The 461,373-nt window shown below is 40.3% G+C and carries 448 protein-coding genes, 1 tRNA gene and 2 riboswitches (1 of these 451 only partly in view); of the genes, 150 read left to right on the top strand and 299 right to left on the bottom strand.

The genetic code is table 11. The features are described 5' to 3' along the window. On the top strand, positions 1-1,356 hold the 3' end of the coding sequence (uvrA, locus tag K0S23_RS02245; RefSeq protein WP_300353651.1) for an excinuclease ABC subunit UvrA. The gene continues 1,431 nt to the left of window position 1, outside the view; 1,356 of the gene's 2,787 nt are visible here — the last part of the coding sequence; its start codon lies off the left edge, out of view; it ends in the stop codon at positions 1,354-1,356. Positions 1,357-1,724: 368 nt separating this feature from the next. Here the strand turns inward: uvrA and K0S23_RS02240 are convergent, their stop codons facing one another. Next, a complete protein-coding gene (locus K0S23_RS02240; RefSeq protein ID WP_300353649.1) occupies positions 1,725-3,266 on the bottom strand; it encodes a cation:dicarboxylase symporter family transporter in 1,542 nt (513 codons plus the stop codon). Positions 3,267-3,466: 200 nt separating this feature from the next. Here K0S23_RS02240 and rho point away from each other — a divergent pair, with 200 nt between their 5' ends. Together rho and K0S23_RS02230 are read left to right on the top strand one after the other, a co-directional pair. Further along, positions 3,467-5,365 (top strand): transcription termination factor Rho, encoded by a 1,899-nt coding sequence (gene rho, locus K0S23_RS02235; protein WP_300353647.1) that lies wholly within the window; start codon positions 3,467-3,469, stop codon positions 5,363-5,365. A 49-nt stretch (positions 5,366-5,414) separates the two neighbouring features. Next, complete coding sequence (locus K0S23_RS02230) at positions 5,415-5,984, top strand: DUF4199 domain-containing protein (RefSeq protein WP_300353645.1); 570 nt, start codon at positions 5,415-5,417, stop codon at positions 5,982-5,984. On the opposite strand, the gene K0S23_RS02225 is transcribed toward K0S23_RS02230, so the two are convergent. Both K0S23_RS02225 and K0S23_RS02220 read right to left on the bottom strand, forming a co-directional pair. Continuing rightward, positions 5,979-7,340, bottom strand: a complete 1,362-nt coding sequence (locus K0S23_RS02225) for a Mur ligase family protein (protein WP_300353643.1) — start codon at positions 7,338-7,340, stop codon at positions 5,979-5,981. The genes K0S23_RS02230 and K0S23_RS02225 overlap by 6 nt on opposite strands. Positions 7,341-7,448: 108 nt before the next feature. After that, the gene (locus K0S23_RS02220; protein WP_300353641.1) at positions 7,449-12,830 is read right to left on the bottom strand and encodes a hypothetical protein; all 5,382 of its coding nucleotides are present in this window, start codon (positions 12,828-12,830) and stop codon (positions 7,449-7,451) included. A gap of 104 nt (positions 12,831-12,934) precedes the next feature. Between K0S23_RS02220 and K0S23_RS02215 the strand changes: the two genes are divergently transcribed. The 3 genes from K0S23_RS02215 (at position 12,935) to K0S23_RS02205 (ending at position 15,327) form a co-directional block, all read left to right on the top strand. Further along, entirely contained in the window at positions 12,935-14,071 is a 1,137-nt protein-coding gene (locus tag K0S23_RS02215; protein ID WP_300353639.1) for an FAD-dependent oxidoreductase, read from the top strand. 79 nt (positions 14,072-14,150) lie between these two features. Beyond that, positions 14,151-14,690 (top strand): hypothetical protein, encoded by a 540-nt coding sequence (locus K0S23_RS02210; RefSeq protein ID WP_300353637.1) that lies wholly within the window; start codon positions 14,151-14,153, stop codon positions 14,688-14,690. Positions 14,691-14,760: 70 nt separating this feature from the next. Then, positions 14,761-15,327: a T6SS immunity protein Tdi1 domain-containing protein gene (locus K0S23_RS02205; RefSeq protein WP_300353635.1), complete on the top strand. Its 567-nt coding sequence runs from the start codon at positions 14,761-14,763 to the stop codon at positions 15,325-15,327. 115 nt (positions 15,328-15,442) lie between these two features. On the opposite strand, the gene K0S23_RS02200 is transcribed toward K0S23_RS02205, so the two are convergent. Then, positions 15,443-15,859 carry a twin-arginine translocase TatA/TatE family subunit gene (locus K0S23_RS02200; RefSeq protein WP_300353633.1) on the bottom strand — a complete coding sequence of 139 codons (417 nt, stop codon included), beginning with the start codon at positions 15,857-15,859 and terminating at the stop codon, positions 15,443-15,445. A 127-nt stretch (positions 15,860-15,986) separates the two neighbouring features. Between K0S23_RS02200 and efp the strand changes: the two genes are divergently transcribed. The 6 genes from efp to K0S23_RS02170 all read left to right on the top strand — a co-directional run bounded on the left by efp (position 15,987) and on the right by K0S23_RS02170 (position 24,229). Then, entirely contained in the window at positions 15,987-16,553 is a 567-nt protein-coding gene (efp, locus tag K0S23_RS02195) for an elongation factor P (protein WP_300353631.1), read from the top strand. 363 nt (positions 16,554-16,916) lie between these two features. Further along, the gene (locus tag K0S23_RS02190) at positions 16,917-17,693 is read left to right on the top strand and encodes an alpha/beta hydrolase (protein ID WP_300353629.1); all 777 of its coding nucleotides are present in this window, start codon (positions 16,917-16,919) and stop codon (positions 17,691-17,693) included. Between the two features lie 238 nt (positions 17,694-17,931). Continuing rightward, a complete protein-coding gene (speE, locus tag K0S23_RS02185; protein ID WP_300353627.1) occupies positions 17,932-19,215 on the top strand; it encodes a polyamine aminopropyltransferase in 1,284 nt (427 codons plus the stop codon). Further along, positions 19,208-20,257 (top strand): agmatinase family protein, encoded by a 1,050-nt coding sequence (locus K0S23_RS02180; protein ID WP_300353625.1) that lies wholly within the window; start codon positions 19,208-19,210, stop codon positions 20,255-20,257. Before speE ends, K0S23_RS02180 begins: the two co-directional genes overlap by 8 nt. A 152-nt stretch (positions 20,258-20,409) precedes the next feature. Next, positions 20,410-23,721 carry a SpoIIE family protein phosphatase gene (locus tag K0S23_RS02175; protein WP_300353622.1) on the top strand — a complete coding sequence of 1,104 codons (3,312 nt, stop codon included), beginning with the start codon at positions 20,410-20,412 and terminating at the stop codon, positions 23,719-23,721. Beyond that, positions 23,711-24,229, top strand: a complete 519-nt coding sequence (locus K0S23_RS02170) for a hypothetical protein (RefSeq protein ID WP_300353619.1) — start codon at positions 23,711-23,713, stop codon at positions 24,227-24,229. The genes K0S23_RS02175 and K0S23_RS02170 overlap by 11 nt, the downstream gene beginning before the upstream one ends. Before the next feature lie 102 nt (positions 24,230-24,331). Here K0S23_RS02170 and K0S23_RS02165 read toward each other — a convergent pair whose 3' ends face one another. Further along, positions 24,332-25,246, bottom strand: a complete 915-nt coding sequence (locus tag K0S23_RS02165; protein WP_300353616.1) for a C40 family peptidase — start codon at positions 25,244-25,246, stop codon at positions 24,332-24,334. A 184-nt stretch (positions 25,247-25,430) separates the two neighbouring features. Here K0S23_RS02165 and K0S23_RS02160 point away from each other — a divergent pair, with 184 nt between their 5' ends. Both K0S23_RS02160 and K0S23_RS02155 read left to right on the top strand, forming a co-directional pair. Next, positions 25,431-27,044, top strand: a complete 1,614-nt coding sequence (locus tag K0S23_RS02160) for a S41 family peptidase (protein ID WP_300353614.1) — start codon at positions 25,431-25,433, stop codon at positions 27,042-27,044. A gap of 1 nt (position 27,045) precedes the next feature. Further along, entirely contained in the window at positions 27,046-27,537 is a 492-nt protein-coding gene (locus K0S23_RS02155; protein WP_300353611.1) for a DUF1573 domain-containing protein, read from the top strand. A 264-nt stretch (positions 27,538-27,801) separates the two neighbouring features. On the opposite strand, the gene K0S23_RS02150 is transcribed toward K0S23_RS02155, so the two are convergent. After that, positions 27,802-28,269: a hypothetical protein gene (locus K0S23_RS02150; RefSeq protein ID WP_300353609.1), complete on the bottom strand. Its 468-nt coding sequence runs from the start codon at positions 28,267-28,269 to the stop codon at positions 27,802-27,804. Between the two features lie 171 nt (positions 28,270-28,440). On the opposite strand from K0S23_RS02150, the gene K0S23_RS02145 reads away from it, so the two are divergent. The 5 genes from K0S23_RS02145 to K0S23_RS02125 are packed head-to-tail and all read left to right on the top strand — an operon-like array spanning position 28,441 to position 31,921. Further along, complete coding sequence (locus tag K0S23_RS02145; protein ID WP_300353606.1) at positions 28,441-29,058, top strand: L-threonylcarbamoyladenylate synthase; 618 nt, start codon at positions 28,441-28,443, stop codon at positions 29,056-29,058. Beyond that, the gene (locus K0S23_RS02140) at positions 29,055-29,621 is read left to right on the top strand and encodes a gamma-glutamyl-gamma-aminobutyrate hydrolase family protein (protein WP_300353604.1); all 567 of its coding nucleotides are present in this window, start codon (positions 29,055-29,057) and stop codon (positions 29,619-29,621) included. Before K0S23_RS02145 ends, K0S23_RS02140 begins: the two co-directional genes overlap by 4 nt. A 29-nt stretch (positions 29,622-29,650) precedes the next feature. Next, entirely contained in the window at positions 29,651-30,916 is a 1,266-nt protein-coding gene (locus K0S23_RS02135; RefSeq protein WP_300353602.1) for a nucleoside recognition domain-containing protein, read from the top strand. Continuing rightward, complete coding sequence (locus tag K0S23_RS02130; protein ID WP_300353600.1) at positions 30,913-31,416, top strand: hypothetical protein; 504 nt, start codon at positions 30,913-30,915, stop codon at positions 31,414-31,416. The genes K0S23_RS02135 and K0S23_RS02130 overlap by 4 nt, the downstream gene beginning before the upstream one ends. 4 nt (positions 31,417-31,420) lie before the next feature. After that, the gene (locus tag K0S23_RS02125) at positions 31,421-31,921 is read left to right on the top strand and encodes a GNAT family N-acetyltransferase (protein ID WP_300353597.1); all 501 of its coding nucleotides are present in this window, start codon (positions 31,421-31,423) and stop codon (positions 31,919-31,921) included. Between the two features lie 173 nt (positions 31,922-32,094). Here the strand turns inward: K0S23_RS02125 and K0S23_RS02120 are convergent, their stop codons facing one another. The 32 genes from K0S23_RS02120 to K0S23_RS01965 all read right to left on the bottom strand — a co-directional run bounded on the left by K0S23_RS02120 (position 32,095) and on the right by K0S23_RS01965 (position 57,696). Beyond that, positions 32,095-32,613 carry a hypothetical protein gene (locus tag K0S23_RS02120; RefSeq protein ID WP_300353595.1) on the bottom strand — a complete coding sequence of 173 codons (519 nt, stop codon included), beginning with the start codon at positions 32,611-32,613 and terminating at the stop codon, positions 32,095-32,097. Beyond that, on the bottom strand, positions 32,613-33,152 hold the full coding sequence (locus tag K0S23_RS02115; protein WP_300353592.1) for a Smr/MutS family protein: 540 nt from the start codon (positions 33,150-33,152) through the stop codon (positions 32,613-32,615). The genes K0S23_RS02120 and K0S23_RS02115 overlap by 1 nt, the downstream gene beginning before the upstream one ends. Further along, positions 33,142-34,092 carry a site-2 protease family protein gene (locus K0S23_RS02110; RefSeq protein WP_300353589.1) on the bottom strand — a complete coding sequence of 317 codons (951 nt, stop codon included), beginning with the start codon at positions 34,090-34,092 and terminating at the stop codon, positions 33,142-33,144. The genes K0S23_RS02115 and K0S23_RS02110 overlap by 11 nt, the downstream gene beginning before the upstream one ends. A gap of 34 nt (positions 34,093-34,126) precedes the next feature. Next, on the bottom strand, positions 34,127-35,020 hold the full coding sequence (locus tag K0S23_RS02105) for a hypothetical protein (RefSeq protein WP_300353586.1): 894 nt from the start codon (positions 35,018-35,020) through the stop codon (positions 34,127-34,129). Continuing rightward, positions 35,020-35,841 carry a phosphosulfolactate synthase gene (locus K0S23_RS02100; protein WP_300353583.1) on the bottom strand — a complete coding sequence of 274 codons (822 nt, stop codon included), beginning with the start codon at positions 35,839-35,841 and terminating at the stop codon, positions 35,020-35,022. Before K0S23_RS02100 ends, K0S23_RS02105 begins: the two co-directional genes overlap by 1 nt. Before the next feature lie 45 nt (positions 35,842-35,886). After that, positions 35,887-37,287, bottom strand: coding sequence for a tetratricopeptide repeat protein (locus tag K0S23_RS02095; RefSeq protein WP_300353580.1), 1,401 nt, complete (start codon positions 37,285-37,287; stop codon positions 35,887-35,889). Between the two features lie 320 nt (positions 37,288-37,607). Then, positions 37,608-39,047, bottom strand: coding sequence for a nidogen-like domain-containing protein (locus tag K0S23_RS02090; RefSeq protein WP_300353577.1), 1,440 nt, complete (start codon positions 39,045-39,047; stop codon positions 37,608-37,610). A 470-nt stretch (positions 39,048-39,517) separates the two neighbouring features. After that, positions 39,518-40,165, bottom strand: coding sequence for a hypothetical protein (locus K0S23_RS02085; RefSeq protein ID WP_300353574.1), 648 nt, complete (start codon positions 40,163-40,165; stop codon positions 39,518-39,520). Between the two features lie 79 nt (positions 40,166-40,244). Then, positions 40,245-40,970 carry a hypothetical protein gene (locus K0S23_RS02080; protein ID WP_300353571.1) on the bottom strand — a complete coding sequence of 242 codons (726 nt, stop codon included), beginning with the start codon at positions 40,968-40,970 and terminating at the stop codon, positions 40,245-40,247. Between the two features lie 42 nt (positions 40,971-41,012). Then, positions 41,013-42,017: an LLM class flavin-dependent oxidoreductase gene (locus K0S23_RS02075; RefSeq protein ID WP_300353568.1), complete on the bottom strand. Its 1,005-nt coding sequence runs from the start codon at positions 42,015-42,017 to the stop codon at positions 41,013-41,015. A 161-nt stretch (positions 42,018-42,178) separates the two neighbouring features. Further along, positions 42,179-42,724 (bottom strand): GNAT family N-acetyltransferase, encoded by a 546-nt coding sequence (locus tag K0S23_RS02070; RefSeq protein ID WP_300353565.1) that lies wholly within the window; start codon positions 42,722-42,724, stop codon positions 42,179-42,181. A 117-nt stretch (positions 42,725-42,841) separates the two neighbouring features. Continuing rightward, positions 42,842-43,468, bottom strand: a complete 627-nt coding sequence (locus K0S23_RS02065; protein WP_300353562.1) for a hypothetical protein — start codon at positions 43,466-43,468, stop codon at positions 42,842-42,844. A 43-nt stretch (positions 43,469-43,511) separates the two neighbouring features. Further along, on the bottom strand, positions 43,512-44,480 hold the full coding sequence (locus tag K0S23_RS02060; RefSeq protein WP_300353560.1) for a hypothetical protein: 969 nt from the start codon (positions 44,478-44,480) through the stop codon (positions 43,512-43,514). A gap of 76 nt (positions 44,481-44,556) precedes the next feature. Further along, positions 44,557-45,339: a CPBP family intramembrane glutamic endopeptidase gene (locus K0S23_RS02055; RefSeq protein WP_300353557.1), complete on the bottom strand. Its 783-nt coding sequence runs from the start codon at positions 45,337-45,339 to the stop codon at positions 44,557-44,559. Between the two features lie 153 nt (positions 45,340-45,492). Then, entirely contained in the window at positions 45,493-46,284 is a 792-nt protein-coding gene (locus K0S23_RS02050; RefSeq protein WP_300353554.1) for a hypothetical protein, read from the bottom strand. A gap of 4 nt (positions 46,285-46,288) precedes the next feature. Next, a complete protein-coding gene (locus K0S23_RS02045) occupies positions 46,289-47,341 on the bottom strand; it encodes a WG repeat-containing protein (protein ID WP_300353551.1) in 1,053 nt (350 codons plus the stop codon). Between the two features lie 135 nt (positions 47,342-47,476). After that, on the bottom strand, positions 47,477-48,040 hold the full coding sequence (locus K0S23_RS02040) for a hypothetical protein (RefSeq protein ID WP_300353548.1): 564 nt from the start codon (positions 48,038-48,040) through the stop codon (positions 47,477-47,479). A gap of 10 nt (positions 48,041-48,050) precedes the next feature. Then, positions 48,051-48,401, bottom strand: coding sequence for an MmcQ/YjbR family DNA-binding protein (locus K0S23_RS02035; protein ID WP_300353546.1), 351 nt, complete (start codon positions 48,399-48,401; stop codon positions 48,051-48,053). 51 nt (positions 48,402-48,452) lie between these two features. Continuing rightward, positions 48,453-48,815, bottom strand: coding sequence for a rhodanese-like domain-containing protein (locus tag K0S23_RS02030; protein ID WP_300353544.1), 363 nt, complete (start codon positions 48,813-48,815; stop codon positions 48,453-48,455). Continuing rightward, complete coding sequence (locus K0S23_RS02025) at positions 48,812-49,135, bottom strand: DUF3817 domain-containing protein (protein ID WP_300353541.1); 324 nt, start codon at positions 49,133-49,135, stop codon at positions 48,812-48,814. Before K0S23_RS02025 ends, K0S23_RS02030 begins: the two co-directional genes overlap by 4 nt. Position 49,136: 1 nt before the next feature. After that, positions 49,137-49,595, bottom strand: a complete 459-nt coding sequence (locus K0S23_RS02020; protein ID WP_300353538.1) for a hypothetical protein — start codon at positions 49,593-49,595, stop codon at positions 49,137-49,139. A gap of 68 nt (positions 49,596-49,663) precedes the next feature. Next, positions 49,664-50,254 carry a TetR/AcrR family transcriptional regulator gene (locus K0S23_RS02015; protein ID WP_300353535.1) on the bottom strand — a complete coding sequence of 197 codons (591 nt, stop codon included), beginning with the start codon at positions 50,252-50,254 and terminating at the stop codon, positions 49,664-49,666. A 123-nt stretch (positions 50,255-50,377) separates the two neighbouring features. Next, positions 50,378-51,736 (bottom strand): PQQ-dependent sugar dehydrogenase, encoded by a 1,359-nt coding sequence (locus tag K0S23_RS02010; protein ID WP_300353532.1) that lies wholly within the window; start codon positions 51,734-51,736, stop codon positions 50,378-50,380. Positions 51,737-51,835: 99 nt separating this feature from the next. Beyond that, positions 51,836-52,303 carry an SRPBCC family protein gene (locus K0S23_RS02005; protein WP_300353529.1) on the bottom strand — a complete coding sequence of 156 codons (468 nt, stop codon included), beginning with the start codon at positions 52,301-52,303 and terminating at the stop codon, positions 51,836-51,838. A 76-nt stretch (positions 52,304-52,379) separates the two neighbouring features. Then, positions 52,380-52,799 carry a DUF1801 domain-containing protein gene (locus tag K0S23_RS02000; RefSeq protein ID WP_300353526.1) on the bottom strand — a complete coding sequence of 140 codons (420 nt, stop codon included), beginning with the start codon at positions 52,797-52,799 and terminating at the stop codon, positions 52,380-52,382. A 10-nt stretch (positions 52,800-52,809) separates the two neighbouring features. After that, positions 52,810-53,301, bottom strand: a complete 492-nt coding sequence (locus K0S23_RS01995) for a YdeI/OmpD-associated family protein (RefSeq protein WP_300353523.1) — start codon at positions 53,299-53,301, stop codon at positions 52,810-52,812. Next, entirely contained in the window at positions 53,298-53,762 is a 465-nt protein-coding gene (locus K0S23_RS01990; protein ID WP_300353520.1) for a DUF1572 domain-containing protein, read from the bottom strand. The genes K0S23_RS01995 and K0S23_RS01990 overlap by 4 nt, the downstream gene beginning before the upstream one ends. Positions 53,763-53,820: 58 nt before the next feature. Continuing rightward, a complete protein-coding gene (locus K0S23_RS01985) occupies positions 53,821-54,171 on the bottom strand; it encodes a DUF1801 domain-containing protein (protein ID WP_300353517.1) in 351 nt (116 codons plus the stop codon). Beyond that, positions 54,168-54,422 (bottom strand): hypothetical protein, encoded by a 255-nt coding sequence (locus tag K0S23_RS01980; RefSeq protein ID WP_300353514.1) that lies wholly within the window; start codon positions 54,420-54,422, stop codon positions 54,168-54,170. The genes K0S23_RS01985 and K0S23_RS01980 overlap by 4 nt, the downstream gene beginning before the upstream one ends. 48 nt (positions 54,423-54,470) lie before the next feature. Next, a complete protein-coding gene (locus tag K0S23_RS01975) occupies positions 54,471-56,747 on the bottom strand; it encodes a GH92 family glycosyl hydrolase (RefSeq protein ID WP_300353512.1) in 2,277 nt (758 codons plus the stop codon). Positions 56,748-56,921: 174 nt separating this feature from the next. Continuing rightward, positions 56,922-57,344 (bottom strand): VOC family protein, encoded by a 423-nt coding sequence (locus K0S23_RS01970; RefSeq protein WP_300353509.1) that lies wholly within the window; start codon positions 57,342-57,344, stop codon positions 56,922-56,924. Between the two features lie 100 nt (positions 57,345-57,444). Further along, on the bottom strand, positions 57,445-57,696 hold the full coding sequence (locus K0S23_RS01965) for a hypothetical protein (protein ID WP_300353507.1): 252 nt from the start codon (positions 57,694-57,696) through the stop codon (positions 57,445-57,447). Between the two features lie 416 nt (positions 57,697-58,112). On the opposite strand from K0S23_RS01965, the gene K0S23_RS01960 reads away from it, so the two are divergent. Beyond that, complete coding sequence (locus K0S23_RS01960) at positions 58,113-58,451, top strand: helix-turn-helix transcriptional regulator (protein WP_300353505.1); 339 nt, start codon at positions 58,113-58,115, stop codon at positions 58,449-58,451. Here the strand turns inward: K0S23_RS01960 and K0S23_RS01955 are convergent. The 13 genes from K0S23_RS01955 to K0S23_RS01895 form a co-directional block, all read right to left on the bottom strand. Beyond that, positions 58,448-59,146 carry a YafY family protein gene (locus K0S23_RS01955; protein ID WP_300353502.1) on the bottom strand — a complete coding sequence of 233 codons (699 nt, stop codon included), beginning with the start codon at positions 59,144-59,146 and terminating at the stop codon, positions 58,448-58,450. The two genes, K0S23_RS01960 and K0S23_RS01955, sit on opposite strands and share 4 nt — an antisense overlap. Before the next feature lie 11 nt (positions 59,147-59,157). Continuing rightward, positions 59,158-60,117: a hypothetical protein gene (locus K0S23_RS01950; protein ID WP_300353499.1), complete on the bottom strand. Its 960-nt coding sequence runs from the start codon at positions 60,115-60,117 to the stop codon at positions 59,158-59,160. A gap of 27 nt (positions 60,118-60,144) precedes the next feature. Further along, positions 60,145-61,161: an LLM class flavin-dependent oxidoreductase gene (locus K0S23_RS01945; protein WP_300353496.1), complete on the bottom strand. Its 1,017-nt coding sequence runs from the start codon at positions 61,159-61,161 to the stop codon at positions 60,145-60,147. Between the two features lie 50 nt (positions 61,162-61,211). Then, positions 61,212-61,625, bottom strand: coding sequence for a hypothetical protein (locus K0S23_RS01940; protein WP_300353493.1), 414 nt, complete (start codon positions 61,623-61,625; stop codon positions 61,212-61,214). A 115-nt stretch (positions 61,626-61,740) separates the two neighbouring features. Next, positions 61,741-62,466, bottom strand: coding sequence for a hypothetical protein (locus K0S23_RS01935; RefSeq protein ID WP_300353490.1), 726 nt, complete (start codon positions 62,464-62,466; stop codon positions 61,741-61,743). A gap of 34 nt (positions 62,467-62,500) precedes the next feature. Then, positions 62,501-63,031, bottom strand: coding sequence for a DUF4199 domain-containing protein (locus K0S23_RS01930; protein ID WP_300353487.1), 531 nt, complete (start codon positions 63,029-63,031; stop codon positions 62,501-62,503). A gap of 75 nt (positions 63,032-63,106) precedes the next feature. Continuing rightward, positions 63,107-63,577 carry a LuxR C-terminal-related transcriptional regulator gene (locus K0S23_RS01925; RefSeq protein WP_300353484.1) on the bottom strand — a complete coding sequence of 157 codons (471 nt, stop codon included), beginning with the start codon at positions 63,575-63,577 and terminating at the stop codon, positions 63,107-63,109. A 55-nt stretch (positions 63,578-63,632) separates the two neighbouring features. Further along, positions 63,633-64,319, bottom strand: coding sequence for a methyltransferase domain-containing protein (locus K0S23_RS01920; RefSeq protein WP_300353481.1), 687 nt, complete (start codon positions 64,317-64,319; stop codon positions 63,633-63,635). Between the two features lie 155 nt (positions 64,320-64,474). Further along, complete coding sequence (locus K0S23_RS01915; RefSeq protein ID WP_300353478.1) at positions 64,475-65,380, bottom strand: NAD(P)/FAD-dependent oxidoreductase; 906 nt, start codon at positions 65,378-65,380, stop codon at positions 64,475-64,477. 83 nt (positions 65,381-65,463) lie between these two features. After that, the gene (locus tag K0S23_RS01910; protein ID WP_300353475.1) at positions 65,464-66,132 is read right to left on the bottom strand and encodes a hypothetical protein; all 669 of its coding nucleotides are present in this window, start codon (positions 66,130-66,132) and stop codon (positions 65,464-65,466) included. 89 nt (positions 66,133-66,221) lie between these two features. Then, complete coding sequence (locus K0S23_RS01905) at positions 66,222-66,713, bottom strand: SRPBCC domain-containing protein (RefSeq protein ID WP_300353472.1); 492 nt, start codon at positions 66,711-66,713, stop codon at positions 66,222-66,224. 29 nt (positions 66,714-66,742) lie between these two features. Beyond that, positions 66,743-67,177, bottom strand: a complete 435-nt coding sequence (locus K0S23_RS01900; RefSeq protein WP_300353469.1) for an SRPBCC domain-containing protein — start codon at positions 67,175-67,177, stop codon at positions 66,743-66,745. A gap of 6 nt (positions 67,178-67,183) precedes the next feature. Further along, positions 67,184-67,681 carry a DinB family protein gene (locus K0S23_RS01895; RefSeq protein WP_300353467.1) on the bottom strand — a complete coding sequence of 166 codons (498 nt, stop codon included), beginning with the start codon at positions 67,679-67,681 and terminating at the stop codon, positions 67,184-67,186. A gap of 134 nt (positions 67,682-67,815) precedes the next feature. Between K0S23_RS01895 and K0S23_RS01890 the strand changes: the two genes are divergently transcribed. Beyond that, positions 67,816-68,796 carry a helix-turn-helix domain-containing protein gene (locus tag K0S23_RS01890; protein ID WP_300353464.1) on the top strand — a complete coding sequence of 327 codons (981 nt, stop codon included), beginning with the start codon at positions 67,816-67,818 and terminating at the stop codon, positions 68,794-68,796. An 88-nt stretch (positions 68,797-68,884) separates the two neighbouring features. On the opposite strand, the gene K0S23_RS01885 is transcribed toward K0S23_RS01890, so the two are convergent. From K0S23_RS01885 to K0S23_RS01805, 17 genes are all read right to left on the bottom strand, one after another. Continuing rightward, positions 68,885-69,151 carry a hypothetical protein gene (locus K0S23_RS01885; protein WP_300353462.1) on the bottom strand — a complete coding sequence of 89 codons (267 nt, stop codon included), beginning with the start codon at positions 69,149-69,151 and terminating at the stop codon, positions 68,885-68,887. Between the two features lie 31 nt (positions 69,152-69,182). Beyond that, a complete protein-coding gene (locus K0S23_RS01880; protein WP_300353459.1) occupies positions 69,183-69,812 on the bottom strand; it encodes a M949_RS01915 family surface polysaccharide biosynthesis protein in 630 nt (209 codons plus the stop codon). Between the two features lie 10 nt (positions 69,813-69,822). Beyond that, positions 69,823-70,206, bottom strand: coding sequence for a VOC family protein (locus K0S23_RS01875; protein WP_300355349.1), 384 nt, complete (start codon positions 70,204-70,206; stop codon positions 69,823-69,825). 153 nt (positions 70,207-70,359) lie between these two features. Beyond that, entirely contained in the window at positions 70,360-71,175 is an 816-nt protein-coding gene (locus tag K0S23_RS01870) for a helix-turn-helix domain-containing protein (RefSeq protein ID WP_300353456.1), read from the bottom strand. 351 nt (positions 71,176-71,526) lie between these two features. Next, positions 71,527-72,423, bottom strand: coding sequence for a T9SS type A sorting domain-containing protein (locus K0S23_RS01865; protein ID WP_300353454.1), 897 nt, complete (start codon positions 72,421-72,423; stop codon positions 71,527-71,529). Between the two features lie 103 nt (positions 72,424-72,526). Then, positions 72,527-73,348 carry an AraC family transcriptional regulator gene (locus K0S23_RS01860; RefSeq protein ID WP_300353452.1) on the bottom strand — a complete coding sequence of 274 codons (822 nt, stop codon included), beginning with the start codon at positions 73,346-73,348 and terminating at the stop codon, positions 72,527-72,529. Positions 73,349-73,464: 116 nt separating this feature from the next. Beyond that, entirely contained in the window at positions 73,465-74,055 is a 591-nt protein-coding gene (locus K0S23_RS01855) for a hypothetical protein (RefSeq protein WP_300353450.1), read from the bottom strand. A gap of 31 nt (positions 74,056-74,086) precedes the next feature. After that, positions 74,087-74,635, bottom strand: coding sequence for a GNAT family protein (locus K0S23_RS01850; protein WP_300353448.1), 549 nt, complete (start codon positions 74,633-74,635; stop codon positions 74,087-74,089). 5 nt (positions 74,636-74,640) lie between these two features. Beyond that, a complete protein-coding gene (locus K0S23_RS01845) occupies positions 74,641-75,264 on the bottom strand; it encodes a hypothetical protein (RefSeq protein WP_300353446.1) in 624 nt (207 codons plus the stop codon). A 121-nt stretch (positions 75,265-75,385) separates the two neighbouring features. Next, on the bottom strand, positions 75,386-75,838 hold the full coding sequence (locus K0S23_RS01840; RefSeq protein ID WP_300353443.1) for a hypothetical protein: 453 nt from the start codon (positions 75,836-75,838) through the stop codon (positions 75,386-75,388). After that, the gene (locus tag K0S23_RS01835; RefSeq protein ID WP_300353440.1) at positions 75,835-76,242 is read right to left on the bottom strand and encodes a hypothetical protein; all 408 of its coding nucleotides are present in this window, start codon (positions 76,240-76,242) and stop codon (positions 75,835-75,837) included. The genes K0S23_RS01840 and K0S23_RS01835 overlap by 4 nt, the downstream gene beginning before the upstream one ends. Beyond that, entirely contained in the window at positions 76,243-76,656 is a 414-nt protein-coding gene (locus K0S23_RS01830) for a DUF6157 family protein (protein ID WP_300353437.1), read from the bottom strand. Between the two features lie 76 nt (positions 76,657-76,732). Continuing rightward, positions 76,733-77,017: a hypothetical protein gene (locus K0S23_RS01825; RefSeq protein WP_300353434.1), complete on the bottom strand. Its 285-nt coding sequence runs from the start codon at positions 77,015-77,017 to the stop codon at positions 76,733-76,735. A 102-nt stretch (positions 77,018-77,119) separates the two neighbouring features. After that, positions 77,120-77,518, bottom strand: a complete 399-nt coding sequence (locus K0S23_RS01820) for an OsmC family protein (RefSeq protein ID WP_300353431.1) — start codon at positions 77,516-77,518, stop codon at positions 77,120-77,122. A 180-nt stretch (positions 77,519-77,698) separates the two neighbouring features. After that, positions 77,699-78,241 (bottom strand): ferritin-like domain-containing protein, encoded by a 543-nt coding sequence (locus K0S23_RS01815; RefSeq protein ID WP_300353428.1) that lies wholly within the window; start codon positions 78,239-78,241, stop codon positions 77,699-77,701. Positions 78,242-78,251: 10 nt separating this feature from the next. Continuing rightward, on the bottom strand, positions 78,252-78,482 hold the full coding sequence (locus tag K0S23_RS01810) for a hypothetical protein (protein WP_300353427.1): 231 nt from the start codon (positions 78,480-78,482) through the stop codon (positions 78,252-78,254). Positions 78,483-78,608: 126 nt separating this feature from the next. Beyond that, positions 78,609-80,174: a T9SS type A sorting domain-containing protein gene (locus K0S23_RS01805; RefSeq protein WP_300353425.1), complete on the bottom strand. Its 1,566-nt coding sequence runs from the start codon at positions 80,172-80,174 to the stop codon at positions 78,609-78,611. A 240-nt stretch (positions 80,175-80,414) separates the two neighbouring features. Between K0S23_RS01805 and K0S23_RS01800 the strand changes: the two genes are divergently transcribed. Further along, on the top strand, positions 80,415-80,654 hold the full coding sequence (locus K0S23_RS01800; protein ID WP_300353423.1) for a hypothetical protein: 240 nt from the start codon (positions 80,415-80,417) through the stop codon (positions 80,652-80,654). 108 nt (positions 80,655-80,762) lie between these two features. On the opposite strand, the gene K0S23_RS01795 is transcribed toward K0S23_RS01800, so the two are convergent. Genes K0S23_RS01795 through K0S23_RS01780 form a run of 4 tightly spaced genes read right to left on the bottom strand, consistent with a single transcriptional unit; the run spans position 80,763 to position 82,732 of the window. Continuing rightward, positions 80,763-81,389, bottom strand: a complete 627-nt coding sequence (locus tag K0S23_RS01795) for a hypothetical protein (protein ID WP_300353421.1) — start codon at positions 81,387-81,389, stop codon at positions 80,763-80,765. Between the two features lie 5 nt (positions 81,390-81,394). After that, a complete protein-coding gene (locus K0S23_RS01790) occupies positions 81,395-81,811 on the bottom strand; it encodes a DUF3788 family protein (protein ID WP_300353419.1) in 417 nt (138 codons plus the stop codon). Then, positions 81,808-82,293, bottom strand: coding sequence for a hypothetical protein (locus K0S23_RS01785; RefSeq protein ID WP_300353416.1), 486 nt, complete (start codon positions 82,291-82,293; stop codon positions 81,808-81,810). The genes K0S23_RS01790 and K0S23_RS01785 overlap by 4 nt, the downstream gene beginning before the upstream one ends. 4 nt (positions 82,294-82,297) lie before the next feature. Then, positions 82,298-82,732, bottom strand: coding sequence for a GNAT family N-acetyltransferase (locus K0S23_RS01780; RefSeq protein ID WP_300353413.1), 435 nt, complete (start codon positions 82,730-82,732; stop codon positions 82,298-82,300). Positions 82,733-83,140: 408 nt separating this feature from the next. Between K0S23_RS01780 and K0S23_RS01775 the strand changes: the two genes are divergently transcribed. Further along, positions 83,141-84,718, top strand: a complete 1,578-nt coding sequence (locus K0S23_RS01775; RefSeq protein WP_300353411.1) for a T9SS type A sorting domain-containing protein — start codon at positions 83,141-83,143, stop codon at positions 84,716-84,718. A gap of 112 nt (positions 84,719-84,830) precedes the next feature. Here K0S23_RS01775 and K0S23_RS01770 read toward each other — a convergent pair whose 3' ends face one another. From K0S23_RS01770 to K0S23_RS01730, 9 genes are all read right to left on the bottom strand, one after another. After that, positions 84,831-85,196 (bottom strand): hypothetical protein, encoded by a 366-nt coding sequence (locus K0S23_RS01770; protein WP_300353408.1) that lies wholly within the window; start codon positions 85,194-85,196, stop codon positions 84,831-84,833. 122 nt (positions 85,197-85,318) lie between these two features. After that, positions 85,319-85,648 carry a TfoX/Sxy family protein gene (locus K0S23_RS01765; RefSeq protein WP_300353405.1) on the bottom strand — a complete coding sequence of 110 codons (330 nt, stop codon included), beginning with the start codon at positions 85,646-85,648 and terminating at the stop codon, positions 85,319-85,321. Between the two features lie 45 nt (positions 85,649-85,693). Beyond that, the gene (locus K0S23_RS01760; protein ID WP_300353403.1) at positions 85,694-86,026 is read right to left on the bottom strand and encodes a hypothetical protein; all 333 of its coding nucleotides are present in this window, start codon (positions 86,024-86,026) and stop codon (positions 85,694-85,696) included. Positions 86,027-86,028: 2 nt separating this feature from the next. After that, entirely contained in the window at positions 86,029-86,463 is a 435-nt protein-coding gene (locus K0S23_RS01755; protein WP_300353400.1) for a DUF1801 domain-containing protein, read from the bottom strand. A 32-nt stretch (positions 86,464-86,495) separates the two neighbouring features. After that, positions 86,496-86,972 (bottom strand): GNAT family N-acetyltransferase, encoded by a 477-nt coding sequence (locus K0S23_RS01750; RefSeq protein WP_300353397.1) that lies wholly within the window; start codon positions 86,970-86,972, stop codon positions 86,496-86,498. 35 nt (positions 86,973-87,007) lie between these two features. Then, entirely contained in the window at positions 87,008-87,556 is a 549-nt protein-coding gene (locus K0S23_RS01745; RefSeq protein ID WP_300353394.1) for a GNAT family protein, read from the bottom strand. A gap of 11 nt (positions 87,557-87,567) precedes the next feature. Next, complete coding sequence (locus K0S23_RS01740) at positions 87,568-88,113, bottom strand: dihydrofolate reductase family protein (protein ID WP_300353392.1); 546 nt, start codon at positions 88,111-88,113, stop codon at positions 87,568-87,570. Between the two features lie 6 nt (positions 88,114-88,119). After that, complete coding sequence (locus K0S23_RS01735; protein ID WP_300353389.1) at positions 88,120-88,428, bottom strand: hypothetical protein; 309 nt, start codon at positions 88,426-88,428, stop codon at positions 88,120-88,122. Positions 88,429-88,594: 166 nt separating this feature from the next. Next, positions 88,595-89,314, bottom strand: coding sequence for a DUF3667 domain-containing protein (locus tag K0S23_RS01730; protein ID WP_300353387.1), 720 nt, complete (start codon positions 89,312-89,314; stop codon positions 88,595-88,597). Between the two features lie 99 nt (positions 89,315-89,413). On the opposite strand from K0S23_RS01730, the gene K0S23_RS01725 reads away from it, so the two are divergent. Further along, positions 89,414-90,172: a helix-turn-helix transcriptional regulator gene (locus K0S23_RS01725; RefSeq protein ID WP_300353385.1), complete on the top strand. Its 759-nt coding sequence runs from the start codon at positions 89,414-89,416 to the stop codon at positions 90,170-90,172. Here the strand turns inward: K0S23_RS01725 and K0S23_RS01720 are convergent. The 13 genes from K0S23_RS01720 to K0S23_RS01660 all read right to left on the bottom strand — a co-directional run bounded on the left by K0S23_RS01720 (position 90,165) and on the right by K0S23_RS01660 (position 100,029). Then, positions 90,165-90,881 (bottom strand): hypothetical protein, encoded by a 717-nt coding sequence (locus K0S23_RS01720; protein WP_300353382.1) that lies wholly within the window; start codon positions 90,879-90,881, stop codon positions 90,165-90,167. The two genes, K0S23_RS01725 and K0S23_RS01720, sit on opposite strands and share 8 nt — an antisense overlap. Before the next feature lie 96 nt (positions 90,882-90,977). Further along, complete coding sequence (locus tag K0S23_RS01715) at positions 90,978-91,400, bottom strand: SET domain-containing protein-lysine N-methyltransferase (protein WP_300353379.1); 423 nt, start codon at positions 91,398-91,400, stop codon at positions 90,978-90,980. Positions 91,401-91,486: 86 nt separating this feature from the next. Beyond that, entirely contained in the window at positions 91,487-91,846 is a 360-nt protein-coding gene (locus tag K0S23_RS01710; protein WP_300353377.1) for a hypothetical protein, read from the bottom strand. A 100-nt stretch (positions 91,847-91,946) separates the two neighbouring features. Further along, positions 91,947-92,504: a GNAT family N-acetyltransferase gene (locus tag K0S23_RS01705; protein WP_300353374.1), complete on the bottom strand. Its 558-nt coding sequence runs from the start codon at positions 92,502-92,504 to the stop codon at positions 91,947-91,949. Continuing rightward, positions 92,501-93,034 (bottom strand): hypothetical protein, encoded by a 534-nt coding sequence (locus tag K0S23_RS01700; protein ID WP_300353371.1) that lies wholly within the window; start codon positions 93,032-93,034, stop codon positions 92,501-92,503. The genes K0S23_RS01705 and K0S23_RS01700 overlap by 4 nt, the downstream gene beginning before the upstream one ends. A gap of 57 nt (positions 93,035-93,091) precedes the next feature. Then, positions 93,092-93,826: a sterol desaturase family protein gene (locus K0S23_RS01695; protein WP_300353369.1), complete on the bottom strand. Its 735-nt coding sequence runs from the start codon at positions 93,824-93,826 to the stop codon at positions 93,092-93,094. 85 nt (positions 93,827-93,911) lie between these two features. Further along, positions 93,912-94,829, bottom strand: coding sequence for a helix-turn-helix transcriptional regulator (locus tag K0S23_RS01690; RefSeq protein ID WP_300353366.1), 918 nt, complete (start codon positions 94,827-94,829; stop codon positions 93,912-93,914). 62 nt (positions 94,830-94,891) lie between these two features. After that, positions 94,892-95,755: an SDR family NAD(P)-dependent oxidoreductase gene (locus tag K0S23_RS01685; protein WP_300353364.1), complete on the bottom strand. Its 864-nt coding sequence runs from the start codon at positions 95,753-95,755 to the stop codon at positions 94,892-94,894. A 119-nt stretch (positions 95,756-95,874) separates the two neighbouring features. Continuing rightward, positions 95,875-96,588: an acetolactate decarboxylase gene (locus tag K0S23_RS01680; protein ID WP_300353362.1), complete on the bottom strand. Its 714-nt coding sequence runs from the start codon at positions 96,586-96,588 to the stop codon at positions 95,875-95,877. A 26-nt stretch (positions 96,589-96,614) separates the two neighbouring features. Continuing rightward, on the bottom strand, positions 96,615-96,983 hold the full coding sequence (locus K0S23_RS01675; RefSeq protein ID WP_300353360.1) for a nuclear transport factor 2 family protein: 369 nt from the start codon (positions 96,981-96,983) through the stop codon (positions 96,615-96,617). 6 nt (positions 96,984-96,989) lie between these two features. Further along, the gene (locus tag K0S23_RS01670; protein ID WP_300353358.1) at positions 96,990-97,517 is read right to left on the bottom strand and encodes a MepB family protein; all 528 of its coding nucleotides are present in this window, start codon (positions 97,515-97,517) and stop codon (positions 96,990-96,992) included. 164 nt (positions 97,518-97,681) lie between these two features. Next, positions 97,682-99,100, bottom strand: a complete 1,419-nt coding sequence (locus tag K0S23_RS01665) for a serine hydrolase (protein ID WP_300353355.1) — start codon at positions 99,098-99,100, stop codon at positions 97,682-97,684. Between the two features lie 8 nt (positions 99,101-99,108). Further along, positions 99,109-100,029 (bottom strand): ClpXP adapter SpxH family protein, encoded by a 921-nt coding sequence (locus tag K0S23_RS01660; RefSeq protein WP_300355347.1) that lies wholly within the window; start codon positions 100,027-100,029, stop codon positions 99,109-99,111. A gap of 161 nt (positions 100,030-100,190) precedes the next feature. Between K0S23_RS01660 and K0S23_RS01655 the strand changes: the two genes are divergently transcribed. Continuing rightward, on the top strand, positions 100,191-100,502 hold the full coding sequence (locus K0S23_RS01655) for a helix-turn-helix domain-containing protein (protein WP_300353353.1): 312 nt from the start codon (positions 100,191-100,193) through the stop codon (positions 100,500-100,502). 21 nt (positions 100,503-100,523) lie between these two features. On the opposite strand, the gene K0S23_RS01650 is transcribed toward K0S23_RS01655, so the two are convergent. The 29 genes from K0S23_RS01650 to K0S23_RS01510 form a co-directional block, all read right to left on the bottom strand. Further along, positions 100,524-101,216: an SMUG2 DNA glycosylase family protein gene (locus K0S23_RS01650; protein WP_300353352.1), complete on the bottom strand. Its 693-nt coding sequence runs from the start codon at positions 101,214-101,216 to the stop codon at positions 100,524-100,526. 16 nt (positions 101,217-101,232) lie between these two features. Next, positions 101,233-101,772 (bottom strand): hypothetical protein, encoded by a 540-nt coding sequence (locus K0S23_RS01645; protein ID WP_300353350.1) that lies wholly within the window; start codon positions 101,770-101,772, stop codon positions 101,233-101,235. Positions 101,773-101,851: 79 nt separating this feature from the next. Further along, entirely contained in the window at positions 101,852-102,469 is a 618-nt protein-coding gene (locus tag K0S23_RS01640; protein WP_300353347.1) for a 2OG-Fe(II) oxygenase, read from the bottom strand. Between the two features lie 146 nt (positions 102,470-102,615). After that, positions 102,616-103,050 carry a DUF1579 family protein gene (locus K0S23_RS01635; protein ID WP_300353345.1) on the bottom strand — a complete coding sequence of 145 codons (435 nt, stop codon included), beginning with the start codon at positions 103,048-103,050 and terminating at the stop codon, positions 102,616-102,618. A 3-nt stretch (positions 103,051-103,053) separates the two neighbouring features. Next, entirely contained in the window at positions 103,054-103,548 is a 495-nt protein-coding gene (locus K0S23_RS01630; protein ID WP_300353343.1) for an SRPBCC domain-containing protein, read from the bottom strand. Between the two features lie 27 nt (positions 103,549-103,575). Then, positions 103,576-104,259 (bottom strand): hypothetical protein, encoded by a 684-nt coding sequence (locus K0S23_RS01625; protein ID WP_300353341.1) that lies wholly within the window; start codon positions 104,257-104,259, stop codon positions 103,576-103,578. Positions 104,260-104,301: 42 nt separating this feature from the next. Beyond that, on the bottom strand, positions 104,302-104,778 hold the full coding sequence (locus K0S23_RS01620) for a GNAT family N-acetyltransferase (RefSeq protein ID WP_300353338.1): 477 nt from the start codon (positions 104,776-104,778) through the stop codon (positions 104,302-104,304). Positions 104,779-104,837: 59 nt separating this feature from the next. Further along, positions 104,838-105,296 carry an SRPBCC family protein gene (locus tag K0S23_RS01615; protein ID WP_300353336.1) on the bottom strand — a complete coding sequence of 153 codons (459 nt, stop codon included), beginning with the start codon at positions 105,294-105,296 and terminating at the stop codon, positions 104,838-104,840. Positions 105,297-105,369: 73 nt separating this feature from the next. Beyond that, on the bottom strand, positions 105,370-105,966 hold the full coding sequence (locus K0S23_RS01610; RefSeq protein WP_300353333.1) for an N-acetyltransferase: 597 nt from the start codon (positions 105,964-105,966) through the stop codon (positions 105,370-105,372). 1 nt (position 105,967) lies between these two features. Beyond that, positions 105,968-106,687, bottom strand: coding sequence for a porin family protein (locus K0S23_RS01605; protein WP_300353331.1), 720 nt, complete (start codon positions 106,685-106,687; stop codon positions 105,968-105,970). A 14-nt stretch (positions 106,688-106,701) separates the two neighbouring features. Continuing rightward, positions 106,702-107,673, bottom strand: a complete 972-nt coding sequence (locus K0S23_RS01600; protein WP_300353329.1) for a hypothetical protein — start codon at positions 107,671-107,673, stop codon at positions 106,702-106,704. Between the two features lie 73 nt (positions 107,674-107,746). After that, on the bottom strand, positions 107,747-108,310 hold the full coding sequence (locus K0S23_RS01595) for a Crp/Fnr family transcriptional regulator (protein ID WP_300353327.1): 564 nt from the start codon (positions 108,308-108,310) through the stop codon (positions 107,747-107,749). 28 nt (positions 108,311-108,338) lie between these two features. After that, the gene (locus tag K0S23_RS01590; RefSeq protein WP_300353324.1) at positions 108,339-108,638 is read right to left on the bottom strand and encodes a DUF1905 domain-containing protein; all 300 of its coding nucleotides are present in this window, start codon (positions 108,636-108,638) and stop codon (positions 108,339-108,341) included. A gap of 21 nt (positions 108,639-108,659) precedes the next feature. Beyond that, positions 108,660-109,574, bottom strand: coding sequence for a helix-turn-helix transcriptional regulator (locus tag K0S23_RS01585; protein WP_300353321.1), 915 nt, complete (start codon positions 109,572-109,574; stop codon positions 108,660-108,662). A gap of 63 nt (positions 109,575-109,637) precedes the next feature. Continuing rightward, complete coding sequence (locus tag K0S23_RS01580) at positions 109,638-110,471, bottom strand: SDR family NAD(P)-dependent oxidoreductase (protein WP_300353319.1); 834 nt, start codon at positions 110,469-110,471, stop codon at positions 109,638-109,640. 90 nt (positions 110,472-110,561) lie between these two features. Then, entirely contained in the window at positions 110,562-111,134 is a 573-nt protein-coding gene (locus K0S23_RS01575; protein WP_300353317.1) for a hypothetical protein, read from the bottom strand. A 128-nt stretch (positions 111,135-111,262) separates the two neighbouring features. Further along, entirely contained in the window at positions 111,263-112,144 is an 882-nt protein-coding gene (locus K0S23_RS01570) for a L,D-transpeptidase (RefSeq protein ID WP_300353314.1), read from the bottom strand. Between the two features lie 121 nt (positions 112,145-112,265). Beyond that, positions 112,266-112,433 (bottom strand): hypothetical protein, encoded by a 168-nt coding sequence (locus tag K0S23_RS01565; protein WP_300353312.1) that lies wholly within the window; start codon positions 112,431-112,433, stop codon positions 112,266-112,268. A 33-nt stretch (positions 112,434-112,466) separates the two neighbouring features. After that, entirely contained in the window at positions 112,467-113,048 is a 582-nt protein-coding gene (locus tag K0S23_RS01560) for a hypothetical protein (RefSeq protein WP_300353311.1), read from the bottom strand. Between the two features lie 66 nt (positions 113,049-113,114). After that, positions 113,115-113,702 (bottom strand): Crp/Fnr family transcriptional regulator, encoded by a 588-nt coding sequence (locus tag K0S23_RS01555; RefSeq protein ID WP_300353310.1) that lies wholly within the window; start codon positions 113,700-113,702, stop codon positions 113,115-113,117. A 153-nt stretch (positions 113,703-113,855) separates the two neighbouring features. After that, positions 113,856-114,578: an SUMF1/EgtB/PvdO family nonheme iron enzyme gene (locus K0S23_RS01550; RefSeq protein WP_300353308.1), complete on the bottom strand. Its 723-nt coding sequence runs from the start codon at positions 114,576-114,578 to the stop codon at positions 113,856-113,858. Positions 114,579-114,615: 37 nt separating this feature from the next. Next, positions 114,616-115,596, bottom strand: a complete 981-nt coding sequence (locus K0S23_RS01545) for a BtrH N-terminal domain-containing protein (protein ID WP_300353306.1) — start codon at positions 115,594-115,596, stop codon at positions 114,616-114,618. A gap of 194 nt (positions 115,597-115,790) precedes the next feature. Next, the gene (locus tag K0S23_RS01540) at positions 115,791-116,561 is read right to left on the bottom strand and encodes an alpha/beta hydrolase (RefSeq protein ID WP_300353305.1); all 771 of its coding nucleotides are present in this window, start codon (positions 116,559-116,561) and stop codon (positions 115,791-115,793) included. A 175-nt stretch (positions 116,562-116,736) separates the two neighbouring features. Next, a complete protein-coding gene (gene arr / locus K0S23_RS01535) occupies positions 116,737-117,171 on the bottom strand; it encodes an NAD(+)--rifampin ADP-ribosyltransferase (RefSeq protein WP_300353304.1) in 435 nt (144 codons plus the stop codon). 11 nt (positions 117,172-117,182) lie between these two features. Then, positions 117,183-117,584, bottom strand: a complete 402-nt coding sequence (locus tag K0S23_RS01530; protein WP_300353301.1) for a hypothetical protein — start codon at positions 117,582-117,584, stop codon at positions 117,183-117,185. A 22-nt stretch (positions 117,585-117,606) separates the two neighbouring features. Beyond that, positions 117,607-118,020, bottom strand: coding sequence for a hypothetical protein (locus tag K0S23_RS01525; protein ID WP_300353299.1), 414 nt, complete (start codon positions 118,018-118,020; stop codon positions 117,607-117,609). Between the two features lie 60 nt (positions 118,021-118,080). Beyond that, positions 118,081-118,692 (bottom strand): hypothetical protein, encoded by a 612-nt coding sequence (locus K0S23_RS01520; protein ID WP_300353296.1) that lies wholly within the window; start codon positions 118,690-118,692, stop codon positions 118,081-118,083. A gap of 54 nt (positions 118,693-118,746) precedes the next feature. After that, positions 118,747-119,328, bottom strand: a complete 582-nt coding sequence (locus K0S23_RS01515) for a Crp/Fnr family transcriptional regulator (protein ID WP_300353294.1) — start codon at positions 119,326-119,328, stop codon at positions 118,747-118,749. A 36-nt stretch (positions 119,329-119,364) separates the two neighbouring features. Further along, a complete protein-coding gene (locus K0S23_RS01510) occupies positions 119,365-119,724 on the bottom strand; it encodes a DUF6713 family protein (protein WP_300353291.1) in 360 nt (119 codons plus the stop codon). A 234-nt stretch (positions 119,725-119,958) separates the two neighbouring features. Between K0S23_RS01510 and K0S23_RS01505 the strand changes: the two genes are divergently transcribed. Beyond that, positions 119,959-120,327, top strand: a complete 369-nt coding sequence (locus K0S23_RS01505; RefSeq protein ID WP_300353288.1) for a cupin domain-containing protein — start codon at positions 119,959-119,961, stop codon at positions 120,325-120,327. Positions 120,328-120,341: 14 nt separating this feature from the next. Here K0S23_RS01505 and K0S23_RS01500 read toward each other — a convergent pair whose 3' ends face one another. The 21 genes from K0S23_RS01500 to K0S23_RS01400 form a co-directional block, all read right to left on the bottom strand. Continuing rightward, the gene (locus K0S23_RS01500; protein WP_300353285.1) at positions 120,342-120,908 is read right to left on the bottom strand and encodes a dihydrofolate reductase family protein; all 567 of its coding nucleotides are present in this window, start codon (positions 120,906-120,908) and stop codon (positions 120,342-120,344) included. A gap of 38 nt (positions 120,909-120,946) precedes the next feature. After that, a complete protein-coding gene (locus K0S23_RS01495) occupies positions 120,947-122,101 on the bottom strand; it encodes a phosphatidylserine/phosphatidylglycerophosphate/cardiolipin synthase family protein (RefSeq protein WP_300353283.1) in 1,155 nt (384 codons plus the stop codon). Positions 122,102-122,117: 16 nt separating this feature from the next. Beyond that, a complete protein-coding gene (locus tag K0S23_RS01490) occupies positions 122,118-122,657 on the bottom strand; it encodes a DUF5946 family protein (RefSeq protein ID WP_300353280.1) in 540 nt (179 codons plus the stop codon). Between the two features lie 30 nt (positions 122,658-122,687). Beyond that, on the bottom strand, positions 122,688-123,086 hold the full coding sequence (locus K0S23_RS01485; RefSeq protein WP_300353278.1) for a nuclear transport factor 2 family protein: 399 nt from the start codon (positions 123,084-123,086) through the stop codon (positions 122,688-122,690). A gap of 116 nt (positions 123,087-123,202) precedes the next feature. Continuing rightward, a complete protein-coding gene (locus tag K0S23_RS01480) occupies positions 123,203-123,490 on the bottom strand; it encodes a YciI family protein (RefSeq protein ID WP_300353276.1) in 288 nt (95 codons plus the stop codon). Between the two features lie 243 nt (positions 123,491-123,733). After that, on the bottom strand, positions 123,734-124,129 hold the full coding sequence (locus K0S23_RS01475; RefSeq protein WP_300353273.1) for a VOC family protein: 396 nt from the start codon (positions 124,127-124,129) through the stop codon (positions 123,734-123,736). Positions 124,130-124,173: 44 nt separating this feature from the next. Next, positions 124,174-124,566 carry an AraC family transcriptional regulator gene (locus K0S23_RS01470; protein WP_300353270.1) on the bottom strand — a complete coding sequence of 131 codons (393 nt, stop codon included), beginning with the start codon at positions 124,564-124,566 and terminating at the stop codon, positions 124,174-124,176. Positions 124,567-124,752: 186 nt separating this feature from the next. After that, entirely contained in the window at positions 124,753-125,295 is a 543-nt protein-coding gene (locus K0S23_RS01465) for a histidine phosphatase family protein (RefSeq protein ID WP_300353267.1), read from the bottom strand. Positions 125,296-125,320: 25 nt separating this feature from the next. Then, entirely contained in the window at positions 125,321-125,710 is a 390-nt protein-coding gene (locus K0S23_RS01460; RefSeq protein WP_300353264.1) for a glyoxalase, read from the bottom strand. Positions 125,711-125,750: 40 nt separating this feature from the next. Then, the gene (locus K0S23_RS01455; protein WP_300355345.1) at positions 125,751-127,127 is read right to left on the bottom strand and encodes a glycosyltransferase family 39 protein; all 1,377 of its coding nucleotides are present in this window, start codon (positions 127,125-127,127) and stop codon (positions 125,751-125,753) included. A 359-nt stretch (positions 127,128-127,486) separates the two neighbouring features. Continuing rightward, complete coding sequence (locus K0S23_RS01450) at positions 127,487-127,696, bottom strand: hypothetical protein (RefSeq protein WP_300353261.1); 210 nt, start codon at positions 127,694-127,696, stop codon at positions 127,487-127,489. Positions 127,697-127,753: 57 nt separating this feature from the next. Then, positions 127,754-128,869 carry an MFS transporter gene (locus tag K0S23_RS01445; RefSeq protein WP_300353258.1) on the bottom strand — a complete coding sequence of 372 codons (1,116 nt, stop codon included), beginning with the start codon at positions 128,867-128,869 and terminating at the stop codon, positions 127,754-127,756. Continuing rightward, entirely contained in the window at positions 128,862-130,232 is a 1,371-nt protein-coding gene (locus tag K0S23_RS01440) for an FAD-dependent oxidoreductase (protein ID WP_300353255.1), read from the bottom strand. The genes K0S23_RS01445 and K0S23_RS01440 overlap by 8 nt, the downstream gene beginning before the upstream one ends. 99 nt (positions 130,233-130,331) lie before the next feature. Further along, on the bottom strand, positions 130,332-130,505 hold the full coding sequence (locus K0S23_RS01435) for a hypothetical protein (RefSeq protein WP_300353251.1): 174 nt from the start codon (positions 130,503-130,505) through the stop codon (positions 130,332-130,334). An 80-nt stretch (positions 130,506-130,585) separates the two neighbouring features. Continuing rightward, positions 130,586-131,134, bottom strand: coding sequence for an RNA polymerase sigma factor SigZ (gene sigZ, locus K0S23_RS01430; RefSeq protein ID WP_300353248.1), 549 nt, complete (start codon positions 131,132-131,134; stop codon positions 130,586-130,588). Between the two features lie 97 nt (positions 131,135-131,231). Further along, on the bottom strand, positions 131,232-131,762 hold the full coding sequence (locus K0S23_RS01425) for a DUF4269 domain-containing protein (protein WP_300353245.1): 531 nt from the start codon (positions 131,760-131,762) through the stop codon (positions 131,232-131,234). A gap of 194 nt (positions 131,763-131,956) precedes the next feature. Next, the gene (locus K0S23_RS01420; protein ID WP_300353242.1) at positions 131,957-132,676 is read right to left on the bottom strand and encodes an SIMPL domain-containing protein; all 720 of its coding nucleotides are present in this window, start codon (positions 132,674-132,676) and stop codon (positions 131,957-131,959) included. Positions 132,677-133,414: 738 nt separating this feature from the next. After that, entirely contained in the window at positions 133,415-134,275 is an 861-nt protein-coding gene (locus tag K0S23_RS01415) for a VOC family protein (protein ID WP_300353240.1), read from the bottom strand. 71 nt (positions 134,276-134,346) lie between these two features. Further along, positions 134,347-135,126, bottom strand: a complete 780-nt coding sequence (locus tag K0S23_RS01410) for an AraC family transcriptional regulator (protein WP_300353237.1) — start codon at positions 135,124-135,126, stop codon at positions 134,347-134,349. 151 nt (positions 135,127-135,277) lie between these two features. After that, positions 135,278-137,416, bottom strand: coding sequence for a DUF4157 domain-containing protein (locus K0S23_RS01405; RefSeq protein ID WP_300353235.1), 2,139 nt, complete (start codon positions 137,414-137,416; stop codon positions 135,278-135,280). Positions 137,417-137,602: 186 nt separating this feature from the next. Next, complete coding sequence (locus K0S23_RS01400; protein ID WP_300353232.1) at positions 137,603-137,983, bottom strand: hypothetical protein; 381 nt, start codon at positions 137,981-137,983, stop codon at positions 137,603-137,605. 164 nt (positions 137,984-138,147) lie between these two features. Between K0S23_RS01400 and K0S23_RS01395 the strand changes: the two genes are divergently transcribed. Continuing rightward, on the top strand, positions 138,148-142,038 hold the full coding sequence (locus tag K0S23_RS01395) for a choice-of-anchor tandem repeat GloVer-containing protein (protein ID WP_300353229.1): 3,891 nt from the start codon (positions 138,148-138,150) through the stop codon (positions 142,036-142,038). A gap of 101 nt (positions 142,039-142,139) precedes the next feature. On the opposite strand, the gene K0S23_RS01390 is transcribed toward K0S23_RS01395, so the two are convergent. The 5 genes from K0S23_RS01390 to K0S23_RS01370 form a co-directional block, all read right to left on the bottom strand. Further along, entirely contained in the window at positions 142,140-142,472 is a 333-nt protein-coding gene (locus K0S23_RS01390) for a hypothetical protein (protein ID WP_300353227.1), read from the bottom strand. A gap of 129 nt (positions 142,473-142,601) precedes the next feature. Then, a complete protein-coding gene (typA, locus tag K0S23_RS01385) occupies positions 142,602-144,401 on the bottom strand; it encodes a translational GTPase TypA (protein ID WP_300353224.1) in 1,800 nt (599 codons plus the stop codon). 90 nt (positions 144,402-144,491) lie between these two features. Continuing rightward, positions 144,492-146,495, bottom strand: a complete 2,004-nt coding sequence (locus K0S23_RS01380) for a DEAD/DEAH box helicase (protein ID WP_300353222.1) — start codon at positions 146,493-146,495, stop codon at positions 144,492-144,494. Positions 146,496-146,831: 336 nt separating this feature from the next. Further along, positions 146,832-147,701, bottom strand: a complete 870-nt coding sequence (locus K0S23_RS01375) for a diphthine--ammonia ligase (protein WP_300353220.1) — start codon at positions 147,699-147,701, stop codon at positions 146,832-146,834. A gap of 219 nt (positions 147,702-147,920) precedes the next feature. Next, positions 147,921-148,979: a T9SS type A sorting domain-containing protein gene (locus K0S23_RS01370; protein WP_300353217.1), complete on the bottom strand. Its 1,059-nt coding sequence runs from the start codon at positions 148,977-148,979 to the stop codon at positions 147,921-147,923. A 573-nt stretch (positions 148,980-149,552) separates the two neighbouring features. Here K0S23_RS01370 and K0S23_RS01365 point away from each other — a divergent pair. Then, complete coding sequence (locus K0S23_RS01365) at positions 149,553-154,226, top strand: gliding motility-associated C-terminal domain-containing protein (protein WP_300353214.1); 4,674 nt, start codon at positions 149,553-149,555, stop codon at positions 154,224-154,226. A gap of 133 nt (positions 154,227-154,359) precedes the next feature. On the opposite strand, the gene K0S23_RS01360 is transcribed toward K0S23_RS01365, so the two are convergent. The 4 genes from K0S23_RS01360 to K0S23_RS01345 all read right to left on the bottom strand — a co-directional run bounded on the left by K0S23_RS01360 (position 154,360) and on the right by K0S23_RS01345 (position 157,165). Further along, positions 154,360-155,973 (bottom strand): PepSY domain-containing protein, encoded by a 1,614-nt coding sequence (locus K0S23_RS01360; RefSeq protein WP_300353211.1) that lies wholly within the window; start codon positions 155,971-155,973, stop codon positions 154,360-154,362. A 16-nt stretch (positions 155,974-155,989) separates the two neighbouring features. Then, a complete protein-coding gene (locus tag K0S23_RS01355; RefSeq protein ID WP_300353208.1) occupies positions 155,990-156,274 on the bottom strand; it encodes a hypothetical protein in 285 nt (94 codons plus the stop codon). Continuing rightward, positions 156,261-156,563 (bottom strand): hypothetical protein, encoded by a 303-nt coding sequence (locus tag K0S23_RS01350; RefSeq protein ID WP_300353205.1) that lies wholly within the window; start codon positions 156,561-156,563, stop codon positions 156,261-156,263. The genes K0S23_RS01355 and K0S23_RS01350 overlap by 14 nt, the downstream gene beginning before the upstream one ends. A gap of 191 nt (positions 156,564-156,754) precedes the next feature. Continuing rightward, positions 156,755-157,165: a hypothetical protein gene (locus tag K0S23_RS01345; protein ID WP_300353202.1), complete on the bottom strand. Its 411-nt coding sequence runs from the start codon at positions 157,163-157,165 to the stop codon at positions 156,755-156,757. Positions 157,166-157,351: 186 nt separating this feature from the next. Between K0S23_RS01345 and K0S23_RS01340 the strand changes: the two genes are divergently transcribed. The 3 genes from K0S23_RS01340 (at position 157,352) to K0S23_RS01330 (ending at position 159,642) form a co-directional block, all read left to right on the top strand. Then, positions 157,352-158,155: a hypothetical protein gene (locus tag K0S23_RS01340; protein WP_300353199.1), complete on the top strand. Its 804-nt coding sequence runs from the start codon at positions 157,352-157,354 to the stop codon at positions 158,153-158,155. A 21-nt stretch (positions 158,156-158,176) separates the two neighbouring features. Further along, positions 158,177-158,764 (top strand): Crp/Fnr family transcriptional regulator, encoded by a 588-nt coding sequence (locus tag K0S23_RS01335; RefSeq protein WP_300353197.1) that lies wholly within the window; start codon positions 158,177-158,179, stop codon positions 158,762-158,764. 107 nt (positions 158,765-158,871) lie between these two features. Then, positions 158,872-159,642 carry an alpha/beta hydrolase gene (locus tag K0S23_RS01330; protein ID WP_300353194.1) on the top strand — a complete coding sequence of 257 codons (771 nt, stop codon included), beginning with the start codon at positions 158,872-158,874 and terminating at the stop codon, positions 159,640-159,642. Between the two features lie 272 nt (positions 159,643-159,914). Here the strand turns inward: K0S23_RS01330 and K0S23_RS01325 are convergent, their stop codons facing one another. Beyond that, positions 159,915-160,190: a hypothetical protein gene (locus tag K0S23_RS01325; protein ID WP_300353191.1), complete on the bottom strand. Its 276-nt coding sequence runs from the start codon at positions 160,188-160,190 to the stop codon at positions 159,915-159,917. Between the two features lie 94 nt (positions 160,191-160,284). Next, positions 160,285-163,101, bottom strand: coding sequence for a carbamoyl-phosphate synthase large subunit (gene carB, locus K0S23_RS01320; protein ID WP_300353189.1), 2,817 nt, complete (start codon positions 163,099-163,101; stop codon positions 160,285-160,287). 402 nt (positions 163,102-163,503) lie between these two features. Here carB and K0S23_RS01315 point away from each other — a divergent pair, with 402 nt between their 5' ends. Both K0S23_RS01315 and K0S23_RS01310 read left to right on the top strand, forming a co-directional pair. Further along, a complete protein-coding gene (locus tag K0S23_RS01315; RefSeq protein ID WP_300353187.1) occupies positions 163,504-164,070 on the top strand; it encodes a hypothetical protein in 567 nt (188 codons plus the stop codon). Positions 164,071-164,166: 96 nt separating this feature from the next. Then, positions 164,167-164,718, top strand: coding sequence for a hypothetical protein (locus K0S23_RS01310; protein ID WP_300353184.1), 552 nt, complete (start codon positions 164,167-164,169; stop codon positions 164,716-164,718). A 51-nt stretch (positions 164,719-164,769) separates the two neighbouring features. Here the strand turns inward: K0S23_RS01310 and K0S23_RS01305 are convergent, their stop codons facing one another. The 4 genes from K0S23_RS01305 to K0S23_RS01290 all read right to left on the bottom strand — a co-directional run bounded on the left by K0S23_RS01305 (position 164,770) and on the right by K0S23_RS01290 (position 168,946). After that, a complete protein-coding gene (locus K0S23_RS01305) occupies positions 164,770-166,200 on the bottom strand; it encodes a hypothetical protein (RefSeq protein WP_300353182.1) in 1,431 nt (476 codons plus the stop codon). A 294-nt stretch (positions 166,201-166,494) separates the two neighbouring features. Then, positions 166,495-167,247 (bottom strand): DUF4919 domain-containing protein, encoded by a 753-nt coding sequence (locus K0S23_RS01300; protein ID WP_300353180.1) that lies wholly within the window; start codon positions 167,245-167,247, stop codon positions 166,495-166,497. Positions 167,248-167,266: 19 nt separating this feature from the next. Next, positions 167,267-168,274, bottom strand: coding sequence for a bestrophin family protein (locus K0S23_RS01295; protein ID WP_300353178.1), 1,008 nt, complete (start codon positions 168,272-168,274; stop codon positions 167,267-167,269). Between the two features lie 6 nt (positions 168,275-168,280). After that, complete coding sequence (locus K0S23_RS01290; protein ID WP_300353176.1) at positions 168,281-168,946, bottom strand: potassium channel family protein; 666 nt, start codon at positions 168,944-168,946, stop codon at positions 168,281-168,283. A gap of 452 nt (positions 168,947-169,398) precedes the next feature. On the opposite strand from K0S23_RS01290, the gene K0S23_RS01285 reads away from it, so the two are divergent. From K0S23_RS01285 to K0S23_RS01270, 4 genes are all read left to right on the top strand, one after another. Continuing rightward, positions 169,399-169,893, top strand: coding sequence for a phosphoribosyltransferase family protein (locus K0S23_RS01285; RefSeq protein WP_300353174.1), 495 nt, complete (start codon positions 169,399-169,401; stop codon positions 169,891-169,893). Between the two features lie 62 nt (positions 169,894-169,955). Then, a complete protein-coding gene (gene murQ / locus K0S23_RS01280; RefSeq protein WP_300353171.1) occupies positions 169,956-170,762 on the top strand; it encodes an N-acetylmuramic acid 6-phosphate etherase in 807 nt (268 codons plus the stop codon). Between the two features lie 3 nt (positions 170,763-170,765). After that, a complete protein-coding gene (locus K0S23_RS01275; RefSeq protein WP_300353168.1) occupies positions 170,766-171,851 on the top strand; it encodes a methyltransferase in 1,086 nt (361 codons plus the stop codon). 64 nt (positions 171,852-171,915) lie between these two features. Next, a complete protein-coding gene (locus K0S23_RS01270) occupies positions 171,916-172,401 on the top strand; it encodes a YcxB family protein (protein ID WP_300353166.1) in 486 nt (161 codons plus the stop codon). Position 172,402: 1 nt separating this feature from the next. Here the strand turns inward: K0S23_RS01270 and K0S23_RS01265 are convergent, their stop codons facing one another. Further along, the gene (locus tag K0S23_RS01265; RefSeq protein WP_300353164.1) at positions 172,403-174,823 is read right to left on the bottom strand and encodes a TonB-dependent receptor; all 2,421 of its coding nucleotides are present in this window, start codon (positions 174,821-174,823) and stop codon (positions 172,403-172,405) included. Between the two features lie 303 nt (positions 174,824-175,126). Here K0S23_RS01265 and K0S23_RS01260 point away from each other — a divergent pair, with 303 nt between their 5' ends. Further along, positions 175,127-176,002 carry a DMT family transporter gene (locus K0S23_RS01260; protein WP_300353162.1) on the top strand — a complete coding sequence of 292 codons (876 nt, stop codon included), beginning with the start codon at positions 175,127-175,129 and terminating at the stop codon, positions 176,000-176,002. 315 nt (positions 176,003-176,317) lie between these two features. Here the strand turns inward: K0S23_RS01260 and K0S23_RS01255 are convergent, their stop codons facing one another. Continuing rightward, a complete protein-coding gene (locus tag K0S23_RS01255) occupies positions 176,318-176,521 on the bottom strand; it encodes a hypothetical protein (protein ID WP_300353160.1) in 204 nt (67 codons plus the stop codon). A gap of 112 nt (positions 176,522-176,633) precedes the next feature. Between K0S23_RS01255 and K0S23_RS01250 the strand changes: the two genes are divergently transcribed. Genes K0S23_RS01250 through trmD form a run of 3 tightly spaced genes read left to right on the top strand, consistent with a single transcriptional unit; the run spans position 176,634 to position 178,919 of the window. Further along, positions 176,634-177,737 carry a hypothetical protein gene (locus K0S23_RS01250; RefSeq protein WP_300353158.1) on the top strand — a complete coding sequence of 368 codons (1,104 nt, stop codon included), beginning with the start codon at positions 176,634-176,636 and terminating at the stop codon, positions 177,735-177,737. After that, entirely contained in the window at positions 177,734-178,201 is a 468-nt protein-coding gene (locus tag K0S23_RS01245) for a GNAT family N-acetyltransferase (protein ID WP_300353156.1), read from the top strand. The genes K0S23_RS01250 and K0S23_RS01245 overlap by 4 nt, the downstream gene beginning before the upstream one ends. Positions 178,202-178,226: 25 nt before the next feature. Then, positions 178,227-178,919, top strand: a complete 693-nt coding sequence (gene trmD / locus K0S23_RS01240; protein ID WP_300353155.1) for a tRNA (guanosine(37)-N1)-methyltransferase TrmD — start codon at positions 178,227-178,229, stop codon at positions 178,917-178,919. Here the strand turns inward: trmD and K0S23_RS01235 are convergent, their stop codons facing one another. From K0S23_RS01235 to K0S23_RS01215, 5 genes are all read right to left on the bottom strand, one after another. After that, positions 178,920-179,738 (bottom strand): YoaK family protein, encoded by an 819-nt coding sequence (locus K0S23_RS01235; protein ID WP_300353154.1) that lies wholly within the window; start codon positions 179,736-179,738, stop codon positions 178,920-178,922. It lies immediately after the preceding gene. A gap of 1 nt (position 179,739) precedes the next feature. Beyond that, positions 179,740-180,201 (bottom strand): hypothetical protein, encoded by a 462-nt coding sequence (locus tag K0S23_RS01230; RefSeq protein ID WP_300353152.1) that lies wholly within the window; start codon positions 180,199-180,201, stop codon positions 179,740-179,742. After that, on the bottom strand, positions 180,198-180,680 hold the full coding sequence (locus K0S23_RS01225; RefSeq protein ID WP_300353150.1) for a hypothetical protein: 483 nt from the start codon (positions 180,678-180,680) through the stop codon (positions 180,198-180,200). The genes K0S23_RS01230 and K0S23_RS01225 overlap by 4 nt, the downstream gene beginning before the upstream one ends. Before the next feature lie 93 nt (positions 180,681-180,773). After that, the gene (locus K0S23_RS01220; RefSeq protein WP_300353147.1) at positions 180,774-182,141 is read right to left on the bottom strand and encodes an ATP-binding protein; all 1,368 of its coding nucleotides are present in this window, start codon (positions 182,139-182,141) and stop codon (positions 180,774-180,776) included. Next, a complete protein-coding gene (locus K0S23_RS01215) occupies positions 182,138-182,821 on the bottom strand; it encodes a response regulator transcription factor (protein ID WP_300353145.1) in 684 nt (227 codons plus the stop codon). The genes K0S23_RS01220 and K0S23_RS01215 overlap by 4 nt, the downstream gene beginning before the upstream one ends. 227 nt (positions 182,822-183,048) lie before the next feature. On the opposite strand from K0S23_RS01215, the gene K0S23_RS01210 reads away from it, so the two are divergent. The 7 genes from K0S23_RS01210 to K0S23_RS01180 all read left to right on the top strand — a co-directional run bounded on the left by K0S23_RS01210 (position 183,049) and on the right by K0S23_RS01180 (position 188,151). Beyond that, the gene (locus K0S23_RS01210; RefSeq protein ID WP_300353143.1) at positions 183,049-183,387 is read left to right on the top strand and encodes a helix-turn-helix transcriptional regulator; all 339 of its coding nucleotides are present in this window, start codon (positions 183,049-183,051) and stop codon (positions 183,385-183,387) included. A 21-nt stretch (positions 183,388-183,408) separates the two neighbouring features. After that, entirely contained in the window at positions 183,409-183,966 is a 558-nt protein-coding gene (locus K0S23_RS01205) for an L-threonylcarbamoyladenylate synthase (RefSeq protein ID WP_300353141.1), read from the top strand. 30 nt (positions 183,967-183,996) lie between these two features. Continuing rightward, a complete protein-coding gene (locus K0S23_RS01200) occupies positions 183,997-185,421 on the top strand; it encodes an HD domain-containing protein (RefSeq protein WP_300353138.1) in 1,425 nt (474 codons plus the stop codon). An 82-nt stretch (positions 185,422-185,503) separates the two neighbouring features. Continuing rightward, on the top strand, positions 185,504-186,046 hold the full coding sequence (locus K0S23_RS01195) for a hypothetical protein (protein WP_300353135.1): 543 nt from the start codon (positions 185,504-185,506) through the stop codon (positions 186,044-186,046). An 81-nt stretch (positions 186,047-186,127) separates the two neighbouring features. After that, positions 186,128-186,847 (top strand): class I SAM-dependent methyltransferase, encoded by a 720-nt coding sequence (locus tag K0S23_RS01190; protein ID WP_300353132.1) that lies wholly within the window; start codon positions 186,128-186,130, stop codon positions 186,845-186,847. Between the two features lies 1 nt (position 186,848). After that, positions 186,849-187,694 carry a TraB/GumN family protein gene (locus K0S23_RS01185; protein WP_300353130.1) on the top strand — a complete coding sequence of 282 codons (846 nt, stop codon included), beginning with the start codon at positions 186,849-186,851 and terminating at the stop codon, positions 187,692-187,694. A gap of 1 nt (position 187,695) precedes the next feature. Continuing rightward, positions 187,696-188,151: an FKBP-type peptidyl-prolyl cis-trans isomerase gene (locus K0S23_RS01180; protein WP_300353128.1), complete on the top strand. Its 456-nt coding sequence runs from the start codon at positions 187,696-187,698 to the stop codon at positions 188,149-188,151. Here the strand turns inward: K0S23_RS01180 and K0S23_RS01175 are convergent. After that, the gene (locus K0S23_RS01175; RefSeq protein WP_300353126.1) at positions 188,148-189,044 is read right to left on the bottom strand and encodes a hypothetical protein; all 897 of its coding nucleotides are present in this window, start codon (positions 189,042-189,044) and stop codon (positions 188,148-188,150) included. The genes K0S23_RS01180 and K0S23_RS01175 overlap by 4 nt on opposite strands. Positions 189,045-189,327: 283 nt before the next feature. Here K0S23_RS01175 and sucD point away from each other — a divergent pair, with 283 nt between their 5' ends. The 6 genes from sucD (at position 189,328) to K0S23_RS01145 (ending at position 195,588) form a co-directional block, all read left to right on the top strand. Further along, a complete protein-coding gene (gene sucD / locus K0S23_RS01170) occupies positions 189,328-190,206 on the top strand; it encodes a succinate--CoA ligase subunit alpha (protein WP_300353123.1) in 879 nt (292 codons plus the stop codon). Positions 190,207-190,330: 124 nt separating this feature from the next. Next, complete coding sequence (locus tag K0S23_RS01165; RefSeq protein WP_300353120.1) at positions 190,331-191,272, top strand: ion channel; 942 nt, start codon at positions 190,331-190,333, stop codon at positions 191,270-191,272. A 128-nt stretch (positions 191,273-191,400) separates the two neighbouring features. Then, positions 191,401-192,015, top strand: a complete 615-nt coding sequence (locus tag K0S23_RS01160) for a 7-carboxy-7-deazaguanine synthase QueE (protein ID WP_300353117.1) — start codon at positions 191,401-191,403, stop codon at positions 192,013-192,015. Between the two features lie 2 nt (positions 192,016-192,017). Next, positions 192,018-194,039: an OmpA family protein gene (locus tag K0S23_RS01155; RefSeq protein WP_300353114.1), complete on the top strand. Its 2,022-nt coding sequence runs from the start codon at positions 192,018-192,020 to the stop codon at positions 194,037-194,039. After that, positions 194,039-195,010, top strand: a complete 972-nt coding sequence (locus K0S23_RS01150; protein ID WP_300353111.1) for a geranylgeranylglycerol-phosphate geranylgeranyltransferase — start codon at positions 194,039-194,041, stop codon at positions 195,008-195,010. The genes K0S23_RS01155 and K0S23_RS01150 overlap by 1 nt, the downstream gene beginning before the upstream one ends. Then, complete coding sequence (locus K0S23_RS01145) at positions 195,007-195,588, top strand: Maf family nucleotide pyrophosphatase (RefSeq protein ID WP_300353109.1); 582 nt, start codon at positions 195,007-195,009, stop codon at positions 195,586-195,588. The genes K0S23_RS01150 and K0S23_RS01145 overlap by 4 nt, the downstream gene beginning before the upstream one ends. 121 nt (positions 195,589-195,709) lie before the next feature. Here K0S23_RS01145 and K0S23_RS01140 read toward each other — a convergent pair whose 3' ends face one another. Together K0S23_RS01140 and K0S23_RS01135 are read right to left on the bottom strand one after the other, a co-directional pair. Beyond that, on the bottom strand, positions 195,710-199,147 hold the full coding sequence (locus K0S23_RS01140) for a LamG-like jellyroll fold domain-containing protein (RefSeq protein ID WP_300353106.1): 3,438 nt from the start codon (positions 199,145-199,147) through the stop codon (positions 195,710-195,712). A gap of 126 nt (positions 199,148-199,273) precedes the next feature. Then, positions 199,274-200,965 (bottom strand): M14 family zinc carboxypeptidase, encoded by a 1,692-nt coding sequence (locus K0S23_RS01135; protein WP_300353103.1) that lies wholly within the window; start codon positions 200,963-200,965, stop codon positions 199,274-199,276. 111 nt (positions 200,966-201,076) lie between these two features. On the opposite strand from K0S23_RS01135, the gene K0S23_RS01130 reads away from it, so the two are divergent. After that, positions 201,077-201,835: a hypothetical protein gene (locus tag K0S23_RS01130; RefSeq protein ID WP_300353101.1), complete on the top strand. Its 759-nt coding sequence runs from the start codon at positions 201,077-201,079 to the stop codon at positions 201,833-201,835. A gap of 114 nt (positions 201,836-201,949) precedes the next feature. On the opposite strand, the gene K0S23_RS01125 is transcribed toward K0S23_RS01130, so the two are convergent. Continuing rightward, entirely contained in the window at positions 201,950-202,333 is a 384-nt protein-coding gene (locus tag K0S23_RS01125; RefSeq protein ID WP_300353099.1) for a helix-turn-helix domain-containing protein, read from the bottom strand. A 144-nt stretch (positions 202,334-202,477) separates the two neighbouring features. Here K0S23_RS01125 and K0S23_RS01120 point away from each other — a divergent pair, with 144 nt between their 5' ends. The 6 genes from K0S23_RS01120 to K0S23_RS01095 all read left to right on the top strand — a co-directional run bounded on the left by K0S23_RS01120 (position 202,478) and on the right by K0S23_RS01095 (position 207,825). Beyond that, a complete protein-coding gene (locus K0S23_RS01120; RefSeq protein WP_300353097.1) occupies positions 202,478-203,338 on the top strand; it encodes an SDR family oxidoreductase in 861 nt (286 codons plus the stop codon). 82 nt (positions 203,339-203,420) lie between these two features. Then, on the top strand, positions 203,421-203,699 hold the full coding sequence (locus K0S23_RS01115) for a hypothetical protein (protein ID WP_300353095.1): 279 nt from the start codon (positions 203,421-203,423) through the stop codon (positions 203,697-203,699). Positions 203,700-203,789: 90 nt separating this feature from the next. Next, a complete protein-coding gene (locus K0S23_RS01110) occupies positions 203,790-204,398 on the top strand; it encodes an alpha-ketoglutarate-dependent dioxygenase AlkB (RefSeq protein WP_300353093.1) in 609 nt (202 codons plus the stop codon). A gap of 21 nt (positions 204,399-204,419) precedes the next feature. Then, the gene (locus tag K0S23_RS01105; RefSeq protein WP_300353090.1) at positions 204,420-204,959 is read left to right on the top strand and encodes a hypothetical protein; all 540 of its coding nucleotides are present in this window, start codon (positions 204,420-204,422) and stop codon (positions 204,957-204,959) included. After that, complete coding sequence (locus K0S23_RS01100; RefSeq protein WP_300353087.1) at positions 204,949-207,279, top strand: prolyl oligopeptidase family serine peptidase; 2,331 nt, start codon at positions 204,949-204,951, stop codon at positions 207,277-207,279. Before K0S23_RS01105 ends, K0S23_RS01100 begins: the two co-directional genes overlap by 11 nt. Positions 207,280-207,387: 108 nt before the next feature. Further along, the gene (locus tag K0S23_RS01095; RefSeq protein WP_300353084.1) at positions 207,388-207,825 is read left to right on the top strand and encodes a GNAT family N-acetyltransferase; all 438 of its coding nucleotides are present in this window, start codon (positions 207,388-207,390) and stop codon (positions 207,823-207,825) included. A gap of 13 nt (positions 207,826-207,838) precedes the next feature. Here K0S23_RS01095 and K0S23_RS01090 read toward each other — a convergent pair whose 3' ends face one another. After that, complete coding sequence (locus tag K0S23_RS01090) at positions 207,839-211,069, bottom strand: PAS domain-containing hybrid sensor histidine kinase/response regulator (protein WP_300353081.1); 3,231 nt, start codon at positions 211,067-211,069, stop codon at positions 207,839-207,841. A 228-nt stretch (positions 211,070-211,297) separates the two neighbouring features. Between K0S23_RS01090 and K0S23_RS01085 the strand changes: the two genes are divergently transcribed. Together K0S23_RS01085 and K0S23_RS01080 are read left to right on the top strand one after the other, a co-directional pair. Then, on the top strand, positions 211,298-213,259 hold the full coding sequence (locus tag K0S23_RS01085) for a M1 family aminopeptidase (RefSeq protein ID WP_300353079.1): 1,962 nt from the start codon (positions 211,298-211,300) through the stop codon (positions 213,257-213,259). Positions 213,260-213,438: 179 nt separating this feature from the next. Further along, entirely contained in the window at positions 213,439-213,876 is a 438-nt protein-coding gene (locus K0S23_RS01080; protein ID WP_300353077.1) for a hypothetical protein, read from the top strand. 56 nt (positions 213,877-213,932) lie between these two features. On the opposite strand, the gene K0S23_RS01075 is transcribed toward K0S23_RS01080, so the two are convergent. The 11 genes from K0S23_RS01075 to K0S23_RS01025 all read right to left on the bottom strand — a co-directional run bounded on the left by K0S23_RS01075 (position 213,933) and on the right by K0S23_RS01025 (position 225,517). Continuing rightward, a complete protein-coding gene (locus K0S23_RS01075; RefSeq protein ID WP_300353074.1) occupies positions 213,933-214,943 on the bottom strand; it encodes an NAD(P)/FAD-dependent oxidoreductase in 1,011 nt (336 codons plus the stop codon). Between the two features lie 14 nt (positions 214,944-214,957). Further along, positions 214,958-216,199, bottom strand: coding sequence for a GTP-binding protein (locus K0S23_RS01070; protein WP_300353071.1), 1,242 nt, complete (start codon positions 216,197-216,199; stop codon positions 214,958-214,960). 78 nt (positions 216,200-216,277) lie between these two features. Continuing rightward, complete coding sequence (gene cysD / locus K0S23_RS01065; protein ID WP_300353068.1) at positions 216,278-217,177, bottom strand: sulfate adenylyltransferase subunit CysD; 900 nt, start codon at positions 217,175-217,177, stop codon at positions 216,278-216,280. Positions 217,178-217,322: 145 nt separating this feature from the next. After that, positions 217,323-218,009, bottom strand: coding sequence for a phosphoadenylyl-sulfate reductase (locus K0S23_RS01060; protein ID WP_300353065.1), 687 nt, complete (start codon positions 218,007-218,009; stop codon positions 217,323-217,325). 3 nt (positions 218,010-218,012) lie between these two features. Continuing rightward, positions 218,013-219,494, bottom strand: coding sequence for a TSUP family transporter (locus tag K0S23_RS01055; RefSeq protein WP_300353062.1), 1,482 nt, complete (start codon positions 219,492-219,494; stop codon positions 218,013-218,015). After that, positions 219,491-220,267 (bottom strand): uroporphyrinogen-III C-methyltransferase, encoded by a 777-nt coding sequence (gene cobA, locus K0S23_RS01050; protein ID WP_300353059.1) that lies wholly within the window; start codon positions 220,265-220,267, stop codon positions 219,491-219,493. Before cobA ends, K0S23_RS01055 begins: the two co-directional genes overlap by 4 nt. Before the next feature lie 31 nt (positions 220,268-220,298). After that, positions 220,299-222,404 (bottom strand): HEPN domain-containing protein, encoded by a 2,106-nt coding sequence (locus tag K0S23_RS01045; protein ID WP_300353056.1) that lies wholly within the window; start codon positions 222,402-222,404, stop codon positions 220,299-220,301. A gap of 2 nt (positions 222,405-222,406) precedes the next feature. Then, entirely contained in the window at positions 222,407-223,285 is an 879-nt protein-coding gene (locus tag K0S23_RS01040) for an aldo/keto reductase (RefSeq protein WP_300353053.1), read from the bottom strand. 263 nt (positions 223,286-223,548) lie between these two features. Then, positions 223,549-224,004 carry an Rrf2 family transcriptional regulator gene (locus K0S23_RS01035; protein WP_300353050.1) on the bottom strand — a complete coding sequence of 152 codons (456 nt, stop codon included), beginning with the start codon at positions 224,002-224,004 and terminating at the stop codon, positions 223,549-223,551. 15 nt (positions 224,005-224,019) lie between these two features. Next, positions 224,020-224,682 carry a DUF2490 domain-containing protein gene (locus K0S23_RS01030; protein ID WP_300353047.1) on the bottom strand — a complete coding sequence of 221 codons (663 nt, stop codon included), beginning with the start codon at positions 224,680-224,682 and terminating at the stop codon, positions 224,020-224,022. A 61-nt stretch (positions 224,683-224,743) separates the two neighbouring features. Then, entirely contained in the window at positions 224,744-225,517 is a 774-nt protein-coding gene (locus tag K0S23_RS01025; RefSeq protein ID WP_300353044.1) for a M15 family metallopeptidase, read from the bottom strand. A gap of 74 nt (positions 225,518-225,591) precedes the next feature. Here K0S23_RS01025 and K0S23_RS01020 point away from each other — a divergent pair, with 74 nt between their 5' ends. The 9 genes from K0S23_RS01020 (at position 225,592) to K0S23_RS00980 (ending at position 234,052) form a co-directional block, all read left to right on the top strand. Further along, complete coding sequence (locus tag K0S23_RS01020; RefSeq protein ID WP_300353041.1) at positions 225,592-226,791, top strand: pyridoxal phosphate-dependent aminotransferase; 1,200 nt, start codon at positions 225,592-225,594, stop codon at positions 226,789-226,791. Continuing rightward, positions 226,792-228,072, top strand: coding sequence for a hemolysin family protein (locus tag K0S23_RS01015; protein ID WP_300353039.1), 1,281 nt, complete (start codon positions 226,792-226,794; stop codon positions 228,070-228,072). Positions 228,073-228,431: 359 nt separating this feature from the next. Then, positions 228,432-229,001 (top strand): hypothetical protein, encoded by a 570-nt coding sequence (locus K0S23_RS01010; RefSeq protein WP_300353036.1) that lies wholly within the window; start codon positions 228,432-228,434, stop codon positions 228,999-229,001. 2 nt (positions 229,002-229,003) lie between these two features. Beyond that, positions 229,004-229,528, top strand: a complete 525-nt coding sequence (locus K0S23_RS01005; RefSeq protein WP_300353034.1) for a hypothetical protein — start codon at positions 229,004-229,006, stop codon at positions 229,526-229,528. Beyond that, on the top strand, positions 229,525-230,613 hold the full coding sequence (locus tag K0S23_RS01000) for a hypothetical protein (protein WP_300353033.1): 1,089 nt from the start codon (positions 229,525-229,527) through the stop codon (positions 230,611-230,613). The genes K0S23_RS01005 and K0S23_RS01000 overlap by 4 nt, the downstream gene beginning before the upstream one ends. 89 nt (positions 230,614-230,702) lie before the next feature. After that, the gene (locus tag K0S23_RS00995; RefSeq protein ID WP_300353031.1) at positions 230,703-231,383 is read left to right on the top strand and encodes a response regulator transcription factor; all 681 of its coding nucleotides are present in this window, start codon (positions 230,703-230,705) and stop codon (positions 231,381-231,383) included. A 67-nt stretch (positions 231,384-231,450) separates the two neighbouring features. Then, positions 231,451-232,650, top strand: a complete 1,200-nt coding sequence (locus tag K0S23_RS00990) for a hypothetical protein (RefSeq protein WP_300353029.1) — start codon at positions 231,451-231,453, stop codon at positions 232,648-232,650. Next, positions 232,650-233,249, top strand: a complete 600-nt coding sequence (locus tag K0S23_RS00985) for an RNA polymerase sigma factor (RefSeq protein ID WP_300353026.1) — start codon at positions 232,650-232,652, stop codon at positions 233,247-233,249. Before K0S23_RS00990 ends, K0S23_RS00985 begins: the two co-directional genes overlap by 1 nt. Continuing rightward, on the top strand, positions 233,246-234,052 hold the full coding sequence (locus tag K0S23_RS00980) for a hypothetical protein (protein WP_300353024.1): 807 nt from the start codon (positions 233,246-233,248) through the stop codon (positions 234,050-234,052). The genes K0S23_RS00985 and K0S23_RS00980 overlap by 4 nt, the downstream gene beginning before the upstream one ends. A gap of 129 nt (positions 234,053-234,181) precedes the next feature. Here K0S23_RS00980 and K0S23_RS00975 read toward each other — a convergent pair whose 3' ends face one another. Further along, positions 234,182-235,882 (bottom strand): adenylate/guanylate cyclase domain-containing protein, encoded by a 1,701-nt coding sequence (locus tag K0S23_RS00975; protein WP_300353021.1) that lies wholly within the window; start codon positions 235,880-235,882, stop codon positions 234,182-234,184. A 192-nt stretch (positions 235,883-236,074) separates the two neighbouring features. On the opposite strand from K0S23_RS00975, the gene K0S23_RS00970 reads away from it, so the two are divergent. After that, a complete protein-coding gene (locus K0S23_RS00970) occupies positions 236,075-236,974 on the top strand; it encodes a T9SS type A sorting domain-containing protein (RefSeq protein ID WP_300353019.1) in 900 nt (299 codons plus the stop codon). Between the two features lie 92 nt (positions 236,975-237,066). Here the strand turns inward: K0S23_RS00970 and K0S23_RS00965 are convergent, their stop codons facing one another. Both K0S23_RS00965 and K0S23_RS00960 read right to left on the bottom strand, forming a co-directional pair. Next, positions 237,067-238,278: a 4-hydroxy-3-methylbut-2-enyl diphosphate reductase gene (locus tag K0S23_RS00965; RefSeq protein ID WP_300353016.1), complete on the bottom strand. Its 1,212-nt coding sequence runs from the start codon at positions 238,276-238,278 to the stop codon at positions 237,067-237,069. 327 nt (positions 238,279-238,605) lie between these two features. Then, positions 238,606-240,792: a glutamine synthetase III gene (locus K0S23_RS00960; RefSeq protein ID WP_300353013.1), complete on the bottom strand. Its 2,187-nt coding sequence runs from the start codon at positions 240,790-240,792 to the stop codon at positions 238,606-238,608. Positions 240,793-241,091: 299 nt separating this feature from the next. Between K0S23_RS00960 and K0S23_RS00955 the strand changes: the two genes are divergently transcribed. The 6 genes from K0S23_RS00955 to K0S23_RS00930 all read left to right on the top strand — a co-directional run bounded on the left by K0S23_RS00955 (position 241,092) and on the right by K0S23_RS00930 (position 250,002). Then, positions 241,092-241,454 carry a hypothetical protein gene (locus tag K0S23_RS00955; protein ID WP_300353010.1) on the top strand — a complete coding sequence of 121 codons (363 nt, stop codon included), beginning with the start codon at positions 241,092-241,094 and terminating at the stop codon, positions 241,452-241,454. Between the two features lie 52 nt (positions 241,455-241,506). Beyond that, complete coding sequence (locus tag K0S23_RS00950) at positions 241,507-243,231, top strand: tetratricopeptide repeat protein (RefSeq protein ID WP_300353007.1); 1,725 nt, start codon at positions 241,507-241,509, stop codon at positions 243,229-243,231. A gap of 270 nt (positions 243,232-243,501) precedes the next feature. Beyond that, on the top strand, positions 243,502-246,246 hold the full coding sequence (locus K0S23_RS00945) for a BNR-repeat neuraminidase N-terminal domain-containing protein (protein ID WP_300353005.1): 2,745 nt from the start codon (positions 243,502-243,504) through the stop codon (positions 246,244-246,246). 121 nt (positions 246,247-246,367) lie between these two features. Next, entirely contained in the window at positions 246,368-247,450 is a 1,083-nt protein-coding gene (gcvT, locus tag K0S23_RS00940) for a glycine cleavage system aminomethyltransferase GcvT (RefSeq protein ID WP_300353002.1), read from the top strand. A 270-nt stretch (positions 247,451-247,720) separates the two neighbouring features. After that, positions 247,721-248,824: a WG repeat-containing protein gene (locus tag K0S23_RS00935; RefSeq protein WP_300352999.1), complete on the top strand. Its 1,104-nt coding sequence runs from the start codon at positions 247,721-247,723 to the stop codon at positions 248,822-248,824. A gap of 173 nt (positions 248,825-248,997) precedes the next feature. Continuing rightward, positions 248,998-250,002 carry a chitobiase/beta-hexosaminidase C-terminal domain-containing protein gene (locus K0S23_RS00930; RefSeq protein ID WP_300352996.1) on the top strand — a complete coding sequence of 335 codons (1,005 nt, stop codon included), beginning with the start codon at positions 248,998-249,000 and terminating at the stop codon, positions 250,000-250,002. Positions 250,003-250,152: 150 nt separating this feature from the next. Here the strand turns inward: K0S23_RS00930 and K0S23_RS00925 are convergent, their stop codons facing one another. From K0S23_RS00925 to K0S23_RS00910, 4 genes are all read right to left on the bottom strand, one after another. Then, positions 250,153-252,279: a S46 family peptidase gene (locus K0S23_RS00925; protein WP_300352993.1), complete on the bottom strand. Its 2,127-nt coding sequence runs from the start codon at positions 252,277-252,279 to the stop codon at positions 250,153-250,155. 176 nt (positions 252,280-252,455) lie between these two features. Continuing rightward, positions 252,456-255,425, bottom strand: a complete 2,970-nt coding sequence (locus tag K0S23_RS00920; protein ID WP_300352991.1) for a GH92 family glycosyl hydrolase — start codon at positions 255,423-255,425, stop codon at positions 252,456-252,458. Between the two features lie 4 nt (positions 255,426-255,429). After that, positions 255,430-256,377 (bottom strand): ROK family protein, encoded by a 948-nt coding sequence (locus K0S23_RS00915; RefSeq protein WP_300352988.1) that lies wholly within the window; start codon positions 256,375-256,377, stop codon positions 255,430-255,432. 62 nt (positions 256,378-256,439) lie between these two features. Continuing rightward, on the bottom strand, positions 256,440-257,087 hold the full coding sequence (locus K0S23_RS00910; RefSeq protein WP_300352986.1) for an HD domain-containing protein: 648 nt from the start codon (positions 257,085-257,087) through the stop codon (positions 256,440-256,442). 83 nt (positions 257,088-257,170) lie between these two features. Between K0S23_RS00910 and K0S23_RS00905 the strand changes: the two genes are divergently transcribed. The 4 genes from K0S23_RS00905 (at position 257,171) to K0S23_RS00890 (ending at position 260,049) form a co-directional block, all read left to right on the top strand. Continuing rightward, the gene (locus K0S23_RS00905; protein ID WP_300352984.1) at positions 257,171-257,998 is read left to right on the top strand and encodes an outer membrane beta-barrel protein; all 828 of its coding nucleotides are present in this window, start codon (positions 257,171-257,173) and stop codon (positions 257,996-257,998) included. Positions 257,999-258,157: 159 nt separating this feature from the next. Continuing rightward, the gene (locus tag K0S23_RS00900; RefSeq protein WP_300352981.1) at positions 258,158-258,802 is read left to right on the top strand and encodes a 30S ribosomal protein S16; all 645 of its coding nucleotides are present in this window, start codon (positions 258,158-258,160) and stop codon (positions 258,800-258,802) included. 18 nt (positions 258,803-258,820) lie between these two features. Next, positions 258,821-259,351 (top strand): ribosome maturation factor RimM, encoded by a 531-nt coding sequence (gene rimM / locus K0S23_RS00895; RefSeq protein WP_300352978.1) that lies wholly within the window; start codon positions 258,821-258,823, stop codon positions 259,349-259,351. After that, positions 259,348-260,049 carry a methyltransferase gene (locus tag K0S23_RS00890; RefSeq protein WP_300352975.1) on the top strand — a complete coding sequence of 234 codons (702 nt, stop codon included), beginning with the start codon at positions 259,348-259,350 and terminating at the stop codon, positions 260,047-260,049. The genes rimM and K0S23_RS00890 overlap by 4 nt, the downstream gene beginning before the upstream one ends. Here the strand turns inward: K0S23_RS00890 and K0S23_RS00885 are convergent. The 5 genes from K0S23_RS00885 to K0S23_RS00865 all read right to left on the bottom strand — a co-directional run bounded on the left by K0S23_RS00885 (position 260,044) and on the right by K0S23_RS00865 (position 264,582). Continuing rightward, positions 260,044-260,625: a thioredoxin family protein gene (locus tag K0S23_RS00885; RefSeq protein WP_300352973.1), complete on the bottom strand. Its 582-nt coding sequence runs from the start codon at positions 260,623-260,625 to the stop codon at positions 260,044-260,046. The two genes, K0S23_RS00890 and K0S23_RS00885, sit on opposite strands and share 6 nt — an antisense overlap. A 151-nt stretch (positions 260,626-260,776) precedes the next feature. Next, entirely contained in the window at positions 260,777-262,021 is a 1,245-nt protein-coding gene (locus K0S23_RS00880; RefSeq protein WP_300352970.1) for a pitrilysin family protein, read from the bottom strand. A gap of 3 nt (positions 262,022-262,024) precedes the next feature. Beyond that, positions 262,025-262,672: a pyridoxamine 5'-phosphate oxidase gene (gene pdxH, locus K0S23_RS00875; RefSeq protein WP_300352968.1), complete on the bottom strand. Its 648-nt coding sequence runs from the start codon at positions 262,670-262,672 to the stop codon at positions 262,025-262,027. A gap of 3 nt (positions 262,673-262,675) precedes the next feature. Next, positions 262,676-263,278: a DUF4494 domain-containing protein gene (locus K0S23_RS00870; RefSeq protein ID WP_300352966.1), complete on the bottom strand. Its 603-nt coding sequence runs from the start codon at positions 263,276-263,278 to the stop codon at positions 262,676-262,678. A gap of 197 nt (positions 263,279-263,475) precedes the next feature. After that, the gene (locus K0S23_RS00865) at positions 263,476-264,582 is read right to left on the bottom strand and encodes a hypothetical protein (RefSeq protein ID WP_300352964.1); all 1,107 of its coding nucleotides are present in this window, start codon (positions 264,580-264,582) and stop codon (positions 263,476-263,478) included. Between the two features lie 251 nt (positions 264,583-264,833). Here K0S23_RS00865 and K0S23_RS00860 point away from each other — a divergent pair, with 251 nt between their 5' ends. The 7 genes from K0S23_RS00860 to K0S23_RS00830 all read left to right on the top strand — a co-directional run bounded on the left by K0S23_RS00860 (position 264,834) and on the right by K0S23_RS00830 (position 274,353). Beyond that, a complete protein-coding gene (locus tag K0S23_RS00860; RefSeq protein ID WP_300352961.1) occupies positions 264,834-266,300 on the top strand; it encodes a pitrilysin family protein in 1,467 nt (488 codons plus the stop codon). A 12-nt stretch (positions 266,301-266,312) separates the two neighbouring features. Then, complete coding sequence (locus K0S23_RS00855) at positions 266,313-268,391, top strand: insulinase family protein (RefSeq protein WP_300352959.1); 2,079 nt, start codon at positions 266,313-266,315, stop codon at positions 268,389-268,391. A 173-nt stretch (positions 268,392-268,564) separates the two neighbouring features. Continuing rightward, positions 268,565-270,067 carry a T9SS type A sorting domain-containing protein gene (locus K0S23_RS00850; RefSeq protein ID WP_300352956.1) on the top strand — a complete coding sequence of 501 codons (1,503 nt, stop codon included), beginning with the start codon at positions 268,565-268,567 and terminating at the stop codon, positions 270,065-270,067. A gap of 263 nt (positions 270,068-270,330) precedes the next feature. Continuing rightward, positions 270,331-271,971, top strand: a complete 1,641-nt coding sequence (locus tag K0S23_RS00845; protein ID WP_300352954.1) for a T9SS type A sorting domain-containing protein — start codon at positions 270,331-270,333, stop codon at positions 271,969-271,971. A gap of 116 nt (positions 271,972-272,087) precedes the next feature. Then, positions 272,088-273,134 carry a hypothetical protein gene (locus K0S23_RS00840; protein WP_300352951.1) on the top strand — a complete coding sequence of 349 codons (1,047 nt, stop codon included), beginning with the start codon at positions 272,088-272,090 and terminating at the stop codon, positions 273,132-273,134. Between the two features lie 9 nt (positions 273,135-273,143). Next, positions 273,144-273,716: a Crp/Fnr family transcriptional regulator gene (locus tag K0S23_RS00835; protein ID WP_300352948.1), complete on the top strand. Its 573-nt coding sequence runs from the start codon at positions 273,144-273,146 to the stop codon at positions 273,714-273,716. A gap of 55 nt (positions 273,717-273,771) precedes the next feature. Beyond that, positions 273,772-274,353, top strand: a complete 582-nt coding sequence (locus tag K0S23_RS00830) for an NAD(P)H-dependent oxidoreductase (RefSeq protein WP_300352946.1) — start codon at positions 273,772-273,774, stop codon at positions 274,351-274,353. A gap of 165 nt (positions 274,354-274,518) precedes the next feature. Here the strand turns inward: K0S23_RS00830 and K0S23_RS00825 are convergent, their stop codons facing one another. After that, entirely contained in the window at positions 274,519-275,418 is a 900-nt protein-coding gene (locus tag K0S23_RS00825; RefSeq protein WP_300352943.1) for a 1-aminocyclopropane-1-carboxylate deaminase/D-cysteine desulfhydrase, read from the bottom strand. A 20-nt stretch (positions 275,419-275,438) separates the two neighbouring features. Here K0S23_RS00825 and K0S23_RS00820 point away from each other — a divergent pair, with 20 nt between their 5' ends. After that, positions 275,439-275,624 carry a DUF5522 domain-containing protein gene (locus K0S23_RS00820; RefSeq protein ID WP_300352941.1) on the top strand — a complete coding sequence of 62 codons (186 nt, stop codon included), beginning with the start codon at positions 275,439-275,441 and terminating at the stop codon, positions 275,622-275,624. Between the two features lie 37 nt (positions 275,625-275,661). Here K0S23_RS00820 and rlmF read toward each other — a convergent pair whose 3' ends face one another. The 4 genes from rlmF to K0S23_RS00800 are packed head-to-tail and all read right to left on the bottom strand — an operon-like array spanning position 275,662 to position 278,385. Continuing rightward, positions 275,662-276,630: a 23S rRNA (adenine(1618)-N(6))-methyltransferase RlmF gene (gene rlmF / locus K0S23_RS00815; protein WP_300352938.1), complete on the bottom strand. Its 969-nt coding sequence runs from the start codon at positions 276,628-276,630 to the stop codon at positions 275,662-275,664. A gap of 51 nt (positions 276,631-276,681) precedes the next feature. After that, positions 276,682-277,056, bottom strand: coding sequence for a DUF3037 domain-containing protein (locus K0S23_RS00810; RefSeq protein ID WP_300352935.1), 375 nt, complete (start codon positions 277,054-277,056; stop codon positions 276,682-276,684). Next, positions 277,043-277,831 (bottom strand): HipA family kinase, encoded by a 789-nt coding sequence (locus tag K0S23_RS00805; protein WP_300352932.1) that lies wholly within the window; start codon positions 277,829-277,831, stop codon positions 277,043-277,045. Before K0S23_RS00805 ends, K0S23_RS00810 begins: the two co-directional genes overlap by 14 nt. Then, positions 277,828-278,385: a 1-acyl-sn-glycerol-3-phosphate acyltransferase gene (locus tag K0S23_RS00800; RefSeq protein WP_300352929.1), complete on the bottom strand. Its 558-nt coding sequence runs from the start codon at positions 278,383-278,385 to the stop codon at positions 277,828-277,830. Before K0S23_RS00800 ends, K0S23_RS00805 begins: the two co-directional genes overlap by 4 nt. A 41-nt stretch (positions 278,386-278,426) precedes the next feature. On the opposite strand from K0S23_RS00800, the gene K0S23_RS00795 reads away from it, so the two are divergent. Further along, a complete protein-coding gene (locus K0S23_RS00795) occupies positions 278,427-279,779 on the top strand; it encodes a hypothetical protein (RefSeq protein WP_300352927.1) in 1,353 nt (450 codons plus the stop codon). Here K0S23_RS00795 and K0S23_RS00790 read toward each other — a convergent pair whose 3' ends face one another. Genes K0S23_RS00790 through K0S23_RS00780 form a run of 3 tightly spaced genes read right to left on the bottom strand, consistent with a single transcriptional unit; the run spans position 279,780 to position 282,419 of the window. Next, on the bottom strand, positions 279,780-280,223 hold the full coding sequence (locus tag K0S23_RS00790; RefSeq protein ID WP_300352924.1) for a DUF2141 domain-containing protein: 444 nt from the start codon (positions 280,221-280,223) through the stop codon (positions 279,780-279,782). Between the two features lie 43 nt (positions 280,224-280,266). After that, positions 280,267-281,058: an ABC transporter substrate-binding protein gene (locus K0S23_RS00785; RefSeq protein ID WP_300352921.1), complete on the bottom strand. Its 792-nt coding sequence runs from the start codon at positions 281,056-281,058 to the stop codon at positions 280,267-280,269. After that, positions 281,058-282,419 (bottom strand): pyridoxal-phosphate dependent enzyme, encoded by a 1,362-nt coding sequence (locus tag K0S23_RS00780; RefSeq protein WP_300352920.1) that lies wholly within the window; start codon positions 282,417-282,419, stop codon positions 281,058-281,060. Before K0S23_RS00780 ends, K0S23_RS00785 begins: the two co-directional genes overlap by 1 nt. Positions 282,420-282,516: 97 nt before the next feature. Between K0S23_RS00780 and K0S23_RS00775 the strand changes: the two genes are divergently transcribed. Beyond that, complete coding sequence (locus K0S23_RS00775) at positions 282,517-283,551, top strand: DUF6340 family protein (RefSeq protein WP_300352917.1); 1,035 nt, start codon at positions 282,517-282,519, stop codon at positions 283,549-283,551. Between the two features lie 150 nt (positions 283,552-283,701). Then, positions 283,702-284,817, top strand: coding sequence for a DNA polymerase III subunit gamma/tau (dnaX, locus tag K0S23_RS00770; protein WP_366944273.1), 1,116 nt, complete (start codon positions 283,702-283,704; stop codon positions 284,815-284,817). Between the two features lie 22 nt (positions 284,818-284,839). On the opposite strand, the gene K0S23_RS00765 is transcribed toward dnaX, so the two are convergent. Next, entirely contained in the window at positions 284,840-284,971 is a 132-nt protein-coding gene (locus tag K0S23_RS00765) for a hypothetical protein (protein ID WP_300352915.1), read from the bottom strand. Positions 284,972-285,086: 115 nt separating this feature from the next. Between K0S23_RS00765 and K0S23_RS00760 the strand changes: the two genes are divergently transcribed. From K0S23_RS00760 to K0S23_RS00745, 4 genes are read left to right on the top strand one after another with little or no spacing between them, the layout of a single operon-like run. After that, entirely contained in the window at positions 285,087-285,416 is a 330-nt protein-coding gene (locus tag K0S23_RS00760; RefSeq protein WP_300352913.1) for a hypothetical protein, read from the top strand. A 4-nt stretch (positions 285,417-285,420) separates the two neighbouring features. Next, positions 285,421-286,224 carry a hypothetical protein gene (locus K0S23_RS00755; RefSeq protein WP_300352911.1) on the top strand — a complete coding sequence of 268 codons (804 nt, stop codon included), beginning with the start codon at positions 285,421-285,423 and terminating at the stop codon, positions 286,222-286,224. Continuing rightward, complete coding sequence (locus K0S23_RS00750; RefSeq protein WP_300352908.1) at positions 286,221-286,850, top strand: dienelactone hydrolase family protein; 630 nt, start codon at positions 286,221-286,223, stop codon at positions 286,848-286,850. The genes K0S23_RS00755 and K0S23_RS00750 overlap by 4 nt, the downstream gene beginning before the upstream one ends. Then, positions 286,847-287,455: a hypothetical protein gene (locus K0S23_RS00745; RefSeq protein ID WP_300352905.1), complete on the top strand. Its 609-nt coding sequence runs from the start codon at positions 286,847-286,849 to the stop codon at positions 287,453-287,455. Before K0S23_RS00750 ends, K0S23_RS00745 begins: the two co-directional genes overlap by 4 nt. A gap of 18 nt (positions 287,456-287,473) precedes the next feature. Here K0S23_RS00745 and K0S23_RS00740 read toward each other — a convergent pair whose 3' ends face one another. From K0S23_RS00740 to metX, 8 genes are all read right to left on the bottom strand, one after another. Further along, positions 287,474-288,028, bottom strand: coding sequence for a GNAT family N-acetyltransferase (locus K0S23_RS00740; protein ID WP_300352902.1), 555 nt, complete (start codon positions 288,026-288,028; stop codon positions 287,474-287,476). Between the two features lie 169 nt (positions 288,029-288,197). Beyond that, positions 288,198-289,115 carry an FKBP-type peptidyl-prolyl cis-trans isomerase gene (locus tag K0S23_RS00735; RefSeq protein ID WP_300352899.1) on the bottom strand — a complete coding sequence of 306 codons (918 nt, stop codon included), beginning with the start codon at positions 289,113-289,115 and terminating at the stop codon, positions 288,198-288,200. A 1-nt stretch (position 289,116) separates the two neighbouring features. Next, entirely contained in the window at positions 289,117-289,722 is a 606-nt protein-coding gene (locus K0S23_RS00730) for an FKBP-type peptidyl-prolyl cis-trans isomerase (protein ID WP_300352896.1), read from the bottom strand. Between the two features lie 124 nt (positions 289,723-289,846). Beyond that, entirely contained in the window at positions 289,847-290,305 is a 459-nt protein-coding gene (locus K0S23_RS00725) for a GNAT family N-acetyltransferase (RefSeq protein WP_300352893.1), read from the bottom strand. A gap of 535 nt (positions 290,306-290,840) precedes the next feature. Beyond that, positions 290,841-292,007, bottom strand: coding sequence for an O-succinylhomoserine sulfhydrylase (locus tag K0S23_RS00720; protein ID WP_300352890.1), 1,167 nt, complete (start codon positions 292,005-292,007; stop codon positions 290,841-290,843). After that, on the bottom strand, positions 292,004-292,417 hold the full coding sequence (locus tag K0S23_RS00715; RefSeq protein ID WP_300352887.1) for an OsmC family protein: 414 nt from the start codon (positions 292,415-292,417) through the stop codon (positions 292,004-292,006). The genes K0S23_RS00720 and K0S23_RS00715 overlap by 4 nt, the downstream gene beginning before the upstream one ends. Next, complete coding sequence (locus tag K0S23_RS00710; protein ID WP_300352885.1) at positions 292,414-293,661, bottom strand: homoserine dehydrogenase; 1,248 nt, start codon at positions 293,659-293,661, stop codon at positions 292,414-292,416. The genes K0S23_RS00715 and K0S23_RS00710 overlap by 4 nt, the downstream gene beginning before the upstream one ends. A 1-nt stretch (position 293,662) precedes the next feature. After that, a complete protein-coding gene (gene metX / locus K0S23_RS00705; protein ID WP_300352883.1) occupies positions 293,663-294,718 on the bottom strand; it encodes a homoserine O-acetyltransferase in 1,056 nt (351 codons plus the stop codon). A 147-nt stretch (positions 294,719-294,865) separates the two neighbouring features. After that, positions 294,866-295,006, bottom strand: a riboswitch (SAM riboswitch). Positions 295,007-295,136: 130 nt separating this feature from the next. On the opposite strand from metX, the gene K0S23_RS00700 reads away from it, so the two are divergent. After that, positions 295,137-297,245, top strand: coding sequence for a tetratricopeptide repeat protein (locus tag K0S23_RS00700; RefSeq protein WP_300352880.1), 2,109 nt, complete (start codon positions 295,137-295,139; stop codon positions 297,243-297,245). 3 nt (positions 297,246-297,248) lie between these two features. Here the strand turns inward: K0S23_RS00700 and K0S23_RS00695 are convergent, their stop codons facing one another. From K0S23_RS00695 to K0S23_RS00680, 4 genes are all read right to left on the bottom strand, one after another. Further along, complete coding sequence (locus K0S23_RS00695; protein ID WP_300352877.1) at positions 297,249-298,673, bottom strand: L-serine ammonia-lyase; 1,425 nt, start codon at positions 298,671-298,673, stop codon at positions 297,249-297,251. 137 nt (positions 298,674-298,810) lie between these two features. Then, positions 298,811-299,575, bottom strand: coding sequence for a peroxide stress protein YaaA (gene yaaA / locus K0S23_RS00690; protein WP_300352874.1), 765 nt, complete (start codon positions 299,573-299,575; stop codon positions 298,811-298,813). A 121-nt stretch (positions 299,576-299,696) separates the two neighbouring features. Then, a complete protein-coding gene (locus K0S23_RS00685; protein WP_300352871.1) occupies positions 299,697-303,059 on the bottom strand; it encodes a gliding motility-associated C-terminal domain-containing protein in 3,363 nt (1,120 codons plus the stop codon). Between the two features lie 63 nt (positions 303,060-303,122). Continuing rightward, a complete protein-coding gene (locus K0S23_RS00680) occupies positions 303,123-303,545 on the bottom strand; it encodes a hypothetical protein (RefSeq protein WP_300352868.1) in 423 nt (140 codons plus the stop codon). A 569-nt stretch (positions 303,546-304,114) separates the two neighbouring features. On the opposite strand from K0S23_RS00680, the gene K0S23_RS00675 reads away from it, so the two are divergent. Further along, positions 304,115-304,396 (top strand): helix-turn-helix domain-containing protein, encoded by a 282-nt coding sequence (locus K0S23_RS00675; RefSeq protein ID WP_300352865.1) that lies wholly within the window; start codon positions 304,115-304,117, stop codon positions 304,394-304,396. A gap of 7 nt (positions 304,397-304,403) precedes the next feature. Here the strand turns inward: K0S23_RS00675 and lhgO are convergent, their stop codons facing one another. Next, the gene (gene lhgO / locus K0S23_RS00670; RefSeq protein ID WP_300352863.1) at positions 304,404-305,615 is read right to left on the bottom strand and encodes an L-2-hydroxyglutarate oxidase; all 1,212 of its coding nucleotides are present in this window, start codon (positions 305,613-305,615) and stop codon (positions 304,404-304,406) included. 141 nt (positions 305,616-305,756) lie between these two features. Between lhgO and K0S23_RS00665 the strand changes: the two genes are divergently transcribed. Next, positions 305,757-306,872, top strand: coding sequence for an acyltransferase (locus K0S23_RS00665; RefSeq protein ID WP_300352861.1), 1,116 nt, complete (start codon positions 305,757-305,759; stop codon positions 306,870-306,872). Beyond that, on the top strand, positions 306,869-307,354 hold the full coding sequence (locus tag K0S23_RS00660) for a GNAT family N-acetyltransferase (protein WP_300352858.1): 486 nt from the start codon (positions 306,869-306,871) through the stop codon (positions 307,352-307,354). The genes K0S23_RS00665 and K0S23_RS00660 overlap by 4 nt, the downstream gene beginning before the upstream one ends. A 58-nt stretch (positions 307,355-307,412) precedes the next feature. Here K0S23_RS00660 and K0S23_RS00655 read toward each other — a convergent pair whose 3' ends face one another. Beyond that, entirely contained in the window at positions 307,413-307,670 is a 258-nt protein-coding gene (locus tag K0S23_RS00655) for a hypothetical protein (protein WP_300352856.1), read from the bottom strand. Positions 307,671-307,783: 113 nt separating this feature from the next. On the opposite strand from K0S23_RS00655, the gene K0S23_RS00650 reads away from it, so the two are divergent. After that, positions 307,784-309,160, top strand: a complete 1,377-nt coding sequence (locus K0S23_RS00650; RefSeq protein ID WP_300352853.1) for an exonuclease domain-containing protein — start codon at positions 307,784-307,786, stop codon at positions 309,158-309,160. Between the two features lie 251 nt (positions 309,161-309,411). Here the strand turns inward: K0S23_RS00650 and secD are convergent, their stop codons facing one another. From secD to K0S23_RS00620, 6 genes are all read right to left on the bottom strand, one after another. Then, the gene (secD, locus tag K0S23_RS00645) at positions 309,412-312,414 is read right to left on the bottom strand and encodes a protein translocase subunit SecD (protein WP_300352850.1); all 3,003 of its coding nucleotides are present in this window, start codon (positions 312,412-312,414) and stop codon (positions 309,412-309,414) included. A gap of 277 nt (positions 312,415-312,691) precedes the next feature. Continuing rightward, positions 312,692-313,708: a glycosyltransferase gene (locus tag K0S23_RS00640; RefSeq protein ID WP_366944272.1), complete on the bottom strand. Its 1,017-nt coding sequence runs from the start codon at positions 313,706-313,708 to the stop codon at positions 312,692-312,694. Between the two features lie 150 nt (positions 313,709-313,858). Beyond that, complete coding sequence (locus K0S23_RS00635; protein ID WP_300352847.1) at positions 313,859-314,548, bottom strand: hypothetical protein; 690 nt, start codon at positions 314,546-314,548, stop codon at positions 313,859-313,861. Positions 314,549-314,619: 71 nt separating this feature from the next. Beyond that, complete coding sequence (locus K0S23_RS00630) at positions 314,620-315,381, bottom strand: hypothetical protein (protein ID WP_300352844.1); 762 nt, start codon at positions 315,379-315,381, stop codon at positions 314,620-314,622. Then, positions 315,371-315,922 (bottom strand): HAD-IIIA family hydrolase, encoded by a 552-nt coding sequence (locus tag K0S23_RS00625; RefSeq protein ID WP_300352841.1) that lies wholly within the window; start codon positions 315,920-315,922, stop codon positions 315,371-315,373. Before K0S23_RS00625 ends, K0S23_RS00630 begins: the two co-directional genes overlap by 11 nt. Positions 315,923-315,928: 6 nt before the next feature. After that, positions 315,929-316,879, bottom strand: coding sequence for a glycosyltransferase family 2 protein (locus K0S23_RS00620; RefSeq protein ID WP_300352839.1), 951 nt, complete (start codon positions 316,877-316,879; stop codon positions 315,929-315,931). A 355-nt stretch (positions 316,880-317,234) separates the two neighbouring features. Between K0S23_RS00620 and clpB the strand changes: the two genes are divergently transcribed. After that, positions 317,235-319,859 carry an ATP-dependent chaperone ClpB gene (clpB, locus tag K0S23_RS00615; RefSeq protein ID WP_300352837.1) on the top strand — a complete coding sequence of 875 codons (2,625 nt, stop codon included), beginning with the start codon at positions 317,235-317,237 and terminating at the stop codon, positions 319,857-319,859. Positions 319,860-320,156: 297 nt separating this feature from the next. Continuing rightward, entirely contained in the window at positions 320,157-320,810 is a 654-nt protein-coding gene (locus K0S23_RS00610; protein WP_300352835.1) for an ElyC/SanA/YdcF family protein, read from the top strand. 60 nt (positions 320,811-320,870) lie between these two features. Here the strand turns inward: K0S23_RS00610 and K0S23_RS00605 are convergent, their stop codons facing one another. The 6 genes from K0S23_RS00605 to K0S23_RS00580 all read right to left on the bottom strand — a co-directional run bounded on the left by K0S23_RS00605 (position 320,871) and on the right by K0S23_RS00580 (position 328,179). Then, a complete protein-coding gene (locus tag K0S23_RS00605) occupies positions 320,871-321,956 on the bottom strand; it encodes a lipase family protein (RefSeq protein ID WP_300352832.1) in 1,086 nt (361 codons plus the stop codon). Between the two features lie 5 nt (positions 321,957-321,961). Beyond that, complete coding sequence (locus K0S23_RS00600) at positions 321,962-322,543, bottom strand: lysozyme inhibitor LprI family protein (RefSeq protein ID WP_300352830.1); 582 nt, start codon at positions 322,541-322,543, stop codon at positions 321,962-321,964. An 81-nt stretch (positions 322,544-322,624) separates the two neighbouring features. Beyond that, positions 322,625-324,709, bottom strand: a complete 2,085-nt coding sequence (locus tag K0S23_RS00595) for a TonB-dependent receptor (protein WP_300352828.1) — start codon at positions 324,707-324,709, stop codon at positions 322,625-322,627. A gap of 216 nt (positions 324,710-324,925) precedes the next feature. Further along, positions 324,926-325,396 (bottom strand): hypothetical protein, encoded by a 471-nt coding sequence (locus K0S23_RS00590; RefSeq protein WP_300352826.1) that lies wholly within the window; start codon positions 325,394-325,396, stop codon positions 324,926-324,928. A 71-nt stretch (positions 325,397-325,467) separates the two neighbouring features. After that, entirely contained in the window at positions 325,468-327,342 is a 1,875-nt protein-coding gene (locus tag K0S23_RS00585) for an ABC-F family ATP-binding cassette domain-containing protein (RefSeq protein WP_300352823.1), read from the bottom strand. Positions 327,343-327,711: 369 nt separating this feature from the next. Then, entirely contained in the window at positions 327,712-328,179 is a 468-nt protein-coding gene (locus K0S23_RS00580; RefSeq protein WP_300352821.1) for a DUF4293 domain-containing protein, read from the bottom strand. 171 nt (positions 328,180-328,350) lie between these two features. Here K0S23_RS00580 and K0S23_RS00575 point away from each other — a divergent pair, with 171 nt between their 5' ends. Further along, on the top strand, positions 328,351-329,250 hold the full coding sequence (locus K0S23_RS00575; protein ID WP_300352818.1) for a T9SS type A sorting domain-containing protein: 900 nt from the start codon (positions 328,351-328,353) through the stop codon (positions 329,248-329,250). A gap of 213 nt (positions 329,251-329,463) precedes the next feature. Here the strand turns inward: K0S23_RS00575 and K0S23_RS00570 are convergent, their stop codons facing one another. The 6 genes from K0S23_RS00570 to aroC form a co-directional block, all read right to left on the bottom strand. After that, positions 329,464-330,585, bottom strand: a complete 1,122-nt coding sequence (locus K0S23_RS00570) for a hypothetical protein (RefSeq protein WP_300352815.1) — start codon at positions 330,583-330,585, stop codon at positions 329,464-329,466. Between the two features lie 161 nt (positions 330,586-330,746). Continuing rightward, positions 330,747-331,364, bottom strand: a complete 618-nt coding sequence (locus tag K0S23_RS00565) for a response regulator transcription factor (protein ID WP_300352812.1) — start codon at positions 331,362-331,364, stop codon at positions 330,747-330,749. A gap of 340 nt (positions 331,365-331,704) precedes the next feature. Further along, positions 331,705-334,728 (bottom strand): two-component regulator propeller domain-containing protein, encoded by a 3,024-nt coding sequence (locus K0S23_RS00560; protein WP_300352809.1) that lies wholly within the window; start codon positions 334,726-334,728, stop codon positions 331,705-331,707. A gap of 70 nt (positions 334,729-334,798) precedes the next feature. Further along, entirely contained in the window at positions 334,799-336,073 is a 1,275-nt protein-coding gene (locus K0S23_RS00555) for an NAD(P)/FAD-dependent oxidoreductase (protein WP_300352806.1), read from the bottom strand. Positions 336,074-336,158: 85 nt separating this feature from the next. Continuing rightward, on the bottom strand, positions 336,159-337,967 hold the full coding sequence (locus K0S23_RS00550) for a hypothetical protein (protein WP_300352803.1): 1,809 nt from the start codon (positions 337,965-337,967) through the stop codon (positions 336,159-336,161). Next, positions 337,964-339,034: a chorismate synthase gene (aroC, locus tag K0S23_RS00545; RefSeq protein WP_300355341.1), complete on the bottom strand. Its 1,071-nt coding sequence runs from the start codon at positions 339,032-339,034 to the stop codon at positions 337,964-337,966. Before aroC ends, K0S23_RS00550 begins: the two co-directional genes overlap by 4 nt. Before the next feature lie 245 nt (positions 339,035-339,279). Between aroC and K0S23_RS00540 the strand changes: the two genes are divergently transcribed. Beyond that, positions 339,280-339,837, top strand: coding sequence for a hypothetical protein (locus K0S23_RS00540; protein ID WP_300352800.1), 558 nt, complete (start codon positions 339,280-339,282; stop codon positions 339,835-339,837). 31 nt (positions 339,838-339,868) lie between these two features. Here K0S23_RS00540 and K0S23_RS00535 read toward each other — a convergent pair whose 3' ends face one another. The 4 genes from K0S23_RS00535 to rocD form a co-directional block, all read right to left on the bottom strand. Continuing rightward, a complete protein-coding gene (locus K0S23_RS00535) occupies positions 339,869-341,278 on the bottom strand; it encodes a phosphoglucomutase/phosphomannomutase family protein (RefSeq protein WP_300352797.1) in 1,410 nt (469 codons plus the stop codon). A 95-nt stretch (positions 341,279-341,373) separates the two neighbouring features. Next, positions 341,374-342,354: a DUF3137 domain-containing protein gene (locus K0S23_RS00530; protein WP_300352795.1), complete on the bottom strand. Its 981-nt coding sequence runs from the start codon at positions 342,352-342,354 to the stop codon at positions 341,374-341,376. A gap of 2 nt (positions 342,355-342,356) precedes the next feature. Further along, positions 342,357-342,875 (bottom strand): LemA family protein, encoded by a 519-nt coding sequence (locus K0S23_RS00525; RefSeq protein ID WP_300352792.1) that lies wholly within the window; start codon positions 342,873-342,875, stop codon positions 342,357-342,359. 130 nt (positions 342,876-343,005) lie between these two features. Further along, positions 343,006-344,247: an ornithine--oxo-acid transaminase gene (rocD, locus tag K0S23_RS00520; RefSeq protein WP_300352789.1), complete on the bottom strand. Its 1,242-nt coding sequence runs from the start codon at positions 344,245-344,247 to the stop codon at positions 343,006-343,008. A gap of 537 nt (positions 344,248-344,784) precedes the next feature. On the opposite strand from rocD, the gene K0S23_RS00515 reads away from it, so the two are divergent. Continuing rightward, positions 344,785-345,885 carry an acyl-CoA desaturase gene (locus tag K0S23_RS00515; protein ID WP_300352786.1) on the top strand — a complete coding sequence of 367 codons (1,101 nt, stop codon included), beginning with the start codon at positions 344,785-344,787 and terminating at the stop codon, positions 345,883-345,885. Positions 345,886-345,980: 95 nt separating this feature from the next. Here the strand turns inward: K0S23_RS00515 and K0S23_RS00510 are convergent, their stop codons facing one another. The 3 genes from K0S23_RS00510 to K0S23_RS00500 form a co-directional block, all read right to left on the bottom strand. Next, positions 345,981-347,150 carry an ATP-binding protein gene (locus K0S23_RS00510; RefSeq protein WP_300352783.1) on the bottom strand — a complete coding sequence of 390 codons (1,170 nt, stop codon included), beginning with the start codon at positions 347,148-347,150 and terminating at the stop codon, positions 345,981-345,983. Positions 347,151-347,380: 230 nt separating this feature from the next. Continuing rightward, on the bottom strand, positions 347,381-350,113 hold the full coding sequence (locus K0S23_RS00505; protein ID WP_300352780.1) for a DNA gyrase/topoisomerase IV subunit A: 2,733 nt from the start codon (positions 350,111-350,113) through the stop codon (positions 347,381-347,383). Between the two features lies 1 nt (position 350,114). Further along, positions 350,115-352,019: a DNA topoisomerase IV subunit B gene (locus K0S23_RS00500; protein WP_300352777.1), complete on the bottom strand. Its 1,905-nt coding sequence runs from the start codon at positions 352,017-352,019 to the stop codon at positions 350,115-350,117. 171 nt (positions 352,020-352,190) lie between these two features. On the opposite strand from K0S23_RS00500, the gene K0S23_RS00495 reads away from it, so the two are divergent. Then, positions 352,191-352,511: a DUF6686 family protein gene (locus K0S23_RS00495; RefSeq protein ID WP_300352773.1), complete on the top strand. Its 321-nt coding sequence runs from the start codon at positions 352,191-352,193 to the stop codon at positions 352,509-352,511. On the opposite strand, the gene corA is transcribed toward K0S23_RS00495, so the two are convergent. Further along, entirely contained in the window at positions 352,508-353,518 is a 1,011-nt protein-coding gene (gene corA / locus K0S23_RS00490; protein ID WP_300352770.1) for a magnesium/cobalt transporter CorA, read from the bottom strand. The two genes, K0S23_RS00495 and corA, sit on opposite strands and share 4 nt — an antisense overlap. A 276-nt stretch (positions 353,519-353,794) precedes the next feature. On the opposite strand from corA, the gene K0S23_RS00485 reads away from it, so the two are divergent. Continuing rightward, complete coding sequence (locus K0S23_RS00485) at positions 353,795-354,385, top strand: hypothetical protein (protein ID WP_300352768.1); 591 nt, start codon at positions 353,795-353,797, stop codon at positions 354,383-354,385. 74 nt (positions 354,386-354,459) lie between these two features. Here the strand turns inward: K0S23_RS00485 and K0S23_RS00480 are convergent, their stop codons facing one another. From K0S23_RS00480 to K0S23_RS00470, 3 genes are read right to left on the bottom strand one after another with little or no spacing between them, the layout of a single operon-like run. Then, positions 354,460-356,700 carry a hypothetical protein gene (locus K0S23_RS00480; protein WP_300352766.1) on the bottom strand — a complete coding sequence of 747 codons (2,241 nt, stop codon included), beginning with the start codon at positions 356,698-356,700 and terminating at the stop codon, positions 354,460-354,462. A gap of 17 nt (positions 356,701-356,717) precedes the next feature. Next, a complete protein-coding gene (locus tag K0S23_RS00475) occupies positions 356,718-357,707 on the bottom strand; it encodes a formimidoylglutamase (RefSeq protein WP_300352764.1) in 990 nt (329 codons plus the stop codon). Then, positions 357,700-358,116 (bottom strand): thioesterase family protein, encoded by a 417-nt coding sequence (locus K0S23_RS00470; protein ID WP_300352761.1) that lies wholly within the window; start codon positions 358,114-358,116, stop codon positions 357,700-357,702. Before K0S23_RS00470 ends, K0S23_RS00475 begins: the two co-directional genes overlap by 8 nt. Before the next feature lie 432 nt (positions 358,117-358,548). Here K0S23_RS00470 and dnaA point away from each other — a divergent pair, with 432 nt between their 5' ends. The 3 genes from dnaA (at position 358,549) to K0S23_RS00455 (ending at position 361,715) form a co-directional block, all read left to right on the top strand. Further along, a complete protein-coding gene (dnaA, locus tag K0S23_RS00465; protein WP_300352758.1) occupies positions 358,549-359,979 on the top strand; it encodes a chromosomal replication initiator protein DnaA in 1,431 nt (476 codons plus the stop codon). A gap of 121 nt (positions 359,980-360,100) precedes the next feature. After that, positions 360,101-360,793 carry a YigZ family protein gene (locus K0S23_RS00460; RefSeq protein WP_300352755.1) on the top strand — a complete coding sequence of 231 codons (693 nt, stop codon included), beginning with the start codon at positions 360,101-360,103 and terminating at the stop codon, positions 360,791-360,793. Continuing rightward, on the top strand, positions 360,777-361,715 hold the full coding sequence (locus K0S23_RS00455; protein ID WP_300352752.1) for a M20/M25/M40 family metallo-hydrolase: 939 nt from the start codon (positions 360,777-360,779) through the stop codon (positions 361,713-361,715). Before K0S23_RS00460 ends, K0S23_RS00455 begins: the two co-directional genes overlap by 17 nt. Here the strand turns inward: K0S23_RS00455 and K0S23_RS00450 are convergent, their stop codons facing one another. Further along, positions 361,716-362,066, bottom strand: a complete 351-nt coding sequence (locus tag K0S23_RS00450) for a hypothetical protein (protein WP_300352750.1) — start codon at positions 362,064-362,066, stop codon at positions 361,716-361,718. Between the two features lie 3 nt (positions 362,067-362,069). Further along, positions 362,070-363,293: an NAD(P)/FAD-dependent oxidoreductase gene (locus tag K0S23_RS00445; RefSeq protein WP_300352748.1), complete on the bottom strand. Its 1,224-nt coding sequence runs from the start codon at positions 363,291-363,293 to the stop codon at positions 362,070-362,072. A 344-nt stretch (positions 363,294-363,637) separates the two neighbouring features. Here K0S23_RS00445 and K0S23_RS00440 point away from each other — a divergent pair, with 344 nt between their 5' ends. Beyond that, positions 363,638-364,003: a DUF983 domain-containing protein gene (locus K0S23_RS00440; RefSeq protein WP_300352745.1), complete on the top strand. Its 366-nt coding sequence runs from the start codon at positions 363,638-363,640 to the stop codon at positions 364,001-364,003. A gap of 77 nt (positions 364,004-364,080) precedes the next feature. Here the strand turns inward: K0S23_RS00440 and K0S23_RS00435 are convergent, their stop codons facing one another. The 4 genes from K0S23_RS00435 to K0S23_RS00420 all read right to left on the bottom strand — a co-directional run bounded on the left by K0S23_RS00435 (position 364,081) and on the right by K0S23_RS00420 (position 368,563). Next, on the bottom strand, positions 364,081-365,757 hold the full coding sequence (locus tag K0S23_RS00435; RefSeq protein ID WP_300352742.1) for a DUF4139 domain-containing protein: 1,677 nt from the start codon (positions 365,755-365,757) through the stop codon (positions 364,081-364,083). Positions 365,758-365,978: 221 nt separating this feature from the next. Next, entirely contained in the window at positions 365,979-367,364 is a 1,386-nt protein-coding gene (gene glmM / locus K0S23_RS00430; protein WP_300352739.1) for a phosphoglucosamine mutase, read from the bottom strand. Between the two features lie 66 nt (positions 367,365-367,430). Continuing rightward, positions 367,431-367,922 (bottom strand): 6,7-dimethyl-8-ribityllumazine synthase, encoded by a 492-nt coding sequence (ribH, locus tag K0S23_RS00425; protein ID WP_300352736.1) that lies wholly within the window; start codon positions 367,920-367,922, stop codon positions 367,431-367,433. Positions 367,923-367,930: 8 nt separating this feature from the next. After that, positions 367,931-368,563 carry a tetratricopeptide repeat protein gene (locus tag K0S23_RS00420; RefSeq protein ID WP_300352734.1) on the bottom strand — a complete coding sequence of 211 codons (633 nt, stop codon included), beginning with the start codon at positions 368,561-368,563 and terminating at the stop codon, positions 367,931-367,933. 210 nt (positions 368,564-368,773) lie between these two features. After that, a riboswitch (cobalamin riboswitch) is annotated at positions 368,774-368,971 on the top strand. Positions 368,972-369,081: 110 nt separating this feature from the next. On the opposite strand from K0S23_RS00420, the gene K0S23_RS00415 reads away from it, so the two are divergent. From K0S23_RS00415 to K0S23_RS00375, 9 genes are all read left to right on the top strand, one after another. Continuing rightward, a complete protein-coding gene (locus tag K0S23_RS00415; protein ID WP_300352732.1) occupies positions 369,082-370,038 on the top strand; it encodes a DUF4465 domain-containing protein in 957 nt (318 codons plus the stop codon). Between the two features lie 30 nt (positions 370,039-370,068). Continuing rightward, positions 370,069-371,973: a TonB-dependent receptor plug domain-containing protein gene (locus K0S23_RS00410; RefSeq protein ID WP_300352729.1), complete on the top strand. Its 1,905-nt coding sequence runs from the start codon at positions 370,069-370,071 to the stop codon at positions 371,971-371,973. Then, the gene (locus tag K0S23_RS00405) at positions 371,963-373,024 is read left to right on the top strand and encodes a DUF5074 domain-containing protein (protein WP_300352726.1); all 1,062 of its coding nucleotides are present in this window, start codon (positions 371,963-371,965) and stop codon (positions 373,022-373,024) included. Before K0S23_RS00410 ends, K0S23_RS00405 begins: the two co-directional genes overlap by 11 nt. Next, entirely contained in the window at positions 373,017-373,997 is a 981-nt protein-coding gene (locus K0S23_RS00400; protein WP_300352723.1) for a T9SS type A sorting domain-containing protein, read from the top strand. Before K0S23_RS00405 ends, K0S23_RS00400 begins: the two co-directional genes overlap by 8 nt. A 46-nt stretch (positions 373,998-374,043) precedes the next feature. After that, entirely contained in the window at positions 374,044-374,541 is a 498-nt protein-coding gene (locus tag K0S23_RS00395) for a transcriptional regulator (protein ID WP_300352720.1), read from the top strand. 689 nt (positions 374,542-375,230) lie between these two features. Then, positions 375,231-375,695, top strand: coding sequence for a hypothetical protein (locus K0S23_RS00390; protein WP_300352717.1), 465 nt, complete (start codon positions 375,231-375,233; stop codon positions 375,693-375,695). Positions 375,696-375,698: 3 nt separating this feature from the next. Then, a complete protein-coding gene (locus K0S23_RS00385) occupies positions 375,699-377,648 on the top strand; it encodes a gliding motility-associated C-terminal domain-containing protein (protein WP_300352714.1) in 1,950 nt (649 codons plus the stop codon). A gap of 282 nt (positions 377,649-377,930) precedes the next feature. Next, the gene (locus tag K0S23_RS00380) at positions 377,931-382,370 is read left to right on the top strand and encodes a GEVED domain-containing protein (protein WP_300352711.1); all 4,440 of its coding nucleotides are present in this window, start codon (positions 377,931-377,933) and stop codon (positions 382,368-382,370) included. Positions 382,371-382,456: 86 nt separating this feature from the next. Then, positions 382,457-383,224, top strand: a complete 768-nt coding sequence (locus K0S23_RS00375; RefSeq protein WP_300352708.1) for a YdcF family protein — start codon at positions 382,457-382,459, stop codon at positions 383,222-383,224. Positions 383,225-383,233: 9 nt separating this feature from the next. Here K0S23_RS00375 and K0S23_RS00370 read toward each other — a convergent pair whose 3' ends face one another. Further along, the gene (locus K0S23_RS00370) at positions 383,234-384,202 is read right to left on the bottom strand and encodes a hypothetical protein (protein ID WP_300352706.1); all 969 of its coding nucleotides are present in this window, start codon (positions 384,200-384,202) and stop codon (positions 383,234-383,236) included. Between the two features lie 84 nt (positions 384,203-384,286). Here K0S23_RS00370 and K0S23_RS00365 point away from each other — a divergent pair, with 84 nt between their 5' ends. Further along, positions 384,287-385,204 carry a hypothetical protein gene (locus K0S23_RS00365; RefSeq protein ID WP_300352703.1) on the top strand — a complete coding sequence of 306 codons (918 nt, stop codon included), beginning with the start codon at positions 384,287-384,289 and terminating at the stop codon, positions 385,202-385,204. A 4-nt stretch (positions 385,205-385,208) separates the two neighbouring features. Here K0S23_RS00365 and K0S23_RS00360 read toward each other — a convergent pair whose 3' ends face one another. From K0S23_RS00360 to dapA, 20 genes are all read right to left on the bottom strand, one after another. After that, positions 385,209-385,772: an outer membrane beta-barrel protein gene (locus K0S23_RS00360; protein WP_300352700.1), complete on the bottom strand. Its 564-nt coding sequence runs from the start codon at positions 385,770-385,772 to the stop codon at positions 385,209-385,211. Further along, a complete protein-coding gene (locus tag K0S23_RS00355) occupies positions 385,751-386,380 on the bottom strand; it encodes a hypothetical protein (RefSeq protein WP_300352697.1) in 630 nt (209 codons plus the stop codon). The genes K0S23_RS00360 and K0S23_RS00355 overlap by 22 nt, the downstream gene beginning before the upstream one ends. A gap of 125 nt (positions 386,381-386,505) precedes the next feature. Beyond that, a complete protein-coding gene (locus tag K0S23_RS00350; protein WP_300352695.1) occupies positions 386,506-387,315 on the bottom strand; it encodes an SDR family oxidoreductase in 810 nt (269 codons plus the stop codon). 121 nt (positions 387,316-387,436) lie between these two features. Then, positions 387,437-388,210 carry an MBL fold metallo-hydrolase gene (locus K0S23_RS00345; RefSeq protein ID WP_300352693.1) on the bottom strand — a complete coding sequence of 258 codons (774 nt, stop codon included), beginning with the start codon at positions 388,208-388,210 and terminating at the stop codon, positions 387,437-387,439. Then, the gene (locus tag K0S23_RS00340) at positions 388,210-388,605 is read right to left on the bottom strand and encodes a DUF423 domain-containing protein (RefSeq protein WP_300352690.1); all 396 of its coding nucleotides are present in this window, start codon (positions 388,603-388,605) and stop codon (positions 388,210-388,212) included. The genes K0S23_RS00345 and K0S23_RS00340 overlap by 1 nt, the downstream gene beginning before the upstream one ends. Positions 388,606-388,630: 25 nt before the next feature. Continuing rightward, positions 388,631-388,996, bottom strand: a complete 366-nt coding sequence (locus K0S23_RS00335) for a DUF4377 domain-containing protein (RefSeq protein ID WP_300352687.1) — start codon at positions 388,994-388,996, stop codon at positions 388,631-388,633. 160 nt (positions 388,997-389,156) lie between these two features. Beyond that, positions 389,157-390,803: a DNA repair protein RecN gene (recN, locus tag K0S23_RS00330; RefSeq protein WP_300352684.1), complete on the bottom strand. Its 1,647-nt coding sequence runs from the start codon at positions 390,801-390,803 to the stop codon at positions 389,157-389,159. Next, positions 390,803-391,702 (bottom strand): DUF4835 family protein, encoded by a 900-nt coding sequence (locus tag K0S23_RS00325; protein WP_300352681.1) that lies wholly within the window; start codon positions 391,700-391,702, stop codon positions 390,803-390,805. Before K0S23_RS00325 ends, recN begins: the two co-directional genes overlap by 1 nt. Next, positions 391,695-392,906, bottom strand: coding sequence for a bifunctional phosphopantothenoylcysteine decarboxylase/phosphopantothenate--cysteine ligase CoaBC (coaBC, locus tag K0S23_RS00320; protein WP_300352678.1), 1,212 nt, complete (start codon positions 392,904-392,906; stop codon positions 391,695-391,697). Before coaBC ends, K0S23_RS00325 begins: the two co-directional genes overlap by 8 nt. Positions 392,907-392,918: 12 nt before the next feature. Next, entirely contained in the window at positions 392,919-393,236 is a 318-nt protein-coding gene (locus K0S23_RS00315; RefSeq protein WP_124745168.1) for a DNA-directed RNA polymerase subunit omega, read from the bottom strand. Positions 393,237-393,249: 13 nt separating this feature from the next. Further along, the gene (bamD, locus tag K0S23_RS00310) at positions 393,250-394,044 is read right to left on the bottom strand and encodes an outer membrane protein assembly factor BamD (protein ID WP_300352675.1); all 795 of its coding nucleotides are present in this window, start codon (positions 394,042-394,044) and stop codon (positions 393,250-393,252) included. A gap of 130 nt (positions 394,045-394,174) precedes the next feature. After that, the gene (locus tag K0S23_RS00305; RefSeq protein WP_300352672.1) at positions 394,175-394,990 is read right to left on the bottom strand and encodes a hypothetical protein; all 816 of its coding nucleotides are present in this window, start codon (positions 394,988-394,990) and stop codon (positions 394,175-394,177) included. A gap of 85 nt (positions 394,991-395,075) precedes the next feature. Beyond that, a complete protein-coding gene (locus K0S23_RS00300) occupies positions 395,076-396,029 on the bottom strand; it encodes a M23 family metallopeptidase (RefSeq protein WP_300352669.1) in 954 nt (317 codons plus the stop codon). A 179-nt stretch (positions 396,030-396,208) separates the two neighbouring features. Continuing rightward, positions 396,209-397,078: an FKBP-type peptidyl-prolyl cis-trans isomerase gene (locus K0S23_RS00295; RefSeq protein ID WP_300352667.1), complete on the bottom strand. Its 870-nt coding sequence runs from the start codon at positions 397,076-397,078 to the stop codon at positions 396,209-396,211. Continuing rightward, the gene (locus K0S23_RS00290; RefSeq protein ID WP_300352665.1) at positions 397,075-397,587 is read right to left on the bottom strand and encodes an FKBP-type peptidyl-prolyl cis-trans isomerase; all 513 of its coding nucleotides are present in this window, start codon (positions 397,585-397,587) and stop codon (positions 397,075-397,077) included. Before K0S23_RS00290 ends, K0S23_RS00295 begins: the two co-directional genes overlap by 4 nt. After that, complete coding sequence (locus K0S23_RS00285) at positions 397,584-398,591, bottom strand: bifunctional oligoribonuclease/PAP phosphatase NrnA (RefSeq protein ID WP_300352664.1); 1,008 nt, start codon at positions 398,589-398,591, stop codon at positions 397,584-397,586. The genes K0S23_RS00290 and K0S23_RS00285 overlap by 4 nt, the downstream gene beginning before the upstream one ends. Before the next feature lie 144 nt (positions 398,592-398,735). Next, complete coding sequence (locus tag K0S23_RS00280) at positions 398,736-399,221, bottom strand: hypothetical protein (RefSeq protein WP_300352663.1); 486 nt, start codon at positions 399,219-399,221, stop codon at positions 398,736-398,738. A gap of 10 nt (positions 399,222-399,231) precedes the next feature. Next, a complete protein-coding gene (locus K0S23_RS00275) occupies positions 399,232-400,095 on the bottom strand; it encodes a hypothetical protein (RefSeq protein WP_300352661.1) in 864 nt (287 codons plus the stop codon). Positions 400,096-400,219: 124 nt separating this feature from the next. Further along, positions 400,220-400,771 (bottom strand): T6SS immunity protein Tdi1 domain-containing protein, encoded by a 552-nt coding sequence (locus K0S23_RS00270; RefSeq protein WP_300352658.1) that lies wholly within the window; start codon positions 400,769-400,771, stop codon positions 400,220-400,222. A 3-nt stretch (positions 400,772-400,774) separates the two neighbouring features. After that, the gene (gene dapA / locus K0S23_RS00265) at positions 400,775-401,656 is read right to left on the bottom strand and encodes a 4-hydroxy-tetrahydrodipicolinate synthase (RefSeq protein ID WP_300352656.1); all 882 of its coding nucleotides are present in this window, start codon (positions 401,654-401,656) and stop codon (positions 400,775-400,777) included. 393 nt (positions 401,657-402,049) lie between these two features. Here dapA and K0S23_RS00260 point away from each other — a divergent pair, with 393 nt between their 5' ends. Continuing rightward, positions 402,050-402,379 carry a hypothetical protein gene (locus tag K0S23_RS00260; protein WP_300352653.1) on the top strand — a complete coding sequence of 110 codons (330 nt, stop codon included), beginning with the start codon at positions 402,050-402,052 and terminating at the stop codon, positions 402,377-402,379. Here K0S23_RS00260 and ligA read toward each other — a convergent pair. The 4 genes from ligA to prmC all read right to left on the bottom strand — a co-directional run bounded on the left by ligA (position 402,371) and on the right by prmC (position 407,775). Then, positions 402,371-404,383: an NAD-dependent DNA ligase LigA gene (gene ligA, locus K0S23_RS00255; protein WP_300352651.1), complete on the bottom strand. Its 2,013-nt coding sequence runs from the start codon at positions 404,381-404,383 to the stop codon at positions 402,371-402,373. The two genes, K0S23_RS00260 and ligA, sit on opposite strands and share 9 nt — an antisense overlap. Before the next feature lie 265 nt (positions 404,384-404,648). Continuing rightward, a complete protein-coding gene (locus tag K0S23_RS00250) occupies positions 404,649-406,334 on the bottom strand; it encodes an RluA family pseudouridine synthase (protein ID WP_300352648.1) in 1,686 nt (561 codons plus the stop codon). A 107-nt stretch (positions 406,335-406,441) separates the two neighbouring features. Then, a complete protein-coding gene (locus K0S23_RS00245) occupies positions 406,442-406,873 on the bottom strand; it encodes a (4Fe-4S)-binding protein (RefSeq protein ID WP_300352645.1) in 432 nt (143 codons plus the stop codon). A 53-nt stretch (positions 406,874-406,926) separates the two neighbouring features. Further along, positions 406,927-407,775 carry a peptide chain release factor N(5)-glutamine methyltransferase gene (gene prmC / locus K0S23_RS00240; protein WP_300352643.1) on the bottom strand — a complete coding sequence of 283 codons (849 nt, stop codon included), beginning with the start codon at positions 407,773-407,775 and terminating at the stop codon, positions 406,927-406,929. Between the two features lie 187 nt (positions 407,776-407,962). Between prmC and K0S23_RS00235 the strand changes: the two genes are divergently transcribed. Continuing rightward, the gene (locus K0S23_RS00235) at positions 407,963-408,859 is read left to right on the top strand and encodes a LysM peptidoglycan-binding domain-containing protein (protein WP_300352641.1); all 897 of its coding nucleotides are present in this window, start codon (positions 407,963-407,965) and stop codon (positions 408,857-408,859) included. 307 nt (positions 408,860-409,166) lie between these two features. Here K0S23_RS00235 and K0S23_RS00230 read toward each other — a convergent pair whose 3' ends face one another. Genes K0S23_RS00230 through K0S23_RS00215 form a run of 4 tightly spaced genes read right to left on the bottom strand, consistent with a single transcriptional unit; the run spans position 409,167 to position 412,199 of the window. Then, positions 409,167-409,652 carry a methionine-R-sulfoxide reductase gene (locus K0S23_RS00230; RefSeq protein ID WP_300352639.1) on the bottom strand — a complete coding sequence of 162 codons (486 nt, stop codon included), beginning with the start codon at positions 409,650-409,652 and terminating at the stop codon, positions 409,167-409,169. 56 nt (positions 409,653-409,708) lie between these two features. Next, entirely contained in the window at positions 409,709-410,227 is a 519-nt protein-coding gene (locus K0S23_RS00225; protein WP_300352637.1) for a peroxiredoxin, read from the bottom strand. 5 nt (positions 410,228-410,232) lie between these two features. Further along, positions 410,233-411,540 (bottom strand): UDP-N-acetylglucosamine 1-carboxyvinyltransferase, encoded by a 1,308-nt coding sequence (gene murA / locus K0S23_RS00220; protein ID WP_300352636.1) that lies wholly within the window; start codon positions 411,538-411,540, stop codon positions 410,233-410,235. A 2-nt stretch (positions 411,541-411,542) separates the two neighbouring features. After that, positions 411,543-412,199 (bottom strand): DUF4290 domain-containing protein, encoded by a 657-nt coding sequence (locus K0S23_RS00215; protein ID WP_300352635.1) that lies wholly within the window; start codon positions 412,197-412,199, stop codon positions 411,543-411,545. Positions 412,200-412,336: 137 nt separating this feature from the next. Between K0S23_RS00215 and K0S23_RS00210 the strand changes: the two genes are divergently transcribed. Together K0S23_RS00210 and K0S23_RS00205 are read left to right on the top strand one after the other, a co-directional pair. Beyond that, the gene (locus K0S23_RS00210; RefSeq protein WP_300352634.1) at positions 412,337-413,134 is read left to right on the top strand and encodes a hypothetical protein; all 798 of its coding nucleotides are present in this window, start codon (positions 412,337-412,339) and stop codon (positions 413,132-413,134) included. A 12-nt stretch (positions 413,135-413,146) separates the two neighbouring features. Beyond that, a complete protein-coding gene (locus K0S23_RS00205) occupies positions 413,147-413,788 on the top strand; it encodes a DUF2306 domain-containing protein (protein ID WP_300352633.1) in 642 nt (213 codons plus the stop codon). Here K0S23_RS00205 and K0S23_RS00200 read toward each other — a convergent pair. After that, entirely contained in the window at positions 413,785-414,957 is a 1,173-nt protein-coding gene (locus tag K0S23_RS00200) for a hypothetical protein (RefSeq protein ID WP_300352632.1), read from the bottom strand. The two genes, K0S23_RS00205 and K0S23_RS00200, sit on opposite strands and share 4 nt — an antisense overlap. 158 nt (positions 414,958-415,115) lie before the next feature. Here K0S23_RS00200 and K0S23_RS00195 point away from each other — a divergent pair, with 158 nt between their 5' ends. Further along, positions 415,116-415,586 (top strand): DUF4199 domain-containing protein, encoded by a 471-nt coding sequence (locus K0S23_RS00195; RefSeq protein WP_300352631.1) that lies wholly within the window; start codon positions 415,116-415,118, stop codon positions 415,584-415,586. Between the two features lie 439 nt (positions 415,587-416,025). After that, positions 416,026-416,586, top strand: coding sequence for a putative peptidoglycan-binding domain-containing protein (locus K0S23_RS00190; protein ID WP_300352629.1), 561 nt, complete (start codon positions 416,026-416,028; stop codon positions 416,584-416,586). 6 nt (positions 416,587-416,592) lie between these two features. Here K0S23_RS00190 and K0S23_RS00185 read toward each other — a convergent pair whose 3' ends face one another. From K0S23_RS00185 to K0S23_RS00175, 3 genes are all read right to left on the bottom strand, one after another. Then, positions 416,593-417,429 (bottom strand): hypothetical protein, encoded by an 837-nt coding sequence (locus tag K0S23_RS00185; protein ID WP_300352628.1) that lies wholly within the window; start codon positions 417,427-417,429, stop codon positions 416,593-416,595. A gap of 139 nt (positions 417,430-417,568) precedes the next feature. Then, the gene (locus K0S23_RS00180; RefSeq protein WP_300352626.1) at positions 417,569-418,003 is read right to left on the bottom strand and encodes an SRPBCC domain-containing protein; all 435 of its coding nucleotides are present in this window, start codon (positions 418,001-418,003) and stop codon (positions 417,569-417,571) included. 68 nt (positions 418,004-418,071) lie between these two features. Continuing rightward, complete coding sequence (locus tag K0S23_RS00175; protein ID WP_300352624.1) at positions 418,072-418,650, bottom strand: Crp/Fnr family transcriptional regulator; 579 nt, start codon at positions 418,648-418,650, stop codon at positions 418,072-418,074. 111 nt (positions 418,651-418,761) lie between these two features. On the opposite strand from K0S23_RS00175, the gene K0S23_RS00170 reads away from it, so the two are divergent. From K0S23_RS00170 to K0S23_RS00155, 4 genes are all read left to right on the top strand, one after another. Next, entirely contained in the window at positions 418,762-419,130 is a 369-nt protein-coding gene (locus tag K0S23_RS00170; protein WP_300352623.1) for a BlaI/MecI/CopY family transcriptional regulator, read from the top strand. Continuing rightward, the gene (locus K0S23_RS00165; RefSeq protein WP_300352621.1) at positions 419,123-420,487 is read left to right on the top strand and encodes a TonB family protein; all 1,365 of its coding nucleotides are present in this window, start codon (positions 419,123-419,125) and stop codon (positions 420,485-420,487) included. The genes K0S23_RS00170 and K0S23_RS00165 overlap by 8 nt, the downstream gene beginning before the upstream one ends. 248 nt (positions 420,488-420,735) lie before the next feature. Next, entirely contained in the window at positions 420,736-421,443 is a 708-nt protein-coding gene (locus K0S23_RS00160) for a DUF2243 domain-containing protein (RefSeq protein WP_300352619.1), read from the top strand. A 39-nt stretch (positions 421,444-421,482) separates the two neighbouring features. After that, a complete protein-coding gene (locus K0S23_RS00155) occupies positions 421,483-421,845 on the top strand; it encodes a hypothetical protein (protein ID WP_300352617.1) in 363 nt (120 codons plus the stop codon). Between the two features lie 58 nt (positions 421,846-421,903). Here the strand turns inward: K0S23_RS00155 and K0S23_RS00150 are convergent, their stop codons facing one another. Further along, on the bottom strand, positions 421,904-422,602 hold the full coding sequence (locus K0S23_RS00150) for a hypothetical protein (RefSeq protein WP_300352615.1): 699 nt from the start codon (positions 422,600-422,602) through the stop codon (positions 421,904-421,906). 112 nt (positions 422,603-422,714) lie between these two features. Then, entirely contained in the window at positions 422,715-423,989 is a 1,275-nt protein-coding gene (locus K0S23_RS00145) for a PKD domain-containing protein (protein ID WP_300352613.1), read from the bottom strand. 748 nt (positions 423,990-424,737) lie between these two features. Here K0S23_RS00145 and K0S23_RS00140 point away from each other — a divergent pair. Continuing rightward, positions 424,738-428,811: a T9SS type A sorting domain-containing protein gene (locus K0S23_RS00140; protein WP_300352611.1), complete on the top strand. Its 4,074-nt coding sequence runs from the start codon at positions 424,738-424,740 to the stop codon at positions 428,809-428,811. 99 nt (positions 428,812-428,910) lie between these two features. Here K0S23_RS00140 and K0S23_RS00135 read toward each other — a convergent pair whose 3' ends face one another. The 3 genes from K0S23_RS00135 to K0S23_RS00125 all read right to left on the bottom strand — a co-directional run bounded on the left by K0S23_RS00135 (position 428,911) and on the right by K0S23_RS00125 (position 431,049). Beyond that, positions 428,911-429,438, bottom strand: coding sequence for a hypothetical protein (locus K0S23_RS00135; protein ID WP_300352608.1), 528 nt, complete (start codon positions 429,436-429,438; stop codon positions 428,911-428,913). A gap of 338 nt (positions 429,439-429,776) precedes the next feature. After that, positions 429,777-429,853: transfer RNA gene (locus K0S23_RS00130), tRNA-Ile, on the bottom strand. A gap of 158 nt (positions 429,854-430,011) precedes the next feature. Beyond that, complete coding sequence (locus K0S23_RS00125) at positions 430,012-431,049, bottom strand: COX15/CtaA family protein (RefSeq protein ID WP_300352605.1); 1,038 nt, start codon at positions 431,047-431,049, stop codon at positions 430,012-430,014. Between the two features lie 234 nt (positions 431,050-431,283). Here K0S23_RS00125 and K0S23_RS00120 point away from each other — a divergent pair, with 234 nt between their 5' ends. Next, on the top strand, positions 431,284-431,688 hold the full coding sequence (locus K0S23_RS00120; RefSeq protein ID WP_300352603.1) for a hypothetical protein: 405 nt from the start codon (positions 431,284-431,286) through the stop codon (positions 431,686-431,688). A gap of 25 nt (positions 431,689-431,713) precedes the next feature. Then, positions 431,714-432,499 (top strand): NAD(P)-binding domain-containing protein, encoded by a 786-nt coding sequence (locus tag K0S23_RS00115; protein WP_300352600.1) that lies wholly within the window; start codon positions 431,714-431,716, stop codon positions 432,497-432,499. Here K0S23_RS00115 and K0S23_RS00110 read toward each other — a convergent pair. From K0S23_RS00110 to K0S23_RS00100, 3 genes are all read right to left on the bottom strand, one after another. Beyond that, on the bottom strand, positions 432,489-433,316 hold the full coding sequence (locus tag K0S23_RS00110; RefSeq protein WP_300352597.1) for a DUF4412 domain-containing protein: 828 nt from the start codon (positions 433,314-433,316) through the stop codon (positions 432,489-432,491). The genes K0S23_RS00115 and K0S23_RS00110 overlap by 11 nt on opposite strands. A 93-nt stretch (positions 433,317-433,409) precedes the next feature. Beyond that, the gene (locus K0S23_RS00105; protein ID WP_300352595.1) at positions 433,410-434,135 is read right to left on the bottom strand and encodes a LytTR family DNA-binding domain-containing protein; all 726 of its coding nucleotides are present in this window, start codon (positions 434,133-434,135) and stop codon (positions 433,410-433,412) included. 3 nt (positions 434,136-434,138) lie between these two features. Then, on the bottom strand, positions 434,139-437,156 hold the full coding sequence (locus K0S23_RS00100; protein WP_300352592.1) for a histidine kinase: 3,018 nt from the start codon (positions 437,154-437,156) through the stop codon (positions 434,139-434,141). 153 nt (positions 437,157-437,309) lie between these two features. Between K0S23_RS00100 and K0S23_RS00095 the strand changes: the two genes are divergently transcribed. Next, the gene (locus K0S23_RS00095; protein ID WP_300352590.1) at positions 437,310-439,988 is read left to right on the top strand and encodes a PKD domain-containing protein; all 2,679 of its coding nucleotides are present in this window, start codon (positions 437,310-437,312) and stop codon (positions 439,986-439,988) included. A 39-nt stretch (positions 439,989-440,027) separates the two neighbouring features. Here K0S23_RS00095 and K0S23_RS00090 read toward each other — a convergent pair whose 3' ends face one another. Beyond that, entirely contained in the window at positions 440,028-440,375 is a 348-nt protein-coding gene (locus K0S23_RS00090; RefSeq protein ID WP_300352587.1) for a group III truncated hemoglobin, read from the bottom strand. Positions 440,376-440,481: 106 nt separating this feature from the next. Between K0S23_RS00090 and K0S23_RS00085 the strand changes: the two genes are divergently transcribed. Further along, a complete protein-coding gene (locus K0S23_RS00085; RefSeq protein WP_300352585.1) occupies positions 440,482-441,819 on the top strand; it encodes a hypothetical protein in 1,338 nt (445 codons plus the stop codon). Between the two features lie 101 nt (positions 441,820-441,920). Here the strand turns inward: K0S23_RS00085 and K0S23_RS00080 are convergent, their stop codons facing one another. The 3 genes from K0S23_RS00080 to K0S23_RS00070 form a co-directional block, all read right to left on the bottom strand. After that, complete coding sequence (locus K0S23_RS00080; protein ID WP_300352583.1) at positions 441,921-442,433, bottom strand: gamma carbonic anhydrase family protein; 513 nt, start codon at positions 442,431-442,433, stop codon at positions 441,921-441,923. Positions 442,434-442,526: 93 nt separating this feature from the next. Beyond that, complete coding sequence (locus tag K0S23_RS00075) at positions 442,527-444,827, bottom strand: CAP domain-containing protein (RefSeq protein WP_300352580.1); 2,301 nt, start codon at positions 444,825-444,827, stop codon at positions 442,527-442,529. A gap of 86 nt (positions 444,828-444,913) precedes the next feature. Beyond that, entirely contained in the window at positions 444,914-445,834 is a 921-nt protein-coding gene (locus tag K0S23_RS00070; protein WP_300352577.1) for a LysR substrate-binding domain-containing protein, read from the bottom strand. A gap of 176 nt (positions 445,835-446,010) precedes the next feature. Here K0S23_RS00070 and K0S23_RS00065 point away from each other — a divergent pair, with 176 nt between their 5' ends. From K0S23_RS00065 to K0S23_RS00040, 6 genes are all read left to right on the top strand, one after another. After that, positions 446,011-446,457: a Dps family protein gene (locus K0S23_RS00065; RefSeq protein WP_300352574.1), complete on the top strand. Its 447-nt coding sequence runs from the start codon at positions 446,011-446,013 to the stop codon at positions 446,455-446,457. 208 nt (positions 446,458-446,665) lie between these two features. Continuing rightward, positions 446,666-447,283 carry a peroxiredoxin gene (locus K0S23_RS00060; protein ID WP_300352571.1) on the top strand — a complete coding sequence of 206 codons (618 nt, stop codon included), beginning with the start codon at positions 446,666-446,668 and terminating at the stop codon, positions 447,281-447,283. Positions 447,284-447,289: 6 nt separating this feature from the next. After that, positions 447,290-447,604 carry a thioredoxin family protein gene (locus K0S23_RS00055; RefSeq protein ID WP_300352568.1) on the top strand — a complete coding sequence of 105 codons (315 nt, stop codon included), beginning with the start codon at positions 447,290-447,292 and terminating at the stop codon, positions 447,602-447,604. Further along, on the top strand, positions 447,585-447,842 hold the full coding sequence (locus tag K0S23_RS00050) for a hypothetical protein (RefSeq protein WP_300352566.1): 258 nt from the start codon (positions 447,585-447,587) through the stop codon (positions 447,840-447,842). Before K0S23_RS00055 ends, K0S23_RS00050 begins: the two co-directional genes overlap by 20 nt. Positions 447,843-448,157: 315 nt before the next feature. After that, complete coding sequence (locus K0S23_RS00045; protein ID WP_300352564.1) at positions 448,158-448,808, top strand: hypothetical protein; 651 nt, start codon at positions 448,158-448,160, stop codon at positions 448,806-448,808. Continuing rightward, positions 448,789-451,131, top strand: coding sequence for a T9SS type B sorting domain-containing protein (locus K0S23_RS00040; RefSeq protein WP_300352561.1), 2,343 nt, complete (start codon positions 448,789-448,791; stop codon positions 451,129-451,131). Before K0S23_RS00045 ends, K0S23_RS00040 begins: the two co-directional genes overlap by 20 nt. 27 nt (positions 451,132-451,158) lie before the next feature. On the opposite strand, the gene K0S23_RS00035 is transcribed toward K0S23_RS00040, so the two are convergent. Both K0S23_RS00035 and K0S23_RS00030 read right to left on the bottom strand, forming a co-directional pair. After that, the gene (locus K0S23_RS00035) at positions 451,159-451,605 is read right to left on the bottom strand and encodes a cold-shock protein (protein ID WP_300352559.1); all 447 of its coding nucleotides are present in this window, start codon (positions 451,603-451,605) and stop codon (positions 451,159-451,161) included. Positions 451,606-451,697: 92 nt separating this feature from the next. Then, a complete protein-coding gene (locus K0S23_RS00030; RefSeq protein ID WP_013684866.1) occupies positions 451,698-451,892 on the bottom strand; it encodes a cold shock domain-containing protein in 195 nt (64 codons plus the stop codon). Between the two features lie 411 nt (positions 451,893-452,303). Between K0S23_RS00030 and K0S23_RS00025 the strand changes: the two genes are divergently transcribed. From K0S23_RS00025 to K0S23_RS00005, 5 genes are all read left to right on the top strand, one after another. After that, positions 452,304-452,858, top strand: coding sequence for a tail fiber protein (locus K0S23_RS00025; protein WP_300352555.1), 555 nt, complete (start codon positions 452,304-452,306; stop codon positions 452,856-452,858). 28 nt (positions 452,859-452,886) lie between these two features. After that, positions 452,887-453,441, top strand: a complete 555-nt coding sequence (locus K0S23_RS00020) for a tail fiber protein (protein WP_300352552.1) — start codon at positions 452,887-452,889, stop codon at positions 453,439-453,441. Between the two features lie 54 nt (positions 453,442-453,495). Continuing rightward, entirely contained in the window at positions 453,496-454,647 is a 1,152-nt protein-coding gene (locus K0S23_RS00015; RefSeq protein WP_300352549.1) for an ABC transporter substrate-binding protein, read from the top strand. Next, entirely contained in the window at positions 454,620-455,576 is a 957-nt protein-coding gene (locus K0S23_RS00010; RefSeq protein ID WP_300352546.1) for a formyltransferase family protein, read from the top strand. The genes K0S23_RS00015 and K0S23_RS00010 overlap by 28 nt, the downstream gene beginning before the upstream one ends. 103 nt (positions 455,577-455,679) lie before the next feature. Then, positions 455,680-461,373: hypothetical protein (locus K0S23_RS00005; RefSeq protein WP_300352543.1), on the top strand; the 5,694-nt coding region annotated here is incomplete at its 3' end.

Genomic DNA, 461,373 nt, shown 5'->3' with positions numbered 1-461,373 from the left:
AACTTAGCAACTTCACTGGGAAGCAGTTTGGTAGGTTCCATGTATATTCTGGATGAACCAAGTATCGGCTTACATCCGAGAGATACCGAACGACTGATCGGAGTTTTGAAGAAATTACGCGATATCGGGAACACGGTGATCGTAGTTGAACACGAGGAAGATATGATGCTTCATGCTGATGAGATCATCGACATTGGTCCGGCAGCCGGAAAGTTTGGCGGTGAAGTCGTTTTCCAGGGGAAATTCGATGCGCTTAAGAAGAACGATACAAGTCTCACAACACAATATTTAACCGGGGTACGGGAAATTCCGGTTCCAAAGAAGCGCAGGAGCGGGAACAACAAAATTTCTGTGATCGGTGGGAAAGAACATAACCTGAAAAATGTTTCGGTAGACTTTCCTTTGAACCGGATCGTTGCAGTTACCGGGGTAAGCGGTTCGGGTAAATCTACATTGGTCAAAGAAATTCTCTATCCGGGGATTCGCAAATACTTAGGTCAATACGGAGATCACCAGGGAAATGTAAAACGCATTGAAGGAGATTTGTCGTCCATCGCGGAAATCGAACTGATCGATCAAAACCCGATCGGGAAATCTTCAAGAAGTAATCCGGTTACCTATGTAAAAGCATTCGACGATATCCGGGAACTGTTTGCACGGCAAAATGCGGCAAAGCACAACGGGTATAAACCGGGATTCTTTTCATTCAACGTGGAAGGCGGACGCTGTGAAATGTGTGAGGGAGAAGGAGTTGTAACGGTCAGTATGCAGTTCATGGCCGATGTTCATTTGCTTTGCGAAGCCTGTGGTGGCAGCCGTTACCGCCAGGAAGCACTGGAAGTTCACTACCGGGACAAGAATATTTCTGACATCCTGAACATGGATATCTCTTCTGCCCTGGCCTTTTTCAAAGAAAGCAAAGACAAGCTGGAAGAGAAGATCATTCAAAAGATCCAGCCACTGGAAGATGTCGGTTTGGGTTATTTACAAATGGGACAATCCAGCAGTTCGTTAAGCGGCGGTGAAGCTCAACGTGTAAAACTGGCTTCCTTCCTAATTAAGGGAGCTCAAAAAAGCAATAAGACTCTGTTTATTTTCGATGAACCGACAACCGGGCTTCATTTCTTCGATATTGAAAAACTACTGATCGCATTTAATCGCTTAGTGGATGACGGACATTCCATTATTGTGATAGAGCACAATATGGACGTGATCAAAGCAGCAGACTGGATCATTGACATTGGTCCTGAAGGCGGTATTAACGGGGGGAATATTGAATTTACCGGTACGCCGGAAGACCTGGTTAAAGTGAAAAATAATTATACGGGAATACACTTAAAGCATAAGTTGAAGTAGGTTTTAAAGCATCTCTTTAAGTGAGTTTTATTAATCGACGAAAGCAGCATTTTACCCGACGAAAGCAGCAATAAATACAATTTATCTTTTGTAGGAATTGTAAGTCGCTTATATTCGTTACATGATTATGAGGTTAACAATATTTTGCTTCACACTATTCATTATTAACGGGTTACAATCCTGTTCTACTGAATCGGAAGTGCATGACCAGGGAGTTTCTTCGCTTTCCTCTAAGGACTATATCGCCGAAGAAGAAACAAGCGGTCAAACGGCTTCGGCCGAAGATTTAAAAATGCAATTCCACGGTTGTAAAGCGCATCAATAGAACTTAACCAAAGGAAAAATTAAGAAACGACGGATAAGATCTATTATTCGTCGTTTTTTGCGACTAATAATTCCCCCTCGCTTTTTGCTATCACTGCGGATGCCAAACAATTTCCAAGAACATTCACCGAAGTGCGTGCCATATCCATTAAAGCATCTATTCCAAGAATAATTCCGGCTTTTTCAACGCTGATACCAAGATGCTTGTAATCCATTAAAGTTGTCGTTAAAATAACAAATGAGGCTCCCCTCACTCCTGCTACTCCTTTACTCGTAAGCATCAAAGTCAAACAGATGGAGATTTGCTGACCTATTGACAAGTCTACACCACTCATCTGAGCCACGAAAACAGTTGCCATGGAGAGATACAGTGTTGTCCCGTCGAGGTTAAACGAATAACCGGTAGGAATCACAAATCCGACGATCTTCTTGGAGATTCCGAATTTCTCCATATTCTCAAGGGCCTTTGGTAAAGCCGCTTCACTGCTTGCAGTTGCGAAGGCAATCGAAATGGGTTCCGTAACAGCTTTCAGAAAGGCTTTGATCGGTACTTTGGCCATCAATGCGATCGGAAGTAATACAACCAATACAAAAATGATCAGTGTAACATAAAGTGTTGCTACCAGCTTCATCAGGTTGCCGAGAACTTCCGTTCCCGAATTGGCAACAGTATATGCGATAGATCCGAAAACCGCGAGCGGCGCAACATACATGACAATATCCGTGAACTTGAACATGACCTCGGAAAGGCTTTCCATCCAATTGATCATCGTTTCTTTGTGTTTCAGATTTTGCACCAGGCTCAAAGCAATTGCGAAGATCAATGAGAACACAACTATTTGCAATACCTGGTTCTCTACAATTGATTTGGCAAAATTCTCAGGGAAGATATCAACCAAATGATCTTTCGGTTTTTCCAATTGTGCCAAAAGATCCGAAGATTTCTCTTTCATTTTTTCCGAAACTTCTACCTGCTGAACACCCTTCCCTGCCTGGCTGATATTAATTGCAGCGAGTCCGAGGAACAAGGCAAAGGTTGTAACGACTTCAAAGTAAATGATACTTTTCAAACCGATTCTTCCAACCTGTCTCAAACTACTGTGCCCGGCAATTCCCACAACCAGGGTTGAAAAGATCAAAGGAGCAACCAATGTTTTGATCAGGCGCAGGAAAATATCGCCGAAACGTTTTAATTCAAGTGAAGCTTCCGGGAAGTCCAAACCGATTTCCACACCGATGATCATAGATGAAAAGATCCACAACGAAAGTTTTTTGCTTCGCATGGAATATGCGATCAGCATTCCTAATAATAAGAACTTCACAATATGCCCGGCCATAAAAAGTCCGTAACCACCTAAACGCTCTATATAAAACAGTACAGCAGCTCCAAGATAAATCCCGATATAGAATAAGAGATTCCTGCGTTCTTTAAAAAGAAACCAGCCTCCGATACATCCGGCCATCATTGTCCCCGGGGCAATTAAAGCCATCGGATCTACATCCGGTGTACTGATTCGAATTGCTATAAGCACAACGTAAAACAAAGCGATCAGGATGCGGGTAATGAGAGTTTTACTATTTTTCATGCGGGAATTTTAAACCGGTTTTTGCTGTGAGCACAAATTTAACAGGATAATGGTGAAAACAAAATGGTTTTTTTTCTGAAAAAAAGTAAATATATGGTGCTCGTCTGAGGAATATTTGTAATATTGCAACATCGTAATTAAAATCACATTGCTTTTCGCAAGTATTCATTCGAATACAAACAACTAGTCCAAAATTTTATATGAATAATAAAGACTTAGACGGTAAGTTATTACCAGAATTAAGGGAAATTGCTAAATCTCTTGGAGTTAAGAAAGTGGAATCGTTCAAGAAAAACGAATTGATCGAACATATCCAGGCAAATTCGGCAAGTACTGCTACTACTGTGACTGAAAAAGCTCCGGCTAAACCTAAGGCAAAAAAAGCTGCCGAACCTAAAACAGAAGAAGCTCCTGCGACAGACTTGTTTTCAACTGAAACTCCAAAAACGGAAGAGTTGAAACTAGAAAAAGCAAATCCCCCGAAAGAAAAACGCAAACGTATTCCTGCATCGGAGGAAACACCGGCTGAAGTTAAAGCTGAATCTCCTGCTGCAACTGAAGAAGCACCAGCTAGTGCAGAAGCAGTAGTTCAGGAAAATAAAACAGCTGACAAACCAAAACCTTTTGAGCGTTTACTGAATAAAAAACCTCAGACAAATCAGCCGAATCAAAATCAGAATCAAAATAAGCAGCGGTTCAATACTAACCAAGGCGAAAATCAAAATAATCCAAACCAAAACTCCGCTCCTCAAGGTCAGAATACTCCGAACGCTGCTCAAAATCAGAATGCCCAGAATAATACACAAAATCAGGAGCGTCAGAATAATAACCAGCAACGGAACCAAAACAATCCGAATAACCAGGGCAACCAGGATCGCCCGAACAACAATCAGCGCAATCAGAATAACCAGGGAAATCAGAGTAATCGTCCTCAAAACCAAAATAACCAGGAAGAAAAGATTGATGAAGAAGCATACAACTTAGTTGGAATTGTAACTGCTGAAGGTGTTCTTGAAGTGATCCAGGATGGTTATGGATTTTTGCGTTCATCAGATTATAATTACTTACCATCTCCGGATGATGTTTACGTTTCCCAGAGCCAGATCAAATTATTCGGTTTGAAAACCGGAGATACTGTTCGTGGAACAATCCGTCCGCCGAGAGAAGGAGAAAAATTCTTCCCGCTTGTAAAAGTTGATTCTATCAACGGAAGAGATCCGAGCTATATTCGCGATCGTGTTCCTTTTGAATACCTTACCCCTCTATTCCCGGACGAGAAGTTCAAATTAACCGGTCACAAGGACGAATCCATGTCGACTCGTGTTATGGACTTGTTTGCCCCGATTGGAAAAGGTCAGCGTGGAATGATCGTAGCACAGCCTAAAACAGGTAAAACCATGTTGTTAAAGGATGTTGCAAATGCGATTGCAGCAAATCACCCGGAAGTTTACCTGATCGTTTTACTGATCGATGAACGACCTGAAGAGGTAACAGATATGGCACGCAGTGTAAAAGCAGAAGTTGTTGCTTCTACATTTGATGAGCCGGCTGATCGCCACGTAAAAGTTGCAAATATCGTTTTGGAAAAAGCAAAACGCATGGTAGAATGCGGACACGATGTGGTGATCTTACTCGATTCCATCACGCGTTTGGCCCGTGCATATAACACCGTTTCTCCTGCTTCCGGTAAAGTACTTTCCGGTGGTGTGGATGCAAACGCTTTACACAAACCGAAACGTTTCTTCGGAGCTGCACGTAAAATTGAAAACGGCGGTTCATTATCTATCCTGGCAACTGCATTGACAGAAACAGGTTCTAAAATGGATGAAGTAATCTTTGAAGAATTTAAAGGTACAGGTAACATGGAACTTCAGTTGGATCGTAAGATCTCAAACAGAAGAATTTACCCGGCTATCGATATTATTGCTTCAGGTACAAGACGTGAAGACCTGTTGGTTGGAAAAGATGTCCTGCAAAGAATCTGGTTATTGCGCAAGTTTATTGCCGATATGAACCCGGTAGAAGCCATGGAGTTCGTAAAAGGACACATGGAGAACACCCGTTCCAACGAAGAGTTTTTAGTATCAATGAATTCATAAATTAGTAAAGTCCTGTCTTCCCCGATGGGACTTTTATTCTTAATACAACATGAGAATATCATTAAAAATCGCAGTTCTCTTTGCCGGAATTTGGTTTCTTGGAAAGATGACATTCTTTTATGCTCAAATCTTACAAAACGAAAATGAAGTAAAATTCCAGGTTATGTGGAATATCCTTTGTTTACTTCTTGCAATGACCATTGGTACTTTAGCTGAAAAAAGACAGGAAGTAAGATCCGAAAGCAGTGCATTAGGCGATATTAAGAACACATTGGGCGGTGGATTGATTTACACTGTTATCGTTTCGGGCTTGATTTATCTTTATTATGCTAAGATTGATCCTGCATACAACGCAAGACAATTGGCAGTAGCGGAACAGCAGGTAAATAAAATGCTGGATGACCCAAAACAGATGAAAGAACTGCGCAAAAGCCCTGAAATGGAAACCTTAACAAGGAAAGAAATATTCGACAAAGCAATTGCCAATCAAAAAGCCATTTTCAATCCTACCTCAACAATGACTATTTCCTTATTGGGAATGCTGTTACTTTCAACGATCAATGCTATTATTCTAACCGTTGTATTCAGAAGGGTTTTGTTCAAACAGAGAACTTTATAGTCCAAGTACTAATTCGGAGCCCAATTTTTCGTAGTCAATTCCATCAAAGTTCCCGGAAGACATCATCAGTAAAACTGAATTGTTCCAGTTCTTCTCATTGATAAAATCAAGGACTTCCTGCGTGTTGTTTACGACTTTTACTTTCCCCCCGAACGCAGCCTGAACCTGTTCTATTGTCAAGGGCTCCAATTTCTTGTGAGCAACCACAGACGGACTGAAATAAACCAAAGCTTCGTCAGCAGCATTCATAGCACCATCATAAAGCGGCAAAAACTCTTTTCTCAGGGAAGAAAAAGTATGTAATTCCATACAGGCAACCACATTCCGGTTTGGGTACTGTTCTTTGACTGCGGATGTTGTGGCTTTCAATTTGGATGGTGAATGCGCAAAATCTTTAAACATTGTGAATGAATCCTTTTCCGCTACCTTTTGAAGACGTTTTCCGGCACCTTTAAAGGTTCTGATCGCATTCAGGAAATCGTGATTGGAAATACTCATGGATTCAGCCAGGCGCATTGCTCCTACCAGGTTCTGTAAATTATGAGCTCCAAAGATCAGCAATTCATATTCCTTTCCTTCATAGCTCATGATTGTTCCAGTTTCCGTCGTCCGGTAAATTGGTGTTTGATACGGAATGGTTTCCAGTTTGTTTTCAAATTCCTCTCCCAGGCTTTTCAATGCAGGATCTTCTATATTATAAATCAGCTTTCCATCCGCTTCAATCACTTCACAAAACTTCCGGAATTGCTCCACATAATTCTCCCAGGTCGGGAATACATTGATGTGATCCCAGGCAATCCCGCTGATTAAAGCTGTATTTGGTTTGTAAAGATGAAACTTCGGTCTTCTGTCGATTGGTGAGCTCAGGTATTCATCTCCTTCCAAGATCATAAATTCGGCTTCTTCGGAAAGTTTTACCATGCAATCATATCCTTCCAGCTGCGCTCCAACCATGTAATCTACATTCAGCCCCAATTCATTGACTACATGAAGCAGCATCGAAGTGATGGTTGTTTTACCATGGCTTCCGCCAATCACAATCCGGTATTTGTTTTTGCTTTGTTCGTATAAATATTCCGGGTACGAATAGATCGGGATATTCAATTCCTTTGCTCTCAAAAGCTCAGGATTATCTTCCCGCGCATGCATTCCCAGAATCACCGCATCTAAATCAGCACTTACTTTTTCAGGAAACCACCCGATTGTATCCGGCAAAATCCCCTGCTTTTCAAGCCTGGTTCTTGAAGGTTCAAATATTTCATCATCGGAACCGCTTACATTCGCTCCTTTTCGTGACAAGGCAATTGCTAAATTGTGCATTGCACTTCCTCCAATTGCAATAAAATGAACATTCATAAAATCAGGAAATTTAATTCGAAAACGAAATTAATGGAATTGATGTACACTAAAACATGCAGGGGCGGATAATTATCCGCCCCTGCATGTTTATAATTAAAGAATCTTTTAATAATTGCGTTTTAACTTGGCATCCTGTGTTTCCCGCTGCCAAACCAATTCCGTACATGGCTGTCCGTTTTTGGAAAAAGTCAGCATATCCATTGTCTGAGTCCGGATGTAAATATTCGCTTTTCCGTCTGTCACTACAACTCTTCTGGTAACAACAGCTGAAACCAAACCATCTGGCCCCAGTTGATCGAACTGCTCCTGGTTTACGCCTTCTTTATATTTCGACAAATCAACATCGTATACACCACTTGTTGTTTTCACCGGCTGCTTGGATTCAATTTCATCAATTGACTTTTTAGTAGACACTGTTCTTTCACCGCTTTTCTCCGACTGAATTCTGTTGGTTGTTCCCATTTCTTTCGTGGAGTTTTTAATCATTTCATCATTGCCAGCTGCATGGCCTTTCTGACCTGCATTGTCTTCGACATGTGTCTGAGCATTTGTGATCTTACTTTTATTCTCAACGATCTTCTCATCGTTTACCTTTTGCTGATCCAATTGAGCTTCTGTGCTTGCATTTTGAATATCTGTGAAGTTCTTTTTGTTTTCAGCTGCGGCAATTGAAGGAAGTTCTTCTCTTTTTTCAATTTCTTTCACCTTCCCGGTAAGCGCTTCTTTATTCTCAATATTCTTGATATATGCTTTGTTATAGTCCGCACGGTCAATTTCTGTTTTTTGATCTCTGGAATTCTCGATGATTTCCGTGTTCTCCCGGTGAGCATCGATTCTGTCTGATAATGCTTCTGAAGTTACCCGTTCCATCTCGCTAGCTTTGGCTGCAAACCTCTCGGTATTTTCAACATGTGCTTTCTCATTTTCAATCCTGTTCTCTGACTGAACCTTTTCAATCTCTTTCAGTTTCTCATCGTTGTTTTCGGAAAGCTTTTTATCCTCTGTTGTTTTTGCAGAGATATTATTCTCAACCCGGGTTAAGACCACTTTCGTTTCAACGGTTTTCTCATCGGCTCTTTTACCATTTTCCGCTGCCAGTTCTTCCTGAACGATTGAAGCCTCACGCACCTTTTTTTCCTCAGCCAGGCGCTGTTCAAAATCATCAATCGAATTCTTCTCCTGGTTGATTTTAATAGTGGAATAAACACCTTCATTTTTAACAATATCAGAATAGGTTTCTTCTGACTTTTCTGTGCTCACAGCACCTAAAGTGTTTGTTGATTTTTTAAGCACCTCATTATTATCGACAGCTCCACCGTCCAGTATACTGTTTGTCAGGATTACAGCCTGCGTTGCTGCCTCAAGCTGCTCTTTCTGATTCACGATGTTCAATTCCTTGATCGTTACATTTTCTTCCGAGCTTTTAATCAATGTTTTGTTTTTGACCTCCATTTCATCCACATTGTTCTGCACTTTTCCATATGCTTTCTCTTCGCGAATACTATTGTCGATCCGGATCTCTCCGAAGGTACTGTCTGCATGTAATGCCTGGTTGTTTTGCTTATTAGCCAATTCCTCACTCCGATCAGTTGTTCCCCGAAGTTTATCCGTCATTCTTCTGGATATTCTCCCTTTTCTGGTCCTTGATGCTGCTTCTAATCTTTTGGCTCCATCAGTAAGAGAATTATCTGTTTCCTCTCCCAAACTTTTCAATTCCAATGTTTGGGTTTTCGGTTCCGTTTTAGTGGTACTGACAACCGGTGGATTCTGAATATTCTGAATCTCTTTCAGTTTCTGTTTTGGATAAGGATCAGAAGGTCTTTGCGTTACCGCACGCTCATACAATTCTTTGGCTTTTGTATAATTCTTATTCTCAAATTTATCATCCGCACCACTGATAATGTTTCTATAAACGCGGTCTAAATCTTCCTCTCTTTCTTCTTTCAGTTTGATCTCACATTTCTTCGACTGTTCGTAAGCATAAGAGTTTGAAGGATATTTAGTCAGAATATTATCGTATGCTGTTTTCGCAGCTGACCACTTCGCGTTATTAAATTCCTGATCTGCAGCAGCAACAAGTGACTGAAGTTCTTTATTCGCAGCATTCTCCTTCGCAATATCGTCCAGGATCTGTCTCATTTCAGCAATCTTATTAACCGCTGTCTGATCTTTTGCTTTATGTCTCAAAGCTTCCTCGTACTGGGAAATTGCACCATTGTAGTCCTTGCTCAATGCCGCATTGTTCCCTCTCGACATCGCTGCATCATATAATTTCTGTTGTTCAACGGCAGGATCCACTTTGTTTGCGATCAATGCCTGAAGTTCCGCAATTCGCTGATCAGGAGCCAGGTCATCCGGTTTAATCGTTTTAGCGACTTTGTATGTGCTGATTGCTTCTTCCAGTTTGTTTGCTTTCGCTAAACCGTCAGCTTCAGCCATTTTCTTCGTGAATTGGTTTTGCTGATCCTGAGCCAGTTTCTCTTCTTTTTCAAGTTCCTCTATTTTCTGCAATTTTTGTTTCGGATATTGATCAGCCGGTCTGAAGTTGACAGCCCGGTTAAACATCTCTTTTGCTTTCACATAGTTCTTCTCATCAAAAGCTTTATTCCCGACATCAATTATTTTCTGGTATGCCTGATCACCGTCACTTGTTTCCTGTTCGGAAAGTTTTTTGGCGTTCTCCGCTTTTTCAACAGGAAGTTTCTCGTATGGCTTCAAAACCAAGGCAGCATTGTATGACTTAATTGCTTCAAGATATTTCTTTTCAGACACCAAATCATCACCCTTTTTGATTGCGGCCTGGTAATCCTGCTCTACTTTCTGTTGCTCTGCATTTTGATTTTTCAGTTCATTGATTGCCTGGATGCGGTTTTTCGGTTCTTGTTCGTTTTTAATTGCAAGAGCATCATTGTACTTAACAATTGCATCGTCGTATTTTTTAGCCGCTTCCAATTCTTTTGCTTCAGCTAAGACAGCGTTATATTTTTTATTTAACTCCGCATCTTTTAACTCCTCTGCTATTTTCTTGTCGCACCAAACAATCGCTTTCTCAACGTTATCGTCAGATTTAATTGCTTTTGCCTGCAGGTATTTTTGTTTTGCATCTGCATATTTGTTTTGGTTTTGGAATGCCATTCCTTCTGCCACCAACTTATCAAAAGCCACTTGTTTTTGGGCTTCACTTGCTTGGTCGTTTTCCAGTTTCGAGATCTCCAGCATCTTTTCGGATGCCGTTGCATTCGTTGGTTCCATGGAAAGTACCTGCTGGTATTTCGCTTTAGCTCCGCCCAAATCTTTTTTAGCCAATGCAGCCGAACCCTCTGTCAATAATTGAGCAATTTGTTTTTCTTTTGCTGCTTTTTCAATAAGACCGTCAATTTCTTTGATCTTATCTTTTGGAAGTGCCTGAGCCGGATCCAAAGCGGAAGCTTCTTCAAATTTCTTTTTCGCTTCAGGAAGTTTATTTGCCCCCAGAAGATCATTCCCTGCTTTTACAGCTGCTTCGTACTTTTCCTTCTGAGCACTTGCCTGGGCATTATCTGCAATGATCTTTTCAACTTCGGCTAATTTATCCTTAGCTTCTTTTTTTGTATTGTCAGTTGTAGTTGCCAGGAGAAATTTCTCTTTCGCAGCAGGATAATCTTTTGATCCAAGAGCAGCAACACCGGCATTGAATGCTTCCTGGTATTTTTGGTTTTTATCCTTTTCAGCATTTGCCTGGGCTTCTTTCTTCCCAAGTTCTATGAGCTTTTGTTTCGGAAGAGGTGATACGGCATCCAACAATTGTGCTTCTTCGTATTTCTTCTTTGCAACTTCGAAATTGGATGTTGCCAGCGCAGCATCACCATCCAGGATTGCCTGGTCGAATTTTGCTTTCTGTTCCGCTTTCTTACCTTCTGCAAGGATCTTGGCATTTACTGCATCAATTTTAGCCTGAACAGCTGCATCCGGGATCAGGGCAATAGATTGCTCGTATTTCCCTTTCGCATCCGCATACTTCATGGTTTTATCCAAAGCATCGCCTTCGGTAACCAATTGTTTTGCCTTTGCTATTTTTTCAGCATTCGCTTTTTCAAATTCCAATTGCTTTTCAATTTCAGCCAATTTTGTTTTAGCTTCCGCATTTTCAGCTTCCAATGTTAAAACCTGTTCGAATTTTGCTTTAGCCCCAGGATATTGTTTCGCAGTAAGAGCTGTATTCCCTTCTGCAAGTAATTTTGTGATCTGTTCCTTCAGTGCATTTGCTTTGGCAATTTCAGCCAGTTTAGCATCCGCTTCTTTAATTTTCTCTTTCGGATAAGTTGCAGCAGGTTCAAAAGTTAATGATTCTGTATACTTCACTTTCGCATCCGCCCACTTTTCCTCCGCAAGAAGTGCATCTCCGGCAGCAACAGCATCGTTGTATTTTTGTTTTTTCTCCTGTTCTGATTTCTGTGCGTTTAATTTCCCGTCCAAATCAGTCAGCTTTGCAGTTGCAGCGGCATCTCCAGGTTTGATTTTCAAAGCTTTTTTGTATTCATCCCGGGCAGCCATCCAGCTCTTTTGAGTATAGAATCCGTCACCGGCTTTCATAGCTGCATTGTATTTTTCAGCATTCGCCGCTTCATTTTTAGCAGCTTCAATAGCAGCCTCACATTTTTCAATCTCGTCTTTCGGATATTGCTCCTGTTTTTTTCCCAGGGCTTCGTTGTATCGTTTGATTGCTTCTTCGTACTTCTTCTGATCTCTCAATCCATCAGCCGATGCGATCAATGCTTTGTACTCGCTATCCAATTGGGAATTTGCAAGGTTGGCTGATTTAGCAGCTTTCAGGATACCGTCAATCTCAACGATACGGTCATTCGGATGTTTTTCCGATTCTTTTCCTTTGATTTTTGTAGCAGTCTCATATTGAGCCAGAGCTTCTTCGTATTTCTTTGCTGTAAATAAAGCATCTGCTTGTTTGATGATCGAATTATAGTTTGCTTCGCCCTGTTTTTGAGCTCCTTCTGCATCCTTTAAAATTTTCTCAACCTTAGCGATCATCTTGTTAGCCAGTACTTCATCATAAACGATTTCATCCGAAGAAACACTTGGATCATAGTAAAATTCAGTCGCCGGATTTCCGGTTACGTAGGAATAGTCTACTCCCTGAACCTGGTCAAATAAAGACATATTAACACTTCCTGCGGGCATTTTTGTTCCTTGTGTCAGTTCAGGATCTACATTTTTCAGATCCACATTGAAATACCGGGTAACCTTTCCGCCTTTCGAAACTTCAACCTTGTATTTTTTCTTCGGATCAAGCTGAAGAATAACCGAACCGGAACCGTCGCTTGTAAGAGTTTGGGTTGCCGAGCCGCCTTCATACACTTTCACAACAACTCCCGGTTCTTTTTTACCGGTAGCTTTGTTTAATGTCCGAACTTCAAATGGTACTTTAGCCTGCCCAAAAACCAGGTTGGTCAGAAAGAAAAAGGAAATTAAAATAAGGAGTTTCACTCTCATGTTTTTAGTTTATTCTAGTCGTAGTACAACCGAAATTAATTTTGGTTTAAATTAGTTCAATTTATTCATACAAATATCGGTAAAAAAAGTTCATTTTCGCTGCTATGATTCAATTTAAACAACTCAGTTTTTGGGAAAAGGTTACTCTTTTGGAAGAAATTGATTTCCTGATAGTTGGAAGCGGAATTGTGGGCTCGGCTTGTGCACTGGAACTTCGAAGGAAAAATCCGGATGCAAAAATTGTAATTCTGGAACGCAGTTACCTGCCCCTTGGTGCAAGTACAAAAAACGCGGGATTCGCCTGTTTCGGTAGTGTTACGGAACTTTTAGACGATTTGAAAAACACTCCTGAAGAGCGTGTATGGAATACTGTAAAACTCCGGTTTGAAGGCCTGGAACGCTTACTTCAGCGCTTTCCCGTTTCTGAACTGAACTACGAAAATTGCGGGTCTTATGACTTGATTATGGATGAAGATGAATTGATGTTTTACGGTTCAAAACTGGCATACCTGAATCATCAGATTGAGTTTATAACTGGCAAAAAGGATTGTTACTCGTTCGAAAAAAATGTGAATGCAAAATTTGGTTTTAAAGGATTTGAAGGTGGATATTTTAATCGTCTGGAAGGTGCGATCGATACCGGTAAATTGTTACTGGCAACCCAGCGTGACCTGGCAAAAAACGGGATCATTGTCTTAAACGGAATTGAAGTAACCGATTTTCATCCGGACCAAAATGAAGTGCTTATTGAAACCAATTACGGTGAGATCAGATCAAAAAAGCTGGGAATTACCATTAATGGCTTCGCTAAAAAATTATTGCCCGAACTGGACGTAGAACCTGCAAGGGCGCAGGTAATCGTAACTTCCGAAATACCTGATCTGCAAGCCAAGGGAACATTTCACCTGGATAAAGGATATTACTATTTCAGAAATATCGGAAACCGCATTTTACTTGGAGGAGGAAGAAACCTGGACTTCAAGACAGAAAACACCTTCGAATTAAGTCAAAGTAAATTGATCCAGGATGCTTTGGAAGAACTTCTGAAAGAAAAAATCCTTCCAAACCGGGATTTCACGATCGATTACCGCTGGTCCGGGACGATGGGAGTCGGAAATGAAAAAGGCCCGATCATTGAAAAAATCAATTCGAATACCGCAGTTGGTGTGCGGCTCGGAGGAATGGGAGTTGCAATCGGCTCATTAGCAGGTGAAAAACTTGCTTCTCTTTTAAATGAGTAGCACTGCCCCTTAATTTTCAACAGAATTCCATTTCCGATTCTATTAAATTCTTGTATTTTCGAAGCAAATTAAACCTCATATGAACGCAGCACACTCACATTTAATTATTAATCACTTCCCGATAATTGGTCTGATCCTGGGAATTATAGTTCTTCTTATCGGAATCCTTGCAAAATCTTCTGTCACAAGAAGAGTTGGCTTATTATTATTTGTCATTGCAGGAATAACAGCTCAAATTTCCGATGCAACCGGTGAAGGAGCAGAACATTTTGTGGAAGAAGCTACAGAACAAAAAACCATTTCTCTTGATTGCCCTGATGCTATTCAGAAAACCTTGGAAAACGGTGAGGAAACGGAAACATTGATCCACATCCACGAAGAACATGCCGAAGAATTAATGCCCGTTATGTGGGGAATTCTGGCGCTTTCAATCATTACCTTATTCCTGGAGTTCCGGAAAAAATCAATGGCAATGCCCGCTTCTGTCGTTGTACTTATTGTAGGAGTTATTGCAGCTTATTTTGCCAAAGAAGTTGGAAATTCAGGCGGGGAAATTTCACATCCTGAAATACGCAAAGATTTCAAATTAAAAGAGAACACCTACCGGAATGAAGACTAGAATTGAAAGCTCAAAATTCGTAATTCGTATCCTGATAGCTATCGGGACATAATTCGTAATTATTAAAAATATGCTTGAAAATTTCAAATCCCATTATCAACCGGATGCTGACTGTTCACCTGCGCCGGAAGGAACTCTGAAACGTTATGAAAACAAAGTTCCGGAATCACTGATTGAGATCTGGAAAACAAGCGGTTTCGGAAAATACAACGACGGATTAATTGAATTCGTAGATCCGGCAGACTTTGAACACAACCTGTGGACCTGGCTCGGAAGAGAAGTTCCCAATTACGTTCCATTTGCAATCAGCGGATTCGGAGAATTGTTCTACTACCGGAAACTGACAGAAGAAGAGGAAGACGTTTGTATGATTGATATCCAGTACCGGAAAATCGAAACATTGGTTTGGAGTATGGACGATTTCCTGGATGATTTCATAACCAATGTAGTGGAACGGAAGATGTGGCTTCGTGAAGATCTCTTTAAAGAGGCTATTACTCAAAACGGAAAACTGGAAAAACACGAAGTCTTTACCTTCACTCCTATCCTTGCCTTTGGCGGAGCTGAAGAAATTGAATACATCCACAAAGGAAATTCTCATGTATATCAGGACTTGGTGTTCCAAATGACCAGTTAACGTTAACGTCACCTTCGACTCCGCTGCGCCTATGCTATAGCTTTAACGCAAGCATTCAGTCAACGTTAAGAAATCGTTTGATTATAAATATAAAGATCGTAGTCGAAGTGACTTATTATTCCTGCGCTAAATCTTTGTTGGGTTCTTCTATCGGCTGATCCAAAGCCGGACTTGCATCTGAAGCAGGAACAGCTGAAGAATGATGAGCCATTCCAAAAGGTTTTGAAAATTGGGTTGGGGTTTGAATGATCTGATCCATTTTCATAGATTCCTCAATGAGCGGTTTTTCAATAATATCGGTTGTTTCACGAACCATTTTCTGAAGATCGAAATCCGTCTTTATATCCCCCGTTGATTTTTTTATCTCATTTTGAACATCCTGGGAAGCCTGTCTGATCTGATGCATCGTTTTACCCATTGTACGGGCAATACCCGGAATGCTTTTCGATCCGAAAAACATTAATATAACCAGCAAGATCAGGACGATCTCCGAACCGCCAACATCACTGAGAAATAAAGGCAAAACTGTCATAATGACAACAAAAGTAATCGAATTAATTGAGCTATCCTAGCCAAATGTCTAATGAAACGTTAATTTTTAATCGTTTTTGAGATGATAATTTAGTTATATTTGCGCCCGAAAACAATAAAAAAGAAGTATGGCAACCACAGCAGATATTCGAAACGGATTATGTATCAAATTCAATGACAAGATCAGTCAGATTATTGAATTCCAACACGTTAAACCTGGAAAAGGTCCGGCTTTCGTACGTACCAAAATGCGAATCATCGAAACAGGTAAAGTGATTGACAATACTTTCTCTGCAGGACACAAAATTGATATCGTCCGTGTTGAAAACCGCGAATATCAATATTTGTATAAAGAAGAGAACGATTTCATTTTCATGAATAACGAAACTTTTGAGCAAGTTACGATCCCCGCAAAAATGATCGAAAGACCGGCTTTCTTATTAGAAGGAATGGTTTGTAATATTTTGTATGATGCAAACGACGAAGTTCCTTTGGTAGTTGAATTGCCAATGTACTTGATTTCCGAAGTAACTTATACAGAGCCTGGAATTAAAGGCGATACTGCAACGAACTCCATGAAAGCTGCAACAATTGCAACGGGTGCTGAAGTGAAAGTTCCTTTATTCATTGATATGGGAGAAATCATCAAAGTTGACACAAGAACAGGAGTTTACGTAGAGCGCGTAAAAAACTGATTCGAATACGATATAGATCAAAGGGAAGTCGAAAGATTTCCCTTTTTTGTTGACAGCCCCGAACGAAATTCGTTTCTCAGTAATGTATAGTCAAATTACCTGTCAAACGATGCCAATTTCCATCACTTCTGGATCAAGTATAGGTTAAGTATGGATCAAGTACGGATATAGTATGAAAATGTTATGGATTTAACACGCGGTTTTACTGGCTTTTTGGAGCAATCGCTAGCCGGTTTGAAGAATAAAGTCTTAAACCCTAATATCTAAACACTTTTCTCAAAAGTGTATAATATCCAACAAACATTGGAGTCTCTTTCGTCTCTCGTATTAACATCTAATATCCTTTCGCAATTCGTCAAATAAATGGAAAAAATCATTCGCATAAATAACAGGGAAATCAACATTCAATGGATCAATCAGGCATTCATGAATGATTCCAGACCTGTTTTGGTCTTTCTTCACGAAGCCCTCGGAAGCATCATTCAATGGAAAAGCTTTCCTTCGGAACTTTGTCATTCACTAAATCTTCCCGGAATTGTTATTGAACGTAGCGGACATGGGAAATCCGGTCCCCTGACAGGCGAACGCGACATAACCTACCTCCATCAGTATGCAGATGAAACCCGGGAAGTTTTAAGAGAAGTACTGAATCCAACTCAAAAAACCATTTTGGTGGGTCACAGCGACGGTGGCAGCATTGCCTTAATAATGACTGCAAGAAACCCGAAAAACATTCAGGCAATTATAACGATGGCCGCACATACCTTCGTGGAAGAGGAAACTCTAGAAGGAATCCATCCGGCAATTGAAGCATTTAGAGCCGGAAAACTGGACGGGCTTTACAAAATTCACGACGATAAAACTCAGTCCTTATTTTATGCCTGGGCTGATACCTGGCTGGCACCTGGTTTTAAAAAGTGGGATATCCGCGAGGAGATTAAATCAATTCCGGTTCCTGTTTTGGCCCTCCAGGGGAAGGATGATCAATACGGAACCGAAGAACAAGTGAATTCCATCATCTTAAATAAAGAAAACCGAATTGGCAAGATCATTCCGGCTTGTGGTCATCATCCGCATTTGGAGAAAAAAGAGCTTGTCATCCGACAAATAGAAGATTGGCTTAAATCAATTCCGAATTAACAGGCTCCTCTTTGCTTTTGTATTTCATTTAATTTATAGCTAACACACTGTTTTTCCTGAAATTAAACTGATAATTCGGTCTTCTCAATTCGGTCTTTCAACTGACATCCCCAATTAGGAATTCAGCATTCGGAATTCGGAATTATTATCTAATCATTATTTTTTCACATAATTCGATTCTAAACCATCTAAAACCAGTAACTTTGCGCTCGTTTTTATAATTTATACTGAATAGCTAATGAGTAATGCATTGGGGAACCATATTCTTGTGGAGTTTATGGGGTGCGATCCGCACATTATGAATGATGTATCTTCGATCGAGCGCGACATGGTAGACGCGGCCTTGAAAGCAGGTGCAACTGTGATTAATTCTACATTCCACCACTTTTCTCCCTATGGAGTCTCTGGTGTTGTGGTAATTCAAGAAAGCCATTTGGCGATTCATACATGGCCGGAATACGGTTATGCTGCAGTGGACCTGTTCACTTGCGGGGAAATGGATGCCTGGATTTCGTTTGATTACCTGAAAGAATGTTTTGGTGCCAAGAACTATTCCGCTTTGGAAATGAAGCGTGGAGCGGTTCAGTTATTAACAAGAAATGACTTCGATATTTCTTCGATGCGTCAGAAAGCCGGTGAATGGTCGAATCCGGAAATGTATACACGCAACGTGTGGTTTACGGATAAGGATGACAACCAGGCTTTGTCTTTGCGCTACACCGGAGAAGTTTTCTTTGATGTACAGTCTCCATTCCAGCGTGTACGCATCCTGGAATCTCCGAAATACGGTAAGTTACTGACTTTGGATGATATGTTCATGACTACTGAGAACGATGAGTTCCATTATCATGAAATGATCTCCCACCCTGCTATGTTCACACACGGAAATGCGAAAAACATTCTGGTGATCGGTGGTGGCGACGGTGGAACCGTTCGTGAATTTTTACGCCATGACGGTGTGGAAAAAGTAACCATGGTTGAAATCGACGGGGAAGTAATTAAAGCGTGTAAAGAGCACTTGCCAACTATTGCAGCTTCATTTGACCATCCGAAATTGAACCTGATCGTGGGCGACGGAATTGCTTTTGCAAAAGCAGCTGCAAACGAAGAGTTTGATTTGGTGATCATTGACGGATCGGATCCTGTAGGACCGGCAGAAGGACTTTTCTCTGTGGAATTCTACAGAAACTGCCACCGCATTCTGAAACCGGGGGGAATCCTGGTTGCCCAAGGTGAGTCTCCAAAATTCAACGAGCAGGCATTTACAGAATTGAATATCACACTTCAGCATATTTTCGGAAAAGAAAACGCTCCTGTTTCCTTATTCTTTGTTCCAACATATCCGACAGGAATGTGGAGTTTCCAATACGGGTTAAAAGGAAGTGCTCAGCCGAAAACCATTTCAAAAGATGCTGAAATTGAGCAATTCGTGAATGCAAAAGGATTGAGATACTACAATTCAGATATTCATAAAGCAAGTTTCGCATTACCTAATTTCGTGAAAAGTCTGATTAATGGATAATTCAAAGAAATTTGATCCGAATGGAGTTGGGATTGCGAATGGAAATATTTTCGGATTCCCGGTAGCGGAAGAAAATGCAGATATCGTTATTATTCCTGTTCCCTGGGATGCGACAGCTTCTTATGGGAAAGGTACTAGCGACGGTCCGAAAGCGATTTTAGATGCCAGCACCCAGTTGGATTTTTATCATCCGCAATTACCGGAGGCGTGGAACACACAGGTTTTCATGACTCCCATTTCGGAAGATATGAAGCAGATCAACGATCAGATGTGTATTGATACCATTCAGTACATTGCTTTTTTGGAAGAAGGCGGTGAATTGGAAGAGAATAGTCCCTTCCTTGAAGTGCTTGAAAAAGTAAATGCTACTTCCGATCTTTTGAGAAGTAACCTGAAAGAGCGCGCAGGCAAATTACTTGCTGAAAATAAAATCGTAGCGGTTCTCGGCGGTGAACACAGTACGCCGTTGGGTTTAATGGAAGCTTTAAATGATCAGGGGCAAGCCTTTGGAATTCTTCAGGTTGACGCGCACGCAGATCTTAGAGAAGCATACGAAGGATTCAATCAATCTCATGCGAGCATTATGTACAACGTGCTTCAATCCTGCAACAACCTTCAAAAACTGGTTCAGGTTGGGATTCGTGATATTGCTCATTCGGAAGTGCAGCTTTCAGAGTCAGATCCGAGAGTAAAGACATTTTATGACTGGGATTTGAAAAAAGGACAATTTGAAGGTCAAACATGGAAAGAACAGGTTGCGATGATCATCAACGAATTACCGGATCGTGTTTATATTTCCTTCGATATTGACGGCCTTAATCCTTCACTTTGTCCGAACACAGGAACTCCTGTAGTAGGAGGATTTGAACTGGAACAGATCAATTACCTTTTCTTCCAGTTGATTGAATCGGGTCGGAAGATCATTGGTTTTGATCTCAATGAAGTTTCCCCTGGAAATACCGGCGACTGGGATGCGAATGTGGGAGCAAGAGCCTTATGGAATCTGGTTTGCGCAACAGAAAAAAGCAGAAGAAGAAGCTAAGCTTCTGAAGACTGAGGCTTCATCTAAAAAGATGAAAAGGCCGATGGAAAGAACTACTGATATTTCACTTCAATTAGTGAGTCAAACACCTGAAGAAAAATACTCTTCAGGTGTTTTTTTATTTATATATTCGTGACGTATAACGGCAAGAGATGTTGAAAAACAAACTGGTACTTCTATTAATCCTATTTACTGTTCATTTTGCGGTGATTTCCCCTGCACAGAACATTACTTTGCAAGGACGGATCAATACCAAACATTTCTCGATCAATGAATACGGCAGCGCAGGTCAGATCTGGACCGGACTGCAATCAGCCAATGGAAATGTACTTTTCGGAAACAGACAGGATATCCTTTCCTTCAATGGGATTGAATGGTCGAAGATCAAGACAGATTCTGAAAAAACAGAAAAACCAATCGGTGAAAGCTGTACCCAAACGTATGTTTCCAAATTATACCTGGCTTCTGATGACCGTGTGTATGTTGGGCGCGACAATAACTTCGGTTACCTGGATTATTCAAGCAAAGGCCAGTTGGTTTACTATCCTGTTTTTTACGGTGGACTCAAAAACAATATCGGGCAGGTTTGGAACATTTTTGAATTAGGAGACAACTCCATTCTATTCGTAGCGGAAAAAGGACTTTATGTTTTAAAAAACGGTAAAGCCTTGAAATTAAATGTACCTCCGGCGTTTGAAGAACTGGAATGTAAAACTTCCTGCCGCATTTTAAATGGCGTTTTACTTACCTATCAGACAAAAGCAGAATTCAAATCACGCCGTGAAAACTACCTCTATTATGATGTGGTGAACTCAAAATTGAAAGAACTTAAACTTCCGCTTTCTGTCCACATTAAAAATATCCGCGGAAGTTTCCAGATTGACAATATTTGGTACATCGTTGATGCGCGAAGTAAAGTATTCAGCGTCAGTAATTCCGTAACGAACAAACAGCAATGGGACTCGGTTCCCCGATCAAAATTCCCTTGTCTCAGCAAATATTTCGTGAATACGGTTACCAAATCAGGAAATTACCTGTTGGTCAGTACCGAAAACAATGGTTTGATTATCGGCGACCTTTCCGGAAAAATAATCCGCGAATACAATCTGGAAGATGACCTGGCAAACTTAACGGTCAACCAGTCGTTCTTCGACAACGATTTCAATATTTGGCTCTGTCTGGGAAATGGAATCCAGTTTATTGAAACAGGCTCTCCCCTTTCCTACTTCCGAAAGAACGAAGGCGTTACTTCACAGATTGAAACCATTGACTTTAATTCAGGTATTCCTTTAATCGGGACGCACAATGGAATCATGTCTCCCAAGAAGTCAGAATCCGGCAACAAACTCATGCCATTCGGATCGCTCAATGAGATTATTTTTGATATCGAAACGCTCAAAACAAGAAACGGTAATAAATCCATGGTCATCGGTTACAATGGTGTCTTTGATTTAAATACTTCTTCCGGGAAACACGTTTCAGCATCCTACCAATATGCCATTGCTTTTGAGAAAAATCCAAAGGATCCCAATTCCATTTACTTAACCCTGGAAGGCGGACTCGCAAAATTAAACCTGCTTCCGAATGGAAAGTGGGAATACGAAGAACTGGTCGGAGATGCCGGAGGTGAAACGGTTAGCTTAGCTTACCTGCACAATAAAGTTTTCTTCAGTATCCGTTCTAAAGGAGTAGGTATTTATGATCTGAAAACCAAAAAATTCAAAACGGTTACCATTCCGAGTCTAAGCAAAGAAGACCAGAACAATAACTTTTATGTAGAGGAATTCAAAGGCCAGCTCTTTGTCGGAACCGCAAACGGGATGTTTGTTTACAATGAAGGCTCCGGGAAGATCGATCCTTTCGAACCGGCAAAAGTCTTTAAAACAAAAAATTACAAAAACACCATACACCGTATTATCAATGTCAATAACGAGCAACTTTGGGTGGTTGTTTACCAGGATAAAAAAGACGGGAAATTTGAAAATATTTTCGGCTGGTTCGACAAGCGCGGTTCGGAATGGGAATGGACGGCCTGGCCACTTACCGGTTTAAAGAATGCCGGATTGGTATTCGCAGTTGAAAAGAATCCTTTGGCAAACGAGGTTTGGATCGGTGCAAATGACGGCTTGTTTATTTTGAACCTGGATGCTATCCGCAAAAACAGGAATCCGTTCAAAGTCCAGATCGACCGCTTTGAAGTGAATGGAAAAAGCTTCCTTTACGATGTCTCCAGAAGCAAAAAAACAGAAGGACTGAGTTATTCTGAAAACTCCTTCAAACTCATCTTCCATGCCAATTCATTTTCTTGTCTCGGACCAACAACATTCAGCTATAAACTGGAGGGATTCAGTGATCAATGGTCTCAATGGTCTCCGCTCAACTTTGCCAATTTTGAAAAGATCCCTGAAGGAACATATACTTTTAAAGTGAAAGCAAAATCGGCATACGGGATTGAAAGTGAAATATTAACTTATGAGATCGTCGTATTACCTCCTTGGTACCGAACAGTTTGGGCATTCATTTTCTACATTATTTTACTGATCTTCCTGATTTACTTCGTAGTTCAGCTTTCTACGCAGCGTGTAAAGAGACAAAACCAGCGACTGGAAGAAATCGTTCAGGAAAGAACCAAAGAAATTGCCGAGCAAAATCACCAGCTGGAAATTCAGAAAGAAGAGATCACCTTGAAAACAATGGATATTTTAGACAGTATCCATTATGCGAAACGCATTCAATCTACTATCCTTCCCACTACTTCCCGTTTGAATGAACTTTTCAGACAACACTTTGTATTCTACCGTCCAAAAGACATCGTTTCCGGTGACTTCTACTGGGCAAGAGAAGTTCAGGGGAAAGTTATTTTCTCTGCTGTAGACTGTACCGGACATGGTGTTCCTGGAGCCTTGGTAAGTATTGTCGGCAACAACGGTTTACTTCGTGCAATCAATGAATTTAAACTTACGGAACCGAATGACATCCTCGATAAATTGCGTGAAATTGTAATTGACGCATTCAGGGCAGAAGGTCAATCCGATGTGAAAGACGGGATGGATATTGCCTTGTGTTCCATCGATCAGCAAACCGGAATTCTGAAATTCTCGGGGGCAAACAATGAGTGTGTCATTATCCGCAACGGAGAGATCATTGAGTTGAAACCGAACAAACAGCCGATCGGTCAGTTCATTGATGCAAAACCGTTCAGCAACCAGGAATTCCAATTGGAACACGGCGACTGTGTCTACTTGTACACAGATGGATATGTGGATCAATTCGGCGGAGAGCGGCTAAAGAAATTTAAATCAAGACCTTTTAAGGTGTTACTTTCGACCATCTACCAAATGGATATGGAAGATCAGTATAAAGAGATTCAGCAAACTTTTGACGCCTGGAAACACGATGTAGACCAGGTAGACGACGTTTGCGTATTTGCAGTAAAATATATAAAACCAACACATGAGAGCTAAATGGCCCGCATTGCTTGCTTGGGTGTTCCTGGCACTCTTGATCCTTCTGTTTTTAGGCTGGAGCGAATTCTCCTGGAGACTAACGAAAGTCCTTCCTTTCTTTATCAGTTTCCTGTTCTTGTTTTTCCAGGTATTGACAGTGAGTAAAATAAGTTCCAAAACATTCCGCGTGATAAACATTTCACTCCTGGGAGTACAAATAATCTGCTTAGTATTCTTTTTACTTTCTCTTGTGGAGATCGGGCAAATATGGAAATTGAACATGTTGTTTTTACTTGCGGCAACGCATGTTTACCTGCTTGATCTGAACAATCGTTTTATTCAAAGAAGGCTGTTTTCCAAGTGGGTGCTACTGGGCTTACTCGTTATCAGTTTGATTGCATTCCTGTTTATAGACAGATCTCCATACCTGATGAATGTTGGATTTGTCAGTGCAATGATTTCCGGTCTAATTGTATTGATGAATATTTTTCTTTTCAATCCGAAAAGAGGGGAACAGAATAGCTAAATATTGATTACAAGAAAATGGAAGTATAGATGATTTAATTCAGGGAAATTCCTGTTAATTAAGCAAATCCTCCTTGATGATTTTGATATTTATAATTTAAAATCATTCCCCTTTTACATAGGTTCCGATTGCATAAAGCCGTTTCAGCCAATATTCCGAATCCTCGATGTTGGTGACAATAACTCCCTTGCTTGAACTCGCATGTATCATTGTCAAAGGTTCGCCTTTAGCAGAAATAACAATCCCAACGTGAGAAATTCCCGAACCGTTATTGAAAAATACCAGGTCCCCCTTTTGAGCGTTTTTCTGTTTCACTTTCGTAGATGAATTGTACTGATCTTCGGCCCTTCTGCTAAGAGAAACTTTAAACTCTTTCATTACGTAACTTGTAAAACCACTGCAGTCAAAACCATCCACATCCACGCCCGACCATTTATATGGAACACCTAACTGTTTTTTCGCATACTTAACAATGGCTTCCCGTTCCTGGGATGTTGCAGCTGTTTCTCTGATTTCAGGGGCATCCACAACCGGAGCATTAATTTCTCCCGGCACATCCAAATCCGGAATACGGTCGAACAAACCAAACAGGATCTGTTGGATCTCATCAAATTTCGCCTGTTTACCTTCGGCTTTATATGCCAGTGCCTTTTTTACCAAATCCCGTTTCAGCTGGGAAACATGATTCAAATGCGTATTAAAAACTTTGATTCCTTCCGGAGAAGCTATTACTACACTGAACAATTCCCTTGCCTCCTGCAAAGCTTTTGGATGGAACTCGGCCCACAAACCCTGATCTGCCAATTGAAATAAAGCTAAACTTTTGTAGAATTCAGGCTTGTATGAATAATCGTAATCCGGTTGGTCAAGCAAACGGTTCGCTTTGCGCAAAACCATTTTGTAATGTCCCTGATCGTATAATACCTCCAGCTTATCCAAAGCCTTTACCTGACCAAATGATGCAAAGGAAATGCAAATCAAGCCTGTCAATAATACTAAAACTTTCAACTGTTTCATATTTGAGTATACGTTTTAAAATTACAAAAAGCACCTGTTGGGTCAGAGAATAAAAGACCAACATTCAATTGTTGGTAACTCCGGATTCAAATTATCTTTTTTTAACAGGAATCGGGAACTTAGACTCTTTCTAACAAGTTGATTGAACGTTTTATCATTATATTAGTATTCTTAAGAAAATTGTATGAAATATTATGGCGTTTTGATGGTACTTGGCTTAAGTATCCACTCATTTATATCTATCGCTCAAAAGGTTCCGACCGAACCGAAATCACCTTCAAATGGTCAACGCCTGGACGAGATATTCACCTACGTAGACAAATTATACGTTGATCCTGTAAACGACAAAGAATTAATGGATGCTGCAATAATCGGCATGCTGGAAAAACTGGATCCGCACACGGTTTATATTCCGAAGGATGAAGTTGACGCAGCCAATGTTGCAATCGACGGAAGCTTTGTTGGAATTGGAGTTCGTTTCCAGATTCTGAAAGATACCCTGATGGTTGTTGAGACAATTGTAGGCGGACCTTCCGAAAAACTTGGAATCCGTGCAGGTGATAAAATTATAGCAATTGACGGTCAGAGTGTTGCCGGAGTCGGCTTAAAAAACAACCAGGTTCGTGAAAAGTTACTGGGTGAAGCCGGAACAAAAGTACGTGTAGACATTATGCGTAAAGCTCAGAAAAAACCGATCAATTATGTTATTACGCGTGATAAAGTTCCCGTAAATTCAGTTGATTGTGCTTATATGGTAAGTCCGAAAATCGGGTATTTAAAACTGACTTCTTTCTCTCGCAGTTCACATGATGAGATCAAAAAAGGAATGGATAAACTAAAAGCCCAGGGTATGGAAAGCCTGGTGCTGGATTTACAAGGAAACGGCGGCGGATTACTTTATGCAGCCCAACTGATTGCAGATGAGTTCTTATCCGACAATAAATTGATCGTTTATTCCGAAGGCCGTGCACAACCGCGCCAGGATCTCAATGCAGGAAGAAACGGATCATGGGAAAAAGGAAAAGTGGTTATCCTGATCGATGATAATTCGGCTTCGGCTTCAGAGATTCTTTCGGGTGCTATTCAGGACTGGGACCGCGGATTAATCGTCGGGCGAAGAAGCTATGGCAAGGGCTTGGTACAAAGACCTATCGACCTTTCCGACGGTTCTCAGATGCGCTTAACAATTGCACGTTACTTCACTCCTTCCGGACGTTTTATCCAGCGATCATACGAAGACATTGACGATTATAAAAACGAATATATGCGCCGTTTTATGCATGGAGAATTCTCTCATATCGACAGCATCAAACTTCCTGATTCATTGAAATTCGAAACACGGGTAACAAAAAGAGCTGTTTACGGCGGCGGTGGCATTATGCCCGACTTCTTTGTTCCGATCGACACATCCGAAATTACAGATCTGTATCGTACGACAGTTCAAAACGGGGCCTTTACAAGTTTCCCTTTAACCTATGTAGATAAGAACAGAGATGAACTACATAAAAAATATGAGACGGTTGACCAGTTCATTTCCGATTTTACTGTAGACAAAAAACTGATGGACGAGTTCTTTGCATATGTGAAGAAGGAAAACAAAGACTTTGAATTCAAAGAAGATCAGTATAAGATCAGTAAGGATATTATGGAACTGAGATTGAAAGCAACTATTGCTAACGATTTGTTCGGTATAGAAGCCTTCTATAAGATCTATAATCAAAAGAATGAAATTCTTCAAAAAGCAATCCAATTGCTTGAATCAAATGAATACGACAAACAAAAACTGGCATTAAATTAAAATGAAAAAAAGAAGTTTCTTTATTAGCCTTTTAATCATTGGCGGAACATTGAGTGCTTGTTCAGACAAGACCGAGAAGACAGAGGACAACCTGGTTATGGAAGTTGCAGACGATCCTGAAACGATCAAAGCAAACGAACAAGCTTTAAAGGAATTAAAAAAGCAGCAGCAAATTGAAGCTGAATCAGTGACCTCTATGAAAATAGACAAAGAGATTCACGACTTCGGAAAAGTAACGGAAGGTGTTGAAAACCATTGCACATTCACTGTTACGAATACCGGCAGTAAACCTTTGGTTCTTTCGGATGTTAAAGCAAGCTGCGGATGCACTACACCAAGTAAGCCCGAAGGTCCTATCGCCCCAGGAAAATCCGATAAAATAGAAGTTGGATTTAAACCCAGCGGAAAAGGTGTTAGTGAAAAAACAATTACAATAACTGCAAATACGGAGCCTCGCATCACAGTAGTGAAAGTGAAGGCAGATGTACAATAATGATGAACCCTAAGTAGGTGCGCGATTAATCGGGAATTAATCACAATACGCACCCATTTTTATTTTCTACCACAGATGCACAGATAATGAGAGGCGCTTACCAGTCGCCTCTTTTTTTGTAAACCTCTAAATCATTGATATTATTAAAAAAGGCGAGTGCGGTAGCCGAGCAAAAAATCTGCGTATCTGTGGCAAATGAAAAGTATTGTACTTCAGAAAATGGCTTGGGTGCGAATTATACATATACCCCGATTAGTCACGCACCTATATCAATCCTTTCAAAGACGCCGATTTCTTAGCATATGACTCAATAGCAGTTTTCGTCGATTCTTTCAATTTACTGTATCCGGCAATAATTGCAGCCACATCTTCGTCAATATTTCCATTGTATTTCAATTGCTTGGGTGCATTTTCCTGAATCAGCAAGCGCAAGAAACGGTATTCCACATTTCCGTCGTTTGATTTGATCTCAGACTCAAGTACTTTCTTTCCGGAATTGAACAAAGTCATTTTATCTTTTGCCGTTTTTTGGAACTGAGCCGCTTTCATTTGTAGAGCACCTTTAAAAGCCTTTACTTCAGAAGACTCCTTCGCATCTTGTAATCCATCCAATTGTTTTTGTACCAGTTCTTTTGAGTTACTGGCCAAAGCGCTGTAGATCGCTTTCCTGTCTAATTGAGCACTTGCATTAAAAGTGAAAACCGTAAGGGAAAGAAATATCAGGAATTTCATGAGAATTGTTTTGTGCAAAGATACTTAGTTAATTCAAAATGATGAATGCAAAATTCAAAAGGTCCAATTCAATTAGGAGGATTTGTGATTTCCACTTTTTGCATTTTGGTTTTTGCATTTATAACGGCTTATCGGCGAATTTCACTAAATTTATATTACAAATCATTTAAGATGTTCATAGAAATTAATCCGGATAATATTGACAAGCGACTCGTTCAACAGGTTGTGGATGAATTGAAAAAAGGTGGGATCATTATTATTCCTACCGATGCAGTATATGCGGTTGCGTGTGATGTTATGAACAAAAAAGGGCTGGCTGAATTGGCAAAATGGAAAGACATTAAGCTTTCAAAAGCAAACTTTTCCATTATTTGCTCGGATTTGAGCCAGGTTTCAGAATATGTAAGACAATTAGACAGGAATACTTTTCGTTTGCTGAAACATTACCTGCCCGGTCCTTTCACCTTTATCCTGGATGCAACAAATGAAGTGTCCAAATTATTTGATTCCAGCAAAAAAGAGATCGGGATCCGTATCCCGGACAATAAAATTGTGCAGGAAATTGTAGAGCGATTAGGAAACCCGCTAGCTGTTACATCTCTTCATGACTCTGAAGATGAGATCATGGATTACTTCGTGGATCCGGCTTCTATTTACGAACGCTATGACGACCAGGTTGCCGTGATTATTGATGGCGGTCCGGGGAAACTGGACGCTTCCACGATCGTGGATTGTACTAACGGAAACGCAGAAATTATTCGCCAGGGAGTTGGCCAGATAGATTTATGATCGTAGTAATAGATTGCGGAAGTTCCAAAACACCATTGATTGAATCCATTCTTTATGAATTCATGGATACACGTGTTGTTCCTCTTTTTGAATTCCAGAGAGAGCTCCATGCCGACGCGCTTGGTTTTGTGATCTCTGGTGCACCGATCCTGATCACAGAAGTTGATACGGAACCTTACTTAAAGCAATTTGAATGGCTGAAAACCGAAATGAAACCCGTATTGGGAATTTGTTTCGGGCACCAAATGCTTGGTCTAACTTTCGGGGCACTTTCCAACAGGCAACGGGAAGACCGCGATTGGCAGATTGTTGAAGTCATTGCAGAATGTCCGCTTTTTGAAAAACTTCCGGTAGAAATCGAATTGATGGAGGACCACTGCGAAGCTATTAGTATCCCTAAAGACTTCATACACGTTGCGGTTTCCGATGCGACAGTGAATGAAGGAATGATGCACCAAACAAAACCATTTTACGGAGTACAATTTCATCCCGAAGTATCCGGGAATCACGGGGTAATCATTCTTGAAAACTTTGTTCATATTTGCGAAACACATTCGAAGTAAGCGAACAATTTAATCCCGACTTTTGACTTATGTTATTTAATCGCATTTGGATTGGTTTTTTCCTGATTGCCTTTTTGGTTGGGACAAGTAAGTTGATATTCTGGCAAGACCTGGATATCTACAAACGCATGATGGAAGCCTTGTTTGCTTCTGCAAAATCAGGTTTTGAAATCTCTTTAGGTCTTACCGGCGCACTTTGCTTTTGGCTTGGATTCATGCGAATCGGGGAAAAAGGCGGAGCTGTTCAGTGGCTATCCCGATTAATTTCACCTTTATTTATACGCATTTTCCCCGAAATCCCTAAGAATCATCCCGCGGCTGGATCTATCATGATGAATTTCAGTGCAAACATGCTAGGACTGGATAATGCAGCAACACCACTGGGTTTAAAAGCAATGCAGGAAATGCAGGAATTAAATCCAAACAAAGAAACTGCTTCCAACGCACAAATCATGTTCCTGGCCTTGAATACAGCAGGCTTGACAATTGTTCCGGTCAGTGTTCTAGCTATTCGAGCTCAATTTCATTCAGATAATACCACGGAAGTATTTCTTCCAATTCTAATTACTACTTTCCTATCTGCCCTATTTGCATTGATCATCGTTGCTATCAAACAACGAATCAAATTGATAGATCCGGTAGTGATTGCTTATTTCCTTGGAGGCATGGGCTTCGTTTCATCTCTACTTTTGTGTTCGCTTTGGTTTCCGCAATATACGGAAGTCATTTCCAACATCCTGGGAAATGGGATTCTCTTTGCAATCATCCTGTTATTCCTCCTCCTTGCCATTCGTAAAAAAGTTGTCGTATACGAAGAATTCATAGAAGGTGCAAAGGAAGGTTTCCAGGTTGCAATTACTATTATTCCTTATGTCATCGCTATTTTATGTGCCATCGGATTATTCAGAGCATCAGGAGCATTAGACGCTGTTCAGGATGGATTGGTTTGGTTTTTCACTTCAATCGGAATGGTACACACTGAATTTGTGGAAGCCCTTCCTGTAGGATTAATCAAACCTTTCAGTGGATCAGGTGGACGTGCAATGATGCAAAGCATTATAGAATCCAATACAACTGCGACAGTTAAAGGCGTGGATACTTTTGTAGGAAAAATTGCCGCTACCATGCAAGGCGGAACAGAAACCACCTTCTATATCCTGGCAGTTTATTTTGGTTCCGTGAAAATAAAAAACACAAGATACGCAGCCGGTGTGGGATTAATCGTTGATATAATCGGGATAATTATCGCTATCTTAGTATCATACATGTTCTATCAAGTTCCGGCAGTCAAATGAATTGGTTTAAGCGCATATTTGGAAAAGAATCTTTAGAGCGGAAGCAAAAGAAGGTAGCTGTTAAAAAAGCAAACACCGAATTTGCAGAGTTTAACTATCCGACTAAGATCATTTTAGCCTGGATCAAGGCATTGGAAGGCCATAAAGATCTGGAGAAATTCCTTTACGAGAACGGATACGAAGAAATCTTCTTTGTAAACCAGGCCATCCAATTAAAACAGGAAGCAAGAGATTGGCTTCTTAAAAACGGTTATCCGCATTTGATGGCTTTCGTGAATGCCGCTGAGGGAAATGAAAGTGCACAGCACTGGCTACAGCTTCACGGCTTCGAATTTTTATACAATGCAGCAATTGCAATTGATGACGAAGAATCAGGCTTCAAATGGTTGAAAACTCACTCAGATGAGTTTGTTTTCGGATTGATCAAAACAATTAAAAAAGTCAAAGACAAGATCGAATTCAACCATAATGACATGTATTCCTTCGGAAAAGATATTTAATAATATGATTACTCTTCGCTTAGCAACATTAGAAGACGCTCCGGCGATTCAGGAGATTGCTGAAACTACCTGGCCAATTTCTTATGCCGGGGTTATCTCACCGGAACAAATCCGCTACATGCTCGATCTGATGTACAATCAAATGAAGATCACAACTGCAATCCGTGATCCGCAACAGGCATTTTGGCTTGCCGAGGAAAATGGAACTGTTTTAGGGTTTTGCGGAATTGAACACGGTTATCCGGAAGCAGGTTTTACCCGGATCCACAAATTGTATATCCTTCCGAGTACACAAGGTTCCGGTTTGGGGAAAATCCTGCTTGACCAAGTGGAAAAGGAAGCCCGAAAGAACGGAAACAGTAAACTTCACCTCAATGTCAACAAACGAAACAAGGCTGTCGGATTTTATCACAAACAAGGTTTCACCACCGATCGTGAAGAAGTTATTGATATTGGCAATGGGTATGTGATGGATGATTTCGTAATGGTCAAATTACTGAATTAATTTCGTGTGCTTGTAAGAATTTCTTTAGGATTTTTTTTCAACCGCAAAGAAGAAAAAGCAAGGCCTTTGAAGACGAAGCATAGTCAGAAATGACGTTATGCAAGGTAAAGAGCGCAAAGAGAAACAATAAAAGGTTCAAGCTCCTAATAGCAATAAAGAATCAAAGTGTTTTTTTAATGAATCGATTTTCTCTTCTTTTTTCGAAACACCAGTTTTAGTGTCAGAAAACTTATTAACGCTGCGAAAATAAACAGCAGATCGAAGAAAAAGGAAAAAGGTGGAGCTACAATTCTTTGAGGTATCAGGAGATTACTCAGTTCCGGAGAAATAACTAAAAGCAATTCCATACCCAGCACCAGGAATACAATAAACAAAACCGTAGCAAACACTAAAGGAATTAAATACGTAACAGGTGTGTAATCAATCGCTTTTTTATTCCTGCAATTATAGGCAATAGCAGGAATACTGGCAGTAAAAAAAGCACTAACCATTCCGTGTAACGATTCGGCTCCGATCAGGACTCTCCCTCTTACTTCCGCATATTTTTTGAAACACCACAGAATATCCATGTAACAAAATGCTGCCAGGACTATTATCGAAACACTTAAAATACTGACCACTATTCGAACCGAGTGATCTGTACTTTTCGGAGCGATTGGTTTTAGGTCATCAATTAATTCAGATTCATTCATTACCAATTCGGGTGGAATTCAATAGCTGTTGCTCCTTTACCATATTCCAGGAAATCCGCGTCATACACTTCGATCTGATCTTGTTGTGCTAAATAAGTCCGGATCTCGTTTTTGAGAACACCTTCTCCTACCCCATGGATCACTACCAATTTATGGATTGCCTGATTTTTTGCTTTTTTGAAAATCGCACGAAACTCCGACATCTGTTTAAGCAGAATCTCCGTATTCGACATTCCTTGCGTAGATTCGAGGATCTCTTCAATGTGAAGATCTATTTCCCAAACCGTCCTGGGCTTCTTTACCCCTGTCCGCTCCTGGATAATCCGGAAGTTCGTTTCCGGTTCCATGTCTTCTTTGGAAATAGTAATTTCATCATCTGCATATTTTTCGGAATGAATGAAGACCAGCTCATTCAAGGGAAACCAACGGTCAAAACCCGAATCATCCGTTACGTGTGCGCGGTTACCCTCGAAACTCAAGATAATTCCATCTCCTTTTTCATACAAGAAAGAAACTTTTTGACCGACTTTAAACTGCATAGATTTTATTAAAAACACCTTGACTCCACATCAGGTAGATGGGGCCAAAAATAGCTAAAATCCAGGCAATGATAACCAAAATCTTCCTGAATGCGTTTAAATCCTGCACCATTGGCGGAACCAACATATTCTTCACTTCATTAGCTACCACAGTTTTGGTTTCCTCCCCTTCCATGTTCTCAACGAATCGCCGGAGACCGGGTGTGTTTTCCAACACATGGTTTTTCACAAAGTGATAAGAACGATCAGAAAGATTATCGTAAGTTGAATTAAAATTCACATCGTCTTCTTTCAGGCCTTTATGGATCAAATACCGTCGGTGAAGACTGCGTACCTGGAATCCCATTAAAAATCCGAAAACCAAAATGACATAGAATTCCATGAAATAACCGATTGCAATCAGTGCAAGTGAAGATATGAAAGAGAAAATTACCTGGAACAACTCTATCCGTTCGAAAAACAGGATACTTAACATCCTGCCCCCGTCCAAAGGAAGAATCGGAAGTAAATTCAAAATATTGACAGCAAAAAGAATCATAGCGGATTCAACCATCCATAGAATTTCGTATTGAAATCCGAAAATCCAAAAAGCAACACCCAGAATTATTCCCGGAAAGGGTCCGGCCATTACAACCATCAGGCTTTCCCTCTGGCGATATGATTCTTTGTGACCATGAACAAATGCCCCCATGAGCGGAAGGAACAACATCCGTACATTTTCATACCCATAAAGTTTCATGAACAGGTAATGTCCGCCTTCATGAATTATCAAAACGGCAATTAACTCAATCAGGAAAGTAATCTGACTATCGAAAAACAAGAGGAAACTTAAGGCAAATAACATCAGAGAGAACACCGTTACAGCAATATGTCCCTGCCTTATGGGTTCTTTTTCCAAAAATGGTTTTGGCGGATAGAGAGAATTAAAATCGTTGTCCATAATGTTACTAATGTACAAAAAATCGTTCTCAGAATCAATTATCAGACCAAGAAATCAAGGGGTCTTTCTCCCAAATTATGATTTTTTTGTCATCTCCGTAAGTAACAAAGGTATGCTTGTTAACCAGCACAATCCCATTAACCGAACGGTTATGTCCGCCCTGTTTGAATTCAATGCGTTGTTCTACTTTTGAGAAATCAGCGTTCCAGACTTTAACCGTTTTATCCAGGGATGCTGTAATAAATTGATTTCCAATTCTTATTAATCCGTATATCGTTTGATAATGTGCCGGAATACGTTTAATCAATTTATAATTCGAATTGCTTATTGCTATATGTGCATCTCTGCCACCAGTGATAATCTCCTTTTTTACCGGATCCACGAAGAGTACGTTGCTTCCCAGTTCATTGGGTTCCCAGGAAGCGATTTCATTCCAATTCTCACTGGAAAAAACCAGAACACCGATCAATTGAGTACTTACAAAGCACAACTTATCTGCAATGGTGATAGCCCTGATCTTACCGGCTGCCAATGGAAGGTGAAGTACCCGTTTTCCCGTGTGTGATTCCAATACCAGCAAATTCCCTTCCGAATCACCGCCTATCAACCAATTCGGGGTAGTATCGATCGCTAATGAAAACCAAGCGTTTCCAAAGAAATTATGTTCCCAGACAATCTTTTTGGTTTCCGTATCAATACACAGCAAAGTGCCATCGGTGCACCCGATAAAGCAAAAATGATCTGCAGCTTCAACCGTATAAGCTGCATGTTCCAGTTTTACGGTAAAAGAAGAATCCTGTATGCCAGCTGTTAAATCCCAGCGCGTTACATACTTATCCCCGGAAGAACTGTACAGAAATTTACCATCCCAGGAAGCCGAATAAATCGGTCCGGCATGTCCGCTCAATACAGTCTTTGCCTGGAACATTACGCTTCTTCTTCCTCTTCAGGCTCGTCTGAGTCTACTTGTTTTAAGCGTTGCGCATAATCTTCAGGAAGGAATTCAAAGAAAGTATCTCCTCTCAATCCAAGACGCAGACATTCCAATGGAATAACTTCATTGGGTGCTATATTTCCCAAATTCACGTTTGCTCCGAACAATTTGATAAACCAAACCTGCTGGTTCTTTTGAGGAGCTTCCCATAAAATATCTTCAGGCTTAACCTTTGCAATAATTTTATTGATCAGCATGGTGTGGGCAGTTCCGTTCGGACGGAAAACACCTACATTACCTGCTTCACGGCCTTCTGCGATTACTTTCCACGATCCGGCTTCCAATTCTGAGCTCATCATCTTAATCCATCTTCCCGGACTAATCAAAATTCCCGAATCTTTCGACCCGACTTCAGAAAGTACTGTTCGTGTTTTTGCCATGCGCTGGATCAATTCCAGCTTTTCATTATGATTTATGATGATAGAACCATCGGAAATTTCCGCCAGGTCCAGATCATACTTATCCAATAAGCGCAAGTAATCTTCAAAGCGGCCACGGGCATAAAACGCTTCAAAAAGCGTTCCGCCAAAATAGGGTTTTAATCCTGCCTCGCGATATAACTTGAGTTTTTCTTCCAGATTGGCTGTAACAAATGCTGTTCCAAAACCAAACTTTACTATGTCCGTAAGGTGTCCGTTTGCCTGAATGAAGTCTTCTGCTTCTCTCAAACTTAAACCCTTGTCCATCATCATTGTAATCCCGTTGTTACGCGGTTGTTTTGTACGTTCCGGAATGTGAGGTAAACTAAAATTCATTTTTTGGTAAATTGGGATAATAGTGACACATGTCAAAATAAAACTCTAAGAGCGTGTCAAATTTACTAATTCCTGAACATCTGCCAATTCCGGATAGCGAATAAATACATCTTTTGTTTTTCCGGGATCTTTATCGAAAGACTCAACTAACACTAATTTAGCACCTTCGTGATTTCCGGCTACCCAATTCAGGTAAATAATCGGGAGAACCGAAAAGAACAACTGATGCTTCAGAACATAGCCTTCCACAAAGGTTCTCGCCTCACCAACCCGGTGTTCCAGCAAGAAATCCACATAATCAAAGAAACAATCTTCATTGGCAGGATCCAGAGTTAAACAAGCAAGATAAGCTTCTTCTGCTTCCACAAACATTTCTGCATTTTCAAGCGCACCGGCATACACATGGTAATAACCATCCATATTCGGTTCGATTTCCAATGCTCTTTCTATGTAATGCAAACTTTCCTTCGGATGTCCCTGTAAATCTTTCACAATCCCTAATCCAAGCCAGGCTTCAGCCAGGGTCGGAGACATCGACAATGCTTTTTGGTAAAAATCCCAGGCTACCGTCAAATTGTTCAGCTGCTCATTTGCTTCACCCAAATAACAATAGGTCAAAGGATCATCTCCGTCTATTTCAATGCAGCGTTCGAAGGATTCAATGGATTCCTTGTATTGTTCAATTGTCAGCTGGGCATTTCCCATATTGAAATACGCCGGTGAAAAACGATCATTGATTGCTACGCAATATTCATAGGCAGTAATGGCATCGTTGAAATTTTCTTCTTTCGAATAGGTATTCCCAAGATTGTACCAGGCAGTAAAGGAGTATGGATTGTCATCTAAAAACCGCCTGTAAGTCTGAATCGCCTGGGCATTATTCCCCAACTGATCGAAACAGAAGGCTAATTCGTACAATGCACCTTCATTCTTAGGGTTTGAACGCATTGCTTCTTCCAGGACCTCAACGGCCGCTTTAAAGTCTTTTAATTGCTCCAATTCTGTTGCCAAATCAAGAAAGATCTCGTCCTTCTCCTCCCTGTCGGCCAATTCCAAGGCCCGGCGAAAGAAGTTTACAGCTCTTTTACTGTCTCTCAGCTGACTAAAAATAGTTGCTTTTGTCAGGTAAAGTTCCATTGATTCCGAATCGATCTGCTCCGCCGTATCCAATAATTCCAGCGCCTCTTTCAATTTTCCTAAGCCAGACATTGCCTGAGCTCTGCGGATTTGGAACAAGGTATTGAACGGATATTGCTGGATTCCGATTTCAGCAGCCAATTCCCCTTTGGAGTAATTTCCATTCATTAAGTAATGATCTATGATTGCTTCCAAACGATCGCTATCAAAAAACCCAACCGAGTTGGTCTCCAGCTGCGATTCGAAACGCGCCAAATCATCATTTAGATGGTTCTCAAAATTGTCATTATCGTCTTCCCAGTCAAACATACGCTATGGTTGAGTTTCTATAAAATTAGGGAAAATTGGAGGAGGGACAAAAACATTTAGGAAAGTTTATGAACAGGTTATTAAAAATCCAAAATGAGAATGCAAAAGTCAAAAAGGGATGTCAGGATATATAAGATGTTAGGCAAAAGATTTGAGACGGAAGGCTAAAGACTTATTTACTTAAGAAATAGCGAAATTGCAACATTGCAACATTGCCATATTGCAATGTTGCAATGTTCAATAATGGAAATTCGAATTTTTGGAAACAAAAAGCCCGCTATCGGGATAATAGCGGGCTTAGCAAAATATACTGTTATATCTTAATTTTTAATGAAGCGTGTACTTGAAACCTGGTTATTGTTTGTCACTTTTACAATGTAAATACCTGCGTTCAAATGAGCGATACCGATCGTTTTTGTTGCTCCGATTTCAGCTGAATAAACCGAATTTCCAAGTAAATCAAGCAATTCTACAGAAGCTTGTTTTCCATTGTTCAGCTGGATATTTAATTTATCATTAGCAGGATTCGGATAGATCGAGAAGGTATTGTCAAACTCATCCAAACCAAGTGCGTAGCTTTGAACATTAATCGGAATCGATTTGGTAGTTGTAGCAACCGGTATTCCGTTATCAGTTGCTGTAATGATTACATTGTACATTCCGGGAGGAACCAATGTAGCGTCAAAAGTTACATCTACCGTTACGAACTCATTTCCAATCGGAGTCTGAACAACCGAAACAGCATTCGGATAAGCCGGACACGTTACATTAATTTGCAAGGACTGGTTAATCTCAGGTGTTGCAACCATTACCGTAAAATCGACCGTGTGAATTGATTTCAAAGTATCTCCCGAATACACATCAATCGTATCGCAAATTCCAGCCGCAATTACCATTGGAGGTGTATTGGAAGAGCTTGCTCCGGCAACATTGAAATACATTTCCATATTATCGAGGAAATCTATCTGATCCGAATTATTGTAAGGACCGTCGAAACCTGTTCCCGGCTGATCAAATCGTCCTACCTGGAAATAATCTACTCCATTCCCATAATTCACACCGACTGTAGCCGGTACTCCGCCATAACCGGCAATTCCGCCTGAGGCGTCACCTGTTGTCCATTGCATATCTTCATAACAGAAAGAAACGTTGTTACCGATCGGTACCAGTGGATCTGTTCCATCTGAAATAATTAATTGAAACGTATTCGTTTTATCTCCATGCGTATTAAAATACCCCACATGATCCCAAACTACTACCAATGCATTCGGAGTCAGTTTATACCATACACTTCCGATATTCCCGGTCATAGTAGAATCCCGTGTGTCTACATCACCCCAGAATGGCGCAATCATGTTATAGCTTGAATCCGGGAAAGGATTTGCTGTAAAGGTGCTGTATTGGCCTAAAAAAGAGATGTTCCCGTTATTGTTTATATAGAGTGAATTATATGTGTTCCCATAAAAATCAAAGGTGAAAGGAAGCGTAATAAGGTTCGAATAGTAATCATCATTCGGCGTCATTGCCAGGATGAATGTAGTATCCAAAGGAACCATACAATTACAAACCCCATTTTTTTCCTGTGAACCGGAATAATGGATAACAGGATTGGAAGTGTTTGAAGTCAGTTGATAATTTACAGCAGGATCCAATGTTCCACTTACTTTCATCTGATTGTAAGTTTCCTCAGAAATCAATTGAGTGGTTTGACCAAAGGCAAGCCCTGAAGTCAACGAAATGAATAGTAGCAATCTTTTCATAAGTACAAGTATTAGAGTTTCTAAGATAACGGATATTTAGTTGACGGGTTGGCTCATACCCTGCTTAAGTTCAAACCCTTAACGATTTAATTCCTTGACACATCAAATATTAACATAAGCAATAGTTTTTAGTTAACCACATAGGTTTTAACCACGAAGAACACTAGGACCCACGAAGGATTTTTTTTGGATTGTTGCGAGGCCTTCTTCTTGGATTTGCGGATTGTACCACAATAGGTACATAGTTCACATAGCTTTTTAGCGTTTCAGAAAGAACAAGAAATGTCGTTCATCTGTTTTTCCCTATGTTTTCTATGTGCACTATTGTGGTTTTAATTTACCACATAGGAACATAGACACATAGTTTACAATGAGGGGATTCCGGAAGTAACTCTATTTTTAGCACGCAGATTCATTAGATTCCCGCAGATTTAATGGAATGTGTTATTCAAACAAAGTACATTTATCACTTAATTATCCTTAATCGATTTCAATGCAACTTTCGCGATTTCGCTATTTGAGATAGTGGTTTCGTGGGAATCAATGATCTCGGAAAGTAATTTCTTAGCGGTTTCCTTGTCCCCTTTTTCACTAAAAATCATTGCTTTATTAAGCAGCAGGATTCCTTTTGTTTCGCGGTCGGGGTTTCCCGCAAGTCCCTGCTCAATCGAATATAAACGTTCTTCCGGATCAGTTTGCAGGTAAGCAATATCTTTCCATGCCGGTGCAAATGCAGGAACATTGTCGACAATTTGCTTGGCCATATGATACTTTTTCTCCGGTTCGTCCGTCCATTCTATCTGCATGTAAAAGGTATAGAGTCCTTCGGGAAATAAACCTGCTTTTTCTCCTTCCAAAGTGTATATGGCGATCTTTGTTGTAAAAAAACCATCCGGTTCCAGGACATCCGTTTCGTGGTAATATTTCAATGCATTGTCAAAATCTCCCACCAGTAAATAGGTAAATGCCAAATCATAAACAGGATAAGCCCACAACGGTTCTATTGTCATTGCTTCCTGCAGTTTTTCGATTGCTAAAGGATAGTTTCCGGCTTGTCCGGCTTCTCTTGCTTCCAGGTGCAGAAGGTTTGCCTGTTCATTAATTGGTCCAGTTTCCATTTAAATAGATGCGTTTGATTTTCAGGATATGATATTAATCAATTCGTTTGAAACAGAAATGAAATTTTGGAAAAAATCCTCATTCCTCCGTAAGCAATACTTTTTTGAATCGCTTTTTTAATTGAGCTTCATCGGTTGATATGGTATCCATTTTCCGGGACATACAATTTATTAAATAATAGTCTCTCCACTCCTCTACCACCGAATCTGAGGGGTCATCCACCGAATGATCATAGGATTGGTAACGATATCCCAAAGAATGAATTTCTTTCTTTTTTGTTTTAAAAAGCCAGGATGCTTTATATAATCCATCACCCGCATCTCCAAAAGTTTGTCCCAATTCAATGTAGTTTTTTTCAGCTTTGTCCCTTTCCGTGTCAAAAATGAACAACTTTACAGATGACGATTCGTATTCGGACGGTGTTCTGGCAATTAACCCGATTCGCGTGGAATCGATTTCAAACTGATAACAAGCGAAGACTCCCGAAAGTTGTCCATTGTAGTTGTGGTAGATTTCCATCGGAAGAAACTTTGCTTCTTGGGACGTAAGCTCCTTGCCTTCAAATAGATTATTTTCATAATCATAGAACACCTTCAACGTATCAAAGGAGATGATTTTGAATTTTTTCAGCACGTCATCATAAGCACTTTTCTTATAATGGGAAGAGAAAGAAGAATCTGCTTGTTTGGCAAATTCCTCCTCCGAAGATTTATTTTTTCGCGTAGTGACAGGATTTTCTCCGCAAGCAGAAAAAAACACCTGCAGAAAGATAATCCCAAATACCTGAAACGGAAACTTATTCATCAATCACAATTTGCTGTGAAAGCTAATCAATTTTCCAAGATCTTAAGACTGATTGATCGCCTTAAAGACATCCGCTAAAATACTAAACGACTTCAAGCGCTTTTCGTTGTCGAAAATATTTCCGGTAATCATTAATTCATCTATTCCATGTTCTTCAATAAAGCTGCTGAATTTTTGAATCAAAGTATCTTTATCTCCAACGAAGGTACAGGCTGTCATTGGAAGAACCGCATCTAATAATTCCTGTGGCCATGTCTCCAATAAATTGGGAATCGGGGGAGAAAGCGGTTTACGTGCATTGGTCAAAATTCCGGAAAACATTTGGTATAAGCTCATGGACAACAATTCCGCTTCTTCGTTCGTGTCGGCTGCAATACCGTTTACACAGGCAAGCACATAAGGCTTATCGAGATATTGTGATGGCCGGAAGTTGTTTCTATAGATCTGCAATGCAATTTTGAATTGTTTCGGAGCAAAATGAGAAGCAAAAGCATAGGGCAAACCCATTTCAGCAGCCAAATAAGCACTATCCGTACTGGAACCTAAGATCCAAATGGGAATATTCAAGCCTTCTCCCGGGAAAGCACGTACCGTGGCCGTCCTGTTGTTTTCACTGAAATATTTTTGAAGAGCCACCACATCATTCGGAAACTGATAAGCGGTATTCAAATCACCTCTTCTTAAAGCGGCGGCTGTTTGCTGATCCGTTCCTGGTGCTCTTCCCAGCCCCAGATCAATCCGGTTCGGATACAATGTTTCCAGGGTGCCGAATTGTTCTGCAATTGCCAAAGGCGCATGGTTTGGAAGCATGATTCCCCCGGAACCTACCCGAATATGCTTTGTTTTAGATGCCACATGACCGATTAAAACTGATGTTGCCGAACTGGCGATAAACTCCATATTGTGATGTTCTGCCAACCAAACCCGTTCGTATCCTAATTCTTCTGCCTTTTGTGCTAAATCTACCGTTCTTTTAATTGCTGTTGCTGCGTTGCCGTCTTTGGTAATCATGGACAAATCCAAGACGGAAAATGTGATTTTTTTCATGCCTTAAAATTACGGAATGATCTGCCATAAGTAAATGGACAAGAAGTTAAAAAATGTAGTGGTTTACTGGAAGAAACTATTCGGATTTATTTGACGGTTCGGAATCGGTTTCCCCTGAAACCGTGAATTACGTAGATTTTTTGTGTTAATTTAAAAACCGCTTATGCCCGCATTCGTTTTGCCTGTTCCCATTTTTCGGGAGTCAATTCATAAGCGATATAAGGATATTTTTTGCCGTTGATGTCTTTCATAAAATGTTCTGCCTCTTCCACCCCAAACCTGGAGGTTCCTTTTTGCGAACGAATATTTTCCTCTGCAATTTCAAAGATCACTTTGTCTACGAACATAAATGCATAATCAAGAAGCAGAAGTTTATTCGAAAAATTATAAGTTCCTCCCCAATGGGCGCGATCTAAAAAGGTGCCTCCAATTTTAACGGAAGAATTATCCGGATCATAATCGTAATATCGGGTACTTCCGAAGATTTTATTGGTTTCTTTATCAATCATTACCAGACTCTGTCCTGATTCTAATGATTCTTCAAAAAAGATATCGTATTCTTCTCGTTTGTGTCTGCTATACACCGGGTGCTGTTCCCAAATCAGCGGATCTGACGCTACCTGATACAATTCTTCGTAATCTGATCGCTCCAACGGACGAATAAGTACTAATTCGTTCTCTAATACCGGTTGCCATGAAGTTTCCATAGTGCTTGTTTTGCTTTACTTAAGTTAGTACACAATGTTTTATACATCACTTTTTAAACAAAATTTGTGACTTAACTAACAAGCTGACTAATTATAAAGTCACGGATAATTCACAGCTTATTTTTGGACTTTTTGAACGACTTTTTCCACCCTTTTCCGCTTGGATTCCTTTTCAATCTCATTCAAACGACTACTTAAAACCATCACGAAACGCATTTTATTTTCGCTTGTAACAATTGGCATCGCACGCTCAGCATACATGGGCAATTGATTCGTTGGTGATTTTTGAATAAGCTCGATTAGTACCACGAATGCGTTTTCGGAAAATTCCGGAATTCCACACAATTTGATGAAAATATTTACTGCACCATCCATTGTGATTACAGAACCTTTTGACACTGCATCCAGGATCAGAGGAATCGATTCATAAATAAACTCAGGATTTTCCAATGCAATAGTGTCTAATGCGGTCATTCCTCCCCATTGCAAACGGTTGTTCTTATGCTTCAGTAAATCCAGGAAGACAGGTGCAAAATCCGCTATTAATTTCGGATCAATCACCCCGATCTCATATAAGACCTTGATACAATCGTTCTGAATGTCTTTGCTTTTTGATTGCAAGCCTTCAATTAATTCCGCAACGGCTTGCTTATTTTTTGAAGAAGCAATTTTTGCCGCTAATTCCTGGTTCGGTATTTCGTCTCTGCGGTTGAGAGAACTAGCCAATTCATTAATAACACTCATACGATCTAAATATCTGACTACAAAGTAAAAAAAACCAATGTTATTAATGATCAGACAGGTAAACAATCCCGGTGATCAAACCGCCGATTATTCCCGTTTCAAGAAGCACTGCTCCGGTTAAAGCGAGTCCCCCCTTCCAGTTTTCTCTTCGCTTGTATTTCAGATACTCCTTTTTTATCGGGGAATCGGTATTGTATCTTTTAAGTGCTTTATTTGCTCGTGAATAAACTACCTGGTCAAAAATGAATGTTCTTTCATTCGGTAAGGCTTCTGCCAGATCAAAAAACAGATCGGGTCGCTTTTCAGCAACTGATTCTAACATTTCATCTGTATACATGCCATATGAATAATCATGCAAGGGACGACTTAAAAAGTTTTTTTTGAGCATTTCCGGTGTCAGCACGTTCATGTGTTTTTCAATCGAGTCATTCAATGCAATCAGCCTCATATTGGTATTGGCCAAACTATCCCGGATCAATTCATTTTGCCGGTTTGCAAGCGATTCAAATTCTTCGGGAAGAGCCTGTTTGAAATCAAAAGATTCCCAAACTAAAGGACCATTTCGGTAATAATAATCACTAAACAACGGATAATCACTGTTGATTTGATTTATTGTTTTCCTGTATAACACTTCCCAATAAGCGCGGTTAATCCCCTCATAAATTTTCCCCGGATCATCCAATTTCCTGGCAAGGAAAGTCAAACGATCCTTAGGTTTTCCATGTTTCAATTTCAGTACCCGGAAATATTTATAGTCGTACGATATTGCAAATACACCATTGGAAAAAATGATCCCGATGCTGTCTGATGTATTCTTAAACTCTCCGGCATGTGTGAGCTCCCATTCCTTGTAAACATAATTATCGTATCGTGACAACTCATAAAGGATACAGGTCTTTCCATCCAATTTAAAGGCATAATCTCCATTCACAGTTTGATAGAACTGTTCTGTTTGTTGGGTAAAGGCAGCGGATCCTAAAATAAGGAATAAAAACAGCAGGCAATTTTTCATGTCCGTTTCTACAATTTATGAAGTGATCGGTTCAATTTTCTATTCAATTTTTAAAACAATTGCTCATCCAATCGAATTAATGTCGGTGCTTCATCCAGATATTCTCCCTGGTGATATTTAAAGGAATCTGCTTTTTCCGCTTGTAAAGCAAGGTCAAGATAATTGCCAGCGCGATGGTGAGAATACGAAACACATTTGCATAAACACCTCCAAAAGCATTGTCAGAAACAGCAAAAACCATCCAGGCAAGGTTCATGAAGAAATGCAGAAATATGGCGATCCATAAATTGTAATTCCATTCCACATACAACCAGGAAAAGAGCACTGCTCCCATGAAAGTCGTAGAAAAAATACCGATCAGTGTCAAAAGATCATTGCTTTGATACAAGTGCATTGCAGCAAACAAAAACGCTCCCAATAAAATGGAAGGTATAAAGCCCAATTTTGTGTAGCGGAATAATTGTCCGAAAAGAAAACCCCGAAAAATAAATTCTTCAAAAAAAGCAGCTGCTACCCCGCTTATCAAGACTTCATCTAAGGTCAGGTCCCTGTTATAACTAAAACAAACAGAGAAGCCAATAAACATCGGGAGTGAACAAATAAGCGGAAACAACATTCCTTTGAGGATCGACCTGTTCAGTCCCAAAGTTGTTTTACAGCGCTTGAACTCATTGATAACCGAAGCTCCCAAAACGATCGGAACAGAAACAATGAAGTAAACAATGATGTGACTTAATCCGACATTCTGAACTCGTTCATTCATCCATGACCTCAATTCTGAGAAATAAGTATTGGCCAAAAAGAAATAGATACCAAATGATAAGAGAGTAATTGAAATAACACTTAATGATCTACTCATCGTTTATTTTTGGGCTTTAATGATGAGTTAAGTTACCAATTTCATCAGACGTAGGCAACAATTTTAACGTTCTTACCAGATAGCTTCGGGAGCTAAATCTGTTTCAGCTCAGTAAAAACATCATCCTTAAGGAGGAACTTGCGCATCAGTAGTTTAAGGTTCAGCGCATTCGGACTTGGTTTTCAAAAACAAGTTGTGAAATCTTTCATTGACTTTTTCATCGTTGGCTACATGCGTAATTGTTTCATTTACCCGGTTGATCCATCCAAAAGTGATCAATTCTACCCGCGCATACATCACCCTGTCCGGGTCATTGTATTCTTCCTCAAAGCGTTTCATTAAGTATTCAGGAGAACCATTTGTCTTACACTTCTCTTTCACAAGTTCTTTCCAGGAAGTCATCAGTAGAGACGTATCGCTACTTGTTAATGCTTTTATCAAATCCGGGCAAACCTTTGAGAAGCGGTTTCCCTTCAATATTTCCGGATTGGTATATGCCTGAATGGCAATTCGCGACAAATCATACTCATCCTTCATAGCTTTCGCCAGGAGTTTTTTTGTTTCGATCCAGTAAGATTCGTTTACAATCTTCAGATCCAGGAGTTCCTTTTTCTTTTTCGCGTATTCTGCATCTAACTCCTTCAAGGTAGATAAACCGGCTATCTGATCAGGCTTAAATGCCGCATCGTTTACCTCCAGCAAAATTCCACCGGTCATCTGCCATAATTTATGTGTTCCGGCTAATTCTTCCGGGGAATAACGCCTTGCATCAAATGTGCTTTCGTTTTCACACAACTCTGTTTCCCACTTAAAAATCCCAGTCGAATCTTTTTCTGCTTGCGAAGTTTTTTCGCCAGGTTCCTGTTCTTTTACCTGCTGTTTCTTTGTATCGGAACACGAAGCAATCATTAAACAGAAGAGCAAGGAGATGAAAGCTGTTTTCATAGACTTATTTGACAAGCATAACGTCTTTTATCGCATCGTATTCCGGCTCCAGCACCCATTTCCCGCTTTTGTCGATCAAACCCCATTTTTCGTTCTTTTTGGCAGCGGCATATCCATTATGGAATTCTCTTACTGCCTGGAACTGAGGTTCAATTACCCAATTTCCTTCGTTGTCATAAAAACCTCTCAAAGCACCTTTTTTTCCATCTGCAAGTCCTTCCGAAAAATCACCCCAAGCTTCGGTATCGCTTACTTCCAAAACTTTTCCGTCTTCACTGATATAACACCATTTCTCACCCTTTTTCACACGAGCCATACCGCTAAGCGCATCAAATTCCTTTGCAGCTTCAAATTCCGGTTTAATTACCCATTGTCCTGTTTTGTCAATATATCCGACCTTCTTATCAAATGTTTTCGCCCAAGCTAAGCCATTCGTAAAATATCCAACACTTTCAAATTGAGAAGGGATTGCCAATTCACCTTTCGTGTTTATAAAACCAAATTTTTTATCCATTGTTCTAATAGGTGCCAGTCCTTCCGAAAAATCCCTTACATCCATTGCCTGAGTTGATATGGGTGTCTCATTTCCTTTTACATCCAGGATAAAGAAATTTGTTCCTTTCTTAGCAACAGCAAAACCACCGTTAAAATCACTTCCGTCATCGTAAACAGCTGGGATGGACATTTTTCCTTCATCGTTCATGTAACCCCACTTTTCGTTGACTTCAACCAGGAATAACTGATTGTGAAAGCCACTTACATGGAATCCGAAACCATCTTTAATTTTAAACTTTGCAGGATCTGTTTCCAGTCTTGTATTCTTCAAATCTATAAAATGATACTGACGCTGCTTATCATCGTAAATCACAGCAAGTCCGTTAGATGAAAACGGATAACATTTTTCGTACTGAGCAGGAATGATCAAATCGCCTTCAACATTTGAATAGCCCCATTTTTCAGTTGCAAAGGATTTTACCTGAACAACATAAGTTTGTGCCTGAAGCAAAAGTGCATTTAGAGCGAATGCACCAACAGTGAATATTTTCTTCGGATTCATGGTTTTGATTTTGATTTTTTGACTTGATTTTGATAAAGATAAGGGAAACGAATTAATTTCTGACACATCAACAGCGATTACTTTCCAAGGTCGGGAGTATAGATTACACTAGTTACATTTAAAAACCCTTTGCACTTATTTTTTATACAATTCCACGCAGTAGTCTTTAATTTTCTTTACTTCAGGATCATTGTAATACAGGTCCTCCGGATTTTTTCCCTTTCTTAATTTCTCGATTAATTGATCGCTATGTTCAATTTCGTTGATGATACAAAAACAGAATTCTTCCCGATTATTCCTGATAGGAGCCGGAAGTACCTCACCTCCTGATTCTATTGTTTTCATGATAATCTTTTTAAAGATCGGAGTGTAATACAGCGAAAAATGATACCGGTCCCTTTTCTTCATTGCTTCCGGAAATCTGAAACTTGCAACTGCAATTAAAGCCACGGCAAAAAAAGTATAACACTGAAGTCCTCTTTTCAAAGCAAGATTGCTGTTCTGTCTTCTCAAAACGAAGAAAGGGATCAAACTCAGAGATCCGACAACAATTGAACAGGCGATTGTACCGCCAATGAATATAAACAAGTATTCAGATCTTGGTGTATACGGTTTCTCGGTAAGGATAGTAAGAAAACCTGCCGGAACACTTAAAAGAACCAACAAAAGAATCCAAAGATAAAGGTGTGTTTTTTTCATTCAGGTTTAATTATTTGTTTTCCAGCTCTTTTCTAATCTTAGCCGGAAGTTTTGCTTTAACAAGTTCGTACGATTGTTCCAGGAAGAGCTCCCATTCTGATCTTTTCATCCGGGTAATATCGTCGATCAAAACCCATTTGTATTTCGCTACATAAGGTGCAGGCTTGAATCCGGGACGACCTGCCATTTCTTCAAACTCTTCATCCTTTACTTTAAATGAAGTCGAAACCGGTGTTTCATCCAGTCCAACGACGCAAAACATTTTTAATCCAACGGAAAAGACCAGATCGTGGCCCCACTTCACATCCTCCGTTACTCCCGGAAAACTTTGACAAATCGTTCTGATGATTTCAATATCCATTCGTTTCTTTCATTTGAAACCTGAAAGTAAACAAATCATTGAATCCGGGACCTATTTTCCGTCTTTAATTTCACTTTCCAGGTCCGCCATGGCCCCGCCGTTGAACACTTTCCGATAGCCTTTTTCTTTCAACAAATTCATAGCTCTCACACTTCTCAAACCATGTGAGCAAACTGTAATGTATGTTTTTTCCTTATCCAGCGGAAGTTTATCGGCATGCAAACGGCTTAGAGCGATATTAAGCGAACCATCAATGTGCCCGGTTTTATATTCAGCCGGTGTCCGCACATCCAGAATAATTGCCCCGTGCTCTATTTTCCTCTTCAATCCTTTATCCAGATTCACGAATCGGTAAGTCCGGTATGCGATATAAATCAGCAAACAAGAGCCAAAAATGATTCCAAGTGTTTTCATTTATTTGAAATGTTAGTGTCGATCTTACTTAGGATTTTCTGATCGATATAAAAAGTACCGAACGGGATAATACATGCCAAAAGCACTTTCCAGGTGGTAGTTTTAAATTTCCATGCCTGCTCTACACCGACACTCAATGTGTTAAAAATGAAAAGAAGAAACAAGGCTCCATGAAGAGTCCCCATAACTTTTGAAAAGGCCGGAAGATGAGCTCCGTACTTTAAAGGCATTGCCACGAAAAGCAATAACAACAGCGAGATTCCCTCCAGGAACCCGATAAGACGCAAACGCCCGATTTTTGACTGAAATAAATGAAACATATTATCTGAAATAAGGTCTGTTCGACAAAGGTGAAAATGGCCAGGGAATAGCAATGAAAATGAGAATGAAAGCCAGCAGAAACCAATTAAACATCACCCTGAATTTGTCGCGATCCGAACCCATTCGTTTTGCCTTTGCAGAGCCGATTGTCAAAACTACAATTGCTGACAACATCAATAAGGCATGAACAAGTGAATAGAAGGTAACATCCCAATTATCTAGTGCATCTTTCGTGTGCTTCCAAAAGTATTTAATGCCCGGACTTTGCGTATAGACAAGAATTCCAATGATCAGCTGAACATGCGCAATTGTCGCGGTCCAATGCCGAATGGAATTATCGGATTTAGAAAATGTTTTTTGTCCCTGAAGTCCTTTATATGCCCTGTAAATGGCATAAATCAGGCTGATCACAACAAACCAGCGGGTTAAAGAATGTAGAAATATAAGTGTTGAATACATCGGAAATTATTAGTCGATGTAAAAGTAATTCAAAAACATACTAGTTAGTATGTTTTTGAAGAAAAAAATTAATGAAGACTGTTCAAATAACTTTTAAGCTCTTTTAAGTAAGGCAGATAGGTATCATTGCCGAGATCCAACTTTCCCAAATTCCGGATTCCCCAATAAGACGACATAACCATTAATGTAACCTGCCGGGCGTTTACATCCTTTCTTACAAATCCGCTTTGTTTCCCTCTCTCCAATGATTCGATCAGGTGTTCTTCCCATTGATGTGTCAACTCGTTCAGAGCATTATTAAAATCAGTGTTCCATGGAGTCATTTCCTGTATGAGATTGGAAGCAGGACAGCCGAATTCAGGTTTTAAAAAGGGGTTTTCAAGCAGCAGGTGATGCATCATATCGTAAATTACCACCAAAGGATTCTCCAGGCTTTGGAGAGGAGAAATGAAGGCGATTTCCATGGTCGGCTTCAAAATTTCACTGATGATGGCCAATCCCATTTCATCCTTGTTTTTGAAATGATAATAAAATGCTCCCTTAGTGACCTGAGTTGTTGCCAAAATGTCGTCAATACTGGTGGTTTGATATCCTTTGACATAAATCAACTCAAACGCCTTTTGCAAGATCGTCAAACGAGTAGCCTCCGACTTTTTCATAAAGATACTGCTTAGTATTTTTTACAAAGGAAGGAAAACTTTGGCAATCCACAGCATTCAGTGACAGCTTAAAATGAGAATAGAACCAACAACAATTCTTGTCATTGGTTCTATTTCGCAGCCTTATTTCATTAATTTCTGACGCTGAATCCGGTCGACACCCGCAAATTTAACTTCAACCGAATAAGTTCCAGGTGCTAATCTGCTAATATCGATCTGTTCTCCGGCTTCTACTTGTTTCAGATCCATAACCGTTTTACCATTCAGATCCAGAATGGTCACCTGCTCTGCTCTGTTATCTGAGGCCAAGTGAATGTATATTTCCGCAGGATTCGGAACAATCAGAGATGTTTCATCCTGCAGTTCAGTTATGCCCAGCGGCGAGGAAGGAGTAAGCCGGATAATTGGGTGAGATCCTGAATTCGTTGCGATATAAATTTCCTTATTCGGGCCAACCGCAATGTCTCTTAAACGCCCGAAAATTCCCTGGAAATATTGATCTTCATCCACAACTGAAGTTGTTAAAGCATCCAATTCCATTGCGACTACCCGTTGTCCGTTCAATGTAACCATCAGAAGACGGTTGTTCCATTCCGGGAACCCAGCATTTTCATAAAAAACCAGGTCGGAAGTGGCAATTGTCGGTGTCCAGGTATGAATCGGTTCCTGGTACAAACCAGTTGCGCATGGAGTATCCTCAAACGTTTCGTCGCAAAAGCCGTGGATCAAAGGCCAGCCATAATTTTTCCCCGATTCCAGCACTGTTAATTCATCATCAGTGCTCGGCCCGTGTTCTGAAATAACCACTTTTCCATTCGGCAAAGCACAAATTCCCTGCGAATTCCGGTGTCCCATGGAATAAACATACGAACCGGGAATCGGGTTGTCGGAAGGGATTGATCCGTCAGTATTTAAGCGCAGGTATTTCCCCGAAAGCGAATTGGAATCCTGGGACAATTGACTTTGAGAACATTCTCCGGTAGACATCAGTAAAGTATTATCCGGCAAAAAATGCAAACGGGAACCATCGTGATTGCTCCACGCCATGATATTTTCAATCAGCGTATCGGGATCAATCAGGTCGGTTCCGTCGAAGGTATACTTTACCAGTCGCTCTTTAAAATACCCCTGGTTATCCTCAGGTCCATACGTATAAACCATGAATACTTCCGCAATTGCCGGGAAATTCGGATGAAGTGCCAATCCAAGCAAACCGCTTTCCCCGACCGTGTGGACATCAGAAGTCAAATCCAGTACGGTGTCCTTCACTCCGGTTATCAGGTCTACCCGACTCACCAGTCCCTCGCGTTCCGTTACCCATAAATGTGTATCTTCTTCCACTTTAATTTCCCATGGAACAGACAGATTATCTATTAAGGTATCAACGTAAACGGTTGTTGCTCCTACTTGGTAGGATGTTTGCGCCTGTACCAATGGAACCAAGGCAAACGAAGCAATAAAAAGTAAATTTTTGAATTCCATAACCGAAAATTTTTATTTGTTAATTCAAGTTATGGAAAGCAAATCCCGATACAAAAAAATGGAAGTTAATAAATGATAATTCGGAATTCCGAATTTGAGTTATTTTCCATGATCCGATACTTCTTTCGGAAACTTATCTTCAATTAAATTCAATCGAATGCCATATTCCAGATATGCTTTCAATTCATCAACAACAGTTGTGAATCCACCGGTATTATCTTTGATTGCTTCAATCAATTCATCTCCTTCCAAATCAAAGCCGTAATTCTTGATTACCAAATAGGTTGAGCCATCAGAAAGCTCCCGGAATTCATAATCCACAGTAGTAACAGGATCACCCCATTCCATGGAAATGCGTTTGCCCGGAAGGATTTCCTTTGTCAGTACCGGGGTTGAAATACCGTACATTTCCCATTCCCAGGTAACAGTTTTTCCAACTTCCAGCTTTCCACTTGACTTGGTAAACCAAAAATTAGTCGTGATCTCCGGATCGATAAAAGCCTCAAAAACTTCCGAAACCGGTTTCCGGATCTTCATTTGAACTTCAACAGTTGGTGTTTTTTCCATAATGCTCATTTATAAGCACATAATTTATGGAAAATAGTTCAATGATCATACAACTATTCGCCGCAGAGTGCTCTTATCAACCGTAAATTTCCTTTACATATTCCATTGACTTTTCAGCCAGATTAATCAGACGATCCCGGTCAATATCCGACAACTTTTTAATGTAAATACAAACCTTTCCGATCTTATACTTTCCCAGATCCTTCAGCAAGTATTCATGCTCGGGTAGTCCGGTATAAACGTACAAGGAAATAGCAGCTTTCCTTGGAGAGAAACCCAACAAGGGAGCATCCCCTTCATGACCACTGGCATATTTGTAATGATAAGAACCAAAGCCGATAATACTTGGTCCCCACATCTTTGCCTTGTGACCTGAAATTTTCTCCATCAATTTCACCAGTTCGTAACTATCCTGTCTTTTTTGCTCCGACTCGGTAAATTCCTGTATAAATTCAAATACATCTTTTGTCGTTTCCGCTGTTTTCGTTTTTGCCATCGTGCTTCAATTACTTCTTTTTCAGTCCATCCCTTCCCACGAAACGTTCTTTCCCAAGCAGGAAAGCAACTGCTTTCACCACATTTCGCTCCACGCTTTCTTCCGTTTTCAGATTTGCAATATAACGAACAATTTCGTTTTGAAGCGAAGGCTGCAGTGACACGAACACCTCATTAGCTTCCGGATTTTCTTTCAGTGCCTGTACCAGTTTAGGATGCGGGTGAATGGTCCGGTCTGCCGGATCAAATTCAAGGGTAACCTCGATCTCTTCTCCTATTCTATCCGGGGAGCGGGGGAACATTTTCATGTTGATATACAACCTCCAATCGCCTCTGAACTTTACCAATGTTTGCTGAAACGCTTTCCCATTGATCGTGCCTTTTACGGGAATTGGCCCTTTGTCTTTCCCGGATTTACGAAATAATTCTTCCAAAACAGGTTCCGGCACATATACAAAAGGATTAATTCCGATAAGGTCTATACCGGCTTTAAATGCGCTCATTGAACCATAAGTTTTTTAATGAGCACAATTTGCCCCAAATGATAATATATGTGTTCGGTCATCCCAGCGAAATTTCGATAATTTGTCCCATACTTTGGATCCACAAAATTTTCTATCAGCTTTTCGTCCGGCAATTTTTCGATTAAGGAAGCAATTTTTTCAGCTTTCCACCAAATACTTCCCTTCAGGTTCTCCCAGTCTTCGGATGATTCCATCGGAGGTGTATTCCAACTTAATTCATCTTTTCCTGTCAGCTTGTTTTCTTCCAGAACGACGATCAGGACATCTAAATAATAAGCCAAATGAAAAGTAAGTGCTGCTATCGAATTTAAGGAGTAAACCTGTGCTATCGCCTCTTCCCATTTTACATCGACCAGCGTACTTTTTAAATCTACTGTTGACCAGTTTCCACCGAAATGAGCATCTCTCACATGCTTTGCCAATTGTTTTGCTATCGTCATAGTCTCAGATTTTCAAAGTTAAAAAGGTTCCTCAATACTAAAATAATAAACTTTTTAATCAGGGTTTTATATAAAAGTCCAATGCTCTTTTTAAAAATACTTCGATCTGTTCAACAGGCAAATCCGCATTTGGGTCTATTAAAAAGATCTTCATCCGAGAGCGTTTTTCCTGCAGCATAATGGATTCATCAAAGAGTTTCCCTTCCACAAAACCAATATACGGTTGCTTATACTGTTTGTGAGTCCAGAGATAGCAGAACATTTTTCCTTTATAGCAAAAAAAGGGCATTCCATATTTCAATTCGTGTGTTATCTCCGTGTTTTGCGTCAGAATGAAATCCCTCAAGGCCAGAAATGTTCCTTTCACCGGTTCTTCCTGTTGCAGGTAAAAGTCTGTCAAACCTCTCATAATCCGGAAATAGAGTCCAAAGCGTCTTTTTCCGTTTGAATCCGTTTTCCTTTCTCAGTAAACTGATACTGTGGCGGATTCTCCGATACTTGCTCCACAAAACTATGTTCCATCAAAAAACTCCAGTGATTGAGAATCACTTCCTTTGAAATACCCCCTTTTGAAATCTCAAAGAAGCAAGCCCCTAAATTGATAATAGGCTTTTTAAAATCCGCTGTTTCAATCCAAAGCTGCTTGACTAAGCGAAACATGATCGAATGATTTAATTCATTTTCAGGATTGCTCATAATTGGGAAGAATTATTTTTTAAGTGATTGACCTTGAGTTGAAAACGAATATGGAAAATCTTCCAAATTAAATTTCCGATCTTTTGCAGGTTTTGAAACCATATTAAAATCGAGCACAGCACCTTTCAATAAATCCGAGTGCTTCACAAACAATTTGGAATAAGAAAGCGAATTTAGCTTCAGAGAAGAAACATATTTATTTTCATCCGAATTCTGAAGGGCATTCAGAACGATCTGTTTGCCGTCATTCAAATGAATCACTGCCTTTTTAAATAAAGGAGCGCCTAACACATATTCATCTGTTGCAGGGCAAACGGGATAGAATCCCAAGGCTGAAAATACATACCAGGCAGAGGTTTGTCCGTTATCTTCGTCGCCGCAGTAGCCATCGGGTGTTGGTTTGTATAAACGATTCAAGACTTCTCTTGCCCAATACTGTGATTTCTCCGGAGCTCCTGCATAATTGTACAAATAGATCATGTGCTGGATCGGCTGATTCCCGTGGGCATATTGTCCCATATTCGCAATTTGCATTTCTTTGATCTCGTGGATCATCCCGCCGTAATAACTGTCATCGTAGACCGGTGGAAGACTAAAAACAGAATCCAGTTTTGAAACGAAGTGTTCCTTCCCGCCCATCAAATCAATCAGTCCCTGTACATCGTGGAAAACGGACCAGGTATAATGCCAGCTATTACCTTCCGTGAATGCGTCTCCCCATTTAAAAGGATTGAACGGCGATTGAAACTGTCCGTCTGCATTTTTACCACGCATCATTCCAGTTCCGGGATCAAATAAATTCCGGTAGTTCTGACAGCGTTTTGCATACAGGTCAATTTCTTCCTGCGGTCGTTTCAATGCTTTGGCCAGCTGATAGATTGCGAAATCATCGTAAGCGTATTCGAGCGTCCGGGCTGCGTTTTCATTGATCTTTACATCATATGGAACATACCCCAGTTTATTGTAATAATTCACTCCATAACGTCCCACGGCACTCATTGGTCCTTCGTTATTTGCCCCGTGAAGTAATGCTTCATACAGCTTTTCAATGTCGTAGCCACGCAAGCCTTTGATGTATGCATCCGAAACAATGGAAGCCGAATTATTCCCGATCATAATATCTGCATAACCCGGACTTGACCATTCAGGAAGGAAACCACCTTCTAAATAATCATTCACCAATCCTTCCTGCATTTCCTTATTAATTTCCGGATAGACCAGGTTGAGCAAAGGATACAAGGCCCGGAAGGTATCCCAAAACCCTGTTCCGCCAAACATTTTCCCCGGAAGTATTTTACCGTTATACGGACTCCAGTGGACTTCCTTTCCGGATGCATCAATTTCATACAACTTATTCGGGAAAAAGAGCGTACGGTAAAGACACGAATAAAAAGTTCTCATCTGCTCATCCGTTCCCCCGGAAACTTCTATTTTACCCAAAGTCTGATTCCATTGATTCTCTGCGGCGTTGCGGATAGCGTTAAAATCCTTATTCCCGACTTCGCGCTGTAAATTTAGTTCAGCCTGTTCATGAGAAATAAAGGAAGAAGCTACTTTTAAGTGCACCGGCTCCCCTTTTCCGGTTTTGAACCCAATCACCAACCCGGAATGATCAGAACCGGATTCTTCCCGTTTACCGATTAATTTTCCGTCTGATGCAAGAGAATAGAATTCAATATCCTTATCCACATAAATGACAAAATAGTTTTTGAAGTTCGTCATTTTCCCTCTTGCATAGCGTTTGGTATAACCAATGATCTTATGTTCCTTGGGAAATACTTTCACATATGAACCGCGATCCAGGGCATCAATTACAATGAATGAACTATCGTTTTTGGGAAAAGTAAACCTGAACACAGCTGCCCTTTCGGTTGGAGTGATTTCTGTTGTAACATCACAATCCGCCAGATAAACACTGTAATAGTGCGGTTTTGAGATCTCAGATTTATGAGAAAACCAGCTTGCACGATCGTTTTGATCAAAAACTACTTTCCCGCTTCCCGGCATAATAGCAAATTGTCCGTAGTCGTTCATCCAGGGAGACGGCTGATGTGTCTGTTTAAATCCACGCAGCTGATCGGCGCTGTACTGATATGCCCACCCATCGCCCATCACATTCGTTTGCGGAGTCCAGAGATTCATTCCCCATGGCAAGCCGATGGCAGGATATGTATTTCCATTGGAAAGTTCCATTTTGGAATCGGTTCCCATTAAAGGATTCACATAATCAACCGGCTTGAACTGAGCTGCAACCGAAAATGGAATCAATAAAAAAAGTAAGTGTTTCATTGTTCTTCAAATCAGTTACAAGATAATTATGAATTATGAATTACGAATGCCCAAGTACGAATTATGAAGTGTAAAGGTGATAATCAGTGTAATGTTCGGCAGTTTTATAAAAGCAAACTGCGATTCCCGAATCAATCGGTTATCGCAGTTCTTGTTCTTTTGTATCTGTGAATTTCACGCATTCTTTTGTTTTAGGATATCCAGGTAATGAACATTGGTCATAATCCCCAAAATGTTGCCAAAAGGATCAACTACAGAAGCAGTAACGAAAGTTCCCTTTCCCTGGCTGTGATCGGTAATCGGTAAAAATTCGGTTGCTCCCAATGAAATCAAGCGATCCAGAGTTCCCTTCAAATCATCGACATGCCAATGCACAATTGCTCCCGACGGATTTGCGGAATAGCCTTCCGGTGCGTAGTTTGCGTCTATAATTCCCAATTCCTGCTGGTAATCCCCGATACGGAATTCAGTATAACCCGGCACATTGAAATACGGTTCGATTCCTAAAAACCCGGAATACCACTTTTTGGCTGCCTCCAAATCTGCTGCATAAAAATTTACTGTTGCCAAACCTCTTAAAACTGATAAATTGCTCATAATTGTCTTATTTAAATGTTGATACAGCAAAAATAAGACAGGTTTGTGACAACCCTATGTCAGGGGTTTTAACTCCAATAAAAAGAAAATAACTTAAGGATTAAGGAGCCAGTCTGTCCAGGAAATTTTCCAGCGTAAGAACAAAATTTTCTGCACTGGACCTGTCCATATTCTCACAATCCAATTTCATCCGGAAAAGGTAGGATGAGAAAAACGGAGTTACGGGAGTTATTTTTTCAATATCCACAATTGCATTGTGAATATTTTGTCTAAATACTTCAAAGTCATGTGATTTTTCGAAGGATTTTTTGTAGCTCGCCACTTGCTTATTGATCTCTTCAATTGTGTTCATATCTTCAGTATAATGTGTTAGTTATTTACTATCCCCAATTCAACTTTAAGAAGAAAAGTATCCGCACCTTTATGAAAATTGCAAAGCATTGGTATTGCCCTAATCTGCTCTTTTTCCCGGTACAGTAGCATGAAAATTAAGATCACACTCACTTTTCCTTCCTGATGAACTAGTAGTTCAGTTAATAAAATTAGTGAAATAAACACAATTGTGTTATATTGGGAATGTTAAACTTTTTTAATGCAAGCTTGCTGTCATTTGATTCGATAAAAGGTGACAGATTTCCTACTGAAGAACAAGGGTTTAAAATAAATTTCAACTGACAGGTCAATTTCATTTGATTTTTTGAAAAATCCATTAAAAACAACACAATCGTGTTGCAGGCAGATTGTCAAATATTTCGATTTTGTCATAGTATGAATAATAGGGCCTTTAATGATATTTTAGGAAGAGAAATTAAGCGGGTTAGAGAAGAAAAAGGAATAACCCAAGAAGAGCTGGCTTCCCGGATGAATGTAAATTCTCAGAATATTTCCAGTTACGAAAGAGGAGAAAGATGTCCGTCACTTTTTTGGATGAATAGATTGTATGATGCTTTGGATATTCAGCCCGCAAATTTCACTGAAGAATTATACCAAAAACTGAACACCGAATTAATCAGCCCGAATGTTACTGTTATCAAACCGGTCTCAAAGGAAATAAACAATCCCTTAACTACCGAATTGGATTCTCTCTCTGAAGAAATCGAAATCTAATTTTGCTGTTTATCAAAGTATTCTTTCAAGGTCATGTTATGTGGCTCAAATTGTTCACTTTGAATCTGAAGATTTTTTATCCGGTCCAAACGGAAAAACCGAAACTCCTGCCTCATCCTGCAATTCGCCAGTAACAACCAATTCTCATTTGCAGTAAGTAACGCAAAGGGTTCAATGATACGTTCACTGATTTCAATACTATCCGCCTTTTGGTACCCGATTTTCACCAAATTGAAATTGGTCAATGCCAGCTGAAGAGACGACAAGTAATTACTCGTTCTGTCATACGAGCTATTCTGATCGATCGCTATTCGGTCTGAGAGGAGATTGGCTCCATCCTTTGTACTATCACGAAGGACAGATTTGATTTTCGTGATAGCATCCGTATAATCCTGAATGAAGGAAGCATCTTTATTCTTTAATACAAACTGTTCGGCAGTGATCAATGCATTTGCTTCCCGTTCGCTAAAAGTAACCGGCGGAATACGGTATCCTTCCATCAAGGAATAGCCTTTCCCTTCTTCCGTAATGATGGGAACACCGGATTGTTCCAGTGCACGGATATCGCGGTAAATGGTACGTATGCTTACATCAAATTTTGCAGCAAGGGCAGTAGCCGTTACCAATCGTTTGGATTGCAATTGCAGCAAGATTGCCGTTAAGCGCGAAAGCCGGGAAGTTTCGTTGTCGTTCATTTACATTCCTTCTATTTAAATGTTACGCGAGAAGTCTGATTCACCCTAATATCTCCCATTTTCACTTTCGTAAATGAAGTACTATCTGTTATCCAAGTCGATTTCAAATCAAAATTGGCAACTACCCGCTCATCAATTTCAAATTGATTTATCGGAATTTCTTTTTCCCGACCTTTCGAAACAATGTATTGCTGGTATGCGCTTTCTTTGTCATAATCATATTTGTAGTCGATATTCAGTTTCGAATTTCTCAGTGAACTATTAATCACAATATTTGCAGGACTCTCCTTACTTCCATGCTTCACTTCATCGATGTCATAAACCATGGTTTCCACAATAAGTGTTTGGCCCAATGTATATGGAAAACTATAAGCTTGGAAAATATAATTGAAAGAGTTCATCATGGTATTCATGATCGGTGTCATTTTCTCTTTCATCAATTCACTGACCTTCCTTTTAATTTCGTTCTTTTTCTTTTCATCGATGTTTATTTTTGACGAAGCAACATAGTTATCTAAGATCGTTACAACCATTTCTTCAATCGTTTTTCCCAAATCCTCCTGATTCTTCACATCAAAGGCCTGACCGGTGTTTTTGTTTACCAGAAATGAATATTCTAGATCCACGAATTTTTGCTGCAATTCAGCTACCATAATTTCCATCATCTCTTGTATCGAACCCGTATTTATCATTTCCGATTTCAGGCTGAAATCCGGGTTGATATTAATTTGTTTGAACAAAACTTCATAGACTGTATCCCGTTTGCTTACAATTTTGATCTTATAGTTCGAACTGGTTCCTGTTGATATAAAGAGTGAGTCTGCCCGATAGATGATTGTGGAGTCTGTTTGATAAACTGTTTTTTCCGTACCGACAATCCAATTGACATTCACATATTCCGGAACTCTGTCAGCTTGGGAATAGCATATTGTCATTACAGCAAGAAATGCGGTTATAATTGATACTTTCATTTTAGTCTTTTTCCTTTAATTTTCAAATCAGCTTGCCGCCTTCACAATCGGAGAAACTTTTGTCCCGATCAATTCAATGGACTTCATCAGTTTTTCATGCGGCATTCCAACATCCATCTGAAAGGTAAAGCGGGAAATTCCGCCTAAAGATTCACTATGACGCAGGATTTTCTCTGCTACTTCCACCGGATCTCCAACCAATAAGGCTCCCATTTTACCATTTTGAGCGTCAAAACGTTCTTTCGTTACTGGCGGAAATCCTCTTTCCTTCCCGATTTTAGTGAACATTTCGGCATAGCCCGGATAATAATCTGCGACCGCTTCTTCTTTGCTGCCGGCAACGTATCCAAGGGAATGCAATCCGACTTTCAATTGATTCGGATCGTGACCTGCTTCTGCACCGGCTTTTTTATACAGGTCAATCAAAGGTCTGAAACGATAAGTTTCTCCGCCAATAACGGCAACCATTAAAGGAAGTCCTAATTGTCCGGCACGAATGAAAGAAGCCGGAGTTCCACCAACTCCCAGCCAAACAGGAAGTTTTTCCTGCAATGGACGCGGATAAATTGCCTGGTTTCTCAATGCAGGACGAAACCTCCCCAACCAATTAACCGTTTCGTTTTCCCGGATTTGAAGTAAGAGATCCAGTTTCTCTGCAAAAAGTGCATCGTAATCGTCCAAATCAAGACCAAATAAGGGATATGCTTCAATGAACGATCCTCTTCCGACAACCATTTCTGCTCTTCCATTGGAAATCAGGTCGAGAGTTGCAAAACTTTGAAAGACACGTACCGGATCTGCCGCACTCAGCACAGTTACAGCACTTGTTAACCGGATTTGTTTTGTTTTGGCTGCAGCTGCTGACAGAATCATGGTCGGTGCCGAATCCAGGAACTCTTTCCGGTGGTGTTCACCAATTCCAAAAATATCCAAACCAACCTGATCGGCCAGGGTGATCCGTTCCAATAATTCATTGATTGCCTGAGCATTGCTAATACTCTTATTTGCCGGCACAGCAGCAAAACTGTCTATTCCTATTTCCATGGTAGGTTAAATTTAAACAAAACATAGGAGTTTAGGATGATGTTGGGTTATTAGGGTGTTAGGATTTTGATCATTTCCGTATCACCGTCCCACTCGTCAGGATCTTTGTATTTCAGTACCAATTTTTCGCTGGTTTCGAATTCCAGGGAGATTTCATTGTCCTTACAGTAAACGGCCGTAATGATCAGCCCTTTGACTCCGAATTTTTCAGCATAATCGTGATAAGAATAAGCATCGTCGTCGGTTTCAATCTCTCCCCAGTTTTCCCAGACACCAAAGCAGGATTCCAGAAAGTATTGCGACCAGCTGATTCCTTCCATTTTGATGTATACCAGAACGGGACCTCCATCCGGGTTGTCCGGATTTTCTACACAGATCAATTGCTCCAGCTTCTTTCCCGCTGCGCTTTTCACTTTAAAATTGATATCCTGGAACATACGTCCGGCTGCTTGTGATTTGCTCATTTTATAATCGAAAAAGACAACTTTGACTCCCATTGACGCTTAGGTCAAGGTTTTCAACGCTCAGTTACCTTTTCGATTTGTTTAGGTGATTGAGCGGAGTCGAAATCACCTGATTTTATGCATATTTAGTTCCTGCGTCGTAAGTTTCAATGACTTTGATCATTTCATCCAGCTGTTTTCTTCCGAAATTCGGTAATCCACTGTAATTCGCAATTTTCACATAGGAGTCAATGTCCTTATTGGCTTTAATCTTCTTGATCTCCTCTTTCAATAATTCAAATTCTTTTTTTCCTTCGAGTTGGATGTATAAATTCGTGTAAACCTTATAACTCCCGCTATTTAGCTGATCGAAATGTGCAGAGAACAAGGCCAGATAATGATTGAAGTAACCTTTCGGATAAGTTTCTTCGAGTTTCTCTGCAATGACATAATCGAATTGAAAGCGATATGCTGCAGCCACACATTCGAAAATACAATTGGGAAGAAAACAAATAAAATGTTTCAACTTCGTTCCTTTCAAGGACTCATTGACGACAATTCGATCAGCCGGAAAATCATTCCTCCATCCGGAATTCGGTAATTCATAAAATTTACCCCAAGGTAAATCTTCATTTTTGAATCGAAATTTACCGTTCACATATTCCTCTTCCGTAATTGTTTGCAATTTATAAGCATGTACATCATCGAAGCGGATGATTCCTTTATCTCCTTCATCAATATGAGGAAAAAGAAGCGGATTCAAGTAAAAGTTTAACTCGACAGTATTTTGATCAACTGAAACAACAGGTTCCGAGGCCCCCGGATCCGCATTCCAATTTTTATTTAGTTTGATGTACTTCACATTATTTAATTTAGGCTAAGTTAGGCTGAAAAATTTATCTGGCTTCTTTTGGTACTTTTCTTCTCATTACAATAGCCGTGATCAAAGTAAATAAGATTCCCATCGGGAGAATTTCCATATACGTCACCGCTGCATTAAAAAAGGGATTCTGATACATGATCATGAATTCTTTCATTTCCTTTCCTTGTTTTGAAATCTCGGCAGCACTCGCCCCACTTTCGATCAATTGTTTCTGCATTGAATCGGCATAAACCGCCATGAAATCCGAATTGGTCGAGTAATAATAGATCAGCCAGGTCACAACATATATCGTTGACGCAAGTAGGGCAATCAGGATCCCGACTTTGAAAGCCTTTCCGAAAGTAATCACCCCGCCATTGTATTTGTCGCGGTAATTCTTTACTCCGACAATTAAAAAGATATTCGCAATGAGCATCGATGTATAACCGAGGATCATGCCGTACGTCATATCCATTTCATGTGAGAAAAGGACCATTGCTATGAGTATCCAAAGTGCAGTTATTAATCCTCCGATCGTTCCGTAAACCAGTACATTTTTTTTCATGTTTTGTGTTTTTAAATTTCTACAAAAGTGTATTCCCGAACACTTTCAACACTCATACTTTCGGGTGATTTTACTTTATAGTGGAATAATTCCCATTCGTTTTGCGGATTCAACAGCCTGAGTTCTCCGGCTAACTTCCAGTTTTTCAAACAATTTCGAAGCATGTGTTTTAACCGTATTCAATGAAACAAATAAACGTTCAGCAATTTCATTATTACTTAACCCCTGGGCCATTAATTCCAAAACCTCCAGTTCTCGTTTACTGATACCTAGGTCCACCAGTGCTTTTTCATTTCGTTCAAAACTTCCTGATTGATCCAGATAAACTGTCTTTTCGACAAGTACCGTTTTGGGTTTCGACAAATGTTTTGCCAGCCAGATTCCAAGTACCATAAATACAATTGCAACTACTGCGGCATACAATTCAGTAGCATGATCAATCATCAGGAGCCGGAACTCCAGCCAGCGCATCAAAAACAGCAATGCTGCCAATGAAACCGCATAGAGCAGAATTAATTTATATGACTTAAATAAATTGCGAAGCATCTTCCCCGTTGAACGACAAAGATAGGTGAAATGAGTTTCAATTTACCGTGAGAACCTATTTCTGAGCAACACCGTAAGCAATGTATTTCCAATTTGCCGGACTTACGTGATTCCAGAACACTCTATCTGTAGCTGCCAAAAAATTCCGCTGTCCTTCACTTCTTCCGAGTGTGCCAAGAAAACCGGTAGTTTTCATTTCATAGTCCGAAAAGTCGCTTAAACATTCCTTTAACTCATCGATCGTCAGGTAGCGCCAGGTACTTCCCCAGTCCACGTATCTTTTCCGGAGTTTTTGATGCAGCGGAGATCCAACCAAATTTTCCGCGAACAATAATTTTCCACCCGGTTTTAAGGCCTTATAAATTTGTTTGAAGACCTTTTTCTGGATCTCAAAATTATCACCACGTCCGATCCCGCCAATTATGGATTTAAATACAATGACATCGAAATGATTCTCATACGGAATCGCAGAGGCGTCAATATCTTCATAGCTTACAAATGCCGTAACCTGGTGTTTTACATGCAATTTCTCTGCTGTTTTCCTTACATCCTTCAGATCTGAACAAAGCGCCGGTATTCCTTTTAAAGCAAGCCAAAGTGAAAGTCCACCTTCATGTCCTCCAAGTTCAAGTCCTTTTTCAACTTTAGTCCAGTCCACATTCTTTTCCCAAAAATCAAGGGCTTTGGACCAGGATTTAACATCCCACCGTATAATTTCTTTTAATAATCCAGGATTCATCATGAGGCACTTATCGTTTCATTTCTTCAACCAACAAAATCAACAGGATTTCAGAATGCTGATTAAAAAAATGGCGTATTATTTGTTTTCGGAATCTAAGATAGAAAAATCCCGGAGTCGGAACGAAAGATTTTCTATCCCGACTCTATTTTTTAATTTCAAAACTCTTCGTCCACCAATTCCTTATTGAGTACAGCTCCGGCGAGAGTACCCATTGCAACTGCATTTGAAACAGAGCGCATCGGTGTGACATTGTCTCCGCAGGCATAGACTCCCGGGATTGTTGTCTTCTGGAAGCTGTCAATTTGAATCAATCCCAGTTCCGTTAATTCACAGCCTAAGGTTTCAGGGATATCCGAATGCTGGGTGAAGGGTAATTTGGCATACATCGCCTTTAGATTCAGAGAACTTCCATCTTTCAAGCGAACCTGTTCAATGAATCCATTCGTATGTTCGAAAGCTTCGATTTCCGTTTCGATCAGATCAATCCCGTGCTCCTTCAGTGTGCTTGTCTGTTCAGCTGTCAGAGTGGATTTTCCATTCGTAAACAAGATCAACTCTTTGGTCCAGTTCCGGATCAATTTTGAGAATTCGAATCCCAACTCTCCATTTGCCAGGATTCCCGTTTTTTCATTTCGCACTTCATATCCATGACAATACGGACAATGAATCATCGAAATACCCCAACAAGCGTCTGCCCCTTCGATTTCCGGCATTATATCCTTCACTCCGGTTGCAAAGATTAGTTTTTTAGCAGTAAAGCTGTTTCCTGATTCAGTAGTGATCTCGAAACCGGAACCTGATTTCTTTCCAAGAACCGCAAGACCTGAATAAAAAGTGACGGTATCGTACTTTGCTACCTGCTCTCTTGCCTTATCGGCAATTGATTTCGGAGTTTCGCCGTCATGCGTGATAAAATTGTGCGAATGCGGGGTTTGTTTATTACAGGGAGAACCGCTGTCTATGATCAATACGGATCTTAAAGCACGGCCAAGGGCCATTCCTGCAGAAAGACCGGAATAACTACCCCCGATAATGATTACGTCGAAATGTGTGTTTGTCATGTTGCTGAAAGTTTGTTTGTTCAACAAAACTACAGCTTTCAACCTTTTAATGCAACTAAATTGCATTAAAAGAACACCTTTTTTTATAGTTTAGAATCGAGCAAACCATCAATAGAAGGTGCTTTATACCTCAAATGTCTGACAGTTGAATTTGCCGTTTTCAGATTCATAAACAAAATTACTCCGCCCGCAATTCGCATAATCATAAAAAAGTAAAGCGCCCAACCCCAGACTATTCCTCCCATGAGAGCCAGCAAAGAAATCAGGGTGCAGAATAGGAAAACAGAGAGTCCTAAATAAAAAGCCCATGCCTTTCCTTTTCCTACAAACACGGCGCTGAAAATATACAGTCCGAAAACAAGTAAATTCATTAAGAGTACAGCCGCCTGTACTTTGGGCCAGCCTCTGAAAATTCCATATTCAATTGCACCGGCAATAAATGCAAAAACAGCTATAATCCAAAAATAGGTATTCATTTTTTTCAACTCCTTAACAGGATATGAAACATTTACCGGACTGTGAAACCCATCAACAATCACATCGAGTGTTACAGGTTTTTCAGATAATTTAAGTGTGATCAGGCCCAAATCAGACGAAAACGAAGTTCCTTTCTTCAATTTTACTGTTTCCCGGACTGCACCAATCAACTGATCGTTATAATATACATCCACTTGACCGTAACCGCGAGTCCATTGAACTACTAAATATTCGTTTGGTATTTGGGTGATCGGGTATTTTTTCTCAAAATCCATTTGACAAAAATAGAAAACGTCCCGATACTATTCCCGGGACGTTTCACTTTTACATGCTTTTATTAAGCAGGACGGTTATTGCTAAATTTTTAAAGGAGATTCCATTTTTCGGCCAATTCAGCATTAAAGCCATCCTTGTCTTTCGGATTCGGTTCGCCTTTCCCGGTAGTGATCAACTTGTACAAACTGTTTTTAATGTAACCGCTCCAGGCATCGTTGCATACTTTATAACATTCATATTCCGGAACTAAGCCTTTATGAGTGAATGTAACCTTTGTTTTTCCTGCTTCCTCTGTAATCTCAAAAATTAGACTCGTATTGATCCATTCGCTCTTGTCTTCTACAAAATCGAATTCATTTTCGATTACCAGGTAAACAATTTTCTTGTTGGGAACCAGCTCGATCAGTCTCAATTTACACAAATGAAGCTCCTTGTAATGATAGAAAAACTCTTCATTCAATTTATCTGTATTTCCCTCAATTTCTTCCGACCACCAGCCACGGAAATTAAGAATTGTCTTGAATGCCTCAGCCGGGCTTTGATCTACCAAAATAACAGCCTTAAAACTTTTATCATCCATCTTTGTCTGCTTGTTAATGTGCGTGTTCTTTACTTACTAATTAAGGGTAATAATTTGTCCTGCAAATACATCGACCATGCAGGAGCACAGGAATCATAGCATTCAACTTCAGGAGTTAAGCCTTCGTGTGTGAATACCAGTTGAGTCTTGCCGTTCTTTTCCGCAATTTCAAAAATCACTTTGGTCCCTACCCATTCGTCCGTTTTTTCGATAAAAGTCAATTCCCCTTCGGTTATTAGCCACACTATTTTCTTGTCCGGAATGACCTCTACCAACTTTTGTTTGGAATAATGAGCACCTTCTCCGGCTCTAAAACTAAATTCATCGTGAAGGTTTTCCGTTTCACCAGTAAATTCTTCGGCATAAAGTCCCGACCACCAGGAACGGACATCTCTAATAACACGGAATACCTGTTCCGGGCTATTCTCTGTTTCCAGTGTAAATGTAAAATCTGCTGCTGCCATTTCCCTTTACTTTAAATAAACCAATTGTCCGGTATGGTATGCCAAATGAGTCGTCCGGGTTAGAATGATATTCAGTTTATTCCGATGCGGTTCATTTGCAAAATCTTCTTCGGAAACAGCGGTGTGTTTTTCAAACCATTCTTCCGGTTTCAAGCCTGCCATTTTTTGTTTCAGGACCATTTTCTGTTCATTCCACATCGCGCGCAGTTCCTGTGCAGACGGAATGTTGTCCACTGTTTTATCCGGAGCATCAATGAAAAAACCTGGTAAATGAGGATATGATCTTTCTCCGAAATTTAAAAGTGGAAGCATATGATCGTGTACTGCTATCAGGTGACCCAATAGATAAACTCCCCTGTTTCTGCCGGGTGAAGTTTCCGATACTAATTGTTCGTCAGAAATTGAATCAAGAATTGCATCTAAATTTTTTACAGATGCATCCCATCTGTCTAAGATAATTTTGACCATTGTCTGCGCTGTGTCAGTTGTTTGTGTTGTGTTCATTGTTTGTGTTTTTTAGTTATACTGATTATCTATTTGCAAATCTACCGTCTTAATCAGAAACAAAAAAGGTGTAAAACAGACAATATAAGGGGTTGATTTGGACAGCCGAATTGAATACCTTTGCAAAAAAGTCCATGAAGCATTTAACGATCCTGGTTCCAGACGGTGAAAATAACTTGAGCAGCATTGCAGGTACCTATAAACTTTTTTCACGAGCGAATGCTTATTGGAAAGAAAGAGGCAAGGAAGCCGTTTTTACGATCCAACTTGCAGGACTTTCGGATCATGTAGCTTTTTTCGGTGGTTTATTCACTGTAAATCCACATACCTCCATTGAAGCAATTTCAAAAACAGACCTGATTGTTATTCCATCCCTGAATCACAACTATGGGAAAGCTTTGACCGAAAACAGGAAACTAGTCTCATGGATTGAAAAACACTATAAAGAAGGTGCTGAAGTGGCAAGTATTTGTACCGGTGCATTCCTATTAGCTTCTACTGGTTTACTGGACGGGAAAAACTGTTCTACACATTGGAGTGCGACAGCAGACTTCAGAAGTTTATTTCCAAAAGTGAATCTGCAGACAGATCAACTGATCACAGATGAATCCGGTATTTACACCAATGGTGGAGCCTATTCTTTCCTTAACCTGATCATTTATCTGATTGAAAAATACTACGACCGACAAACTGCTATTTTCTGCTCGAAAGTGTTTCAAATAGAGCCTGATCGGAAAAGTCAGTCGGCATTTGCCATTTTCAGCGGACAGAAACAACACGATGATGAAGTTGTCAAAGAAGTTCAAAGCTATATCGAAGAAAACCTCCGCGAAAAGATCTCAATTGAAGAACTGTCTTCCAAATTTTCAGTGGGCAGGCGGAATTTTGACCGGCGGTTTATTAAAGCAACCGGAAATACACCCATTGAGTATATGCAGCGCGTAAAGATCGAATCGGCTAAAAAAGCACTGGAAACCAGCCGTAAAACAATCACTGAAGTGATGTATGATGTCGGTTATTCGGATGTGAAAGCTTTCCGGGAAGTTTTTCGAAAGTTTACGGGCATGTCGCCGATCGAATACAAGGGGAAATACAATAAGGATGCGGTTGTTTGATAAATCATTTTACACGCAGATTAAATGGATTCACGCAGATTTTCTCTTTTAGCGTCCAGGATTTTCTTTTAATCCGATAATTTTTGCTTTATTCATAACGGAAATCGCTTAAAACAACCAAAAAGAAAAAAGCGATCATCAGTACCGTTAGTGATGCCCCAAGCAAGATACAAGCTGCAACTAAAAGCACTTTTTTGGATCCCGTCAAATTAATTGAAAAACCTGACCGTTTTTTAACTGCCCAATCTATAGTACGATACACCAGAAGGGAAACGACAGGTGTGAAAATTAAAAGAGCCGTTCCTGCAAATAACAGGACATACATTCCTACTCCAATAGCTACTTGTAAAATCATTATTCATGCATGATTTAAACTGGGTGGATTATTAATACCATTTCTGCATGGTATGCGCATTCCACATTTTCTTAGCAAAGTCCCTGAATTCAGCCGGACCTTCCGTAAATGCTTTGTCGAATTTATAATTTCCCCCAAGAAACTTTCCTTTTGAGGGTTCTACTTTTGTTTGTCCTCGCATGGCGAACTTCTGACCGTTTTGATACATGATAACCTTCATATCAGCTGGACTGACATCACTTTTACAAGCTACAATATACATCAACCAAACCTCTCCAATACCATCTTTATTTAAATCAGTTACCTGAAATGTGTTATTGATGAAATTTGCTTCAATATCAAAAGGACATTCTTTGATGAAATCCGTTACTTTCCAGGTTTGACGAATACTATCCCCAAAAGTTAAAAAGTGATAAGCATACAAAGTCGCATCTCTGTAATCATCCGAATCTCCTGATTTACTCTTTGTATCTCCGGTTTCAGTAGTAATTACAATATTGTCGCCTAACTCATCTATCCATCGAACCGCAGTCCTGATTTTCCCTGAATACTTTATTCCTTTCGGAAGCTGAGCCGCTTCCAGATCTGTTAAATTAATATTGTTTTGTGCTGCTGCTGTCAGCGATCCCAAAAACAGCAGTGTGAAGATTCCTTTTTTCATTCTTTACTCTTTATTTCTCCGCCTGAGACACATATTTCACGATATCGATCCCAATCCCATTCGGATCTTGAATAGCAAAATGCCTGTCTCCCCAAGGTTCATCGCGAAGTTCGATTTTTATTTCGATATTCTTCCCTTTGATCTCCCGATAAAAACTATCCACATCTTCCACTTCTATAGTCAGGTACATTCCTTCACCTGAAAAAGGTTTGTGAAACAAGGGTTGCTGACTGGGATGATCCGGGAGTAAAAAACTGATCTCTGCTTTTTGATCGGGAGTGTGAAGCAAGAGGTAGAATTCGTTTTCAAAAGTGACTCCAAAACCTAAAACTCCTATATAGAAAGCTTTCGTTTCTTCTAATTTTGCTGTGACTATTCCTGCATTTAATTTCATAGTGTTTTGAGTTTTCTGTGTTGAATTACTTTGCGAAAGACCTGTTAGTGCGAAACAAAGTCCCGCAATCAATGCTGTTGTTTTCATCCTGAATTAATTTACAGACAAAAATCAGGTATCTCAGCAATTCAACATTGTAAAAATCGGACAAAATCACCTTCCGAATGCTTTACCGGGTGTAACACCGTAGAAATTTTTAAACTCTTTGATAAAATGCGCCTGATCGTAGTACCCCGCATCGAAGAACAATTTATTTTCCCTTAGACTTTCTGTATACGGCTTTGCTCCCAACACAGCTTGAAAACGAACTACCTGGCTAAAAATCTTCGGCGTAACCCCGATGTAAAAGTCAAACAATCTCCGCAGTTGCCTGGAACTGATCCCTGTTTGAAGATCTGCCTCAACATCCAGAATTCCCTTTTTCATGAAAATCAGTTGCAATGCACCGTACAGGCGTTCATCGCGGTCAAAGCTTCCATTCTTTATTACTTCCAAGAAATAAGTATCCAACAGAATCCCGATCTTCTCCCTGCTTTGTGAGCTATCCATCGTGTTCCGTATAAAATCCGATACAGCCGGGACAACCTGATCCAAATGCTCAAAGTGATTACTGAGTTCTTTGGCATTGATTTTAAATAACTGAGGAAACATGGTTGGGAAGAAACGAATCCCGACATAATTGAAGCTGTTATCAAGCGGAAATTCAGTGAACTTTTTGCAAAATCCCATGACATAACTGTCAGCCGGATTCGTGAGTTCAAAAAAAATATCGATACAGCCGTCGGCCACCACCCGGTAACTAAAGGGCTCGGTTAAGACCTCCGACGTTTTTAGCTGCCAGTAACAATAAATCACTTCCTGAAGCTGAATATCGGGCAAAAACTCTGTATAAGACACATTTACGGAAGCCTGATCAACCGTTGGCTGGACAGGCTTATAAAACTTCCGGATTTCTAAGGATCGGTTCATCTGTATTTCCTTAAACGAATTTAAGAAGAAAAAGCGATAAGCCGGGGCTGATTAAAAACTGAGTTACAATCTGTCAGCCGATGAATTAGACAAAAAAACAGGAGAAAATGTCGGCTACGGAATTAGGCAATGATTTTGGAAACCCTTCGCGTCCTTACATCCTTTACGGTTTATTGATATGTATTTATTTTTAAGCGAAGAGCGCAAAGCCTCCAATTCCCGTTTGAAGAAACCGACAGGAACATTTTAGCCCATAAGTAAACAAAAAGGATACAGACTCACATCTATATCCTTTACATCCAAAACGATTTGTACACTTAACTAAACCTAAACTTTAAACTTATGAACTTATTACTTTTTGACTATTCTGACGTTTTGGATGGTAGTATTATTGCGCAGCTGAAGCATGTAGATTCCTGCATCCAGCTTATCTAATGAGAAGGCTTCCGAGTTTTCAAGTTCCTGTTCACGGATCAGCTTTCCATTGAGATCACTGAGTGTAGCATAGCCATTAAAATTCTCCACGAACACCATGTCTGTTGCAGGATTAGGAAACACATCAAGAGTCTGGGAAAATTCATTCACGCCAGCCACACCTTCATCTGTCAAAAACAAATTATCGACCGTGAAAAAAGAACTCTTTCCATCGTCCATCGACATGTAGTTCGGACCAGCGGGATCTCTTCTCACCAAAGAAGGGTCAATCAGGATCCGGATCGAATCAGGGACAACCGTTGAATTGATATATGTAATATTGTTAGTAAACAACGTGTAATCTGCTACTGCATTCAGATCCAACACTCCCATTCCAACAGTATCTCTATGCATCGTATTCGCATTCCACTTCGTCATGAATACGGAGACTTGAGCAATATCAATAATTGTGTCTACCTGATCTTCAACTTCATTCTCTTCATAGATATAATATCCTTTCAATGAACTTAAGCGTGAAGTATAAGGTTGAGTGAGCAGGGCCATATCTTTCGTATAATAGTACCATGTACTCAATTTCAGTGCGTAACTTCCGTTTTGAGCGTCTGTTACAGGCGAATGATAAAGCATCCCAAAATCATTCGGCTCAACCGATGGAGTGTTTTGAACCATCCATCCAACTGGCCGGTTATCGAACATTTCTTCGGTTATCGGGTTTTCCCAGTTTTCAAAATTGAGATTCATTTCCTGGGAATTCCCTGCGAAAGGCATTGCTGCCAGTGCCAGGACCAGTATTTTATTTTTCATCGTTTTCATAGTAAACTTATTTATGGGTGAATGAGACAAAGCTAGGTACTTAGCTGTCCGTTCCGGTTATGAAAATGCCGTAAAGAGTTATGAATTTAGGAGCCAGGGTTTCCTAGCGGTAATTAGCCAACAAGGATTCCTGTAATTCTTTTGGAGTCAGACCGGTAGCATTTTTGATGAAAGCGCTGAAATTGGCTGTTGTATCAAAGTTCAGCTCATAAGAAATCTCTTTTAAGGAAAGATCGCTTACCACCATCATTCTCCGGATTTCAATAAGCAATTCCTCGTGAATTAATTTGAGCGGAGCCTTACCAAGGTATTTCTTACACAAAGTGGTCAATTTGTCTGTACTGTAATTCATCATTTCCGCATAATCAGAAACCTTTCTTTTCTCTTTTGTATGCTCACTGATCAATGAAAGGAATTTACTTACAAAACTGCTGTCTTCCACTGCAAATGCCTGGTTGCTGTGCTCTATTAGCGTAATGAGAATAATTTCCAGGTAACTGTATGCTTTATGAATCGACAAATTACTCAAATTAGTTACCTGGCATAATTGAAATATCTGATTCGTCAAGGCATAAATATGGCTAAAGGCTTCAGGACTAAGGCGGATTTGAGGATTTTGAAAATAGAGATGATGATGCTTGATGGGAAAGATAAAATCAAAAATGTTTTTGTGGAACTGGATCAATAAGCCCTGTGCCGTATCGCGGTTAAGCAAATGAATTTGACCGGGATAAACGGTATAAATCTCCAATGCCTTCAAGTCGGTCCTGGTAAAATCAATGAATTGGTGTCCCTCTCCTTCATTCACCAGGATGATTTCAAAGTAATCATGCCGGTGCGGGCTATGAAAATCATAGGCATTCCGGTAATCCAGAGGTTCTATGACCAGGAGTTTATTCGGATGGGGAAAGGATACGATACTCATTATGGCTTAAACTTACGATTTACAATGATGAAATATGACGTAATATTTTATTTTTATTGATTTGTTTTGAATTCCTTATAAAATCAGGTAATATTTTATTTTTTTAAAGAAAACTATTAACTCTCAATATATAATTCCAATCTTGTTTTCTTACCCTGCTTCCTATGAACAATTATTTCAGATAAGTCCAAATCACTCAAATCATGTCCCCAAACGCCATATTTTCCATCGGTTGCATTTCGATTAACTATGCTTTTTCTGTCTCCGATTGGAATTGGTTTTGTTTTTGCCGTCTTTTCTTCTTCCTCATAGATTCGTTTGTATTCCTTTTGAACTTTCAAAACCAATTCGGATTTTGTAAATCCTGACTTTTTGTCTGATCTCAATTCAATTGTAGCAGGATTATCAAGTGGATAATCAATCGTTAAGTCGACACGATTCTCTTTCACTACGATTTCATTTTTTCCAACTAATTGATTGACTTCCTGATCTGCATCCTGAATTGAGATCCATGGAATTATTCCATCGGGTGAATTTTTCAGTTCTTCCGGATCAGCTATTTTTACTTCGAAGAAAATTTCGGTTTTATCCGACACTTCAAGTAATTCCTCATTGGTTGAGATTGTTTGAGGAGTTTCTTCATTTTTTTGTCCACATCCTAACAAAAAAACACTTAATAAAATGAGTTTGAAACAGATCTTAATCATAAAGAAAGTTTTAGCGAACTTAAGAAAAAGATCAAGATTCAATGACAAAATCTTCCTCCAAAATAGCATAGAAGTAATTGTCTTTCCACTCTCCCCGGATCGGAAGCTTCTTCCTGGTTCGTCCTTCCCGGACCATTCCAACCTTCTCAAGCACTTTAATTGAGCCAATATTCTCAACTGCGCAACCAGCCTCAATCCGATGCAGTTTCAAGTCTGAGAAGCAAAACTCCAACAAACGGATAAGTGCTTCGGTGGCAAAACCCTTTCCCCAGAAATCTTTGTGGAGTTTATACCAAATTTCACCGGTTTTGTAATTGAGTTTACCCATGTTCAGTCCGATCAATCCGATAAAGCTGTCACCCTGTTCAATCTTAAACACATATTTCATTCGCGGCTCAAGCTTTTGAATGCCCAGCCATTCTTCCAGCAACTTTTCCGTTACCCGAATATTTTCCGGGATTCCCATCGTATTGAACTCATCCGTTTCCGGCAAAGAATGAAGTTCATGAATCTTATTCAAATCACTTAAAGTGAATTCTTTCAAGATTAGCCGTTCGGTTTTTAGTACTAGTTCGCTCATGGAAATTAGGAGTGTTTTAAGGCTTGAGCTGATCCCAGCTTTGAAAGCTGATCAATTACTTCCTTATATAATTTCAATAAAACATTGAGATCTTCTATGTTCTTTACCATTGTTTTCGAAAGAAAATACAACATGGAATTTCCTTCCTGTATTGGTTCATCATAGACACCTTCTTCTTTCAGGATCTGCAAATGAATGTCTTTTTGAGCTAAGATTATCTCTTTGATTACTTCATTTGACAATAAGGTTTGAACCTTGAATTCATCGTTTCCCTTAATGAGAAAACTCCTGTCAAACAATTTATCGCCGATCTGAATATCCTGCAGTCCGAAAATCTTTCCGATAATATCAACCAAGTATTGATGTGTCAGCCTGAACTGAAGATCATCCCGCGATTTAAATTCCATTCTTATCCGTGTAAACTGAGTGTCAAACGAGCGCCCTCCAACTACCTGATAGAAAATGTATTGATCGAATATGATCAGATAATTTAAGTAACTTATTTCAACACGATCAAAATGAGAACCTTTACCAATAATATAGTTTCCATTATTTTCAGCAGCGAATTGCTTCCAGACAGAAGTGTGATCCTTCGCAAAGATCGAATAAAGCATTGTTTTGATTGACATGGCTAGTATTCTGAAATTTGAAATGAGAAAAAGGTGTTTTTCATTGCAGGAGTAATCAATGATTAAGGTCTAAAATTAATCTAATTTTTCATTCCTTATAAATACTCTTCCTGCTTTAATCCTATTTATTCTCCCGGTACTTTTCCCAATTTTCCTTTGCTTTGTTAAAGAACTGATAAGTGCGAACGCTGTCTGCATCCACATATACTCTAAAAGAACTTCCGTCTGTTTTGTAGACCGTTAAATAAGATGCATAGGTCAGTTTGCTTACTAAATCAGTTTGAGAAATGGAATCTATATCCGTACTAAAAAAGGCTGAATGCACCTCCTTCTCCCCGTCTTCGATCCAATAACTTGCTATTCTTTTTTTCGTAATGAAATTCCCGGACTGTTTGAATCCTTTAAAACCACCATTGGATTCGAACAACTCTATTTCTTCCAGGGAATCCAAAATGCCCAGTTCCCTGATAAACGATTGATCTTCATTGCGCAAGGTGTTTTCATTCTTGTTATTAGAACAAGATACTGATATCCCTAAAAAAAGTACCGGAATTGTTTTAAAAAAAGGCTTCATTTTTCAATCGGTTTATTAGTAGATTTAATCTCCAAAAAGACCAGTGAAAGAATAATTGTTATTTCAAACAGGAAATAGCAAAGTCCCAGGACAGTGAGTCCTTCAAAATAGAAGATCACAAAAAAGGTTGTCAGACAACAGTACAGGAAATTGGCTACAGCAATAATTTTCAGAAAGGTTTGCCAATTCTTCTTTAGAAAGAAGAAACAGGAAAGCGAATAAACAGCAAAAACGACCGCGCAGAACGAGAGAACCTTCAACGCGAATTGCGGCATTCCGACAGCTTTTTGAAAAAGGATCAGCATTGCAGTCAAGACTACAGCGGTCACACACGCCCCCAAGCCATCCAAAAGGAAGAGCCTCCTGGGAGTTAATCTCCATTTACCGGCTGATTGCATTTTCACTTACCTGTTTGATTTCATTGCCTTGACAACTTTCAGACTTTCATCTTCTATGAAACGCTTGTATTCCTGGCTTTCAGAACTATACAAAGCCATTTTTCCTTCCTCATTGAAATGAATTCCCCAGCCGTAACGTTTTGTAAGCGGTGAGGCCCTCAAACAAGCCTGACCTTTCGAGAAAAATTGTTCTCTGGCACTCTCATACTCACTTTCAGTCAAATCATTCCTGTCTGCAAAAACCTGGAACAAGACCTCATCGGAAGTGTATTTATACGGATTTTTGCTGATCATATCGAACTGCATATTTGCTACCGTTTTTGCATCTCCTTTCAATGGCGGAACTTCTCCGGTTCCGGAAGGACAATCATCCGAAATACAGATAAACGTATTGAAGTAATTTGTTGTGTGCTTTTTCATGCTAACTAAGATAAGGATTTATCTGTTTTGAAACAATTCCATCAGAGTTAGTTTACTGTTTACTCTACAATCCTTATTACGATCCGGCAAAGGGAGTCCCGAATATTCCTACCGCCAGTTCCATCCAAACGAGCACAAGCGCTGCAATTACAGCCAAACACAAAATAATCCTGTTGGGGGTCTCGGTTACTCTTCTCAGGATCAATTCACAAACCAAGCCGGTTCCCAGTAACAAGATTCCCATAATCAGGAAATCGAAAGCCGACCAGTTTACCTCAGTCGTAAACTGCATGGCAATTAGTGGAGTCAATAAGAGAAGTCCTACTATTGACAAAATGATGACCAATCTTTTATTTTTCATATTACTATTTTTACAAGTTTATAAAAGTACTTTGAAAAACAAAGTAAAAGATAAAAAGTAAATAAAGCAATTATTTATTCAAAAAAATGACATTGAAGGGAACTAGGAAACAAACTCTGTATTGATCTCTATGCGATTTGTAAGTATTTTATGTACCGGGCACATATTTGCGATACTCAATAGACGTTCCCTCTGCTTCTCATCCAAATCACCGAAAAGTTCCATCTTGCCATGAATTACCGTTTTATTGGTTTCATCATCCCAATCAAGATCTATTTCCAGTTTCACTTCCCGGAGATCCCACCCTTTTCTGTCCGCATACATTCTTAATGTTGCACTTGTACAGGCAGACAGGGCGGAAACCAATAATTCTGCCGGAGAAAAGCCCAAATCCTGGCCTCCCATATCCAAGGGTTCGTCTGCAATGACAACATTTCCTGTGGGTGATTCGAGCTCAATTCTATAAAGTTCTTTCTTTATACTGGAAGATATGGTTGCCATGTTCTTTAGTTTCTGGTGAGAACTAAAGTTACGATTCTATTTTTATGTTACCGGTAAGGGAGTTTATTTAAGCAGGAAAGTGTATCAAACTACTGTCTGATACACTTTCCTTTTCCTACCACACCCAACACAAATAGTTAAATCTGCGTTGTTCCACTACAAACCAGTATTTAGGCTTCGCTATACTTCTTCCTGAGATGCTTCCACGTTTATCGTGTTGATAGCAACTTGTGTCAATATTTTATCTGCATTTTTTTCTTCCTCCAATGTATCCTGCAGTAATGCTGCCGCTTCTATTAAACCTAGTGTTTCAGCGAACTGACGCAGGGTTCCATATGAAGCAATTTCATAATGTTCTATTTTTTGTGCAGCAGCAATAATCCCGGCATCACGCATAACACCCGTTTCGCACTCCGCCATTAACTCTTCTGCTTCTTCCAGCAGACCCTGCATAGCTTCACATTTCTCAGCCACTGCATTCTGACCATAAGATTCAAACACCTTCTCCAGCCGGTTTACATGTACTTCGGTTTCTTTCAGGTGATTTTTCAGTGCTTCAACAAGTTCTTCCGAAGAAGCATTTTCGATCATTTTCGGGATTCCTTTTGTCAATGCTTTTTCAGCCCAGTAAATATCTTTTAGTTCGTCTTCAAATAATTTCATCAATTGGGAGGGCTGCATTGTACTTTTTATGGGCATTTTATTTCCTGAATTTGTTGTCATAACCAAAATTTTATTCGTTATTCTTTTTCCGTTCACTCTTGTGTTTGGTCAGATTCATTCCATAAGTGTAATTGGTAGCCAGGACCACATCGTTACAATCAAAATGTTTGATTATCCCACTTTCCACCAGTGCCACGATCCAACAACTATTCTGATGCATTCCATAATCAATGATAAAGATTGCCTGTCCCTGACCAAGTGGTGTTTCAACCAATATTGCGGGATTTAACTGGAGTATCATTGCGCCTGACTTTAATTACAAAACAAAGATGAAAAACAATGTCCTGAAGAATGTTACGCAATTATTGAAATAGCTTACATAATTCCCACAATGAGAAGCTTATGAAAAATTAAACGGTTGATCTGATCAATCAGTCTTCACTACTCTTTGGATGAGTCTTTGGTCTGAAGTTTCAAAATTCAGCAGGTAAATTCCATTTTGGAATGATGACAAATCAACCTGCAGCTGGTACTCTCCTTTTATTTGTTTCCCCTGATCAGTACTCCACAACAACTTTCCATTCAAATCGAGAAGAGCTACATATACCTGCCTTGTTTCCTGCAGTTCGTAAATCAATTTCACGGAACTGTTACTTGGATTAGGCGACAACAGAAGATCCAATGTCGATTGAGTATTTTCAAAAACGGCCAATAAACTTGTTGAGTCAAACTCATAGGCTCCCATATCTACTGCACTGTATTGAATCCTGTTCTCAGAAAGAATATCCATTGCTGTTGTTCCGAAAGCATCTCCGGCATCAATACAAGGAGAAGAGCTTTGCAGCTGCAATCCGTCATCCGCGGTCATCCATTCCCCATCCGGGCCAACACCCGAAAGGATATTCCGAAATAAAGGGCTCAATTGAATATTTCCGGTTCCCGTTCCCGAAAGAATGTGCGGAGCAGTCTGATTCGTCAGATCAATATTGGAATAAGTAGGATTGAACGAAGCTCCTCCCAGCAGAAAAAACTGAGGCCCGACACCCGATGCTGTATTTCCCCAGAAAATACAATTTCTCAATTCAGGCGAACTGTTTCCGGAACTTCCTGCAGACGAATTTAAACGGTCAGCTACCACTCCGCCTCCATCTACGGCGTTATTGTTTACAAAACAGGTGTTCACCATCACTGGACTTGCACTTCCATTATTACCTCCCCAGCAGTACATCCCGCCCGCACGTTGAGCAGCACTGTTATTGTAAACCACACAATTTAAAAGAGTGGGACTGGCGTTCCCGTTCAGCAATCCAAAATTATCTATTCCGCCTCCGCCCGTAGTGGCGAAATTATCCGTTATAACACAATTAATTATCTGAGGCGAAGCGTTTCCACTATCGTACCCGTTATTGAAGATCCCTGCACCAAAAACCGCCTGATTGTTTCGAATCACACAATTACGAATAGTCGGATTACAGGTACCGCTTCCCCCACTTCCGTCATTATAAAATCCGCCGCCCAATCCGACATCCAATCCTGCGGGTCTGTCATCATTAGCGTCTCTGATAATAAAACCGTCAATAAGCGCCGTATTGTCCAATCCACTATTACTAAGCACGTGATAGCAATTATCAGAAATACCCACTACTCCGATTTCTCCGCTCAATATGCTTGTTAATCCGGAAGTCAATACCCTTTGAGACAAAAGTGTTTCTGTTCCTGCGAAGCTTCCATAAATTGCCACATTGTTTTTCATACTAAATGAACTGGTCCTGTCTGTGCCAGATGTAGGATAATACGTTCCCAAGGCCACCCAGACTTCGTCTCCGGCACCTGAAGCGTCGATAGCAAGCTGCAGCGAAGTTCCCGGATACGCATTTGCCCAACTTGTACCATTCAAAGCCCCTGCACCGTTCGGAGTAACATAGCGAATAGCGGCATTGGTCTGGGATTTAAATGAGAATAATACCAAGCCTATGAGAATCAATTGTTTCATCGTGTAGTTTTTGTTAATTCAGTATTGAAATGTACTGCTAAAGTTTCATATCACCAGTTACTTCCGCACAAAACCTTGCTCTTTATTCATTGTGTAAACCATTTCATTTAAATCATTTTAACAGAAATCTGGGAATAATGTAAGTTTTCTAAAAATTTCTGTAACAGAATTGCACCCATTATCGTCCACCTTTGTTTCAGTTGTTTCACTAATAACAGACACCTTAAAAAAAGTAAGATTATGAAAAGAGTATTTTTCGCATTATTAGTTTTGTCAGGCTTTGCACTGGCATCTTGCAAAAAAGATTATACGTGTGAGTGTAGAAAAATCTACACAGACGATAACGGAAACGTAGTAACATCATCAGATGGTTCATACACTTTCAAAGATTCAAGAGCACGAGCAGAAGACCGCTGTAATGATCTGGAAACATCCGGAAGTGACCTTGGAGGAGATTATACTCGTGAGTGTGATATCTGATAGAGATTATCAAATTATTTAAGTACGCTGCAGGAATTTCGATTTCTGCAGCGTTTTGTTTTTTCGTAGAGTTCCAATTCGATAATTAAAGACTACCTCTTTCATCCATCAATAGCGTCCTATTTCTTTCAGGATATTTTGTCTTGCAGTAGCTTCCAATTTTTCATGGAAATAATCTGTTTTAAAGATCTTTTCCATTTCCAGGAAGTGTCGTAGTACCTTCTTTCTACCGGGATTATAAAGCAGATCCGGGTAAACCGCATATTCTTTCCGTACCTTTTCAGTATAAGCCCGATACGTTTCCCAATCTTCTCCTAAAACAGAGAGATCCGCATCGGTAAAGTAATTCGTATCCGAGTGCTCATTCTGAAGATGAGTTTTAGTTGCAAGAATTTGCTTTTTACAATCTTCAATCATCTCTTCAGGGAGATATAACTGCTTCATCCGCTCTTCTGCAAATTGTGCACTCTGTTTCTCATTATCTGAGGCTTTTACATCGTAAACAATATCATGATAATACAGGGAGAATAAAACGGTGTCCCAATTCGAAATCAAACTCTTTACCTCCAACAAGCGCGAGTATAAATGATCCAAATGTGCCAGCGTGTGATAATGCCTGTCTTTCTGCGAATAAGCTGCTACAATCTCTTCCCAAAGTCCATTGATCAAATGATCGTTATCCGAATACTGTTTTGCAAGATCTATGAAGGTTTCCTTCAACATATTATGATGCACACTGTTCAATTTGCAATTTTAAATTGTATCAATTTACGGATATCTTCAATTTTGGTCGTATCTCGAATTTCAATTCTGATCCCCCTTCCTTCAGCATATGATTTGGCAGCATTCAATTCCGCCTTTATTTCATCGGAAACATCACTTCCCATAATCTGATCTGTAGCCTTCTGACCGAATACAAAAGCCACTTTAAAGAACTTATCGCGTGGGAGTAAATAGATCAAAACCCGTTTCTTATCTTTTATTCTGAAACTCCAGCCGAATTTCTCACCTGAAAAATTCCATTCATCGAATGAAGCCGGATCATTTGCATGAGTGAATTCTACAAAACTGTTCCATATATCAACTGTTTCCCCTAAGGCTTTTTTCAAATCCTCATTCGTCGGCTTTTCATTTTTATTGATAAATACACTTTTCATTTTTTAATTTCAGAACCAATTACTTTTTTACGAATTTCTCTTGACGCGTTAAGTAAATCATTCGCCATCACTTCCGAATCAGCAGATTTTCCGGTATTGTATATCGGTTTACCTTCCCAATAATACCAAACGGACCTGTTTTCGATTCCCTCATCAAGTATATATCTTTCGATCTTGATCGTTTCATTCTTGTGGTAATAGTAATTTGTTATGCCAATCGAACGTTTTGTAAGGCCTTGTTCGCTTATGTCTGCTGTTACATTGTAAATACACTTGTAAAGCTCACCATTCGCGCTTATGAAGGACACAAGTGTCACGATTTCCAAATTAGGCCGTATATTTTTAAGTGTATCGGTTTTCGGAGGCAAAGTCAAGCTGTTTATTTCCAGTACCAAGCGATCAATCTCAGTTATTTTCGAAGTATCCTGAGCTGAGAGACTGAGTAAAGTGAAAAAGCAGAATATTAAGAGCCGGAATTTCATAATCTTAAGCTATTACTTTAAACATCAGTAAATGTGGAATTCCGTCTTCGGGAAAATAATCTCCTTCGACCAAGTATTTATTTTTCAGGTAGAAATCTACAGCAGTGTCCCTGGCGTGACAATAAATGTAATTTTTGCCCTGTTCCCGGGCATGCTTTTCGCAGAATGACATCATTTTGGAACCGATTCCGGAACTTTGAAGCGGACTTTTAACTACAACACGCTGCATTTTTATAGCATTGCCTTCAGGAACCAAAACAGTAGTAGCCACCAAATCATTGTCCATCAATCCAATGATCTGAATATGATTTCTTTCTTCTTCCAATTCCTCAGCAGTAAAGTAACTCCCTAAAGGTTTGCGAAGGATCTCTTCACGAAGCTGAACGGCATGTTTCCATTCTTCACTTCCGTGTTCAATCACTTTAAAATGTATTTCCATATCCTGATTGTTTATTCAATTTTACGAAAAGTCAACCCACCGAAATTAGAACTATTTCTCTTTTGTTCCAAGTCAAAACCGGGTCAATTCGCCCTTTGAACGAATGCTCTTGCATTTGTAATGATATTCATCCTGTTTAATCAATTATTAGGAGGTGTGTTTTAATCATGTATATTAAAAACACTTATTATCTCTATGAAGTGGTGGAGTGAAAAAAATCAATTACGAATTAAAATAGTGTTTGAATTTTCATCAGAAGCAAATCCAATCCTTTACTTCTTGTTTCATTGAGTTGAGTTCGATTCCATGAGACAACACCTGAATAGACATCTCTTACCGTTTAAATCATCGCCGCCTTTGTTTCTTCAGTATTTTCTAAATTGAATCGATAACTAATTATTCATGAGTATGAAAACAATAGCTACTTTATTTTTCGTTTTATCCGGAATCCAATTATCCGCGCAAAATCCTCAACTAACCAAAACGCATGATTTTGCAATAACTGATACGCTTGTAGATGAACTGTTTAATCTGGATTCAAAGCCAACCAGTTTATTTCTTTTTAAATACACTACGAGCCAAAATCAGAATGAACCATTCATGCAGTATTTTTTGTTTGAATCTGTAAACGGCGGAGAATTTGAACCTGTTGAAATTCCTTCAGTCAATTATATTGTATCCAAACCTGCCTTTTCGTCTCATGGTATCTTGTTTCGTGCAGAGATCCAGGGAATGGGTGATGAGCTGGTCTATTTTGATGGTCTTCAGGGACACGTTTTTGATCTTATCCCCGGATTAGTTGGTTCGTACCCGGAATGTCATTCTATCAATGGCAGATTGTTTTTTACCCGGCGGATAAATCCTGTTAGTAGAGAACTTTTTGAATTTAACGGTATCAATGATTTCGACCAAATCAGTAGCGGTACAACAGGGCAGGTTGAATCCGTTAACCTTGTGAATGATGATTTCATTATTTATACGTTAATCAATGGGAATGGCAGATTTTTAAAAAAGGCGACGCATAGCGGAACATCCTGGAATATTGAAAATTTAAGGTCTCATCCCAATGAATTCGTCATCTGGAGTGAGGTCGTTGAATTAAATGACAAACTATTTTGCTATGAACTGGAACCGATTAATAATAGTGGTTTAACGATGGTCTACAAATTGCTGGTTTTTGACGGGGTTAATCCCACTTCAGTTCTTTATCAAACCACTGAAGACTACTCAGATCCCTTAGCAATATTCTTACACGACAACGTAGTTTATTTTCAAATCATCAGCGATGGTTCTTTACTTTCAACAGCTGACGGTGCATCCTATTCCGTGGTTTTACCTCCGGCATCCGGCAGACTAAGACACCATGTTGTTAAAGACGGGATATTGTATTTTATTGTTACAAAGCCGGGAACGGATGAACTATTAAAAAGAGTAAACAACCAGAATATCCTTGTTTATTCGGGAAATAACATAACCCCCGTATCGGGGGAAATGGATGATTTTTTTCTGATCGGAGGTTATGACGAGCTGACTATGAGTTCTGAGCTGCTGAAAATTTTCCCGAACGGCGGCGTGCTTTCCTGGCCATTCAGTGAATCAAATGGTTACTATTCTGAAATCCCTTACTATATCATGCAAAATGGTGTTTACCAGAACAATAAATTACATGTTTTATTTACAGAGTGGACGGATGATGGAGCTCCTTACTACAAAAATACAGATATCTACACTTTGGAAGGAGGTACAGCTGGGTTAACGAATAGCGAAGTCTCAAACTTTAGCTTGTACCCCAACCCAGTGAAGAGCGGCCATTCATTGATTGTCAGATCAGATGAAACGGGGAATTTCAAAATTATAAACGCGCAGGGAGCTGAAATGCAATCAGGCCGGTTATCTGAATCCAAGATAATAGAGCTTGAACTTTTGTCGCCGGGAATTTACTTCTTTTGTTTCAAGGATTCTGTACACAAGTTTGTTGTTAATTAAAAGTTGCAACTCAGAATTCCTTTCAGATTGCCGGTTGTGTGAAGTTACCATTTGGGAAACTTCACACAACTATCCGGTTGCCTGTTTATATTGTTTTATTCGGAATCAACCATTATTCTTCATTTAAGAATTTCGGAGCAATGACCAATACAGTTCCCAGTACAAAAATCCAGGTTCCGAACTGCTCAAACAATTCAATTTTATTTTCCCAGCTTTCCAATTCTTTAGATTGCCTGGAATAGAATTCCCAATCCTTATGAGCCGATTTTAAACTAAAGGGCTCCTCAGACCCTCTCTCCGAATATTGTTTTCCGATCCATATCCAAATATGATCCAGTTTCTTGTTCAGATGATAATTCTGTGATTCCCGAAACGAGTTTTCAGAGTCATTTTGAAATGATTGTGCAAAGAAGGAAAAAAGAATGAGTACCAATCCGATTCCTTCTATCCTGTTGAGCCATACTTTGGAAAGTTTCATAGCAGCTTTGTGAATAGTGTGTTTAAAGATAATTCCGAATTCCTCAAAATTAATTTATTTCGAGAATTGTAAGCATATTTATCCAATACCCGGATTTTGGTTTAACACCATTCAGGATTTGTCTATGATTTTTTCTTTTTCTTGGGTTTAGGTTCCGGTAATTCAAGGACTGTTAAGCGAACCAATTCTTTCAGCCAATCCTTATCTTCCAGTTTGTCTTCGATCAAAAAGCTGGGTTTTGCTCCCGGATATGGAGGGGCTTCCACTACATTCCCAATAAATTCCCTTCCGGATGAAGTTGGTTTGACAAACAACTTATTGTCGCAAACAAGACCAAACAATTTAATATCCGAATACAAACCGTATTCCCCGAACATTTTTTTGTATGTAACTCTTCCTGAAGAGTCAATTTGATCGATGATAAAATCTACGAAGCTTTGATCTGATGCCATGTAATGTTGTTTTTAAAACAGTAAATCCAAGTAACGCTGAATTCTTTATTTCCTAACTGATAAACGGAAAAGACCGAACGCTGTGAGAGTACAAGCCGTTCCTGCCAGCAATGCTCCAATAAAAATAAAACCTGTTTTTGAGAAAGTGCCTATTAATCCCACGCCCAGGAAGACAGAACCAATCAACAAATAGGTCCAGGCTCTTCTGCCTGCTTGCTTTTTTATCTTCGTTCTTACAATCAGATACCGGGCTTCAGCTTCATCTGTTGTAATATTAAAGTTCCGGCTTGCTTTCCTTAATATATTTCCTTTCAAATTTAGCAACAGCATCTCTTTTCCAAGAAATAGTTCTAACTCATCTAATTCGGTTGATTCCATTATCAAAGGATTTGTTTTTTACTCAAAGCCGTATTTATCATTCCCATCAACACATTCAAATCCACATCATCCAGCCTGTTGATGTATAAACAGCCGCCGCCGGTTTTATGTTTTCCGAGGATTTTCAAGGCATCTGCATGTTCTTCGATCGCCACACTAATGTATAGCGACAAGTTTGCCTTTCTGGGTGAGAAACCGATCAGAAACCAATCTACTTCTCTTCCGGAGCGTTCGCTTTTGTATCGTTTATTTCCGAACCCGATGATGGAATTCCCCCACAGCACAGGTTCTTCACCGCTTGCTTTCTTCATCATTTCCAGCAATATAAAACTGTCTTTGCGCTTGATTTCGTCTTCAATTCCACCGATAAATTCCGCCACACTGGCTGCAGTCGGTTTGGTCTTGATCTCTGCCAATTTTGATTTCTTTTCTGCCATTTCTTCGTTATTGCTAATGTAAAATAGTCAAATTAATTGTTTTCAAACTTTAAAACATAGAATAAGTCATCGACCGGATTAAAAGTCATTCCTTCAGGCAGATCTGTTCGTGGAATCAGGACGAAATTATTTTTGGAATAAAACTTCTGAGCGGCTTTGAATTGCATCATTGTTCCAAGATATACGGCGTTGTAACCGAGCCTTTTTGCTGCTTCCAATGCAGTATCCAGCAGCTGCTTCGCAACCCCCGGTTGTCCGCCCCGGTGTTCTTTCGCAACAAACATATTTCTTATAACCCCTGTTTTATCGTCAAAACAAGACAGCCCGATCGTACCGATAACCTGTTCTTCCAGGAGAGCGACCCAAAACAAGTTTCCCGACAAAACATATTCGAAAATCGGGACCGGATCGGGGCTTCTGAAGGGGAGTTCAAACTCTTTTTGAATTTCATTCATCAGTTCATCTATCTCCGACTGATAATACCTTTCAAAGGGAACAATTGTGTACATCTGATCTCGTTTTGACTAGTTATCCGGTTTACATCTTACTTCTCATTTACATGTTCCTCATAAAGCTTCGAGAACATGACAGAATCTTCAAAAACACCCGAAACATTGTAATGCTTTCTCAACAATCCTTCCCGGGTAAAGTTGTTTTTTTCAATCAGCCTGAGCGAAGGAATATTATTCGGCGCAACGAGCGCTTCTATCCTGTTCAAATTCAGTTGTGTGAACCCGTAGTTGATTATTGCTTCAACTGCTTCAGACATCAGGCCCAGGCGTTTATAACTTTCATCTTCCATTGAATAACCGATCTCAGCACGACTGTGGTCCGTATTCCAATTGTGAAGTCCGCAACGCCCGATAATGGTTCCGGAAGCTTTATCCGTTAACAGGAACAGGATAAAACTGCGGTTATAACTTGCATAACCGTTCCTGTATTTGTTTTCTTCCTTCAGGTAATCTTCTTCCGAGCGGTGTCCGAGGATTTGTTTTATTTTCTCCTTCGGATAATTCTCAAAAACAGTTTTCATGTCTTCGGGAGAAAGTCCCTTCAAAATCAGCCGGCTGGTTTCTATTTGTTTAAAATTCATTGCAATCGGTTTTATTTAAGCGGCGCATAAATTAGCTGCACCACTCCTGATTTAAATGGCTTGCTTTCGATCAGTTTCAGTTCGATACGTTCTTTTAAATCTTCAAACAAGGGCTTTCCTTTTCCCAAAACTGTTGGATGAACAGAAATCCGGTAACTATCAACCAGGTTTAACTGAATAAAGGTCTTAATGAGGCTCGCACCGCCGTATAACCAGATATCCTTTCCGTCCTCTTGCTTCATTTCGGCTACCTTTTCTCCAATATCAGAATGAATGAAAACAGCCCTGTCATCCTTTCTTTCCTGGCTTGTAAAAACCACCTTTTTCTTTGAATGGACCGCCTCCCATAATTTTCTCTCCGTCTCGCCTGCAGTTTCATCCGCCTGGTAATTCCCCCAGGAATCATAACTTACTCTTCCGTAAAATATGGTATCAATACCTGCTAAAAACCCATCGAAATCCATATCATCGTCCATGATACACCAATCGATTTCTCCGTTCGGGCCTTCAATGAATCCATCCAGAGTTACGGCCAGATCCAGGATTACTTTTTTCATACACTTTCATTTCGAATTAACGTAGTTCAATGCCTCCCGTGCGTACTTCTCCCACTTGTCATGATAAACAAAGGGAACCTGCACCCATTCTTTCATTGGTCTTCCTTTACCTGAGGGATCAAATAAGTGAGTCCCATCCAGGCATAGAGCCTCTGTATGTGAATCGCCGCTTAATTTAAAAACCATTGCATTCTTAAAAAAACAAACAAAGGCTTTTCCTTCGGCCTTAAAGCAAGGTTTTCCGAAGAGCTGGCTTTGAATGGCTCCTTTTAATCCTTGTCCGATTGAAAGATATGCCTCTTCTGCTGTTGTCATAAATCACTTCTTTGACATCCAAATTTACAAAGATGTTAGTTATAAATCCACCTGCCTGAATACAGATAGCAATAAAGATAATCCGGGAAAGGACCTATAGAATTTTCAGGATTTGTTGTGTGCTGATCTTAATCGACTTTAAACTTCGCACAATAAAAAGGAATAATTAATGCTTTATAATTATTACTGTTATGCACAAAACAATAATTAAAATCCAATAGCTTAGCATTCCCAAAAGATATGCTCCAAGTGCTTTCAGGTATGTGGTAAATTTGGATTTGTTGTAAAATTCTCCAATCGCCCAAGCGGAATAAATGACACTAAGCCCCTGCGTAAGCCATGCAAGTTGATGAAAACCACTTACTCCTTCAATGAATGCAGAAACGGCAAGCAGCAGCATTCCAATCCCCATGACAAAACATAAAAGAATGAGAACTTCATAGAAATTATAATTGTGCTTCCTGAAAAACAATTTTAACCAAAGCGTAATGAACACGCCCATGATCAAATTCGCATACCCGTAGTGATGCTGCAGCCATTCTAATATCACCCCAATGTCTGACAGTATTGACTTTTCAGCAGGTGTCCGATCTTCCTCAACGTGGAACCAGTGAGAGATAATCGTGTAGATCAATGAAGTAATAACAATGAAAATGACCGGTTTTACCAGCTTGTTCCTGTTTTCGAAAATAAAGGTCCTTACACTTTGTCCCGGATTAATCAGCAAGCTTTTTATTGTAAATAAAATTCCCTTTTCAAAATGCAGCACATGATTGAGTTCGTGCAGGATGTAACGGCCATTGATGCGTTTTAGTTCTGCCGCTTGTCCGCAATATCCGCAGAAGTTGTTGCTAATTGGATTCTTACAATTACTACACTTTGTCATATTACTTCGTTCCTTTTGATAAGTCCGATACAAAAATCAAACAAGTAATACATCTGATCACTACACTTTAGTGTAAATTTGGTGATTCACATCGGGCCCATGAAAAAGAATTCCCAGTCAACACTGCTTACAAAAAACAAAGTAGAAAATGTATCGACAGAAGATCAGCTCCAAACTGATTACCTTGAAGCTGTAAGGTCTTTTGCGCGATTAACCTATGAAAGTGTATATGTGATCGATTACGAGAAAATGGGATTTGAATATGTTTCCGAGAACCCTTTATTCCTGTGTGGATATTCATCGGAAGAAGTACTGGACATGGGATACGAATTCTACTTCCGGAATGTCCCTGAAAAGGATTTGAAGTTATTGGAGCAGATCAACGAAGCCGGATTTGATTTCTTTGAAAAAATACCCGTTGGCAATAAAAAAGAATACCGCATCACTTATGATTTTCACCTGGCGGACAAAAGCGGGAAAAACATCCTGATCAACCATAAGCTCACTCCATTGTTCCTTACCAGCCAGCACAAGATTTGGAAGGCGATGTGTATTGTTTCCCTTTCACATCATCAGCAAGCAGGAAATGTCTTTATTGAAAAACAAGGTTCCGATGAGTTGTGGGAACTGAATACGGAAAACAACAGCTGGTTGAAGTCTATGAAACCGAAATTGAACGAACGGGAAATCGAACTCTTACGTTTGCATGCACAGGGATTAAGCATCAACCAGATCGCCGATAAACTATTTGTTGTTCCGGACACTGTGAAGTATTACAGACGACGGATCTTTGAGCGTTTGGATGTAAGCAATATTGCGGAAGCCCTTGCTTATGCCGTTAATAATAAGATTATTTAATATTTTGCTTCAGGATTTGCCTGATTGAAACCAGGTGTCCAAAAAACACGATCGGAACAATAAAGGTGGGCAACCAGCTAAAAGGAAAATTCAAAATGGCAATATTCGGTTGGTCAAAGGCGAATTTTTGAATCGGAGAAGGTGCGGCAAACAAGGCATTTACTACAATATTGATCAGAAGACCGAGACAAATAATATTCCACCACAACAGCAGCTTTCTATTTACACGGTTTTTCCGGATTCCGAAATAAGCAATAAAAGGTGCTGTAATTCCCGCAATAATATCCCAGTTCCTGCCCTCGAAAGTCATCAACTCCGGCACTGCTTTATTTAGGAAAAGCCAGAACAAGACGATCTCCACAGGTATTCGCACGGTATTTAAGTATGTAAGGTTTTTGATGGGCAGACTATCCATAAACTGTCTTCCTTTTGAAGTTAAAAACAATAAGATGATAGTCAAAACCGTGGGCAAAATTCCCATCAGCATAATTTTCGGCGGGAAGGAATCAGTATCCGAATTGTACACATTCTCCAAAGTCAAACCGGCCTGAATACCCAGCCAGATTGTTAAGCCCAACATTACAATAGGAGCTGTTTTAGCAATTTTATGTGAAGCCGATTTTTTTACCGTCCAACTAAAAAGCAAGAGTGTTGCAACAGTTGTCAGTCCAAATACCAGCGAAATATACATTGGCAGATTGTCAATCATTTTTTTTTGTTTTCAAAACATTAAGAATCAAAGGATAAATATCTTTTAAAATATTCATTTTTCAAAAGCAGCGCTATTTCTGGAATGGCCTGTCATTCATCCGTGCTTTTTCCAATACTCTTTGCCATAGCTGCAAAACAACTCTTCGTTTGCCCGGATATCTCTCAGGGCTTCGATGCAAACATTATCGTTCAGGTCTAAAGTAATCCGAGCATTATTTTTAAATTTTGAAGCAGACAATCCTTCTGCATCATTGGCATATTTTGCAAAGCACTCTACATTTTTGGAATCCATGATGCTACCGTCTAACAAATTGATAAAATACCCGTCATTTCCTGCTCCGGCTCTTGTTTTCGCATCCAAATCGCTGAGAATTTCTCCTTTAAACAAGGCAATCGTTTCGTCTTTGTAAATATCGATTACCGTAAATAAACCCTGACCCGAATTTGGAATTTGAGATTGACTTATGTATAAATAGTCGGATTCAGGAGCTTCAATTTGATTGTTTGAATTTTTCAAAGCGTTTATTTTGAGGTGAATTACAAAACTTAGATCCGTTCTGTTTTTCGAATAGTCTTTACACGAGATGAGATCCTTGCCCCGACTTACTGTTGTTCCAATACTCTGTAGCTAATTATGAATAGCACTTTTAATCCAAGAAAAACCAGTAAAAATATCCTTGCAATTTTATTTGGGATGATGATGGAGAAAATTAGAAGAGCTATAACCGAAAGGATGTCCATTGTCCATCCAAAATTTTTGTAAAGAAGCGATACTTTTGTCCAATCCGTATTTCCTTCTTTTTCAAAAAACACAGGAATAACTCCTTTTTGTAAAATAAACCAAGCGATTGATATGACATATTCTATAGCCATTAAGATCAAAAGTTGATAAACCGTTCTGATTACTTTTTGGCCATCCGTTTTGGATGAATCTGACAATTCGATTTCATGAAAATCTTTCATAGTAGAGTAAGTTTTGCTTTAGAAGCACGAAAGATACGTGTTTTTTTAACATTCCGATTCGTGTTCAATTTAAATCGGATTGCTCTCTTAACTGCGTCTATCAGTTTTTCCATTCCGCTTTCATGATCCGGTAAATATTCACGGGTATGCCGCTGTAGATCGTTTGTTTTGAAAGTTTCATCCCGTTTTTCAATGCTACATTCTGTGAAGCAATATTATCCGGGTGAATGATCGAGATCAACGAATCAGCCAATTCATTTTGAAAAGCATGATCCCTACACTTTGCAGCGGCTTCCAGGGCATACCCAAGACCTCTGAATTCCGGCATTAAGGAGTACCCGATTTCCAGCTCTTCCTGCTCATCAACGGTTTGAACCAACAAGCCACATTGCCCGACAAAGCTGCCGGATTCCTTATCAATCAAGGCATTCATTCCCCCTTTACTGTTTTCATATCTCCAGGCAATCTTATCAAACCACTGCTGGCATTTTACATCAGCCGGATCGGTTTCGGAAAAAGCAAAATACCTGAGTGAATCCGGATCTTCACAAAATCGCAGCCAGGTATCAAAATCTTCCGAATCCAATTTCCTGAAATATAATCTTCCGGTATGCTGTCCGAATAACAACAAGTCTGCTCTATTTTCTGTCTTAATCATTTTATCTTTTCGTAAGGATGGGGCAATTTATTGAGTATTTCCTCTTCCAGTCTTTTCTCCACTCTTTTACGTCCTCTGAAAAAGCTGTTAAAAATCGGATCGCTGTGTCTCCACCTTCCTCCTTTTTCCATGACACTCACAAGTGCTAATCTACTGCTAAAAGGATGATTGTCCCAATATGCTTTATCCATAGAATAGCGCAACTCATATACTTCCTCCGGACCCTTCTCAAAATAAAGGTAAACCATTGTATTTTTCAGGCTTTTATAGTGATGATGCATGACACCATCAATCAATTGATAATCGATCACGGAATCTTTCGGAGTGTAGGCGCGCCAGGTAGTATCATTTTTAGGGAACTGATATCCTTCATGTTTAGTTAAAAACCGATTGACAGCCAATTCGAGTGAGTCCTTTGAAACCTTGAAATCATAACATGCAATTCTGCCAGTGGTACCGCAAGAAGGTAACAAGAACAAAGCAATCCCTACAAGTACCGGAACTAATTTGATCAAAATGGATTGATTCATGGTATAATCGTTCAATGGTAAATCAACGCAAAAGATAAGGTTTTCTTCTAAATCAGTTCAATTATTATTTTCCTGAAGGGAAGAATAGTTGGTTTTAAAAACACGATCCCAGATCGAAGTATAAAACCCAAAATTGCATCCCGGATGTTGATGATGCAAGTAATGAAACTCAGAAGTACATAAACACCCTTTTCGGGCAATTTTTAACCAGGATTGCGGCAGAACCGTGTGGTTGAGATGTCCGACAGTTCCCCACAAGGAGTTGATCACCAAATAAATTGAAATCCCTGTTGCCGAAAGCGGAAAGAATACTAAAACACCCAGCATCATCAAGCCAAAACCGATGGATTCAACCGGATGCAGTACAAAAAGGCTCAGCAGGTTCGTGGATTCGTGTTCGTGATGCCGCTGATGAAGCTTCCTGAAATAGGTTGTAAAGTGTACAGAGCGATGAAATACATACATGAGCAGATCCATTAGCAGTGTCAAAAACACCACTTCCAAAACAATTCGAAAAACACTCTGTCCTTCAGATAGAACTATGAAACCGCGCTTCCAAAGGAAGACACCAAAAACAAAGACTAATGTATTACAAAACACCGTGACCAGGCTCAAAATAACATCCGACCGAAGAACCGGCTGCTGCTCTCCCAAACGCTCTTTACCAGGAAAATAATTCAATGCAGAATAAAGTCCTAAAGAACAGAAGTAGATCCCGAAATTAATGATCAATCCGTAGGTAATTACTTCGGAGATACCGGCATTGCCGAATGTTTCAAGTACAGGTCTCATGTTGACTTTTCACTATTTACCCGGTAAAGGTTTAATAAAAAAACGAATCATCAAAGAGTATGCGCTTATAAACAATCCTAAGGCATTAATTAAATGTCTTTCTGAACTCCAAAGGAGAGAGATTTGTTTTTGACTTGAATAATTTACTGAAGGACTGCGGGTATTCAAATCCCAGTTCATATGCTATTTCAGTGACAGACAAATTGGTGATTGATAATTTCTCTTTTGCCTTTTCAATTAATTTATCGTGAATATGCTGTTGTGCATTTTGTCCTGTCAGTGAACGCAGCATGTCACTCAAATAACTGGGTGAAATATTCAGTGTTTCTGCCAGGTATTGAACTGTAGGCAATCCTTGTTTTAGGGAAAGTTCTTTATCAAAATAGTTATTTAACGTTTCATCGAGATTTTGCAATAAGTCATTATTTACTGCTTTACGGGTGATAAATTGACGATTATAGAAACGGTTTGCATAGTTCAGCAGTAATTCTATCTGAGAGATAATAACATCCTGGCTGAAATCGTCTATTCTGCTATTCAGCTCTTCCTCAATAATCTTAAATATCGAGATGATCGTTTCTTTTTCATTATCCGACAAATGCAAAGCTTCGTTGGCCGAATAAGAAAAGAAGCCATACTGTTTGATCTTTTTCGCCAGGGGATAATTCCACAAAAAATCCGGGTGAATGAGCAAGGTATAGAGTGAGCACTCACCCGGATTGCTTTCATCTGCATTCCCAATAATCTGATTGGGCGAGGCAAACAACAAACCTCCTTCATCAAAATCGTAATAATTCTGTCCGTATCTTAATTTTCCATTCAGTCCTGATTTATAGGATATTTTATAAAAGTTCAGCACATGTGAACTGGGAGAGGTATTAATCTGTGTAATTGCACCATTTATCAAGGTTATTAACGGGTGCTTCGGTTTAGGCAGGCCAAAGACCTGGAGCGCATCCGATAATGAATCAAACCTGTAATGGTTATTTTCTTCCTTTTTCATTTTGAAATTTAAACAATGATAACCGAATAAGCAGGAATTATCCGGTTATCATTCACTTTTTATTATAAATCCTGAGCTGCATTAGAAACAGGCCCCCATTCTTCCCAAGTTGCCAATCGCTCCTCATAACTTTTCTTTACCCAAGGCAGATTATGACTTCCCAAAAAGAAACGCAAAGGAGGATTTTCCGAATCTACCACTTTGAAGATCGCTTCCGGTGTTGCGTCCGGGTTTCCTCTTTCCATATTAGTCAATTGCCCGAAGAAGCCGGCTTTAAAATCTTCATAATGATTCATCCCGTCAGAAAACTTAAGCGATTCCTGACTTCCGAATTCAGTGGCATAAGCACCGGGCTCAATAATCGTCACCTTAATTCCGAAGGATTTAATCTCTTCGGCCAAACTTTCATGAATTGCTTCAAATGCCCATTTGGAAGAACAGTAATAACCGATTACAGGTAATGTGACATGTCCCAGGTTACTTGAGGTGCCGAGAATATGACCTCCACCCTGTTTCCGCAGTAAAGGCAAAGCTGCTTTAATTACGGCAAGCGGTCCGTAAATGTTTGTTTCATACAATTCCCTGACTTCATTTATGCTCGCTTCTTCAATGGTTCCGACAAGTGAATAACCGGCATTATTGAAGATGATATCGAGTTTCCCGAAATGGGCATGTGCTTGTTCTACTGCTGCTTTTACCTGATCATGATCGGTAACGTCCAATTCCAGTGTTAAAACATTTTCGCCATATTTTTCTTTGAAATCTGCAATGCTTTCCAGTTTACGGGCTGTTGCAGCCACTTTATCTCCGCGTTTAAGAATCGCTTCTGTCCACACGCGCCCAAAACCTCGTGAAGTACCGGTTATGAACCATATTTTTGGATTTACCGATGAACCTGTAATTGAATTGTCTTCCTGATGTACCATAATTTGTGTTTTAAATTAGTATGCATCAAAGGTCCGGCAATGTCCATAATTAGTTGTATCCCATTTGCGGGGATTTGTATCCATAATGAGAAAGCATCATGAAAGAAGGAAAATCTTTCTTATTCTGCGGGCAGATAAAGTTTCGCTCCTTTTTTAAGCAGCATACTATCCAAATGTCCCATTTTCTGTTGGTCTGTTGTGATCAAATGCATGTGTAAATAAGTGTCGTGGTGAGTGAAGATCGCCTTGTGCTTTGTTGAGAAAAAACCGATTATTTCTGATTGCTCGTCTTTCAATTCGTAGTTTTTCTGCCCTTTATGTGCCTCGTCCGGTGAACTTACTTTGGTATCCTTTGGCAGGTTCACAATATGGATTGATGCCTGCTCAACAGTGCCTGAAAGCTTGAAAATAAAAGGTTCCGAAGAAGATTTCGTTGCTGCTTCAAGATATTGTTCCAGTTGTTGAATTGTCCGGACGCTGTCGGGTAAGGTTTGCTCTGTCCATTTCTCAACATTTGCGTAGGCGAAAAACGGGGCTTTCAGTTCATCGGTCTGTTCAACTTTCATTACTGCGTTTGAAACAACAGTTGATTTGTAGGATTTCCCGTCAATAATTAAAATTTCACCTGCCAAATATTCAAGCGGACCAAACCCGTAAAGATTTGTCTTATTAGCTATTGTATCCAGGTTTATCTTTCCGTCAAGCTCTCCTTTCCACATGACATTTTTCATTTCTCCAACGATCGTTACCGTATTTCCTGTTCGCTGTGCAAACGAAAAACAACTGATCCCAGTGAAAACAATCAAGCCGGGAAGCGTGATTTTAAAATTCATTTCGTTCCATTTTAGTGTTTTTGATTTTAAAGCTGCATACAACATCCCCCAATAACTTTTATTCCAGCCGGAAACTGCTTCCAAATTCGGATATAACGGAATTGCCCTTCGATCGGGTTTCCGAGCATGCTTCCCTTCGTGTCGTAAACAAGCCCGACAACAGCTGTATCATCAATAATATTGATCTCTTCAATTTTGTAAACCAATTGCTCCATGATCATTTCGCCTGACCGGTGAGAAGCCAAATCCATTGCTTTTGTGATCATCTGTCCGTTTGGAGCCAGAAATAATAAGTCGTCGTGCAGAACAGTATCTAAGAAAGTGACATCACTGCTCTTAATACCTTCCGCCAGGTTGCCTTCCAATTCTGTTATCTTCTCTTTCGTGATCTGCATATCTTGTTAATTAAAGTGTGAATGAATTAATTTTCTTGCCAGGTCAAGCCCGGTTTGGTCGTCATTTTGGATTGATACGAAATACTTTGTCTGCCAGCTTTGTGTTTTCTCTGCCTGTTTACTTGTAACACTGTCCCATGGCGGATAAACCCTGATCCCGCGTTTTCCCCCTTTCCCGTTCAGTGAAAGAATTCCTTTGTCGGCCAAAACCGTTGCCGGAAAAATAAACTGGCCGATATGGTTATTGCTTTTGGATGTTATCACAATAAAATCGATTCCGTCCGAACTGTCAAAAGGTGCTGTTATTCCCTCCTTGTTTCGTTTCCAGATCGTGACAAACTGCCCGGTTTTGGTCGGTGTGATTTTAGAAGTCCGATATTCAACCCTGCGTCCATCCAGTTCAAACGAGCACGCAGTATATTCGAGACTTTCTTTATTCGGAGTCAGCTTTGTCAATTCAAACCCGCAGGCATCGTAAACCAGTTCTTTGATCATTTTCAGATCGGAATAAGCGGGGTTTTCAATTGTACTCATTTTTTCGTTCCTTGAATTTTAATTAACGGCAACTTCAGTTTCGAAGTTATTACAATTTGCCGATTGTATAACGCAAAAAAGCGACCTGTCATTGACAAATCGCTTCGGAATGAATGGCTATAAAGGAACATAAATCCATTCATCACAACCTGAATCAGGGGTAGTTAATTTCGTATTCCGTTTCCAATTACCTGGCCGTATTGTGTCATTTCCAGTTTCATCGTTCCGTCACTTTGAGGTGTGAATTTTATAGCCCCGTCTGTTCCTCCTTGCCTGATAGCCTGAAAAGTGTTTTCGGAAGAAGGAAAGAAACGCATGTCCCAGTTAAGCTTATCGGTATTGTAGACCAAATGCCCATCCAAATAGGAAATAATGTGTTTTTGAGAAGGATCTTCCGGGTTGGTATATTCACCGACAAAGCTTTTGATCTTTTCTTCGGTCAGGGGAACTTTTTTGATGAATTCCTTTGAAGTCGGTTTATCATCCAATATTTCATTCATCGTTTCGTAAGCGCAAACACCGTTTTTGAAATTGTTCAACACCAGTATTGTTCTGTCATTTACGGAACTATAATACATAAACGTGATGTACCCATCCCAGCTTCCGGTGTGTCCATAACTGATATTCGCTCCATTTTTGCGCACCTCAAATCCGAAACCGTAGCTTACTTTTTCACCATCAGCAGTTTTAGTGATCTCCATGACTTCATCAAATTCTTGCCGGGTCAGTAACTGATTGTTTTTTAAGGCTTCCATCCACTTATACAGATCTTCTACCGTGGAATTCACCTTTGCATTTCCAACGATTCCATCCAAATAATAAGGTACCATGCGTCCTACTCTTTTATCGTCTTCCGGTGCTTTTTCAAAAGAATTGTTTATCCAAACATAACCGGTAGCATAATTCTTTATTTTTTTTGGTTCGAACCTCCTGTTGTAAATGAAAGTCCTGTTCATTTTCAGTGGTTTGAAGATCTTTTGCGTCAAATAATCGTTTAATTTTTGTCCGGACACCCGTTCAATGATCGTTGCCAAAAACACATAATTCGTATTGGTATACTGGTGGGCAGAATGCGGTGCAAATTCCAGGCTGTCTTTTCGCGCTGCGTAATAAGCAATCACATCCTCATTCGTTGCTATGCGCTCATTCTTCCAGTCATTTGTAAACTCCCCGAATAAGTATTCAGGAATGCCGCTCGTATGCCGAAGGAGATCATAGACCGTTACTCCTTTAAAACTTGACAGTTCAGGAATATGAACAGTTATATCGTCGGTGTAATTCAATTTATTCTCCCGGTGAAGCAAGGCGATCGCAACACCGATAAATTGTTTGCTACAGGAAGCAAGTTCAAAAATGGTCTGCGGATTATTCAGCGCCTTCGTTTCTTCGTTACTATAACCCCTTCCGGTTTTGTAAATAACCTTTCCTTTTTCAGCGATCAATACACTTCCGCTGAATTGATTTTGTGCAGCAAGAGAAGTAAATAATGAATCCAGTCGTTTTGTTTGGGTTGCCTTTTGCCCGAAAGACAAGGAGGCTGATACTACCAGGATAATCGATAAAATTGGTTTTTTGAAATTCATAGTGTTAATTATTTGTTCTTTAGTTTCCAGAGCGAGCCGTTTTTGGTGGTCAGTTTGTCTAATTTCCCTTCTAACAGCAAAGCGTCGAGGAGTTTTTCACATTCGTTTCGCGGGGTACCGCTTAGTTCTGAAAATTCCTTCGCTGATAAGTTCGGATAGATGGAGAAAATATTCTCCCAATTTTTCGGATAGCTCTTTTTTACAGCCGCCGGGTCCGATTCCAGGATTGCATTTTCATACGAACTATATGGTTTGGAGCCATAAACCTTTTCCGTTTTCCCAGCAGAATCCATAAAAAACAGTGTCGGGAATCCCCGTACTCCCAGTTCCTTACCCAGTTTCAGATCTTCATTAAAAAGTTCCTTCGCTTTCCCTTCGTAATCATTTTTAAATTGTTCCAAATTCAATCCGACGCTTTTCGCAGCCGACTCCAAATATTCCCATTTGGTAATGTTCTTTTTTTGCAGGAAGACCAAAATCCGGATCTCGCGGAGAAACAATACTGCTTTTTCTTTATCCTGGATTTGTGCGGCTTTAAAAGCAATGGAAGGCGGATAGGAAGAAGATAAGGGATCTTCCAGCCAAACATCTCCATCGATCGGCATGTCGTAATACACGCTTACTTCGTCCCAATGATGTGCTACATCCGAGGGCTTACTGATTCCCCCGCTGTTGTAATTCCAATCAGGCAATAGACCGCCCATGCGGTATTCGATTTCGATACTGTTTCCGTATTCCAGTTTCAATTTCCGCAATTGAGGTTCGATTCCCCAGCAGGAAGAACAAATCGGATCCGTGTAGTAAACAACTTTGACCGGCTTATTGATTGACTTGAATGGATTAGAGGGCAAAGTATCTTCCTGGTTTGATGACACTTCACACAAACCACTTTCAATGTCGCACATCAAGGGATTGTTTTTTTCCTGCATTTGATTGTTGTTTTGAGAATAGCAAAGCGAAATACCACAAGTAACTACTGTGAGTAAAATTTGGTGGATCCATCTCATTCTGCCTGTTGTAATCTGCAATTTATTCTAAATTTGTGTAAAGGTTAGAATAATAAAATCACTCCGCAATAAGTCAGTTTTTTATGACTACAAAAAATAATTCAGAAGAAAACGAAACGTGTCCGGCACAGGCACTTTTAAAAATGCTTTCGGGTAAATGGAAGCCCGAACTTTTCCGTTTGGCGGCAGACGGCCCTCTGCGTTTCAGCTCTTTACTTCGCGATATAGGCGGAGCCAACAAACAAACCTTATCTGTAGCGCTTAGAGAACTGGAAGAAGTAGGTTTACTTCAGAAAGTGATTATTAAAGAAAAACCATTGCATATTGAGTATAATCTCACGGAAACAGGTAAATCCTTAATTCCGATCTTTGAACAATTGGAGAATCTGGGGTAAGCAATAAAGTGATTTCATATCTTATAAATTGTTCAGTGCCAAAAGGTACTTATCAATATACTGCTGTTTTTCCTTCAATTTGTATTGCTGAATGAAACGCGGATGCTCCAGAATTGTTAAGCGATCAAACAACTTCGCTTCCTTATTCAGTTTCCGAATGAAGTCTGCATTTTTCTTTCCCAGCACAAAGACTTCCGAAGTATCCAGCCCCATGGCGATGTGGTTTTTCAAAGAAGCAAGCATGAAATCTTTCACCGTTTCAAAAAGAGCGGGATCGTCGTAATAATTCGCATTCAGCCAATTGCCATCCTTTGTTCGCCTGATAATAGCCAAAGGAAATGGTGAATTGATATAAAACTGCTTATAGAAGCTTTCTGCACCACCGTATCCGACAATCAGGTCGTAAATAAAAACAGAAGAGATTTCGTGCGTATGTGCTGATTGCATTTTAATCCCACAGACGCTTTCCAGGCGTTTGGTATCTGTAAAGGGCACACCTGTTACTCCGGCTCCATGCCGGCTCGGATTGATTCCAATGATAAACTTTCGTTGTTCGGAGTCACTATAATATTTCTGATAAAACTGCTGCATGACCTCCATCGTTTCGGGATTATCCAGATACGGATTCATCGCCTGGAAACCTTCCGGCAGATTCCCTGTGTATTTTAGCTGACGATTAAATTCAATTACTTTCTCTGCGAAGGTGAGCGCCATAAAAATTTTTTTTTCTTTAAATCCGTTCCAGTTCTCTTAGTATTTTAACTGCTCTTTTTCTAAAGTCATTGCTATACTTATCCATCTGATCTTCCAAGCAAAGCTTGAGTTCCTCTTTAATTTCAGGATATTTTTTTGTCAGTTTGAAAAGCACCAAAACAGATCTTGATTTGATTGTGACATTTGTTTCGTTTGAAAGAAGCCATTGGAACGACATATCAATGGCTTTGCCTTCATTTTCCGGCGGAATGCCAGCGATAAGCCAAAAGTTAGCAAACGAAGTCTTGTAAACCGGATTCATATTATCTGTAAAATCAAGTAAAAAAGGAAGGGCAGCAAACAATTTATCCGGACGTGCCAACCCGATTTCACTCAAAAGCCAGAGAAAACGGGAAGCGACTTTATATTCACCGTTCAGTAAGCTGGCCAGATCCCGGATATCAATATTCTTTTCAATAATCGAAGCAACCCAGATTTTCCGCTGGTCTCCTAAACTCGTGGGGAGAACAGACTCCAATTCTTTGTAAAATTCCGTATTTGAAAAACCCGTACTCATCTTTATTGTTTAAAGATAAGAATTATTGATTTTGATCGATTGGCTTACAGTCATAGCCTGCCGTCAATTACTTGGCATTTCAATCTTTCATCCATCCGGCGATGCTGTTCCTTTTCCGTGTAAAAGAAGGATTGACCTCATGCTCCATTTCATCACTCCGGAACAATACCATTCGTCCTCCGAGAGGAGAAATACTAACTTGTTCCTTTCCTTTAGGATAAAGTGATAACAAGCCTCCATCCTCTTTTTCCCAGTTTGCATTGAGGTATAAAACAATTGAATATTTTCGTCCTTTTTCATTTTTAAACTGATCAAGGTGACGTTTATAAAAACTGCTTTTTTCGTATGATGAATAATGACTTTCAAAGCTTTTTATTGCTGTGAAACAGGTCTGATTCAAGTACACAATGAACTTTTCAATTTTATTTAAGTAGATCACTTCAAATGGATTTGTACTTTGTCCATCTATCCAATTGATTTTGTCGCCCCTGATAGTAATGTCTTTTTTGAAATCTCCTTTATTTCCGAGTCCGGAAGTCATCATTGCGTCCGAATCACTTAATTGCTGAATATTGGCGCTTAAGCCAATTACCGTTTCGGGCAGTATGAAATCATTACAGCAACCATATTCATTATCAATAAGCCCTTGAATCAATCCTTCAAATTGATTTTGCTCCCGGATCTCTTCGAAATTCATACTATTTATGATAAAGTTTAACTACCCGAGTGTATGTCTTACAAAGAGGACTTAGTCAAAGAACGTCATTATATTAGTGATTGTGTACTTTTATTCCGGAAAGTTTCGCGTGATGCTGTTACGTGATGCTGCTTATTAATGTGCGGTTATTTAGTTAAGCGAATTTCCATGAAATGTGTCCAGTCTTTTCCATCCGAAGATTGCTCCCACACACCGGAAAACTCCGTATCATTTTTTTTAAATCCACCTTTAAATCTCAGATTATCTCCAAGAAAGGTCCAAACTCCATCTTTATAATCAGCAGTCATAAAACCGGAATTTCCTTTGTTATCATAATGCTGCATCGTGTACAGATCCCTTTGCTTGTCAAATCCAATTATTTCAAGTGTCTCATTTTTATCATCGCCAAGTAAAACATCTACTTTGTGTAACAGAAAAAAGCCGCCCGGCAGCCATTCATAGGTGTCCGATCCTGAAACATTGATTTCAGGACTTGCACCGGATGCAGGAATCTTTCCCGTTGTCTTCCATTTCCCTACAAACCTGTTCAGTTGTTCGTATTCCAAACTCTTATCTTTCATTTTTTAATTGTTCACCATCCCTTTCAGTTCAGGTTCTTTATTTCTTAAATCAAGTCCGCCCTCATAAACCGACTTTAAATTTACAAGAAAGAAAGACCAGCCGGTACTGCAACCCAAGCGGATTTCCTTTTTTGACTCATCATCCGTTGGAATATTCTTTTGGGTCAGCTCCACAATTACATGCTCGTTCTGAACCGAAAGCTTAATATCAACCAAACATTCGCCGGCAAAAGTAAACTGAATAAAATCTTTCCCGTTTGTTTCGATAATTCTACCCCGTTCCGTGACATCATACAAGTACCAACACCATTCATAGGTAAATCCTTTTTCGATTGATTTGTCACCGCTTATCGAATTTCCAGCCGTATCCCTGAACACCGCTTTACTCAAAAACCAACGTTCAATCTCCGACGATTTTGTCCAGGCAGTATAAATATCAGACAGTTTAGCTTTAACAGCTATTTTTCTTGTGAAAGTCGTCCAGTCAAAATTTTTCATTCTTCTCTATTTTATTCAGGCTCCTGTTTAAAGGTGTGTTTTCAAATACCTGTAGTTAGCGTCGCTCCCGTTTCCTTCGTAAACTTTTAATGCGATTGCTTTGTCACTCACCCAAGTAAAGTCCTCAATTGACCAATCTTTCGTGTAAAATTGACCAGCAGGTTTCACTCCTTTCAGCCCCGTTTCTTTCAAGATTTTGAACAGATATAATTCCGCTCTGTTCTCATAATAATCTTCAAAATCAGGGCCGTCGTACGATGAGCACACCATGAATTGGGTACATGTTTGAGAAAGCAACATATTCAATATTCCGGCATCGTAAGCGGATGGTATTAACATTTTTCTGTTTGTTGTCTTTTCAACGAGGTATGTTTCACAAATTTCATTGCAATCATTTCTCACAAAAAGACCTGAACCGCTGATAAAGTGTCCGGCATCCAAAACACAGTTTGCTTTATATCTTCGTTTATATGATTGAAACTCATTTCCGGAAATTTCATGGAAGACTAATTTCATGTCGGAGAACAAAGAGTCATCCAAAACTATCAGGGAATCGCCTTCCGATACTACTTTGCCCGGTTTATTGTTCTTCAAAGTATCTGAAACCGGCATTGTACACGGTTTTATCTTCCGTTGATCATTTGCCGGATCATTTTGATTACATCCGGACAAAATAAGTGCAAAAACCAGCATGTTTGTTATTCCCTTCATTCCAATCTTTTAAACAAGTGATATTCCAGGGTTCGAGTGTTGTTATTTCAAGTTATATTGAAAAAGAACCCTGTCTTCTCCCGGTCCGTCGTAATTTCTAAAATAAGCGATCCCTTTATCATTCACAAAGTCTGCATTTACAATTCCAAATCCTATTTTCTGATGAAACTTAATTGAGGTTTCGTTATTTACCGAAGTAACACATTCTACTTTTTCAGCTCCAAGTTCACGAACTGTCTGAAAGAACTGTGTATACAGTTTTTTGCCTATTTGTTTGTTTCTCATGACCGGGTTTACACCTATGAAATGTACATAAGCATTTATTTTCTGAGTTTGTGAGATAAAGCCAATAATAAATCCCGCTACGACATTCTTCTCCCTAATGATAAAACTGGTATTGTTGAAGTTCTTAAAAAACAGCCTGGGTAGCATATCCACCATATTACGTCCTCCCCACCAATCATTTAACTCTCCAATAATGGAATCGTAATCCGAAGGTTTTAAAATTTCTATTGTCATTTGCTTCGTTTGATTGCTAAGACTGCTGATGGCTATCCGGCTTTGTATTTGGTATAAATTTAATTATCGCTCATGTAGCGTGCTAATTTGTTTAACGATTCCTCCGTGCCGGTTTCGTTGTCTTTCGGGTCAATTCCGTCCGGAATGTTTTTAAAAACGATGGTAACCAGTGTAGAGGAACTTTCTTTTTCCTCTAAAAACACTTCCATTGTCATTTGACCTCCAAATTCGCTTTTATCCGAATGAAATTCAATTGTCTGAACAATCTTTTCATACGGTTTGAGCTCTACAAACTTTGCTGTAAAGCGATCTTCATTTTCAGCCGTTTTCCCTGCCGTTTTGTCCATGTAGAACAAAGACATGGTATAGCCTCCACCGACTTTCAGGTCAAAATCATGAATTTTACCCTGCATCTTATTTGGGGCAAGCCAAAATTCCAAAGCTTTTTGCTCTGTAAAGGCATTGTAAACTTTCTCCGGTGATGCCTTGATTATTTTTGAGTTTGTTGTTGATGCCATATGAATAATCCGAACATAGTGATTCCCTAATTTAGGACTATTTATCCAAATATGCACCATCATCCGTTCTCTTTTAATGCTTATTTTTCCTTAGCATGAACCAATTCGTATTCCCAAAAAGTGTGTCTGTTTCTACTGTTTTAAAATCAAACTTTTCATACAAAGCCACATTTTCTTCTTTATCGGTTTCCAAATAAGCTGTTTGATTCGTAATATCCAAAAACTCACAGAAATTTGTAAGCAAGGCCTTACCAATACCTTTTCCCTGGAAGTCACTGTGAACAGCGAGCGGGCCAAAATGAATGTGTTTCGTTTGACAATCGTGCTTAGCCCATTTCATTCTCCACTTCAAAACCGGAAACAGGTATTTTCCAAAAATTCCTATGAACCTGGGAAACGATACAAGCATTTGCAAAGGATTCATTTGACACTTTTCAGAACTTGAATAACACATTACTCCTACTATTGCACCGTCAAGCCTGGCTGTAAAACATTTGTTGTCCGGATTTTTCAGCACCATTTCAAACATTCTCTGCTGCTTTTTAACTACTGATCGATTGCTTGAACGAAACATAGCCAAATGATTGGGATTAGTGCACATACTTTTCGCCAGCAGTTCGGAAACCTCACCAATTTCAGGTTTATTTAATTTTGATATCTCCACATTCATTTTAAGCTTTTTTGGTTTTCTTTTTCATTCTCAGAAAGAGTTTAGTGTTCACACCAATGGAGTACAAGTACTCACGGGCATTCTTGTCTGCTACGATGGAAGTGAAGTTTTGACTATAAACAGGTTCCACATTCAGTAAAAGCCGCTTTGCAAAAGGAATATTTATACCAATCCCTAATGAAAAGGAGTAAGTTCTTTCTTCAAATCCGTAATCTGTTTTGTCCTTATTGATGTCTTTATTAACGTTTTCATAGTACATTTTAAACCTTGTGACTTTATTCGTAAGGAAATTTAATGAAAGTCCACCCATTGCATAAATATCCAACTTACCGACTTTTAATTTGTAATTAAATCGGACTGGAATTTCCACATAGTTCATTGAAACCGTTGTTTTCACTTTTGAGGGAAACTTCGGATCAGGTGATTCCCAAACCAATGTTTCTTTAGGAGATGTATAACCTCTATCAGCAAATCGAAGTCCGGTTTCAAGATTCAGCTTTGGGTGAAGCCGATACCTGAAAACCAACCCGGCGGTATATCCGTATTTAAGCATTTCATTCTCATTCCTTAAGTCGGCAACCCATTGATTGGACAAGCTGTAATTGAGCTGACGGCCGGATAAATTCGCTTCATAACTGATCCCGATAGACAATCGGCGATAAAGCGTGTCGGAAAGCTGGCTAACGGATAAACCGGGAATAAGTAACAGTATAAAAATCAAGCACGCAGTATTTCTCATAGTGTTTCCAGGTATTCTTTGACTAATTCCAGGCCTTTCTGGTCCACTACCGTCGTGCCAATCTTGGGCATATCACCTCTCTCCATCATGTATTTTATGGATGCTTTTCCTTCCTTTATTTTTGAGGTATTCATATCCGTCTCATATTCCATCCGGTACCTTATTCCAGAAGCAAATCCGTTTTCACTGTGACAATGCGCACAGTTCACATCCAGGTAAGCTCTGGCTCTTTGTTCCAATGTTTTGGTCACATCATTGTAATCGGGTAGCGAAGAAAAAGAGGTGATATTTACCGGATCCAATATACCTTCGTTATGAAAATAACTCAGCTGGTTGATTGTCGTATTGTTCCTCACTACATCTTTATTCAGGTTTCTCACTTTGGGGCCGATCGGCTGTACATTTTTATTTACATTATGACAGGTTCTGCACTCCAAATGACTCGGAATCTGGTATGATACCACCTTTCCGTTTCCCAATTCGTCAATCCAGTTAATGGTCTTTTTAAACCCGGTATTAATCAGTAGTGCATCTGTCTGTAAATCATTCCATAAGTAAGTTCCTGCAATCCACTTACCATGCCGGAGCTCCAGGATTCTTGTTTCGATCAGTTTTTTTCCGGCACCGGGATTTTGTTTGTTTTTGAAATAGTAAAAAGTTTTCACGAGGATGGTTCCTTCCGGAAAATTCAAAAGGCCGTTTGTACCGGCAGACATTTTCGTGCCCACGGGAACCTTTACGAGTCTTTGTTTTTCAGCATAATCCGTGAAGAGTTGTGAAGAGACTTCGTAAAGTTTGAAGTCGTTTGCCGGTACCAAATTCAATGGGTTTCCCTGATAAATCCCGTACTCCGATAATTTTTGAAATCTCAGAATTGATTCATCAGAGCTGATGAGATCTTTCTTTTGACAAGACGGATGAAAAATCAAACCAAAAATGATAATGAGTGCAATTAAAAATTTAGACATTCTGCGAAAACAATTATAATTCTCACAAATTTCCTAAATGATCAGATGCCGAAAATTGCCATTTGGCAAAAAATCATTTCTGCCTTCTAATCCTGCTTAATGAATATTGAGTGATGCCTAAAATATTTGCCAATTGATGTTGAGGCAATTTTTCAAAATTTGGGAAATTCTTTAATAGATATTCGTATCGGCCTTTCGCATCCAATGTCTGAAAAGCCCGCAATCCGTCAACAGCGATAATAAAACGAGTTTCCCAAAGCCGGAGCATGAATTCCTGCAATGTTTCAAATTCACTGATCAGCTTATCCCATTCCACAGCTTTAATGGCATAATAAGTTACCGGTTCTATTGCCACAATGTTATATTCTGTCGGTTGCTGAAGACGAAGACTTTTAATCTCAACGGTCAACTCACCCGGAGCTTCGATCCACACCGTATGTTCTTTTTCACCATTTATATAGAAACTTCTCAAATAGCCATCTTCTATGAAAAAATAAGTATCGGCAATTTGTCCTTTTTTTAGTAAGAATCGGCCAGGCTGTAACTCTCTCCTTTCAAATCTTGCTGTCAGTTTTTGCAGCTGATCGTTATTCAGTGAGGTATTGAGTTTCAGGTATTGAATTAATTTTTCGTTCATTTTCTTACGCTATATTACTGGATAAGTTTTACAAATACACCGTTACTTTTATCAATTTCCCGGCTTCAATCCTTTCACTTTTTCTTATCACAGCTTTTATCGGAAGCAGATAGGTGTTTTTCTTTGTATCAAACCAAATGGCTGTTTCCCATCTACTTTTACCTATTTCTGCAGTTGCTTTCAATCTTCCCCAGCCCTCCTCTTCCGATCTTAGAGCTTCCCTGATCTCCTGTGCAATACTTTCCGGAAGCGAAATAAAGTACCAGCCGCCGGGTGCCGCATGCTGCCAGACACTTTCCAAAAAATCATATTTTATTTTCCCGAGCATTTTCAGTTATTAAGTATTTTTTCAATTCCAGGATCGGTATTCCAATGGTGTAACACCTGTTTTAGACTTGAAGAGCCTATTGAATGATTGCGAATGCTCAAATCCCAGTTCAAAAGCAATCTCGCTGACTGAAAGCTTTGTAGTACTCAGTTTTTCTTTAGCAGTTTCAATCAATTTACTGTGTATATGCTGCAGCGTTGTTTGTCCCGTAAGAGATTTCAGCAGAGTTCCCAGGTAGTTCGTTGAAATATTCAGTTCGGAAGCAATATCCTGAGCCTGTGGCAATCCTTTTTCAGCCAAATCACCGGACCTGAAATAACTATTGAGTAAGTTTTCCAATTTTTCCAGGATCAGGTGATTGCTTTTCTGGCGTGTAATAAACTGTCGCTGGTAAAAACGTTCAAAATAGTTCAGTAATACCTCCAGGTGTGCAAGAATAATTCCCTGGCTAAAAGCATCGATATTATTGTGGTATTCCTGCTTCATTTTTTGAAGTACGTCCAGAATAACTTCTTCTTCCTTTTCGGAAACAAAGAGGGCTTCATTTACGGAATAACCGAAATAATCGTACTCCTTTATTTTCTTTGCCATCGGGTTGTTCCAAAGGAAATCAGGATGAAGACAGAGAATGATTCCGGTGGGTTTCGGGGGTGTTTTATCGATCGTTATCTGAACAAGCTGTCCGGGAGAAACCATGGAAACAATCCCACCCTCAAAATCGTATTGCTGATGACCATAGCGGAACCTTCCTTTCATATCATGCTTTAACCCAATACAGTAAAAATGCTGTAACCAGCTAATTTCGCTATCATCGGTCTGGTAGTCAACCAAACCATAGTCGATCACACTTACCAGAGGATGTTCGGGTGCCGGCAAACCTGCAATTTTATGAAAATCACTGATCGAATTCAAGACTAAAACCTGCTTGTTTTTCATAGCTGCACAATTAAATCAAAGATAGGGCAATTGAAACAATCGCCCTAACTCTGAATCTGAAAATTAATAATCTGTTGATTTACTTAATGATTCGTTTGACGTCAAGTCTGATTGAAGCATTTTCAATTTCATTTCGGCCATTCCATATGCATCAGAACCCATAACAAAGTGCAGCGGCGGATTTTGCATATTTCCAAGAACTATAAAGGCCTCTGCTGCCAATTCCGGGTTTCCGGGTTGATTTCCGGCAATCTCTTTTTCGTGCTTCAATTCCAATTCGCGGGCTGCAGTGTAGTCATTAATCGGATTGGCCGGTGTTTTCAGTGACCCCGATTCGAGAAAATTCGTTCTGAAGTAGCCCGGGTAGACTACCGTAGCATAAATTCCGAATTCGCCTGCCTCAGAAGCAAGCGCTTCAGTGAATCCGGCAACTGCAAATTTTGTAGCGCAGTACACTCCCCATCCCGGAAATGTTCCAAGTAAGCCTCCTATTGACGCCACGTTCAAGATATGTCCGGACTTTTGTATACGCATCCAAGGCATCACCTGCCGTATCACATTCAGAGACCCGAAAACATTTGCATCGAAATTCTCACGTGCTTCTTTGTCTGAAAGTTCTTCCAGTGTTCCTAGCTGACCATACCCGGCATTGTTTACAAGCACATCAATTTTCCCGAATTTTTTAATAATGGCTTCAACTCCTCTATGCACATTTTCTTCATTCAGGATATCCATTTCCAGTGGAAGAAAGTTCTCCGCATTTGAAATCTTTTCAAGGCTTGCCAGTGTTCGGGATGTTCCTGCTACTTTATATCCTTGTTCAATCAATCGGTTAACAAGCGCCAATCCTAATCCTTTTGATGCTCCCGTTACGAGCCATACTTTGTTTGTGTCCATTTTAATAAGTTTTTATTATACACTGCAAAGTTGGATCAGATCCGTCGCACGGATGTAGCCGTTTCAATGGTTGTTGTAACTAAAACAACGCTAAGATTGATTTTTATAGACACTTTTAAATTTAAAGTAAACCGTGTCGCCATCCAATGACTTGACAAACTCAATAAACTCTTTTATTTTCTTAACATCACTATATAAATTGTCAAATGAGCGGTTGTTTTTTGAAAAGTACTCGTTGTTATGGAAAAAACCATCGTTTGAACTTATTATCAAATATTCCAGCTGATCGACTTTTGAAAGTTCATTTTCCAACTGAATAATTGTTTCATAAACGCTATCTATATTCTTTAACAAACTGTCATTGTTTGTCTGAATGATCATTCGTTGTTTTTCCAGATCTTCATCGCTGTTAAACCTGGATAAATGCTCTTTTTCTTCCTCCTTATCCCAATAGAAACTCGTTGCATAAATCGGCTCAACATTCACATTTACAATCTTAGCTATTTGGTCCAGTTCGGCAAGATCCTGTACCATTTCCCTTCGAAGCAATAAGTCGCTGAATTGATCACTCAATTCCCATTTTACAAACAGATTCAATCCATCGTTTATTAACTCTTCATCAGCTAATTCCAGCGAGTTAAATGCACATATTGATACAGCCATACAATTAGTTGTTTTCTTTAATCGATTTATTTTCTATTCCGATTAAAGGTTTATCCCAATCCAACTGTTAAATGTACAAATATCAGGTAAATGTCAAATAAAAACATATCCGAATAATCCCGCTGATTTTAACTGTTTTCAGTCTGATCGATAGTAAGCAGGTAGTCTTCCCTGTTTTCCTGTTCCATAAAGATCTCATTCAAAAAAGGTTCCGTTACCTCTTCCAATTCTTCCTCCGAAATATCCAATGCATGTGGATCATGTATTAACTGGAGCCAGGGTTTCGATCCATGAAAATCATAAGCCCCGAAAACAATCACCGGCGTTCCCTTAACACGCACTTTCGTCCTGTTTTCAAGCACCCATTGATCGGCCCAGTTGTATAGGTATTTCGCGTCTTTTTCCAGAAGCCTCAAACATGAATGGGAAGACGGGTATCCTGGCAGATCATATTGATGCCAGCCAACTCCCGCTTTGTTTTCAATATTGAAATTCCAGCGTAAATCCCATTCATCGTTGAAGGTGCTGATTGTCTTTTCCGCCTTCCAGTTTGTAAAGAAGAGCCCCGTCGGAGTGGGATCTTTCTCTCTTCCCATATTGGTGGGTCCGGTATACACCAAAATCCCATACTCGTAAGCCGCAAATGTTTGTGTATGGTAAGAGAAATAAATAATCTTATCAATATCCCTCAAATAAGGGAGCTCCAAAGGAAAGGGAAGATAATAAACAAGATCTCCGCTCAGATCCACAGGTATGATTACCGAATCCATTTTCATGAAATGTTTGCGATCTGTACGGTTTACGGCAAAAACAATTTCCTGCTCCGGGGATGTGATACTGCTGTCCTGCAGCCATTCCCGGGCATTTTTGATTTCATACGCGATTCGTTCAGGTTCCCGCCATTCCGGGACTTTGTTATCCTCATTATCTTTAGCAGGTGGCTTTTGATTTTGCTGACACGAAAGCAAAACTGCAACGAGCATATTTAGAACAATGACTGATTTTTTCATAGCGGATTTCTTGCTTTAAATCTCAGTCAAATTACCTTACAAATTGTTACATAATTATTGGAAATTATGCAGCATACTTCTTTTTAGTATTTTTTGTCAAATTCACTGAAGGCTGTATGAATTACCATTTCTTCGCCAGCGAAACGATGAAGAACAGTAAACTGGAAACGAGAAAAACAATGTTCACAATTCGTGCAAACGGGGGCACACCTTCCGGCCAGATCTGACCAAGCAAAACCACACAATTAACTAAGATCAGCAGAATCAGGATTGCATTTTTTGTTTTCATACTTAAAATTTAAGTTTATTAAAAATAGGAAAATTAATACAGGTTTACACCCAGCAGAACAGCAAATGATAATCCATTGGTCCTACCTTCCTGGAGTTGTACGTTCCGGTAGGTGGTCTTTACCTTAAGATCAAGTGCAAAACTTTTTCTTTGGTAGATTTCATAACCTACTCCCCCAACTACTCCTAATCCGGGATAATATTTTGTTTCCAAGGGATCATTATCCGGGTTTCTGATATCCCAAAACACCGGGTTATCACCACCAAGCCCAACTCCACCCAGAACCCAAAACCGATCATTTAACCAGTATTGTAAAGCAGGCGCCAAAATCCCGAAATCTCTTTTTCGATCTCTTCCAAACCCGGAATAGTCGTATACCGAAACATTTGTGGTCAACAAAAGTGCAAGATCCGGCTTGAGCATATATCCCAATTTCGCATCCAATGCAAAGCCCGGATCGTTTTGACTTTTAGCAGGGAACCACACGGTCGAATGTGCTGCTCCGACTGATATACCGAAAACGAATCCCTTTCTGCTGATACCGTGTGTGTTTTGAGCACTCAATTGAGATGACAGGATTAAAAATAAAAGAACAAACAGGTGTGATTTTTTCATTTGAAGCATTTTTAATAAGTTAATAATGCTGCAAATTTGTATCAATCGATTTTCAAAAAAGTTACCTTATGGTAACAAATCAAAATTTCCTGTTTTCTTCCTGATTCTGCTCAAACTTTGTGTAGTAATACCCAGATAAGAGGCAATGTGCTTTTGGTGGATCCGCTTGATCCATTCCGGACGATCTTTCACCAGTTCAATGTACCTCTCTTCTGCTGATTTAGTAAGAAAATCAAGATGTTGCTTCTGTTTTATCACGTAGTCATTTTCTGCACCTATCATAAAAAGCTGGTTTCCCATAGGAGTTTGTTTTAGCTTTTCAATGTTTGATTTAGAGATCCTGAAGACGGAAGACATTTCAAGTGCAACTATCTCAACCGGAGAAGGTTCTCCACTATTCAGGGAAATTTCATCCGCAAAAAAATTGTTTTCCAGGTACAAATCCAGGCAAATAAAATTATTCTCTTTCCAAACAAATAAACCACAGGAGCCGGAAATTAAAAAATACCCGTAACGTTCTATTTGATTTGCTTGCTTGATTACCTCATTCTTTTTGTAACGAACTACCTCACCTAATTCAGCTAACTGTTTCCAAACTTCAATCGGTGCATTAAAATGTGGATCAAAGGTTTCTTTTAAATTTTGTTCAATCATCCGGGTTCGTTTTGTATAAGCAACTAAAGAAATTGTAATCAGTCAAATTCCGATACAAGAAAGTACTTGTGATTCGAAGATATAAATAAAAACTGCAGTGAAATACCAGCTGCGGCAACTGTATTCTTTTTCATTTTAATCATTCGGATCCCTTCATGACTCCGGTTCCCTCTTCTTATCGTTGTTTCTTGCTATCCTGAATCCAAGATCGTCAATTTTGAATTTTAACGGGTGGCTTCTTCTGCGCGTGGTTGCCATCACACTTCGCTCTTCATCACACCAGCCACCTCCTCTGAATAAACGGTAAGAACCATAGACGGTCTCGTCATAAATATCGGAACACCATTCCCATACGTTGCCCAACATATCGTAAAGCCCCCAAGTATTGGGTTCTTTTTGTCCGACATTATGCGTGGTATTTCCGGAATTTTCTTTGTACCAGGCAATCGCGTTTAATTCCCCGTACCTGATTCCGCTTGTTCCTGCTTTACAAGCATATTCCCATTCTGCTTCCGTTGGTAAACGAAATCCATTTGCAGTGTTGTGAAAGGTGATGTTTTCATCTTCATCCGGAATTTGGTAGCACGGATTTAATCCCGCATTAACTGATAAACGATTACAAAAAGTTACTGCTTCTTTCCAGGTAATTGTCTCCACCGGAAGTTTATTGCCCTTAATGGTACTTGGATCTTCATTTGTAACAGCAAAGTATACTTCTTGAGTGATCGGAAATTTTGAGATCAGGAAGGGTTGAATCTCAACGGTCCATTTTTGTTTTGTCCGATCATCCCGCAATTCGATGTTTCCAGCCGGTATTTCTACCAGTTGCTCTTCAATTTCTGAAAGGATGCTTGCATTTATTTCGCTTGTGTTCACTTGATCACAGTTTTTTATCATTTTTTATTTTACCTGACTAAATTCCAGCCAATAATTCCATAGCCTTTTTCTCTTTCTCTGAAAGTGTTTTCAAAATGTCTGACGCCTGACGGATATACTCAAAATCTTTCGTTTGACTTACTTTTTCAAATAGTTGAGAAACAGAAGTCCAAAGCTCAGCTATTTCAACAAAAGCTTCATATCCTGTTTGCAGTTTTTCCAATTGAAGTAAATCATAACTTTCTTTTAAAAAGTCCCGGTACAAATTCCGAAATAATGCTCCGCCAGTTCCTGCTTTTTCCATGAGCATAGCAGCTGACTTAAACTCGTTTTCAATATTCTTGCTGTTCTTAAACCATTTGATGATTTCGGCACCTGTTTTCAAAATCCCTCTGTATCCGACATTTGTAATCGGAGCATTTAAATAATCAGCAGCGTTATTTCTAATTGCAGTAACAACAGCAGTTTTTAAATCTATTTCCCGATCTGTTTTCCGCAGGGTGTAAAACAAATTTTTAGATGACATCGGACCTTTTTCGGCTCTTGCCAAAGCCAGACTTTTTAAACTGGTCTTCACCTTTCCACCTTGTTGCCGGGTATCGACCAGGAAAGCATTTTCACTGTCGTAACCATATATTGCGGCGTAATGACCAGCAAAATGAAATGGTTTTGAAAAATATTCCAAATGATAACAATCCAGTTTCAATCCGACAACTTGTCCCTGATCGATCAGTTCCTTGACATTTTCCCAGGCTTTTTTAGCTGATGCGGTTTCTTTTACTGTCAATTCAAGATTTAGATTCCTTGCAATGTTTTCAGTCAGAACATCCGGTTTTACGCGGCCGCCAATGAAAGGAAAATCCATTGATTTCATATTCCAAAAGATAAAACCAAGGCCCTCACCCAAACCGAAAAGCATGGCTTCCGAAAGTTCAATTCCCAATTGTTTCAACAACGTTCCCGTAGCTGTGGTTTCACAATGTTGTCCGTCAAACGGTTGTATTTTTTGTAGTGTCATTGCGCCGAATAATAGTACCGCTTGCTTTTATTGATTGTTCACATTCTGAAGTGAAATCCATGCAATAAGCGTGCTTCCCAATTATCAAAGTTAGGATTTCGTTCTTAATCAAGGTTATTGAGAATGCATTTCGACTCCTGATTTTATCCGCAATCTAAATAAAAATCAAAATGCAGCAATTATTGCAGGCAGGCTTAACTGAAAAATTCAACTAATACCGGCACCAAAACCTCGTTATCGGCCTGATGTGTCTGGCCTTTGAGTATTTTGCGTTTGGCGTCCGGGATAAGGTGTGCAAGTTCGTCGGCACTTGCACGGATAAAATCGGCAGCATGCTCTCCATCCATAACCAGTACCGGAACAGAAATGTTCTTTACCTTAGTTTGAGGTATGGCACCATCCCCCAGAACCAAATAGTCGTAAACGAGGGTAAAATCGATCTTTTTAATAGTCTCCCATTGAGGTGAATTTTTCATTTCTTCCAGTGCTTCCGGAGGAGTGCCGATTTGCGACAGAAAATAAACTGCAGCATCACCGGGCTTCCCTGTTTTAACCAGTTCGGTTATTTCTTTTTTCTGTTTGTCAAAATCTTGCTTTTGCTGACCGTAGGGAGTTTCATAGAGAGCAATCTTTGTGATCATAGACGGTCCCAGTTTGCTTGCTGCCTGTAAGGACAATGCACCTCCTGATGAACCGCCGAAGAGACAAGCCGATCCGCCTGCATACCGAATGAGTGCTTCGATATCCTCAATTTCCCGTTCCACCGCGTAAGGCTGCACATCTGTACTCTCCCCGCGTCCGCGCCTGTCGTAAATAAACACCGTAAAATGTTCCGAGAGTTCCGCTGCTAGTGATTTACCGCCATTGCGGTCGGTTAAAGCTCCATTCACAATAATGATCGGTGAACCTTTTCCTGTTTGTTCAAATGCTATTAGTGTACCGTCTTTGGATGTTATGTTTGCCATGAGTCTCCTTTTTTTTAAGATTAAACATTGCGGGGATTTCATAAGATATTTCCCTTTGACCGGGAATACAGTTCTCCATCTTCACCACTCAAATGAGCTTGAAAGAACTGTATTAAAAGTACAAAGAAATCACGCAAAAAAAAAGACTTTTTAGCATCGGTATTGACTGTACCTATTAATCTTCAATGGCCTCAATTCCGTTTTCTTTCAGCTTTGCCAATCCATCTTTCATAGCTTTGACCTGTTCGGGTGAATGTCCCTGCCAAACAGTAACTTCTCCCACAATCTTGAATGGATGTTTCGAGCGATATGATTTAGTGGGATTACCAGGGAATTTCTTGTCCGTTAAATTAGGATCATCCTCAATCGGACCGGTCGGTTCTACTAAGTAAATTCGTTCATTTCCTTCTCCCAAAGCAAGCTCGGCACCCCAAATAGCGGCATCCAGCGTTGCTGTGAGGTAAATATAGCCGGCCTTATTTCGTTGACCATAGTTTGAATGGATCCCCGTTTCGATCAGCTCGCCGATTTTCAGGTCGGCCTTCGTACCATGGAAATACGTCTGAGAAAAGGGACTTTGAATAGATTGGGTTTCCTGTTTTTTTTCCATTCTTATTTCAATTAAAAATTTGTTCCAAAATAGATGAGTCCGCTGATTAACAGGAGCAGAATCCACTGTCCCAGTTTCAGGTAATTTTTAGGAAATTGTTTGGAGATGGTAATTGTAATTACCCAAACGATTGCATAACCTAAAAAGTAAATGGTCAGGATTTGCAGCAATGTTTTTTCGTTATCGAAAAAGTTTGTGAAATTGATCAATGCAAGCCCTATTGAAGCAAATAGCAAATCAAACGAGATCCAATGCCAGCCACACCGCGCCATGGTCCATTTTTCTCTTTTCAGGAATTTATCTTCGCTTGTTTCTGAAGGTTCGTTGACTTTCAGTTCTTTGTCGCCCACAAAAGTGTGTAACACAAATGCGAAAAGTGTCAAAATGTTTGCGCTTAAAATAGCTATATTCATATTATTTCCTGTTAGTTTAGTTTCAATGGGTCAAATATTTTTTACAATCTGCCTCCGTATTTTCAAACGCTAAAGTATCGTTCTCTCTGACTATAAAATAGGTAAGGCTCCCCCTATTCTTCACAACGACATCTCCAATTTCAATTGAGTCAAAATAGGCAGACTTATCAAAGGGATTAATTGTAATCCGTTTATTTTCAAGCTCAACAGTTTCATTCATGTGGTTATTTTCATCCCAATACTTTGCAACTACTTTACCAGTATATTCTTCATTAATCGAATCATAATATGGTGAGCAATTTCCCTTTGAAGTTTCGTTTATAAGATAGATTGAAAGCACCAGGAGAAGTATGGAAATAAAAGTCCATTTAATCCGGTTCCACATCTTTAAATCGATATCAGATTCTTTAATCAATTCTGTAAACGGGTCTTTCATTCTTTATTTCAGGTTGTCAAATTTCCGTAAAAGTCGGTAAAAAACGACTGACTCTGTCAGTTACTTTCCGATTAAAATGTTGTATTCAGCCGGAACAAGCACACCCTGGAAACGATTTGTCAGTCCATAAAAAATAATGACTGTTAATACAAATCCAAAAACGAGGATTGCCTTTGCCTGTTGACCGGGTGTAAAGCTTAAAATGTTGCTATTCATTTTTTTATTGTGAATAGAAGCAATGTGCCCGAAAAAAGATAAGATCGCGAAGGTATAATATGGAATAAAAAACAAATTAAAGGGAAATGTGTTCAAACCGGCTACACCGAAATAGAAATTGGTATCAAGGTTTAATACTCCCCTTCCAATCATAACTGCACTAACATGAAAGATAAAGAAAAATGCCAGGTAAAGTCCTGACCAAATATGAAGTTTATCAAACCGGGAAGCAGCAGATTTCCTACTTATTTTAAAAAGCTTAAGCCCCGAAATAATCTGGACCACTACAGCAAACAACAAAATTGTTTCTATAAAGGGGTTGCGATAAAAGTGACGCAGTATACGCATTGTTTCAATGTGCGTTTCTGCACCAAAAAGGCTGCATACATGGTTGAATAAATGCAATCCTGTGAAAAGTGTTATTATTAGTCCTGACAGGTAATGTGCTCGTCTCATTTTCCAGATTTGAGCAAAAGTCAGCATCTTTCTTTAAACTTCATTTGATATAGATCAAATTCGTTTTTTAGGGTTTCGGATTCTGCTTAGTGTTTCCAATGTGATTCCCAGGTAGGAAGCAATATGTGTGAGGGCAACTCTTTGAGTAATGTCGGGTCTGATCTGTAAGATGTTTTCGTATTTCTGCTGTGCGGTTTCAAATTGAATGGAAACGACGCGCTGCTGAAGCTGCAGCAAGGTTTTAGTTATTGCTATTTTCCCCAATCTGTCGAATTCCTGGTACCTGTCAGAGAGCAAATCAATGTTTTCTCTTGAAATTTCCAGCAGGATACTTGGTTCCAAAACTTCAATAAAATGGGGACTTGGGATATGCAGAAAAAAGCTGTTTATCGAATTGATGAAATTATTTTCAAAGGCGAACCAATCCGTGATGTCTTTATCGTCTTTCAGATAAAAAGCCCTTGCCGAACCCTTGGCTATAAAATAGGTTTTGTCGGCAAGTTGTCCTTCTTTCACGAGAAGTGTCTCCCGTTCAAGTGTCATTATTTTCGAGACTTTCTTCAAATCCCTCCGGCATTCATCTGTCAAGGTTAAGAAGTGAAGTTCTACATTCGCTATTATTTCTTCGAAATTCATTGTATTTGTAAAAATATCGTTTCCCGGATTTAGTTACTAAAGTGTAATTGTCAGGTCCATTAGTCCAAAAAAACCTGTTCCCAGGATAATGGTCCATGAGATCCAGTCTTTGAATTCGTTTCGTTTGTGTGCAAGAAACAGGATGTGAAGTCCGACATGGGCTATAAAGAAAATATCCAGTCCGGATATTAATCGTTCATTGGTTCCCTGCCCGGATAATCCAAGGAAGAGAAAAAATAGCAAGGGAATGTGAGCAAACACAAATATTTTATAACCCCAACTATCGTTGAGCATCGAAAGCCCAGGGAAAATTCTCCATTCTTTGCAGCGAATTGCATCCATTTCGTGGATTAACAAAAGAGAAAGCCCCAGGTAAAAGAAGATGTGTCCAGCCATACGCTATCTCAAAACTAATCAATATAGTGCAAAGTGTAAGATTTAGTTCTTTCCTGGTAAAACAGCCCACTCAATATTCGGCTTTCATTCAGCCTATTATATGTATTCATCGAATGGTTTATTTTTTCTCAGATGTAAAAAATGATACTTTTTTCAGTGAATTATGTAACTACTTAATCAACTAATAATCTCAGTTTTGTTATTTATAGAAGTTTATCATTAACCCTGGAAATCATGGATACGAAAGAATTAGAAAATTTGCCAGATAAAGAAGGAGAAATTGAGAAGGGCACTTCCCATATTGTCATCGAGCTGATCGAATATGAGCATAATGCCGTTGTCAGTAAGTCTATCATGAAAAAGGCAACCGGCTCAATAAACGCGCTATCGTTTGCAAGCGGAGAAGGACTTAATGAGAAGGTTTCTCCTTTTGATACTTACGTGCAAATTATTGATGGCAGTGCAATTATTGAGATTGACGGGAAGGCATCTACACTCAAAACTGGAGATGGTATCCTTATACCAGCTCACAAGCCGAGTCATATTGAACCTAATGGGCGGTTTAAATTAATTTTAACGGTGATCAAGAGCGGATACGAATAAGCGTCAGCTTAATTTCAAGTAGTTTTTCCGTCTACCGGCTCGTAGTAAAGGATTACCGCCCCACCACCAAAGTTTTTCGTTTTTGTGAGTTTAAGCATGGTATTCTCGTTTATGTTTTCAAATAAGGGCAAACCGGCTCCCACCACAACAGGGTGAACACAAAGCTGCAATTCATCAAGCAGATGGAGGTTCATCAACAGGATAATTAAACTACGGCTGCCGATGAAAATGTCTCTCCCGGGTTTTTGTCTGAGTTTTAAAACTTCCTCTTCAAGCGTATGTTTTGCCAATTGTGCACTCTCCCACCCGATAGTTTCCGGGTTCAATGTGTTCGAAAAAACGATTTTCGGAATTTGATCTATTGCCTTGGCAAAGTCGTCCATTGATTTTTCACCCGAGGGATTTTGCGCTATCGGCTGCCAGTACTGCATCAACTGATAGGTTGTTCTGCCATAAAGAATCGCATCTCCCTTCTTTAACAGTTCCGTATAATGTTCATGTACTTCTTCATCCGGAGTCATGGCAGTGTGGTCACAATATGCATCCAGACTCATATTGATCGCTGCAATTATCTTTCTCATATGTTCTATTTAAAGATCCTGTTTCAAAAGTTTTTATTTCAGTAAAACTTGCCAAATCGTTTGTAAGGTAAATATGTTGCTATGACCAGCGCAATTCTTACAAAAAAGTATGCCATCCAATTCTTAATGCTTTCAATTATTCCCCACCTGGATTTAATGGTTTCAAACGTTACAGTTTCACATTGCTCTATTACATCCCTTAAATGTTCATCAATTGTATGCAGAAGTTTTGACGAATTTATTTCGACATTCATTTCAATGCTTCCGTAAGAACTCAGGTGGTTTATATTAAAAGAGCCAATGGTGCTCCAGGTATCGTCAACAAGCGCTAACTTGCCATGCAAAACAGACTTATTCCATTCCAGCAATTCTATTCCCTGCTCAAGAAGCGATGAATACAGGTAACGTGTGGCGCGCATGACAATCGGTAAATCGGAAACTCCCGATAAAATTATTTTGATCTTTACTCCTCTCTTTGCCGCTCTTTTCAAGACCTTTGAAAATTTTCTACCCGGTAAAAAATAACTTGCAACTACGATCACCTCTTTGTCGGCTTTTCTCAGTTTGCTCAGGTATGCATTACTTATTTCATTTTTTTGATTGAGCCAGTCATTTCGAAGTAATTTAATCACTGCTCCTTTGTCATTATTAATCCGTGATATAATGCTGCGTTTTCTTAGTTTATTCTCTTTAGAATAAATATTTCCGCACAATTGCTGAAGCGGCTTACAAAAGGCAGCACCATTAATTTGAACTGCATAATCAAGCCATGGCAACACAGAATCTGAACCACGATATTTATCTGCAATATTGATTCCACCAATGAGTGCTACTTCTCCATCAGCTACAATGACTTTATGATGCAGTCTTCTCCCGACATAAAAATTATTTATTGAATACCAGGGTGAAAAAAAACGGATACTGATCCCGTGTTTTACAAGATCCCTGAAAATGGTTTTTGGTAATTTAAAAGAACCGTATCCATCAAGCAATACAAACACTTTTACTTTTCTGGCGGCAGCTTCCTTCAATGCTTCAACTATTTCTAATCCCGTTGAATCGTTGTCAAAAATGTAGGTTTGAAAATGAACTTCATTCTGTGCATTTGAAATCATAGTCTTTAAGCGGGAAAAATAGTCTTCTCCGCTATGCACAAGTTCAATGGATTCTACCGATTTGTGAGTTTTGATCACCTTGTTTCGTTTTTCTTTATCTTTTAGTGTTTTCGTCCAAAAAACCATTCGCTATTTGTGAAACCAACGAATGATTTAAACTCCAGGAAGCATAAACTTCCTTCGCCCATTCTCTTACTAATTCAATACACTCTTCTGCCGTTGTTGCTTTTATCAAATCTTTTGATGTCATTCCCCCTCTTTTCAAGGGATTAGGAAGAACAAGAACTTCATTCGGCCTGTCTGATTTATATTTGTTCAAATAGTTACTTAACAGCGGCGACTTTTTGTAGTCCCACTTTACTTTTTTGTCAAATATGAGGTTTAGTCTTGTCAAATGAAAATGATTGCTCCACCGTCCATGAATTTCCGGATGCTGCAAGGCGTGTGCATCGACACTTAAAAACCGTGACAGGTGATTTTCAGGATTACTAAAATCCAAAAGCTCCAGTCCCTGGTTGTAAGTCTCCATACAATCAAAAACACCCTTTGAATAATCTGCACCACAAAACTGGCATTTCCCCTTGTCAAGGAGAATTACACCGTTTTTTTCAGCCTGGTCAATAAAGTCCTGCATTTTATATTTATTGTTTTTATTAGATGAGCCTTAGTTTTCAAAAATTTCTGCTGCAAATGGATTATCCACTAACCACAGCCAAAGCCCATCATCATTTTTTTTCATCATACAACTGGTTGCACCATTCATTTCAATCCGATTTCCGTCGGGTGCAGTTGCTTTTAAGGTCCATTTATCAACCCAAATTGCAAGATTCCCTACAATTGTCACGCGATTTTTACTTCCCGTTATTTCAGGTTTCCAGGTACAAAGGTGTTCCATTGATTTTTCAATATTGTCTAAACCTGTTATTTCCTGTCCGTCTCTGTCAATGTACGCAGCATCTTTATCGAAACAACTTAATGCTCCTTGTAAGTCCCCATTTACAATACAACTGCGGAAATACTTCACTGCTTCAGCCGGAATCGTCCTGTCGAATTTGTTTGTCATTGTTTTATATGTATTTAATCGTCTGTTGTGTTTTTAGCGCAAGTGTTTCTGCGAAGGATATCAACCTGTCTTTTTTCAAACCACTGTTACCAGCAGTGTTGCCGGCTTGTGTTCCCTTATTCAATGAAACAAGCAAAGTCTTCATCATATTTAGTCGGAATTACTTCTGTTATGTCATAATCAGCAACTTCATTTTGATAAAACGGATCCTGTTTGAGTATGTTAGTCAATGCCTCCTTCTCCACATTACGAAATAAAATCACACCACCTGTTCTTGGGTTTTTTCTGCCGGAAAAAATTATTTTTTTGTCTTCATACAGTTTAATTAAAAATTGCATATGCGGTTCAATAAATTTTTCTACCTCGTTAATGTCTTTTTTGTATGATAATGAAACTATAAACATATTATTGGGTTTTCTTTCATGCTTATTTTTTAATAATTGCCTGTTGTGCTTTGGAATAACGTCATGACCACAAATATTGTCGTTAATCGATGAGACAATCTTTACTCAGTTCTGAATGTTTGTAATAATGGTCTAAGGTTTTTGTAATGGCAGCGGCCTTACTGGTAAATATAACTAAAATTGAGTTTTACACGCTGCCCGAACTTTGGTGACTTGCTGTTATACAAATCGAAACAACCTTTATCAAAGCATTTCAACAATTTGAATATTATTGCCACAAGTGTCGTTGAATACCGCAATTTTCACTGTCCCCATTTCGGTCGGCTTAACGCTAAATTCCACACCAAGTTTTACAAGTCTTTCATACTCCTGTTGTGTGTTGTCAACATTGAATTGAGTGTATGGAATTCCTTTGTCAAAAAGTGCTTGTTGATAGGTTTTAGCTTCCTGTAAATGGTTTGGCGAGGGTTCCAATAGAATTTCGGTTCCTTCCGGTTCTTCTTTACTAACAACTGTCAGCCACCTGTTGCCTTCACCTAATGGCACGTCAAACTTCTTTACAAAGCCCAATTTCTGAGTGTAGAACTGCAACGCTTTTTCTTGATCCCGAACCGGTACACTAATTACTTTTACTCTCATTTTTTTTACATTTAAGATTAGGGTGTAAAGTTTCGAAACTTGAATTAGAAAGACTTTGTGAAAGTTGCTCTTTTTTGAAATTCGCTTGGTGAAAACCCTGTTTTGCTTTTAAATAAGGTACTGAATGAGCTTGGACACTCAAAACCTACAGAAAAACAAGTTTCAGCGATGGTCATTCCACTTTTTATATTCCGTATTGATTCTTCAATTCGTTTATCCGTCAAATATTGTTTTGGTGTCATTCCATAATATTTTTTAAACAGTCGAAGGAGATGGAACTTCGAAGCAAAGCCAATATTTGACAATAAAATTAAGTTCACTTCTTTGTCCAGATTGTTGTCTATATACTGTTTTGTTTTCACAACAGCAGCTAATTGTCTCTCGTTTGAGAAACAAATTTTCTTTATTCGGGTTATTTCCTCTTGATAAAATGACATGTCATTGTGCTTTAACAATTGCGTTTAATTGAGTGTTGGATCCTGTAACTTTTTCCTGTAATTAAGGTCTTTACGTTGAAAACAACTTTAAGGAAACTCATTAGATCCTAAATTACAGCATTTCTAATCAAATGAGTATATTGCTGCTGCTGAGAACCATCACACTTATAAAAGCCGCCTGACTTTTTATAATTTATCCGAACGTTCAAAAACATACAGTGTCCCATATTCATTGGATTTAAAACTTTTGCCGGTAAATCTTCTTTTAATTAGTTCCTGTCTTATAACCCGCATGACAAACCAATGGCTGACTATCAGCACATCACTTTCATTCCCTGCAATTATCTTGTCCACGAAAGCAATAATTTCATTTTTAAATGCAGCCGTATCCTTGTTAGAGGAAAATGATTTCATACGGACAATGAGCCCCCAGGCCAGAAATGGCAATTTCCACTTGTCGGATAAACGATGTAGAATATCCAATTCTTTGAGTTCCGGAATTTCTGTGATTTGACCTTCAAAAATATGATTTGCCGTGTTGACTGCTCTGAGCATCGGACTTGAATAACAGTATTTCCATTGTATGTTTGACAGATCAACCTTTTTATATTCGATGTCAGGTGTGCTGTCATAATCGGCAAACCAGCTAATGACGTCTGATTTGGTAAGCAATCTCTTTTCAGGAAAAGGGTGATTTACCTTAAAATGCCTGACTAAACCTATTCTCATTTTATAAGTTTATTTAAATTCAGTTTTATCCCTCATAGGTATGATATTCGCTTATTGTCCAGTAGTAACCGTCTAAGTCCCGCAGTGAAAATTCCTTTTTCATTGAATTGGGGTTTAAGTGAATCTCTTCTTCAACCGGGTAGCGCATTTTTTCAATGTTTTGTCGTATTGCTACCAAATTGTCTGTTTTATAATACAAAATCAATCCGTTTCCTGCTGTGATCGTTGGATTCACCATTGTCGGATGTGCGTGTTCACCCCATTTATGCAGGCAAATGAGGATCTCATTATTTTCATCTTCAAGCACCGCAAAATCAGATCCGCCGTGTTTTCTTTTACATTCGAATACTGATTGATACCATGCTGCGCTAAGATTTACATCCTTTACTGCTATTATCGGGTCAATTTTGTTCATATTGCTTCAGTTCGCGGTTTTATACGGTATAATCTTTAAGCTATTCAAAAATTCGGTGTCTAAACAATTCTTTCATTTCGGTAAAGTTTTGTCTTGGTTTCTTACAAAGATATATTCTTTGATAAAGTTCTTCTTCAGTATCTGCATACGGATTGTAAATTTCTCTAAGCAAAATTACTTCTCCAAAATAAGGATTAAAAAAGTCGCCAACTCTGTAACTTAAAGCAATAACCGTATTTGGCATTTCACCATTCGGTGTCCAGGTGTAAAAACTTCCGTGATAAGAAAACGCCTTTGGCAAATGATAATCCTTACCGATCAGGTTTACTGCTCCTGCCTGTCCATAGTGTTTTCCCCATATCAAGGTATGTTCTTTTTCTTTTTCCGGCAAACTGTCGCAGACGGTTTTCAAAAGCTGCATGGTTTTCTCCCATTTTTCTTTGGTGTAATATTCGTCATATCTTACTGCATACTTACCTCCTTCTATCTCTTTCTCCTCATACTTATACACTCTATCCAGGTATTTATCAAAAGAGTAAACAGGCATGCCGAATGGAATGAGTATTATACCCGCTACCAATAAAAAAGCAACAGGATATCTCAGCCATCTTTTCTTTGAAAAAACCATTTGCTCCCAAAATAAAGCACCAAATGGCAAAATTGTCAAGATAATAGGATAGAAATAATAAGCTTTGCCATTACTCAAGGATAAAAAAACAGCAGAAAGCAGTATCGATACCGTTAACGGAAGGTTTTTCTGATTCGCCCTTTTGAAAAAGTAAATGAATGCAGGAATAATTATTAATAGTGTCATTAATGGGTTCACACTGATGAGGAGATTTACGAGGGTTTCAATACGGGAAAGCTGATCTAAATGCTTTTCATATAGCCGGCTAAACATTTGCAATACGGGATAGTCGTTTGAATACTGCCAAATCAGGTTTGGTAATACAACTATAATAGCCACGAGTATATTTTGCCAAAAGCGATGTTGGATCAATGCTTGTCGTGTTTCTTTAAAAAGGAGCAGCGAGGACAAACCGAACAGAAAAAAAACAGCGTCGTATTTAACAGAAATGCCAAGAACAGCAAATAATGTCAGGTACCATAAACTTTTCTTGTCAAGATATTTAACAAATCGCATCAGCTGATAAAAACCCAGCAGCCAAAATAATTGACTAAATACAACAGGTTGAAATAGTTGTTGGGAGCGACCAAAACCCGGTGCTATGATTATAGCGAGCAGAACGAGAATAACTGCGGCTTTCTTGCCGCCCAATTCAATGGTTATTTTGGCAGCATAAATGATGATTAACAAACTTGCCAGGTGTGAAAAGACATGATGCAAATACACGGAATTGCCTGCAAATAAGTTTTGGATAAATGCAAGAAGTCCAATCAATGGCGGGAATTCCATATATCCGAATGCCAAATGCTTTCCTGTTTCAATGTGCAATAATTCGTCGCCTTGAAAGCCCGAATGACTATCTGCTATTAAATGAAGTGTCAGTTTGATAATGCAGAATACGAGAATAATTAGTTTAGTCTGTCTGTTCATGAGTGAATAGTATGTCATATGCAGAACCAGTCATTCACCATTGCAACTACCTTAGCTGCCATGTGAAGTTTCTGAAAAGCAGCTTGAGTTTTTTCTGCTCTTTTTCCGTGCTAATATTACGCATTACTTTTAACACCACATCTCTCCCGCAACAACTCAAAACCAAAAGCGATCTGCCATGACGGGACAAATCGCTTTTCTAAACCGGGCCATTCTATTCAACAGCAATTTGAACTTTCCTTTTCCATCGCCGGGGTATTACAGCCACAACCGCTTTCACCTTCGGCTTTTTTTTCTTCGTCCAGTTTACAGCACGCATTTTCATTGTTCACAGGTGTCCCACCACAGCAAGCTGTTGTTGCATTTTCACTTTTTACGGGTTTCGTAATTTTTGATTTTTCCAGGATCTGAATTGTTTGTGTTTCCATGTTAATTTGATTTACTGTTTGTATGTATGATAGCTAAAGTGAGAAAAAGACGCAGCTTTATTTCGTTTTGTAATAATAACGGATAAGCGAAACAGCATACACCAGGAACAAGGCAATGAAATAAGGTTGTAAATCAGAAACTGATAGTAATGCTGCTCCCGCAAAAGCTCCTGCAGCTGTACCGATGTCTCTCCATGTTGCGTTATCAGAAATTTCTTTAATCAGCAGGTTATTCGCACTTATTGCTCCTCCTGTGCATATCGAAGCATTCATCGCGCTAAATGTAAATGCTACAACGATTCCTATTACATCTGCTCCAAAGAGGATCAGGACAAGAGAAACAGAGGTTAAAATACTAATATTAAAAAATAGTTTTTGAAATCCCCATTTATCTGCCAACCAACCTGCCAGCGGCGAAAAGATCACGAAAGAAATTCTGCGATAGCTCAATAAAAAACCGGTAAGGACCAAGCCTTCCCACGAGAGAAAAACTCTATTGTGCGTAATCTTTCCTACAAGAACCACTAAAACACCTTCTGTAATAAATGCATTAGAAAGTGTTAGCAGGTTGAATGGCGAAGGGGAAGAAAGTTTCAATTCCTTCTTTGTAACGGCCCTGGTTTTGATGTCGGATAAAAACAAGACCATTGTTCCACCAGCTAAACCCACTAAACCAAAAACAAAAAAAGTAATTCCCCGTCCGAAAGATTCAAGTAATAAGGGGCCAACCACAAGAGCGACCACAGGTCCCAATTCAATTAGCCCCCTGCTCAAACCCAGAGCCATTCCTCTTTTTGGATATTCCAGGGCATAAAGCGTACTTCCCAATCTTAACGTAGAAAAGCAAATCCCCCATAATACCCGTGTCAAAATCCAAAGTGGTATGGCACTCATCCAGCCGTAGGAAAAAGTAGCGAATGATGCAGCTATGACCGCGGTAAATGTCGCCATTTTGATTCCTCTGCTGCTCAAAAACCTGGCTACCCGGGCATTCATAAACAACCGGGTAAGCCGGTTCACAGATAGAACAGCACCAACTGCAAACGGTGTGATTCCTGCTTCCTGAAAATGTGTCGGCAGCCACGCATACAAAAATGCATCCCCCATATTGGCAATCGCAAGGATAGCAGCTGAGAGAAATACATTCCGGAAAACTGTCTGCCGGTTATCCACAACAGGCGGCAGTTTCCTCAGCTTGTGAATCATTGCTTACACTACAGCACGTATTTTGAGTTCCTCCTTTACCTGTATTACACACACCTGTTTCGGGCAAGTCCAGTTCTACTATCCTTGCAGCCTCGATATCTCCTGCAAGTGCAGCTGCAATCGAACGGACCTGTTCGTAGCCTGTAGCCATTAAAAATGTCGGTGCTCTTCCATAACTCTTACTGCCCGCTATGTAGAAATCTTTTTCGGGATGCTGCAATTCCAATTCTCCGTGTGGCCGCACTGATCCGCAGCTATGGATGTTCGGATCTATCAGGTCAGCCAATACTTCAACCGACTCCACCGATGGACTGATGCCCAGGCGTATTTCTCTAAGGAATGAAAAATCTGGACGTGAACCTGTGTTTGCGATAATTTCGTCGATTCCTGGTAGTTGCGCTATCTTACCAAACTGCTCGCCAATCAATGACAATTGACTGCTTATCCTTTTTATTCCGGTAATTTGAAAAGGTGTATACACATTGATCCTTTCTTCGTTTACCAATGCTTCTATTTTAATCCCTAACGCACCTCTTGCTTCTAAGGCATCGTCTTCTTTCCCTCCATATACATCACTGATGCTTTGTTTACGAAGTATCCAATTAATTTCGGTTTGCGGGAATTCCTGTTTTAATTTTTCCAATTCCAAAATGGTGTTGATCGCAGAGTGTCCTGCTCCAACCACTGCTATTTTTTTGTTCGCATAACGCATTTTGGATTTTCCCAATACATCGGGAATGCCATAGTAGATGTATTCCGAATTTTCCATCTCACCTGCAGCAAACATTCCGCCGGAACCAACAGGATTGGGTGAAAGCCAAGAGCCAGAGGTATCTATCACTGCCCGGGCTTCAATACTGTTTATTGTCCCGCTTTGTTCTACACGCAGCAGAAAAGGTGTGTTCCAGCGATCTTTATCCTTCATTTTATCCATTGCTTTTCGACCTACTGCTATCACCCTGCTTTGTGTATGAATAAAGGATTTTAACTGTGGTAAATTTGCAAGCGGCTTCAAATACAGCTTGATAAATTCTTGTCCACTGTGTATTTTGTCTTCATCCGGCATTTGCCAACCGGTTTCCAGTAAAAACTCTTTGGCTACTTTGTCAACGTTATATTTCCAGGGAGAAAATACGTTTACGTGCTCCCATGATGCCACGCTACTGCCAACATCTTTTCCGGCTTCAAAAAGTATGAACGGAATGTTTCTTTTGGCTAAATGAACTGCTGCTGCCATTCCTACGGGGCCTGCACCGATCACGGCTACCGGTAAATTTGATTTTGTCTTCATTGCTTTTGTATTTATCAGCTTACTAATTTGTACTGTCATAAAAAGGAGGTTTCCATTTTCATCAGCTTTGATAGTATCACCGTTTGTGGCTGAAAAAGACGCAAAAAAAAAGCGGATCTTTCGACCCGCTTCACAGCTTTACTCACAACCTGATTCGCAACATTCTTCAGGATTGACCACAGGGCAACATTCTGTTTTGTCACAGCATTCGGTCTGAGGTTTTTTAGCATTGCCTTGCGGCTGATTCATTCCTGCGTATAAAGCAAGAGATGAACCAATAGCTGCCAGGGCAACAATTACTGTTTTTCTCATATGTCAAACGATTGATACATTGCGGTCACTATTAACCGTAATCGTAAGACATTGGTTTTATAAAATAGACGCAATAAAATTTAAGAGCACCCGCAGGAGTCGTTTTCAGTGTTGATTATGTTACCGTACACATCGCTCTTGTATGAGCAGCATTCCAGGAGCAGTTTTTTGAGTTTTTCCTTTCCGCGCTGAACTCTCGATTTTGCTCCCGAGTAAGAAATACCCAGCTTTTCTGCTAATTCCTTTTGGGAAATATCCTGTATTTCTGAAATGAGCAGGGCTTCGCGATAATGTTGAGGAAGTTTGTCAATAAAGGGTTTGATACAGCATTCTGCAACTGTCGTATTTAAGTCCCTGGATTCGTCTTCTGTAAACACTTCCGCCTCACCGGATGAATCCAAAACAGTTTTTTGCTTCTTAAAATAGTCGTAAACCGTATTTCTTACAATACCGTATAAATAAAGTCGCAGGTTTTCGGACTGATTGACCTTATCCAGGTTATGAATGATTTTAATAAAAACATCTTGTAAAATATCGTCTGTATCAGCAGAATTACGTGTTTTATTTTGAATAAATGCTTTCAATTCCCGGCTAAATTCGGCCCAAATAGTTGTTATGTCTTTCGTCATTTCCGTATGTAAAGTTACTTGTCCAACTGTAAGACGTCGGGTATTCTAAAAAGACGCAGTTGCAGGATAGCCTGATTGTATTTCAGTTTGTACTGCTTCAATTGAAATTACCCTCAAATTTTAGCAGTTCGGTATATGGATCTCCTTTCAGACCTAGTGCTAGTCCAAATGCCGGTTCTGTCTTGTGTCCCTGCTGTTTAAGTTCAATAATCTGTTGCCTGAATTTCTCACCGTATTGATTTAACAAGTTATATTCAATTATCAGATGTCTGTAGGCAAATTGTTGTTTTGTTGGAATGCTTTGTCCGAAAATTTCAATTTCAAAACCGTCCACAACAAAATTGGCAACAATAGCTAAGCTTTCTGAGTTTTGTTGCTCCCTGATAGTGATTTGTTTTTCGTTCCCGAAACTGTCAGTGATTGTTTTAATGAAGTCTTGTTTGTCTTCGAAACAGCAGATAATATCAAGGTCGCTGCTCTCTATGTCAATGTTAATTGGGATTGTCCCGACAAGAATAGGGTCAAAACGCTTGAGTTTTGACAAAATTTGATGGTTCGTCAATGCAGAATACGCTTGCCGTTGCCGCTTGTTGCCATCCCGCAAATATTCTATGTTGTCAAAATTCATATTACTGCTTGCTTTTCATCGTATTGGTCGCGTTCTTCATTCTTGTAAAAATACTTTTTTTGTCAATGATACTCAAGCAAAAAGCGACCTGCCCGCCGTGGTGGACAAATCGCTTTCAATTCTTATTCTATTTAAATCCGCTTCGTGAATTTTTATCTCCCGCTATGACTTGTTATCGGAAGCAATGCTTCCTCTTACTCAATAAACCAAACCACAGTCACTATTTCCTGTAATTCCACTTCCTGCGGCGCAAAGCTGAGATCCGCACCATCAGCGGCCATTTCCGTATTTGCAAACATCCGCATGTCTGATTTGTAATACATTGGTCCCGGAGCATCGCTGCTTCCGTAAAGGATCGCTTTCACACCGCCCATCTTCACACCGGCAGCTGAAGTCAGGTTGGATGCTTTCTTACGTGCGTCTGTTACCGCTTTTGCCTGAAGTTCTGCTTCTGTCTTATCGCGCAATGCATCGGAGATATAAAAACCGATATTGAAATCAACCGGATCTTTTGCTTCCGAGAAACGTGCAACTATTTTTTGTAAAGTCGTTTGGTTGTACCCGAATTTCACTGTCAGGTTTTGGGAAACCACATACCCGCTGTCTTTTGGTCCGTTTTCACGATAAATCCTGTTTTTTGATGCGGAGAAATTGGTTGTTTTCACATCCGATTCCTGGAAACCAAGCTGCTTGAGTATTTTTAAATAGCTCTGAGTCTGATCACCGATTGCTTTAGTTGCGTCCCCCATGTTCATTTTGATTGATGAAACATGAATGTTCAGCTCCGTCATATCCGGAGTAACAAAAACTTTAGCTGTTCCGTTTACCGTAACTGTAGCTTTTGAAGTCTGCTGGTCTGTCTGCCCGAATAGGGTTCCTGATGCAAGAACCAATAATAAAAGAAGCTTTTTCATGATCGATGTGTTTGTTTAATTATGTATGGTGCATGAAGCAAGAGTTGTGCCAATTCGGATTAAAGATCACAACTTGGAACCAGAATAATTGTATCCTATTCATTTTCAGGATAAATTAAAAAGTGATTACGATTGTTACTTAATGACAAGACTTGTTCCTTTCTTAGCAGATTATTTAATCATTGGAAAAAGGCTTTGTTCTCTCTTCAAATTGTTCGAGTTAACCCTCCGAGTAAGAGAATTTCGCCAAAAATCACTTATGTCTAGAAGGTAACAACTTATCTTTATACTCTGACCTTCTTTATCAATTAGCTCAAACCAACTATAATCCCACCAAGGGAATTTCGAACCTGAAGGACTTTCATGAAGAATTACTGTATTAATGTCAAATGAATTTAATATGGTTTCTTTATCACCGTCAATAAACGAGATGCTATTATACCTTACTATCAACAATTTATCACTCGTATGTTTCAGATAATTAAGATGCAAAATAATACCGGGAATTGAAAGAGTGGAAAAAATTAGGTTTAATAAGATCAAAGTGATAATTGTACCCTCATTATAAATGATCAAAAAAGAAAGACACGCTTGTACCGCTAAACAAATCCAAACGCTAATAGACTTGAGAAGAACCCTGTTAAACTTGAATTTATAGATACTTTCTTTCATAGCGCAAAACTAAAAAAAGCGATCTGTTTATGACAGATCACTTTTCAACATCAAAATTTAATAGTTTTAAGAAATAGATGCCTGGACGATCTGTTCAATGTTCAATTTTTTCATTGACATGAATGCCTGTGCTGCTTTACCGGCTTTAGCAGGATCACTCATGATTTTTCCAAGCATCGTCGGAATGATTTGCCACGACACGCCAAATTTATCTTTCAGCCAGCCGCACATACTTTCTGCTCCGCTTTCAGTCAATTTGCTCCAATAATAATCGATCTCTTCCTGTGTTTCACAATAGATTGTAAAAGACACTCCTTCCGTAAAGGTAAATTGGTGCTCAGCAGCGCTCTCCATCAGCATCATTTTCTGACCGTCAATTGCAATTTGTGCATGCTTTACCATTCCTTCCTTATCCGGCGATTCATTTGCCCCGTAGCGAAGTATTCCATCTACGCTAACCTGTTTGAAAACGGAGGTATAATGAGCAATTGCTTCATCTACCCGACCGTATTGCTTACCTGTAAATGTCAGGCACGGAGTGATTTTCTGTCCCGTATCACTTATTTTACCCAGAGCCAACTGCCATGAAACACCGAACTTGTCTGTAATCCAGCCGTATTTCTCACTCCAGGGATAGTTATCCAATGGCATGAGTATCTTGCCTTCTTCCCTGAAAGCATTCCAAATACGGTTGAGTTCCTCTTCATTTTCACAGATATAAAAAAAGGAGATCGAAGAATTTGGCTGATACATCGGTCCGCCGTCCAAAAGAACGAATCGGTATCCGGATACTTCGATCTCAGTAACTATTGGAGATTGTGCCGTGATTTTCGAGTTTTCGAAAACGGAGCAATACAAGTCAGCGGCTTCTTTCGCTCCCAATTTTTCGGGATCAAACCAAAGACAGGGTGTAATTTGTTTCATCATATTGAATCTTATTTAATTAGTTATAACAAATGTATCGGAGGCCATCCTGGAAAAATAGAATAAAACCGACACTACTCTTTTTTGTTCTTCAAGCCCGTTTTCAGGTAATCCTTCGGGGTAATTTGAGTAAACTCCCTGAAAGAACGGATAAAATGACTTTGATCTGCGAAGTCATTGTCATAAGCCACTTCGGATATTTTATTAAATTGTTTTTCCCGAAGCTGCCCGAATGATTGTTGGAACTGGCAGATCCGTCTATAATGTGTCGGGCTTATTCCTACATATTTCTTAAAGATCCGTTGAAAAGCTCGTTCATTGAGATTTAATGTTTTAAGCAGTTCAGCTATGATTTCTTTCCCCGGATTCGTCATCATCTGATCGGTGGCATATTGAATGATTCTGCACGTTTGCTGGTTAGTATGAAGTTGCTGCAGGAGTAAATTGTCCAGTATTTCTATTTTTCGCGATGTCTCTACCGCATCGGCTATCTGAGTTTTCAGTGCCAAATTTATTTGAGGATTCCAGGTGCCGAGATCAAGCTGTTTTTCGGATAATTTATCGGCAGAAATGTTGAATAAACAACTTAGAACAAAGGGTCTGAAGAAATAAGCGATGATGGTGCTTTGCTCATTTACTTTCCAAATGTCAGACGGAGCTTTACCATAGAGACTCAATTGATGGATCTCTTCATGACCCGCATTACTCTTTCCTGTTTTGCAGAAAAGTAAGGTCATGCCATTGGTAAAAACAGGAAGTTTATTCGAATCTGGTGTGGAAAAACCCTCTATGATCAGAATGGTTCTTACATATTCCGTTAATTGTTCATGAGGTATTTCATAGCGGTGTTGCATCCTGTTCTACTAATGATCTTGCTATTAAATGTAGTTCAAAAACTTTTAAAAGTCTTTACTTTTTCGTGTGTAAGTTCGGTTAACTCATCAGCTACGCATCTAAATTTCCAATTCCGAATTGACACTACCATGGCTCATATGAACAAACAGATTATTTATTTAGTAATTCGTTTAATTTTCTGAAAAGAACCATTGTGGCATCAAACCTGTTTTTGACATCTGCAATTTGAGGAACATTGCTGTTTTTAGGACTTTTTATTTTATTGAAATTCTTCAATTGACTATTGTACTGTGTAAGATGTTCTTTTGCGGTAATTTTTAATGCGTCTTTATCTTCCACTACCCCTTTACCAATAGAATCTTTCAAGAAAGTTTCTATTGGTGTCAATGTGGTTTCTATTTGGGGTAGTTCTGCTAGAGTAAGTATCTTGTTCCAGAAGTCTGTAGATTTTCCTTTGACCGTTTCGAGCAGGGTATTGAAATTCTTTAATTCATCAACCTTTGGAATTTTACTGGTTTCGAAATCTTCAAACCATATAGCAATTTCCTGTAATCCATTGTGTAAATCCGGTCCTACCACTTCCTTAAGATTAGCGACATCCGGTGGTGGTTGGTTGGCAATTAGATCTAATTGCGTATCCAACTCTGAATTTATTGCCCGTAGTGCGATATGCTTTTTAGGCATTTCATCTCTCACCTTATCCTGTTCTTCAGTAGATAGCGAAAATAGCCCTTTATTTATTTTCAGGTCAGGGATGGTTGCTATTGTTCCCCCACCGTTTTGGTATTTGTCATCAAGCTTAAATTGAAAGTGAAAGGTGGCTTTACTTTTAGTTGTATCTATTTGAATTTTGTAGTAGGAAGGCTTGTGATAGCCTAGTGCCATGGTTGGCGTTTGATTGTCCAGATTATCAATAAATTCTTGTTCTGTGATTGTTTCCACCTTAGCATAAAATGGTACATCTCCCTTTACAATACCATTAGGCCCCGGTTTTACCAGTATTTCTTTATCTGCAACGGCCAGATCCACGGCTTTCACCTTATCTTTGTTTTTTGAATCATCAGGATTAAGTACTCTTTTGGCATTTTCTGCTGTCGATAGGTCCAAATGCGCAGACTTCTTAAAAATACCGGCTACAACACCGATTCTTTTTTTACCTGCATATTTATCACCTATATTATCCTGGGTGTATGATTTTTCTTGTTTTAAAAAGCCATTCTCATCGGTGGAAACCCCAAGAGATTGGTTGTCCTTATCTACGGGTTTATGTGCGTATTTTCCGGCACTAATACCTAATCCATTCGCTTCGAATGACAAGTATGGTGAATCCGGATCATCATTTACAATATGGTTTACTTCGGAAGCCCCTCCATCGGGGTTTTGAACGGTGAAAACGGAGGGTTTATTAACATCATCTCTATTAGCCACATTGTTAGCACTCATTCCACGGTAAATGAGTTTGCTGGTTAAATCGATTCTATTTGGGTCTTCTGATGAAGATTCGGCAGCAGTTCCCTCAACGGTCGGGGCTATGGATTTGGCTTTATCCTTAAATAATTCTTTAAATAAATACTTCTGATAATCTGTGCGCTCAACTTTTGTTTCACCCGACCTTAAACGTTCATCATCTCTACAGCTAACAATGTCTGCTTTTTTTACATATATGACCCGTTGTAAAACCTGATTATTCCCGGAAACTGGAATCCGTTTAAGTTGTAAAGAGGTGCTAGAATCAAATTGCAATGCTTTTGCTCCCATTACATCTGCTTCAGTTTCCAAACCGGCATCATCGTTAATAGCGACTTCACTCTTCATTTGTAAGGTTGGTCTTACTATGCCTTGTTTCTGTTGCACCACGTGCCATGCTTCATGAGGAAGATGTTTTTCTTGTCCGGGGCCTAAATGAATGTCGGAACCTTGCGCATAAGCATGTGCCTGTAATTGAGCTGGTTTACCCGAGTTATAATGAACCTTTACATCATCCATGGAATAACCGGAAAGGTTTTCTACACCGGATTTTAAATTATCCGGTAAACCTGTGTTGTTTTCCTTTTTCTGAATCGGGTGTTGATTTTGAGCGGAATTATTACTTGCTATTTCCTGTAATTGAGCTATATGTTTTACTTGTGAACTATTGTTCGCTATCTCTTGTAATTTGCGTTGAGTTGTTGCTTCAGGCCTATTATCTAAAAATTGAAGCGTATGCTTACCACCTCGTTCCTTTTGAGAAATTTCATTTATTTCTGAAGGTCTTTTTTCCGGTTGTGGTTTTTCAGTACGAATAGTCATCGGTTATATGTCGGAATAGTGCAGTTTAATTCTCTTTTATAAAGAATTTATTGGACTAATATACGATTATTTAATCCTGATCTATCCGCTAGCAACAAAAAAGCAGAGAACAAGTCTCTGCTTCAAATTTCAAAACTGTTGTTTTTGATTCCGATAATTCGGAATTTGCATTTATCCCGATTACTATTAGGATTGAATGCTTCTTAGTTCCCACTTCTCCAAATCCTCCTCCGGGTAATCTCCCAGTGTATTCCAGATTTCAACGCGCTCAATGATCCCGTTTTTGAAATGGACGGATGTTTCCGCCCGGATATTCAGTTCCTCATTGATTAATTCAAATTTGGACAATTCCGGTTCCGATTCACCAAAAGTTTCGTGCAGCTGCGTATCTGTTAACCAAAATTCCTTTGCTTCTTTTCGGTACTCAATGAAGATCAAAAGCCCTGAATCGGTATGCTCATACTCTACTTCTTCCAGGTGTTCGAGCTGTTTGGTAATTTGCCCTTCGTACTTTTCCCCTTGCAGAGTTGCCGTAATGATATCTAATGTGAGGTTTGATTCTATCATGTGTTTGCTTTTTGAGAATAATCTCTTCTTTTTTGTTGCAAAGATAGTTGCTTTGGTCATCTATCGGTGAATTTTACAGTTAAAGCAGACCGGATCGTTAAATTGCTTAACTTAGCACCGCTTTTATTCAAGCACTTTTAATTACATCTGATCAAACCTGGATTATGAAAAAAATCAACTTACTTTTTCTTTTATTATTGTCCTTTTCAATGGCTCACGCCCAAGCTCCTGTAGATTTTTATCTAACAGCATCTTATGGCTCAGAGCACAACTTGGGGGGCATTGTTAAAACGGATGGTCAGGGAAATAATCACCAAATAAAACCAATCAAGAAATATAAGGAACGTGCTTCAATCAACGCAAACCCTATTGAACCTGTAACCGGTTTACTTTATGGGATGACTTCATTAGGAGGGGATTACGACCATGGGCTGATTTGGGAATACGATATCAACACAAAGGCTTATGAGATCAGACATTCATTCGATAGTTTGAATGGCAAATGTCCAAGTGGCTCCCTTGTTTTAGCTTCAAACGGAAAATTGTACGGAATGACAAAAAATGGGGGCACAAACGATAAAGGTGTCATCTTCCAGTACGATCTTTCCACACACGACATCGTAAAGTTGTTCGATTTTGGTTCTGCAAATGGCGAAGAACCGAAAGGAAGTTTAATTCAGGGTACTGATGGAAAATTGTACGGAATGACCAGTTTAGGCGGATCAAACTCCAAAGGGGTGATTTTTAATTACGATATTTCAACAGGTACCTTTTCTAAGTTGATGGATTTCGACGGTGCAAATAACGGTGCAACCCCACAAGGGGATTTGTTCCAGGCTTCTAACGGTATTATGTATGCATTTGCACGAACGGGTGGTGCTTCCAATTACGGAGTGATGTTTTCATTTGACCCTGTAACTTCCACATACACGAAAATCATGGATTTGGTTTATGCAACAGCAGTGCCGGAAGGGTCATTTATTCAGTCGAGCACAGACGGAAAATTATACGGACTTGCCAGAAACCGATTGATCAAATACGATATTTCAAATGGAACAATGGAGTTAATCACTTCTTCTTCCGAATTGAGAGGAACACCGGTACAAAATGCTTTCGGAGAAATCCAATTTTATTCCAGCGCTGTAACCGGCAACATGTATCAAACCGGTTCTATCTGTAAATACACCACATTTATTCAGGTAATGGCGTATTTTGCCAGTGGAATCGGGCAAACGAATGACGGTTGTGGATCGTACCTTTGTAACAGCTTATTATTAGCATCCGACAATCGATTATACGGAATTACCAGGATGGATTCGGATTACCACGGCGGTGCATTATTCTCTTATCAGGGATATGGAACTCAGTTAAGACCTGAAGTCAAATTCAGTGTTCAATCTCAAGTAGGTAGTTCTACATCTGATCTGGTGCAAGTAGATCGTAAACTCTACGGAATTGGAAGCGGAGGAAAATATAATGACGGCACAATCTACCGGTATGACATTGATACCGACAGCCTCGAGGTCATGGTAGACTTCAATATCTGGACTTCTTTTGTAAATACGGGAATGAATTCGCTTGACAAAAGCTTTGTACTTCATCCTAACGGAAAATTATATACTACTTATTACCAGGGAAGCAACGGTACGGGATTTATCCTGGAATACGTTCCCGGTGCCAACACGTATACCAATGTGTACAATTTTGAAACCAACACGAACACCATGGTTAGTACCGATGTCGAATTAACAGTGGGAGACGATGGGCTGATTTACGGAATTGGAAATCACGGCGGTGCAAATGATTACGGAAAGTTGTTCAGTTTCGATGTTACAACCGGAACGTACACCCTATTGCACAGTTTCACAGATTATGACGCATTTCCCAACAAGCATGCAGTAACACAAGCTTCAAACGGAAAATTATACGGGATAACTCCAGGTGACGTTAATGGTGATGACGGATACATTTATTCTTTTGATCTAACAAACAATACCTTTGAAGAAATCTATCAACTAAATTTAGTTAGCTATGCAATGGGACCATTCGTTGAGGGACCCAACGGATATTTATACGCAAGCTTCCGCAGCGGTGGACAAAACAGTGACGGAGCAATTATTTCTTTAAATCCGGCAACGAACGATATTCAAATCGTTTTCGAATTCGAAGATGCTGTTAGCGGATCAGATCCTGCAAAAGTTTTCATGGGAACAAACGGAAAAATTTATGGATTCTCAAGTAATTATGATTTACGTCTTTTCGAAATCGATCCGGCAACCGGGCAATATGAGTCGGTACATAACTACTATCCAAATAATGAATTAGGGCTTCATAATTACTATGGCTATACTTCCGTTTGTCACGATATTTTTGTAACATCTGCAGTTGATTCAGCTCAGGCCTGTCTACTAACAACTTTTGATTACACTGCCACCGCAACCGGAGACTCACTTTCATACCAATGGATGAAAGATACAACGATTCTTTCTGCTCAAACAGAAATGACTTTGTCGATTCCCAATGTTTCTTTATCCGATTCCGGTACTTACTATTGCATTGTCTCGAATGGTTGTCGTGAGGTAATTAGTGATTCTTTAATCCTCACAATTTTACCCCTTCCTATCATTGATGCAGGTTTGGATCAGCATATTTGTAATGATTCACTAACGACCTTAACAGCAGCCGGAACTCCCGCTTCTTATACCTGGAATGCTGGAATTACTGATGGAAATGCCTTTGCTGTAACTGAAAATGAAACATACGTAGTAACAGGTACAGATATAATGGGATGTACGAATACAGATACCGTTCACGTTGCAATAACTCCTGTTGTACATGCAGGAGCCGACACAATCGTTTGTTACCTGACGCCCGCAACGTTCTTCGGTTCAGGAGATGCTGTGAGTTATGTTTGGAACGATACCATTGATGATGGCGAACCATTTATTATTACTGCTGAACAGCAAGTCGTTGTGAAGGGTTTCAATGCAGCCGGGTGTTTTTACACAGATACATTGACAGTTTTCATTGATACCTGCCAGGTAATATGGCCGGGAGATGTAGACAACAATTTTGAAGTTGACCTAAACGATTTCTTTAATATCGGATTAAATTACGGCCAGGTTGGTTCCCCAAGAAATACTGTTAGCAACTTATGGGAAGCACAAGCTGCACCATTCTGGGATTCAATAATCAACGCAGGAACTGCTATTGGTCTGAATATGGCATATGCGGATTGTAATGGTGACGGAATGGTGGATGCTGCCGATACACTTGCTGTTTATACTAATTTCGGACAAGTCCATGCAGGAAAACCCATTCACGAGGATCCTCAAAACCTGGATGTAGAAGCAAGCATTTATTTTAGTTCTTCCGCAAATGAGTTTGGTGCCAATCAATTTGTAACGATTGATATCTTAGCCGGAACAGCAGCACAATCTCTTGACGTGTACGGAATTGGTTTCAACCTGAATTATACAGCAAGCGGAATTGTTCCGGGGAGTCTGCAAATTCGCATGAATGATGCAACATGGATTGGAACTGTTAACAGCGACGCAATTCGTTTGGGAGTTTCTCCTGCAAATGACGAAAATTACAGTTTAGCTTTATGCAGAACAAATCATTTAAATGTTTCAGGATTTGGAGTCATCGGACAAGTTAGCTTCCTTACTACCAACCTGCCGGGAAGCATCAGCTTAACTGTTTCAAATGCTGTTTCAATAGATGCTGGTGGTACCTTAGAAGATTTAGAAGCAGAAAATTACACGGCGACGATTGATCCGATGCTTTCTGTTTCCAATTTAGTAGAAGAATTGAATTTAGTTGTTTACCCAAATCCGTCGAAAGGAATTTTCCAAATTTCAGGTTTACAGCCTGAAAGAGGTTATACCATCATATTAAGGGATATGACCGGTAAAAAAGTACAGGACGAACTGAAGATTTCAAATCAAACTGTGGCTCAATTCAATACCATTATTTCATCCGGAAGTTATTTACTTGAAATTAGCTCCGGAAATGGGGTTTACCGTAAGCAGATAAGCGTAGTGGGTCAATAAAAAGTAAAAGGCGAATTTATCAAGTCCAGAAAATTAGTTCATACCTTGATAAATTCGCCTTCGACCATTCCTTTAAGAGTTGTTAGCGTTCTTGCTTGTTTCTAAATCCCTCTTGCCAAAAGTTTAGCCGAAACTTTATATGTTGCGGAATAGGAAAGTCCAGGCTGGCGGGATTTAAAGGTTTGAAATGCTTTTTGATACCATTTGGGATCAGTTGCTTTCTTCTTTAAATTTTCATGTGTAATCACATCATAGATTTCACCATTTAGCCAAGGTTCAATTCCATAAATTCCAATTCCGAAATATTCAGCTCTTTCCAAAACGATTTCGAAATCCGATTCGGAAAAGAAAGGGATGTTTTCCCCTTCGAATCCATCATTCAGTTTTTTCAAACCGTTGAATACATTTTTTTCTAAAAATTCACTTTGTTCCATATTGATAGGATATTTTTTGACTTGTCGTAAAAAAAGCGAATCCGATTGGATTCGCTTTTTAATATTGTTAGAAATGTCACCCTCCTCAATCCTCCCTCAAGGGAGGAAGTTGAAAGTAACTTCTACATACTATGCTTTACTTCCTCTTTTACGCTCGTTTTCTTTCAACAAGATTTTACGGATACGTAAGTTTTCAGGAGTTACTTCTACATATTCATCTCCCTGGATGTATTCCAGACATTCTTCCAAAGAGAAGATCTTTGCCGGTGCCAAACGAACTTTCTCGTCTGCTCCTGATGAACGCATGTTCGACATTTTCTTTGTCTTCGTTACGTTCACACACAGATCTCCTGCACGTGAGTTTTCACCGATAACTTGTCCTTCGTAAATATTTTCATTCGGATTAATGAAGAATTTACCACGGTCCTGCAAGTTATTCAATGAGAATGGAATGGATGTTCCCTGCTCCAATGAGATCATAGATCCGTTTTGACGTCCTGGAATATCTCCTCTGTATGGCTGATATTCTAAGAAACGGTGAGTCATAATTGCTTCACCCGCAGTTTGTGTCAACAAGTAGTTACGTAAACCAATGATTCCACGAGACGGGATTTGGAATTGAATGATCATACGAGCTCCTTTCGGTTCCATATTGGTCATTTCACCTTTACGTTTTGTTACCGCTTCAACAGCAGTTCCTGAAAACTCTTCCGGTAAATCGATTGTCAATTCTTCAACCGGCTCACATTTAACTCCGTCGATTTCTTTGATGATTACTTGTGGCTGACCAACTTGTAATTCATATCCTTCACGACGCATTGTTTCGATCAATACAGATAAGTGCAATACACCACGACCGGCAACGATCCATTTGTCTGCTTTATCGGTATCAGAAACACGCATTGCCAGGTTTTTCTCCAACTCTTTCTGCAAACGTTCCTGGATGTGGCGTGAAGTTACCTTCTTACCTTCTTTTCCGAAGAACGGTGAATCATTGATAGAGAACAACATGTTCATTGTCGGCTCATCAATTTTGATAGATGCCAATGGTTCCGGGTTTTCAAAATCACAGATTACATCACCGATTTCGAAACCTTCGATTCCTGTAACCGCACAAATGTCTCCTGCAGCAACTGAATCTACCTTACGACGCTCAGTTCCGTCAAATACAAATAATTCTTTCACACGGTGTTTCTCTTGAGAACCATCGCGTTTTGCCAATACAATCGGTTGGTTTTCTTTCAATTCTCCACGGTGTAAACGACCGATAGCGATACGTCCAACATATGTAGAGAAATCCAAAGAAGTGATCAGCATTTGTGTATTTCCTTCTTCGATAGGACGAGGTGGGAAATAATCCAAAATTTGATCCAACAAATCTGTAATATCTTTTTTAGGTTGTTTCCAGTCTGTGGACATCCAGCCATTTTTAGCCGAACCATAGATTGTAGGAAACTCTAATTGTGCTTCGTTTGCATCCAATTCGAACATTAAGTCGAATACTTTTTCATGCACTTCGTCAGGAGTACAGTTGTCTTTGTCAACCTTATTGATTACCAATAAAGGTTTAAGTCCCATTGACAATGCTTTTCCTAAAACGAAACGCGTTTGCGGCATCGGACCTTCAAAAGCGTCCACCAACAAACAAACCCCGTCTGCCATGTTCAATACACGTTCTACCTCTCCACCAAAGTCGGCGTGACCCGGAGTGTCGATGATATTGATCTTTGTTCCTTTGTAAGAAACGGAAACGTTTTTAGATACGATGGTAATTCCACGTTCGCGTTCTAAGTCATTACTGTCCATGATCAAATCTCCTGTCGGACGATCACGTTCATTTAATACATTTCCTGCCTCAATCATTTTGTCAACCAATGTTGTTTTACCGTGGTCAACGTGTGCAATAATTGCGATGTTTCTAATTTCCATTTTTAAATTATAAATTCTTTAATTATCAATTATCAAGCGGGTATTTTAAATCTTTTCCCGCTTGATAATTAAACAATTGATAATTACTAATTATTTACTATAGCTGTTTGAGCTGAATTTTCTACCAGTTGAAGATGATGAACGACGATCTGATCCTCCTTCTCTTCTTGCTGATCCCGAACCTCCGGATGGAGTACCATAGGATTTATTCCCGGAGAATCCGCTTTTGCGTTCACGGTCTCCACCGCTTCTGCGTTCGCTGCTTCCTCCTTCGGATTTTCCGTAGCTGGAGTTACCACCTCTGAAACCTCCACCGCCTGAACGACGATCCGAGCTTCCTGAAGAACGGTCGCGATCACCGAATGAACGACGTTCTCCGCCTCCACTGCTTCTGCGATCAGAACCTTCTTTTTTCTGAGTGATTTCAACACTTACGCTGTTTCCTTCGTAATCTGCACCATTTACTTTTGATAAAATAGCTGCTTCATCCGTTTTATCTGCTTCAAAGAAAGAGAAGTTCGGCATTACGTCGATACGACCAATAGAACCACTGTTCAATCCTGTTGAATCACAGATCACACGCAATAAACCACCAGGGTTCAATCCATCGCGTTTTCCAAGACTCACAAAGAAACGAGTTCTGTTAGCGTTATCACCGCGATCTGCTCTAGGAGCGCGTTCGCTTCTTTCACCTCTTTCGAAACGATCCTTGCGGTCAAAACGATCATCACCTTTTCTGTCCTTGCGATCTTCACGGTCACCTCTTCCGGCGCTCACGTTCAAATCACCGGCACGATCATAATATTCGATGAATCGGTTGAATTCTGCAGAGATGAATTTTTTGATCACTTCTTCTTTTGACAAGTCCTCGAAGTCTGCCATAATTGCAGGCAAGAAAGGAGCGATGTCATTTTCTTTTACTTCGATCTCTTTTACTTTAGAAATCAATTTGTTCAATTGAATTCCACAGATCTCAGAAGCTTCAGGAATCAAAGCAGCTTTAAACGTCGTACGAATCTGACGTTCGATTGCTTTGATCTTAAAGTTTTCACGTGTATTGATCAACACCAATGACTTACCTTGTTTTCCGGCACGAGCTGTACGACCTGAACGGTGCGTGTAGTTCTCGATATCATCCGGTAAGTTGTAATTGATCACGTGAGTAATATTGTCTACGTCAATTCCACGAGCCGCAACGTCAGTTGCAACCAATAACTGGATTGAACGCTCACGGAAACGATCCATTACACGATCACGCATTGCCTGAGATAAATCTCCGTGCAACGGTTCAGCGCTGTATCCTTCTTTTGCCAATTTCTCAGCAACAGTAGCCGTTTCATTACGTGTACGACAGAAAACCAATCCGAAGATATCCGGACTAGCGTCGATTAATCTTTTCAATGCGTCATAACGATCACGCTCTTTTACCGTATAGTAAATGTGCTCAATGTTTTCGTTACTTTGATTTTTGTGGCCCATGGCAACTTCCAAAGGATCTGTCATGTAATTTTTAGCAATCGCAGCCACTTCTTTTGGCATTGTAGCTGAAAACAACCATACATTCTTTGTATCAGGAGTAGCATTTAAAATTGCATCAATGTCTTCTTTGAAGCCCATATTCAGCATTTCATCTGCTTCGTCAAGCACTACTGTTTCAACTGTTTTCAAGTTGATTGCTTTACGATTGATCAAATCAACCAAACGCCCAGGAGTTGCTACAACGATTGTTGCGCCACGCTTAATATCGCTCATTTGTTTGCGGATATCAGTACCACCGTATACGGCAACTACTTTAATCTGACGATCAAACTGAGCAAATGCTTCTAAGTCTTTGGAGATTTGTAAACACAATTCACGCGTCGGTGCGATGATTAGTCCTTGTGTTTCGGTAGGTCGGTCTGTAACTTTGTGGATAAGCGGTAAACCAAATGCCGCTGTTTTCCCTGTCCCTGTTTGTGCGAGTCCGACAAAATCGCTTTCATCATTCAATAAGTGCGGTATCGCACTTTGTTGGATCGGAGTTGGTTCTGCAAAACCCATTGCTTCTATCGACTGCAGAACCTCAACTCGTAACCCGAGTTCTTTAAAGGTCATAAAATAAATCTAAAATTGGCTGCAAAGATATGACCTTTTTTCGGATAATTGTTAATAAAAATAGAAGTAATTGTTAATTAATGCTTTTTAGGGAGTTTAGAGGGGCTGGATATTAGGATGTTAGGACTTCAGGATGTTAGGATATTAGGACTTTAGGATGTTAGGACTAGAGACGGGAGACTGAAGACTGGAGACGGAAGACTAGAGACTGGAGACTGGAGACGGAAGACTAGAGACTAGAGACTAGAGACTGGAGACGGAAGACTGGAGACTGGAGACTGAAGACGGAAGACTGGAGACTGGAGACTGAAGACGGAAGACTGGAGACTAAATATTTTAAATGGGATCCAGGTTGTTTTCAATCAGTTTTTTATTTATTGCTGATTTCAAACAGGTGGGACATAAGCAATCCGTGATATTTTCCATTGGCATGATCATCGGGAGTTCGCTGCACCAGCATGCTTTTGTATAACAGGAAAACGGGACACCACACTGGACACATTGTTTCTGTTTTTCCAGTACCGGGACCTTATACTCTCCATTTAATGTTATTTCCAATTCGGATAAATGAATCAGATCTTCGTGCTGAACGATGGAGAAATTATTCAAGGAGACCGGTGAACGGTACGAAGGTCCGTTGAGAACCATGGTGTGATATTCTCCCTGTTCCCCGCAAAGATCCAGTCCGTTTTCTTTTTCCAGTGTTTTGAATTCTTCTATCAGTTCCGGGTTAATTTTTCTTCCAAGGAACTTTTTATCCAGGTGAGTTGATTTCACCATGGTTATGACCACCTCAAAATTGAACTTCAGCAAAAGATCCAGAACATTCATTCTTTCCATCTTCCATAAGGGAAGAAAAACGTTCATCCCAACGGCTGCAGCACGATCGCTGATCCAGTTGGAATTCCCGTGTACTTCCGAAATATCCCCTGAAACTGCTACTTGAATAGCCAACTGATCTTTTAACTTAGATAATTGAAGTTCATAATTCTCGGCAAAGGGTTCCTCAATTTCCAGCAACAGCTGAGGAATCCCCAAGGATTTGGACTGCAGGTCCATCAGTTCACGGGCATGCGCTCTGAATTCAGTTGATTTTGAATAAAAGGTTACCAAAGCAACAAGCTCGTATCCTGCTTCTTTTGCCAATTGCAAAGCAAGATTACAATCCTTCCCGCCCGACCACAGAACTATTGCTTTCTCTTTCATCAGGACGAAGTTAGTTATTAGTTACCAGTGGACAGGCATCAGGCAAGAGTTATTAGCGCTTGGTCATTAGCAGTTAAATATACTTCTTAGCTGTTAAATATGTATACAAACGTCGCTATATCTATGCTTTATTTATGCTTCAATTATGCTTCAATTATGCTTCAATTATGCTTCAATTATGCTTCAATTATGCTTCAATTATACATAATCATAACTTTGTTATCGAATTACCAATTTCGAACGATTTATTAACTGGTCACCTGAATGTACTTCAAGCAGGTAGATTCCCGCCGGTTGCCCCAAATCAAGATCTGTATTGTAAAATGATGTTTTTCCTGATTTCGAAGCCGGCTCCAGACTTTGTTGTAATACTACCTGTCCCACTTCATTTCTTAAGACCAGGGCAGATGACGTTTCGGAGTTACCGGAGAATGTAAGGTGAACTTTGCTATCCGAGCTTGGATTAGGGTATAGTTCAAAATCAGACTCATTTACCGGGATGTATTTCAACGCCAATTCATTTCTCGTTCCATCCAGGTCTGTCTGACTTAATTTATAGTAAATCGACTCACGTGTGTTTTTTGTATCCAGGAATGTATAGGTTTTGGCTTCAGTTGAGTTGACCGCTCCTTTTACCTTTGTTAATTCTTGCCAGTTTATTCCATCTGCACTTGTTTCGATCGTGAAATAATCATTTCTGCTTTCAGATTCTACGGCCCAGGTCAAGAGATTACCCTCGTTCTTTTTCTCTCCGTCGAAATACAAGAATTCTACAGGTAAAACCGAAATCGTATTGCAATGAATGACCTGGTAAGGAATTCCGGGACCATGAACAACGATATCAATCGTATTGCAATTCATTGTTGCAACCGTTGCATTCGTACAATTTACATAGGGCGCAGAGTATCCATAAGCAGATCCGTTATGCGGAATACTCGGATTGGTAGTTGTCACAGCATTTCCGGAACCACCATTCAGAGGCAAGGCATACGCACCATTCATTTGTCCGTTCACACAATATATTTTTGCCTGAAGAGTATACAAAGAAGTTGCGTTTGGTCCCGTAATACTGATGTTATAGTCAAAATTGACATTGTAATTATATCCCCAAGGACAGTTGGCAGAACTCACTACGATTGTTTTGGGGGTTATGGTGACATTTACAACATATCCTAATGTAGAAACAACGGAACATTGTGCATTCGCCTGAATAGATGTGAGTAGAGAAAATAGAAATGTTAGAAAGGTTAGTTGCACTAAACTTGTACTCTTACGCATTGTGGGTTTTTTAAATGAAGGGGCAAAAGTACATACTACAAATGCATTTATATGCCATGGTATTTAATTTACAACTAAATTTCACGTTTAAGCAAAATTAACGCGTCAATTGTACAATTGATTGAAATTTTCACAAAACAAATTAGCAAGCAGACTAAGCCTATTATTCAAGCTGACAGAGCATTTCTCCATTTTGCTTTCGGGTTGTTTCTCCATTTTTTTACAACCATTCAATAAACGGTGTATCAAAAAGAAAAACTGAAATAAAACCTCTTCTATTCCAAATTCTTCTATTTATCCTTCCTTTATTATGTTCCGCCCAGCAATGGGAGACATCACTCCTATTGGAAAATAATGATCCGGTTGAAACCCATTTTTCATGTGAAAAGTATTTTTAATATGATCCGAACAAACTTTTTTCTCCTTTACGTCGTCTACTTTTCATAACAGGCATTTCTAAGGTGCTTTGGTCTGCATTTAAACAAGAATGAACGGATTCGTTAAGTTTCAATTCCATTTTTGGTTTGCACAGATTATAGCTTTACCTTAGAAATCAATATCTGACACCCATTGATGAAACTACTTGTGAGTATAATCTGCTGTACACTGTTTCTCTCCAATTCCAGGGGACAAACCTGGGGTGCGAGTACGTTCAGCCAAACAACAAATGAAGCAGTTGACATTGAAGTCAACAGCTTAAATGAATCCTATGTTGCGGGGTATTTCTCGGGACAAACATCCTTTAGTCCGACAAGTTCGTTTTCCGGAACACAGGGAAATACAGATGCATATATTACCAAATACTCTTCTACAGGAGCAGTAATCTGGACAAACCAATTCGGCGGACTGGCTGCTGACAGGGCAATTGACCTGGCTGTCGGACCTGATCAAAACATTGTAGTTACCGGCCAGTTCTTCGGAAGCGTTACTTTCGGGAGCACCACACTGGTTTCCAATTCAAACTCAAAGGATATTTTCATCGTAAAACTAGATCCTGCAGGAAATGTACTCTGGGCCAGAAAGGAAGGCGGGAGTTCACCGGACAATCCCTACAAACTTACCATTGACAACTTAAATAATATTATACTAACCGGTGAATACCAGGGAACTGCCACAATCGGGGCAAATACTTTTACCAGCGCCAATGCTTCATTCGATTTGTTTATTGCAAAGTATAACCCGGGAGGTACTCCGCTTTGGTCACTAAGCGGCTATGCGGATTATGATGACCGGGGACTTTCAGTTGCTACAGATGCACAAAATAATATCTTCTTTACCGGACAGTTTTCCGACACACTGAACTTCGCTTCCAATACTTATAATAACAACGGAATGAACGTCGGGTTCCTTTGTAAATTGAATCCGGCCGGGCAAGTTCAGTTTTTTCACCTGATGAAAGCCGGGTATACCCTGCCTTATGATGTGGAAGTGAACCTGAGTGGTGAGCCTATTGTTGCCGGAGACTTTTTAGGAAACATGCTTTATTACGACCAAAACGGAAGTAATTCTATCCAGAATCCCTATGAGAAACAAATCTTCGTTTTAAAGACAAGTAATACAGGTCAATACTCCTGGAGTCATACATTAGGTTCGGCGAATGAGCTTTCCGCCAAAGCACTTTCCATCGATCCGGCCAATAATATCTTTGTAACCGGTTATTTCAAATGTGATCTGTCCCAAATCCAGGACAGCAGCGAAACCCTATTCAATTCCATCGGATTCAAAGACCCTTATCTTTTAAAAGTATCGAACAGCGGCTCACGGCTCTATATCAAACACTTCGGGAGTAAGCTGGATGATGAGGGAAAAGGAGTTGCGGTGAGACAAGCGGACCAACCTTTACTTTGCGGAAGTTATACCGCAGATCTGAACTTTATTCCGGGTGCAGCAGCCCTCGGATACAACAACTTTACTTTCAACCCGTTCATCGGAATGGAACCTTTCCATGTTTTTTTGGCGGGTGACCAAAGCCGGAATTCCTTTTTAACCAACCAGGTGAATGCGAGTTACGGGAATTATAATTATTACAGCTTACCGACCGCGGATTCACTAGCAGGATATATTCACGCAGAAGAAGCTGCCCAGTATGTCACTGTTATCGGTGATACCGTTCACTTTTGTACCAGTGCCAATTTATTTTATCACACACTTACTTTCCCGCATTTCGGGCCGAGTTATACAAATACCTGGTATGACGGAAGCCAAAATCCGGTGAATACCATTTCCGCAACAGGAACTTATTGGGTACAACACGAGCGCGATGATGAGTGTTATATGGACATGGATTCTATTTATGCGATCCAGGAGCCTATTCCGAGTCTACCGCTTTTAACAGATAACCAAGGTGTAAACGTAAATCAGCCAGGTCCTCAATACAATGATTATCATTTCTGTTTCCCGGAAGGTGCAATTATTAATTATTCCAACCTGGATCCGGGCTCTACAGTTACAACTATTGGAAACGTAGTCACTTTTAACGGACCCGGCCCGCATTTACTAAACCAGGAGTATCAATATTTCGTACAGGTAACGAACCAGTACTGTATAAACATCGGGAACTTTACTTTTACCCATGATGAAGCAGCTCCGCATGACAGTATTTCTCTTTCCATTGCAATGAACACTACTTGTCCGACAGGTGATTCTATTGTAATCTGTCAAAACACACCTGTTGAGTTTCATGGGATCGACCTGATCATCAATCCGAATTCAAATTTTTATCCATCTGTTTATCCTCCGATCGATACCGTAATATGGAGTATTGATGGCACTCCGCATATAAACTACGATACGGCGGCTACCGTTTTCAATCCCTCTACAAGCGGGTGGCATACAGTGACTATCCAGGTAATCAAAGGTTATGATAATTTATGCGGACTGGATACCACCATTTATACAGCTACCAGGCTATTTTATATCCAGGTCAATCCGAATCCCAGCTGGGGAACAACCATTACAGGCGGAAATCTCTTGTGTCCGAATGAATCGACCTATTTAGTCGCCTCCAATCCGCACCCCAGTCTCAATTGGTCCGGCTCTAATATTTTATGGAACAATGGTGTGGACAGTATTGAAGTCAATGCTCCCGGATGGTATAACTACACCGGAATTCTGACAGATTCATTAACGGGCTGCAGTTCGTATATCGTATTCAATCATTACGTGGGGGTAAAAGTTGCACCGGATATTACATCCCAACCGGGAGATGCTGTTATCTGTCCTTTTGATTCGCTGTTAATGTCAGTTCCTAATACCTTTGATGCTTATATGTGGTTCGGACCGAACGGAGATACCTTATCAACAAGTTCCCAGTGCTACACGGATCAAATCGGAAGTTATGTCTGTAATGTTACAGATGCAGAAGGCTGTGTTCTGACAACACCTCCTTTTGAAGTGTTTGAATACTCAACTCCTTCTCTATCGGTTTTACCGGGAGCGACCATTTGTTCGAATGAATTGGTGGATATCCAGATCAGTTATTCGGGAAATGCCACGTTCCAGTGGAACAACGGCTCAACGAGCGACCATATTTCGACCAATGTACCGGGAATATACGTGGTTCAAATTACCCAATGCGGCATTACCGTAACGGACAGTATTGAAATTATCAACGGATCATTTACCGCTACTATTTCCGTGAGTGATTCCGTCCTGTGTTTCGGTGATACGGCTATCTTTACCGGATCCTATCCCAATGGAAGTTACGAATGGTCGAACGGCGAAACAACTGGTAATATCTATCCCACAGTTACAAGCGGAACGTATTCTGCACTTGTAACAAATACAATAGGTTGTACCGCACAAACAAACAGCATTACAGTTACCAATGTTCCGGGAAGTGCACCGCCGAGTATTCCGTCCCAGACAATTTGCCCGGGAGAGAATGTCACACTGACCAATCCAAGTACAATTGTGTGGTATACCCTGGATACAAATGCTGTTTTCACAGGAACAACAGTCAATCTGACCAATGTGCAACAGGATACCAGTTTCCTGATCTCCCACACAGCACCTAACAGCATATGCGGAATGAGTTATTCCCTGGTTTCCGTTACACTTGCCGTTCCTCCCGGAGTGGTAAGTATTATCGGCGACTCCAATCTTTGCATCAATGAAGACGGTGTTTTTTACGTCAACACTACTGATAATGTGGAATGGTTTTCAAACGGAGTTTCCCTGGGATCCGCCAACCCAATCACTATTCCGTTTGCAACCCTGAATGCACACAACGTTTTCTCCGTTGAGTTTTCGAATGCATGTTTCAGTGTGGTGCAATCGGACAGTGTGAATATCATAAGTCCTGCCCCACTGCAGCTTGCTGACGACACCCTGAATATTTGTTTCTTTGACTCGGAAACGGCTTTTCTCACGAACAATAATCTTAGTTCCGTTGTATGGACAGGCAGTTTCGGAACGATAACTGATGACGAATTAACCGTTTACGGGAACATAACATACATGCCGATTACGGTAAGTGCAGTAGATGAATTCGGTTGCCAGACACAGACTGCAACTCTGATCATAAACACATCCACATACAATCTTACACCTAATATAAACTTCCCTAATTACTGTCCGGGAACCAGCGGAAACATTTCTGTAACCACCACTTCCGACAGTATTCGCTGGATCACTCCGTTCGGAAATTCAACAAGTAATCCGCTTTCATTTACTTTGAGTCAGCAAAACTCCGGCAATTTCTATTTGCAAACGTGGGACGATATGGGTTGTGTTTATATGGACACCGTGTTTGTTCCACTATCGCCGGTACCAAGCCTGAATATTTTGCCTGATACTGTTTTTTGTGCGAATGACATTTACACCTTCTACTTTCCGAATGACGAGAACACCTATTACTGGACAACTTACGGGAACAACACCAATATCCCGATCACATTCGACCAGGAACTGATTTTAAATGTCGTAACCCCGGACGGCTGTACCGGCTCAGACACACTGATCGTGCATGCGGTGGACTGCGACGATGAACTTCCGAATATTATTACACCGAACGGAGACGGAATCAACGATTATTTCATTATAGATGACGCTTATTCGCAATTAGGAAATACCATCATTATTATTAATCGCTGGGGAAACAAAATGTTTGAAGCCAGTCCTTACCTGAATAACTGGGATGGCAGCGGTGCTTCCGACGGAGTTTATTTCTACGTTTATTATCCAAACGGAATCGACGACCCAAGTTATGTGAAGCACGGGTTCATACATGTTTACGGGAAAGATTAAAATAGCGGGTATTGAAACAGACTAAAGACTTTCGAAGTCATGAAGAGCGGAGAATCGTCTGTTACATTGGAAAAGTATTGCACCGGAAAGTTCATCCTTCCTCACTTCTAAGTCAGGAAATAGAATTCGCGTTTTAACGAACCGGCTTCCCAACGACAGTATTTACTGCTGTCTTTTTTGTCTTTAATCGCTTAACGACCAGGATACAAATAATCCCTACACAAATCCATAGAATATCTATTGAAAAAATGCCGTATTCTCCATTGTTCCAGGTTCTCCAGAACCAATTTCCCGAACTGAACCCGTTTATCACCGGGATGAGTAAACCCAGAACTCCCCCGGCAAGCAAACAGTATTTATTGGTAAACTCTTTATCCTTTTTCAATACAAACAGGATGCTCAAGGTCAGCCAGCCCAGGAAGAAACTGTAATTCAGAATGGATTCCCGCGACCCGGAAAGTGATTCGGGAAGCAGTTTGGAGACGATGAAACTTGCAGCAGTAATTGGCAGCATAGATAAACAAAGAGCTAAATAGATCGATCCCACCCGTTCATTGTATCTTCTTTTTTTCTCTGTAATATTTTTCTTGTTGCGTGCCTCCAGCCAAATCAACACACCCGAAATAATCACAAAGCAAGTCAGAAAAGCCATCAGGAAATAAATAACTTTCAGCAAATAAGTATTGAAGGTTCCGATTTCCCCGAATTGTGCATAGTGCAAGCGCCTTACGGAAGACCAAATATCATAGTAATATCCCATTTCTCCAGGTGCATGAACCTGTTTCACTTTACCAGTTTCTGCATTGAAAACAACAGAGCCCTGCCCCAAGAAACGTTCCTTAATGTGTTCAGAACCGCTGACTTCAACCTTCATGGTTTTACTGCCATAAAATTGCAAATGAAGCCGGTCGACCTTAAAGTCGGGCCATTTTTTGCTTGTTTCCGAAACCATTCTATTGTAATCAACGATATAAGTTTGTTTGGTCCCCAGTGTATCTGTTTTTGACTCACGGATTACATCGTCGTACATTTTCTCTGCATCCCCATTGTAAATCCACAATGCGTTAGAACTTGCCACGATTATCCCCAGTCCGAACATAGACCCGGTTAAGGCATAAATAAACTGGAAAGGAAGTCCGATTACCCCAAGAGCCGTGTGTGCATCCGTCCAAACCGTTTTTAACTTCTGCTTCGGCCGGAACACAAAAAAGTTTGATTTGATCTTATTCCAATGAACGAGAATCCCGGTAACAATTGCCAGGAAGAAAAACAGAGCTACAAAGCCCGAAATATAATATCCGATCCGGTCCAGCTGGTAATAGAAATGCAGTAAATAAAGCAGTTCACCAAGGCTGAATGAACTTTCATGGCTTTTGAGGACATAATCTTTCGGATTTACTTCGAACTCATAAGCAATCTTCCCTAAAGAATCCGTTTTGGGGTCATCTGAAGCGGAAATGTAAAGCGATTGTTTGACAGAAGTTCCTTCGGAATACAGGTAAATATTTCTCCCGTAAAGAGAGGGAACGCGCCGTTCGACGGAATCCATGATCCGGGTATAATCTATCTTCCCGGATTTAGCAAGCCCTGTCTCAGACTGTTGGAATTTTCCTGTCTCCCACTCACCTATCTCCTGGCGAAACAAGGCAAATGCTCCACCGAAAAAGATAATGAAAAGTCCGACGGTGATTGTAATTCCGCTAACGGTATGCAGATGAAAGAATACGTTGTAATTTCTGTTGTTCATGAAGCCAGGTGAGCTATTAATTTCGTCCGAAATGAATAAGTATGTAAAGAGCAGCCAAAATAAGCAGGTAATAAAGCCAGCACTTCCAGCCGCTTTTAAATAAAAAAGGTACGATCATCAGGGTGATCCAAACCGGGAAAAGTGCATAAACAGAAGTTATGACCGCTGTTTTGTAATCCGGAAGCCAGAAAGCCAATGCGGCGAATAAAAACGAGGAGATCAATAAACTTCCCAGGATTGCTGCTGTCACTTTAGCAAAGCGCTGCCAGCCTGATGAAAGGTATTTTTTATTTGCCGGCATGCGAATGAGTTTTTGCTTGTTCTTTAGTTATCAGTGGTCTTAGCAGAACGGTTAAGCTCGCCAGCAGCATGAGGCAAGTCAGATCGTAGAATAAACCACCGGCAAAGCCGAAGAGCAACATGAAACCGGCCAGGGTAATCCCGATCAGAAACCCTCCCAAACTCAAAGAAACGATTTTTTGTTTGCGGATCAATTGTTCCCAACCCGACAAGACATAGGTTGTTTTAGCCGAATTGGTGTAGATTAAATAAAACCCGAGTAATTTCAATAAGAATAAACCAAAAACCATTCTTTCTGCTTTGCGGGACTTCCCAATTTTCCGGCAAAATTAGTTTTTTGGCACGCAACGTTCAATACCTGAATTGAGGTATAGATGTCGACTTATTACTTGTTCAGGGTATCAATGTCTCCCGCAGAACGCTTACGCCTTAGCTTCAGCGTTGGCGCATTACACAGAAGAACGCAGAATTTTCATCACTCCTATTCCTTCTTGTAATAGTGAAAGTTCTGATTTACAGGTTTGATGTAGTCTCCACTTTTTAGTTTGATGAATTCAAAAGTTTGGGTCACAGGAGGAACTAAAGTTGTGTGCTCAAGTTTAAGTGTTTTTCCAACTATTGACCATTCCCCATAAGTAACCCACTTATTAGCTCCGTCCAAATCTGTGACTATACATTCTAATTTATTTCTCCCTTTAAGTTTTAACACCATTTTATTTCCATAAACAGGGAATTTCAATGCCCCATCTGAAGAATCTTTAGGGATTCGTAAAGCATCTTTTGGATTATATACTAAATGATAAGTTCCCTTGACATTGTTTTGGGAAAAAGAGAGCGGATTCTGGCTTAAGGCAAAAATCAGCAGTAAGGATTTCAACAGGTGGGATTTCATTTTGATTTTAATTTAGGGTTGATCCTTTAACGCAATAAGGAAACAAATATTATCATACTCATACGGAGTAAGTCTACTCTCATGTGTTCTTGATACTTCCCGACTTTATAGTCAGGAAACTCAAACTGACATGAGAGCACATAAATTCGTAATTTGGAATTCGTAATTATTTTTTAAATTAACTCCATGAAAAACAGGCACTACTTATTGAATCGGGTGTTTCTACTTTCGCTGCTCACATTGCTTTTCAACGATTGGTATTTGAAAGCAGCATACCCGTCTTTTCTAAGTGGTAAACTCTCGGATATAAGCGGATTAATTGTTTTTGTTTTCTTTTTCAGCTTCCTCCTGGGAAATCGTTTTAAAACACTCGTTTTTATCAGTACGGCAATTCTCTTCTGCTGGTGGAAATCTTCTTTCAGCCACGGATTTATTGACAAGTGGAACGACTTTTTCCCATTCTATTCCATTGATCGAGTTGTGGATTATACCGATCTGATTTGCTTATTGGTTTTAATCCCGATATATTTTTATCGGCCAAACAAAACCCTTTTGCCATTCAGTAATCAAGGGATTCTTATTCCGGTACTGTTCCTGAGTGTTTTCGCCATCACTGCAACTTCTAAGGCAAAACACATAAACGCATACGATACCTCAGTGAAATACAGCATTCAAAAATCATTCAAACTGAAAATGACACACTCAGAATTTTTGAAAAACCTTTCGTTCAGTAATATTGCTTTTGAGAAAAACCCCAACACTATTCCTCCCAAAAAGTCAAGTGATCCGCATGGGTATATCTTGAAAAACTTCACTATACGGGAAGGCCTGACAGTTGAATCCATGCTGATCAGTGTGAGCGAACGGAATAAACGAATTAAACTTTCAATTCATGAAGTCAGTATCATTGATCCTCCGGCAGAAACCGGCAAAGAAATAAAAAAACGGATCGTAGACGAAACCAAAGAACTTTTTGCCCTTGAAAATTGATTCTCCCTATCTTTATTTTGAATGACAGCTATCGAAAAACTAACATTTGTTATCACCACATTTGCAAAAATGAGCCCGGAAGAATTTGAACTTTCACTTCCTTTTTGGAAAGAACGAATGTTTAAAAAGGGGGAATTTTACAACGAACGAAGTCATATCTGTAAAAACCTGGGATTCATTATCGATGGAACATTTCGCTCTTATATTGTAGAAGAAAAAAGCGGAGAAGAGAAAAACGTATTTCTTTATTCATCTGATCAGTTTGTGGTTTCCTTTAAAAGTTTCATCAACCAAGCGCCTTGTGATTACCATACACAATCCATGACTGATTCAACAATTCTCTATATCAATATCGTTGATTTACTGTCGCTGTACAAACAATCGCATCAATGGGAACGTTTTGGACGATTATTGGCTCAGGAAGCTTTTAATGTGGCGATGGAGCGCAGTGAAAGTTTTTTATTCAAAACTCCGGAAGAACGTTATTTGGATCTGATAAAACACCATCCCAACATTTTCAATACTGTTCCTTTGTATCATATTTCCTCTTATCTGGGAATTCAAGGTCCATCTTTAAGCCGCATTCGCAAAAGACTTTCAGGCAAGTAATCCGGGCATTACGAATAATATCTGGTCAACAGACGATTTTAACCCAGGTTAAAATTAATGTGATGCAAACGCTGCAACTTTGTCTTAACAAACAAAATGAAAGCATCATGAAAACGTCAAAAACAATTGTATTAATCCACGGATTATTCGTAAACAACACTAGCTGGACAAACTGGAAAACTTATTTTGAAAACCAAGGGTACACGGTTCATACTCCCGCAAATCCAGGTCATGAAGGAAAGCCATCCGATTTAAGACAAAACATCCATCCGGATCTAACGAAAGTGGGATTTGAAGATGTGGTGATGAATATTGTAAAATTAATAGATACACTTCCTGAAAAACCGATCGTAATCGGACATTCATTAGCAGGGTTAGTTGTTCAAAAATTGATTGAACTGAATAAAGCGGTTGCCGGAGTAAGCATCGATGGGGCTCCTCCCAAAAATGTATTCGCCCCCTGGCAAACGATCAAAACTGTTCTGCCGGTTGTAAATCCATTCAAAGGCGGATCAGCTTATTTGGGCACCAGAGAATGGTACCACAAAGCATTCTTCAATAACTACACCCGCAGCGAAAGTGATACATTTTATGATGAGATTGCTGTTCCCGAAAGCAGAAAAATTGCACGGGATACTTTACTGAAAAGCTTTGCTAAAATAGATTTCAACAAACAACACGCACCTCTTTTATTCATTGGCGGGGAAAACGACACCATCTTCCCGGCAGCTTTCACTAAAAAGATTGCAGGATCTTATAAAGACAAAAACAGTGTGACAGATTTCAAATCTTTCGCAGGCAGAAGCCACTACATTGCCGGAGAAAAAGGTTGGGAAGAAGTGGCAGACTATACGCTGAACTGGATTCAAAACCTATAAAAAAGACACACTACAAGTCGGATTCATATTACTGGTTCGACTTGTAGTTTTTTCTATTTATACTAAATGAACAGGTACTTTTTTCATTGCATTAATCACTTGATTTTGTATTGTTAGCATGTTAGTTAACATACTTACAAGAATACTTAATCAGTTAGCATATTAGTTAACATGTTTACGATCACACATAATCGATTAACAATGGAATACAGCTGTAGTAAAAGAAAAGGGGCGAATCCGCCCCTTTTTTCTATCGAAAGCAATACTTTCTTTTACTTTATTTCTTCGTAATCAACATCCTGGACATCACCTTTAGGACTTGATTTAGAGACGGAAACCTTTCCGAAATTCTTCAGTTTTTCGTTTCGTTCCTTTACAAATTCCTTTTCACGGGCAAGATCAACACGTTCCTGGTCCAGGTTGCGTTTGGCAATCATCACACGTCCTAGAAACCGAAGCAGGATCAATGCTCCGAGGATCATCAATATTGTTTTAAACAAACCGGAAATGCTTGCTTCAACTATTTCAGGATTTAATAATCTGCTCATTCAAATCTATTACTATCTTACTTTACGACTGCTATTCATGCTTTACGACTGCACTAACGCTTGTCTGTATCGAATCGTCAGCCGCGACTGACTCTTACTTAGATAAATGCATATTTCTTTCCGAATAGATCTTTGTGAAGAAAGGATCTTTCAAATTCTTGATGAAACGGATCGCTTCACCCGTTGATTTCATTTCAGGACCTAATTCTTTCTTTACATCCGGGAATTTCTCGTATGAGAACACCGGGATCTTAATCGCGTATCCTTCTCTTTTCGGGTTGAACTTGAAATCCTTTACTTTCTTTTCTCCCAGCATGACCTTCGTTGCATAGTTCACGTACGGTTCGTCGTAGGCTTTCGCAATGAATGGAACTGTACGGGAAGCACGTGGATTCGCTTCTATGACATATACTTTATCGTCTTTGATCGCAAACTGGATATTGATCAATCCGACTGTTCTCAATTCAACTGCAATCTTCCGAGTAATATCCTCGATTTGCTGCATTACAAAATCTCCCAGGTTGTAAGGAGGAAGAACAGCGTAAGAATCACCGGAGTGAATTCCTGCAGGTTCAATGTGCTGCATTACACCGATGATGTAAACATCTTCACCGTCACAAATTGCATCTGCTTCCGCTTCAATTGCTCCACCAAGGAAGTGATCCAGTAGGATTTGGTTATTTCCCATTTCATTGATAATGTCAACTACATGGTGTTCCAATTCTTCTTTGTTGATGACAATTTTCATTTTTTGTCCGCCTAATACATACGAAGGACGAACCAATAAAGGGAAGCCAAGGTCTTTCGACAGTTCAATTGCCTGTTCTGCACTTTCCACTACTCCATATTTCGGGAAAGGAATGTTGTTCTTTTCCAAAAGCTTGGAGAATCGTCCGCGGTCTTCTGCCAAATCCAAAGCATCAAAGCTTGTTCCGAGGATCTTAATCCCGTAACGCTCTAATTTTTCAGCCAGCTTCAGAGCCGTTTGTCCTCCTAACTGAACAATAACTCCTTCCGGCTTTTCGTGCTGAATGATGTCGTAAATATGTTCCCAGAAAACAGGTTCGAAGTATAATTTATCAGCTGTATCGAAATCCGTAGAAACCGTTTCCGGGTTACAGTTGATCATGATTGTTTCATAACCGCATTCTTTGGCAGCCAAAACTCCGTGCACACACGAGTAATCGAACTCAATTCCCTGACCGATACGATTCGGTCCGGAACCCAGGACAACCACTTTTTTCTTATCGCTAACTATGCTTTCATTCTCATATTCGAATGTAGAATAGTAATAAGGTGTTTTCGCATCAAATTCTGCAGCACAGGTATCAACCAATTTGAAGACACGTTTGATTCCCATTTCGGAACGCTTGTTGTGCACTTCAGACTCCAGGCAGCGCAGTAAATGTGCAACCTGACGGTCGGCATATCCTTTTTGTTTCGCTTCGAACATCAATTCTTTCGGGATATTTCCCAAATGGAATTTCTCAATCCGGCGCTCTAATTTGATCAGGTCCTCAATTTGTTTCAGGAACCAGGTATCTATTTTTGTTTTTTCAAAGATCGTTTTGAAAGGAATTCCCAGTTTGATGGCATCATAGACATGGAACAAACGGTTCCAGCTCGGATTTTCAAGCGAGTGCAGGATATCATCCTGGCTTGTCAGTTCTTTTCCGTCGGCCCCCAATCCATTTCGATTGATCTCCAATGACTGACATGCCTTTTGTAATGCTTCCTGGAACGAACGCCCAATTCCCATTACCTCCCCGACTGATTTCATTTGCAGTCCAAGCCGGCGGTCAGTTCCCGGGAATTTATTGAAATTCCATCGCGGTATTTTCACGATCACATAATCCAAAGTCGGCTCGAATAAAGCGGAAGTTGTTTTAGTGATCTGATTGCTCAATTCATTTAAGTGGTAACCGATTGCCAGTTTCGAAGCGATCTTAGCGATCGGATAACCGGTTGCTTTCGATGCCAAAGCTGATGAACGGGATACCCTCGGATTGATCTCGATTGCGATAATATCTTCCTTTTCATCCGGTGAAACAGCGAACTGTACGTTACATCCTCCGGCAAAGTTCCCGATCGAACGCATCATCAAGATGGCCATATCACGCATGCGCTGGAAAGTTGTATCCGAAAGTGTCATTGCAGGAGCAACCGTAATGGAATCTCCGGTATGAATACCCATCGGGTCAAAGTTCTCAATCGAACAAATGATCACTACATTGTCATTGGAATCGCGCAGCAACTCCAATTCGTATTCTTTCCAACCCAGAAGTGCCTTATCGATCATTACTTCGTGGATCGGGGACAATTGAAGTCCGCGTTCGAGTAATCCGTCAAATTCCTTCGGGTCGTATACGATCGATGCACCGGAACCTCCTAAGGTATAAGAAGGGCGGATACATAAAGGGAAACCGAAGTCCTGGGCAATTTCTTTTCCTTCAAGGAAAGATTTAGCTGTTGCCTGCGGAGCCATCGGAACGCCAATTTTCTCCATCAATCCGCGGAACGCTTCCCTGTTTTCGGTAATTTCAATTGCAGCGATGTCCACACCGATGATTTCAACACCATATTCTTCCCAAATGCCCATTTCATCGCATTTGATTGCGAGGTTTAAAGCAGTTTGTCCTCCCATTGTCGGCAAAACAGCATCGATTTTGTGATTTTTCAAAATTTCAATGATGCTTTCCGGTTCAAGAGGTTGTAGGTAAATATTATCTGCAACGACCTTATCAGTCATAATCGTAGCGGGATTCGAGTTGATCAGTGTTACCTCAATACCTTCATCGCGAAGCGAACGAGCGGCTTGAGAACCTGCATAATCGAATTCACATGCTTGACCAATTACGATGGGGCCTGAACCGATGATTAGTACGGACTTAATGGAATTGTTTTTTGGCATTATGCGCTTTTTAAGAGTTCAATTTGTAATTAATCTTTGCAACATGGTAAATGGCTCTACCTATACTACAAATTGAGCGCAAATTTATGGAAATTAATCCAGACTCGTACAAAACCGATTTTGTTTTTTACTGAGTTATTAACACGATTTGAATTGCAAATTGCGAATTGCGAATGCTGTCCGGATAGTTATCGGGATTCGAATTCAGAATTGATCCAAAAGCACGCAGTTAGGTAAAGAATAATTCTCAGCAGAATTTGTTAAAAATCAAAGTCGGTAACTAATTATAAGTGAGGACATTTGGATTACTCATAATTTTTATCCAATTTCGGGGCACTACACACAAACTCTTAACTTATGACAACGCGCACACTATGGTACCTAATACTAAAAACACTTGGCATGTGGCTAATTATTACCGGCCTCATTTCTTTGCCAAGTTTGATCCGCAGTGTTTCTGATATTCTGGCAAAGCCTTTTTCCCTGGCAACATTGACCATTGAAATAGCTTATTTAACGCTTATCAGTACTTTCTACTTCCTTATTTTTCAGTTTATGATCCTGAAATCCCATCGGACCATTGATTTTTTGAAACTTGAAAAACGGTTTGAACACGCTCGCATTGAACTCGCGATCCCTTATAGCAAATCACTAAAAACCATCATTATTCTTATCGGTGGAATTCTTTTTCTAAAAGCTGTTCCAAACCTGATAGAGTATATTTACTCCTTCAGTACAGAAGATTTATTTTTTAGCCAGAGCCAGAAAACTATCAACATGATCGTCTATTCCACGCAGGCAGTAATCAGTTTCCTAATAATGACCAATAGTGGGATCGTGCAGCGCTACATTAATAAGAAAAGCGGAGAAACGGAACAATTGCGGACGCCAACTGACAGATCAAATTCCGAATTCCTAATTCCGAAAGCCGAATTACATTCCGATAATTATCAGGATGTAAATGCTTAATTATGAATTATCATTTGGGAAATAACCTTGCGTTTTTAAGCCAGGACTATTTATTTGTGCATATTTGCAAGTATCAAATTTGAAACTTTCTAAATCATGTCTATACGTAGTTTTTGGCTTTTAATTATTAAAACCATCGGGATCTGGATCGTTATCCGGGGAATCATATCGCTTCCTGAAATTGTAATAAATTTTTTAGTGGCATACAATGCTCCTTACAGCACATCGGAAGTGATCTTTTTTCAAGTCTTATTTTTAATCGTACCAATTCTTTTTTACCTCCTTGTCTTGCGGTTTTTAATTTTGAAAACGCAAAGTATTATTGATCTTTTGAAACTTGAAAGAGGATTTGAGGAAACACGAATTGACATTACACTGCCATACAACAAGGTTCTAAGAATCATCATTATCCTGATCGGAGGAATTATATTTATAACCGCAATCCCGAATTTATTTGAGAATCTTTATTCGTTTATTACCGAAGATCGCCCCTTTAATGAAAGTCCAATGGCTACCAGTTTAATTGTAGGGATCGTTCAATCCATCATTGGTTTTTTAATTATGACCAACAGCGACATTGTCCAGCGCTACATCAATAAGAAAAGCGGAGAAGCCGAAAGCAAGCAACTGGATAAAGAGGAATTTTAGATAATTATGAATTAGTTAAGTTTTACTCATAAACTTAGATTCGTTTTTCTATTAATTCTGGACGATCTTCTTTTGATCGAAGTACTTCTTAGCTTTCATTTCTTTTAGCAGTATTTCCAAATTGGCTTTATCTTCCGCGTATAAAATAATAACCGGTCTTTTTTGGGAATCGAAAAAACTCATGATCTTGTTTGGAGTGAATTTCACTTTGGAAAGTTCAGGGAAGAGCTTTTTCATTTGTTTGATATTCGCTTCCTGGTTTCGATCGATAATCACCAACTGAGTTTGATGACCTGTTTTTAAATACTCCAGCGCGGTCGGATCCAAAATAGGTGAGGAAAAACCGGAGTTTGTCATTTGAAAATAACTTCCGATCAAATTCATCACCTGATCGATCTCCGGTCCTGCATCCGCATCATTGTAAATAGAAACCCGGTTGAGAAGTATCCCATAATCGGTGACCGAATTCGGGAAAGCTGCTGCAAACAGGTCAATTGCTTTGTTCACAAATGCCTGATCCAGCGTTTTGTTATTTGAAATATACTCTTCAACCATAGGATACAAGGCTTTGCCAAATCCGTTGATATACTCATTATTGTACCAATCGGTTGAATCAAGTTCACCGCTCAGGTATTTATACGCCCATCCGTTTCCCAGGGCAGTTGCCAATCCTTCATCAAAAAAGTTATAGGCAAACTGGCTGTAAGCTGATTTGTTTCCGGTGAAATAAGTTTCCAATTGGTGTTGAAATTCGCTGGACTGCTCGTCATATAACACATGACACATTTCATGAAGAACCACTCCTATCCTTCCCACATGATCCGTTTCATCCGTCAAAACTCCTACACACAAACTATTTGCATGTGGTGTCGCGGTACTACTCCCACTCTTCCCGGGAATGGGATAAAGCGCTACAACAAAGGGAATTTCCTTCATCCAGCTGGAATTGTAAAAGCGATTGATCTTTGTAAATGATTCCGAGCATTGCGCTGTATATTTCTCCAGGGCAGTTCGCTGAGCAATAAGTTTTGTTTCATTGTCATTCCATATCAGACGATCATAATAACCTTCTGCCTGTTGCATAAGCACAATTAATTTCTGCAATTCACTATTGGGCAAAATACCGATGATCCGGTCTCTGAACTCTGCAATTGTCGTTGAATTGACCAAAGCAATATCAATCAAATCATAAGTAGTGCGTGTTTGCCGCCGACTCTCGGGGAAGTCCGCTCTCCTGAACTGATAATCCAATTGAATGTGTGCAAAATCAGTTGCCAGTTTTGCAAATTCCTTATCCCCTTTTGTTTTCTCATCGATAAATTGCTGAAGCGTCCGGGAAGTGGAATGACTATAGGTAGCCGCTTCCAAAAAGTTGAAAATGCAATATGGTTTGCTGATCTTGAATTGAAAACCGATGGCATCCTGGGTGAATGCGTTTTGAAACAGCAGACAAAGAGTTGTGAGTATGAGGAGTTTTTTCATGATCCCGGTTTATTTGATTTGTTTATTTACTAAAATATAAATGATCCGTTTTTTCACGCAGATTTACGCAGATAAATGTTACATCAAATCGTCTGTGAGTTTTTTATTCTATAAGTGTAGATAATCGGATAAAAGTGACATTAAATTAGCTGCTTATTTTGGAAGAACTGTTTTTTACACTGAAGCAAACGGACAGCAATGCGCTAAGCAGATAAAGAAAAATAGCTCCACTACAAAAAGAAATTGAGAACCAGGATTAACCTATAAGAAAGTTTATTTAGAATCACTTTTATATTAATCATTAAATTCTTTTTCAAAGCGTTCAATCTCTTCTTTCATCATCTTTTCTTCTTCCTCCTGCTGCTTGTCCAAGTTTTCTTCTGTCACAAACTCTCCTTCTTTTAGATACGTAAACCAATGATTTATCAGAGCAAACCTCCCCATTCGCGGGCTTTGAACAAATCCCAAAACAAGTATTCTTCCTTTTGAATCTTTAATAACGGGCGATTTATCCACATACAAACCAGTCGTAGCCTCTATCAGGGATGTTAATTCAAATGAATTATTCAAAACGTATGGTGATTTAATATCACCATTTCCGGAAAGCTTAGCTCCTTCAATTGCTTTCACCATCAATGTAAAACAAATTTGAACACTATCTTCTTCTCCAAGTTTTTTGAAGGCAAACCCCATTTCCTTGAATCCTGTGATATTATTCGGTGAAATCATCAGTAATTCCCTGCATTTCTCAAGAGCATCCCGATACTGCTTTTCTTCATTTAACTTATAGACCTTCTTCGCTTTCAAATCCAGATCTGATGGATTAAAAGGAGCCGACAGCTGCACATAATGCGTATACGACAGCATGTGTTTGGGGGTTAAGGTGGTATCGAAAGCGGCTAGTCTGCTCCGAACCTTCTCGTGAAAGAACTCACTGTCAGCATCAAAAATAGGCACTTCCTTTCCTTCAATTAGGACTTTTTTATCCTGGGCTGAACAAGCAACTAAAAAGGCGGTCAGAAAAAGAATTACCAAGTGATATTTCATTTCGGTTTGTTTAGTTTAATTACAACACAATATTATTCACCGGAGCCAATGCTTCAGGCAAATCTGTTTCGCCCAGCATTTCGCGCAAATCAATTTCAATTGTACGGCTGATCTGTGAGATCGGAACATCATTTGCACTTCCTTCAAAGGGATTTTCGGCACTTTCACCAACCTGCTCCAGGGAAGTAAAAACCCACGAGATCAAAACACTGAACGGAACGACCAGCCAGATCATGTGACCTTTCATGAAACCGTCCACATAGTCATTCAGCTTTGCAAATTCGAAAAGCATCCCAAAAGGCAGCAAGAAACAAAACAGGCGAATAAAAAAAGTATTGATCGTAGAAAATTGACGTGGGTAAGGGAAATTCTTGATGCGTTCACTTTTCCCCTGATGCTCAAAAAACTCATTCAAAATCTTTTGCATTTCAATGTATCGGAAGGTATCCAATTGCCCTGAATCCAATAATTCACGAAGCAGCTCCGACTGCTTTGCCAGCAATTGGGTTGCCCGGTTCTTGTTTTTCAACAAGGCATCCAATTCCTCCTGCCCAATGTATTTAATTAATTCTGATTCAAGCGATGTTTGACGCTCCGGAATGGTGTAAAAACGCTGGTATTCTTTGTTGTAAGACTTGGAAGAAGTTTCCCAGATCCGTGAATCACGCATTTGATAACGAAGTGCTGTCAGCCAGGCGAAATGGCGGTAGATCAACTCCTTGCTTTTGGCATCATCATTAAGCATGTTCTTACTCATTGCTCCCCATGACCGGCTGCTGTTGACAATAGAGCCCCAGATCTGCCGTGCCTCCCAGGTACGATTATAAGCCTGCGTATTTTTAAATCCGACAATAAAAGCGGTAGCTGTTCCCAGCAATGCCACAACTGTCCATGGAATTGCGATCCAGTGAATCTGAAATACCTCAAACAAAACCACCGGGATTGATCCGATTAGAAACAGCCAGAAAATATTTCTCCGGGTCCAAATAATAAACTCTCCTATGTGATACGATTTTCCTGAATGCATGTATGATTATTTTCGTGAAGTAAATTTACTGATGATTATCCCAACCAGAACAACGGTATAGAAATGTCCTAAAATTCCCAGTACAGAAGTAACGAGTTTCGTAGCATGTGCAGCGGGAACAATATCACCGAAACCAATACTTGTCATGGAAACCGAACTGAAATAAACCAAATCCATATAGATCGATGCGCTGTCCCGCATATCCACTCCATGAAAGGCATGCGGATCATTGTAAATCATCAGCTGCAGCAAGAAAACACTGATCTCGATGAGTAAAAAATAACCACAGGCAGCTGCCGAGATCACATCCGTATCAATGTAGCTTGGTTTCACAAGGAATTTCACTACTTCATAAAAAATGAAACTAAAGAATATAACGTAAATGATATTCAGTACTTCGAAATAGAGTCTTACATCCTTTACAAAGGAAATTCCAACAGGAAGCAATACTACCAGGATGAACAGCAGGTTTTTGATCCAGGCTTTCCATCTGTTTTTACCCAGGAAGATTCCAGTACAAGCCAACCCGAGCAAAAACATATTAATGGGCCAGATAATATCCCGGTAAGAGACATGGTCGCTGATGAAAATTCCAATAAACAGATGCTGGAGCAATGCAACAAGCAGAACCTCATACTTTCTTCGTTCAAAAAATTCAAGTAGTCTTCCCATTTCCCGCTTTTATTTATTCCAAAGATAATTTTTCCGGCTAAATATCATCTCTGAATTTTACCGCTAAAAGGGGGCATTATATCAGATTACAGGATGTTCGAATGTGTTTTAACGGGTTCTAAAGTTGCAAGTTCGCGATATTGCGAACAGCCCTTTAGCAGACTGGGATCCAGAGCAGGAAATCACCTAAATTCCAAATAGTTTAAACTTACTATTTTGTCGCTGCCAGATTAAAGCACATAATTCCCACTGGTAAGCGCCTCAAAATTTGTGAATCTGCGCGAAATATTTGTTCCATTTCAATTACTCTTAGGATACAATTAAGCTGTAATTTGTTTAGCTGAGGGAATTTGGTATGGACATGACAGCCCTCTCTAAAAAGACACTTTGTTTGAGTAAAAGTGTTCGTTTCTGAGCTTAAAAAAGTACTTTTACATTAAATTAGTATTTCCATGAAATTGGTTTTAAATCAGCATCAAATTGAGCAAAAAATCATGCGTCTGGCGCATGAAATTTTAGAAAATACCTATGGTATTCCCGAACTGTTTATCGGTGGAATCATAGGAAACGGAGAAACTTTTGCACAGCAGATTACTGAGATCGTCCGGAAGAACAGTTCCCAGGAAGTCACTTATTTCAAAATAGAACTGGATAAGGATCATCCCCTGGATTCAATGATCAAATGCTCTATTGATCCGACATTGTTCAACGGAAAATCAGTGATCCTGGTAGACGATGTGATCAATTCGGGAACGACCATGCAATATGGAGTTATGAAGATACTGGAACAGCCCGTACGCAGTGTGAAAACGGTTGCCCTGGTTGACAGAATGCACCGGAGATATCCGATTAAATGTGACTTTGTCGGCATGACCTTAACAACCACTTTGGGTGAACGTGTTGAAGTGATACCTTCTAACGGGTCATTGGAAGCGTTTTTAGTATAATTAAAAATGCAAATTCAAAACACAGATATTTTTGAATTTTACACTCATCATTTTGCATTCATATGAAGCGAATAACAGAAGCGGAAAGCAATCACCAGGACTTGGACCTTATGTCGACAAGGGATCTGTTGATCGGAATCAATGAAGAAGATCATACTGTTCCCCTGGCAGTTGAAAAGGAAATTCCCCAGATAGAGAAACTGGTCGATGCCTGCGTCGAGCGCATGAGCGACGGCGGAAGGCTTTTTTATATGGGCGCAGGAACAAGCGGACGTTTGGGAATTGTGGATGCCAGCGAGTGTCCTCCGACCTTTGGTGTTCCTCACGGAATGGTCATCGGGATCATTGCCGGTGGAGACCAGGCAATCCGGAAAGCCGTTGAATTTGCAGAGGACGACCGCGAACAAGGCTGGAAAGACCTGGAAGCGTTTCAAATGACGGAGAAAGATATCGTTGTCGGAATTGCAGCATCAGGAACAACACCTTACGTATTGGGAGCATTGGAAACCGCTAAGAAAAAAGGCATTTTAACCGGTGGCATTTCCTGTAATCCGGGTTCACCATTGAGCCAGCTTGCTGATATTGCCATCACTCCTGTTGTAGGTCCGGAATTCGTTACCGGAAGTACCCGTATGAAAAGCGGAACAGCACAGAAATTAGTATTAAATATGCTTTCAACCGCCATCATGATCCGTTTGGGAAGAGTGAAAGGAAACCGGATGGTGGATATGCAGTTATCCAATGAAAAACTGGTTGACCGCGGTACCAAAATGGTTATGGACGCAACCGGATTGGACGAACAAAGAGCCAATGAATTGTTGTTGAAACACGGTTCGGTGCGGGCAGCAACAGAAGCTTTTAAGCAATAAACAGTGAAGATAAACCCCATTATTCATTCATCAGACTTAACGATCAATCGTCCGAAACCGCTTGTTGAAGACATTCCTGTACTGGAATATTCAAAACAAATTGACCCAAAATATGCTGTTGAAGCTCTATTGGAAGGGAATCATGTGTTGATTGCTGATCAGTTCAGCAGCGGGACTCTCGTATTGGAAGCTTTGAAGAAGAAGCTCTCAACAAAATCCACGAATGATTCGTTTCAGGGACAACGGAATTATCGCGAGGAATACCGAAATGCCTCTCAGCTGTTGTTAATTGAAATCAGCGATCACAAACTGCATGTTCGGAAAGCTCCCCAAATTGGCTGGTTAAAAATCCTGTATCCTGAAATCCCTGATTTTTTTCTGCCCTTTACAGATGTCCAGGGATTAAACAGTTCCTGGCAATGGTATGAAAAAGGAATCCGGATTCCGGGATTGAAACAAACACTTCATCCGTTTTACGGGACCTACTTTCCTACTCGTTTCGAGCACATCGAATTGTTTGTCAGTTATTTGAAAAAGTATTCAGGCAAGAAAGAAAAAGCATTTGATGTCGGGATCGGAAGCGGTATTTTAAGTAAACTACTGCATCAATATGGTTTTCAGGAAGTTCACGCTTCAGACATCAATCCGAATGCGCTAATCGGAATGTTTGAATCACAAAAGGATTCAGAGTTGCAAACCAAGCTGTATTTTGGCGACCTGTTTGCCGGATCACAAGTCAAATCAGACCTGGTTGTATTCAATCCGCCGTGGGTCCCGCTTCCAAAAGAAGTTTCGGGTATTGACCTGGCGATTTATTATGACACAGAACTGTTTCCCCGTTTCTTTGAAGAAGCTCACAAACACCTGAATCCGGAAGGAAACCTGGTCTTATTGTTCTCAAATTTAGCCGGATTAATGAATCCGAATTTTGTTCACCCGATTGAACAGGAATTGAAACGCCATAAACGGTTCATCCTTGTTGAGAAAAAGACCAAAAAAGCAGCTGCAGCATCTTTGAAGACTAAACGCAAAGCAAGCTGGCGGGATCAGGAATTTGTGGAGTGCTGGGTGCTCAAAAGTTCAAAATAGTCTAAAAGGTATAAATAGTTGGAAACATTCGGAATTCGTAATAGGGAATTCGTAATTTTGAAAAATGCAAATCAAAACAACACTTACGCAATCCGAATTCGCCAAACTGACAGGGATTTTACTTTTAAAAAGATTACAGGTTCTTTTCTTACTTCTAGCAATCCTGGGTTTAATCATCGGTGCGCTAATCGCTATGTTCGTGTTCAAAAATGAATCTGCATACATGCTTGTCTTTGTCGCGATTGTATTCCTGGTCTTATTTGCATTCAGTATTTTCAACAATGCCAAAAGACATTATCAGAGCAATCCACGCATCCGGCAGGAAACCACTTATGAGTTTTCAGACAAAGGAGTTTCCATTTCAAAAGAAGGATATTTGTCGACCGTTAAATGGAGTGAAATCATCCGCATCCGCAAAAGAGCCGGTTTGATTCTGATCTGGCAGAATAAACTGGTGGCAAACGTGATCTCAGTAAAGGATGTAAGTCCGGAACAGTTGCACGGAATGAAAGCATTTATTCAAAAGAAGAACATTCCATCCAACCTTTGATCTATCCTCCACCGGTATTCACACGACCTTTCAAATCATCGGCGCCAGTTCCTCTTCTTCTGCTTCCGGCTACGCTGGTTTTCCCGAATTTATAAGTGAAGCTTAGGGTTGCAACACGCGTATCCCGTTTCACATCGAAGTATTCCCTGTAATCCGTAAATGCAACATTTGCCCGGATGTAGTTCGTGTAGAAAATGTCTGTCCATGCGAACTTAATCACACCGCGGCTTTGAAGGATTTTCTTTTGAACACCAATACCTGTGTGCCAGATCTCTTTGATATGATCAAAAGCATAAATTTCCGGTGTGTGATAAGAAGCATTCCATTCAATCGACCAATCTTTTTTCAATGTAAAGGTATTTACCGTATTCAGGATCAGCACTCCTGATCCCCTGTTTTGGAGGTTGGTTTGGGCTACATTCCCGGAATAAAGTGCAATATATGCGTTGATATTGTTCACACTGTTCCACCATTTGGTAACCTGGACAGGAGCCGAAATATTCGCATAAACCAGATCAGCCCGTTTCAGGTTGATATTCGTCTGAACAGTTACATTCTGATTCTGCGTTAAAGGTGCGATTACTTCGGTGATATTGTCTTTGGTCGTTGCGATTCCCACATTCACAAACAGCACATTCTTAAAGGCATATCCAAGTTCAAAAGTGTAAGTGGTTTGCGGGCGCAGGGACGGATTTCCTTCCCTGTATGTTGACGGATCCAGGTAAAACTTAAACGGATTCAACTGATCATAGCTAGGACGGTCAATTCTGCGGTTCATTGACAACTCGAAATGGTGTTTTTCAGTTAGATTGTATCCCAGGTAAGCTGTTGGGAAGAGTTGAAAATACGTAGTGTCCGAGACAGAATTACTCGTCCTTTGCGTTCCTTTTACATGTGTGTATTCTCCTCTAGCACCCAGTTGAAACGACCACTTCTTGCCCTCGTAATTCCAGGTTAAATAACCCGCACCGATCGTTTCCTGGTACACATAATGATTGCTTTTAGTGGTATCATAAACAGGTGTTCCGCTGCTTCGGTCGAAAAACTTCAGATCGTTATCTGCAATTACATAACTTGACTTCAAACCTGCATCCAGGAAATTTTTCGCATTTAGAGCCTGGTGTAAATCTACTTTTGCCGAATGGATTGCCAGTTTACCTTTCAGATCACCGGTAAGAATGTATGGATCCTGGAATGGAACACCGTTTAAGTCATAATAACTGGTATTGAATCGCTGTTCATTCTGATTCCGGTAAGCTGCATAATCCAAATCCGCCGTAATCTCAGAACCCAGGGAATCCAGGACATGCTTGTAATTTACATTGGCAGAACCGTTAAACCACTTTTCCTTTCGCTGATTTGTTGTAGCAAAGCGCGAAGCAACCACATCTTCCTGGATTTGAACATCCGATTGATTGATACCGTCTATCGTATACGCGTTACTCATGCCGTTTACCACGAAACTTAGGGTGTTCTTTTTGTTCACCTGGAAATCCATTCCAAAGCGCGCACTGTGATTGGAAACAGGGAATTTCAGGTCATTATCCTGAAGGTAAGCCCCTACAAAAGTATCCTGTTTGTAAAAACGCCTTTCGAGGATCAGGCGATTGAAGCCTTTGCGGTATGCATAATTATAGGAACCAAATACATTAACTTTCTTGTTCCGGTGATTCAGGGAAATTCCTGCTCCTGCTTTGGGATAAATCCCCTGTCCGTAACTGGTATTAACCGTTCCGTTCGTTCCCAAACGCGTATCTTTCTTCAATCGGATATTGATAATTGCCGACCCGGCCGCATCGTATTTTGCCGAAGGATTGCTGATCAGTTCAATCTTATCGATTGCCGCGGATGGAATTCCCCTCAAAAAATTGGCCAGGTCAGTTCCCGACATGGGTTGTGCTTTTCCATCTATCTGCACAATGATCCCTCCTTTTCCATTCAAACTGATATTATCTGTAGAACTGATACTTACTCCCGGCGATTTTTCTAAAATTTCAAATGCGGATGAACCGGTTGCACTCAGTGATTGTTCTACATTCAAAACCATCATTCCGGGTTTCCGTTCGATGTAAGGTTTGACTGCGGAAACCGTTACTCCTTCCATTTCTTTTACCTGCCCCTGAAACGCCAAATTCAATCCGGAAGCATCCGATAAAGCCAATACGGGAGTAGTAAACTCCGTAAAGTCTTCATGAGTTGCACGGATAAAAACAGAATCTACAGGAAGAATATCTGCTTCGAAATGACCGTCTTTCTCAGAAACTGCCATGGATAAAAGGGTCGAATCCGTAGAATAGATAAACAATACCGCATCAGCTAACGCCTGTTTTTTGGAATCCGTTACAGTTCCCTTTACCCAAACTTTTTCCTGTGAGAATGCTTGAAAAGAAATCAATAAACAAATGAGTATTCCTGTTTTCATAGGAGTATAATTTGAACAAAGATGCCCCTCATTGCTCAGTGAATTGTTGTTTTATTTTTTATTTGTGATTAATCGTTTTAAGAGAACGTTGAACGGTTTTTAGTCCTGATAAATGATAGAAAGTTTAAAGAGTTTAAATACCAAATAACTACCGGGATCAAAAGTTCAATGTATTGACTGCACCTCCCATCCTTGCTTTTTTCATTTAAATTTTTCGATTATTTCATGACTATATCGCTTTAGCAATTCCAGGAGGTTCGCCAGGCCGAAAAATCGAGTAATTTTAGGAATTCAATCAAAAGTATGAGCAAGTTAAGAGGTGCGTTATTTGTGGGATTCGGAGCAGCGAGTTACGGAATTCTTGCAACCATCGTGAAGTATGCCAATAACCAGGATGCCCACACCAGTGTGCTCACCTTTTACCAATCCTTGGTTGGTGTGATCGTTCTGTTTGTACTGATGCAATTTGCAAAAGCAAAAAAAACTCCGGTCAAAGCAAGTGTGAAATCGAAGTCCAAGCTGGTTCTTTTTGGTATTTCAATGGGCTTAACGAGTTGTTTCTATTACATTTCCATTCAAACGGTTTCCGTATCCATTGGTATTATCTTATTGATGCAGTCCATTTGGATGAGTGTTGTGTGGGAAATGATCCAAACGCGGAAAGTGGCACATTGGCTCAAAATAGTTGGCAGTTTCTGTGTTTTGGGAGGAACAGTGCTTGCAACCAACCTGATCCGGGAAGACGTTCATGTTTCAACAGAAGGAATTGTTTACGGATTGCTGGCAGCTTTATCCTATACGATCAGCATGCACGCTTCGAATCACGTTGAAACACAGCTATCCAGTGTGGTACGCAGTTTCTGGCTGATTGTCGGGAGTTTGCTCACCGTCATTGTTTACTGGAACCTGCAGATCTGGGAGCATTTAGACTGGATGATCTTCCTGAAATTCGGAATTATTTTAGGTCTTTTCGGAACAGTGATCCCTCCTATTTTATTCAATATCGGAATTCCACAAACCGGATTGGGATTGGCCGGAATCCTGGCAGCAATTGAAATACCGGTTTCTATTTGTTCTGCACAACTTATCCTGCATGAAACCGTGACGGGCATGCAATGGCTGGGAGTCGGGATTATTATCGCAACGGTGGTGGTAATAAATGCGAGGAAGATAAATTAATTTCTGTTTCATTTCCCGCGGAAGACCATGGATTATAGGGCTTATCCTGTCATTATATTAATCAAGGAATTAAAATCACAATTTATTGATGTAACGAAAATCAGGGGAAAAATCAATTCTTCAATAAGCTTAAAGAATATCAAAGTCTTTTGAGCTACAAACAAGCAATTATTGAAGGGATTCTTTCAGGTTCTTTGAAAGGTATAGAAAACATCAAGAGAATTATTAACTGATATGATATTTTACCACAAATACACAAATGATGGCGCCTACCGGTCGCCATTTGTCTCCCTTTAAACTCTGCAGAAGCAAAAACTAATCCTCCCAGCCACAAACCTTCAATCCTAGTTTTTCGGCTTCTGCGACGGTGGATTTTTTCACTTCGTGCTTACAGTTGTTGAGTCCGCGGCAATCGCGTTTGTAATGAAAAGCAACAGAGCTTGGGGAATCGCAGATATAAACAACTCCATCTCCGGAGGAGAAACAACACGCAAGAGCAATAGCTAAAATTAATTTCATATGAATAGTTTGGTTTCGTTACAGTTTAATCAATCGTTGCGCCAAGATAGTCAATTCACTCATTTACAGCTATTTTTTTGTAATTTCCCGGGGAAACCCTAAACAAAAAAACATGCGTTGCCTTCTTACTTTTCTGCTGCTTTTAATCTATTCTACCGGTTTTTCCTGTTACAATGAATATTACGCACTGGATGCAAAAGGACACTTTCATCAAATGGGTATGGGAGAAATCCGTTTCCAAAAAAACTTTGATCAGCGTCAGATCGAACGAAAACTGATCCAGCTTGAAGAGAAACTCCAAACAAAAGCGGATTTCAAATTGCTTTCGGATTATGGTTTATACCTCGTGAAAGGCGGGAAAGTCAAAGAAGCCCGGGTCCTATTTGAAACATTAGCGAAAGCTTACCCCAACGAATACAGCATTATTGCGAATCTCGGAACAACTTATGAATTACTTGGAGAAAACGAGAAAGCACTCGAATATATACGGAAGGGATTGAAAATTAATCCGAATTCACACGGGGGAAGCGAATGGATCCATGTGAAGATCCTTCTTGCTAAAATAGCTTTAAACAAAGATGCGGATTACCTGAAGAATGCAAGTGTTTTGAATTTGAATGCCAGGCAGGAATCTTCCGAAGCTATCCGCAAGCAGCTGTATATTCAATTAAAAGAACGCTTTCCTTTTTGCAAAGGTCCGGATCCTATAATGGCCGACCTGTTTATTGACCTGGGAGATTGTTACGCCGAAACCATTTCTTTTGAACATGCAAAAGGCTTGTATGAAATCGCTCAGTTCTACTACCAAACAGACCAAAGAGTTGCGAATGAAAAAATTGAACTTGTTCGAAGGCTCCGCTCCAAATACGCTGACAGTGTACCGACAAAGCCAGGAGTATTTGAACGTAGTATGATCGAAAAAGTAGGTGGTATCCCATATAAATCTTACTTACAGGATCCCAATTCCGATAACTACCAGGTTGACTGGTCAAAAATTGAAACGGATCCGGATAAATTATTGAATTACCTGGGACTGGAACGAGTGGTTGAAGAGATATCCAACAGTGAAACACCTAAAGCAAAAGATACTCCGAAAGAACAAGGGAAGATTCCCGAAACGAAAAAGAAAGCAGATAACTCCATGCTTTGGATCGGGTTAACACTGACTATATTAATCGTTTCTATTTTCACTTATTTCAGAGCAAAGAAAAAATGAACCTTTCTCCGGAACTGACATATCAACAGGCCGAAATTCAAGATTGCCAGTTATTAACAGAAACTGCAACCCGCTCGAAGCAAGATTGGGGATATTCGGACAATGTCATGGAATTGTGGAAAGATGACTTGCTGATTGATGAAGATTATATTCGGAAAAACACCGTCATTAAAGTTTATGTTACAGGGAGATTTATTGGCTTTTTTGCAGTGATTGCCCTTGATAATGAAATACTGGAAATTGACCATTTATGGTTGCTCCCCGGAGAAAAAAGAAAAGGATTCGGTTCACTTATTTTCAAAACGATTCTCCAATACGGAAAAACAAATGCTTTTAAAAAAGCAATTTTGATTGCCGAACCAAACGCTAAAGGTTTCTATGAAAAAATGGGAGGAACTGTTCAAGGAACCTTTCAAAGTAAAATCAAGGACCGTCAATTAGAGATTTATCACTACACTTTGTGAGTAGGAATTTGACTAACTTTGTTTTATGCGTTTTGATATTCTCACCATACTTCCGGAACTTTTGGAAGGTCCTTTCAATGTTTCAATGATGAAACGTGCACAAGAGCGCGGACTTTTGGAAATTCATATTCACAATATCCGTGATTATTCGACAGACAAGCACAAGAATGTTGACGACTATCAGTACGGTGGTGGGGCCGGGATGGTCATGTCAATCGAGCCGATCGCAACATTGATCGAGAAACTGAAATCCGAGCGCAATTACGATGAAATCATCTACATGACTCCTGACGGAGAATTATTGGAACAGCGACACAGTAATTCCTGGAGTTTAAAAGAGAACATCATGATCCTTTGCGGTCATTATAAAGGAGTGGATGAACGCATCCGTGAACATTATATTACAAAGGAAATTTCCATCGGATCATATGTTCTTACAGGCGGTGAATTAGCTGCAGCAGTTGTGGTGGATAGTATCGGAAGATTGATTCCCGGAGTGATGAACGATGAAACTTCTGCATTAACAGATAGTTTCCAGGATGATTTGCTCTCTCCGCCTGTTTATACCCGTCCGCCGGAATTTAATGGATGGAAAGTCCCCGACGTTTTATTATCCGGGGACTTTGGGAAAATTGAGCAATGGAGAGAACAGCAGGCTATTGACCGGACAAAAAGCAGGAGACCCGACCTGTACAAGAAATTTACCGGCGAAGAATAACTATTTGCTTTCCGATAAAACCCTGTTCTTCTGCATAGCAGTATTCTTGATGCTATCCTGAATTTTATCGATATTCAATTGAATCGCAGTATCGTGCTTCTTTTTGTTTACGAAAAACGGAACGTACGTTTTGACAAAATCATAAGTCAGTACTCCCAGCATCGCTACGGAAATAAAGTAGAAGACCTGGAACTGGACATAATGAATAATCATCCCTGAAAAAGTTCCTCCAAGTACATATGCTCCCATAATTGCAGCCATCAACTTTGTTTTCTCCACAACCTGCGGATTCATCCGGTACTCTTTCTTTGTAAGCATTGACAAATGAATAGCCAAGTCGGTTGTTAAACCCGTTAAATGTGTTGTTTTTATCTGAAAGTTCGAAATACTGGCTGTTAATCCGTTCTGAAGTCCCATGGAGAACAGCAGTACAGAAACCAAAATCTCAGTTTGGGTAAGTGTTTCCGTGTAAAAGAACTGACCGTAAATTCCAACAAAAACAAAACACCCGATTTCAAGTACCATTGGAATACTGTGAGATATGAAGGCATTTTTCTTTGTGCTGTTGATGATCAGGTTATTCGACAAAAAACTTCCCGAAAAGAATAAGATGATCCAAAATAAAACCACCAGCATTTGAAACCACTTACCATCGGCAATTTCCTGGGACAAAATAGCAAAATGTCCTGTTAGGTTCGAGGTAAAGGAATAAAACAATACCAGTGACGCAACATTGACCATTCCGGCAATAAGTGCTGTGAACACCCCTAATCTCAGGTTATCCAGAAACGTTCTACTATTACTAAATCTACGTAACATCTTAGTTTAATTTTTTCAGTGTTATTTTTACAATTCCCCGAGCGTGAACATCTGTTTCAAAATGAAGAACAAGCTCATTATCCTTCAATGATTCAATTGAGTAAACTTCCGTTGAACCATCATCGTTGAGTAAAGTCAGAATTCGCCCCCGGCCTTTTAAGTGCCATTTAGCCAGATGTTCTTTCCCGTTTTGTTCATGAAGTTTGATCCTGTAATCTTTCATGAAAATCCAGTTTTCAAATTCATGAATAACCAAATGATTGGCGATATCAATCCGTTCGTCCGTTCCGATTTCCTGCTTCACTTTTTCATCTGCATTGTTTCTGTCGTAAACCCATGAAACCTCCTTCCACTCTCCTATTATGGCAGTTTCAGGATAAGACGAATGGCTGAAAACATAGTATCCGAATGAACTCAAAGTGAGTACTGCAAGACAAGCTGATATGACCAATTTCCCTTTCATACTAATGCTGTAACATAGGTTTGATTTGACTCATTGGAATACTGATTGTTGTCCCATGCAACAAGCTGCTTCTTAATTTTTGATTTATTTAAAAAAGGCAGGATGTTCATGCTTTTCTTGTGTGACCAATCAAAATCCAATTCATATGGGATAATAATTCTGTCTACCTGATGGTTTTCGGCAAAGTGTTCAAAGGAGCTTTGAGTAAAACCACTGAAAAAAGCAATTTGGATGGATGACACCTTCGGACCCAAATCCTTTTCCAGGTCATACAATTTACGCAGGAACTGTTTTCCTGCCATTTCAATTTTCAAATCGCTCTGATCAAAAAAGAGCAAATCCGAAATTGAATTGGATAAATAAATCCCATGTACCAAAAGCACATTGGTGGAATCTTCGTTTTGAAACTGAAGAAGTGCTTTAAGTGGTTCCAGGGATGAAACTTTAAAGTCTGTCGGTATTAGAATTGTTGCTCCCATATCTGTTTGTTTTAAACAAAATTAGATTGGGAGTATAAGGATGAGATAAGAGCAGGATTAAAACCGGATTAGAATTTCAATTTTAACTTTTCTTTAGGATTTATAAGGAATCACCAGGCTTACCAAAGTTCCTTTTCCTTCTTCCGAATGAACAATGATTTTACCTTTATGCTGACGCATGATATTTCTTGTAAGCGGCAAACCGATTCCGTAACCTTCAAACGAAGTTGTATTCGAAGCCCTGAAAAACGGATCGTAGATATGACCGAGATCCTGAGGAGGAATCCCGATTCCATCATCCTGAACATGAACAGAAATGGCTTCTTTTGTATGGGTTAAATAAATCCGAACCACCTGGTTATCCGAATACTTAGTTGCATTTAAGAGCACATTCGATAAGGCCAATTGGAGTAATTGTGAGTTTCCTTTTATTTCCAGGGCATCGAGGTTTTCCGGAAGACTCTCAAAATCGAAGCGAATCTTGTTACCCGGAATGATTCGATTAACGGTTTCCATCGTTTCAAAAATGAGTTCATCCATGCGCAGTTTTTCAATTGTCATCTTTTTCCCATCAAATCCGGTTTGAGCCAGGAATAAAAGTGCTTTTGTCTTCTTGTTCAGTTTTTCAGCCTGTTCCAGAATGTGGTTCAATGCAGTTTTGTAATCTTCTACACTCCTTTCCTTGCTTAACATCAGGTCGGCTTGTCCGATAATACTCGTGAGCGGGGTATTTAATTCGTGTGAAGCATTACTTATGAAGTTGTTCTGGGTTTCAAAACTGGTTTCCAGACGGTCAAGCATATTGTTCATTGTCCTGATAAGTTCTCCCAACTCATCGCTTTCCTGTTTGTTTTCAATCCTGAAATGCAGATTCTCAGTCCCGATCTTATGGATACTTGAACTCAAATCACTAATTGGTTTAATTAATCTTTTGGAAAGCCATAAAGAAACCATCACTATTAAAAATACAGCGGAGAAAAACATTGAGATCAGTAGGCCACCGAGATAATTTTTATACTTCGCGTAATACATATTACGTGCAGAAGTATAAACGACATAACGCTTTCCTTTCTTTGAAACATATAGGGTTCCGTATTTTAAGAGATTCCCCTTTCTTTCCTGGGCACTTTTGTTGCGAACAACTTTCCGGATAAAGTTTGCTTCTTCTTTTGTCGCCTTATTCTGTATAATGGGTTTTCCCTGCTTATTCAGTTCAACGATAACACTTTTTTCCAGAGGTAATTTCTCCAGGTATTCTTGTTTGAACTGCTTCACAAATTCTTTGTCTCCACGGTGATCCAGCTCGATTCGAATAGTTGTGCTGGTCCGCGTTTTCAGTCGGTCATAAAAATCATTGAAAATGTAATTGGAAGATAGTATGTAAACAAAAGCACTGAATAACAATACCAAACTTGCAAACGTACTGCTCAGTAACCAGATGATTCGAACACGGATTTTCATTCTTCTTCACGTATTACATACCCCATACCGATCACTGTATGAATCAGTTTTGACCCTCCGAATTGCATCAGCTTTTTGCGCAGATAATTCACATAAACATCTACTACGTTTGTTCCCGATTCAAAATCAACTCCCCAGACATCTTCCAGGATATCCATCCGCGACAATACTTTTCTTGGGTTCATCACAAAGAGCAATAACAACCTGTATTCCGTTGAAGTGAGACTTATCGGATTCCCGTTTCTGGTAACTGTTTTCCGGTCGTCATCAATTACCAGATCATCAAACTGAAAGAGTGTGCTTCCATTTGAAGCTTGGTTTTCAATTCTTCTGAGCAACGAGCGAACACGCGCATTCAATTCAATAAACTTAAATGGTTTCGGCAAATAATCATCTGCACCCGAATCGAGTCCGAGAGCTACATTTTCCGGAGTTCCCAATGCTGTTAGCATGAGAATCGGTATCTGGCTTGTTTCTCTGATTTTTGAACAAACCTGGAGTCCGTTAAGCCCCGGAAGCATAATGTCCAGGATAATGAGGTCCGGATTCCAAAAGTGGAACTCATCCAAACCCTTCAGTCCGTTGTTTGCGATTTTGGTTTCGAAATTTTCTTCCGATAATCCTTTTTGAACCAGCGAACTGATTTGCGGATCATCTTCTATAATCAATATTTTTTTCACGGAAATTTGATTGAGTTATAAAATTAAGAAAAAATAGACGTTGATACAGGAGGGGATAACAAAAGAGGTAACTATCTAATTATCAGCACTGTCCCAATATTGGGACATTGGGTTTTTCCAAAATCCCAAAATCGTAAAATTCCTTTGAAAAAATTTGGAATCAATGACCTTTTCCACTAACTTAAAATAGAACAAATATTTTTTAACCTTTTAAATACTAATTACATATGGGAGCAATTAAATACTTCAACTACTCTCCACAAGTCATCTCAATTTCCCTACTGGGAAGGGCAATCGCACACCCATGTCGTGTCCAAATGATTGAACTGCTTATTGAAAACAAGAAATTAAACAACCAGGGATTCTCTATGTATTTTGGAATGACTCGGTCAACTATCCACGATCATTTAGTAAAACTCTGGCAAGCCGATATAATTACTATTCAATCCGGACAAGAAGGAACAATTGCATCCATAACCGAATCACAAATTGAAAAATACAACCAGTTAGTTTCACTTTTCAGCTTTGACGTAAAAGATGCTTTTCATTTAAGTGTATTAAAGTAACTTTGCGCTTTAATTTGCCGCATGTTATTAGATCCAAAAGTCATTGAAGCCCTCAAAACCGGAAAAACAATTCTTTATCCTTCAGATACGATTTGGGGTCTTGGCTGCGATGCTACGAATGAAGAAGCTTGTCAGCGAATCTTAAAAATCAAAGAAAGGCCCGAAAACAAAAGCTTTATACTCTTAGTGGATAGCTTTCAAATGATCGAAAAATACATTCCGGAATTTCCGGAAGTTTGCTATGATTTGGTCGATTTGTCGGATAAACCCCTGACGATTATTTACCCGAATGCACAAGGATTGGCCCCGAGTGTAATTGCCCAGGATGGCTCTGTCGGGATTCGATTAACAAAAGATCCTATTTGCCTCTCATTGATCCGAAGTATTCGGAAACCCATCGTTTCTACATCCGCAAATATCTCAGGCTCGCCCTTTCCGACCAGTTTCAGCAGTATTGATCCTAAAATTAAAACACAGGTAGACGCGATTGTTGAAGCAAGGCTCAATGAGCAACTTACCGCTCCTTCGCAGATCATAAAAATCGGATTAGACAGTTCGATACAAGTTATCAGAAGCTGATTATTCGAAATTCAGTAACTTTGCACCCGCATGCAAACAGAAAATTTCGCACATAAACTCAAACACCCTGTTTTTAAGGTTGTTTCCCAAATCATTTCCGAAAAAGGATTGGAAGCTTATGTAATTGGTGGATTTGTGCGCGATCTCCTGCTTGAACGACCCTCCAAGGACATTGACATCGTCGTTATTGGAAACGGGATGGAATTGGCCCAGGCTGCAGGAGATAAACTGCGGGTGAAACGTGTAAATCTGTTTAAGAATTTCGGTACTGCACAATTCAATTACAAAGACCTGGATGTGGAATTTGTGGGTGCACGAAAAGAATCCTATCAAAGAGATTCCCGGAAACCCATTGTAGAAGATGGAACATTAAGCGACGATCAGAAAAGAAGAGATTTCACTATTAATGCACTCGCTTTGGACCTGCGATCGGACACGTTTGGTAACCTGATTGATCCCTTCAATGGACTTGCAGACCTGGAGAAAGGCATTCTTCGAACGCCTTTGGATCCGGGAACGACTTATTCGGACGATCCTTTGAGAATGATGCGAGCTATCCGTTTTGCTACCCAACTCGATTTTCAAATTGAAATAAGCAGTTTAAAATCCATTCTGGAGAATGCCGGAAGACTGGAAATTATTTCAAAAGAGCGGATTGTAGATGAACTGAACAAAATTATCCTGGCCGAAAAACCTTCTCGTGGATTCGAACTATTAAATTCCACAAAACTTCTTCACCAGTTTTTCCCGGAAATGATAGCACTTCATGGTGTGGAAACAAGAGACGGAAAAAGCCATAAAGACAACTTCTATCATACACTGGAAGTATTGGACAACGTTGCACTTAACTCGGATGATTTGTGGTTAAGATGGAGCGCCATTCTGCACGATATAGCCAAACCTCCGACGAAACGATTTGATCCGCAGGTTGGCTGGACATTTCATGGGCATGAAGAATTGGGTGCGAGAATGGTCCCTAAAATATTCTCGCGGCTAAGACTTCCTCTGGATGCGAAAATGAAATACGTGCAAAAAATGGTTCGATTGCACTTGAGACCAATTTCTCTTGTAAAAAGCAACGTAACAGATTCGGCAATCAGACGACTGCTTTTCGAAGCCGGTGACGATATTGATGATTTGATGACTTTATGCAATGCCGATATCACTTCCAAAAATGAATTCAAAGTAAAAAAATACAAGAAAAACTTTGAGTTGGTTATCGAGAAATTAAAGGCTGTTGAAGAAAAAGATCATGTCAGAAATTTTCAGCCGCCGATCTCAGGGGAATTGATCATGTCTACCTTCAATATTGGCCCTTCAGGTGAAATAGGCGTCATAAAAACCCGGATAAAAGAAGCGATTTTGGAAGGTGAAATACCAAATGACTTTGAAACGGCAAAGAAATTGATGCTGGAAATAGGAGAAGAACTTGGACTGAAAACGAATGCAGAATGACAAATTAAGAATAAGTGGTAATTCTCCTCTTAATTCTGCATTCTAAATTCTGCATTAAACTTATCTTTGTAAAAAAAACTGCATGGGAGCGCTTAAATTTCGCGTGTTATTAGATTCTGAAAAAGACAAGGAAATCTTTAGAGACATTCTTATTAATGAAGATGACAACTTTGAGTCGTTCTATCGTGCAATATTGAATTCCTTTAATTTCGAAGGAAAAGAAATAGGCTCATTTTTCATGTCGAATGATGAATGGGACAAAGGTCACGAGATCAGTCTTATGGATATGAGTTATTCCGATGAAGATCAGGAAATAACAAGTGTCATGTCGGAAGCAAAGCTGAACGATTTCATGGAAGCTCCGGATCAAAAGATTATTCTGGTTTATGACTTCCTGAGAATGTGGATTTTCCTGATCGAATTACAGGAACGGACAGACGAAACACTGGACAAACCCAAAATTGCTCTCGCAGTTGGAACAGCTCCCCCGGAAGACTCCAAAATGATCCAGGATGATGCCTTTTACGGAGATGAAGAGGATGAGGACCTGAATGAATTCGATGAAGATTTCGGAGACGGTTATGATGAAGACGATTTATCGGGCTACGAAGAATACGAATATTAATTATCAATTAGCAATGACACAATTATCAAGAAAATTCACTTGATAATTTATAATTAGGTCATTGATAATTACTCTTAGAACATGAGCACAGAAAAAAAATTTGGAGACCCGATTGGAGTCGCAATTAAAGAATACGCAGATAAAAGACGTCCGGAAGATATTATAGTTTCATCTGACATTTGTGAAGACGATATTATTCCCCTGGAAGTACTTTTCAGAAAATACGATGAAATGCCGGCAATCGAGCAAAAAGCTCTTTCATTGGCAAGAGGACATGTACTGGACGTTGGAGCCGGAGCCGGAATTCATGCAACTTATTTACAGGATCTTGGATTTAAAGTCGACTGTATTGACGTTTCTGAAGGCGCGGTAGAATATCTGAAAAGCAACGACCTGAATGCCGAACGAATCAATTTCTTTTCGTTAACAGGAAAAAAATACGATACGATTCTTATGCTTATGAATGGAATTGGTATTGCCGGTAAATTATCCAATCTGGAAACAACACTCGAACACGCGAAATCTTTATTGAACCCCGGAGGAAAGATTTTATGTGATTCCTCAGATATCCATTCCTTATACGAAGATGAAGACGGTTCTCTTTGGATCGATTTAAATACGGAGTACTACGGAAATTTCCGTTTCCAAATGAAATACAAAAAACAAAAAGGACCTTGGTTTGACTGGCTTTATGTGGATTTTGACAATTTATTCAAAGCCGCTAAAAATGTTGGCCTAAAGGCAATTCGTGTAATGGAGGAAGACGATCACTACCTTGCAGAATTAACTCTGGAAAAGTAATATGAGATTTCTTACCTGGATCTTCCTGTTTATAACCGGTTTTGTTTTCGGACAGAACAATTCCTTATTATACCAAGTCAAAAATAAGGACAAGAAAGTGTCTTACCTTTTTGGTACCATCCACATGATTCCGGATTCACTTTACTATTTCCCTGGGAAGCTGGATAAGATCATCTCAAAATCCGATGAAGTTGTTTTGGAAATCTCAAACCTTTCGGATCAAAGCTCCATGATGAAACTCCTGATGCTCGATTCAGGTTCTTGCTTTGATATTTTCACTGCTGAGCAAAAAGATTCGGTACTGAACTGGGGAGCGGAACTATTGGGCATTAAACCAGAACAATTTGAAAAAGGATTTGAAAAAAGAAAGCCTTTTACCTTATTGCAATTGAGCGTTCAAAAAACGATCTCAGGGAAAATCCGTATGGTGGATATGGAAATCGAATCCAAAGCACAGCAAAACAAAATTCCTGTCAGCGGATTGGAAACGATAGAATATCAGTTGAATATTTTTGATCGTATGCCGGATGAAGAATTGGCAAACTTCATAATGGAGACTGTCAGACACCCTGACGAAGGTGAGAAAACATTCCGGCAAATGATCCGGTATTATCACAAGCAAGACCTGGAAGGACTCGCCAAACTTATTTTAGAAAGTGATGAATTGGGAAGCTCGGCAGAAGAACTTCTCGATAAACGAAATCATAACTGGATCCCGAAAATGGAAACCCTGATGAGTTCAAAATCCTGCTTTTTTGCCGTAGGCGCCGGGCACCTTGGAGGACCAAACGGAGTGATCGAATTACTTCGCCAAAAAGGATACGAAGTTACCCCTGTAAGATACTGATATGCGAAATCTATTATTTATTCTATTTACCGGTGCAGTACTCTCTGCTTGTAACACGTATTCGGAAGAAGAAAAATCAGCTTTCACTTCTGAAGCCGAGAACTATGCGAAAAAACATCATTGGAACTACGAAGTCCTGGATGGCGGTTTAGTTGTGGAAGTCCTGGAAAAAGGAACGGGAACCGAAAAAATTCAAAGTGGCAGTGAGGTTGAAGTATCGTATAAAGGAACACTGACAAACGGGCGGAAATTCGATCTGACGGAACCCGGAAAACCCCTTCAATCAAGTTTAAAGGGGCTTATTGGCGGATTTCAATTGGGTTTACTGAACCAGGTTGCGGGAACTAAATTACGCATGGTCATTCCACCCCATTTGGGATACGGCGACGATGCATTGGATAAAATTCCTGCTAATTCGACCCTGGTTTTTGAGATCACCATTGAAAAAGTGATTTAAAAAGCAAAACGGAAATTCATTCCACCGCTCATACTAAAGTTATTGCTTGTTTTTCCGTTTGCAAACTGCATAGCCAATCCCGGATTCAGTTCCCATCCTATCCGCATTCTGCTTGCTACCGGACTTTTTCGCGATAGTTTAAAGCTCATTTCAAGCGGAACACGCATGATTACTCCTGCCGTGAAATTCCCGGAAAAACTTTCGCTTCGGGATTCAGTCAATACCGGATAAAGATATGCACCTGCATTACTATTGCTATAAGGCAAGCCATCTACAAAATAACTATCGTAATAAGATGCCCGTACCTCACTGGCAATACTCAATAAACACAGAATATCCAAGCCGGTTTCGAACTGGAACAAGCGATTCGGGTTAGTTGCAATATGCTGACCAACGCCAATGGCAATAGTACTGGAGCGGTAAGTTTTTGCAATCGTTTGCATTCGGTTTCCCGTCACGTAATATTCCTGTCCGTTTTGGCTGGAAGTAAGCGTGTCTATAACTTGTAAATCCTGGTGGTACCAATATTTACTGGCTGTTACTTCCGGTCCGTAACCCAAATGAATTGTGGTCGTGGCCAGGAATTTCCTGTCTGCCTGCTTTTTCTTCCCGTTTATAAATGCAAAAGAAAACATGTAATACGAATTACTTGAAAAGGAATGCAGGTTTTGCTGGTAATCTGCTCCCCACCCCAGTTGAAAGGAATCCGGTATCTGAAAGCCCGGTGTCATCCTTTCCCATTCAGAATTGGTGAAATCAAAGTTGTTGTTGTTGGTCATCCCGTGAGTCATTTTGACTATGAAACGGGGTGTTTTGGTCTCCACGGAATCTGTTCGCTGTGAAAAACCGATTCCGCTTACTAAAACAGAAAATAATGCAATGTAGGTTCTCATACTATTATTTTTTAATGACTGATAAACAGAATAATCGCCCATTTATTGTATCCGAATCACAAAACACAAAGCCGGGTAATTCTAAAAAAAACAACTCGTCTTGTATCCTTTCAGTTTATAATTAGTGATTCTTGATTTTGTAAAAAGCTCATTTTCACTGATTTTCAGCAATCCATTAAAAAAGCTCAAAATCCCAAGATAAAATCGCTCAAAACATTGTTAAAACGAAAAGAAACAGCTATTTTTGAATCGCATTTTAAAAACGAAATCTAAATTCTCAAACATGAGTGTTCTAGTTAATAAAAACTCTAAAGTAATTGTACAGGGATTCACAGGAAGTGAAGGTACTTTCCATGCAGGTCAGATGATTGAATATGGAACAAACGTTGTTGGTGGGGTAACTCCTGGAAAAGGTGGTTCTTCTCACTTGGACCGTCCTGTTTTCAATACAGTTGCTGATGCGGTAGCTAAAACTGGTGCTGATGTTTCTATTATTTTCGTTCCGCCTGCATTCGCAGCTGATGCAATTATGGAAGCGGCAAATGCTGGAATCAAAGTAATCGTTTGTATTACTGAAGGTATTCCGGTAAATGACATGGTGAAAGCGAAAGAATACCTGAAAGGTACAGGAGCTCGTTTGATCGGTCCTAACTGTCCGGGGGTAATTACTGCAGATGAAGCTAAAGTTGGTATCATGCCGGGCTTCGTTTTCAAAAAAGGAAAAATTGGAATCGTTTCCAAATCGGGAACTTTAACATATGAAGCAGCTGACCAAGTTGCTAAAGCAGGATTAGGAATCACAACTGCAATTGGTATCGGTGGAGACCCGATTATCGGAACAACAACAAAAGAAGCAGTTGAATTACTGATGAATGATCCGGAAACGGAAGGTATCATCATGATCGGTGAGATTGGTGGTAGCCTTGAAGCAATCGCTGCTCGCTGGATCAAAGAAAACGGTACAAAACCGGTTGTCGGATTTATTGCTGGTGAAACAGCACCGAAAGGACGTACAATGGGACACGCAGGTGCAATCGTCGGTGGTGATGATGACACGGCAGAAGCTAAAAAACGTATCATGCGCGAGTGTGGAATCCACGTAGTTGATTCTCCGGCTCACATTGGTTCGAAAATGGCGGAAATTTTAGGAGTTACAGCGTAATCGCTACTAGTTAATACTAAGATCCCGTCCCGGTTAGCCAGGACGGGATTTTTTTTTTGCTTAAAAATTTAATTTTCAATACTCTGGATTGATTAACTTCAAGTTATAATTCGAATAAACCAAAATGGGTAAACAACATAAAATTAATCAGTATGAATCTCAGGATCCGGGTTTAGGAACAGCTTACCAAAAATCGGTCAAACGGATCCTAAACGAAGATGGTTCGTATAACATCAAGCGCGTCGGAACAATCCGGATGATGAAAGATTTCTATAAATACCTGGTCGATTTGAATGCGTGGAAATTCGGCTTTTTCCTGGTAGGAAGTTTCCTTGTAGCCAATCTCCTGTTCGCTGGAATCTATTGCCTGATTGGAACAGAATATCTCCACGGGATCAACCCGGATCAAAATGAGTTTGTGGCAGCATATTACTTCAGTGCGCAAACCTTCACAACCGTTGGTTACGGAGCAATTGCTCCAAGAGGTAACTTAACTTCTTTCGTAGCTGCTATGGAAGCCTTTGTCGGCCTAATTGCCTTTGCTATCGCAACCGGTTTGATCTACGGACGCTTTTCCAGACCTTCAACCAAAATCGCGTTTTCACACAATGTGATCATCACTCCGCATAAAGACCAAATGGCTCTGATGTTTAAAATCGTCAACCAGCGAAACAGTGTGCTCTTAAATACCAAAGTGCATGTATTACTTTCTTTGGTCAATGAAGATTCGGTGACAAACATGGTTACCAGGCAGTATTACAATATCCCGCTGGAAACCGACTTCGTGCGTTACTTTCCGCTCACATGGACATTGGTACATCTGATTAATGAGGATTCTCCCTTATATGATCTCAGTCTGTCTGAAATCAGAGAAAAACTGGCGGAGTTACTCATAATCATCGAGGCATTTGACGAAACCTATTCCCAAACGGTTATCAGGAAACATTCCTATGCAGAACACCAATGGGCAACCGGGGTAAAGTTCAAAAAGAATTTCAGTGCGGATGACAGCGGTACCATTATTCTCAATATTAATGAGATCAGTGACCTGGAAATCTTATCATAATTCCGAATGAAGATAAAAAGGGATTTCAACTCTGCTCAATGACTTTTTCAGCTTCAATTGCTCCTCTTTAGGTGACTGAGCGGAGTCGAAGGCACCGAAAATTCGGAATTAGTAATTACCTTTGAGCTATGACACAATACAGTTCTACTTTGTACCCCGTAATGGAACATTTCTACACTTTACAAGGTGAAGGAAAATATACAGGTACTTCGGCTTATTTCATTCGACTTGGCGGATGCGATGTGGGTTGTGTATGGTGTGATGTGAAGGAATCATGGGATGCAGATGTCCATCCTAAGATGAGTGCGGAAGAATTAAAGAACATTGCTGCGGAATATCCCGGAAACCTGGTAGTAATCACCGGAGGGGAACCTGCAATGTATGACCTGACAGTTTTGGTAGATGCACTTCATTCCATTGGTAAATATGTTGCCATTGAAACATCCGGAACCAGTGAACTGGCAGGAAATGTCGATTGGTATACCTTTTCCCCGAAAAAGTTTAAAGCACCTGTCGAAGAAGCCTACATGAAAGCTTCTGAACTAAAAATTGTTATCTTTCATAAATCAGATTTAGCGTGGGCAGAAGATCATTCCAGGAAAGTGAATGAAAACTGTGTGCTCTATTTGCAACCCGAGTGGTCAAAAAGGGAACAATTATTGCCTGCGATTATAGAGTATGTAAAGAACCATCCGAAATGGAAGATCTCCTTGCAGACTCACAAATATTTAGAAATACCTTAAGCATGAAAAACCTTTTATTGGCTTTCTTCATTTTTGCAACAGCTTCCTGCTCCACTGCTCAAATGACTTATTCTTCCAAAAACAAAAAAGCAATCGCCTTATATGAACAGGGACGCGATGAACCGGGTAAATCCGTTGATCCTAAAACCCATGGTCCGAATTATGCCGGCGGAATTGCACTTTTAGAGAAAGCTTTGGAAAAGGATCCTAATTTTTGGGAAGCTCACATGGTACAGGCTGAAATGTATGAAGAATTAAATCAGCCATACAAAGCAATTGAACACTACCGCAAAGCACTGGCCATTAACCCGAATCCAACTTCAGGCGGTGCTACTTATTTTTATCTTGGAACATTGGAATACAGTGTCGGTGAGTACGAAAATGCAGTGAAGAACTTAACCACTTTCACCCAGGTAAAAGGTGCACATCCGGATAATATTGCTCTTGCAAAACGAATCATCAGCGATTGTGCTTTTGCGATTGAGGCAATGAAAAATCCAACCCAATTTAAACCGGTAAATCTTGGACCTGGAGTAAATACAAAAGACCCTGAATACTTCCCTACGATTACTGTTGATGGAAAAACACTCTTGTTTACGCGTTTAATCGATGACAAGCGTGTAAACGGACCTTTCCAGAAACAGGAAGATTTTTATGTTTCCAATCTAAGCACCTTTAATACCTGGGAAGCAGCTTTTCCCATGCCGAAAAATATCAATACGGTAAATAATGAAGGCGCACCGACAATCAGTGCCGACGGAAGGAATCTCATCTTCGTAGCATGTTCGGATGAAAGCGGTACAAATTACGGAGAGAACAGAAAAGGAAAAGGAAGCTGCGACTTGTTTTATACCAAGCGTTTGGGCAGTCAATGGATTGATCCTGTGAACCTTCCTGGAGCAATCAATACAGGAAACTGGGAATCTCAGCCATCGTTATCGGCAGACGGGAAAACGCTTTATTTCGTTCGAAAAGCAATGACACGAAACGGAAGGCCGGATTCGGATATCTATTTTTCAACTTTAAAAGAAGATGGTTCCTGGGATACACCTGTTCGATTACCGAGTACGATCAACACACCTTACATGGAGGAATCAGTTTTGATCCATCCGGATGGAAAAACATTGTATTTCTCTTCCCAGGGCCATTCCGGAATGGGTGGATTGGATATCTTCATGTCACGCATGAACGACAAAGGCGAATGGAGTAAACCCGAAAATCTGGGATATCCGATCAATACAAGTGCGGATGAAAATTCACTGCTTGTTAGTGCAGATGGCGAAGTTGCATTCTTTGCCTCTGATCGTGAAGGAGGTTTCGGCGACCTTGATATCTACTATTTCATCATGCCGGAAAAATTCCGACCGGTGAAAACCTTGTATTTCGATGGTTTGGTATTCGATGCAATTACGAAGAAACCGTTGCCGGGGAAATTCTCCCTGGTAAACATCAAAACAGGAGTTGAAGTCATTAAGTCTGAAGCAGACCAGGTTACGGGTACTTTCACTGTTTCGCTTCCTTTAAATGAAGAATATGCGTTATCAGTAAGTTATCCGGGATATACCTTCTTCTCCCAAAATTTCAACATGACTATAGCTGGTAACCAGGAATCTTTCCACATGGATGTTCCGATGGTTCCGCTCACAGCTTCCGGAACAGCAACCGCTTTAAAGAATGTCTTCTTTGATTTAAATAAAGCAACACTTCGACCGGAATCCTTTGTTGAATTGAATAAACTTCGTGATTTGTTAAAAGCAAACCCGGCTACTAAAATTGAAATTGGCGGACATACCGATACACGAGGCGATGCTACTGAAAACTTAGCACTATCTGAAGCACGGGCTAAGTCAGTGAAGGATTATCTGATCAGCCAGGGAATTGAGACTTCCAGATTGTCTTCAAAAGGTTACGGTGAAACAATGCCTATTTTCTCTGACGAAGCCATTGCAAAAATGACAACGGAAAAAGAGAAAGAAAAAGCGCACCAGGAAAATCGCAGAACAGAATATAAGATTGTGAAGTAATGCATTTCATTCGACTCATAAGACCAATCAACCTGCTTGTCATCATCCTGACAATGTATGGAATCCGTGTGTTCTTTATTCCCTATTTCTCCGAAGATGTTTTACTCAAAAGATCACATCCCAACGAGGCAATTGATTACTTCCTGCTGGTTTTTTCTACGGTATTGATCGCCGCAGCCGGAAACATTATCAATGACTATTTTGATGTGAAAGCAGACCGGATCAACAAACCGAACAAGGTCATAATCGGGAAATACATTAAACCCAGATGGGCGATTGTTTCACATTGGATCCTCAACTTTGTAGCCTTTTCCATTGCCTGTTATTTGACATGGGCATACGAAACATTCTGGTATGTATTCATCCATTTGCTGAGTATCAATATCCTGTGGTTCTATTCCATGTATTTTAAACGGAAATTCCTCATCGGGAACCTGTTTATTGCTGCATTAACGGGCTTGGTACCCTTACTCTGCGGAATTCACTTCTTAGGCCTCACTACTCCTTTTCAAAGCGCCAATTTCATGAGTGATTTTAAAGAAGGAGCCAATTGGATCTCTCAGCTGAACCTCAAGATTTTCTTTGTCGTTGCATTGGCATTTTTCGCTTCCTGTTTAAACCTGGTTCGTGAAATCGTGAAAGATATGGAAGATGTGGAAGGAGATCTTTTACTAAAAGCGAAAACTATTCCAATCGTTTTGGGAACCAACAAGGCAAGGTGGATTTCACTGTTCGGCTTACTGGCAATTATTGGAGTTTCTCTTCCTTTCTTAATTGAAGGATACTCTGTTTTTAATCAAACATTCATACGGGTCATGGGACCTTCCTTTATCATCTATCTCCTGCTGATTATCTGTTGTATTCTTTTGCTCAATAAACCCGATCGAAGTCGTTTAAAACACATCGACCTAATTTTAAAAATCACCATGCTGATCGGTTGTTGCATGCCTTTTTACTGGTATTTCCTATGAACGAAATTAAATGGATCCTCGGTTCCCAATCCCCCCGGAGAAAAGAACTTCTGGCAGGTATTGGTATCGAATTTGAAGTAAGGATAAAAGATACGGAAGAGCTTTACCCTGATTCGCTTCCGGCTTCGGAAGTTCCCGAGTTTCTTGCAAAACTGAAAGCCGCTGCCCTCCTGCCCGGCCTGGCCGATCACGAAGCGGTCATCTGTGCAGATACTGTAGTTATTCTTGAAGGTGAAATTCTTGGGAAACCGGTGGATTTTGAAGATGCAAAAAAGATGTTATCGCGTTTATCAGGAAGAAAGCACACAGTAATAACCGGAGTTTTCATTGGCTCCCGGGTAAAAAGCACCTCCTTTTCCGAACGAACGGATGTAGAATTTGAACACCTCACAGAAGAAGATATCAACTTTTACATTGATCAGTACAAACCCTTTGACAAAGCCGGATCTTACGGCGTGCAGGAATGGATCGGTTATGTGGCCGTAAAACGCATGGAAGGAACGTATACCAATGTGATGGGACTTCCAACCAATCGTTTGTATAAGGAGATTCAAGGATTTGTTTCATTTGAAAAATGATTATTGGTATTCCCTGCCCCAATATTGGGACATTGGGTTTTCCCGAAATCCCAAAATTATCAGGCGCAAAAAAAACGCGGCCCAATAAAATGAACCGCGTTTCAATAGTTATCTGATTCCTTTACTGCTTAACAAACGGTGTCGTTTCCGAACCGTTATCCCCGCTTACGCGAACAAGGTAGTATCCGTTTTGTAAATCTCCAACCTGGAAATCTGCTGCATATGTTTGATTGTTGTTAAGAACTGCCTGGTATTTCACTACCCGTCCATTCATATCAATCACTTCTATTTTTGCATTGTTTCCAATATTACCTACTAATTCCACTCGCATTTTCTCAGCTGCAGGATTCGGGAAAACAAGTAATTCATTCTTCAGCACTTCTTCATCCAAGCCTAATGTAAAACCGACAGAGAAATCATAACGATGGTATGAACCAAAGTCGGCAGGGAAGATTTCCATCATGGAACCACCCACTTTCCGTACTCTGAATCCTCCTGTTGTTTCGCCTTCAACTTGTGCAGAGTACCAAAAACCGATCCCGTCATCATCGCTGTCTTCAAGGATCAGGGAATAACATCCCGGAGCCAGGTTAAAGGTATCTTTATAATCTGTTGTATTTGTTAAGGCTGTTCTCTGGAAAATAATGTTCCCGTTATGATCCACCAATCTCCATTTGTTTTCGTTTGCCTTGTTATTCGTTGTCATCCAAACAAAGAATGCCCCGTTAATCATTTCCGGTGCCGTATACTTCGTTTTGAATTCATTATTGTTTGCATATTCATCCAGTGCAGCTGATCCGTCAATTTCAATCACGCGGGCGTAGAATCCACTCGCCGGATTAGCTCCGAACCAGAAGTTTTGATTTGGAATCGGAATTTCAACTATTTCTTTCTGAAGGAAGCCCAGGTTTCCGTTCCATGTATAATCAATGAAATTACCGTAAGAAACCCAAATGCGTATTTTACAAGATGTTAAAGGAAGAGCTCCGTTATTTTGAAGGATCACCCGAGGATTTGAACAGGTTGGATTCCATTTGCTGTAATATTCGTAGCTGTTCGGATTCAATATATCCAAAATTGCCGCATCGTGCTGAAAGTTTGGTGCTGAATAGGAAACCAGGTCAATTGCAGTTACGAAATTCCCTCCTGCTTGTCCTGCATCATTCGCAGGGACATCTGATACGTCATAATCAATTATCACCGTATCGCCAGGTGTCACATAGGAAGTCAGTTCATGATCGAATTCCCTGACCATATCTCCCGGACACCAGCCTTCACGTGCATACGGCCAGGTTCCTCCCTGACCAATATTCGGGTTTTTCCCGCAATCGTCTCTCCAGATACTCCAGCTGAAACGCTCCACGCCATCGATGATGATTTTGTGTTGTTTGTCTTGCCATTCACAACAAGCTCCGTTACCAACCTGACCATGCCCGGTTAAGCGCGTTCTGATCTTAAAGTTTTCGGAGGTGTCTGAAAGTGCAACCGGAGTTGCTTGCAAAACCACATCGTTAGCCATCTCGGCATAGTTATAGGAAGTCCAGTTTTGCCAAACGGGCTGAATATCGTGAACATCTCTTGCCGGAATTCCTTCTATAAATGCGAATTTCAGATCGATTAGTTCTTGCGTGTTATGCGCTGCCAAATCAACCATTCCGTGCAGATACTTCTGGTAATCCGTTACATCGTAGATCCACGTAAATCCCTGAGGTCCCAAATCAAACCCGATTCCATAAGGTGTAATGTATCGTCCGATCTCAATGTCGTTTACTTCTTCAAATGGGGCCTGAAAATAGGTAATCGTATCATTTGTTTCCGTTACATCAACAGGACTCGGACCTGAACTAATCGTTGTTCCTGCAGAAGTCAGGGTATCGACAGTAGCTAAAGCATATGTTTTCTCATTGGAAGAAACAATGAAACTGTTATCACTTGCAACATAATTAAACTTCACGGAAACTTCCGGAAAAACTGCTGTTAAAACAGAATCCGCAGTAGAAGTATTGTAAGTTCCCTGGTCCAATGAAAAAACAGGAATCTCACTGATCATTTCCGTTCCGGCAATATAACTGTTATTTAAGGTCATAACAGCGCTTGTATTTGAAGCCATTGCCAATCGGTTATGAGTGCTTCGGTCAATGATCCCGCGCTCACCGTCAAAATCGTAGTAAAGTTCCAGATCCGAATAATTCGGGTGTGTGTTAGTGATCTTTTTATTCATCCATGCTGAAATGTCTGCGGCACTTAAGGCTGTCGACCAAACAGATAATTCATCCAGTTGTCCGTTGTAGAAATTCGCATTATCAGCATTCGCCCCCAAAACAAAACGGGAGATCTTTCCTACCGGTAATATTTTTCCGGTTCCGGAATGCCATTGAACACCGTCTTTATAGATAAACATTTGACCGCTTGATGACTTTTTAACGAAAGCCCAATGATGCCAGACATTATCAATATCTGTTGCCGTTGCCAATTTTGAAATCCGGTCATAACTCGATCCGTTACCCGCGTCAAAATAAATGTTGTTATCCGACCATGGGAAATGAATATTGAAAATTCGTTGGTTTAATGAATCTACCGCTTCCAAAACCGAAGTACTGGTTCCCGCAACTCCGTTTCCTTTTGCCCAAAAAGCAACAGTTACGTCTGCTCCCGGTTCAACATTACTCAGGTTGACATCTGCATAATTACTCCCGGTAGCGTTGAATACTCCACCTCTGTTGTTATAAAATAAAGAGGAATTTGAGCCGAGGGTCTGCATGGCAAGTCCGCTTGAAATCCCTGATACATGCGCATCTTCGTAAGAAATTTCAATGATCAGGTTGTCTGTTCCATTATAATTGAATGCTTGTCCGAAATGGAAAACAGTTGCTCCGTTAACAATATTCATCACGTCATCAGCATAGACCGCTGTTAATCCGCTTGTTTCCCAGTTGGTCAAGGCACTTGCCGAAGTATGCTTCAATTTGATCGTTACATTCTCCAATTCGGAAATTCCCTGGTTAAACATCAGTTGCAATGCCTGAAGGTCTCCGGCAACAATTCCGTTTGCAGCCAGGTCAGATGCCGAAACGATCCATTGCATTTTTGCGCCGTTGGAACCTGTACTCACAAAATTAACATTGGAGGCTGCTGTTCCAGAAATAGCATGCATATTGGAAGTTTGAAGTGTTCTCCTTGCTACTTGCCGGTACTGCTGATCGTAATATGCTTGATTTGCATATGCGTAAGATAGCGGAGCTGTTGTATTTACTTTAAACTTTTCCCCGTCTACCTGCACTGAATCCATGATCCCAGTATGCTCGAAAATTCGCGTATAAGCCAAATAATCCCATTCACCGCAATTGTAGTTATCCCATGTGGTTAAAGGACTGCATTTTAACTTGTAATACATTAACACCTTTTCAAAACGCTTGGTATCTAAACTTGCCGGAAATTGAAATTCAGCTCTTCTGGATACGATGGTGTCAAACGTGTAGGTCTGAACCCAGGTTGTGTCCTGGGCAAATGAAGCAAGTGCTCCAAATGCAAGAAAACCTGAGAGAAATAGTTTTTTCATATCTTATAATCAGTATAGGAGGGTAAAGATAACCCAAAGAACACTCCATACCTATATCGATTTTGTGACATTTCCGGGACAAAGTCCTTTTTGCACCCAAATTACATCCAAGTCTTGTATTGCTGACTAATAAGATTTGAAAATCGGAAGCCGATTAAATGTCTTGTTTTCAAAGTGATGACAATTCTGATAAATGAAAAACAACTGAGCTTCTCCATTTTTTGCGAATTCCGGGTCGGATTTTTTCTTTTCTTCTAACCTTGCTTTAAGACCCGGATCATTATTCAACAATTTCGCCGCTTCGTCTTCAAAAACATAGGCAGAAAAATATTCTTTCTCCTGTACATAACTGTCCATAAAGTTCCAGGCAAAGTATGAGTCTTCGGCACGCGGCTCCAAAACACTGATAATAAAATTCAGTTTGTCCTGATCACAGGGAATCCAAACACTGCCTTTCGGGATACGAACCTGTTCTTCCTGCTCGATGCTTTTTACTTTCCGGTGTAAATAATGTCCTTCATATGGCCGGTTGCCGGATTCGAAATCCAGGATCCTGATCGTATGAACTTTCTGTGTTATACTATCCATTTCCATGAATTTCACTCCATTTGCTCTCAAACGCTCAATAATGTTTTCTGCTTCCAGTGAAACAATATATCCTTTTGGAATCCTGACAGAATCCTGGTATCGATACGTTTGGAAATAAGGAATATATTTCGTGAACGGTTTTGAGCGATCATAAAATAAACGGTCCTTTGCTGAAACTTCACTTGGTTTGTATCCGAATTCGTAGCCTTTGAACAAAATCGAATCTTTTTGCTCACTTAGCTTATAATTCATTGGGAAATAAGCTTGTTTCATATCTCGCTTAAATGCATCTTTCCTGGCATTTTCAATGGCCAAAGTATTCTCCTTACTCCAGCTGAATAAAAAGTTTAAATAATCTTTAGTTGCCCGGACCCGCTGTGGAAAGGGTTTCAGCATGTGAGTTTCCACTGTAATACTCAGTGCATGAAAAAGTGTTCCGTAACCTTGTGCATATCTCGGAAGATCATTGAATGCCTGGATGCCCGATTCCGGTGTTTCCCCGGTCGTCTCCACATACGGCGACCAATCCCAACTCTCCTTTTTCAATGTCTCGGTCAGATTAGGAAGGTATTTTTGTGTAAATAAATTCCGAACTCCCGGATCCATCCGTTCTTTCATTGGATGAATAAAGGTCAGAGTGTATTGATAATCCGCTCCGTTCGAAACATGCGTATCAACGAATACATCCGGATCAAGTGCGTGGTAGATCGAGGCAAAGGTTCTCATGTTTTTGGAATCCATCTTGATGAAATCCCGGTTCAGGTCCAGGTTTTGTGCATTCCCTCTGAAACCGTACTCAGCCGGACCATCCTGGTTTGCTCTGCTGGATGAAGATCTGTTCATCATTCCGCCCACATTATAAGCAGGAATAATTGCAATTAGCGGCAAATCTTTTGTTTTCTTTCCCTTCCTGATCCATTCTTCGATCCACAATAAACAGGCGTTTACACCATCGGGTTCACCGGCATGAATAGCATTATTGATTAAAATACTTGTATTGTCGCGGGCTTTCTGAAAGGTTTGCAGGGAATCTCCTGCCCCATTAATAATTACTACGTAAAGCGGAAACTCCGTGTCGGATTCACCCATTTGATACAATTCAATTTCCGGATGCTTCTGATCCCATTTTTTATAGATCTCTATCAATTCGGGATATGTGGGAGTTTTATTCTCACCCCATTGTGCCAAGGTAAGCAGGGGAAATATCAGTGTGAAGAATGCAAGTTTCATGGCTTAAAAATAAGATATCTCTGCAAATCCTGAAGTAGTGACAGACAGACAAATTTAATTCAAGAAGATGAACTAATTTTAAGTAGTAGTGTACAAGATAAAAAAGGGTCTATGAAATCTTCGGTTATTGCTTTCCTGATTTTTATTTGCATGGGATTTAAATGTTCAGCAGATTGTGCCGGAACGGGTTTGTATGTCTTTCCAAATCAAAAGGAAATAAAAAAAACGAGTGTTTTTATTTTGGATGGATATGCAGAAAGTCAGCACGTAATAAATGGTTTGAATAAGCAATTTCCGATTTATTTAAAGTCCGGAGGCGAACGGATTTCATTAGTTGTTGAAGAGATTCATGTCGGACAGTTTTTCTTAACCCAGGCGCTGTTGAAACCTGAAAGATCATTAACTCCGGGAAAAGAATACCAATTGGTAATCGAACATTTACCTGACTATGAAAATTTGGGTAACTACAATTCGAAAACTCAAAAATACGATGCAATCACTTATTTCGTAACCGACGAAAGTGATACGGAAGTTCCCCGATGGATAGTGGTGCCAAAGGAGAAAAATAAATCATTCCGGCATTATGGATGTGGCCCCTCTATTCATGTTAATTTTGATTCACAGATTAAAGAGCAATCTGATTATTTAATAAAAACAACCGTTCGATCCGTTGAGACCGGTAAAGAGACAACGTATTATATTAGCGAAGGAAGAGAAGGTATTTCTATCGGACATGGTATGTGTTCCGGAGCTTTCATATTCGACGAAGGAATGAACTATCAGGTAAAGTTCATGATCATCGATGTTTCAGGAAATGTTTCAGAGGAAACGGAATGGATAGCCTTTACGAAGCCTGAAAAAGCCGAGTGAAAGTTGAATAAAAATCAACACGGTGATTACAGTATTATAAACCTTGACCTGTTCGCTATTTCGCGAACACGCGAATTTTCGAATTCTCAAAAAATGGACAATACGTTAAACCGCTCAAACTGCCATATTTTCAAGCTTATTCTCCTCCACTATTCCTCTACGATGATTAATCCCCCAACTAATCATGCTATTCATCACATCACTTAATTGTTTTGCAGATTCCGTCAATTCGTATTCCACCAAAACAGGAATCGAATCATAAACCGTTCGTTTTACAATCCCGTTCAATTCCAATTCTTTTAATTCCTTGGAAAGCATTCTCGGTGTAATCTTCGGAATCTTCCGCTGAATCTCGGTAAACCGTTGCTTCCCGAATGACATGGTCGCTATAATAGGCAATTTCCACTTACCCGAAATGACATTCATGGTATCATTGATTGCCAAAACAAACTGGATCGGGCAGGATGTTGCTTCTTTAAAATCGATTCCTTCTTCCATTTTACAAAATTACGCGATACAAGTATACAAAAGTATATCGCTATACAAAAGTATAGGACTTCTTTTTGTATAGTAAGATCCTGTAGCTTTGTTCCATCATCCTGATGATAAATATCAGGACTTTACAAATTAAAAAATTGACATATGATTTTAGTAACAGGCGCAACAGGAAATTTAGGAAAAGCAACAGTAGAATTCCTGGTAAAAAAAATTCCGGCAAATGAAGTAGCAGTGCTGGTTCGCGATGCAGACAAAGCAAAAGGCTTAAAAGAACTGGGAGTCGACGTAAGAATTGGCAACTACCACGATAAAGAGTCACTGGTAAAAGCATTTCAGGGAATTGAAAAAGTACTTTTGATTTCTTCCAGTGATTTGGAAGATCGTTTAGGACAACAAAAAAGAGCGGTTGACGCAGCAAAAGAAGCCGGAGTGAAACACATCCTTTACACCGGTGTTTCGATGCAAAACCTGGAAAAATCCGCTTTAAAACCATTTATGGGAGTTCATTTCGATACGGAAAAGTACATTTTGGATTCGGGTTTGACCTACACTTTCCTGCGCGACAATTTATACGCAGATGTGATCCCGGTTTTTGTAGGCCAACAGGTTCAGGAAACCGGAATTAACTTTCCTGCCGGAAACGGACGTGTTCCATATACTTTAAGAACCGAAATGGCTGAAGCTTTTGCCAATGTGTTAAGTTCTCCTGGACATGAGAATAAAACTTACGAAATTTCGAATGTGGAGAGCTACTCCTACCAGGATGTTGCCAATGCTATTTCTGCTCATAGCGGAAAGACCGTTGCCTATAATGATGTCTCTGTAGCGGATTTTTCAAAAGCATTATCCGAGGCAGGTGTTCCGGAAGAAGTGATCGGGTTTTCACTTGGATTTGCAACCGCAACAAAAGATGGCGATTTTGATATTCCCAATACACATTTAGAGCAGCTTTTAGGAAGAAAACCAAGTTCTCTGGATCAATTTATCGGAGAAATATACCAATAATCAATCCCTTTGATTTTAAAAGCGGTTCGTTTACGGATCGCTTTTTTTATTTTGTAACTTCAGCGATTCATTGATAAAATTTATGATTCTAGACTTTCTTATTGGCGTTTTAATCGTGAATGCTCTTCCGCATTTTGTACTTGGAATAACCAAAACCCGCTTTTTGGGACTATTCGGTTACAGGCCTGCTGCAAACATCTGGTATGCAGTTGTACAATTTATTCTTGCATTGGTCTTGTTTCATATCCGCTATGGAATTAAAGCTATTTTGGAAAACGGGATTTTTCTTGGTGCAGCGTGTACGTGCATTTTATTCCTGATTTTCGGAAAATCCATTTTGAAGTTTTACCAGAAAAAGTAAACTTTTCCAAAATTATCAATTAGCAATTATAAATGATATAAGAGCAATACTCTTACCAATTATACCAGTGATAATTCATAATTTTAAACAATGGATTTATTCACTCCTCCTGTAGACGAAACTCACAATTGGCTTCCCTATGACGGAACAGTGAATTACTATGGAGTTGTTTTTCCTCAGTTACAGGCTGATTTTTTCCTGGATTATCTCCTGAATCACATCGAATGGAAAAACGATGAAGCGATCATTTTCGGAAAACGCATTATCACGAAACGGAAAGTTGCCTGGTATGGCGACAAAGCCTTCGAATATACTTATTCAAACACAACCAAACAGGCTTTACCCTGGACGAAAGAATTACTTGAACTCAAGCGCATTATTGAAACAAAAACAGGAGAAACCTTCAATTCCTGTTTACTTAATCTCTATCATGACGGAAGCGAAGGAATGGCCTGGCACAGCGATGCAGAAAAGGATCTGAAGAAAAACGGGGCGATCGGATCGGTGAGTTTTGGAAGTGAACGTAAATTTGCTTTTAAACACAAAAGGAATGGAGAAACGGTTTCTTTAATACTGGAACACGGAAGTTTGCTTGTAATGAAAGATGAAACACAGACTAACTGGCTTCACAGGCTTCCTCCTACCCGTCTGTCTAAAAAACCAAGAGTAAACCTGACATTTCGAACGATTGAACAATAATACTGAAAGCATGCACTGTCTATGAGTTCCGCAAAAACATTTCTAAGTGATTTCAAAACCACACGCAATTTCGCAGAGGTTATTCCATTCCTGGTAAAGGAAGAAGCATTGAGATTGGCTGTTTTTGAAGAGATCGAATGTGAAGAGTACCCATTTCCCGAATATGCTTCATGGATTGCCGTTCATTTTTTTGAGAAACATCCGGAACTGATGACACGCGAGCAATTTGATTTGATGGTTGCTGTTTTGATCAGAACAAAAAATCATTCCGTGCAGCGGAACCTTTCAAATGCATTGGTCAATGCACCATTTGACTGTTCTGAAAACGGGGAGTTGCTCGATGTTCTCATTGATTTTCTTCATCAATCGGAAGCTCTTCCTGCTTTGAAATTTCATGCACTTCGCATGATAGAACAACACTATTTGGAAGCATATCCGGAATTAATCCGGGAATTGAAAACCTTATTTGAAGTTATTTCCAATCACCCCAAAAAGTCCATGCAGGCAATGGCAAGAAATTTCGAAAAAAAATACTGTAAACATCCTTATTATGTACAATAAACTTCTTTTCACTATCCTTTCATTTGGCTTCTTTACAAACCAGGTGTTTTCCCAAACCATTCTCCTGGAAGAAATAATGAAAGGCGAAGAATTTGTTGGCTTTTCTCCGCAAAATATCCGTTGGGCATTAGACAACGAATCCGTAACCTTTGATTGGAATCCGAACGGTGAATTGGGGAGAAGTTTGTACGCTTACCAGTTAAAACAAAAACGAACAATTAAGGTTCCTGTTTCCGGAAATCAATTGAACTGGACTCCGACTTTAGATAATCACACCCAACTAATTAATAACCATTACTTTAATGACAATGGCGATTTGGTTCGCTATGATCTGAAAAGCAAATCCAAAACGATCATTTATTCGGGAAAAGAAACTATCGGAAGTGTTTTCAGGAATCAGAACTCACCCCGGATTTATTTTATGATCCAGAACAACTTGTTTTGCTATAATGAAACGATCGGGAGTGTTGTTCAAATAACAAATTTTGTCCAGGGAAGTCAAACCACAGAAAAGGCCGATACCAGTTTTTTATATCAACAGCAGCACGAATTATTTTCATACATCAAACTCCAGGATGAGAAGAAAAAATGGAGTGAAAAACAACCCAAACGGAGAACTCCGGCAGGAATCTATTATTCAAAAAACGAGTATGTTGCCAAACTGAATGTCAGCCAGGATGGAAAATACGTTTCGTTTGTGCTTGTTATGGATTCCGATGAACCTGCCACAAATTATGAAACTTACATTACAAGTGACGGTTTTACACATCACCGGCAGGCAAGAGCAAAAGTAAACGACAAAGAACCCAACTCGCGTATGGGAATTTTCGATACCGAAAAAGACACTGTTTATTTTGTTAATTATTCCACCTTGAAAGACATCCGTAAAAAACCGGCATACCTTGCAGAATACGGAATATCGGGTCTGTATTCCAAAGACCGGGATATCTGTTTTCACCAGGCAATAATGAACCCGGATGAAAATACAGCTTTGGTCGACATCCGTTCTTATGACAACAAGGATCGCTGGATTTGTTTGGTAGACCTTGCATCGGGAAAACTGAGTGAATTGGAACACCAATACGATGAAGCCTGGATCGGCGGACCAGGAATTTCAGAATGGAACGAAGAAGAAGGAACACTTTCCTGGATAAATGGAACTGATTTCATCTTTCAAAGTGAAGAAAGCGGGTATTCTCATTTATACCGGATGAGCGTGAAATCGAAGGATAAAAAAGCATTGACAAACGGAAAGTGGGAAGTACGCGACCCTTTTCTTTCCAATGACAAAAAGAGCATTTATTTTATCGGGAACAAAATCCACCCAGGAGTAAGAAACGGATATAAGCTAGACCTTGCTTCAGGACAAATAATCCCGCTTTTTGAAGGGAATTTCGGAATAGAATGGACATTGTCTCCCAATGAAAAGACATGGGCTATCCGCTATTCTACAGCTACACAGCCATGGGAATTATGTATTGTTCCAAATTCCCCGGGACAAAAATTAGTTCCGCTTACCAAAAGTACGCTTCCCGGTTTTGAACAATTACAACTTCAATCCCCTGAAATCATTCAAATTCCTGCTTCAGACGGTCAGCTTATTTATTCCCGGAAATATACCCCTGAAAAACCCAACGGAGCAGCGGTTTTATTTGTTCATGGAGCAGGATACCTGCAAAACGCTCATTATTTCTGGAGTTATTACCAACGGGAAATGTTATTCCACCAATTACTGATCGGAAAGGGATACACCGTACTTGACCTGGATTACCGTGCAAGTGAAGGTTACGGAAGAGATTGGAGAACGGATGTTTACAGAAACATGGGAAATCGGGATTTGAATGATTATGTGGATGCGAAGAATTTCCTGGTGAAAAATCACGCTATTGATTCGAATCGCGTTGGGATCTACGGCGGAAGTTATGGTGGGTTTATTACTCTAATGGCCCTTTTGAAAACCCCGAACACCTTCAATTGCGGAGCCGCATTGCGTTCTGTTACGGATTGGGCACATTACAATCACGAATACACAAGCAACATCCTGAATTATCCGTCTACGGATCCAAAGGCTTATCGCAGAAGCAGCCCGATCTATTTTGCGGAAAACCTGAGAAAACCGTTATTAATGCTTCATGGTATGGTAGACGACAATGTGCAGTTCCAGGATATTGTGCGTATAAATCAGCGCTTTATCGAATTGGGAAAAACCGACTTTCAATTAAGTATCTTCCCTACTGAAGCTCACGGTTTCACCTTTACTCCTGCATGGATTGATGAATACAGACGTATTTTGGAGTTGTTTGAACAGAATTTAAAGTAATTTCCACCTGCAGATTATATAGTTTTACTCAGATATTTAGATAATCATTCGTAATTCGTATCCCGATCCGCCGCGGCGGATCGGGACGTAATTCGTAATTCTAATAATATGGAAATTCGAGAATTAAAAACAATAGCCGAAATGTTACCTCATCTTGGGGTGCTTCGGGAATTGTATCCGGAACTGAACCCGGAAAACTACGAGCGCATGCTTCATCAAATGATTCCAAACAACTACGCACAAGTGGGAGTTTTTATCCGGGGTAAATGCATTGCTGTCAGTGGATACTGGCTCGGAACAAAATTATGGTGCGGACCTTACCTGGAACTGGATAATGTCATAGTTTCCAAAGAAGCAAGAGGAACCGGAGCAGGAAAACTGATCCAGCATTACCTGGAAGAAAAAGCAAAGCAACTCAATTGCAATATCATGGCCTTAGATGCCTATACAAGCAACTTCAAAGCTCACCGGTTTTATTACAACCAGGGATATGCTCCGAGAGGATTTCACTTTATCAAAATTTTAGATGAAAAAGGACTGACTTGAAAATAATTAGCAATTAACTTTCGGGGGTAAGTCGTCTCATCTGGTCACGGATAGTTTTTCCGCAAGTCTGGATCTGATCTACGATCTTAGAAACCAATTCTTTCATTTCGTCCTTGCTTAGCTGCGTTTCTTTTTCCAACTTCAATAACAGATTTGCAGTCACATTCATTCCAAACAGGCGAGCAGGACTTAGAATCTGATGCGCCTGTTTTCGTAATTCGGTCCAGTCTTCATCTTCAAAAAAATGGATGAGATCAATGGAATACTGCGGCATCATTTCCAGGTAAGCTTGATACATTTCCAATAGGTATTCCTCACTCCCTTCCGCACGCTCTTCCAGGATAGAAAGGTCGAGCAAAGTCTCTTCAGGTTCCTTCTGCTGGCTTTTAGCCTCCGTAAAAATTGCGTTATTCTGATACCCCCATTTCACCAGCAACTGATAAAGCTTTTCAGGATTAAATGGCTTGGAAATATAGTCATTCATGCCGGCTTCAATAAATTTATTCTGATCGCCTACCATTGCAGAAGCTGTAATTGCAATGATCGGTATCGAACACGTTGGTTCTGGAAATTTGGAGCGGATAAACCTGGTCGCTTCCATCCCATCCATCCGGGGCATGTAGTAATCCATCAAAATAACATCAAACTGTTTGTCTTTTAAAACAGTAATCGCCTCAATCGCATTGTTTACCGCAAGAACTTCAACATTCCATTTATTCAGATCATATAGGATAACGCGTTGATTAATTGTATTGTCCTCTACCAACAGCACGCGTAAACCATCCAGGTTCTTTACCAATACAATATCTTCCTGGTTCACGTTTTTAGTTTCTACATGCTGATTGTGTAGTTCAAAATCCAGTTCAAATGAAATAGTTGTTCCCTGTCCTTCCTTACTAAACAGGTTAATAGTTCCTCCCATTGCTTCCACCAACGATTTGGCAATTCCGAGACCCAAACCGGTTCCGGAAGTTGTTCGTGTTCTATGGTCCTCAAGCTGTGTGAAATTTTCAAAAACGAAGTCCTGCTTTTGCAGAGGGATTCCAATTCCCGTATCCCTTACTTCAAATTGTATCCGTTCCAAACCGTTTTTTTGGTGAATCGGATATACTTTCAGGGAAATGCTTCCTTCTATTGTAAACTTAATTGCATTTCCAACAATGTTCAATAAAATCTGATTCAGGCGAATTGGGTCTCCAATGACAAAGTTTGGCAGTGTTTCATCAAAATTCAGATGGAACTTCAAACCTTTTTCTTCTACACGGTAAGAAATTGAGCTCACAAAAGTTGACAGCAGATCCTCCAATGAAAAGCGGACATATTCAAAAGACATTTTACCGGCCCGGATTTTGGAAACATCCAGTAAATCATTTACCACATGTAATAAACCCTGTGCTGAAATACCCAGTGTATTTACAATTTCCCGCTGTGTACCGGATAAACTCTCATCATTCAACTGTCTTGTTAAGCCTATAATTCCATTCATCGGAGTACGGATCTCATGACTGACATTTGCCAGGAATAATTCCTGTGTTTTCAATGCGTTTTCTGCTTTGCGTTTTTCGCGGATTGCCAGTTCTCTGGCTTCTAATAAATCAGTAATATCCGTATCCACATACACCAAAAATTTCAGTTCATCATGTTCATCAAAAACAGGCGTTAACGAAGTTTGAATGTATTTCTGTTCCTGGTTCTTCAACTCTTTAAATGCCTGAAAAATAACGGATTCTTTGGTTTCTACAGCATGCTCAATAAACGCTGAGATCTCTGCCCGTGTCAACCCGCTTACATCGTAAATACTATTGCCCTTCTTTGCGAAAAACTCTTCCGATGAACCCCAGCCATAAAGTCTCACAAAACCCTCATTCACCCATGAGATAATTCCCTGTGGATTTGTGATGACAATCCCGTTATTTGTATTACTCGCAACGATGGATAATCTTTCCAACTGCTTATTCTTGGAAAGGATGACTTCATTCGAGGATACCCGATCCTTATAACGCACATAAATAAACATCAGCAAAGCCACCAAAAGCGCTATACTGCCTATTAACAAATTCAGAATAATAACTTGGTTTTCATTGTTATCGCTTTGAAGCCGTTTATTTTTATTCAGGATTGCAATTTCTTCGTTTTTCTTATTCAGATCATACAGAAACTGCAGTCTGACGATCTCTTTTGCATTCTCCTCATTACTGTATTCTTCATACTCTTTATTGTACTTAACCCGATACTCATATGCAGCTTTATAGTTTCCTTTCAAGCTTTCCAAATCAGAACAATACTCGTAGTAATTCTTATATTCTGCAAGGTACTGGAACTGTTCGATATAATTCCGATAGCTTCCCAAAAGTTCTTCTGCTTCCTTCAGCCAATTATTTTTCAAGTAAGATGTAATTAAGGTTCTGCAATTGATGAATACATACTCCGGTTCCTTTTTCGCCACAAATATTGAACGAGCATAATCCAAATATTTCTTTAAACTATCCATCTTGCCTTCCAGTCCATATGCTTCTCCATAGTTCGAATAACCAACAGCATAACCCATTGAATCTTTCAGGATCAAAGATCCCTGAATACACTTCAAAGCGTATTTTCGACTTATCGTCAGATCATCTTTCTGTTTACGGATCTGGTGATAGATAAGATATAAGTTAGATAAGTTGTTATTCGAAGATAAAACAAAGCGTTTCGACTTTTTAGCATTTGCTTCAAACAAGATAGATTGATAGATTAACTTTGCTTTGTCCAAATACCATACGCTTTTTTTCTTGGCGCCATAATCCGTTAAACAATGACCAATATAGCTTTTACAAGTAAAATAGGCATGCTGGTTCTTAACCGCTTTAAACTCCCTCATTCCTCTTTCGAAGTGATGCTTAGCTTTCAAAAACACTTTTAGGTCCTTAAAAATTAACCCAATTGTTTTTTCGGCCTCACCAATTCGTTGATGGTCCTTTATCTGTTCAGCTACTGCCAATGCCTGGTATGCAAAATCGGTTGCTGACTTGAAGTTTCCGGTTTGCTGATGGTAAATACTTAAGCGAAGCAGTACTTCATACTTTAAGTGTTTCTTTTTGTTTGTTTCCTGAAGTTTATTTGCCAGCGATAATAGTTCAATGCTTGAATGGATATCCGAATCTTCTATTTCTCTGGCGCGGTTAAGGATCTTGGATACGGATGTTTGTTTTCCGGTAGTGGAATCGGCAAACACAGAGGTGCTATTCAGAAAAACAAGTAACACGAGTAATCCGAACCTAAATCTTCCAAAAATCCTCTTTCCTGGTATAGAAACCATAGATTTGAATAACAGCCGTTTAAAGTGAAATTAGGTCTAATTATTTAATAATAAGAACAAGAATGAATAAACTGTGCCTTACACTAAATGGATCTGGCATTTGGCTACTTGTTTTCCGGTTTTCTGTCTGTTTGTGATAAAACTTAATTAAATTCGGAAGCATAAAACTAAACTATGAAAAACAAAATTCTCCTTTCTTTCCTTTTCCTCCCATTTTTTCACTTTTCGCAAGACTCTCATGGTTCCTGTTCTTCCATAAAGAAGCACTCAAATAACCAGATGAAGAGCAACACCTTTACTATTCCTCAAATAGCGCAAACAGAACTCTATGATGTTCATTATTACTTTTTGAACCTGAACATGACCAACACAACGACCGCTTTATCCGGTTCGGGTGAAATTCATGCAAGAGCAAAAGCAAACCTGGATACTGCCCTGGTTGAATTCTTTAACACCTTTGTGATCGCTTCTATTGAAGTGGATGGGAACCCGGTCAGTTATTCACGTCAGAATAGTGCATTGAAGATTCCGGTAAATAAATTACAAGGCGAAAACTTTGTTATCCATGTAAATTACAGCGGAACTCCTCCTACTGCAGCGACAAACCCGCTCGGCGGAGGTGGAATGACGAATGCGAGTTCTCCCTCCTGGGGAAACCAGGTTACCTGGTCTTTATCAGAACCGTTTGCTGCCTATGAATGGTTTCCTGTAAAACAATCATTAAAAGACAAAGCCGACAGCTGTGCTGTCTGGATAACTGTTCCATCAAATTGCAAAGCCGGTTCCAACGGTATTCTCCAGCAAGTAGTTGATTTAGGAAACGGAACCCATCGCTTTGAATGGAAACACAGGCACCCGATCGATTATTACCTGATTTCGGTCGCAGTTGCACGCTATGTGGAATACAATGTCACTGCAAATCCAGCAGGATCCGGTCCAGTACTTATTCAAAACTTCATTTACGATAACCCGGGGACTTTACCGAATTTCCAGGATGATATAGACGAAACAGTTGATTTTATGGAACTGTTTGCCGATTTGTTCGGACCTTATCCGTTTGCCGATGAAAAATATGGTCATTGTATGGCACCGATTTCAGGGGGAATGGAACATCAGACAATGACAACACAGGGTTTTTTCAATCCGACACTTACCTGTCACGAATTGGCTCATCAATGGTTCGGTGATCACGCTACTTGTTCTTCCTGGGCAGACATCTGGGTAAACGAAGGATTTGCTTCTTACGCCGAATACATCATGCTGGAAAATTTATATCCGGGAGATGAGCTTCAGGATATGCTTGACAGACACGATAATATTATGTCCGATCCCGACGGATCTGTATGGGTAGAAGATTCTTTGAGTGACGGCAGTATTTTTTCAGGAAGACTGGTTTATGACAAAGGAGCTGCTATTGTTCACACTTTGCGATTCCTGATCAATGACGACCAGGTTTTCTATGATGCCCTGAAAGCTTACCAAACAATCTATGCGGATTCAGTGGCATCGGGAATTGAATTGGTTGACGTATTTGAAAATGAAAGCGGTTTGGATCTCTCGAACTTCCTGGAAGAATGGTATTTCGGAGAGGGATATCCAATCTATTCCGTTCGCTGGAATTCGGTAGGAAGCGATTTATTGTTAGAGATCAATCAAACTACCTCTATGCCGGGCGTAACTCCTGTTTTCACTAATGATCTTGAATTGCGTTTTGACAGAAGCGGTGTTGCAGATACAACGATCCGGTTTGAAATTACCGGTACACAGAATCAATTCATTATTTCGAATGCTTCAAACTATGTGAATATTCTTAAGATTGATCCGAATAACTGGATCTGCAATAAAACAAACGGCATTGTAAAAGATCTCAACTTCACAGTGGGTATTGAAGACAATCCGAACAAACCACGTATTTCTGTGTTCCCGAATCCTTCCAACGGACCTGTAACAATTGAAATGCGTGCATCCGGTGACTATAGTTTGGTGCTAATGGATTCAAAAGGAAGTGTGATCGCTTCCCGTGAGTTCAACAGCTGGACTGTACTTGACCTGAAAAATGAAGCACAGGGAACATATATTCTCCAGGTTGTTTCAAAAGATTCGGGAGAGAAATTTACCGAATTAATTAAGCATTAAATCCGCTGATAACTAAACTTTTAAAGTCGCTGTTGTTTGATAGCGACTTTTTTATGTCTACTGTTTTTATTTAGATTCAATTTATTTAGTTCATTTCGATCGATCAAACCTTTAATTTATTGTTATTTATCATTTAGGTACAGAAATCATCCCTAATTTTACGGAACAAAAATATAATCATGAAAAAAATAGCTTTATTACTATTAGTAGGTTTTGGAATTACTGCATTGGCAAATCAGGCTGCGGCACAAAACAAACAAGAATGGCCGGAATTGAAAGAATTTCACAAAGTAATGGCTCAAACGTTCCATCCGAGTGAGGAAGGAAATTTGGAACCAATCAAAACCCGAATCGGTGAAATGGTTGAGAAAGCAAAGGCGCTTCAAGCATCCAAGTTTCCAGCGGATTATGATAACGAAAAAATGAAAAAGGCAGTTAATCAGCTGGTAACTGACAGCGAAAAATTACAAGCTTCTATCAAAAGCGGAGCAAGTGATAAGAAGATCACAAAATCTCTTTCCGGTTTGCACGATGTTTTTCATCAGGTTCAGGGACTTTGTTCAACAACTGAGAACCACGAACACGAACACAAAGAAGGTGACGGTCACAAGCACTAAGAATATGTAACAAAAAGGCTCCGAAATTCGGAGCCTTTTTGTTTTTAGCGGTTTCTTTAAAATCCATTCACACCATTCACAGTAGTATATTTCAGGATATTCTTTTTATCCGGATGGATCCGTGCAAACGCTGACTGAACAGCCAAAGTACCTTCATGGAAACCGCACAAGATCAATTTCAGCTTATTCTCATAAGTATTGACATCACCGATCGCATAAATTCCCGGGATATTCGTTGAATAATCCAGAGTATCCACCTTAATTGCATTCTTCTCTATTTCCAGTCCCCAGTCGGCGATCGGTCCCAAAGATGGCTTTAAACCAAACAACGGAATAAAATGATCCGCTTTTGTGATCAGTTCCCCATTTTTGGAATGACTGATAACCACTTCCTCCAACTGTTTTCCTCCTTTCAACCCGGTTACTTCGGCTTCTGTTATCAGGGCTATTTTCCCGGAATCGGCCATATCAATTACTTTCTGTACAGAATCTAAATGTCCGCGAAAAGAAGCACTGCGGTGTACTAAAGTCACTTCCGAAGCAATGTTATTTTCAGCCAGGTAAATTGACCAATCCAATGCCGAATCACCACCTCCGGCAATCACACATTTCTTTCCTCTGAAAACTTCCGGGTCTTTAATGATGTAATCTACTCCTTTTTCTTCAAAAAGCTCAATACTTTCGATAGGCGGTTTTCGTGGTTCAAATACTCCGAGTCCGCCGGCAATCATTACTACCGGAGCTTTGTGCCGGGTACCTTTAACTGTCGAAACAACGAAGGAACCATCTGCTTGTTTCTCAATCGTAGATGCAGCTTCTCCCAAAGTAAATCCTGGTTTGAAAGGCGCAGCCTGTTCCATAAGATTAGTCACTAAGTCCCCGGCTAAAACAGATGGAAATCCCGGAATGTCGTAGATCGGTTTTTTGGGATAGATCTCCGAGCATTGTCCGCCGGGTTGCGGTAACGAATCAATTAAATGACAGCGCAATTTCAATAATCCTGCTTCAAAAACGGTGAAAAGTCCAACCGGACCGGCTCCAATGATGATGATATCTGTTTCAATCATGATTTTTATTCGTTTTAAATGACACCTGCGGCCACTGTTTGGTTTGTATTTTCATTTATTAAAATAAAGGCTCCCGATTTCGGTAAATCCCTGAACGGATCAAAACTGACGGCTTCTGCTGTTTTAATTGAAACTTTAGCCAGTTCATTCAAATTCAAACTTCCGTCACTTTCCAAATCCCGGAAACTGTGAATATCAATTTTGGAATGAACAGCTTTGATCACTGCTTTGGTCCGAAAACTGTTTTGCTGCAACAGAAATTTCTGAGTGGAATTAAATGCCGCATGGTCCATCCAGCAAATGGTTGCCTCCAATGATCTTTCCGTAACAGGAGCTGCATTTTTTGGAACGATGGTATTTCCCCGGCTAACATCCAGATCATCTTCCAGGTGCATTACTATCGGCTGATTTTTCCCAGCAGAAGGAACATCCTTCAAATTGGATTCAATCCGGGAAATCCGCGTAGTTAAACCGGATGGAAGAATCTGTACCTCATCTCCGGTATGAAATTCACCGCTCAAAATACTTCCCGCATATCCTCTATAATCGTGAAGGTTTTCTGTTTGAGGCCTAATAACGTATTGTACCTGGAAACGCGCTGCTTCAAGCTGTTCTCTCTGGTCTGTTTCTACGGTTTCCAGATATTCCAGTAAGGGTAATCCTTTAAACCAATCCAGCCTTTCGGACCGATGAACAACATTGTCTCCTGCCAAAGCTGAGGCCGGAATGAAATCTACTTGATTCAAACCGATCAACTGCGAAAACACGTTGTATTCGGAAACAATTTCATTGAACCGTTCTTCGCTGTAAGCAACCAGGTCCATTTTATTGATGCACAGCAATACACGGGGAATTCCCAGCGTTGCAGAAATAATACTGTGTCGTTTGGTTTGATCGGTAATCCCATTCCTGGCATCTACGAGAATAATTGCCAGCTGTGCAGTTGAAGCTCCTGTAAACATGTTCCGTGTATACTGAGCATGTCCGGGAGTATCCGCAATGATAAACTTTCGCTTGTCTGTAGAGAAATACTTGTATGCCACGTCAATCGTAATTCCCTGTTCACGTTCCGCACGTAATCCATCTGTCAGCAAAGCAAGGTCTATGGTGGTGTTTTCCCCCCTTGTTTTACTCTGACGTGTCAGTGTTTCAATAATATCGGTGGAAATTGAGTGACTGTCGTAAAGTAATCGTCCGATTAAAGTGCTTTTCCCGTCATCTACATTTCCTGCTGTGAAAAATCGTAATAAATCCATTTTGTTGAATTATGAATTATCAATGGCTTAATTATCAAGAGGAATCCTCTTATTTCATTGATAATTACTCATTAATAATTAAAAATATCCTCCCTTCTTTCGGTCTTCCATTGCTGCTTCTGATATCCGGTCATCCATGCGCGTTGCGCCCCTTTCCGAAATCTTTGCATCTGAAATTTCTGCAATAATATCATCAACAGTGAAGGCCTCACTTTCAACCGCCGCTGTACAAGTCATATCACCTACTGTGCGGTAACGAACTTTCTTGGTTACGATCCGGTCTGTTTCATCCAGGTTCAGGAATTCGTTGTTTGCCATCAATTGTCCATGTTCCGTTATAACACACTCGCGTTCATGTGTAAAGTAGATCTGCGGCAACTGAATGTTTTCGCGTTTGATGTAATTCCAGACATCCAGTTCTGTCCAGTTGCTGATTGGAAACACCCGGACGTTTTCACCTTTCTCAATTTTGCCATTGTAAATACTCCATAACTCCGGTCTTTGTAATTTCGGATCCCATTGACCGAATTCATCCCGAACAGAAAACACACGTTCTTTTGCCCTGGCTTTTTCTTCATCTCTTCGTGCTCCGCCGATACACGCATCAAATTCAAATTCTTCGATTACATCAAGAAGTGTATGAGTTTGTAATGCATTTCTACTTGGAAACTTTCCCTTCGCATCCTGTAATTTATTTTTGGCAATTGTATCCACCACATTTCGGACGATTAATTGTTCTCCAAGTTCAGCTGCTAAGGAATCTCTAAAATCCAATGCTTCCCGGAAATTGTGTCCTGTATCTACATGCACCAGCGGAAAAGGAAATTTTCCCGGTCTGAATGCCTTCAGCGCCAAATGCACCAAACAAATGCTGTCCTTTCCTCCTGAGAATAATAAAGCCGGCCGGTCGAACTGCCCTGCTACTTCTCTCAGGATATAAATGGCTTCCGCCTCTAATTCGTCTAAATAATCTTTCATTTTTTTAAATTATTTTATTCTTCCCCTTTTGAAGGGGGATGTCATTTAGTGTTTGCCCCCCCTCTTAGTCTCCTCATGACGGAGTCTGATACTCGTCAGTCCCGATAGCTATCGGGACGTCAGACCCTCAAGGGGAGAAAATATTTTAACTATGTAATCCGCACTCTTTCTTTGAATTATCTTCCCACCACCATCTTCCTGCACGGAAAGATTCACCTTCTTTAATTGCACGTGTGCAAGGTTGACAGCCCAAGCTTACAAATCCGCGATCCTGCAGCGGATTATAAGGAATATTGTATTGCCTGATGTATGCTTTCACTTCTTCCAGGCTCCAATTTGCAAGTGGATTTATCTTTACGATCTGGCGTTGTTCATCCCATTCAACCAATTCCAACCCGGATCTGTTTTCCGAATGATCTGCTCGAAGCCCAGTTACCCAAACATCTACATCTTTCAATGCCCGGTTCAAGGGTTCTACTTTTCTTATGAAACAACATTCCTTCCTGTTTTCCAGTGATTCATAGAAACTAATCGGGCCTTTCCTGGTCACTAACTGTTCCACCGCCTGATGTTCAGGGAAATAAATTTCCAGTTCTTTTTGATACCGTTGGCGTGTCGCTTCGATCACACTGTATGTTTCAGGGAACAATCTTCCGGTATCCAATGTAAATACACGGATGGGCAATTCCTGCGAATAGATCACATGAGTCAAAACTTGGTCTTCCCAACTCAAACTGGAAGAAAAGGCCACCCTTACTCCTTCCTGTGAAGCGATCCGGAACAAATAATCTTCCAGGGTTGTATAAGGTATTGTCTTTATTTTTTCAATCATTTTTTAAAATATTAAGGTCAGAAAATTGCGCAGGCTGACTATGACCACAACAATTCCCACAAACAGCATCATTGCTTTGATATTCAACTTAGAGGCCAAGTAGGCTGCAATCGGTGCTGCGCAAACTCCTCCTAAAACCAATCCTGCAAGCGGTTGCCACACATTCGATGTGCCAATGACAGTGAAAAAAGTAAATGAACTTGCCAGGGACACAAAAAACTCGGCAAGATTGACCGATCCTACAATCATTCTAGGATGTTTTCCCCTTGCAATCAAAGTAGAGGAAACAACCGGTCCCCAGCCACCACCGCCAATGGAATCCAAAAAACCTCCCAAAAGTCCCAGCCAACCAACTTTTGTCACTTTTTTTCGGGCTTGTTTCTTCCGAAGAACCTTGTAAATAATCAATCCTCCCAAAAACAAGGTATATGCGCTCACTATCGGTTTGATAATATCATTGTATGATTCGAATTCCGTTAATACATAAGCTCCCACAATTGCTCCTAAAACTCCGGGAATTAAAATAGACCTGAATAAACGGTTATTCACATTCCCGAAACGCAAATGCATAATCCCCGAAACACCACTCGTAAAAATCTCCGAGGCATGTACCGCCATACTTGAAACTGCCGGAGTAATTCCATACGACAATAAGAAAGTCGTGGCGCTAACCCCATAAGCCATTCCTAAAGCTCCGTCTATCATTTGTGCAATAAACCCTGCTAAAACGAAATAAGCGAAATCAATCGTCAAAGAATCTATTGCAGCTGATGCTGAATTCCATATACTTTCCAAAGGAATTAAAGTGAAAAGCAAATGTCCTGTGAGCATAACCCCTATAATTCCAAGCAAATACAAAGACAATTTCCGTAGAGAAAAAAAGTACCAGGGACTATCTGCTTTCACCAGTAAAGCGGCTGTGGCCTGATTCATTTTTTTTACCTTTTGCTTAAAATCTCCCTTTAAATAATTTCTGAACTCATTCAGTTGCAAGGCCGAATCATTTAATTCAAGCGGCAGGTTTTCATCCAAAATTTCTTTCAACCGTTTAGCGAGTGTCGGTGATCTTCCGTTTGTTGAAATCCCGATTTTCAAATGTCCTTTTCGAACCACAGACCCCAGGTAAAAGTTACACAGTTCGGGTTTATCTGCAGCATTATACAGGATTCCCGAATCACTCGCCAAATTCATGATGTATTCTGAAGTTTCCACATCATTTAAGGCGGTAATAATGAGCTGTTTCCCTTCTATGTCTGACGGTTTGAAGTTGCGCACTTCCAAAAACACACTTTCGTGCCGTTCGGCAAAATCGATAAATGCATCCGAATATTCACGCGCAACTACAGAAACAGGCGTATCCGGAGAATTCACTAATAATGCTTTTAATTTTTCCAGCGCTACTTCTCCACCACCAACAAGCAAGACATTTAATTCCTGGGTTTTCAGGAAAATAGGAAAAAGCTCATTGGTATTTGCCTCCCTCATGAATGGTGAATTGTTTCAGATGAATTTGTACAAAACTCATACGGATCAGCCGATGCAAATGAAACTACTTCACCGATCACAATGACACCAGGACCTTTTATTGCTGCCTGTTCATGTAATCCGGAAATTGTTTCGATTGTTCCAACAATTGTTTTCTGTTCCGGCAAAGAACCATTATAGATTACCGCTACCGGAGTTTGTGATTTTCCACTTCCATGAAACAAGTCTGCAATTTTTTCAACCTGACTCAAACCCATCAGAATCACCACTGTAGCATCCAGATCCGCTGCTTTTTTCAATTCAGGATTTAAGGAGCCATCAGACAAAGTAGCGGAAAGCACAAAAAATGAATTGCTCATTCCACGGTGCGTTACAGGAATATTTGCTAATGCAGGAACCGATATAGAACTCGAAATTCCGGGTATCACCTCGGTGGTAATGTGATGTTGTTTTGCAAATATAATTTCTTCCATACCTCTTCCAAAAACGAACGAATCTCCACCTTTCAGGCGAACAACATCTCCAAACTCATTCGCACAATCAATCATTAATTGATTAATTTGTTCCTGCTCATAGGTTTTAAATCCTTTGCGCTTACCTACAAAAATCTTTCGGGCAGTAGGAGCATAAGTCAATAGCTCTTCATTGACCAGGGCATCATAAAGCACTACTTTTGCTTTTTTCAAGCGATTCAATCCCTTTACAGAAATTAATTCGACATCTCCGGGTCCTGCTCCAACCAATGAAATGTGCGTATTTTCTTTATTCTTCATTTTTTCAGTTTTATTGATTCCTGCCTCCCGTCTACAAATCTTTGGCAGTCGACGGACTTAGTTGAAACATTAATTCTTCTATTTCAGTTACATATTGGTTCGCAAAGTATTCTGACGCTTTTTCCTTGTTAATTCTCAAAATGAATTCACTGAAACTATTCTGCTCAGACCAACCGAAATCCATTCCAAGATGCGCATCGAAATCAGTTAAAATTTCTTGTTGTGAGTTACATCGGATTCCCTTTTCAATCAATTTCGCTTTTGCAGAATGAATTCCTGCAGAATAACCATAATAAATTGCATCCGCATAACGGCTTTCCTTCAACGCTTCACGGGCAGAAGACAATTTTTCTTCCGCATCAAAAAATAAGGTCGCAACCAGGTCGATGATAACCCCGGCGCATTCTCCGACACCAATTGCAGTTGCAAACCGTTCATCTTGTCCCCAATCCAGGTATTCGTTTGAGTTTAGATTCTCTAAATCCGTTAAAGGTTTCAGCAAATTGTAGAAATAGGTATTTCCCTGTTTGTCATAATAAGCATTGAATTCTTCCTCGTTTTCATGAAATCGGAGGTAATCATCCAGAATTGCCTGCACAACTTTTAACACTCGTTTACTGGGAACCTTAATTACTTTTTCTGCAATTCTTCCTGCACCGGCTCCTGTTTTTCCTCCACCCAGCAATACTTGCAAAGCAGGAAGCGTTCCTTCTTTAGTTTTAATGGAACTCCCGTGAAAGCCGATCTGAGCCAATCCATGCTGTCCGCAGGAATTCATACAACCACTGATTTTGATACTAATCCCTGTTTCTTCAATCAGTTTCGGATAGTTTAATCGTATAAATGATTCCAGTTCCAATGCAACATTCGTACTGTTCGAAATCCCCAGGTTACAGGTATCCGTTCCCGGACAAGCAGTGATATCAGCCAATCCGCCATATCCCGATTCATTCAAGTTCAGCTGTGAAAGCTGTGAATAAACCGTTTGTAATTGCTCTGCTCTTACTCCTCTTAATTGAATATTCTGATTGACCGTAAAACGAAGTTCCGGAAGCTTCAAGCTATCCAGCAAATAAGCCAGCGAACGAGCCTGATCCGTGTAAAAATCACCCAATGGAACTTTGATGTATACTGCCAGATAACCGGCTTGCTTCTGAAGAGAGACGTTGCTCCGGATCCATTGATTATAATCCTGGTCGTCCGTGAACAATTTGTCTGGGCTAATCGGATCGAGTTTCTCGTATTCAAAAGTATCAATCACCTTTAGCTGATCTTCCGGAGAACCAAACTGAACCGCTGTTTTCTCTTGTTTCACCAAGTCTAAAAAAGTTTCCAAACCAATTTTAGAAATGAGGTATTTCATCCGTGCTTTATTTCTGCTTTTTCGTTCACCGTGGCGATCAAATACACGAATGGAGGCTTCAATGAATGGTATCAATTCATCTGCGGGCAAAAACTCATAAGCTATATGCGCTAAAAATGGTTGTGCTCCCAACCCTCCTCCAATCATAACTTTGAATCCTTTTGTCTCCGATTCAATACGTGGAATAAATCCAAAATCATGAATAAAAGTGAGCGCATCATCCCGGTCATCCGAGCTAAAAGCAATTTTAATTTTCCTTCCCAGTTCCTGGCCAAAGGGTTTTCGCAAAAAGTACTGAAAGACCTGTTCCGCATAAGGAGTCACATCAAATAATTCATCCGGATTAATTCCCGCATTATCACTTGCAGTCACGTTTCGAACAGTATTACCGCATGCCTCCCGTAAAGTCACATCGTCTTTTTCCAAATCCGCCCACAACTGTGGTGTTCTGTCTAAAGAAACATGATGAATCTGGATATCCTGCCGGGTTGTGATGTGCAGCCTTCCGGTACTGTATTCATCACTCACCTGGGCAATTCTGCGCAATTGATTAGAAGTTACTTTTCCGTAAGGGAGTTTGATCCGGATCATTTGAACTCCAAGCTGACGTTGACCATAAACTCCACGTGCCAATCTCAAAGAACGAAACTTGTCCTCCGGAATCTTACCGTCTTTAAAAGCAGCAATTTTATCGCCTAACTCCAGAATGTCTTTTTCAATCCTCAGTTTTTTCGCTTCAACCTGGTGTTCGTATTCTGTTCTGAAACTTTCCATGATTATTTCGTTGCGTTATAGAGGAAGTACCAATCTTCCTGGGAAAGTTCAAACGTATGAGCTGTTGCAGCGTTTTGAATTCGGCGTTTTTCTTTACTTCCAATGATTGGAAGAGCACCCAGTTTATTCAGCCATGCAACTGCTATTTGCTCTACATTTGCCTCGTACTTTTTACCGATCTCAATGAGTGCCAGGCGTAATTTAACTGCCTGAGCATCTTCACCCAACAGGATCCGGCCATCTGCCAAAGGAGAAAATGCCATTGCACGGCCATGCTGCTCGCGGATAAAATCATACCTGCCATCATGAAGTGCTTCCGTTTGGAGCAAATTCAACTCCAAATGGTTCGTGATGATCGGTTGTGAAAGAGAAGCCGAAAGCAAACGTTGCTGAAACACATTAAAGTTTGAAACTCCTATGTAAGAAATTTTCCCACTTCGCTGCAGTTTCAACAATGCAGAAGCAGTTTGTTCAAAATCTGAGAGAAAATCGAAGTTTTCCAGAATTAGAATTTCAATCTTATCCCTTTTCAATCGCTTCAAGGATTCTTCTACGCTTGTCGTTATATACTGTGGGCTTAAATCATAATAAATTCCGCTTCCGTACGCTCCGGAATATTCACGAAGGCCAACTTTCTTGGAAAGAACCAGTTCAGACTGATTGATCACTCCCGACTCAATGAGCTTCCCAAATTGTGTTTCCAGTTCATACGCTCCATGTCCCGGGCTCAAATCATACGTATCGATTCCCAATTCCCTGGTAAACAAAACTACATCTTCAAAGTTTTTAGTATCCTGAAGATCTTCCTCTGTCCATCTCCAAAAACCATAAACCGCAGCTGAAACTCTTGGTCCGTATTCGTTTATATATACCTTTTTCATTATTCCTGTTTTGCTAAATAAAAAACCCTTCTCCCGCAGAAACGGAAGAAGGGTCATAACTCATTGTTAATTTATAACTATTCCTTCCGCAATACCTTTTCAGGCATACAGCACATCTGCATATGAAGCATGAAGTTCTTTTGATTCATTGTTGTTTTTTTGATAGTGCAAAGTAAAGGGCTGAATTCTAAACGAACAAGGAAAAGCAGGATTATTTTCCATTACTCCTATCGGATAAGTAGGAATTAAAATAAAAAAAGTCGCTATTTACGTTTGCTTTCAGCTTTTCGTGCTAATTTTTTTTCGCGTAAAATTAAATCAGCCAAACTTGTTTTTGATAAAATATGGATACTTGCTTCACGCACTTCGAGCATTACATCATGCAATCCGCACAAATCTTCATGCGGACATTCAGCACATTCCTCGTAAAAATTCAAGCTTACGCAAGGTAATAAAGCGATTGGTCCACCGGTTGCCCGAATAATGTTGCTCAGTACAATTTCATCCGGGTGTTTAACCAGGAAATAACCGCCATTCGCACCCATTTTACTTCCAACCATGCCGCCATTTCGCAATTGTAGCAGAATTGCTTCCAGGAACTTACGAGGAATTTTTTCCTCCTCGGCAATGCTGGCAATGGACAAATGCTTCTTATCGCGATAAACCTTCGCTAAACACTTCAAAGCCTGAATAGCATATTTGGATCTTTTTGGTATCATAAATCAAATATACTACTAATCTAATAGGAATTCATAAAGTGCGGAGATCTGTATGATATGAATATTTCTGGTCTTACTGTTTTCATTGTTTTGGTAAATGTATCCGGCTCCTATTTTCCAATTCCCGAAAACAGGCTGCTGAATAGTGATTCCAGCTCTCCATTCCCAAGGTCTGGGATCTCCGCAGATATGGAACCATTCGTTGAAATAAATGAGTTTCGTCCTGAACTCAGGCACCGGGAAGTGTGAAAACAATGCTTGAAGTCGTAAGCGATCCTGATCCTTAGTCAAGCCATTAAAAAAACGGAACTCATTCCGGAATCGCAGTTGAAGCTGCTTGTTTTTCGAAAAAAAAACCTGGGTAAACTGTAAAAAGGGTCTTATTTCAGTTTCAAGATCTCCTGCATCTCTTCTTTCATGAACAAAGCATGCTATTCCTCCTCCAAAACCACTTCGCTTTGAGTTTGTTTGATAACTCAATGTATAGCGAAGCAAACTTTGCCGGTGGTTGATTAAGAATGCATCTTGCCTTCTATGGCCAGCTTCCATAACATGCAGGTATCTCTTAAAATCCAAACGGGTCTGTAACAGAAGCCAAGTATTCGTGGCGTTTCTCTCTTGACCAAAAGAAAAGGCGCAATAATAAAAGGATAAGCATCCCATGAGAATCATTTTCATGATGCAAATCTAGCAGCTTTTTTATAATCTACTTATTCTATAGATTAAATTGATTGTAAATTTATTCAGAGATTTCGTTCGTTACCAGCCTGTACTTTACTTTCACAACAGGCCTTGGAAAAGCGTTAAAATGCCACCATTCGGTAGGAATATTCGAAAATCCCTGGCTTTTCAAAGCTCTTCGGAGCAGTTTCCGGTTATCAATTTGCTGCTGTGTGATCTCTCCTGCTGCCAAAAATTCAGATTCCAATGACGGATAAGCAATTTTACGAATATCATCATACCCTGCTCCCATATCCAAGGGTTTCCGCAACTGGTTGCAAATAGTCAAATCAACAGCCGCACCGTAATTGTGAACACTCCCGTTTCTCGGATTACTCACGAACCTACCTCTTTCCAAAGCAGGAATCGTATCCAAGGCATTCCACATTTCCCATTGTACACTGATCGGTCTTAATCCGTCGTATACCAACAAATGATAATTTGCGTTTCTTCCTGTCAGGTACTCCTGGGATCTGGCCAACCTTCTGGCAACATCCATTTGAACATATACTTTTTTGATCGTATCGTACAAAACCCTGTGCATGAAATTGTCCTTTGTAGCATATTTCAGCTCCCACCAGATGTTTTTATTAAAATAATCCACACTTACTAAAGTATCTCCTTTATGAAAAATCATTTCTCCTTTCGAAATCTGTGGTTTTATTTCTTTTTTCTCATTATCTGCACGGATTTCTTCGGAAAGTTCTGCAAGTTCAGAATTTTCCTGTCTGGCAGATTCCGAGCAAGCGCCTGTCAATAATCCACCCAGAAGTAAAATACCTATTGTTTTCATGGTGTAAAAATTAGGATTTTTATGCATATGTCAACATTTCCTGTACTTTTGTTGTCCTCAAAATAAAGAAAGAAATGCCAAAAATTGCCCAAAAAGCCATTGACATGCCAGCATCGCCAATTCGTAAATTGGTTCCTTACGCTGAAAAAGCTAAAAAAGCCGGAAAAACTGTTTATCACCTGAACATCGGTCAACCGGATATTGAAACACCACAGGTAGCTTTAGATGCTATTCGTAATTTTGATCATAAAGTAATTGAATACAGTCACTCTGCAGGATTTGAATCTTACAGAACCAAACTGGCTGAAACATATAGAAAAGGAGGTCTTCCGGTAAATACGGAAGACATTATCATCACCACAGGAGGATCCGAAGCATTGATATTTGGATTCATGACTACCTGTAATCCGGGAGATGAAGTGATTATACCGGAACCATTTTACGCAAACTACAATGGCTTTGCGGTGACTGCCGGTTTAACAGTTGTTCCGGTTGCTTCCAGCATCGAAACAGGATTTGCTTTGCCGCCTGTTTCCGAGATTGAAGCAAAAATCACATCAAAAACAAAAGCAATTGTCATTTGTAACCCGGGAAATCCGACAGGTTATTTATACAGTAAAGAAGAACTCGAGCAATTACGCGACATCGTTAAAAAGCACGACCTGTTCTTGTTTGCAGATGAAGTTTACCGCGAGTTCTGTTACGACGGGGCACAACCTTTCTCTGTTTTGAATTTAGAGGGAATTGAGAATAACGTCATAATGATCGATTCTGTTTCCAAGCGCTATTCGATGTGCGGTGCACGTATCGGAGCATTAGTTTCCAAAAACCAGGAAGTAATGGCTGCGGCTTTGAAATTCGGTCAGGCAAGACTTTCCCCTCCGACAGTTGACCAGGTTGCCTCAGAAGCGGCTTTGAACACACCACAATCCTATTTTGACGATGTGGTTTCCGAATACGTTCAGCGCAGAAACATTATGGTTGACGGGCTAAACAGCATTCCGGGTGTATTCTGCCCCAAACCAAGCGGTGCTTTCTACTGTGTTGCCAAATTCCCGGTAGATAATGCCGAAAAATTCTGCCAGTGGTTGCTGGAGGATTTCGAATTCGAAGGACAAACCGTGATGATGGCTCCGGCAAACGGTTTCTACTCTACACCGGGAGCTGGAATGCAGGAAGCACGTATTGCATATGTGTTAAATCAGGATTCTTTGAAAAAAGCAGTTGTTTGTTTGGAAAAAGCGTTGGAAATTTATCCTGGAACAATCAGATAAATGGAACTACTCATAATCCTCTTTTTAATAATCCTGAATGGAGTTTTCTCTATGGCTGAGATCGCTACGGTTTCTGCCAGGAAATCCAAACTGGATGCCGCCGCAAAAAGAGGTGACAAAAGTGCGAAATTGGTTATTGAAACCCTGAATGCACCAAACAAATTCCTTTCAACAGTACAAATTGGTATCACGCTGATCGGGATTTTGACGGGTATTTTTTCAGGGGAAAAAATGACAAGCGATATCGAAGGTTTTTACAAAAGTTTTGATCTGACGAAAGAATACGCTCATTTCCTGGCAGTAACCTCTGTTGTTGTAATTATCACATTCTTTTCACTCGTATTAGGTGAATTGGTTCCTAAACGTATCGGTTTGACCAACCCGGAAGGCATTGCCAAAACAATGGCTCGTCCGATGCTGATCATTTCAAAAATCACCGCACCATTTGTTTGGTTACTAACAATTACATCCGACTTGCTTCTTAAGGCTGCACGCATCAAACAATCATCGGATGGGAAGGTAACGGAAGAGGAAATTAAAGCGATCATCCAGGAAGGAACAGAAGGCGGTGAAGTCCAGGAGATCGAACAAGATATCGTGGAACGCGTTTTTCACCTGGGTGACCGGAATATCAGTTCACTGATGACACATCGCAACGATGTCATTTTTATTGACATCGGAGATTCCCGTGAAGAAGTTCGTGAGCAGGTTGAAAAGGAAATGCATTCCGTTTATCCCATTTTTGATGAGGAGCGCGAGCATGTTCTGGGTGTTGTACTATTGAAAGATTTGTTCCGGACTATCAACCACGAGGATTTCGAATTGAAAAAACTGATCCTTAAGCCGCAGTTCTTAATGGAGAACATATCGGCATACGAAGCTTTAGTTCATTTTAAAGACACTAAAACACATTACGGGATCATTACCGATGAATTTGGTCAGACACAAGGTATCGTTACCTTAAATGACCTGCTACAGGCTTTGGTCGGCGATTTCAATGATTTCTACGCCGAAGAATTTGAATTTATTCAGCGCGAAGATGGTTCCTGGTTAATTGACGGACAATATCCTATCGCTGAATTCTTCCGTCAGTTCGGATTGGAGGATAATTCTTCCGAATTAAACTTCACTACAATCGGCGGTTTGGTATTGAATGAATCTAGAAGTGTTCCGTCTACCGGTCAGAAATTTCACTGGTTAAACTTCGAGATCGAGGTTGTAGACATGGATGGAGCACGGATTGATAAGCTGATTATTCGTGAGATTGATCCTGAGGACTAAATTGTTAACGATTTAGTTAACTCACTAATAAATAGGGATAATCAATTCACGATGAGTTAGTTACCTGTATTTAGTAAGCAAATTAACTAAAAGGTTTACAAATCCATTCTGAAATACCGGTTTTCACCACTGTAAACAAAATTAATCCGTTACTTTTTCACCTATCTGCATTTCATCGATGTGTAAAGGGAAATATACACAAAACAATGTTGTAGGAATACAACTGAACTCTCGGCGGCAACCGGGAGTTTTTTATTGGTTTTGGAATTACAGTAGACCATAATTAATCACGTGCCTATTGTAAAAAATGAATTGAACCAAATTGAGATATGGATGTATCCATTTTCAAACAACAACACATGAAATTCTTTATTATACTTGCTTTTACTGCTTTCCTATCACTTGGAAATGCCCAAACTCCATTAATTTCTCATAAAAGTCATGCAGGAACTTCCGGTTCTTACCTGATTGCTTCAAGCAGCAATTTTGGTGTGAGAAGAATAGATTATGAAAAACAAATTGAGCAACCAAAGGACATCACATACGAACGAAAACCTTACAAGGTAGAAAATTTCAAACCGTTGAATGATTCCATAATGATCCTGGAAGTTACTGATCTGAACCAACAGCTTATTGAGGTAGATACTTTATCAAACAAGAAGCGTCTTTCAACAATGATGTTCCACTATGTCTACGCCGATTCCGTCAAAAAAGCAGAAAATCTTGAAATCTACAAGCAGGAAATAGAAAAACAGGAACAACTTGAAAAACGGCAACTAGAATCTCAGCAACAACTCAACCAAGAAGCAACTCCTGCAAAGAAGAAAAAGAAGTCATACCTCCTGTTCCTATTTGGAATCACCGGTGGCGGAATGCTGTTGATGAAACTTTTAGCAAGATCCAAACACATACATTCTTCAATCGCTTAACTATGAAAACAATTCTTGTATCAATCGTTTGTTTACTTGCTTCGGCAGTTCAAGCGCAAACCGCAATCATTGCCCACAAAAGCCATTCCGGATCCGCTGCGGATTTCTTTATGGATCCCAATACCAATTTTGGTGAACCCGGCCCTCAACTAATCCAGGTTGTCCGTATAAACGATTCAACCTATGTAAATGTTTTTTCTGAATTCTCTGGGTTCATTTATCACGATACAGTTCGCGGCCGAATCAATTCCAACCTGGATATTGATTCAATCAAACGATCGCGATATGATCACATTGAATACATCAATTTCAAAGGTTCTCCTGATTCATTAAGACCAAAAACTCCTGGCCTCCAACTGCAAGAGATAGAAACCATTAAACCGATTGAATCGGAAACACCTGTTAATCAAAATCCTCCCGGGAAAAAGAAAAAATCCTACCTGCTATTCCTATTCGGAATTACCGGAGGAGGAATGTTGTTAATGAGATTATTCAGTCGGATCTTAAGACCTCAGGTTACTACATGAAAGAGCACCTGAAACTGAGTTTTATCGGGATCGCTGCATGGTGGATGCTCTTGCTTCCTTTCGATTATGCACTTTTCGATGGGATCTTCAAACTCATTCAAAAACCATTTACAGGTCTTTTAAAAGCGATGGACCAAGACCTGATCTTCGAAACAGATACTTATGGAACCTACGTTCTGGTCGCGCTCAGTTTTCTTTTGGGAGTTCTTTCCTCGCCGCTCATTAATCGTGTTTGCAAGAAATGGAAGCTGAGCACTACCGAAGTTCTAAGAACCATTCTTGCAGCTATTTTATTCTTCTTCCTTTTTAAATACGGCTGGGATAAAATCACAAAGGCGCAGTTTTACCTTCCTGAACCGAACACCCTGTCCACTCCATTCGGGAAATTATCCAAAGACATTGCTTACTGGTCTTTAGCCGGCAGTTCATTTTCCTATACCGTTATATTGGGGATAATTGAAGTTTTAGCAGCAGTCCTTTTACTTTTCAAGAGAACCCGATTTTTAGCCTCATTAATCAGCATCGCTATTTTCGGGCAGGTGGTACTAATCAATTTCTCGTTTGATATCTCGGTGAAACTTCTGTCCGGTTCGCTCCTCCTCTTCAGCCTTATTTACAGTTTAAGTTTCTATCAAAACTGGAAGGGTGTTTTTGGTTTTTCAAGCAAGCAAATTCAGCTATACGACACAAGAAAACACCGGGTGATCAAATACCTCTTCGCATTGCTCGTCATCGCTGACTGCATTTACCCCACTCTTGCAAGCAGAAACTTCAATGATGATCAATTTCCGCGCCTGGCACATCATGGTGCTTACCGGGTTTATGGAAATCCGCAAATCAAATACCTCTTCATTCACCGTCAGCATTATCTGATCCTTCAGTCGCAGGATGATCTGTTTAAAGACTACAAAATAGATACCCACATTCCGCATAGGTATACTACACTCGATGGTGAGATTTCGTGCAAATGGGATGAAAGTCTGGTCATTATTCAAAACAAGGCATTCAAAATAAAAAGGATTCCTTTCGAAAACCTCCCCCTTTTACAGGAAAGTTTCCACCTATTTTCAGACGAATTCCACTAGCCATAGGACATCCAAAAGTTTTATCGGAAGAATGAGTTTCCGGTATTGTTTTTTCCTTACTTTTGTCTTGTTTAAAATTAATCTAAATAATGAAGCTCATTTTAGCCGACAGTAATGAAATTATACGCATTGGTTTGCGTACGCTGTTGTCTACAGAGCGAAATATTCAAATTGTTGGGGAAGCAAGAAACAATGAAGAGTTGATTGCCCTGAACAAAGCCTTTGATGCAAACATTATTTTAGTCGATTACACTTCCAAAGGATTTTCGATTGATGTCATTCCTCAAATTCTTCAAAAAAAACCGGATCTGAATGTTGTTGCGATCACACCGGAACAATCGGCACAGACCCTTGTCAATGCATTGCGTTCCGGAGTAAAGAGTTATATCAAAAAAGATTGCGACAGTTCCGAGATCATTGATTCGATCCGCGAGACCTGGAGAGGAAACAAATTCTTTTGCGGGCAAATCCTGGAAACCATACGCGATGCTTCTATTGATGTGAATGATATTGATTTTGATTCGTTCAGCTGTGAACCGATCACACTGAGTGAGCGTGAAACAGAAATCATTACCATGATCGCAGAAGGATTAACGAATGTAATGATCGCCGATTCACTGTGTTTGAGTAATCACACCATTAATACACACCGCAAAAATATCATGGCAAAACTGGGGGTAAAAAACACAGCCGGAATTGTGATCTATGCGGTAAAAACAAACTTAGTATCTCCCAATAAATTCCTGTTCGCCGCAGACCCAAATTCTTAGGGAATTTTTTTCTTTCATTTTTTGAACCTAATTTTAATCTGATTGTACTACAGATAAAAATTGCTATATGCGTCATTACATACTTTTTGTTTTACTGCTTTTTACGACTGCCTTCAGCAAAGCTCAGTCGCAGGAAAAAAATGTATACAACAACACCAATACGAATTCCGGAAACACGCTCATAAAACAGGATACAACTTCTCAGGCCCCTGAATTGGAAGAAATGCACATTGAATCCAAAAAAACAAAAAGCTTCAGAACGGTGAAATCGCCCCAATTTGAACAAGACGAAAAAGCCGATAAAGATTCCAATTTGAACATGCAACAGCTTAAAGGAGCTAAATATCAGTTCGAAACCAATTATTCGAGTTCACGACACCAGGTATACCGCAGAAGTGCCAGTACGCAGGAATTACTAAACATGAAACAAAGTGCCCAGTTGTATGCAAACATGCTTCCGGGAAGTTTTGAAAAGCACTTTTATTCCTACTTATTGAACAAATACGACCCGAAACATTTCCCCGAACTGAAGCAGGCTGCAAAACTGGAACCCAACAAAACGGAAGTTCAGCAGGAATTGGCCGCATACGGAATAGCTGTGAATGATCAGGAACTTGCAGATAGCGTGGCCGTTCAGATGATCGCTCAAAACAAAATTACCGGGGGTTTACTTACTTATGCAACAGACCTTGTCAATTCTGTTCCAAACAGCGGAACCCTTTTACTTCATGGTTACACAGAACTTATTCCAGTTAACTATGAGAGAAACACACTTGGAAGGGCCGACTTGGAATTAATTTCCGTCGATCTGATGCAAAGTCCCGCTTACCAGGCGAGCCTTGAATCCAAAGGATATGTGATGCCTAATTCTACATTCGTTGATACCACATTCGTACAAACTTTCTGTGCCCTGAACGTTTCGAAAAACATTTACCTTTCGATGTCTTTTCCGAAAGAGTATTTTCAGGGAATCACTTCTTCACTGAATACAGTTGGTCTGACTTTTGCTTACGATCAAACAATGCTTGATTACAATACCTGGAATTCCACACTAATAGAAACAAAATGGAAAAAACAGGAGTTGGGAATTTCGAAAGATCAACAATCAGATGCTCTTTCCGCCAATTACCTTCCCGCACTCATCAGCGTTGCAAGAATATACGAAGAATATAACAAGACAGAAGAAGTCAAGGAAATTAATCAGCTCATTATGAGTGTTGCCACGAGGGCACGTAAAACCGGTCAACTTTCAAAAATTAAGCGCTGATGCGAATGATCAAAAAGGAATACGACCAAATGACCGACGAACAATTGGTCATTGGGATGGCTGGAGGCGATCAGAGAGCTTTTGACAAGCTTTATGGCCGTTATTCATCTGCCCTGCTCTCGTATTTCATGCGCATGCTGTGGCGCGACCGGGAAAAATCCGAAGACTTTGTTCACGACTTCTTTACCAAGCTAATTCACCGGCCAGAACTTTTCGACACGACACGATCCTTTAAAACCTGGATGTATTCGGTTGCAAATAACATGTGCAAGAATGAGTACAAAAAACAGGAAATAAGAAAAAACACCAGCAACGGATTAGATCATACCTACTCTGTGAGCGACGTAAATAAGAATACGGAAAACCAGGTTCACCATACTCTATTTAAGGAGGCTTATGACTACCAGGTCACACAACTGGAAGATAAACACCGGGAGGTATTTGAAATGCGCCATTTCGACGGATTATCGATTAAAGAAATAGCCGAAGCCCTGGCAATCAGTGAAGGGACAATCAAATCCCGTTTATTTTATGCAACCAAGTATTTGGCACAAGGATTAAAAGAATACCAACCAGAACATCATACAAAACAATCATGAATACTTTTGACGAAATCATACAGACAAAGGCTTATAGCGATTTAACTCCGAACGAACTGGAAGTTATCCGGGAGTTGGTATCTTCTGAAGAAGAGTACAATGAAATGAAATCGTTTTATGCCGGAATTGACCAATTGGCTATTTCAAACATAGCAGAAGTTTCGCCTTCCGTGAAGTCCAGCTTAAACTCGGTATTTCAGGCCAAGCATCCCGGCATCAGCCAGAACTGGAACGCCCCGGAAGCAGCGGAAAAGAAAGTTATTCCTTTATACAACCGCACATTATTCCGTGTAGCAGCATTGCTTGTGTTATCTGCCGGAGTTACAACCATATGGTTTTCCATGTCTGAAAATCAATTAGCCAGTGAGGAAAAGGTTCAGATGACGGCGAGCAATGACACCATGCTGCGTGAAGAGAAGACAGCAGCTGAACCTAAAAAGAAGTTCCCTTTAAATGAGGGAACAAAAAAGCAGTTTACAGCGGATTCAAACATTCCAGCAGATGAAGCACCGGAAACCAGTATTTTAACCAATGGCACCAGTTATTCCTATACTTCAGCTTTATTGAAAAAAAGTGATGAACCAGGCAAAAAATCTGAAAAGATTCAGCCTGCTGCTCCTGTCACTTATTATTTCAACGCTAGTAAAGAAAAGGAAACAAAGGATGGTGATGCGGAAAGCTTCTCCAAAGCAGGTCTGGATGCAGATTTACATCCCGGAGGATTTTATGCAGAACCGGCAAAAGACTTTAAACCCAGCATTAAAACAACTGATTTACTTAGTTTGATAGAGCCGAGCTTCTGAGGAAAAAACACACTTCGACTCCCATTGACGCTTAAGTCAAGGTTTTCAACGCTCAGTGTTCTTTAAAAATTGAGGTGACTTCAACTCCCATTGACGCTTAGGTCAAGGTTTTCAACGCTCAGTCACCGTTCAAACCTGTTGATTTTGCAGTTCAGTCAGGGTTATTTTCAATTCTGCCAAGCGATTTGTCTTTCCTTTTTCACGGATATTCAATGCCGTTATAGTATAAAAGCGGTGAGTTTCACCTAGGAAACGAATCTGCATTCGAATCCAGTCTTCCTCAGATAAATCCATTCCGAACGCAATCATTTCATCCCTTAATTTGGATGCAACAACATAATAATCTGCTCTTCCCAGGTAATCATGATCGGCATCACACAAAATTTCCTGCAACAGTCCCACCGGTTCGATATCCAAAGCCGTCGCCAGGATCATTTCACGGATTTGCTGGATCTGGATTGCATTAAATCCGTATTTCGGAAGCATTTGCTCCATTAATCTTACTGCATGAAGCTCATTCTGATGATAAGTAAAAATAAAACCTGTATCATGGAATAAGGCAGCAGTTCTGAGCAAGAGCATTTCCTCCTCATCCAAACCCTCCAGTTTTCCCAAACGGATAGCGGCTTTTTCCACATTCAGGGTATGCCCCAGGTCATGATAAATTACTTCGTCCGGCAGCATGGATTTGAGTTTATTCAGAATATCACTTCTCATATGTTCAAAATCGACCGTTGCAATCTGGCACAGAACGCGCAATTCAACGGAAGGAACCTTTCCGTTCGCGTACAAACTGTATTCCGACTTCAGGGATTCCAATTCAAATATTTCCATCGAACCTCCCCGCTTTTTGATCGGAACATTCCCCAGATCCTTCGTATCAAAATAGCTGCAACATTCATCATAGATCGCCTGAGTGATCGTGATTTGGTCAATTCCACTAAACTGCTGTGCTCTTGCGGCGATATTTACCGTATCTCCCCACACATCAAATGAATATCTTTTAGAACCAATGATCCCGGCAACCAATGGTCCGGCGTGAACACCGATTCGGATTTCCCAAAAGTCCTTCTTCATGGCTTTCGCCAGTTCCTTCTCATTCCGGATGAAATTGCGCATTTCCAAAGCAGCCATACAGGCTCTTAAAATAGGTTCGTTATTATCCTCATTCACCCCGGCAATAGCCATATAGGCATCACCGATTGTCTTGATCTTTTCCAGTTTGTAACGTTCCACAATCTCATCAAAGGCCGTAAAGTAATATTCCAGCCGTTTTACCAGTTTGATCGGCTTGATCGATTTCGATTTCATAGAGAAGTCCACAAAATCAGTAAACAACACTACCCCTTTGTCGACCCTTTTAGGAGAGAATTTTCCGTACTGATTTAAATCGTCCAATACATTCTCAGGCAGGATATTCCCAAGTAACTGAGCAATTCGCTGGTCTTTATAATAGAGTGATTTGTAGACATCCAACTTTGCCTGGATCAGCAGGGGATTAAACGGTTTGGTAATAAAATCCACAGCACCCGAATTAAAGCCCTTCAACAATTTGGAACCGGTTCGCGTATTTTCAGTAATAATGATGGAATAATGCGTGTGAGAAGCATGCACCTGCAGCAAATCCTTAAAATCGTCCATTGATGAAAAATTCGGACTATCCACATCAATCAGGATAATACCAACCTCCCGCCGTTTCAGAATTTCATGTGCATCTTCAATGGAATCGCAAAACAGCAAAATATTTCCTCCTCCGCCGAGGATTTCCTTTATTGCTAATTTATCTGAATCTTTTTCGTCAATAATTAGAATATTAATCAGGCGCTCCATTAATGAATCAGTTTATTACAGTTGTTTACTAAAATTGAAAGTAAACATAATCTTTAAAAAAATGCAATTATAAGATTGAAAGAAATTTCCAACCTTCTGCGATTTAAACAATCTATCGTTAAGAATAATATCGATTCTATTATTAAGAATTGATTAAAAAAATTATATTTGTTCAAACTTTTTAAAATAACTATGAAAAAACTTTTACTTTCTTTATCAGTATTCGCTGCAACATTCGCTGCAAATGCTCAAATGGACACTCTTTCTGGTCACTGTAGCTCATCAACATTATTTTCAGGTTTGTTGGATGATGTAATGCCTATCGATTCAGGTTTCATCGTTGGAAACAATATGTACGGTGACAAAGCTAAAATGCAATTGTTTGATGCAACTCACGGTGTAACAGGTGGTGGTACAATTAATGCTATCGCAATTCCTTGTATTTTCAAAGCAGGTGCAGGAAATATGACTTTCGCTATCTGGGCTGATAATGCAGGACAACCTAATTATGCTGCTCCATTAGCATCAAAAGTTGTTGCATTAACTGCAATTGATACTGCTCTTGCTTCTACAATGGGATTGGCTGACGGAAACTTCTTTAACAATGTAATTACCTTCACAACTCCGGTTGCAATTCCTGCTAACGGGAAATTCTGGGCTGGTTTTATTTTGCCAACAGGAGCTGGTAATATTTTCGCTACAGCATTGAGTACTCCATTCGCTGGTGACGGTGCAACTCATACTGGTGAGATTCAAGGTGATGATGCATTTGTTTTATTTGATGATCAAGTATCTCCAAACAGTTGGGGACTAGATGCTGCAATTACAGTTTTCCCTATCGTTGACTTTACTTTAGGATTGAACGAGAACGAAATCACTTCTTCTGTTTACCCTAACCCGGCTAATGCTGAGTTGAACATTAAAACAACTGAAGAGGTTGCTTCTGTAGTTATTACAGCAGCAGATGGAAAAGTTGTTGCTACTTCTAACTCAAGCAACATTAATGTAGCTGAATTGAATGCAGGAATGTACATTTACCAAGTAACAACTATCTCTGGTAAAGTTGGTACAGGAAACTTCGTTAAGAACTAATTGAAACTTCAATTATAAAGAAAGCCCTGACGATAAATGTCAGGGCTTTTTTATTTCTATTAAGCTATTGGACAAAAAATAATCGCCTATGTTTAAGACAATCCGGAGATTACTTCATCAATGGATTTAGTGCTTCCCTTCAGTTCCAGAACCTTTGAGATCACACTGTCAATAATAGAATCCGGACAGGAAGCCCCGGAAGTAATCCCGATCTTAGTCCCCTTCATCCATCCTTCGATTTGCTCGATCTGATGCGTATGAATATTGAAACTCCGAATCGTATCTACACTTAAGATCTCCGTTTCATCCTTTATAAAATAAACAGTGCAACGCTGTTCAAGTAACTCTACTAAATGAGAAGTATTTGAACTGTTATATCCGCCAACCACTATTGCGAAATCCAGAGGTTCATTCATCAAGGCTTCCGTAGCACTTTGATTGTCATTTGTAGCATAACAAAGTGTGTCGCGTGTATCTGCAAAAGTTTTATTTACGTTTGCCTGCTCAGCAAAATCTTCCGTTACCCTTTTCAGAAACTCAGCGATTTCCTGGGTCTCACTTGCAAGCATCGTTGTTTGGTTAATTACCCCGATCTTACTTAAGTGGGTCTCCGGATCGAAGTTTGGAGTATGTTTTCCTTTAAAAAAGACATAGAACTCGTCCTTTGAAGCTTCACCCGTAATACATTTTGCCAAAAAAGCAGCTTCTTCCATGTTCTTGACGATGACAGCTTCAGAATTTAAAGCCGTATGAGAAAAAGTTGCCCGTGTTTCTTCGTGATCGTATTTACCATGAATAACCAATGTATGCTTTTCGCTCCCCAATTTCTCTGCCCTATTCCAAACTTTCTCTACGAAAGGGCAAGTGGTATTGTACTTTTCGGTAGAAACACCGCGATCCTTTAAAATCTGTTCGATTTCCAAAGTTGTCCCGAATGCAGGAATAATTACCACATCATCGGGGTTTAATTCTTCCCAGGGAATCAATTGTTTTCCGGAAGTATCCTGGATAAATTCGATGCCGCGTTGTGTCAGATCCTCGTTCACTGTCGGATTGTGAATCATTTGACTTAAAAGAAAAATACGCTTTCCGTGATTTTCTTCAACCGCACGATAAGCAATTTCGATCGCATTTTCTACTCCATAACAGAATCCAAAATGTCGTGCGATATAGAGATGAAGATTTCCGAAATCCAGAAATGTAGACGAGAAATCCTTTTTCCTGGGATCCTGGTTTTTACGAAACGCCTTCACTTTTGAAATAATCGGCGAACGAAATATGGACGGAATATCAAATTGTTTCATCTTCAAAACAAAGGTAATGAATTGCCGGATACAATGTTTTATTTGAACCGCGGAGAGCGAAAAGAACGCAAAGGCGGACATTCACATCTATAAGCGACTTGAAATGTAGTCTTAAATTTCATTTGATATCTCCCACAGATGAACACGGAGGATCACAGAGAATAATACTCTCTTTATTTTTCTCAATACTCAATAGGGAGAACAAATAGCAAGTTCGAAATGAAAAAGGATTTTCCCTTCAAGAAAAATCAATATCCTCATATATGATCAAAAAATAAGCCCCGACTTTCTGTTGAAACATCGGGGCTGAATCTAAGTTGAATTTTACTAACGAGTAAATAACATTTCTCTGAATTTCGGCAAAGGCCATAACTCATCGTCTACCAATAACTCTAATTTATCTGCATGGTAACGGATTTCGTCAAAATAAACTTTTACCTTATCACAATATGCTATTGCTTTTTCTTCGGAATGCTCAATTTTATTGGCCGCTTTCCTAGCCTGAAGCATTGTATCACAGGTAGCTTTCATTTTATTCAAATGCATCGAAATTTTGGTAACCAATTCGATTTGAGCTGCTGCTGCATCTTTTCCAGCCTTTTCACCCAAGGCATTCATGATTCCCTGGATATTTGTCAACAAGCGGTTTTGATATTCAAATACGGCAGGTAAAATATGCGTCTGAACCAAATCTCCCATCAATCGTGCTTCGATTTGAATTTTCATGGTATAGCTTTCATATTCGATCTCCTGACGCGCTTCCAATTCACGTGGAGTCAATACGTTCATTTCATCAAACAGCTTCACGAATTTTTTTTCTCCCCATGCTTTCAATGCACGTGGTGTATCCTTGAAATTATTCAAACCTCTTTTTTCAGCTTCCTTCACCCACTCGTCTCCATAACCGTTTCCTTCGAAACGAATTCTCTTCGATTCCTTGATCAGGATCTGAAGTTCTTTCAGAATAGCTTCATCCTTCGCCTCACCTTTATCAATACGCGCATCTACACTCACTTTGAACAACTGCAATTGTTTCGCCATAATGGTGTTCAGCACGATCATTGCCGATGCACAGTTTGCCGAAGAGCCAACAGCACGGAATTCGAATTTGTTCCCGGTAAATGCAAACGGAGAAGTTCTGTTTCTATCCGTATTATCCAGCATGATCTGCGGAATTTTACCAATATTCAGTTTCAATTCTGTTTTCTCTTCCGGAGTCATTTTTCCGGCTTTCACGTTCTGCTCCAGTTCGTCCAGCATACCCGACAACTGGGAACCGATAAATGTGGAGATAATTGCCGGAGGAGCTTCGTTTGCCCCTAAGCGGTGATCGTTATTTGCGGAAGCAATACAAGCCCGCAACAAATCATCATTATCATGAATTGCTTTAATTGTATTCACGAAGAAGGTCAGGAACTGTAAGTTTGTTTTCGGGTTTTTCCCAGGCTGCAACAAGTTCACACCCGTATCAGTAGACAAAGACCAGTTATTGTGCTTTCCGGATCCATTTACCCCTGCAAACGGTTTCTCATGCAACAAAACTCGGAAGTCGTGCTTACGTGCAATTTTTTCGAGCAAATCCATCAACAACATATTGTGGTCATTTGCCAGGTTACATTCCTCAAAAATCGGCGCACACTCGAACTGATTCGGAGCAACCTCATTGTGACGCGTTGTAACCGGAATTCCCAACAAAATTGCTTCAGTTTCAAACTCACGCATGAAAGCTGTTACACGTTCAGGAATAGAACCGAAATAATGATCCTCCAATTGCTGACCTTTTGCAGGCGCATGACCAAATAATGCACGACCGGTCATCATCAGATCCGGACGACAGTTAAACAAAGCCTGGTCTACCAGGAAGTATTCCTGTTCCCAGCCCAATGTTGCATTTACTTTTGTAACGTTCTTATCAAAATACTGACAAACCTCCACAGCTGCTTTATCCACAGCATGCAAAGCTTTCAATAAAGGCATCTTGTAATCCAAAGACTCACCCGTATAGGAGATCATAATCGTAGGAATACACAAAGTCTTGCCGATTACGAAAGCCGGAGAAGACGGATCCCAGGCAGTATATCCTCTTGCTTCGAAAGTGTTTCGAATTCCACCGTTCGGAAAGGAAGATGCATCCGGTTCTTGCTGTACCAACAATTCTCCGTCAAAACGTTCAATTGCACGTCCCGGTCCTACAGGTTTAAAAAATGCATCGTGCTTTTCTGCGGTTGTTCCTGTTAACGGCTGAAACCAGTGCGTATAATGTGTGGCTCCTTTTGTCAATGCCCAATCTTTCATTGCAGAAGCAACCTGATCAGCCATTTTACGATCCAGGCGAGTTCCGTTTTGGATGGACTCCATCATAGATTTATATGCATCTGAAGGAAGGTATTCCCGCATAACTTCTGCATGAAATACATTTTTTCCGAATAAATCGGAAACTTTCCCATCATAATCGATGTGTTTTGGTGTACGATTGAGTACATCCTGATACGCTTGTAATCGCTTTGTTGCCATGAATCCAAAATTTTTGACAAAACTACAATTTTTAGAGGGGGTATTCCAATAAAAAGTATGAAATTTTATAAACACCCCCTGTTAATTTCAACTTATATGATCAAAAACCATATAAAAACAGGAAGAGAACAATCTTTTTACCGTGTGAAAGACATCTTTCAAAAACTTCCTGTCAAACAAATGATTCACAGATTGTTAAATAAATAATCAAGCACGTAACTTTCATTTTTTTTCTTTAACTTACTTTTTAATTGAAAGATTACATCATGGGCTTGTTTAATTTTTTTCATAGAAAGAATATGGAGACAACTAAAGAAAAACCCCAACCGGTCACTGAAAATCATTTGGTAGTTATTCAGTTCTTTTATGGAATTGAGGACCTGAATGAGTTGCATGAGTTGGAAAAGCAATTGGATTCAAACATTACAATTAATGCCCTTGGGAAATATGAAGGACATGAAATTTCAATGGATTTCGGAGACGGTTATCTTTATTTCAACGGGGAAAATGCCGACCAGATCTTCCAGGCCATCAAACCCATTTTGGAGCAGCATTATTTCATGGATAAATCGATTGCGACATTACGTTTCGGTTCTTTTGAAAATCCAATGGCTACCGAAAAAGACTATTGCATTCGATTCTCGAAATTGAATCCAAATTAGCATCTGAAATTTCATTAAAATCTCTTATGTTTACAAGTGTAAATTACTTGTCATGAGAACTTTCTGTTTCCTATTATTTACCATTTTCGTTCCAATGTGTTATGCTTCCCCGCAAAGCCTGATGGATCAATTCGATCATTGGGGGACACAAAATTCCACCGACCAGGAACTCGCAGATGAGATTGCGCGAAGAAAAAAAAGCGGCACGGACGAAAATTTTGTTCTCGCACTTGAATATTTTCTGACTTCCCGCAAAGAAAACTCTATTGAGCGCGTAGAACTGCTTATCAGACTGGCAGAAAGGAACAGCGGTAAAAAGAATTTCTATAGTGCTTTCGCCAATTATCACTTGTCCTGTGTACTTAACGCGTATAAAATATTTCCATTTGCACTGGAATACTCCAATCGCGCGATCTATTATTCCAAGGCTATCGGTGAAAAACGCCTTTTATATTATTCTTATAAAAACAAGGCCGGGATTTACTTCCAACTGATGGAATACCAAAAAGCATGCAACGCATTCATTGACGCACAGAAACACAATCCTGTGACGAACTTCAAGGAAAGAGCATCGGATTACAATAACATCGCTTTATGTCATTACGAACTCAAACATTATGAAAAAGCATTGCATAATTATTCAAAAGGGTTGGAGATCCTTAAAACACTGCCCGGAGAAAAAGAAGACGCTTTCTATGAATTAATTCTTGGAAACATGGGAAGTACCTATGTACAAATGGGAGAAATTGAAAAAGGAAAAAAGATATTAAACGATGAAGCCGAATACTATCGTCAGAACGGCTTCTTTTCTGCAAATTATCTCAGTACTATGATTCAGCTTCTTTCACTTGCGGATCGACTCAATGACGATACCGAATTGAAGAAACTTTCCCGGGAATTGTATGAAGGGTTGAACGATTCAAAAATTGCAGCGAACTCGAACAGTTTGACAGCTATAGATACTTTAATTACTATTGCTGCACGCAAACCGATAGGTGTAACGGAAAAATCGCTTAGCATTTTAAGAAACCAAATACTGATCAATCACCTCACTCAAAAAGAAAAACTTCACGACGACCTCAGCAATTTTCTTTACGAAGAAAAAATCAAAGCGCTGGTAGAAAAAAGTATCAATGAGAAAAAAGAAGTAACCGCTATTCAGCAGGGTGAGCATTCAAAATTCGTCGTTGCGCTAATTATATGTCTTGCTTTTTTAATTATTATCATTGGCGGCTACCTGATTCTTCGATCACGGGTTGAAAAAAATAAACGGGAGTTGATTGCTCAAAGGCAACAGGAAGAAATGATCAAAGCACAGCAACAGCTTCTTGAAAAAGAAATGGAGAGCCAGCAGCAGCAACTCAGAACACTCGTTACCAATCTAAAGATCAAACATCAGAAGGAAACCGGCTTTCTCGAAAAAGTGAAACAGCTGAAAAGAAACCGTAATATAACGACCGAGCAAGTGATCCAGGAACTCCAGATCGGACTTACCAACCTCTTTGATATCGATAAAAAGATGATCGTAGAAAGTCCGATACCGCTCGACCTGGATCAGGATCTAAATTTGAAAATAAAAGAAAAGCACCCTGAACTCACTCAGACGGAACTTTTAATGTGCAACTATTTTGCAAGCGCATTAACTGCAAAAGAAATCGGATTATTACTAAAACTAAGTGACGTATCCGTTAGAGTCGCAAAAAACAAAATAAAAAACAAGATTGGCTTATCAAAAGAATCCAATCTGAATGAATATCTGCAATCATTGTACAACTAAAACAGATACACTTCAATGGATCAATTCGTATTTAATTGATTCATTCACATGCTATTAAAGGTGAAATATCGTTTTTAGCGCATCCAAATTCGCTTTCGGCAGATTAACGAAAAAAAAGATTCAGCCAACTAACAATCAATTAGTTAGGTAAGTGGTATTAACGAAAAAAATCTCAAAACAGCCTTGCAAATAACGTCAATTAACGCTTCTTTTTTTTTTGCTCAATCGATATAAGTGACATTTGCCATAATAACGCTACAACTATAAATTATGGCAATCAAAACTTCTACTCAACTAAAAACATTTTTCATTTTCCTCCTGATTCTCAGCTACAGTAATTCCAGAAATACTGCACAGGCGCAATGCACATTCGGCGGGACTCAATATCCCGGCACATCTGTTGCCGTACCAGCAACGAACGGAACAACTGCTACCGTCTCCACTTGTAACTATTTCGGGGAATATTCGGTTTTGACCGGGTTCACTGTGGGAAATCAATATACTTTGACTGCTCCCGGCGGATACGTAACTGTTTTTGATGCTTCAAACGTAGCAGTTGCCTGGGGGAATTCTCCATTGAATTTCATACCTCCCTCAACAGCAACTTACAAAGCACGCTGGACAGCTATCGGATGCGGTACGGATGCAACCTGTCACACCACCACAGTTACACTGGTCGGGCCAACAACACCGATGGTTTACAACAGTTCTACCGTCACTCAAAGTTCAACTTCCTCTACAGTGAATTGTGCATCCGATGTACAGGTAATTCGTCTGGAAGTCTCGGTAAGCGGAGGAACTTCCCCTTTAAGTCTTACCAATATTCAGACAAATTTTACAGGAACCGCTCCAATTGCAGGAATACCGGCATCACGAATCTATTATACCGGAACATCCGGTACTTTCGCAACAAGTTCCGTTTTCGGAAGCGCAACCGCCTCAACTTCTGCTTACAACATTTCAGGAGCTCAAACCCTGGCAACCGGGACCAACTATTTCTGGCTGGTGTATGATCTGAGCACATCTGCAACGGCCGGAACAACAATTGATGCAGCAATCACTCAATTTACACTGTCAGCTGCCAATTACACGCCTTCCACCACTGCACCAGCAGGAAGCAGGACTACAACTGCCTGTTATGCGCCGGGTGGTGTAAATTCGGGGTTGGAAACATGGTTAAGAGCAGATATTGGAACAAGCGGGACCGCATCAATGACCGGCTGGTCAAACCAGGTTTCAACCGGAACTGCCACAAATCTCAATGGGAATCCATCACTGAACCAGACAAATACTTCATATAACTATAATTATTACGTAGACTTTGCTGCTCCGGCAGCGACGCTTGACGGCGGTGTTGCAGCCAGCAGACAATGTATTTTACTCAACGGATACACGGGAATCAGTGGCATTGACTACAAAACCCTATTCTTCACCTTTCAGCTGAATGATCTAACCCGTTTAAATACTCATACTGCAACCGTTAAAGGAGTAACCATGTCAACACCTACAAACGGAACCTGGCATGGAGATGCGAACGGAGCGAGTGCTTCGATCCTATTGGAAGCTTACGACATCAGCGATTTCGGAACCGGTTCACCTGCAGGCACCTGGCAGCGGAATCAAGCGAATATTCTATCCAACTCTAATCATGTAAATACCAAACATATCTTGTCTGCACTTTGCCAAACCGGGGGAAATACGACTCTTAACGCTTTTCTCGGCGGACAGGATGATCAAACTCCTTCAAGCGGTTTTGCCGGTCATGTACGCGACTGGAAAGGTCCGGCAGCTGAGATCATCGGGTTCCGGAATGCATTAACCGTTACCGAAAGAAGAAAGGTGGATTCTTATCTGGCAATCAAATACGGGATCACTTTACCGAACAACTATTTAAGTACTAACGGTACAAACATTTTCACTGTCGCTTCGCCTTACAACAATAATATCATTGGAATCGGCAGAGATGATGCAGAACTCTTGAATCAAAAGCAATCACATTATGACGATGATAATGCGCGGATTTATTTGGGTGCGCTGGCTGCTATGAATCCGGCGAACGGTTCAAGCTTCTCAACAGACGGATCTTATGTCGTTATGGGAGATAACAGTGGTGCATATTGTGCAACAGCTGCTTCCATCTCAGAGATGCCCTTAGGATTAACGAATTGCCTTCTTTATTCCCGCCTGGAACGCGAATGGAAAGTTACACGTACCAATATGGCACAAAACTACAACATGGATGTAAAACTGGCCACATGTGGTGCCCCGGGATCCGTTGATATCACCCACCTGCGTTTATTGGTAGATGACGATGGCAATTTTGCAAACGGCGGAACCCAATGTTATTACAATGGAGACGGGACAGGAATTACATTCAGCTATTCAAGCCCAACGATTACTGTCAGTAACATCAGTGTAACACATATACCAAACAACGCGACAAGATTCATCACCATTGCATCGATAAATCCAATCACCCCGCTTCCCCTTACCCTTCTTGATTTTCAAGCTACTTTAAACAAAAATCACAGGTATGTTGATCTTGTTTGGTATACGGAATCCGAAAATAACAGCGATTACTTCGAAGTTCAAAAACTGGAGGGAAAAGATTGGAAGACAATAGACTATGTGCAGGCACAGGGAGAATCTACACTAATTACCAGGTATGCAAGTATTGATCCATCACCTGTTGTTGGTGTAAACTACTACCGATTAAAACAATTTGATCTGAATGGAAGCTACACCTACTCTGATATTCGTGTTGTAAATCTCGATTTGGGATCTGAAATTTATTTATTCCCGAATCCGGCAACGTTTAATGCGCAACTGATCCAAAAAAGGATTGCAAACAAAACAATTACCATATTGGATAATGCAGGCAGAAAAGTAAGTCCTGAAATACATGTTATTTCTGATGATTCTCTTGAAATCAGGACAGATAATTTGGCTAATGGGGTATACCTGATTTGCATAGAGGATCATCCGGAAATACTCAGGTTGGTTGTTAATCACTAACCATTTTAAATCAAAGAGAGAAGGTTAGAACAAAAGAGGGGCTTAATTGCCTCTCTTTTTTGTTTCATCCTGTTTTCCGAATCACAGTTTTATTACCTTTGAGGCTCAAATTAAATATCCAATGAAAAATACTGCGTTATCTGCTGTGCACGAAGCTTTAGGAGCTAAAATGGTTCCATTTGCCGGATTCAATATGCCAGTTCAATATGAAGGTGTAATCGCTGAACACGAAACTGTTCGAAATGCGGTTGGTGTATTCGATGTTTCCCACATGGGAGAGTTTTTGCTTTCCGGTCCGGATGCACTGGATCTGATCCAGCGTGTAACAACAAATGATGCTTCTACCCTAACGATCGGTCGTGCCCAGTATTCTTGTCTTCCGAATGGAAAAGGCGGTATTGTTGACGATTTGATTATTTACCGCATCAAAGAAGAAGAATACCTATTAGTAGTGAATGCTTCCAATATAGAAAAGGATTGGAACTGGATCTCTTCCCACAACACGAAGAACGTATCCATGAGAAACCTTTCCGATGATTATTCATTGTTGGCAATCCAGGGACCCAAAGCGGTTGAAGCAATGCAGTCATTGACATCTGTCGATCTTTCTGTAATCAAATACTATCATTTCGAGGTCGGACCATTTGCGGGTGTCGATTACGTCATTATTTCCGCAACAGGTTATACCGGTTCGGGAGGATTTGAAATTTACTGCAAGAATTCCGAGGTAAAACAAGTTTGGGACAAAGTGTTCGAAGCCGGTGCTGCTTTCGGAATCAAACCGATCGGTTTAGCTGCACGCGATACTTTGCGTTTGGAAATGGGCTTCTGTCTATACGGAAACGATATCGACGATACCACTTCTCCGCTTGAAGCAGGATTGGGATGGATCACTAAATTCACAAAGGATTTTGTTGATTCTGACAAACTGAAAGCAGAAAAAGAAGCGGGTGTTTCACAAAAACTTGTTGGTTTCGAAATGATCGACCGCGGAATTCCACGCCACGATTACCGCATTTTAGATGCAAACGGAAATGCAATCGGAAGAGTAACTTCCGGAACCCAGGGACCAAGTGTAAAAAAAGCAATCGGAATGGGTTATGTAAATACCGAATTTGCTGCTCCTGATACAGAAATCTTTATTGAGATCAGAGATAAGGGCGTATTGGCGAAAGTGGTTAAGATGCCTTTTTATCAAAAGTAGATTTTAGGACATCGGGATTTCAGGATATTAAGACTTAAATCTTATTCTTCCTGTCGTTCTCGACACATTCCGTACACGTCAATTCGAGTAGTTCAGATATGCATAGTCGGAACGTATCTAGAATAGTGGACGGAATTATCGAACTGACAGAGGAATTGAAAACATACTCTAGTGGAATTGTGAAAGCGATTCCACTTTTTTTGTACCCAAATAAAGCACCTGCTGTTTTCATTTCAGAATTTTACTTAGTATTGAATAAACGATCTTCAAATGAGAATGAAATTATACTTCCTGCTGTTTCTGATCCCCGTTTCCAGTTTGAGCTTACGCGGGCAAAGCAATGATACCTGGATTTCGTTCTGGAATGAAGACACGACAATGATCGGATATAAGGACAAAAACGGTGTGGTGAAGATTGAGCCGAAATTTACCGGGTTTTCAAATGCAGGCAGGTTTGACAATATTATTGCCGCTACCGAAGAAAATGACGGTAAATGGACGAGTTATTACCTGACTAAGGCCGGGAAAGCAATTGGCAGGGACAGTCTGCACATTTTTGACAACAGTGCTGATTGCGAAAGTGAAGGCTTTATTCGTTTCAGAGACAAAAAAACAGACCAGGTGGGCTTATTCGACAGAACAGGAAAAGTAGTTATTCCTGCTGTTTACAATGAATTGACACGTGTCCGAAACGGAATGGTCATCGGGCTGAAAGGGGCTGAGAAAAAGTTTTGGGACAAAGACAAACATTCCGGATGCAATCATTTCAGCTGGACAGGCGGCCAGGAAGTTTTAATAGACACTTCAAACAAGATACTCGTTGAAAAATTCCCCTTCAATGAAGGACTAAATTTCTTCAGTCTTCAAAAAACAGAAGCAGCACACCCGGATAGTACACGTGTCTCTTTTTTAGCGGTGGATGGAAGCTATTATTCCTTTATTGACTTTCAAAGAGAATTCGAGCAGTGGGTTATGAAAGAGTTGTTACCCGATTTAACGGTAGAAAAATTAATTGAGGCCTCATACGATACGATTACCAGGGAAACAGAAGATGGCTGGAACAAAACAGCCGGTAAACAACTCATTACGGAAAATTTCACTATCCTGAAAAACGGGTTAATGGAAATCTTAGAACCTAAAACCGAATACTTTATATCCAATAGCGGTCTGAATCCACTGATGTTTGATGGCCCCGTATTCGAGCACTATTTCACCAATTGCGGCGAGTTGAAAGAGTGGATCTATCCAACGATGTCGATCATTATTTCTCATCATAACAAAACAGACTTTCCACAGGACCATTATGAATTTCTACGTACCGACGACGGATACAAACTAATCTACCTGGCTATCAGGGACAAGAATATGAAGTGAGTTTCTTTTTTACCGCAAAGAGCGAGCCTTCCCCCTGTCATTCCCGATACATTCCGTTCATGTCAATTCGAGTAGTTCCGACATTTCAGGAGATCAAAACATATTGAATTGGGATTTTTTGGCATAAATTATGTAGGATGGAGTGTTTTTGAAAACAACTTAAATCTAAAAACATGACGCGTAAACCATCTAAATTAGTATCATTCATTGCCGTGCTATTCCTTTTTGTCAGCAGCACATTTTCCCAGACAAATTCGAATGTCTATTCTCCGAAATTCTCTCACTTATCCGGAAGGTACAATTCCAATATTCAAGTGACCCTTACACCTACTACTCCAAATTGTACGATCTATTATACATTGGACGGTTCAGCACCCACCAGTTCATCAACCCAATACACAGGCATTATCCCCATTTCAGGAAATGGTAACCAGGTAACGTTGAAAGCAATTGCCATTAAAGGAGCCTTACAAAGCTTTATAAGTTCCGCCACTTATGTGATCGATTACAGCTACAATCCAAATGCAAACTACCTGACAAATCTATCCTGGACACAATACAACAACTATCTTCCTGGCGATTGGTTCGGCTATACTTCGACTCCCTGGACCTGCGATTATTCGGTCAAGGTAAAGATTCTGTCTAACGGAAATTATATCGACACGACCACATCAACGAGTTGTTTGGGTCCAAACGATGACACCTTTCTCCCCGTTTTTTATTACGGAATAACCCAGGCTTCTAATCTGAAAACCATGAGCGTCTATAATATTTTGGCTTCGGGATATGCAAACGGACACATTACGATCGATTTTGGGGTTAGCACTAACGAGTATGAACTGCGCTACATCAAGTTTATGGATGAGGAAAACCTGTTCATTGAGTTCTGGCACAACACAAACGGACCTTTGAAGTACTACCTGACTAAACACAGAGCAGTTTTGGGTATTGATGAACAAACTGCCGAACAAGTACTTATCTACCCGAATCCGGCTTCAGATTTTATATCCATCGAAAATCTAAACAGCGATGTCCTGGTAACAAACCAGCTCGGACAAACACTTACGCTTGAAAAAAGCGACAAAATAAGTATCTCACATTTGCTTGCGGGTTTATACTTCCTTCAATTTAGCAATATCAAGGGCGAACAGGTGAGAGAAAAATTACTGATTGAATAAACCTAAATGATTAAAAAAAACATGACTGTTCATGAGTATTCAGCTATGATTACCTTTCATTTGTTAGAAATAACACCCTATTCAAATGCTATGTAAAAGAAAAGCCCCAACAATATGTCGGGGCTTTTTCTATTTCGTATCGGTCAAAACTTATTTAACCAATTTCATTTCATTAATCAAATTCGTTGCTCCGTAGCACTTGTCTACCAACCAAAGCGTGTAACGTACGTCCAAAGAGATTGTGCGCTGAATGTTCGGTTCGAAGTAGATGTCGCCGGACATTGCTTCCCAGTTACCGTCAAATGCCGTACCGATCAATTCTCCGTTTGCATTGATAACCGGTGAACCGGAGTTACCTCCTGTGATGTCGTTGTTCGAAAGGAAGTTTACAGGCAATTTCCCATTGGAAGCGTACTGACCGTAGTCTTTCTTCATCCACAATTCCTTGATACGCGGATCTACAACGAATTCCGGGTTGTTTGGATCTTCTTTCTGCATCACACCGTCAAGCGTTGTGAAATAGTCGTAATGAACAGCGTCACGCGGATCGTAATCCAATACATTTCCGTAAGTCAAACGCATCGTTGAGTTTGCATTCGGATAGAACTTTTTGTTTGGCTGCATTTCGCGAACTCCTTTTACAAACGCACGGTTTGCAAGTGTTAATTTCGCATTTGCAGATTTAACCGCTTCCTGCCCCATTGCAGCCTGGTACGCATTGTCCAAATCTTTGATCAAAATGAACAAAGGATCCTGGCTCAATTTCTCTGCGTCGAAGTTTTTCATGAATTCTTCGTAACGCTCTTTCGAAGCGAAAATGGAATTCATTTTGATGCGGCTCATGAAAGCAGCAAGACCGTCAGCACCGATAGATCGTGTAATTCCAACCTGCTGTTCCATCGGAACGTCGCGGATGTACATTTTCAATACTTCTTCCAAAGTCTCCAACTCGATATCCATTGAACGCTCAGCGTAAATTTCTTCGGCAGTTGCTTTTGCAGCATCCAGGATCATATTGTAACGCTCCTCGTTTCCTGATTTTTTCGCGTCCAATGCCATTTTGTAGAAATAAACTACCGAATTGATATCTACCTGGCGAACAAACTCACTTTGGTACACCTTGATATAAACTACATCATTCGTAGCTTTGAAAGCAGACTCAATATCCGAAAGCACATTGGTGTATTCTGCCTTTCCGGCTGAATACTTCGTGAAATCATCTTCGATTTTTCTTTTCTTATCAGCAACATGATTTCCCTGCAACTGTTTTGTCTGACCGATAAAGTATTTCCAGTAGTTGGCAACCTGCGCATATTTAGAAGAATAATGCAAACGAACTGTTACATCTTTATCCATGTATTTTTTCATGATCTCTAATTTCTTAGCACGGATGTCAACAATTTTAGGTTGCTCCAAAGAAATTGCCTGCTCAACACCGTAAGAAGTCAAATAACGGTTAGTTCTTCCCGGGAAGCCCATGATCATTGCGTAATCACCTTGTTTCACACCTTTCAATGAGATTGGTAAAGAGTGTTTTGGTTTCAAAGGAACGTTGTCATCGCTGAAATCAGCCGGCTTGTTATCCGATCCTGCGTAAACGCGGAACATAGAGAAATCTGCAGTATGACGCGGCCATTCCCAGTTATCCGTATCTCCACCGAATTTTCCTGCGGATTGCGGAGGTGTTCCTACCAAACGAACATCTTTGAACGTTTCCTTAACGAATAAATAGAATTCATTTCCATCATAAAAATCGCGAACAAATGCTTCGTAATGAGTACCTGTTGTAGCGTCTTTCACCAAAATATCCGTTACTTCTTTGATTTTCTTAGCACGCTCCTCCGGAGTCATTTTAGCATTCAATTCCTTCATCACCTGGGAAGTTACATCTTCCATGCGGATCATGAAGGTTGCCGTCAATCCTTTTACTGCGATTTCTTCTTTGAAATTCTTTGCCCAGAAACCATTGTCCAGGTAGTTATGTTCTTTCGTTGAAGCTCCTGCAATTGCATCGTAACCACAGTGGTGATTTGTCAAAACCAAACCTTGGTTCGAAATGATCTCACCGGTACAAAAACCTCCGAAAGAGATTACTGCATCCTTTAATGACGACTTGTTGATTGAGTAAATTTGCTCTTGAGTTAATTTCAAGCCATGTTTTTTCATGTCTTCATAGTTTCTCCCGATCAAAAACGGAAGCCACATTCCCTCATCTGCACGAGCAATGTTACCCATTGAATAGGTCAATAAGACCAAAACGATTAGTATTTTTTTCATTCTTTAGATTTATTTTAAAAGAGCGCTAAAGGTAACAACTTTTTAATGTGTACAATTGACCGTTTGTATAATATTAATTCAAAATTATGAATGCAAAATGCAAAAAGTCCTTAGAGTTGAAATCCTTCAACTTAAACAAATCCTCCTATTTTGAATTTTGCCTTTTGAATTTTTAATTACTTTATTGTGATTTCATCCAGGAACAACCAGGTTTGATTTCCCTTACCCAAATGCCAATCCGGACATGGCCCGTAGTTTTCGACACTGAAGCGGATAAACTTACAGGTAGTCGGGGCAATTTCGAAACTGATCTCTCCAGTTTTCAGGCCTGCTCCTTCTTTTACCGTTACACCTGGAACTTTGCCCAATTTGCGGTAATTAACTCCGTCGGTCGAAACTTCCATGCTCACACTTTTCGGAGGGAAAATCCAAGATTTTTGGTCCTGCAGGTAAGAAAACTGAACCAGGGAAATCTCTCTCACCTCATTCAATTCGATCACGCCCTGTACATTTTTCCCGAAAGTGCCCTGCCATTCCGTCCCACGGTATTCTTCGGTTCCCTCTTGTCCGTCGACCAAAGCCTGAGAACCGCCACCTGAATATTGATTGGCATATTCTGTCGACAAAGTGATCTTCTTGTCCCGCACATATTTTGTCAGTAAGGTTTTAATCACCTTGCTTTCATTTCCGTCTTCACGAACGACTTTTGCATAGACTTCCGTTGTTTCGGCAAGCCGGATATTTTTGCCTCCCTGCTTGTAGAATGGCTGGAATTTTACTCCGTCGAAACTGTAGTATATTTTACCTTTTTCGAAGAAAAGAACATCAATTCCCAACTCCATATTCGTTTCGAACATGGTTTGATTGGTCGTGAAAAAAGGAACAGGAACAAAAGCCGGACTTATTTCATTTCTTAGATCCAGCTCATAATTTACAAGCTGTTTATTCGGTTTCGGTCCCATGGAAATTTCCAAAATCCCGCCATCCGCGATCATCTGGTGAGTGATATACAGTTTCTGGTACGCCTTTCCGTTCCAGGAAATCGACTGCACAAATTTATTCTCTGCCGAATTTTTAAGCACTTTGATTTCAAAATCAGCCTTTTCGCCATGAATCAATACCTGATCCATCATTGGTCTTCCGATTGCATAAGTCGGACTTCCCGGAGCAACCGGGTAAAAGCCCATAGAACTTAGTACATACCATGCCGACATTTGTCCGCAGTCTTCATTACCTGAAAGTCCGTCGGGCGTATTGGTATAAAACGTTTTTAAAATGGAATCAACGAAAAACTGTGTCTTTTCGGGAGCACCGCAATAATTGTAGGTATATGCCATGTGATGCGATGGTTCATTCCCGTGTGCATACTGACCGATCAATCCCGTGATATCCGCCTGCTCTCTACCCGACATAGAAGAAGAACCCAGGAATAGAGTATCCAGGAAATTTACCATTCCTTCATTTCCACCGTGCATATCAATCAAAGCCTGGATGTGCTGTGGGGCAGCCAAAGAATATTGCCACCCGTTCGCTTCCGTAAAATGGTGGTTTACCTCATTCGGTTTGAAGAAAGGCAAGAAAACACCGTCTTTTCTCGGTTGAAAGAAACGCGTTTCGGGATGTATTAAATTCATCCAGTTTGCCGAACGGACCTGGTATTTTTTTGCTATATCCGCTTTCCCCAGTTTCTCGGCAAATTTCGAAATACACCAATCGTCGTATGCATATTCAAGCGTCCTGGAAACAGACTCCGCAAGCGTATTTGCAGAGATGAAACCGATCTCATCGTATTGTTTTTTTCCGAATTGATCTGCAGTACTGCTGGCGATCATCGCTTCCAACAATCCTTCCGGATCCTTTAAGGGAATGCCTTTCAAATAAGCATCCGTAATGACCGACACCGAATGATACCCGATCATGCAATTCGTTTCATTGTTGGATAATGTCCAAACAGGAAGTAAGCCCGTATTCTTGTATTGTTGCTGGAAAGATTCGACAAAATCCAACACTTTTCGAGGCTGCGTAATGGTATACAGCGGATTTGCGCCCCTGTAAGTATCCCACAAAGAAAAAACAGAATACAGGGAACTTTCCGATTTCTGAATCTGGTCCTTGTAATCGCGGTACCTTCCGTCTACATCCGTCCAAAGTGAAGGATGAACACAAGTATGATAAAGCGCTGTATAGAAATTGGTTAAAACATCCTTCTGTGAAGATTTAACCTGGATCTTACCTAATTCCGTATCCCAGGCTAAAGTTGCTCTTGCACGCACAATATCAAAGTCGAAATTTGTCAGTTCCGCTTTCAGATTGGAGGCAGCACCTTCTTCATCTGTTCCTGAAATCCCTACACGTACCGAGATCTCTTTTACTCCTTCGGGAAATTCCATTACAAACAAATAATTTCCTTCTTCTTTGTCTTCAATCCATTTTGTTTTCGTGAAGGGAACAGAAGTTTCCAGATTAAAATGCAAGTGCTGATGAGCAGCCCAGGCTTCGGAAATACGTCTGCCGGAAACTGAAGTAGCGGAAGTTTTGGTTGCAGCGACTTCCAAAACGCGGTCCCGGTATCCCAAATCAATAATAATATATCGTTTTCCTTTCGGATTTGAAAAGCGATAACGGTGCAAAGCACAATGCAAAGTTGCAGTCAGATCGGCAGTAATGCCATTTTCCATTTCCACATGATAATATCCAGGAACTGCCGTTTCTTTCGAATGTTTAAAAGCGGAACCAAATCCCCCGGCTTTTTTATATCCCGGAACGGCATTTAGTTTTCCCTGCTGGGGAACTAACAAAACATCTGCATAATCCGGAATTCCCGTACCACTTAAGTGTGTGTGACTGAATCCGTAAATTACCGAATCCGAATAGTGATAGCCTCCGCATCCGTCCCATCCTTCATAACGTGTATCAGGACCAACCTGAACCATCCCGAAGGGAAGAACCGGCCCCGGAAAAGTATGTCCGTGTCCACCCGTCCCAACAAATGTGTTTACATATTGAGATGGATTTGGTCTCACATCGACCATTTTATTTGGAACAACTTTACCTCTTGCCGCATCCGAATTAGTTTTTAATTCCTGGATTTGAGAAAAACCTGCCGAGGAATAAATAAGTGTAACTGCTAGTAGAATATTTTTCATGCCCTTACTTTTTGATCGCTTTCCAGAACATGGAAGCTGCCGTACCTAATACTGCGGCATTCATGTCGTGAAGAGCTGAATTACGAATTTCAATATGCCCCTGGTATATTTGAAGCAGGTTTGCCTCCATGTGTTTTTTTACTTTTTCGGAGAAATATGCACCGCTCTGTGCCAATCCTCCAAAAAGAACATACGCTTTCGGATTGGAAAAAGCCGCAAAGTCTGCCAAAGCAGAACCCAGCATTTCAGCCGTATAATCGACGATCTCACAAGCGAATTCATCCCCGGAACTTGCAGCCTGAAAAACATCCTTTGCTGTAATTTTCGAGAGTTCATTTAAGCGGGAATCTGCTTTATGAATGCTCTCCAATTCTTTCACACTGCGAACCACACCTGTACTTGAAACATACGTCTCCAAACAGCCATTTCTTCCACAGCCACATAAACGTCCGTTGTGAACAACCCGAATATGTCCGTATTCACCGGCAAATCCCTGTGATCCCACAACCAGTTCTCCATTGATGAAAATTCCCGAACCCAAACCGGTCCCAAGTGTGATCAGCACAAAATCATTCAAATCTTTCGCATTTCCGAACAAATGTTCGCCGATTGCAGCCGCATTGGCATCATTTGCAAGCAAGGTTGGTCTGTGAAATTTCTGCTCAAATAATTCCGCGATAGGAATAATTCCTTTCCATTTGAGATTGGGTGCAAATTCAATATTTCCCGTAAAAGCATTTCCGTTCGGCGCGCCAACTCCCAATCCAAGTAACCCTTCCAGAAAACCATGCTCCTTAACATCCTGGTAAATTTTATCTACCAGGTCTTCCGGATCCAAATAGTCCGTTGTTGTTATAGATTCTTCAAATAACACCTCCCCATTTCGGTTCACCAAACCATAAGCTGTATTGGTTCCACCGATATCTATGCCTAATGCAACATGTTCAATCATGTTGTAAAAATGGGATTTTTTTTTGAGAATTAAATTTTAGTAAACTGATTTAGCAAATCGCTTCATCTTAAATTAACATTCCATTCTTTCAGAAAAGAAGATACGAATCCCTCCATTATCTGATGCCGCTCTGTTCCGATTTCCCGGGCGGTTTTTGTGCGAAGCCTGTCTTTTATAAGCAATAGTTTCTCGTAAAAATGATTCAGGGTATGTGACTTATCGGAAGAATAGGAATCGAAATCGGTGTGCAGCGACGGACCTAAATCCGGCTCATAGAAAGACCGGTTATTTTTTCCACCGTAATGAAAAGCCCTTGCAATCCCTATTGCCCCTATCGCATCCAGCCGATCCGCATCCCTCACAATATCCAGTTCAAGGCTTTCATACACATCACTCACTCCTGCTCCTTTGAAAGAAACTTTGTCCACGATATCACATACGCGTTCAGTTAACTTCTCATCGGCATTTAAACGGGTTAGTATCTCTCTTGAAACCCTTCCGCAATCATTTTTGATTCCGCCGTTCAGCTTGTGATCCGAAATATCGTGAAGCAAGGCTGCCAGCTGGATCACCAACAGATCTCCGCCCTCCTTCGACTGGATGTATTCTGCCAATTTCAAGACCCGTTCGATGTGATACCAATCGTGATCTGCGCTTTCATTTCTAAACTTCTGTTCTACAATACTTCTAACTTCCTCTAACAAATTCATTTTACTTTCCTGATATTATGATCTTATGCTTGCATAAGTAATTAAAACACTTTAAATTGCAAATAAAATCTAAAATCTCTCTTATGAAAAAATTAATTTTACCTGTATTGGCAGTTATGACCCTTGGAACTGCATCTGCACAATTTAATCTTGGTATTTCGGCGGGTTATGGGATCGGATCACCTGGCCATGTAATGGGTACAAGTACAACTTCCACGCTTTCTTCCTACAACGAAGAAAACATCTACGGAACATTGGGAAGCGGTATCCTGGCCAATTTAACTCCCGGTTACATGTTCGGAGAGCATTTTGGAATTGAATTGGGTCTGAACGGATTTTTCGGATCTAAAACCGTAGTCGATGAAGCAACTGTGCCAACAGGCAATTACGAGCGTATTCAATCATCTAATCAGTTCCGGATTTCACCTGCAATCGTTATTAAATCAGGCGGGGAAAAGATTTCTGCATATGCACGCGGAGGTTTGGTTCTTCCGTTAATAGGATCCGTTCGATCTGAAGTTAATAATAGCACAAATCCTGCAGCTGTTACGGAAGTAGAATTGAAAACTACCGGAAAAGTAAGCTTGGGTTACACCGGAGCTGTCGGATTAAACGTCCATTTTGGTCAGAAATTCGGGTTCTTTGCAGAAGTCGGAGCTAATAGTTTACGGGTAAAATCAAAAGAAACAGAGATCACCAAGTATGTTGTTAACGGAAGTGATGAACTTGGAAACATGGATACTTACGACAGAGAAACCGTTTACGTTGATGAATTAACCAATTCGTCAAATAATACAGGAACAAATCCTACGGGAACGGACCAGAACAGTGCACGGGAAGATTTGAGAGAGGTAGCAAACTTCAGCAATTTCTTTATACAGGTTGGTTTCAAGATCACATTTGGTGACTAATCTTCAAATTATTATTGGTTAAAGGGGCAAGGTAGAAATATCCTGCCCTTTTTTATTTGCAGATTTTGAAGCTTTTACTATCTTTGCACCCTGTTTATTCGCTAAGCAGAAGTTAATATTCATTTTAACCGAGGTTTCGTACCTCAAACAATTAACATTATGGCAACACGTATTCGTTTGCAAAGACACGGTAAAAAAGGAAAAGCAGTTTTCCATTTGGTAGTAGCTGATTCTCGCGCTAAGCGTGATGGTAAATTCATCGAGAAATTGGGAGTTTACAATCCGAACACGAACCCGGCAACAATTGACATCAATTTTGAATCAACTTTAAAATGGGTTGGTACAGGAGCTGAAATGTCAGATACTGCTCGTGCAATTCTTTCTTATAAAGGAGTTTTGTACAAAAATCACCTATTGAAAGGTGTAACAAAAGGAGCTTTGACTGCAGAGCAGGTAGAAACTAAATTTTCTGCTTGGGAAGCTGATAAAGCATCTAAAATCCAAGGTAAAATTGAAGGTCTTGGAAAAGACGCTGTTGCTGATAAAGCTGCACGTTTGAAAGCTGAAGCTGAATCAAACGAAGCTAAAGCAAAAGCAATTGAAGCTAAAAACACGCCTGCTGCTGAAGAAGCTCCTGTAGTGGAAGAGGCTGCAACTGAAGAAACTGCTCCTGAAGCTGTTACTGAAGAAGCAACTGAAGCTCCTGCAGAAGAGACTGCACCTGAAGCTGCTGCTGAGGAAACAACTGAAGCTCCGGCTGAAGATGCTCCTGCTGCTGAAGAAGAAGGAGAAGCTAAGGCTTAATTCATTAAAAGTTGATCAATGCAACATTCTGATTGCTTTCAACTTGGTTATATTGCGAAACTTCACGGATACAAAGGTGAAGTTTCGCTTTTTTTAGATGTAACCAATCCGGAAGATTACCGAACACTCGATGCATTCTTCATCGATATCAACGGACAACTTACGCCCTTTTTTGTTAAGTCCTTTACATTAAAAAATAAAGGTTTTGCAGCTGTGAAATTAGAAGGGGTCGATTCTGAGAACGACGCAAAGATGATTCTTCGCAAAAGCTGCTACCTTCCATTATCAATCCTCCCACCGCTGGACGATAAGCATTTCTACGACCACGAGATCATCGGTTTCAAGTTACATGATACGCGTTACGGGGAAGTTGGAATTGTTGAGCAAGTGATTGACAACAATGTAAATCCATTGATCCAGGTAATGAACGGGGAAAAAGAAATCCTGATTCCATTCATTGACGGACTTGTACAAAAGGTCGATCGAAAAGCAAAAACAATTCACGTAACTTCTCCCGAAGGATTGATTGAAATGTATATGGGAGAATGAGTGTTTTTAACTTCAAACACTTTCAAATCCACCAAAAAAACGCAGCATTAAAAGTCGGCACCGATTCCATGCTTCTCGGTTCGCTTTGCAACTGGAAAAATCCCAAACTCCTGCTGGATATCGGAACAGGAACAGGGGTTTTGTCCCTCATGTGCGCTCAGCGTTTCTCATTCGAAAAAATTACCGGTATCGAGCTTTCGGAAGAAGCCTTTACTGATGCACAGATCAATGCTCAAAACAATCCGTTTCCATCGAAGATCTCTATCTTAAACCAATCCATCCAGGACTATAAGCCTGCCGGAGAATTTGATGCAATTATCAGCAATCCCCCTTTCTTCGAAAACAGTTCCAAAAATCCGGATGCGGACAAATCATTAGCACGTCACACGGAAAGTCTTTCCTTTTTAGAGTTAATTCAATCCATTGCAAGATTGTTAAGTAAAGATGGAAAAGCATGGATCATTGTTCCTTTTGAAAGCAAGGAGCAACTCATTCAACTGGCAAAAGCGAACGACTTATTTGTTTCTGATCTCATTACAATTTTCGGGAAACCCGACAAAGCAACACGCGTTATTCTATCGTTTGAGAAAAAGGCTTCTGAACTGCGAATTTCCTCCTTATGCATCAGAACTGAAGACGGCTCGTATACTGAGGAATATAAAGTACTGACGAAAGAATTTCACGACCGTTCTTTATAACAAAGCCGCAATCTCTTCCTGGATTTCTACTCCCTGGTGCTCATTGTACCAATTCTGAAGTTGAATCTTCACTTCTTCAAACGACGCCTGGCTTGCGTGCATTTTTGTGTATAATTCCTGGCACTCGGCAGGACGTGGTCCCCAGGTCGCCAAATCTTGTGCCGTCGCTGAAGCTATTGGCGACATGCGATCCCCATTTGTATTTCGGATGATCAATTTCGGAATTGCCTTGCCTCCGTTTGTCAAATAATCCTGGATACGATTGGGTTCTGAATCCCTTAGCTCAAAATCGATCCGGATCAAAGGATTCAGATCTGCCATCATTTGGATAAACGGTACAATATGCGCCGCATCCCCACACCAGGGTTCCGTAATTACGATCCATTCCTGTGCTTTCTTAATTGCCTCGATTTTCTCTTTTACATGCGGAAGGATTTCTCCTTTTTTCATCCATCGATTCATCCGCGACCAGTTTAGCTTCGTATAATTGAAGTAATCCGGGTTATCGTATGGTGCCGGTGGATTGGGTGAGTTTAGAATTTGTTCGAATTGTTCTAAATAAGTTTGAAACGTCATGATCCTAAATTTGAATGATCAAAGTTAGTTTCAATTCATCTGGAACAGGTATAAAAAACGATAAATAAATTGTGTGATTATATTTAGGATTTCAAGAATGTAAAAAGCTCTTCGTTATATCACGAAATAATAATATCATGATATCACAATATCATGAATCCAGCTTTACATCATAGATCAACTCCGAAATATTCTCCTCCCTGAAATACGTTTGAGCTATTTCCTGCAATTCTTCACTGGTCAATTTGTCAATCCCGGCATACATTTCCTGGATCGTATCGATCTGGTTGAACAGCAGCAATGATTTTCCCAAGCCCTGCATCAAACCTAAATTTGAATCCAAAGACAAAGCGATATGACCTTTTAACTGCTCTTTTGCCTGATATAACTGCTTTGCTGTTAATGGGATTTCGCGCAACTTCTTCAATTCGGAATAAATGATCTTCATGGTTTTAGCCAGGTACTTTTGATCTGTTCCAAAGTAAATAGACCAATAACCCAAATCCGGATAAGGGGAATACTGTGCTTCAATATTGTACGTATAACCGTATTTTTCACGAACAGAAAGAATCAACCGGGAATTCATAGCAGGACCTCCTAAAACATTCGTCAGCATAGTCATTCCTCTTCGGTGTTCACTATTGTAACCGGGAGCAATCCCGCCAATAATTGCATGGGCCTGGTAATTTCCTTCTTCTACTCTTTTCTTAACAGGTACATACGTGTCAAATGGTCGCGGTGTTGCTTTTACCTTTCCGGAAGGCATCGAATGAAAATGTTTTTCCAGGCATTTGACCAATGTATTCAAGGGAATATCTCCTACAAAAGAAATAACTGCATTCTCTGTAAAGAAAAACTTCTCGACATAGCTTTTCAAAGATTCTCTGCTAAAAGACTGAACGGATTCGGGTGTTCCGAGAATATTGTTTCCAAGCGGGTGATTCGGAAAGATCAGTGCTTCATAATCATCAAAGATTTTATCACTAGGATTATCCAAATACGAATTCAACTCGTCCAGTACAATTTCTTTCTCCTTTTGGATCTCTTTCTCCGGAAAGTTACTGTTGATAGCAATATCAGAAAGCAACTCGGCTGCACGATTCAGGTGTGTCTTCACAAAAGAAGCATACAGGCAAATCTCCTCCTTTGTGGTGTAAGCGTTCAATTCTCCTCCCACTGAATCCAGGCGGGATAAAATATGAAAAGCTCTTCGTTTACCGGTTCCTTTGAAAATGCTGTGTTCTAAGAAATGTGCCAAGCCAATTTCATGATCTTCTTCAAATCTTGAACCTGCCAGAACCGTGACTCCCAAATGGGCAACAGGAGAACCGGTATGTAAATACACCAGCCGCAACCCATTTGAAAGAGTATAAATATGAGGTAATAATTCAATCATTCGTTAAGGATTCTTGCGATATAATTCCCAAGAATTGTCCGGTTTCAAATTAAAAACAATGCGGTCATGCAATCGGGATGGTCTCCCCTGCCAGAATTCCACGTTGATCGGTTTAATCAAATAACCTCCCCAATGTTCGGGTCTCGGGACAAAATCCGGAAATTTTTCAGCGTATTCTCCTACTCTTTTCTCCAGTTCATCTCTTGACGTCAGTAATTGGCTCTGCTGAGATGCCCAGGCTCCCAGCTTACTTCCTCGCGGCCGCGATTCAAAATACGCATCGCTCATTTCAGCGGGAACTTTCTCTGCAAGTCCGGTAATACTGATTTGTCGCTCCAATTCCGGCCAGTACAATAAAGCATGTACCTGGGGATAGGCATCTATTGCCCTTCCCTTATCGCTGTTGTAATTGGTATAAAAAACAATTCCTTCTTCCAATAATTCTTTCCAGTAAACCACCCGGGTTCTCGGAAAACCATCCAGGCCCAAAGTTGAAACCATCATCGCATTGGGTTCCGAGGCCGGTTTTTCAATAGCCTCTCTCAACCATCTTGCCATGAGAGCAAAAGGTTCGTTGCCAAAATGATCTTCCAGCTTCCCCTTGTCGAATTGATGATGGTCGTTTCGAATTACATTCAGAAAGTCATCCATTCCTTATTCCTCTTCTCCGAATTGATCGTCAATAACAGAATCTTCATCATCTGCGAATTCATCTACGTCAGATCCGGGAGCTGAAAATACCGTTTTTGTTCCAAGTGCATGTTCAGCAACTTCTGCTTTCACTTGTTTTTCAAAGTCAACAGCTACGCGGTCTTCAGATTCATCTCCGAAAGGAAAAACATCTACGATCGGCGAAATAATAATGGATGGGATCACATAATCAATCATCATACCACCCAAACTTTCTTTCAAACGCTCAAAAGCATCTTTCACGGAATGAGCCGTAACAATAAAGTTTTGAGATACCTTCTTCGCTTTTGCACCCTCTTCTCCACCATCTCCTCCGGCTTCGTAAGTGATTTTACACTTATACCAGACATCAGCATCTTCATAATGGAAAATATCATGGAAATCTGTTCTGGTAATGCCCGTTACTACGAACTCACCGCGGATCAGGCTCCCCAATTCTTCGTAAATTCTCGCTTCCGCATCAGTGAATGTCATTGCAGCCACTAAATAGGGTTCTGAAACGCGCTTGAAAGTACCATCTTCCAGCTGCTTTGTATATTTAACCTTAACGGTAAACCAACTATTCATTTATCAAATTTTTTAGAGAAACAAAGATACTACTAATTCAAAAGGCAAAATTAAAAATTCAAAAGTGATTACGTTAAAATTCCGAAAGTTGACTTCGATTCCACTCAGTCAACTTTCATGAAGAAGATTAGTCAAGAAACAAAGGGCATGGAGCGTTGAAAACCTTGACCTAAGCGTCCATGGAAGTCGAAGTGACCTTAATCCCGGTAGATCCGTCCGTTATACAGAACCATCACTGCCCGGTTCGGAAGTGTCACCATTACTCCGTGTCCGTTAATGATGAAATCCGTATTATTAATAGTAGTTACTTCTTTATACACTCCTCCGATCGATGCACCGACTCCGCCCATCAGGGTACGGAATGCAACGACATCGTTTTTCATTTGCCATTCTTTCACTACAAAATTTGCCAGGTTCTTCTTTTCTCCTTTGTAAAACTGGTACGTGGTGTTTGCATCTCCCCAAACAACCAAATCATCCTTTGCATCCCAGAACTGGGCAAAAGAACTTAAGGTCTCGTATTTTCCTTTTCCATAGTATTTCAGGTTTCCCTGCAGGTCTTCGTAAGCTACGAAACCTCTTCCTGCCTTTACTTTCGGAGCTCTGAATTCTTCCACATCCAAAAACTCACCATCCTGGAAAACAGCAAATGTGCGTGTTTGCGGATCATTGAATCCAAGGATATCTGTTCCGGCAAAAAACTCAAATTCTGTTCCGTTATACGTTCCAAGATCATAGATCTGACCTCTGTAAAAAACCTTGTAAATATCTCCGTTATCTTTAAACACAAGCAAATTATCTCCCTGAACAACCGGGACAGGAAGTGCTGTTGTACTTTGAACCAATGTTGAAATTTTACCCTGGTATACGACATTCAATGAATTGTAACGTAAATCCTGGTATGTAATTAACGAATCCGTGACCCAATAGTCTCCACCAAAAGAAGTCAGGTTGTGAGGTTTTCCGTTCTCGTAATAATAAAGAAGCTGACCGATATTCCATGCAGCCATGTGATCTGAAATTTTAAAAACAGCAGGCTGATTCGTCATTACTCTTGAAAATGTTCCGTCATAGATTTTAAAATCGCGCTGATTATTGTAATAAGCAATAACTTCATCTCCATAAGCAATACCGCTTACTGCCTGGTGATCAACCTGGTTAAAATACCCGTCTTTAAACGAATGGAAAAAGTTATTATAATCCATATAGGCAAAAACTGTCTGCTTCTGGGCAAAAAGACCACTTGAAAGAAGCAATGAGCAAAGAGTCAATAATTTCATGGAACCGAAGATAGCAAAAACCATGCTAATTAATTCCGAATTCCGAGGTCCGAATGCACGAATTAGAGATCATGGATTAAGAATTACCTTTATTATCGATTCCTTATCACATCATTAAAGTTTTGAATTTCGAAGTAAACCGCATTCGCAATTCATAATTCGGCATTCGTAATTAGATAAATGCCGTTCGTCCAGTTTTATATCCGAAATTCATCTAATTGATTGTAAAGCAATATTTGTTGTTATTTTCGTAAAAACAAGTCGAAAAATTCAACATGAAAAAAAGTCTTTTTACAGCATTGTTGCTTTCATCTTCGATCTATAGCTTCTCCCAGGAGAAAGTGAAATACATCGAATATGACCTGGCAAACGGAATGCATGTTATCTTGCATGAAGAGCACGCTACTCCAATTGTAGCTGTTTCAGTAATGTATCACGTAGGTTCAAAAAACGAAAATCCTTCCAGAACAGGATTTGCACACTTTTTTGAGCATTTACTATTTGAAGGTTCCACCAATATTAAAAGAGGAGAATACTCGGAATTAGTGGAGAAAAATGGTGGCGCCCTGAATGCAAATACAAGCCAGGACAGAACTTACTATTACGAAATCCTTCCTTCAAACCAATTGGAATTGGGATTGTGGCTGGAAAGTGAGCGTTTGCTGCATGCCAAAGTAGATCAAACAGGTGTTGATACGCAACGTGAAGTTGTAAAAGAAGAGAAAAGACAGCGTGTAGACAATCAGCCGTACGCAACTTTCATGGAAAACCTGTTTAAGCTGGCTTACAAGAACCATCCTTACCGTTGGGTTCCGATCGGAAGTATGGAAGATCTGAATGCTGCACAGGAAATTGATTATGTTAATTTCTACCACACATTTTATGTGCCTTCCAATGCAATACTTTCTATTGCAGGAGATATCAATATCGATCAAACGAAAAAATGGATCGATAAATACTTCGCTTCAGTTCCGAAAGGAGAAGCTATCAACCTGTTCCGTGATTATGAGAACCTGGGTGAAGGAGATTTCAAAACAAAATACGGTGTGGAGAAACTGGCTTTTGATCCGAAAAACTTTAATAATCCTACAGACCCTAAGGCAAAAGAATTGCTGAAAAAATACAGCGCTATGCCTTGTGTGGTTCCGAAACCGAACGCTACTTTTGAGCCGATCAGCGGAGTTGTAAGAGAAACTGTTTACGATAATATTCAATTACCTGCTGTATTTATGGGTTACAAATTCCCGAAAGAAACAGACAAGGATTTTGCAGCCATCGAATTATTAAATGCTGTTTTATCCGGAAGTAATTCTTCCCGCATGAATAAAGAGATCGTTGAGAAAAAACAACAAGCTGTTGCTGCTTTCTCTTTTGCATTCAATATGGAAGATCCGGGATTGGGTATCGTTGCTGCAATTGCGGCAAACGGAACGAAAGTGGAGGATTTGGAAAAATCATTGGACGAACAAATCAAATCGATCCAGGATAACTTAATTTCTGAAGAAGAGTTCCAGGCGGTGCGCAACCAGTTTGAAAATCAAATTGTAAGTTCCAACTCAACAGTAGCAGGAATTGCTGAAAATTTAGCTCAAAACAAAATGTATTTCGGAAATACTGAATTAATCAACAAACAGATGGATATCTACATGAGCATTACTCGCGAAGACATTCAGCGTGTTGCCAAAAAGTATTTGACTCAGGACAACCGAATCATTTTATATTATTTACCAAAGGCAAACTAACAGAACAGCGTCATGAAAAAGTTAATTACACTTGTTGCTTTAACAGCATTCACAGGGGTTTACGGACAAATTGATCGTTCTGTAAGACCGGCTGCAGCTGCAGCACCAACTATTAATATTAAAAACTCAGAGGTTTTCAAATTGAGTAACGGAATCACTGTGATCCTTTCTGAAAACCATAAACTACCCCGCGTTTCTTTTTCGCTTACAATGGGAGCTTCACCGATGATTGAAGGTTCTAAAGCAGGAACAAACAATATGATGGGGCAATTGCTTACTTCCGGAACTGCAAAGCGTTCCAAAGATGTATTGGACAAAGAAGTAGATAACATGGGAGCATCTTTAAGTGCTGACGGAAGTTCTATCTATTTTTCTTGTTTAACAAAACACATGGAAAACGGCTTGGACATCATGCAGGATGTAGCGATGAACCCGGCTTTCCCGCAAAGTGAATTTGAGCGTATCAAGAAACAAAACGAATCGGGCTTATTATCTGCGAAATCAGATCCAAATACCATGGCTTCAAATGCCGAAATGAAGGTCGATTTCCCGAACCACCCGCTTGGTGGAGTAATGGATGAGGCTTCTTTGGCAGCAATCAGTTTGGACGATGTGAAAAACAACTACAAACAAGTATTTACTCCGAACGGGGCATACCTTGTTATTGTAGGTGATATTACAAAAGACAACGCAATGAAACTGGCTGAGAAGTATTTCGGAAACTGGAAAGGTGCTCCGGCGTACAAAGAAGATTTCGGAAGCGGATTAAAAGCAAAAGGAAACCGCGTGATCTTTGTGAACAAACCGGGAGCTGTGCAATCTGTGATCTCTATTACTTTCCCGATTGAAATGAAACCGGGAGCTTCGGATCAAATTGCTTTGAATGTAATGAACAGCATTTTGGGCGGCGGATCTTTCGGAGCGCGTATCATGCAGAATTTGCGTGAAGATAAAGCATACACCTACGGTGCTTATACTTCTTTTGAAGTTACAAGAGACGGAAGCTGGTTCGGAACATCCGGAAGCTTTAGAAATGAAGTAACGGATTCTGCGATCACAGAATTATTGTCCGAGATCACAAAAATCAGTGACAGCTATGTAACAGATGATGAATTAAACCTGGCGAAATCAGCAATGGCAGGAAGCTTTGCCCGCTCATTGGAAAGACCGCAAACTGTTGCGCGTTTCGCTTTGAATATCATCCGCGATAACCTGCCTGCAGATTATTACCAAACTTATTTGAAACGCCTGGATGCAATTTCAAAAGACGATGTGTTGACAGTGGCTCAGAAATATTTCAAAAACGGATTCAATATCGTTGTTGTAGGTAACGAAGATATTCTTCCGAAACTGAAGGCATTCGACAGTGACGGTGTGATTGAAAAATTAGATCCGTTCGGAAATCCTGTAAAAGAAATGAAGAAAGCGGATATCACTGCCGATCAGTTGATCGAAAGATATATCAACACCGTTACAAAAACAGCTTCAGCAAAGGATTTGGCTAAAAAAATGAAAAAGGTGAAATCTGTCGTTAAAAAGATCGAACTTTCTTCTGCTCAGATCCCGGTGGTGATCACCATGACGGATGCTTTCGTTGCTCCGAATAAAGAAGCAATGAAAATTGAAGCTCAGGGAATGGTTTTCCAAAGTTCGTATTACGACGGGACAAAAGGTTCTGAAATGAATATGCAAACCGGAAAAGAGGCTATGTCTGCCGAAGAACTGGCTGCTAAGAAAAAAGGCGAAGGTTTGTTCCCTGAAGTAAACTACAAAACTTCGGGAATGAAATACGAAATCAAGGGAATCGAAACGATCAGTGGAAAAGATTATTATGTATTGACTACAAACGATGGTGAAAAAGAAGCCTTTGATTACTTCGATGTCGCTACAAATATGAAATTCAAAACGGTTTCTATCACAAAGCAAGGCGAAGAAACTATGGAATCTACCATTTTGTATGATGATTACAAAGATGTGAATGGTTTTATGTTTGCGCACAAATTAACCCAGGTAATGGGTGAAATGACGCTTTCGGGAGTTGTTAAATCGATTGAATTCAATACGGAAGTAGATAAAACATTGTTTGAGTAAGAGATCAGCCACGGCTGATCGATTCAAACAAGCGTTAGCACAGTTAACACAGTATTCAATGTGAAATAGAAAATCCTGAAGCGATGGAAACATCTGCTTCGGGATTTTTTGTTTTCAACCCAACCGAATCCGGCTTTGCGTCGTTCTTTGTGTCATAACACAAACCTTAATTTATGAGAACCATTATTACTCCCATTGCTTTTTTTTGCTGCTTAGCTGCCTCAGCCCAGAATATTACTCTGAACGGTCAATTCGGCTACGAGGGTTTTACCTATGTTGAAAACACTACATCGGTCAGGAAAATTGCTTTGAATCCCGATGGCAGTATCATCAGTGCAGGAAATAAATCCGTTTCAGGAGGATCTAACATTGTATTGACAAAACACGATGCAGGTGGAATACAAGACCTCACATTCGGAAGTAATGGAATTGCATTTACGGCCATTAGTGTGGCAGATGAAGTACGTGACATCCAATTACAGGCCGATGGGAAAATACTGGTTTCCGGGTCAACCTATACAGGGTCAGATTCAGGTCCGGGAGTACCGATCCTCCATGCATTCGTTGTCCGCTACCACCCGAATGGGGTCATTGACTCCAGTTTTGCTACAAACGGAATTTTTCGGGTAACAGATTACAACCAGAGTGAATTTAGTTCGATCATTGTACAAAGTGACGAGTCCCTGCGTTTGATCGGCTATTCCGATAATATCACTTACATGACCAAACTGACTTCTGCCGGAATGCTGGATTCTTCATTCGGAACCAATGGCTACCGTGCATTGAGTGATCAAAGCACATTCTTTTTCTTCAATTCTGGATCAATCCGCCTAAACGATGGTTCCATTTTATCATACGGATTGGGTGATACCGGTCTTTCCAACCCTAAGTTCACCTGCATAAAAACAGACGCTTCAGGAGATCTTATTACTTCTTTCGGGCAAAACGGAATCACAACAATTGATTTTTCCAGCGATCCGAATTCTTTGGAAACGGTTTCAAAAGCACAGGAATTACCCGATGGCAGAATTGTTCTGGCTGGAGAAACAATTAGCAAAGCACTTATCCGACTTAAGGCAGATGGAACACTGGATAGTACCTTTGCAACAAACGGTATCCTGGTTCATTCACTTCCTTATATGGACATGGTGGTTCAACCCAATGGGAAAATACTGATCGGGGGAAGCAGGGAGTTTGCACAATTTAATTGGGGAATTGTGATTTCAAGATTCAATACAGATGGAACTATAGACAATAGTTTTAACACAACAGGTTCATTTGAATGCGATTTTTCAACCGGTTTCGAAACCATGGGGTGCATGATATTAACAGCTCCGGATCGCTTGCTTGTAGGCGGTAAAACGGATTTTATACAAAATACTTCTGATTTCCTGCTGACGGAAATTGACATGAGCCAGTCATTGAACTTACAAACCAATCAATCAGACAAGGTTACGCTTTACCCGAACCCCGTTTCCGATGAACTGACTATTTCGGTTTCCGATGAATCCATTACAAGCATTCAATTAACTGACGCATCAGGCAGACTGATTTCAAGTCATGTCCCGGAAAAACACACCAGTTTGTCTTTAGCACACCTTCCTGCAGGGTTGTATCAGGTAATTTTCGTTAATGATGCACAGGAACGCATCAGCAAAAAATTGATCAAACAATAAATCATCAGAAGAATATAGGTTCGCGAGGCAAGCGGGCTCTCGCGCATGTGAGTCCGCGAAGCATCGGGAATTAATAACTCCCGATAGTTATCGGGATCACACCCAGACTTAATTTTCTACCACAAATTCACAAATTATTGGCTTCCGCCGCGGCGGACACTCGCTTTTGGACCAAATAAGCAATGATTAGTACTGTTTATGAGATACGGAGGCTACTGGTAAGCGCCTCAAACATTTGCGTATTTGCCGTAAAATAATTGTTTTTGTATCGTAGAAAAGGTTTGGGTGCGAATAATACATATGCTCCGAAGCATCGTGAACCTATTCTTTTTTTCACCTTAACAGACAACCTCTTCGCTTGTTCAATTGTATTACGAATACACAATGAGTATTACAATATGAAACGAATCAGTACACTTTCCTTTATTTTACTTTCCATCCCTGTTTTCGGGCAAAACGTGAACCTGGATTCTAATTTCGGAAATGGCGGGATTGTCATAACACCGAACACCACAGAAATTAACAGTATAGCAGTTGATCCGGATGGAAACATTTTTAGCGCGGGATATAGCATTGAAAGTGGGGGTAGCGGAATTTACCGTCTGACAATTACAAAACACACAAACACAGGTGCAATCGCGGCGAATTTCGGGACAAACGGAATAGTTTCTACTCCAATTGATTATTCGGAATTTCCTTTAGATATCAAATTACAGGCAGACGGAAAGATACTGGTCTCCGGGTCTGTCTATCTGGGGCCATCACAAAGTGGTCCGGGAGATTATAACTCCTTTGTTGCGCGTTTTAATACAAATGGCGATTTGGACAGCAGTTTCGCTATCAATGGTGTCTTCAGACTGCCGCATTCGGATAGCCACATTGTTTCAATGATTATCCTGGGAGATGGCTCTGTTCTATTGGCAGGAAACAGTTACGGAACGGGCACAATCAGCAGGATCGATCCAAATGGGGTCCTCGATTCTTCCTTCGGAACCAACGGTTCGGTATTTCTCTCAGATGCCTCTTATACGATGATTCTCTGGGAAGCCATCCTGTTAAGTGACCAGTTGGTTATTTGTGTCGGATACGACGGGAATGACTTCAATAATTCAAAACTTACTTATTGCAAAATTGATTTGAATGGGGATTTCGTTCCTGGTTTCGGTCAAAATGGAAAAGTCATCATGGATCTGCACAATACATTTCCTTCCGTTACGGAATTCCTGTCTGGGGCCAAAGAAACTGACAATGGGAAAATTATTCTTTCCGGTTATTCGGCAACATCTCTCATCATCAAAATCAATCCGGACGGAAGTTTAGATAACTCGTTTGGAACAAACGGAATCCTGAACCACTCCTATCCATTTGCCGACCTGGAACTTCAGGCGGACGGAAAATTCCTGATCGGGGGTAGCCAGGAAATCAGCGAATACAATTATGGCTTTTCAATTACCCGCCTGAACGCGGATGGAAGTTTGGACAATAGTTTCAATGGAACGGGCACTTTCACCACCGATATTTCCACCGGGAATGATTACCTGCAAACAATGAAGCTTTCAGGAACAGGCCAAATCCTCGTTGCAGGTTCATCCAGGTTATTGAGTGCTGATGCAGATTTCATGCTGGTGAATCTCGATATTAGTCAGAGCTTGAGTGTAGAAACAGCTAATTTGAAAGGGATTTCGATTTACCCCAATCCTTTTTCGGATGAACTAACAATTTCCTCCGAAGATGAATCTATTACTGAAATTCAGTTGAGAGATGCTTCTGGAAGATTAATTGAAAGCTACCCGGCATCCGAAACTACCAGTTTATCCTTAGGACATCTTGCTTCAGGTGTGTACCAGCTTATTTTCTTAGGGAATCAAAGAGAAAACACTTGTAGACGATTGATCAAACATTAATTTCCCACAATTTCTTCCCTGGTACTTGCCATTTCCTCAAATATTCCGTTATTAATAAAATGACAAAGCACCTTTTTATTTTTTTTCTCTTGCTCTGTAACTTTTGTAAGGCAAATATGGCTTCTCCCATCCTGAGAGGGACACATGCCATCTCAGCTGTTTCAAGCAGAGATATGGATGTTCTTAATGAGAATCTGCATATAAAAATCGATCGACATTTCAAAACCGCCTTCTATCAGATCGAGTACACCATTCGGAATCAATTGGAAGGAACACAAATCCCATTATTGTTCCATGCAAGGGATTATCTTGGCAAATTCAGGGTTTGGGTAGATGGAAAACCTGTTGAATTGAAGAAAATCCCAATTGAACCGCAAGATACCTCAGTCAAATTCAATTCTTTTTCCAATTCTTTTAAAAAGAATCATGGAAACCAGAACAAATCCATTCTTATCGATGAAAGCTACAATAGCGGAAGGTATTTTCCACTGTCAGACTTTCTTTATTTTGAGATCAGCTTGAAACCTGGAATTCACAAAATAAACGTAGAATATACCGGTAAAGTCTGGACAAATCAGAACGATTGGGTCAACGAATACAGTTTCCGTTATTTTCTATCTCCCGCAAAGCAATGGAAATCATTTCATGCACTGAATGTAGTTGTAGATGCCTCTGCTTTTATCAAAAAAATCCATTCCAATTTGGGTGCTCCCGATTCCGGGGACCTTCAAACACATGCTTACTGGAGGTTTTCAAAAATCCCTTCCGATTACATTCAGTTAAGCTACCAACCGCCGTTAAACCATTCCGCTGAAATGCTTATTTCGGTTTCACCACGAGGAATGACCGTAATTTTCGGTTTGATGATCTTTGTTTTTCATGTTATGCTTATTAGGTTCACCCAAAAACGACAGCTAAATCAACTTGCTTCATTTCTGGTAATCTCCGGAAGTTTGGTCCTGCCGTTCATTATTCTGATAGGCTATGGCTATAGTTACGATGTGATTGATCATATTATTGGCTCACATGCCGGCAGGTATCATGGCTATACCTTCTTTTCCGTTTTTCTATATATTATTCTCATGCCGTTATATTGGGGTATCATGCATCGTATTCGACTTTATTACAAAAATCGTTTTGCAGGCGGCAAATCTAAAACGTAACTTCGTTTCATGCAATTAAACTCATTCTTAGCACAGTTTAATCTTTTCACAGAAGCTGAAATCGGGGAAGCTGTTCGTCTGTTTACACGACGTACATTGAAAAAAGGAAGCTATTTTGTCCGGGAAGGAGAAAAATGTTCGGAAGTAGCATTTGTTGAATCTGGCGTTTTCCGTTCATTCTATGTTACTTCAAATGGCAATGAAATGACCTATTGTTTTCGTTTTCCGGGTGAAATGGTTGCAGCATATTCCGCGTTCATCACAGGAAACGGAAGTGTGGAATACATCCAGGCACTTGCCGATACGGAACTATTGGTCATCCCTAAAGATCAAATTGATCAGTTGTTAACGAAAAGTCCGGCATGGATCCATTTTTTGAAAATCATAGCCGAACAGCAATACCTCGAACTGGAAGGACGTGTGTTTCAACTGCAGCGGGATTCCGCCCAGGAACGCTATGAAAATCTCATCAAAGAGCAACCGGAATACATCCGGCAAATATCGGTACAGCACCTCGCCTCTTATCTAGGAATCACACAACGTCATTTGAGCCGGATCAGGAAACAACTACTCGTTTCGTGACATATGTCCTTTTTTTATACGACCGGTGAATCTAGCTTTGCTCTAAACAATTAGTATGAGCAGGAAAATCTTAATCATTAACGGACACCCCAACAAAGAATCATTCAATTTTGGCATTGCCGAAGCTTACCGGAAAGGTGCAGAATCCACAGGTTCAGAGATCAGGGAAATTGTCATTGCGGAACTGGATTTCAATCCGAACCTGCAATTCGGTTACCAGAAAAGAACCGAGCTGGAACCCGATCTTCTAAAAGCCTGGGAAAACATTCAATGGGCAGATCATTTGGTTTGGATCCATCCGGTTTGGTGGGGCGGACTCCCGGCAATAACAAAAGGATTTATCGACCGCCTGTTTCTACCGGGCTTTGCTTTTCAATACAGGGAAAACTCTCATATGTGGGATAAACTCCTGAAAGGAAAAACAGCTCATATCATTACCACTTTGGATCAACCGGGCTGGTTTTACCGCTTTTATTTCAGAAGACCGAGTGTGAATCAATTGAAACGTTCCGTGCTTCAATTTTGTGGAATTAGTCCAGTAAAAGTCAGCTATATCGGAATTATAAAAGGTTCTACTCCTGAAATGCGGGAGAAGTGGTTGGGAAAAGTGGAGAATTGGGGGAAACAGTTAAAATAACCCAGTCCTCCCCCTTAGTCCCCCTCCAAAGGGGGAAATCAAAGATTCATCTTTAAAAATCAATTCGTTCTTCGATATTTTAAATTACAGGTAAGTAATTCTCTTTTTTGGGAGGATTAAAAACTCCCCCTTTGGAGGGGGACTAAGGGGGAGGAAATAAAAACACTAACCGTTTTGCAAGCCGCCGGTATGAAGGAAAACAATTGTTTGAGGGGTTTCAAATTTTTGAGCTTTCAGCCAATCCATCAAAGCGTAAAAAGCTTTGCCGGTGTATATCTTGTCCAGTGGGAGCTTATATTTCTCCTCGCATTTCGAAATAAAGTCTGTCAATTCCGTATTCCATTTTCCATATCCCCCGAAATGTGCATCCGGATGTACTTCTACCTTGTTCAGATGTTCCACTATCGTTTCTTCGTCAATTAAAAACGGGAAAAGTTGTTTTTTCATCTCCGCCTTTGCATCAAATCCCTTCAAAACAGGAACCACGTGCAATTGTGTGTTTTCTTCTATCCCGACAAGTAAACCGCAGCTGGTTGTCGTTGTTCCCTGTGCCACGAATAAATGATCGATATTAGCCGGTAATTCCTTTAAAATTTCCTGGCATCCGACTATTCCGTAGTAATTCGCACCTCCTTCAGGAACCAGCAGGTAAAACGGATATTCTTCCTTCCAGGTTTCCTGGGCAGACTTTTCATTCCTGGAATCATACGCTTCTCTTGAAACAAATTTCAGGTCCATGCCCAATTCTGCGCAGTGCTTCAGGTTTTCATTGATATCCGCATTCAGCTCTTCACCCCGAACTATCCCGATGGATTTCAATCCGGCAAGCTTACAGGCTGCGGCTGTTGCTAAAAGATGATTCGAGTAAGCTCCCCCAAAAGTTAAAATCCCATCTTTCTTTTGAAAGAGGACCAGGTCGATGTTGTACTTCAGTTTTCGCCATTTATTCCCTGAAACTTCCGGGTGTATCAGATCATCCCGTTTTACAAGCAAGTGCACATTCCCGAACACAGGATCGAGCTTGATTTCCTGTAAAATGGACTTTGACGTATCGAATAGCTCCATGAAATGCGTAATTTTGTGTTATGAATGATGATTTTCGTCCACTCCCCAAAAATAATGGTTTAGATCCGGAAGACTTTTATTATACCCCTGAAGGTTATATTGTTTTTACTGAAAAATACCATTTAAAACGAGGTCATTGCTGTAAAAGCGGCTGCAGGCATTGTCCGTATGGCTATGATAAACGAACGGACTCTTTTAAAAAGTAATCTTTCACCGCCCTTAGTTGGACGTAATTCCGCGTCGCTACCTTTGTTTTTTCCATCTCGTTTCACGCCACTCTTTTTGTTCTGATTTAGAAAGGAAAGTCCAGGCTACAATTCGGCTGGATTTGTTCCCGGTTCCCATAGGAAGCGTTTTGATCTGAATTGCGCCATTTTTTTCTAATGATCTATAAATTCCTTTCAGATTCGATGCTTTTGATACCAGGGTCGAAAACCAAAAACAGTTTTTCGCAACGATTTTACTATCCGAAATCATATTCTGAATGAACTGGAATTCACCGCCATCGCAAACTAGTTCATTTCCATTCCCTGCAAAATTGAGTTCGGGCGTTTTTGCTGTTTTCCCTGATAAATTCTTGATTTTTCTGCGGGTTCCCTCTTCAGCAGCTTCCGGCGAAACATGAAACGGAGGATTACAAATGCTTAAGTCAATTTTCTCTGAATCACCAATAATTCCCCGAAAAACGGCCCTTGGATCTTTTTGCAGTCTAAAAGTAATCTTGTTTTTAAGTGATTCGTTCGCATCAACAATATCCTGCGCTGATGCAATTGATTTTGGATCAATATCGCTCCCGATAAATTTCCAGCCAAATTCTGTAACCCCGATAATTGGATAAATACAACTTGCGCCAACTCCAACATCCAAACAGATGATGGTTTCTCCCTTTGGAATGACACCAAAATTGTTTTCTGCCAATAAATCAGCTATATAATGAAGGTAATCCGCTCGACCGGGTATTGGTGGACATAAATTCTCGTCCGGGAAATCCCAATTCGCTATTCCATAATAATGATTGAGTAAGGATTTATTCAATAACTTCACCGCCGCTGGGCTTGAAAAATCAATGGAATTTTCCCCAAAATGGTTGGGCTTCATATACCCTTTCAATTCAGGATTAGAAATCAAAAGCGCATCCAAATCGTACCTGTCACGGTTTCTGTTTCGGGCATGTAACCTTTTTGAAACGGGTTCTTTTTTTTCTGATCGCATACTTTTGGGAATTGTAAACTTAAATTCTGGTTAGCTGATTGTTTGTTTATTTTATCCTACGTATTCCACAAACAACCTTTCAACCTCTTTTTCCAAATCATTTGTCTTTCCCGGATGTGGCCGTGAAGTCTGAATAATCGAACTTCTTACGGCTGTCAGCCAGCGAAAACGTTCCGGCAATTCTTCACAGGCAATCGGTCCGCCCTCTTTTGCTCCTGAGCTGATCAGTTCAAAAGCCCTCAGATTTGCTTTTACCTGGTCCAGGTCCAGCTCGCACTTGAAGGATTTCAAACGCTCTTCCGGAAGCACAATCTTTGCACGGATGAATTTTTCTTTTTTGGAAAAGATAATAATACCCACATTGATGAATTCTTCCCGTTCAACTAGAGGAACCAGGCGAATTACCGCGTATTCATATAAGAACATTTCGGGCGTTTTTAGCTTCGTTTACAAAATTCTGTGAGTTCTTCAGTCGGATACTTAAAAAGTGCTTATAAACCGTTCTTATTTCATCGGGAGTGGCATCCAGATCTTCCCAGATCAACCACGATTCCGGAAGCGCATCAACTAAAGCATTCAACTTTTCTTCATTCAATTTTGAATGAGCAAATACATTTGCCTCATCCATCTTTGATGCCTGCGGTAAAAGCACGTGATCTTTTACATAAACAAAATTGCTGACTGCGGTTTTCTCCCAATTTTCCCAGGTGTGGTGAAAATAGAACGAAGCACCGTGATCAATTAACCACAGTTCTTTTTTCCAGATCAGCATATTCGTGTTGCGGAAAGTCCGGTCGATATTCGTAATGAAAGCATCCAGCCAAACAATCCGTGAAGCGGTTTCTTCATCGGCTTTCGTTACTACCGGATCAAAGGTGATAGCTCCGGAAAGGAAATGCAGCCCCAAATTCAACCCGTGACTGGCTCTGAGCAAATCCTGTATTTCCTCATCTGCTTCCGATCGCCCGAAATCCTCGTCCAGGTTTACAAAAACCTGTTCAGGAACTTTAAATCCTAGAATGCGTGCAATTTCTCCGCCAAGAAATTCCGAGATCAGCGCTTTAACTCCATGCCCGGCGCCTCTGAATTTTAAGACATACTTAAAATCGTCGTCTGCATCTACCAACGCCGGAAGTGACCCTCCTTCACGCAAAGGGGAAATATAACGTGTAACATTTACCGTTCTTAAGAATTCAGTCATAATTCATCCGGTTTACGAATACCGTTCTCAGGAACTTTCCCTGTATATTGCGATAAAACAGTCTTCAGGTATTTGATATCCGCATCGACATCACCTGTTGGCTCAAAAAGGGAGTGAAACCCGCCAATTTTCTTTTTATAATCGATGTACCCGATATAAATAGGAACGTGCGCCTGTTCAGCGATATAATAAAATCCCTTTTTCCATTTCGGCTGATATCCCCGTGTTCCCTCTGGTGTAAACACCATGAAACATTTTTCGTGATCCTTGAAATACTTTACCGCCTGATCTGTAATGTTGTTGTTCTTCTTGCGGTCGACCGGGATACCGCCCATTGCTTTCAGAATATAACCAAGCGGGAAAAAGAACAAATCCTTCTTGATTAAGAATTTGGCGTTCACTTTATACTGTGCGAATGCTATTTTTCCAATAACAAAATCCCAATTGGATGTATGAGGCCCCATTACCACCACTGCTTTCTTAACTCCATTCGGAACGTGCTCATCTATTCTCCAACCGAATAGTTTGATTAACCAGAAAAAGAATTTTCCCATGAAACAAAGTTACAATTTCAATAAAAAATTACCTTTATGATATGCAAATAAAAAAACGCTTTTATGCAGCCTTCCTTGTAGTGCTACTCACAGCATCCAGTTTACTCATTTTTATTTGTCTGAATCTCCTTTCAACAAACCAAAACAACCCGATGGTTCCGATTCCGGATGATGCCAAATGGGTTTTACGCCTGGATGCCGAAACATTCGTGAAAAAAGAAATTTACAACACCTTGTTTGCCGAAAAGGACGATGCGTTTATTCAAAAGGTTCGTGAACTGATGGAAAAGAACATCAATACCGAGTCAAACAAAAGGTCGCTTCGCATCGATCCGCAGGAAGATATTGTTCTTTACAGTGTCGAACGCAATCATAAAAGTTTTTTATTAATTGCAGTGCAAACTAAAGATGCTTCTGCTTTTGATAATAATATCTCGGATTACTGCAAATCCAATCAGGCCGGTGCTGCCAGGGACAATTGCGGATTATTTATTCAACAGATCAAAGGAAAGAAAGCAAGCCGGGAAGAACTGGAAATCACTGCCCGGAAAATTTTAAGCGAACCGTTTAAAGAATTAAAGAAAGCTGCTCCTGATAAAAATGAATTTATTGCTTTAAACTTAAAAAAGTTGCCTGTCAGCAGTGGTTTTTCTTCTATGATACTTTCTGTTCAGCACCAGGAGAAATCAATCAACCTGGAAGGAGAAGTGATCTATCCGAAAAAATTGCACCCAAATTTAAAATTCGGACTGAAATCAACCGGTGTATACGTTTATTCCAGGTTTATACCGGAAGGCTTACCCGATACTTTATTGAACTTTTTACCGCAAGGACTTCCTCATTTCAAAGATATCGAAGCTTATGCTATTGATTTCAAAGGAACTTACCTGGAGGATCCGAAGGACAGTCTTCCAAGTATTATTGGGTTTCTGCCGACTCCCGTAATGAACCTGATCGTTCAAACAAAGAATGCATGTGACATAACTGACTTATGGAAAGCATTTCCTCAATCGGTTCGCAGACCAAACCTGACTCTCAGCTTTGGAAATACGGTTTTCCATTTGAAACAGCTTGCTGCGAATGCTTATTTCATTGGAGTTGATCCGAATGCGGTTATTTCACATTCAGGTAATGAAGTCTTTTTTATAAAGGGCCATCTGGAGAAATCAACCAAGGTTTACGGAAGTACTTTCGTAACGGCTTTCATAGAAAACATGGGGCCGGTCAAAGCATTTAATGATTTCCTGAATAGTTCTGAGTCGATCAACATTGAGATCAAACCGAAACGGGGAGATCGTTATGCGATCAGCGGACAGATCAATTTCAAGAAAGGCAAGCTTCCGCTGCATGAAATGACCAAAATGGTAAGCGGAATGCCCTTTTTTGCAGAATGATCAGACGTAACGAATCTTTACCGTCATCGTCTTATCGCTTTTTAATTGGAATTTAAAACTTTCAAATTTTGGTTTACTCCAGGAAGTGTGGTAATAATCGGCGAATCCGAATCCTTCATCAGGCATGAACATAGTATAATCCATTTCCTTGTTCTTATTTTCATCATCTAAAGCAGCTATTCCGTATTCTCCATCTTCAATTCCGGTAAAGGTACAGGTAAGTGTATTGTTTTTCATTTCACTTTTGTCAACCGTCTTTACTTTCCAGGCAAGGCCCTTATTGTAATTTTCTGCACTTCGGAAAATTTGAAGCTGCATGTTTCCTGAATTATTTCGAATGTTGGTGACTTTAATTGTGATCGTATGGTAACCCGGAGCTTTGAATGAAACGGAAACCAAATAGACGAAAGCAAATAAAAGAAAGGTAACTAATGATCTTTTCATGGTAAAATAGATATGCGTACATAAAGTTAATACTTCTTATCTATCATTTTCCGGCTTGAATTGTATTTAACAATTTTCTAAAATAGGCCGGCGCTTCGATCAGTCTGGACCCGTACCAGGAAAAATATTCTCCGTCGACCAAAAGGATCTGGCTTACCGGGAAAAGACTTTGCAGTTCTGCTATGTGTTTTTCTTTGAAAGGATAAGGCTCCGAACTCAGGAAAATAAAATCCGGATTGAGTTGCTTTAGGTCAACTTCCGGATACCGTTCCTGCTTCACTGCATTTTGGAATCCCAAAGTACTAAGCATGGAATCAATAAAGGTATTTGTACCGGCTGCGAGATACGGATTTTTCCAGATCAGGTATAAAACACTTTTGTTTTGCTGTTTCAGTTCATTTAATTCTGAAAAGTTTGTGCGGATTTTGGAAATGATTTCATGAGCCTTTTCTGTGGTTCCGGTAATTTCTCCGACCTGCCGGATCATTTCCAGCGCATCTTCCAGGTTAAAAATATCGCTCATCCAGGTTGGAAGCTTTTGCTCCAGTTCCTCAATATCTGCCTGGTTATTCTCTTCCTTGTTCCCGATAACCAAATCCGGATTCAGCGATTCAAGGAGTTTTACTTTGACGTTTTTGGTCCCTCCTATTAATTGAACCTGTTTTCTAAGTCCGGAAGGATGTACACAAAACTTGGTGATTCCTACCAGCTTGTCCTGCAAGCCAAGATCAACCAGTAACTCGGTTTGCGAAGGAACTAATGAGACAATACGCGAAACGGTGGAATTAATTTCCACCGTTCGCTGCATTTGATCTATGTATTTAATTTTATTCACTAAGCCAAAGAAGCAATTACATCCTGGCGTGTCAAGATCTTCTTATCCCCGTTTGCGCGCTCAACAATAACTGCCGGCGTTTGCTCATTGATCAGTTTAGCCACCTCTTCCAGTTTCGCTGTTCCAAGAACAACCGGGAAAGGTTTTTGCATGATCTTTGAAATCGGGGTATCTCTCAATGCAGGATTGTCAACCAATAACTGGTAAACCTGGGAATCGTTTAAGGAACCTACCAACTCACCGTCTCTTAGAACCGGGATTTGAGAAATGTTGTATTTGCGCATTTTCATAATGGCATGTGAAACCAGCTCTTCCGAATACAAGGTTACCAATGGCAAGTCAGCATGACGTGCAATCACATCTTCTGCAGTTTTAAATTCTTCTTCCAGGAATCCGCGCTCACGCATCCAGTCGTCATTGAAGATTTTACCAACATAGCGGCTTCCATGATCGTGGAACAAGACAACTACCACATCCTTTTCTGTCAGTTGATCCTGCAACTGTAATAATCCGGCGATTGCTGCACCCGCAGAATTCCCTACAAAAATTCCCTCTTCACGAGCCAAACGGCGTGTATAAACAGCTGCATCTTTATCTGTTACTTTTTCAAACAAATCGATCACATCAAAATCCACGTTCGCAGGAAGAATATCTTCCCCGATTCCTTCCGTGATGTAAGGATAAATTTCATTTTCATCGAAAACTCCGGTTTCCTTGTATTTTTTGAAAACAGAACCGTAAGTATCGACTCCCCAGATTTTAATATCCGGATTTTTCTCTTTCAGGTATTTTCCAACCCCTGAGATCGTTCCTCCTGTTCCTACTCCAACGATAAAATGCGTTACTTTTCCATCCGTTTGTTCCCAAATCTCCGGGCCGGTTTGTTCGTAATGAGCAATCCTGTTCGATAAGTTATCGTATTGGTTTACATACCAGGAATTCGGAATTTCTTTTGCCAGTCTTTTTGAAACGGAATAATAAGAACGGGGATCTGTTGGTTCAACAGCTGTCGGACAAACCACAACTTCAGCTCCTACAGCACGTAAAATATCCATCTTTTCTTTCGACTGTTTGTCATTCAATACACAAATCAGTTTATATCCTTTAATAATTGCAACCAAAGCCAAGCCCATTCCGGTATTTCCCGAAGTTCCTTCAATGATTGTTCCACCCGGCTTCAAAAGTCCTGATTTCTCAGCATCTTCGATCATTTTTACCGCCATCCGGTCTTTTACTGAATTCCCCGGATTTGTTGTTTCAACTTTCGCTAAAACAGTAGCTTTACAATTTTTAGTGAGCTTGTTTAATCTAACCAAAGGAGTGTTGCCTATGGTTTCCAATATATTGTTATAAATTTTCATGCATTGAATTTTACACAAAGATAGTTTTAATTCAAAATGCAAAATGGAAAATGAAAAAGTAAAAGAATCGGATATATTTGTATTCAAGAAAAACGCTATGAAACAAATACTTACAATTAGCCTCTTTAGTTTATTGATTTTCAGTTCATGCAAAACAACGCAGGGAATGCGGATCGAAGTTCAGAGACCCGCTACTATCAGTGTGAACCCTAAAATTAAGTCGCTTGCATTGCTGAACCATTCTATTCCGGGAAAATTCGGATTGATTGAAGGCACGCTAACCCTGGAAACTCCCAAACAGGATAAGGAATTGTCAAACGAATGTATTAAAGGAATTGATGAACTTTTAAGAACAAGTGAGCGTTTTCAGATCAAGCGATGTGACAGCTCAATGCTGGCTTCCAAAAACACAAGCGTTGATTTTGGGGGAATGATGAATTGGGATCAGGTAGACAGTATTTGTAAAAAGTACGAAACAGATGCCATTCTAAGTTTGGAATTCTTCGATACGGATTTTAGTGTTATCAATCCTGCGGCAACAGCGGCAACAACTGTTCAAAATGTACTGAATGGAAATGGTGCGGAAATTGAAATTACCGGTAAAGCAACAGCGCGGGCAGGTTTCCGTTTGTACGACCCCGCTACAAAAACTGTTATTTATGAAGACCGTTACAAGCAGGATAAAACCTGGAGACAGCGTTCTACCAATCCCGTGGAAGCAATTGCCCGCCTCATCAAACGGAATGAAGCCTTAACGCAAGTAAGTTACTTCACCGGGCAGTCATTCGCTCACGACCTTGTTCCACTCTATTTTTGGGAACAGCGTATGATGTATATCGGGAAAAAAGGAGGAATGAAAATCGGTTCAAGACAAGCTTTAACAAGAGACTGGGAAGGTGCTTTGAAGACCTGGAAAGAAGAATACGAATCAAATCCCAAATCGAAGATCAGAGCCCGGGCTGCTTATAATGTAGCACTTGCGTACGAAGTTCTCAACGATTTGCAGAATGCTAAAGCATGGGTTCAGAAATCCTACATCGAAGATGGGAAAAGTGAAGCTTTGGAATACTCCAATATTCTTGAAAAACGGATCAGGGAATTCGGGATTCTGGAAAATCAGCTTACTCAATAGCTAAAAAACAAAGAGTCATTTCGGCTCTACTCAATGAGCATTAAACACCTCGTTGGCTGAGCGAAGTCGAAGTCAACATTCTGTGCTTTTTATTCTTTTTAGTTATTAACAGCATTCAAACTTTGCGAAAGTTTAGCTAATTTTGTTTTCATGTCGGATTTCGTTGTTTCTGCCAGAAAATACAGGCCCCAAACCTTTGATACGGTTGTTGGGCAAAAGGCAATTACCAACACCCTGAAAAATGCAATCAAGAATCAGCATTTAGCTCAAGCATTCTTGTTCTGTGGTTCCAGAGGAGTTGGTAAAACAACTACTGCGCGTATTTTAGCCAAGACGATCAATTGTTTTAACAGAACGGAATCTGTTGAGGCTTGTGATCAATGCGACAGCTGTCTTTCCTTCAACGAAGGAGCTTCTCTGAATGTATACGAATTAGATGCAGCATCAAATAACTCGGTGGATGATATCCGCGGGTTGATTGATCAGGTGCGGATCGCACCGCAATTGGGAACTCACAAGGTCTATATCATTGACGAGGTTCACATGCTCTCAACTGCAGCCTTTAATGCTTTTTTGAAAACCCTGGAAGAACCGCCGGCTCACGCTATTTTCATTTTAGCAACCACAGAAAAGCATAAGATCCTGCCGACTATTTTATCCCGTTGCCAGATTTTCGACTTTCAGCGTATTAAAGTAAAAGATATCGCCGATCATTTGGCACATGTGGCAACCCAGGAAGCAATTTCAGCAGATCCTGATGCCTTGCATTTAATCGCTCAAAAGGCGGATGGTGCTTTGCGTGATGCTTTATCTATCTTCGACCAGATCGTTAGTTTTTGCGGAACTACCATTACACATAAAGCAGTTTTGGAAAACTTGAATGTATTGGATCACGACTATTATTTTAAAGTGGTGGAAAATGCATTGAATGAAGACATTCCGGCTTGTTTGCTGCTCTTCAATGATGTCATGGAGAAAGGATTTGATGGTCATCAGTTCCTTGTAGGACTTGCCGAACATTTCAGAAATTTGCTGATTTGCAAGGATCCGCGGACAGCAAACTTACTGGAAGTTGGTGAAACAACTGAAAAGTTATTTGTTGATCAGGCTAAAAAAGTGGACGGTGCTCTTGCATTGCGCTGCCTGGGAGTTCTCAGTAAAGCAGATGTCGATTACAAGGCCGCAAAAAATCAGCGACTGCTGGTCGAGCTGACCCTGATGCAAATTTGTTCGGTGAAATCTGAGCTCGAAAAAAAAAATCCTTAACTGATCCGGTACAGATTATCCCTTACGCAGGACAAAGTCTGAGAAACGAATCCAAGCCTGTAAATAAACCATCCGTTACCCAGGAAAGAGTTGCTTTTTCTGCTAAGCCGGAAGCAAAAGTACTTGCCGCTCCGACCGGAAATCTAAACTCCAACAACTTATCAATTAATCATTTAATTGAACAGCAAAAAGCAAAAGCTCACGTTCCGCAAAGTGATTTACCGAAGAAGGAATTCCATCGGGATGATGTGATCCGTCTTTGGAAAACAATGGCTCATACTCAAAAACTGAACGGTCAGGACCAGGTCTACCATGTAATGATCAAACGCGAACCCGTTCAATTGGATGAGACAACCTTCCAATTTGAGGTGGATAATACCATTCAATTTACCAGGCTTGAAGGTGCTATCGGAGAAGTCATGGCTTATATTCGCAAGGAAATCCAGAATTACGATCTGAACATTCAGCTGGAACTGATCAAAGACGCTCAGGAAGAAGTGAAGTATCTGAACGGTCCCGACCGCTTCGATAAACTGGCTAAGAAAAACAGCAATCTTTTTGACCTGAAAAATCGTTTTAATTTAGACATCGATTATTAATTATATGAAACTAGTTGAAATTTCCCTTATTTGCCTGCTGCTTGTTACAAGTTCTTGCGGCGGTGAAACCACCACAGAATCTACTAAAAACGTAGAAGGAACGAAAGAAAAAAGCAACGAAAGCCTGGATGCAAGAGCCAGAAGAGAGATCATGGCATCTTTGGCTATTCCGGTTAATGAAAAATTCTCTATGAGGATTTACAGGGAGTACATCAATGCTGATACAATCGAAGATGCGATTATCACAATCAATCGCATGGAATATGCCATGGATGAAGCCATCAAAAACAACCGGCAGGCAAAAGCCGCAGAACTGGGATTCACCGGGAATTACAATTACATGTTTTATTACGACGGGGCACTGGACCGCATTTCAAACCCGATCTTTGCTCCTTCCAGCCCGGGAAGAGAACTTGATATTGAATTCAAACCTGTTGTTGCCCCTACACGAAAAGATGTGATCGTGGGATACCGGATCCGGAATTCCGGCTGGAAAAGTTACTTTTCGGTGTTCAATGACCACGATATGATGATGGTCTTCCAATGGAAATCGTTTGATTTTATAGGAGAAGATCAGCCTGAAGCATTACTTCATGCCTACGAAGAGAACCCGAACCAGGTACCTATGGATATCGCTATTTATAGCAGCGAGATTGATTCCTATACTAAAAATGTAGGAGATGTTTATAAGTACATTCCATCCATCACGAAGAAAAAGGAATTGAAATTTAAATTTTTCCTGGACCCGGTTGCGAAGAAATACCGGCTTTATCCGGAATTTGCTAAAAATCTGCCTAAAAAGATATGAATTCAGTTGAAGGGATAATTGAGGTTCCCTCTTCCTTAAGATACCGGATAATAAACCCGGAAGGTAGTTCGCCCAAACATCTGGTTTATGTGTTTCATGGATACGGACAGTTGGTTGAATATTTCAGCCAGAAATTCAATGATTTCTCGTTGAAAGATACCCTTTTTGTCTTCCCCGAAGGCCGGCACCGTTTTTACTTAAGAGGAACATCGGGCAGAGTTGGCGCTTCCTGGATGACCAAAGAATGGCGGGAAGAAGATATTCGTCTGAATATCCTGAGCTTGAATATACTGCATGAAACCGTTCTAAAAAGCTGTTCTCCCGAAAAAATTACTGTCATTGGTTTTTCACAAGGCGGTGCGACAGCTGCACGCTGGCTTGCTCAAGGAAAGATTACCTGCGACCATTTTATTTCATGGGCAAGTGTTTATCCTCCCGATCTCGCCATTGAAGATCATCGGAATCTGGCGAAAAAAAACAGTTTCGTTTTGGGAACAGAAGATGAGTTTTTCCCCGAGGAAGACCAGGAAATACTGATTGCTGATTACCAATCGAAAGGAATTCAAACTGTACGCTTCGAAGGGACACACCACATACATAAAGAAACGCTTATCTCCATATTATGAAACAATTCGTTTTATTCTTAATGCTTCTTTCCAGTATTAACATCGGTTTTGGACAGGAAGACACCGAATTATATCTTCACGAAGAAGAAGAAACAAGTGAAAAGGAATTCACTCCATATAATGAAATTGGAGCTGACATGCATTTTTCGGCAAGCACTTTCGGCGGAACCGGTGGAATCGGTTTAAAATTCGGAGTGGTTCGGAATAAGTATCTTTCATTTGGTCCTTCCGCACGTTACCATTATTCTTTTTATAAACAATACGGTCTTACCGGTTCTTATTCTGTTTATGGAGGTGGGGCATTTGTCCATGGCCGGTTTTTCAATTATTTATTCGTCGGATTCGAATTTGAGCTTTTGTCTAACCCTTACAATTATTCCAACGGGATCATTTCAGCGAAAAGAGTTTGGGCACCAACCGGACTCCTGGGTTTTGGTTTTTCCCACGCTTTTGGAGAGGAAGAAAATTTCAGGTTAAATGCGGGGATTATGTACGACATCATCAATAGTCCGAACAGCCCATTTAGACCGGGATATTTTATGAAAAAAGAAAACGGGACGCTTATTCCGCTTATTTACCGCATTGCCTTTTTCTTCAAACTTTAACAAGTTAAAGGGCTCCAACTATCTGGAAAAAACCGTGTAAACAGCCATATCAGAATAGGTGCCATTGAAATAGATCCGCTCTTTAAAATGAGCTTCCTTTTCGAAACCTAAAGTCTCCAACAGAAAAATTGCCCCCCTGTTTTCCGGTGAAACCACTGCTTCAATCGCATGAAGTTGCATCTTTTCAAATCCAAAAGCGATGATTGCCCGAACTGCTTCCAAAGCAATATGCTTTCCCCAGTAATCCACAGCCATCTCCCCGCCGATCTCTGCGCGATTGTTCAGGTAATCGATCCTGTTAAATCCGCATGTTCCGATTATCTCGGAACGGTCTCTTAAAATTCCGGCCCAACCGATTCCCTGCTTTGAAGCAAAAGCTTCGGAAGTCTTTTTTACCAGCTCGTGAGCTTGTTCTATTCCGGACAGCGTGTCCCGGGCAATAAACTGATTCACCCGCTTGCTTTGCCTCATTTTCATGATTTCAACTGCATCTTCCGTTTGAATCTGTCTCAAAACCAGTCGTTCTGTTTGAATGACCGGAAATTGGTCGAAAATGTCTTCGTTTAGCTTCATATCTGTTCTTTTAACCTATTCATTTTAAGTTTTTTAACTCAACTCACTTAAAGTATCTGACGTATCCGATAGCTATCGGGATGCGGAACTATGTCAATATTAACCATCAGAGCTTATTCAAAAGAATACATCAAAAAAATCCCCTTCGAAATTCGAAGGGGATTCACAATTATTTTATCGTTCCCATCGGACCGAAATCAACCAGTTCCACATAGAAAACCAATGTTGCGAACGGTGGAATCGTATTCGGATCCGGTGTATCTTTTCCGTAAGCCATATTTTGAGGAACATACAATTTATATTTTCCTCCTTTTTTCATAAAAGGAATACCTACTGTCCATCCCGGAATGACTCCTCCAAGATTAAATACCGGAATTTGAGGCGCACTCAAAGATGACTGCAAAGTGTCTCCCTCGGTATTCATCAAAACATAGTGAGCTTTTACATCACTCGCAGCTGTCGGACTTCCTCCGTTACCGGCTTTGATGGTTTCCATGTATATTCCGTTCGGCAATTCCTTAATACCAGCCATTTGCTTCACTTTACCGAAGTATGCCGTTTCTTTTTTGGTAACATCAGCCATTACGCGTCCATTGATCTTTGCCATAAAGTCTTTCAGCATCGTTGCTTTCAATTCCTTTTTGATCAAAGTATCCTCTTTTTTCAAACCAAGGCCAAAACCGTACACCAAATATTTCTTATCAAATTCATTGAAGGATTTTGCCTGCTCCCAACTGGTTTTAAACATTCCTCCAATAAACTTACCAATACACAGAGATGCATCTTTCGCATGTTTTTGATTGAATTCCTGTTGAGTTGGCCCCAATAAGTCCTTAATCGTTTGCTGACAAGCCATATCAAATGATTTCTCATCTTCCAAACCTTCTTCAAATCCTTTCAGGATCTGATCTTTATCATACTTGGCGAAATTTGGATCCTGAAGTAATTGTCCCGCATTATCGGCACCCATCAGGTAAGAAATTTGCTGTTTTTGAGTTGTTAAAGGCAGTACTTTTCCTGCATCTTTTTCGTCACCGCATGCGAAGTTTAACGCTAATAGCAGGGAAGCCAGAATAATTTTTTTCATCTTAATTGTTTTCAATTCCTAATAATTCAACATCAAAAATAAGCGTCATGAAAGGCTTGATTGCCCCACCCGGATGCGGATGCGCTCCATATGCCAAATCTTCGGGGATATAAAGTCTGTATTTGGACCCAACCGGCATCAATTGCAATGCTTCTGTCCAGCCTTTGATCACCTGGTGAACTCCGAAAGTTGCAGGAATTCCTCTCGTAACAGAGCTGTCAAAAACAGTTCCGTCGATCAAAGTTCCGTGGTAATGAACGTTTACCGTATCTGTGCTTTTTGGTTTTGCACCGGTACCCAACTCAACTACTTCGTATTGCAAACCGGAAGCAGTAGTAGTAACTCCCTCTTTTTTCGCATTCTCAGCAAGAAATTCCTCTCCTTCTTTTTTATAAACTTCGAATTTTGAAGCTGCAAGTTCCTGAACGTACTTTTGAATAATCTCATTTGCCTGATCTGGTGAATACTTCATTGTTTTTCCTTGAAAAACATCAGAAATAGCTTGTGCCATTACTGTTGGATCAATTCCACCTAAATCTTGCTGTAAAAGGCTGTCCGCTACGCTTAAACCGATGCAGTAGCTGACTGCTTGAATATCTTGTGACATGCTTTATAAATTTGGCGTAAAGGTAATTCATAATTACTAATTATGAATGCTGAATTAAGAATGAAGAGAGAATTAAACAGGTTTAAACCAAACTCTCTCTGCATTCTGCCTTCTTAATTCGTAATTAAAGAGTCTTCTCCATTTTAATATTGCCTCTTGCATAAATCCCTTGCTCCATTTCAACTTCGACAAAGCCGTACTTGTGATAAAGATGAATGGCAGTTTCCAGTTTGGTATTGGAATAGAGTATGAGTTTTTTGATTTGGTTTTCTTTTGCGAAAGTCAAACAATGATCCATTAAAATTTTTCCGATTCCCAGCCCCTGCGCATTTTTAGCTACCGCCATTTTTCCCAGCTCAAATACCTCATCGGTCTTTTTGAGAAGAGATGCTGTTCCCACAATTTCATTGTTATACCTGGCGTAGAAAATAAATCCACCTTTGTCAAGAATGTGTTCCTTCGGATTGGAAAGTGAAATCTCATCTCCTTCTTCCACGTAAAAATGTTCCTCCAGCCATTCATAATTGAGTGTCTTGATATATTCTTTCAACTCATCCGAATAGTCTATAATTTCAATACTCATTCCACAAATCTAATTCTCAATTTGGAATTTGCAATTAAGCACTCATTTAATCTCCCCTGTAATGCCTAAGCACCTCGTAGATAAAGCGACTTTACTCCCACTATAAGAGTCCGCCGCGGCGGACGAAGACTGAGGCTCCGTCTCACAAGACGGAAAAGCCGAGGGACATAACGTAGATATAGCATGGATAAGAGTCCGCCGCGGCGGACGAAGACTGAGGTTCTGTCTCACAAGACAGAAAACCGAGGGATATAGCTACTATATTCCGTAGTTAAAGCATGGATTAAGTATAGAAGAAAGTGCGATAGCACTTGAAGACGAAGGTAACTTCAACAGAAGTTATAACCTGAGGTACCCCACATCGAGATGTAGCGACTGTTAAGTCTGCTACTGTCTCCTTTTAACCTACGAAGCTCGAAAGAGCGCTGAAAGCCCTGACCAAAGCGTCAGGGTTGAAAACCTTGACCGTAGCGTCAATGGAAGTAGGTTTCGCATTCGAAGCTTGAAACAAAGCAATCTCTAAATAAATTCGTAATTATAAAAGCGCTTGTTCGATATCTTCCCAAATATCCTCAATATGTTCCAAACCGATGCTCAATCGTACCAATCCATCCGAAATACCAACTGCTTCCCGTTCTTCAGGTTTCAACTTGCTGTGTGTGGTGGATGCCGGATGTGTCGCTATACTCCTGCTATCGCCCAGATTGGGAGTAAGAGAAAATAAATTCAAGCGGTCCAGGAATTTGCGTCCTGCCTCCAATCCTCCCTTGATCTGAAAAGTCACAATTCCACCTCCATATTTCATTTGATCCCGGGCAATATCGTGCTGCGGATGTGAACCCAGGAACGGGTATTTCACCCATGAAACCTCGTCATTTGCCTCCAGTCGTTTTGCAATTTCAAAAGCTTGAGAACAATGTTTTTCCATTCTCAGGTGCAGTGTTTCAAGTGATTTGGAAAGAATCCAGGCATTGAAAGGTGATAAAGCCGGACCACTGTGTCGTGCAAAGCCCTGGATTTTCGCAATCGTTTCTTTTGTCGAGACGATCAATCCTCCCAAAACCCTTCCCTGGCCATCCATGTATTTGGTTGCAGAGTGAATTACAATGTCTGCCCCAAGTTTCAGTGGCTGCTGTAAAACCGGAGTTGCAAAACAATTGTCAACTACCAGGAGTACATTCTTAGCTTTACAGATCTCAGCCAACCGTTTGATGTCGATGATATCCAATCCTGGATTGGATGGTGTTTCGATATAAACAATTTTCGTTTCCGGTTTAATTTCCTGCTCATAAGCATCGTAATCAATGGCATCCACGTAGGTCGTCGTAATTCCCCATTTCGGAAGGATGTTGACAAATAACTGGTGAGTAGAGCCAAAAACGGATTTGGACGAAACAATGTGATCCCCACTCTGAAGCAATGCAGCAAAAGTCGTAAAAACAGCTGCCATTCCGGTTGCCGTAGCCCATGCAGCTTCTCCCCCTTCCAGCACGGATACTTTTTCAAGCAATTCATCCACATTCGGATTGGAATAGCGGGAGTAAATATTGGCCTCTATCTCATCTGAAAAGGCAGCCCGCATTTGCTCTGCATCATCAAACACATAACTGGATGTCAGGTACAAAGGAACACTGTGCTCTGCTTCTTGTGAGCGCTCGTTTTGAATACGGATGGCAAGGGTTTCGTTTCTGTAATTCTTCATGATTGATACTTGACTTCTGTTTGGATACTAATTTGCGGATTCAGGGAGGCAGAAACCGAACAATACTTTTCATGACTTAACTTAACCGCTGCCTCAGCTTTCTCTAAGTCCACTTCCCTGTTGAAAGAAAATACCAGGTAAATTGATTCGAATACTGCCGGAACAGCATCTTTCCTATTCGCATCAATCGTCACTTCGTAAAAGGTGACTTCCTGACGCTGTTTCTGTAATATCAGTAAAATATCAATAGACATGCAGCCAGCAAGTGAGGAAGCTAAAAGTTCCATCGGTCTCATTCCCTTGTTTTTTCCACCGATCTTTTCAGTAGCATCAATCTTAATTGAAATTCCTGATTCGTTTCTTACCTCTAAAACAAAGGGCGATTCTATTAATTTGAGATCTAACTTCATGACAATTCTTCTATTAATCCTGCTGATTCTGTTTCCTTAAATTCAATACCTTTTGTCAACTCCACACTATCCGGAATGATGGCCAGGAAATAATCCGGTTCATTGTTCCAATCTTGCTTTCGGATCTCTTCATAGGGGATAATTCCTATTTTGTAACTGTGAGATGGCCCTGAATAGGTTTCGAGTGTTTCAATAAATCTAACCTGATCCAGTTTTTCCTGGGAAGTTGCACTCAAATACACTTTCACGGAATAATCACTTTCAAAAGCCAGTGCTTCCTCTGTTTTCGACTTTTTGTATTCGTAAGCGTAGTCAAATTGCAGAGCGGATATATCCGAAAGAACAGCACTGGCTGTCGGGTGGCTTCCTGCTCCCTTTCCCAAAAACAATTGCTTGTCTGAAAATAAAGCTTCTACCACAACTGCATTGAATTCATTTTCAACATTAAATGCAAAATGATTGGCCGGAATCAAATGAGGAGCCACAAAACCGATCACCTGGTTATTGATACGTGTTCCGTAAGCCAATAATTTGATCTTCAATCCTTTTTCACGTGCATAAGTTGCATCCCAATCCTTCAACTGACGAATCCCGTAATTCCAAAGCTCATCTTGTTTCGCCGTAAATCCAAAAGCATGTTTTAACAGCAGGACCAATTTGTATTTCGCATCAAAGCCGTCGACATCTGAAGTCGGATCCAGCTCTGCAAAACCTAATTCCTGCGCATTCTTTAAGGCTTCATCAAACGATTCACCTTCCCCTGTTTTTGTAAGAATGTAATTGGTTGTTCCATTTACAATCCCGCTGATATTCGAAAGCGAATCGTTGTTATAATATTCTTCCAGGTTCCGGATAATCGGAATGGAACCGCCAACAGAAGCTTCGTATAAGAAGGAAACATTGTTTTCTTTTGCCAGGGAAACTAATTCATCCAAATAATATGCAATCAGTTTTTTATTCGCTGAAACCACATGTTTCCCGGCTTTCAATGCGCGTGTTACAATTGCATAGGCTGCCTCATAGTCATTGATCAGTTCCACAACAACGTTGATCTCCTTATCGTTCAGAATGCGGTCTGCATCTGTACTAAAATAACCGGGATCAATGATTCGTTTCTTGCTTAAGTCTTTAATTACAATGTGTTTGATCGAAGCCTGGAGCAGGGTGGTCCTGTTTAATACTTCATACAAGCCGGTTCCTACACATCCGAAACCGAATAATCCTATTGTGAGTTGTTTTTTCATCTTAGTTCTTGTTTAAAAATTGTTTAATGTGGTTTGCGAGAGTTTCTGTTTCCACTAAAAATCCGTCATGACCGAATTCGGAATGAAGACTGATCAATATTGCATGTGGCAATTGTTTACTTATTTCTTCCTGTTCTGAGATTGGAAATAACAGATCGGAATCTATTCCAATAACCAAAGCCGGCATCCGGCAGCGTTCAAGGACTTCCCCTTCCCTGTTTCTGAATACATTGTGAGAGTCCATTGCTTTCGAGAGAGTCCAGTAACTGAAGGCATTGAACCTGTGTGCTAATTTATCGCCCTGATATTGCTGATAGGAACTTGCTTTGAAATCATCGAAACCGGAATTGTCTTCCTGGCTTTGTGTGATTTTATAACCTTCGTACGTTCGGTAACTCAACATCCCGATTGCTCTGGCGGCTTTCAATCCGTTCCTCCCCCCGCTTTCCTGTTTACCGTAAAAAGTCGGATCTGCCTGGATGGCCATTCGCTGTGCTTCATTGAATGCGATTCCAAACGGGGAATGTTTCAGGTTAGTTGCAATTGGAATGATGTGTTCGATTTTACCTGGGATCAACAAAGCCCATTCTAAAACTTGCTGTCCACCTAAAGATGCACCAATCAGGGTATGGATCCGTTCTATCCGGAGTTCTTTTCGAACCAGTTCCAAGCCTGCAACCATGTCTCTGATCGTGAGAACCGGAAACGCATCGAACCGTTCTTCGGGTAATAGCTCTTCACTTAAAGGCCCTGTCGAACCATAAGCACTTCCGGGAACATTTACTGACACAATAAAATAATCTTCCGGGTCAAAGCATTTACCTTCACCGAATAATCCACCCCACCATTCCTGGACACGGTGATTTCCGGTAAGAGCATGACAAACCCAAACGACATTCGATCTGTCTTCATTGAGATTCCCCCATGTCTGATAAACCAGGGAAAAACCGGATAGTTTCCCGCCTGATTCCAAAGAGAATTCGGATTGGGAAGAATAAACCTGTTGTAATGGCTGCAAAAGCCTCCCGTCAATACGGGATGAATAAATTGTTGACATGAAATGTGTTGTAATGAGAAATTATTGAACTGAAGCAATTAACAGCAACAACAACACATTCGATCTGAAGTAAAATCAATAGTAATTTTTAGCCTGGATTTAGGCTGGATGTTTTGATAGGAAATTTTTGCACTTTTCATAAACACAATTTTATATTCGTCTGATAGCAAAATGCATCAAACTCGGAAGTTGGCACCGGTTTTCCAATCCACCCGAACTATTCGGAAGAACTTAAAGTTGGTTGCCAGAGGGTCTAAAAGTCCGTCTCTCGCCTCTTCTGTATAAACTATTTGTATTCTCGCTTAGAATTACGCCACAAAGATTCTTAAAATATTCTGACATATCAAAATAAATCTGCAATATTTTTGATTTTGATAATTATGAACCATCTTTCTAAAATTTTACTAAATTTAGTTTTGTGAAAAACATACTACTGGTTATACTGTTCCTGAGCCCACTACTTTTATGGTCTCAATTTTCTCCCTCTTCTGCTTTCAATAAATTCAAAAATTGCAAATCGGATGATTGTGATTTAATGCTTGTTAAAACCGTTGATTCTGAGATCAGAAAAGACAAAGAGAAAAAGTTTGAGTGGCTGGCATGGGAAGTCGGAGTCTTAGATTCAATTGGTTCCGAGCAAAGAGATTCAATCCTTCAATTAATTCCGCTTAAACTGCTTCCGGATTTAAAATACGGTGCCTCGGCATATCTTGCTTTGGGTAAGCAAAAAGCTGATTCCAGCCAGTTCAATGATGCAATCGTTTTGTTTTACAAAGGACTTAAAATGTCTCAAAAGAATTCATTTCCTTTCACCGAAGCAACTATCCAGCGACAAATTGCTCTGAGTTATTTGAAACTGGATGAATATAAAAAAGCCGAAAGCCATTTATTGAGTTCCCTGAAAATTGCAAAGGAATTAGATGATCCTTTGTTACAGGCCAATGCATTCATCAGTCTCGGGAATGCAGTAAAGGAACAAAAAAGATATCCTGAGGCAGTTCGCTATTACAATAAAAGCTTGACCATTGCAAAACAGCTAAAGAACAAACGCTTAATTGCCGGGAATTACAATAACCTGGGGAATGTAATGCGTCGTACCAAAAAATACAACGAAGCGCTGAACTACTTTTTCAAAGCCCTGGAAATGAACAAGGCTAGTAATAACCAGGAATGGATCTCATTCAATTACAATAATATTGGCCAAACGTATGAAGATCTTTCCAATTATTCCGAGGCTATCACCTATTTCAAAAAATCCTGTGATTTAAAACAAGAGATTGGCGATTCATTAAACCTGATATCCAGTTACCTGGGACTCGCGGGTGCTTATGCGAAAAACGGCTCTTATAAAGAGGCTTTTGAATTCATGGAAAAACACAATTCGTTGAAAGACACCATGAATTTACATGAGCAGGCAAGAACATTGGGAGAATTGGAAACAAAGTATGAAACTGAAAAAAAAGAAGCACAAATAAAGAATCTTCAAATTCAGGGTGAATTGCAAAAAGAGCGTGAACAGCGCTTAAATGACCAGGCTGAAAAGAACAGGAACTACGTAATTTTAGCCATCGTACTGCTTCTGTTCTTGAGTGGTGGACTTATTATACTCATCAGGTCGAACAGGCAGAAACAACTTTCCAATAAATTACTCAACTCTAAAAATTCTGAAATCGCTCAGTCTCATGCTGCTTTGTCGGAAGCAATGGATGAACTTCAGATCAAAAATAAAGAAGTCCTGGATTCCATTAATTATGCGAATTATATTCAACAAGCATCTTTACCCAATTTAAAGCAATTGAAGGATTCGCATCTGGATATCGAATTGTTCTTCTCTCCGAAAGATATTGTAAGCGGTGATTTCTACTTCTTATTTCCGCGAAAGGATGCAATCATCTTCGGAATTGGAGATTGTACGGGTCATGGTGTTCCGGGAGCAATGGTTTCATTGATCGGAATGAACGGCTTGGAAAAAGTCACAAAAGAGAATACCGGGATGAATACCGCTTCGATGGTGGAAGATGTAAACCAGTTTTTATTGAAAAGTCTTCACCGGGGAAGCAGTACAATTAACGATGGTATGGATTTGAGCTTTTGCATTTTTGAACCTGCCACCAAAACACTTCATTTTACCGGAGCCAACCACAATGCCTTGATAATTCGTGCTAAATCAAGTAACGAGCAAGAGGAGTTTCCGGTTAAATACGAAAATGAGAGTACGCAGATCGGTGTCATTAGCGGAACCCGGAGACCTGTCGGACGATCTTTTGTAAATGTACCTTTTGAAAATAACAGCTTCAATTGTATCTCCGGCGATCGGATCGTTTTATTCTCTGACGGTTATTCGGATCAGATTGGAGGAGAAATCGGTAAAAAAATGAAACGTGCAAACATGATGAATTTACTTTTGGTTTCATCTGCTGAAGCTATTGAGAATCAAATAAATTACATGCGTGATGCCTTTCACAAATGGAAAATGAACACCGAACAAGTGGATGATGTCTGTGTCATGATTGTTGAAATCAAATAAGCATTAGCACTCCGAAAGATTCACAGGAATATTGGTTGCCAATCCTCCGTCAGATGTTTCTTTGTATTTCTCGTTCATGTCTAAAGCAGTTTCCCACATGGTTTTAATGACTCCATCCAGCGAAACTTTAGCCGTACTGGGATCTCCCTGCAAAGCCAGCTGACAAGCTGTAATAGCCTTAATCGCACCCATAGTATTTCTTTCGATACATGGAATCTGAACCAAGCCTCCGATCGGGTCGCAGGTCAATCCCAGGTGATGTTCCATCGCAATCTCGGCAGCCATCATTGCCTGATCCGGATTTCCGCCCAAACATTCTGTCAATGCCGCCGCAGCCATTGCGGAAGAAACACCGATTTCTGCCTGACAACCACCCATCGCAGCTGATATGGTCGATCGCTTTTTGAAAATACTACCGATTTCGGCAGCTACTGTCATAAACCGCACGATGTCCTTGTCCTCTGTTCCGCCTGAAAAGCAAACATAATACATTAAAACCGCAGGAATTACACCGGAAGCTCCGTTTGTCGGAGCTGTAACAACTCTTCCGAAAGCTGCATTTTCTTCATTCACGGAAAGAGCGAAACAACTCACCCAGTTCAGTGTATTCTGAAAAATATTACTTGTTGCCTGAATTTGTTTGATGAAATCTTTTGAGTCTCTGCAAGCAATTCCGTTTAACAAACGTCTGCTCATTTCGTAGGCTCTTCGCTTTACGTTCAAGCCGCCCGGAAGTATTCCCTCCGTATTCACACCTCTGTAAACGCATTCGCGCATAACATTCCAAATCTCCATGCAGCCATCAAATGTCTCTTCCTGTGTTCTCCAGGTCAGTTCATTCTTCAATACAATTTCGGAAATACTTGCTCCCTGTTCATCGCAGTATCTTTTCAGATCTGCTGCTGTTTCAATCGGATAAGGTAACTGTACCGTGTTGCTCGCATTTTTCTCTCCCTCCCCTTCTTTCACCACAAATCCTCCACCAACTGAATAGTAAGTGTGGGAATCTTCGGACCCATCCATTAGGGTAACAGTTAATGTTAATGCATTCGGATGTCCGGGAAGGGATTTGTCAAAATGAAATATTAAGTCAGTTTCCGGGTTGAAAGTAATGACCTGCTCTCCGCAAATCTCCAATGTTTTCGTTTGATAAATCTTTTCAAACTTGGGATTGATCGTATTCACTGCAATGGTAACCGGATCTTCTCCCATTAATCCCAAAAGAACAGCAATATCAGTACCGTGTCCTTTACCTGTCTTTGCCAAAGAACCATATAAATCCACACGAATCCGTTTAATCTCATTGATTCCGGGATTTACTTTATACAGGTTAATGAATTGCTGAGCAGCTCTCCAGGGTCCCATTGTATGAGAACTCGAAGGACCAACTCCGATTTTGAAAATATCAAAAACACTAATTTGTTCCATTGGGTGAATTTACTGAAGCAAGATTAAGCAAAGAAACTGCTTTTACCGCTCTTGCAAAGGTAAGTTTTCATCAGCAGATTGTTAAGAATTCGAGAGTAAATCTGATTAAATTGAACGTTGTTGTATGATTTTCCCGATTATCTAACAAAAACCCATTCCGTAGCGGATGATTGCTTCTCATCATACGAATAACCATCCACATCATATCCCTTCAAATCTTCCAGCTTGGAAATTTCATTTTGGATAATATATCTGGCCATTGCACCACGGGCATGCTTCGCAAAGATCATGACAATTTTGTATTCACCATTTTTAAATTCCTTAAATACTGGAGTTACAACCGGGTTTTTTACCTTTTTCCAGAGAATTGCTTTATTGTATTCAGCCGAAGCCAGATTAACAATTGCTTCACCCTTTTCTGTTTCCTTCAAAAGGGATTTGGTCAGTTTATCTCCCCAAAACTGGTACAGGTTATTAATATTTTCTTTGATCTCCCACCGGGTACCCATCTCAAGTCGATACGGATGTATTAAATCCATGGGTTTCAATAAACCATACATTCCGGATAATATACGCAGATTTTTCTGAGCTCTTTCCAATTCCTTTTCTGAAAGCGATTCCGCATCCAGGCCTTTGTATACTTCACCTGTGAATAAAAAAGCTGCCGGTTTCACATCATCTGTTGGTTCGGCAGACAAATACCAGGATTTATTTCTATTTACATTTAGCTCCGCAATATCCTTCGATACATGCATCAATTCCATAATGTTTTTTGCCTTCATTTTTTTCAACTTCCCCACCAGCGACTTTGCTTCTTTAGCAAAAATGGGTTGTGTATATTGAAATTCAGGAAATTGACAGTTTTCATTGATCGATTTTGCCGGAGAAATGAGAATTTTCATAATTGCTTTTGCTTTGCCCAAAAATACGTTGAAAAAAGGAATCCGGATTTGCTTTATAAAGTAAAAATCGCCTCAGGTTTAAACTTGAGACGACTTTTACCAAAACCAATATTAATTTACTTTACTTCAACAATGTTACATGCCCGTCCAATTCTACTTTCTTATCCGAACTTCTGTTCTTTACTTTTATCTTCCAGATGTAAGTTCCATCCAACAATTTTTCGTCGTGATAAGTACCATCCCATCCTTCCTCATAATTCAGAGATTCGAAAATGAGTTCTCCCCATCTGTTGAAGATTTGAAGATGATAACTGTTCACATCAAATCCTGTCGTTAAAATAGGTTTGAAGACGTTGTTAAATTCATCGCCATCCGGTGAAAAGGCATTCGGAACATAATAAATCAGGTCTTCTCCGACATGAACGGTTCTCGCTGCTGTATCCCGGCAACCGTCGCTGCTAATGGCTTCCAGATATACAATATAATATCCTCCTTCATCATCCGGGAAAACATGTGTTGGATTTTCAGCAGTACTGCCTGAAGAACCATCCGAAAAATCCCAGGAGTAACTTACTGCACCGTATGAATTATTAAAGAAATTGACAAAAGTATTGGATGTTTCAACTTCACTCGGAGTTAGATCAAAGTCAGCAATCGGATTTGGATACACACATAAAAATGCGGGTTTTGTTCCTGTATTTGCACAACCTTCGGGAGTCGAAACAGTTAATGTGACATCGTAGCATCCTGCTTCTGTCAACTCCAGGTTGATAGAACCGCATCCGTTGTATTGTGATCCATTGGATAAGGTCCATTGACAATTAGTCAAATTTCCGGTCGATTGATTTGTCAGGGTTGTTATCAAAGGAGAACATCCTGCAACTTCTGTGGCTGTAAAATCGACCTGGGGAATCGGAACTACGGTAACCTGGATCACATCTGTATTCGTACATCCGTTTACATCTGTTCCTACAACGGTATAATTCAGCGTTGTTTGAGGAAGAAAAGGAACTCCGTCGATTCCATTATTGTCCCAGATATAAGTAGCAGCTCCCTGACCGTTTAAAGTAACCCAGTCCCCGTCACAAATCGAGAAATCATTCCCCGCAAATACAGTTGGTAAATCCCAAACTCTTACCATAACATCAGTTCCAATGGCATTAGAACACATCGATGCGGAACTTTCCTGTACCGAAATCAATTGATAGATATAATCTCCGGGAACATTTGTTGGTGCCGGAATAGTTGCCTGTCCGCTTGGAGAAACAATTGTCTGAGGTGCTCCTCCGTTCAAAGAATAAGTGAAGGTGAAGGGAGAAACTCCATTTGTTGCCTCGAAGGTCACAAGGGGTGAATTCTCATACAAACACAAACTCGTATCACCCGCAATACTGGCATTTGGTAAGGGGTTCACACTCACTGTTGCCGTACCCCCCTGATTTGCAAGGCATCCTGTTAGAGAGCCATCTTCAACACTTATTAATGTGTAAGCAAAATTCCCCACAACCGTTGTTGGCACAGTGATCGTTGCCGAATTTGAACCATTCAATGTTGTAATGGTCTGCTGAGCACCACCATTAAGCGTATAGGTAAATGTATACGGTCCAACAGTATTTCCACCGGTAAAAGTAACCTGTGGCTGATTTGAGAATTGACAAATAGTGATGTCTCCGGCAATGGAAGCTGTAGGCAAATCATTTACCACAACCGTAACCAATCCTTGCTGCTGACTTAAACAAGTTGTTGCACTTGCGTCTTCAACACTGATGATCGCATACTGATGATTGCCGGCAATATTTGTAGGTATTCCGATCGTTGCTACTCCTGCAGCATTCGAGATAACCTGTACAGGTGCACCTCCGTTGTAAGTATAACTGAATGTATATGGAGCAGTTGCACCAGATCCTGTAAATGTAACTGTTGGTTGCAGATCATTCAAACAAACTGTCGTACTTCCTGTAATCGTTGCATTCGGTAACGGATTTACAGTTATTACCCGATTGTCTGTATTTATGCAGCCCGCTGCGCTTGTTCCGGTAGCAGTATAGGTAGTCGTAACAGAAGGTGCTACCATAGTTCCATTAGGAACATTTGCTCCCCAGAAGTAATTGGCGGCTGTTCCTGTCGCAAGCATCATCATTTGATCACCATCACAAATAGCAGCATCAATTCCAGCATCTACAACAGGTAGTGCATTAATTGTTACCTGGGTTGTAACCGCCTGGTAACACGGAACTGATGGCGTAAATGTAACAGTATACACTTCACTTGTGGTTGTTGTACTCGACGACAGATCCAAAAGTCCTGTGTTTGCATCGATGGTTACTGTAGCCGGTGCAACGCTGTAAGTTCCGGCAACAGGAGTTGACAGCGCAGGGGTAGGATCAGCGGCATCCATGCAATACTCCGGGTTTGGATAAGATAAGGTATATACGTTGGAAGGATTTACAGTGACAAGAACCTGGTCTGTTGCTGCACAACCATTCAAATCAATTCCATTGACAGTATATGTTTGAGTAGTTGCAGGAGCAAAAGCTACACCATCCGTAACACCGTTATCCCAAACAAAGTTTGTTCCGCTGGAACCATTAAGAGTTACATTTTGACCTGCACAGATCGTCTGATCCGGACCGCCATCAATGAAAGGAGTGAAAATGTTCACCGTGAAAGGAGCAGATTGACACAAAAGAACTCCGTTCGGATCATACAATCCTGCTACAATTACTGTATCACTATAAATTGGGATAGTAATTGTATTGGAAGAAGGTGTATTACTCCCAGGAATATCCCAACCGATACTGGTTGTTAAACACGGACCTGCATTGATAAAAATGTTATCCAATCCCCAGTTGTCACAGCAACCTCCTGATGAATTGGTCTGAATCCATCGGAACATAGTATTTGTTGTTGCAGCTGCTGCCGGAATCGGAATTGAAAAATTATTCCAGTTCGTATAGGCTGTTGCACCGTTAATTGATGCATTTCCTCCCGGATTAGCTCCTAATTGAAATCCCCATGGACTGAAATAAACGAATTCAATCCAGGTAACACCTCCATCAATACTGTATTGAATGGAAACTCCTTCGTCTTGTTCATCCGGTCCCTCACATGGAACGCCACCTGCCTGAACAGCATATCTCATCTCAAAATCCAGGGTTCCTCCCGAACACACATCAAAATTATCGGTGGTAATTTGAGGTGTTCCCGCAGCCGTTGAAGCCCAGAAATAAGGGGTGTTATCCATCGAATTCCCACACAACACACCATAGTTCGCTGTTCCGGAAGTTGACCATCCCGGCGGAAGCGCGTTGTTATTGAAATTAAATGACTGGTTTGCCTGTGTTATTGTCCCTGTGGCTGTTAGCGTAATTGAAGTTCCCGGACATACCTGAAGGGGATTGGGACCTGCGATCGTGACAGAGCAGGTTTGTGAATACCCGGTAATAGCACCGAGTAAGCACATTAAAAGTAATGTTGCTTTCATAGTAGTTCAGTAAATATTAATTAATCCTAAGTCGAATAATTCGATAGACCGGCGTCTTATCTTTTATTCAACAACCAAGTTTTCGATTCGTAGTTCCTGGAAGTTCCATGCTCCCGAAAAATTGGGATTACGAAGATAGATTTTCGACTTGTCGTCTGTTCCGCAATCAGCTGTAAAGACCTGATTGGGTGTCAAACTTAAGTAGTAGAGACTCTCATCATTTGCATTGCAGCCAGAACAGCCTTCAGCAAATTGAGTAACAATATTAAAACCGACATGCAAAGCAGTATTTGTCAGGTTCTCAATTTTTAAAAAAGCAAATTGATAAGCTTGTTTTCCCGATTCAACGTCACAAAGGCCACCCACATAGGATATTTTGAGTTGTGGAGTGGTAATGAGCTGGTGCTCCTCCTGTGAAAACGCTGTCGAACTAAAAAGCACGCATGCTGCAATACCTTTAGTCCATTTGAACAGAACTTTTTTCATAAATCTAACAGTTAGTAGCATCGGTCTATAGTAGACAAATGTTAATTAATAGATGTGTGTTTTAATAATAACCCTCCAAAAAAATTTAGTCAAGTCATCTGTTTTAAAGACTTCCTTTTTGACTAAACAGTCAGCCTATTTTACCAAAACGCAACAGTCAGTTATAATTCTACTAGATTAGTCGAGTATTCAGATCTTGTTGAAGTTAGCCAAAAAAAATGGCTACTCAAGATATCAGTTTGTTATTTAGAGTAACATAACAAATATATAATAATTTGTCTCTTAAACAAGTAAATCACTTATTATTTATTCAAAAAGTTTGAGTAACGGGCATATATTATAATTAATAAGGCTATGTTATGTCAGTGATTAAGTAAATCATTCAGAGCATGCTGTTGGAAACGTAGATCACCAAAAGCATTTTGCAATATTCACATATTGCTATTTTCCAACATTGCAATATTGCCATGTTGCAATTTCTGAATTTAACAAATTTGCTATTGTTTCAAATGAACTTTTCAACTAACTTAAAATAAATCAATTCATTATTTACTAAAACAATTACTCAAATGGGAGCAAGAAAAGATTACAATTATTCACCTGAAGAAATAAGCGGTTCACAGTTTGGAAGAGCAATTGCACACCCCGCAAGATTTAAAATGATAAAGATTCTTCTTAATTATGGCTCATTCAGAAATGTCGATATGTGCAAAAAGCTGGAAATGAACGTTTCTACCATTCACAGACATATTGAGATCTTAAAACAAGCAGATTTAATCCACATTGAATATGCAAGGCATGAATACTATATCACCCTGCATCAGGAAAATTATCAGCTATATCTCAACTAAATTGAATCTATTTTAATCCGAAATGCTTTTCGGCCTCGTCTACGATCTGGCCACCAATTGCCAGCGATGCTGTTGCTGCCGGTGAAGGTGCATTCAAAACATGGATTGAGTTTTCATGGAATTCGAAACGGAAATCGTCACGTGTATCTCCGTCTTCTGCCAATAGAAGTGCTCTCACCCCTGCTCTTCCCGGATGAATATCTTCCATCGTCAAAGTTGGAATAATGCGCTGCAATGTTTTTAGGAATAAGCGTTTTGAAAATGCCCTGCGATATTCATCGATCCCGAATTTCATATTATTGAAAAACAATTTCCAGGTTCCTTTATAAGTTAAAGCATCAAACGTATCCTTAAATGAAAAGTCGGTTTTTCCGTAACCTTCTCGTTTAAATGTAAAAACGGCATTCGGACCACATTCGATTTCACCATTTGTCATGCGGGTAAAGTGCACTCCAAGGAAGGGAAAATCAGGATTTGGAACCGGGTAGATCAGATTTTTTACTTTGTATTTCGCTTCTTCGGTTAATTCATAATAATCACCCCGGAAACCAACTACTTTCTCTTTCAACTTTACTCCGTCTTTCTTTGCCAAACGATCCGCTTGCAATCCTCCGCAGAAAATCAGGAATTTAGCTTCAATGTTTCCTTTATTTGTTGCAATGATTGTTCTTTCGGATGAACGGTCAATTCCTACTACTTCGTGACTTAACTTCATGGCGCTTTTCGGCTGCATGGAAAGTGCAATCTCAGCCATTTTCTCCGTAGCTCCGCGAAAATCAATAATTCCGGTACACGGGACCCAGATGCCACCGATACTTTCTACGTAAGGTTCGATTTCCTTTACGCGTTTCGCGTCGATCATTTCAATTCCTTCTGTATTGTTCGCCAATCCATTCTGAAAGATCTTGTCCATATTGGACAGTTCGGAAGGATCCACCGCTACAACTACTTTTCCGCAAACATCATGAGCAATATGGTGTTCTTTGGCAAAAGCAACTAATTCATGGCGTCCTGAAACACAATTTTTAGCTTTTAATGAACCTGGTTTATAATACAGACCGCTGTGAATAACCCCGGAATTATTTCCCGTTTGATGATCAGCAAGTTTCGCTTCTTTTTCAATCAAAACAATTGCCAGGTCAGGGTAACGTTTCTGCATTTTATAAAGTGTTGCCGCACCTATGATTCCACCACCAATAATTGCTACGTCGAATGCCATGTAGATAAAAATTTGGTGCAAAGTTAAAAAAAGTCGCGGTTTTGAAGACGAAGACCAACAAAGGTTTGAGACAAAGTGAGACGGAAAAATCGAAATGATTACATTTGGACAACTTCCCAGGGAAGAAACCAAGAGCCGAACATGCAACAAGAAAAAATTCACTTTGAAAACCTGAATGGATTGCGATTCATTGGTGCTTTCATGGTTTTTCTTTTTCACGCGTTTACAATTAACAGGGAAGTGTGGGGATCGTTTTTTGAATCCGCACCTTTTATAGCGGTTCGAAAACTGACTTCCATCGGACATTATGGTGTCAATCTCTTTTTTGTACTGAGTGGATTCTTAATTACGTATCTGCTCCTGAAAGAACTGAAAGAACGTGGAAAAATTCATATTGGCTTCTTTCTCATCCGACGGATCCTGAGGCTTTGGCCTCTTTATTTTGTTATTGTACTTTTCGGGTTTTTCCTATTCCCTTATCTCCCGTTCGGAATTCATACCGTTCACGAGTTTTGGCGCTACAGTCTGTTTTTGTCAAATTTCGATGAGATCATCAATGGCAGTAGGGATTCTTTGAATTTTCTTACTGCTACCTGGAGTGTGAGTATTGAAGAACAGTTCTATATCGGCTGGGCCTTAGTGATCGGTTTTTTTCAATGGAAAACGATCCGTTCCTTCCGGATTTTCTTTTTACTGGTTGTAGGAGGCTCATTCGCTTTCAGATTTTACCATGCTGACAATCCTGCTTTCATTTATTACCATACGCTGAGTGTTATTTCCGATATGGCGATAGGAGGATTATTGGCAACCCTGGTTTTTGAAAGATCAGGGATCAGGATTGTAGAGGAGTTAAAAAAATGGCAGATCGCACTCATTTATCTTCTTGGAATTTCATTCCTCTTTGTTTCACATAAGATCCTTCCCGGAAGATTAATTGCTTTCGAAAGATTAGTTTCCGGAACCTTCTTCGCCTTTGTTTTAGTAGAGCAATTAAGAGCAAGGCATTCTTTTTTCAAAGCTGATCGAATCCCTTATTTTGCACGGGCCGGTAAACTGACTTATGGATTCTATTTATTTCACAGTTTACTCATTTACTATCTTTGTAAAACCTTCGAGTCAGTAAATTGGAATCAGCATGCAGCTTATTTTATTCTTTATTTTTTCATTTTACTATTCTCCAATAGCTTATTATCTGTTATTTCTTATCGCTGGTTCGAAAAACCAATATTAAACTTAAAACGCTATTTCAGGGCATGATCTCTATCGAACACATAAAACAGGAAGACAATGCGGCAATTGCAGAACTGATCAGGGAAGTTTTAACTGAATTTGGAGCCAATAAACCGGGAACCGTATTCACCGACCCCACAACCGATGCTTTATTTGAACTTTTTAAAACCGGCCAATCCCACTATTTTATTGCGAAAGAAAATGGAATCATTGCCGGTGGATGCGGAATTTATCCGACTGAGGGATTACCTGAAGGCTGCGTTGAATTAGTCAAATTATATGTTGCGAAAAGCTATCGTGGTACCGGATTAGGAAAACAACTGATCGAAAGATCCATTGCAGCAGCTACTTCTGAAGGTTATCGGGAGCTTTACCTGGAAACACTTCCGGAGTTACATATAGCTGTTGGTTTGTATGAACATTTGGGATTTGAATACCTCGATCGTCCATATGGAAATTCAGGACATTTTGCCTGTGATCTCTGGATGCGAAAAAAATTAGTGCATTAAACACGTAGGGACGCGATTAATCGCGTCCCTACGTGTTTTTTATTAAAATCATCTGATTTTATTGCAATCCGTTTAATTCTTCAACAAAATAAACACCCTTATCTTCCATCATCTGACGGATAGCAGGGAAATCTTTCTTTGATTTAGCTTCGTGAATCTTAGTCAAAACATCATCTCCAAAACTTAAAGCTTCGTCAATTAATTTCTCTGTAGCCTCTGTTTTAGATTCGTTATACAATTGGATTGAAAAACACTCATCAAGAACGTCGATGATCATTCCGTTCAATTGTTTTTTGATTAATCTCTTATTTGCCATTTTGATACAATTTTCAACAAATTTAAGGAATTATCCCTGACTTCAGCTAATTTTCCTGGTGATGTGACAATAGATTGACAAATCAAGCACTAAAAAATCCGTAAATTTGTGCCGTGAATTATGCAATTGTAGATATTGAAACAACCGGTGGATCAACCAAATCTTCAAAGATTACTGAGATCGCTATATATAAGCATGACGGAATTCAAATAATTGATTCATTTTCAACACTTGTAAATCCTGAAATGCCTATCCCTGAATTTATCTCAAGGTTGACAGGAATTCACGACAAGATGGTAGAGGATGCTCCCAAATTCTACGAAATAGCAAAACAGATCATTGAATTTACGAACGATTGTATTTTCGTAGCTCACAACGTGGGCTTTGATTACGGAATCATTCGCCATGAATTCAAATTGCTTGGTTATGATTACCGTAAAGCTCATTTATGCACTGTAAGGGCTTCACGCTATGTGATTCCAAACCACGAGTCCTACAGTCTTGGAAAACTTACGAAGGCACTTGGTATTAATCTTACAGACCGGCACCGTGCGAAGGGCGATGCAGAAGCAACAGCTCATCTGTTCACTCTTTTACATAAAACGGATTCAAAAGGATTACAGACATTTATCCAGGAAGAGGTCAATCCTAAAATCCTGCATCCGAATCTGGACCTTGAAATTCTAGAAGAAATTCCGAATAAACCCGGAGTTTATAAGTTCTATAATGATACCAATCAGCTTATCTATATTGGGAAAAGCAAACACATCAGGAAACGGATCGAACAGCATTTAAAAAACGTCAAAACCCTTAAAGGTTCGGTGATGAGGCAGGAAATTGCCCGTATTGAATTCGAATTAACGGGTTCGGAGTTAATCGCTTTGCTTTTTGAATCGGAACTGATTAAGGTGCACAAACCACAATACAACCGTGCGCTCAGAAAAAGCACCTTTGCTTACGGTTTGTTTGATTATGAGGATCAGGCAGGATATGTGCAGCTTTATGTCGATAAGATCAGTAAAACATCCAGCGCTCCGATTACTACTTTTACCACCAAGCGGGAAGCCAACGACTATATTTTTAACCTCGTTGAAAAACATCAGCTTTGTCAAAAATTGTGCAGCCTGGAAAAAAGCAGCGGAAGTTGTTTCGGATACCAGGTACGCAGATGCCACGGAGCTTGTGTGGGAACAGAAAATCCAGAATCCTACAATTTAAGAGTTAGCGAATTGATCAATTTACTGACGTTTGACGACGATAATTTCTTTATAGTGGAAAATGGTCGGGACAAGCGTGAAAAGAGCGTCATATGGATCGAAAATGGCTCATATCGTGGTTTCGGCTTTGTACCTTACTACACATTAAAGCAAGCGCATAGGAATTGGCTTCGATTTATTGATTTGCATCCCGAGGATAAGGATGCCAGAACGATTCTGCGTTATTACCTTAGAAAAAATCAGGAAACAGTAAAAATTCCCTTCGGAGGATAAATGATTCAGAATGAGAAGGATGTTTCAATCCTCATTCTCGCTCTCATTCTCTTTCTGGGCTATAGCCCTTCAGTCTTTTCTTTGGATTAAAATATTCCCTACAAGTAATGCGAGAACGAGTGAAACGATAACTATCATGGTCTGTGTGTTTTACTTTCTATTCTGATGTTGCTCTTACCTAAAGGTTGTAAAAAAAGGCATAAAAAAGCGGCTCATCTATTGAAGAGCCGCTTTTAATTAGTTAAGTATACTTATTTCTTAGTCTTGATCTTAAATGATCTCGTAAAGTCAACCAGGATAGGTGTAGCAACACACAGGGAAGAATACGTTCCGATCACAACACCGACAAGTAACGCAAACAAGAATCCTTTGATTGCAGGTCCACCGAAAATAAACATGATAAGCAACACCACAAATAAGATCATGGATGTGTTGAACGTACGACTCAAGGTCTTATTCAATGCATCATTGATTACTTCTTTCGCCTCATGCTGGTTCTTATCAAAATTCAAACTTTCACGGATACGGTCAAACACAATCACAGTATCATTCATCGAATATCCGATTACTGTGAGGATCGCAGCGATAAACGCCTGGTTCACATCCAGACTGAAAGGCAGGAACCCGTGAAGTAATGAGAATACGGAAAGTACGAATAAAACGTCATGAGCCAATCCTATGATCGCTCCAAGTGAATATTGCCACTGACCGAATCGAATGAAGATGTAGGCAAAAATTGCGATCAAAGCCAACGTAATTGAGAGTGTGGCAGAAGACCACATTTCTTCGGAAACAGAAGCAGAGATCGAACGTGTATCCGTTACCTGGATATCTCCGGACTTATGTTTGATCGTTTCAAATCCTTCTTTCATTTTCTCCTCTACTTTTGAAGTAGCAGAAGCATCAGCCAACAAATAGTTTGTTGTGATCTCTACGTTATAAGAATTTGATTTGTTCTTGATCTCCACATTCGATTTTTCACCGTTAGGTTCAATAAAAACAGACTCCATTGCCTTTCTGATAGTTTCGATATCTGCAGGCTTATCCATTTTCACACCGAAAGTTCTACCTCCCGTAAATTCAACACTTTGTTTCAGACCTCTTGTTGCAAAAGCCGCAATTCCAAGGATTGTAACCGTAATAGAGAAGATGTAGAAGTATTTTCTCTTACCGATCCAATCGAAACGGAAGTTTGAGAACATGTTGTGTGTGTATTTCGTGCTGAAAGAAATTTTTCTTCCTTTTTCCAATGAAGATGTAATGATCAGTTTGGAAATAATAATTGCAGAGAAAACAGAAGTAAAGATCCCGACGATCAATGTCGTAGCAAAAGATTCGATCTCACCTGTTCCGAAAATTTTCAAAATCATCGCAACCAATAAGTGAGTTACGTTCGCATCAATGATTGATGGCAATGCTTTGATGAATCCGATATTCACTGCCTCTTCTGAAGATTTTCCAAGAGCGTTTTCTTCTTTGATACGCTCGAAGATCAGGATATTCGCATCGACTGCCGTACCAATTGTTAGTACGATACCTGCGATACCTGCAAGAGTCAATACAGCTCCGAAAGATGCCAAACAACCAAAGATCAGGATTACGTTCACAGCCAAAGCGATGTTTGCTACCAAACCTCCTCTTCCGTAGTAGAAATACATGTAGATAAATACTGCAAGGAAAGCAAAAGCGAAAGAGATCAATCCTGCTTCGGAATTTTCTTTACCGATCGTCGGTCCTACTTTTGTTTGTTGCTTGATAACACATGGTGCAGGAAGTGATCCTCCGTTTAACAATCCGGATAAATCATCTGCTTCGGCAATACTAAAGTTTCCTGAAATCTCAGTGCTTCCTCCGGTAATAGGCTCATTTACAACCGGTGCAGAGTAAACTACGTTATCCATTGTAATTGCTACCGAACGACCAACGTTCTTCTCTGTCATTTGAGCCCATTTCTGAGAACCGTCAATTGACATCGTTACGCTTACTGTCGTTTGAAGTGATTGCTGATTGAATGAACGTACGGCAGACTTCACATCTTCACCGCCAACCATTGGTTTTCCGCCTTCAGGGATTCTTACAGCATATAATACATATCCTTTTTTACCGTCTCCGATATCTTCCAGGTTAGCTCCCCACATGAATTTCAAATCTTCAGGGAATAAACTGACAACATCGGAACGTTTCAGGATTTCATCAATTTCATCTCTGTCTTCAGCATTCGCCATACCAATACCCATTCCAGGCTGAACCTTCAAATAATCGAATAAAGGTTTTTTTGTTCCTTTTCCTTTCAAAGAAAGTGATTTGATCGGTTTGACAGGAGCTTGTTTAGTAGTATCTGCAACTGTAGCAGTGTCTATTGCTGATTTTTTGATCTCAGGGCTTCTTGAAACAATATTCGCATTAGACAATCCTTGCTGAATGTTCGGATCTTGTAACACATATGTTTCATAGAATTCAAGATTCGCAGTTGATTGCAATTTTTTGGCAACTGTTGCTTCATCCTGAACTCCCGGTAGTTCAATGTATAAACGGTTCTTACGTGATTCCTTCTGAATATTCGGCTGTGCAACCCCAAATTGGTTGATACGCTTACTCATGATCTGCTCTACTCCGTCCATGGAACTTGCGATCTTGTCATGGAAGTAACTTGCAACATCCGCATTCGAAGTGTTGTAAGACAGTTCTTTTACTTCAGAAATATTTAACTGGCGAACCAATTTATCGGAACCATTTCTTTTTTCGAATTGCTCAATGAACAAATCGATGAAATCTCCACCTTGGGTTGTATGAATTCTGTATGCTTCATCAAATGGAACCTGGAATTTTAAGTCTCGCGAACTGCGTGCATATGATTTAACAAACGCAGGAACATCAATTTCCATTGTTACACTCATACCACCAACCAAATCCAAACCGAAAGCCAATGAGCGTGCTTTAACGTCTTTAAACTTAGTTCCGATAACAGGATAAACAGATTTTTCTGCTTTCTCAGATAAAACCTGGTTGATCATTGCTGCTTTAGCAAGTTCAAACGCTTCGGGCTTGTTGAAGTCAATTACAGTTCCATTTGACAATGCAACTATATTACTATCTGTAGCCGCAGCTTTTACCTTTAACTCTTCAACTAGCACCAGTGCCTCTCGTTCAGCATCGTTTTCAACGTTAATTGCTACCCAAGTAAATGATAATTGATATACACATACCGCAGTAAGCAAAATCGTTAAAAACCAGAAAAATCCTTTATTACGCATTTTGATTGATTGTATTTTAAGGTCGCAAATATATCATTTACGGCTAAATAAATTCAACTTATGTGCAAAACCTTTTAAAAAAAATCCAGATAAGCGGAATTGGATCAGCGTCTTCCGGACTCATTAGTGCTGCAAAATCCAGTTAGTCCGATATGACAGTAAAACACAGAACTGTTTCATTGTTATATGATTATAGCTGCTTGAATTTAAATCAAGTCATTCATTTCAAAAAAATAACTGGATTTTTCACCTGTTTTAAGGCCCTGTATTAAGTGAATCAGTCGTAAAAAGTTTCCGTATACGCTGCGAACTCCTTCTTATTCAGGATTAATCGTTTCCATACGGCTGTAATAAATCCGGTTCCGTATCCGAAAAGCTGGATATAACTGGTGATAACCGACACAGAGCCAATTAGGAGACTCTTGTTTTTAATACTTGAATCAATTAAAAGCAGTATTACGTGAATGCCGATGGGAATCAGAAACAGAACTGAACAAAAGATGGAAAGAAAAACAAGTGCAATGCATCCGATTGTGAATAATGCCGGTGCAGCATGAACTATTTTAAGTGATTGCGGATGTCTTTTGTACAAATTAATTCGGGCAATGCCTGAATTAAAAACCTGCTTAAAGAATTGTTTGAAGCTGGTTCTTCTTTTGTGGTATACGAAAGCTTCTTTTATCAGGCGGGTTTTAAAACCACATGCTATGATTCGGATACTCATATCGATATCTTCTCCAAACCGCATGGGAGAAAAACCTTTTGATTTCTGAAAAACATCTTTGGAATACCCCATATTAAAGCTTCTGGGATGAAACTTTTCAAGCTTCTCGTTAACACCTCTGATTCCTCCGGTAGTCAAAAAAGAGGTCATCGAATAATTGATCGCTTTTTGCAAAATACTAAAATCTGCATGAGCATTATCCGGTCCTCCGAAAGCATCTATGTAATTCTCGCTCAGGGCCCGGCTGACAATTTTAAAATAATCAGGCGGTAAGATACAATCGGAATCCAAAAAGATCAAATAATCTCCCGAAGCTCGTTCGCTCCCGTAATTCCTGCTCAAACCGGGACCGGAATTATTCTTGAAAAAATAACTTAAATTCAGTTGATTTTGGTACTTCTCGCAGATTGCTTCACAAGAAACGCTGGAACCGTCTTCAACGATGACTACTTCAAATCCATGCTCCGTTTGTTGAACCATACTCTCAAGTAACTCTTCGACTTCCTTGGGTCTATTGTATACCGGAATTATAAATGAAATATTAATCCTTTCAACTTTTTCTATCTCCATCCTTTCGCATTGAACAAAAACAAGTCACAAAAATCCTTTTCATAAAAGAACACTTGTAAACTCCTTTCAGGACAAAATTAATTTTTAATTATGAATGTGAAGTATTAAAGTTCCGCTGTATTTCAGGTTGGGAGAAATCAGAATAAGTGGTTATTGCTGACCATACGATACAAGTCGCATTTCGAGTTCACGTCCTTTCTTTACATTGGTGGGATCTCCGTTGATTATAATGAAATCCTTAAAGTACTTGTATACCATTCCTACTCCCCTGGCATAAACTTCATACTTCCTGCGTGAATCAATAAAGGAACTGAAATCCTCTTGTTCAACAGTAACTGTAGAGGAAAAAGAGTTGTTGCCAACCGAATAGGACTGATGGAGGTTGGAATAATAACAATCAAGACCTTCTAATGTGTTGTATGCATTCATATTCCACTCATCATCCTCGCTGGGTGCAAAGACCAGTTTGATTACGCGGTTGTTTTCTTCCACAAGCTCGCCCCTCGGTCCATCTATTATAGCGGTCCAGACATCGTGAATGGTCCACGGTCCGTTTGCATCCGAACTGTAATAGCGCTCAAATTGTTTCGCTGCTCGACCTGAATTATCAGTCACAGGTGCACCGATAACTGTTTTTATGAAATAATCAAAGGTGTCTTTCTGTTGGATTTGCTGATCCACAAGTACTTCGTGAACGGAATAAATCACGTAATGACCTTCATTCAAAGGAAAGTAATCATAGTACATTTGCACAGGATCATCCTTCTTGCACGAGTTTATTCCAACAAAAGTAAGTAGTAATAAAATAGCTACCGCTATGGTTTTTAGATTCTTAAACATGGATCGAAAAGTACTAAAAAAGACTTTTTCGATGCCTCGTAAATGTTCAAAACGCGGATATAACTAAAAATTTAGCCGTTTGGATTGATTCCTTTATCTTTCAGTTGCTTTAAATGCTTCTCTAATTCCTTGCCTTCGATCCTCTTTCCGTAACGGTAATATTGTTTACCCGTTTCTTTTCCTGTATGATCATGGGCAGATTGCCAGCCATGCTGAATCCCTCCTTTGTAACGTTCCGTTATCATCGGCTTTCCGTTCGGATGATTTATTACAGCTACACCTTCTTTTTTACCGTTGATATAAGTAACCTTACTTTTAATAATTCCCGTATCGAAATACTCAATTACATCTCCGCTGATAACTCCCATTTTATAAGGTGTAACCTTGGCCACTATGACACGTTTATCACTCGGATCTTCAAACACGTAATAGATCGTTTGATTCCCGTTCAGTTTTCCTTTGGAATAAGTTTCCTTGGTACTCAATCTTCCGGAAGGCCCGTAATATTCCCAGATACTGTCTTTCTCTTGGTTTCTGAAAATTCCTTTTGCCATCAATACCCCGTTTTCGTGATACATCACGGAAGATGAACGTCCGGTTTTTTCATCGTGTTTAACAACTGCTTTTACTTTCGTTGACGGATAGTAATAAGTAAATGTCCCTACCGGTTTATCATCCTTAAACTGTCCTTTATATTCAAACGCACGGGATTTAGGATAAGTCTTTTGCCATGCTCCCTGTTTTCTTCCCTGTGTATCTTTCTGATTAAGCGATTGACCCCAGGTCTGAGGTGCAACAATAAATAGTGCAACAAAAATGATTCTAAACATCATAGTTCAATAAGTTTATAAATGATTCCAGTGAATCACAAGTTAAATCAGCAGTTCCATGCTCTAAAACACCTTCATGTTTTATAAACACGGTTTTCATTCCAAGTTTCCTGCCAAATTCAATGTCCGAGTCCGAATCACCTACCATGATCGATTTATTAAAATCAATTGCTGGAAACTCCTGCTTTGCTAAGATGGCCATTCCTGAATTTGGTTTTCTTAATGGTGAATTCTCGGAAGCCAGGTTCGGTGCAAAATAATATCGGTCAACATGCGCGTTTTCAGCTTCCAGTAATTCACTACAATAACTGTGGATTTCCGAAAGGTTACGTTCTGTCATGATTCCTTTACCGATTCCCTGTTGGTTTGTGACAACAAAAACGTGTGAAAACAGCTTGTTTGCTTTCGCAATGGATTTGGCAACTCCGGGAAGTAATACGAATTCATCGCTGTGTTTGACATAATCACCCATAAGCCGTTCATTGATCACCCCGTCCCGATCCAGGAAAAGGGTCCATGATCGATCCAAATGCCAGTTTTTCATGGAGATTTAGATTTCGGTTTCTATCAGGTAATGATTCCGGCTGGAGGAATTACGCCCGACCAGTTCTGCTAAAAACCCGGCCAGGAAGAATTGAACTCCCATGATCATCGCAGTAAGTCCGATAAAGAATTCTGTGCGCTCAGCCAGTTTAATTGCCGTAGAATGAAAAAATAATTTATCAATTGTAAGATAAGCAGCGATCCCAAACCCGATGATAAACAGTAATGATCCCATTGCCCCGAAAAAATGCATCGGTTTTTTACCGAATTTCCCCATAAAAACAACGGTCATCAAATCCAGGGGACCATTTAAAAAACGATTCAGCCCGAATTTGGTCGTCCCGTATTTTCTGGATTGGTGAATAACCACTTTCTCCCCTATTTTATTGAATCCGGCAAACTTGGCCAGAGGTGGAATATAGCGGTGCATATCGCCGTAAAGTTCAATACTCTTCACGACTGCATTCTTATAGGCTTTTAATCCGCAGTTGAAATCATGTAAATGAATTCCGGTCATTCGGCGTGCTGCCCAGTTGTATAATTTTGTCGGGATCGTTTTAGTCATCGGATCATACCGTTTTTTCTTCCAGCCTGAGACAACATCGTAGTCATCAACGGTAATCATCCGGTGCAATTCCGGAAGCTCATCAGGAGAATCCTGCAGATCGGCATCCATCGTTACAACGACTTTCCCCGTTGCTGCTTGGAAACCGGTATGCAAAGCGGCAGATTTACCGTAATTGCGCTGAAATTTAATTCCCCGAACATTCGAATCCGCTAATTTCAATGACTCAATAACCTTCCATGAACCATCCTTACTACCATCGTCAATGAAAATGATTTCATATGATAGCTTGTGATCGTTCAATACACGCTTGATCCATGCATGCAGTTCCGGTAAAGACTCTACTTCATTAAATAAAGGGACTACTATTGATAATTCAAGTTGATTTTCCAAGGTTTTAACTTTTGAACAAAAATAAGGATTCTAGCGAATTGGCAATTACTTTCAAACTCTGAATATTAATCTCCGTTGGTCTTCATAAAATGAATATCGCAGCAATGATGAAAATCACGATGATCGCAATGTATTGCCAAACATCAACAAAATACGGATAGAGTTTCTTATATGTTTCTTTGATTTTAGACATTGATCCAATTTTTCGCTAAATTACTACTTAAAACAATCACCTCACAAGATTGAATAATGTCATTTTGTCTGTTTGATTTTTTGTAAACTGTCTTTTTGTCTTGATATTATTCAAAATTGTGATTTGGTTCAGGATTTGACAAATAGAAGCAAAAAAACAAACATGGATAGCAATCAATTTACCATCAAAACTCAGGAAGTCATTCAGGCAGCTCAGGAGTATGCTCAGACAGAAGGGCACCAAGCTATCGAGAATGCACACCTATTGAAAGGAATCTTCCTCAAGGATGCGGATGTAGTTCCCTATTTATTGAAACAATCACAGGTAAATCCAAAAACCATAGAACTTGCTTTAGACCGGATATTAGAAGGCCAGAGTAAAGTTTCAGGCGGACAAATTTACCTTTCGCCTAAAGCCCAGGAAACACTCCAAACGGCTTTAAAGATCGCAAAAGAAAATGGTGACGAATATGCAACTATCGAAATGCTCTTCCTTGCACTGATCGATTCAAAAGATCAGATAGGACAGTTATTAAGAGATGCAAAACTCGACCGGAAAAAGGTTATAAAAGACATTATGGATTTAAGAAACGGAGAAAAAATCACTTCCAACCAACAGGAAGGAACATACAAATCGTTGGAAAAATATGCGAAGAATTTAAATGAACTGGCTAAAGAAGGAAAACTCGACCCGGTAATCGGTCGTGATGACGAAATCCGTCGGGTGCTCCAGATCTTAACGCGCAGAACTAAGAACAACCCTATTCTGATCGGTGAGCCCGGAGTTGGTAAAACAGCGATCGCAGAAGGGATTGCCCATCGTATTATCGACGGTGACGTTCCTGAAAACCTGAAATCCAAAATCGTTTATAGTTTGGATATGGGAGCTTTAGTTGCCGGAGCAAAATACAAAGGTGAATTTGAAGAACGCCTGAAATCTGTTGTGAAGGAAGTAACCAGCGCTGATGGCGAGATCATTTTGTTTATCGACGAAATTCACACACTAGTTGGTGCCGGTGGCGGAGAAGGTGCAATGGATGCTGCCAACATTTTAAAACCGGCCCTGGCAAGAGGAGAATTACGAGCTGTTGGAGCAACCACTTTAAATGAATATCAAAAATACTTTGAAAAAGACAAAGCATTGGTTCGCCGTTTTCAACCTGTTTTAGTAGATGAACCGGATACGGAAGATGCTATTTCAATTTTGCGCGGGATCAAAGATAAGTATGAGAATCACCATAAGGTTCTCATCAAAGATGCAGCGATCATTGCTGCAGTGGAATTGTCCCAGCGTTACATTACCGAACGCCATTTGCCCGATAAAGCGATCGATTTAATTGACGAGGCAGCTTCTAAACTTCGAATGGAAATCAATTCAAAACCGGAGGAACTGGATGAACTGGATCGTAGAATCATGCAACTGGAAATTGAACGCGAGGCAATTAAACGTGAAAATGACACCCGGAAACTGGAGGTTCTGGGTAAGGAGTTGGCAACGCTTGAAGAACAGCGTAATGCTTTCAATGCCAAATGGCAGGCCGAAAAAGACATTGTTGACGGAGTTCAAAAGACCAAGGAAATGATAGAAAACCTGAAGCTTGAAGCAGATCAGGCAGAACGCTCGGGAGATTATGGAAAAGTTGCCGAAATCCGTTACGGTAGAATCAAAGAAGCTGAAATCCAATTGGAAGAAGCTAAGAAAAAACTGATCGAAATGCAGGCAAATTCCAAGTTGATCAAGGAAGAAGTAGACGCACAGGAAATTGCCGACGTGGTTTCGAAATGGACAGGAATCCCGGTATCAAAAATGGTTGAAAGTGAAGTTTCCAAATTACTTCGCTTAGAGGATGAACTTGGAAAACGAGTGGTTGGCCAGGAAGAAGCGATCGAAGCACTTTCCGATGCCGTGAGACGAAGCCGAGCCGGATTGCAGGATATGCGTAAACCGATCGGTTCCTTCATTTTCTTAGGCCCGACGGGAGTTGGTAAAACCGAACTCGCAAAGGCATTGGCTGACTTCCTGTTCAATGATGAAAATGCAATGACTCGCATTGATATGTCGGAATACCAGGAAAAACACAGTGTGAGCAGATTAGTCGGAGCGCCTCCGGGATATGTTGGTTACGATGAAGGCGGACAATTAACGGAAGCCGTGCGAAGAAGACCATACTCGATCGTTCTCCTGGACGAGATTGAAAAAGCTCATCCGGATGTCTTCAACATCTTACTTCAGGTACTCGACGATGGACGCTTAACAGACAATAAAGGAAGAACGGTGAATTTCAAGAACACGATCATCATCATGACTTCCAACATGGGTTCTCATCTCATCCAGGAAAGCTTTGAAGGCGTGAAAGAAGAGAACTTGCACGAAGCTATGGAGAAAGCGAAATTTAAAGTTTTGGAGTTACTGAGACAAACCATTCGTCCGGAATTTTTAAACCGGATTGATGAAACGATCATCTTCACTCCTTTGAATAAACGTTACGTAAAACAAATTGTTCAATTGCAATTGGATCAGTTAAAACGGATGTTACTCGACAAAGGAATCAAAATATACATGACCGAAGAAGCTAAAGCACATTTGGTTGAAGCAGGTTATGATCCGCATTTCGGTGCACGACCGGTAAAACGCGTCATCCAAAAACAAGTGCTCAACGAATTATCCAAAGCATTATTGGCAGGAACACTGGATACTTCACAGACAGTTGTCATGGATATTTTCGATGGTAAAATTGTGTTTAGAAAAGCAATTAACCAGGAAGAGGAAATTCATGCAGATGAATAAATAGAATTTAATAGCCCAAGAAAAAAGCGAGCGTCCGTGAAAGTGGATTTCTCGCTTTTTTTTGTGAGAAATTGATTCGGAAATGGCGAGTGTAAACCACAGTTGTATTGGCGAGAAAAGTATTCGCGAATTTGACAAATTCAAAGATGAGCATGTTAGTAAACTTATTTACAAGTAAGCGATAAATCAGTGGTATCACAACCAATTAATCACTAAAATCCAACACCACATTTCTTTCCCTTTTCTACTTCCAATTTCAGTTTATCCATTACTTTTACACCAACTTATTTCTAATAAATGAAGCGCAAACGGAACTGGCCTCGAATCATTAAACGAACGGCAATTTTCACCTTCCTTTTCGGACTGTTTTGGTTCTTTGGAGCCAACTGGGCAATCGAATCCAATGCTGAAGGAAAGATTTTTGATCAGGTGGGTGATTGCCCAAAAGTAAAAGTTGCGCTTGTTCTCGGAACTTCCCGAACCAATAAACACGGAAATGATAACCTCTATTTTTCATATAGGATAAGAGCTGCTGTCGAATTGTACCGTGCCGGAAAGGTAAAATACATCCTGGTAAGCGGTGATAACAGCATCGCTACTTATGATGAGCCGACCGATATGAAGAATGCGTTGATTGCAGCCGGAATACCCGGAAAAAGAATCTTCCTCGATTATGCCGGATTCAGAACACTGGATTCAATGGAGCGCGCTTTGAAAGTATTTGGTCAAAAAGAAGTTATTGTTATTTCCCAACGCTTTCACAATGAACGTGCAATCTATCTGGGAGAGCATTTCGGAATGACGGTCTACGGATATAACGCCCAGGATGTTGCCAAAATGGGTGGTTTTAAAACAAAGGTCCGCGAACGTTTTGCAAGAATGAAAGTCTTTTGGGACATCCTGTTTGGTGTGGATTCTAAGTTTTTGGGAACGCCCGTAAAGATCGGATGATTTAAGTCAATCAATCGTGTCCCGATAGAAATTGTGACACATTCGTAATTGAATATCTCCTTATTCAGGCAGCTTTTCCATCATCAACAAATAGGGTTCCAGCATGTGATTCATAAAGATCTCTTTCGGATCTTGGGGGAATTTCCTGTAATATTCCACATCCGGGTAAAGGATTATGAAATTCCCGCAGCGTGTAAAAGCTGTTGAACTGGCTAATTGAGGAGGCTCAAAACCTTTTAAATTCCTGGTCATTAACTTTCCTACTTTTCTCCCTAAATATTTTTCAAAACTTCTTTGTGTTTTTTTGGAAGGTCTATCCATTTTGTTGTACATGTGCCGAACCACAAGTCTTGGGAAAAATGGCAGTTTTTTAATTGCTTTTTTAGCATCCCTGAATGGATTCACAGTATTAAAATCATTCACCGTTTGTACAGAAAAAGGTGATTCCGGTACCCAATCCAACGAGTTAACAGTATTGTATGCCCAGCCACTTTGTGTCATTTTTTCATAGTAATAGGCGAAATATAAATTCCCCGGCTTAGGAGCTGCACTGCAATAGGTTTTAAACTGAACGTCTGCCGGAATGATCCCGTTTTCTTTCATGATTAAAAGATGGGCCGTAAGCAAATATGCCAGGGCTCCACCCTGACTGTGTCCTGTAATATAAAATTCTTTCTTCCCCTTGTCGATCTCTGCAAAAAGCAGCGAATCCATATCTTTCCACAAACAGCCCAAAGCCGTTGTCCAGCCTACATGTACCAATGCTTTCGGGTCTTTGGATAATTCGTAATAAAAAGTGTCCTTTTCACTGGTTTTAATCCATCCCTTTGCCGGAATCATTCCTGCATAGAAATTGGCTCCCCAGCTCGCAAAGGTTCCGGTTGTTCCGCGTAAGGATAAAACACCTACTCCCGCTTTATCTTCCCAATAATCCCATTTATTATCAAAACCCAGGGTTTCCGAACGGTATTTAAATTCAAATCTTTCAGGAGATGGCATGGAATCCCAAAAAGTGGTGTCGGCAAAGCGAAAGTTGACTTTCAGTAACTCCATTGCTTCGTATTTGTCGTAGCCGGGTTTCAATTGAGCATACGAATAGCCGGAAACAAAATAAAGGAAAAGGAAAATAAGCAGTTTGTTTTTCATCGAATTCAGATTAGGTGAGTCAGGTAATTTATTAAGGTCAAAAGCCGGTTTTTCTGTTGATTCATTAAACGCTCGGTGTATTCAATGGAATGAAGACTCCCGCCTCCGCTGTATTCCTCCTGCATTAATTTTCCTGCTAAAGCCCGTTCTTTTTCCATCAATGATTTCCAATCTTTTTGTGAGGAGATCACCAGGTCTTTATCTTTATCCTTCATTTTGGAAAGGAGAATATTGAAGTAGATTTCAACCAGCTTCTCATATTCCGATGCACAGGCAAGATTCGCTTTGTTTATTCCGAGGGTTGTGGCTTCTTTATCCAGTTGTTTCTGGCGCAAATTATCAGCTATGAAAGTATCTTCCAAAAACCGACGGCGAATCGAATCTGAAAAATCACTCGCTCCGGTTTCTCTTTCTGAATAATCACTTGCCCCTCCCTCTCTTTCCGGGTGTTGTGACAATTCATGCCACCTTTCCCTCAATTCCACACGCCACTTTGTTTTCAAAGTTTCCATTTCAGAATCTGAAATTTGGGCATGAACCGATGAATAGCGCAAAACAAGGAATAGGAGAGCAATTCTGAGAATCATGTTTTTATTCTAAAAATAATCAATCTCTCCTATTAATTGAAATTAATAGAGACTGAAATTGAATTTTGCATTTTGAATTCCTCAATGTTTATCTCCTATCACCCATTTAAGGTCTACGAATACAGTTCGTGGTCTTGGCGGACCGTAAACGAAATTACTGTCGCGGTATTTGGAGGTGTCGAAGTCATTTTGATAGCTGTCGAAAAGATTTTGAATTCCCAGGCCTATCCGAACCGTTTGCTCAAATTTATGAATGTGAATGGCATGTTCTGCCCGAAGTCCTAGATCCCAGAATGATTTCGTATGCAAGACCTCATCGTGATCCAATTCAGGTGCACCGCCGAAATGTGGAACCAACATGCTTCCGGTGTAAACACAATTGAGAGATCCTGACCAGGATCCTTCCGGAAAGATAGAAATCGTTGAGGAACCGTACACATTCGGAGTTCTTAGGAATTGTTTGATCGGTTCAACTTCCAGTGACCATTGTTGTGCTTCTGTAAAACGCGATTCCTGGTAAGTAAGGTTCAAATCGACCTGGAGGTATTTGTGCCAACGTACACGAACGGATTCACTCAATCCGCTTACTTCCGCATTGGATCCGTTTGTTCTCAAAAGCAGGGTTTTATTCGGATCGCCGCTTGGTATTTCATTCAGGACAAAGGAGTGAAGCAACTGGGTATGGAAAAGTGATAATTCGGATGAATAAAGCATGCGTTTTCTTCGTCTGTTCCAATTTACCTGCGCTGAATAAGCATGCGATTTTTCGCTTTTCAAGTCTTTATCAACCCGGATTTGAGAGATTCCGCCATTTGCAAAAGCGATGTGCATGTCCGTTTCAAAAACCTGGGGCGCTTTAAATCCGTTTCCATAGGACAAACGAAACTGCCATTGTCCGTTCGGTTTAAATAAAAGAGCCGCACGGGGTGTAACAATCAGATTCTGGACTTTGGAATGATTCGTAGTTCTGATTCCTGCGACAAACGACCACTTTTCCCCAAGATCAAATTGATCCTGTAAAAATCCAGCCACCTGGGTGATGTTCTGATCCACAAAATAATCGTAACCCCTTATTTCATCCTGGATAACATCATAATAGTGTTCCAGGCCGCCAATAAGTGTGGACTTACCTTTTTGTCCTATCTTTTGCACGAAACTGAACTGGGCACCTGACTGTAAGGTAACATTGTTTGTTTTTCCCCAGGCATCCGCATGATCCAGTCCGGTATAGTGATGCCTGTTTGTTTTTTGATAGCCTGTATAAGCCTGAACATTCCATTTCTTATTCCGGGAGTTCCAAATCCCGGAAAACTGACCAATACTTGTAATCTGGTTCCTGAACTCACTTTGGTCTGCCTGCAATTGCGGATCTCCATTCCAGTATTGTCCTCCCTGGCGTTGTTCGTGTAAGACCCAAAAGTCTGCATGCAACTCAATAGATTTTCCAATTTTCTGGAAAGCATTAATTCCCAGCAAGGAGTTGTTAATTCTCGGAATTTCCGTGTACCCATCCTTATTGCGGTCATAACCATCTCTGGTCTTATTCATTCCGGAGAATAGAAATCCACTCTTTTTTGATTTTGAAAGATACGCTCCGTTGACCTGAACAGCTTGTTCAACCGGACCATTGGGAATGATGGATACTTTATCCGAAACTTCAATGAAATTGTATTCCGGGTGCTTGGTAATGATGTTGATAGTCCCTGCAATTGCATTCGAACCATAAAGAACCGAACCTCCACCGTTGACTATTTCAATACGGTCAACAATATTTGTTGGGATTTGCTCCAAACCATAAAGCCCCATGAGTGAAGAGAATAAGGGCCTGCCGTTAATCAGTATCTGGGAATACGAACCACCCAAACCATTCATCCTGACTTGCGTGTAATTGCATGTCTGACAATTGGTTTCCATTCTTATTCCCGGAGAAAATTTGAGCGCATCGGAAATCGATGAAGCGGAAATAGCTCTGAAAAGCTTTTGATCTAAGGTCGAAACAGAAACAACACTATTCTTTTTTAGTTGAGCGATCCTGCTTCCGGTAATCGTTACTTCCTCTATTTCTTTAAGGGAATCCCGAAATGTACGCAAACTATCAGGCACTTGATTTTGAGCTGATAAAAGCGAAACTTCACACAAAACTGCTATCAAAATAATATAACGCACAAAAAAATATTTATGCAAATATAAAACTATTTTTAGTCTTGTCTAAAATTATTTTAAAAAGAATCTAAAAACAATATACAGGACCTTTATAAACCACAAAGAACACGAGGATTAATTATAACAAACTCTTTGGAGCGGCTAATCAAATTCAGTGTCATATAAAAATTAAGAAACCTCTTAGAAATCTTTGAGTGCTCAATACTCTTAGTTGTTCAATTACACCCTATCTATCGTCGAGTTATATTGAATTCGGGTAGCAAAAGTAGAATTTTCAGCTATGCCTTTAATAAAGTCAGGTCTAATACTTAAAACTGTTATTGACTCAAAGTTCACACTAATAATATGTTGTAATCCATTCTGAATTAAAATTCTCTCAGCATCATTATCGGGTAAAGCTTCGATGACGAGAGTGTCTGAAATTGCTTTGTTAAATTGGTAAATGTCTAATGAATTACTTTCTTGTTCCAGAATTTGCCTGAGTCCCGAAATATTTGTCTGAATGTCAAATTGCATATTTCGAACTTTCACATTTTTAAGTGTATTTGTCGGGCTAAGCTTAACAGTAGACTCCCACCACTCCAGAATATTATGTGCTTGAAAACTGCGGATAAGAATATGATCAACCGTTTTATCGATGAATTCCCAAATTTCCAAATTCGTGTCTATCGTAAATCTAATTGTTTCCATAGTTACATTCTGGTCAACAAAAGCTTCGTGAACTTTGTGATCTTAGCGGTTAAACTTAAGTGAGATCACCATTAAGCAAATTCCGACAACTCAATCCAGCGCTCAGTTTTGGTGTCAATTTCAGAAACGATCTCTCCCAGTTTCACACCGGCTTCCATTAGTTGTTCGTTATTCGAATTTGAATCGGACAATACATTTGTCCACTTCAGTTTCTCTTCTTCCAAACGCTCCAAATCCTTTTCAATCTGGTCGAACTCGCTCTTTTCCTTAAAAGACAATTTGCGTTTCTCTTTTGGCGCTTCTTCGGAGATTTGTTTCACTTTGACCACTTCAACAGGCTTATCATCGCTTGATTTGTCCTTTTTATAGTCGGCTGCGGTTTGTTTTCTGAATTCCGTATAATTACCGATTATGTCTTTGATCGCCCCTTGTCCTTCAAAAACAAACAGGTGATCCACCATTTTATCCATGAAATAACGGTCATGCGAAACAACGATCAAACATCCTTCAAATGTTCTGAGGTAATCCTCCAAAACACTCATCACGAAGATGTCCAGATCATTTGTCGGCTCATCGAGGATCAGGAAATTCGGATTTGACATCAGAACGGTCATCAGTTTCAAACGTCTTTTCTCACCACCACTTAGTTTGTGCACAAAATTGTAATGCATGTGGCGCGGAAACAGGAATTTCTCTAAGAATTGTGCTGCAGAAAGCTGGCGACCTTTTTCAAGTGGGATGAATTCGGCAATATCGCGAATCACATCGATCACTTTTTTATCCTCATCCACTTTGATCAGTTCCTGGCTGTAATAACCGAAAACGACCGTTTCCCCTGTTACAACTTTCCCCCTGTCAACCTCTTCTCTTCCCTGGATAATATTTAAGAAGGTAGATTTCCCGGTACCATTATTCCCAACAATTCCCAATCGTTCTTTGCGCTGGAAGTTATAGGAGAAATTATCCAGGATCACTTTTTCACCGTATGATTTCCCTATTTTATGTAACTCCAGGATTTTAGATCCCAAACGTTCCATTTTCACCGGGATATCGATTTCATCGTCGTCAATTCGCTGACTTGCAACTTTTTTAACGTCCTGGAAACTGTCTACACGCGCCTTTTGTTTCGTTCCGCGTGCCTTTGGCTGTCTGCGGATCCAATCCAATTCCTTCTTAAAGGTATTTCTGGCCTTATCAATGGTAGACTGTAGCTGTTCCTGTCGTTCTGCTTTTTTCTCTAAATAATAAGAGAAGTTTCCTTTGTATTTATAGATTGTTTTGTCTTCCAATTCGTAGATCGTATCACAAACTACCTCCAGGAAATACCGGTCGTGAGTAACCATTAAGATCGTGGATTTTGACTTGGAAAGATATTCCTCCAGCCATTCGATCATATCCAGGTCCAGGTGATTCGTAGGCTCATCCAGGATCAGGAAATCGGCTTCAGCAACCAGTACTTGTGCCAGCGCCACCCGTTTTTTTTGTCCTCCGGAAAGACTTCCGACCAGCAAACTTGTATCGTTCAGCTTCAGGACAGAAAGTATTTGGTTAACCTTTACTTCCATGTCCCAGGCATTCAATTCGGTCAATTCTTCATAACATGCATGAATAGCTTCTTCGTTTCCTTCGCGAAGTGCCTGGTTGTATTTTTTAACGATTTGAAGTTCGGGCAGATCATGAGAAAAAACTGCTTCCAGGATGGTATGTGAATCATCCAATGTTTCTGTCTGCTGCATAAATGCCACCCGAAGGTCGTTTCTGTAAACAACTCTTCCTGAATCAATTTGCTCCAAATTCATCAAACAGCGCAGTAAAGTTGTTTTACCGTTTCCGTTTTTTGCCACGATGGCAACCTTGTCTCCCTGGTCGATCCCGAAAGTAATATCTGAAAAGATCACGCGGTCCCCAAAAGACTTTGTAAGGTTTTCAACAGAAAGAAAATTCATGCTAATTGTTGTTTTGAAAGGTGCAAAGATAAGAAAAAGCGCTAGCTTTTGAAGACTGAGTCACAACAAACGTTAGTGCGGCAGTGACGAGGGATAAAGCGCTAGTCCGCCGCGGCGGAAAGACTGAGTCACAACAAACGTTAGTGCGGCAGTGACGAGGGATAAAGCGCTAGTCCGCCGCGGCGGAAAGACTGAGTCACAATCCCGGACGTCTGGGATTAGTGCGGCAGTGACGAAAGATAATTCCGAATGCCGAATTACCCAATGACAAAATGGAAAAGAAGATACAAACCGTAGAGGCGAAAAATTTTTCGCTTCTACCTGTTAATTCTTTTAGCGAATTCTATTTTAAAACAGGCGAATTCGTAATTATCTAAGTCTGTTTAGAGAATCAATCATTTTCTTGTCCTTACGCACTCCCCTGATTCCAAGGAACACGAAAATGAAGGCCGCAGCGTGTAAGAAAAATACAACTCCAAATGATAAATTAGTTGCAGTCTGATCACATGTCGTACATTCAAGGGAATGAACATTTGCTCCCAAAACAATCCAAACCGAACTTAAAATATTCAATAGCAAAAGAATCCAGCCTAAGAAAATCTGGCGGTGACGCATTTTAAAAGAAAATATGATCATCAATGCAAAAATGACCTGAACCAGTGAAAGCATCCAGAAATCTACTTTTTTCCCTTCCAGATCAGAACCTCTGAAAAGTTTATAGGCCGTTGAATGAACAAATTCTCCCTGGTCAAAAGAAAATAAATCGGTTCCAAAAAGTGTGGTTGCAACCAGCAAGGCTGCGATTAAAAAATATACGGTTTGAATGCGTTGAATCATGTTTTCACTAATTTGATCTCAAAGTTATCAATTTAGATTTTATTCAATTCGATTCAGCCACATTTTAATCAATGATAAGCGAAGCTTTAAATCTTTTTAAGAAAGTTTATGGAAAATCATTTTAGCTTGCATCTTACTACCGACATAAATTAGAAACCAAATTCAGCTGCTATGAAAAATGTAGGAATTCAGCATGCCTGTTCTGAGGACTGGAACAAGATGACACCAACCGAAAAAGGAGCATTCTGTCAGAAATGTGCTAAACAGGTTTATGACTTTACAACTAAATCCACCAATGAGATCAAGCATACTTTGCTGGAATTAAAAGGTCAGGAAGTTTGCGGTAGAATGACTTTGACACAGGAACGCCTATTAAATCGTGAATTCGAAGCATGGATCAAAGAAAATAAGACCAATTTCCAACGTTTGTTTATTACTGCACTATTGATTGTTTTCGGACTAAGTCTTTTCAGTTGTGAAGACGAACGGGATCAGCGCAGAATTGGCGACGCACAGGCAGCTTTGAGCCGGGCAATTGAAGTCAAACTGGTTCCTGACAAAGATGTTCTTGTGGAAACTAAGCCGGATTTTATTCCTGCTGTTATTGCGCCTATGGAAATAATGTATCCGGACGTGACTCCTGAAATTTACGATATGGTATCTATCGAAGAGGAACTGGAAGAAGTTGAAATCTCTGAAGATCGGGAGTATTACGTTACTAGCGGAGTAATGGTAACACACAACGTTTATTATGATTACCTGGAAGAAACGGTGCCGGAAGTTGAACTGGATGAAAATGGTGTTCCCTATCCAACTGAATTTAAGGCCCTGGTTTTTCCGAATCCCGCTGTTGAGAGTACCACACTGGAAGTTCAGGTACCTGAAAAAGAACGGATGGACATCAAGTTATATGACACAAGCGGGAAGTTTATCCGCGACATACATTCCGGGAAGCTTTCCAGGGGAACCATTCGTCAGATGATCGAACTCAATGATCTGACAAGTGGATTGTATTTGATCATTATTCAGTCCAAGAATTTCAAAGAAACGGTTCGAATTATAAAGAACTGATCCAAATAGAAAGATCAGATTGATATTAAGTTGGGCTTAGTCAGGAGGAGATGAAATTCTAAATGCTTTGTTGGTTGATCGTTTACTTCGGATCTCATTGCACCTACTCTCATCTTTGAAAAGAAACGGGATCATTCGCCGTGGCGTATCATCCCGTTCTTTTGCTACCTATCCACCTTAACTAAACTTTAAAATGTGGGAATTGAGTTACTGTTAGTGTGCCGCATAGAAAATATAAGATCCGGAAACATAAGAACCGGTGGCATAATCCCAAAAACCATCCCAGTCTCCTGTTGCAGGTAAACTCGCGTTTCCATCGCCATTTGTGTCTCCGCCGTGGGCATCGTCTTTATATGATGTGAAAATTACTCCGGGTTGCATATTGATGTGATTGTCTGTTCCTCTTGCAATTCCATAACCTGAGTCTGTAAATTTGAGTATCACATCATTCCCGATATTTACATTGCGAACCGCGGCACTTCCGCCACCTGTGAAACTTCCAAGAACATACGGAACTTCTGAAACATTATAACTTACAGCAACTCCGATTCCGCCCCACATAAAGATTCCGTTTCGCGTATTTTTCTCTGCAGGGTTTGCAGGATTATGAAAAATATTATTGGTGTTCACAGTATAATCGAGGCTGCAATATAATGGTCTGTCATTGTCATAAAATACATTATTTGTAAAAACGGAAACTGACGGATCATTCATATAAGATCCTCCATGAAAAGTGTATGCCGATGAAGAAGATGAATTACTTAATGTATGGGCAAATGTGCAATGATCGAATGTGAATGACGGGCCGGCAACAGAAATTACCACGGCATTGTAATAACCGCTATCGTTTCTTCCTGCATACAAAATATCACAGTAAGTAAAGGAATTATTATTCCCACCATTGAGATAAATATTTAACCAATCACCTTTCTGCGGTGATGTTGCAGTTCCGTCGCCATTTGAATCTCCGCAATAACTGTCGTCCTTTACGGATGTGAAGGTTATATGCTGGGATGCTGTTCCGTTTGCAGTGATCTTTCCGGAATTAATGACCTGAAGCTTTCCATCCACATCCAGTTTAATAATTGCTCCCGGTTCAATGGTCAAAACGGAAGTAACTGTCACATAATCGCTTACCACGTAGACATTTCCTGCCGTCCAGGTAGTGGGTGTGGAAATAGTTACTCCGATCTCGTCGGGATTTACCTGGATGACATTACATCCTGTTGGTACAGGAACAACAGGTTCCGGCTCCGGGTTATTTTTATTACATGAAATCAACACCAAAGCAAGTGATACGCTTAAGTATTTTGCTACGCTTATTTTTCTCTTCATAGTTGTTTGTTTTAAAACAAAAGTACTCGGAGAAAAAGGGCTTGTCAATCAACCATTTGGTTCATTTTTCACAAGGTTAAACTAGTTCAATGGGTTCAAATTCAAGCTGCCTAAGAAAATCAATTTTGAACTTTGATCCTGATTAGCTATTGGGATTTGAACTATTTACCATAGAGCTTATTCACTGCTTCGGTTTTGTTCTGAACCTGCAATTTTTCATAGATATGATTCAAATGCCGCTTTACGGTGCTCAAGGTGATATTCAATTGATCAGCTATTTCCTTGTACAAATATCCCTTGCTCAACAGTTCGAGGACTTCCCGTTCCCGTTTGGAGACCAGCTGCAGAACAGGGTTCTCGGTTTTATTAAAAGACTGAAGTACTTTTCGGGCAATCTTCGGAGACATAGGACTTCCACCTTCATGTAGTTCCAGGATGGCTTCCACGATCTTTTCCGGGGTGGTATTTTTGAGAATATATCCCGTAGCACCTGCCTTTAATGCTTCAAAGACCTGATCATTGTCCTCGTAAATGGTGAACATGATAAATTGGATATCGGGAGCAGTGTTTTTTAATTCCGAAACACATTCAATCCCATTTTTACCAGGGAGATTAATATCGGTAATTACCACGTCCGGGTTCAACTTCGGAATCCACTCTATTGCTTCTTCAGCTGTTTCAAAAGAACGCATCCAATGCAGGCGCTGATCGCTTTCAATAACAGAACGCAATCCCTGTTGAATATCCAGGATATCTTCTATGATACAAATACTAATCATCTCTTTTACAAATTAAACATTTTGAACGTTGCCATACAATGAAACAAACGGTTGATTTTTGGGATTGAGAGGGTGGGATTTGGGTTAATAGTTGTAAACCATTTTATTAATTCGTTATCATATTAATTTAAACTTGTAAACCTTTTAGTTAATTCGTTAAACAGATTAATTCAACTAAGCACATTAAATTGTAAACCTTTTAGTTAATTCGTTAATCGTATTAATCCAACTTGTAAACCATTTAGTTAATTCGTTAAACAAGTCAAAACAATTAACTGACAAATTAATTATCCACAAACCGTTTCACTCATCTGTCAACCCTGGAAACCCACCTTGTCCCCTACCCAAATCTAAAAGGAAATTCAAAGAGCAATTCAACCCCATCTTCCTTATGAAGGATCTGCATCGTACCACTCAACTTGCGAATCCGTTCCTGCATGGTTTTCATTCCATTTCCTGATCCGGGACTTTCGGGCTGATTCTTCCGGAACCCCTTACCGAAATCGCGTACTGAAATTTGCATCTGTCCGTCATATAAGCGAATCCGGATGGAAACTTTTTCTGTTTGGGCATGCTTTACAATGTTGTGTAATGCTTCCTTAAAAACCAGGAAGATTTGTCTTCTGATTTCACCTGAAATTTGCTCGTCTTCAGCCAGATCATCGATTTCCATTTTTATGGCTATCTGGTTTGCATCAAAATACTCCATAGCATAATGGCGCAGATAACTCACTAAATCAAGAAGGGAGTCATTCTCCACTTTCATTGCCCAAATCAATTCGCTCATGTTCTTTACCAGCTCCAGCGAAGTTGCATTGATTCGGTTCAGTTCGGGCTGGTTTTCCAATTTACGCAGCGCTTCTTTACTTAAATAGGAAATCTTGGTAAGACCGCTCCCCAAATCATCATGCATATCGTAAGCAATTCGATCGCGTTCATTTTGAACTGCGCGCTGTTTTTCAAGAATGGCACGCTGTTTTGCAATTTTACTCAAAAAGTACATCCGGGTAATGAAGAAGATCAAAGCTGCGCCAACCGCAAAAAGAAGCGTTTTAAACCACCAGGTTCGATACCAGGGTGTTTCAATTTCGAAATGAAGCGGCTTATTCAGGTAAACCCAGGTAAGCATTCCGGGAATCTTTGCACGCAGGCGAAAGGTATAGACTCCGGATGGTAAGGATGGAAAGTTTACGCTTGAATTTGTTCCTATCGAAATCCATGCTCCGGAACTTCCCTCCAGCAAATAACTATATTCCAGCTGGTTTTTCTCACTGGAATTTACAGCTGAAAAAGTCAGTTGAAGCGTGTTCTGGTTTGGTGAAAAACGATAATTCTTCGCGTTTTGAAGTTTTTGTTTCTGATTGGACACCCAGAATTCATCAATAAAAATATCCAATCCGAGATGGGCCGTTTTTAACAGTTTATCCGGAAGAAAACACAGCAGGTAATTATCACAAGAAGTCCATAACTTTCCTGTTTGATCATCAAACCAGGAAGATTGGTCAAAATGCTCTGAGGGAAATCCGTTTTCAATTCCGAAAAACCGAACAGTCTTTAAATCTGCTTCAAGACATCCAAGACCCTTTTTCGTACCGATCCATAATCTCCCCTTGTCATCAAAGACCAAATTGTAAATATAATTCGACGGAATACCCTGCTTTTTACCGAAAACGGTAGTTTTTCTGCTTGAATGAACATACCGCACCAAACCACTTCCTTCAAACCCGATCCATACATTTCCCTGACGGTCTGTGCTTAAACACAAAATGGTGCTTTGATGCTGTTTTTCAAAGATCCGTCCGAAATTGACTTCTTCAAAACGGTCTTCTTCTTTGATCCAGTGTGTTAATATTTGTGTCTTATTGGATGAAAACCAAATGTCTCCGTTGGGAGCTTCTGAATAATTCGTGAAATAAGATCCGGAAAAAGAATTCTCTGTCCTTGAGAAATGACTGGCCTTCTTCGTCTTTGGATTGAATCGCACCAAACCGCCGCCGGAATTCCCGCTAAACCACCAATTACCTGAGCGATCCCTGAAGCCCATCGCTACCAGCTCGGATTGTTTGAAATACTTCTCCAGGAAAGACAATTCCGTCACTTGGTCTGAATCCAAATCAACCACCTGCAGTTTTGTCCCCTTACCTCCATGGATCAATTTTGAACCGTCTCTGAAAACAAACCACGAATCAGTCAGCTGTGATTTATGATAAGGTAACGTCTGATCAAGCTTTTCATCGATCCGGTAAACTCCGTCATAATATTTGGTGGCCAGTAATTCGGTTTTTGAGATCCGGCAAATATTCATCAGGGGCTCATCGAATCCTAATTTCAGATCCCAGTCGTCAATTAAGGTGGTATTCCTGTTCAGTATGCTTATCCCCTTATAAGTAGTAACCCATAAGTTATCATATTGATCTATGTAAAGATTATTGGTTTGATTGTCTGAAATTGAAAAGGTGATCTGTGGATTATTGGAATAATTGACTGCCCGGCGGGAATTCAAATTTAAATGGGAAATACCTTTACTTCCCGCAACCCAAACGAATGCTTTGTTGTTCTTATCCCGGATAATTTTATTTGGTAATCCGCACAGATCCTGCTGAAGGAGTGCCTGGCTCCAGGTGAAAACAACTTTCCCGGAATAATCAAGTTCGATCAGGCCGTGAAAATAATTGACAAAGTAGATGCGCTGATTGATTGGGTCTGTATACAACAAATCAAAGCCGGTATTAAACAAATCTTCTTTGGGCAATTCCCCGTAAAAGGGTTGAAATCTTTTTGTTTTAAAGTCAAACAGGAAACGCTCATTGCTGGCATTGATAATGCACTTGGAAGATCCGAGCATTTTCAATTGAAGTCCGAATCCTTTTTTCTTAAGCGGCGGGACAATGCTCTGGATAATGTTTAACTGGTTGTCCAGTATAAAAATCGTGTCAATGGAGGAAACCATGATCCGGTTTTTATCAAGCCGGTTAAAGTCAAGTGTATTCTTGTTTTTCAGACTTTTTATCGGGATCAGATCCTGGGAAATCGTGTTCAGAGTAAATGCCTCCGAATTACCAAGGGTTACCAATATATGATTAGGGATACTCTCAAAGAAAACCTTCGAATTATCCATCAATTGTTTTTCTCCAAGCAGTTCACTTGGAAAATAAGATTTGAAATTTGCCCCGTCAAACCGATTTATCCCGCCCTGAGTAGAAATCCAATAAAAACCGCGATTATCCTGGACAATTCCGGAACACACGGCTTCACACAAACCGTCTTTTACACCATAGTTAATGAATTGACCGGTATTGGATTGTCCGAAAAGACCAAAGCACCGTCCAAGGAAGAAAAGCAGTATAGATGTTTTATTCAGCAAACCGTAGTTTTGATCATAGAACCAAAACTACGGTTTTAACACTTCATTTTCAATGGTTCACAATAAAAAATCAATCGTTTCTTCTGGTAAGTTCCCTGTCGCGTTCATCCCGCAGAATCAATCTCAGGGAAGTGTCTCCGGTAATGTACCTCCATGCCCAGTTGAAAAACACGGCGATCTTATTGCGAATACTTAAGATCAGCATCAGGTGAAGTACCATCCAAACCATCCAGGCAAAATATCCCTGGAATTTAAAGTTCGGTAACTCAACAACAGCTTTGTGCTTCCCAACGGTTGCCATTGTTCCCTTGTCTTTGTATTCGAAAGGCTGCATCTGATCTCCTGACCAGCGTGCGCGAAGGTTCTTTGCAAGTCTTTTCCCCTGGTTGATAGCTACGTTTGCCAATTGCGGATGCCCTTGAGGATATTTCTCGGTTTCCATGTAGGAAATATCTCCAATAGCATAAATATTGCCGTAGCCTTGAACCAGTGAATACCTGTCAACTGTATATCTTCCTCTCACCATTGTTGCCTTTTCCAAACCGGGCAAAACATTTCCCTGAACACCGGCAGCCCAAATAACTGTTTGCGTAGGGATTATTTCCCCGGTTTTCAATGCAAGGTTATGCCCGTCATAAGAAGAAACAACTGTCGAAGTCCTCACTTCTACCCCCATTTTCTCTAAGTACCTGCGAGACCATATCCTGGATTTGTCACTCATGGAGTTCAGGGTATTCGGACTCCCTTCCAGCAAAATGATTTTCAACTTTGAAAAATCGTAATGCGGATAGTCTTTCGGAAGAACCTTTGTTTTCATTTCCACCAAAGCACCTGAAAGCTCTACACCTGTGGGACCGGCACCAACAATTACCAGGTTCATCAATTCATCTTTCTCCTGCTGGTTGCTCACAAACATGATCTTCTCGAATTTCGTAAGAATGGTATTCCGGATATGGATTGTTTGCTGGGTGGATTTCATAGCCATGGTGTATTTCTCCAAATCAGGATCTCCGAAAAAATTGGTTTTACATCCTGTTGCAATGACAAGTTCATCATACCAAAGCTCTCCCATTGAAGTTTCAATGACTTGGTCATCCGGACGAATCCGGTTTACAGTCGCATACCTGAAAATCACATTCTTCCTTCGCCTGAAAATAGCCCTGAATGGGAAAGAAATATTCGAAGGTTCCAGGCGCGCACTTGCCACCTGGTAGAATAAAGGTTGAAACATGTGGTGGTTTTGTTTATCCACCAGGATAATTTCACAATCGGACTTTGCCAATTTACGAGCGAGATTCAATCCCGCGAAGCCACCTCCTATGATGACAATTCTTTTTCGTTCCATGCCTTTGAATTTAACCATTTATAAGAAGAAAAACAGCAATTTCTCTCTTATTTTTAGTTAAAAACAAGGAATGAATTGAATTAAATTAATGGTACTTAAAGAACTGTATGTTCAAATTCTTAAACCGGGTGGTTTCTCCCCCGATGACCAGGCTGCATTGTATGGAATCGAGATCTTTCCATCGATGATCCGAGGTGAGATCTACCTTAATAAACTCCCATTCCTTAATGTTTCTGGGCCTGGAACTTATAATCATATCGTCCATTCCCAGCTCGGAACCCGATTTGAAATACCTGGCAAGAATGTTCACGTTTTCATCCGGTTTTCCCAAATAAAGATCCATCGAAACCCGGACACCTGCAAACGCATCGGATCGAGTCAAATTCGGATAACTTAAACGTTTCATGAAATCGACTGTATTGGGATAGATCACCAGTGAATCGCCTCCGTAAACACGATCGTGCTTTAAGGGCTGCCCTTTTACTGAAAACCCCATTAAACTGCTCACAGGTTGGCTGTTCTGCGGAAGTGTGTCAATCTTTGAATAGAACACAAAGTTAAAACGTGGGTCTTCTTTCAGAAAGATCTTTTTCCACATCGGGTAATTCATGTAATCGTAATGGATGATTCTTTTGCGGTACTGGAACTCGTAAGTTTGATAAACGTAAGCGGTCAAAACGATAAACAATAAAATAAAGACACGCCAAATTCCCGGTGAGTAATGTATTAAAAAAGCAACCGGAATAACCAAAACACCATAAAAGTCAATCATTGCTCTGAACCCCAGAGAACCTCCATACCACCAGCACCACCAGGACGACAAAACATAGGCGGAAAGTAATCCAAAAATGAGAACTCCTGCAAATAATCGTTTACTCTTGAAAAACATGAGTACCAAGCCTGGGAACAACAGGAGCAAAAACGGACTGTAAACAAACATTCCTTTGCGGAAACCGAAAAGAATTTGCCATAAATAAGGATCTTTCCAATTTGAAAAGCCCTCATCGGAATAGCTGTTTAACCTCACCTCTCCCATTTGGAGATAGAAGGAATAAATTTGAATCAGAACAGGAATTCCGAATAGTACAACACCAAACAACAGGGTATTCCATTGCCGAGTGAAAAGTGCCTTCAAACGGTTCCATAATTCTTTGTTCGTGGCAAACAAAAAGGGAATGACAGAAAGTATCAGGATGTTCGTAGGTCTAATAGCGAATGAAAGTCCAAGGAAAAAGAAAAAAAACAGCAGGTTTAACCCCTTGTTTTCCTGTATCCACTTCAATCCCTGGAGCAGGCACAGATTAACAATGGCAAACGAAAAAACGTGTGAATAAGGAATATCCAAATAGATGTAAAAACTCAGATTAGTTGCAAGAGCCAGGGAAATTACCGCCGTATAACAGGCAAAATAATCCAGCTTTAATCTTCGCAGGAATAGAAAAAGCGAAATAAATCCTATCATCGAATAGGCGATCATTCCCGCATTAAGCCAAAGCAAATAAGGCCAGCTGTATCCGTCAGTGTCTTCTCCGGCTGCATTTGCATGAGCATGGCCGATTAAGAAAAAGGGTGTCAGACATTGAGCGGTGCCGGTGAAGTATTTGTTAAAGCGAATTCCGTTAGCGTTTGATAAGTTATCCTCAAAACCTGCATCCGGGTATTTTTTACCAATGCTGTCATTAAAAGCGAAATTATTCCCCTCATAGATAAACCATTCAGGTAAAAAGGCATAGTAACCCGCACCATCGGAATAAATAGCCGTTGCTTCTTTTACATTGATATTGGTCCATCCGTATCGTCTGTCTGTTTTAGTCCCAAACAAATAAGTTAGTGAAACAAACAAGAGGAAAATCATCCATTTCTTAGCCAATACTTTTTCGAGGCTTTGCTTCATGAATGATAGGCTTTTTGAATTAAAAAGTAATCAAGTACCACTAAAGCTGCCATAGCTTCCACTATCGGAACAGCTCTCGGAACCACACAAGGGTCATGTCTGCCCTTTCCGCTTAAAGTAAGCTGTTCATAAGCATCGTTGATTGTTTCCTGGTCTTTCATAATAGTGGCAACCGGTTTAAAAGCTACTCTGAAATCAATTGGCATTCCATTTGAAATTCCACCTTGTATTCCCCCCGAATGATTGCTTGTTGTTTTTCCATCGGTCGTAAACAGATCATTGTGTTCGGATCCCCGCATCGAAATTGCACCGAAACCGGAGCCTATCTCAAAACCTTTTACTGCATTGATTGAAAGCATTGCCTTCCCTAGTTCTGCATGTAATTTATCAAAAACAGGTTCTCCGAGGCCTGCAGGAACTCCTTCAATGACACAGCGAATGCTGCCTCCAATAGTATCTCCGTCTTTTCTCACTTCCCGAATCAATTCTTCCATTTCTACTGCAAGTTCTAACGAAGGAACACGCACAAGGGTTGATTCACTGATTTCTTTAAGCTCAGCCTTCCATTCTCCGGTCCATTTAAGCAACCCTATCTGGTCCACAAATGCATCGATCCGTATTCCCTCTTTGGCTAAAATTTGTTTCGCAATCGATCCGGCCACAACTCGTGACACGGTTTCCCTGGCTGAAGAACGGCCTCCTCCCCGGTAGTCTCTGATACCGTATTTTTGCTGGTAAGTAAAATCGGCATGGGAAGGTCTGAATGCCTGCTTAATTTCATCGTAATCTTTCGATTTTTGATCTTCGTTTTCAATCAAAAAACCAATGGGAGTACCCAATGTTTTTCCCTCAAAAATGCCCGATAAAAACTGAACACGATCCGATTCTTTTCGTTGGGTTACAATAGCAGATTGTCCGGGTCTTCTTCGGTCCAGATCTTTTTGCAACTCTTCGGTATCAATTGAAAAACCGGCCGGAATCCCTTCCAGGATGCCTCCCAGCGCTTTGCCATGTGATTCCCCGAAAGTGCTTAACCGAACTAATGTTCCAAAACTTGAACCTGCCATACTCCTATTGACCAATGATTCTTCCAAAAATAGTCAATTCACCACACATTGGGATCAAAGCTTCCATTTTGAAAAACAATTATCCAAAACGGTTGTGATTGCCATATTGAAAGTAAATTCAAGAGTAAAACCAAACCAGATATAACTGACTGATTTTAAAACAATTAAAAGATCAAAACAGATATCATTACTTTCTGGCAAGACTATTGAACAACTAGTAGTCATATCACTCAAACACTAAAGTCATGAAAAAATTAAGTAATTATTCCGCACTGGCTTTGACCCTTTGCTTTTTATTGAGTACAATGGGAAATGATTTGTTTGCTCAGCGCCCTTATTCATTACAAAAACACCATCCGAATAAGCATAAATATTATTATTATCCCAAACAAAATGTTTATTACGATCCGGTTAGCAGTGTCTACTTTGTTTGGGAACAAACTTACTGGAAACCGGTATCACATTTGCCCGGACGGTATGTAACAGTAACGTATTCCAATGCTCCGAGATTTGAATTATGGATAGCTTCTGCACATCCGTATTATTACAATCCGGAACACCGGAGAACTTATTATGAATATCGCGTTACTCACACTGCACCTTCAGCAAGGCTTCATGTCGAAAGCAGACCTAAGCCGAATGTGAGTTTTCATTTGGAAATAAACTCTGCACCTCAGCCTGTTTATGTTGAAGAGCGTTACGTCATTGTAAAGGAACGACATAACAACGGACATCATCATGGTCACCATCCTGGCCGCGGTCATGGCAAGGGACATGGAAAAGGAAAAGGACATAGACATTAAAAAAAAGCCCGTTGAATAACGGGCTTTTTTTTTAATTACATATTGTTTGTTCGGTTGTCTTTAATATCTCTCTTACTTCTTCAAGTGTCGGAGCTTCAGCATAGGTTCTTAAAACCGGTTCTGTTCCGGATGCCCGGATCATCATCCAGCGATTATCGTCAAAGAAGAATTTCCACCCGTCGATGGTTCCGACGTCTTTTACGGCATATTTCCCGAATGCATGGTATTCATTATTGCTGCACTTTGCAACAATTGCCTGCTTCATATCTTCCGTAATGTGTAAATCATTTCGTTCAAACTTAAATGCACCTACAATTGCGTAAACCTCATCTATCAGTTGATCCAGTGTTTTACCGGATTTCGCCATGTATTCCCAAATGATCAGTCCCATCCAGATTCCGTCGCGTTCGGGAATATGACCTTTTACAGCAATTCCACCGGATTCCTCTCCACCGATCAGAACATCTTCATCTACCATGATCCCGGCGATGTATTTAAACCCGATCTTTACAACCTGGTACTCTAAACCGTAATGCTCTGCAAGTGTTTTTACGCGTGGAGTTGTACTGAAGGCAGTAACTACTTTACCGGTCATTCCTTTATTTGTTACCAGGTAATGAAGCAGCAATAAAATAATGTGATGAGAGTCGATGAACTCCCCTTTTCCATTGTATAGCCCGATTCGGTCTGCATCACCATCCGTTGCCAAAGCACAATGAATATTTCCTTTTGCCAGGATGTATTGTTCCAATTCCTGTAAATTCTTTTGAATCGGCTCGGGAGCCTGACCATGGAAAGAAGGATTGTAATCGCAATGCAGCAATTGAACATCGGGTAAAATTCGTCTGATCACATTTTGTCCTGCTCCATACATAGCATCGTACACCAGGTTTAAACCGGATTTTCGGATTGCTTCCAGGTCAAAATTCTTCTCGATATGCTGAACGTATCGCGTTTCAAAATCCACGATTTCCAATTTCCCGCTTTTCTCAAAACTGCTCAAGTCCACAGCAGCATAATCAAACGGCAGGGAATCCGGGATAATGTCTTCGATTTCCTGAACTAATTCAGGAGTCAAAGGCCCGCCGTAATGTGCTTTTAACTTGTATCCGTTATACGACGGAGGATTATGACTTGCTGTAAGAATTACTCCTAACCCGCAATTCAATTGGTTTGCAGCCAAAGAGATCATCGGGGTTGAAACGAATCCTTTTGACATCAAAACCTCGATTCCTTCATGCAAGAGCACTTTGGCAACAGTTTCTGCAAAAAGTTCACCTGCAAACCTGCAGTCATGTCCCAATGCGATTTTTGAATTCCAGTCAGACTTTTTTAACCATTGCGCAGTTGCATATGCCACCCGCGCTACATTCTCTACTGTAAATTCATCTGCGATGATTGCTCGCCAGCCATCTGTTCCAAATTTTATTTTTGTTGCCAAATCTCTTCTGTTTTTATGGGTTCAAATATAGTTAATGTGATTCTTAGAACGAGGAAAACACCTGTTAGAATTCGATTAATTGATTACTAAATCGATTATTCTTTCGTCCAGATGCGTGTATTCAGATTCAAATCCTCGATAATACCTGTCATCGACTTTAATATAGTAATAATGATCTTGTAATCTTCTTCTTTCAGTAAACTGCCAAAAACAGAGGGTTCGAACAAATCCATATTATTGAAAACAGCAATATAAACCTGGTTATTTCGAAAGGAAATGGAAATCTTGAAATTCAGTTTTTTGCTCATTTCAAGCAGGCGCTCCATCATGGAAGGAGTGAGAATGTACCTGCATTCCTGTTCATCGGTGCTGTAAACTGCAAATTTCTTTTCGAACTCCGGATTTTCAAGTTTTACCAGGTCCCCATCTCTGCTTGAGTTCCATTGCTGAAACTTTCGCCCAAGTTTCCCCAGGTAACGCTCCATGAAATCCATATCGATCATTGTTTCTCCGTGGAAGTTTTTATGAAAATCGCTCACAAAGAACATTCCTTTGAAAATCGTATGCCAGTGTTCCTGTCTTCGACCGTTTTTGTCTGTTGTAACAGTTTTATACTCCGTATGTATTTCTCCAAATGCGAAATCTGTCAGATCAAATTTTCCCGAGATCGTATCTTCCGCTTTGTGGCGGTCATAACGCTGAGTAAAGATCTTGCTCTCGGCGTACTTGTCCATTAATCCCAGGTTTGGGTCATAACTCAGTCGCTCGTCTACAAATTTCACGACTGCCGGGATGACCTTTCCTTTGAACTGCTCTTTGAAATGTTTGTAGAAACGGTTGTAACCTATGCCTAAAAAAATAGCAGATCCGACCAAAATCACACCACCTGTAATAAGTGCAGCCAACATAGAATCCGGGCTCACAATGAAGATCACCAGCGGAACCCCGATAAAGAAAGCCAAACAGATAAGAAAGTATTTCCAAAACTTTTTGGTGTATGCTCTTCTTTCGGATTCCAAAACTCCCAAATCTCCAGCGATTAAATCAGCCTGAAGCTGTGCAAAATTGATTTCCATGCTTAGTCGTTGAATTTGAGATATTCTTTCTTACTCATCTTGTTTCGTTTCGCAATAATGGAAGAAGGAAACTGAAGTACGGCATTATTGAAGATCTCGATCGACATATTATAGGTTCTTCTTGAAGCTGCCAGCTGTTCTTCCATTTCATTCATACTTCTCTGGAGCATCATGAATTGGTCGCTTGCTTTCAGATCCGGGTAAGCTTCAGCTTTGATCAAAAACTGGCTGAATTGGTTCTGTAATTCGTGATTACTTTGTGCCAGCGCTTCTGTATCTCTTGAACCTGATCTTAAAGCCGTTAATTTTTCCAGTAAATCTTTCTCATGGGTCATGTAGCCGCTCACACAGGATGTTAATTGGGGAATCAGATCAAATCGTTTCTTCAGCATGACATCCACGGATGCAAAGGCATTTTCAACCTGGTTTTCTTTGGCAATGAGACTGTTTTTGATAACGATTACCACAATAAGCGGAACCAGGATCAATACAGCCAGTGAACAAATTAAAATCAATAGCATAGGTATTTTTTGCCGAAGATAATCAGAGTCAAAAAAAATCCCTCGCTTTAGCGAAGGATTTTATAATTATTTTGATAAGTGCTTAAACCAAAGGCTTGAAATACTTTATTCAAAGTCGAAGCAGCTCGTTTTACTTCTTAAACTCAAGAATTGTCTTCTCAATGATCGCAACACATTCCATCAATTGTTCTTCTGTCATCACCAATGGCGGTGCAAAGCGAATGATATTCCCGTGTGTCGGCTTGGCAAGCAAACCGTTATTTTTTAATTCCACGCATAAATTCCACGCAGTTTTGCTGTCTTCCGTATCGTTTACAATGATTGCATTCAGCAAGCCTTTTCCACGAACTTTCAGGATCAGATCTGTTTTCTCAATGATGCGATTCATTTCTTTACGGAACAATTGTCCAAGTCGCTCTGAATTCTCCGCCAGTTTCTCCTCTGTCACCACTTCCAAAGCTGCAATTGCAACTTTAGCAGCCAAAGGATTTCCACCAAAAGTCGACCCATGTTGGCCAGGTTTGATAACCATCATAATGTCATCGTTGGCAAAAACTGCTGAAACAGGATAAACCCCGCCGGAGATCGCTTTTCCAAGGATAAGGATATCGGGTTTCACATTTTCATGATCAACTGCCAGTAATTTTCCTGTACGTGCAATTCCTGTTTGAACCTCATCAGCGATAAACAGGATATTATTTTTGGAACAAATTTCTTTTGCACCGGCCAGGTAACCTTCGTCCGGAACATAAACTCCTGCTTCTCCCTGGATTGGCTCCACCAAGAATCCAATTACATTTGCCTGTTTTGCAGCTTCAGCCAAAGCATCCAGGTCATTATAAGGAATGCGGATAAATCCGGGAGTAAACGGACCGAAGTTCGTATTTGCATCCGGATCACTTGAAAATGAAATAATGGTTGTCGTTCTTCCGTGGAAGTTTTGCTCACACACAATGATCTGTGCCTGGTTTTCGGCAACACCTTTCTTTTCATACCCCCACTTGCGGGCTATTTTAATTGCTGTTTCAACTGCCTCAGCTCCCGTATTCATCGGAAGGACTTTATCGAATCCGAAATATTCAGCTACAAATTTCTCATAAACTCCCAATGTATCGTTGTAGAAAGCTCGGGAAGTTAAGGTCAGGGTTTGAGCCTGGTCAATCAGTGCTTTCACGATCTTCGGATGGCAATGCCCCTGGTTTACTGCAGAATATGCCGATAAAAAGTCAAAATACTTTTTCCCTTCAACATCCCAAACATAAACTCCTTCTCCTTTTGTAAGAACGACAGGAAGCGGATGATAATTGTGCGCTCCATAACGGTCTTCTAACTGCATCAATTCTTCCGATGACAATTTGTCTAATGTTACCATAATAATCTTTTTTTAAAGCTATTATCACTCGTCGCGGAGAGCAATCATCCTTTCCTCATTTGCAGTCGCAGGAGAGAAATCATCCCTGGGAACTACAAAGATATACAAATATTCATTTTTTAAAAAAAGCTTTGGCACGAATCACCTTGACACCTTCAGTCAGACGAAAACCCGGTAGTTCATTACAACAAAATAGGAACCTGAGAAGTTTCTCCGCTTCATTCCAACTTTAAGACAGAAAAGCCGAAGGACTACTGCCTTCATATCCTATCTTAAAACCGTATTTATGGCATTGATACAGCATAAATAAAGCATAGATAAAGCATAGATATAGTTACGTTTGTATATATTTTTATTCATAATTCATAATTCATAATTCATAATTCATAATTCATAATTCATAATTCATAATTCATAATTCATAATTCATAATTCATAATTCATAATTCATAATAATCACTATATCTGTGTGGTGAGGATTTATCCGGAACCAACGTTTTTATTTCTTAACTTTGTGTGTATTAAAATCTGTAACACTTGAAAAAAGTTCAGTTTTCTAAGCCTCAGGGCGAATTCTTCTCTACACTGAGAAAATCAGTTCAGAATTATTTTGACGAAAATCAACTGGATACTTCGGGAGATTGGAAGTTATATCTAAAGGCAACTATTATTATCACAACCTATATTGCCATTTATTTAACGATCATGCTGCTTCCCATCCCGGGTTATGTTGCATTGCTTTTATCCGCATCATTGGGATTTGTTCAGGCATTGGTGGGGTTCAATATTATGCACGATGCTTGTCATGAAGCTTTCTCTTCCAATAAGAATGTCAATTATTTCTTCGGTTTATCCATGAATGCACTCGGAAGTGACGCCTTCATGTGGAGACAGAAACACAACCTGGTTCATCATACCTACACCAATATCGACGGAATTGATGATGATATTTCCAAGACTCCTTTTCTTCGCATGAGCGATACACAACCACGTTATAAAGCACATCGTTTTCAGCATATTTATTTGCCGCTCTTATACGGAATCTCTACTATTTACTGGGTCCTGGTAAAGGATTTCGAAGATTATATCATGGGCTCCCGCTTCAATGTGGAAGTCGGCAGAATGAAACCGATAGATCATGTGATGTTCTGGACAACCCGTATTATTTATTTCGGATTGTATTTGGTGCTTCCTTCATTTGTTTGGGGGATCGGCTGGACTATCCTTGGTTTCACCCTGATGCACATGATGTTAGGACTGACGATGTCTTTTGTATTCCAATTGGCTCACGTTGTTGAAAACGTAGAATTTGAGCACGCTGAAGACGAATCTTTGATGCTTGAAAACGAATGGGCCGTTCATCAATTGGCTACTACGAGTGATTTTGCTGTAGATAATAAGGTGGTAAGCTGGTTAGTCGGCGGATTGAATTTCCAGGTGGAGCACCATTTGTTTCCCCGAATTTCGCATGTACACTATCCGGAGATCCAAAAGATCGTAGCAAAGACTTGTGAAGAATTCGGAGTAACTTATTATTCTTACGACAGTACCGGAAAGGCTTTGGCTTCGCATTTCAGACACATGAAACGTTTGGGGAAAAAGGACATGCTGAAACCTAAATTACAGGAAGGAAAATAATACACACCAAATTACGCTCGGAACTTGTCTAGGGTTTATAACCCTAGAAGGGTCATTTCTGTGAGAATTGTATATTCACCTGCGCGCGCGGCAATCTAATCAACAATCGAAATCCAGGGAATTTGAAAATACTGCTTCCCAAACCACAATTCAAATGCCGGATCCAGGAATTCATAAACACCCGATTCTTCTTTAATGATCATATCTCGTCCTTCAAGAATAGCACGGTTTTTAGAAACATTCCTGGGAGTTCCCAAAGTATAAGCACGCATGACTCCTGCAGCTGTCAATTGTTTCTCTTTCTGGTAAATAGCTTTCAATAAATTCACCTGTGTAGAGCTCATTCCTTCAATCTCGCGCTGGTACAAGGGCTGATTGGCAAAAATCAATTCCGTCAGCGCAGTTTGAATGATTTGTTTGTCGACTGCTTCCTTTCTGCTTTGATTCCAAACATAATGGGAGAGTTGTTGCACGTACCAGGAATGATTTTTCATCAGGCGCGGAATAATCGTTGCAATTTCTTTCGTGATCTGCTTGCCTGTTTTCTTAAAGCTCGCCTGGATGAATTTAACCCAGGCCTCTTCCGCGATCTTTGGCAATAACATCAAATCGCCAAAACGGTAAAACGGCTTGGATGGATTATTGAAAATAGCTTCCAGCATGTGTCTTTTACTTCCGAATAAACAATAGGAAACCAATTTTTGCCGCTGCCAGATGGCACGCATTTTCTTTTCCAACGGTTCGTATTCTACAAGGCTCGTAAGGTTCTGAAATTCGTCCAAACAAATAACCAAACGAATCCCCTTTTCCTTCGCAATGCGTTCGGGAAGATTCAGGATCTCATCTGCGAACTCACGTACTTTCTCGTGCTCATATTTGATTGTAAAATCCAGGTGCGGATTAACCCCAACATGAACAGTCGGAACCAAATTCGAGAGAAAGTTCTTCGTATCATGAAGCCAATCCTCCCATTTGGTGGAAGTCGCTTTAATGACTTCCCGTGTGAAGATCTCAAAGAATTCCACCTCGTTGTTTACGGTGAATAAATCGAGTAATACTGTTTTACATTTCTTGTCGGATTTATTGATGTCAATCAAGACGCGCTCAACAAGTGAAGATTTACCCCAGCGCCGGGGAGAAATTAAGATGGTATTGATTCCGCCCAATAGATTTTGCTTCAGACGGTGTGCTTCGGCTTCCCTATTGGTATAAGCTTCAATACTTACAGTGTTCCCAAAGATAAATGGGGAATAGATTTCCTGCATAGTGATTAGATTTTAATCAAATATACGACATTATTATCAACATTCCTAATAATTCAAAGATACGGAATTCAAACATTAATACCAAAGAGTATAATACTCTTTGGTATAATACCTTTAGGTATAAACTCAACTCTACCCTTTCTCTTTTAGCAATTTAGGTAACTAAGGAAACTCAGCTTACCTTTTAAAAACAAGAAAGTCCCCGCTTCAGCAGGGACTTTTCATTCAATTTAAAACAATGTCGGCTGGTCGTCCGGATCATCCGGATCTTTTGTCAAATCCCACTCTATAGTAGGATTATCTTCCCCACCATCAGAATCTTCTATATCCTGGTCGCTATCCTGGTCATCTGAATGATCCATTTCCAATTCCAATGGTTCTTCATCCGGCCAGGGTTCCGAACCTTCAATTTCATGTGTCAGAACAACTTCCTTGACTTTCAATTTGGTCAACTGGTTCCCCTGGGCCTTCATTCCTTTCACATCAATGAAATCCGCCAGAGCCACCTCATTATCAGGAAGGTTCTTGGTTTCTTTCAGCAGTTTGTTGTACACGATGCGAACAATCGGATTAAATGCTGTGGAAACACAGTCGAGATAGGAACCTTCTGTTTCGGAAATATATGATACGCGCTTATCCGAGGTAATTTCACAGGTAAAGCGTTTCACGTAATGCATTTCCTTTTCACCATCGTAATAAACCGCAGAGATCGGTCTGTCCGGAACCCACTTCTCAATATGAATCATGTCCTCATCGAAGTGGTTTGCAAGGTCAAAGGTAGAAAGACGGTAATCTCCATTTTTATACAAAGTCAAAATGCGGTCTTCTCCTTTAAACGAACCAAGGAATTTTCCTCTTCCCTCATCGTTCAAACGCCCGACAACCGTATCGTACCAGATCTTACGTGCTGCAAGCGTTGATCCGCCGACTTCTTTCTGCGTAATCTTCTGAACAATCTCTTTGGTAACGCGATTCCCGGCAGACTGACGGCCTTTGATCAACAGGTCTCCCAAATCGATATCAAAGCGCAAACGTTTCAAATGCGGTCTTGGACGAAGCATTACAGTAACTACCTCGCGTTCTCCGTTCGGATGGACTGAGAAATACAGTAATTTGGAACCTTTGATTCCGCGTGTCAGATCATATTCCGTATCACGTGTCACTGAATTCACAAAGAATCGTTTCATCATAGTTGCACCGCCTGCACCGTCCTGGTACATTACATGATAGATCGTACGCTTATCGCCTTTCTTCCACACATCTGCATGCACAATTCCTTTACCGACGAACTTCTTTTCTGCAACTTTTGTAACGATGAATTTACCGGTATCGAAGAAAACAATGATATCATCGATCTCCGAACAATCATTCACTGCTTCGGTCTTTTTCAAGCCCCAGCCAATGAATCCTTCTTCAATATCTACATACAGTTTGCGGTTCGCAATAATTACTTTCGAAGCTGCTATGTTATCAAAGACTTTCATTTCCGTTCTGCGCTCTTTCCCTGCACCGAAACGTTTTTTCAAGTCCCTGTAATACTCAATTGCATATTCCACCAAATTCTCAAGGCTCTTCTTAACCTCTTCCATTTCAGCTTCCAGTTTCGCGATGAAATCATCTGCTTTATCCGAATCGAAGCGGGTAATGCGGATCATCGGAATCTGAGTTAAACGTTGCAGATCTTCATCTACGATCTCCCGGATAAACTGCTTTTTAAATTTTTCAAAGCGTTTATACATGTACTGGTACAAGCCTCCCTTATCGGAATACAGCTTAAAGTCGATGTACATTTCTTCCCGGATAAAGATCTTCTCCAAGGTTGAGAAATGCCATTGTGATTCCAATTCTGCCAGGCGAATCTCCAACTCCCTGCGAAGTAAAGTAAGTGTATTATCCGTATTGACCTTCAGTATCTCAGACACTCCCATGAATCGGGGGGTATCACCATCGATCACAGAGGCATTCGGTGAGATGGAAACTTCACAATCCGTAAAGGCGTACAAGGCATCGATGGTTTTGTCAGGCGAAACTCCCGGAGCCAGGTGAATGACAATTTCTGCATCTGCAGCGGTATTGTCCTCAATCTTTTTGACTTTTATCTTTCCTTTATCGTTCGCTTTAATAATGCTTTCGATCAGGGAAGTTGTCGTACAACCAAAAGGAATTTCATTGATCATCAGGGTTTTATTGTCTACCTTCTTGATCTTTGCTCTTACCCTTACTTTTCCGCCTCTTAAGCCATCGTTATAGTTGGTAAAATCTGCCATTCCCCCATTCAGGAAGTCAGGGAAAATTTCAATTTTCTTTCCTTTCAAATGATTTATCGACTGATCGATCAGTTCAATAAAGTTGTGAGGCAGGATCTTACATGCCATTCCCACTGCGATCCCCTCCGCACCCTGAGCAAGCAGGATAGGGAATTTTACAGGTAAATTATCCGGCTCTTTATTTCGTCCGTCATAACTTAACAACCAGTTCGTTGTCTTCGGATTGAAAACCACGTGACTGGCAAACTTGGAAAGTCGTGCTTCAATGTAACGGGGTGCAGCAGCACCATCACCGGTCAATGTATTTCCCCAGTTTCCCTGGCAGTCGATCAATAGTTCTTTCTGTCCCAATTGAACCAAAGCATCACCTATCGAAGCATCACCATGCGGGTGATATTTCATCGTATTTCCGATCACGTTCGCTACTTTGTTGTAACGTCCGTCATCCAGTTCCTTCATGGAATGCAGAATTCTTCGCTGAACCGGTTTGAAGCCATCATGCAGCGATGGAACCGCACGTTCCAAAATTACATACGATGCATAATCCAAAAACCAATTCTCATACAATCCGCTAAGCGGAATAATCGTTTCATCTACGTGTTTATGATCATCTGAACCGAAAGAAGGCTCTTCTTTCCCGCCATTATCCAAATCATCATTTTCCGGATCTACCGGCCCGATTTCGTCTTCACTCATTTTAAGAAGCTTTTTCTATTGATTCGGTATTGTCTTCATCTGTTGGAGCATCCTCCAAAGCAACATGCTTCTCTTCATCTTTCACCACGCGCAGATTATCGATAATGAAGTCCTGGCGTTCCGGGGTGTTTTTCCCCATGAAATAGGATAAAATAGAATCGATTGAAGCATCTTTTGTAAGAAGCACAGGTTCCAGGCGGATATCGTCCCCGATAAAGTGTTTGAACTCATCCGGCGAAATCTCTCCCAAACCTTTAAATCGTGTGATCTCCGGGTTCTTTCCCAGTTCCAAGATTGCTGCCCTGCGCTCTTCTTCGGAATAACAGTAGATTGTTTTCTTCTTGTTCCGAACCCTGAAAAGAGGTGTCTGCAAAACATACACATGGTTCCGTTTCACCAGGTCAGGAAAAAACTGCAGGAAGAATGTCAGCAACAATAAACGGATGTGCATTCCATCGACATCGGCATCGGTTGCGATCACAATGTTATTGTAACGCAGGTTATCCATGTCTTCTTCGATATCCAAAGCCGCCTGGATCAGGTTGAATTCCTCGTTTTCGTAAACCACTTTTTTGGTCAGTCCGTAACAATTCAAAGGCTTACCGCGAAGTGAAAACACAGCTTGCGTGTTCACATCCCTGGATTTCGTGATCGATCCGCTCGCAGAATCTCCCTCGGTAATGAAAAGCGTGGTCATCTCGCGTTTCTCATCCTTCAGATCTGTCAAATGACTTCTGCAATCGCGCAATTTTTTATTGTGCAAGCTTGCTTTCTTCGCCCTGTCGCGTGCCAGTTTCCGTATCCCGGATAATTCCTTGCGCTCGCGCTCCGATTGCTTGATCTTTTTCTCCAGGGTATCGGCTACATCCGGGTGACGGTGTAAGTAATTATCTAATTTATCCTTCAGGAAATCATTGATGAACGCGCGCATGGATTTTCCCTCCGGCTCAATTTCCTGGGAACCTAATTTCGTTTTCGTCTGGGATTCAAATACCGGTTCAATCACCTTCACTGCTACTGCAGCAACGATCGACTGACGAATATCCGAAGCATCGTAATCCTTCTTGTAGAAGTCGCGGATCACTTTCGCTATTGACTCCCTGAATGCACTCTGATGCGTTCCTCCCTGAGTCGTGTGCTGACCGTTTACGAAGGAATAATAATCCTCACCATATGTTTTTCCATGTGTAAAAGCCACTTCAATATCCTCACCTTCCAAATGAATGATCGGGTACAAAGGATCTCCATCCATATTGTCTTCCAGCAAATCCTTCAGTCCGTCTTTCGATTGGTATTTTTCACCGTTGAAGTAAATTGCCAATCCGCGGTTCAGGTAACAGTAATTCCAAAACATCTTAATCAGATAAGGCATTTTGAAAGCGAATTTCTTGAAGATCGATTCGTCAGGGATAAATTCAAAGTACGTTCCATTCACCTCATCTGTTTTACTCAAAGGCAAATCTTCCGTCAATTCTCCCCGGGAAAAAACAACCTGCTTCTTTTGACCGTCCCTGACGGAGTAAACCATGAAATAATCACTCAAAGCATTCACAGCCTTTGTTCCTACTCCATTTAATCCGACGGATTTTTTAAATGCTTTTGAATCGTATTTCCCTCCTGTATTAATCTGAGAGACACATTCAATCACTTTTCCCAAAGGAATTCCCCGTCCGTAATCACGAACAGAAACCTTCCCGTCCTTCACTTTGATGTCGATTCGTTTTCCATTGCCCATTACGAACTCGTCAACGGAATTATCGACAATCTCCTTCACTAAAATATAGATCCCATCATCAGCGGAAGCACCATCACCCAACTTCCCGATGTACATACCGGGCCTCAGTCGAATATGCTCCTTCCAGTCCAGAGATCGTATATTGTCTTCAGTATATTGATTTTCAGCCATAATAACGGATTCTTTGCAAGTACCAAAGATAGTATCAGAAAGCTTTGTTTAAACGATGATTTGTTACGAGTTATGAACGATGCAAGGTTAATTTCGCAGGAGAAAATTATACCGCTTTTTGGGTATTGCCCGGAGTGATTCTAAGAAATAATTTTACCCGAAACAATCGGTATGTGTCATTACAAAACAATCAGCAATAATTCTTTCGGATGTCTTATTCAATGTAAAAACTGTGAGCAATTCCATCTTGGATTCGGTACCGTAGTACTGATTCTTTCATCTGATGAATTTATTCGCTTTTCCGACCAGGTGGAGACTATTCACGCTATGCACTATTCAGAAAAAAGAGAAAGCAACGAAAAAATCTACATGCACACGGACAGCTCAAAATTGGTTCTCGCGTTTACACACAAAGAATGGATGAAACTTTATCAGCTGTTGGAAGAATCCCGTTTTATGCTTTACGCAAATCAATTCATCAACCGGCATTAATTGTTTCTCCTGAGCCACCCTCTTTTCCAAAAAATAAAAATCAAAACGATTGTAATGAAGATCATTACTCCCCAGATCATATAGTATCCGTTATGCCATTTCAGCTCGGGCATGTTTTCGAAGTTCATTCCATAAACTCCCACAATAAAGGTCAAAGGAATAAAAATTGCGCTGGTCACAGTAAGCACTTTCATGATCTCATTCATGCGCTGACCCTGGATCGCATAATACAAATTAGCAACACCCTCCAGCATTTGCTTTTGTGATTCGATCTCATCAATTAAACTCAAGCAGGTGTCTTTCAACTCACGGAAATAATGAATATTATCTTCTATGATCATTTCATTTTCCACCCGGTCCAACTGCCCCATTAATTCTTTCATCGGGAAAACAATTTTCCTCAGATCAAGTAATTTTCGTTTTTCCCATTCCACTTTACGAAGCACTTCACTTCTCTGGTTTCGCAATACCAGTTTATCCAAGAGTTCAATATTCAATGCAATTTCCTGAACTACTTCCGTATAGTTATCAATGATAGCTTCCAGCATGCGGAAGAGAAGAAAATCAGGACCTTTGTAGCGAACCTTACCGCGTTTGTATTCAATCCGTTCACGAACCGTCGGGAAATGGTCTGAAGACCTTTCCTGGAAAGAAATCAGGTAATTATCTCCGATAATAAAACTAATACGCTCTTTTTTCAGATCATAATTATTCAATCCTTCTTTTGGTAATGCTGAAACAATGCTGAAAAACACATAATCGGAATACTCTTCCAGGCGAGTGCGCTTATTTTCATCAAACAGGTCTTCCTGAAGCAGTTTATCGATACACAATTTATCACACAGCTTCTGAATCGCTTCTTTGTTCTTCATTGAATGAAAGTTCAGCCAATAGGTCGAATTCATATCATCAAACGGATTGAAATTTTCCGCAAAATAGTCCTCCGTATTCTTCTCCAAAGAGAAAACATCCAGATTATACTTGTAAAGTTGTGCTACCTGAGACATGTAACGAAAATAGCATTTTTCGAATTACAAATTACGTCCCGATCACTATCGGGATACGAATATCGAATGTCAAAATCTCCCAACCCTACTTTTTAATCAATTCATCCTACCAGCAAAGATTTATTTTAAACTGATTAACAAACAAGTGGTATAATTATTGAAACACCTTCTAAAAGAATATTCGCCATGTTAAATCCTTCACACTCTCATACATACCTCATACTATACCCATACTTGATCCATACATGACCCGTACTTAATCCATACTCAACTGTTATGAAAAAAATGATCCTTTATCTATTTTTACTTCCATTTATCTGTCAGGCACAAACAGATACGCTTGTTGTCGAAATTATATACGGTTCAAAACCTATCGCTAAAAATGAATCACACTGGTTCGGAGGAAAATTAGGCGGACATATAGGCCTTCGAATCGGGAAAGACAGCGTGATGCATTTTGTTCCGGGCGGAAGAGTTGCCGCAACGAATATCAATTCCGACACGGGAAGCTATCTTATTTCGAGTACCAAACAATTTTACAGAACCTTTCGAGCTGACACCACGAAAACCTGTAGGATTTTTATCCCCGTCAGTTCGACTCAAAAGCAAAAGCTGCTCAACGATTCAAAATCATTCTTAAAAGAAGGTCCTTATCCATATGCTTTCTTCGGAATGAGATGTGCCGCTGCGTGTTATCACCTGTTATCTCTGGCAGATGTCACGAAAGATCTATCGAGAAGTAAAATGACCTGGAAGTTTATTTACCCGAGAAAATTGAGAAAATATCTTTTCAAAGAAGCCGCTAAAAAGGGCTGGAAGATTGAGAGAACACCCGGTTCAACAAAACGGAAGTGGGACCACGACTGACTTCAACCCCGCTCAGTTGCTGTGTTCAAAACAAGGAAATTAAAAAGACACTTAGCGAAGTCGAAATGACACTTTCAATTCAAGAGTTTCTGATATTTTTCGAATTCCTTCACATTGGAAGAACGCTTGATTGCTGCCAGCACTTTTAATTTCTCGTGCTTGGTTAAATGCCACGAAAGACTGATCCGGTCTTTTTGCAATTCCCTCAGATTCAAATTAATTGTCCGGATAGGCACTGCATATTTATCCATTGTCACACGAAGCAGTTCATCCTGGTCGTAATCCTGGATTCGCGGAAAGTTGGTAAATACATTTGAAAGCGGCGTGGTAAACTTATCGAACAATCCGAAAGAACGTGCTTGCTCATTATACATGATCCGTTTGTTATCGCGAATTTGAAGAATTACTACTCCACTGGTGTTTTTTCTGATCCAGGATTCTAATCTCATGAGCCATTGAACAGTTATCCGGGTGCCGAAATTGTCACGAGCACCAGCATCCATCACTTGAATTTCCGGGGTAGTCGGCAAACTCGTCATGGGAAGAACGTAGGGGAAAGATGCATTCATCCGCAATGCAGAAGACAGGCGCAATTTTTCCGATTTTTGTTTTTTCAGCAGGAGGTGAATATCAATATTTTCCTGAACGCGATTCATTTCCGGTGATGGTGATGCAGAATCCATCAAAAAGCTCAGTCCTAACGAAGAAATCATTATCCGCCTTCCATCATTAACAACTGAGGGAGTGAGGATAATATTGGGAATAATTCCTTTTTTCTCAAAGGCCCGGAAATATCTCAAAGGTTTATTCAGTCTCTGACCGGTATTCTCATTCAGATCCGATTCAAAAGCCATCGCCCGGTCGTAACTGTATTCCGAATCTTCAAAACTGGACTGATAGCGGAAAAACAGATCATTAGTAGATGCCGCAAACGATAATTTATTCAACAGATCCTGGGAGATTTCTTCAAAATACTTTTTATCGTTGAAGTTCACTTTTTTCGTTTGATAATTCTCCAGCAATAATGAACGGTAATAAGATGCACCAACCGTCCCACCGGAGGCTCCCGTTATCATCGCAATGTGTCTGGACGATTTAAAATCACTCAGGGAATCACAAATCCGGAGCACCTGGAAAACCCATGATGCACTCCGCGAACCTCCTCCGGAAGTATTCACAACCACCATAAGCGGCTTTTTTTCTCCTGTTTGCTTCTTCCAATTCTCCAAATAAGTAATGTAATCCTCGTAATCACCCGAACGCTGGGTTGCGTCCTTACTCAATTCGTGAATTGCCGAATCGGAATAAACTGCGGGCTGATCATAGGCCAAGCCGTAAGCCTGTGTTTGAAACTTAAACATCTCCACTGTTTTGGACAAATAGTTCATGAACAGGAAACACAGAATAATGATCGGGTAAGCCCAAACCCTCAGCCAGGATAAAAGCGCACTCAACAGCATCAGGATAATGGTAAGAAGCAGCACTACACTTACACCCGCAGGAACATCGAGAAATGTTTTACCACCGAATAAGCCGATCAGGATAAAGGTCAGAATGGTCGCTATTTCAAAAACAGTTGTTGAAATCCTGTTTTGGTCAAATACCGATTGGAGCAGCGTCTGAGCATAATGTTTTGTAGAGCGGCATTGCTGTATCCGTAATCCTCTTCCGACATACCAGTACAAGCGCTGCCTGTTGGCACTTTTAACTTTGATCCGGTTTCTCTTTCCGAAGCGCATCCAACGAGTAGTTCTAACGGACCGCTCCTCATCGTAGCGTTTTAATTCAAAGAGGTTCTTATTGATCGGGAAAAAGTAAAGCAGCGAAACCCCCACAAAAAGAAAGAAACCCACTAAAAATCCGAACACAAAAAGAGATATATTCAGCCAGGACTCAAATTCTTCCATTCGCTGAAAACGAATAATCCGAATGATAAAAAAAACAATAAAGCTTACCGGGATGATGCTGTTGTTGATGCAAAAACGCACAAATGGTTTGTTGACCATTGCCAAAAAAGGAAAGCGTGAAGCAAGCCTCATATAAGAATACGAGTGAAAAGCCATTGTCAGTCCTCCAAAAGAAAAACCAATAAGCAGAAAAGAGAAAAAGCCTGTGTCGCCCTGGTACTCGGGAGATAAAAACAAATACGCAAGACCAAAACCAATCCCGACTTTATCCGATATCAGCAAAAAGAAAAAGACCCAATAGAAGAAGCCAAGCAGGTTGTGCTTCAAATGATGAGCCAATAATACGAAAGGGAAAAAGACCCTTACGAACTGAAATGTATTGGAGGTAATATCCCGGAGTGCAGCCACAAACCCAATATTACGAATTAAAGATGATGTTTATGGTACTCTTTAACAAAATCTGTCACCAAATAAGTCAGAGTTTTTCCAACAATGAGCTCATCCGCTTCATTTTTCGGAGCAGCTTCAGGCAAATGCAGGTAGCTGACTTTTTCAAGAGAAGCCATTTTTCGCACATAAATCCTTGCCTGATCCACCGTTATTCCGGAAGGCGTAAAAGCACTTGAAGGCATATATGCAATTGCGTCCATATCCAGTTCAACACCCATTACCGTCTGAAAATGGGAATCGTAAACCTTATCGATATCTGCCTGAAACTTAAATGATTTTTCCAGCCAGGATTCATAAAAAGTAAAGAATGCTTTCATTTCCTCTAAATGGTCGAGTATAAATTGGTTATTGTATGATTCATGTAAGCCCAGGACAGAATAATGTCCCAGGAATCCGTATTCATACGCATAAGAAAACGGATTTCCGGAATGCCTTCCTTCCATTGCCCTTGTATCTGCGTGCGGATCCAGGTTCACCACCGAAATTGCAAGACCAAGTGACTCCGACACCCCTTTGATGATCGGATAGGCATTGTTGTGTCCACCCCCAATAACAATAGGGATTCCTCCGCAATCAACTACTTCCTTCACCCAGGCTGAAAGCAAATAATCCAGATCATCCACATGCAGATAAGAGATCGTATCTACCGGTTCTCGCAAATCAATAAATCCATGAATACAGATCGAATTTCCTGTTAAAAACTTGTTGGACTGCACTCCTAAAAAGCGCGAAATAAAAGCTTCAAATGCAGCTTCAGAACCACCTTTCCCACCATTCAAACGCGGACCAATATCCTCTTTAACTCCAAGAATGTGAAAGCGTTTTTCCTTCCAGCTGTCTACTTCCTCAGACGAACGAAACAATACGTTCTGGCCAATTCGGATCTCACCATCCCTTTCCGTCAGCCAGCGCTTCAAATGCGTTTCATCCGGCAGCTGTAATTTAAAAAAAGTAGATTCAAGCATGGTGTTTTTCCATTAGTTCAACAAAAGCACTTGGAGGAGCAATCGGTTTCATGCTTTCCTTTGAAACAAACACCAGAGTGGTTTTTGCTTTACTCAGGCATTCTTGCTTCTCGTTGTAAAGTGTGTATTCAAAAAACAAGCGCGGACCTTTCAACTCTGTAATTGCCGTAACAATTGTCAGTTCATCGTCATACAGCGCAGGTTTAAAATAGTCCACTTCAAAATGGCTTACTGGCAACATCACTCCACTTTCTTCCAGTTCACGGTAGCTCATTCCAAGAGAACGCATTGCTTCCACCCTTCCCACTTCAAAATAAGCGGCATAATTTCCATAATAGCAATACCCCATCTGGTCTGTTTCGCCATATCTCACACGCACCTTTGTCGGGAATTCAAATGAAGTCTTCATGAAGTTTTAAGTTCTAAATAAATTCGGTTAAATGTCGTAACTATTTTTCAGATTTTTGATTAGAATTCACATGGGGTTTTAAAGAACATTTCCGGAACATTAAATCAAGGTTATTGCAATCTAATTTCGTACCTTTGAAGAAGAGTGTTTTTTAATGTTTAAATATCAAAATTTAACATTTGACTATAAAATTCGCATATTCATCGAACAATCAGTCGGTTTTAAGAAAATTGTAATATGATATTAAAGGATTACTTCAATACAAAGCAAAACTTTTCAAATAATCAACCCCTAAACGACTTTTTTTTTCACTTTTTTATGAGAATATTTGCTCACTTAAAAATTCGAAGGCTTAACAGTTAAGCTATGAATCTATTACGCTGATTATTTTTTTATTAACATATTATTATAAACGTTTAAATACCCTGCTAAATGAGTGCCAACCATGACGCTATTTGGAATTCCTGTCTGAAAGTTATCAAGGATAATTTACCAATCCAAGCTTACAAAACTTGGTTTGAACCGATTGTTCCCGTAAAGCTTGAAAACAACATTCTGACAATACAAGTTCCATCTCACTTTTTTTACGAATGGTTGGAAGAACATTATATTACTCTGTTAAAAAAGGTAATTAAAAAAGAGCTCGGACAAGAAGGGCATTTGGAATACAGTATTGTAATGGAAAATTCTGCCAGCAATTCCAATCCTTATACAGTGAAACTTCCTGCTTCCGATAAGAAGGCTGTGAAGAACGCACCTATGCATATGCCCATAAACATCAGCGACAATCCGATCAAGAATCCATTTATTATTCCCGGATTGAAGAAAGTGAATGTCGATTCGAACCTGAATCCGGCGTATTCATTTGAGAACTTTGTGGAAGGTGACTGTAACCGCTTAGCACGTTCTGCAGGTTATGCAGTAGCGAACAAACCCGGAGGAACAGCTTTCAATCCTTTATTGATCTACGGTGGTGTCGGATTGGGAAAAACGCATTTAGCCCACTCAATCGGTATTGGTGTAAAGAATCAATTCCCGAATAAAACTGTTCTTTACGTTAGCTCCGAGAAGTTCGCACATCAGTTTATTGACGCTGTTCGTAATCAAACAACGAACGATTTCATTCACTTCTATCAAATGATTGATGTTTTGATCATTGATGATGTTCAGTTCTTCTCCGGAAAAGAAAAAACACAAGACGTATTCTTCCATATTTTCAACCATTTACACCAAAATGGAAAACAAATCATTTTAACATCGGATAAACCGCCGGTTGAAATGCAGGGAATGGAACAGCGCTTATTGTCCCGCTTCAAATGGGGATTGTCTGCAGACCTTTCAACTCCTGATCTGGAAACGCGTATTGCGATCATGGAGAAGAAAATGTATGGCAGCGGTATCGAACTTCCACGCGAAGTTGTTGAATACCTTGCATACAGCATCAACACAAATATTCGTGAGATGGAAGGTGCAATGACTTCACTTCTTGCTCAGGCTTCGTTAAACAAAAAAGCAATTACGCTTGATTTGGCGAAACAAATGATCGATAAGTTTGTGAAGAATACTGCCCGTGAAGTTTCAATTGACTATATCCAAAAAGTGGTTTGTGATTATTTTGACTTACCAATTGAAATGCTGAAATCAAAAACACGTAAGCGTGAAGTTGTTCAGGCCCGTCAGATTTCGATGTATTTCTCTAAGAAAATGACAAAGTCTTCATTGGCAAGTATCGGAGCACACTGTGGTGGAAAAGATCATGCAACTGTTCTTCATGCATGCAGAACGGTGATTAATCTTTCTGAAACAGACAAACAGTTCCGGGTTTACCTGGAAGATCTCGAAAAGAAATTGACTATTCAATAATATCAGAATGGCTGTCCGGAAAGACAGTCATTTTTGTTTTAGCGAGTATTTTCGTAACGTAATTTATTGGTTTTAAACCTCGTCCCAATATTGGGACATTGGGAATTTCCAAATTCGGAAAATGCGAATTAAAATATTCTTTCTTTTCCCGATCTTTCTTTCTTCTTACCTTTGCAAACTCATGCAAGGAGGTAAATTCAAAACAATCACAACACTAAGCGAAGGATTCTACAAAGAAAAGGGATCCAAGTTTCTTGCGTTTGCCATTCCCTGCAAAACAGAGGAAGAAATCAGGGACCATATCCAGCGTCTTAGAAAAGAACATCACCAGGCTGTTCACGTTTGTTCTGCTTTCCGTCTGGGAAGCGATAAAAAAAAATACCGGGCAAGTGACGACGGAGAACCATCCAATTCTGCAGGAGCTCCAATCCTTGGACAAATTCAATCATTTGACCTGACAAACATTCTAATCGCTGTTGTAAGATATTACGGCGGAGTAAATTTGGGTGTCGGCGGCCTGATCAATGCATACAGAACTGCTTCAAAAGAAGCCCTGGAAAATGCTCAGATTATCGAACAGGAAGACGAACTGCTCATCACTTTACTTTACGATTACAATGAAATGCCACAGGTTATGGCTCTCCTGAAAAACAGCCGGGCGAGAATTATTAATCAGGATTTTCAATTATCTTGTAAGCTAAACATCCAGCTCCCGGTCTCAGAACTAAACTTGCTGGAACAATTTATGGAATTAAACCTTCTTCTGCCGGAAGAAAAAAATATCAGAATAGAAAATCATGGAATTATCCAATAGTCAATTACTTCAGGATCTTATCAGCACCCAGGGACTGGCAAGTGATGAATCGCGAATTAAGTCATTTATCAAAGAATACATCCTTAAGAATTCTTCAAGATGGAAATCAAAACCGCATATCATTGATGGTCTGGGTTTCCAGGATGCACTCATTTTGGTTTTCGGAAACCCAAGAACGGCTGTTTATGCCCATATGGACACGATCGGTTATTCAGTAGGCTATGAAAATGAACTGATCCGTGTGGGAGGACCAAAAAATATTGACGGAACAATCTTAGTCGGGAGTGATTCTCAAGGCATTGTTGAAGGCGAACTGATGATCTTTGAGAATGAATATAACCAGCAACGCATCCAGCTTTCTCATGAACGCATTATCGACAGAGGAACACTGCTTTCTTTTAAACCCAATTTCAAAGAAACCAAGGAATACATTCAATCACCTTATTTAGATAATCGATTAGGTGTTTACGTTGCACTTCAATTGGCAGAAACAATGGAAAACGGAGCCATTGTATTTTCTACGTATGAAGAACATGGCGGAAATTCCGTTGGAGCCTGTGCCAAATACCTGATGAATAATTACGAAGTATTTCAGGCCCTGATCTGCGATATTACCTGGGTTACTCCGGGTGTTGTTCACAAAGGAGGTGTCGCAGTTTCTATGCGCGACAGTATGCTGCCCCGGAGAAAGTACTTAAATAAGATCATTTCAATAGCAAATGATTCCGGGATAAAATACCAATTGGAAGTGGAATCAGCAGGCGGAAGTGATGGTTCTGTGCTTCAAAAGTCAGATCTGCCGATCGATTGGTGCTTTATAGGAGCTCCGGAAGATAATGTCCATACTCCAAAAGAGAAAGTTTATAAGAAAGACATTGAATCTATGATTGAAATCTACCGCGTTTTAATGGACCAGCTGTAATTAACGGATTTCAGTAACTTCTTTGATTTCAATAGCTCTGAACTCTGAGCACCCTGTTCCTCTTTCGTCCAATACTTTAAAGATCAGTTTTAAACGCAATTTATCTACCTGGAACTTAGGGTCCAGGTTAGCCGGAGTATAACTATACTTATTTTTTCCATGTGAAACTTGAATAACAGGTCCGCAATCCAGTATCTGAACCTCTCCAAGGTAGTATGCATCATCGCTGTGTCTGATTGTCTTGGGAGTTTCTGCTTCCGTTTGTGTATTCGTCTGTTCCTGCGACACTTTTTCAGGTGTACGACACGAAACCAACAATCCACAAATTAGTATCAAAACGGCTCGAATCATCTTCTATTTGTTTTGTAATACACTTTTCCCGGCTATTGCCGCTGTTGTCCAGGCTGCCTGGAAATTAAAACCTCCCGTAACTCCGTCGATATCCAGGGTTTCCCCGGCAAAAAAGAGCCCGGAAACTTTCTTCACTTCCATTGTTTGCACATTGATTTCGTTCAAATCAACTCCTCCGGCAGTTACAAACTCTTCCTTAAAGGTCGTTTTTCCTTCCATCAAATACAAATCATTGACTAAAATTTCCAATAGCTTGTTTTGGTGCTTTGGTGTCAACTCAGAGCATTTGAACTGATTTGGAATTCCTGCCTTTTCCAAAAGATAGGTCCACAATCTCGATTTGATAGCATAGATCGGTGTATTTACCACCAGTTTATTAGATAAAGTGAATTCTTTGATCTTTTCCCTGACAAGTTCTTGATTCTCCTCTCCTGTCCAGTTCACAGCGATTTGAGACTTATATCCTTTCAACTCCAGGATTCGCGCACCAAACGCAGATGATTTCAAAACAGCCGGACCACTCATTCCCCAATGAGTAATTAGCAAAGGGCCGTTAGAAGTCCATTTTTCTCCTATAATTTTCACCAATGCATTTTCCTGTACGATTCCCATCAGCTCTTTGACCGGTTCACCTGGCATATTAAAAGTGAAAAGTGACGGGACGGGCGGAACAATTTTCAGATTAAATTCTTTCAATATTTCAAAACCGGATATTTTTGGTTGTCCACCGGTCGTAACAATTACTGCCTTTGAATGGAAGATTTCATCGGGAGTCCGAACCTCAAACAAACCGGAATCCAGTTTTTTAACAGTTTCTACCCGCTGATTCAATATTAATTGCACTCCATTCTTCTTCAACTCGTTCAAAAAGCAATCAATTATAGTCTGTGAATCATTGCTTACGGGAAAATAACATCCGTCCGGGTACAATTTCAAAGGAACATTCCGAGTCTCCAGCCATGCTTTCATATCTGAACTGGAAAAGTGGTAGAATGCCTTTTTAAGAAAGCGCTCACCTCTTGGATAGTGTTTAGATAATTCTTCCGGGTCAGAGATCACATTGGTAACATTGCACCTTCCACCACCGGAAATCTTGACCTTTGCCAATGGTTTAGAGCTTCTTTCCAGGATAGCGATTTTTGCATGTTTAAAGTTTTCCGAAGCTTTGATCGCTGAAAAACATCCGGCAGCTCCCGCACCAATCACCAAAACATCCAATTTTTTCATCCCTCAAAAGTAATCACAAAAGAGCCTACGGAACGAAAGTTTTTTTCGATTCTGTTCTAAATTCGCGATATTGCGAACAGCCCTTTATCCATAAGGGTTTCCGAACAATTTCAACCAAAGAAAAAGGCCAAATGCAACTGCACTTAGCCTCTTTCCCTTAACCTGTAGATGTTAATAATTGATCCGTTAGTTTCTTTAACGCCTAAAGCAGAAAAAGGTTTCAAAAAAAATATAAAAATTGATCCGCATCAGCTTTTCTTCGGATCGGTGTTTCTAACTTTGCTGTAATTAAAGATAAAGGTGTGCTAATCGGTAAAGGATCAAAATTGAATAGTGTTCTCAGGATGAAATGTCCCAGATGTCAGGAAGGAGATTTTTATGTCGCTCATCCCTATTCTCTGAAAAACGTTGGTGAAACCCATAAATATTGTCCAAGCTGCGGATTGAAATACGAAAAAGAGATCGGATTCTATTACGGAGCAATGTATGTTTCTTATGGTTTGGGTGTCGGACTGTTTGTAGCCTGCTGGGCTGGTTTCAATTTATTTTTCCCCAACGCAAGTACCTTTATTCAGATTTCAGTCATTTCCGGACTTTCTATTTTTCTAAGTCCTTATCTGTATGCTTTATCGAAAATAATCTGGGCAAACCTGTTCTTTTCCTATGATCCGGAAGCTCTAAGTAATTACAAAAAGGATCAAAATGTTTAGAGGGTTCAAAAAGTGATTCCTTTTGAAATAAAAAATCCCCCAGCCGGCAAACTGAGGGATCACATTCTACAAAACAATTATTGAAGGATGACATTTCGATCTTTCGGATATTTAATCTTAAACGAATAGGTAAATTTATCCGTGGCTTTGGTTTTCAAATTGACCGTCCAGGTTAACTTACCCGTCGTTTTATCATAATTTGCTTTATCCGTGCTGATCGTTTCTATAACGATTTCTCCGTTACTGGTTACAGGGATCTGGTCCTCAATAACCAAATCAATGGTGGTTGCTTTGAGGTTCTTCACGGAAATTTCGTAGGCATACGTGCGTTCGATATCGTTCCCAACAACTTTTTCCTTATACTCTTTTTTCAGGAGAATTCGCTTCGCAATAATATTCGGATCCTTGCCAAGGCTTAATTTCAAAGTATCGTTCATTGTAGTCGGATCAATGTATGTTTCACCAATGTACGTTCCGTCGAAGAAGATATTTGCACTTGCTGGAACCAGTTGCAAATCTTCCAGTTTAAGCACTTCTGCCACTAAGAAAACTCCCGGATCGATCTTTGGAACGGTATAATAGCGATAATTGGCAGTCAGATCCAGATTCCTTACCAAAACCAAATGGCTTTCATCATCACTTTCAATCGTATAAGGCAAATCAATTTTGTATTCTGCAGATAAAACACGGTTGATTACTGTTGTAAAGTTCGCAGCTGTTTCGCCTTCTTCTATTGATGAATCTTCAGAATCCTTTGCCTCTGACTTTTTTTCATACGCAACAGATGGAGCATTTGAGAGGCTATAACTGTTCAATCTTCCGTTTACAGCTTGAAAATTATAGTAATCGACATACCATGGGTGCAAATCCGGTTTGATTTTGTTTTGGTACGGATCATTCGTTGATAAGGTCAATTGCACATCATTCCAGGATTCTCCTGTATTTTGCTGAATACTCGCCTTATATGCCAGGTTTACTTTTCCAGAAGTAATTTCACTTCGGATATCGTATGACGGGATCCAGGAAGCCCCGGAAGCCAAATAAGAAACATTCAATTTCCCTGCAACTACTTCTTTCGATTGAAGCGTCACAACAATGCGGTGTATTGGGCCTGTAGGAACTTTTGGCGTATTGGACGACTGGTAATTCTGAAGATCGCTCATGCGCGTATTCATTTCCTGTAACGCACCGTTTTTGGATTTCAAGCGTTTATTCAATACCTGCAACTTCTTGTTTATCTCGTTCATTTTCAACTGGTAATAGTCCATTGCTTGTTTCAACAGTTGAATCGAATCGTTCACCTTTCCCTGACCGCGGATAGCTCCGTTATTAGACAAGATCGTTTTGGAAGTATTCAATACGTCGATCTCATCCTGGATCTCTTTGATGTCAAACAAAATCCCGTTGATCGAATCCTGCAGTAGATTGATGTCCCTTCTGATCTTTAAAGGAAGCCCTTCCAATTTGGGTTTTTCAGGTTCGGGATAATAAACCTGGTATTTGGAGTCGATCAGGACAACGTTTCCGAAAGCTTTCACCTGCAAACTTTTCGGATCTATATTCGGACTAACACCTTCAATGATCAATTCCGTAATTCCGGGTTTTACGTTGAAATTTGCTTTGCGATAAATTTGTGCACCATTCGTATAAACGGTTACTTCACTGATGGAAGATTTAATAATCTCTTTGTCATTGGCAGCGAGTGAAAGGAAATTTGGGAGAACTGCCAATAGGAGAACAACTATTTTTTTCATAGGAATCAATTTCCTGTTAGTACTTCCGAAAAGAATTTTCGTTCAAATAAATTTTAACAAAAAGAAAAAAGGTACGCTCAAAACGAACACACCTTTCTGATTATCAATCAGTAAATTATTTTTAACCGCAAAGAAGCAGAGGTTGCAAAGTTAGATCCTTTGCGTTCTTTGCTCCTTCGCTGTAGCTTCGGCGTAAGCGTTCACTCTTAGCGGTGAAAATATCAGATAAGTTCTTTGATTTCTCCAATAATCCGATCTGCCAAATCTGAAGCTGCTTGTGCATCTTTACTTTCCGTATACACACGAATAATCGGTTCCGTATTACTTTTGCGAAGGTGAACCCACTCTTTTCCGATATAGATTTTCACTCCGTCAACGGTGTCAACTTCTTCTCCTTTGTACTTTTCAGCCATTTGAATAAGAATAGCATCTACATCAATTCCGGGAGTTAGATCAATTTTCTTCTTGGCCATTTCGTAATTCGGGTAAGACGTTCTAAGAGCTGTCATACTCATGTTTTTATGTGCCAAATGCGACAAGAATAAAGCTATTCCGACCAACGAGTCTCTTCCGTAGTGTAATTCAGGATAGATAATTCCACCGTTTCCTTCTCCGCCGATCACTGCATTGGTTTCTTTCATTTTCACCACTACATTGACTTCTCCTACTGCAGAAGCATGGTAAGTACATCCAACTTCTTCCGTAATGTCTCTTAACGCTCTTGTAGAACTCAAATTGGAAACAGTTGCTCCTTTTCTTAAGGAGAGAATGTATTCCGAAACAGCAACCAATGTATATTCCTCTCCGAACATCGATCCGTCTTCATTTACCAAAGCAAGTCGATCCACGTCCGGGTCAACTGTAATTCCCAGGTGAGCTTTTTCCGAAACTACTCTTGAAGACAATTCTGTCAAATGTTCTTTCAATGGTTCGGGATTATGCGGAAAATGACCGGTCGGATCACAATACATTTCTACAACATCTGTCACACCTAGCCTGCGAAGTAATTGCGGAACTGAAATTCCTCCTGTGGAATTCACTGCATCCACCACGACTTTGAAATTGGCAATTTTAATTGCAGGAATATCTACATCCGGTAATTCACAGATGGCCTGGATATGTCGTTCGATGGCTTCTGTATCGGTGATTACTTTTCCCAGCTCGTCTACCTCAGCGAATACAAAGCTTCCATCCGTAGCAATTTTCAACAACAACTCTCCTTCAGCTCCTGAAATAAACTCTCCTTTGCTGTTCAACAGTTTTAAGGCATTCCATTGTTTGGGATTGTGGGAAGCAGTTAAAATAATTCCGCCGCTTGCCTTGTGATAAGGAACTGCCATTTCAACAGTTGGTGTTGTAGACAAGCCCAGATCGATCACTTCGATTCCCAAACCAACCAGTGTTTGAATAACGAGCGTTGCTATCATTTCTCCTGAAAGCCGGGCATCTCTTCCAACCACTACTTTCAATTTAGCTGTTTCCGAAACTGATTTTAACCAGGTACCGTAAGCCGCAGCAAACTGAACAGCATCAATTGGAGTTAAATTATCTCCGGGAGAACCGCCAATGGTCCCTCTGATTCCTGAAATAGATTTGATTAATGTCATCTTTTTATAGATTAAAGACGAAAGACAAGAGATAAAAGACAGATTAAGGTCTTCAGTCTTTTATCTTTAGTCTAATGTCTTTTTTAATTCGATCATTCTCAATACCGTTACAGCAGCTTCCACACCTTTATTCCCGTGTTTTCCGCCGGCCCGGTCAATTGATTGTTGTTCCGTATTATCGGTTAGTAAACAAAAACCGATCGGTTTGTTGTACTTTAAAGTTACATCCACTATTCCCTGGGTTGTTCCCGAACAAACAAAGTCAAAATGCCTTGTTTCTCCCTGGATCACAACTCCTATAGCAATTACTCCGTCAATCTTTTCATCCTGTGCCAACCATTGGGCACCAAGAGGAAGTTCAAATGCTCCGGGAACTTGTTTGATGTAAATGTTTGATTCCTTCACTCCAGCGTCAAGCAAAGTTTCCATTGCTCCTTCCAATAACTTGGAAGTGATATGACCGTTCCATTCAGAAACAACAATGCCGATTGAAAAATCGGCACCGTTTGGAATTGTATCTTTATCGAACGCTGATAAGTTTTTTAAACTTGTAGCCACGTTTCTAATTATTTATTGGATACTCTTGCAATGTATTTGTCAATCGTTTTTTGTTGACCGAACATATAGTAATCCTTGTTAATTCTTTCGTAAAGTTCTTTCGCTTTCTCGTAATCTTTGATCTCTTCAGCTACCTGACCGGCTTTGAACAAATAAGTTGGTGTTGTCCACTCATTTTCATTTGCATCAGCTGCATCAACATACATGTCTAAGGCATCTTTGAATTTACCCATTTCACTGTAGCAGTCACCTTGTAAACCAAGAGCCATTGCAGGTCCGTAAGTATCATCTAAAGAAACACCTTCCAACAATTTCAATGCTTTCTTGAAATCTCCTTTAGCCATGTATTGGCGAGCCAAAGTTAATTCAGCAACTTCTCCACCCTGGTATCCGTCGTTCTTCTTAACGAATGGCTCCAATTCAGCGATTGCTGCGTCTACAGAATCTTTCGCTGCCAGGTTCAACCCACGGTAATAACCTTCATTTGCTTTCTGGTTATTCGGAGCGTAAACGAATTGTTTGTAAAGAATGTATCCGAGAATCCCTACAATCAGTCCGATCACCACAGCGGTGATCAAACGAAGTTTCTTATTCTCTTTGAATTGACGTTTAATATCGTTAAAACTGGTAGTTCCTGCCATTTGAATATTTATTTAAGCGTTGCAAAAATAATCTTTTTTTCGAATCACGGATTGAAACTTATCAAAAGGTGAATGTGAAGAAGGTTTTTTTTGAAATTATCCGTTCAGGAACGAGGTCAATAACTGAAGCTAGTCTGTAAATTTTAGCTGAAGAGTAGATCTATTTAACCACCACTTTTCAATTCGTAATTCGTAATTAACAAAAAAGCATACCTTTGCAGCGTTTTAGGTTCGATTGTAAAAAATTACAAAACGATAATAGGGAATTCGGTGTGAATCCGAGACTGTATCTGCAGCTGTAACTCTTATCAAACGGTCTTCATAAATCCACTGATCCGCTGCGGCGGAATGGGAAGGAGAAGTCACCGGGGAGAAGTCAGAATACCTGCCTTGAACATAATTGAATGAAGACTTCAGATTAAAGTCGGGTTCGAAATGAGGGAGCTTTTCTCTCAGTTTGTTCTTATCTCTGATTTTTTCATTTGCTTTTATTTATTCATTTTAAATGCTTTAAGGCAATGAAAAAAATGTTACTCGCAGTTAGTGTGTTCTGCATCCAATTCACACAAGCCCAAACTGTCGTTACCTTTGACGACTTAACTTTAGCTCCCAACACGTATTGGGACGGCTCCGATTCCACTTTAGGTTTTACATCAGGTGGAGTTTATTTCGAAAATTCGTACGATTTCCAGTATGATTACTGGTCCGGTGGATTTATCTACTCCAGTTCAACCGATGTAACTACTGCAGGTTATACCAATGACTTTTCAGCTTACACAGGTACAGGTGGAAACTCGAGTCAAAACTATGCTGTGAATTACGGCGGCGGAATTGATTTCGGAACTGAAAAAATGCTGGGAAGTATCCAGGTGACGAATACTACTTATGCTGCACTTTCCATGTTAAACGGAGATGCTTTCGGAAAAGTATTTGGTTCTCCTAATGACGCTCAAGGTAATCCGGATGGAACAAACGGTGAAGATTGGTTTCGTTTATTGATCATTGGAAAAGATGCTCAAAACAATACAACGGATACGGTCATTTTCTATTTGGCTGATTACCGCTTTGCAGACAGTTTGCAGGATTACATTGTAAACACCTGGGAAACTGTTGACTTAACTCCGCTTGGAGAAGTTCAATTCTTAGAATTCGAGTTACAATCGACGGATGAAGGTTCTTTTGGAATAAATACTCCGGCTTATTTTGCTTTGGACAACATCTCTTACGGAACAGCTTCGCTTAACAAATTGAGCAGCGTAAACCAGGAAGTATATCCAAATCCGTCTACAGACAAAATCACAGTTAAATCTCCAAAAGGACAAATCAATGTATACTCCTTGTCGGGGGAATTGATCCTGACTCAGACAACCGATGGACTTCAGGAAATTAACCTGAATACGGTTCAGTCTGGAACATACATTATTGAAACAAGTACTTCTGAAGGAATTGCAAGAACGCGCATTAGTAAAATCTAATTGATCCTTCGGTTTACCATACCAACCCTGTTGATTATAGCCTCTTGTCCTGTTTTTGGGCAAGAGGTTAAACCAATTGAAGAAGTTGTTATTTCTCCGGGTAATGATCGGGAAAACAGCATTCAGATCGAATTGTCGAAAGATAAAATTCAAAACAAACTGGCCAGTGACCTCGGCCAGATATTAAGTTTACTTCCCGGCCTTCAAATTAAAAACTACGGAGATGTCGGCGGATTAAAAACAGTCAGCTTTCGTAGCTTAGGCGCCGGTCACACGGCTTTGGTCCAGGATTATTCATCAGTTTCTACCACCCAAAGCGGCCAGGCTGATCTGAGTTCTTTCCCTGTGGATTTCATTGAAAGACTGGAATTGATAACGCTTTCCCCTACCCGCACCCAGATCCCGGTTCATGCAAAACTTGCAGGAGCAGTAGTGAATGTCGAATCCGTTCATTCTTATGTTGGAACAAACATGCGGAACCTCATTCTTGGTGCCCAGGCAGGATCCTTTGATCAATACGAAGGCTACCTGATGCTTCAGAAGAGATCCCGGAAATGGGCAGGAACTTTAACCGGAAAGATCAGATCGTACGGCGGCTCTTATCCATACACTTACCTGAATGGGAATACCCGGATTCAGGACCGGCGAAAAAACAACAGTCTGCTGGAATACTTCGGTACTGCCTCCATCCAGTTTTCTCCGAATTCAGATCACCGGATACAGCTTCGGATCTCAGGTAACGAGTACAAAAAAGAGCTGGCGGGTGCTGTGATCTTTTACAACAGTAATGCCGCTCAGTATTTAAATGGCTTTGGTCTCAATGGCTCATTGAATCACCGGTATTCAAAGAATAAATGGAACATCTTTTCTTCTGTAAATTATCAGAAAAACAACCTGCAATACCTGGATTCAACTTATCTCAATTCGCTTGGTTATCTCGACCAGCGGTTTTATTCCGTCCAGGTTGATTTTCAATCCCAGGCAGCTTATAGCATTACAAAAGATCTGGAGATCCTGATCGGAAGTTCCTTTATCTCCGAAGAACTGAAAGGAAAATCACTTGTCGGCAATCGCCACAGAAACACTTCAGAAAGTATCCTGGGAATGGAATGGAAAGCACTTGGGAAAATTTTGGTGCAGCTCGGAGTACAAGGTGTTTTTGAAAAAAGAGATACCGTAAATCAGAGTCAATGGAATTTATTACCCGCAGTTTCCTGGAGCTTCGACCTCGGAAGCAAAAATAAGATCGGGATCGTTTACAGATATACCTGCCGACAGCCAACTTTCAGTGAACTGTATTACCGGCAGATCGGGAATACAAAACTCAGAACTGAAAAAGCACACATTGCATCTCTTCGCTATGAATTGGCACTTCCGTTTAAAAAAGGAATTTCCCAAACAATGATTCAGCCTTTTTACTCCTATGTCTATGACAAAATACTTGCTGTTCCGACAAAGAACCTGTTTATCTGGAGTATTCAGAATATCGGGATATCAGATGCAATCGGAGTTGAGTTTACGCAATTCATACAAAAGAAAATTGCCAATCATACACTTGGTGCCCGAATCAACTACACCTTTCAATATACCAGGGATATTAGTGATCCCGAAAGCCAGACCTACGGAGATCTTTTAAGCTATTCACCGCTTCATTCCGGGAGCCTTGAACTGGATTATTCCTGGAAGAAGATCGGTTTCTTCATCCTGACATCTTATTTGGGTGAACGATATGCTATGAATCAGAATATTCCTGTTAATTTACTGGAAGGCTATGTATTACTCGATGCAGGTGCTTCTTACACCCAGCAATTGAAAAAAAGCGAACTGACTCTGCGTTTTAGCGTCAATAATATTACAAACAGGCAATACAGTTACATCAATTATTTTGTAATGCCCGGTACTCACTTTAATATCAGACTTCAATATGCATTATAAAATTTTCCCCGTACTATTGATTGCTCTTCTGGCCTTTTCCTGCAAAAAGAAAAAAACACCGGAACCCGAAGCTCCTCAGATTCTTCAACATGGAATGCTGGTCTTGAACGAAGGACTTTTCCAGCAGAATAATGCTACTCTGGGCTGGTTCAATTTCTCGGATAATTCCTACACCGGGAATTTCTTTGAGCAGAAAACGAACCGTTCATTGGGTGACACCGGAAACGACATGAAGAGATACGGCGGAAAGATCTATGTTATCGTGAATGTTTCCAGTACCATTGAGATCCTGGATGCTTCCTCGGGAAATAGTATCAGCCAGATTTCCATGATCGCTAACGGAACCCCAAAACAACCTCGCTACATTACTTTTTATGGCCCGAAAGCATACATTACTTGTTATGATGGATACGTTGACGTTTTGGATACAGCTTCATTGAGTATCACCAACAGAATCCAGGTGGGTGCAAATCCGGAGGGCCTTGCAGTAAGCAACGGAAAATTATTTGTTGCAAACTCCGGGGGACTAAACTTCCCGAATGTGGACAGCACCCTTTCAGTCATTGACCTTGGAAATTACCAGGAAATCACCCGCATTACAGTTGGAAAAAATCCGGGGTCGGTTCAAACGGATGTAAATGGTGATGTATACGTCATCTCAAGAGGTGATTATGCAGGGATTCCTTCCCGGATGCACCGGATAAATGCCAATACAAATACATTAGCCCAATCTTTCACATTCGATGCTGGCAGTATTTCCCGTTTCAACACAAACTTCCTGATCTCTTATCACGATTTCAGTTCGGGAGATAATAAAATCGCACTATTTGATCCGAATACCGAAACAATGCTCTATCCGGAATACATTCCAACTTCAGGAATTCAAACCTTATACGGCGTTCAATATTCCGATATCACCAACAAAATCTACTGCCTGGATGCAAAGAATTACACAGTTACCGGTCAGGTACATGTATTTTCTCCGAATGGCATTTTTGAAACAAGTTATAACGTGGGACTGAACCCATGCAATATTTTAATTTATGAATAGACTTATTCTTCTGCTAGCCCTGATCCCGGGAATATTAAAAGCTCAAAGTTTCCACCCGGCACCGGGAAACCCCAACTCAATTGCTATTAAAAAAGACAGTTCGTGCTTTGTAGCTTGGGCAAGTGGCGGAACGGTTACCAGAGGATTTTTGGACATTTCCGACACCACGGTTCAGATAAACGGATCTAATAAGGCCAGCTTTGGTAATCTGAACCTGGCACTTGGTCCGGCAACCGGTTCAATTACAGATGTTCTTTCTTTGGGAGATAGCGGTATTGCAACCTTAAGCTTTGATCAGTTTATTATGGACGGTCCGGGTTATGATTTTGCGGTGTTTGAAAATGGATTTGCAGATAATTACATCGAATTGGGCCATGTAGAAGTAAGTTCCGATGGAATTCACTTTTTCCGTTTTCCATCCACCACGGAAATTCCATTAACTGTGCAAGCTAATAATGGTTCTTATACTGATTGCCGGATGGTAGATAACCTGGCTGGGAAATACCGCGTTGGTTACGGAACCCCATTTGACTTAAGCGATCTTCCCAGCGATCCAGACCTGAATAAATATGCTGTGAAATATGTCAGAATAATTGATGTAATTGGAGCCATTTCAGGCGATCATCTGACAAGCGATCAGTTCGGAACAACTATTAACGATCCGTTTCCAACTCCATTTGAATCCGGTGGCTTTGACCTGGAAGCAATCGGGCTTATCAACGCAACATTGGGATTAAATGATTTGCAAAATCTAAGAATTAGTGCATTTCCAAACCCTACGGCAGACCAAATTCAAATAACACTTGAAGGCAAGGCACGTTTAGCGCTGTTTTCCCCGGAAGGAAGATTGCTTCTTGAAATAAACCATTTGGATTCAAGCATCATATCATTGAATGAGTTCAGTACTGGAATCTACAATTTATTGGTAATTCAAAATGATAACACCCGGAATTTGAGTATCCTGAGAAAATAAATATCAATTTTCAAATATTATTGAAAATATTGTATATATTTGATTCATGGAATTAGAACAAGCCAAAAAACAATTTATACAAACATGGGGAAACTTTGGTACCCAGTGGGGAATCAATCGTTCAATGGCCCAGGTTCATGCTTTATTAATTGTTAATGATACTCCGCTTTGCACGGAAGAGATCATGGAGAAACTTTCTATTTCCAGGGGAAATGCCAATATGAATATCCGGGAACTGGCAAACTGGAATTTGATTTATAAGGAAAGCATTGCCGGAGATCGTAAGGAATATTTCCGTGCCGAAAAAGATATGTGGGAGGTCGCAAAACGCATTGTGAAAGAGCGTAAAAGAAGAGAGTTGGAACCATTACAACAACATTTAGCCGAACTCAAAAAAGTGGAACAATCCTACGAATCGATCTCCTTTGTGGCAACTATCGAAAACATCGAACGCCTGGTAAGCAGACTGGATTCTCTCTCGGGTACCTTAATGAAAGCCGATGAGCACGTGTTCTTTGGAAAAATATTGAATTTATTCAAATAGAAAAGTTAAAGCTTTTTTTGAATCTGTTTTTCAATAACTATTGAAAGTTTTGAATTGATCATAAACCAAATGTGATGGAAAACATTGCCCTCCTTTATGACCAAGACTATCCACTGTTGCCAATGTATACGCGTCTTTTTGTTAAACCCCGTCTCTCCCGATTCGAAGCTACTCCACCTTTTAAGTATGGATTAAGCATAGAAGAAAGTGCGATAGCACTTGAAGACGAAGGTAACTTCAACAGAAGTTATAACCTGAGGTACCCCACATCGAGATGTAGCGACTGTAAAGTCTGCTACTGTCAACTTTTACACTGCGAAACTTTAGTGAAGCAGTGTTTTACGTTCAAACTGCGAAACTTTAGTGCTGAAAGCCTTGACCAAAGCGTTAGTTGAAAAAGTGCTTTAATCCGAAGCGATCGGAAATCTGCTTGGATTCGCTCTCTTCCGGTAGCTATCGGGACTCATTCTCTCCAATAGTGAACCGTGATTCGTAATAATCTAATAACCAACCCATAATCTGTTTTATTTCAAAACAATTATTTAGAGTTCTAACAGGACGAGGTAAATTCATGATATTTTAACATGAAGTTTCTGTTAAAACAAACATTTTTTCAAAATATACATACCTTCATGCAACGATTGAAATAGTTATCTCGTTTTAGAACCAAAGAATCAAATTTTGAGATTATGAAAAAAATAAATGTTTTCAGTAAACTGACATTATTTTTTGTTGGGTTTATACTCTGCACAAGCACAGTATTTTCCCAGGAAAGATTGCCCGTGGAAGCAATAACACCCGACTGGACTTTCTACAAAGAGGTTAAAGGAGTGAAATTCTACTTGAAAGAAGAAAAAGCTACCGTTACCGAAGGAAAACAACCACTTACATTTGTTCTGGTAAAATTAGAGAACACAAATAACAAACCTGTAAAATTGATTTACAATTTAGCGGCACATTACAACGAAGGTTGCGTGAATTGCGGAAATAGCCAGGAAGCAAGAAAATTAATTGAAATCCCGGCTAACCAAACGGTTGAAGGAAAATACGATTCCGGTAATTGTCCGACTTCCGTATTGTTGTATAATCCAAACAACAAGTTGTCCTGGAAACCGGTTGCAGTTGCTATTGAAAACCTAATTATAAACTTTTAAGTTATGAAGCATTTAATAATTACTCTTTTCGTAGCATTAATCGGCTCATTTAGCGCTTATGCTCAGCCAACTCTTTGTTCGATCACGATCACTCCTTCAGACACAACTATTTGTCCCGGAGATTCTGTTCACGTGGTAGCAGTTGCAAACTTAATTAACAGTAACCAGTCGTTTAACTTTAATGGTGCTATGCTTCCTCCGGGATGGACTGCGGGTGGAGCTACAACATTTAGTGCTCCGTGTGGACCAAATCCAACAGGAACACCATATTATTGGGCATCTACTTCAACTGGTGTACCAAATATTACCACAGCAGATTTCGATATCAGTTGCGGTGGTTATATCACTTTCGATATGGTTTATGCTGTTCAGGGCGGACCAACTCCTTGTGAAGGACCTGATGAAATGGACGAAGGCGTTGCACTTCAATACAGTACAGATGGAGGAGTTACATGGATTACAATCTATTATTATGTTCCTGATGGTACAACAACAACAACCATTTCAACAAGCTCTGTGAGTGTTGCTACAGGTGCTACACCTTTTACAACCTGGAGTACTTTCTCAGTACAAATTCCAGCTTCAGCTCAAACAGCCAATACCCGCTTCCGATGGAATCAGCCAAACTCTTCAGGTTCATGTTGTGATAACTGGGGATTGGATAATATCTTCATCAACGCAACAGGAGCACCTTGTGGAGCAACTGCTGTACTAGACTGGAGTAACGGAATGGGAGATACGACAAACTATTGGGTTGTACCTTATAATGATACTACATTCACATGTGATGTTTATGACACTGCAGGAAACTACCAGTGCACTTCTCTTCCTGTAACTATTTATTTATACGATGATATTCTAAACTACAACTTACAGGATTACGCATATTCTTACTGTCCGACTACAAACCCTTCTGTTCAGGTTACAAACATCGCTGGAGCTATTCCTCCGTACTCTGTTAACTGGACTGGAATTCCGAGCACAAATAACCCACAGACATTATCTACGGGAGGAGCCGAACACGATTCGATAACCTATCATGTAACCATTACGGATGGCTGTGGCTTTAACAGGCAGGACAGTGTTATCCTGGTGGTCAACAAGCTGCTAAACATTGATTCACTCGTCGCATATGATGCCAGTTCTTGTAATACAGATGGAGCAGTTGTAGCATACGTATCCGGTCTTACCGCTGTAATTAATCAGCCTATGTATGTCTGGAACGGGCCGGGAGCAACAAACCCTAGCTTTATTAATTCTACGGTTTGGACCAATCGTTCTCCGGGATGGTATTACTTCTCTGTAAGCGATGATGTTTGTACGGATGAAGATAGTGTGCAAATTGAGATTAAAGATGCTCCGGTTGCAATGATTAGCGCAGATCCGCTTGCCGGTTGTGCACCTTTCAATGTTGTTTTCGAGAATAACAGTGAGAATTCAACGCATTATTTATGGAATTTCGGTGATGGTACCGTGATCAATGTAAATGATCAGAATTCACAAAGCCATACGTATTCAGGAAATGCTCAGATCATGCTGATAGCATACGATGCAAGTAACTGCTCAGATACAACTTATGTAAGTGTTTCTGTTCAAACATGCGGATGTACTGACCCTCTGGCGATCAATTACGATCCTACGGCAGTAGCAAATGACGGATCATGCAGCTATCCTGAACCGATCTTCAATGTTCCAAACATCTTTACACCAAACGGTGACGGAGAAAATGATTATTTTGAGTTCACGGTTACTAACTATTCAAATATTGATTTCGAAGTTGTTAACCGCTGGGGAAATCCTATTTACCAGGGTTCAGGTCTGAATCCTAAATGGGATGGAAAAATAAATGGGGTAATTGCCGAAGACGGAGTTTACTTCGTTACCTATAAGATCTCAAGTGTTAAAGGAGATAAATTCATCGAAGGACAAACCTTTGTTCATTTGATCAGATAATAAAAACAATTAAATTGAAAGCCCTGTCAATAAATGTCAGGGCTTTTTTTATTCTTTCAATTTAATCTTATTCCTGGTTCCTGATTGAGCCAATTGTGCTGTCACAGCTTTACGAAAATTCCCTGTGCAATTGCGCAGACCAGAGTTATTTTTCTATGGGATTTGTATTCATTCTTCGAAATTTAAATACCCTTTGAGAGGTAGACTTTAAAAAGTTTTCAAGTCTTATGTGAAAACAAAACTCTACTTTCACAGTTTAATATAAACTTAAACTGCTCAATTATGAGATTAAAACTACTCTTAGTAGTGTTTTACAGTCTTCTCAGTGCTATTGGAATAGCCCAGACTGTGACCATTACTGCTTCCAGTGGGACTTTGTTAACCGGGTCCGTTACTCCAGGAGGCGTTACCAACGATGGAAACATGATTACCATCAATCAAACAGCTAACAGAGGCTGGGCGTATTTCGACTTAAGTTCGATTCCTTACGGCGCCATTGTTTCTTCAGCTACAGTGTATTTCACAACATTCAGTTCTGTTGCATCCGGTGCTACCAACACAGTGACAGGTTTCAATGGAAACCCTTCTGTAATGTCTGGTACAACGTTATACAATACAATTGGTTCAGGAACAATAATGAATTCTGCTGTATGGCCGGCAAACGCATTGAACACCGGTGCTGTAAATGCCGCAGGTTTAACGCTTATCCAGAACAACTGTGGTGCCAACCTTACATTAGGATATGTTCGCGGTAGTACAAACACCTATAATATCTACGGATATCCAGGTTTAGCCGCAGAACAACCCAAATTGGAAATTACATACACTCTTCCGCCGGCATGTGCAGGAACACCTTCGCCAGGTGCAACAAACGCAAGTACTACAAGTGCCTGTCCTTCAGCTAACATCAATTTTAATCTTCCAGGTTTAACACCGGAATTAGGTCTTACTTTTCAGTGGCAAAATTCACCTGACGGTTTAACATTTAACAATATTGCTGGGGCTACGGGTCCTACTTATTCAGCTATACAAAGTTCCAATACTTATTATCAATGTGTGGTTACTTGTTCTAACGGTGGTGCAACTGCAACTTCTACTCCGGTAATGGTAGCAACAACACCGTTCATGGATTGTTATTGTAACAGTATCCCTACAGGTACTATTGATGAAGAAATCTACAATGTTACAGTAAACGGCGGTTCTACGAATCCTCTTTATGCCAATGCAAATGGTTGTTCAACCGTTGCGCCTGGCCCAGGTTCTGTCTTAAGCCTTTATTCAAATTTCAAAACCCTTCCTGCGATTACTTCAGTTGCTCCAGGGCAAACGGTAAGTTTTACTGTTGAGGAAAATGAATGCGATGGTGCTACTTACTACAGCAATGGTATGGCTATCTGGATTGACTTCAATCAAAATGGATCATTCAGTGACCCGGGAGAACAAGTGTATGTTGAAGGTGCAACGACTATCAGTCCGCGTACGGTGAACAATTCATTTACGATTCCTATGTCTGCAACAGTTGGTAACACAGTTATGCGTATCATTGTTGCAGAAAATAATTCAGGGGCACAACTACTGCCTTGTATGGCTTATAACTGGGGTGAAACGGAAGATCATATAATCAACATTCAATGTCCTGCTTTGGCAGGAGTTACTTCGCTTGATGCTGGTGTATGTTCCGGAAATTCAGTTACATTGAACGGTACTCCTTCTAATCCATTGGCAACTATCTCTTGGTGGGATTCTCCGGTAGGCGGAACACAACTTGGAGCAGGAACATCGTTTAATACTCCGGTCTTGGTTGCAAATGCAGTTTATTACTCTCAGGAAGATTTCCCTTCTTGTCCTTCAAGCGCCAGAGATGCTGTAAATGTTACTGTATCTGCTATTGATGTAGTTTTAGCTCCGGTTCATGTTACTTGTAACGGTGGTGATAATGGGTCATTTATTCAAACAGATACCTTGTGTGGTACTACTGGATTTGAATATTCATTGGATGGTGGAACAACTTTCGGACCGATCCCTACAGATCTTGTTGCAGGAACTTACTCAGTGATTGTTCGTGATGCTACAATGGCAACAAGTGTTGCTTACCAGCTTATTATTAACGAGCCAACAGCTCCTACCGCATTAACTGCATCGAATGTTACTTATTACAATGCTGACCTAGGTTGGACTGCAACTGGTGACGAAACTTCATGGACAGTAATTTACGGTCCCGCAGGTTTTGACCCTACAACAGGTGGAACAGCTGTTCCTACAACTTCTAACTCCTTGTCTATCATCGGTGATCTGACTGCTAATACAGAATATGAATTCTATGTATTCTCTACTTGTGGTCCTCAACCTGATACAGCTGGTCCATTTGCTTTCGCAACAGATCCTGGTTTCTTAGTATCAGATAACCAATGTGGTCCGGGATTCATTGATATTTCTTCAACAGGTACTGATCTTGGTCTTTTTGATGATGATGAATTCGGTTTAACTCTACCTTGGGCCTGGACTGTAAATGCTACTACCGTTAATACTGTTACTATTGGTAACAACGGTGGTGTTTTGTTCAACACATTGGTTGGAAATGTAGCTTACACTGCATTCGGAAATGGTATGTTCCCTTACAATCAGGATTTGAATACTGCCGAAGCAACTGGTGGTGTATTCTATGAAAGCATCGGAACTGCTCCGAACCGTCAGTTCATAATCATGTGGAAAGACATTTCTCATTACGACTTCCCTGCCGTAACAGATGGTGCAACGTTTGAAATCATCGTTGATGAAGCAACTTCTGAAGTATACTACATTTACGACGACGTAATGATGGGCGATCCAAGCTTCTGGGACAATGGTGGTGATGCGGATATCGCGTTGATTACACCAAATGGAACTGTTACAGTGAGCTCAGACGATCAAGCTTATTTGACAAGTAACTCTTGTGTCCACTTCTACAATGCATTATGTCCTAACATTTCCAGCGTAACTTCATTAATTTATGCAGATGATGCGTTGTTGGATTGGAATGCCGGTTCATACGGTGAAACAAACTGGACGATGATTTACGGTTTGGCAGGATTTGATCCGGCTGTACCAGGTGAAGCAATTGACACTTTGGATTTAATATCTTCCGATGCTTCATTTGGCTCTACTCTTACTCAGTTGACTTGTTATGATGTTTACATCTACTCTGAGTGTCAGGCTGATAATTTAACCTCTGAAGCATATTTTTACAGCTTTTGCACACTACCTTACTGTTCTAATCCTTCAGGATTGGCTGGTGCTTCAGATGTTGACAGCCTTGAAGTAACTTGGAACTGGTCTGAAACTACTGGTTTCCCTGTAACTTCATTCAATATCCAATACGGTATGAATGGTAACGCTTCAACGGAAGTAATTGCAACTGGTATTGACTTCTCTGATACCATTCCCGATACAGACCTTCTTGCCGGTGGTGTTTACGAAGTATTTGTTCAGGCTGTTTGTTTGGCTACAAACGATACTTCTGATTGGGTTGGTCCGATTACAATTGTAATGCCTTTAACAAATGATATAGTTTGTGGTGCTGAGATCCTTGATTTGGGGACTACGTACACATTCAACAATACTGGTGCTACGGTATCTGTTGATGAGAACAACATTGTTCCACCTGCAACTGGTGCTCAAACAACCGATGGTTGGGCTAACTCTACCTTGAACGGAACAACTTGGTTTACTTTCGTTGCTCCTGCTTCAGGCTCAGTACGTATCAATAATACTGCTATTGCCTACAACGGCCAGGCTGCAGTATACGATGCTGCTAATTGTGCTGATTTCAACAGCAACTTCCTTCTTGTAAATGCAAACGATAATGAGATTAACGGTTCTAGTTTAGCTCCGAACTTCACAGTTTGTGGTTTGACTCCGGGATCTACTTACTACATCATGCATGATGGAACAGGTACTTCTGGTAACTACAGTATTGCTATCTCACAAATTGTTCTTCAGCCTGGTTCCGCTGATCCATTGACGCAAATTTGTACCGGTGATGTAATTGACTTGTTCACTACAATCAGCGGTAACGATGCAGGTGGTATGTGGTCTGCTCCGGTAGCTGCTGCTAATGTTTCTATCACTGGTTCAATGTTCAATTCTGATGGTCTTGGATACCAAATATTCAACTTCCAATACAGAATGACTGACGGATGTGCTTACGATTCCATCGTATCTCAGGTACAAATCTTCGGATTGTCCTCTGCGGGAGTTGATGGTGTAGTAACAGTTTGTAAAAACGAACCTGTTGACTTGTTATCTGGTCTTGGTGGTACATTTGATTCCGGTGGTACATGGTACGATCCATCAAATAACTCTATGGCTAATTCTGCAATCAATGCTCCTGCATTCCCTGGGCAATATAACTACGATTATATTACCGGAAACGGCGTATGTCCGGATGACTCTTCGAATGTAGTGGTAACAGTACTTTCTACTTGTGACTACTTGTCTATACAAGAAGAAGTGTTTGCAGGTGTTCAGATTTACCCGAATCCTACAACAGGTATCTTAAACATCAATGCTGATCAGGCATTTGAAGTGAAAGTAACTGATGCAAATGGAAGAATCGTTGAAGCTTCTGCTCCGTTTAACGCTGGTCCAGCAACTATTGACCTTTCTGAGGTTCAGCTTGGTGTATACTTCGTGGAATTGAGCAATGAAAAAGCTACAAAAGTATTCAGAGTAGTAGTGCAATAAGCAGTACACTTTCTAATAGTTGAAAAGCCCTGACACATGTCGGGGCTTTTTTTTATTTTTGGATATCTCTTTTATTCGAAAAATCCATGTTTTTCATTCTTTCTAAAATATTACTTTTCACAATCAGTCCATTCACTTGGCTGCTAATTGCTTTGTACTTTGCCTTCTTTTCAAAAAAAAGTGTTCGTGCAAAAAGAGCAAAATACATCGCTGTTTTCATCGCCCTGTTTTTTAGCAATACTTTTGTTTTCAAAGAAGTTTGCAGACATTGGGAAGTGTTTGGTACTCCTCCGTCATCCGTTAAACATTATGATGTAGCTGTAGTATTGACAGGAATGGCAGAATACAATAATGATTTGAAAGTCCTGAGTGCAAGAAGAGGAATTGATCGAATCTGGCAAACAATATCATTATACAAATCAGGAAAAATTGACCGTATTTTGATTTCCGGGGATCATGGCTATATTATCGACAAAGGACTCCATGAAGCTTCACAGCTCAAAGAGATCCTGGTCAAATGGGGAATTCCGGAGCATGTGATTATTACGGAAACCAAATCAAAGAATACCTACGAAAATGCGGTAGAATCAAAGAAAATTCTTGACCGCTTATTTCCAAATTCAAATGCAATCCTTCTAGTTACTTCAGGAAAACACATGCGGCGGGCAAAAGCTTGTTTTACCAAAGTCGGAATTAAATGCGATCCTTATTCAACCGACCTGTATACCGGGCCAAAGCGATCTTACACCTTCGATGAACTATTAATTCCGGACGTGAGCACTATGAATGACTGGCACGGTTTATTAAAAGAAATGTTTGGGTACATGGCTTATGACATCACCGGGAAAATCTAGTTCACTTTATTACTTTACGGGTGCAGCTGCGGCATTCAAAGGAGCTCCATCATCTGGCTTTGTGTGCGACTGATTATATTTTGACGCATTGCATACACCAATAATTGCAGGAGTAGGAAAAACCAACCATCCGGCATAATCAAACCATTTAGCTCTTACTTTTAAGGCATCAATCTTTCCCCTGTCAAGGGAATCCCGGAAATTGAGGTATTGAAATGTATTCTTCCCGCTAACCTTCTTCATTCCCAGCGTATCGGGAAAGGGATTGTAAAGAAAATCCCATCCTTTTTTATCATAATATGCCGAATCGTTCTGAAAATGGGGATTTATTTTGTTGAAGTAAAGAAATCCTTCCCTGTTACAATCCACTTCCACAGGATGTTCGTCGTGATTTCCCGTGCTCATTATAGCCGGAAGACCAACCCTTATCAAATATGCAAACCCCATTCGTTTACTTTGAAGATAATGTCCGTATTCATGCTGAAAAATACGGTTATTGGGATCAGGAGCACTATTCTTTTTTGCCAGGATGTAGTTCCCGAAACAAATTCCCGTCCACGGAACATTCATATTCAACAGAGTACTCCCGTTCGGATGACTCACTGAATTTACTTTGCACAAGACCGTATTATAAAAATGTGCCATGAAGAAGCCTATTCCTGTTTGCGGACCCTGATAAGTTAGCCGTGAACCAACTTCCAAAAACCGTTTGCCGGAACTCGAATTGGTATCCGAAACAAACAATCCTCCCCAAATCCGAATGTCATTCTTAGCACTTTGGTTTGCTACTTTCCAGGCGTTCCTCCATCTTTTTTCTTTAGATCTTGAAAGGCCAGCTATAAAACCACTCACCCAGGAATCAATAATAAAGTACTCGGGACCTTTCGCAGAAGTAGTTGAAGCTTTACCAGGCAACACAAAAAGCATGCAGATGAGTGCAAGAAGGATTGATCTGAAGCGATTTGCCAAACTTTTCATTTCTATTCTAACGAACGAAGGATTATTTTATGATATCAAACTTAAAAATAATGTAATTTAGATTGATATTAAGTACTTGATCCTATGAAACAACTGTTATTCTTCTTTTCAATCTGTTTGATTACTGCAGCCTGCTCAGATAACCCTGAAAAGGAAGATTCCGGGAAACCAAAACCGGAAACTGAAGTTGCAGCCGGTGAAAAGGAAGAAAAGAGTATTGATACGGTTCCCAAACGAAATCCGGTTGTCCGTGCTTTAAATCCTGCACAACTCAAGAAATTAAATGCACTTCTTCCCAAAAAGACGGTGGAATCTATCATTTCATACATGGATGAACTGGCGACTGTTCAAACGGACACCGCTTTTGCACGTGTTTATCATAAGGGTAAGAAAGTATTCGAAGATATCGAAAAAGCAGTTTCGATCAAGTTCCCTGATGGTTATAACGGAATGGAAGCCATGAACTTCATTAACAGTTCGTTTGCTTTACGCTCTTCATGTGAAGCTGAATGCACCGAATTTGTAATGAATTACAATTACACGGACTTGCAAAAACTGGCTCAATATACAAAAGGAAAAGCGGATGATGATTTTATGAGTTTAAAGATCCTGGCTGAGGGCGATCAGGGAAGACACGAACCGGGATGGCTTAACTTTTTCGAACGCACTTGGGATTACGGAGGTGGCTCTCTCCTTGGTGACAGTAATAACTATAAGTTCCTGGCTGGTTCATTTAACGTGATCAATAAAAGTGATTTATTCAAAAAAGACTTGTTAACGCTTCGTAAACGAGTGATCCAGGATATGGAACATCGGATCTATATGTTCCCGAAACCGGTTGTACTCGCTGAGATAAACCGTATTTTAAAAACAAAGATCCTGTCCTATCCCGAAGCGCATCAAATTCTTCTTTTGAAACAATCTATTGAAAGAGACCAGGAAGATCCTGCTTTACAATTCAACTGTTCAGATCCCGAACAAAACTGCGATTGGGGAGGCTGACCTCTTACTGACGTACATTTTTACACGGCAATTGAAAACCTAATCCACCGGTTCCCATAAACTGGTCTAAGGGTCTTGCATGCCATGGATCCGTTTGATGCATGTATTGACACTCTAAGAAGAAATAGAAGAATTTATAGACATGGTAATTTAAACCTGCTTTAAGTACAAAAGTTGAATTATACATGCGTTCAGTTCTTTCATTTGTCTGAATTGCAGAAAATCCGATTTGAATTCCTACGAACGGATCCAGCCGCTTAACCGGAAAGTAACGCATAAAACCGGCCTGAAGCTGCAAATGATCGTTTATGTATCCTGGTTTTGACTGTGCCCCGATAAACTGGTAGACATCTCCCCTAAAACTGTACTTATCATCAAAATGGTAATTCATATATCCACCGACATATAGATTCAATCCCTTTGTGTTCAATTGCTGCGACGGATAAATACTTGCAGTTGTCTGTAGCAACCCGGCCCTTTCGCCATTTGCAAGAATCTGAGCATTTGTAAGGCTTGTCATGGTCAGGAAACCAAGAAACAAGAGGCTTACTTTCTTTTTGATTTCCATAGGTCTGCTAATTTATAGTTTAACGTCAATGAAGTGAGTAAATGTCCTTCCAGCGAACCACCTTTATGCTGTTCGAAGTGAACACTTCCATCGTCTTCCACATGCGAATGAATATCAGTTCCCAGGTGAATCATATATTGACTGGAAAGTGAAATGTCAAAGCGTTGTGTTAAGTTAAAATGCACACCCAATCCACCTTGTACGGCACTGCTCCAGCGCTCGATTCTATTGCTTCGGTTTGCAAGTTCGGATTGCAGGGTTCTGTCGAAACAATGTCCCGCCACAATATAAGGCTGAACTTTCGGAGTCGGGTTGCTCAGTAAATAGAACATAACACTCCAACCAATATGCAAATCGTTTCTTCTTGTGTATTGATTGGTAACCGGTAAATAATCCATGAACCATTCGGTGTTCACCCGATCTGATAATTGAAGTCTCATCTGTCCGCCCACACCTACTGCAGGCCGTTCATGATCTCCGTTAAAAGCACTTAGAGTCGTTCTCTGTCCGAAGGAAAAGATTCCTCCTCTCCCCCCTTTCAATGTAAGATCCTGAGCAAAGGTTTGGCATGAAAGAATCACAAACAATAGGATGCATGTCTTTTTCATAGTAAGTTTCTTGTAGTAACGCTTTGTTGCAGCAAAGTTACAAAGTAGTAATGTAGTATATAACCTAAGTGGGGACGCGATGCATCGCGTCCCCACAGGTTTATTTTATATTTTAATCTTTAATTTCAAATTCCAAATTTCTCCATGATCGCATCACTCACACCTGTTGTGGAGTAACCACCGTCATGGAATAAGTTTTGCATTGTAACCATGCGTGTTAAATCAGAGAATAAGGAAATACAATAGTTTGCACAATCTTCAGCGCTTGCATTTCCTAATGGAGCAATTGCATCAGCATAATCGTAGAAATCTCCGAAACCTTTAATTCCGGAACCAGCAGTTGTTTTTGTAGGAGATTGAGAAACTGTATTTACACGTACTTTTTTCTCTAAACCGTAATGGTATCCAAAACTTCTTGCGATCGACTCCAGCATTGCTTTAATATCTGCCATATCGGTATAGAACGGATAAGTTCTTTGAGCAGCAGCATACGTTAAAGCAACAACACTTCCCCACTCATTGATCGCATCCATGTTTTTAGCTACAGAAAGCATTTTATGCAATGACAAAGCAGAAACATCAATTCCTTTTTGGAAAAAATCATAATTCAAATCCTGGTAAGGAATGTTCTTGCGAATATTCACACTCATACCAATTGAGTGAAGTACAAAGTCAATTTTACCACCTAAGATCTCCTGAGCTTCTGAAAAAAGCTTTTTCAAGTCATCTGTATTTGTTGCATCAGCAGGAATAATTGTTGAATTTGTCTTTGCAGCCAATTCATTTATTTCCCCCATCCGCATTGCAATTGGAGCATTTGTTAAAACAAAAGTCGCGCCGTGTTCATGTGCTTTTTCAGCAACTTTCCAGGCAATTGAATTTTGATCCAAAGCTCCGGTAATGATTCCACGTTTTCCTTCCAATAATTTTGACATAATTGTTTGATTTGGGAACAAATTTAGAATTTAATTTTAAGCCTACAAGTAATATTTCCTGCTCCCGTTTGAAATCCACTGAATTCTAAAATATTAACTCTTTTCTTATAGCAGGAATCGCTTAATCGAATTCAAATTTCAATCCGTCAAAGGCTGCAAATACGTTTGGAGGCAACTCACTTTCAATTTCTTCATGTGTCCCGAAAAGATGAGAAATATGAGTCAAATAAGCTCTTTCCGGCTTCACCTGTTCAATAAAATGCAATGCTTCTTCCAGGTTGAAATGAGAAATATGTGGTTCTTTCCTCAAAGCGTTAATTATCAACACCTTCAATCCTTTCAATTTTTCAATCTCTTTCAATTCGACTGTCTTAGCATCTGTGATATATGCAAAGTCTCCGATCCGAAATCCCAGAACGGGCATAAAATAATGCATTACTTCTACCGGAGTAACAGGAATAACAGCTGAAAGCTTAAACGGCTTGTTTTCGATATGGATGATATTCAATTGAGGGATGCCGGGATATTTATCTTCTTCGAAAGCATAATGATATTCACGTCTCAGAGCTGTTTCCACGGCTTTAGTGCAATAAATGTCCATATCCCTCCGCTCGATGAAATTGAAAGCTCTCACGTCGTCTAAACCAGCCATGTGATCTTTGTGCTCATGGGTAAACAAAACCGCTTCCAAACTTTTCACTTTAAACTTCAGCATCTGCTGCCTAAAGTCCGGTCCGGCATCAATCACATAGTTCTTCCCTTCAATTTCAAGCAAAACAGAGCAACGCAAACGATTATCTTCTATTTTATCTGAAGTACAAACATGACACTCACAAGCAATTACCGGAATTCCCTGAGATGTTCCTGAACCTAATATCGTTGCGGAAAATTTCATTAATTACGAGAGCGGATTACTTGAATTAACAGCCAGGTCCATCCCAGGATCATTAAAAGTCCTCCGATCGGGGTTACCGGACCAAAAACCTTTGACAAAGATCCACTTGTATGAACTTTTGAATAAGTTAAACCATAGATACTACCCGAAAAGAAAATGGTCCCTACTAACATGAAAATGAAAATTGCCTTCCCATTAACGGCAAAGCGTGTTGTGATAAAGGGAATAATCAAAAAACCCAGGCCCTGAAAGAATTGATATTTTGTTGCCGTATCAAAAGATGTTAAAACGGCTTCGTCTGAAGTAATTCTTTTTAATCCGTGAGCTCCGAATGCTCCCAGAACAATTGCAATAATGATTAATATAAGGCCAGTTACTATCCATTTCTTCTCCATGATTTAAATATAGGAGAAAAAACAATTATGACTCGTGGATTTTCGAAATTATTTGAACGAGGCTATGCTTGAATCTGTCCGGACCTGTTTTATCCTGTAAAACCTCTACCTTAACAATTATATCGTAAGTATATCCCTCTTCGAAATTAAATCCTTCGATCTCCTGTTGTAAAACTTCCCAGTTCTCTTTGCCGATACTTGCTTCCTTTTGAACCAAATAACATTTTCTTACGTCATCAGAACCCGGTTGACAGTCCACACGGTGACCCTGAACACGCATTTTAATTACTTCACCTGAATTTGAATACACCGATTGATCCGAATCAGAAATTGCAGTTCCAGAAAAACCAGTAGTAGCCAGTGAAAGTGTTAACCAAACAATTTTAAACATAATCCTGAAGTTTATTTAGTAAAGATACGGAAAGAAATGCCGAAGGTTGTGGATTTGTTACAGAATTAACCATTCTGTCAATTCAAAATTAAAAAGTCAAAATGCAAAAGAGATTAACCATCCCGTTTTTTGAATTTTCTATTTTGAATTTTGAATTATTCTAGTTCATTAATTCGATCGCTGAAGAACGTGCCAGATCCGTTACCTGTTCCCCGGAAATCAACTTTGCAAGGGCTTCGATTCTTTCCGCATTGCTTAGCTGATGTATCTGAGAAATTGTCTGACTGTTTTCATGTGATTTGGAGACTTCAAAATGATAATCACCTTTTGCGGCAACCTGGGGCAAATGAGTAATTGCAAACACCTGCAAATGTTTTCCCATTTGTTTGAGCAATTTCCCCATTCTCAAAGCCACTTCTCCGGAAACTCCCGTATCGATCTCATCCAGGATCAAAGTAGGGAGTGATTTTTTCTCACTCATTATCATCTGAATGGCCAGCATTACACGCGACAACTCTCCTCCGCTTGCAGCCTTTTCAATGGGCTTCAATTCCAATCCTTTATTCGCTGAAAACAATATCTGGATAGACATCCCTCCGTTTGAATCCTGCTTTTCAGACCGTGTGAGTAAAATCTGGAACCTGGAATGTTCCATTTTCATTTCACTCAGCAATTCCAGCAAATAGCTTTCGAGCTTTGGAATAACTGTTGAACGTTTTTCAAACAGTTTAGCAGACAAATCGGCCAATTCCTTCTCTTTCTCATCAATTTCCTTTGCCAGTTCAGCAATTCGTTCATCAGAGAAGTTCGATTCGTTCAGCTTACTTTCAAGCGTACTGTAATAATTACTTAATTCTTCCTGATTCGAAAGATGATGTTTCTTCAGGATTTTATTGTATTCATCAAGCGATTCAGTTAAGCGGAATAATGCCTCCGGGTCACCTTCCAACTGATTCAACTGTCGGTCGGAATCCCTTGATATATCTTCCAATTCTGCTATCACGTCCTGTAATCTCACAGAAATAGCATTCAGATCGGAATCCGCATTTTTCCATTTATCAATGTGTGCTTTCAATCTGCGGATAAGATCCGTTGCGCCACTCTCTTGGTCTATTGCGTTGATGATAGAAGAATAAGCTTCTTTCAAATCATCCAACTGGGACAATTTATTAAAATCATTTTCTAAGGCAGCATAATCTACCTGATTCAGATTCAATTGCTCGATTTCATTTAATTGAAAACGGATATAATCCAATTCCTGCAATTGATTTGCTTTGGAAGATTCCAATTGTTCCTTCGTAGTTTTTAAACGCTGAATAGCTAAAAAAACAGATGCCACATTTTGAGCAAGAGCCAAACTGTCTGCGTATGAGTCCAATAAATCGAACTGGAACCTGGTCTTTTTAATCTCCAGGGTTTCGTGCTGTGAATGAATATAAACCAGTTGTTCAGTAAGTTCCTTTAGCTGGTTCAACTGTACGGGAGTATCATTAATAAAAGAGCGGGATTTTCCCTGGCTTGTTATTTCCCTCCGGATCACCGTTTCGGCCTCCCAATCAATGTCTTCGCTACTGAACCACTCCCTGAATTCCGGATTCAACTGAAACACTGCTTCAACGATCGTCTTCTTTTCCGGATTGCGGATCACGGAAAAATCGGAACGTTCTCCGAGAATTAAATTTAAGGCTCCCAATAATATGGATTTCCCGGATCCTGTTTCTCCTGTAATCACATGCAAGCCATTGTGAAATTGAAGGGAAATATGCTCGATCAGTGCAAAATTCTGAACAGAAAGGGATTTCAACATTAGTTCAAGATTTCTTCGTACTTGCTTGAATTTGCCGGATCTATTTTCTTCAACACAGTCACTATCTGAGTTTTTTCCTCAGGTTTCGCATTAGCGTATAGATTCTTTAGTTCATTCAACTTACAGTACGCAAAATTGATGATGTTAATGGTATTCGGACGTGCAGCCGAAACTTTTGAAAGTTTATCCAGAGTAGTGTAGATTGCTTTTTTTGCTTCTTCAGGTTTGTCGTACATATGATCCATTCCCAAGCGGTGATATTCGTAATAACACTCTCTCAAGGGTTCAAACAATTGCTGAAGGGCATTTTCAACCAACCAGTACCTGTTTTTCTTTCCCTGCTCATTTGATTTCCATCCTTTACCCGAAGAAGTTTGCGCATTGGTAACAATTTGCTGTGCTTCCTGGAAATATTTCGTCCCCCCTTGTTTTGAAAAAGAATCAAAATCCAGGGCGATGATATAAAACGCATAAAAAGATAAGATGGCAGACAAGTTGTCTCTAAACTGGTTCTTTGTATAAATCAGCTGACTGTTTCTTGTGTAGGTAAAATCCAGGTTATCATCCTGAAAATTAAACAAAGTAGTATTGTATGAACCATTGTATACCGGTCTGCTTGACTGCACCTGTATGGATCCGGTAAACGCCCCGTTATTAATCGTATTGATCTGTAACTGCAACTGACAATTGATGCGTTCTTCCACCTTGAACTTCTCATTTGTCCACTGCGTATTATTCATCAGCTCTGTAACTACTTCTTTCAATTGATCAAACAGTTCTTTTTCCGCTGAAGTTACTTCAGTTTTAATATTCGTAATAAGTGAAACCTGGCAATTCAATTCCTGGGAATATCCTCTTGTAATAAGAGCCAAAAAGACAAGGGTTAGAATTTTATTCATATAGATTATTCATCAATTCATTCAACAAAGCGAAAGCTAATTCCTTCTTTGATTGTAACTCAAAGCTACACATTTTATTGTTTTTAAACAGCAATTTAACTGAATTCGTATCTGTTCCGAAACCTACTCCGGGTTCTCCCATTTCATTCAGTACTATTGCGTCCAATTTCTTTTTCTCGAGTTTCCCTTTAGCATATTCTATGCCGTTTTGGGTCTCCAAAGCAAATCCAACGACCTTTTGATCAACAACAGCTGATCTGTTGGAAGATGCCCAGGATAAAATATCCGGATTCTTCTCCAACACAATCTGAAGCTGGTCTTCCGTCTTTTTGATTTTCTGGTTTTCTACAACTGCCGGGCGATAATCCGCAACGGCAGAAGCAAATATACCTACATCAACTTTACTCCAATTTTCCTGCACTGCATTTAACATCTCCCTCGCTGAAGTTACCCGCAATAAATGAATCTGTTTGTGCATTACCTGCAAGTTGCTTGGTCCTGTTACAAGGATAACTTCTCCTCCCAAAGCTGCAATTGCCTCGGCAAAAGCAAAGCCCATTTTTCCGGAGGAATGATTCCCAATAAAGCGGACAGGATCAATTGCTTCATAGGTTGGTCCTGCAGTAATTAAGAAAAGTTTACCCGAAAAACGATTATCTGCATAAAAATGATCCTGAAGGTATTGTACTAAAACTTCAGGTTCAGCCATTCTTCCCTGTCCTTCCAAACCACTGGCGAGGAAACCGCTTTCGGCAGGAATAATCGTATAACCAAAGGATTCCAGCTTTAAAAGATTATCTTTTGTAGTTTGATGCTGATACATATCCAGATCCATTGCAGGAGCAATAAAAACGGGACATTTTGCACTCAAATAAGTTGCCAGGAGAAAGTTATCGGAGAAACCATGAGCCATTTTCGCTAATGAATTTGCTGTTACAGGTGCGAAAATCATGACATCTGCCCACAAAGCCCATTCCACATGATTTGTCCACTCCCCTGTTTTGGAATTATAAAATTCAATTCCAACGGGAGATTCCGATAAGGTCGAAAGTGTTAGCGGTGTTATAAAATCAGAAGAGGCAGGAGTCATCATACATCTGACCTCTGCCCCTTGTTTCTTTAATAATCTTACGAAGGAAGCAATTTTATACGCTGCGATTCCGCCAGTAACACCAACCAGAATCTTTTTTCCTTCCAAAGACATATCGAGTTTAGATTACTCTTGATTTTTTCTAGTATAGATTTGTCCTTCTTTCAACTCTTCAATTGCAACAGCAACCGGTTTCGGAAGTTTTTCGTAAAAGCGTGAAATTTCAATTTGCTCACGGTTTTCGAAGATCTCCTCCAAATTATCCGTTGATGAAGCAAACTCCTGCAATTTAGCAGTCAATTCTTCTTTCATTGAAGAGCTAATCTGATTTGCTCTTTTAGACAATACTACAATTGATTCATAGATATTACCTGTTGTTTGTTCTAAATCTATTGTATCACGCGTAACTGTTGAACGCTCAGCATTGTTGTTTTTGAAGCTCATTTCTTCTATTTATTTACTTGTTAGATACGGGAACGTTGACTTTTTTCAATTTTTCAATATACCCTTCGAATTCGCGAAGATAGTCTGAATTTGGGAATTCTACAAGAAAAATGTTAAATCGCTCATTTGTTTTCTCAATTCGCTCCTCGATTTTCGCATCAACACTATTGCTTGCCAAATGGTAAGAATTCCGGATTAAAATTGCCCATGCCTCCTCCCTGTATTTCGATCTCGGATAATTGTCCAAAAACTGTTCGGCACTAACTACTGCTGCACGATAATTTTCCGTTTTAGCGTAGAGTCTTGCGGTCATCATATCCTTTGTTTCCAATTTGAAACGCAGCTGATCCATGATCATATTACATGTGTCGAGCAATTCTGAATTTGGAAAGCGGGTCACGAAATTTTGTAATTCGTTCAATGCAACTTCCGTTTCGTGTTGATCAAGCGATACTTCAGGACTGTTTTTAACTGCACATACTGCAGCCAGGAACATTGTTTCTTCCACTTTCGGGGAATAAGGAAACTTCGTTTGGAATGCCGCCAGGTAATAACTCGCCAGGTACCAATCTTCTACAGCATAACATGCTTTTCCCAACCTGTAAAAAGCAACTTCTCCCTGCGGAGATCTCGGACTTCTTTGATAAACCTGTTCGTACAAAGCTACACTTCTCTCATATTTTTCCGTGTCATATAAGCGGTTAGCTTCATTAAATTTCGCTTCATAGTCATCCGATTTTAAAATGCGGTTGTATGAATTACAGCTACCAAGCGTTATTATAGTGAGAATTAAGAAAATCCATTTCATGACGACAAAAATAGGAGAAATAGCATAACGGCAAACTTTCGGGAAATATTGTTTCTGAAATCTTAACAAATCAGTGAGTAGTAATCAGACAATAGTGATCCGAAGTCTGCAAGGAAAGAAACGAAAAACTTCAGACCAATTTTCCGGATTTAATTTCCATCAGGCGCAGCAGACGGTCCATATTCGGAGCCTCATCTTCAAAGTAATTGCGGGTCTTTTCAATTTTAGTCTCCATGGAATCGTCCCGTTCAAATTCGGGATCAAATCTGAAATAATGCCACTTTTTGTGCTTACGCAATTCTTCTTCAAATTGTAACTGGGCCTGTTCTGAAAACTGTTGCTCCAAATCGGCATCCTTGTGTTTACCGGAACCAATGCTTACAATAACAACCGAATCATCCTGATACAAACAATCTGCGTAATGCATTGCCTGCAAAATGGGGTTTGGAGCGAACTGACTTGCATTCATTAATCTTCTGTACCCCAATTTGATGAACTGCTGCTCATTCGGGTTCCCCATACAGGCTTTCAACACAGAATCCAATTTTATAGACTGTTGGGTGGGCCGGCTATCTGAAAAATGAAATAACTCATCCGAATCGACATCATAGGTCATGAACAAAAAATGCTTTCTCAATGCAAATAACGTATCCTCTTCATCAAACAAACGCGAAACCATCTCTTTGCTGTAGCCATTATTTTGGTACCGAAGTAATTTCTCAAGGGATCCCAATTCTTCGATTAGGGAAATTTCCTGTTTTGCCAATAGGCTTGCCAATAAAACACTATCACCTGAAGCGACCAATAAGTCGATCCAGTTATAAAGAGATCTGTCAATATCAACTGCATGAATACGGCGCGACAGAGCACTTAACCCGACAATCGGGACAAGTAAGGCGTCTGAGCCTCCATCCATTACTAAAATGATTCTATAGTTGCATGACATATCAGCAATTTAGGGAAATCGCTTTTAGCAACCAAATTTTTTAACAGTAAAGATTAGTTAAACGAAGATTTTAGGCTGTTCATCTTTATCTCACGCGTAGTTGTCGACCAACCTGCAAAAGCGTCGTAGGTCTGATACCGTTAAGCTTGCACAGCCTTGAAACAGTAGTATTGCTTTTGGAAGCAATTTGCGAAAGCGTATCGCCTGTTCGGATCTTATAGTATTTTCTGGCGCTTACAGCTTCTGTTCTAGCCTGAACAGCTGCAATGGATTCTCCGGAAATTTCTTCATCGCTTGGTTTGGCACCCGGTCTGAAGAGTTTCTTTTGAACCAGTAAATTTTCATCCTTTAATTCTTTCTTCGCAAAATCAATTACTTCTTCCGGATTCAAAGGAGCATCGTAGAAGCGCACTTCAAAATGCAGATGGGCTCCGAATGATCGTCCTGTGTTCCCTCCTAATCCGATCGGTTCACCGGCTTTCACTTCCTGATCCGGGGCAACCAAATGTCTGGAAAGATGCGCGTAAAACGTTTCCAATCCATTGTGATGACGAATAATCACCAAATTACCAAAACCACCGTCATTCCATTTTGCGTATCTTACACGTCCTGAAAAGGCCGCTTTTACAGTATCACCTGTTCGAAGGTTCAAATCAATCCCATTGTGATATCTTCCTTTTCTGTATCCGTAACGGGATGTTACTATTCCCGGAACAGGAGAAACAAAGTCCTTATGTATATCATCTACCAAACACAACCAAAGGGTGTCATTCATCCGGGATAAATCATTGGTTCTTTCGGAAGAAAAGCAAATATCATTATTCCATGTCTGAACCAGGTTCAAGTTCGTATCTGCCTGGATAATATTAAAAAGCGCTTCGTTCATGATGCCATCAAACTCTTCATCCAACAAGAATTTCCATGTTCGATTGGAGTAAAGAACCATCGTGCCTTTCTCAGTGTTAACTGTATCGATCGGAGTTTGAGCCAATCCCGAAAATGAAACAAATAGAAGTAGGAAATAAAGAAATTTGTTCATAATTAAAGCCTTTGGTATTTTCTGGGTGGGGCAAAACTAAGAAAAAAAAGCCAAATTTTACTTGCGAAAAAACGTTAATTCCAACATTTACAAGTTTATAACTTTGGAAATTCAAAATTCAAAAGGCAAAATTCAAAAGATTTTCGGATCCGTCTTTTGCATTTTTAATTTTGAACTCATCATTTCTGTTGGACTGATTTTCCGTCTACATCCATGATGATCACATCGTAAAACAAGTCTTCATTCGGCTTCACCAGATCCACATAACCTCTTGAGCCATACGCTTCTTTTGGAGGAACCAGAATGTACAATTTATCATACATCTTTGAATTTAACATTGCCTTTCTTAATCCCGGGATCAAAGACGGGTCTTTCATTCCAAAAGCGAAGGGTGTGTTTCTCTGGTACGAATTATCGTATCTCGGATTTGATTTTGTTCCGACAAAATAATGGATCGCCAGGTTTGAATTCTCACTCACTTTGGCATCAGGCATATCAGGACTTTCTTCGAGTTTCCAAACCTTTACACCATCCACTACTTTTGTAGGTTTAATTTCTTGTCCTATACGGAGCATTACAATATTCGGAGCGTTGGGAGGAATTATTCCAGGGATTCCTTTTTCTCCTCTTGCCAGTTTACCCGGGATAAAAATTTCCACGAAATCACCGACTCTCAATTCCTTTATTGCCAAATCAAATCCGGGGGTCTGCATTCCGTATCCAACCAAAAAGGGCAGCATATCCCTTTGCAGTTTATAATTTCCGTCTACCACTTCCCCATTTTGAAGCTTTGTTTTGAAATTGATCTCATAAACGGATCCTTCCTGGATTGGCTCCCCATCTGTTTTTTCAAACCACTGAATCCGGATTCCGTTTGGAAAGCTTTTTTTGTCGACTACCTGTTTTTGCGGTTCAATCAATTGCTCAGCTTCCGATAATTCATTTCCGGAATCACGTGTATTGGGAGCAGCTTTATCTTCCGTTTTTTCAACACCTGTTGTGCAGGCAGAGATTAAAAGACCGACAGTTATGTATTTCAATTTTTTCATTCTATTCCAATTAATTCAATATCAACGACCAAGGGTGAAAGCGGCGGGATTTTTTGCAGATCACCTACCAAGCCGTGTGCAAGATGACTCGGAAAAACCAGTTTAGCCTTTTCCCCTACACGCATCAATTTTATTCCTTCGTGAATTCCTGATTCCATATCACTTTTATCGATCCGGAAGATATCTACCTCATCCGAAGCTGTTTTGTAGACTTCAGTTCCGTCCAGTAAACTTATCTTATACTGCGTTTTGGCATCCATTCCAGCTTTGGGAAAAGCACCTTCAGTCTTTTTTAAGATAACGTAACGCAAGCCCGATCCCGTTTCCTTTACCTCCCAGTTTTCATGCTGAGCAAAGTAAAGATCGATATTAATACTCTCTTCTATGGCTAGTTCTTTGTTCATTTCAGTGGATTTTTCCATGTCCCACTGAACAGGCTCCGGTTGTTTCTCCTCTTCTGCACAAGAACACAAAAGCAACAAACAGAAAACAAACTCTTTTTTCATCATGCTTTAGGAATGAAATCTTTTACAAATGTTACAAATTTTTCCACAGTTTTATCCAAGCTTTCAGCAGAAATTCCACCGGAGGCATAAGCATGTCCGCCACCATCGAAATGCGCATTTGCCAGTTCATTGACAAAATAATCACCTTTTGATCTGAAAGAAATCTTGACTTTCCCCTCCTTTTCGACGAACAAAACTGCCATTTTAATACCCTGAATACCAAGAATCTGGTTTACCAAACCTTCCGTATCTCCTTTTTGATAATTGTATTTCTCCAATTCCTTTTCCGAAAGAGAAACATATGCAATCGGGATATCGTTCAAACAAACCAGTTTTTCAGATAAGGCGTAACCTCTCAGTTTGATCCTGTCGACAGTATTGGTATCATAAACGGCTTCATGGATCAGGTAGTGTTTCACTCCTCTCCCGATCAGATCTGCGAGAATTTCGTGGGTAGCTGAACTTACGGAAGGAAAACGAAAAGAACCTGTATCTGTCATAATTCCCAAATAAATACACGCCCCGGAAGTCTCATCCAGATCATCCAGCCGGTCGATATCTTTGATCCAGGTATACAACAACTCACAAGTTGAACAAGCGGTTGTTTCAGAAATCACAGCCTGACAAAAATCTGCGGGATGCAAATGATGATCAATCATCACCTTGTTGGCCGATGATTCCACCAGCAGTGCCTGCATATGATCACCAACCCGCGATGGATGGTTATAATCAAGGCAAAAGATCAGATCGGCAGATTGAATTGCAGCAACAGCATGTTCCCGCTTCGTCTCAAAATCAATGATTTGTTCCTGACCGCTAACCCAATGTAAGAAAGTAGGCGCCGGATCAGGATGAACGACCTGTACTTTTTTTTCCCATTTCTTCAGGATGTGAAATAAGGCGAGTGAACTTCCTATCGAATCTCCGTCGGGTGATTTATGCGAAGTAATTACAATTGACCTGGCTTGTTCGACAAACTCTTTAATTTTTTGTGAGGATTGATACATGATGTAAAATTACGAATTGCGTCCCGATAATTATCGGGATACGAATTCCGAATTCCGAATGGGAGATTGCAAATTATGATTAAAACATGTAGGGCCGCGATTAATCGCGGCCCTACTATTAATTTTCAATATGATTCAAACGGATTAAAATCCTGTTTTCTCAGAACGTTTGGTTTCGATCAAAACACCAACACATGCCAATTTCTTTTTATCTCCACCTGTAATGGAAACATTAATGAAAATTTTACGTGATTTATCTGATGTAAATTCTAAAACTTCAGCATTTCCGGAAGAAGCCAGCACTTTTTTTGTTCTTTTAAAAGTTTCTTTTTCTCCTTCTGCTTTTTTCTCTACAACCATTTCGTAGATCTCATAATTCAATGTTCCGGCACTTCCTTCACCCAAAACCGTTGTTAAGCGATAATCAAGTCCCTGATGTGCAATGAATGACATTTCATATGATTCGTCTGCAGCAATTGATCCCGAGCGCGATTGAGAGTTTAAGCTATATGCATCTTTGGTCTTTTTCTTTTTCATGAATGCCTCGGCAGGCGGACATTGAGAAATCCCGATAGCAATCGGAGCAAACACAAAACCAAATAGTAGGGCTAACGTTAAAATAAATTTCATATCGAAAAAGTTAAGCAGTTATAATTTTAGTACGTATTTCTTTGATTTTTTTCGATAAGTTATCAAAACACTTTTGTGTCATTTTACAACTATCGCCTCCGGAAAAAGTTAATTTCCCGTTAGAGTTTTGTACCTGGGTCTCACCAGAGTTACAATCTAATTGCTCATATACTTTCAGTATCTCTTCCACACCTGCGGAATATTCTTTTACTGAAGCATTATCCTGGTAGCTTACCAAAAATTCCAACAGGTTTTCAGCTACTAATTTTTGATCAGCCAAAGCCTGGTCTAATTTTGGGGATTTACCAAAACCTTTTGAACTTCCGATCATTAAGTGCATGGATTCAATCCATCCTCCAACAAGCATTAATGAAAGTTCATCTCCTTTATCGATCTCAATCAGACGCTGAAACGTACGGTTATAAACGTCATCACTCAATTTGAATAATGAATCCGCGTTTCCATCCCATTTCTTTGCCAGTTCACCCAATTCATTTCCAAATACCTGAGCAACTCCGATATCCGATCCCAATTTTTCCAATTTACCGAAATAGCTCAAATACTTATTTGTTTCATTAAATGAAGTCAGATATGCTACGTCAGCAGTATAAACACCAAAATTCAAGGCTTTTTGAGAAGAGCTTGAATACTTATCCGCCAATGCAGGATCGTGCAGAATCTTCGTATTCTTTACCGCATCCATTTTAGAGATCAAAGCAAATTGCTCTGAAGGCGATGGAATATTGTAGTTTACATTAGCAGCTTCTACGGTTTCTTGTTCTTCGACTGTTGCCAGTTCTTGTTTTTCTTCTCCGGAACCACAAGCATAAGCGAACATTAACAAGACGCTACCTAAGATTAGTTTATTTTTCATCGTCAAGTAATTTAGTGCGAATCTATTAATTTTCAATGAATCGCGTGATTATTTAGTCAGTTTTTTTGTTTTCCGAACTTTACCTCCGGGACTACACCCGGACTTTTAGGGAGAAACGGGGCAGTTATAATTGAGACAAAAGGCTCAGACTATCCCATATCTTCATCTTATGCAGATTCTCTGCAGACTCATCCCCACCCATTGCCAATGCCGGTACAAAAGAGTAACATTCATCCTGATCCAATTCGCCAAGCATTTGTCTTGCCTGGTCAAATTGCTTTTTGTAAAGTACGTTGTCTACATATTGTGTATCTCCGAGTGAAAATTTAAAGAAATCAAACATACTTTCAGAAATAGTACTGAAATAACCTGTATGAACATGTAAAATATGAACCTGCTCCTCACCCCAGAGAATTAAATCGCCCATTCCTGTCCGACAAAAGACCTGGTATTCTCCGGGAACTTTCGGCCATTCAGATAAAATCTCCCGGTAATCCGCCGGGTTTACGAAGTGAAAAAAGCCATTTCCATAGCTGCAGTATCCTTCTTCTTCCAGGAAGAGGAATAGATCTTCGGGGAAATGTTCTCTGGTATACGTTAATTCTTCAGGTGTCAGTATTCCGAATTGTCTTTTCCCGGGAAACTTATGCCTGAAGTAATTAAACGTGAAGTTCATAGTTTAATCTATTTTCATCAATTTGATCGTCTCTTCAACTATTTTCGCTTTCAAGGCATCGGAAACCTGGACCAGGGGAAGGCGCATATAAGGCTTCATCCATCCTAATTTTTCCAGTGCAATTTTAACTCCGCCCGGATTTCCTTCTGCAAAAAGCAACCTGGTTACCGGCAACAAATCATAATGAAGTTTTCTTGCTGTTTCAAAATCACCGTTCAATGCGCTTGCAACCATTTGACTGAATTGCACCGGGAATGAATTTGCAACTACAGAGATCACACCATCAGCACCGGCAGCAATCAGGGGCAATGTAATCGCATCATCTCCGGAAAGGACTAAAAACCCTTCGGGTCTGCAGCGAATGATCTCCATGATCTGCTCGAGGTTTCCGGAAGCTTCTTTCATTGCAACAATGTTTTTAATTTCGGCAAGTTCCAGTGTTGTTTCGGCAAGAACGTTTGATCCTGTTCTTCCCGGGACATTGTATAAGATAATTGGCAAATCGGTAGCTGAAGCCAGGGCTTTGTAATGTGCAATATAGCCGGCTTGTGTCGGTTTGTTATAATACGGAGCTACTGAAAGAATTCCGTCGACTCCTTTCGGAATGGTTCTGAGTGTTTCTGCAACTTCAACGGTATTGTTTCCACCGACTCCGTAAACGATCGGTAAAGTTCCTTTATTTGCTTCAAAAACCGTTTCCAGCACCTGCTTTTTTTCCTCACTGTTTAAAGTCGGAGATTCACCGGTAGTTCCCTGAACCACTAAGTAATTCGTACCTCCTGAAATTTGTTCCTGCACCAATCTGCGCAATGCCGGAAAATCGATCGACATGTCTGCATTGAATGGCGTTACCAATGCAACTCCGGTTCCTTTAAATAGATTCATTGTATTTGTTTTAAACAGTAAAAAGTCTCTACGAAAATACGGATTTTTCGAGGGATTGCTGTTTCAGAAAACAATTTATTTCAAGATGTTAAAATTTAATACAAAAGTCGCACTATAGTCGCTCTACAGTCGCTCTACCTACACTCTATAATCACTTGATCTGCTCTTGAACGTCTGAAGAAGAAAACGGAGGTGTAGAAGGTTTCATTTACATATGGGAATGTGATTTTATTTAATGCCGGTTCTTGCGCAAAGCTTTCATGTGCGCAAGATTAATATACTCATTTTTTTTCACACCACCCTTCCAGGGTTATAAACCCTGGACAAGATTTTACAGAGAATTTATGTCGTGCCTTTGCTGGTTCAGATATGAAAATGGATTAATTTTAGGGTATGGCAACAGATCTATTTCCTTTTAAAGTGCTTTTTTGTTTTGAGGATACAGTTAAACTCATTGCAGAAATCAAACGGACGGATATTCAAACCGAAGATAAAAGCATTGTTTATAAATGGCTTTTAATAGACAAAAGTTCGCGTGAGGTGCGACAACTCACATTCCTATCTATGGATCAAAGTGAGGGAGAACAAATCCGCAACTTTGCGGAAGGCACCCTGAGCTGGAATGCAGCAGCAGTAGACTTCAACGGAAAAGAAATGGACCGCAACGAGCCTGATCACATGGATACCAAATGGCTAGAGATCATTGCCGGATTCTTAATTTGAAATCATTGCCAGGAAATCGGCTTCCGAGATAATTGGAATGCCCAGGGAGCTTGCTTTCTCCAATTTAGCCGGGCCCATATTTTCACCTGCCAAAACGTAAGATGTCTTTGCAGAAATAGACCCTACATTTTTTCCTCCGTTTTTTTCAATTAAGTATTTGATCTCATCGCGGCTAAAATTGGTGAATACTCCAGAAACCACAAAAGTCTTACCCTCCAATTCATTTGAATCAAGCGCCACTTCCTCTATTTCGAACTGAATACCTGCAGCTTTTAGGCGATCGATTGTTTGAAGCGCACGTGGATCCTGGAAAAAATGTTGCACTGCAATAGCGATCTTCTCCCCGATCTCATCCACAGCAATTAATTCATCATAGCTTGCCTTTGCAATAGCATCAATATTCTTAAAGGCAGCAGCCAGTTTTTTCGCTACGGTTTCTCCTACAAAACGGATTCCCAATGCGAACAGCACGCGTTCGAAGGGAACAGCTTTCGAATTATGAATCCCCTGGATCAGGTTATTTGCTGATCTGTCGGCCATGCGGTCCAAATTCACCACCTGGTCAAAGCTTAGATCGTACAAATCCGCTATACTGGTTGCCAATCCCTTTTTATATAGCAAATCAATTGTTTCTGCCCCCAAACCGTCAATATTCATGGCTTTCCGGGAAATAAAATGTTCCATTCTTCCTTTCACCTGTGGCGGACAAACCAGGTCATTCAGGCAGTAATGCTGAGCTTCTCCTTCTCTTCTATGCAACTGAGAGCCGCATTCCGGACACTTTTCGATGAAAATCACCTTATCGGCACCGGCTTTACGTGAATCCGTATTTACTCCGACAATTTTCGGAATGATCTCGCCTCCTTTTTCAACAAATACCTCATCACCCAAATAGAGATCCAGTTTTTCAATCTGATCTGCATTGTGTAGCGAAGCTCTTTTGACCACCGTTCCACCGAGAAGAACCGGTTTCAGATTTGCAACGGGTGTAATTGCCCCCGTTCGTCCGACCTGGTAGGTCACTTCTTCCAGGGTGGTAGAAACACGTTCTGCTTTAAACTTATAAGCAATAGCCCAACGAGGTGATTTCGCAGTAAATCCTAAGTCAGCCTGCTGATCGTAATTATTTACCTTAATAACAATTCCATCAATATCAAAAGGCAGGTTGTATCGTTCTTTATCCCAATAATGAATGAAATCCATGATTCCTTCAATGGAAGTTGTTTTTGCAATGTATTTTTTCTCCTCGGGCGGAGTTTTGAATCCCCATTCTTTTGCCTTTTCGACACTTTCCAAATGAGATTCCATTAGCAGATCGTCGCCGTAAACACCGTATAAATAACAATCGAGACCTCTTTCCGCCACAATTTTGGAATCCTGGGATTTTAATGTTCCCGAAGCCGAATTCCTTGGATTTGCGAAAACAGGTTCTCCCAATTCTTCGCGTTGTTTGTTCATTGCTTCGAAATTCTTTCGTGGAAAAAAGATCTCACCCCGCACTTCAAAATCGTCGGGATAATCTCCTTTGAGTGTTAAAGGAACTGTTCGAATGGTCTTTACATTTGCAGAAATATCTTCTCCCTTGGTTCCGTCTCCACGTGTTACTGCCCTGGAAAATTTCCCATTTACATAGCGAATCCCGATAGCCACGCCATCGTATTTCAGTTCACACACATATTCAATCGGACCGCTGGCCAATTTCTTCAGGCGCTGCTCCCATTCGATTATCTCTTCTTCCGAGTACGAATTCGATAAGGAAAGCATTGGAAAGCGATGTACAACAGTCTCAAACTTTTTCGTAATATCTCCACCTACCCGTTTTGTAGGGCTCAGATCGGAAGCAAATTCAGGAAATTGAGCTTCCAGGTCCTGGAGTTCTTTCAACAATAAGTCAAATTCATAATCGGAAATAGTCGGATTGCTTTCTACGTAATAAGCGTGATTATGCTGAGTTAACTCAATCGTTAATTGTTCTATTCTTTTTTGTGCTTCAACCTGATCCATAGAGAAAATTTCGATAGCAAAAATAAGAAAAAGCGCAAGCTTTTGAAGACTAAATCATGACAAACGTTAGTGCGAAAATGATTTAGGAAAAACGCAAGCTTTTAGATACCGAATATAATCCCGGACGTCCGGGGTTAGTACGGAAGTAATTTGAGATAGTTAATTCCAATGCCGTCCCATAGCTATCGAGATACGAATCAAAGTTTTCCCACCGAGGAGCACAGAAGAGCGCAGAGGGTTTTCTAAGAATCACAATTATTCCTGGTTAAGCAAATTCTGCGTCAACTTTGATTTTTACAGTTTCTTTGGTAATCGGATGAGTGAATTGCAGGAATTGCGCATGCAAATGAAGCCTGGATTCTCTTTTACCGTATAGATCATCGCCGATAATCGGAGCATTTAAGCCAAGAGTATGTGCCGAATGAACACGCAGCTGATGTGTCCGACCGGTAATGGGATAAAAATAAATCAGCGTTTGATTGTTTCTTCGCTCTACCACTTCCCACTTTGTAACCGCACGTTTTCCATGTTCGTAACATACCAGCTGCCGTGGCCTGTCGTCCAGATCGACCCGAAGGGGCAAATCGATCGTACCGGTATTTTCTTCTACGATCCCATCCAGCAGGGCTACGTATCGTTTTTGCACGTTACGCTTAATGAATTGTTTCTGGAGGTGTTTGTGCACATTCTTATCCTTCGCAAGGACCAGGATACCTGAGGTAGACATATCCAGGCGATGAACGATCATCGGTCCGGTCGCCTGCGGGTATTTGCTCATCATCCGGGTGTAAACCGAATCCGAAATATTTTTGCCCGGTACAGATAAAAATTCGGCAGGTTTATTAACTATAACCAAATAATCGTCCTCAAAAACGATTTCCAGTTCCTTGTTTTCAGCAGGATTCAGAAGCATTGGATTTTCGTCCATATCAAGCCCTTCAAGCATGTGTCCCAGGATCGGTTCGCATTTCCCCCTGCAAGCCGGGTAGACTTGCTTATGAACACGTACTTCCGATCTTGGGGATGCTCCCCACCAAAATTCTCCCAGGCAAACCGGCTTCAACTCATTTTCGAATGCAAACTGTAATAATTTTGGAGCTGCACATTCTCCGGCACCTGCCGGCGGTTTATGGTCAATTGTATTTTCAAAGATACTTTGCAGACTTCTTCTTTCCTTTTTTGAGTTCAGGAAGTAGTATGAATCAAAAATTTCTTCCTGTAAGGCATTCGACATACTTTTACGCTTTTCCCGAAGATCATTCAGCTGATTTTCAAAATCATTGACCTCTTCAGTTAAAGCTGCGATCTTTTGCTTGTGCGCTTCCGTGAAATCTTTCAAAAAGTATTGTTCGCGAATGGATTGCTTTCTCAACTCTTCCAAAAGCATTTCCAATTCGGATGAATTGAGATCATTGGAATTCTCGCGTATCTGCTTTCGTTCAGCCTTCGCTTCTTTGATCTCTTTTTTATACTTCTGCAGTTCTTCCAGATAAGATGCGCCTGTTTTTTCCAACTCCTCCTTTGCACTTAAATAGCTTTCATTTTTTTCAAGTTCGGCAATCCGAATCGTCATGTCATTGATGACAATTTCTTCCTTCCGGAAAAACCCCTGTGAATCAAGCAAATCAAAAACCGGCGGAACAAAATAATCGTGGTCATTAGAATCTGCCAATTTCCCTGAGAAAGCAGCCAGGAATCCCAGGTTTCCCAGTTTGTCCTCCACCACTAAAACTCCAAACATTTTACCGATCACCAAACCATCCTGCTGATCATCCAAGCCAAAATTGTGATTCAATTCTTTTTGGTTCACCAGGTAATCCTGCAACTGGTCCATGGCAATATGTGCCAATTCGTGTGGCTCGTAATAAAATGGAAAAGTGAATTTTTCTGGACGGACAATATGAGACACATCAGACTGGAATGAAATAAATTTTGGATTTTTTGCTGACATGTCATTTTAGAACTGGGATGCAAAGATAACAGCTATTGATGCAAAATTGAAATCTAAACTGAAAACCGGACGTAATATTGCGGAATTACCCCCAAAATCATTACTTCCTAATCAGAAAAGTTTATCTGCACATGTGTACCGTCGCAATAAGGTTTATTGGAAGAAGCTCCGCAACGACAAAAAGCAGTAACCTTACTCTCCTTTATTTCTTCCGAACCGGCATGTTTCACCGTAAGATTCCCATAAACCAGCAAAGGACCGTTGGGAAGTGTTTCCACCACATTTGACTGAAGCATTTCTTTCTGTTCATCCTTCAAACGGTAACTCAATGCACCACTGGGACATTTATCAACCTGTCTGATAATTTCAGCAGTAGTTGCTCCTTCCGGTTTAATCCAAGGTTTTGTATTTGGTTGAAAAACATTCGGAAGCCCGGTTGTTTTTTTCCAGCAAACGGTTGAATGGATACAACTTTCAGGTTTCCAAATTATTGTCACTTCTCCATTGGAGTATTCTTTAACAATTGCTTTATCAGACATTGACTTTTATTGAGATTAAACCAGATTAAAGATACAAAATCATTGAAAACTTTTTACTTCCAGGAAGCTTTCAGCATACGTTTTTTTCCCTGCAGATCTTCTTTGATCTCCACAGAAGTAAAACCCAGTTCTTCGACCATTGCTTTGGTTTCAAACGCATAATTCTCGTGAAGTTCAAAAAACAAGCAGCCCTGATCAGCTAAATTACTTACTGCATATTCAGCAATGGCACGGTAAAACAACAAGGGATTTTCATCCGGAACAAAGAGTGCCAGATCCGGCTCAAATTCCGTGACATTCTCATGCATCTCCTCTTTCTCCTTCCAGGGAATATATGGAGGATTCGAAATTATGACATCTGCTTTCTCTTTACTTTCAGAATTTAAGGCATCGTCGATTTGAAATTCTACTTCAAGATTCAATTCTTTGCCATTCAGGCGGGCGATTTCAAGTGCTTCCGGAGAAACATCAAATCCTTTGACTTCAAAACCCGGATTACGGTTTTTAAGCGCTAATGCAATACAGCCGGAACCCGTACACCAATCATGCACCTTCAGGTTTTCCCTGTGCTGAACCGTTTCCTGCACCCAGGAGACCAATTCTTCTGTTTCAGGGCGTGGAATCAAGACACCCGGTGCTACTTTCAATTTCAAATCATCGAAGTAAGTAAAACCAACAATGTATTGATACGGTTCTCCTGTTTTCAAACGGGAAGCTATTTCTGTCAGCTCTTCCAATTGCTTTTCCGACAAGTCAATTCCCTTAGAAACAAGTAGGTTCGACCTGGTAAATCCGAAAACATCTTCCAGAGCAAGCAAGAGGATATTGCGGGCTTCCCTTTCGGAATAGAGATCCGCTAATTTATCCGCCCAACCCGCGGTAAGCTCTTTGAAATCTTGCATGGTCCAAAGGTAGGAAATAGTTTTTCTCAACACACCCGCTTTGGATTTTAAGCGTCATGCTAAGTCAACAGATCTCTTTCTCTTTCTTTCCATTTTTTACATATTTTTTGTTATTCCGCCCTTTTATTTTTAAATCCCGATGTAACTTGTTAAATTTAGGTGCGTTAAATGCATATAAAACAACAAAATGAGGGGTGTTCAATTCATTTTTCTGGGTATTTTAATTGGGAGCCAAACGCTATGCGCACAAACGGATAACGAATTGGATACCGAATCACTAGATTCAACTTACGTCCCGATCAGATCCAAAAAGATCCTTCAAGTCCCTCAATTTCAGAAATATAATCCGGACACCATTCAGCTAGGGGAAAACGATTTAATCATTACAGATTCATACACTGCTCTTGGTCAACCCTATGTTTATGACGCCCTGCATTCCTTTAACCGCAGGAGAATGGATGGTTTCGGAGGATTTTTGAACGATAAGATCAATGCCGGATTAGCAGAAATTCGCAGCAAAGGATTTCCTTCCGATTTAAAGAAGTTATACATTCAGATTGATCCTGCAACTTTAACCGTTCATTGGAGTGCCGTTGTAGGGCCAAGTATGGACGGCAGATGTTATATGAGTGTCGACAGTCGCGGTTCAGCAGGCGGTGGATTACCTGCAGTACAAAAGCAATGTCCGAGAATGCACCGTTTACATTCAAACTTGATTCCTGTAAAACAATTGGAATTTAATGATAACGTATTGCAATGCTACGATTGGAACAGCACAAAATTGGATACCGTGACAAATGCAATCAACATTCAACAACATTTCTACAAATATTACGATCCCCAAATCGGAAGTACAGTAACGCTTGCACAAGCAACACAAAAGGATGCTGAAATGTTCTCTGTAATGGTTACCACTAAAGAGACTCCTGCTAAAAATTATTATAAGAGGTATACTGTAAGATCGGGAGACACTTTGTCACAAATAGCTGAAAAACATCACACCACCGTATCCAAAATTGCAAAAGCGAATAATCTGAGATCTTATATCATACGTGTGGGACAAAGCTTAAAGATTCCAAGATAAGAGCGAGCACTGCTCGCGAAGACGAAGCATGACTTTCTCAAAAAGTCATATGCTGAGGAATAAGTAAATCTTCACATCAAAAGCATGACTTTCTCAAAAAGTCATATGCTGAGGAATAAGTAAATCTTCACATCAAAAGCATGACTTTGTCAAAAAGTCATATGCTGAGAGGAGCAAGTAAATCTTCATATCAAAAACACAAATTTCAACACAAGATCGGGGGGAAATCTGCGGCGGAAAACCATTGAAACAAAAAAGTCCTCTACCTCAGCAGAAGACTTTATTTATCACTCGTTATAATTTCCAATTACTTAATTACTTTTGGAAGCTTACTCACATCCTTTGATGGATAAAACTGAATGGAGCTTGTATTAACGCAATGCCGGGTATCTTTATCTGTAAAACCTTCTCCTGTGAATACGTGTCCCAAATGACCTTTACAATTTGAACAAATGATCTCTGTTCTCATGCCATCCGCATCCGGTACTTTGATAACAGAACCTTCGATCTCATCATCAAAACTAGGCCAGCCGCAATGTGATTCAAATTTATCATCCGAGCGATAAAGTGGATTGTTACATTGCTTACAGATGTATACTCCCTTATCTGTTTTCTGATAATAATCTCCGGTGAAAGCCCGATCTGTATTTTTACCGATCAGCACACTTTCTTCCTGAGGAGTTAACTTGTTATACTTTGTTTCCTTTTTTGAAGATGAATCAGACTTTGCCGGTTCCTGGGAACAAGCAACAAATCCAAAGAGTAAACTGCAAATGATCAAATAATTTTTCATGGTTAATCGTTTTGAATCAATTACGCCGATTCGCCGGATTTGGATTTGAAAAAGAATTACTTTTTCTGTTTGTCCAGTTCCACATGCAATCCAAGTCCTCTTAACGATTCACCTGAAGCTACAATCTTCCCTTCTCCATCTACCAGGAAAGCACTTGGAATAAATTGAACATTATATGCTTTTCCTGCTTCGTTTGCTTTATCCCAAACATGGCTTTTCCAAACCAATCCATCGGCTTTAATGGCTTCTTTCCATTTTGTTTCGTCACGATCCAAAGAAACCGAAAACACTTCAAATCCTTTTGCGTTTTTGAATTTGGCGCTTTTGTATTTTCCATAGGCTTCAACCACATTTGGATTCTCTTTTCTGCACGGTCCGCACCAGGAAGCCCAAAAGTCGATCAAAACCATTTTCCCTTTCAGGGAAGAAAGTTTCACGATTTTTCCATCAACCCCTTTTAAAGCAATTTCAGGAGCTTTTGTGCCAACACCGGGTGCATTCTTAACTGCCTTGAATGAAGACAGACCGATACCGACAAATAATAAAGTCGAAAGAATTACAATTGAATTTTTCATATCTCTTAATTTACACGACGAATATCAGCACCTAAGTTCCGCAAGCGAATATCTATGTCCTGGTATCCTCTGTCGATTTGTTCAATATTATGTATTACACTTTTCCCTTCTGCAGAAAGTGCTGCGATCAATAAGGAAACTCCTGCACGAATATCCGGAGATGTCATTTGAATCCCACGGAGCGTATGCTGTCTTCCAAGTCCGATAACGGTAGCCCTGTGTGGATCGCACAAAATGATCTGCGCACCCATATCGATCAGTTTATCGGTAAAGAATAAACGGGATTCGAACATTTTCTGATGAATCAATACACTTCCTTTTGCCTGGGTTGCAACAACCAGGATAATAGACAACAAGTCCGGGGTGAAACCGGGCCATGGAGCATCATAAATCGTTAGGATCGACCCGTCAATGAATGTATCTATTTCATACGAATCCTGTGCTGGAACGTAAATATCGTCTCCTCTTCTTTCGAGTTTAATCCCCAGTCTTCTGAATGTATTCGGGATCACTCCCAAATTGTCCCAGCTCACATCTTTAATCGTGATCTCAGACTGAGTCATTGCGGCCAGACCGATGAAACTTCCGATCTCGATCATATCCGGCAGAATGCGGTGATAACAGCCACCCAGTTCTTTTACTCCTTCAATAGTCAATAAATTGGAGCTGATCCCTGAGATCTTTGCTCCCATTGAGTTCAGCATCTTGCACAGCTGCTGGATATATGGTTCACAAGCTGCGTTATAGAATGTGGTTGTTCCTTCTGCCAAAACAGCCGCCATGATGATATTTGCCGTTCCGGTAACGGATGCTTCATCCAGATGGATATAAGCTCCTTTTAATTTTTTTGCTTCGATCGAATAAAAATGTTCACCTGCATCGTAATTGAATTTTGCACCCAACAAAGCAAAGCCGTCAAAATGCGTATCCAATCTTCTGCGTCCAATTTTGTCTCCTCCGGGTTTTGGAATAAATCCTTTTCCGAATCGGGCCAATAAAGGACCAACGATCATAATCGAACCCCTCAGTGAGGCAGCTCTTTTTTTGAAATCTTCGGTTTCCAAATAAGCTAAATCCACTTCTTTGGCTTGAAAAACGTATGTACCCCGTTCTACTTTTTCAATCTTCACCCCCATTGTCTGCAATAAGTCGATCAACTTATTTACATCCACGATATCCGGGATATTTGAAATAGTAACTTTCTCAGAAGTCAGCAAAGGAGCGCATAGAACTTGTAAAGCTTCATTTTTTGCGCCTTGAACAGTCAATTCGCCTTTTAGCTTCTTTCCTCCGTAAATTTCAAAAGATGACATACTTAATTCTTATTACGATTTTGGTTTTGATTTTGATTTTTCCCTTTAAAATTCTTTTGGTTTTTCTGATTCTTTTTCGGGCGTTTATTGGGCTGAATTCCAAATGATTTCAGAATCAGGTTTGTATTTATCAGCTCATCCGGGTTTTCCAGGATCAGTTCTCCCTGTGAAAGATCTTTTAACTGATTTGCGATCACGTGGTTCTCAACGGCATCATTGTTATATGCCAAATATTGCTTTTTCATGAAATTCGCCATGGTGATCTTCAAATAATCCCGCTCATCAGCAGCAGTAATATTTTTAGAATCTTTCAGGATCTCCTGGGTGTATTTCCCATAATGACCGAACTTGATGCGTCCTTTCGGATAAGCCATCTGATCGGGTTTGCTTGAAAGGGTTTCCGGCTTGGGAATCTCATAAGGTGAATCTACTTCTAATTTGAAATCAGACATAACGAACAAATGTGTCCATAGTTTGTGTCTGAAATCATCCACATCGCGTAAATGCGGATTTAATTGTCCCATAACTTCAATAATTGCCCTGGTTGCTTTGTTACGTTCATCGCGGTCTGCAATTTCCATAGCATGAGAAATCATTTCTTGTACGTTTCTACCATACTCCGGAAGTAATAACTTCGGTCTCGTGGTGTTGTATTCCATAAATTTTCTTCGAAAGTTCAAAAATAAGCTTTTAAATCGAAATATCCAGTCAAGAGTCCCGGTCAATTCAAGCAATTAAAATACATTTCTTCATATTAAGGCAAAAAGGTTATTTTTAACTACGAATTAATCGCTTTATGAAAACAACTTTCGCCCTGTTTATTGGAATAACCGGCTTGTTATTAAGCACTTCCTGCTCATCAGATTCCGAAGTAAAATCAGCAGCAAGTGCTGAAAAAATCTCTACAGATTCGCTTGAAAGGGAAGAATGGTTCCCCGAAACCAATTTCGATTCGCTTCGCGGAAAGTATACCGGTGATTTCGGAGACGGGTTCATCCATGTGATCCTTACTTATGTCAACGATAAAAAAGCAATCGGGTATAATATTCACAAAGGATTACAGCGAAACATAAGCGGTTCGGTAGTTCAGAAAACAGATCACTTCGAGTTAACACTGAATGAGCCGGGTGACAACCCTTATGACGGGATTTTCGTTTTGAATATTTCAAAGAAAGACGGCAGTGTCAATGCAAGCTGGATAGCAAACGATCCTAAAATTCCGGCTAAAAAGTTCAAGCTAAAAAAACAGTTCAAGCGAGATACCGATTCAAAAAGTGCCTTTGAAGGCGGCGAGGTCACAGAGGACAATTTTATCGAATTTTTCTCTTATGCAAACTTGAATGACGGAAATGTTGACTTTAAAGAAAGTGGCATCGTCCTGTACACTTATTATCCTGAAGGACAGGAAAATGAGCAACAGGAAATCATCAAAGGTTCCTGGAAGTTTACCGACAAAAAAACAATGGTGATCGAATGGGCTAAAAACGACCAGTTTAAGGAACGAAGTATGAAATTCAAACTCACAAAAGATGAAGACGGAATGCCCAGTTTCGAAGGACCTGATAATCTAAGTATTTACCCGGATTACTACTAATCGGAACCTTTAATGAAAAAAACAGCCTGGATATTTTTTGTCATAGGAATTCTTTACGCTTCATACTTATTGCTCTTGTTGTCGCTCCCTTACCTGGAAATGCGACGTGGAGTTGATTTCCTGAAAACCAAGCAATTGATCTATCACATCAAACACTGGAGATATAGTTTTTATATTCATGTCTTCAGCAGCATTTTGATCATCACCAGCGGATTGTTTCAGTTCAGCAAAACCATTTTAAACAAATACGCGCGAATCCACCGTATTTCAGGCGCTGTTTACCTGCTTGCCACACTTCTGATCTCCGGCCCGGCAGCACTCGTTATGTCGTTTTATGCGAACGGAGGTTATCCTGCCCAGGCAAGTTTTGTGATCCTGAGCGTACTTTGGCTCGGAAGTACTTTTTTGGCTTATTACTTCGTGCGGAAAAAGAATTACGAAGCTCATGGAAAATGGATGGTACGCAGTTATGCCCTTACCTTATCTGCAGTTTCCTTGCGGCTTTACTCCTATTTGTTCAATGTGTTTCATCTTACCATGAATCCGGTTGACCTTTACATCCTGTTATCATGGATGAGCTGGCTCCCAAACCTGTTTATCGCTGAGATCCTGATCAAACGCGGGCTGGTCAAACGTTTATTGGCAAATCATTAAGCACTCACTTCAGCAAAAGTTTTCCCTTCCAGGTAAAGAATTTTTCCCGAAGCATCGATGCGGTATTTCTCCGTATCTATTTTCTTTTTCGAAACGATCGGATTATCATAATACCCCTCTTCATCCGGATTTTTCTCGAAAGTAGTTTCGTAATTTGTAATGGTAAAAGAAAGATCTTTGTTGATCGTACACATTTTCAGCAAAGCAGAATAATCTTCACGGCCTGCGATTTCCTTTTTATCAATGATCTTCCCTGTTTTGGAATAAGTTACCAGGCGATAAGTCAGCGGGCTCATATCCCCGTTAAACTCATCCTTCACCACATAGATCAATGCCACATAATTCTTTGTTTCTGCCACCTGGACATAATTAAAGAAACTCTTACTCACTTCTCTTGAGAAACGCTCATTGCGCATTTCAGTAACAAAGCGTTCAAAGTCGTATGAAATCCGGTTTTTATCGTCAAAACTAACCTTTCCCTGCTCCATATTCATGTTAATAGGAAAAGTGGCCTGGACAAAATTGCGTTTGAACTGAAGCCAATACAAATTTTCGATATCCGAAACTCCGCTCAATGCCAGTTCCACATTTTTTCTGAATAGTTGCGGATCTTCTTCTCTGAGCTTCGCCAAATCCGGATCTTTTTCGATGTTATCAATATTCACATACCCCGCCTGGATAGCAAACTGCAAATAATCTGCACTCATTTCGAATTTCTTCAGCTGTGAATAAGCACAAGCCACGTTAAACATAACTTTCGAAAAGGGTTCGTACCCAAGTTTTTCAGCCAATGAATAGGCATCCAATGCTCCCTGGTAGTTTTTCATTTCCATGTAAACATTCCCCAATTCGTAATAGGATTTGGAATTCGGATACGCTTTGATGGAAGCTTTGAAGCCTTCACTGGCAGCCTGTAAGTTTTTCTTATTCTTGAATTCATCCAATGCATTTAAAAACAATTTATTGGATTCCGGGTTAGCTTTCGGATTCTGGAACAGGAACAAACGCACTCTTTCACCATTAAAAAGATCCGCAGCACTTAATTTAACCGGTAAAGATTCATCAACAGCTGACACTCCTCCCGGTTTCAAATCCGGATCCTGCGCTGAAGGGTTTCCACATGAACCGAGCACAGAGAGTAAAAACAAAGAATAGAAAGCAAATTTCATAAGGCGAAGAATTGAGTTTACTAATGTAAGAAAATCTTTATTCGCTGATACAAATCCGGACGTAAATCGTTCATTGCATGAAACTGTTTTTTAATGTTAAATAATTGGATGTCACGGCATTTTATCGTAATTTTTAATCTCATTCAAATAGTAACGCCATGAGTATTCGAAATCGATCCATCAGATATGGACTCTATAGTTTTGCCGGAATTGCAATACTATTTCTTATAATGAAATTATTCTCATTGGAAAACAATGGTTATCTCCGTTTTCTAAATGTATTTATAGTATTTTTCTTTACAAATAGACTGGCTAAAAAGAACCGTCAGCTTGAAGCGGATGACAGTTACTTAAAAGCATTTGGTTCTCTGATTCTAGCCAATGTGATTACAGTAGTTTTATCCGTCATTAGCTTTGTGGTTTATGCCATGTTCATTCAACCTGATTTTATGAGCAAGTTTGACGGAGGAATTTTTTGGAATAGCCATGCCACAATAGATAAGGCAGCCGTCGTATTGTTCTTTGAAGGTATTGCTTCCGCTTTAGCCACATCATTTATAATTGTGATGTATTGGAATGAAAGAACCCCGGACAACAAGTGTGTCCCGGTAGAGCCTTCAAAAAAATAACCCCATAGAAATCGGAAAATCGAGTGGATTTTAATAATTCGCTCGATTTTCTTTTTGGTACCAGGCCTGATTTCACCAACCAAAAAGAGAAAAGGTTCGTTAGGGATATCAATGACCTCTTGGCATAAAGTGCAAGAGGAAAATCAGATAACACCTAAACCCTAAATAATCAGAGAGAGAGATCGGGTGAATCAAAGTTCATTCGATTTTTTTTTGTCTTTTTTAAAAGAACCCTGTCTATGAAATTTCGATGAGACCGTAAAAAGATTACGTACTTACTGCCGTACATTAGCAATCTAAACAAAATAAACTCATTACATTTTGAACCAACACCAACACTAATACACTGCATATCAACCATTAATAAGCCTAAAAACACTGCTTCATTTCAAAATTTAGCCCATATTTGCACTATTACTATTCACTATTATTCACAACCATGACACTGAACAATTTCATTGATTTCGAAAGAAAATGGGAAGGCGGTCTGAGCAGACACACTTCCGACTCAGCGAGCAAAAACCCATGTCCCACTCCATTCAAAGGAAAAAGCGGATGGCACACCAATGCCGGGATAACTTATTCCGTGTGGTGCAAAAAGTTTGGAAAAACCAACGATCAGCGCTTTTTTGAGATGTCGAACGAAGATTGGTTCGCTGTTTTCGATTCGCTTTATTATTCCAAAGTAAAAGCCGGCTCATTTAATTCACTTTCCATTGGATTTATGGTCACCACCATTGCCTGGGGTTCGGGAGCCCGGCAAGCAGGATTGACCCTGCAACGCGCTATCAATAAAAAAGGCGGGAATGTTTCCGTCGACGGAGCTATCGGACCCAAAACCCTTGCAGCTGCAAATGCCATTCCTCCACAGGAATTATTTGACGAGCTGGTAAAACAACGCGCCGATTTCTTTCAACGGATCGCCAAGGGAAAGAACGCTGTTTTCCTAAAGGGATGGATGAACCGATTGAATGCTTTTGTGAAAGAGTTTAAGCCCTAAGCCCGATTAGAAAGAAACCAATTGTTTGCTGCGGTAGGTCTTACCCAAAGCAGTAGCTTGAAACATGTAAACTCCGGCACTGATCCCTGATTGCAGCTGAATCGTGTTTTCTGATTTCACAAATGCCACTGTTTTTCCCATTGCATCCAAAATCTGAAGCTCATCAATCGCTAAATCCGGGTTTAGGGTAAAGGTCATTCCGTCTTGCTTCACGAATAATTTATCTTCGATAACTTCCGTATTGATGGATAACGATGAATTGCAAATCTCGGTAATGAATGTAATCTGTCCATTATTTTGAGTAGTTTCCTCTACAAATGAACTTGTATTTCCTACTACACCATATAAAATCATGATATCATTTCCCTGGATCACTCCCGGATTCCATTTAGCTTCCAGTTCTGCTGTCAGATTTGAATTCACGGCATTAACTGCACTGTAATTATATGAAACCGGTGTATAAATAATAACCGAATGTCCTGACGGAATGCTTTGAAGCATATTCTTCATTCCCTGTAACTGCAATGAATCGTCCATTTTAAAAACAAAATAGTATTCCACTCGTTGTCTAAATTCACCGCTTTCATTGAAATTACCGAAAGAATGGCTAGGATTTGCTCCATTGTAATTCGTTCCCCATGCCGTACATGTTGACGGATCGATCACAGCGACATAAAATGCCAGATCAGACCCAAGTGTGGAATACTCAACAACCTGATTGTCAATTGAATACATGTTGTAAACTGAATGTGAGTTGTAACAATCCACTTTTAATTCAGATTGTCCAAAAGAAGAAGAAGCTGCCAGAACAAGTGCAACGAAATAGGTAATTAGTTGATTCATCGGTTATTTTTTTTGTAAAACTACGGAAACAAGAGTTATTCCACAAGGGAATCAGTTACTCAATTATCAATTGTGCCGTTTATTCTATCAATACCTGCTTCCGAGGAAATTTCAGACTAACTTCCACTTTTCAGGAAAGTTATTTCTCCGCTTCTTCCTTCAGTTTTTGGTTCATTGCACGAAACCCGTTTAAAGTGCTTCCGTCCAGCATTTTTGAAAACATCCGGACCAAAATACCCCTGAATTTTTCGGCATGAATGAAAGTAGTTGTCCCGTCTCCATTGTCGATCAGTTCAAATCTGTGTTCACCGTCAAATAATCCGGGGAAGAGCAAATGTCCCATCCATCTGAATTCCTTGTTTTTATCAAAAGCCAGTACTTTCGGTTTGAAGGTCATTCCCTTTCCTTCCGGCGGTTCGAGGCGAACAATGATCTTCTCTCCTGTTTTCACATTCCCGCGGATGGATTTAATAAAGGGATTCCAGTTTGCATAATTTTCAAAATTGCTCAGGATTTCCCAAATGCGTTCAGGACTAGCCTGGATCGTAATCTCTGTTCTGATTTCTTTTTTCATCTGATTAATTATTGATTCTTTGATGAAACAAAGTTCGATGAAAGCAAGGAAGGCACACTTGACAAATATCAAGAAATGGAAGCAATCTTTTTTCGGAGCCTGCTGAAGGTTTCCGGAGTCATGCCGAGCATGGAAGCCAGGTATTGTAATGGAACCTGGTTGAATAATTCTTTATTTGCATTCCACAATTGTGCATATCGTTCTTCAGCCGTCATGGATATGAATGACAGGATACGATCTCCCATAGTGGAAAAACATTTCGCCATGAATAACTTCTCTACGGTATTCCAGGTAGGAATGGATTTTCCCATATTGCGGTAATCATCTTTACTGATAAGGTATAATTCACAATCTGTCAATGCCTGTAGTGTGGAAGCAGCCGGCTTATCGAACAGGAAACTGTTCAGATCGGTAATGAAATATCCGGGCGTTGCGATCCATTTGGTGATTTCTTTGTCGGGCAGATCCACCCATTCGCGCAGCAAACCTGATTTCACAAACGCCATGTGATTTGCGTATCCGTTTTCCCTGAAAAAGCATTCACCTTTACCCAACGAAACAGGATGGAAATGAGAACTGATCGTTTTCAGATCCTCCGACTTCACTTCGAAAAGTGCGGCAATATTCTTCTCCAATTCGTTCATCATCTGATTTTTTTTCTTTCTGCAAGTCCGGAAAGATAAGGGTTTCCGGGAAACAATACATTTATATTTATAAATATAGTTGTATAATTGGAAAAGTAATTATATAATTGCATTATGAAAAAGGAACTCACACGTGCAGAAGAACAAATCATGCAGGCTATCTGGACGATAGGAAAAGGATTTGCCAAAGATATCCACGAGCAACTGGAGGAACCGAGACCGGCTTACAATACCGTTCTGACAGTAATCAGGGTATTGGTCCAAAAGGGTTTTGTGGAATATAAAACCTATGGGAAATCGAATGAATATTCTCCAACGATCACAAAAGAAGAGTATTCCGCACAGCGTTTCCAGTCACTAAAGGAAAATTACTTTGGGAACTCGAATGCCAAGCTGCTCTCCTTCTTCATGAAAGAAAACAACCTCGATCTCCGGGACTTGAACGAGCTGCTGGAAATCATAAAAAAAGAACGTCATGACTAATTATTTGTGGACCATTTTCGAAGTGAATGTTTTGATAACCTTATTATTCTGTGTCTTCAAACTCATACAGCGTTACCTTTCTTTCGGATGGCAACGTATTTCCCTGCTTTCGATTCCCTTGTTATCGATCCTTGCCGTTTGGATGAAACAGCGAAGTATTTCCGAATCATCGTGGTCTTACCATATTCCGGTAATCGAGTTGGAAACAGTGGAAATCTCTGGAGGAAAAGAAACATCTCCGCGCGGGTTTGATTATACTTCTTTACCGGAAACCGTTTACTGGCTGGGAGTGGTTTTACTAACCGTATGGATGTTATATAAGCTGTATAAGATCCTTCGTGGATTTTCAGGAGCAAGACGAACAGCAGAAGACGGCTTTACAGTGATTGAGTCTGCGGATCAGGCTCCCTCTTCCTTTTTTCATATCATTCAGTTGCCCTCCGGACTTTCCAAATACGACCGGGAGATCATTTTCCAGCACGAGAAGATCCATGCTCAGAAATTTCATTCGGCAGACCGTTTGTACCTCGAAACAGTACATTGCTTATCCTGGTTCAATCCTTTGATCCTCCTGATGAAAAAAGAATTGGTCCACATCCACGAATTTGAAGTGGACCGGATCATGTACACTAAATACCGCGCCGGTTATATGGAATTCCTGCTGGCGTATTCACTCGGAACTAGTTCATCATTCTATTTATTCACCAATCAGTTTATGACAAAGCTCACACTGATTAAACGCATCAAAATCATGAAAAACACATCAAAAAAAGTATTGATTGCAGCACTTGCCCTGCCGGTTATTGCAGGCGGACTTACGCTTATTTCTTTTACTGCGGAAAGTAAACAAACTCCTCCGAAAGAAACCAAAAAAGAGAAACAGGAGATCAAACGTGAAGCTCCGAAAAAAGCACCTTCTGCACGAACGGTAAAACCATCTGAAACGACAAAGGAGAAAATTATTGATCCGAAATCCGAAACTCCGGGGGGAAAGGATGTCTATTTTGTAATCCCGATGGAAACAACTTCAGAAGTTACAACCGAACCACAAGAAACTGAGGTGGACAAAATGCCGGAATACCCGGGTGGAACGGAAGCAATGATCAAGTATCTGACCAGTAACATCCGTTATCCGGAAGTTGCCTTAAAAGAAAAAACCACCGGGAAGGTATTTGTATCCTTCGTGGTTGCAAAGGACGGAAAAGTAACTAAAGCGACAATCAAAAAAGGTGTCAGCAAGGAACTGGATGCCGAAGCATTACGTGTGGTTTCTGCTATGCCTAAGTGGAATCCGGCAGAAAAAGACGGGAAGAAAGTCGATGCCGAAATGGTATTACCTGTTTCGTTTGCATTGTAAAAATTAGCTTGAATCGAATAAAAGGCGCTTTCTGTGGAAGGCGCTTTTTTTGTTTTGGTAAAGTTTTACCGGAACTAATTAATTGAAAAACAAACACTTCCACCATATGGTAAATTGGTAAATAGGTGAATTGGTAACCAGTCTAACGAATACACGCACATGTAAATAATATAAATTTTCAGCAAGACAATGTAATTCTTTTACTTCCCGAAGCATCTAATTTAGTCCGGGTGTTAAATGTTTGGCTTATGAAAAAGATCTGCTTACTGATCGCAACACTTTCCCTGAACCGGTCGATGGCATGCACGACCTGCAACAGGCAGCTGCAAGATGCCATTTACGACAGTACATTCTATCCCAACCTGCTCATCATGCTTTCCGCATTTTTTGTCCTGGCACTGATCGTTGTTTTTTTGAGTTGGTTATCTGCAAGAAAATACCGCCATCTTAGCTCTCAAAGTCCATCCTACAAAACCTTAAATCCTGTACCCTTAACTACTGCATCAATGGTATTGGGGATTGGTATGGGCGGATTTATTGACGGAATCTGGCTTCATCAGATCCTGCAATGGCACGAGATGCTTTCCAATAAGGTTACGCTGAAAACCTTAATGGGTAAAAGCGTGAATATGTTCTGGGATGGTGTTTTTCACCTTTTTTGCTGGGTAGTTGTGCTCACAGGCATTGTTCTCCTGTGGAAACTCTTGTCGAGAAGAGATATCAATCGCTCCGGCTCGCTGCTTTCAGGCGGGTTACTACTTGGCTGGGGCTTGTTCAATATCGTAGAAGGAATTATCGATCATCATCTATTGAAACTGCATTTTGTACGCCAGCGTTCCCTTGATCCCGACTATGAAAACTTTGCTTTTCTCGGGTTCTCCGTGCTTTTAATCTTCATTGGCTGGATAATGGTGCATAAGCGGGCACATTACAGGTCACCATTGAAGGAAATTTAAAAGCGAATGTAACAGATTCTAATAATAAATTTTTAATCTATGGAAAATACAAATACACCGGAACTGAGATGGTATCATTACCTTTCCTCATTCTTTTCAGGTCTTTTCCTGGCCAATGCTGTTCCGCACTTTGTTAACGGAATTTCAGGAGATTCGTTCCCTACTCCTTTTTCAGATCCGCCGGCTAAAGGACTTTCATCACCGCTCACAAATATCTTGTGGGCCCTGGCAAATCTGCTGATCGGCTACCTCCTTTTCAGGGCGAGTAAGATCAATTCAAGAACACTATCCGGACTTGTAGTCTTCTTCATTGGTGTAGCAACAATCAGCATTTACCTGAGCATTCTCTTTGCCGATAAGGAAACAAAAAAGTTTTATGTTTATGAGACAACTGAATTTTAATCTGTCTTTTTTATGATAAGTGCAGGATTTGAGATCCTGCACAATTAAGTAAATGTATTCAACAAATCAGCAGCAACCTGCTTTGTCCGGACTTTTCTTCCGGGGCACGGTGAACGCAGGGAGGAACCTGGCTTTCAGGATGATCGATCGCCAGCTTCCATAAGTGGCCCAAGCCCAAACTTACCGGACGAGCATCCGGTTTAGCCTGGTAGTGCAGATCAAAGTAATGCTCACCCAGGAATGATTCAAAACCTTCTTCTGCGCCACCATATAGTTTTTTAAGCTCATCACGTATCTCCGGAACAAGCACTTTCTGTATGGCTTGTGAATTCGGCAACAGTTCACTTGACTCACCGGAGTAAGTGCATAAAAAGGTGTCCGTTGGTATCGGAGAACGGTCTACATGGAAGGAATAAACATCCGTCGGAAAAAACGGATATGCATCATCCCTGTCATAATAACTGATGACATTAAGTACTGGCGAAGCACCATGAGCTTTTAAGACCTTCAAGTCATTTAAAAGAATCTCACGGGCAAGTTGTCCCTCTTCACTCAGCTTCAGTTCAAGAAGATCTTCCGGTTCAACGGTCGTTATATTTCCACTTAACGCTATTTTTTCCACGATTTCGGAGAAATCACCTCTAAGCTCACGGCTCCAGCAGATCGCGTTCACCATTCCTTGAAATGGCATGGAAACAAGGTCCTGAAAACTTGTAACACATTGAATTTGCTCATTGCTGTCCGGTGAATCTACCATAAGGTTAAGATAAGTATAAGAATGCTATTTCCTTTTAACTGACAAAATTCGGAAAAAGATCCTGATTTCGGTTAAAAAGAATCGAAGCCTTTCGGTATTCTACCTAACAATCTTATTCTTTTACTATCTTCCTTACCAGCTTCCCGTAATTGCTTGCGACGGTCACAAAGTAAATCCCATCTTTTGCGAGAGACAGATCAATGCTTGTCTTAATATCCGTAATCCGTGTTGAATACACCGTTTCACCCAATAGATTACTCACTGTAAGCACTTGATCAGATAACAGGGTATATCGATCATATAAGACGAATATGCCTTTTGAAGGATTGGGGTAAACAGCTAACAGATCGTTTGCCGAAAGCTCATCAATTCCCATCGAGGTAATAGCTGTGCATTCAGATGTATCAACGCAACCGTTTTGTGTCACTATTACAGCATACGATCCGTTTACGGTAGGCGTAAACGATGCGGAGGTGGCGCCTGCAACCGGTAAATTGTTCGTGCAGTTGATCCATTGATAGGTCGCGTTGGATGCTGCAGCTGTAATTGTTATACCACTTACAGAGACGGCGGTTTCTACACCTGTCACCGTAAGCGACTGTGTAATCGTATCATTTCCGTCGTTATTTGCTGCGATCAGCGTAACCTGGTAAGTTCCCGGGGCTGTATAACAAATACCTGAAGGATTCTGATCTGTAGAGCTGTTTGGCTGGTTAGGTGTAAAATCCCATAACCACGAAGTCGGTGAGTTGCTTGTCAAATCGGTGAAATTGACACATTCCCCCACGCAGATCACGTTATCGGAGATCGAAAAAGCGGCAACGGGCGGATCTGAAGGAGAAGGTGGTGCAGCACAGCAATTACCGCCGTCCGAAAGGTTTTGTGTTCCCATCCAGCAGCTATATTGTGTTTCATGCGTGTAAACCGTTCCGGCAAAAACATTTTCGAAATAATCGTACACCTGCGCTGCCGTGTTGCAGCCCCCCTGACTTCCTGTGCCGCATGAATAAGCGCAATCTATGAATAGGTAACCATTGGGATCGTTGTATGTAACCGGTGGTACAAACTCGATATTGGGAGTTACACCGCCTGGTGCGCCAATAAATGTAGTTGTAGCAATAGAACCTCCGCAAACGGTATTCGATCCGTTATTATATCCGGCATATTCGATTCCGGTAATGTTGTTGACATATGGGCCGCTTAAAGTCACCTCAATAGCTTCATAGGAAACAATACCGATCTTAAGGTTCGGAATATTGACATCCACATTAATGTTCAGAAAACCGCCATTGTAGTTTGAAAAAATAACAATGTTTCCGTTTGGATTACAAACCTGCGAAGTAGCATAAAACCCGCAAAAGAATAAGATAGTAAGTAGGATTCTCATAAGTAAATAGTTGTGTGTTAGTCTTAAATATAAACAAAAGTTTCTAAGCGGATAGTCTTAGTTCCTTTATTTACATTCCAGGTCACGGTCAGAAATATAGAAACGATGTTTGAAATCGGATTGACTTTGTCATCGCTAATGGTCCACAAAAAAGCTAATAGAACTATCAAAAGAATCTCATCAGAATAACTCAATCCATAGCTACATGATCAAGTATAGATCACCTGCAGATACTCCCACTATCAAGTATGGATAAAGCATAGATACCCCACCTTGAGACGTAGCGACGGTAAAGTCTGCTACTGTCACCTTTCACACTGCGAAACTTTAGTGAAGCAGTGTTTACGTTTATACCTGCGAAGTCGACGACGAAGTAGGTTTCGCATTCAAAGCTCGAAGAGTACTGAAAGCCCCGACCAAAGCGTCAATGGAAGTAGTTTTCAAACTGCGAACCACAATCCTACTCCCGATAGCTATCGGGACAGTCCTCACGCTAACTACTCAAAAAGAAGAGTCAGCCATGGCTGACGAAGACTGAGGCTCTGTCCGTCAAATGACGGACAGAAAAGCCGAAGGATAAGCCTGGGAAGGAAGCTTAGAACATCCTTCGAGCTACAATCCTGCGACTTTTCCGTAGTAGATTTTCCTTCGTCAATTACTACGGACCACAGCGAACAGAAATGGAACCTGAATCAGTAATTCATTGTGATAATTAATCACTAACTTTGAAACATCTAAAACTAATTGTATGCGCCTCCTTGCACCTTTAATTTTCTTTTTAATTCCTGTATTCAGTTATACTCAATTCGCCCCGGAAAGCATCATCAATATTTCAGGAAATTATGGAACATCTGTTAGAACATTTGATTGTGATTCTGACGGTGATCAGGATGTAGTTGCAGGAATGGAAGAAGGAGTTTTCCTTTTTATAAATAATGGGACAGGTGCAATGAGTACCCCTAAGCTTATTAAAAAAGGAACAACCAAAGCATTAGCTGTTGCAGATTTAGATGGAGATGGAATAAGCGATATAGCGAGTTCGGAAGGTACAGTATTACATTTGAATCGTGGTTTGGGAAATGGAAATTATGCTGCTACTGATAGCTTGGTTAATCTTAACTATTTCAATACATTATCTGCTGCTGATATGGATGGTGACGGAGATGAAGATTTGATTACCTCTTCAATGGATAATGATTTCGTTAATTGGTATGAAAATGATGGTTCAGCTGTTTTTCAAACAGAACATTTTGTTGGGTATGGTTGGAATCCAACGTCTGTCTTTGTTGCAGATTTGGATAATGATGGAGACAATGATGTAGTATTTTGCTTTGAATCTGGTATCATTTGGAATGAAAATTTAGGAAATGGGAGTTTCGGTTCCTCGAATACTTTATTGAGCAGTCTCCAATATCCTGAAGCAGTATATGCAGCAGATATGGACAATGACGGGGATATAGATATTCTGGCTGGATCAAGAGGAGATGATAAAATTGAATGGTTCAGAAATGATTCAGGTGTATTTACTTCAGGAATAATCATATCTACATCTGCAGATACCTATGATCTGCTTGCAACAGATGTGGATGCAGATGGTGATCTGGATATAGTTTATGGAGGTGGTGGTGAAACCGCATTACATGAAAATCTGGGATCCGGGAATTTTGGTCCTAAAAACCAAATATCTACATATACTGTAACGGGTGGAATTCGATTCATGACTATGTCTGATCTGGATAATAATGGAACGAATGACCTCGTAACGATCTCTACAGACAATTATCCGAAGGTTTTGTCATTTTTAAATACAAGCGGGACTTTTGGAACACCGAACAATATTTTGTCCCCTGCAATGGGACTTCGTGCTATGATAACAATGGATGTAGATATTGATGGTGACGAGGACCTGATAACGATATCTTATGACGATGATAAAATAGCCATGCATGAAAATTTAGGGAATGGGATTTATACGCCTCAAAAATTGATTTCAAACCAGGCCAACGGACCTGTTACAGTATTAGCTGTTGACATGGATGGCGATCAGCTCTTAGATTTAGTTTCTGCATCCCCTTTGGATAATAAGATTGCCTGGTACAAAAATACAGGTGGACAATTTGCTCCGCAGCAGGTAATTACTACAGCGGTTACCGGAGTAGAAAATATTACGGCTGCTGACTTCGATAACGATGGAGATATCGATATCGCAGCAGCATTTTTAAGTATAAACCGATTCGTCTGGTTCGAGAATTTGGGTGGCGCCACCTTCAGTTCTATCAAGTTTATTTCAGCTTTAAATGCCATAAGTGATCCTAAGTATATTTCAACTGCGGATATGGATGGAGATGGGATAAAAGATGTTATTGGCTTTTGTAATGCTGCACAGGTTCTATGGTATAAAAAGAACGGGGCAAACTGGACAAGTAAAATCGTAGGAATAGATGGTGATATATCATCAATCGCTATTGCAGATATGGATAACGATCATGATAACGACGTGGTGGTTTCCATTTTTGGTAACGGAGCTATAAGTTGGTTTGAAAACCCTGGAAATGGTGTGTTTACAGGTGTGGAAAATAACATTGATGACGAATATCCTGGTCTTTTGGATCTCAAATTAGTGGATATGGATCTGGATGGCGATACTGATATCTTAACATCACGCAGCACTTATTTACATAATGGGGTTTGCTGGTTTGAAAACCATGGAAATGGACAATTTGATAAAAGAGAGTCCGGTTCGCTCATGAATTTTAACAGTGGGTATTCGAAAGTAATGGTTGCAGACGTTGATAATGATGGCGACCAGGATGTATTCACGATTTTTTCCAATAGCGATAAGATCGCACTAAATAAAAATGACATATTAGCTCCGTTCCAGGCACGTGGTAATTTTTACATTGACGCAAATCAAAATGGACAAAGAGACAGTCTTGAAATTGGAATTGCACTACCGAATATCATTTCTATACCAAGTGATGTTTATCATTACACGTTTGATAATGGAAGGTATTCTATAGATTTTGATCCGACTGTAGTGGCGAACTATGAATTAACGCCCTCTGATTATCCTCATTGGGGGATTACATCTGATTCATTAAGTTATCATGTATCAGTTACTCCAGGTTTTGTGTTTGAAGACAGTCTCGATTTTGGATTCTATCCAACCGACTTGTTCGATAGTTTAACACCAAATCTTTCAGGAGAATTTCCGCGTTGTAATTCTATTGTTAACTATTGGCTGTCAGTTAAGAATAATGGAACCACTCAACCCTCAGGGGTAATGGAATTTGTTTTAGATACGAATATTACATTTATAAGTGCAGATATTACACCCGATTCGATCGTTTCAAATCATTACTATTGGAGTTTCGACAGTCTTGATTGGTTCACTTCAACCGGAGTTTTGCTTCAACTTCAGCTGCCGGATTTTAATTCAATGGGAGATACGTTAAGCAGTTCACTAACTGCGATCTCTCACCTGTCGGGAAATGTCTATTCCGATCAATTTGATCAAATACTGGTTTGTGCTTATGACCCAAATGACAAAGCTGCTGAACCAGTGGGATTTGGTCCGGAAGGATTCATTTTACCTGATGTGGAATATATTGACTACACCATTCGTTTTCAAAACACAGGTAACGATACATCTATAACGGTTGTCATTCGGGATCAGCTAGATACTAATTTCGTTTGGAACTCACTAAGTAACCTTGCTTCAAGCCATCCCGTGGAAACAACAATCAATGCAATGGGTGAACTGGTATTCAATTTTGACCAGATCAATCTGCCTGACAGTATTGTAAATGAACCTGCAAGCCATGGTTTTGTAAAATACCGTATTTGGCTGAAAGAAGGACTTCCGATCGGAACCTCTCTTAAAAACACTGCAAATATCTATTTTGATTACAATCCAGCAGTTGTAACTAATACGACTATCCATACGCTTTTTGAATGCTCAGAATTGCAGCTTTTACCGATGACTACAGTTATTTGTCAGGGGACTGAACTCCAGGGAAATATAAGTAATATCCTTTACGATCAGGTATCCTGGAAAATCGATCAGATTTTTGAATTGAGTTCTGATGAATTGATCTGGAATGCGGATACTTCAGGAACTTTTGACCTGGAAGTGATCCGGTACAACCCTTATTGTTATGCAGATACGGTTTTGGCAGTAACTATTTATCCAACTTATACGCAAACCATTGATTCATTGCAAATTTGTTCCGGAGAGTCGATTAACATTTTTGGAACTGAGCAAACAACTTCCGGTAATTACTTCAACGAGTTGCTTTCTGTTCATGGATGTGATTCGGTAGTGGTGATTAATCTTCAGGTTAATCCGAATCCGGTGGTTCAAATCGGAGATTTTTCTCAAGACACAATTTGTATCGAAGGAGGTCTAGTACCTTTGCCTTCAGGACAACCTACAGGAGGTCTTTACTCTGGGAACGGGATAAGCGGCTCCTCATTTAATCCAGTAGTTGCGGGAACGGGTGTTTCTGTAATATCCTATATTTATGATGATTCATTGGGGTGTTCTGATTCTGATTTTGCAACAATTACTGTTGAAACTTGTTTGAACATCGATGAAAATCCGTTACAGGAATGGAATCTCTACCCGAATCCGGCAACGAATCAGTTGTTTATTGAGTCCGTTGAGGCAATAACTATTTCAATTATTGATATGACCGGAAAGACCATTCAACAGGAAACTTTAAAATCCGGAAAAAACGAACTGGATGTAAGCTTATTGACAAACGGAGTATATCTTATCCGATCAAAATCAGGAGGAAATACGAAGTTTGTGAAACAATAAAAATACTTGATAATCAGAAAGCCTTGGTAAGTTTTACCAAGGCTTTTTTCTTTTTGTGGAGAAGAGCGAACGGGAAACGGAACCGGGAATAATTACTGATTAAGAACCAAAAAGTTTCTTCCACCAAGTTTCTTTAGTTTTTAATGAGGCCTCCTGATTGGTAGATTTACTTTCAATCTCTTCCATTAATTCAGTGTGTAATGCATCCTTAAAAAAATAAAGTGTTGTAGAACATTCCAATTGGGGTTTTACTATAACTCCATTTTTTATTAGTTCATTAAATTCACTTTCGATTTTTTTGTTATCCTGATATTCAGGGTATTTATCGATTTGATTTTGAATAAAGTTTGTTAATCTCCATAAATCAAAACCATCGTGTCTCGGTTCTGGAAAAAATGCGAAATCGAAGTCCATAATTTTATCCTTGAAATGTGCGGCTAATCCAAAACCATGGAAAGCATAAAAAGAAAGTCCTACATCAGGTAACCTGCCGGTCTGCTCATATTTTCCACTATGCCAACCTTCCAGAATATTATCGACTTGGTATTTATTCTGAAAAATTCTCACAGCCTTGTCAGCTGACAATTGATAGTCTTTGATTATATCGATAAAACTGATTGTTCTCATTGAATTTTTTCAGTATGGATGATTTGATTCAATACTACCAAAAAAAACTGAAATACAACGCCTTTCGAGCAAAAGGGAATCGAACCGCTGCCGTCTCGATACGTTCGCCTGTCAGTTCGAGTGCGGAGCGTATCGAGAACACAAGGCGAACACTCGACATGACAGCAGGTTGTCGAAACTTCGAACCGGAAGTCCACACTCTTCTCTCACTCTCCTCCCGATAGCTATCGGGACTCGCTCTGCAAAAAGAAAAAAGCCTGGAAAGAGTGAGTGTGAGAGCGAGTACAGAGTGACAAAAAGAAAAAAGCGAACTACTGCCGTAATTCGCTTTTTTCTTTTGGTGGTCCCACTTGGGATCGAACCAAGCACCTACTGATTATGAGTCAGTTGCTCTAACCGACTGAGCTATAGGACCGTTGAAAGTATACTTTCAACTGACGATGCAAGCGTTAGCGCGCATGCAGTAAGTATCTTTCTATTCTTTTCATCAATCAGGAAAACTCCATATTGATGGGTGCAAATATACTATTTCTATCGAATTTCAAATCTAAAAACACCAAAAGCTGTAGAAATTTATCCGCGGATACTGTTCTTTGAAAGGGGTTTCGATAAAGGTCGGAGTCTTATGAATTGTAGGAATAAGATCCCGAATAAAATAGTAGCACACAATAAATGAGATACTTGCACAAAACCTGGCATGTCGGCATAAGCCAATAAAACTCCGCCTGTCAATTCAATGACCAGCACAAAAAATGCCCAGTAAACGGATTGGACTTTGTCTGTTTTGTAATTCAGGAATACCAATAAAACCATCAAAACCAATACTGCCCAGGAAAAGGAGCGATGAATAAAGAAGGCCCATCCGAAGCGGCTTGTCCAGGCATCTCTTCCCAAGCCCTGCTGTGTTAACTGATCAATGTATTCGCGTACCTGCGTTCCGAGAAACATCTGGTAGGCCGTGATTGCCAAAATAATCCCGATCAGCCATTTCATTGCAACGGGTAAATTAAAAGTCTTTTGCTGAACCGGGCTGATCCTGCGAATGAGCAATAATTGAAGGCAAACTACCAGGAGTGCTAAAAACATGTGAACGGTAATCGTCCAGGGAACCAGGTTGGTTGCTACGACAATGGAACCGAACCAGCCATTCAAACCGATTGCAACCAGGTTGATCAGGGAAAGCCAAACCAATCTCCGGTCTTTGCGATATTTCAAAAATCCCCAAAGAAAGATGATCAAAACCCCGTTTCCTGCTAAAAATCCCACCAGGCGGTTTCCGTATTCTGTCCAGGTTCGTTGTGCATTGAAAGGCTCTTCTTCATATGTTCTCGGATCTTTTTTGATCTTTTCGGCTGTTTCTTTCATTCCAAGCGCAGATAGGAAGCGTGCAAACTTCTCTACCTTCGCCACACGTTTTTCGCCATACACTTCCCTATAATTTCCAGGTAATTGTGCTTCACTGGTCGGAGGCACCCATGATCCGAAACACTTCGGCCAATCCGGGCAACCCATTCCGCTTCCTGATGTCCGTACAACACTGCCGGCAATAATTACCAGGAAGATCAGCACCAAAGTGATCCAGTTTAAGCGTATAAATCCTTTTGAAAACATAGTCGATATTTAGTCCCAAAATTACTGATAAAAGCCGCTTGTAAATGATGATCCAGATCATTTTTTGAATATTTGCGCTTGTAGTACTTATCCCAATTCCCTCTCAAGGAAAGAGCTCAATAACATTTTACACATTCATACAAACAAACCACTCGAAGTGAGCAAAATACACCAATTGCATTATTGTGAAATGTAAATTACTATCGTTACTTTGTTCAACTAAATTATTACGCTATGAAAAAGTACCTTTTAATCTTCAGCCTGCTGTTTACTTCCATCATTTCTTTTGCTCAACTGAACATCTCTACGAATTATCGCCAGGATGGTGTTTGGAATGAAGAAACCTCTCAATGGGATATAACTTCTACCGATGAAGGCGGAACCTTATTCGAATTTAACAAGGAACTGACGACTTTTCACCACACCACGGCAAGTATTTCTTCGGATTATTTCATTACTAAATACGATTACAACGAAGAGGAGATCAAGTATACCATGACCATCAAAAGTGATGTCGGGAATGAATACGAAATGATCATCGATGGGATTAATAACTGTGTTTGTTTCTTCTATTGGAGAGACAGTAAATATTATTTGGTCCGACACACTATAAAAAACACGTGGATCAAGGAAAATTAAGCGCAAATAGCGTACATTTATTCCCATGAAGGTAGGCATCATTGGACTGGGATGGCTTGGACTTCCACTCGCAAAATCACTCTTAAATAAAGGATTCCAGGTAATCGGAACAACGCGATCGCGTTCTGTGGACTTATCCCATGAACGTTTTTCGCACGTTCTGCTCGATCCTTTGCAAAAAAAACAGGCAGTAAGCGCTTATTTGAATGATGTGGATGTTCTTATCCTGGCATTTACACCGTCAAAAACGGATGAAAAAACATATGCCAAAGATTGTGTCCGTATGCTGGACCTGGCCTCCCCTTCCTGTAAAGTGATCCAGTTGAGTTCTACCAGTATTTATCCCGAAAGGAATGCCACATTTACCGAATCGGATTATCCTGCCGGTTCCGTGAAAACGAATTCAGTGGGTTACGCCGAACTGGCGATCAGTTCCATGCTGCGGGACCGTTTAACTGTTATCCGGCTAAGTGGTTTGGTTGGTCCGTCACGATACCCGGTAACTGCTATGTCGAAGTCGGGGAAAACTTACCAGGCTTTTGAACGCGTGAATTTAATCCACCGGGAAGATGCTATTGGTTTGATCGAGCACGTTATCCTGAATAAGATCTGGAATAAAACAATAAACGGATGCGCTACCGAACATCCGTTAAAAGGTCAATTTTATACTGAGATGGCTTCCAAACTTGGAATTCAGCCTCCGTTATTTGAAGACAAAACACGTTCCGAACGCATTATTTCGAACGCTTATTCCCTGGAACTCGGATACAAGTATATTTATCCTGATCCAAAAAGCTTTCCTATAGCTTAGTTATTTTGTAAGCGCCGATATTTACCGTTTTACTTGCTTTGGAAAGAGCAGTCATCACCATATGCATTTCGGCTTTCCCTGCTGCATCGTATGAATTCATTTCCATCATCATTCCTCCTTCTTTGAAAGCTTCGTCCGGAATTTGTGAAGCAGAAGTCTTACTCATATTTGCGAACGTATTGCTTACGTCGATCCCTGCATCTTTTGTGATCCACACTTCCGTTTTCTTATCGGATTCAATCAGTATCTCTTCGCATTTATAACCCAGGATAGTTTTGGTTCTGCCGGTTTTTGTAACCTTGGCCGCCGGTTTTTCACCCTGGTTCATTTGCTGCTGTTTCATGGCAGCTTCCATCGCCTTGGTCGACATGACCATTGCAGTCTTCTCCTTGTTGTTCAGCATGATCATCACACCGTTCTTCGAATCGATAATGGAAGACATATCCTGTTTACCTGCCTCCATTTTGATCACCTGGTCTCCGAAATCGTAATTGATATCCTGGGATTCACCCGGTTTATTCGTACTCTCAATTTTATATGTTACACTGCTTGTAAAAGTATAGGACGCCTGGTAGTCTCCCGAAGGCGCGGTTTCTACCGGCGATGCCGATTCTGCAGGTGCCGAAGCAGGTGCAGGAGAAGCTTCTTTCTTTTCTTCTCTCAGATTTCCCCTTTCACGGTTATTTCTGGTAGTATTGAAATCCTGGGCATTTGCTTTTTCTTTGGCCGTTGTACCGACAGATTTGATCAATCCTTCCTGTCCGGAAACAACTGAAGATAAAAGACATACGATTAGCGCAAGCAGAAATGTTTTCATAACAATAGTATTATTATACCAAATGTAACGAAAGACATAGAAGTCCCCGTCTTAAACATGTGGATTTTAGATTTCAGTGTGTGAATTCCCGGGTTAGTTGATTCCCAAAACTTCCAAAAGCTCCATTTTCTTGCTTCTGGAAACCCCGATCTCCTCCTGGTTTGACAAAATCACGGAACCGCCTTCGCCACGAATATACTTAACCACCTGATTCAGGTTTACCAAATGAGAATTGTGTAATCTGAAAAAGAATGGAAAATCTACCAGCTGCTTTTCAATTTCCTTCAAGGTTTTCGAAACTGTGATCTTTCTCTGGTGCAGAACGATCGTTGTGTAATTTCCATCTGATTCACAGCGGATGATCTGGTCAACTTCGATCAGTTCCACCCCATTCAATGAAGAAATCGGAATTTTAGGTTTCAGCCCCATTCCGTTTATCCCGGATGATCTTCCCTCTGATCGTTTCTTTTTCACACGCTGAACACTTTCAACCAGGTCCTCCGCATCAATAGGTTTCACCAGGTAATGTACGGCCCCTTGTTTAAAGCCTTCCAGGGCATATTCATCGTAAGCAGTGGTGAAAATTACATCGGATTCTTTATAGGTCAATACGTTCAGTAATTCAAAGCCATTCATCTTTGGCATTGATATATCAAGAAAGAGTAAATCGGGCTCTTCCGTATTAATTACTTCGACTGCGTCGATTGGGCTTTGTAATTCGGCAATGACCTCAACATCAGGACAAAACTTCCGAATTAAAATAGCAGTAGTTTCTAAACTGTGCCTTTCATCATCTACAATAATTGCACGTAATTTCATAATCTAGTTTGGTGTTTCAAAGTACAAGGTAACTAAAGTTCCGATTGCCCGGCCATTTTCGTCAATTAAATCTTCTATTTCAAATTCGTTCTGCCGTTTGGTCCTTAAAGTGAGTGAGCGCAAACGATCCTTGGTAATCTGGAGACCTACACTACCCTCTTTTAAGGAACGTTTCCGGTTGTTTTCTTTTGCTTTTTCTCTCCCGATCCCGTTATCCTGGACCATGACATAGAGTCCGCTGAGTTGTTTTTGAAACGATACGCGGATCTTCCCTCCTTCTTCAGCTCTTGGCATCAAACCGTGCCAGATTGCATTTTCGATAAAGGGTTGAATGATCATTGGCGGGATCTGGCAATCCAGGACTTCCTGTCCGTCAATTTGCAGATCGAAATCAAAATCCTGGTCAAAGCGCAGGCGTTCGAATTCCAGGTACAATTTCAGCGATTGAATCTCATCGTAAACAGTGATCATATCCTGCCGTGAATAGTTCAGGATCATGCGCAACAACTTCGAAAATTTGGCAATATAATCTGCTGCATTGTCTACTTCGTCTTTCAAAATAAACAAGCGAATTGAGTTCAGGCTATTGAACAGGAAATGGGGATTCATCTGTGCCCTCAATGCTTTTGATTCCATTTCGTTGATCTGTAAACTGAATTCTGCTTTCATTTGCTCGGTACTCTGAATCCGTTTGATCCTCGAACGCATGAAAAACCAAATTCCAAAAGCACCTGCAAGAGCTGAAAGTGTGATAAACCACCAGCGTCTCCAGAACGGTTTTGTGATCTTGAATGCATAGGAAGTAATCGTTGATTCATCTCCTTCAACAACCTTTACCTGGAAAACATACTTATCACTCGGAAGATTGTGATACAATGCTTCATTTTTTTGATTTCCGTTGATCCATTTATTGTCCAGGCCAAGTAAACGATAACTCACCATGTTATTCTCGGCGTTTGAGAAATCCCTGATGCCGAATTCAAACACCAGGTTATTTTCGTTATAAGCATATCTGAACTTACTTTTGGGAAACCTGCTTACACCATTCATATCCCGGATCTGGATCACATATGGAATCGCCTTTTTTCTGGTCGGCAGGCTTTTTGAAATTTCCCCGACAACATAGGAATTCTTTTGCAGGAAATAAACAGAATCAGGTGTGACATTGATAGCAAACACATCACTTATCCCGTTTCTTTTTTCCAGACTTAAAACCTTTCCCGAATGGGTGTTTATTATTGCAACACAGGAAGGATTTAAGATCCAGAGTCTCCCCCCGGAATCTAAGGTCAGCTGGTTCACCTCATCGCTTTGAAGTCCGTTGAAGGACGTAAATTCATTTAAGAGTTTTTTTGTTTTTAACTGATAACTCCAAACACCGCTTGCCCGCGTTCCTATCCACAACTTTTGTTTATTGCTAATCGCCAGGCAGGTAATCTGGTCTGTATTTTCGTGGTTGAAGAGTTTGATCCTTTCAACCTGCTTTGATTGAATGTCGTACCGGTATAACTGTTCATTTTCGGAAAAATAAACCGCATGGTCCAGGTAAACCATCGCCAGGGGAAAATACTCCCGGGTTTCATCCAATTTGGTTTCTTCGGGGATGGAATAAATCTTTTTGAACGAGAAGTCCGACAACCTGAAACGAAGCAGGCTAGCATCCAGGGTTCCGACAAACAATAAGGAATCGCCGACAAGTAAGGAGTTTTGAAAACGTTTATCGATCGACCGGTGATTCGAATGAAGTGTTTTATTGGCGATCCGGTAGTTCCGATCGATCCGGATCAATCCGTTTTCTCCCACTACCAGGATGCTTCCATCTTTCAGGTAATAGAAAGTTTTTGCATCCATCAATCCCTCCAGCCGGATGACCTCCGGTCCCTTTCCCTTAATCCGTTTCAATATTGCCGATGATCCACCCAGCAACTGATATGCGCTTTTCTTATCCGGAGAATATTTTACTGCCTGCAATTGTATATCGGTCTTAACCTTTATCCCGTAAATCAGGGATTCATCGTGAATAAACAACCCTGAATTGGAACTTGCAATTGCGAGCTGAGATCCGAACTTGGTAATCCGGAAAGGCATTACGGCACTGCGTTCGGATTCTTCATAACGGACATATTCCTTTTTGTTGGTATCGAACAACAAGATCTCTTTGTTCAAAAGACAGAGATATAAGTACCTGGAATCACGCCATTGGATCGAGGAAATCTCTTGGTATCTCAAGTCCTCAATTGAAATCGGAAAGGACTTAAACAAGCCCTGAAACTGGTCAAAGTAAAGCAGCCCGCCCCGTTTGAGCCCGATAAACAAATTTCCCTTGCTATCCTGAACTGCACAGGACATATCATTCCGGTAGCTGGAAGAAGCCTGCGGATTTATATCCGTTGATCGCCTAAACCTGAACAACGTTCCACCCCGATCCTGGACACCAAAACGATATAATCCGTTAGAAGCCATGATCCATAATTTATTCGGGTCCAGCTTATCGATCAAAATCGCATTCAGACTTGAAACTTTGGGATCGAATTTTCTGAGTGAAAACCGAACCGTTCTTTTACTTTTTGAATTAAAGGAAAACAGCTTTCCTTCAACGGATGAATACCAGATGATGTCGTTCAGAACAGCAATAGTATTGATGCGGTTACTTCCGAAAGAAGGAACGGTGTGTTTATTGTAATTTACAATATCAAAAGTTTCTGTCTGGATTGCAATGAGCCCTTTGTTGTATGTCGAAGCCCAAATGGTTTTCCGTCCGTCAAAAACAAGTCCCTGAATATCATTTGAAGCCAGGGACAAAGAATCGAGCGGATCGTGTTTGAAATGAATGAACCGCTGTCCATCAAACCGCTCAATACCTTTAGGGGTCGCCAGCCAGATAAACCCATTGTGGTCATATGCCACATCCCGAATTTCATTAGAGTTTAATCCATTCTCTTTTGAATACTGAATCAAACCTCTTTGTCCAAAAAGAGTTAAATTCAACAGGCAAAAAAGCAACCAAAATCTAAATTTCATGTCACCAATTTCGAAACTATATTTTAAATAGCGTGATACTTTGCTGAATATTTTCTCCGTTAACATCAGAAATTAAACCGTTTAATCAATAGTGGCCCAATCTTTGAAAGATTCAAAAAAAAATACTGAAATTTAAAATGCTTTTCTCCGTTTATGCATAAAAACCTGATACTGTTATTTTTGCTGATTTGGTCTTTTTCGTCCAAAGCATCACACATAGTGGGAGGTGAGATCTATTATGATTATTTGGGCGCAAACAATTACAGGTTCTATATTGCACTTTACCGCGACTGTGCTTCGACCGGAGCTTCCTATGATTCACCACTCCCCCTGAGTGTGTTTACCGGCAGCGGAATCCGGATCTCAGATGAAAACGTGGCTTTTCCGGGAAGTACGGTACTTCCAATTATCTTCAACAATCCCTGTATTACTGCACCAACCGGAATTTGTACGGAACGGGCTATCTATACAGTCGTTTTGAATTTACCGCCGTCTGTGAGCGGTTATATTATTGCTTATCAGCGCTGCTGCAGAGGTCCCAATATAACCAATCTTATTAATCCGGATGACACGGGTCTAACGATCAAAGCCATTATTCCTCCGGGAGCACAAAATCAATACATCAACAGTTCGGCCCGTTTTGTCAATTATCCGCCTTTGGTAATTTGCAACAACGAAAACTTAAACTTTGATCATAGTGCAACAGATCCGGACGGCGACAGCTTATCTTACGAATTAGTAACACCACATTCCGGGGCAAACTCACTTAATCCGGCACCGAACCCCATTCCGAATCCTCCTTATCCGAATGTAACCTGGGCCGGTTCATTTAACCAGGCTATTCCGCTTGGTCCCGGATCAACCACAACGATCAATCCCACCACAGGACAATTATTTGTTGATGCAAATAACCTTGGGTTATATGTTGTGGGAATCCGTGTCAATGAGTGGAGAAACGGAGTCTTGATCAGTTATGTTACCAGGGATTTCCTTTTCCGTGTTGTAAACTGCAATGTCCAGCTTTCAGCTGAAGTAGCGGAGCAGGAAGACACTCCGGGATTTATTTCTTATTGCCAGGGACTGAGTTTCACTTTTGACAATCAAAGTTTCGGAGCTACCAGTTATTATTGGGATTTTGGGGTAAACGGGAGCACAACAGACAACAGCACAGCATTTGAACCAACTTATACCTTTCCACAGCCGGGAACGTATCATGTGATGCTGGTAGCCAATCCTGGATGGCCATGTACCGATACGACTTATGTGGACTTAATTTTGGAAAATCCGTTCAATGTTGATTTCAGCTTTATCGATTCTACTTGCTTTATTGATAATACACTCGATTTTCAAAGTCAGATCATCAATGGTCCTCCGACAACGCAATTCAGTTGGGATTTTGGCAATGCTACTCCTGCAACAGCAACAACTGCAAATGTTTCCAATGTTGCTTTCAATTCATCAACTGGTAACGTAGTCACACTGATCGGAACCTACAGCGTGTGTGCCGACACCATCTCAAAACCTGTTTTCTTCTTTGACAAACCGGATCCGCAGGTTGGGTTCCAGCCCAATCACGAATGTATGGGTTATACACAGACATTTATCAATAATTCCACCGGGTCAACCAATTATTCATGGGATTTCGGAGTTCCGGGAATTACAACTGATGTGAGTACAGCGGTTTCGCCAACTTACACCTTCCCTGCAGAAGGAACATATCCTATTACACTCATTGCGAATAGCGGACCGAATTGTACGGATACGATGGTCCAAAATATTACGATTTACGAACCATTGGACGTTTCTTTCACTCATAATGATTCACTGTGCGTAAGTACCAATAGTTTTAATTTTGTTGGAAATGTTGCCGGGCCTTCGATCACAGCATATTCGTGGGATTTCGGAAGTCACGCAAACCCATCCAATGCAACAAGTTTAAACGTAAACAATGTCGTGTTTGACACCTCCGGAGTTTTCCCCATTACTCTTACTGCAAGTTTCTTAAACTGTTCTGCAAGCGCCCAATCGGAAGTTTTCATTTTTTCCGTCCCTACTATCGGATTCACGATCAGTGACGAATTGAAATGTGAACCTTATCCTGCACAATTCATCAACCTGAGTCATTACGAAGCTCCTTTGCTCTATTATTGGACATTTGGAGACGGAGGTACAAGTACAGAAGAGCACCCGCTTCATATTTACCAAAACGCAGGAACTTATTCTGTGGAACTGACCATCATTTCAACTATCGGCTGTGTGGATACCTTTAGCTTGCTCCAACAAGATTTTAGTACAATCCGTCCTAAACCGATTGCCGGTTTTTCTGTCGATAAAACAGAAACAACTATTTGTGATTCGAGAGTGCAGTTTACCGACTTATCTCAGGGTGCAAGTCAAGTCAGTTATTCCTTCGGAGAACTTGGTGCCGGAAGTACGGATCCAAACCCATCACACACTTACTTTACAGACGGAATGCATTACCCGCATCAAATAGTAATCAATGAATTCGGCTGTCGTGATACTGCGTTTGTGGGTATTTCAATTGAATCATTCGTGGTCTACGTTCCCAATACGTTTACACCCGACGGCAATGAGTACAACAACGATTTTTATCCCAAACTAGCATTGGATCCAGTTGAATGGGAGATGAAGATCTTTAATCGCTGGGGTGAAGAAGTCTATCGTTCAACAAATATCGAGGAACACTGGGACGGAACTTTTAGCGGACTTCCTTGCAAAGAAGACATTTACAGTTATGTGATCCGTTATGTTTCCTGTGCGCCATATGCCAATGTGGAGGTAATTACCGGGCATGTTTCATTGTTAAGATAATTACGACTTACTTAAAAACTATTAATTAGGTGAGTAGAATTATTTAATGAATTTCGTTTTCATTGTCCAGGCAATCAGTGTTGATCGTTGTTTGGCCAACTCAGCTTTTTCACCGGTAAAGAACTGATCAACCGTTTCGTGGAATAACTTCAACCAGCGGTCAAAGGATTCCTCATTCAAATCCAGTCGCGCATGTTTTTCCATCATGTTGGCACTATACCCTGCTTCATCCAAAAGAATAAAACTCCAAAACTGAATCACCCTGGGCAAGTGTTCCTTTAAATCGAGTTGTGAGAAAAAATGGGAAACCAACTCATCATTCACTAATTTTTGATAAAAGGTTTCTACCAATAATGCCACGTCTTCCTTTGATTCTATTTCTTTCATAGCTCAAAAATACAGCTCTTTCCATTCTTAATTTAGAATATAAATCAGTTTTCGTGTTTACTTTTTTGGTTTTTACACATTCTACTATAGAATCAAAAACAGAGTTATGAAACTGAGACTATCCATTCCTGCATTTATATTACTCATCAGCCTAAGCGGTTATTCACAAACAAGCTACCAACAAGTGGAAATCAAGAAGGCCGATTCTAAAAAAAATCATTGCATTGAGATTCCAAGCTCATTTTCGCATGAACAGATTGCTGAATCCAAACTGATAAACGGATTACAATCAAAAAAGATCCAACGCGTAGAACTTATCTATACCCGTTATAAAGAAAACGAGCATTTTGATCAAAACAAACTGAATGAAGACCGGATGTACCGACTTTCCCAATTGCTGCCCAAACTTCAAACAGACAAACCGGAAATTGTATGGATTGAACAAACAGGCGCAACAACACGTGAAGAAGCAAAGACTTACTTCCATGGATTCCGGATTTACACAGGAAAAGAGACAGCTAAAGAAACTTTTTCGCGCATCGTTAGAGAAGATAAGGGAAACCTTCCCAGTCTTTTTACTGTTGACAACTCAAAAGGCGGTACTTTTTCCCACCCCAACGGAAGCCAGATTTATATTCCTGAGAATGCAGTGGTTTACGAGAATGGAAAGCCCGTTTTCGGAAATTACACTATTAGCTACACGGAATACCGCAATGCAGCTGAAATCTTATTCTCAGGACTTCCAATGGAATTTAAAGACAAAACGGGATCTTACCTTTTCAACTCTGCAGGAATGTATGAAATACGTGGAACAAAGGATGGTCGGGAATTAGCACTCCAAAAAGACATAACAATTGATTTCAACTGCACAAAAAACGAAGCAGGTGTTAACTTTTATGAGATGAATGATCAAACCGGTGAATGGACGCTCTTAAGGAACGATTTGTTTACACCAACTGCGGTTTCTCAGCAAAAAAACGTACCGGTCATGCATTCAAAATCAGAATACCGGGTTAAAAGAGAAATTGCACCTGATACAGAGTACCCTGATAATCCCCAGTATTCCAACATAGTTAGCGGATTGATCTCTTCCAATTTCGGAGTATATAATTGTGATCAGATTTATCGTGTAGCGAATAAAATCAGTATTTCTCCCAAATTCCTCGATGCTTCAACAAAAAAACAGATTAAGGATCAATCATTTGTTTGCCTGATCGATAAAGAGATCAATGCGTCTTTTACTTTCACCCCGAAAGAAATCACCTGTAATTCACAAGGTGAAAATGTGTTTTTACTTTTCACTAAAGACGGTAAAACGTATCTGATCAAATCGGAAAAAGACAAGCAAATTGACCAGAACCAAAAAGAGCCTGAATTCCTGATGGAAAATATCACCGATAAAATAAAAACATCCGATGATTTAAAGAATTACCTGGCAATCTGAATCAAAACCCAAAACCCAAGCCAGAGAAGAAGCATTCGCCACGCGAGTGCTTCTTTGTTCAAAAGTTGAAACTATTGAACTTTTCAACCTTTTAACCTTGTTTACTTAAACCAACCCGAATACATCACGTAATTATTGGCAATTCGCTGCACTTCTCCTTCGAATAACTCCGGTGACAAGGTCTTTACCTTTTTCGCGGGAATTCCTGCATATACGCTCCAGGCTTCTACCCGTGTATTCTCCAATAAAACAGCACCCGCCGCAATGATGCAATTGGATTCGATGTAACAATTGTCCATTACAATAGAACCCATTCCTATTAATACATTGTCTTCAACCGTACATCCGTGAACCAGGGCATTGTGACCGATAGAAACGTTGTTTCCCAAAGTGGTTTTTGTTTTTTCATAGGTACAATGAATTACAGCTCCATCCTGCACATTCACCTGGTTTCCCATTCGAATAGAATTTACATCCCCGCGGATTACTGCATTAAACCAAACCGAGCAGCGATCGCCCATTATCACATCACCAACTACCGTTGCATTTTCTGCCAGGTAAATATCTTCTCCAAATTGAGGTTCGATTCCCCTGCACGATTTTATAAGAGCCATATGTTAATTCAAAATTAGTAAAGTCAAAAATTTAAAGATATTAAGACTTTAGGATTTTAAGACTTCAGGATGGGATTATCAATTATAATTACCCTAAGAGTCACAGATTTTGCAATAGAGTTTTTTGATCTCATCCTCGCGTTGTAATTGAAAACTGGCATTTAACCATCCACAAAATTCCTTTTTATATACCGCTGCTGCTTTCATTACTTCAAAGGTGAAAGCGGCATCCGAACCCTTTTGATATAAGGTACATGCTTGAGCCAGAATGAACAATGCCTCTTTATTCAATTTCTTTTCCAGGAATAGCGGTTTCAAACGATTAATTGTTAAATGGTACATACTCCAGTAGTTGAAGAAACGAACCAATTGAGCATTGTCTTCCATGCTTAGGACTTTTTTACCGAAATAATCGGCAATGTAATCGAACGACTTCGAAATATTTTTGGAATCATTGATTTGCCCAAAATAATTAATGAACGTCAGGTGCATATTCACCATCGCTTCCGGACTAAATGTCCTGTTCTGTGTCATTGCAAGTACTTTCTTAGGTTCAATAATCTTAGCAAGTTGTTGAGCCGGCAAATCCCAAACCTTTAATTTTTCAAATGAGATTAATGAATATAATATGAGCAGATTTTCTCTTGCATCATTTGTGAGAGTTGATGTTCTTGTCAAACAAGCCATCAAAAAAAGATTGACCTCCTGTCGATCAGGTTCCGGTAAAAGCGTAAATAATGCCGCAACGTTTTGAGTCAGTTCAGGTGTATCTTTTAATAGATCATAAAAGGGAATTTCAAACATGAAAGCCGGAACTTTTCCATTCTTATATAAAACAGTCATTGCTTTGTTTGCCAAATTCCAATCCTTATTAATCAAAGCTGTTCTCAGATTGGTTTCAGCAAGTACGTTTAATGGAGTATTCGAAGGAAGGTCAGCTTCAAAGTTAATTGTGGCGCAGGATCTTCTTTGTTTCGAAAAAAGTTTCTGCCATGCAATTTCAGGATGATCTTTATATTTCAGACGAATGTCTTTATGCTTCATTGCCAAAAGATCGTCCAATAAGTAATAGCGCATCTGGTAATCCATTAACTCCCAATTTTCCTGGTAATCCATTTGAATCAGAGATTCATTCAAATGTAATTTCAACTTGATATGCTCTTTGATCTTCTTTGCCCGCATATAGTGGTAATAAGCATTCGACAAGGAATCACCATCTACTGATGAATACGATTGAATATAAACCGAATGGACATTTTTTCCGACAGATGATAAATCAGGATAGGTCTTCGGAACAGAATCCCTGGGTGCAAAATCGTAATCCAGTGTAACCGATTTCACAATTCCATGGGGTACCAAAGCTGTATTTGGCGGGTCCATCAATTTTGGTGTTGCCGATACCAACTTGTACTGGTCTCTTTCCTGACATACTTCGAAGAGATACATACAAACCTCCCCGTCTTTGATGAGTAAAACCGATGGTTTTAATTTTCTGTTTTGTATTTCAGCGGGAACATCTCCCAATTTTACAACAAACCTGTAATCGCTTTCCGCTTGATTTCCCTTTTTAAGCTCATCCCGGAAAATTGGTCTCAGCAACACTCCGTCGTAAACCGGCGACATATCCAACTGGTTCTCCTTTCCACATCTGATCTGTTCACGATCAATCAGATCAATTGCCAACCCATCCTTCGGACTAGAAAAAATAGTATTAAAAGTTGCTTTATCAGAAACCTCAAGCCACACCTCCCCGTCGCGAAGGCTAACGTCATTTCCTAAATTATAGACCAAATTGATATATCCTTCAAATTTATCTGCACATTTAGGATCAGCCAACTTCAAACCAAATCCATTTTTGGATAACTGATTTGGTACAACTGTCCCTTTCCTTCCAAACACATGAGTAGCATAAATTACATTATTCGTATTATCCACCGCAAAAGCCAGATCACCTAACTCATAGTTTTTATTGATCATATTGGCATAATGTCCTGGAGATTTTCGCCAGGCTTCGTACAATTCCTTTGCCAAAACCGAAATAGTCTCTTTCGTCATAGGAAATGTTTGTGGAGTAGATTGAATCACATTTTCTCCAACCATTTCAAAATCAGTTCCACCACAAAAATTAACCCGTGCTTTTGGCGATAGCTTTTTCGGATCGATTTCTTCGTGTTTTAAGACATGATTCAATGCCATGAACTCACTATGTATCACTGCCGCTTGTTCCAGTGAATGATCAAAAGCTAAAGACTTAAGCTTTTTTTCAGTTCGTAGTTTATTGATAAGCCCGGCAAGTTCCGATTTCAGCTGCCAATAGTTATCCGCAGACAATTGAGCATTACCAGTATTATTCAGAAGTAGAATGGCCAGGAACAGGAATATTATTCGGATCATTTAGATTTAAGATTGAAATACAAAGATACCAGAGAATTATCAATAATTATCAATTATAAAGAATGATACTCCAGTTGATAATTCACTTACTTCCAGCTCAGCAATTCCAATTCTTTTGCTACCGGTTTACTGTATTTATGCTGAATGGAACGAATGATCTTTTCCATCGAATCCCAATTTGCATGGCGAAATGCGCTTACTGCAATGATCGATCTTCCGGGAAAGGAACCCTGTTCATCCCGGATCGATTTAAATTCGGTACTTTGAGAAACAAAGGGATGGTAATACTCCGGAATCAGGGTATATCCTCCCTGCTGATCCACCATGCGCATTAACAGATCCATATTTCCTCCCTGATAATTCCAGCTTGCGGGAAGATCTTCGTTAATGGAACAGAACTGCATCATTTGCGTGCGCAGACAATTTCCCTTATTCAAAAGCCAGGGCTGGAGATTTTTGAGTTGGTCCACCAATAATACTTCACCAGGAACACTCGGTGCATAGGCTAAAATTTCTTCCGTAAACATGGGAGTGATGCGGTAATTATTTTGGTTTAGGGGTCCGGCAAGAATTGCCAGATCCACTTTTCGCTGATCCAAGGCCTCAATCAGCTCTTCTGTTTTCAATTCCTCTACAAAAACCTGTGTGGCAGGAAGCAAACTTTGCCATTCCTGAAAATTATCCAATAATAAGTATGCCGCAACTGTAGGAATCACACCAATTCTCAAACGCTCCTTGTATGTTCCAGAATGAATTTGCCGGATGCGGTCTATCGCACCAAAATCTCCCTGAATCTGCTGTAAAAGGGGAATCAGGGATTTTCCGAAATCAGTCAGTTCCATGGAATTAGAATCCCTGTGAAAAATCAAATGTCCCAATACTTCTTCCGCTTTCTTTAATTGCATGGAAAGTGTAGGCTGAGTAACGAAGCATTGTTCCGCAGCCCTGCTGATCGAACCGTTTTCATAAACGGCGAGAATATACGCGATTTGTTGAGGTGAAATCATTATAAATTAATTCTATGGATTTATAAAGTTAATCAATAACATTTATATTTGAAAAAGTCGCACCTTTGAATTGTGTAAGACATCAGGATTTTAGGACATCAGGATATTAAGACTTTTAAAAATTTCTGTCCTAACAGCTTAAAATCCTAAGGTCTTAAAATCTAAATAAAAAAGTTATGAGTTCACAACAGGATCTGAATAACAAGATGAATCGTCTTTTGGCAACGTACCAGGTACACTATCAAAATCTTCGTGCGATTCACTGGAATATAAAAGGAAGCAACTTCTTTGAATTGCATTTGAAATACGAAGAATTGTATACCAGAACGCAAGTAGTGATCGATGATCTGGCTGAGCGAATTCTGACATTAGGGATTACTCCCCTTCACCGGTTTGAGGATTATTTGAAGCACAGTGCATTAAAAGAAAATGGCACGATCCACGATGGGAAAGAAGGAATGAGCTATATTCTGAAAGCCCAGGAAGCAATTCTGAAGCTGGAGCGCGAACTATTAAGCGAATCAGCTGATCTGGGAGATGAAGGAACTAACTCTATGATCAGCGACCTGGTTCGTGAGAAAGAAAAAACAAACTGGATGTTTGCCGCATGGCTGGGGAAATAATTCTGAATGAGATCATTATCAAAGGGGCTTGCTATTAAGACTTGAGAAATTCTTAATCATTACAAAACCTGATTTATCTCATTGGAAAATCCTTATTTCTTTCCGAAAATTGAAGTAACAAACAACAGTGGCTTTTAGGCTACGGATATCAAAGCTTAAAAAAACAGGAGTCTTAAAATCTTAACAAATAAATAAAAACAAATAAAAAATGAGTGTAGTAGGTAAAAAATTCCCGTCAGTATCGGTGAATGCAATGGATGAAATGGGAGATACTTTCCAAATTGATGTATTGAGACATGCAATCGAAAACAAGAAAAAAGTATTGTTGTTCTGGTACCCGAAAGATTTCACCTTTGTTTGTCCGACAGAAATTCATGCTTTCCAGGAAGCAGCTGCAGAATTTGAAAAACGCAATACCTTGATCATTGGTGCATCTTGTGATACGGCTGAAGTTCATTTTGCATGGTTAAATACTGCAAAAGACAATGGTGGTATCGAAGGAGTTAAGTTTCCATTGATTGCAGATTCGACACGTCGTTTGGCTGAGGAACTGGATATTTTGGATTTTGATCCGTATGATGAAGATTCGACCGGTGATAACGTTACTTACCGTGCAACTTATTTAATTGACGAAGAGGGAACTGTTTTCCACGAATCAATTAACCACATGCCTGTAGGACGTAATGTTCAGGAGTATATCCGTTTGGTAGATGCTTATACACATGTGCAAAAACATGGTGAAGTATGTCCTGCAAACTGGGAAGAAGGAAAAGATGCAATGAAAGCTGACCGCACAAGCACAGCAGATTATTTAAGCAAACACTAAGAAATCATGTTTACAGAGTTAACGGAAGACAATTTAGAGCAGTTATTGAGTACCAATCAAAAAGTGATGGTTCAATACGGGGCATCATGGTGTGGTAACTGTAAGATCACAAAGCCAAAGTTTAAACGTATGGCAGAAGAAAATCCGGGAATAGAGTTCTATTACGTGGATGCAGAAAAGTTACCCAACTCACGCAAATTTGCGGATGTTTCGAACCTGCCAACTTTCGCCGGCTTTGTAGATGGGAAACTGATAAAACAAGCCCAGGGAAATAAAGTAGAAATCATTCAAGAGATCAGAGATGCGGTTGCCGGTAATTAAACATATGGTAGCTTTCATCGAGGAAAATGATGAAGACTACGTGAACGAAACAATTGAAACACTGGAGCACTTGATTGATGCTCCCGGTTTAAAAGACGAGGAGCTGGATGTGATCGGAGAGATCCTTTCCAATTTCTCCGGAGCAATTGAGGTTCACAAGGAAATCAAAGCGGGAAAACCGCAAAAAGATGCCCTGAATGAATTTATGAAGCGGGTTACCGGTTCCATTGATAAATAACTGAAAGGTTCCCGAGAGGGAGCCTTTTTTGTTTCGTGCTAGGATATTCCAGACTAAAGACCAAAAGAAATTTTAACTATGGAATATAGTAGCTATATCCCTCGGTTTTCTGTCTTGTGAGACAGAACCTCAGTCTTCGTCAGCTAGCGCTGACTCTTATCTATGCTTTATCTATGCTTCATTTGTGCTTTAACTATGGAGCATCTTTGAAGAAAGTACGCTACATCCGTTGGCTTTTATTTAAATGCAGAAAAAGAATTCATTCAAAGCCAACCAATCAGCAAAACCTCCGTTCAGTAAAGTAGAACCTTTGCGATGAAAATAACCTTATTCATACTGATCTTAAACCTGTTTCCTTACTTTCTTTCTGCCCAGGGTGAACAAAAAAAAACATTCGATGGGTGTGCTACGGATCAGTTACACCGCTCAAACACTTTCCTTCATACCAAACAACAACTGCTGGATAATGAAAAATATCAATCGGATCTCCAGAAGAATAAAGGCGGCGGATCTCACTCCCACCCAAAATCACTGCAAACCATCCCGGTTGTCGTTCATATCATTCATAATTCCGGAACTGAAAACATTAGTGATGCACAGGTTCAAAATGCAATTACCAATATCAACACCAAGTTTGCTGCAAGCCCCTTCAACCAAATTCAATTTTGTTTAGCTCAGCGGGATCCCGCCGGCAATGCAACGACAGGTATTACCCGAAACAGTTCTCCCCTTACCAATGAAGTCATGGAGGTCGATGATATTGCACTGAAAGATCTCAACAGGTGGAGTCCGACCTGTTATTTGAATATTTGGGTGGTCAAAGAAATTTCCAGTTTAAGTATGGGGACCGGGGTTATCGGTTATGCTTTCCTGCCCTCATCTCACGGTCTAAACATGGACGGAATAGTTATCGAAGCCGGATTTTTCGGAAACAGTTCTCAAACAGATGCTGTGGGGAGTGCATGAAATCGGTCACTATCTTGGATTATATCATACATTTGAAGGAGGATGTACTAATTCAAATTGCTTATCAGACGGCGACCAGGTTTGTGATACTCCACCAGACCAGACCACTTTTGCAGCTTGTAACCCTTCTGCCAATTCCTGCAGTACAGACGCCGATGATCCTTCCGCAAACAATCCATTCACAACAGATGTTGCCGATCTGAGCGACGACTACATGGATTACAGCAGTTTCTCATGTTATGATCAATTCACAGCAGGACAATACGACCGCATGTATTACTTCCTCACCAATGTAAGAGGAAGTTTATTGAATTGCCTGAGCTGTACACCACCCTGCCAGACTCCTATTACTGCAACTATTACAAACCCCATTTCAACAACAACTATCGCGGCAGGAAGCAGTATCAGCTTTTCGGCAAGCACCAACAGTCCTTCTCCTTACTGGTATATTGATCCAACTACCGTTTTAGGCACCGGAACTTCACTGACTTACACCTTTACAACACCAGGGACCTATTGGATGACGTTCAGCGTTCCAAGTACCAATCCGGCATTTTGCCTGGACGGTCTTGATTCCGTAAAAATCATGGTCAATAATCCATTGGTTTCAGCCTGTGATACTGTTTTTGCAGGAAATGACCAGTTGATCTGCACTATCAGCCCGGTTCAATTGAATGCAACACCCGGCTTCGACATTTATTCGTGGACACCGACGAGCGGATTAAACAACCCAAATATTGCGAATCCACTTGCAAGTATTAGTACCACAACGGAATATGTAGTTACAGCCGGCATATTAGGACAAGAAATGATCACCAACTGGGACTTTTCCAATGGGAATACGGGCTTTTCAAGCGATATGATCTACAACTCGATTTACTCTCCATGCAATTACTATGTGGCACCGACCTTCTTTACAATGACCTTTCCCTCACTACATGACCATACACCTTCAAATGACTCCATGTTCCTATCCCTGGATGGTTGTGTTAACGGTCCAACGAAGATTTGGGAACAAACTATCTTAGGCTTAAATCCGAATACTGATTATCGTTTCTCTTTCTGGGCCACACGAGCTGCCGGAAATCAACCCATTTTTGAGATCCATCTGACCGGTGATGTCACAGGGAATCTTACCCTTCCCACTGAAACAGGAATCTTTATTCCTTTGGGCGGGAATTTTATGTGGGATGAGTACGGGATTACTACTTGGAATTCCGGTGCCAATTCTTCCGTAACCATCCGGATAGTTAATCTGGAGACCAACGGTTACGGTGTTGATTTTGGCCTTGATGACTTCAGTTTCAGACAAATCTGTACTTCAACCGACACTGTTAAAATCACGGTATTAAGCGGAACTCCTCCCCAGCTTGATCTTGGCAACGATACAACGATCTGTGTTTCGGGAATACACGTATTTGATGCAGGTCCGGGCTTTACCGATTACACCTGGAATGACGGTAGTACAGACAGAAACTTTACCGCATACGGAACCGGAACATATTGGGTCACTGTTACAGATTCATGCGGAAACATTCAATCGGACACAGTCCGGATAACTCCCGCTCCCTTACCCCTGGTAGATCTTGGATCCGAAATTATCACCTGCGGCTTTGCATCTGTTCCCCTGACGTATACATCCGGTGATACATTCACTTCATTCTTGTGGAGTCCGGCTGCGAATTTAAGCTGCACAAGCTGCCCGAATCCGACGGCACAAATTGGCAACCAGGACGTAACATTTCATCTGTATGCCTCAACTGCAAACGGGTGTATTGCAGAAGATAGTGTGACGATCAAAGCAGATCCAAGCATCCCGTTAGATGTTGATATTATAACTTCTGCTCCGCTCTGTTTATCCACCGGAAGCATTGTTGTTCAAAACAAACCGGGTGCAAACGGAGTTTTATCCATTGATTTTAATCAACAAGGGTACTCAACAGAAACAAGCTATTTGGATCTGACAAACGGGAGCTACTCCTTAAACATCCAGAATATTCTGACAGGATGTTCATTGGATACCCTGATCACCTTTGAAGCGGACTTGGAAAATTTGTTGTACATCCCGAATTCCTTTACTCCCAATGGGGATCAATACAATAATATATGGAAAATCGAAGGGGTTTGCATCGGAGAAATCGATTGCAGAATTTTTAACCGCTGGGGGGAAGAAATAGAAACTCTGAAAAGTGTGAACGATACGTGGGATGGGAAATATAATGGGATACCAGTTCCCGACGGGATTTACACCTATACCATTATAGTAACTTATTCAACTGAAAAAATCGAATTTAAAAGTGGATTTATCGCTGTAATACACTAATAAAATTCGATTTATCTTAGGGGGATATTAATCCTTTTTAACTCTTACTGCAGTTGGGCCTCTTTGTCCTTTTTCAACTTCAAAGGTCACTCTGTTTCCTTCAGTAATTGCTTCACTCAATTGGTTTGCGTGAACGAATACACTGTCACCTGATACACTATCTTTAATAAAGCCATAACCTTTCGAATCATTATAAAAAGTTACAGTTCCTGTACGAATTTTCTCTTCCGGTGGTAAGTCCTCTCTTTTGGGAACACCAATTACGATATCTTCAGCGTTGAATTCCAATCGCTTCGAATGATCCGGCGGAGTAGTTGTTTGATTTCCATTTTCGTCAATATAAACGATCATGTCCTCAAAACTTGCTTTTCCACCTTCTTTGCGCTCAAGCATTTTCTTTTCTTTGTCCTTGCGCCGTTTTTCTTTTTTGTTTTGAATCTCTTTTTTATTGAAAGTCTCTTGTGATCTTGCCATTTAATTTTTTAAAATTTCTACTTTGATAAAATAAAAAAGAGTCTATTCGTCAGCCGACGAACAAACTCTCTTCGTTCATTTATTAAAATCAATTATTGGATTACGCGAACGTTTACTGCGTTCACTCCTCTTTTACCTTCTTCTAATTCGAATTCTACTTGGTCACCTTCACGGATTTCATCAACTAATCCTGATACGTGTACGAAGTGATCTTTTGCGGAGTCATCTTCTTTAATAAAACCAAATCCCTTAGTTTCATTGAAGAACTTTACTGTTCCTTTGTTCATTAAACTTGTAATTAAATAAATATTAAAACGAAGGTACGTTTAAAAATCTGTATAATTGACAAAATAAGTGTCATTTTCATTAATTTAACTTTTATTCAAAGAACGAGCCTAATCATAATCATTTGAATAACAAGGGTTTAAACTGAGTTATTAGTTGATTTTCAAAAGCAAAATCAGACAGGGGTTTCCCCCTGATTTTCAATCCGATTGATACTAATCCGACTATCATTTCATAGCTTTGTTACAATGATTTATAGTTTATTCCTTTTTATACAGTATATTTGTCTCAACCATTAATTAAACATCACTGATGACGAAAACGCTTTTCAATAACAGCCTTATTTGGCTTGTATCCCAGATTGCACATACGTTATCATTTGTCAAATTGTAACTTAAAAACAAATAATAACTATGTCTACTGAACCATTTATCGGAGAAGTTAAACTATTCGGATTTAACTTCGCTCCAAAAGGGTATGCAACTTGCCAAGGGCAAATCTTATCAATTGCACAAAACACTGCACTTTTTTCTTTACTCGGAACAACTTACGGGGGAAATGGTCAAACAACTTTTGCGTTACCGGATTTACAAGGACGTATGGCGATCGGTCAGGGAACCGGGCCAGGACTTCCTTCACACAGTATGGGAGAGATCTCAGGCACACCGAATGTTACCCTGTTAACATCCAACATGCCTGCGCATGTCCATACTGCTAACTCATTGCGTGTAAATGTAAAAGCATCCACTGCGAATGCAGGTGAACAAACTCCTGAAGGGACATTCCCTGCCGTTACAACTTCCTCAAACTATGCCGACTCAGCAACTGCGAATGTATTTACAGGTGGAACTGTTGTATCGGGAACAACGGATATTACCGGTTCAGGATTTCCTTTCAGTGTAATGAATCCGTATTTATGCATGAACTATTCTATTGCATTACAAGGGATTTTTCCAAGTCGTAACTAATTAGTATTCATCTTAAAACATTCTAATTATGTCTACAGAACCATTTGTGGGTGAAGTCAAATTGCTCGGTTTCAATTTTCCACCGTTGGGTTATATGACCTGCCAGGGACAATTGTTATCGATAGCACAGAACACCGCATTATTTGCATTGCTTGGAACGACTTATGGCGGAGATGGCCAAACCACATTCGCTTTGCCGGATCTCCAGGGGCGTGTTCCGATCGGACAAGGTCAGGGGCCGGGGCTTCCATATTATTCTATGGGCGAAGAGGCCGGTTCACCGACCATGACGCTGACAACAGCTAATCTTCCTCAGCACGTGCACACGGCAAATAACCTGAAAGTTAGTATAAAAGCCTCTACGGCAAATGCAGGTGAACAAACCCCGGAAGCAACATTTCCTGCGGTTACGACCTCATCCAACTATGCAGACACAGCTACACCGAATTCCTTTACTGGAGGAACTACTATCACCGGATCACTTGATCCTGCCGGTAGCAGCATGCCTTTCAGTATTGCGAATCCATACTTGTGCATGAATTACTCAATTGCTATTGAAGGGATCTTCCCAAGCAGAAACTAATAATTACATGGGGAAACAATCTACTTGTTTCCCCTATTCTATTTGATATTGATTATGCAAACAATTGGTGTTCTTCTTCCCAGATCGACATATTACACAGGATTGAGTTTCGACTTGTTCGAAGGGCTCAAAGCATCCTTGCGTCAATTGAACAGGGAAGATCTTCGGATCGTTACAGAAAACATTGGTTTCGGTACTGATAAGCAGCAATGCTATAAAGCTGCCGAACAGCTTATCATGCATGAAAACGCACAGGTTGTGCTGGCATATGTAGGTCACCGCATGGCCCAGGTTTTAAGACCTTTATTTCTTGCCGCAAATCGCCTGTTGATTGTTATGGATGCAGGAGCGAACGTTCCACAGGAATGGCCGGAATGTTCAAATATCATCTATCATTCACTTCACAACGCTTTCGGTTCATGGCTGACAGCTAAAAAAGCTGTCCGTGATGGTCTTTCACACGGCGGAATGATAACCGGTTATTATGATGGCGGATACTTGCAAACATGGGGGATTTCCCATGGCTTCACACAATCCGGCGGGCAAATCGTTTTTAATCATGCTACCGGTTATTCGCGTGAAGACTTTTCGATGGAACCCTTGAAAAACTACTTGCAGGAATACCCTAAAAGTGCATTGCTGAGTATTTTCAGCGGTGATTATGTGCAATGGTATTTTTCTGCGTTAAAGGACATTTTTGGCAAGGCAGACCTTCCGATATACCTTCCTCCTTTTGCACTGGAAGAAACCATGTTGCAGGGAGCAATATATCCAGGTAATAAAGCGCAAGGTATTGCTGTATGGTCTAAACAACTGGAAAATGAGCAAAATCAATTATTCATTAATGAGCTAACGACATCCGGCAGAATACCCAATCTCTTCTCACTACTGGCTTGGGAAACAGCTGTTATTGCTGTCAAATCGCTGGAATTACTAAAAGAGAACAGTTCCAACGTACAACGAACTACCGAAGCTCTTGCTCATTTTTCTTTCGAAAGTCCAAGAGGAACTATTCATTTTCATGCCGGAACAAAGCACACGATAGCACCGATGTACGAAGCAGAGATCATTGACGATGGGAACGGTCATTGTGCTATTCGTATCGGAGAAGTTATCCCTGAAACAACAGCTGATTTCGAAACATTTATTGAACACCCGATGGAGAATATCGTTTCCGGATGGTACAACAGTTATACCTGTATCTAATGGAGAAAAAACGCATATTGGTCCTTTGTGGTGGTAAGTTTGCTTTTCCTTCCTTACAACAATTAGGTGTTGAGCATTTTCTTTGCGGTGTCGGAACAGGAAAAGCCGAATCCGAAGTGGTCCAGGTACTCAAAAGAGAGTCCGCCAACAATGGATTACCTTATAAAGCCTTTCCAGATAAAGAAAGTCTTTCCGGGCTTCGCGCATGGATCGATGAGCTGCAACCGGATTACATTTTCAGCATTTCATTCCCGTTCCTGCTTTCAGAAGAGGTTTTAGCTTATGGTGAAAACCGGTTTATCAATTTTCATCCCGGACCACTTCCTGCTTATAGAGGCCCTATGCCCTTGTTCGAAGTATTGCGTTACCAGGAAAAAGAAACGGCTATCAGCGTCCATTTCATGAACACAGAGTTCGATGAGGGTGCGTTGATACTGGAAGAAAAGGTTCCAGTAAGGAATAATGAAACTTATGGAGGACTAGCCGTTAAGCTTAGCGAACGCATTGCACTGGTTGCTTTGAATGTGGCAGAAATGCTGCAGTATGGTTCAAGCATTCCCAGCTCCATGCAGGATGAAGGTCAGGCGCGCTATTTTGAAAAACCTGATTTTTCTGATACACTAATACAGTGGAACCGTATGCCTGCTGAAGAGATCATTTCCCTTATCAATGCCTGTAACCCATGGAATCAGGGAGCAGACACATTATTGATGGGAAAGAATATCAAGCTGTTAACAGCTTCGTTGTCTTCTGAAACACATACTGAAACACCCGGAAAGATTCTCGCATTGACACCGCGGGAAGAACTAGCCGTATCGTGCCTAAATGGACAGGTTATTCACGTTCCGGTTATTTCAAGCGATCACGGTATACTGACAGCTCGACAGTTTGCCTCACTAAAGAACATTATAGGATATGCTTTTAATTAAACTACCTTCGTGGTCCTGAAACTATATGTAATACTAACATCTATAAACTAACATGCGTAATACTATTCACCATCAAATTTTATCGTTTATTAAATCAAAACACATGAAAAACAAATTATTATTTCTTACCGCATTGCTTCTGACCGGACTATATAGTTCCGCGCAGACGCAATTCTGGTCAGACGATTTTGAGAGTGCCGGATCGCCCAGTTCGGGTGCCCGGACTTCTTCGGTACCCCTGGTATCGTTCCCTGCGAGCCCCCCGCACAGCAAGTATTTCGATATCAGCTCCGGAGGGACGGATCTAGCCCTGCAAAACGCTATTCCGTATGCAGGCTTCAACGGTTCCCAGTTCTTCGCAGCGGAAGACATCGATGGAGCTGTACCCACGGGTGCTAATGGCTCCCAGGATTTTCGCCAGAGCCTAAGCTGGGACAATATTAATATTACAGGAAAAAGCGGTATGTCTTTCAAAGGTCTGTTCGCTTGTAATAATTCGGGGGGATCCGTATGGGATGCTGGGCCACCGTCCGATTACATGATCCTTCGCTACCGAATCAACAACGGTGCCTGGGTCGACGCTATAAGATTTTTTCCAAACGCCAGTCCCAACGGATCTTTTGCTCTTGAAACAACTGGGGACTCCATTGCAGAAGGAGCCGTTTTACCCAACATGACCTTTACAGAATTCACTGCAACAGTTGTAGGAACAGGCACCGATCTGGATATTCAGATGTTATTCTCCTCTAACGGAGGATTGACAGAAGAATTAGCAGTCGATAACTTTCGTTTATTCGAAACCCCTTCTTGTACAGCTCCAACTATTACTGCTAACCCTCCAAACCGTGCCCGTTGTGCGAGTACCGGTACAACTTTCACTGCTTCAGCAACTGGTGCTACTGCTTTCCAATGGCAAGAGAACACAGGATCAGGCTTCGCGAATATCACCAATGGCGGTATTTACTCCGGTGCAACGACCACTACACTTACACTCTCAAGCGTAAGCGCAGGAATGTCCGGTTATCAATACCGTATGGTGGCGATTAACGGTGTAGCTTCCTGCTTTACGAATTCGAACTCAGGAACACTAACCGTTTCATCTATCAACACTTCATCAGCATCACAAACAAACGTTTCCTGCAATAGCGGATCGAACGGAGCTGCCAGTGTAAGCCCTTCAGGAGGAATTGCTCCTTATACTTATTCCTGGTCACCTTCCGGCGGAACAGGAGCTATAGCTTCAGGTCTTTCGGCGGGAAGTTATACTGTTACCGTTACCGATAACATCGGTTGCCAGGGAACACGAAATTATACAATCACACAACCAACAACACTTAATGGAAGTACGGTTGTAACCAATGTTGCCTGCAACGGAGGAACAAACGGAGCAATAAATCTTACAGCTTCAGGCGGAACGCCGGGTTATACCTTTAACTGGGGCGGTGGTGTTACAACTGAAGACCGAACAGGTCTTGCCGCAGGTACTTATGCTGTAATCATTACCGATGCCAACGGATGTACGCGCAATGTGACCGGTATTACCGTAACACAACCAACATCTGCAGTTTCAGGAACTACCGTTGTAACCAACGTAGCTTGTAACGGCGGAACCAGCGGAGCAATAAACTTAACTCCTACCGGAGGAACAGGTCCTTATACTTTTGCATGGGGTGGCGGAGTCACAACTGAAGACCGAACAAGTCTTGCCGCGGGAACTTATTCAGTGACAATCACTGACGTGAACGCTTGTACAGGAACAGTAAATGCAACAGTAACACAACCAACATCTGCAGTTTCAGGAACAACAGTTGTAACAAATGTGGCTTGTTTCGGAGGATCAAACGGAGCTATTAACCTTACGCCAACAGGCGGAACAGGACCATACACATTCAACTGGCTTCCTTCAGGACCAACAACAGAAGACCGCACAGGTTTGATTGCAGGTACTTATCAAGTCCAGGTTACTGACGTAAACGGATGTACAGGAACTGTTTCAGCTACTGTAACGCAACCAACATCTGCAGTTTCAGGAACAACCGTTGTAACAAACGTTGCCTGTTTCGGCGGAGCTAACGGAGCTATTAACCTTACTCCTACCGGAGGAACAGGACCATACACATTTAACTGGCTTCCTTCAGGACCAACAACAGAAGACCGCACAGGTTTGGTTGCAGGTACTTACCAGGTCCAGGTTACTGACGTAAACGGATGTACAGGAACTGTTACAGCTACTGTAACACAACCAACTTCTGCAGTTTCAGGAACAACCGTTGTAACAAATGTTGCCTGTTTCGGCGGATCAAACGGAGCTATTAACCTTACTCCTACCGGAGGAACGGGTCCATACACATTCAACTGGTTACCTTCAGGACCTACAACAGAAGACCGCACAGGTTTGGTTGCAGGTACTTACCAGGTCCAGGTTACTGATGTAAACGGATGTACCGCAACGGTTACAGCTACTGTAACACAACCAACTTCTGCAGTTTCAGGAACTACAGTTGTAACAAATGTGGCTTGTTTTGGCGGAGCTAACGGAGCTATTAACCTTACTCCTACCGGAGGAACGGGTCCATACACATTCAACTGGTTGCCTTCAGGACCAACAACAGAAGACCGCACAGGTTTGGTTGCAGGTACTTACCAGGTCCAGGTTACTGATGCAAACGGATGTACAGGAACTGTTACGGCTACCGTAACGCAACCAACATCTCCAGTTTCAGGAACAACAGTTGTAACCAATGTGGCTTGTTTCGGTGGAAACACCGGAGCGATCAACCTTACTCCTACCGGAGGAACAGGACCTTATACTTTTGCATGGGGTGGTGGAATCACAACTGAAGACCGAACAAGTCTTACGGCTGGAACATACTCCGTAACAATTACTGATGTGAATGGATGTACAGGAACAGTTAACCCTACGGTAACTCAACCTGCTGCTGCAGTTTCAGGAACAACAGTTGTAACCAATGTGGCTTGTTTCGGTGGAAACACAGGTGCAATTAACCTTACTCCTACAGGTGGTGTTGGTCCATATACTTTTAGCTGGGGTGGCGGTGTCACTACAGAAGACAGAACAGGACTTACAGCAGGAACATATTCAGTGACCATTACTGATGCGAATGGATGTACAGGAACAGTTAGCCCTACCGTAACTCAACCTGCAGCTACAGTTTCAGGAACAACCGTTGTAACAAACGTTGCTTGTTTCGGAGGATCAAACGGAGCTATTAACTTAACACCAGCTGGTGGAACAGGACCGTATACTTTCAATTGGGCCAGCGGACCAACAACAGAAGACAGAACAGGTCTTGCCGCAGGAAGCTATTCAGTGACCATTACAGATGCGAATGGATGTACAGGAACAGTTTCCGGAATAACGATCACACAACCTACATCTCCCGTTTCAGGGACAACCGTTGTAACAAACGTAACATGTGACGGCGGAACCAATGGTTCTATTGATCTGACACCTGCAGGTGGAACACCAGGATATACTTACAACTGGGGTGGTGGAATTACTTCCCAAGACAGAACAAGTCTTTCTGCGGGAACTTATTCAGTAACAATTACAGATGCAAACGGATGTACAGGAACAGTTTCCGGAATAACGATTACACAGCCTTCAGCTATTTCCTTCACAGCAGCTTCACAGACAAATGTTGCCTGCTTTGGAAATGCGACCGGAGCGTTTGAGGTTAACCCTGCAACAGGAGGTACACCGGGTTATACCTATGACTGGACACCAGGAACTCCTACCGGTGACGGAACAACTTCCGTAACAGGATTGACAGCTGGAAGCTATTCAGTAGTTGCTACAGATGCCAACGGTTGTACAGCCACGGTATCGTTTACAATCACACAAGCTCCTGCTCTTTCGGTAACAGCTGCTACGCAAACAAACATCGCTTGTAACGGCGGTGCAACAGGTGCTGCTGCTATCAATACACCAACAGGTGGAACTCCGGGCTATACTTACGACTGGACACCGGGTAACCCAACAGGTGACGGAACAGTTTCCGTAACAGGACTTGCTGCCGGAACATATACTGTAACCGTAACAGACGCAAACGGTTGTGTTGCTTCCCAAAGTTTTACAGTGACAGAGCCTACAGCTCTTTCAGTTACAGCTGCTACACAAACAAACATTGCTTGTAACGGCGGTGCAACAGGTGCTGCTGCGATCAATACACCAACAGGTGGAACTCCGGGCTACACATATGACTGGGCTCCGGGAACACCAACAGGTGACGGAACAACTTCCGTAACGGGACTTACTGCAGGAACATATACTGTAACAGTAACAGATGCAAACGGTTGTGCTGCAAATCAATCATTTACAGTGACAGAACCAACGGCTATTTCAGTTACAGCTTCTGCTCAAACAAACATTGCATGTAATGGCGGTTCAAACGGTGCAGCTGAGATCAACACCCCAACAGGTGGTACTCCGGGCTACACTTACGACTGGACTCCGGGAACTCCAACAGGTGACGGAACCACAAGCGTAACAGGACTTACTGCCGGAACATACACTATAACAGTAACAGATGCTAACGGATGTACTGCTTCTCAAGTATTTACAGTCACTCAGCCTACAGCTATTTCAGTTACGCAGGATTCTCAGACAAACATCGCTTGTAATGGCGGTGCAACAGGTGCTGTTGAGATCAATCCTGCAACAGGTGGTGCTGGATCATTCACATATGACTGGGCTCCGGGAACACCAACAGGTGACGGAACAACTTCCGTAACAGGGCTTACTGCAGGAACATATACTGTAACAGTAACAGATGCTAACGGATGTACTGCTTCACAAGCATTTACGGTGACTGAGCCGACTGCAATTTCGGTTACACCGGCTTCCCAAACAAATATCGCTTGTAACGGCGGTGCAAACGGTGCTGCCGAGATCAACACACCAACAGGTGGAACTCCGGGTTATACTTACGACTGGGCTCCTGGAACTCCATCAGGTGAGGGAACAACTTCCGTAGCAGGACTTGTTGCAGGAACATACACCGTAACAGCAACAGACAACAACGGATGTACTGCAACTCAGACCTTCACTATTACAGAGCCAGCAGCTATCTCAATTACTGCTGATTCGCAAACAAATGTGACTTGCAACGGTGGTTCAGACGGAACAGCTTCTATCAATACCCCAACAGGTGGAACTCCGGGCTACACATATGACTGGACTCCAGGAAACCCAACGGGTGACGGAACAACTTCCGTAAGCGGTCTTGCTTTAGGAGTATACTTTGTAACAGTAACAGACGCAAACGGATGTACTGCAGAACAACTGTTTACGATCACGGAACCAGCAGCAATTACCAGTTCATTTACTGCTACAAGCTGTGACAGTTATACCTGGAATACTCAAACATACAATGCAAGCGGTACTTATACACAAGTATTGACAAGTGTTTCGGGTTGTGACAGTACGGTAACTTTGAATTTGACTATTAATATGTCCAGTTCTGAGACCCTGAATGTAACCGAATGTGAAAGTTATACCCTAAACGGTCAAACTTATACTGCGAGTGGTACATACACACAAACACTGACCAATGCAGCAGCATGTGACAGCATTATCACACTGAATTTGATCATCAATTCAGCAGATGCAGACACTACTTTGGTAACGGCATGTGATTCCTATGTTTGGAACGGACAAACGTTCACAACAAGTGGTTTTTACACTGTAGCGTTTACCAATGCAAATGGCTGTGACAGTATTGAGAACCTGGATTTAACGATTGTTACGACTCCGGTAGCCGGAATTACATCTTTG

This window comes from Fluviicola sp. (genome assembly GCF_029266855.1).
Taxonomy (GTDB): domain Bacteria; phylum Bacteroidota; class Bacteroidia; order Flavobacteriales_D; family Crocinitomicaceae; genus Fluviicola.
This window is presented reverse-complemented; position numbering and strand designations above follow the sequence as displayed.

Excerpts from the sequence above, each read along its gene's own strand:
- K0S23_RS02240 (WP_300353649.1), bottom strand. The coding sequence starts at position 3,266 with ATGAAAAATAGTAAAACTCTCATTACCCGCATCCTGATCGCTTTGTTT.
- rho (WP_300353647.1), top strand. The coding sequence starts at position 3,467 with ATGAATAATAAAGACTTAGACGGTAAGTTATTACCAGAATTAAGGGAA.
- K0S23_RS02230 (WP_300353645.1), top strand. The coding sequence starts at position 5,415 with ATGAGAATATCATTAAAAATCGCAGTTCTCTTTGCCGGAATTTGGTTT.
- K0S23_RS02225 (WP_300353643.1), bottom strand. The coding sequence starts at position 7,340 with ATGAATGTTCATTTTATTGCAATTGGAGGAAGTGCAATGCACAATTTA.
- K0S23_RS02220 (WP_300353641.1), bottom strand. The coding sequence starts at position 12,830 with ATGAGAGTGAAACTCCTTATTTTAATTTCCTTTTTCTTTCTGACCAAC.
- K0S23_RS02215 (WP_300353639.1), top strand. The coding sequence starts at position 12,935 with ATGATTCAATTTAAACAACTCAGTTTTTGGGAAAAGGTTACTCTTTTG.
- K0S23_RS02210 (WP_300353637.1), top strand. The coding sequence starts at position 14,151 with ATGAACGCAGCACACTCACATTTAATTATTAATCACTTCCCGATAATT.
- K0S23_RS02205 (WP_300353635.1), top strand. The coding sequence starts at position 14,761 with ATGCTTGAAAATTTCAAATCCCATTATCAACCGGATGCTGACTGTTCA.
- K0S23_RS02200 (WP_300353633.1), bottom strand. The coding sequence starts at position 15,859 with ATGACAGTTTTGCCTTTATTTCTCAGTGATGTTGGCGGTTCGGAGATC.
- efp (WP_300353631.1), top strand. The coding sequence starts at position 15,987 with ATGGCAACCACAGCAGATATTCGAAACGGATTATGTATCAAATTCAAT.
- K0S23_RS02190 (WP_300353629.1), top strand. The coding sequence starts at position 16,917 with ATGGAAAAAATCATTCGCATAAATAACAGGGAAATCAACATTCAATGG.
- speE (WP_300353627.1), top strand. The coding sequence starts at position 17,932 with ATGAGTAATGCATTGGGGAACCATATTCTTGTGGAGTTTATGGGGTGC.
- K0S23_RS02180 (WP_300353625.1), top strand. The coding sequence starts at position 19,208 with ATGGATAATTCAAAGAAATTTGATCCGAATGGAGTTGGGATTGCGAAT.
- K0S23_RS02175 (WP_300353622.1), top strand. The coding sequence starts at position 20,410 with ATGTTGAAAAACAAACTGGTACTTCTATTAATCCTATTTACTGTTCAT.
- K0S23_RS02170 (WP_300353619.1), top strand. The coding sequence starts at position 23,711 with ATGAGAGCTAAATGGCCCGCATTGCTTGCTTGGGTGTTCCTGGCACTC.
- K0S23_RS02165 (WP_300353616.1), bottom strand. The coding sequence starts at position 25,246 with ATGAAACAGTTGAAAGTTTTAGTATTATTGACAGGCTTGATTTGCATT.
- K0S23_RS02160 (WP_300353614.1), top strand. The coding sequence starts at position 25,431 with ATGAAATATTATGGCGTTTTGATGGTACTTGGCTTAAGTATCCACTCA.
- K0S23_RS02155 (WP_300353611.1), top strand. The coding sequence starts at position 27,046 with ATGAAAAAAAGAAGTTTCTTTATTAGCCTTTTAATCATTGGCGGAACA.
- K0S23_RS02150 (WP_300353609.1), bottom strand. The coding sequence starts at position 28,269 with ATGAAATTCCTGATATTTCTTTCCCTTACGGTTTTCACTTTTAATGCA.
- K0S23_RS02145 (WP_300353606.1), top strand. The coding sequence starts at position 28,441 with ATGTTCATAGAAATTAATCCGGATAATATTGACAAGCGACTCGTTCAA.
- K0S23_RS02140 (WP_300353604.1), top strand. The coding sequence starts at position 29,055 with ATGATCGTAGTAATAGATTGCGGAAGTTCCAAAACACCATTGATTGAA.
- K0S23_RS02135 (WP_300353602.1), top strand. The coding sequence starts at position 29,651 with ATGTTATTTAATCGCATTTGGATTGGTTTTTTCCTGATTGCCTTTTTG.
- K0S23_RS02130 (WP_300353600.1), top strand. The coding sequence starts at position 30,913 with ATGAATTGGTTTAAGCGCATATTTGGAAAAGAATCTTTAGAGCGGAAG.
- K0S23_RS02125 (WP_300353597.1), top strand. The coding sequence starts at position 31,421 with ATGATTACTCTTCGCTTAGCAACATTAGAAGACGCTCCGGCGATTCAG.
- K0S23_RS02120 (WP_300353595.1), bottom strand. The coding sequence starts at position 32,613 with ATGAATGAATCTGAATTAATTGATGACCTAAAACCAATCGCTCCGAAA.
- K0S23_RS02115 (WP_300353592.1), bottom strand. The coding sequence starts at position 33,152 with ATGCAGTTTAAAGTCGGTCAAAAAGTTTCTTTCTTGTATGAAAAAGGA.
- K0S23_RS02110 (WP_300353589.1), bottom strand. The coding sequence starts at position 34,092 with ATGGACAACGATTTTAATTCTCTCTATCCGCCAAAACCATTTTTGGAA.
- K0S23_RS02105 (WP_300353586.1), bottom strand. The coding sequence starts at position 35,020 with ATGTTCCAGGCAAAGACTGTATTGAGCGGACATGCCGGACCGATTTAT.
- K0S23_RS02100 (WP_300353583.1), bottom strand. The coding sequence starts at position 35,841 with ATGAATTTTAGTTTACCTCACATTCCGGAACGTACAAAACAACCGCGT.
- K0S23_RS02095 (WP_300353580.1), bottom strand. The coding sequence starts at position 37,287 with ATGTTTGACTGGGAAGACGATAATGACAATTTTGAGAACCATCTAAAT.
- K0S23_RS02090 (WP_300353577.1), bottom strand. The coding sequence starts at position 39,047 with ATGAAAAGATTGCTACTATTCATTTCGTTGACTTCAGGGCTTGCCTTT.
- K0S23_RS02085 (WP_300353574.1), bottom strand. The coding sequence starts at position 40,165 with ATGGAAACTGGACCAATTAATGAACAGGCAAACCTTCTGCACCTGGAA.
- K0S23_RS02080 (WP_300353571.1), bottom strand. The coding sequence starts at position 40,970 with ATGAATAAGTTTCCGTTTCAGGTATTTGGGATTATCTTTCTGCAGGTG.
- K0S23_RS02075 (WP_300353568.1), bottom strand. The coding sequence starts at position 42,017 with ATGAAAAAAATCACATTTTCCGTCTTGGATTTGTCCATGATTACCAAA.
- K0S23_RS02070 (WP_300353565.1), bottom strand. The coding sequence starts at position 42,724 with ATGGAAACTTCATGGCAACCGGTATTAGAGAACGAATTAGTACTTATT.
- K0S23_RS02065 (WP_300353562.1), bottom strand. The coding sequence starts at position 43,468 with ATGAGTGTTATTAATGAATTGGCTAGTTCTCTCAACCGCAGAGACGAA.
- K0S23_RS02060 (WP_300353560.1), bottom strand. The coding sequence starts at position 44,480 with ATGAAAAATTGCCTGCTGTTTTTATTCCTTATTTTAGGATCCGCTGCC.
- K0S23_RS02055 (WP_300353557.1), bottom strand. The coding sequence starts at position 45,339 with ATGAGTAGATCATTAAGTGTTATTTCAATTACTCTCTTATCATTTGGT.
- K0S23_RS02050 (WP_300353554.1), bottom strand. The coding sequence starts at position 46,284 with ATGAAAACAGCTTTCATCTCCTTGCTCTTCTGTTTAATGATTGCTTCG.
- K0S23_RS02045 (WP_300353551.1), bottom strand. The coding sequence starts at position 47,341 with ATGAATCCGAAGAAAATATTCACTGTTGGTGCATTCGCTCTAAATGCA.
- K0S23_RS02040 (WP_300353548.1), bottom strand. The coding sequence starts at position 48,040 with ATGAAAAAAACACACCTTTATCTTTGGATTCTTTTGTTGGTTCTTTTA.
- K0S23_RS02035 (WP_300353546.1), bottom strand. The coding sequence starts at position 48,401 with ATGGATATTGAAATCATCAGAACGATTTGTCAAAGTTTTCCGGGAGTA.
- K0S23_RS02030 (WP_300353544.1), bottom strand. The coding sequence starts at position 48,815 with ATGAAAACACTTGGAATCATTTTTGGCTCTTGTTTGCTGATTTATATC.
- K0S23_RS02025 (WP_300353541.1), bottom strand. The coding sequence starts at position 49,135 with ATGTTTCATTTATTTCAGTCAAAAATCGGGCGTTTGCGTCTTATCGGG.
- K0S23_RS02020 (WP_300353538.1), bottom strand. The coding sequence starts at position 49,595 with ATGTATTCAACACTTATATTTCTACATTCTTTAACCCGCTGGTTTGTT.
- K0S23_RS02015 (WP_300353535.1), bottom strand. The coding sequence starts at position 50,254 with ATGAAAAAGTCGGAGGCTACTCGTTTGACGATCTTGCAAAAGGCGTTT.
- K0S23_RS02010 (WP_300353532.1), bottom strand. The coding sequence starts at position 51,736 with ATGGAATTCAAAAATTTACTTTTTATTGCTTCGTTTGCCTTGGTTCCA.
- K0S23_RS02005 (WP_300353529.1), bottom strand. The coding sequence starts at position 52,303 with ATGGAAAAAACACCAACTGTTGAAGTTCAAATGAAGATCCGGAAACCG.
- K0S23_RS02000 (WP_300353526.1), bottom strand. The coding sequence starts at position 52,799 with ATGGCAAAAACGAAAACAGCGGAAACGACAAAAGATGTATTTGAATTT.
- K0S23_RS01995 (WP_300353523.1), bottom strand. The coding sequence starts at position 53,301 with ATGAGCGCATTTAAAGCCGGTATAGACCTTATCGGAATTAATCCTTTT.
- K0S23_RS01990 (WP_300353520.1), bottom strand. The coding sequence starts at position 53,762 with ATGACGATAGCAAAACAATTGGCAAAGCATGTGAGAGATGCTCATTTC.
- K0S23_RS01985 (WP_300353517.1), bottom strand. The coding sequence starts at position 54,171 with ATGAGAGGTTTGACAGACTTTTACCTGCAACAGGAAGAACCGGTGAAA.
- K0S23_RS01980 (WP_300353514.1), bottom strand. The coding sequence starts at position 54,422 with ATGTTTCGCTTAGTCAAGCAGCTTTGGATTGAAACAGCGGATTTTAAA.
- K0S23_RS01975 (WP_300353512.1), bottom strand. The coding sequence starts at position 56,747 with ATGAAACACTTACTTTTTTTATTGATTCCATTTTCGGTTGCAGCTCAG.
- K0S23_RS01970 (WP_300353509.1), bottom strand. The coding sequence starts at position 57,344 with ATGAGCAATTTATCAGTTTTAAGAGGTTTGGCAACAGTAAATTTTTAT.
- K0S23_RS01965 (WP_300353507.1), bottom strand. The coding sequence starts at position 57,696 with ATGAACACAATTGAAGAGATCAATAAGCAAGTGGCGAGCTACAAAAAA.
- K0S23_RS01960 (WP_300353505.1), top strand. The coding sequence starts at position 58,113 with ATGAATAATAGGGCCTTTAATGATATTTTAGGAAGAGAAATTAAGCGG.
- K0S23_RS01955 (WP_300353502.1), bottom strand. The coding sequence starts at position 59,146 with ATGAACGACAACGAAACTTCCCGGCTTTCGCGCTTAACGGCAATCTTG.
- K0S23_RS01950 (WP_300353499.1), bottom strand. The coding sequence starts at position 60,117 with ATGAAAGTATCAATTATAACCGCATTTCTTGCTGTAATGACAATATGC.
- K0S23_RS01945 (WP_300353496.1), bottom strand. The coding sequence starts at position 61,161 with ATGGAAATAGGAATAGACAGTTTTGCTGCTGTGCCGGCAAATAAGAGT.
- K0S23_RS01940 (WP_300353493.1), bottom strand. The coding sequence starts at position 61,625 with ATGAGCAAATCACAAGCAGCCGGACGTATGTTCCAGGATATCAATTTT.
- K0S23_RS01930 (WP_300353487.1), bottom strand. The coding sequence starts at position 63,031 with ATGAAAAAAAATGTACTGGTTTACGGAACGATCGGAGGATTAATAACT.
- K0S23_RS01925 (WP_300353484.1), bottom strand. The coding sequence starts at position 63,577 with ATGCTTCGCAATTTATTTAAGTCATATAAATTAATTCTGCTCTATGCG.
- K0S23_RS01920 (WP_300353481.1), bottom strand. The coding sequence starts at position 64,319 with ATGATGAATCCTGGATTATTAAAAGAAATTATACGGTGGGATGTTAAA.
- K0S23_RS01915 (WP_300353478.1), bottom strand. The coding sequence starts at position 65,380 with ATGACAAACACACATTTCGACGTAATCATTATCGGGGGTAGTTATTCC.
- K0S23_RS01910 (WP_300353475.1), bottom strand. The coding sequence starts at position 66,132 with ATGGATTTTGAGAAAAAATACCCGATCACCCAAATACCAAACGAATAT.
- K0S23_RS01905 (WP_300353472.1), bottom strand. The coding sequence starts at position 66,713 with ATGGATGATAAAAGTTTTAAGGCTGTTATTTTGGTAGATCAAAGCCCG.
- K0S23_RS01900 (WP_300353469.1), bottom strand. The coding sequence starts at position 67,177 with ATGGCAGCAGCAGATTTTACATTTACACTGGAAACAGAGAATAGCCCG.
- K0S23_RS01895 (WP_300353467.1), bottom strand. The coding sequence starts at position 67,681 with ATGAACACAACACAAACAACTGACACAGCGCAGACAATGGTCAAAATT.
- K0S23_RS01890 (WP_300353464.1), top strand. The coding sequence starts at position 67,816 with ATGAAGCATTTAACGATCCTGGTTCCAGACGGTGAAAATAACTTGAGC.
- K0S23_RS01885 (WP_300353462.1), bottom strand. The coding sequence starts at position 69,151 with ATGATTTTACAAGTAGCTATTGGAGTAGGAATGTATGTCCTGTTATTT.
- K0S23_RS01880 (WP_300353459.1), bottom strand. The coding sequence starts at position 69,812 with ATGAAAAAAGGAATCTTCACACTGCTGTTTTTGGGATCGCTGACAGCA.
- K0S23_RS01875 (WP_300355349.1), bottom strand. The coding sequence starts at position 70,206 with ATGAAATTAAATGCAGGAATAGTCACAGCAAAATTAGAAGAAACGAAA.
- K0S23_RS01870 (WP_300353456.1), bottom strand. The coding sequence starts at position 71,175 with ATGAACCGATCCTTAGAAATCCGGAAGTTTTATAAGCCTGTCCAGCCA.
- K0S23_RS01865 (WP_300353454.1), bottom strand. The coding sequence starts at position 72,423 with ATGAAAACGATGAAAAATAAAATACTGGTCCTGGCACTGGCAGCAATG.
- K0S23_RS01860 (WP_300353452.1), bottom strand. The coding sequence starts at position 73,348 with ATGAGTATCGTATCCTTTCCCCATCCGAATAAACTCCTGGTCATAGAA.
- K0S23_RS01855 (WP_300353450.1), bottom strand. The coding sequence starts at position 74,055 with ATGATTAAGATCTGTTTCAAACTCATTTTATTAAGTGTTTTTTTGTTA.
- K0S23_RS01850 (WP_300353448.1), bottom strand. The coding sequence starts at position 74,635 with ATGAGCGAACTAGTACTAAAAACCGAACGGCTAATCTTGAAAGAATTC.
- K0S23_RS01845 (WP_300353446.1), bottom strand. The coding sequence starts at position 75,264 with ATGTCAATCAAAACAATGCTTTATTCGATCTTTGCGAAGGATCACACT.
- K0S23_RS01840 (WP_300353443.1), bottom strand. The coding sequence starts at position 75,838 with ATGAAGCCTTTTTTTAAAACAATTCCGGTACTTTTTTTAGGGATATCA.
- K0S23_RS01830 (WP_300353437.1), bottom strand. The coding sequence starts at position 76,656 with ATGAAAAAGCACACAACAAATTACTTCAATACGTTTATCTGTATTTCG.
- K0S23_RS01825 (WP_300353434.1), bottom strand. The coding sequence starts at position 77,017 with ATGAAAAATAAAAGATTGGTCATCATTTTGTCAATAGTAGGACTTCTC.
- K0S23_RS01820 (WP_300353431.1), bottom strand. The coding sequence starts at position 77,518 with ATGGCAACCATATCTTCCAGTATAAAGAAAGAACTTTATAGAATTGAG.
- K0S23_RS01815 (WP_300353428.1), bottom strand. The coding sequence starts at position 78,241 with ATGACAACAAATTCAGGAAATAAAATGCCCATAAAAAGTACAATGCAG.
- K0S23_RS01810 (WP_300353427.1), bottom strand. The coding sequence starts at position 78,482 with ATGATACTCCAGTTAAATCCCGCAATATTGGTTGAAACACCACTTGGT.
- K0S23_RS01805 (WP_300353425.1), bottom strand. The coding sequence starts at position 80,174 with ATGAAACAATTGATTCTCATAGGCTTGGTATTATTCTCATTTAAATCC.
- K0S23_RS01800 (WP_300353423.1), top strand. The coding sequence starts at position 80,415 with ATGAAAAGAGTATTTTTCGCATTATTAGTTTTGTCAGGCTTTGCACTG.
- K0S23_RS01790 (WP_300353419.1), bottom strand. The coding sequence starts at position 81,811 with ATGAAAAGTGTATTTATCAATAAAAATGAAAAGCCGACGAATGAGGAT.
- K0S23_RS01785 (WP_300353416.1), bottom strand. The coding sequence starts at position 82,293 with ATGAAATTCCGGCTCTTAATATTCTGCTTTTTCACTTTACTCAGTCTC.
- K0S23_RS01780 (WP_300353413.1), bottom strand. The coding sequence starts at position 82,732 with ATGGAAATACATTTTAAAGTGATTGAACACGGAAGTGAAGAATGGAAA.
- K0S23_RS01775 (WP_300353411.1), top strand. The coding sequence starts at position 83,141 with ATGAAAACAATAGCTACTTTATTTTTCGTTTTATCCGGAATCCAATTA.
- K0S23_RS01770 (WP_300353408.1), bottom strand. The coding sequence starts at position 85,196 with ATGAAACTTTCCAAAGTATGGCTCAACAGGATAGAAGGAATCGGATTG.
- K0S23_RS01765 (WP_300353405.1), bottom strand. The coding sequence starts at position 85,648 with ATGGCATCAGATCAAAGCTTCGTAGATTTTATCATCGATCAAATTGAC.
- K0S23_RS01760 (WP_300353403.1), bottom strand. The coding sequence starts at position 86,026 with ATGGAATCAACCGAATTAGATGAGTTAGAACTATTTCTTGGAAAAGAG.
- K0S23_RS01755 (WP_300353400.1), bottom strand. The coding sequence starts at position 86,463 with ATGGCAGAAAAGAAATCAAAATTGGCAGAGATCAAGACCAAACCGACT.
- K0S23_RS01750 (WP_300353397.1), bottom strand. The coding sequence starts at position 86,972 with ATGTACACAATTGTTCCCTTTGAAAGGTATTATCAGTCGGAGATAGAT.
- K0S23_RS01745 (WP_300353394.1), bottom strand. The coding sequence starts at position 87,556 with ATGAATTTTAAACAAATAGAAACCAGCCGGCTGATTTTGAAGGGACTT.
- K0S23_RS01740 (WP_300353392.1), bottom strand. The coding sequence starts at position 88,113 with ATGAAAAAAGTAATCCTGGATCTGGCCGTAACTCTGGATGGATTCATT.
- K0S23_RS01735 (WP_300353389.1), bottom strand. The coding sequence starts at position 88,428 with ATGACAACAGCAGAAGAGGCATATCTTTCAATCGGACAAGGATTAAAA.
- K0S23_RS01730 (WP_300353387.1), bottom strand. The coding sequence starts at position 89,314 with ATGACAAAGTGTAGTAATTGTAAGAATCCAATTAGCAACAACTTCTGC.
- K0S23_RS01725 (WP_300353385.1), top strand. The coding sequence starts at position 89,414 with ATGAAAAAGAATTCCCAGTCAACACTGCTTACAAAAAACAAAGTAGAA.
- K0S23_RS01720 (WP_300353382.1), bottom strand. The coding sequence starts at position 90,881 with ATGATTGACAATCTGCCAATGTATATTTCGCTGGTATTTGGACTGACA.
- K0S23_RS01710 (WP_300353377.1), bottom strand. The coding sequence starts at position 91,846 with ATGAAAGATTTTCATGAAATCGAATTGTCAGATTCATCCAAAACGGAT.
- K0S23_RS01705 (WP_300353374.1), bottom strand. The coding sequence starts at position 92,504 with ATGATTAAGACAGAAAATAGAGCAGACTTGTTGTTATTCGGACAGCAT.
- K0S23_RS01700 (WP_300353371.1), bottom strand. The coding sequence starts at position 93,034 with ATGAATCAATCCATTTTGATCAAATTAGTTCCGGTACTTGTAGGGATT.
- K0S23_RS01695 (WP_300353369.1), bottom strand. The coding sequence starts at position 93,826 with ATGAGACCTGTACTTGAAACATTCGGCAATGCCGGTATCTCCGAAGTA.
- K0S23_RS01690 (WP_300353366.1), bottom strand. The coding sequence starts at position 94,829 with ATGAAAAAGGAAGAAAATAACCATTACAGGTTTGATTCATTATCGGAT.
- K0S23_RS01685 (WP_300353364.1), bottom strand. The coding sequence starts at position 95,755 with ATGGTACATCAGGAAGACAATTCAATTACAGGTTCATCGGTAAATCCA.
- K0S23_RS01680 (WP_300353362.1), bottom strand. The coding sequence starts at position 96,588 with ATGAATTTTAAAATCACGCTTCCCGGCTTGATTGTTTTCACTGGGATC.
- K0S23_RS01675 (WP_300353360.1), bottom strand. The coding sequence starts at position 96,983 with ATGCAGATCACGAAAGAGAAGATAACAGAATTGGAAGGCAACCTGGCG.
- K0S23_RS01670 (WP_300353358.1), bottom strand. The coding sequence starts at position 97,517 with ATGAGTACAATTGAAAACCCCGCTTATTCCGATCTGAAAATGATCAAA.
- K0S23_RS01665 (WP_300353355.1), bottom strand. The coding sequence starts at position 99,100 with ATGAATTTCAAAAAACCAATTTTATCGATTATCCTGGTAGTATCAGCC.
- K0S23_RS01660 (WP_300355347.1), bottom strand. The coding sequence starts at position 100,029 with ATGCAGGAAAAAAACAATCCCTTGATGTGCGACATTGAAAGTGGTTTG.
- K0S23_RS01655 (WP_300353353.1), top strand. The coding sequence starts at position 100,191 with ATGACTACAAAAAATAATTCAGAAGAAAACGAAACGTGTCCGGCACAG.
- K0S23_RS01650 (WP_300353352.1), bottom strand. The coding sequence starts at position 101,216 with ATGGCGCTCACCTTCGCAGAGAAAGTAATTGAATTTAATCGTCAGCTA.
- K0S23_RS01645 (WP_300353350.1), bottom strand. The coding sequence starts at position 101,772 with ATGAGTACGGGTTTTTCAAATACGGAATTTTACAAAGAATTGGAGTCT.
- K0S23_RS01640 (WP_300353347.1), bottom strand. The coding sequence starts at position 102,469 with ATGAATTTCGAAGAGATCCGGGAGCAAAATCAATTTGAAGGATTGATT.
- K0S23_RS01635 (WP_300353345.1), bottom strand. The coding sequence starts at position 103,050 with ATGAAAGATAAGAGTTTGGAATACGAACAACTGAACAGGTTTGTAGGG.
- K0S23_RS01630 (WP_300353343.1), bottom strand. The coding sequence starts at position 103,548 with ATGAAAAATTTTGACTGGACGACTTTCACAAGAAAAATAGCTGTTAAA.
- K0S23_RS01625 (WP_300353341.1), bottom strand. The coding sequence starts at position 104,259 with ATGAAGGGAATAACAAACATGCTGGTTTTTGCACTTATTTTGTCCGGA.
- K0S23_RS01620 (WP_300353338.1), bottom strand. The coding sequence starts at position 104,778 with ATGACAATAGAAATTTTAAAACCTTCGGATTACGATTCCATTATTGGA.
- K0S23_RS01615 (WP_300353336.1), bottom strand. The coding sequence starts at position 105,296 with ATGGCATCAACAACAAACTCAAAAATAATCAAGGCATCACCGGAGAAA.
- K0S23_RS01610 (WP_300353333.1), bottom strand. The coding sequence starts at position 105,966 with ATGAATGTGGAGATATCAAAATTAAATAAACCTGAAATTGGTGAGGTT.
- K0S23_RS01600 (WP_300353329.1), bottom strand. The coding sequence starts at position 107,673 with ATGTCTAAATTTTTAATTGCACTCATTATCATTTTTGGTTTGATTTTT.
- K0S23_RS01595 (WP_300353327.1), bottom strand. The coding sequence starts at position 108,310 with ATGAACGAAAAATTAATTCAATACCTGAAACTCAATACCTCACTGAAT.
- K0S23_RS01590 (WP_300353324.1), bottom strand. The coding sequence starts at position 108,638 with ATGCTCGGGAAAATAAAATATGATTTTTTGGAAAGTGTCTGGCAGCAT.
- K0S23_RS01585 (WP_300353321.1), bottom strand. The coding sequence starts at position 109,574 with ATGAAAAACAAGCAGGTTTTAGTCTTGAATTCGATCAGTGATTTTCAT.
- K0S23_RS01580 (WP_300353319.1), bottom strand. The coding sequence starts at position 110,471 with ATGGACACAAACAAAGTATGGCTCGTAACGGGAGCATCAAAAGGATTA.
- K0S23_RS01575 (WP_300353317.1), bottom strand. The coding sequence starts at position 111,134 with ATGGCTGTATCAATATGTGCATTTAACTCGCTGGAATTAGCTGATGAA.
- K0S23_RS01570 (WP_300353314.1), bottom strand. The coding sequence starts at position 112,144 with ATGAAAAAATCAGTCATTGTTCTAAATATGCTCGTTGCAGTTTTGCTT.
- K0S23_RS01565 (WP_300353312.1), bottom strand. The coding sequence starts at position 112,433 with ATGAAAACAAAAAATGCAATCCTGATTCTGCTGATCTTAGTTAATTGT.
- K0S23_RS01560 (WP_300353311.1), bottom strand. The coding sequence starts at position 113,048 with ATGAAAAAATCACACCTGTTTGTTCTTTTATTTTTAATCCTGTCATCT.
- K0S23_RS01555 (WP_300353310.1), bottom strand. The coding sequence starts at position 113,702 with ATGATTGAACAAAATTTAAAAGAAACCTTTGATCCACATTTTAATGCA.
- K0S23_RS01545 (WP_300353306.1), bottom strand. The coding sequence starts at position 115,596 with ATGACACTACAAAAAATACAACCGTTTGACGGACAACATTGTGAAACC.
- K0S23_RS01540 (WP_300353305.1), bottom strand. The coding sequence starts at position 116,561 with ATGGCAAACATAACATCCAAAGACGGTACACTAATAGCATTTGAACAA.
- arr (WP_300353304.1), bottom strand. The coding sequence starts at position 117,171 with ATGGAAAAAAAACAGGAAACCCAATCTATTCAAAGTCCCTTTTCTCAG.
- K0S23_RS01530 (WP_300353301.1), bottom strand. The coding sequence starts at position 117,584 with ATGAATATAGCTATTTTAAGCGCAAACATTTTGACACTTTTCGCATTT.
- K0S23_RS01525 (WP_300353299.1), bottom strand. The coding sequence starts at position 118,020 with ATGAAAGACCCGTTTACAGAATTGATTAAAGAATCTGATATCGATTTA.
- K0S23_RS01520 (WP_300353296.1), bottom strand. The coding sequence starts at position 118,692 with ATGAGACGAGCACATTACCTGTCAGGACTAATAATAACACTTTTCACA.
- K0S23_RS01515 (WP_300353294.1), bottom strand. The coding sequence starts at position 119,328 with ATGAATTTCGAAGAAATAATAGCGAATGTAGAACTTCACTTCTTAACC.
- K0S23_RS01510 (WP_300353291.1), bottom strand. The coding sequence starts at position 119,724 with ATGGCTGGACACATCTTCTTTTACCTGGGGCTTTCTCTTTTGTTAATC.
- K0S23_RS01505 (WP_300353288.1), top strand. The coding sequence starts at position 119,959 with ATGGATACGAAAGAATTAGAAAATTTGCCAGATAAAGAAGGAGAAATT.
- K0S23_RS01500 (WP_300353285.1), bottom strand. The coding sequence starts at position 120,908 with ATGAGAAAGATAATTGCAGCGATCAATATGAGTCTGGATGCATATTGT.
- K0S23_RS01490 (WP_300353280.1), bottom strand. The coding sequence starts at position 122,657 with ATGCAGGACTTTATTGACCAGGCTGAAAAAAACGGTGTAATTCTCCTT.
- K0S23_RS01485 (WP_300353278.1), bottom strand. The coding sequence starts at position 123,086 with ATGACAAACAAATTCGACAGGACGATTCCGGCTGAAGCAGTGAAGTAT.
- K0S23_RS01480 (WP_300353276.1), bottom strand. The coding sequence starts at position 123,490 with ATGTTTATAGTTTCATTATCATACAAAAAAGACATTAACGAGGTAGAA.
- K0S23_RS01475 (WP_300353273.1), bottom strand. The coding sequence starts at position 124,129 with ATGAGAGTAAAAGTAATTAGTGTACCGGTTCGGGATCAAGAAAAAGCG.
- K0S23_RS01470 (WP_300353270.1), bottom strand. The coding sequence starts at position 124,566 with ATGTCATTTTATCAAGAGGAAATAACCCGAATAAAGAAAATTTGTTTC.
- K0S23_RS01465 (WP_300353267.1), bottom strand. The coding sequence starts at position 125,295 with ATGAGAATAGGTTTAGTCAGGCATTTTAAGGTAAATCACCCTTTTCCT.
- K0S23_RS01460 (WP_300353264.1), bottom strand. The coding sequence starts at position 125,710 with ATGAACAAAATTGACCCGATAATAGCAGTAAAGGATGTAAATCTTAGC.
- K0S23_RS01455 (WP_300355345.1), bottom strand. The coding sequence starts at position 127,127 with ATGGAATTCCCGCCATTGATTGGACTTCTTGCATTTATCCAAAACTTA.
- K0S23_RS01450 (WP_300353261.1), bottom strand. The coding sequence starts at position 127,696 with ATGGAAACACAAACAATTCAGATCCTGGAAAAATCAAAAATTACGAAA.
- K0S23_RS01440 (WP_300353255.1), bottom strand. The coding sequence starts at position 130,232 with ATGACAGTACAAATTAGTAAGCTGATAAATACAAAAGCAATGAAGACA.
- K0S23_RS01435 (WP_300353251.1), bottom strand. The coding sequence starts at position 130,505 with ATGAGAAAAACAGTAATTGTTGCCCTGGCAGCTATTGGTTCATCTCTT.
- sigZ (WP_300353248.1), bottom strand. The coding sequence starts at position 131,134 with ATGACGAAAGACATAACAACTATTTGGGCCGAATTTAGCCGGGAATTG.
- K0S23_RS01425 (WP_300353245.1), bottom strand. The coding sequence starts at position 131,762 with ATGAATTTTGACAACATAGAATATTTGCGGGATGGCAACAAGCGGCAA.
- K0S23_RS01420 (WP_300353242.1), bottom strand. The coding sequence starts at position 132,676 with ATGAAAAAGCTTCTTTTATTATTGGTTCTTGCATCAGGAACCCTATTC.
- K0S23_RS01415 (WP_300353240.1), bottom strand. The coding sequence starts at position 134,275 with ATGATGAAACAAATTACACCCTGTCTTTGGTTTGATCCCGAAAAATTG.
- K0S23_RS01410 (WP_300353237.1), bottom strand. The coding sequence starts at position 135,126 with ATGCAACACCGCTATGAAATACCTCATGAACAATTAACGGAATATGTA.
- K0S23_RS01405 (WP_300353235.1), bottom strand. The coding sequence starts at position 137,416 with ATGACTATTCGTACTGAAAAACCACAACCGGAAAAAAGACCTTCAGAA.
- K0S23_RS01400 (WP_300353232.1), bottom strand. The coding sequence starts at position 137,983 with ATGATAGAATCAAACCTCACATTAGATATCATTACGGCAACTCTGCAA.
- K0S23_RS01395 (WP_300353229.1), top strand. The coding sequence starts at position 138,148 with ATGAAAAAAATCAACTTACTTTTTCTTTTATTATTGTCCTTTTCAATG.
- K0S23_RS01390 (WP_300353227.1), bottom strand. The coding sequence starts at position 142,472 with ATGGAACAAAGTGAATTTTTAGAAAAAAATGTATTCAACGGTTTGAAA.
- typA (WP_300353224.1), bottom strand. The coding sequence starts at position 144,401 with ATGGAAATTAGAAACATCGCAATTATTGCACACGTTGACCACGGTAAA.
- K0S23_RS01380 (WP_300353222.1), bottom strand. The coding sequence starts at position 146,495 with ATGACCTTTAAAGAACTCGGGTTACGAGTTGAGGTTCTGCAGTCGATA.
- K0S23_RS01375 (WP_300353220.1), bottom strand. The coding sequence starts at position 147,701 with ATGAAAGAGAAAGCAATAGTTCTGTGGTCGGGCGGGAAGGATTGTAAT.
- K0S23_RS01370 (WP_300353217.1), bottom strand. The coding sequence starts at position 148,979 with ATGCGTAAGAGTACAAGTTTAGTGCAACTAACCTTTCTAACATTTCTA.
- K0S23_RS01365 (WP_300353214.1), top strand. The coding sequence starts at position 149,553 with ATGAAACTACTTGTGAGTATAATCTGCTGTACACTGTTTCTCTCCAAT.
- K0S23_RS01360 (WP_300353211.1), bottom strand. The coding sequence starts at position 155,973 with ATGAACAACAGAAATTACAACGTATTCTTTCATCTGCATACCGTTAGC.
- K0S23_RS01355 (WP_300353208.1), bottom strand. The coding sequence starts at position 156,274 with ATGCCGGCAAATAAAAAATACCTTTCATCAGGCTGGCAGCGCTTTGCT.
- K0S23_RS01350 (WP_300353205.1), bottom strand. The coding sequence starts at position 156,563 with ATGGTTTTTGGTTTATTCTTATTGAAATTACTCGGGTTTTATTTAATC.
- K0S23_RS01345 (WP_300353202.1), bottom strand. The coding sequence starts at position 157,165 with ATGAAATCCCACCTGTTGAAATCCTTACTGCTGATTTTTGCCTTAAGC.
- K0S23_RS01340 (WP_300353199.1), top strand. The coding sequence starts at position 157,352 with ATGAAAAACAGGCACTACTTATTGAATCGGGTGTTTCTACTTTCGCTG.
- K0S23_RS01335 (WP_300353197.1), top strand. The coding sequence starts at position 158,177 with ATGACAGCTATCGAAAAACTAACATTTGTTATCACCACATTTGCAAAA.
- K0S23_RS01330 (WP_300353194.1), top strand. The coding sequence starts at position 158,872 with ATGAAAACGTCAAAAACAATTGTATTAATCCACGGATTATTCGTAAAC.
- K0S23_RS01325 (WP_300353191.1), bottom strand. The coding sequence starts at position 160,190 with ATGAGCAGATTATTAAATCCTGAAATAGTTGAAGCAAGCATTTCCGGT.
- carB (WP_300353189.1), bottom strand. The coding sequence starts at position 163,101 with ATGCCAAAAAACAATTCCATTAAGTCCGTACTAATCATCGGTTCAGGC.
- K0S23_RS01315 (WP_300353187.1), top strand. The coding sequence starts at position 163,504 with ATGTGGCTAATTATTACCGGCCTCATTTCTTTGCCAAGTTTGATCCGC.
- K0S23_RS01310 (WP_300353184.1), top strand. The coding sequence starts at position 164,167 with ATGTCTATACGTAGTTTTTGGCTTTTAATTATTAAAACCATCGGGATC.
- K0S23_RS01305 (WP_300353182.1), bottom strand. The coding sequence starts at position 166,200 with ATGAAAAAACTCCTCATACTCACAACTCTTTGTCTGCTGTTTCAAAAC.
- K0S23_RS01300 (WP_300353180.1), bottom strand. The coding sequence starts at position 167,247 with ATGAAATATCACTTGGTAATTCTTTTTCTGACCGCCTTTTTAGTTGCT.
- K0S23_RS01295 (WP_300353178.1), bottom strand. The coding sequence starts at position 168,274 with ATGCATTCAGGAAAATCGTATCACATAGGAGAGTTTATTATTTGGACC.
- K0S23_RS01290 (WP_300353176.1), bottom strand. The coding sequence starts at position 168,946 with ATGGGAAGACTACTTGAATTTTTTGAACGAAGAAAGTATGAGGTTCTG.
- K0S23_RS01285 (WP_300353174.1), top strand. The coding sequence starts at position 169,399 with ATGAAATTGGTTTTAAATCAGCATCAAATTGAGCAAAAAATCATGCGT.
- murQ (WP_300353171.1), top strand. The coding sequence starts at position 169,956 with ATGAAGCGAATAACAGAAGCGGAAAGCAATCACCAGGACTTGGACCTT.
- K0S23_RS01270 (WP_300353166.1), top strand. The coding sequence starts at position 171,916 with ATGCAAATCAAAACAACACTTACGCAATCCGAATTCGCCAAACTGACA.
- K0S23_RS01265 (WP_300353164.1), bottom strand. The coding sequence starts at position 174,823 with ATGAAAACAGGAATACTCATTTGTTTATTGATTTCTTTTCAAGCATTC.
- K0S23_RS01260 (WP_300353162.1), top strand. The coding sequence starts at position 175,127 with ATGAGCAAGTTAAGAGGTGCGTTATTTGTGGGATTCGGAGCAGCGAGT.
- K0S23_RS01255 (WP_300353160.1), bottom strand. The coding sequence starts at position 176,521 with ATGAAATTAATTTTAGCTATTGCTCTTGCGTGTTGTTTCTCCTCCGGA.
- K0S23_RS01250 (WP_300353158.1), top strand. The coding sequence starts at position 176,634 with ATGCGTTGCCTTCTTACTTTTCTGCTGCTTTTAATCTATTCTACCGGT.
- K0S23_RS01245 (WP_300353156.1), top strand. The coding sequence starts at position 177,734 with ATGAACCTTTCTCCGGAACTGACATATCAACAGGCCGAAATTCAAGAT.
- trmD (WP_300353155.1), top strand. The coding sequence starts at position 178,227 with ATGCGTTTTGATATTCTCACCATACTTCCGGAACTTTTGGAAGGTCCT.
- K0S23_RS01235 (WP_300353154.1), bottom strand. The coding sequence starts at position 179,738 with ATGTTACGTAGATTTAGTAATAGTAGAACGTTTCTGGATAACCTGAGA.
- K0S23_RS01230 (WP_300353152.1), bottom strand. The coding sequence starts at position 180,201 with ATGAAAGGGAAATTGGTCATATCAGCTTGTCTTGCAGTACTCACTTTG.
- K0S23_RS01225 (WP_300353150.1), bottom strand. The coding sequence starts at position 180,680 with ATGGGAGCAACAATTCTAATACCGACAGACTTTAAAGTTTCATCCCTG.
- K0S23_RS01220 (WP_300353147.1), bottom strand. The coding sequence starts at position 182,141 with ATGAAAATCCGTGTTCGAATCATCTGGTTACTGAGCAGTACGTTTGCA.
- K0S23_RS01210 (WP_300353143.1), top strand. The coding sequence starts at position 183,049 with ATGGGAGCAATTAAATACTTCAACTACTCTCCACAAGTCATCTCAATT.
- K0S23_RS01205 (WP_300353141.1), top strand. The coding sequence starts at position 183,409 with ATGTTATTAGATCCAAAAGTCATTGAAGCCCTCAAAACCGGAAAAACA.
- K0S23_RS01200 (WP_300353138.1), top strand. The coding sequence starts at position 183,997 with ATGCAAACAGAAAATTTCGCACATAAACTCAAACACCCTGTTTTTAAG.
- K0S23_RS01195 (WP_300353135.1), top strand. The coding sequence starts at position 185,504 with ATGGGAGCGCTTAAATTTCGCGTGTTATTAGATTCTGAAAAAGACAAG.
- K0S23_RS01190 (WP_300353132.1), top strand. The coding sequence starts at position 186,128 with ATGAGCACAGAAAAAAAATTTGGAGACCCGATTGGAGTCGCAATTAAA.
- K0S23_RS01185 (WP_300353130.1), top strand. The coding sequence starts at position 186,849 with ATGAGATTTCTTACCTGGATCTTCCTGTTTATAACCGGTTTTGTTTTC.
- K0S23_RS01180 (WP_300353128.1), top strand. The coding sequence starts at position 187,696 with ATGCGAAATCTATTATTTATTCTATTTACCGGTGCAGTACTCTCTGCT.
- K0S23_RS01175 (WP_300353126.1), bottom strand. The coding sequence starts at position 189,044 with ATGAGAACCTACATTGCATTATTTTCTGTTTTAGTAAGCGGAATCGGT.
- sucD (WP_300353123.1), top strand. The coding sequence starts at position 189,328 with ATGAGTGTTCTAGTTAATAAAAACTCTAAAGTAATTGTACAGGGATTC.
- K0S23_RS01165 (WP_300353120.1), top strand. The coding sequence starts at position 190,331 with ATGGGTAAACAACATAAAATTAATCAGTATGAATCTCAGGATCCGGGT.
- K0S23_RS01160 (WP_300353117.1), top strand. The coding sequence starts at position 191,401 with ATGACACAATACAGTTCTACTTTGTACCCCGTAATGGAACATTTCTAC.
- K0S23_RS01155 (WP_300353114.1), top strand. The coding sequence starts at position 192,018 with ATGAAAAACCTTTTATTGGCTTTCTTCATTTTTGCAACAGCTTCCTGC.
- K0S23_RS01150 (WP_300353111.1), top strand. The coding sequence starts at position 194,039 with ATGCATTTCATTCGACTCATAAGACCAATCAACCTGCTTGTCATCATC.
- K0S23_RS01145 (WP_300353109.1), top strand. The coding sequence starts at position 195,007 with ATGAACGAAATTAAATGGATCCTCGGTTCCCAATCCCCCCGGAGAAAA.
- K0S23_RS01140 (WP_300353106.1), bottom strand. The coding sequence starts at position 199,147 with ATGAAAAAACTATTTCTCTCAGGTTTTCTTGCATTTGGAGCACTTGCT.
- K0S23_RS01135 (WP_300353103.1), bottom strand. The coding sequence starts at position 200,965 with ATGAAACTTGCATTCTTCACACTGATATTTCCCCTGCTTACCTTGGCA.
- K0S23_RS01130 (WP_300353101.1), top strand. The coding sequence starts at position 201,077 with ATGAAATCTTCGGTTATTGCTTTCCTGATTTTTATTTGCATGGGATTT.
- K0S23_RS01125 (WP_300353099.1), bottom strand. The coding sequence starts at position 202,333 with ATGGAAGAAGGAATCGATTTTAAAGAAGCAACATCCTGCCCGATCCAG.
- K0S23_RS01120 (WP_300353097.1), top strand. The coding sequence starts at position 202,478 with ATGATTTTAGTAACAGGCGCAACAGGAAATTTAGGAAAAGCAACAGTA.
- K0S23_RS01115 (WP_300353095.1), top strand. The coding sequence starts at position 203,421 with ATGATTCTAGACTTTCTTATTGGCGTTTTAATCGTGAATGCTCTTCCG.
- K0S23_RS01110 (WP_300353093.1), top strand. The coding sequence starts at position 203,790 with ATGGATTTATTCACTCCTCCTGTAGACGAAACTCACAATTGGCTTCCC.
- K0S23_RS01105 (WP_300353090.1), top strand. The coding sequence starts at position 204,420 with ATGAGTTCCGCAAAAACATTTCTAAGTGATTTCAAAACCACACGCAAT.
- K0S23_RS01100 (WP_300353087.1), top strand. The coding sequence starts at position 204,949 with ATGTACAATAAACTTCTTTTCACTATCCTTTCATTTGGCTTCTTTACA.
- K0S23_RS01095 (WP_300353084.1), top strand. The coding sequence starts at position 207,388 with ATGGAAATTCGAGAATTAAAAACAATAGCCGAAATGTTACCTCATCTT.
- K0S23_RS01085 (WP_300353079.1), top strand. The coding sequence starts at position 211,298 with ATGAAAAACAAAATTCTCCTTTCTTTCCTTTTCCTCCCATTTTTTCAC.
- K0S23_RS01080 (WP_300353077.1), top strand. The coding sequence starts at position 213,439 with ATGAAAAAAATAGCTTTATTACTATTAGTAGGTTTTGGAATTACTGCA.
- K0S23_RS01075 (WP_300353074.1), bottom strand. The coding sequence starts at position 214,943 with ATGATTGAAACAGATATCATCATCATTGGAGCCGGTCCGGTTGGACTT.
- K0S23_RS01070 (WP_300353071.1), bottom strand. The coding sequence starts at position 216,199 with ATGGATTTATTACGATTTTTCACAGCAGGAAATGTAGATGACGGGAAA.
- cysD (WP_300353068.1), bottom strand. The coding sequence starts at position 217,177 with ATGAAAGATTATTTAGACGAATTAGAGGCGGAAGCCATTTATATCCTG.
- K0S23_RS01060 (WP_300353065.1), bottom strand. The coding sequence starts at position 218,009 with ATGATTGAAAAAATAAAGACAATACCTTATACAACCCTGGAAGATTAT.
- K0S23_RS01055 (WP_300353062.1), bottom strand. The coding sequence starts at position 219,494 with ATGAGGGAGGCAAATACCAATGAGCTTTTTCCTATTTTCCTGAAAACC.
- cobA (WP_300353059.1), bottom strand. The coding sequence starts at position 220,267 with ATGAAGAATAAAGAAAATACGCACATTTCATTGGTTGGAGCAGGACCC.
- K0S23_RS01045 (WP_300353056.1), bottom strand. The coding sequence starts at position 222,404 with ATGGAAAGTTTCAGAACAGAATACGAACACCAGGTTGAAGCGAAAAAA.
- K0S23_RS01040 (WP_300353053.1), bottom strand. The coding sequence starts at position 223,285 with ATGAAAAAGGTATATATAAACGAATACGGACCAAGAGTTTCAGCTGCG.
- K0S23_RS01035 (WP_300353050.1), bottom strand. The coding sequence starts at position 224,004 with ATGATACCAAAAAGATCCAAATATGCTATTCAGGCTTTGAAGTGTTTA.
- K0S23_RS01030 (WP_300353047.1), bottom strand. The coding sequence starts at position 224,682 with ATGAAAATGATTCTCATGGGATGCTTATCCTTTTATTATTGCGCCTTT.
- K0S23_RS01025 (WP_300353044.1), bottom strand. The coding sequence starts at position 225,517 with ATGAAAACAATAGGTATTTTACTTCTGGGTGGATTATTGACAGGCGCT.
- K0S23_RS01020 (WP_300353041.1), top strand. The coding sequence starts at position 225,592 with ATGCCAAAAATTGCCCAAAAAGCCATTGACATGCCAGCATCGCCAATT.
- K0S23_RS01015 (WP_300353039.1), top strand. The coding sequence starts at position 226,792 with ATGGAACTACTCATAATCCTCTTTTTAATAATCCTGAATGGAGTTTTC.
- K0S23_RS01010 (WP_300353036.1), top strand. The coding sequence starts at position 228,432 with ATGAAATTCTTTATTATACTTGCTTTTACTGCTTTCCTATCACTTGGA.
- K0S23_RS01005 (WP_300353034.1), top strand. The coding sequence starts at position 229,004 with ATGAAAACAATTCTTGTATCAATCGTTTGTTTACTTGCTTCGGCAGTT.
- K0S23_RS01000 (WP_300353033.1), top strand. The coding sequence starts at position 229,525 with ATGAAAGAGCACCTGAAACTGAGTTTTATCGGGATCGCTGCATGGTGG.
- K0S23_RS00995 (WP_300353031.1), top strand. The coding sequence starts at position 230,703 with ATGAAGCTCATTTTAGCCGACAGTAATGAAATTATACGCATTGGTTTG.
- K0S23_RS00990 (WP_300353029.1), top strand. The coding sequence starts at position 231,451 with ATGCGTCATTACATACTTTTTGTTTTACTGCTTTTTACGACTGCCTTC.
- K0S23_RS00985 (WP_300353026.1), top strand. The coding sequence starts at position 232,650 with ATGCGAATGATCAAAAAGGAATACGACCAAATGACCGACGAACAATTG.
- K0S23_RS00980 (WP_300353024.1), top strand. The coding sequence starts at position 233,246 with ATGAATACTTTTGACGAAATCATACAGACAAAGGCTTATAGCGATTTA.
- K0S23_RS00975 (WP_300353021.1), bottom strand. The coding sequence starts at position 235,882 with ATGGAGCGCCTGATTAATATTCTAATTATTGACGAAAAAGATTCAGAT.
- K0S23_RS00970 (WP_300353019.1), top strand. The coding sequence starts at position 236,075 with ATGAAAAAACTTTTACTTTCTTTATCAGTATTCGCTGCAACATTCGCT.
- K0S23_RS00965 (WP_300353016.1), bottom strand. The coding sequence starts at position 238,278 with ATGAAACAATTTGATATTCCGTCCATATTTCGTTCGCCGATTATTTCA.
- K0S23_RS00960 (WP_300353013.1), bottom strand. The coding sequence starts at position 240,792 with ATGGCAACAAAGCGATTACAAGCGTATCAGGATGTACTCAATCGTACA.
- K0S23_RS00955 (WP_300353010.1), top strand. The coding sequence starts at position 241,092 with ATGGAGACAACTAAAGAAAAACCCCAACCGGTCACTGAAAATCATTTG.
- K0S23_RS00950 (WP_300353007.1), top strand. The coding sequence starts at position 241,507 with ATGAGAACTTTCTGTTTCCTATTATTTACCATTTTCGTTCCAATGTGT.
- K0S23_RS00945 (WP_300353005.1), top strand. The coding sequence starts at position 243,502 with ATGGCAATCAAAACTTCTACTCAACTAAAAACATTTTTCATTTTCCTC.
- gcvT (WP_300353002.1), top strand. The coding sequence starts at position 246,368 with ATGAAAAATACTGCGTTATCTGCTGTGCACGAAGCTTTAGGAGCTAAA.
- K0S23_RS00935 (WP_300352999.1), top strand. The coding sequence starts at position 247,721 with ATGAGAATGAAATTATACTTCCTGCTGTTTCTGATCCCCGTTTCCAGT.
- K0S23_RS00930 (WP_300352996.1), top strand. The coding sequence starts at position 248,998 with ATGACGCGTAAACCATCTAAATTAGTATCATTCATTGCCGTGCTATTC.
- K0S23_RS00925 (WP_300352993.1), bottom strand. The coding sequence starts at position 252,279 with ATGAAAAAAATACTAATCGTTTTGGTCTTATTGACCTATTCAATGGGT.
- K0S23_RS00920 (WP_300352991.1), bottom strand. The coding sequence starts at position 255,425 with ATGAAAAATATTCTACTAGCAGTTACACTTATTTATTCCTCGGCAGGT.
- K0S23_RS00915 (WP_300352988.1), bottom strand. The coding sequence starts at position 256,377 with ATGATTGAACATGTTGCATTAGGCATAGATATCGGTGGAACCAATACA.
- K0S23_RS00910 (WP_300352986.1), bottom strand. The coding sequence starts at position 257,087 with ATGAATTTGTTAGAGGAAGTTAGAAGTATTGTAGAACAGAAGTTTAGA.
- K0S23_RS00905 (WP_300352984.1), top strand. The coding sequence starts at position 257,171 with ATGAAAAAATTAATTTTACCTGTATTGGCAGTTATGACCCTTGGAACT.
- K0S23_RS00900 (WP_300352981.1), top strand. The coding sequence starts at position 258,158 with ATGGCAACACGTATTCGTTTGCAAAGACACGGTAAAAAAGGAAAAGCA.
- rimM (WP_300352978.1), top strand. The coding sequence starts at position 258,821 with ATGCAACATTCTGATTGCTTTCAACTTGGTTATATTGCGAAACTTCAC.
- K0S23_RS00890 (WP_300352975.1), top strand. The coding sequence starts at position 259,348 with ATGAGTGTTTTTAACTTCAAACACTTTCAAATCCACCAAAAAAACGCA.
- K0S23_RS00885 (WP_300352973.1), bottom strand. The coding sequence starts at position 260,625 with ATGACGTTTCAAACTTATTTAGAACAATTCGAACAAATTCTAAACTCA.
- K0S23_RS00880 (WP_300352970.1), bottom strand. The coding sequence starts at position 262,021 with ATGATTGAATTATTACCTCATATTTATACTCTTTCAAATGGGTTGCGG.
- pdxH (WP_300352968.1), bottom strand. The coding sequence starts at position 262,672 with ATGGATGACTTTCTGAATGTAATTCGAAACGACCATCATCAATTCGAC.
- K0S23_RS00870 (WP_300352966.1), bottom strand. The coding sequence starts at position 263,278 with ATGAATAGTTGGTTTACCGTTAAGGTTAAATATACAAAGCAGCTGGAA.
- K0S23_RS00865 (WP_300352964.1), bottom strand. The coding sequence starts at position 264,582 with ATGGTTTTTGCTATCTTCGGTTCCATGAAATTATTGACTCTTTGCTCA.
- K0S23_RS00860 (WP_300352961.1), top strand. The coding sequence starts at position 264,834 with ATGAAAAAAAGTCTTTTTACAGCATTGTTGCTTTCATCTTCGATCTAT.
- K0S23_RS00855 (WP_300352959.1), top strand. The coding sequence starts at position 266,313 with ATGAAAAAGTTAATTACACTTGTTGCTTTAACAGCATTCACAGGGGTT.
- K0S23_RS00850 (WP_300352956.1), top strand. The coding sequence starts at position 268,565 with ATGAGAACCATTATTACTCCCATTGCTTTTTTTTGCTGCTTAGCTGCC.
- K0S23_RS00840 (WP_300352951.1), top strand. The coding sequence starts at position 272,088 with ATGGCTTCTCCCATCCTGAGAGGGACACATGCCATCTCAGCTGTTTCA.
- K0S23_RS00835 (WP_300352948.1), top strand. The coding sequence starts at position 273,144 with ATGCAATTAAACTCATTCTTAGCACAGTTTAATCTTTTCACAGAAGCT.
- K0S23_RS00830 (WP_300352946.1), top strand. The coding sequence starts at position 273,772 with ATGAGCAGGAAAATCTTAATCATTAACGGACACCCCAACAAAGAATCA.
- K0S23_RS00825 (WP_300352943.1), bottom strand. The coding sequence starts at position 275,418 with ATGGAGCTATTCGATACGTCAAAGTCCATTTTACAGGAAATCAAGCTC.
- K0S23_RS00820 (WP_300352941.1), top strand. The coding sequence starts at position 275,439 with ATGAATGATGATTTTCGTCCACTCCCCAAAAATAATGGTTTAGATCCG.
- rlmF (WP_300352938.1), bottom strand. The coding sequence starts at position 276,630 with ATGCGATCAGAAAAAAAAGAACCCGTTTCAAAAAGGTTACATGCCCGA.
- K0S23_RS00810 (WP_300352935.1), bottom strand. The coding sequence starts at position 277,056 with ATGTTCTTATATGAATACGCGGTAATTCGCCTGGTTCCTCTAGTTGAA.
- K0S23_RS00805 (WP_300352932.1), bottom strand. The coding sequence starts at position 277,831 with ATGACTGAATTCTTAAGAACGGTAAATGTTACACGTTATATTTCCCCT.
- K0S23_RS00800 (WP_300352929.1), bottom strand. The coding sequence starts at position 278,385 with ATGGGAAAATTCTTTTTCTGGTTAATCAAACTATTCGGTTGGAGAATA.
- K0S23_RS00795 (WP_300352927.1), top strand. The coding sequence starts at position 278,427 with ATGCAAATAAAAAAACGCTTTTATGCAGCCTTCCTTGTAGTGCTACTC.
- K0S23_RS00790 (WP_300352924.1), bottom strand. The coding sequence starts at position 280,223 with ATGAAAAGATCATTAGTTACCTTTCTTTTATTTGCTTTCGTCTATTTG.
- K0S23_RS00780 (WP_300352920.1), bottom strand. The coding sequence starts at position 282,419 with ATGAAAATTTATAACAATATATTGGAAACCATAGGCAACACTCCTTTG.
- K0S23_RS00775 (WP_300352917.1), top strand. The coding sequence starts at position 282,517 with ATGAAACAAATACTTACAATTAGCCTCTTTAGTTTATTGATTTTCAGT.
- dnaX (WP_366944273.1), top strand. The coding sequence starts at position 283,702 with ATGTCGGATTTCGTTGTTTCTGCCAGAAAATACAGGCCCCAAACCTTT.
- K0S23_RS00760 (WP_300352913.1), top strand. The coding sequence starts at position 285,087 with ATGGCTCATACTCAAAAACTGAACGGTCAGGACCAGGTCTACCATGTA.
- K0S23_RS00755 (WP_300352911.1), top strand. The coding sequence starts at position 285,421 with ATGAAACTAGTTGAAATTTCCCTTATTTGCCTGCTGCTTGTTACAAGT.
- K0S23_RS00750 (WP_300352908.1), top strand. The coding sequence starts at position 286,221 with ATGAATTCAGTTGAAGGGATAATTGAGGTTCCCTCTTCCTTAAGATAC.
- K0S23_RS00745 (WP_300352905.1), top strand. The coding sequence starts at position 286,847 with ATGAAACAATTCGTTTTATTCTTAATGCTTCTTTCCAGTATTAACATC.
- K0S23_RS00740 (WP_300352902.1), bottom strand. The coding sequence starts at position 288,028 with ATGAAGCTAAACGAAGACATTTTCGACCAATTTCCGGTCATTCAAACA.
- K0S23_RS00735 (WP_300352899.1), bottom strand. The coding sequence starts at position 289,115 with ATGAAAAAAATTATTCTGGCTTCCCTGCTATTAGCGTTAAACTTCGCA.
- K0S23_RS00730 (WP_300352896.1), bottom strand. The coding sequence starts at position 289,722 with ATGTCACAAGATATTCAAGCAGTCAGCTACTGCATCGGTTTAAGCGTA.
- K0S23_RS00725 (WP_300352893.1), bottom strand. The coding sequence starts at position 290,305 with ATGAGTATTGAAATTATAGACTATTCGGATGAGTTGAAAGAATATATC.
- K0S23_RS00720 (WP_300352890.1), bottom strand. The coding sequence starts at position 292,007 with ATGAAGAATTACAGAAACGAAACCCTTGCCATCCGTATTCAAAACGAG.
- K0S23_RS00715 (WP_300352887.1), bottom strand. The coding sequence starts at position 292,417 with ATGAAGTTAGATCTCAAATTAATAGAATCGCCCTTTGTTTTAGAGGTA.
- K0S23_RS00710 (WP_300352885.1), bottom strand. The coding sequence starts at position 293,661 with ATGAAAAAACAACTCACAATAGGATTATTCGGTTTCGGATGTGTAGGA.
- metX (WP_300352883.1), bottom strand. The coding sequence starts at position 294,718 with ATGTCAACAATTTATTCATCCCGTATTGACGGGAGGCTTTTGCAGCCA.
- K0S23_RS00695 (WP_300352877.1), bottom strand. The coding sequence starts at position 298,673 with ATGGAACAAATTAGTGTTTTTGATATTTTCAAAATCGGAGTTGGTCCT.
- yaaA (WP_300352874.1), bottom strand. The coding sequence starts at position 299,575 with ATGAAAATTCTCATTTCTCCGGCAAAATCGATCAATGAAAACTGTCAA.
- K0S23_RS00685 (WP_300352871.1), bottom strand. The coding sequence starts at position 303,059 with ATGAAAGCAACATTACTTTTAATGTGCTTACTCGGTGCTATTACCGGG.
- K0S23_RS00680 (WP_300352868.1), bottom strand. The coding sequence starts at position 303,545 with ATGAAAAAAGTTCTGTTCAAATGGACTAAAGGTATTGCAGCATGCGTG.
- K0S23_RS00675 (WP_300352865.1), top strand. The coding sequence starts at position 304,115 with ATGGGAGCAAGAAAAGATTACAATTATTCACCTGAAGAAATAAGCGGT.
- lhgO (WP_300352863.1), bottom strand. The coding sequence starts at position 305,615 with ATGGCATTCGACGTAGCAATTATTGGTGGTGGAATCATAGGTGCGGCA.
- K0S23_RS00665 (WP_300352861.1), top strand. The coding sequence starts at position 305,757 with ATGCAACAAGAAAAAATTCACTTTGAAAACCTGAATGGATTGCGATTC.
- K0S23_RS00660 (WP_300352858.1), top strand. The coding sequence starts at position 306,869 with ATGATCTCTATCGAACACATAAAACAGGAAGACAATGCGGCAATTGCA.
- K0S23_RS00655 (WP_300352856.1), bottom strand. The coding sequence starts at position 307,670 with ATGGCAAATAAGAGATTAATCAAAAAACAATTGAACGGAATGATCATC.
- secD (WP_300352850.1), bottom strand. The coding sequence starts at position 312,414 with ATGCGTAATAAAGGATTTTTCTGGTTTTTAACGATTTTGCTTACTGCG.
- K0S23_RS00640 (WP_366944272.1), bottom strand. The coding sequence starts at position 313,708 with ATGGAGATAGAAAAAGTTGAAAGGATTAATATTTCATTTATAATTCCG.
- K0S23_RS00635 (WP_300352847.1), bottom strand. The coding sequence starts at position 314,548 with ATGTTTAAGAATCTAAAAACCATAGCGGTAGCTATTTTATTACTACTT.
- K0S23_RS00630 (WP_300352844.1), bottom strand. The coding sequence starts at position 315,381 with ATGATGTTTAGAATCATTTTTGTTGCACTATTTATTGTTGCACCTCAG.
- K0S23_RS00625 (WP_300352841.1), bottom strand. The coding sequence starts at position 315,922 with ATGAAAAACTGGCATTTGGATCGATCATGGACCCTTTTCCTGGATCGG.
- clpB (WP_300352837.1), top strand. The coding sequence starts at position 317,235 with ATGGATAGCAATCAATTTACCATCAAAACTCAGGAAGTCATTCAGGCA.
- K0S23_RS00610 (WP_300352835.1), top strand. The coding sequence starts at position 320,157 with ATGAAGCGCAAACGGAACTGGCCTCGAATCATTAAACGAACGGCAATT.
- K0S23_RS00605 (WP_300352832.1), bottom strand. The coding sequence starts at position 321,956 with ATGAAAAACAAACTGCTTATTTTCCTTTTCCTTTATTTTGTTTCCGGC.
- K0S23_RS00600 (WP_300352830.1), bottom strand. The coding sequence starts at position 322,543 with ATGATTCTCAGAATTGCTCTCCTATTCCTTGTTTTGCGCTATTCATCG.
- K0S23_RS00590 (WP_300352826.1), bottom strand. The coding sequence starts at position 325,396 with ATGGAAACAATTAGATTTACGATAGACACGAATTTGGAAATTTGGGAA.
- K0S23_RS00585 (WP_300352823.1), bottom strand. The coding sequence starts at position 327,342 with ATGAATTTTCTTTCTGTTGAAAACCTTACAAAGTCTTTTGGGGACCGC.
- K0S23_RS00580 (WP_300352821.1), bottom strand. The coding sequence starts at position 328,179 with ATGATTCAACGCATTCAAACCGTATATTTTTTAATCGCAGCCTTGCTG.
- K0S23_RS00575 (WP_300352818.1), top strand. The coding sequence starts at position 328,351 with ATGAAAAATGTAGGAATTCAGCATGCCTGTTCTGAGGACTGGAACAAG.
- K0S23_RS00570 (WP_300352815.1), bottom strand. The coding sequence starts at position 330,585 with ATGAAGAGAAAAATAAGCGTAGCAAAATACTTAAGCGTATCACTTGCT.
- K0S23_RS00565 (WP_300352812.1), bottom strand. The coding sequence starts at position 331,364 with ATGATTAGTATTTGTATCATAGAAGATATCCTGGATATTCAACAGGGA.
- K0S23_RS00555 (WP_300352806.1), bottom strand. The coding sequence starts at position 336,073 with ATGGAACGAAAAAGAATTGTCATCATAGGAGGTGGCTTCGCGGGATTG.
- K0S23_RS00550 (WP_300352803.1), bottom strand. The coding sequence starts at position 337,967 with ATGAAGCAAAGCCTCGAAAAAGTATTGGCTAAGAAATGGATGATTTTC.
- aroC (WP_300355341.1), bottom strand. The coding sequence starts at position 339,034 with ATGGCAGGTTCAAGTTTTGGAACATTAGTTCGGTTAAGCACTTTCGGG.
- K0S23_RS00540 (WP_300352800.1), top strand. The coding sequence starts at position 339,280 with ATGAAAAAATTAAGTAATTATTCCGCACTGGCTTTGACCCTTTGCTTT.
- K0S23_RS00530 (WP_300352795.1), bottom strand. The coding sequence starts at position 342,354 with ATGGAAATCAATTTTGCACAGCTTCAGGCTGATTTAATCGCTGGAGAT.
- K0S23_RS00525 (WP_300352792.1), bottom strand. The coding sequence starts at position 342,875 with ATGCTATTGATTTTAATTTGTTCACTGGCTGTATTGATCCTGGTTCCG.
- rocD (WP_300352789.1), bottom strand. The coding sequence starts at position 344,247 with ATGGTAACATTAGACAAATTGTCATCGGAAGAATTGATGCAGTTAGAA.
- K0S23_RS00510 (WP_300352783.1), bottom strand. The coding sequence starts at position 347,150 with ATGCAGGAAATCTATTCCCCATTTATCTTTGGGAACACTGTAAGTATT.
- K0S23_RS00505 (WP_300352780.1), bottom strand. The coding sequence starts at position 350,113 with ATGAGTGAAGACGAAATCGGGCCGGTAGATCCGGAAAATGATGATTTG.
- K0S23_RS00500 (WP_300352777.1), bottom strand. The coding sequence starts at position 352,019 with ATGGCTGAAAATCAATATACTGAAGACAATATACGATCTCTGGACTGG.
- K0S23_RS00495 (WP_300352773.1), top strand. The coding sequence starts at position 352,191 with ATGTGTCATTACAAAACAATCAGCAATAATTCTTTCGGATGTCTTATT.
- corA (WP_300352770.1), bottom strand. The coding sequence starts at position 353,518 with ATGTCTCAGGTAGCACAACTTTACAAGTATAATCTGGATGTTTTCTCT.
- K0S23_RS00485 (WP_300352768.1), top strand. The coding sequence starts at position 353,795 with ATGAAAAAAATGATCCTTTATCTATTTTTACTTCCATTTATCTGTCAG.
- K0S23_RS00475 (WP_300352764.1), bottom strand. The coding sequence starts at position 357,707 with ATGCTTGAATCTACTTTTTTTAAATTACAGCTGCCGGATGAAACGCAT.
- K0S23_RS00470 (WP_300352761.1), bottom strand. The coding sequence starts at position 358,116 with ATGAAGACTTCATTTGAATTCCCGACAAAGGTGCGTGTGAGATATGGC.
- dnaA (WP_300352758.1), top strand. The coding sequence starts at position 358,549 with ATGAGTGCCAACCATGACGCTATTTGGAATTCCTGTCTGAAAGTTATC.
- K0S23_RS00460 (WP_300352755.1), top strand. The coding sequence starts at position 360,101 with ATGCGAATTAAAATATTCTTTCTTTTCCCGATCTTTCTTTCTTCTTAC.
- K0S23_RS00455 (WP_300352752.1), top strand. The coding sequence starts at position 360,777 with ATGGAATTATCCAATAGTCAATTACTTCAGGATCTTATCAGCACCCAG.
- K0S23_RS00450 (WP_300352750.1), bottom strand. The coding sequence starts at position 362,066 with ATGATTCGAGCCGTTTTGATACTAATTTGTGGATTGTTGGTTTCGTGT.
- K0S23_RS00445 (WP_300352748.1), bottom strand. The coding sequence starts at position 363,293 with ATGAAAAAATTGGATGTTTTGGTGATTGGTGCGGGAGCTGCCGGATGT.
- K0S23_RS00440 (WP_300352745.1), top strand. The coding sequence starts at position 363,638 with ATGAAATGTCCCAGATGTCAGGAAGGAGATTTTTATGTCGCTCATCCC.
- K0S23_RS00435 (WP_300352742.1), bottom strand. The coding sequence starts at position 365,757 with ATGAAAAAAATAGTTGTTCTCCTATTGGCAGTTCTCCCAAATTTCCTT.
- glmM (WP_300352739.1), bottom strand. The coding sequence starts at position 367,364 with ATGACATTAATCAAATCTATTTCAGGAATCAGAGGGACCATTGGCGGT.
- K0S23_RS00420 (WP_300352734.1), bottom strand. The coding sequence starts at position 368,563 with ATGGCAGGAACTACCAGTTTTAACGATATTAAACGTCAATTCAAAGAG.
- K0S23_RS00415 (WP_300352732.1), top strand. The coding sequence starts at position 369,082 with ATGAAAAAAATGTTACTCGCAGTTAGTGTGTTCTGCATCCAATTCACA.
- K0S23_RS00405 (WP_300352726.1), top strand. The coding sequence starts at position 371,963 with ATGCATTATAAAATTTTCCCCGTACTATTGATTGCTCTTCTGGCCTTT.
- K0S23_RS00400 (WP_300352723.1), top strand. The coding sequence starts at position 373,017 with ATGAATAGACTTATTCTTCTGCTAGCCCTGATCCCGGGAATATTAAAA.
- K0S23_RS00395 (WP_300352720.1), top strand. The coding sequence starts at position 374,044 with ATGGAATTAGAACAAGCCAAAAAACAATTTATACAAACATGGGGAAAC.
- K0S23_RS00390 (WP_300352717.1), top strand. The coding sequence starts at position 375,231 with ATGAAAAAAATAAATGTTTTCAGTAAACTGACATTATTTTTTGTTGGG.
- K0S23_RS00385 (WP_300352714.1), top strand. The coding sequence starts at position 375,699 with ATGAAGCATTTAATAATTACTCTTTTCGTAGCATTAATCGGCTCATTT.
- K0S23_RS00380 (WP_300352711.1), top strand. The coding sequence starts at position 377,931 with ATGAGATTAAAACTACTCTTAGTAGTGTTTTACAGTCTTCTCAGTGCT.
- K0S23_RS00375 (WP_300352708.1), top strand. The coding sequence starts at position 382,457 with ATGTTTTTCATTCTTTCTAAAATATTACTTTTCACAATCAGTCCATTC.
- K0S23_RS00370 (WP_300352706.1), bottom strand. The coding sequence starts at position 384,202 with ATGAAAAGTTTGGCAAATCGCTTCAGATCAATCCTTCTTGCACTCATC.
- K0S23_RS00365 (WP_300352703.1), top strand. The coding sequence starts at position 384,287 with ATGAAACAACTGTTATTCTTCTTTTCAATCTGTTTGATTACTGCAGCC.
- K0S23_RS00360 (WP_300352700.1), bottom strand. The coding sequence starts at position 385,772 with ATGGAAATCAAAAAGAAAGTAAGCCTCTTGTTTCTTGGTTTCCTGACC.
- K0S23_RS00355 (WP_300352697.1), bottom strand. The coding sequence starts at position 386,380 with ATGAAAAAGACATGCATCCTATTGTTTGTGATTCTTTCATGCCAAACC.
- K0S23_RS00350 (WP_300352695.1), bottom strand. The coding sequence starts at position 387,315 with ATGTCAAAATTATTGGAAGGAAAACGTGGAATCATTACCGGAGCTTTG.
- K0S23_RS00345 (WP_300352693.1), bottom strand. The coding sequence starts at position 388,210 with ATGAAATTTTCCGCAACGATATTAGGTTCAGGAACATCTCAGGGAATT.
- K0S23_RS00340 (WP_300352690.1), bottom strand. The coding sequence starts at position 388,605 with ATGGAGAAGAAATGGATAGTAACTGGCCTTATATTAATCATTATTGCA.
- K0S23_RS00335 (WP_300352687.1), bottom strand. The coding sequence starts at position 388,996 with ATGTTTAAAATTGTTTGGTTAACACTTTCACTGGCTACTACTGGTTTT.
- recN (WP_300352684.1), bottom strand. The coding sequence starts at position 390,803 with ATGTTGAAATCCCTTTCTGTTCAGAATTTTGCACTGATCGAGCATATT.
- K0S23_RS00325 (WP_300352681.1), bottom strand. The coding sequence starts at position 391,702 with ATGAATAAAATTCTAACCCTTGTCTTTTTGGCTCTTATTACAAGAGGA.
- coaBC (WP_300352678.1), bottom strand. The coding sequence starts at position 392,906 with ATGTCTTTGGAAGGAAAAAAGATTCTGGTTGGTGTTACTGGCGGAATC.
- K0S23_RS00315 (WP_124745168.1), bottom strand. The coding sequence starts at position 393,236 with ATGAGCTTCAAAAACAACAATGCTGAGCGTTCAACAGTTACGCGTGAT.
- bamD (WP_300352675.1), bottom strand. The coding sequence starts at position 394,044 with ATGAAATGGATTTTCTTAATTCTCACTATAATAACGCTTGGTAGCTGT.
- K0S23_RS00305 (WP_300352672.1), bottom strand. The coding sequence starts at position 394,990 with ATGTCATGCAACTATAGAATCATTTTAGTAATGGATGGAGGCTCAGAC.
- K0S23_RS00300 (WP_300352669.1), bottom strand. The coding sequence starts at position 396,029 with ATGAACAAATTTCTTTATTTCCTACTTCTATTTGTTTCATTTTCGGGA.
- K0S23_RS00295 (WP_300352667.1), bottom strand. The coding sequence starts at position 397,078 with ATGAAAAAATTGAAATACATAACTGTCGGTCTTTTAATCTCTGCCTGC.
- K0S23_RS00290 (WP_300352665.1), bottom strand. The coding sequence starts at position 397,587 with ATGATGAAAAAAGAGTTTGTTTTCTGTTTGTTGCTTTTGTGTTCTTGT.
- K0S23_RS00285 (WP_300352664.1), bottom strand. The coding sequence starts at position 398,591 with ATGTATCAATCCTCACAAAAAATTAAAGAGTTTGTCGAACAAGCCAGG.
- K0S23_RS00280 (WP_300352663.1), bottom strand. The coding sequence starts at position 399,221 with ATGAAATTTATTTTAACGTTAGCCCTACTATTTGGTTTTGTGTTTGCT.
- K0S23_RS00275 (WP_300352661.1), bottom strand. The coding sequence starts at position 400,095 with ATGAAAAATAAACTAATCTTAGGTAGCGTCTTGTTAATGTTCGCTTAT.
- K0S23_RS00270 (WP_300352658.1), bottom strand. The coding sequence starts at position 400,771 with ATGAACTTCACGTTTAATTACTTCAGGCATAAGTTTCCCGGGAAAAGA.
- dapA (WP_300352656.1), bottom strand. The coding sequence starts at position 401,656 with ATGAATCTATTTAAAGGAACCGGAGTTGCATTGGTAACGCCATTCAAT.
- K0S23_RS00260 (WP_300352653.1), top strand. The coding sequence starts at position 402,050 with ATGGCAACAGATCTATTTCCTTTTAAAGTGCTTTTTTGTTTTGAGGAT.
- ligA (WP_300352651.1), bottom strand. The coding sequence starts at position 404,383 with ATGGATCAGGTTGAAGCACAAAAAAGAATAGAACAATTAACGATTGAG.
- K0S23_RS00250 (WP_300352648.1), bottom strand. The coding sequence starts at position 406,334 with ATGTCAGCAAAAAATCCAAAATTTATTTCATTCCAGTCTGATGTGTCT.
- K0S23_RS00245 (WP_300352645.1), bottom strand. The coding sequence starts at position 406,873 with ATGTCTGATAAAGCAATTGTTAAAGAATACTCCAATGGAGAAGTGACA.
- prmC (WP_300352643.1), bottom strand. The coding sequence starts at position 407,775 with ATGCAAGATTTCAAAGAGCTTACCGCGGGTTGGGCGGATAAATTAGCG.
- K0S23_RS00235 (WP_300352641.1), top strand. The coding sequence starts at position 407,963 with ATGAGGGGTGTTCAATTCATTTTTCTGGGTATTTTAATTGGGAGCCAA.
- K0S23_RS00230 (WP_300352639.1), bottom strand. The coding sequence starts at position 409,652 with ATGAAAAATTATTTGATCATTTGCAGTTTACTCTTTGGATTTGTTGCT.
- K0S23_RS00225 (WP_300352637.1), bottom strand. The coding sequence starts at position 410,227 with ATGAAAAATTCAATTGTAATTCTTTCGACTTTATTATTTGTCGGTATC.
- murA (WP_300352636.1), bottom strand. The coding sequence starts at position 411,540 with ATGTCATCTTTTGAAATTTACGGAGGAAAGAAGCTAAAAGGCGAATTG.
- K0S23_RS00215 (WP_300352635.1), bottom strand. The coding sequence starts at position 412,199 with ATGGAATACAACACCACGAGACCGAAGTTATTACTTCCGGAGTATGGT.
- K0S23_RS00210 (WP_300352634.1), top strand. The coding sequence starts at position 412,337 with ATGAAAACAACTTTCGCCCTGTTTATTGGAATAACCGGCTTGTTATTA.
- K0S23_RS00205 (WP_300352633.1), top strand. The coding sequence starts at position 413,147 with ATGAAAAAAACAGCCTGGATATTTTTTGTCATAGGAATTCTTTACGCT.
- K0S23_RS00200 (WP_300352632.1), bottom strand. The coding sequence starts at position 414,957 with ATGAAATTTGCTTTCTATTCTTTGTTTTTACTCTCTGTGCTCGGTTCA.
- K0S23_RS00195 (WP_300352631.1), top strand. The coding sequence starts at position 415,116 with ATGAGTATTCGAAATCGATCCATCAGATATGGACTCTATAGTTTTGCC.
- K0S23_RS00190 (WP_300352629.1), top strand. The coding sequence starts at position 416,026 with ATGACACTGAACAATTTCATTGATTTCGAAAGAAAATGGGAAGGCGGT.
- K0S23_RS00185 (WP_300352628.1), bottom strand. The coding sequence starts at position 417,429 with ATGAATCAACTAATTACCTATTTCGTTGCACTTGTTCTGGCAGCTTCT.
- K0S23_RS00180 (WP_300352626.1), bottom strand. The coding sequence starts at position 418,003 with ATGAAAAAAGAAATCAGAACAGAGATTACGATCCAGGCTAGTCCTGAA.
- K0S23_RS00175 (WP_300352624.1), bottom strand. The coding sequence starts at position 418,650 with ATGATGAACGAATTGGAGAAGAATATTGCCGCACTTTTCGAAGTGAAG.
- K0S23_RS00170 (WP_300352623.1), top strand. The coding sequence starts at position 418,762 with ATGAAAAAGGAACTCACACGTGCAGAAGAACAAATCATGCAGGCTATC.
- K0S23_RS00165 (WP_300352621.1), top strand. The coding sequence starts at position 419,123 with ATGACTAATTATTTGTGGACCATTTTCGAAGTGAATGTTTTGATAACC.
- K0S23_RS00160 (WP_300352619.1), top strand. The coding sequence starts at position 420,736 with ATGAAAAAGATCTGCTTACTGATCGCAACACTTTCCCTGAACCGGTCG.
- K0S23_RS00155 (WP_300352617.1), top strand. The coding sequence starts at position 421,483 with ATGGAAAATACAAATACACCGGAACTGAGATGGTATCATTACCTTTCC.
- K0S23_RS00150 (WP_300352615.1), bottom strand. The coding sequence starts at position 422,602 with ATGGTAGATTCACCGGACAGCAATGAGCAAATTCAATGTGTTACAAGT.
- K0S23_RS00145 (WP_300352613.1), bottom strand. The coding sequence starts at position 423,989 with ATGAGAATCCTACTTACTATCTTATTCTTTTGCGGGTTTTATGCTACT.
- K0S23_RS00140 (WP_300352611.1), top strand. The coding sequence starts at position 424,738 with ATGCGCCTCCTTGCACCTTTAATTTTCTTTTTAATTCCTGTATTCAGT.
- K0S23_RS00135 (WP_300352608.1), bottom strand. The coding sequence starts at position 429,438 with ATGAGAACAATCAGTTTTATCGATATAATCAAAGACTATCAATTGTCA.
- K0S23_RS00125 (WP_300352605.1), bottom strand. The coding sequence starts at position 431,049 with ATGTTTTCAAAAGGATTTATACGCTTAAACTGGATCACTTTGGTGCTG.
- K0S23_RS00120 (WP_300352603.1), top strand. The coding sequence starts at position 431,284 with ATGAAAAAGTACCTTTTAATCTTCAGCCTGCTGTTTACTTCCATCATT.
- K0S23_RS00115 (WP_300352600.1), top strand. The coding sequence starts at position 431,714 with ATGAAGGTAGGCATCATTGGACTGGGATGGCTTGGACTTCCACTCGCA.
- K0S23_RS00110 (WP_300352597.1), bottom strand. The coding sequence starts at position 433,316 with ATGAAAACATTTCTGCTTGCGCTAATCGTATGTCTTTTATCTTCAGTT.
- K0S23_RS00105 (WP_300352595.1), bottom strand. The coding sequence starts at position 434,135 with ATGAAATTACGTGCAATTATTGTAGATGATGAAAGGCACAGTTTAGAA.
- K0S23_RS00100 (WP_300352592.1), bottom strand. The coding sequence starts at position 437,156 with ATGAAATTTAGATTTTGGTTGCTTTTTTGCCTGTTGAATTTAACTCTT.
- K0S23_RS00095 (WP_300352590.1), top strand. The coding sequence starts at position 437,310 with ATGCATAAAAACCTGATACTGTTATTTTTGCTGATTTGGTCTTTTTCG.
- K0S23_RS00090 (WP_300352587.1), bottom strand. The coding sequence starts at position 440,375 with ATGAAAGAAATAGAATCAAAGGAAGACGTGGCATTATTGGTAGAAACC.
- K0S23_RS00085 (WP_300352585.1), top strand. The coding sequence starts at position 440,482 with ATGAAACTGAGACTATCCATTCCTGCATTTATATTACTCATCAGCCTA.
- K0S23_RS00080 (WP_300352583.1), bottom strand. The coding sequence starts at position 442,433 with ATGGCTCTTATAAAATCGTGCAGGGGAATCGAACCTCAATTTGGAGAA.
- K0S23_RS00075 (WP_300352580.1), bottom strand. The coding sequence starts at position 444,827 with ATGATCCGAATAATATTCCTGTTCCTGGCCATTCTACTTCTGAATAAT.
- K0S23_RS00070 (WP_300352577.1), bottom strand. The coding sequence starts at position 445,834 with ATGATTTCACCTCAACAAATCGCGTATATTCTCGCCGTTTATGAAAAC.
- K0S23_RS00065 (WP_300352574.1), top strand. The coding sequence starts at position 446,011 with ATGAGTTCACAACAGGATCTGAATAACAAGATGAATCGTCTTTTGGCA.
- K0S23_RS00060 (WP_300352571.1), top strand. The coding sequence starts at position 446,666 with ATGAGTGTAGTAGGTAAAAAATTCCCGTCAGTATCGGTGAATGCAATG.
- K0S23_RS00055 (WP_300352568.1), top strand. The coding sequence starts at position 447,290 with ATGTTTACAGAGTTAACGGAAGACAATTTAGAGCAGTTATTGAGTACC.
- K0S23_RS00050 (WP_300352566.1), top strand. The coding sequence starts at position 447,585 with ATGCGGTTGCCGGTAATTAAACATATGGTAGCTTTCATCGAGGAAAAT.
- K0S23_RS00045 (WP_300352564.1), top strand. The coding sequence starts at position 448,158 with ATGAAAATAACCTTATTCATACTGATCTTAAACCTGTTTCCTTACTTT.
- K0S23_RS00040 (WP_300352561.1), top strand. The coding sequence starts at position 448,789 with ATGCTGTGGGGAGTGCATGAAATCGGTCACTATCTTGGATTATATCAT.
- K0S23_RS00035 (WP_300352559.1), bottom strand. The coding sequence starts at position 451,605 with ATGGCAAGATCACAAGAGACTTTCAATAAAAAAGAGATTCAAAACAAA.
- K0S23_RS00030 (WP_013684866.1), bottom strand. The coding sequence starts at position 451,892 with ATGAACAAAGGAACAGTAAAGTTCTTCAATGAAACTAAGGGATTTGGT.
- K0S23_RS00025 (WP_300352555.1), top strand. The coding sequence starts at position 452,304 with ATGTCTACTGAACCATTTATCGGAGAAGTTAAACTATTCGGATTTAAC.
- K0S23_RS00020 (WP_300352552.1), top strand. The coding sequence starts at position 452,887 with ATGTCTACAGAACCATTTGTGGGTGAAGTCAAATTGCTCGGTTTCAAT.
- K0S23_RS00015 (WP_300352549.1), top strand. The coding sequence starts at position 453,496 with ATGCAAACAATTGGTGTTCTTCTTCCCAGATCGACATATTACACAGGA.
- K0S23_RS00010 (WP_300352546.1), top strand. The coding sequence starts at position 454,620 with ATGGTACAACAGTTATACCTGTATCTAATGGAGAAAAAACGCATATTG.